The 461,373-nt window shown below is 34.9% G+C and carries 429 protein-coding genes, 5 tRNA genes, 3 pseudogenes and 3 riboswitches (1 of these 440 only partly in view); of the genes and pseudogenes, 239 read left to right on the top strand and 198 right to left on the bottom strand.

Annotated features, from left to right (window positions below; all coding sequences use genetic code 11):
- The 4 genes from JI747_RS07455 to JI747_RS07440 form a co-directional block, all read left to right on the top strand.
- Positions 1 to 353 carry the 3' portion of a gliding motility lipoprotein GldH gene (locus tag JI747_RS07455; protein WP_225687361.1) on the top strand. Its footprint begins 109 nt before the window's first position, so 353 of the gene's 462 nt are visible here — the last part of the coding sequence; its start codon lies off the left edge, out of view; the stop codon is at positions 351 to 353.
- A 6-nt stretch (positions 354 to 359) separates the two neighbouring features.
- Complete coding sequence (locus tag JI747_RS07450; RefSeq protein ID WP_225687359.1) at positions 360 to 2,738, top strand: penicillin-binding protein 1A; 2,379 nt, start codon at positions 360 to 362, stop codon at positions 2,736 to 2,738.
- A gap of 65 nt (positions 2,739 to 2,803) precedes the next feature.
- Positions 2,804 to 4,345 (top strand): protein adenylyltransferase SelO, encoded by a 1,542-nt coding sequence (locus tag JI747_RS07445; RefSeq protein ID WP_225687357.1) that lies wholly within the window; start codon positions 2,804 to 2,806, stop codon positions 4,343 to 4,345.
- Positions 4,346 to 4,436: 91 nt separating this feature from the next.
- Positions 4,437 to 5,711, top strand: a complete 1,275-nt coding sequence (locus JI747_RS07440) for a DUF6080 domain-containing protein (protein WP_225687355.1) — start codon at positions 4,437 to 4,439, stop codon at positions 5,709 to 5,711.
- A 45-nt stretch (positions 5,712 to 5,756) separates the two neighbouring features.
- Here the strand turns inward: JI747_RS07440 and JI747_RS07435 are convergent, their stop codons facing one another.
- Positions 5,757 to 6,293: an SPOR domain-containing protein gene (locus tag JI747_RS07435; protein ID WP_225687353.1), complete on the bottom strand. Its 537-nt coding sequence runs from the start codon at positions 6,291 to 6,293 to the stop codon at positions 5,757 to 5,759.
- A 185-nt stretch (positions 6,294 to 6,478) separates the two neighbouring features.
- Here JI747_RS07435 and JI747_RS07430 point away from each other — a divergent pair, with 185 nt between their 5' ends.
- The 11 genes from JI747_RS07430 to ribH all read left to right on the top strand — a co-directional run bounded on the left by JI747_RS07430 (position 6,479) and on the right by ribH (position 19,280).
- The gene (locus JI747_RS07430; protein ID WP_225687351.1) at positions 6,479 to 7,846 is read left to right on the top strand and encodes a c-type cytochrome; all 1,368 of its coding nucleotides are present in this window, start codon (positions 6,479 to 6,481) and stop codon (positions 7,844 to 7,846) included.
- Between the two features lie 23 nt (positions 7,847 to 7,869).
- Positions 7,870 to 10,938, top strand: coding sequence for a TAT-variant-translocated molybdopterin oxidoreductase (locus JI747_RS07425; RefSeq protein WP_225687349.1), 3,069 nt, complete (start codon positions 7,870 to 7,872; stop codon positions 10,936 to 10,938).
- A 25-nt stretch (positions 10,939 to 10,963) separates the two neighbouring features.
- On the top strand, positions 10,964 to 12,361 hold the full coding sequence (gene nrfD / locus JI747_RS07420; RefSeq protein ID WP_225687347.1) for an NrfD/PsrC family molybdoenzyme membrane anchor subunit: 1,398 nt from the start codon (positions 10,964 to 10,966) through the stop codon (positions 12,359 to 12,361).
- Entirely contained in the window at positions 12,348 to 12,869 is a 522-nt protein-coding gene (locus JI747_RS07415) for a DUF3341 domain-containing protein (protein ID WP_225687346.1), read from the top strand. Before nrfD ends, JI747_RS07415 begins: the two co-directional genes overlap by 14 nt.
- Position 12,870: 1 nt before the next feature.
- On the top strand, positions 12,871 to 13,554 hold the full coding sequence (locus tag JI747_RS07410; protein WP_225687345.1) for a c-type cytochrome: 684 nt from the start codon (positions 12,871 to 12,873) through the stop codon (positions 13,552 to 13,554).
- 8 nt (positions 13,555 to 13,562) lie between these two features.
- On the top strand, positions 13,563 to 14,894 hold the full coding sequence (locus JI747_RS07405; protein ID WP_225687344.1) for a quinol:cytochrome C oxidoreductase: 1,332 nt from the start codon (positions 13,563 to 13,565) through the stop codon (positions 14,892 to 14,894).
- Positions 14,895 to 15,059: 165 nt separating this feature from the next.
- Entirely contained in the window at positions 15,060 to 16,076 is a 1,017-nt protein-coding gene (locus tag JI747_RS07400; RefSeq protein ID WP_225687343.1) for a hypothetical protein, read from the top strand.
- Between the two features lie 50 nt (positions 16,077 to 16,126).
- Entirely contained in the window at positions 16,127 to 17,329 is a 1,203-nt protein-coding gene (locus tag JI747_RS07395) for a hypothetical protein (protein ID WP_225687342.1), read from the top strand.
- The gene (locus JI747_RS07390) at positions 17,330 to 17,866 is read left to right on the top strand and encodes an adenine phosphoribosyltransferase (protein ID WP_225687341.1); all 537 of its coding nucleotides are present in this window, start codon (positions 17,330 to 17,332) and stop codon (positions 17,864 to 17,866) included.
- 180 nt (positions 17,867 to 18,046) lie between these two features.
- A complete protein-coding gene (locus JI747_RS07385) occupies positions 18,047 to 18,754 on the top strand; it encodes a YfgM family protein (protein WP_225687340.1) in 708 nt (235 codons plus the stop codon).
- Positions 18,755 to 18,758: 4 nt separating this feature from the next.
- The gene (ribH, locus tag JI747_RS07380) at positions 18,759 to 19,280 is read left to right on the top strand and encodes a 6,7-dimethyl-8-ribityllumazine synthase (RefSeq protein WP_225687338.1); all 522 of its coding nucleotides are present in this window, start codon (positions 18,759 to 18,761) and stop codon (positions 19,278 to 19,280) included.
- A 44-nt stretch (positions 19,281 to 19,324) separates the two neighbouring features.
- Here ribH and JI747_RS07375 read toward each other — a convergent pair whose 3' ends face one another.
- From JI747_RS07375 to JI747_RS07365, 3 genes are read right to left on the bottom strand one after another with little or no spacing between them, the layout of a single operon-like run.
- On the bottom strand, positions 19,325 to 20,452 hold the full coding sequence (locus JI747_RS07375) for a glutathionylspermidine synthase family protein (RefSeq protein WP_262904143.1): 1,128 nt from the start codon (positions 20,450 to 20,452) through the stop codon (positions 19,325 to 19,327).
- Between the two features lie 2 nt (positions 20,453 to 20,454).
- Complete coding sequence (locus JI747_RS07370) at positions 20,455 to 20,787, bottom strand: hypothetical protein (RefSeq protein WP_225687336.1); 333 nt, start codon at positions 20,785 to 20,787, stop codon at positions 20,455 to 20,457.
- Positions 20,787 to 21,110, bottom strand: a complete 324-nt coding sequence (locus tag JI747_RS07365) for a hypothetical protein (protein WP_225687334.1) — start codon at positions 21,108 to 21,110, stop codon at positions 20,787 to 20,789. Before JI747_RS07365 ends, JI747_RS07370 begins: the two co-directional genes overlap by 1 nt.
- A 78-nt stretch (positions 21,111 to 21,188) precedes the next feature.
- On the opposite strand from JI747_RS07365, the gene ypfJ reads away from it, so the two are divergent.
- A complete protein-coding gene (gene ypfJ / locus JI747_RS07360) occupies positions 21,189 to 22,049 on the top strand; it encodes a KPN_02809 family neutral zinc metallopeptidase (protein ID WP_225687332.1) in 861 nt (286 codons plus the stop codon).
- A 42-nt stretch (positions 22,050 to 22,091) separates the two neighbouring features.
- On the opposite strand, the gene JI747_RS07355 is transcribed toward ypfJ, so the two are convergent.
- The gene (locus JI747_RS07355; protein ID WP_225687330.1) at positions 22,092 to 22,934 is read right to left on the bottom strand and encodes a GLPGLI family protein; all 843 of its coding nucleotides are present in this window, start codon (positions 22,932 to 22,934) and stop codon (positions 22,092 to 22,094) included.
- A gap of 13 nt (positions 22,935 to 22,947) precedes the next feature.
- Positions 22,948 to 23,886 carry a GLPGLI family protein gene (locus JI747_RS07350; RefSeq protein WP_225687328.1) on the bottom strand — a complete coding sequence of 313 codons (939 nt, stop codon included), beginning with the start codon at positions 23,884 to 23,886 and terminating at the stop codon, positions 22,948 to 22,950.
- 217 nt (positions 23,887 to 24,103) lie between these two features.
- On the opposite strand from JI747_RS07350, the gene JI747_RS07345 reads away from it, so the two are divergent.
- The 4 genes from JI747_RS07345 to sufC all read left to right on the top strand — a co-directional run bounded on the left by JI747_RS07345 (position 24,104) and on the right by sufC (position 27,221).
- Positions 24,104 to 24,433, top strand: coding sequence for a HesB/IscA family protein (locus JI747_RS07345; RefSeq protein ID WP_039371260.1), 330 nt, complete (start codon positions 24,104 to 24,106; stop codon positions 24,431 to 24,433).
- Between the two features lie 43 nt (positions 24,434 to 24,476).
- On the top strand, positions 24,477 to 24,851 hold the full coding sequence (locus tag JI747_RS07340) for a four helix bundle protein (RefSeq protein WP_225687326.1): 375 nt from the start codon (positions 24,477 to 24,479) through the stop codon (positions 24,849 to 24,851).
- Positions 24,852 to 24,889: 38 nt separating this feature from the next.
- Positions 24,890 to 26,338, top strand: a complete 1,449-nt coding sequence (gene sufB, locus JI747_RS07335) for a Fe-S cluster assembly protein SufB (protein ID WP_225687324.1) — start codon at positions 24,890 to 24,892, stop codon at positions 26,336 to 26,338.
- Between the two features lie 139 nt (positions 26,339 to 26,477).
- Positions 26,478 to 27,221, top strand: coding sequence for a Fe-S cluster assembly ATPase SufC (sufC, locus tag JI747_RS07330; RefSeq protein WP_225687322.1), 744 nt, complete (start codon positions 26,478 to 26,480; stop codon positions 27,219 to 27,221).
- Here the strand turns inward: sufC and JI747_RS07325 are convergent.
- Positions 27,218 to 27,493, bottom strand: coding sequence for a hypothetical protein (locus tag JI747_RS07325; protein ID WP_225687320.1), 276 nt, complete (start codon positions 27,491 to 27,493; stop codon positions 27,218 to 27,220). The genes sufC and JI747_RS07325 overlap by 4 nt on opposite strands.
- Before the next feature lie 223 nt (positions 27,494 to 27,716).
- Here JI747_RS07325 and sufD point away from each other — a divergent pair, with 223 nt between their 5' ends.
- The 4 genes from sufD to JI747_RS07305 all read left to right on the top strand — a co-directional run bounded on the left by sufD (position 27,717) and on the right by JI747_RS07305 (position 32,144).
- Positions 27,717 to 29,048, top strand: a complete 1,332-nt coding sequence (sufD, locus tag JI747_RS07320; RefSeq protein WP_394371131.1) for a Fe-S cluster assembly protein SufD — start codon at positions 27,717 to 27,719, stop codon at positions 29,046 to 29,048.
- A 132-nt stretch (positions 29,049 to 29,180) separates the two neighbouring features.
- Positions 29,181 to 30,401, top strand: coding sequence for an aminotransferase class V-fold PLP-dependent enzyme (locus JI747_RS07315; RefSeq protein WP_225687318.1), 1,221 nt, complete (start codon positions 29,181 to 29,183; stop codon positions 30,399 to 30,401).
- A gap of 138 nt (positions 30,402 to 30,539) precedes the next feature.
- Positions 30,540 to 31,358: a T9SS type A sorting domain-containing protein gene (locus JI747_RS07310; protein WP_225687316.1), complete on the top strand. Its 819-nt coding sequence runs from the start codon at positions 30,540 to 30,542 to the stop codon at positions 31,356 to 31,358.
- Between the two features lie 153 nt (positions 31,359 to 31,511).
- On the top strand, positions 31,512 to 32,144 hold the full coding sequence (locus tag JI747_RS07305) for an NAD(P)H-dependent oxidoreductase (protein WP_225687314.1): 633 nt from the start codon (positions 31,512 to 31,514) through the stop codon (positions 32,142 to 32,144).
- A 191-nt stretch (positions 32,145 to 32,335) separates the two neighbouring features.
- On the opposite strand, the gene hemE is transcribed toward JI747_RS07305, so the two are convergent.
- The 6 genes from hemE to hemA are packed head-to-tail and all read right to left on the bottom strand — an operon-like array spanning position 32,336 to position 37,532.
- Entirely contained in the window at positions 32,336 to 33,373 is a 1,038-nt protein-coding gene (gene hemE / locus JI747_RS07300) for a uroporphyrinogen decarboxylase (protein ID WP_225687312.1), read from the bottom strand.
- Positions 33,374 to 33,413: 40 nt separating this feature from the next.
- A complete protein-coding gene (locus tag JI747_RS07295) occupies positions 33,414 to 34,097 on the bottom strand; it encodes a uroporphyrinogen-III synthase (protein WP_225687310.1) in 684 nt (227 codons plus the stop codon).
- Entirely contained in the window at positions 34,097 to 34,753 is a 657-nt protein-coding gene (locus JI747_RS07290) for a peptidoglycan recognition protein family protein (RefSeq protein ID WP_225687309.1), read from the bottom strand. The genes JI747_RS07295 and JI747_RS07290 overlap by 1 nt, the downstream gene beginning before the upstream one ends.
- Positions 34,754 to 34,758: 5 nt before the next feature.
- Entirely contained in the window at positions 34,759 to 35,340 is a 582-nt protein-coding gene (locus JI747_RS07285) for a DUF1287 domain-containing protein (RefSeq protein WP_225687308.1), read from the bottom strand.
- Between the two features lie 22 nt (positions 35,341 to 35,362).
- Positions 35,363 to 36,271, bottom strand: a complete 909-nt coding sequence (gene hemC / locus JI747_RS07280) for a hydroxymethylbilane synthase (RefSeq protein WP_225687307.1) — start codon at positions 36,269 to 36,271, stop codon at positions 35,363 to 35,365.
- Positions 36,258 to 37,532: a glutamyl-tRNA reductase gene (hemA, locus tag JI747_RS07275; RefSeq protein WP_225687306.1), complete on the bottom strand. Its 1,275-nt coding sequence runs from the start codon at positions 37,530 to 37,532 to the stop codon at positions 36,258 to 36,260. Before hemA ends, hemC begins: the two co-directional genes overlap by 14 nt.
- Before the next feature lie 385 nt (positions 37,533 to 37,917).
- Between hemA and JI747_RS07270 the strand changes: the two genes are divergently transcribed.
- The 6 genes from JI747_RS07270 to JI747_RS07245 all read left to right on the top strand — a co-directional run bounded on the left by JI747_RS07270 (position 37,918) and on the right by JI747_RS07245 (position 44,280).
- Positions 37,918 to 38,943: a rod shape-determining protein gene (locus tag JI747_RS07270; RefSeq protein ID WP_039371224.1), complete on the top strand. Its 1,026-nt coding sequence runs from the start codon at positions 37,918 to 37,920 to the stop codon at positions 38,941 to 38,943.
- A gap of 27 nt (positions 38,944 to 38,970) precedes the next feature.
- On the top strand, positions 38,971 to 39,825 hold the full coding sequence (gene mreC / locus JI747_RS07265) for a rod shape-determining protein MreC (RefSeq protein WP_225687305.1): 855 nt from the start codon (positions 38,971 to 38,973) through the stop codon (positions 39,823 to 39,825).
- Entirely contained in the window at positions 39,818 to 40,324 is a 507-nt protein-coding gene (locus tag JI747_RS07260; protein ID WP_225687304.1) for a rod shape-determining protein MreD, read from the top strand. Before mreC ends, JI747_RS07260 begins: the two co-directional genes overlap by 8 nt.
- On the top strand, positions 40,321 to 42,363 hold the full coding sequence (locus tag JI747_RS07255; protein ID WP_225687303.1) for a peptidoglycan D,D-transpeptidase FtsI family protein: 2,043 nt from the start codon (positions 40,321 to 40,323) through the stop codon (positions 42,361 to 42,363). Before JI747_RS07260 ends, JI747_RS07255 begins: the two co-directional genes overlap by 4 nt.
- Complete coding sequence (rodA, locus tag JI747_RS07250; protein ID WP_225687301.1) at positions 42,360 to 43,589, top strand: rod shape-determining protein RodA; 1,230 nt, start codon at positions 42,360 to 42,362, stop codon at positions 43,587 to 43,589. Before JI747_RS07255 ends, rodA begins: the two co-directional genes overlap by 4 nt.
- Before the next feature lie 109 nt (positions 43,590 to 43,698).
- A complete protein-coding gene (locus JI747_RS07245; RefSeq protein WP_225687299.1) occupies positions 43,699 to 44,280 on the top strand; it encodes a pentapeptide repeat-containing protein in 582 nt (193 codons plus the stop codon).
- Positions 44,281 to 44,414: 134 nt separating this feature from the next.
- Here JI747_RS07245 and JI747_RS07240 read toward each other — a convergent pair whose 3' ends face one another.
- Both JI747_RS07240 and JI747_RS07235 read right to left on the bottom strand, forming a co-directional pair.
- Positions 44,415 to 45,128: a C40 family peptidase gene (locus JI747_RS07240; RefSeq protein WP_225687297.1), complete on the bottom strand. Its 714-nt coding sequence runs from the start codon at positions 45,126 to 45,128 to the stop codon at positions 44,415 to 44,417.
- A 339-nt stretch (positions 45,129 to 45,467) separates the two neighbouring features.
- The gene (locus tag JI747_RS07235; protein ID WP_225687295.1) at positions 45,468 to 47,663 is read right to left on the bottom strand and encodes a glutamine synthetase III family protein; all 2,196 of its coding nucleotides are present in this window, start codon (positions 47,661 to 47,663) and stop codon (positions 45,468 to 45,470) included.
- Positions 47,664 to 48,299: 636 nt separating this feature from the next.
- Here JI747_RS07235 and JI747_RS07230 point away from each other — a divergent pair.
- The gene (locus JI747_RS07230; protein ID WP_225687293.1) at positions 48,300 to 49,991 is read left to right on the top strand and encodes a DUF6909 family protein; all 1,692 of its coding nucleotides are present in this window, start codon (positions 48,300 to 48,302) and stop codon (positions 49,989 to 49,991) included.
- Positions 49,992 to 50,126: 135 nt separating this feature from the next.
- Here the strand turns inward: JI747_RS07230 and JI747_RS07225 are convergent, their stop codons facing one another.
- Positions 50,127 to 50,342, bottom strand: a complete 216-nt coding sequence (locus tag JI747_RS07225) for a bacteriocin-like protein (RefSeq protein WP_225687291.1) — start codon at positions 50,340 to 50,342, stop codon at positions 50,127 to 50,129.
- Between the two features lie 233 nt (positions 50,343 to 50,575).
- Between JI747_RS07225 and JI747_RS07220 the strand changes: the two genes are divergently transcribed.
- Together JI747_RS07220 and JI747_RS07215 are read left to right on the top strand one after the other, a co-directional pair.
- The gene (locus tag JI747_RS07220) at positions 50,576 to 51,043 is read left to right on the top strand and encodes a DinB family protein (RefSeq protein ID WP_225687289.1); all 468 of its coding nucleotides are present in this window, start codon (positions 50,576 to 50,578) and stop codon (positions 51,041 to 51,043) included.
- A 199-nt stretch (positions 51,044 to 51,242) separates the two neighbouring features.
- A complete protein-coding gene (locus tag JI747_RS07215; RefSeq protein WP_225687287.1) occupies positions 51,243 to 53,078 on the top strand; it encodes a M1 family metallopeptidase in 1,836 nt (611 codons plus the stop codon).
- 75 nt (positions 53,079 to 53,153) lie between these two features.
- Here JI747_RS07215 and JI747_RS07210 read toward each other — a convergent pair whose 3' ends face one another.
- Positions 53,154 to 53,756, bottom strand: a complete 603-nt coding sequence (locus JI747_RS07210) for a hypothetical protein (RefSeq protein ID WP_225687285.1) — start codon at positions 53,754 to 53,756, stop codon at positions 53,154 to 53,156.
- 181 nt (positions 53,757 to 53,937) lie between these two features.
- Between JI747_RS07210 and JI747_RS07205 the strand changes: the two genes are divergently transcribed.
- A complete protein-coding gene (locus JI747_RS07205; protein WP_225687283.1) occupies positions 53,938 to 54,696 on the top strand; it encodes a type III pantothenate kinase in 759 nt (252 codons plus the stop codon).
- Positions 54,697 to 54,733: 37 nt separating this feature from the next.
- On the opposite strand, the gene JI747_RS07200 is transcribed toward JI747_RS07205, so the two are convergent.
- From JI747_RS07200 to JI747_RS07100, 21 genes are all read right to left on the bottom strand, one after another.
- A complete protein-coding gene (locus JI747_RS07200; RefSeq protein WP_225687280.1) occupies positions 54,734 to 54,916 on the bottom strand; it encodes a hypothetical protein in 183 nt (60 codons plus the stop codon).
- A gap of 117 nt (positions 54,917 to 55,033) precedes the next feature.
- Positions 55,034 to 55,465, bottom strand: a complete 432-nt coding sequence (locus JI747_RS07195; RefSeq protein ID WP_225687278.1) for a nucleoside deaminase — start codon at positions 55,463 to 55,465, stop codon at positions 55,034 to 55,036.
- Positions 55,466 to 55,990 carry a hypothetical protein gene (locus JI747_RS07190; RefSeq protein WP_225687276.1) on the bottom strand — a complete coding sequence of 175 codons (525 nt, stop codon included), beginning with the start codon at positions 55,988 to 55,990 and terminating at the stop codon, positions 55,466 to 55,468. It lies immediately after the preceding gene.
- A 162-nt stretch (positions 55,991 to 56,152) separates the two neighbouring features.
- The gene (locus tag JI747_RS07185) at positions 56,153 to 57,073 is read right to left on the bottom strand and encodes a helix-turn-helix transcriptional regulator (RefSeq protein ID WP_225687274.1); all 921 of its coding nucleotides are present in this window, start codon (positions 57,071 to 57,073) and stop codon (positions 56,153 to 56,155) included.
- A 247-nt stretch (positions 57,074 to 57,320) separates the two neighbouring features.
- Complete coding sequence (locus JI747_RS07180) at positions 57,321 to 57,869, bottom strand: hypothetical protein (RefSeq protein ID WP_225687272.1); 549 nt, start codon at positions 57,867 to 57,869, stop codon at positions 57,321 to 57,323.
- A 116-nt stretch (positions 57,870 to 57,985) separates the two neighbouring features.
- Positions 57,986 to 58,483, bottom strand: a complete 498-nt coding sequence (locus JI747_RS07175; protein ID WP_225687270.1) for an SMI1/KNR4 family protein — start codon at positions 58,481 to 58,483, stop codon at positions 57,986 to 57,988.
- Between the two features lie 27 nt (positions 58,484 to 58,510).
- Positions 58,511 to 58,819, bottom strand: a complete 309-nt coding sequence (locus JI747_RS07170; protein WP_225687268.1) for a hypothetical protein — start codon at positions 58,817 to 58,819, stop codon at positions 58,511 to 58,513.
- 2 nt (positions 58,820 to 58,821) lie between these two features.
- Positions 58,822 to 59,172, bottom strand: a complete 351-nt coding sequence (locus JI747_RS07165; protein WP_225687266.1) for a hypothetical protein — start codon at positions 59,170 to 59,172, stop codon at positions 58,822 to 58,824.
- 33 nt (positions 59,173 to 59,205) lie between these two features.
- The gene (locus JI747_RS07160) at positions 59,206 to 59,568 is read right to left on the bottom strand and encodes a hypothetical protein (RefSeq protein ID WP_225687264.1); all 363 of its coding nucleotides are present in this window, start codon (positions 59,566 to 59,568) and stop codon (positions 59,206 to 59,208) included.
- A gap of 112 nt (positions 59,569 to 59,680) precedes the next feature.
- Entirely contained in the window at positions 59,681 to 60,178 is a 498-nt protein-coding gene (locus tag JI747_RS07155; protein ID WP_225687262.1) for an SMI1/KNR4 family protein, read from the bottom strand.
- A gap of 198 nt (positions 60,179 to 60,376) precedes the next feature.
- Positions 60,377 to 60,730 (bottom strand): hypothetical protein, encoded by a 354-nt coding sequence (locus JI747_RS07150; protein WP_225687260.1) that lies wholly within the window; start codon positions 60,728 to 60,730, stop codon positions 60,377 to 60,379.
- Between the two features lie 11 nt (positions 60,731 to 60,741).
- Positions 60,742 to 62,535: a toxin glutamine deamidase domain-containing protein gene (locus tag JI747_RS07145; RefSeq protein ID WP_225687258.1), complete on the bottom strand. Its 1,794-nt coding sequence runs from the start codon at positions 62,533 to 62,535 to the stop codon at positions 60,742 to 60,744.
- 2 nt (positions 62,536 to 62,537) lie between these two features.
- Positions 62,538 to 62,861, bottom strand: a complete 324-nt coding sequence (locus tag JI747_RS07140; RefSeq protein WP_225687256.1) for a hypothetical protein — start codon at positions 62,859 to 62,861, stop codon at positions 62,538 to 62,540.
- A gap of 53 nt (positions 62,862 to 62,914) precedes the next feature.
- Positions 62,915 to 66,652: a hypothetical protein gene (locus JI747_RS07135; protein ID WP_225687254.1), complete on the bottom strand. Its 3,738-nt coding sequence runs from the start codon at positions 66,650 to 66,652 to the stop codon at positions 62,915 to 62,917.
- Positions 66,653 to 66,676: 24 nt separating this feature from the next.
- Positions 66,677 to 68,092, bottom strand: a complete 1,416-nt coding sequence (locus JI747_RS07130; RefSeq protein WP_225687252.1) for a hypothetical protein — start codon at positions 68,090 to 68,092, stop codon at positions 66,677 to 66,679.
- A gap of 20 nt (positions 68,093 to 68,112) precedes the next feature.
- Positions 68,113 to 71,736 (bottom strand): hypothetical protein, encoded by a 3,624-nt coding sequence (locus JI747_RS07125; protein ID WP_225687250.1) that lies wholly within the window; start codon positions 71,734 to 71,736, stop codon positions 68,113 to 68,115.
- 296 nt (positions 71,737 to 72,032) lie between these two features.
- Positions 72,033 to 72,203: a hypothetical protein gene (locus JI747_RS07120; protein WP_225687249.1), complete on the bottom strand. Its 171-nt coding sequence runs from the start codon at positions 72,201 to 72,203 to the stop codon at positions 72,033 to 72,035.
- A 290-nt stretch (positions 72,204 to 72,493) separates the two neighbouring features.
- Positions 72,494 to 73,531, bottom strand: a complete 1,038-nt coding sequence (locus JI747_RS07115) for a patatin-like phospholipase family protein (protein ID WP_225687248.1) — start codon at positions 73,529 to 73,531, stop codon at positions 72,494 to 72,496.
- 369 nt (positions 73,532 to 73,900) lie between these two features.
- Positions 73,901 to 74,326: a hypothetical protein gene (locus JI747_RS07110; RefSeq protein WP_225687247.1), complete on the bottom strand. Its 426-nt coding sequence runs from the start codon at positions 74,324 to 74,326 to the stop codon at positions 73,901 to 73,903.
- A 3-nt stretch (positions 74,327 to 74,329) separates the two neighbouring features.
- Positions 74,330 to 76,588, bottom strand: a complete 2,259-nt coding sequence (locus tag JI747_RS07105) for a hypothetical protein (protein ID WP_225687246.1) — start codon at positions 76,586 to 76,588, stop codon at positions 74,330 to 74,332.
- A 76-nt stretch (positions 76,589 to 76,664) separates the two neighbouring features.
- Positions 76,665 to 77,165: a M15 family metallopeptidase gene (locus tag JI747_RS07100; protein ID WP_225687245.1), complete on the bottom strand. Its 501-nt coding sequence runs from the start codon at positions 77,163 to 77,165 to the stop codon at positions 76,665 to 76,667.
- 185 nt (positions 77,166 to 77,350) lie between these two features.
- Here JI747_RS07100 and JI747_RS07095 point away from each other — a divergent pair, with 185 nt between their 5' ends.
- Complete coding sequence (locus JI747_RS07095; RefSeq protein WP_225687244.1) at positions 77,351 to 78,628, top strand: Y-family DNA polymerase; 1,278 nt, start codon at positions 77,351 to 77,353, stop codon at positions 78,626 to 78,628.
- Positions 78,629 to 78,707: 79 nt separating this feature from the next.
- Here the strand turns inward: JI747_RS07095 and JI747_RS07090 are convergent, their stop codons facing one another.
- Both JI747_RS07090 and JI747_RS07085 read right to left on the bottom strand, forming a co-directional pair.
- The gene (locus tag JI747_RS07090; protein ID WP_225687243.1) at positions 78,708 to 79,319 is read right to left on the bottom strand and encodes a YdeI/OmpD-associated family protein; all 612 of its coding nucleotides are present in this window, start codon (positions 79,317 to 79,319) and stop codon (positions 78,708 to 78,710) included.
- Between the two features lie 5 nt (positions 79,320 to 79,324).
- Complete coding sequence (locus JI747_RS07085; protein WP_225687242.1) at positions 79,325 to 80,458, bottom strand: serine hydrolase domain-containing protein; 1,134 nt, start codon at positions 80,456 to 80,458, stop codon at positions 79,325 to 79,327.
- Between the two features lie 82 nt (positions 80,459 to 80,540).
- Between JI747_RS07085 and JI747_RS07080 the strand changes: the two genes are divergently transcribed.
- A complete protein-coding gene (locus JI747_RS07080) occupies positions 80,541 to 81,842 on the top strand; it encodes a M48 family metalloprotease (RefSeq protein WP_225687241.1) in 1,302 nt (433 codons plus the stop codon).
- Positions 81,843 to 81,868: 26 nt separating this feature from the next.
- Here JI747_RS07080 and JI747_RS07075 read toward each other — a convergent pair whose 3' ends face one another.
- The 3 genes from JI747_RS07075 to JI747_RS07065 form a co-directional block, all read right to left on the bottom strand.
- Positions 81,869 to 83,401 carry a hypothetical protein gene (locus JI747_RS07075; RefSeq protein WP_225687240.1) on the bottom strand — a complete coding sequence of 511 codons (1,533 nt, stop codon included), beginning with the start codon at positions 83,399 to 83,401 and terminating at the stop codon, positions 81,869 to 81,871.
- 84 nt (positions 83,402 to 83,485) lie between these two features.
- Positions 83,486 to 85,027, bottom strand: a complete 1,542-nt coding sequence (locus tag JI747_RS07070; RefSeq protein ID WP_225687239.1) for a glycine--tRNA ligase — start codon at positions 85,025 to 85,027, stop codon at positions 83,486 to 83,488.
- Positions 85,028 to 85,274: 247 nt separating this feature from the next.
- Entirely contained in the window at positions 85,275 to 85,730 is a 456-nt protein-coding gene (locus JI747_RS07065) for a hypothetical protein (RefSeq protein ID WP_225687238.1), read from the bottom strand.
- Between the two features lie 89 nt (positions 85,731 to 85,819).
- Here JI747_RS07065 and JI747_RS07060 point away from each other — a divergent pair, with 89 nt between their 5' ends.
- Entirely contained in the window at positions 85,820 to 86,515 is a 696-nt protein-coding gene (locus JI747_RS07060; protein WP_225687237.1) for a pseudouridine synthase, read from the top strand.
- 476 nt (positions 86,516 to 86,991) lie between these two features.
- Positions 86,992 to 88,029 (top strand): quinone-dependent dihydroorotate dehydrogenase, encoded by a 1,038-nt coding sequence (locus JI747_RS07055; RefSeq protein WP_225687236.1) that lies wholly within the window; start codon positions 86,992 to 86,994, stop codon positions 88,027 to 88,029.
- A gap of 181 nt (positions 88,030 to 88,210) precedes the next feature.
- Here the strand turns inward: JI747_RS07055 and JI747_RS07050 are convergent, their stop codons facing one another.
- Positions 88,211 to 89,098 (bottom strand): hypothetical protein, encoded by an 888-nt coding sequence (locus JI747_RS07050; protein ID WP_225687235.1) that lies wholly within the window; start codon positions 89,096 to 89,098, stop codon positions 88,211 to 88,213.
- A 26-nt stretch (positions 89,099 to 89,124) separates the two neighbouring features.
- A complete protein-coding gene (locus tag JI747_RS07045) occupies positions 89,125 to 90,369 on the bottom strand; it encodes a DUF445 domain-containing protein (RefSeq protein WP_225687234.1) in 1,245 nt (414 codons plus the stop codon).
- 133 nt (positions 90,370 to 90,502) lie between these two features.
- Between JI747_RS07045 and msrB the strand changes: the two genes are divergently transcribed.
- Together msrB and JI747_RS07035 are read left to right on the top strand one after the other, a co-directional pair.
- Positions 90,503 to 90,946 carry a peptide-methionine (R)-S-oxide reductase MsrB gene (msrB, locus tag JI747_RS07040; protein WP_225687232.1) on the top strand — a complete coding sequence of 148 codons (444 nt, stop codon included), beginning with the start codon at positions 90,503 to 90,505 and terminating at the stop codon, positions 90,944 to 90,946.
- Positions 90,947 to 91,074: 128 nt separating this feature from the next.
- Positions 91,075 to 91,830: a murein L,D-transpeptidase catalytic domain family protein gene (locus JI747_RS07035; RefSeq protein ID WP_225687231.1), complete on the top strand. Its 756-nt coding sequence runs from the start codon at positions 91,075 to 91,077 to the stop codon at positions 91,828 to 91,830.
- A 45-nt stretch (positions 91,831 to 91,875) separates the two neighbouring features.
- Here the strand turns inward: JI747_RS07035 and JI747_RS07030 are convergent, their stop codons facing one another.
- Positions 91,876 to 93,243, bottom strand: a complete 1,368-nt coding sequence (locus JI747_RS07030; protein ID WP_225687230.1) for a HAMP domain-containing sensor histidine kinase — start codon at positions 93,241 to 93,243, stop codon at positions 91,876 to 91,878.
- Positions 93,240 to 93,929, bottom strand: coding sequence for a response regulator transcription factor (locus JI747_RS07025; RefSeq protein WP_039363629.1), 690 nt, complete (start codon positions 93,927 to 93,929; stop codon positions 93,240 to 93,242). Before JI747_RS07025 ends, JI747_RS07030 begins: the two co-directional genes overlap by 4 nt.
- A 246-nt stretch (positions 93,930 to 94,175) precedes the next feature.
- Between JI747_RS07025 and JI747_RS07020 the strand changes: the two genes are divergently transcribed.
- From JI747_RS07020 to JI747_RS07010, 3 genes are read left to right on the top strand one after another with little or no spacing between them, the layout of a single operon-like run.
- Positions 94,176 to 95,504: a hypothetical protein gene (locus JI747_RS07020; RefSeq protein ID WP_225687229.1), complete on the top strand. Its 1,329-nt coding sequence runs from the start codon at positions 94,176 to 94,178 to the stop codon at positions 95,502 to 95,504.
- Positions 95,505 to 95,516: 12 nt separating this feature from the next.
- Positions 95,517 to 95,936 carry a Dabb family protein gene (locus JI747_RS07015; RefSeq protein ID WP_225687228.1) on the top strand — a complete coding sequence of 140 codons (420 nt, stop codon included), beginning with the start codon at positions 95,517 to 95,519 and terminating at the stop codon, positions 95,934 to 95,936.
- Positions 95,937 to 95,957: 21 nt separating this feature from the next.
- A complete protein-coding gene (locus JI747_RS07010) occupies positions 95,958 to 96,437 on the top strand; it encodes a cupin domain-containing protein (RefSeq protein ID WP_225687227.1) in 480 nt (159 codons plus the stop codon).
- A gap of 87 nt (positions 96,438 to 96,524) precedes the next feature.
- Here JI747_RS07010 and JI747_RS07005 read toward each other — a convergent pair whose 3' ends face one another.
- The 14 genes from JI747_RS07005 to JI747_RS06940 all read right to left on the bottom strand — a co-directional run bounded on the left by JI747_RS07005 (position 96,525) and on the right by JI747_RS06940 (position 111,029).
- Complete coding sequence (locus tag JI747_RS07005) at positions 96,525 to 97,637, bottom strand: TlpA family protein disulfide reductase (protein WP_225687226.1); 1,113 nt, start codon at positions 97,635 to 97,637, stop codon at positions 96,525 to 96,527.
- A gap of 67 nt (positions 97,638 to 97,704) precedes the next feature.
- Positions 97,705 to 98,760 (bottom strand): serine hydrolase domain-containing protein, encoded by a 1,056-nt coding sequence (locus JI747_RS07000; RefSeq protein WP_317197616.1) that lies wholly within the window; start codon positions 98,758 to 98,760, stop codon positions 97,705 to 97,707.
- 87 nt (positions 98,761 to 98,847) lie between these two features.
- Positions 98,848 to 99,426, bottom strand: a complete 579-nt coding sequence (locus JI747_RS06995; RefSeq protein ID WP_225687225.1) for a helix-turn-helix domain-containing protein — start codon at positions 99,424 to 99,426, stop codon at positions 98,848 to 98,850.
- 23 nt (positions 99,427 to 99,449) lie between these two features.
- Positions 99,450 to 100,691 carry a beta-ketoacyl-ACP synthase II gene (gene fabF / locus JI747_RS06990; protein ID WP_225687224.1) on the bottom strand — a complete coding sequence of 414 codons (1,242 nt, stop codon included), beginning with the start codon at positions 100,689 to 100,691 and terminating at the stop codon, positions 99,450 to 99,452.
- A gap of 1 nt (position 100,692) precedes the next feature.
- Entirely contained in the window at positions 100,693 to 101,118 is a 426-nt protein-coding gene (locus JI747_RS06985) for a PaaI family thioesterase (protein ID WP_039363640.1), read from the bottom strand.
- A gap of 11 nt (positions 101,119 to 101,129) precedes the next feature.
- Entirely contained in the window at positions 101,130 to 102,398 is a 1,269-nt protein-coding gene (locus JI747_RS06980) for an acetyl-CoA C-acetyltransferase (RefSeq protein WP_225687221.1), read from the bottom strand.
- Positions 102,399 to 102,408: 10 nt separating this feature from the next.
- Positions 102,409 to 103,014 carry a TetR/AcrR family transcriptional regulator gene (locus JI747_RS06975; protein ID WP_225687220.1) on the bottom strand — a complete coding sequence of 202 codons (606 nt, stop codon included), beginning with the start codon at positions 103,012 to 103,014 and terminating at the stop codon, positions 102,409 to 102,411.
- A 348-nt stretch (positions 103,015 to 103,362) separates the two neighbouring features.
- Positions 103,363 to 103,782, bottom strand: a complete 420-nt coding sequence (locus JI747_RS06970) for an OsmC family protein (RefSeq protein WP_225687219.1) — start codon at positions 103,780 to 103,782, stop codon at positions 103,363 to 103,365.
- Between the two features lie 90 nt (positions 103,783 to 103,872).
- A complete protein-coding gene (locus tag JI747_RS06965) occupies positions 103,873 to 104,739 on the bottom strand; it encodes a helix-turn-helix domain-containing protein (RefSeq protein ID WP_225687218.1) in 867 nt (288 codons plus the stop codon).
- 108 nt (positions 104,740 to 104,847) lie between these two features.
- Entirely contained in the window at positions 104,848 to 107,526 is a 2,679-nt protein-coding gene (locus JI747_RS06960) for a TonB-dependent receptor domain-containing protein (RefSeq protein ID WP_225687217.1), read from the bottom strand.
- A 68-nt stretch (positions 107,527 to 107,594) separates the two neighbouring features.
- Positions 107,595 to 107,849, bottom strand: coding sequence for a hypothetical protein (locus JI747_RS06955; protein WP_225687216.1), 255 nt, complete (start codon positions 107,847 to 107,849; stop codon positions 107,595 to 107,597).
- 135 nt (positions 107,850 to 107,984) lie between these two features.
- The gene (locus JI747_RS06950; protein WP_225687215.1) at positions 107,985 to 108,599 is read right to left on the bottom strand and encodes a hypothetical protein; all 615 of its coding nucleotides are present in this window, start codon (positions 108,597 to 108,599) and stop codon (positions 107,985 to 107,987) included.
- Positions 108,600 to 108,686: 87 nt separating this feature from the next.
- Entirely contained in the window at positions 108,687 to 109,373 is a 687-nt protein-coding gene (locus JI747_RS06945; protein ID WP_039363658.1) for a response regulator transcription factor, read from the bottom strand.
- Between the two features lie 108 nt (positions 109,374 to 109,481).
- Positions 109,482 to 111,029 carry a sensor histidine kinase gene (locus JI747_RS06940; RefSeq protein ID WP_225687214.1) on the bottom strand — a complete coding sequence of 516 codons (1,548 nt, stop codon included), beginning with the start codon at positions 111,027 to 111,029 and terminating at the stop codon, positions 109,482 to 109,484.
- 205 nt (positions 111,030 to 111,234) lie between these two features.
- Between JI747_RS06940 and JI747_RS06935 the strand changes: the two genes are divergently transcribed.
- Complete coding sequence (locus JI747_RS06935) at positions 111,235 to 111,720, top strand: SRPBCC domain-containing protein (RefSeq protein ID WP_225687213.1); 486 nt, start codon at positions 111,235 to 111,237, stop codon at positions 111,718 to 111,720.
- A gap of 59 nt (positions 111,721 to 111,779) precedes the next feature.
- On the opposite strand, the gene JI747_RS06930 is transcribed toward JI747_RS06935, so the two are convergent.
- From JI747_RS06930 to JI747_RS06915, 4 genes are all read right to left on the bottom strand, one after another.
- Positions 111,780 to 112,124, bottom strand: coding sequence for a hypothetical protein (locus JI747_RS06930; protein ID WP_225687211.1), 345 nt, complete (start codon positions 112,122 to 112,124; stop codon positions 111,780 to 111,782).
- Positions 112,117 to 114,168, bottom strand: a complete 2,052-nt coding sequence (locus tag JI747_RS06925; RefSeq protein ID WP_225687209.1) for a S9 family peptidase — start codon at positions 114,166 to 114,168, stop codon at positions 112,117 to 112,119. Before JI747_RS06925 ends, JI747_RS06930 begins: the two co-directional genes overlap by 8 nt.
- An 86-nt stretch (positions 114,169 to 114,254) precedes the next feature.
- Complete coding sequence (locus tag JI747_RS06920; RefSeq protein ID WP_225688235.1) at positions 114,255 to 114,995, bottom strand: uroporphyrinogen-III synthase; 741 nt, start codon at positions 114,993 to 114,995, stop codon at positions 114,255 to 114,257.
- Between the two features lie 11 nt (positions 114,996 to 115,006).
- Positions 115,007 to 115,768 (bottom strand): DUF4271 domain-containing protein, encoded by a 762-nt coding sequence (locus tag JI747_RS06915; protein ID WP_225687207.1) that lies wholly within the window; start codon positions 115,766 to 115,768, stop codon positions 115,007 to 115,009.
- Between JI747_RS06915 and JI747_RS06910 the strand changes: the two genes are divergently transcribed.
- From JI747_RS06910 to JI747_RS06895, 4 genes are read left to right on the top strand one after another with little or no spacing between them, the layout of a single operon-like run.
- Positions 115,752 to 116,468 (top strand): polyprenol monophosphomannose synthase, encoded by a 717-nt coding sequence (locus JI747_RS06910; RefSeq protein ID WP_225687205.1) that lies wholly within the window; start codon positions 115,752 to 115,754, stop codon positions 116,466 to 116,468. The genes JI747_RS06915 and JI747_RS06910 overlap by 17 nt on opposite strands.
- Positions 116,465 to 116,842, top strand: a complete 378-nt coding sequence (locus JI747_RS06905) for a DUF4296 domain-containing protein (RefSeq protein ID WP_225687203.1) — start codon at positions 116,465 to 116,467, stop codon at positions 116,840 to 116,842. The genes JI747_RS06910 and JI747_RS06905 overlap by 4 nt, the downstream gene beginning before the upstream one ends.
- A 7-nt stretch (positions 116,843 to 116,849) precedes the next feature.
- Positions 116,850 to 117,983, top strand: a complete 1,134-nt coding sequence (gene tgt, locus JI747_RS06900; protein ID WP_225687202.1) for a tRNA guanosine(34) transglycosylase Tgt — start codon at positions 116,850 to 116,852, stop codon at positions 117,981 to 117,983.
- 10 nt (positions 117,984 to 117,993) lie between these two features.
- A complete protein-coding gene (locus JI747_RS06895) occupies positions 117,994 to 119,103 on the top strand; it encodes an LptF/LptG family permease (RefSeq protein ID WP_225688234.1) in 1,110 nt (369 codons plus the stop codon).
- Here JI747_RS06895 and JI747_RS06890 read toward each other — a convergent pair.
- Positions 119,097 to 119,813 carry a biotin--[acetyl-CoA-carboxylase] ligase gene (locus tag JI747_RS06890; protein WP_225687201.1) on the bottom strand — a complete coding sequence of 239 codons (717 nt, stop codon included), beginning with the start codon at positions 119,811 to 119,813 and terminating at the stop codon, positions 119,097 to 119,099. The genes JI747_RS06895 and JI747_RS06890 overlap by 7 nt on opposite strands.
- 86 nt (positions 119,814 to 119,899) lie before the next feature.
- Here JI747_RS06890 and rsfS point away from each other — a divergent pair, with 86 nt between their 5' ends.
- From rsfS to JI747_RS06860, 6 genes are all read left to right on the top strand, one after another.
- Positions 119,900 to 120,268, top strand: a complete 369-nt coding sequence (rsfS, locus tag JI747_RS06885) for a ribosome silencing factor (RefSeq protein WP_225687200.1) — start codon at positions 119,900 to 119,902, stop codon at positions 120,266 to 120,268.
- Positions 120,269 to 120,284: 16 nt separating this feature from the next.
- Positions 120,285 to 122,297, top strand: a complete 2,013-nt coding sequence (ftsH, locus tag JI747_RS06880; protein ID WP_225687199.1) for an ATP-dependent zinc metalloprotease FtsH — start codon at positions 120,285 to 120,287, stop codon at positions 122,295 to 122,297.
- A 135-nt stretch (positions 122,298 to 122,432) separates the two neighbouring features.
- Positions 122,433 to 123,014, top strand: coding sequence for an LUD domain-containing protein (locus JI747_RS06875; protein WP_225687198.1), 582 nt, complete (start codon positions 122,433 to 122,435; stop codon positions 123,012 to 123,014).
- A 25-nt stretch (positions 123,015 to 123,039) separates the two neighbouring features.
- Positions 123,040 to 123,912, top strand: a complete 873-nt coding sequence (locus JI747_RS06870) for a phosphatidate cytidylyltransferase (RefSeq protein WP_225687197.1) — start codon at positions 123,040 to 123,042, stop codon at positions 123,910 to 123,912.
- Between the two features lie 4 nt (positions 123,913 to 123,916).
- Complete coding sequence (locus JI747_RS06865; RefSeq protein WP_225687196.1) at positions 123,917 to 124,570, top strand: phosphatidylserine decarboxylase family protein; 654 nt, start codon at positions 123,917 to 123,919, stop codon at positions 124,568 to 124,570.
- 190 nt (positions 124,571 to 124,760) lie between these two features.
- Positions 124,761 to 126,089 carry a peptide-N-glycosidase F-related protein gene (locus JI747_RS06860; protein ID WP_225687194.1) on the top strand — a complete coding sequence of 443 codons (1,329 nt, stop codon included), beginning with the start codon at positions 124,761 to 124,763 and terminating at the stop codon, positions 126,087 to 126,089.
- A 50-nt stretch (positions 126,090 to 126,139) separates the two neighbouring features.
- Here the strand turns inward: JI747_RS06860 and JI747_RS06855 are convergent, their stop codons facing one another.
- The 4 genes from JI747_RS06855 to JI747_RS06840 form a co-directional block, all read right to left on the bottom strand.
- Positions 126,140 to 126,487: a DUF1801 domain-containing protein gene (locus tag JI747_RS06855; protein WP_225687193.1), complete on the bottom strand. Its 348-nt coding sequence runs from the start codon at positions 126,485 to 126,487 to the stop codon at positions 126,140 to 126,142.
- Positions 126,488 to 126,511: 24 nt separating this feature from the next.
- Complete coding sequence (locus tag JI747_RS06850; protein WP_225687192.1) at positions 126,512 to 128,350, bottom strand: ABC transporter ATP-binding protein; 1,839 nt, start codon at positions 128,348 to 128,350, stop codon at positions 126,512 to 126,514.
- A 52-nt stretch (positions 128,351 to 128,402) separates the two neighbouring features.
- Positions 128,403 to 129,326 (bottom strand): M28 family peptidase, encoded by a 924-nt coding sequence (locus JI747_RS06845; protein ID WP_225687191.1) that lies wholly within the window; start codon positions 129,324 to 129,326, stop codon positions 128,403 to 128,405.
- Positions 129,327 to 129,556: 230 nt separating this feature from the next.
- Positions 129,557 to 129,946 carry a DUF4293 family protein gene (locus tag JI747_RS06840; protein WP_225687190.1) on the bottom strand — a complete coding sequence of 130 codons (390 nt, stop codon included), beginning with the start codon at positions 129,944 to 129,946 and terminating at the stop codon, positions 129,557 to 129,559.
- Between the two features lie 146 nt (positions 129,947 to 130,092).
- On the opposite strand from JI747_RS06840, the gene rho reads away from it, so the two are divergent.
- Both rho and JI747_RS06830 read left to right on the top strand, forming a co-directional pair.
- Positions 130,093 to 131,910, top strand: a complete 1,818-nt coding sequence (rho, locus tag JI747_RS06835; protein ID WP_225687189.1) for a transcription termination factor Rho — start codon at positions 130,093 to 130,095, stop codon at positions 131,908 to 131,910.
- Between the two features lie 251 nt (positions 131,911 to 132,161).
- Positions 132,162 to 132,758, top strand: coding sequence for a superoxide dismutase (locus JI747_RS06830; RefSeq protein ID WP_225687188.1), 597 nt, complete (start codon positions 132,162 to 132,164; stop codon positions 132,756 to 132,758).
- A 73-nt stretch (positions 132,759 to 132,831) separates the two neighbouring features.
- Here JI747_RS06830 and JI747_RS06825 read toward each other — a convergent pair whose 3' ends face one another.
- From JI747_RS06825 to JI747_RS06805, 5 genes and pseudogenes are all read right to left on the bottom strand, one after another.
- Complete coding sequence (locus JI747_RS06825; RefSeq protein WP_225687187.1) at positions 132,832 to 134,667, bottom strand: T9SS type A sorting domain-containing protein; 1,836 nt, start codon at positions 134,665 to 134,667, stop codon at positions 132,832 to 132,834.
- Between the two features lie 3 nt (positions 134,668 to 134,670).
- Positions 134,671 to 135,630, bottom strand: coding sequence for a hypothetical protein (locus JI747_RS06820; RefSeq protein WP_225687185.1), 960 nt, complete (start codon positions 135,628 to 135,630; stop codon positions 134,671 to 134,673).
- A gap of 3 nt (positions 135,631 to 135,633) precedes the next feature.
- Positions 135,634 to 135,981 (bottom strand): annotated as a pseudogene (locus tag JI747_RS20425) (hypothetical protein); the annotation flags it as partial.
- A 350-nt stretch (positions 135,982 to 136,331) separates the two neighbouring features.
- A pseudogene (locus JI747_RS20525) lies at positions 136,332 to 136,703 on the bottom strand (hypothetical protein); the annotation flags it as partial.
- Positions 136,704 to 137,300: 597 nt separating this feature from the next.
- Positions 137,301 to 138,500, bottom strand: a complete 1,200-nt coding sequence (locus tag JI747_RS06805) for an endonuclease/exonuclease/phosphatase family protein (protein ID WP_225687182.1) — start codon at positions 138,498 to 138,500, stop codon at positions 137,301 to 137,303.
- Between the two features lie 239 nt (positions 138,501 to 138,739).
- Here JI747_RS06805 and JI747_RS06800 point away from each other — a divergent pair, with 239 nt between their 5' ends.
- The 3 genes from JI747_RS06800 (at position 138,740) to JI747_RS06790 (ending at position 144,083) form a co-directional block, all read left to right on the top strand.
- Entirely contained in the window at positions 138,740 to 141,475 is a 2,736-nt protein-coding gene (locus tag JI747_RS06800) for a TonB-dependent receptor (protein WP_225687181.1), read from the top strand.
- A gap of 9 nt (positions 141,476 to 141,484) precedes the next feature.
- On the top strand, positions 141,485 to 143,551 hold the full coding sequence (locus JI747_RS06795) for a DUF5689 domain-containing protein (protein WP_225687180.1): 2,067 nt from the start codon (positions 141,485 to 141,487) through the stop codon (positions 143,549 to 143,551).
- Positions 143,552 to 143,642: 91 nt separating this feature from the next.
- On the top strand, positions 143,643 to 144,083 hold the full coding sequence (locus JI747_RS06790; RefSeq protein WP_225687178.1) for a hypothetical protein: 441 nt from the start codon (positions 143,643 to 143,645) through the stop codon (positions 144,081 to 144,083).
- 59 nt (positions 144,084 to 144,142) lie between these two features.
- On the opposite strand, the gene JI747_RS06785 is transcribed toward JI747_RS06790, so the two are convergent.
- From JI747_RS06785 to JI747_RS06760, 6 genes are all read right to left on the bottom strand, one after another.
- The gene (locus tag JI747_RS06785) at positions 144,143 to 144,613 is read right to left on the bottom strand and encodes a DUF6702 family protein (RefSeq protein WP_225687176.1); all 471 of its coding nucleotides are present in this window, start codon (positions 144,611 to 144,613) and stop codon (positions 144,143 to 144,145) included.
- A gap of 58 nt (positions 144,614 to 144,671) precedes the next feature.
- Positions 144,672 to 145,421, bottom strand: a complete 750-nt coding sequence (locus tag JI747_RS06780) for an LOG family protein (protein ID WP_394371128.1) — start codon at positions 145,419 to 145,421, stop codon at positions 144,672 to 144,674.
- Positions 145,422 to 145,426: 5 nt separating this feature from the next.
- Positions 145,427 to 146,140 carry a nucleotidyltransferase family protein gene (locus JI747_RS06775; RefSeq protein WP_225687174.1) on the bottom strand — a complete coding sequence of 238 codons (714 nt, stop codon included), beginning with the start codon at positions 146,138 to 146,140 and terminating at the stop codon, positions 145,427 to 145,429.
- Between the two features lie 81 nt (positions 146,141 to 146,221).
- On the bottom strand, positions 146,222 to 146,629 hold the full coding sequence (locus JI747_RS06770; RefSeq protein WP_225687173.1) for a RapZ C-terminal domain-containing protein: 408 nt from the start codon (positions 146,627 to 146,629) through the stop codon (positions 146,222 to 146,224).
- A 72-nt stretch (positions 146,630 to 146,701) separates the two neighbouring features.
- Positions 146,702 to 147,109: a GxxExxY protein gene (locus JI747_RS06765; protein ID WP_225687172.1), complete on the bottom strand. Its 408-nt coding sequence runs from the start codon at positions 147,107 to 147,109 to the stop codon at positions 146,702 to 146,704.
- Positions 147,110 to 147,165: 56 nt separating this feature from the next.
- Positions 147,166 to 148,182 carry an aminoglycoside phosphotransferase family protein gene (locus JI747_RS06760; protein WP_225687171.1) on the bottom strand — a complete coding sequence of 339 codons (1,017 nt, stop codon included), beginning with the start codon at positions 148,180 to 148,182 and terminating at the stop codon, positions 147,166 to 147,168.
- A gap of 49 nt (positions 148,183 to 148,231) precedes the next feature.
- Here JI747_RS06760 and xrtF point away from each other — a divergent pair, with 49 nt between their 5' ends.
- Positions 148,232 to 148,762, top strand: coding sequence for an exosortase family protein XrtF (xrtF, locus tag JI747_RS06755; RefSeq protein ID WP_225687170.1), 531 nt, complete (start codon positions 148,232 to 148,234; stop codon positions 148,760 to 148,762).
- A complete protein-coding gene (locus tag JI747_RS06750) occupies positions 148,749 to 149,183 on the top strand; it encodes an exosortase F system-associated membrane protein (protein WP_225687169.1) in 435 nt (144 codons plus the stop codon). The genes xrtF and JI747_RS06750 overlap by 14 nt, the downstream gene beginning before the upstream one ends.
- On the opposite strand, the gene JI747_RS06745 is transcribed toward JI747_RS06750, so the two are convergent.
- The 18 genes from JI747_RS06745 to JI747_RS06660 form a co-directional block, all read right to left on the bottom strand.
- The gene (locus JI747_RS06745) at positions 149,184 to 150,182 is read right to left on the bottom strand and encodes a cation diffusion facilitator family transporter (RefSeq protein ID WP_225687168.1); all 999 of its coding nucleotides are present in this window, start codon (positions 150,180 to 150,182) and stop codon (positions 149,184 to 149,186) included.
- A 54-nt stretch (positions 150,183 to 150,236) separates the two neighbouring features.
- Positions 150,237 to 151,229: an aspartate-semialdehyde dehydrogenase gene (locus JI747_RS06740; protein WP_225687167.1), complete on the bottom strand. Its 993-nt coding sequence runs from the start codon at positions 151,227 to 151,229 to the stop codon at positions 150,237 to 150,239.
- Between the two features lie 30 nt (positions 151,230 to 151,259).
- A complete protein-coding gene (locus tag JI747_RS06735) occupies positions 151,260 to 151,691 on the bottom strand; it encodes a hypothetical protein (protein WP_225687165.1) in 432 nt (143 codons plus the stop codon).
- Positions 151,692 to 151,780: 89 nt separating this feature from the next.
- Complete coding sequence (locus JI747_RS06730; RefSeq protein WP_225687163.1) at positions 151,781 to 154,360, bottom strand: TonB-dependent receptor; 2,580 nt, start codon at positions 154,358 to 154,360, stop codon at positions 151,781 to 151,783.
- A gap of 209 nt (positions 154,361 to 154,569) precedes the next feature.
- Positions 154,570 to 155,430: a carboxylating nicotinate-nucleotide diphosphorylase gene (gene nadC / locus JI747_RS06725; RefSeq protein WP_225687161.1), complete on the bottom strand. Its 861-nt coding sequence runs from the start codon at positions 155,428 to 155,430 to the stop codon at positions 154,570 to 154,572.
- A 10-nt stretch (positions 155,431 to 155,440) separates the two neighbouring features.
- Complete coding sequence (locus JI747_RS06720) at positions 155,441 to 156,016, bottom strand: hypothetical protein (protein WP_225687159.1); 576 nt, start codon at positions 156,014 to 156,016, stop codon at positions 155,441 to 155,443.
- Positions 156,017 to 156,102: 86 nt separating this feature from the next.
- On the bottom strand, positions 156,103 to 157,674 hold the full coding sequence (nadB, locus tag JI747_RS06715) for an L-aspartate oxidase (protein WP_225687157.1): 1,572 nt from the start codon (positions 157,672 to 157,674) through the stop codon (positions 156,103 to 156,105).
- Between the two features lie 30 nt (positions 157,675 to 157,704).
- Entirely contained in the window at positions 157,705 to 158,331 is a 627-nt protein-coding gene (locus tag JI747_RS06710; RefSeq protein WP_225687156.1) for an NAD(P)H-dependent oxidoreductase, read from the bottom strand.
- 106 nt (positions 158,332 to 158,437) lie between these two features.
- Positions 158,438 to 160,429: a T9SS type B sorting domain-containing protein gene (locus tag JI747_RS06705; RefSeq protein WP_225687155.1), complete on the bottom strand. Its 1,992-nt coding sequence runs from the start codon at positions 160,427 to 160,429 to the stop codon at positions 158,438 to 158,440.
- A 95-nt stretch (positions 160,430 to 160,524) separates the two neighbouring features.
- Positions 160,525 to 162,777, bottom strand: coding sequence for a T9SS type B sorting domain-containing protein (locus JI747_RS06700; RefSeq protein WP_225687154.1), 2,253 nt, complete (start codon positions 162,775 to 162,777; stop codon positions 160,525 to 160,527).
- Positions 162,778 to 162,937: 160 nt separating this feature from the next.
- On the bottom strand, positions 162,938 to 163,414 hold the full coding sequence (gene rnhA / locus JI747_RS06695) for a ribonuclease HI (protein WP_225687153.1): 477 nt from the start codon (positions 163,412 to 163,414) through the stop codon (positions 162,938 to 162,940).
- Between the two features lie 17 nt (positions 163,415 to 163,431).
- Complete coding sequence (gene dnaB / locus JI747_RS06690; protein ID WP_225687152.1) at positions 163,432 to 165,009, bottom strand: replicative DNA helicase; 1,578 nt, start codon at positions 165,007 to 165,009, stop codon at positions 163,432 to 163,434.
- A gap of 159 nt (positions 165,010 to 165,168) precedes the next feature.
- Complete coding sequence (locus tag JI747_RS06685; protein ID WP_225687151.1) at positions 165,169 to 167,256, bottom strand: T9SS type B sorting domain-containing protein; 2,088 nt, start codon at positions 167,254 to 167,256, stop codon at positions 165,169 to 165,171.
- Positions 167,257 to 167,406: 150 nt separating this feature from the next.
- The gene (locus JI747_RS06680) at positions 167,407 to 168,642 is read right to left on the bottom strand and encodes an MFS transporter (RefSeq protein ID WP_225687150.1); all 1,236 of its coding nucleotides are present in this window, start codon (positions 168,640 to 168,642) and stop codon (positions 167,407 to 167,409) included.
- A 93-nt stretch (positions 168,643 to 168,735) separates the two neighbouring features.
- Positions 168,736 to 169,101: a hypothetical protein gene (locus JI747_RS06675; RefSeq protein ID WP_225687148.1), complete on the bottom strand. Its 366-nt coding sequence runs from the start codon at positions 169,099 to 169,101 to the stop codon at positions 168,736 to 168,738.
- Between the two features lie 68 nt (positions 169,102 to 169,169).
- The gene (locus JI747_RS06670) at positions 169,170 to 170,669 is read right to left on the bottom strand and encodes a GH3 auxin-responsive promoter family protein (RefSeq protein ID WP_225687146.1); all 1,500 of its coding nucleotides are present in this window, start codon (positions 170,667 to 170,669) and stop codon (positions 169,170 to 169,172) included.
- 128 nt (positions 170,670 to 170,797) lie between these two features.
- Complete coding sequence (locus JI747_RS06665; RefSeq protein ID WP_225687145.1) at positions 170,798 to 171,103, bottom strand: hypothetical protein; 306 nt, start codon at positions 171,101 to 171,103, stop codon at positions 170,798 to 170,800.
- 241 nt (positions 171,104 to 171,344) lie between these two features.
- Entirely contained in the window at positions 171,345 to 171,740 is a 396-nt protein-coding gene (locus tag JI747_RS06660) for a hypothetical protein (protein WP_225687144.1), read from the bottom strand.
- Positions 171,741 to 172,066: 326 nt separating this feature from the next.
- Here JI747_RS06660 and mfd point away from each other — a divergent pair, with 326 nt between their 5' ends.
- The 3 genes from mfd to pth all read left to right on the top strand — a co-directional run bounded on the left by mfd (position 172,067) and on the right by pth (position 177,119).
- Positions 172,067 to 175,432, top strand: a complete 3,366-nt coding sequence (mfd, locus tag JI747_RS06655; RefSeq protein WP_225687143.1) for a transcription-repair coupling factor — start codon at positions 172,067 to 172,069, stop codon at positions 175,430 to 175,432.
- 124 nt (positions 175,433 to 175,556) lie between these two features.
- Positions 175,557 to 176,468: a hypothetical protein gene (locus JI747_RS06650; RefSeq protein WP_225687142.1), complete on the top strand. Its 912-nt coding sequence runs from the start codon at positions 175,557 to 175,559 to the stop codon at positions 176,466 to 176,468.
- Between the two features lie 87 nt (positions 176,469 to 176,555).
- Positions 176,556 to 177,119: an aminoacyl-tRNA hydrolase gene (gene pth, locus JI747_RS06645; protein WP_225687141.1), complete on the top strand. Its 564-nt coding sequence runs from the start codon at positions 176,556 to 176,558 to the stop codon at positions 177,117 to 177,119.
- Positions 177,120 to 177,174: 55 nt separating this feature from the next.
- Here pth and JI747_RS06640 read toward each other — a convergent pair whose 3' ends face one another.
- From JI747_RS06640 to JI747_RS06600, 9 genes are all read right to left on the bottom strand, one after another.
- The gene (locus JI747_RS06640) at positions 177,175 to 177,810 is read right to left on the bottom strand and encodes a carbonic anhydrase (protein ID WP_225687139.1); all 636 of its coding nucleotides are present in this window, start codon (positions 177,808 to 177,810) and stop codon (positions 177,175 to 177,177) included.
- Between the two features lie 46 nt (positions 177,811 to 177,856).
- Positions 177,857 to 179,449 carry a SulP family inorganic anion transporter gene (locus JI747_RS06635; RefSeq protein ID WP_225687138.1) on the bottom strand — a complete coding sequence of 531 codons (1,593 nt, stop codon included), beginning with the start codon at positions 179,447 to 179,449 and terminating at the stop codon, positions 177,857 to 177,859.
- A gap of 139 nt (positions 179,450 to 179,588) precedes the next feature.
- Positions 179,589 to 179,888, bottom strand: a complete 300-nt coding sequence (locus JI747_RS06630; RefSeq protein ID WP_225687137.1) for a hypothetical protein — start codon at positions 179,886 to 179,888, stop codon at positions 179,589 to 179,591.
- A 22-nt stretch (positions 179,889 to 179,910) separates the two neighbouring features.
- On the bottom strand, positions 179,911 to 180,579 hold the full coding sequence (locus tag JI747_RS06625) for a carbonic anhydrase (protein ID WP_225687136.1): 669 nt from the start codon (positions 180,577 to 180,579) through the stop codon (positions 179,911 to 179,913).
- Positions 180,580 to 180,879: 300 nt separating this feature from the next.
- Entirely contained in the window at positions 180,880 to 181,434 is a 555-nt protein-coding gene (locus JI747_RS06620) for a serine acetyltransferase (protein WP_225687135.1), read from the bottom strand.
- 26 nt (positions 181,435 to 181,460) lie between these two features.
- Positions 181,461 to 182,612, bottom strand: coding sequence for a glycosyltransferase (locus JI747_RS06615; protein WP_225687134.1), 1,152 nt, complete (start codon positions 182,610 to 182,612; stop codon positions 181,461 to 181,463).
- Positions 182,613 to 183,173, bottom strand: coding sequence for an acyltransferase (locus tag JI747_RS06610; protein WP_225687133.1), 561 nt, complete (start codon positions 183,171 to 183,173; stop codon positions 182,613 to 182,615).
- Positions 183,174 to 183,175: 2 nt separating this feature from the next.
- Positions 183,176 to 184,330, bottom strand: a complete 1,155-nt coding sequence (locus JI747_RS20520; RefSeq protein ID WP_225687132.1) for a glycosyltransferase — start codon at positions 184,328 to 184,330, stop codon at positions 183,176 to 183,178.
- 1 nt (position 184,331) lies between these two features.
- The gene (locus JI747_RS06600; RefSeq protein WP_225687131.1) at positions 184,332 to 185,171 is read right to left on the bottom strand and encodes a glycosyltransferase family 2 protein; all 840 of its coding nucleotides are present in this window, start codon (positions 185,169 to 185,171) and stop codon (positions 184,332 to 184,334) included.
- 104 nt (positions 185,172 to 185,275) lie between these two features.
- On the opposite strand from JI747_RS06600, the gene JI747_RS06595 reads away from it, so the two are divergent.
- The 4 genes from JI747_RS06595 to JI747_RS06580 are packed head-to-tail and all read left to right on the top strand — an operon-like array spanning position 185,276 to position 189,464.
- On the top strand, positions 185,276 to 186,046 hold the full coding sequence (locus JI747_RS06595) for a class I SAM-dependent methyltransferase (RefSeq protein ID WP_225687129.1): 771 nt from the start codon (positions 185,276 to 185,278) through the stop codon (positions 186,044 to 186,046).
- A gap of 10 nt (positions 186,047 to 186,056) precedes the next feature.
- Positions 186,057 to 187,082 (top strand): acyltransferase family protein, encoded by a 1,026-nt coding sequence (locus tag JI747_RS06590; RefSeq protein WP_225687127.1) that lies wholly within the window; start codon positions 186,057 to 186,059, stop codon positions 187,080 to 187,082.
- A 38-nt stretch (positions 187,083 to 187,120) separates the two neighbouring features.
- Positions 187,121 to 188,551 (top strand): MBOAT family O-acyltransferase, encoded by a 1,431-nt coding sequence (locus JI747_RS06585; RefSeq protein WP_225687126.1) that lies wholly within the window; start codon positions 187,121 to 187,123, stop codon positions 188,549 to 188,551.
- A 1-nt stretch (position 188,552) separates the two neighbouring features.
- Positions 188,553 to 189,464: a hypothetical protein gene (locus JI747_RS06580; protein ID WP_225687125.1), complete on the top strand. Its 912-nt coding sequence runs from the start codon at positions 188,553 to 188,555 to the stop codon at positions 189,462 to 189,464.
- Here JI747_RS06580 and JI747_RS06575 read toward each other — a convergent pair.
- The 19 genes from JI747_RS06575 to JI747_RS06485 form a co-directional block, all read right to left on the bottom strand.
- Positions 189,458 to 190,405 (bottom strand): glycosyltransferase family 2 protein, encoded by a 948-nt coding sequence (locus JI747_RS06575; RefSeq protein WP_225687124.1) that lies wholly within the window; start codon positions 190,403 to 190,405, stop codon positions 189,458 to 189,460. The two genes, JI747_RS06580 and JI747_RS06575, sit on opposite strands and share 7 nt — an antisense overlap.
- A 55-nt stretch (positions 190,406 to 190,460) precedes the next feature.
- Entirely contained in the window at positions 190,461 to 191,411 is a 951-nt protein-coding gene (locus JI747_RS06570; protein WP_225687123.1) for a glycosyltransferase family 2 protein, read from the bottom strand.
- Positions 191,412 to 193,208 carry an asparagine synthase (glutamine-hydrolyzing) gene (gene asnB / locus JI747_RS06565; protein ID WP_225687122.1) on the bottom strand — a complete coding sequence of 599 codons (1,797 nt, stop codon included), beginning with the start codon at positions 193,206 to 193,208 and terminating at the stop codon, positions 191,412 to 191,414.
- Between the two features lie 19 nt (positions 193,209 to 193,227).
- Positions 193,228 to 193,995 carry a class I SAM-dependent methyltransferase gene (locus JI747_RS06560; RefSeq protein WP_225687121.1) on the bottom strand — a complete coding sequence of 256 codons (768 nt, stop codon included), beginning with the start codon at positions 193,993 to 193,995 and terminating at the stop codon, positions 193,228 to 193,230.
- A 44-nt stretch (positions 193,996 to 194,039) separates the two neighbouring features.
- A complete protein-coding gene (locus JI747_RS06555; RefSeq protein ID WP_225687120.1) occupies positions 194,040 to 194,960 on the bottom strand; it encodes a glycosyltransferase family 2 protein in 921 nt (306 codons plus the stop codon).
- Positions 194,961 to 194,963: 3 nt separating this feature from the next.
- Positions 194,964 to 195,632 carry an NAD-dependent epimerase/dehydratase family protein gene (locus JI747_RS06550; protein ID WP_225687119.1) on the bottom strand — a complete coding sequence of 223 codons (669 nt, stop codon included), beginning with the start codon at positions 195,630 to 195,632 and terminating at the stop codon, positions 194,964 to 194,966.
- A gap of 17 nt (positions 195,633 to 195,649) precedes the next feature.
- Complete coding sequence (locus JI747_RS06545) at positions 195,650 to 196,582, bottom strand: glycosyltransferase family 2 protein (protein WP_225687118.1); 933 nt, start codon at positions 196,580 to 196,582, stop codon at positions 195,650 to 195,652.
- 9 nt (positions 196,583 to 196,591) lie between these two features.
- Positions 196,592 to 197,542 (bottom strand): glycosyltransferase, encoded by a 951-nt coding sequence (locus tag JI747_RS06540; RefSeq protein ID WP_225687115.1) that lies wholly within the window; start codon positions 197,540 to 197,542, stop codon positions 196,592 to 196,594.
- Entirely contained in the window at positions 197,543 to 198,361 is an 819-nt protein-coding gene (locus JI747_RS06535) for a glycosyltransferase family 2 protein (RefSeq protein ID WP_225687114.1), read from the bottom strand.
- Positions 198,362 to 198,408: 47 nt separating this feature from the next.
- Positions 198,409 to 199,311 carry a glycosyltransferase family 2 protein gene (locus tag JI747_RS06530; protein ID WP_225687113.1) on the bottom strand — a complete coding sequence of 301 codons (903 nt, stop codon included), beginning with the start codon at positions 199,309 to 199,311 and terminating at the stop codon, positions 198,409 to 198,411.
- A gap of 95 nt (positions 199,312 to 199,406) precedes the next feature.
- Positions 199,407 to 200,261: a glycosyltransferase gene (locus tag JI747_RS06525; RefSeq protein WP_225687112.1), complete on the bottom strand. Its 855-nt coding sequence runs from the start codon at positions 200,259 to 200,261 to the stop codon at positions 199,407 to 199,409.
- A gap of 1 nt (position 200,262) precedes the next feature.
- Entirely contained in the window at positions 200,263 to 201,102 is an 840-nt protein-coding gene (locus JI747_RS06520) for an FkbM family methyltransferase (RefSeq protein WP_225687111.1), read from the bottom strand.
- On the bottom strand, positions 201,099 to 202,325 hold the full coding sequence (locus JI747_RS06515; protein ID WP_225687110.1) for an ABC transporter ATP-binding protein: 1,227 nt from the start codon (positions 202,323 to 202,325) through the stop codon (positions 201,099 to 201,101). The genes JI747_RS06520 and JI747_RS06515 overlap by 4 nt, the downstream gene beginning before the upstream one ends.
- A 36-nt stretch (positions 202,326 to 202,361) precedes the next feature.
- On the bottom strand, positions 202,362 to 203,210 hold the full coding sequence (locus JI747_RS06510; RefSeq protein WP_225687109.1) for an ABC transporter permease: 849 nt from the start codon (positions 203,208 to 203,210) through the stop codon (positions 202,362 to 202,364).
- A gap of 133 nt (positions 203,211 to 203,343) precedes the next feature.
- Complete coding sequence (gene rfbA, locus JI747_RS06505; protein ID WP_225687108.1) at positions 203,344 to 204,207, bottom strand: glucose-1-phosphate thymidylyltransferase RfbA; 864 nt, start codon at positions 204,205 to 204,207, stop codon at positions 203,344 to 203,346.
- A 22-nt stretch (positions 204,208 to 204,229) separates the two neighbouring features.
- On the bottom strand, positions 204,230 to 205,309 hold the full coding sequence (gene rfbB, locus JI747_RS06500) for a dTDP-glucose 4,6-dehydratase (protein WP_225687106.1): 1,080 nt from the start codon (positions 205,307 to 205,309) through the stop codon (positions 204,230 to 204,232).
- Positions 205,306 to 206,568 carry a hypothetical protein gene (locus JI747_RS06495; protein ID WP_225687105.1) on the bottom strand — a complete coding sequence of 421 codons (1,263 nt, stop codon included), beginning with the start codon at positions 206,566 to 206,568 and terminating at the stop codon, positions 205,306 to 205,308. The genes rfbB and JI747_RS06495 overlap by 4 nt, the downstream gene beginning before the upstream one ends.
- 1 nt (position 206,569) lies before the next feature.
- Positions 206,570 to 207,496, bottom strand: a complete 927-nt coding sequence (locus tag JI747_RS06490) for a glycosyltransferase family 2 protein (protein ID WP_225687104.1) — start codon at positions 207,494 to 207,496, stop codon at positions 206,570 to 206,572.
- On the bottom strand, positions 207,493 to 208,806 hold the full coding sequence (locus JI747_RS06485; RefSeq protein ID WP_225687103.1) for a UDP-glucose dehydrogenase family protein: 1,314 nt from the start codon (positions 208,804 to 208,806) through the stop codon (positions 207,493 to 207,495). The genes JI747_RS06490 and JI747_RS06485 overlap by 4 nt, the downstream gene beginning before the upstream one ends.
- Positions 208,807 to 209,032: 226 nt before the next feature.
- Here JI747_RS06485 and rimP point away from each other — a divergent pair, with 226 nt between their 5' ends.
- From rimP to pckA, 12 genes are all read left to right on the top strand, one after another.
- Positions 209,033 to 209,500 (top strand): ribosome assembly cofactor RimP, encoded by a 468-nt coding sequence (gene rimP, locus JI747_RS06480; protein ID WP_225687102.1) that lies wholly within the window; start codon positions 209,033 to 209,035, stop codon positions 209,498 to 209,500.
- A 17-nt stretch (positions 209,501 to 209,517) separates the two neighbouring features.
- Positions 209,518 to 210,753, top strand: coding sequence for a transcription termination factor NusA (gene nusA, locus JI747_RS06475; protein WP_225687101.1), 1,236 nt, complete (start codon positions 209,518 to 209,520; stop codon positions 210,751 to 210,753).
- A gap of 79 nt (positions 210,754 to 210,832) precedes the next feature.
- Positions 210,833 to 213,835, top strand: a complete 3,003-nt coding sequence (gene infB / locus JI747_RS06470; RefSeq protein ID WP_225687100.1) for a translation initiation factor IF-2 — start codon at positions 210,833 to 210,835, stop codon at positions 213,833 to 213,835.
- Positions 213,836 to 214,135: 300 nt separating this feature from the next.
- Complete coding sequence (locus JI747_RS06465) at positions 214,136 to 217,024, top strand: SusC/RagA family TonB-linked outer membrane protein (protein WP_225687099.1); 2,889 nt, start codon at positions 214,136 to 214,138, stop codon at positions 217,022 to 217,024.
- 14 nt (positions 217,025 to 217,038) lie between these two features.
- Entirely contained in the window at positions 217,039 to 218,571 is a 1,533-nt protein-coding gene (locus JI747_RS06460; RefSeq protein ID WP_225687097.1) for a RagB/SusD family nutrient uptake outer membrane protein, read from the top strand.
- A gap of 14 nt (positions 218,572 to 218,585) precedes the next feature.
- Positions 218,586 to 219,392: a DUF4843 domain-containing protein gene (locus JI747_RS06455; protein ID WP_225687095.1), complete on the top strand. Its 807-nt coding sequence runs from the start codon at positions 218,586 to 218,588 to the stop codon at positions 219,390 to 219,392.
- A gap of 90 nt (positions 219,393 to 219,482) precedes the next feature.
- A complete protein-coding gene (locus tag JI747_RS06450; RefSeq protein WP_225687093.1) occupies positions 219,483 to 221,420 on the top strand; it encodes a putative porin in 1,938 nt (645 codons plus the stop codon).
- A 13-nt stretch (positions 221,421 to 221,433) separates the two neighbouring features.
- The gene (gene bshC / locus JI747_RS06445; RefSeq protein WP_225687090.1) at positions 221,434 to 223,020 is read left to right on the top strand and encodes a bacillithiol biosynthesis cysteine-adding enzyme BshC; all 1,587 of its coding nucleotides are present in this window, start codon (positions 221,434 to 221,436) and stop codon (positions 223,018 to 223,020) included.
- 38 nt (positions 223,021 to 223,058) lie between these two features.
- Positions 223,059 to 224,987, top strand: coding sequence for a LysM peptidoglycan-binding domain-containing protein (locus tag JI747_RS06440; RefSeq protein ID WP_225687088.1), 1,929 nt, complete (start codon positions 223,059 to 223,061; stop codon positions 224,985 to 224,987).
- A gap of 65 nt (positions 224,988 to 225,052) precedes the next feature.
- Positions 225,053 to 225,928, top strand: a complete 876-nt coding sequence (gene fabD, locus JI747_RS06435; protein ID WP_225687086.1) for an ACP S-malonyltransferase — start codon at positions 225,053 to 225,055, stop codon at positions 225,926 to 225,928.
- Between the two features lie 15 nt (positions 225,929 to 225,943).
- Positions 225,944 to 226,846: a GYDIA family GHMP kinase gene (locus tag JI747_RS06430; protein WP_225687084.1), complete on the top strand. Its 903-nt coding sequence runs from the start codon at positions 225,944 to 225,946 to the stop codon at positions 226,844 to 226,846.
- A 130-nt stretch (positions 226,847 to 226,976) separates the two neighbouring features.
- Positions 226,977 to 228,596, top strand: coding sequence for a phosphoenolpyruvate carboxykinase (ATP) (gene pckA, locus JI747_RS06425; RefSeq protein WP_225687082.1), 1,620 nt, complete (start codon positions 226,977 to 226,979; stop codon positions 228,594 to 228,596).
- A 117-nt stretch (positions 228,597 to 228,713) separates the two neighbouring features.
- Here pckA and JI747_RS06420 read toward each other — a convergent pair whose 3' ends face one another.
- Positions 228,714 to 229,121 carry a type II 3-dehydroquinate dehydratase gene (locus tag JI747_RS06420; RefSeq protein ID WP_225687081.1) on the bottom strand — a complete coding sequence of 136 codons (408 nt, stop codon included), beginning with the start codon at positions 229,119 to 229,121 and terminating at the stop codon, positions 228,714 to 228,716.
- Between the two features lie 330 nt (positions 229,122 to 229,451).
- A riboswitch (SAM riboswitch) is annotated at positions 229,452 to 229,550 on the top strand.
- An 83-nt stretch (positions 229,551 to 229,633) separates the two neighbouring features.
- Here JI747_RS06420 and JI747_RS06415 point away from each other — a divergent pair.
- The 16 genes from JI747_RS06415 to JI747_RS06340 all read left to right on the top strand — a co-directional run bounded on the left by JI747_RS06415 (position 229,634) and on the right by JI747_RS06340 (position 250,578).
- Positions 229,634 to 232,543 carry a SusC/RagA family TonB-linked outer membrane protein gene (locus JI747_RS06415; protein WP_225687080.1) on the top strand — a complete coding sequence of 970 codons (2,910 nt, stop codon included), beginning with the start codon at positions 229,634 to 229,636 and terminating at the stop codon, positions 232,541 to 232,543.
- A gap of 17 nt (positions 232,544 to 232,560) precedes the next feature.
- Positions 232,561 to 234,054 (top strand): RagB/SusD family nutrient uptake outer membrane protein, encoded by a 1,494-nt coding sequence (locus JI747_RS06410; RefSeq protein WP_225687079.1) that lies wholly within the window; start codon positions 232,561 to 232,563, stop codon positions 234,052 to 234,054.
- A gap of 465 nt (positions 234,055 to 234,519) precedes the next feature.
- Complete coding sequence (locus JI747_RS06405) at positions 234,520 to 234,939, top strand: Fur family transcriptional regulator (RefSeq protein ID WP_225687078.1); 420 nt, start codon at positions 234,520 to 234,522, stop codon at positions 234,937 to 234,939.
- Positions 234,940 to 234,984: 45 nt separating this feature from the next.
- On the top strand, positions 234,985 to 236,937 hold the full coding sequence (locus JI747_RS06400) for a heavy metal translocating P-type ATPase (RefSeq protein WP_225687077.1): 1,953 nt from the start codon (positions 234,985 to 234,987) through the stop codon (positions 236,935 to 236,937).
- Positions 236,938 to 237,493: 556 nt separating this feature from the next.
- Positions 237,494 to 237,856: a hypothetical protein gene (locus tag JI747_RS06395; protein WP_225687076.1), complete on the top strand. Its 363-nt coding sequence runs from the start codon at positions 237,494 to 237,496 to the stop codon at positions 237,854 to 237,856.
- A gap of 207 nt (positions 237,857 to 238,063) precedes the next feature.
- Positions 238,064 to 238,339, top strand: coding sequence for a YHS domain-containing protein (locus JI747_RS06390; RefSeq protein ID WP_225687075.1), 276 nt, complete (start codon positions 238,064 to 238,066; stop codon positions 238,337 to 238,339).
- Positions 238,326 to 239,006 (top strand): SCO family protein, encoded by a 681-nt coding sequence (locus tag JI747_RS06385; RefSeq protein WP_225687073.1) that lies wholly within the window; start codon positions 238,326 to 238,328, stop codon positions 239,004 to 239,006. The genes JI747_RS06390 and JI747_RS06385 overlap by 14 nt, the downstream gene beginning before the upstream one ends.
- 30 nt (positions 239,007 to 239,036) lie before the next feature.
- Positions 239,037 to 239,711 carry a superoxide dismutase gene (locus JI747_RS06380; RefSeq protein WP_225687071.1) on the top strand — a complete coding sequence of 225 codons (675 nt, stop codon included), beginning with the start codon at positions 239,037 to 239,039 and terminating at the stop codon, positions 239,709 to 239,711.
- A 7-nt stretch (positions 239,712 to 239,718) separates the two neighbouring features.
- Positions 239,719 to 240,087: a hypothetical protein gene (locus JI747_RS06375; RefSeq protein WP_225687069.1), complete on the top strand. Its 369-nt coding sequence runs from the start codon at positions 239,719 to 239,721 to the stop codon at positions 240,085 to 240,087.
- Positions 240,088 to 240,337: 250 nt separating this feature from the next.
- On the top strand, positions 240,338 to 241,165 hold the full coding sequence (locus JI747_RS06370) for an MbnP family protein (protein WP_225687067.1): 828 nt from the start codon (positions 240,338 to 240,340) through the stop codon (positions 241,163 to 241,165).
- Positions 241,158 to 242,201 carry a cytochrome-c peroxidase gene (locus JI747_RS06365; RefSeq protein ID WP_225687064.1) on the top strand — a complete coding sequence of 348 codons (1,044 nt, stop codon included), beginning with the start codon at positions 241,158 to 241,160 and terminating at the stop codon, positions 242,199 to 242,201. Before JI747_RS06370 ends, JI747_RS06365 begins: the two co-directional genes overlap by 8 nt.
- Entirely contained in the window at positions 242,202 to 243,143 is a 942-nt protein-coding gene (locus tag JI747_RS06360) for a transporter (protein WP_225687062.1), read from the top strand.
- A 434-nt stretch (positions 243,144 to 243,577) separates the two neighbouring features.
- Positions 243,578 to 243,765, top strand: a riboswitch (cobalamin riboswitch).
- 111 nt (positions 243,766 to 243,876) lie between these two features.
- Positions 243,877 to 245,907 (top strand): TonB-dependent receptor plug domain-containing protein, encoded by a 2,031-nt coding sequence (locus JI747_RS06355; protein WP_225687060.1) that lies wholly within the window; start codon positions 243,877 to 243,879, stop codon positions 245,905 to 245,907.
- Complete coding sequence (locus tag JI747_RS06350) at positions 245,904 to 247,040, top strand: YncE family protein (protein ID WP_225687057.1); 1,137 nt, start codon at positions 245,904 to 245,906, stop codon at positions 247,038 to 247,040. The genes JI747_RS06355 and JI747_RS06350 overlap by 4 nt, the downstream gene beginning before the upstream one ends.
- A gap of 13 nt (positions 247,041 to 247,053) precedes the next feature.
- Positions 247,054 to 248,253, top strand: coding sequence for a cell surface protein (locus JI747_RS06345; protein WP_225687055.1), 1,200 nt, complete (start codon positions 247,054 to 247,056; stop codon positions 248,251 to 248,253).
- A 36-nt stretch (positions 248,254 to 248,289) separates the two neighbouring features.
- Entirely contained in the window at positions 248,290 to 250,578 is a 2,289-nt protein-coding gene (locus JI747_RS06340; protein WP_225687052.1) for a DUF5074 domain-containing protein, read from the top strand.
- A 249-nt stretch (positions 250,579 to 250,827) separates the two neighbouring features.
- Here the strand turns inward: JI747_RS06340 and JI747_RS06335 are convergent, their stop codons facing one another.
- The 7 genes from JI747_RS06335 to JI747_RS06305 form a co-directional block, all read right to left on the bottom strand.
- The gene (locus tag JI747_RS06335; protein WP_225687050.1) at positions 250,828 to 252,024 is read right to left on the bottom strand and encodes an MFS transporter; all 1,197 of its coding nucleotides are present in this window, start codon (positions 252,022 to 252,024) and stop codon (positions 250,828 to 250,830) included.
- A gap of 52 nt (positions 252,025 to 252,076) precedes the next feature.
- A complete protein-coding gene (locus JI747_RS06330) occupies positions 252,077 to 252,730 on the bottom strand; it encodes a FadR/GntR family transcriptional regulator (protein WP_225687048.1) in 654 nt (217 codons plus the stop codon).
- 202 nt (positions 252,731 to 252,932) lie between these two features.
- Positions 252,933 to 253,004: transfer RNA gene (locus JI747_RS06325), tRNA-Glu, on the bottom strand.
- Positions 253,005 to 253,101: 97 nt separating this feature from the next.
- Positions 253,102 to 253,173, bottom strand: a tRNA-Glu gene (locus JI747_RS06320).
- An 11-nt stretch (positions 253,174 to 253,184) separates the two neighbouring features.
- The gene (gene rpsT, locus JI747_RS06315; protein WP_225687046.1) at positions 253,185 to 253,439 is read right to left on the bottom strand and encodes a 30S ribosomal protein S20; all 255 of its coding nucleotides are present in this window, start codon (positions 253,437 to 253,439) and stop codon (positions 253,185 to 253,187) included.
- Positions 253,440 to 253,563: 124 nt separating this feature from the next.
- A tRNA-Glu gene (locus JI747_RS06310) sits at positions 253,564 to 253,638 on the bottom strand.
- Between the two features lie 59 nt (positions 253,639 to 253,697).
- Entirely contained in the window at positions 253,698 to 254,990 is a 1,293-nt protein-coding gene (locus tag JI747_RS06305; RefSeq protein WP_225687045.1) for an N-acetylmuramoyl-L-alanine amidase family protein, read from the bottom strand.
- A 53-nt stretch (positions 254,991 to 255,043) separates the two neighbouring features.
- Between JI747_RS06305 and JI747_RS06300 the strand changes: the two genes are divergently transcribed.
- The 3 genes from JI747_RS06300 (at position 255,044) to JI747_RS06290 (ending at position 258,542) form a co-directional block, all read left to right on the top strand.
- Positions 255,044 to 257,632, top strand: coding sequence for a putative LPS assembly protein LptD (locus JI747_RS06300; protein ID WP_225687044.1), 2,589 nt, complete (start codon positions 255,044 to 255,046; stop codon positions 257,630 to 257,632).
- A gap of 67 nt (positions 257,633 to 257,699) precedes the next feature.
- On the top strand, positions 257,700 to 258,080 hold the full coding sequence (locus JI747_RS06295; RefSeq protein ID WP_100377224.1) for a RidA family protein: 381 nt from the start codon (positions 257,700 to 257,702) through the stop codon (positions 258,078 to 258,080).
- A gap of 6 nt (positions 258,081 to 258,086) precedes the next feature.
- Positions 258,087 to 258,542: a hypothetical protein gene (locus JI747_RS06290; protein ID WP_225687043.1), complete on the top strand. Its 456-nt coding sequence runs from the start codon at positions 258,087 to 258,089 to the stop codon at positions 258,540 to 258,542.
- 58 nt (positions 258,543 to 258,600) lie between these two features.
- On the opposite strand, the gene JI747_RS06285 is transcribed toward JI747_RS06290, so the two are convergent.
- Positions 258,601 to 260,124: a trypsin-like peptidase domain-containing protein gene (locus JI747_RS06285; protein ID WP_225687042.1), complete on the bottom strand. Its 1,524-nt coding sequence runs from the start codon at positions 260,122 to 260,124 to the stop codon at positions 258,601 to 258,603.
- 383 nt (positions 260,125 to 260,507) lie between these two features.
- Here JI747_RS06285 and trhO point away from each other — a divergent pair, with 383 nt between their 5' ends.
- Both trhO and JI747_RS06275 read left to right on the top strand, forming a co-directional pair.
- Positions 260,508 to 261,872 carry an oxygen-dependent tRNA uridine(34) hydroxylase TrhO gene (trhO, locus tag JI747_RS06280; protein ID WP_225687041.1) on the top strand — a complete coding sequence of 455 codons (1,365 nt, stop codon included), beginning with the start codon at positions 260,508 to 260,510 and terminating at the stop codon, positions 261,870 to 261,872.
- Positions 261,873 to 261,883: 11 nt separating this feature from the next.
- Positions 261,884 to 262,459, top strand: coding sequence for a 5-formyltetrahydrofolate cyclo-ligase (locus tag JI747_RS06275; protein ID WP_225687040.1), 576 nt, complete (start codon positions 261,884 to 261,886; stop codon positions 262,457 to 262,459).
- Here JI747_RS06275 and JI747_RS06270 read toward each other — a convergent pair.
- Together JI747_RS06270 and JI747_RS06265 are read right to left on the bottom strand one after the other, a co-directional pair.
- Positions 262,408 to 262,992, bottom strand: coding sequence for a hypothetical protein (locus JI747_RS06270; protein WP_225687038.1), 585 nt, complete (start codon positions 262,990 to 262,992; stop codon positions 262,408 to 262,410). The genes JI747_RS06275 and JI747_RS06270 overlap by 52 nt on opposite strands.
- Complete coding sequence (locus JI747_RS06265; RefSeq protein WP_225687036.1) at positions 262,976 to 264,139, bottom strand: hypothetical protein; 1,164 nt, start codon at positions 264,137 to 264,139, stop codon at positions 262,976 to 262,978. The genes JI747_RS06270 and JI747_RS06265 overlap by 17 nt, the downstream gene beginning before the upstream one ends.
- Positions 264,140 to 264,322: 183 nt before the next feature.
- Here JI747_RS06265 and JI747_RS06260 point away from each other — a divergent pair, with 183 nt between their 5' ends.
- Positions 264,323 to 264,565, top strand: coding sequence for a hypothetical protein (locus JI747_RS06260; RefSeq protein WP_225687035.1), 243 nt, complete (start codon positions 264,323 to 264,325; stop codon positions 264,563 to 264,565).
- 78 nt (positions 264,566 to 264,643) lie between these two features.
- On the opposite strand, the gene JI747_RS06255 is transcribed toward JI747_RS06260, so the two are convergent.
- From JI747_RS06255 to JI747_RS06220, 8 genes are all read right to left on the bottom strand, one after another.
- Entirely contained in the window at positions 264,644 to 265,408 is a 765-nt protein-coding gene (locus JI747_RS06255; RefSeq protein ID WP_225687034.1) for a TrmH family RNA methyltransferase, read from the bottom strand.
- Positions 265,409 to 265,414: 6 nt separating this feature from the next.
- Positions 265,415 to 266,914 (bottom strand): DNA recombination protein RmuC, encoded by a 1,500-nt coding sequence (gene rmuC / locus JI747_RS06250; RefSeq protein ID WP_225687033.1) that lies wholly within the window; start codon positions 266,912 to 266,914, stop codon positions 265,415 to 265,417.
- 91 nt (positions 266,915 to 267,005) lie between these two features.
- Positions 267,006 to 267,761: a DUF5995 family protein gene (locus JI747_RS06245; RefSeq protein WP_225687032.1), complete on the bottom strand. Its 756-nt coding sequence runs from the start codon at positions 267,759 to 267,761 to the stop codon at positions 267,006 to 267,008.
- 69 nt (positions 267,762 to 267,830) lie between these two features.
- Positions 267,831 to 268,562: a hypothetical protein gene (locus JI747_RS06240; protein ID WP_225687031.1), complete on the bottom strand. Its 732-nt coding sequence runs from the start codon at positions 268,560 to 268,562 to the stop codon at positions 267,831 to 267,833.
- A gap of 2 nt (positions 268,563 to 268,564) precedes the next feature.
- The gene (locus JI747_RS06235) at positions 268,565 to 269,089 is read right to left on the bottom strand and encodes a YciI family protein (protein ID WP_225687030.1); all 525 of its coding nucleotides are present in this window, start codon (positions 269,087 to 269,089) and stop codon (positions 268,565 to 268,567) included.
- 56 nt (positions 269,090 to 269,145) lie between these two features.
- The gene (locus JI747_RS06230; protein ID WP_225687028.1) at positions 269,146 to 269,649 is read right to left on the bottom strand and encodes a hypothetical protein; all 504 of its coding nucleotides are present in this window, start codon (positions 269,647 to 269,649) and stop codon (positions 269,146 to 269,148) included.
- A gap of 201 nt (positions 269,650 to 269,850) precedes the next feature.
- A complete protein-coding gene (gene pncB / locus JI747_RS06225; RefSeq protein ID WP_225687027.1) occupies positions 269,851 to 271,029 on the bottom strand; it encodes a nicotinate phosphoribosyltransferase in 1,179 nt (392 codons plus the stop codon).
- Positions 271,030 to 271,122: 93 nt separating this feature from the next.
- Positions 271,123 to 271,599 carry a Dps family protein gene (locus JI747_RS06220; RefSeq protein ID WP_225687026.1) on the bottom strand — a complete coding sequence of 159 codons (477 nt, stop codon included), beginning with the start codon at positions 271,597 to 271,599 and terminating at the stop codon, positions 271,123 to 271,125.
- 105 nt (positions 271,600 to 271,704) lie between these two features.
- Here JI747_RS06220 and JI747_RS06215 point away from each other — a divergent pair, with 105 nt between their 5' ends.
- From JI747_RS06215 to JI747_RS06185, 7 genes are all read left to right on the top strand, one after another.
- Positions 271,705 to 273,297 (top strand): hypothetical protein, encoded by a 1,593-nt coding sequence (locus JI747_RS06215; RefSeq protein ID WP_225687025.1) that lies wholly within the window; start codon positions 271,705 to 271,707, stop codon positions 273,295 to 273,297.
- A 109-nt stretch (positions 273,298 to 273,406) separates the two neighbouring features.
- Positions 273,407 to 273,820 carry a 30S ribosomal protein S12 gene (gene rpsL / locus JI747_RS06210; RefSeq protein ID WP_027381287.1) on the top strand — a complete coding sequence of 138 codons (414 nt, stop codon included), beginning with the start codon at positions 273,407 to 273,409 and terminating at the stop codon, positions 273,818 to 273,820.
- A 23-nt stretch (positions 273,821 to 273,843) separates the two neighbouring features.
- The gene (gene rpsG, locus JI747_RS06205; protein ID WP_034677991.1) at positions 273,844 to 274,320 is read left to right on the top strand and encodes a 30S ribosomal protein S7; all 477 of its coding nucleotides are present in this window, start codon (positions 273,844 to 273,846) and stop codon (positions 274,318 to 274,320) included.
- 6 nt (positions 274,321 to 274,326) lie between these two features.
- On the top strand, positions 274,327 to 276,444 hold the full coding sequence (gene fusA, locus JI747_RS06200; RefSeq protein WP_225687024.1) for an elongation factor G: 2,118 nt from the start codon (positions 274,327 to 274,329) through the stop codon (positions 276,442 to 276,444).
- Positions 276,445 to 276,461: 17 nt separating this feature from the next.
- Positions 276,462 to 276,767 carry a 30S ribosomal protein S10 gene (gene rpsJ / locus JI747_RS06195; RefSeq protein WP_002661363.1) on the top strand — a complete coding sequence of 102 codons (306 nt, stop codon included), beginning with the start codon at positions 276,462 to 276,464 and terminating at the stop codon, positions 276,765 to 276,767.
- Positions 276,768 to 276,907: 140 nt separating this feature from the next.
- Positions 276,908 to 277,735 (top strand): GLPGLI family protein, encoded by an 828-nt coding sequence (locus tag JI747_RS06190; RefSeq protein ID WP_225687023.1) that lies wholly within the window; start codon positions 276,908 to 276,910, stop codon positions 277,733 to 277,735.
- Positions 277,736 to 277,815: 80 nt separating this feature from the next.
- Complete coding sequence (locus JI747_RS06185) at positions 277,816 to 278,304, top strand: low affinity iron permease family protein (RefSeq protein WP_225687022.1); 489 nt, start codon at positions 277,816 to 277,818, stop codon at positions 278,302 to 278,304.
- 75 nt (positions 278,305 to 278,379) lie between these two features.
- Here the strand turns inward: JI747_RS06185 and JI747_RS06180 are convergent, their stop codons facing one another.
- From JI747_RS06180 to JI747_RS06150, 7 genes are all read right to left on the bottom strand, one after another.
- Positions 278,380 to 281,079 carry a hypothetical protein gene (locus JI747_RS06180; protein ID WP_225687021.1) on the bottom strand — a complete coding sequence of 900 codons (2,700 nt, stop codon included), beginning with the start codon at positions 281,077 to 281,079 and terminating at the stop codon, positions 278,380 to 278,382.
- A gap of 28 nt (positions 281,080 to 281,107) precedes the next feature.
- Entirely contained in the window at positions 281,108 to 282,088 is a 981-nt protein-coding gene (locus JI747_RS06175) for a hypothetical protein (protein WP_225687019.1), read from the bottom strand.
- A gap of 71 nt (positions 282,089 to 282,159) precedes the next feature.
- Complete coding sequence (locus JI747_RS06170) at positions 282,160 to 283,305, bottom strand: T9SS type A sorting domain-containing protein (protein ID WP_225687017.1); 1,146 nt, start codon at positions 283,303 to 283,305, stop codon at positions 282,160 to 282,162.
- Positions 283,306 to 283,543: 238 nt separating this feature from the next.
- Positions 283,544 to 284,344 carry a hypothetical protein gene (locus JI747_RS06165; RefSeq protein WP_225687015.1) on the bottom strand — a complete coding sequence of 267 codons (801 nt, stop codon included), beginning with the start codon at positions 284,342 to 284,344 and terminating at the stop codon, positions 283,544 to 283,546.
- A 15-nt stretch (positions 284,345 to 284,359) separates the two neighbouring features.
- Entirely contained in the window at positions 284,360 to 285,091 is a 732-nt protein-coding gene (locus JI747_RS06160; RefSeq protein WP_225687014.1) for an MIP/aquaporin family protein, read from the bottom strand.
- 25 nt (positions 285,092 to 285,116) lie between these two features.
- Positions 285,117 to 286,613 carry a glycerol kinase GlpK gene (gene glpK, locus JI747_RS06155; RefSeq protein ID WP_225687013.1) on the bottom strand — a complete coding sequence of 499 codons (1,497 nt, stop codon included), beginning with the start codon at positions 286,611 to 286,613 and terminating at the stop codon, positions 285,117 to 285,119.
- Between the two features lie 19 nt (positions 286,614 to 286,632).
- Positions 286,633 to 288,222 (bottom strand): glycerol-3-phosphate dehydrogenase/oxidase, encoded by a 1,590-nt coding sequence (locus JI747_RS06150; protein WP_225687012.1) that lies wholly within the window; start codon positions 288,220 to 288,222, stop codon positions 286,633 to 286,635.
- Positions 288,223 to 288,337: 115 nt separating this feature from the next.
- On the opposite strand from JI747_RS06150, the gene JI747_RS06145 reads away from it, so the two are divergent.
- The 29 genes from JI747_RS06145 to rplQ all read left to right on the top strand — a co-directional run bounded on the left by JI747_RS06145 (position 288,338) and on the right by rplQ (position 303,143).
- Entirely contained in the window at positions 288,338 to 289,102 is a 765-nt protein-coding gene (locus JI747_RS06145) for a DeoR/GlpR family DNA-binding transcription regulator (protein ID WP_047442141.1), read from the top strand.
- A 251-nt stretch (positions 289,103 to 289,353) separates the two neighbouring features.
- Positions 289,354 to 289,977: a 50S ribosomal protein L3 gene (gene rplC / locus JI747_RS06140; protein ID WP_225687011.1), complete on the top strand. Its 624-nt coding sequence runs from the start codon at positions 289,354 to 289,356 to the stop codon at positions 289,975 to 289,977.
- Positions 289,968 to 290,597: a 50S ribosomal protein L4 gene (gene rplD / locus JI747_RS06135; protein WP_225687010.1), complete on the top strand. Its 630-nt coding sequence runs from the start codon at positions 289,968 to 289,970 to the stop codon at positions 290,595 to 290,597. Before rplC ends, rplD begins: the two co-directional genes overlap by 10 nt.
- A gap of 3 nt (positions 290,598 to 290,600) precedes the next feature.
- On the top strand, positions 290,601 to 290,891 hold the full coding sequence (rplW, locus tag JI747_RS06130; RefSeq protein WP_039364049.1) for a 50S ribosomal protein L23: 291 nt from the start codon (positions 290,601 to 290,603) through the stop codon (positions 290,889 to 290,891).
- A 22-nt stretch (positions 290,892 to 290,913) separates the two neighbouring features.
- Complete coding sequence (rplB, locus tag JI747_RS06125; RefSeq protein ID WP_103246794.1) at positions 290,914 to 291,735, top strand: 50S ribosomal protein L2; 822 nt, start codon at positions 290,914 to 290,916, stop codon at positions 291,733 to 291,735.
- A gap of 2 nt (positions 291,736 to 291,737) precedes the next feature.
- Positions 291,738 to 292,016 (top strand): 30S ribosomal protein S19, encoded by a 279-nt coding sequence (rpsS, locus tag JI747_RS06120; protein WP_034678015.1) that lies wholly within the window; start codon positions 291,738 to 291,740, stop codon positions 292,014 to 292,016.
- A 2-nt stretch (positions 292,017 to 292,018) separates the two neighbouring features.
- Positions 292,019 to 292,417, top strand: a complete 399-nt coding sequence (gene rplV, locus JI747_RS06115) for a 50S ribosomal protein L22 (RefSeq protein WP_225687009.1) — start codon at positions 292,019 to 292,021, stop codon at positions 292,415 to 292,417.
- Positions 292,418 to 292,424: 7 nt separating this feature from the next.
- Positions 292,425 to 293,162, top strand: a complete 738-nt coding sequence (gene rpsC / locus JI747_RS06110) for a 30S ribosomal protein S3 (RefSeq protein ID WP_039364061.1) — start codon at positions 292,425 to 292,427, stop codon at positions 293,160 to 293,162.
- Positions 293,163 to 293,252: 90 nt separating this feature from the next.
- Positions 293,253 to 293,678 carry a 50S ribosomal protein L16 gene (gene rplP / locus JI747_RS06105; protein WP_039364064.1) on the top strand — a complete coding sequence of 142 codons (426 nt, stop codon included), beginning with the start codon at positions 293,253 to 293,255 and terminating at the stop codon, positions 293,676 to 293,678.
- 12 nt (positions 293,679 to 293,690) lie between these two features.
- Entirely contained in the window at positions 293,691 to 293,876 is a 186-nt protein-coding gene (rpmC, locus tag JI747_RS06100; protein WP_225687008.1) for a 50S ribosomal protein L29, read from the top strand.
- Between the two features lie 12 nt (positions 293,877 to 293,888).
- Positions 293,889 to 294,143 carry a 30S ribosomal protein S17 gene (rpsQ, locus tag JI747_RS06095; protein ID WP_039364070.1) on the top strand — a complete coding sequence of 85 codons (255 nt, stop codon included), beginning with the start codon at positions 293,889 to 293,891 and terminating at the stop codon, positions 294,141 to 294,143.
- A gap of 2 nt (positions 294,144 to 294,145) precedes the next feature.
- Positions 294,146 to 294,514 carry a 50S ribosomal protein L14 gene (gene rplN, locus JI747_RS06090; RefSeq protein WP_007839504.1) on the top strand — a complete coding sequence of 123 codons (369 nt, stop codon included), beginning with the start codon at positions 294,146 to 294,148 and terminating at the stop codon, positions 294,512 to 294,514.
- Positions 294,515 to 294,533: 19 nt separating this feature from the next.
- The gene (rplX, locus tag JI747_RS06085; protein ID WP_225687006.1) at positions 294,534 to 294,860 is read left to right on the top strand and encodes a 50S ribosomal protein L24; all 327 of its coding nucleotides are present in this window, start codon (positions 294,534 to 294,536) and stop codon (positions 294,858 to 294,860) included.
- A 13-nt stretch (positions 294,861 to 294,873) separates the two neighbouring features.
- Positions 294,874 to 295,425 carry a 50S ribosomal protein L5 gene (gene rplE / locus JI747_RS06080; protein WP_039364081.1) on the top strand — a complete coding sequence of 184 codons (552 nt, stop codon included), beginning with the start codon at positions 294,874 to 294,876 and terminating at the stop codon, positions 295,423 to 295,425.
- A gap of 3 nt (positions 295,426 to 295,428) precedes the next feature.
- Positions 295,429 to 295,698 (top strand): 30S ribosomal protein S14, encoded by a 270-nt coding sequence (rpsN, locus tag JI747_RS06075; protein ID WP_029297771.1) that lies wholly within the window; start codon positions 295,429 to 295,431, stop codon positions 295,696 to 295,698.
- 148 nt (positions 295,699 to 295,846) lie between these two features.
- Entirely contained in the window at positions 295,847 to 296,245 is a 399-nt protein-coding gene (gene rpsH / locus JI747_RS06070) for a 30S ribosomal protein S8 (protein WP_225687004.1), read from the top strand.
- Between the two features lie 17 nt (positions 296,246 to 296,262).
- Complete coding sequence (gene rplF, locus JI747_RS06065; protein ID WP_225687003.1) at positions 296,263 to 296,808, top strand: 50S ribosomal protein L6; 546 nt, start codon at positions 296,263 to 296,265, stop codon at positions 296,806 to 296,808.
- Positions 296,809 to 296,823: 15 nt separating this feature from the next.
- Positions 296,824 to 297,177, top strand: a complete 354-nt coding sequence (gene rplR / locus JI747_RS06060) for a 50S ribosomal protein L18 (protein ID WP_225687002.1) — start codon at positions 296,824 to 296,826, stop codon at positions 297,175 to 297,177.
- A 19-nt stretch (positions 297,178 to 297,196) separates the two neighbouring features.
- Entirely contained in the window at positions 297,197 to 297,718 is a 522-nt protein-coding gene (gene rpsE, locus JI747_RS06055; protein WP_007839495.1) for a 30S ribosomal protein S5, read from the top strand.
- 10 nt (positions 297,719 to 297,728) lie between these two features.
- On the top strand, positions 297,729 to 297,905 hold the full coding sequence (rpmD, locus tag JI747_RS06050) for a 50S ribosomal protein L30 (RefSeq protein WP_029297759.1): 177 nt from the start codon (positions 297,729 to 297,731) through the stop codon (positions 297,903 to 297,905).
- Between the two features lie 19 nt (positions 297,906 to 297,924).
- Complete coding sequence (gene rplO / locus JI747_RS06045; protein WP_039364094.1) at positions 297,925 to 298,374, top strand: 50S ribosomal protein L15; 450 nt, start codon at positions 297,925 to 297,927, stop codon at positions 298,372 to 298,374.
- 9 nt (positions 298,375 to 298,383) lie between these two features.
- Positions 298,384 to 299,763: a preprotein translocase subunit SecY gene (gene secY, locus JI747_RS06040; protein ID WP_039364097.1), complete on the top strand. Its 1,380-nt coding sequence runs from the start codon at positions 298,384 to 298,386 to the stop codon at positions 299,761 to 299,763.
- A 3-nt stretch (positions 299,764 to 299,766) separates the two neighbouring features.
- Positions 299,767 to 299,982 (top strand): translation initiation factor IF-1, encoded by a 216-nt coding sequence (gene infA / locus JI747_RS06035; RefSeq protein ID WP_034684855.1) that lies wholly within the window; start codon positions 299,767 to 299,769, stop codon positions 299,980 to 299,982.
- A gap of 64 nt (positions 299,983 to 300,046) precedes the next feature.
- A complete protein-coding gene (gene rpmJ, locus JI747_RS06030) occupies positions 300,047 to 300,163 on the top strand; it encodes a 50S ribosomal protein L36 (protein WP_007839480.1) in 117 nt (38 codons plus the stop codon).
- Positions 300,164 to 300,172: 9 nt separating this feature from the next.
- Positions 300,173 to 300,550 (top strand): 30S ribosomal protein S13, encoded by a 378-nt coding sequence (rpsM, locus tag JI747_RS06025; RefSeq protein WP_007839478.1) that lies wholly within the window; start codon positions 300,173 to 300,175, stop codon positions 300,548 to 300,550.
- 12 nt (positions 300,551 to 300,562) lie between these two features.
- On the top strand, positions 300,563 to 300,952 hold the full coding sequence (gene rpsK, locus JI747_RS06020) for a 30S ribosomal protein S11 (protein ID WP_039364102.1): 390 nt from the start codon (positions 300,563 to 300,565) through the stop codon (positions 300,950 to 300,952).
- A gap of 19 nt (positions 300,953 to 300,971) precedes the next feature.
- Positions 300,972 to 301,580, top strand: coding sequence for a 30S ribosomal protein S4 (gene rpsD / locus JI747_RS06015; protein ID WP_225687001.1), 609 nt, complete (start codon positions 300,972 to 300,974; stop codon positions 301,578 to 301,580).
- A gap of 33 nt (positions 301,581 to 301,613) precedes the next feature.
- Complete coding sequence (locus JI747_RS06010; RefSeq protein WP_225687000.1) at positions 301,614 to 302,609, top strand: DNA-directed RNA polymerase subunit alpha; 996 nt, start codon at positions 301,614 to 301,616, stop codon at positions 302,607 to 302,609.
- 6 nt (positions 302,610 to 302,615) lie between these two features.
- The gene (rplQ, locus tag JI747_RS06005; RefSeq protein WP_225686999.1) at positions 302,616 to 303,143 is read left to right on the top strand and encodes a 50S ribosomal protein L17; all 528 of its coding nucleotides are present in this window, start codon (positions 302,616 to 302,618) and stop codon (positions 303,141 to 303,143) included.
- 57 nt (positions 303,144 to 303,200) lie between these two features.
- Here rplQ and JI747_RS06000 read toward each other — a convergent pair whose 3' ends face one another.
- Positions 303,201 to 303,620, bottom strand: a complete 420-nt coding sequence (locus JI747_RS06000; RefSeq protein WP_225686998.1) for a hypothetical protein — start codon at positions 303,618 to 303,620, stop codon at positions 303,201 to 303,203.
- A gap of 180 nt (positions 303,621 to 303,800) precedes the next feature.
- Here JI747_RS06000 and JI747_RS05995 point away from each other — a divergent pair, with 180 nt between their 5' ends.
- From JI747_RS05995 to JI747_RS05960, 8 genes are all read left to right on the top strand, one after another.
- Complete coding sequence (locus tag JI747_RS05995; protein WP_225686996.1) at positions 303,801 to 304,433, top strand: response regulator; 633 nt, start codon at positions 303,801 to 303,803, stop codon at positions 304,431 to 304,433.
- Positions 304,434 to 304,439: 6 nt separating this feature from the next.
- Positions 304,440 to 305,255: a hypothetical protein gene (locus JI747_RS05990; RefSeq protein WP_225686995.1), complete on the top strand. Its 816-nt coding sequence runs from the start codon at positions 304,440 to 304,442 to the stop codon at positions 305,253 to 305,255.
- Positions 305,256 to 305,873: 618 nt separating this feature from the next.
- On the top strand, positions 305,874 to 306,659 hold the full coding sequence (locus JI747_RS05985) for a sensor histidine kinase (protein WP_225686994.1): 786 nt from the start codon (positions 305,874 to 305,876) through the stop codon (positions 306,657 to 306,659).
- A 171-nt stretch (positions 306,660 to 306,830) separates the two neighbouring features.
- Positions 306,831 to 308,123, top strand: coding sequence for a phosphopyruvate hydratase (eno, locus tag JI747_RS05980; protein WP_225686993.1), 1,293 nt, complete (start codon positions 306,831 to 306,833; stop codon positions 308,121 to 308,123).
- 86 nt (positions 308,124 to 308,209) lie between these two features.
- Positions 308,210 to 309,496 carry a citrate synthase gene (locus JI747_RS05975; RefSeq protein ID WP_225686992.1) on the top strand — a complete coding sequence of 429 codons (1,287 nt, stop codon included), beginning with the start codon at positions 308,210 to 308,212 and terminating at the stop codon, positions 309,494 to 309,496.
- Between the two features lie 432 nt (positions 309,497 to 309,928).
- The gene (locus tag JI747_RS05970) at positions 309,929 to 310,843 is read left to right on the top strand and encodes a dimethylarginine dimethylaminohydrolase family protein (protein ID WP_225686991.1); all 915 of its coding nucleotides are present in this window, start codon (positions 309,929 to 309,931) and stop codon (positions 310,841 to 310,843) included.
- Between the two features lie 29 nt (positions 310,844 to 310,872).
- The gene (ctlX, locus tag JI747_RS05965; RefSeq protein WP_225686990.1) at positions 310,873 to 311,796 is read left to right on the top strand and encodes a citrulline utilization hydrolase CtlX; all 924 of its coding nucleotides are present in this window, start codon (positions 310,873 to 310,875) and stop codon (positions 311,794 to 311,796) included.
- Positions 311,797 to 311,906: 110 nt separating this feature from the next.
- Complete coding sequence (locus tag JI747_RS05960) at positions 311,907 to 313,664, top strand: discoidin domain-containing protein (RefSeq protein ID WP_225686988.1); 1,758 nt, start codon at positions 311,907 to 311,909, stop codon at positions 313,662 to 313,664.
- Between the two features lie 124 nt (positions 313,665 to 313,788).
- Here the strand turns inward: JI747_RS05960 and JI747_RS05955 are convergent, their stop codons facing one another.
- The 4 genes from JI747_RS05955 to recJ all read right to left on the bottom strand — a co-directional run bounded on the left by JI747_RS05955 (position 313,789) and on the right by recJ (position 319,006).
- Positions 313,789 to 316,080: a TonB-dependent receptor domain-containing protein gene (locus JI747_RS05955; protein ID WP_225686986.1), complete on the bottom strand. Its 2,292-nt coding sequence runs from the start codon at positions 316,078 to 316,080 to the stop codon at positions 313,789 to 313,791.
- A 253-nt stretch (positions 316,081 to 316,333) separates the two neighbouring features.
- Entirely contained in the window at positions 316,334 to 316,672 is a 339-nt protein-coding gene (locus tag JI747_RS05950) for a DUF3817 domain-containing protein (RefSeq protein WP_225686984.1), read from the bottom strand.
- 19 nt (positions 316,673 to 316,691) lie between these two features.
- Positions 316,692 to 317,276 carry a nicotinate (nicotinamide) nucleotide adenylyltransferase gene (gene nadD / locus JI747_RS05945; RefSeq protein WP_225686982.1) on the bottom strand — a complete coding sequence of 195 codons (585 nt, stop codon included), beginning with the start codon at positions 317,274 to 317,276 and terminating at the stop codon, positions 316,692 to 316,694.
- Positions 317,277 to 317,290: 14 nt separating this feature from the next.
- A complete protein-coding gene (gene recJ / locus JI747_RS05940) occupies positions 317,291 to 319,006 on the bottom strand; it encodes a single-stranded-DNA-specific exonuclease RecJ (protein ID WP_225686980.1) in 1,716 nt (571 codons plus the stop codon).
- Positions 319,007 to 319,138: 132 nt separating this feature from the next.
- Between recJ and JI747_RS05935 the strand changes: the two genes are divergently transcribed.
- Positions 319,139 to 319,954 carry a M48 family metallopeptidase gene (locus JI747_RS05935; RefSeq protein WP_225686978.1) on the top strand — a complete coding sequence of 272 codons (816 nt, stop codon included), beginning with the start codon at positions 319,139 to 319,141 and terminating at the stop codon, positions 319,952 to 319,954.
- A gap of 93 nt (positions 319,955 to 320,047) precedes the next feature.
- Here JI747_RS05935 and JI747_RS05930 read toward each other — a convergent pair whose 3' ends face one another.
- Complete coding sequence (locus JI747_RS05930; RefSeq protein WP_039364186.1) at positions 320,048 to 321,670, bottom strand: ABC-F family ATP-binding cassette domain-containing protein; 1,623 nt, start codon at positions 321,668 to 321,670, stop codon at positions 320,048 to 320,050.
- A 207-nt stretch (positions 321,671 to 321,877) separates the two neighbouring features.
- Here JI747_RS05930 and smpB point away from each other — a divergent pair, with 207 nt between their 5' ends.
- From smpB to JI747_RS05905, 5 genes are all read left to right on the top strand, one after another.
- A complete protein-coding gene (gene smpB / locus JI747_RS05925) occupies positions 321,878 to 322,336 on the top strand; it encodes an SsrA-binding protein SmpB (RefSeq protein ID WP_225686977.1) in 459 nt (152 codons plus the stop codon).
- 77 nt (positions 322,337 to 322,413) lie between these two features.
- Positions 322,414 to 323,910: an OmpA family protein gene (locus JI747_RS05920; protein WP_225686976.1), complete on the top strand. Its 1,497-nt coding sequence runs from the start codon at positions 322,414 to 322,416 to the stop codon at positions 323,908 to 323,910.
- A gap of 93 nt (positions 323,911 to 324,003) precedes the next feature.
- Positions 324,004 to 324,744, top strand: coding sequence for a YebC/PmpR family DNA-binding transcriptional regulator (locus tag JI747_RS05915; protein WP_225686975.1), 741 nt, complete (start codon positions 324,004 to 324,006; stop codon positions 324,742 to 324,744).
- Between the two features lie 61 nt (positions 324,745 to 324,805).
- On the top strand, positions 324,806 to 325,633 hold the full coding sequence (locus tag JI747_RS05910; protein WP_225686974.1) for a UDP-2,3-diacylglucosamine diphosphatase: 828 nt from the start codon (positions 324,806 to 324,808) through the stop codon (positions 325,631 to 325,633).
- Complete coding sequence (locus JI747_RS05905) at positions 325,630 to 326,601, top strand: glycosyltransferase family protein (protein ID WP_225686973.1); 972 nt, start codon at positions 325,630 to 325,632, stop codon at positions 326,599 to 326,601. The genes JI747_RS05910 and JI747_RS05905 overlap by 4 nt, the downstream gene beginning before the upstream one ends.
- Here JI747_RS05905 and JI747_RS05900 read toward each other — a convergent pair.
- Positions 326,590 to 326,880 (bottom strand): GNAT family N-acetyltransferase, encoded by a 291-nt coding sequence (locus JI747_RS05900; protein ID WP_225686971.1) that lies wholly within the window; start codon positions 326,878 to 326,880, stop codon positions 326,590 to 326,592. The two genes, JI747_RS05905 and JI747_RS05900, sit on opposite strands and share 12 nt — an antisense overlap.
- A gap of 97 nt (positions 326,881 to 326,977) precedes the next feature.
- Complete coding sequence (locus JI747_RS05895; protein ID WP_225686969.1) at positions 326,978 to 327,724, bottom strand: RDD family protein; 747 nt, start codon at positions 327,722 to 327,724, stop codon at positions 326,978 to 326,980.
- Between the two features lie 27 nt (positions 327,725 to 327,751).
- Here JI747_RS05895 and JI747_RS05890 point away from each other — a divergent pair, with 27 nt between their 5' ends.
- The 8 genes and pseudogenes from JI747_RS05890 to JI747_RS05855 all read left to right on the top strand — a co-directional run bounded on the left by JI747_RS05890 (position 327,752) and on the right by JI747_RS05855 (position 335,021).
- Positions 327,752 to 328,735 carry a stage II sporulation protein M gene (locus JI747_RS05890; RefSeq protein ID WP_225686967.1) on the top strand — a complete coding sequence of 328 codons (984 nt, stop codon included), beginning with the start codon at positions 327,752 to 327,754 and terminating at the stop codon, positions 328,733 to 328,735.
- A complete protein-coding gene (locus JI747_RS05885; RefSeq protein ID WP_225686965.1) occupies positions 328,722 to 329,681 on the top strand; it encodes a DUF4013 domain-containing protein in 960 nt (319 codons plus the stop codon). Before JI747_RS05890 ends, JI747_RS05885 begins: the two co-directional genes overlap by 14 nt.
- A 25-nt stretch (positions 329,682 to 329,706) precedes the next feature.
- Positions 329,707 to 330,468, top strand: a complete 762-nt coding sequence (locus tag JI747_RS05880) for a DUF4129 domain-containing protein (protein ID WP_225686963.1) — start codon at positions 329,707 to 329,709, stop codon at positions 330,466 to 330,468.
- Positions 330,469 to 330,482: 14 nt separating this feature from the next.
- On the top strand, positions 330,483 to 331,646 hold the full coding sequence (locus JI747_RS05875) for a hypothetical protein (protein WP_225686961.1): 1,164 nt from the start codon (positions 330,483 to 330,485) through the stop codon (positions 331,644 to 331,646).
- A 99-nt stretch (positions 331,647 to 331,745) separates the two neighbouring features.
- Complete coding sequence (locus tag JI747_RS05870) at positions 331,746 to 332,777, top strand: AAA family ATPase (protein WP_225686960.1); 1,032 nt, start codon at positions 331,746 to 331,748, stop codon at positions 332,775 to 332,777.
- A 58-nt stretch (positions 332,778 to 332,835) separates the two neighbouring features.
- Positions 332,836 to 333,185: pseudogene (locus tag JI747_RS05865) on the top strand (four helix bundle protein).
- Positions 333,186 to 333,248: 63 nt separating this feature from the next.
- The gene (locus tag JI747_RS05860) at positions 333,249 to 334,571 is read left to right on the top strand and encodes a DUF58 domain-containing protein (protein ID WP_225686959.1); all 1,323 of its coding nucleotides are present in this window, start codon (positions 333,249 to 333,251) and stop codon (positions 334,569 to 334,571) included.
- A gap of 24 nt (positions 334,572 to 334,595) precedes the next feature.
- Positions 334,596 to 335,021: an OsmC family protein gene (locus JI747_RS05855; protein WP_225686958.1), complete on the top strand. Its 426-nt coding sequence runs from the start codon at positions 334,596 to 334,598 to the stop codon at positions 335,019 to 335,021.
- A gap of 79 nt (positions 335,022 to 335,100) precedes the next feature.
- On the opposite strand, the gene JI747_RS05850 is transcribed toward JI747_RS05855, so the two are convergent.
- Positions 335,101 to 337,713, bottom strand: a complete 2,613-nt coding sequence (locus tag JI747_RS05850; protein WP_225686957.1) for an MGH1-like glycoside hydrolase domain-containing protein — start codon at positions 337,711 to 337,713, stop codon at positions 335,101 to 335,103.
- A gap of 187 nt (positions 337,714 to 337,900) precedes the next feature.
- Positions 337,901 to 338,009: riboswitch (SAM riboswitch) on the top strand.
- Between the two features lie 62 nt (positions 338,010 to 338,071).
- Between JI747_RS05850 and JI747_RS05845 the strand changes: the two genes are divergently transcribed.
- From JI747_RS05845 to metF, 8 genes are all read left to right on the top strand, one after another.
- Positions 338,072 to 339,016 carry an alpha/beta fold hydrolase gene (locus JI747_RS05845; protein ID WP_225686956.1) on the top strand — a complete coding sequence of 315 codons (945 nt, stop codon included), beginning with the start codon at positions 338,072 to 338,074 and terminating at the stop codon, positions 339,014 to 339,016.
- Positions 339,013 to 340,551 carry an ACT domain-containing protein gene (locus tag JI747_RS05840; protein WP_225686955.1) on the top strand — a complete coding sequence of 513 codons (1,539 nt, stop codon included), beginning with the start codon at positions 339,013 to 339,015 and terminating at the stop codon, positions 340,549 to 340,551. Before JI747_RS05845 ends, JI747_RS05840 begins: the two co-directional genes overlap by 4 nt.
- A gap of 112 nt (positions 340,552 to 340,663) precedes the next feature.
- A complete protein-coding gene (locus JI747_RS05835; protein ID WP_225686954.1) occupies positions 340,664 to 341,824 on the top strand; it encodes an O-succinylhomoserine sulfhydrylase in 1,161 nt (386 codons plus the stop codon).
- 70 nt (positions 341,825 to 341,894) lie between these two features.
- Complete coding sequence (locus tag JI747_RS05830; RefSeq protein ID WP_225686952.1) at positions 341,895 to 342,905, top strand: homocysteine S-methyltransferase family protein; 1,011 nt, start codon at positions 341,895 to 341,897, stop codon at positions 342,903 to 342,905.
- A gap of 82 nt (positions 342,906 to 342,987) precedes the next feature.
- Positions 342,988 to 344,079 (top strand): fatty acid desaturase family protein, encoded by a 1,092-nt coding sequence (locus JI747_RS05825; RefSeq protein ID WP_225686950.1) that lies wholly within the window; start codon positions 342,988 to 342,990, stop codon positions 344,077 to 344,079.
- A gap of 4 nt (positions 344,080 to 344,083) precedes the next feature.
- A complete protein-coding gene (gene metH, locus JI747_RS05820; RefSeq protein ID WP_225686949.1) occupies positions 344,084 to 346,750 on the top strand; it encodes a methionine synthase in 2,667 nt (888 codons plus the stop codon).
- A 2-nt stretch (positions 346,751 to 346,752) separates the two neighbouring features.
- Complete coding sequence (locus tag JI747_RS05815; protein ID WP_225686948.1) at positions 346,753 to 347,232, top strand: hypothetical protein; 480 nt, start codon at positions 346,753 to 346,755, stop codon at positions 347,230 to 347,232.
- 33 nt (positions 347,233 to 347,265) lie between these two features.
- Positions 347,266 to 348,225, top strand: a complete 960-nt coding sequence (gene metF / locus JI747_RS05810) for a methylenetetrahydrofolate reductase [NAD(P)H] (protein WP_225686947.1) — start codon at positions 347,266 to 347,268, stop codon at positions 348,223 to 348,225.
- A gap of 36 nt (positions 348,226 to 348,261) precedes the next feature.
- Here the strand turns inward: metF and JI747_RS05805 are convergent, their stop codons facing one another.
- Both JI747_RS05805 and JI747_RS05800 read right to left on the bottom strand, forming a co-directional pair.
- Positions 348,262 to 348,951 (bottom strand): hypothetical protein, encoded by a 690-nt coding sequence (locus tag JI747_RS05805; protein ID WP_225686946.1) that lies wholly within the window; start codon positions 348,949 to 348,951, stop codon positions 348,262 to 348,264.
- Positions 348,952 to 349,161: 210 nt separating this feature from the next.
- The gene (locus JI747_RS05800) at positions 349,162 to 350,316 is read right to left on the bottom strand and encodes a hypothetical protein (protein ID WP_225686945.1); all 1,155 of its coding nucleotides are present in this window, start codon (positions 350,314 to 350,316) and stop codon (positions 349,162 to 349,164) included.
- A 98-nt stretch (positions 350,317 to 350,414) separates the two neighbouring features.
- Between JI747_RS05800 and folE the strand changes: the two genes are divergently transcribed.
- From folE to JI747_RS05760, 8 genes are all read left to right on the top strand, one after another.
- Positions 350,415 to 351,083: a GTP cyclohydrolase I FolE gene (gene folE / locus JI747_RS05795; RefSeq protein WP_225686944.1), complete on the top strand. Its 669-nt coding sequence runs from the start codon at positions 350,415 to 350,417 to the stop codon at positions 351,081 to 351,083.
- Between the two features lie 11 nt (positions 351,084 to 351,094).
- Positions 351,095 to 351,526 (top strand): DinB family protein, encoded by a 432-nt coding sequence (locus JI747_RS05790; RefSeq protein WP_225686943.1) that lies wholly within the window; start codon positions 351,095 to 351,097, stop codon positions 351,524 to 351,526.
- A 151-nt stretch (positions 351,527 to 351,677) separates the two neighbouring features.
- Positions 351,678 to 353,144: a cysteine--tRNA ligase gene (cysS, locus tag JI747_RS05785; RefSeq protein ID WP_225686942.1), complete on the top strand. Its 1,467-nt coding sequence runs from the start codon at positions 351,678 to 351,680 to the stop codon at positions 353,142 to 353,144.
- A 315-nt stretch (positions 353,145 to 353,459) separates the two neighbouring features.
- Positions 353,460 to 354,626: a T9SS type A sorting domain-containing protein gene (locus JI747_RS05780; RefSeq protein ID WP_225686941.1), complete on the top strand. Its 1,167-nt coding sequence runs from the start codon at positions 353,460 to 353,462 to the stop codon at positions 354,624 to 354,626.
- 124 nt (positions 354,627 to 354,750) lie between these two features.
- The gene (locus tag JI747_RS05775; RefSeq protein WP_225686939.1) at positions 354,751 to 357,402 is read left to right on the top strand and encodes a 4-alpha-glucanotransferase; all 2,652 of its coding nucleotides are present in this window, start codon (positions 354,751 to 354,753) and stop codon (positions 357,400 to 357,402) included.
- A gap of 140 nt (positions 357,403 to 357,542) precedes the next feature.
- Positions 357,543 to 358,553, top strand: a complete 1,011-nt coding sequence (locus tag JI747_RS05770) for a hypothetical protein (protein ID WP_225686937.1) — start codon at positions 357,543 to 357,545, stop codon at positions 358,551 to 358,553.
- Between the two features lie 180 nt (positions 358,554 to 358,733).
- Complete coding sequence (locus JI747_RS05765) at positions 358,734 to 359,201, top strand: hypothetical protein (protein WP_225686935.1); 468 nt, start codon at positions 358,734 to 358,736, stop codon at positions 359,199 to 359,201.
- A gap of 127 nt (positions 359,202 to 359,328) precedes the next feature.
- Positions 359,329 to 359,838: a ferritin gene (locus JI747_RS05760; RefSeq protein ID WP_225686933.1), complete on the top strand. Its 510-nt coding sequence runs from the start codon at positions 359,329 to 359,331 to the stop codon at positions 359,836 to 359,838.
- A gap of 94 nt (positions 359,839 to 359,932) precedes the next feature.
- Here JI747_RS05760 and JI747_RS05755 read toward each other — a convergent pair whose 3' ends face one another.
- Positions 359,933 to 363,073: a UvrD-helicase domain-containing protein gene (locus JI747_RS05755; protein WP_225686932.1), complete on the bottom strand. Its 3,141-nt coding sequence runs from the start codon at positions 363,071 to 363,073 to the stop codon at positions 359,933 to 359,935.
- Positions 363,074 to 363,255: 182 nt separating this feature from the next.
- Here JI747_RS05755 and JI747_RS05750 point away from each other — a divergent pair, with 182 nt between their 5' ends.
- The 3 genes from JI747_RS05750 to JI747_RS05740 all read left to right on the top strand — a co-directional run bounded on the left by JI747_RS05750 (position 363,256) and on the right by JI747_RS05740 (position 365,600).
- Positions 363,256 to 364,002 (top strand): peptidase associated/transthyretin-like domain-containing protein, encoded by a 747-nt coding sequence (locus JI747_RS05750; protein WP_225686931.1) that lies wholly within the window; start codon positions 363,256 to 363,258, stop codon positions 364,000 to 364,002.
- Complete coding sequence (locus JI747_RS05745) at positions 364,003 to 364,800, top strand: hypothetical protein (RefSeq protein WP_225686930.1); 798 nt, start codon at positions 364,003 to 364,005, stop codon at positions 364,798 to 364,800.
- A 65-nt stretch (positions 364,801 to 364,865) separates the two neighbouring features.
- Positions 364,866 to 365,600, top strand: coding sequence for an SIMPL domain-containing protein (locus JI747_RS05740; RefSeq protein ID WP_225686929.1), 735 nt, complete (start codon positions 364,866 to 364,868; stop codon positions 365,598 to 365,600).
- A gap of 31 nt (positions 365,601 to 365,631) precedes the next feature.
- Here the strand turns inward: JI747_RS05740 and JI747_RS05735 are convergent, their stop codons facing one another.
- The 5 genes from JI747_RS05735 to JI747_RS05715 all read right to left on the bottom strand — a co-directional run bounded on the left by JI747_RS05735 (position 365,632) and on the right by JI747_RS05715 (position 370,626).
- Positions 365,632 to 366,144 carry a GNAT family N-acetyltransferase gene (locus JI747_RS05735; RefSeq protein ID WP_225686928.1) on the bottom strand — a complete coding sequence of 171 codons (513 nt, stop codon included), beginning with the start codon at positions 366,142 to 366,144 and terminating at the stop codon, positions 365,632 to 365,634.
- 2 nt (positions 366,145 to 366,146) lie between these two features.
- Positions 366,147 to 366,368 carry a PspC family transcriptional regulator gene (locus JI747_RS05730; protein WP_225686927.1) on the bottom strand — a complete coding sequence of 74 codons (222 nt, stop codon included), beginning with the start codon at positions 366,366 to 366,368 and terminating at the stop codon, positions 366,147 to 366,149.
- 2 nt (positions 366,369 to 366,370) lie between these two features.
- Positions 366,371 to 367,636 (bottom strand): DUF2851 family protein, encoded by a 1,266-nt coding sequence (locus JI747_RS05725; protein ID WP_317197614.1) that lies wholly within the window; start codon positions 367,634 to 367,636, stop codon positions 366,371 to 366,373.
- Between the two features lie 115 nt (positions 367,637 to 367,751).
- On the bottom strand, positions 367,752 to 368,909 hold the full coding sequence (bshA, locus tag JI747_RS05720) for an N-acetyl-alpha-D-glucosaminyl L-malate synthase BshA (protein WP_225686926.1): 1,158 nt from the start codon (positions 368,907 to 368,909) through the stop codon (positions 367,752 to 367,754).
- A gap of 22 nt (positions 368,910 to 368,931) precedes the next feature.
- The gene (locus tag JI747_RS05715) at positions 368,932 to 370,626 is read right to left on the bottom strand and encodes a glycoside hydrolase family 3 protein (RefSeq protein ID WP_225686923.1); all 1,695 of its coding nucleotides are present in this window, start codon (positions 370,624 to 370,626) and stop codon (positions 368,932 to 368,934) included.
- A 115-nt stretch (positions 370,627 to 370,741) separates the two neighbouring features.
- On the opposite strand from JI747_RS05715, the gene JI747_RS05710 reads away from it, so the two are divergent.
- Entirely contained in the window at positions 370,742 to 371,281 is a 540-nt protein-coding gene (locus JI747_RS05710) for a hypothetical protein (protein ID WP_225686921.1), read from the top strand.
- Between the two features lie 89 nt (positions 371,282 to 371,370).
- Here JI747_RS05710 and ribA read toward each other — a convergent pair whose 3' ends face one another.
- The 8 genes from ribA to JI747_RS05670 all read right to left on the bottom strand — a co-directional run bounded on the left by ribA (position 371,371) and on the right by JI747_RS05670 (position 378,367).
- Entirely contained in the window at positions 371,371 to 371,967 is a 597-nt protein-coding gene (gene ribA / locus JI747_RS05705; RefSeq protein WP_225686920.1) for a GTP cyclohydrolase II, read from the bottom strand.
- A gap of 14 nt (positions 371,968 to 371,981) precedes the next feature.
- The gene (locus JI747_RS05700) at positions 371,982 to 372,440 is read right to left on the bottom strand and encodes a hypothetical protein (RefSeq protein WP_225686919.1); all 459 of its coding nucleotides are present in this window, start codon (positions 372,438 to 372,440) and stop codon (positions 371,982 to 371,984) included.
- The gene (locus JI747_RS05695) at positions 372,437 to 373,048 is read right to left on the bottom strand and encodes a DUF4254 domain-containing protein (protein ID WP_225686918.1); all 612 of its coding nucleotides are present in this window, start codon (positions 373,046 to 373,048) and stop codon (positions 372,437 to 372,439) included. The genes JI747_RS05700 and JI747_RS05695 overlap by 4 nt, the downstream gene beginning before the upstream one ends.
- A gap of 19 nt (positions 373,049 to 373,067) precedes the next feature.
- The gene (locus JI747_RS05690) at positions 373,068 to 373,283 is read right to left on the bottom strand and encodes a twin-arginine translocase TatA/TatE family subunit (RefSeq protein WP_225686917.1); all 216 of its coding nucleotides are present in this window, start codon (positions 373,281 to 373,283) and stop codon (positions 373,068 to 373,070) included.
- 29 nt (positions 373,284 to 373,312) lie between these two features.
- Complete coding sequence (locus JI747_RS05685; RefSeq protein WP_225686916.1) at positions 373,313 to 374,875, bottom strand: murein hydrolase activator EnvC family protein; 1,563 nt, start codon at positions 374,873 to 374,875, stop codon at positions 373,313 to 373,315.
- A complete protein-coding gene (locus tag JI747_RS05680) occupies positions 374,872 to 375,717 on the bottom strand; it encodes a DUF4292 domain-containing protein (RefSeq protein WP_225686915.1) in 846 nt (281 codons plus the stop codon). The genes JI747_RS05685 and JI747_RS05680 overlap by 4 nt, the downstream gene beginning before the upstream one ends.
- An 89-nt stretch (positions 375,718 to 375,806) precedes the next feature.
- Positions 375,807 to 376,823, bottom strand: coding sequence for a sugar phosphate nucleotidyltransferase (locus JI747_RS05675; protein ID WP_225686913.1), 1,017 nt, complete (start codon positions 376,821 to 376,823; stop codon positions 375,807 to 375,809).
- 125 nt (positions 376,824 to 376,948) lie between these two features.
- Entirely contained in the window at positions 376,949 to 378,367 is a 1,419-nt protein-coding gene (locus tag JI747_RS05670) for a lipopolysaccharide biosynthesis protein (RefSeq protein WP_225686911.1), read from the bottom strand.
- A gap of 148 nt (positions 378,368 to 378,515) precedes the next feature.
- On the opposite strand from JI747_RS05670, the gene JI747_RS05665 reads away from it, so the two are divergent.
- On the top strand, positions 378,516 to 379,853 hold the full coding sequence (locus JI747_RS05665) for a dihydroorotase (protein ID WP_225686909.1): 1,338 nt from the start codon (positions 378,516 to 378,518) through the stop codon (positions 379,851 to 379,853).
- A gap of 152 nt (positions 379,854 to 380,005) precedes the next feature.
- Here JI747_RS05665 and JI747_RS05660 read toward each other — a convergent pair whose 3' ends face one another.
- Positions 380,006 to 380,608, bottom strand: a complete 603-nt coding sequence (locus JI747_RS05660; RefSeq protein ID WP_225686908.1) for an FMN-dependent NADH-azoreductase — start codon at positions 380,606 to 380,608, stop codon at positions 380,006 to 380,008.
- Between the two features lie 112 nt (positions 380,609 to 380,720).
- Here JI747_RS05660 and JI747_RS05655 point away from each other — a divergent pair, with 112 nt between their 5' ends.
- Positions 380,721 to 381,128, top strand: a complete 408-nt coding sequence (locus JI747_RS05655) for a winged helix-turn-helix transcriptional regulator (RefSeq protein WP_225686907.1) — start codon at positions 380,721 to 380,723, stop codon at positions 381,126 to 381,128.
- 104 nt (positions 381,129 to 381,232) lie between these two features.
- Here the strand turns inward: JI747_RS05655 and JI747_RS05650 are convergent, their stop codons facing one another.
- The 5 genes from JI747_RS05650 to JI747_RS05630 form a co-directional block, all read right to left on the bottom strand.
- The gene (locus JI747_RS05650; protein ID WP_225686906.1) at positions 381,233 to 382,129 is read right to left on the bottom strand and encodes a helix-turn-helix domain-containing protein; all 897 of its coding nucleotides are present in this window, start codon (positions 382,127 to 382,129) and stop codon (positions 381,233 to 381,235) included.
- 101 nt (positions 382,130 to 382,230) lie between these two features.
- On the bottom strand, positions 382,231 to 383,238 hold the full coding sequence (locus JI747_RS05645; protein WP_225686905.1) for an aldo/keto reductase: 1,008 nt from the start codon (positions 383,236 to 383,238) through the stop codon (positions 382,231 to 382,233).
- A gap of 299 nt (positions 383,239 to 383,537) precedes the next feature.
- A complete protein-coding gene (locus tag JI747_RS05640) occupies positions 383,538 to 385,835 on the bottom strand; it encodes a GH92 family glycosyl hydrolase (protein WP_225686904.1) in 2,298 nt (765 codons plus the stop codon).
- An 85-nt stretch (positions 385,836 to 385,920) separates the two neighbouring features.
- A complete protein-coding gene (locus JI747_RS05635) occupies positions 385,921 to 386,601 on the bottom strand; it encodes a response regulator transcription factor (RefSeq protein ID WP_225686903.1) in 681 nt (226 codons plus the stop codon).
- Positions 386,602 to 386,619: 18 nt separating this feature from the next.
- A complete protein-coding gene (locus JI747_RS05630) occupies positions 386,620 to 387,867 on the bottom strand; it encodes a sensor histidine kinase (RefSeq protein ID WP_225686902.1) in 1,248 nt (415 codons plus the stop codon).
- Between the two features lie 165 nt (positions 387,868 to 388,032).
- Between JI747_RS05630 and JI747_RS05625 the strand changes: the two genes are divergently transcribed.
- The 4 genes from JI747_RS05625 (at position 388,033) to JI747_RS05610 (ending at position 392,519) form a co-directional block, all read left to right on the top strand.
- Positions 388,033 to 388,446, top strand: a complete 414-nt coding sequence (locus tag JI747_RS05625) for a DUF1573 domain-containing protein (protein ID WP_225686900.1) — start codon at positions 388,033 to 388,035, stop codon at positions 388,444 to 388,446.
- Between the two features lie 164 nt (positions 388,447 to 388,610).
- On the top strand, positions 388,611 to 389,492 hold the full coding sequence (locus tag JI747_RS05620) for an SDR family oxidoreductase (protein WP_225686898.1): 882 nt from the start codon (positions 388,611 to 388,613) through the stop codon (positions 389,490 to 389,492).
- Between the two features lie 74 nt (positions 389,493 to 389,566).
- Positions 389,567 to 391,519: a M1 family metallopeptidase gene (locus JI747_RS05615; RefSeq protein ID WP_225686897.1), complete on the top strand. Its 1,953-nt coding sequence runs from the start codon at positions 389,567 to 389,569 to the stop codon at positions 391,517 to 391,519.
- A 172-nt stretch (positions 391,520 to 391,691) separates the two neighbouring features.
- The gene (locus JI747_RS05610; RefSeq protein WP_225686896.1) at positions 391,692 to 392,519 is read left to right on the top strand and encodes an endonuclease/exonuclease/phosphatase family protein; all 828 of its coding nucleotides are present in this window, start codon (positions 391,692 to 391,694) and stop codon (positions 392,517 to 392,519) included.
- Between the two features lie 7 nt (positions 392,520 to 392,526).
- Here JI747_RS05610 and JI747_RS05605 read toward each other — a convergent pair whose 3' ends face one another.
- Both JI747_RS05605 and JI747_RS05600 read right to left on the bottom strand, forming a co-directional pair.
- Positions 392,527 to 393,213: a response regulator transcription factor gene (locus JI747_RS05605; protein ID WP_225686895.1), complete on the bottom strand. Its 687-nt coding sequence runs from the start codon at positions 393,211 to 393,213 to the stop codon at positions 392,527 to 392,529.
- The gene (locus JI747_RS05600; protein ID WP_225686894.1) at positions 393,203 to 394,516 is read right to left on the bottom strand and encodes a sensor histidine kinase; all 1,314 of its coding nucleotides are present in this window, start codon (positions 394,514 to 394,516) and stop codon (positions 393,203 to 393,205) included. The genes JI747_RS05605 and JI747_RS05600 overlap by 11 nt, the downstream gene beginning before the upstream one ends.
- A 126-nt stretch (positions 394,517 to 394,642) precedes the next feature.
- Between JI747_RS05600 and JI747_RS05595 the strand changes: the two genes are divergently transcribed.
- A complete protein-coding gene (locus JI747_RS05595; RefSeq protein ID WP_225686893.1) occupies positions 394,643 to 397,012 on the top strand; it encodes an outer membrane beta-barrel family protein in 2,370 nt (789 codons plus the stop codon).
- A 107-nt stretch (positions 397,013 to 397,119) separates the two neighbouring features.
- Positions 397,120 to 398,985, top strand: a complete 1,866-nt coding sequence (locus JI747_RS05590) for a M1 family metallopeptidase (protein WP_225686892.1) — start codon at positions 397,120 to 397,122, stop codon at positions 398,983 to 398,985.
- A 136-nt stretch (positions 398,986 to 399,121) separates the two neighbouring features.
- Here the strand turns inward: JI747_RS05590 and JI747_RS05585 are convergent, their stop codons facing one another.
- The 3 genes from JI747_RS05585 to JI747_RS05575 form a co-directional block, all read right to left on the bottom strand.
- Positions 399,122 to 399,766 carry a response regulator transcription factor gene (locus JI747_RS05585; protein ID WP_225686890.1) on the bottom strand — a complete coding sequence of 215 codons (645 nt, stop codon included), beginning with the start codon at positions 399,764 to 399,766 and terminating at the stop codon, positions 399,122 to 399,124.
- On the bottom strand, positions 399,763 to 400,548 hold the full coding sequence (locus JI747_RS05580) for a sensor histidine kinase (protein ID WP_225686888.1): 786 nt from the start codon (positions 400,546 to 400,548) through the stop codon (positions 399,763 to 399,765). Before JI747_RS05580 ends, JI747_RS05585 begins: the two co-directional genes overlap by 4 nt.
- Positions 400,549 to 401,195: 647 nt before the next feature.
- Positions 401,196 to 401,669, bottom strand: coding sequence for a hypothetical protein (locus JI747_RS05575; protein WP_225686886.1), 474 nt, complete (start codon positions 401,667 to 401,669; stop codon positions 401,196 to 401,198).
- 361 nt (positions 401,670 to 402,030) lie between these two features.
- On the opposite strand from JI747_RS05575, the gene JI747_RS05570 reads away from it, so the two are divergent.
- Entirely contained in the window at positions 402,031 to 402,735 is a 705-nt protein-coding gene (locus JI747_RS05570) for an FKBP-type peptidyl-prolyl cis-trans isomerase (RefSeq protein ID WP_225686885.1), read from the top strand.
- A gap of 130 nt (positions 402,736 to 402,865) precedes the next feature.
- Here the strand turns inward: JI747_RS05570 and clpB are convergent, their stop codons facing one another.
- A complete protein-coding gene (gene clpB, locus JI747_RS05565; protein ID WP_225686884.1) occupies positions 402,866 to 405,460 on the bottom strand; it encodes an ATP-dependent chaperone ClpB in 2,595 nt (864 codons plus the stop codon).
- A 427-nt stretch (positions 405,461 to 405,887) separates the two neighbouring features.
- Here clpB and JI747_RS05560 point away from each other — a divergent pair, with 427 nt between their 5' ends.
- From JI747_RS05560 to JI747_RS05440, 25 genes are all read left to right on the top strand, one after another.
- Positions 405,888 to 406,466 carry a TetR/AcrR family transcriptional regulator gene (locus JI747_RS05560; RefSeq protein WP_225686883.1) on the top strand — a complete coding sequence of 193 codons (579 nt, stop codon included), beginning with the start codon at positions 405,888 to 405,890 and terminating at the stop codon, positions 406,464 to 406,466.
- 285 nt (positions 406,467 to 406,751) lie between these two features.
- Positions 406,752 to 408,068 (top strand): phenylacetate--CoA ligase family protein, encoded by a 1,317-nt coding sequence (locus JI747_RS05555; RefSeq protein ID WP_225686882.1) that lies wholly within the window; start codon positions 406,752 to 406,754, stop codon positions 408,066 to 408,068.
- A complete protein-coding gene (locus tag JI747_RS05550) occupies positions 408,068 to 409,153 on the top strand; it encodes a 2Fe-2S iron-sulfur cluster-binding protein (protein WP_225686881.1) in 1,086 nt (361 codons plus the stop codon). Before JI747_RS05555 ends, JI747_RS05550 begins: the two co-directional genes overlap by 1 nt.
- Before the next feature lie 83 nt (positions 409,154 to 409,236).
- The gene (gene paaA / locus JI747_RS05545; protein ID WP_225686880.1) at positions 409,237 to 410,175 is read left to right on the top strand and encodes a 1,2-phenylacetyl-CoA epoxidase subunit PaaA; all 939 of its coding nucleotides are present in this window, start codon (positions 409,237 to 409,239) and stop codon (positions 410,173 to 410,175) included.
- Between the two features lie 110 nt (positions 410,176 to 410,285).
- Positions 410,286 to 410,567, top strand: a complete 282-nt coding sequence (paaB, locus tag JI747_RS05540; RefSeq protein WP_002981782.1) for a 1,2-phenylacetyl-CoA epoxidase subunit PaaB — start codon at positions 410,286 to 410,288, stop codon at positions 410,565 to 410,567.
- A 72-nt stretch (positions 410,568 to 410,639) separates the two neighbouring features.
- Positions 410,640 to 411,389, top strand: coding sequence for a 1,2-phenylacetyl-CoA epoxidase subunit PaaC (paaC, locus tag JI747_RS05535; protein ID WP_225686879.1), 750 nt, complete (start codon positions 410,640 to 410,642; stop codon positions 411,387 to 411,389).
- A 3-nt stretch (positions 411,390 to 411,392) separates the two neighbouring features.
- Complete coding sequence (locus tag JI747_RS05530) at positions 411,393 to 412,199, top strand: alpha/beta hydrolase (RefSeq protein WP_225686877.1); 807 nt, start codon at positions 411,393 to 411,395, stop codon at positions 412,197 to 412,199.
- 3 nt (positions 412,200 to 412,202) lie between these two features.
- Positions 412,203 to 412,667 carry a 1,2-phenylacetyl-CoA epoxidase subunit PaaD gene (gene paaD, locus JI747_RS05525; RefSeq protein WP_225686876.1) on the top strand — a complete coding sequence of 155 codons (465 nt, stop codon included), beginning with the start codon at positions 412,203 to 412,205 and terminating at the stop codon, positions 412,665 to 412,667.
- Between the two features lie 60 nt (positions 412,668 to 412,727).
- Positions 412,728 to 413,528 carry an enoyl-CoA hydratase/isomerase family protein gene (locus JI747_RS05520; RefSeq protein ID WP_225686875.1) on the top strand — a complete coding sequence of 267 codons (801 nt, stop codon included), beginning with the start codon at positions 412,728 to 412,730 and terminating at the stop codon, positions 413,526 to 413,528.
- A gap of 81 nt (positions 413,529 to 413,609) precedes the next feature.
- On the top strand, positions 413,610 to 414,746 hold the full coding sequence (locus tag JI747_RS05515; RefSeq protein ID WP_225686874.1) for a 3-hydroxyacyl-CoA dehydrogenase NAD-binding domain-containing protein: 1,137 nt from the start codon (positions 413,610 to 413,612) through the stop codon (positions 414,744 to 414,746).
- 4 nt (positions 414,747 to 414,750) lie between these two features.
- Complete coding sequence (locus tag JI747_RS05510) at positions 414,751 to 415,065, top strand: hypothetical protein (protein ID WP_225686873.1); 315 nt, start codon at positions 414,751 to 414,753, stop codon at positions 415,063 to 415,065.
- A 2-nt stretch (positions 415,066 to 415,067) separates the two neighbouring features.
- On the top strand, positions 415,068 to 415,481 hold the full coding sequence (paaI, locus tag JI747_RS05505) for a hydroxyphenylacetyl-CoA thioesterase PaaI (RefSeq protein ID WP_225686872.1): 414 nt from the start codon (positions 415,068 to 415,070) through the stop codon (positions 415,479 to 415,481).
- A gap of 30 nt (positions 415,482 to 415,511) precedes the next feature.
- Positions 415,512 to 416,207 carry a DUF6624 domain-containing protein gene (locus JI747_RS05500; protein WP_225686871.1) on the top strand — a complete coding sequence of 232 codons (696 nt, stop codon included), beginning with the start codon at positions 415,512 to 415,514 and terminating at the stop codon, positions 416,205 to 416,207.
- A 60-nt stretch (positions 416,208 to 416,267) separates the two neighbouring features.
- Complete coding sequence (pcaF, locus tag JI747_RS05495) at positions 416,268 to 417,473, top strand: 3-oxoadipyl-CoA thiolase (RefSeq protein ID WP_225686870.1); 1,206 nt, start codon at positions 416,268 to 416,270, stop codon at positions 417,471 to 417,473.
- A 212-nt stretch (positions 417,474 to 417,685) separates the two neighbouring features.
- On the top strand, positions 417,686 to 418,279 hold the full coding sequence (locus JI747_RS05490) for an acyltransferase (RefSeq protein WP_225686869.1): 594 nt from the start codon (positions 417,686 to 417,688) through the stop codon (positions 418,277 to 418,279).
- Positions 418,280 to 418,349: 70 nt separating this feature from the next.
- The gene (locus JI747_RS05485; RefSeq protein WP_225686867.1) at positions 418,350 to 419,180 is read left to right on the top strand and encodes an alpha/beta hydrolase; all 831 of its coding nucleotides are present in this window, start codon (positions 418,350 to 418,352) and stop codon (positions 419,178 to 419,180) included.
- A 114-nt stretch (positions 419,181 to 419,294) separates the two neighbouring features.
- Entirely contained in the window at positions 419,295 to 421,790 is a 2,496-nt protein-coding gene (paaZ, locus tag JI747_RS05480) for a phenylacetic acid degradation bifunctional protein PaaZ (RefSeq protein WP_225686865.1), read from the top strand.
- Between the two features lie 223 nt (positions 421,791 to 422,013).
- Entirely contained in the window at positions 422,014 to 422,550 is a 537-nt protein-coding gene (locus JI747_RS05475) for an SMI1/KNR4 family protein (RefSeq protein ID WP_225686863.1), read from the top strand.
- Between the two features lie 50 nt (positions 422,551 to 422,600).
- On the top strand, positions 422,601 to 423,383 hold the full coding sequence (locus JI747_RS05470; RefSeq protein WP_225686860.1) for a DUF4241 domain-containing protein: 783 nt from the start codon (positions 422,601 to 422,603) through the stop codon (positions 423,381 to 423,383).
- Between the two features lie 2 nt (positions 423,384 to 423,385).
- A complete protein-coding gene (locus tag JI747_RS05465) occupies positions 423,386 to 424,075 on the top strand; it encodes an SMUG2 DNA glycosylase family protein (RefSeq protein ID WP_225686858.1) in 690 nt (229 codons plus the stop codon).
- Positions 424,076 to 424,095: 20 nt separating this feature from the next.
- Positions 424,096 to 424,860 carry a methyltransferase domain-containing protein gene (locus JI747_RS05460; protein ID WP_225686856.1) on the top strand — a complete coding sequence of 255 codons (765 nt, stop codon included), beginning with the start codon at positions 424,096 to 424,098 and terminating at the stop codon, positions 424,858 to 424,860.
- 106 nt (positions 424,861 to 424,966) lie between these two features.
- Positions 424,967 to 425,731 (top strand): enoyl-CoA hydratase/isomerase family protein, encoded by a 765-nt coding sequence (locus JI747_RS05455; RefSeq protein ID WP_225686853.1) that lies wholly within the window; start codon positions 424,967 to 424,969, stop codon positions 425,729 to 425,731.
- A 251-nt stretch (positions 425,732 to 425,982) separates the two neighbouring features.
- On the top strand, positions 425,983 to 426,453 hold the full coding sequence (locus JI747_RS05450) for a hypothetical protein (RefSeq protein WP_225686851.1): 471 nt from the start codon (positions 425,983 to 425,985) through the stop codon (positions 426,451 to 426,453).
- 74 nt (positions 426,454 to 426,527) lie between these two features.
- Complete coding sequence (locus JI747_RS05445; protein WP_225686850.1) at positions 426,528 to 427,247, top strand: GLPGLI family protein; 720 nt, start codon at positions 426,528 to 426,530, stop codon at positions 427,245 to 427,247.
- Positions 427,248 to 427,559: 312 nt separating this feature from the next.
- Positions 427,560 to 428,435, top strand: a complete 876-nt coding sequence (locus JI747_RS05440) for a hypothetical protein (protein ID WP_225686849.1) — start codon at positions 427,560 to 427,562, stop codon at positions 428,433 to 428,435.
- Positions 428,436 to 428,501: 66 nt separating this feature from the next.
- Here the strand turns inward: JI747_RS05440 and JI747_RS05435 are convergent, their stop codons facing one another.
- On the bottom strand, positions 428,502 to 428,879 hold the full coding sequence (locus JI747_RS05435; RefSeq protein WP_317197613.1) for a winged helix-turn-helix transcriptional regulator: 378 nt from the start codon (positions 428,877 to 428,879) through the stop codon (positions 428,502 to 428,504).
- A 111-nt stretch (positions 428,880 to 428,990) separates the two neighbouring features.
- On the opposite strand from JI747_RS05435, the gene JI747_RS05430 reads away from it, so the two are divergent.
- The 9 genes from JI747_RS05430 (at position 428,991) to JI747_RS05390 (ending at position 435,000) form a co-directional block, all read left to right on the top strand.
- Positions 428,991 to 429,626, top strand: a complete 636-nt coding sequence (locus JI747_RS05430) for an NAD(P)H-dependent oxidoreductase (RefSeq protein WP_225686848.1) — start codon at positions 428,991 to 428,993, stop codon at positions 429,624 to 429,626.
- Between the two features lie 164 nt (positions 429,627 to 429,790).
- Positions 429,791 to 430,408 (top strand): hypothetical protein, encoded by a 618-nt coding sequence (locus tag JI747_RS05425; RefSeq protein WP_225686847.1) that lies wholly within the window; start codon positions 429,791 to 429,793, stop codon positions 430,406 to 430,408.
- A 1-nt stretch (position 430,409) separates the two neighbouring features.
- Positions 430,410 to 431,033: a hypothetical protein gene (locus JI747_RS05420; RefSeq protein WP_225686846.1), complete on the top strand. Its 624-nt coding sequence runs from the start codon at positions 430,410 to 430,412 to the stop codon at positions 431,031 to 431,033.
- Between the two features lie 2 nt (positions 431,034 to 431,035).
- Positions 431,036 to 431,326 (top strand): winged helix-turn-helix domain-containing protein, encoded by a 291-nt coding sequence (locus tag JI747_RS05415; RefSeq protein WP_225686845.1) that lies wholly within the window; start codon positions 431,036 to 431,038, stop codon positions 431,324 to 431,326.
- A 60-nt stretch (positions 431,327 to 431,386) separates the two neighbouring features.
- Positions 431,387 to 431,677: a hypothetical protein gene (locus JI747_RS05410; protein ID WP_225686844.1), complete on the top strand. Its 291-nt coding sequence runs from the start codon at positions 431,387 to 431,389 to the stop codon at positions 431,675 to 431,677.
- A gap of 371 nt (positions 431,678 to 432,048) precedes the next feature.
- Complete coding sequence (locus tag JI747_RS05405; RefSeq protein WP_225686842.1) at positions 432,049 to 432,534, top strand: ubiquinone biosynthesis protein COQ4; 486 nt, start codon at positions 432,049 to 432,051, stop codon at positions 432,532 to 432,534.
- A 24-nt stretch (positions 432,535 to 432,558) separates the two neighbouring features.
- Positions 432,559 to 433,917, top strand: a complete 1,359-nt coding sequence (locus tag JI747_RS05400; RefSeq protein ID WP_225686840.1) for a DUF4153 domain-containing protein — start codon at positions 432,559 to 432,561, stop codon at positions 433,915 to 433,917.
- Positions 433,918 to 433,920: 3 nt separating this feature from the next.
- Entirely contained in the window at positions 433,921 to 434,445 is a 525-nt protein-coding gene (locus JI747_RS05395; RefSeq protein ID WP_225686838.1) for a hypothetical protein, read from the top strand.
- Positions 434,446 to 434,487: 42 nt separating this feature from the next.
- On the top strand, positions 434,488 to 435,000 hold the full coding sequence (locus tag JI747_RS05390; protein WP_225686836.1) for a hypothetical protein: 513 nt from the start codon (positions 434,488 to 434,490) through the stop codon (positions 434,998 to 435,000).
- A 66-nt stretch (positions 435,001 to 435,066) separates the two neighbouring features.
- On the opposite strand, the gene JI747_RS05385 is transcribed toward JI747_RS05390, so the two are convergent.
- The 3 genes from JI747_RS05385 to JI747_RS05375 are packed head-to-tail and all read right to left on the bottom strand — an operon-like array spanning position 435,067 to position 436,688.
- On the bottom strand, positions 435,067 to 435,750 hold the full coding sequence (locus tag JI747_RS05385; protein ID WP_225686834.1) for an FKBP-type peptidyl-prolyl cis-trans isomerase: 684 nt from the start codon (positions 435,748 to 435,750) through the stop codon (positions 435,067 to 435,069).
- A 31-nt stretch (positions 435,751 to 435,781) separates the two neighbouring features.
- On the bottom strand, positions 435,782 to 436,231 hold the full coding sequence (gene dtd / locus JI747_RS05380) for a D-aminoacyl-tRNA deacylase (protein WP_225686832.1): 450 nt from the start codon (positions 436,229 to 436,231) through the stop codon (positions 435,782 to 435,784).
- Position 436,232: 1 nt separating this feature from the next.
- Positions 436,233 to 436,688 carry a hypothetical protein gene (locus JI747_RS05375; protein ID WP_225686830.1) on the bottom strand — a complete coding sequence of 152 codons (456 nt, stop codon included), beginning with the start codon at positions 436,686 to 436,688 and terminating at the stop codon, positions 436,233 to 436,235.
- A gap of 108 nt (positions 436,689 to 436,796) precedes the next feature.
- Between JI747_RS05375 and greA the strand changes: the two genes are divergently transcribed.
- The 8 genes from greA to JI747_RS05335 all read left to right on the top strand — a co-directional run bounded on the left by greA (position 436,797) and on the right by JI747_RS05335 (position 442,779).
- Positions 436,797 to 437,267: a transcription elongation factor GreA gene (gene greA, locus JI747_RS05370; protein ID WP_225686828.1), complete on the top strand. Its 471-nt coding sequence runs from the start codon at positions 436,797 to 436,799 to the stop codon at positions 437,265 to 437,267.
- A 21-nt stretch (positions 437,268 to 437,288) separates the two neighbouring features.
- Positions 437,289 to 437,678, top strand: coding sequence for an HIT family protein (locus JI747_RS05365; protein WP_225686826.1), 390 nt, complete (start codon positions 437,289 to 437,291; stop codon positions 437,676 to 437,678).
- A gap of 64 nt (positions 437,679 to 437,742) precedes the next feature.
- Complete coding sequence (clpX, locus tag JI747_RS05360; protein ID WP_225686824.1) at positions 437,743 to 438,930, top strand: ATP-dependent Clp protease ATP-binding subunit ClpX; 1,188 nt, start codon at positions 437,743 to 437,745, stop codon at positions 438,928 to 438,930.
- 79 nt (positions 438,931 to 439,009) lie between these two features.
- Complete coding sequence (locus tag JI747_RS05355) at positions 439,010 to 440,983, top strand: T9SS type A sorting domain-containing protein (RefSeq protein ID WP_225686822.1); 1,974 nt, start codon at positions 439,010 to 439,012, stop codon at positions 440,981 to 440,983.
- A gap of 47 nt (positions 440,984 to 441,030) precedes the next feature.
- Entirely contained in the window at positions 441,031 to 441,207 is a 177-nt protein-coding gene (locus JI747_RS05350; RefSeq protein ID WP_225686821.1) for a signal peptidase, read from the top strand.
- Between the two features lie 62 nt (positions 441,208 to 441,269).
- Positions 441,270 to 442,553: a TlpA family protein disulfide reductase gene (locus JI747_RS05345; protein ID WP_225686820.1), complete on the top strand. Its 1,284-nt coding sequence runs from the start codon at positions 441,270 to 441,272 to the stop codon at positions 442,551 to 442,553.
- 44 nt (positions 442,554 to 442,597) lie between these two features.
- Positions 442,598 to 442,671 (top strand) — tRNA-Met (locus JI747_RS05340).
- 35 nt (positions 442,672 to 442,706) lie between these two features.
- Positions 442,707 to 442,779 (top strand) — tRNA-Met (locus JI747_RS05335).
- Positions 442,780 to 443,247: 468 nt separating this feature from the next.
- Here the strand turns inward: JI747_RS05335 and JI747_RS05330 are convergent.
- From JI747_RS05330 to JI747_RS05315, 4 genes are read right to left on the bottom strand one after another with little or no spacing between them, the layout of a single operon-like run.
- Complete coding sequence (locus JI747_RS05330) at positions 443,248 to 444,285, bottom strand: DUF3810 domain-containing protein (protein WP_225686819.1); 1,038 nt, start codon at positions 444,283 to 444,285, stop codon at positions 443,248 to 443,250.
- A gap of 16 nt (positions 444,286 to 444,301) precedes the next feature.
- Positions 444,302 to 446,071: an MFS transporter gene (locus JI747_RS05325; RefSeq protein WP_225686818.1), complete on the bottom strand. Its 1,770-nt coding sequence runs from the start codon at positions 446,069 to 446,071 to the stop codon at positions 444,302 to 444,304.
- A gap of 43 nt (positions 446,072 to 446,114) precedes the next feature.
- On the bottom strand, positions 446,115 to 446,840 hold the full coding sequence (locus JI747_RS05320; RefSeq protein ID WP_225686817.1) for a lysophospholipid acyltransferase family protein: 726 nt from the start codon (positions 446,838 to 446,840) through the stop codon (positions 446,115 to 446,117).
- Between the two features lie 3 nt (positions 446,841 to 446,843).
- Positions 446,844 to 447,302, bottom strand: a complete 459-nt coding sequence (locus tag JI747_RS05315) for a GtrA family protein (protein ID WP_225686816.1) — start codon at positions 447,300 to 447,302, stop codon at positions 446,844 to 446,846.
- A gap of 230 nt (positions 447,303 to 447,532) precedes the next feature.
- On the opposite strand from JI747_RS05315, the gene JI747_RS05310 reads away from it, so the two are divergent.
- From JI747_RS05310 to JI747_RS05275, 8 genes are all read left to right on the top strand, one after another.
- Entirely contained in the window at positions 447,533 to 447,796 is a 264-nt protein-coding gene (locus JI747_RS05310; protein WP_225686813.1) for a hypothetical protein, read from the top strand.
- A gap of 84 nt (positions 447,797 to 447,880) precedes the next feature.
- Entirely contained in the window at positions 447,881 to 448,732 is an 852-nt protein-coding gene (locus tag JI747_RS05305; RefSeq protein ID WP_225686811.1) for an ATPase, read from the top strand.
- Positions 448,733 to 448,750: 18 nt separating this feature from the next.
- Positions 448,751 to 451,045: an NADP-dependent malic enzyme gene (locus JI747_RS05300; protein WP_225686809.1), complete on the top strand. Its 2,295-nt coding sequence runs from the start codon at positions 448,751 to 448,753 to the stop codon at positions 451,043 to 451,045.
- Between the two features lie 177 nt (positions 451,046 to 451,222).
- Entirely contained in the window at positions 451,223 to 451,807 is a 585-nt protein-coding gene (ruvA, locus tag JI747_RS05295; protein WP_225686807.1) for a Holliday junction branch migration protein RuvA, read from the top strand.
- Positions 451,808 to 451,813: 6 nt separating this feature from the next.
- A complete protein-coding gene (gene sov / locus JI747_RS05290) occupies positions 451,814 to 458,857 on the top strand; it encodes a T9SS outer membrane translocon Sov/SprA (protein ID WP_394371122.1) in 7,044 nt (2,347 codons plus the stop codon).
- Positions 458,858 to 459,042: 185 nt separating this feature from the next.
- On the top strand, positions 459,043 to 459,915 hold the full coding sequence (locus JI747_RS05285; RefSeq protein WP_225686805.1) for a CPBP family intramembrane glutamic endopeptidase: 873 nt from the start codon (positions 459,043 to 459,045) through the stop codon (positions 459,913 to 459,915).
- A 121-nt stretch (positions 459,916 to 460,036) separates the two neighbouring features.
- Positions 460,037 to 460,414, top strand: a complete 378-nt coding sequence (gene gcvH, locus JI747_RS05280) for a glycine cleavage system protein GcvH (protein ID WP_225686803.1) — start codon at positions 460,037 to 460,039, stop codon at positions 460,412 to 460,414.
- A gap of 25 nt (positions 460,415 to 460,439) precedes the next feature.
- Complete coding sequence (locus JI747_RS05275; RefSeq protein ID WP_262904140.1) at positions 460,440 to 460,766, top strand: VanZ family protein; 327 nt, start codon at positions 460,440 to 460,442, stop codon at positions 460,764 to 460,766.
- Positions 460,767 to 461,373 lie beyond the last annotated feature (607 nt).

The raw sequence follows: 461,373 nt of genomic DNA, 5'->3' as shown, positions 1-461,373 counted from the left end.
AGCAAAAATTTAATCTTGAAATTTCAGATCCGCAGAATCCTAAAAATATTATTTTTGTGGTAAGGAATAATAATGAATATCCTTACAGCAATATTAGATTTATTGTAAATTTCATTAATCTCCAGAACAAGAAAAAAGATGTAGATACGTTGAATTATGTACTGGCAAAACCAAATGGAGAATGGCTTGGTACAGGTTTTGGTGATACGAAGGAAACTTTTTTTCAGTATAAACTGAACTATAAATTTCCAGAAAAAGGGAAATATGAAATTGGGATGATTCAGGCGATGAGAAATGATAATCTCCCGGGAATAGAAGATATCGGAGTTAAAATAGAAACGGCTAAACCGTAACCATACATGGAAGAAAATAAACAAAATAACGGAAGTAAGGGCAAGACATTTCCCCTTCCGCCTAAAAAAAAGAAAGACACCGCTTGGAAAAAGTGGGTGAAAGTAGTTTGGATAGGATTCATTGCTGTCGTTTTAGGAATATCGGGACTTTTCTTTGCTGTATCTCAAGGCTTTTTGGGAGAAATGCCGGATGTGAAAGAGCTTGAAAATCCCAATATATTTGTAGCATCAGAAATTATTTCTTCAGATGGAGTTGTTTTAGGGAAATTTGAAAAAGAAAAAACACAGCCTGTTTTTTACAAGGATCTTCCTCCTTATCTTGTGTATGCTTTACAGGCAAAAGAGGATGAACGTTTTAAAGAACATTCCGGGATCGACCTTAAGTCTATCTTAAGAGCGGTAAGATATGGTGGTGACAGAGGTGGAGGTTCTACAATTACTCAGCAGTTGGCTAAGCTTCTATTTACCAAGGCACCGTCTAAAAATCCTGTAAAAAGAGCTATTCAGAAGCTGAAAGAATGGGTGGTTGCAGTAAGCTTAGAGAAAAGATATACTAAAGAAGAAATTGTAACACTGTATTTCAACAAGTTTGATTTCTTGTATAATGCGAATGGAGTTGAAATGGCTTCAAAGGTATATTTTAATAAAAAAACGTCTGAACTTACATTGCCGGAAGCTGCTGTTTTTGTGGCAATGCTTGAAGCTCCAAAGGCTAATAACCCTTTGAGGAACCCGGAAAGAGCTAAAAGAAGAAGAGATGTAGTGCTTTCCCAAATGCTGGACACGGGTTATATTGATAAAGAAACCTATGATAAAGCAGTTGAGACACCTATTACAGTTGATTTTCATCCTATAAAAGATATTACAGAAGGGTATTCTGCATATTATAAACATTATCTGAGAAAAGAAATCGACAAATATCTTGACGATTATGAAAAAGAAACAGGTAAAAAGCTTAATCTTTACAGAGACGGTCTTAAAATATATGTGACCCTTGATTCTAAAATGCAAAAATATGCGGAGGAATCAATTAAAGAACACTTAACGGATCTTCAGAAAAGATTTGATGCTGAACAGAGAGGAAGAAAAGACAGACCTTTTTACTATCTTAACGGTACGCAGATTAATAATTTGATGGTTCAGGCTATGAAGAGAACCGGAAGATATAAACTGTTAAAAGAAGATGGTCTTTCTGATGAAGCAATCATAGCAGAATTTAAAAAACCGATTAAAACATCTCGTTTTACTTGGGCTGGAGAAGAAGAAGTAGAAATGTCTCCTTGGGATTCTATCAAATGGCATAAACAAATTGCTCAGGCAGGTTTGATGTCAGTAGTTCCGGGAACCGGAGAAATTAAAGCTTGGGTAGGAGGAATCGATTGGCAGCATTTCCAGTATGATCACATTAAACAAGGAAAAAGACAGGTAGGATCTACCTTTAAGCCTTTCGTATATGCAACTGCAATTATGAAACTAGGTTTAACGCCGTGTTCTACGATTTCTAATGCTAGTTTCAATAAAGGAACCTATCACGTTCCAGGAAGAGGAGGAATGTTGACACTGAAAGATGCTTTAGCACATTCTCAAAACCCGGTTGCACTACGTTTAGCAGAAATGACAGGAACACAGAGTGTAATACAAACAGCAAGAGACTTAGGAGTTACTGAAGATATCTCAACCAGTTTGCCAATGGCATTAGGAGCTTCAGATATTACTATTTACGAAATGGTAGGCGCATACAGTACTTTTGCTAATTACGGAAATTATAACAAGCCGGAAATGATCTGGAGAATAGAAGATGCAAACGGTAGAGTTATAAAAGAAGTAAATGTAGAACCAAAAGAAGTAATGAATCCTCTGTATGCGTATACAATGATTGAATTGATGAAAGGTGTTGCGCAATATGGAACGGCTTCTGGAGAACTAGGCAGAAAAGGAATTTCGAAAGATGTTGAAATCGCCGGAAAAACAGGAACGACACAGAATAACTCCGATGGTTGGTTTATGGGAATTACTCCAAGACTGGCAACAGGAGCTTGGGTAGGCTGGGAAGACAGGGCGACTCACTTCTTAGGAACCGGAGAAGGACAGGGGGCGAAAATGGCTTTACCTATTTGGGCGATCTATATGAAGAAAGTATGGGCTGATAAAAGCTTAGGAATTTCCCCTCAGGATAAATTTATAAAACCTTCCGAATGGAAAGACGGATGCTCTAATCTGAAAGGCTTAGGAAGCGGATACGGAGATGACGGAGGATTACAGACAATGGATGAAATTAAAAATCCGAAACCTGCGGAACCTTCTCCGAAAAAGAATCCTGATAAGAAAGATGAAAATGTAAATGAAAATCTGAATAAAGGAGAAGAAATAGATTTTAATAAATAGATAATTTAAATAGAGCCTTCCAGAAATGGGAGGCTTTTTTGTAATCAAATTAATATCTTTGAAGTATGAATCTTACCAAAATAAAACAGCCATTTACAGAGATTTTTCCGGGGGACTTTTCAGGAAATCCAATGCAGAGAATGACACCTAAAGTATTATTCTCAACAGTATTTCCTGTGGAATTTAAAAATCCTAAACTTATTATTTTTAATGAGAAGCTATCAGAAGAAATCGGATTGGGGAGTTATGAAGAAAAAGATCTTGGTTTTTTGGTTGGGAATCATTTACCGGACAATGTTAAACCCTATTCAACAGCTTATGCAGGACATCAGTTTGGAAACTGGGCAGGACAGTTAGGAGATGGGAGAGCAATTTATGCCGGAGAAATTGAAAATCAGTCAGGAGAAAAAACGGAAATACAATGGAAAGGAGCCGGAGCAACACCTTATTCCAGACATGCGGATGGGAGAGCTGTACTCAGATCCTCTGTTCGGGAATATCTGATGAGTGAAGCGATGTATTATTTAGGTGTTCCTACAACAAGGGCATTAAGTCTAAGCTTTACAGGGGAAAATGTAGTGAGAGATATCTTGTACAGTGGAAACCCTCAGGAAGAAAAAGGAGCAGTAGTGGTAAGAACAGCTGAAAGCTTTCTGAGATTTGGGCACTTTGAATTAATATCCGCACAACAGGAATATAATACATTGCAGGATCTTCTGGATTTTACCATAAAGAATTATTTTCCTGAAATTCAGTCTGAAGGAACCGCAAAATATAAAGACTTTTTTGAAAATGTAGCGAATAGAACTGCTGATCTTATGGTAGAATGGTTTAGAGTAGGTTTTGTACATGGGGTGATGAATACAGATAATATGTCGATTCTTGGTCTTACGATAGATTATGGGCCATTTTCAATGATGGATGAATATGATTTGAATTTTACATCCAATACAACAGATCTTCCGGGAAGAAGATATGCTTTTGGAAAGCAGGGACAGATTGCTCAGTGGAATCTTTGGCAACTGGCAAATGCTCTCCATCCCATTATAAAAGATGAGAAGTTTTTGGAGGATACCCTGAATAAATTCGGAGATTACTTTTGGAAGGAGCACGACAATATGTTGTGTGATAAATTTGGATTTGGCCAATTATTAGAAAGTGATGAAGATTTTTTTACCAATTGGCAGGGCTTAATGCAGGAATTTCAACTTGATTATACACTTTTCTTTAATGTATTAGAAAGAATAGAGGAAGGTCGTGATCTGAAAACTGAATTTGAGAATATCTCATATATTTCATTAGATGACAAAGCCTTTTCAAAAATTAAAAATTTTATTAATCAATACAAATTGAGGCTTGAGAAAAATGATATTTCAAAGGAAAAATCTCAGGAATTAATGCAAAAAAGCAATCCTAAATTCACATTGAGAAATTATCTTCTTTACGAATGCATTGAAGAAATTGAAAACGGAAAAACGATTTTACTTGAAAAAATAATCACAGCCTTGGAAAATCCTTACGAAGAAAAATTTCCTGAGTTTTCAGTGAAAAGGCCTTCAAAATATGATGATGTTTCGGGATGTTCTATGCTTTCGTGTAGTTCTTAATAATTGGTATAGTAAAATTTGCCCTGTGTGAATAATTGAAAATAATTGTTCATTTCAGGTTGTATTTTTTACTTTTGCAGAAATTTTAGCAGTGTCCATACAATCAAAGCTTTATAGTTTTTTTAAAATAGTTTTTCCTTCCACTTTTATAGAACTTGGAGTTTTCCTTTTCTTTTTGTGTGTCTATGGGATTTTGGGGTCTTATATAGCGGTGAATTATACCGTCATTTTTGATGATAGAATTCCTTGGGACGCATATTTTAGTTTTGACAACCGCTCTATTGTCATGACGGGAGGAAGTTTTGAACGGCATCCGTTGTCTTATTATTTTTTTAATTGGCTTCGTGAACTGGCTTTTCTTTTTTCCGATGGAAAGAAAGATGATACTTTTAGGTTGGTTTTAGCATGGATGAGTAACTTGATGGTAAGTTTAAGCATTGTACAAATCTTCAAGTATTTGAATAATATTATTGAACTGCCATTAATGATCAGTTTTTTATTGATTGCTTTCTTTTCTATTTTCTCTACAGCTATTCTACTTTCTTTTACTCCTGAAAACTTTACTTACACACTGTTTTTATTGATGCTTTTCAATTATTATGCGGCGGTAAGACTTAAAAATGATAAAAAGATCTCTCCTTTGGCCCTTGTTGTGGCGGGTGTTACCATTGGAGGATTGACGATTACCAATTTGGTGAAAGTTTTTATTCCTGTGTTTTTTGAAAAAAATCTGTTTAAAAGCTGGAAGAAACTTCTGAATGCATTGATAAGAGGTTTAGTGACTGTAATCTGTTTTGTATTGCTGTATCTAAACAGAATTGAATTTAAGTACGAGAATATTTTCTCTAAAACCAGCAGTCAATACGAGAAGTTTTCAAATGCGGAGCCGGCTTCGGTTTGGGATATGATTGTTTCTTTCTTTTTTGGAGGAAATATGCTTTTTCCAAGCTTTTTTATCAGAGATAAGCATAATATGAAAGGCTTCCATTACAAAGGGCTGTTTATGGATGTGTATTCATCTCCGGTATCATATCTGTTTGTCTTTATTGTTTTGGGGCTTTTGGTGTGGAGTTATTGTAAAAACTTTAAAAATAAATGGGTTCAGATTATTGCGATTTCTTTCGTGGTAGACATTGTTATACACTGCTTTATGAGATTTGGTCTTCATACTTCATACATCTATGGAGGGCACTTTATTTTTGTCTATATTTTGTTGTTGGGATGGCTTTTCTATGCGTATAAATCTTCACCGAAAATGGTATCGTTTCTTGCAACTATTATATGTGTGTTGCTGGTTTATTTAGGATATAATAATTGTTTAAGAATGGAAGAATTTTTTGACTTTCTGAATAAATTTTATCAATAAAAAAAGCTGAGAACATTCTCAGCTTTTTATTTTGTAAGTGTTTGATTATTTTGCTTCTGCACAGAAAATTCTGTATTGTACAGCGACGGCAGATTTGAAATATTCTTTTATTTTAGAAAGGTCAGAAGCAGCACTTTGCTTACTGAAATAGCTTCCTGCTAAAATTTTATAATTAGGTCTTAAAGAAGCATCCGTTTCCACCTTTAGGTTCGGAAATCTTTTTCTAAAGTAAGTTTTGATTTCGTTTGCTTCATCATTGCTTTTTACAGTAGTGATCTGTATTTTGTACCCTAAAATTCTGGGGTTTTTTCTGCAGATTTCAGCATTGGTGAGTTCTCTATTCGGAACTAAAATTTTTGTTGGTCTCGAAGGGGTATCATCATCTATAACGTTAGAAGATTTACCATAAGAAACTTTAGAACATTTATCTTCCAGACTCGTCAATGCGTCATTTACTCGAGAGTCCATGCTTATCATAAGTTCTGTACCGGATAAGGTATCTTTTTTTACAACCTGTTGTGCATCAATATTATAAAAACTCAGTAAGGATAATATTGAAAATAATTTTATCAAATTTTTCATTTAAAAGTTGTTTCAGCAAATTTATACAAATAAAAAATTATACCAAACTGAGTTATTTAGAATCAATACAAATTAAACTGAAATGATATTTTCCCCTTTCTATATGCCGTTAAATTTCTGTTAAATATGTTATTTTTGCGGAATTGATTGAATGTTCAATATTTTACTAACATAAGATAATTTAAATGATTAGTTGGAGAAAGCATTATAAACAAACGTTGGTTGCAATAGGCTTATTGCTATCAACCAGTGCTTCAATTTACGGGCAAGACGGCGATCCTAAAAACGGAGAGAAACTTTTCAAAGCGAATTGTACTGCATGTCACGCGCTAGACAAACAAGTTGTAGGTCCACCTTTGAAAGGAGTGGTAGAACGAGTTAAGACAGAGGGCGGCAAAGATACAGAGTGGCTTCACAAGTGGATCAAGAACAACAAGGAAGTCAGAGACTCTGGCGATAAGTACGCCAATGAGATTTTTCAAAAATTTAATAAGACTGAGATGCAGCTCTTTCCAAATCTTTCAGATAAGGATATTGATGACATCTTAGCTTTTACAACTAATCCTCCGGCTCCGGAAGAGAAAAAACCGGAAGCGGGTGCAGCGGCAGGTGCGGGTGCAGAAGCAACAGCAGCTCCGACAAGCAGTACTACAACTAGTGTTGTAATTATTTCCCTTTTAGCTATTGCGGCTTTATTAGTTTGGATCTTAGTAAAACTAAGACAACTTGTGAAATTAGGTCAATCTGAAGACTTAGCAGGGCTAAACGAAACAAGAGTAAAATCTTTCAGTGAAGTTTATGAAAAGTACCACTACGTAGGTAAAGGGTTAATTGCTATTTTAGCGTTGTTAGCTACTTACGGTGTTTGGAACTGGATCATGTGGATTGGTGTTTATAAAGGATATAAGCCTGAACAACCAATTTACTTCTCTCACAAAATTCACGCTGGAGAACAGAAAATTGACTGTCAATTATGTCACTCTAGTGCTAAATATGGTAAAGTATCTGAGATTCCTTCTATGAATGTTTGTATGAACTGTCACAAAGCAATTGGTGAATACAATGCAGATCATTATATGGAGCCTGGAAAAGATAAAGCATTCTATGACGGAGAAATCCAGAAAATTTATGCTGCAACAGGTTGGGATCCTGCAAAACAACAGTATACAGGAAAAACTCAGCCGGTTGAATGGACAAGAATCCACAACATGCCAGACTTTGTTTACTTTAATCACTCTCAGCACGTAGTAGCAGGTGAGCAAGCTATTATCAATTCTTTCAACAAAAAGAACCCTACGAACAAAATTGATGTTGTTTGTAAGGCTTGTCACGGTAAGATCGATACAATGAATGTTGTTCAGATGGCGAATGATTTCACTATGGGATGGTGTATCGAATGTCACAGAACTACTGAGGTTGATATGAACAACGGTTATAATAAAGAATACTTCAAAAATCTACACGACAAGTTGAAAAAACAATATCCTCAGGATGGTGGTAAGATTACTGTAGATGCAATTGGAGGTCTTGAGTGTGGTAAATGTCATTATTAATAACTAAAAAATTAGAAGTATAAATGGCTTCAAACAAAATACAATTTAGAAGTATTCATGAACTTAAAGATCCTGCTTTAAATGGTAAGCTGGCTCTGAAAGAGTTCCAGGAAGAAATTCCTGTAGAAGATTTCCTTGGAGACGCGGAACAGAATGGTTCCAGTACTTCAAGAAGAGATTTCTTGAAATTATTAGGTTTCTCTACGGCAGCAGTAACATTAGCTGCTTGTGAAGCTCCGGTAATTAAAACGATTCCTTACGTGGTAAAGCCACATGATATTATTCCGGGAGTTCCAAATTATTACGCTTCAACATATTTCGATGGTTTTGACTTTGCTAGTGTTTTAGTGAAAACTAGAGAAGGAAGACCTATCAAAATTGATCCGAACCCAGCTGCTGGTGATTTAGGAAAAACTAATGCAAGAGCTCAGGCAAGTGTACTTTCTCTTTATGATAATGATAAAGTAAAGCAGCCTAAGTTTGAAGGTAAAGACGAAACTTTTGATAAAGTAGACAGTTTTGTAATCAAAGGATTGGAGGAAGCGAAAGCGGCAGGTAAAAGAATCGTGTTATTATCACATTCTTTTGCTTCACCTACTTTCAAGAAATTGTTTGCGGAATTTAAAGAAAAATATCCTACAGCTGAATTAGTAACTTATGATGCTTTCCCATATGCTGCAGCATTAGATGCGGCTCAGGAAGTTTTCGGACAAAGAGCATTACCGGTTTATGACCTTAAAGGATCGGAACTAGTAGTTGCTTTTCAGGCTGATTTCTTAGGAGATTATAACGCGGGAAGTTTAGAAACTTCTTATGCAGCAGCAAGAAAACCGGGAGCAAACATGTTGAGACACGTACAAGTGGAATCAAACATGTCGATCACAGGTGCAAATGCTGACGAAAGAGTAAGATTAAAACCAAGTGCTGTAAACAAAACTTTGGTTGAAGTTTACAACGCAATCGTAGGAGGTGGTACTTCAGATAAGACTGCTTCTGAATTGGCTAAAGAATTATTGGCAAAAGGCAGCAAAGCTGTTGTTTTCGCAGATGGTTCTAAAGGAGCTCAGGTTTTAGCGCACTTAATTAACCAAAAATTAGGATCAGTTGCTTTCACAGGTAAAGCGAACTTCCTAAAAGATTTTGATAAAGCAAGATTCCAGGAATTCCTAGGATGGGTAAATGCAGGTCAGGTTGGGGTATTGATCGCTAACAATGTAGACCCGATTTATTCTTACTATAAAGGAGAAGATTTCAAAAAGTCTTTAACTAAAGTTCCTTATGTAATCGCAGTTGCTGATAAGAAAAATGAAATGTACAAGGCGGCGAAAGCTGTAATTCCTGTAGCTAACTGGCTAGAATCTTGGGGTGATATTGAACCTCAGACAGGAGTATATTCATTAATGCAGCCAACGATCCAGAAAATCTACAAATCAAGACAGATCGAAGAATCTCTATTGGTTTGGAAGAATGGTAAAAACAATGCTGCTAATAATTATTATGATTATTTAAAAGGTAGTGCAACTTCAATTTTAGGGGCAACTTCTTTCAACAAAGCTTTATATAACGGTATCAATGTTTCTAATAATGCTACGACATTGTCTTATGCAGGTGGAAACGGTGCTCAGGCTGTTGCTGAACTGAACGGTTTTAAAGCTTCTGATTTAGAATTGGTATTATATACTAAGACTTCTATGGGAGACGGTACTCAGGCAAACAACCCTTGGTTGCAGGAATTACCAGATCCATTGACAAGAATGTCTTGGGATAACTACTTGACAATTTCTCCGAAAGATGCAGAAAGATTAGGAATTGATAACGATCTTAATGCAAGAATGCAGTTAGATGGTTCTATCGTAAACCTTACTGTAAACGGAGTAACAATAAAAGATGTTCCTGTATTCGTTCAACCGGGACAAGCTGATGGATCTGTTGGTCTTGCGCTTGGTTATGGTAAGAAAGATTCAGGAGCTACAGCTGATACAGGTGTAAATGCTTATCCTTTATTTGACGGTTCTAACTTGGTTGTTGCCAATGCTAAAATCGAAAAAACAGGTGAAGATCACGAGTTTGCAGGTATCCAGCTTCAAAATACACTAATGGGACGTTACGAAATCGCTAAAGAAGTTCCTTTGGCAGAATTCTTAAACGTAGCATTCGATGATGAGCACGAAGGATGGAATAAGCCTTTGGAATATCACACAATCAGTGGAGCACTTCCTGCAAGAAAAATTGATCTTTGGGATGCTTTTGATGATACAGACGGGCCTCACTTTAACCTATCAATCGACTTGAACTCTTGTACTGGTTGTGGCGCATGTATCATTGCTTGTCAGGCAGAGAACAACGTTCCTGTTGTAGGAAAAGAAGAGATAAGAATGTCTAGAGATATGTATTGGTTAAGAATTGACCGTTACTATTCTTCAAGACAGAAAGTAGAAGTATACGAAGGATTAAAAGATGGATTAGCTGTTCCAGAATTATACGGAACTGCATTCAATAAAGAAGGAGGTGCATTAAACCACCCTGCTGATAATCCAGACGTAATCTTCCAGCCGGTAATGTGTCAGCACTGTAACCACGCTCCATGTGAAACTGTATGTCCGGTTGCGGCTACTTCACACGGTAAGCAAGGTCAGAACCACATGGCTTATAACAGATGTATCGGTACTAGATACTGTGCGAATAACTGTCCTTACAAAGTAAGACGTTTCAACTGGTTTACATATAACCTAAATGACAAGTTCGATTTCAACATGAATAACGACCTTGGAAGAATGGTACTAAACCCGGACGTAGTTGTAAGAACAAGAGGGGTAATGGAGAAATGTTCAATGTGTATCCAGGAAACTCAAGCTACAATCTTAGCTGCTAAGAGAGAAAACAGAAAAGTAACAGACAATGAATTCAAAAATTCTTGTGCTTGTGCTGCTGCTTGTTCTACCGGAGCAATGACGTTTGGAGACATGAATGACAAAGAATCTGAAGTGAGAGAATTATATTCTAGCAACAGAAGATATTATTTACTAGAAGAGATCGGAACAAAACCAAACGTGTTCTATCACACTAAAGTAAGAAACAGAGTAGAAAAATAAAGTTTAAATAATAAATAGGTAAAAAATGTCAGGACATTACGAAGCTCCGATAAGGGAACCTCTAATTATTGGTCACAAAACTTATCACGATATCACAGAAGATATTGCACGACCTATCGAAGAAAGAGCAGGTAAATTATGGTGGATTTCATTATATGCAGCCTTAGTTCTATTCATCTATGGATTCGGATGTATCGCTTATACTATCGGGACAGGTATTGGAGCATGGGGGCTTAACAGAACTATTAACTGGGGTTGGGATATCACCAACTTCGTATGGTGGGTAGGTATCGGTCACGCCGGAACACTTATCTCCGCAGTATTATTATTATTTAGACAGAGATGGAGAATGTCTGTAAACAGATCTGCGGAAGCGATGACGATTTTCGCGGTTGTGCAGGCAGCAATCTTCCCGGTAATTCACATGGGTAGAGTTTGGGTAGGATATTGGGTATTCCCTTTACCAAACCAGTTCGGTTCTCTTTGGGGGAACTTCAACTCACCTCTACTTTGGGACGTATTTGCGATCTCTACGTATTTCTCGGTATCAACTGTATTCTGGTTCATGGGATTAATCCCTGACTTTGCAATGATCAGAGATAGAGCTAAAACACCTTGGACTAAGAAAATTTATACATTCCTAGCTTTCGGTTGGGGTGGTAAAGCAAAACACTGGCAAAGATTCGAAGAACTTTCTTTGGTTCTTGCAGGTTTGGCAACTCCGCTTGTATTCTCAGTACACACTACCGTATCTTTTGACTTCGCGACTTCAGTAATTAAAGGATGGCACTCTACGATCTATCCTCCTTACTTCGTTGCAGGGGCGATCTTCTCAGGATTTGCAATGGTACAAACACTATTGTTAGTTGCTAGAAAAGTATGTCACTTAGAAGAATATATTACAATGTATCATATCGAAATTATGAACATCGTAATCGTTCTTACTGGTGGTATGGTAACGGTAGCTTATGCAACTGAATATTTCATCGGATGGTACTCAGGATCTAGATTCGAAGACTTTACATATCTATCTCCGGGTGCTGCTGTTGGACCTTATTGGTGGGCTTTCTGGTCACTAATTATTTGTAACCTTGTAGTTCCTGCTTCTTTCTGGTTCAAGAAACTAAGAACGAACATTATCTGGACTTTCATCGTTGCATTAATTATCAACATCGGTATGTGGTTCGAGCGTTTTGACATCATCGTTATAAACCTTTCTAGAGACTACTTACCAGGATCTTGGACGATGTTTAAGCCAACGATCATTGATGTAGGTGTATACTTAGGAACTATCGGATTCTTCTCTGTATTATTCTTATTATATGCAAGAACATTCCCTGTAATTGCACAGGCTGAATTAAAATCGATTTTGAAAATCTCAGGTGAAACTTATAAAGCAAAAGAAGGAGATGAGCACCACTAAAATTGTATACGGACTTTATGCTGACGACGACGATTTAATGAACGGCGTTAAAGCATTCAACGATAAAGGAATCGCTATAAATGAAGTTTATACTCCATTTCCGGTTCACGGACTAGACAAAGCTTTAGGTTTAAAGAAAACTAGAATTTCTGATGCCGCTTTCTTCTATGCTCTTTACGGTGTTACTATTGGTGCTACTGTAACTTGGTATGTGATGAACCACGACTGGCCTCAAAATATTGGGGGTAAACCAGCTTTCGACTGGGCTCACAATATGCCGGCATTCGTAGTTCCAATGTTTGAGCTTATGGTATTCTGCGCTGCTCACATGATGTCATTAACTTTCTTAGCAAGAAACAAAATGTATCCTGGAGCTCCTGCACAAAACCCGGATCCAAGAACAACGGATGATAAATTCATGATGGAATTCGTAACTGAAGATGTAGAATCTGTAAAGCAGTTGCTAATCGAAACTGGAGTTGAAGAAATAACTGTTAAAGACGCTTAAAATGAAAAAGAACGTATTAAGAATTGCAGCAGTTTTAGGTTTAACAACAGTTTTACTTAACTCTTGCGGACCGAAAGAAAACACACCATTGGTGTATTTCCCGGATATGTATTTCCCGGTAGCTTACGATCCATTGATGAAAGCTCAGGATGCTTATTCGGATCATGAAAATGAAATTCCTGCATTTGTTAAAAATAATGGAGCAACAGGTCTTTCTCCCGTAGAAGGATCAGTGCCTCAAAATAAAGACGGAGTTTTTGAAGAAAGTTTACTTCCAAAAACAGTAGACGAGTACAATGCAGGTTACACTGCGGCAAAAACGGTAACTGTTTCTCCTTTGAACCCTGCCAATGCAGAAAAAGATATCGAAAGAGGAAAAATGTTATTTGAGAAAACTTGTGCTGCTTGTCACGGTGTAGGTGGTGACGGACAAGGACCTATTGTACAGAGTGGAGCATATTCTGGTGTACCAAATTATGCAGACAGAGACGTTACTGTAGGATCTGTTCATTATGTATTAACAAACGGTAGAAATAACATGGGATCTTATGCAGGTCAATTGAATGCAGGAGATAGATGGAGAGTAGCAATGTATGTGATGAATGCTTTCAAAAAAGGAGCAGCAGCACCTGCAGCAGCTACCGCGACGGCAACAACTGAAACTACTACCGAAACTAAAAAATAAGAAAAGAAATGTATAGTTTTTCACCAAAATTAAAATCAACTTCTATAATACTTCTTGTTGTAGGTTTAGTGCTATTTGGTATTGGTTTCTTTTTAAACAAGGGAATTTCTACTGAAAAAATCGAGCAAATGATGGAAGCGGTACATGCTTCTGGTCATAATGCTCCTACACACTCAAGTGAAATGATAGGTCCTCAGGATCACGCGGCTCACTTGGAGCATGCAACATTACAAATACATAATCAACCTTTAGCATCTCTGCACTTTGTAGCTGTATTTTTCTTTGGAGTTAGTTGTGCTGTATTGTTTTTTTACTGTATTCAGCACGCTGCACATGCAGGTTGGCCAATTATTATTACAAGAGTAATGGAAGCTATTGCTTCTTATATTCCATACGGAGGAGCTATTTTGATCATCTTAATGCTATTAAATATCTTCCACCAAGGACACCTTTTCCACTGGATGGATCCGGATTTGACAGATCCTAATTCTGCTCATTTCGATGTGATCTTATTCGAAAAGAAAAGATTCTTGAACATTCCTTTCTATGCAATCAGAACGTTCATCTATGTATTAGGTGCTTCTTTCTTCGCTTGGAAACTGAAAGCTCAGTCTAAGAAAGTAGATGAAACTAAATCTAAAGTAGAATATCAGTTTCTTTACAGATGGGCAGTAGGATATATTGCATTCTTCGGATTTGCTTCTGCAGCTTGGGCTTGGGACTGGTTGATGTCTATTGACCCTCACTGGTACTCTACAATGTATATCTGGTATTCAATGGTTAGCTGCCTTTCAAGTGGTATTGCGGTAATCATCCTTTTAAGTGTTTACTTAAAGAAAAATGGTTTCTTACCTCAGTTCAATGACAATCACTTGCACGATTTAGGAGTATTCCTTTTCGCTACAAGTATGCTTTGGACGTATACATGGTTCGCTCAGTTCATGTTGTATTGGTATGCGAACGTTCCGGAAGAGGTGAATTACTTCTTTGGAAGATTCCAGCACTACGGAACAACATTCTTGCCAATGCTGATTGTAAACTTCTTGTTGCCATTATTAGTATTAGTAAGTAGCAGCATCAAGAGAAACTACAAAGTGGTTACAACAATGGCTGTAGTGGTTATCTTAGGACACCTTTTAGATTACTTCAATATGGTAATGCCTGGAACGGTAGGACCATTCTGGAACACTCCGGAAGTATTCGTTCTAATATTAGGAGCTGTGTTATTCATCGTTGGATTATTTATGTTTACAGTGCTTTCTGCATTATCTAAACTAAAATTAATTCCTACAGGAAACCCATTCTTACACGAATCTGAAATTTATGAGTATCCTTTCTAAGGAAAACTTGTAACAAGATAAAAACAAAAAAGACTGATTATAATGATCAGTCTTTTTTTGTGTAGAAACGGGAAAAATTGAAATCGTATGCAACCTTTTTCAAATTAAGTTGTCTTATCATTAGAACTCTGATTTTAATTACATATTGGTAAAACTAAAACGATCATGAAAAAAAATATCTTATTATTCTTACTCCTGCTATTCATCAATGGTGTAAATGCACAAACGATTACTTTTATTTCTGAAAAAACTAATAAACCTTTACCCAAAGTTTCGGTTTTTGGAAAAGATGGAAGTATTGTTGCGTACTCGGATATTGATGGTAAAATAGATAAGCAATCCATAAAACCTGAACAGGAGAAATTCCAACTGGTTTATGATAACCTTTCTGTCGCAACCTTATCGTACGCAGATTTTGACCACGAAATCATTAAAGTAAATGATCGTGTAAAAGATATTGAAACGGTAGTGATTAAAAGTAATAAGCCTACAAAATATGCATTTGTAAAAGGGAATTTTAATACCTATGTTACCCTTAATAATAAATTGAATTGCTATGCAGATGGTGTAGTAACGTATATTTTCGACAACAAAACAAAGAAATTAAAAAGCACCCGAATAGAACAATACAGGGTTTTCAGATTGGTAAATGCCGAAATGGACAGAAAGAAAACGTCATCATGGGATTATGATATGTTTCTAGAGGTTCCGAAAATTAAAGATGTCGGAAATGTTGATGAATATAAGAAAATTAAAAACACAGTCTTTAAAGAGTTAAAAGGAGACAAGAAGGATGAAATTGAAATCACCGGAGAAGCTCTTCAAAAGAAAGAATTTGCACTGTTTGGATACCGGTTTTTTGATTTCAAAAGTATTTTGAATGTTGCTTACGAACAAAACTCTCAAAAAACCTTAAGAGACCTTTTAGAATATAACGAAATTGAATTTTTAAAAATTAAACATAAAAGCGAACCCGAATATAACGCTGTGGTTATCTATGGTAATTTCTACCCTACAGAATTGGATTTCGGAAACGACAACGATATTGATAAAGTAAAATTTAATACAAAAAATAGCAATTATACCTCAAAATTCTGGCAGGAAACATCTTTCCCTAATATGCAGACCATTTTCAGTTCTTTCTTTAAAGACGACCTAAAAGAACAAGAAAATAAAAAATAAAACCTCCATTAATAAATGGTTTTACTAAATTTGCAGCAAACCCGAAAAAAATGAAAAAGTTTTCTTTTCTGCTAATTCTCAGTTTATTGCTGTTCACAGCATGTAAAAAAGATCATGTAGATGCAACGAATACAAAAACATTACAGTCAAGTATTAATGATATGACTTCAAGTCTGCCTACGATCAAGCAGATTAAATTTAATGAAGCATTATATATTTTAAAAACGTTTGGTGTAGATGCAGATGGAGATATTAACGAGCTTAAAGCTTTAGGACAATTGATTAACGGTAAAAAAGTTCCTGAAATCCTGACTATGGCAGATGAAGTGGCTCAGAAAAACGGGATAGAGTGGGCAAGTACATCACCGCCATCCTTAGGTGAAATGAATATTTTCGGGGATGATAAAGCCAAAGAAAGCGATCCAAATGATGTAAAAGCAAGCTCATTAAGCATTATTACAAGACCTACAGGTGACGATGGAACGGGAGCGCCAGTTGCACTTCAGATTGTTCCGAGGTTGGTAGACAATGCAGGAAATCCTGTGGCTTTTACAGGTGCAGGTTTAGAGGCTACTCTTGAAGTTTTCAGCAATGGAGAAAAGCTTGCCACTGCAAAAAACCTGATGCAGGATAATAATTTCAAAGGGTTTAATTTAAAATTTTCATCAATTCCTGCAGCTAAAGTGATCGATAATAAAATTGATATTACGGTTTCCGTAAAAACGACTGCTAAAACATTTAAAATGTCTAAGATCGGATTAGATGTGAATCCTTCGGCATTAAAAGTTCCTGCACCACCTAAAGTAGATTCTACTGCGGTAAATCAGGATCCTGCTGTAGTAGATCCAAATAATCCGGGAGCTACAACAACGACTCCTACAGATCCGGCTGCTACAACACCAACTCCTACACCGGCAACACCAAAACAACCCACAGCAGATCCAAGAACTACAGTAAACAGCTTCTTGAATAATGTAAGCTCACAAAACCTTAAAGCAGCTTATAACGCATCTAGCAATCCAAGTTGGGGAAGCTATGAATCATTCTCAAACCCTAATTCAGGATTTGGAGCGGTGAAAAATGTTAGTGTTAAAAATATCACGACTACTGGTGCCAACACAAATGGGGCAAGTGTAAATGCAACATACGACGTTACAGACAAAAGCGGAAAAACAACTTCTTTGAAAGTAACTTTCGGACTTAAAAATGTAAATGGCGACTGGAAAATTTCAAGCTACAAAATAAATCCATAAATGGCTTCACAAGACCTTATCAACAGACTTGAAAGTACGATAGAAAATATCCCTGATTTTCCGATTCCCGGAATTCAGTTCAAGGATATTTCTCCTATATTTCTGAATCCTAAACTGTACGAAGAAGTAATAGAGGATTTGGTAGCTTTCAGCAAAGGAAAAATAGATGCCGTTTGCGGAATAGAAAGCCGCGGTTATTTATTCGGGATTGCAATTGCAGTAGCGTTAGAAGTTCCGTTTATCCTCATCAGAAAAGCAGGAAAACTTCCGCCACCGATTATTTCAGAAAAATATGACCTCGAATACGGAAGTGCGATTATTGAAACCCGTGAAGGGCAGATAAAGCCCGGACAAAGAGTTTTGATTCACGATGATCTTCTGGCGACAGGAGGAACTACAGAAGCGGCGGCAAAATTAGTGGAAAAACAAGGCGCAACGGTTTCGCAATTTAGCTTCCTGATTGGGTTGAAAGGATTAAATGGTGACGAAAAACTGAAAAAGTTCAATGCGGAAATCTATCATATTTTAGAATATTAAGAATTCTCAAGAAATATTTAAAAGCTTCATAAACGCGATTTATGAAGCTTTTTTTATGAATGGCAATTAACAATTTACTGCATTCACACACTATTTATTCACTTTTATTAATAATACGCATAAAGTATTTTGTAAATCACTAAGAAACAATTAAATTTGCAGTTCAATTTTTAAAAATTTATGGCAAAATTGGGAAACAATGCTCACAATGAGCAAGAAGGTAAAGAAACAGTAGAGTTTTTTAAAGATCTTGACAGAGAGGCTTTAAACACTGAAAGATTTCTTGAAAAATACTCAAAACAGATAGGAATCGTTTTCGGAGTTTTGATTTTGGGTGTTTTAGGTTTTTTTGGCTATAAGCAATTTGTAGAGGCTCCAAAAAACGTAGAAGCTGTAAAAAGTTACCTTGCTGCACAGAAATATGCTGCTGAAGGAAAAGATAAAGAAGCTCTTGGTGGTAAATCTGCTGCTAATCCTGGGTTTTTAGGAACTTATGAAAACTATTCCGGTACTAAAGTTGGAAAACTTTCTGCTTACAATGCGGGATTGTTGAAATTCAAAGAAGGGAAGTTTCAGGAAGCATACGATCTTTTAGATAAATTTTCTTCAGACAATAAAACATTGATGGCAATGAAGTACGGAGCAATGGCAGATGCAAAATCAGGTCTTAACAAGAATGATGAAGCTCTTACATTGTTAGATAAAGCTACTTCTGCTTCTGATGATGCTTATACAAGCTATTACTTCACAAGAAAAGCAGGGATCGTGGCATTAGGCCTTAAGAAAAATGCTGAAGCTAAAAAGTATTTTGCTACAATTGACGAAAAATATCAGGACTACGACAACGGAATGTCTGATTCTTATATTGAAATGACTAAATATTATTAAAAATATGGCAACAGTTAATCTTTCCGATTACAAGCCACTTCATATAACTAATGCCGATGAATTTTCAATCGGCATTGTTTTTTCTGAGTGGAATGACTTTGTAACCTACAATCTTCGTGATGCAGCACTGGAAATTCTTGAAAAAGAAGGCGTAAAAAAAGAAAATATTACTCTTTTCTCAGTTCCGGGTGCATTTGAATTGAACTATGCAAGCATGCAGCTTTGCAAGGAGCGAAAATATGATGCAATCATTTCGATTGGATGCGTGATTCGTGGAGAAACACCTCATTTTGACTTCGTATGTTCTGCAGTAGCTCAAGGAATCAAAGATTGCAATATCCTTACCGATACCCCTACTATTTTTTGTGTACTGACAGATGATACCAAAGAACAGTCTATTGCAAGAAGTGGAGGAGATCTTGGAAATAAAGGAGTGGAAGCAGCAGTAACTGCTTTAAGAATGATCGATTTTAAGAAGAATTTATCCGGTAAAAAAGGAAATATCGGATTTGGACATTCTGAATAAAAAATAAAATAAAAAAGGAGCTTACATCAAGCTCCTTTTTTATTTTAATCAATCAGGTGAGGAATAAAACGACTCTGATTATTGGTAATTAAATTAACAGATTCTCTGATGCCGATTCCTGCTGATTCCTGACCAATTACCCAGCTGCCGATAACGGGATAATTTCCGTTGAAATTAGGAAGATCAAATAATTGTTGATATATGTAACCTTCCTTTCCATAAACGCCGCTGTTTTGCTCTAAAGGAATGTTGTTTTTAAATAAAGTTACATTTGCTCCCTCTCTGGAATATATAGGCTTTTTTACGAAATCCTTTAAATGCTTTGGTTCAAAATACGATTCAAGCAGATAAGGATGATTGGGATAGAGTTCCCAAAGAATGGGTAAAATTGCCTTTGATGAAAGCAGTAGCTTCCAGGCAGGCTCTATCCATTGAGACCTGAAATTATTTTTAACCAGCTTTTCACCGAAACCATCATCAAGAATCCATTCATAAGGATACAGCTTGAAGATATATTCCATAATGGTTTTATCTCCGGCAATAAATTCTTCAACATCTTCTGCCCAGCCAATATCCTGAATCGCGATAAATTCGGTGTCAAATCCTGCCTGAGTTGCACAATCTCTTAAATACTCCACATTCGTTACATCTTCAATATTCGTAAGCGATGCAAAATAAATATAATGAGGATTCATGTAGTTCTTAAGATACTTCCAGTAATCAACCAGCTTTTCATGGATAGAATTGAACTGATCTTTGTACGGGTACATTTCCTGAAGCCAGTACCATTGTACCACAGAAGCTTCATATAGAGATGTAGGAGTGTCCGCATTGAATTCTAAAAGCTTTAGATTGGTACCGTCAAAACCAAAATCAAACCTGCCATAGATGGAAGGGTGATCTTCTTCCCAACTTGTAATGATATAATCTTTAAACCAGTCCGGAATATTGAACCTGTGCCAAAGATTTTTTTCAATAATATAATCTACCGCTTCAAGACACATTTGCCAAAGCTCAGCAGTAGCGTTTTCTATTTTGTTGATCTCTTCTGATGAGAACTGATAATAATGACTTTCATCCCAGTAAAGACCTTCCAAAGAATGATACCCAAAACCTAAGTTCTCAAGTTTGTGTTCCCAGTTTTTTCGGAATGCTGATGTAATTCTTTCCATAATTATGATGATGCTCTAAATCCGCTTCTGCCCAATCCTCCTCTTACTACATTTCCTTTATAAGTACTTCTTCCCACATTTGATTTGGAACTGATGGCATCACTGTAATATCCGGCTCTTTGAAAAGAACCGTTGTGAAAAGAACCGTAAGGTCTGAAAGCATGATACCAAAAATATCCGGGCATAAAACCGTGACTTCGCGTATAAGATGCCGAAGAATCAGATCTCATGTATACTTTTTTCTCATTCTTCCATTGATCTTCAGGTTTGTTTTGGGTACATGAAGCAAGAAGTCCGGTTACAAAAAGTAATTTTATAGAACTTGATTTTTTCATTACTGAACGGTGATATAAAATTCGTAATCTTTTTTGGTCTTTGCAGTCTGATCATAACCGTTATTGTCTTCACCAGTCACGAGAGTATCTCCCAAAGAAGGAATGGTATCTGTTTTAATGATCTCTCTGAAAAGTTTGTTGTTTTTCCAGATTTTATGTTTGGTGATTAAAATATCTGCGGTGTCAATATGTTTTACGGAAAGTTCGGTTTCAATAGAAGCATTTTTGTCGATGCTGCTTACTTCATCTTCCTTATGGTCTTCATTACAAGACTGTAAGCTTACTATTCCCAATAATAAAAGGAAAATTTGAATTTTTTTCACTTTAGTTTTAATTTTTCACAAAAGTAATTATTTAGTAATGATATTATTTTAAATTTACATATAAAATAAAACTAAAATATGAAATGGACAGACGAAAGAAGCGGTAACGTAGAAGACAGGCGAGGCTCTGGAAGTGGCGGTGTGATTGTGGGAGGAGGGCTTGGTACGCTTATCATTGCGGCAATTGTATTTTTTCTGGGAGGAGACCCTTCTTCTATTCTCTCTTCAGGAAACATGGGAAGTGGAGGAGCGCAAACCGAACAAAGGGAATTGAATTCAAATGAACTTAAAATAAGAGAGTTCGTACAAATGGTAACTGCCGAAAATGAAGAAACCTGGACTAAAGTTTTTGCTGACAACGGATTAAAATATACCCCTGCAAGAGTCGTTTTATTTGAAAGTACCACAAAATCAGGATGTGGAACGGCTCAATCTGCAATGGGGCCTTTTTACTGTCCTGTAGATCAGACGGTATATATGGATATGAGTTTTTTCAAAGAACTGGAACAGCGCTTCGGAGCTAAAGTCACAGAATTCTCTATTGCTTATGTATTGGCTCACGAAATGGGACATCATGTACAGAACCTTTTGGGAACGTTGGGTGAAACTGATAAAGTAAGAACAAGCGGAAATTATTCCGAAGCACAGGTGAATAAAGTTTCTGTTGCAACAGAGCTTCAGGCTGATTTTTATGCGGGACTTTGGGCAAAACAGACAGATAACAGAGAGCATATATTAGAGCCTGGTGATATTCAGTCTGCAATAGATGCTGCAGAAGCAGTGGGCGATGATAATATTCAAAAAAGATCTCAGGGATATGTAAATCAGGAAAGCTTTACTCATGGCTCCTCGGCTCAGCGTAAAGAATGGTTTATGAAAGGATACAATACCGGAGATATCCGACAGGGAGACACCTTCAATCAGCTTTTAAGTAATTAATCAAAATAAAAATTCCTGAAGAAAATCTTCAGGAATTTTAGTTTATTGCAATTCTATAGGGTTGCTGTTTCTTTTGGCTTCATCTTTTACCCTTTCTTCCATTCTCTTTCTCATGTCGCCGGGATTTTGATTTCCGCCGCCACCTCCGCCACCAATTCTCATCGGTGCATTAGGTCCGCCACCTCCTTGATTCATAAATGACATTGGGTCTGTTTTAAACTTCTCCTGTTGTTTTACAAAATCTGTTCTTTTTACTTTGATCACATTCCCAAACTGATTCAAAGCAGGAATTTCTGCGATTTTATAATTTTTCATTAGGTCAAATGAATAATCTCCCTTGTCATCCTCAGCTTTAACAATAAGTCCGGGAAGTCCGCTGAATTTATAAGGCCCATCCTGATACGGTAGATCTGTAGTAAACCATACCGTCCATTTTCTGCCTCCGAAATTCGTTTCTGCTTTCTGAACTTTATAATCTCCTATTTTGGTCGTTTCAGAAGAAATTTTCCAGTTGATTGGGCGGTCTTCTTCATATACGTAAATATCACGGCCTAATCGGTCTTTATAAATGGTCTTTTGATTTCCTTTATCCTTTTCAACAGAGTAGTTGATGTTCGATCTCAGACTTTCCATTTGATCTCTGTTGATGCTTCCTCTTCCGCCTCCACCTTGAAAGGCTTTTTGCATAATAGAGTCTCTTTTAACCCTGTTTTCAGAATAGAAAAGAGATTTTTCAGCCGAAATATCCAGATAGGCATTTTCGGTCTTTACATCATTTTTATTAGAAGCGTCCGGTTTCATAGTCACCTGATACACAAATCTGTTGGCTTGTGCAAAAGCGGTCTGCATGAATAACGCTAAAGCTATAATTTCTAACTTTTTCATTTATTTATATTTTTTATCTTAATTCAATTGGGTTTTGAGGAGCTGTATTCAGCATTGGAGAACCTCCGCTTTCCGCATTCATACTTGGCATCTGTTGCATACCACCATCCATACTGCCACGATGTCCCATGCCACCTTGCATTCCGCTCATTCCTCCACCGGGCATTCCTCCTCCGCCATGTCGTCCGCCGCCGCCGAAATTTCGCATTCCTTCACCATTTCCGGCCATGTTTTTTCTGTTTTTCGAGAATTCTAATTCCAATGCCGCTTTGTCTCCGTTAAAATTAATTCTGGTGCTTTGTTTCGCATCAGAGCTTATCACTTCATCAAAAGCATTTTGAACAATCACTTTTTTTACAAGATCAAACCTGTAATCGCCTTTGTCATCCTCTAATTTTACAATAAGTCCGGGTAAGCCTGAAAGCTTATAAGGACCATCGGAAATAGGAATCTCTTTTGTAAACCATGCCGTCCAGATTCTTCCTCCAAAATTAACAACTGCTTTTTGCGCAGAATATCCGTTCTGTTTTCCGGTGTCATTGCTAATTTCCCATTTCATAGGGCGGTCTTCCTGATAATAAATCTGCTTTACACCCACTTTGTCATGATAGTAAACTTTTTGCTCAGGAATCTCTTTTGTAATAAAATATTCAAAAAAAGTAGCTTCAGGTCTTTTAATTTTTCCGGATTTTGAAAAATCTTTCTCTTCTTTTTTCCTGTTTTCTTTTTCTTCAGGTTTAAAAGAGGCGAATAAAGAGTCTCTGATTAATTTATTTTCGCTGATAAATAAAGATCGATTTGCTTTTATATCCAGAAAAGTTCTTTCCGTTTTCATGGTCACCAGATTGATGGAATCGGGATTTACCGAAGTTTCATAAATATATCGCGTTGTCTGTCCGTAGGACTTTACTAATGAAAACAATACAAAAAAAACAAGCAATTTCTGTTTCATTGTTAATTTTTTTAATAGATGAAAAATACTGCTCAAAGTTAAATCAAAAACGGAATTTGCAGATTTGGGAGAGAAAATTTATACATTTTTTAACATTATCAACCCTCTTAAGAATAATCTTATTAATAACAGAATCATTAAAATAGATATCTTCAATTTGAGATTGCGGAAATTAGTTCGTATTTTTGCAGAAAGTAAATCATTCTAAATAAATACAATGATAAAAGTATCAGATCAAGCAAAAGCAAAAGCCATCCAACTGATGACAGAAGATGGTTTTAAACCTTTTGAAGACTATATAAGAGTTGGGGTGAAAAGTGGGGGATGCTCTGGTTTAGAGTATGTTTTGAAGTTTGACAACGAAAAAACAGACACTGATCAGGTTTTTGAAGACAATGACATTAAAATTATTGTAGATAAAAAATCGATCCTCTATTTGGCAGGAACAATTCTAGAGTATTCCGGAGGTTTGAACGGAAAAGGATTTGTTTTTAACAATCCGAACGCATCAAGAACATGTGGATGCGGTGAATCTTTCAGTCTTTAGACTGATTAAAAGATTTAGAGATTAAGAAATTAAGAAATTATTTATGACTGTTTCATTTGAAAATTTTCCAATTTATAAAAAGGTAATTTCATTCACAGTTAAAGTTTTCAAAATTCTTGATAATGAAAATTTGCAAAAAGAATTTTCACTCAAAGATCAACTAAAAAGAGCAACTTTATCAATAAGTAATAATATTGCAGAAGGCTCAGAATATGGAAGTAATAAACAATTTATCAGATTTCTTTGGATTGCAAAGGGAAGCTGCGCAGAAGTGAGAAATATGTTATTTGTTTTACACAGTTTAGAGAAAATCAATGATGAGATTTTCAATACACTTAATAACGAGTGTCTGGAAATAACAAAAGAGATTTATCATTTTATAAAATATCTTGAAAAGAGCACTTTGGACGCTAAGTAATATCTAAATTTCTTAATGTCTAAATCTCTTAATAAATTATGAGTAAATATACTGAAGACGATCTAAGAGTCGATCTAGAAAATAAAAAATATGAATTCGGTTGGGAAACGAAAATCGACTACGAAGATTTCCCAACGGGTTTAAATGAAGATATTGTCCGTGCGATTTCTGCTAAAAAAGAGGAACCGGAATGGATGACAGAATGGCGTTTGGAATCTTTCAGAATCTGGTTGAAAATGGTAGAGCCGGAATGGGCGAATATTAAATATGAAAAACCAGATTTTCAAGCGATTAAATATTACGCTGCTCCAAAGGCAAAACCTGAACTGGAAAGTTTAGATGAAGTAGATCCTGAATTATTGGCGACTTTTGCAAAATTAGGAATCAATATTGAGGAACAAAAAAGGCTTTCGGGTGTTGCTGTAGATATCGTAATAGACTCAGTTTCTGTAAAGACAACTTTTCAGGATACATTGATGGAAAAGGGAGTTATTTTCTGTTCCATCTCTGAAGCTATTAAAAATCATCCTGATCTGGTAAGAAAATATCTTGGAAAAGTAGTTCCGAGAGGAGATAATTTCTATGCAGCGTTGAATTCTGCGGTATTTTCTGACGGAAGTTTCTGTTATATTCCAAAAGGAGTAAAATGTCCGATGGAATTATCAACCTATTTCCGTATCAATCAGGCAGGAACAGGTCAGTTTGAAAGAACGCTTGTGATTGCAGACGAAGGAAGTTATGTTTCTTATCTTGAAGGATGTACAGCGCCATCGAGAGATGAAAACCAGCTTCACGCAGCGGTGGTTGAATTGATCGCAATGGATAATGCTGAAATTAAATATTCAACCGTACAGAACTGGTACCCAGGAAATGAAGAAGGAAAAGGAGGAGTTTTCAATTTCGTGACGAAAAGAGGACTTTGTGAAAAGAATGCAAAAATCTCTTGGACTCAGGTTGAAACAGGTTCTGCAGTAACTTGGAAATATCCTTCATGTATTTTGAAAGGAGATAATGCTGTAGGTGAGTTCTATTCGATCGCGGTGACCAACAATCATCAGTATGCTGATACGGGAACAAAGATGATTCATATCGGAAAGAATACAAAATCTACGATCATTTCTAAAGGTATTTCTGCAGGAAAATCTCAGAATTCATACAGAGGACTGGTTAAAGTAATGCCGACTGCAAAAGGAGCAAGAAACTTCTCTCAGTGTGACTCTTTGCTGATGGGTAACGAATGTGGAGCACATACTTTCCCTTATATCGAAATCAAAGATCCGACTGCGCAATTGGAACACGAAGCTACGACTTCAAAAATTGGAGAAGACCAGATTTTTTACTGTAACCAGAGAGGTATCGATACGGAAAGAGCAATTGCTTTGATCGTAAACGGTTTCAGTAAAGAAGTTTTAAATAAATTACCAATGGAATTTGCTATTGAAGCTCAGAAATTACTTGAGATTTCTTTAGAAGGTTCTGTAGGATAATCTTAGTTTATTGAAAAGGGAATTAAGATTAAAAAAATAAAAAAATAATATTTCATTCGCTAGTGTTAATACCTTTGTTAATTGTGGTTTAGTGTTACAAAGGATTCTCAAAATTTGACCTTGCGATAAATTTGAATGTATGTTAAATATAAAAAACTTGCACGCCAAAATTGAAGACGGCGCAGAAATTTTAAAAGGGATCAATCTTGAAATAAAACCGGGTGAAGTTCATGCTATCATGGGGCCGAACGGAGCTGGTAAATCTACTCTTTCTTCTGTGATCGCAGGAAAAGAAGATTATGAGGTTACGGACGGAGAAATCATTTTCGGAGGTGAAAATATCATCGAAGATGCTCCTGAAGACAGAGCTCACAAAGGGATTTTTCTTTCTTTCCAATATCCAGTAGAAATTCCGGGTGTTTCTGTAACGAATTTCATCAAAGCAGCGATGAATGAAAACAGAAAGGCAAAAGGATTATCTGAAATGCCTGCCAAAGAAATGTTGGCTTTAATCCGTGAGAAATCTGAGCAATTGGGAATCAAAAAAGATTTCCTTTCAAGATCATTGAATGAAGGTTTTTCGGGAGGTGAAAAGAAAAGAAACGAGATCTTCCAGATGATGATGCTTGATCCGAAATTGGCGATTCTTGATGAAACCGATTCAGGATTAGACATTGATGCATTAAGAATCGTTGCAGACGGTGTAAATGCATTTAAAAATGAAGGAAACGCGGTTCTTTTGATTACCCACTATCAGAGATTGCTTAATTATATTCAACCGGATTTCGTTCATGTTTTAGCAAACGGAAAAATCATCAAAACAGGTGACAAATCTCTTGCTTTAGAACTTGAAGAAAAAGGGTACGACTGGCTTTTGAATTAAGGAGATAAACTTAATTCCTCATCAATTAAAATATTGAATGTATTCAAATTGTGATAGATGAAATATACCATTAAAGTCTGGCTTTTTACGAATTCAGTTCCTGTACTTTTGTCATTAATTAAATTATGTTTTTTTAAATTTAACAAAGTATTTGATCCGGTTATTTTAAAGGTTTTACTTTTGGGATTTATTTTTTCAATTCCGGCCATGATTGGATTTTGGATATTGAATAAAAGAATTGAAAATACTACAGTGGTTAGATCAAAGATCATTCTGAGTATATATTCTTTTGTATCTGTTTGGATTACATTTTTTATTTTTAATTTGATAACTTCCTGGATTCCTATGAGTTTATTTTTCGGAGCCTATTACAGAATGGCTTTGTTTTATATACTTCTTCTGATTTTAGGAATTTGGGGATTTAAAAAGTCTAAATCATTACAACTAAATTAGTGATACGATGTTTCACTTAATTAGAAAAAACATAATTAAAAAATGAATAGCGAAAGCGTCAAAATTATGACTTTAAAAGAACAGGTTATAGAAAACCATAATGACTTTTTGGAGAGTCTTCATCACAGATTTCTGGATGATGACAGAAAAGCGGCTCTTCAAAGATTCGAAAATATTGGTTTCCCGACTAAGAAAGACGAAGAATATAAATATACCAACTTAAAGGAGATTACTGAAAAAGAATACAATTTTTTTCCGAAAGAAAGTCATAACATCACTAAAGAACAATTAGATGAATTGCATCTTGGTGAAGAGAATTTTGACTGGATCACTTTCGTAAATGGTAAACTTCATAAAGAATTATCAAAAGTTTCGATTGAAAATGTTGAGTTTCTTTCATTTAATTATGCATTGAATGATGAGAAGCATAAAGATATTTTCGACAAATATTTTAATACTATTGCTGCAGATAAATCCGCTTTTACGAATTTAAACCAAGCATATTGCAAGTACGGTTTCTTCTTGAAAGTTCCTAAAAATGTAGTGATTGAAAAACCAATTCACGTTTTCTACATTTCTCAGAATCAGGAAGAAAATACGTTTTATAATACGAGAAATTTATTGATCGTAGAAGAAGGAGCGAAAGTAGAGATTATTGAAAGTCACCATAATTTTGACAGTACTTATGTATTGACAAATTCTGTGACTGAAATCTTCACTTACCCAAATGCAAAAGCAGACTGGCATAAATTACAGAACGATAACGATACTTCTTACTTAATTGACAATACTTTCGCAAAACAGGAAAAAGACAGTTTAACGACTGTAAACACATTCTCTTTCGGAGGTAAATTGGTAAGAAACAACTTAGATTTCATTCAGAACGGATCGAATATCAATTCATTCATGAACGGAATCACCATTATCGGGAAAGACCAGTTGGTAGACCATCATACAGCGGTTCACCACAATCAGCCGAATTGTGAAAGTTATCAGAACTACAAAGGTATTTTCAACGGGAAATCTCACGGAGTTTTCAACGGGAAAGTATTTGTAGATAAAATTGCTCAGAAAACGAATGCTTATCAGCAAAACAACAATGTTTTATTAAGTGAAGGAGCAACCATTGATACAAAACCTCAGCTTGAGATTTTTGCAGATGATGTGAAGTGTTCTCACGGTTGTACAGTCGGTCAGCTGAATGAAGATGCTTTATTCTATCTGAGAGCAAGAGGGATTTCTAAAAAAGAAGCTCAGGCGTTACTTTTATATGCTTTTGCAAACGATGCCATGCAGAATATCGATATTGAACCTCTGAAAGAAAAGATCTCAAAACTTTTGGCGGAGAAATTAGAAGTAGATATTGAGTTTTAATAAATATTTGAAAATATAAAAAAGCACTTCGGACTGAAGTGCTTTTTGCTTTTCTTTAACAGCAAGTATTAAGAAAAAGCCGTAAATTTGAAGAGTTCTAAATAAGAACGGTTTAATTTAAAAATTTAATAAATGTTTGACATTCAGGAAATCAGAAGTCAGTTTTCTATATTAGATCAGAAGGTGAATGGTAAACCTTTAGTTTACTTAGATAATGCAGCAACCTCTCAAAAACCCAATTCGGTTTTAGAGGTTTGGAACAAATATTATACAGAGATCAATGCTAATGTACACAGAGGAATTCATACATTAAGCCAATTAGCAACAGAAGAAATGGAGCTTTCCCGAAGAAAGATTCAGAAATTCATCAATGCAAAACATGATTTTGAAGTTATTTTCACAAAAGGAACAACGGAAGGGTTGAACCTTATTTCTTATATTTTAACTCAGAAATTAAAAAAAGACGATGAAATTATCATCTCTTATCTTGAGCATCACTCAAATATTGTTCCTTGGCAATTGCTTTGTGAAAGAACCGGAGCAAAATTAAGAGTCATTCCGATCGATGAAAACGGGATTCTTCAATTAGATAAGTTGGATGAATTTTTAAGTGAGAAAACGAAAGTGGTTTCTGTAAATCAGGTTTCAAATGCTTTGGGAATTGTAAATCCTATTGAAGAAATCATTTCCAAAACGAGAGCGAATTCCAATGCTTATATTGTGATTGACGGAGCCCAGTCTGCACCGCATTTTACAATCGATGTTCAAAAACTGGACTGTGATTTCTTTGTGTTTTCGGGGCATAAAATGTATGCTCCAATGGGAACAGGTATTTTATACGGAAAGCAGGAAGTTCTTGAAGATCTGCCACCGTTTCATGGGGGAGGAGAAATGATAGCAACGTGTTCTTTTGACGGAACAACGTATGCAGGACTTCCTTTTAAATTTGAAGCAGGAACTCCGAATGTGGGAGGAAATATTGCGTTGGGAGCAGCCATTGATTTTATTCAAAAAGTAGGACAGGAGAATATCCAGAGTCATGAGAACGCTTTACTGGAATATGCGCAAAGACAACTTTTGGAAATAGAAGGATTGAAAGTATATGGTGAAAAAGCGCACAGAACGGGTGTTGTTTCTTTTAATCTTGAAGGAGTAGGAATTTCTTCCGATGTAGGAATGATCCTTGATAAAATGGGGGTTGCTGTAAGAACAGGACATCATTGTACTCAGCCTATCATGAATTTCTTTAATATCGCAGGAACGGTAAGAGCCAGCTTTGCTGTTTATAATACTTTCGAAGAAATTGATTCTTTGGTAGAAGGAGTGAAAAAGGCACAGCGAATGCTAAGTTAATCCTTTAAAAAAATAAATAAAACAGCACTTCTGAAATTTAGAAGTGCTGTTTTATTTTAATGTATTTGAAAATGAGTGATTTATGTGGTATTATTTAAAAAAAATTCACTATATTTAGTTTACCTTAAAAATATTACTATGAAACAACAATTACTTTTTTTCTTGTTAGCTTGTGGAATATTATCTAATGCACAAGTGTTTTCTGAAAATTTCAACGGGGGTTCAATGCCTTCAGGATGGACAGTCAATAATCCGGATACGACGTATAACTGGGGAGTGGGCAGTCAAGCAGGTTTTGTTATTTTTCCGAGTGGTGCAGCTTTTTTTGATGATGATGATGCGGGACCTTCTTCTATTAATTCTAATGCAAGATTAGTGTCACCGGTGATCAATCTCGTGGGAGTTACAAGTCCAAAATTGTCATTTAAATATGCCAATATGATCTACGATCTTGATTCTACGATAAAAGTGGAGGTTTTCAACGGGACTTCCTGGATTCAGGTATTCAGTTCTGTGGGAGATTCCGGACAATGGGGAATTGATTGGAATACTTTTATGTATACGATTGAAGCTTATGACAATGCTACAAACATTGATTTAACACCTTATATCAATGCTAATTTCCAGCTGAGGTTTGTTTATGATGATGCGGGAGATTATTCCTATGGAGCGGCAATTGATGATGTAACGATTACAAGTGCTTCATTGGCAACTTCTGAGGTTTCCGCTGAAGATAAACTCCAGATTTATCCGAATCCTGTAAGAGATAATCTTTATATTAAATCTGATTTAAAATCGAATTCAAAGGTTTCTGTAATTGATATGTCTGGCAAGTTTGTAAAAACATTTACCGGAGCCGCAGAATCATATAACCTATCTGATCTTCCTAGAGGAACTTACATGATTGTCATCGATGATGGTGAAAATGTTATTAAAAAGAAAATCATCAAACAATAACTTAAAAAAGCTTCTGAATTTCGGGAGCTTCTTATTTTTTTAAAATTATTGATCTCACCCTGAATAATAGATGTTAACAATAGATCAAATTTAAAAATTCATGCACCAATGTTGTTGAGCATGAAGTAATTTTGTTGGGTCAAAATTTAATCTATGGAATTAATTGAAAAATTGAACTGGAGATTTGCTACCAAAGCAATGAACGGTCAAAAAGTACCACAGGAAAAGGTGGATAAAATATTAGAAGCAGCAAGACTAGCACCAACATCAAGTGGTCTTCAGCCTTTCGAAATCATCGTTGTTACCAATCAGGAAATCAAAGAACAGATTAAACCTCATGCTTGGAACCAGCCACAAATTACGGATTGTTCTCATCTTTTGGTTTTCGCAGCTTGGGATACCTATACAGAAGAAAGAATCAACAAAATGTTTGATCTGACAAATGATATCAGAGGATTTAAAAACGAAGGCTGGGAAAACTACAGACAAATGTTGTTGGGTACCTATCCGCAAAGATCTGCTGAAGAAAACTTTACTCATGCAGCTAAACAGGCTTATATTTCTTTTGGGGCGGCAATTATCGCTGCAGCTTTCGAAGAAGTTGATTCTACGCCAATGGAAGGTTTTTCTCCTGAAGCGGTGGATGAAATATTAAATTTAAAAGAAAAAGGTCTGAAAAGCGTTCTGTTGTTGCCAATAGGTTACAGAGATGCTTCAAATGATTGGTTGGTGAATCTTACTAAGGTGAGAAAATCAAAAGAAGATTTCATTACAGAAGTTAACTAATTATTTAATTGATTTTTATTCATAAAAAATCCCCTTTCAGCACTTGAAAGGGGATTTATATATTATTTAAACTTAAACCTTGTCATTCTGTAAGAATCTCAACAACGCATTTAAATATAATTTAAATACTTGAACATAGATTCCTACGGAATGACAAGCATACTGTAAAAATCTGTGTCATCTGCGAGAGATTAAAACTGAACAGTTGGCTTCCAATCCACCACCGCTCTGATAAATGCTTCCGCATTTTCCACAGGGATGTTAGGCAGAATACCATGTCCTAAATTCGCAATATATCTGTCTTTTCCGAAACGGTTGATCATTTCAGTCACCATTTTCTTGATCGTTTCAGGCGTAGAATGTAATCTTGCAGGATCAAAATTCCCCTGAAGCGTCATCGTATGATTCGTTAATGTTCTTGCAAATTCAGGTTTGATCGTCCAGTCAACACCTAAAGCTGAAACCGGAGACTGTACCATATCTTCCAATGCAAACCAACATCCTTTTCCAAAAACAACAACGTGAGTTAAAGGGCTTAAAGCTTCAACGATCTGATTGATATATTTCCAAGAGAATTCCTGATAATCAGTCGGAGAAAGCATTCCTCCCCAAGAATCGAACACCTGAACCGCAGAAACTCCTTTTTCTACTTTTCTTTTCAGATAAGCAATTGTAGTATCGGTGATTTTCTGAAGTAATAAATGAGCCGCTTCCGGTTGCTGGAAACAGAAAGATTTAGCAATATCAAAAGCCTTGCTTCCTTTTCCTTCTACACAGTAACAAAGAATCGTCCAGGGAGAACCTGCAAAACCGATCAATGGAATTTCATTATCTAATTTTTGCAGTGTCAGTTCAATGGCATCAAAAACGTATCCTAATGTATCATTAACATCCGGAACCACAACATTCTGAACCTGTTCCATTGTTCTGATTGGAGTATCCAACCAAGGCCCTACAGATTCTTTCATCTTAAAATCAATTCCCATTGCTTGCGGAACTACCAAAATGTCTGAGAACAAAATCGCAGCATCCAACGGAAATCTTCTGATCGGCTGTACCGTAATTTCGGAAGCCAATTCAGGAGTCTGACATCTTGTGAAGAAATCATATTGATCACGTAGTGCAATGAATTCAGGTAAATATCTTCCTGCTTGTCTCATCATCCAAACTGGCGGTCTTTCTACGGTTTCTCCGCGAAGTGCTTTTAAATATAGGTCGTTCTTAATCATAATATAGTAGACTGATATTGTCAAAAAGACAATTAAATATTCAATTTTTGTTTAAAATTTCTTTTCTGATCAACTTCAAAACAGAGATCAGATTATTTCCTTCCGATACTAAAACCTGGTTTGAAGTATACTTTCTCAGCTCATTGGCAGTCGTTTCGCCAATAGAAACCAAGGTCATATCATCAAAAGAATTTCGATTTGCAAAACTACGAACTCCGCTCGGACTAAAAAATACGCCGACATGATATTTTTCATTTATCAACGGATTGATTTCCTCTGTGTTGTAAACCGTGAATTTTTTATAGCTGATGTTCTGTAGTGGAAGATTTTCGTCAAGTACGTCTAACGCTATGTTTCCGCAGAAGTGCAGAAATTTTTCATGCTGACAATGGGTAATAATAAATTTTGAAAGCGTATCGGCATTTTTCAAAACTTTAAAAGTTCCGAAACCATTTTTTCTTACTTCCCGTTTAGTTTTTTCTCCGACGCAATAAATTTTATTGTAATTCTTTGCCGTGAAATCTTCATTGGGTTTAAAACCGTTTTTAAAAAAAGAATTTACTCCTTTTGAACTCGTAAAAATCAGTGAATAATCTTTCAGGTTAAAAGGTTTTATTTTTAATGGATTTGTTTTAATTACCTCAACACAATCAACCGAAATACCCTCTCCTAATTCTTTGGATAATATCATTGGATCTATGTTTTTGGTAAATAAAATCTTCATTAAGGCTTGTCTTTTAAATGTAAATCGGCCACCTGAAGCCTTACTTTGTTCATGAAATCTTTTCCCGGATCTTCTTTTCCTGTGAAATAATTCGGGTCAGATTCCTTCCAGAGTTTTGAATTTCTGAAAACTCCATATTCCGAATGACCGATAAGATATTCGATTTTATATTTCTGAGTTAAATATCTTACCAGTTGTGCATTGGCTGAAACCTGTTTTTCGGTAAGCGGTTCTTTTTTACTTCCGATATTTTCAATTCCGATCGCGCAGTAATTCAGTCCAATTGTGTGTCTTGCAAATTGAGTCGGTTCCATTAACTTGTAAATTGTACCATCACGGTCTATGATAAACTGTGAAGAAACATTTAATGTACTTTGTTTTTTCAGAGTACTTCTTCCGCTTTCAAGCGTGTTTTTATTAAAATATTTGAAGTTACTTTCTACAGTTCCGCCTGCAGTGTAATGAAGAACAATCATTTTAGGAACGATCGTCGGTGTTTTTTGAATCAATCCGTGATGTTCCTTCATATATTCTAAACTTAAACGAATTCTTTCCTCAAAATAATTAATCGGTTTATTGATTATTTTGGGTTCGTTTTTCTGTCCTGCTGCAAAACTGATAATCAATACAAACAGAAAACAAATTATATTTTTCATATTCTTTATTTCTGATATTGATAATGTCCGGTAATGGTAAATTTGAATAAGCAATCTTCAACAACCTGTCCTCCTCCGATATTGTGTACAATTAAATATCGTTTTCTGTCGGCTGATTTTTTGTTCACAACAATTCCGATGTGAGTCAGGTTTCCGGGTAAAATCCACGTTACAATATCTCCGGGAACATACAGTTCAGGTTTTGTTTCTATAGATTTTGATTTTCCGAATTTGGCAAAGAATACCCTTAAGTTCGGAACTCTGCGGTGGTCAATATTCGTATCGGTCTTTTTCAGGCCCCATGTTTTAGGATATTTTGAAAAATTTTTCGCCATATCTTCATGCACTTCTTTCTGAAGATCAATTCCCAGTTTTCTGTAGGCTCTGATGACAACATCAGTGCACACTCCTTTATCTGAAGGGATATCTCCATTCGGATATTTTATCATAAAATAAGCAGGATCGTAAGTTACTTTGTCTTTTGTTAAACTTAAAGCGGCGTCAGAAAGCTTTTGGGCAAACTGATTCTGTGCTTTTAAAGTTAAAACACAAAACATAATGATAAGAATGGTGAAATACTTTCTCATTATCAGGTAAATTTAAAATCAATTAAATCTGACTTTTAATTTCTGTCATTAATTCTTTACCCCCATTTTCGAGAACGATTTTTGCAAATTTTTCTCCAAAATTTTCTTCTTCATTATAAACGAAGCTTTCGTCTGTTGCAATACAGTTTTTACCATCTAATGAACAAAGCGCTGCTTTGAAGCGTATCTGGTCTTCAAAAATCTCAGCAAAGGCTCCGATTGGAGCTGTACATCCACCTTCCAGCGTGCTTAGGAAATTTCTTTCCATTTCTACGCAGATTTGAGTAGACTGATGATTGATTGATTGTAGAATTTCGTTGATTTCTTTTTTATCAGAATGTCCTGCCACGGCAATTACACCTTGAGACGGAGCCGGAATTAAAAATGGCAACATTTCATAATCGATATCCATTTTCATTCTCTTGATTCCCGCTAAAGATAAGATCGTAGCATCAAAATCTCCCTCTTCCAATTTCTGAAGACGGGTTTGAATATTTCCGCGGATATCTGAAAATTCAGCATTCGGGAAGTTCTTTAACCAGAAAGCTCTTCTTCTTAAGCTGCTTGTAGCAAGTTTCAGTTCGTGGAATTCTTTATTCTTTGCAGATTCTTTTCTGATCAAAACGTCCTGAGGAAAATCTCTTTCCAGATAAGCAATGATCTCAATATTTTGAGGCAATTGAGTGGGAACGTCTTTTAAAGAATGCACGGCGATATCGATCTCGTCATTTAATAATGCGACATCAAGATCTCTTGTAAAAACACCTGTGATTCCTAAAGAATACAGGGGTTGAGTCAGGTTTTTATCACCTGAAGAGACAATTGGAACAATTTCCGTTAAATAATTACTGTTTTGAAGGTGTCTCGCAACTTCTCTTGCCTGCCAAAGAGCAAGTGCGGAATTTCGGGTTCCGATTCTAATGCTTTTCATTGAATTCGTTGTTTGGTTGTTCAACTAGTATTTCGTGCATTAATTTACTAATTTCTTCGGCTTTTAACGGGTTGTCGATGATATATTTTGCAAAACGGTTGGTGATTTTCTGAATCATTTTATCGGAAAGTTCCATGTCCGTGATGTTTATGTATTTATTTTTTCTGTAAAAATTATGCATTTCATTGCGTTCCATATTCTTTAAAACCGCTTTGAAATGATGAATATTGGGAGCCAGCTTTCTCTTTTTCTCCCATTCAAGAAAATCTTTTGTCAGATCTTTGATGATACCTTCAGCTTTTGGAACTTCTTTTTCTCTCTGCTGAATCGTTTCCTGAATCTGTTTTGAAAGTTCATCAACATCAATCAAAGTTACATTTTCATTCTCCATTACGTTTTTATCAACGTTATTGGGAATAGAAAGATCGATTACTAAAGTTTCCTTTCCGTTCGGAAAATGAGATTTGTCAACAATCGGATGTCTTGCTCCGGTCGCAACAATTAGAATATCAGTTCCGCTTAGTTCTTTATCAAAGTCAGCATAATCAATGTGAGGAATATTATATTTTTCAGAAATTTTTGCTGCTGTTTCCTGAGTTCTGTTGGCAATTTTAATTTTTGGCTGATAAACATGTTTTACCAGATTCTCAACCGTGTTCTGACCAATTTCACCAACTCCCAAAAGCAAAATGTTTTTTTCGGCAATTCTCTTTTGGCTATTTAGGATATAATGAACGGCAGCGTAAGAAACAGAAGCAGCTCCGTTGGAAATTCCCGTTTCATTTTTGATTCTTTTAGAAATCTGAATAGCAGAATTGATCGCTCTTTCTAAAAAAGGATTAGAGTTTTGTCTTTCTTTTTTAAATCGATTGTATGCTTTTTTGATTTGTCCGATAATTTCGAAATCCCCTATGATCTGGCTTTCCAGTCCTGCTGCCACTCTGAATAAGTGGGTTAAAGCCTCTTCTTTTGTTAAAATATTGGCAAACTGTAAAAAATCCATCAGATTGACACCAATGGTTTTGCAATATTCTTCTGCAATCAAAAGGTAATTAGGAGAAGTGGTGTAGATTTCGGTTCTGTTACATGTGGAGACCACAAATGCATCCCCTAAGTTCTCATCATGAATTCGGGTAACAAAATTTTTGATGTTTTCATCAAAGAAGGCAAACTTTCCTCTGGTTTCTACATCGGCCTTTTCAAAGCTAATGGAAAGTACCGAGAAATTCGCTGTTTGATGGATGTTGGAATACTGTAACATAAGCGCAGCAAATTTACGTTTTTTTTAATTAATGATTCTCTGATAGTTTATATGATAATTATCGTGAAAAACTATTTCGTTGCAACAGGTAGTTGTAGATTAAAAGCTTTAAATTAGAATGTTAAAAGTTTTAAGACTTATCATGTTATTTTAATTTGAGATATTTATTATGTTAAATGCTCGTAATTTCCGTATTGTCCCTTTATGACTGCAAAAGATCTTAAATCTGGTTGAATTCAAAGTTCGTAAACATCTAACGTAAAAGTTAATAAGCGATTAGAAAATTTAATAAAATTTTAACCAAATTATATGCTTTTGGAATGTCTTTGGTCGTCTTAAATTTATATCTTTGTAAATCTTTAAAAAAAATCAGAAGTAAAAAAATATGAGTTTATTCGATATGTTTACGCAAGAAATTGCGATAGACCTAGGCACAGCTAATACCCTTATCATCCATAATAATAAAATTGTTATAGATCAGCCGTCAATTGTAGCAATTGAACGTTCTACGGGTAGGCCTATAGCTGTAGGAGAGCAGGCAAAACATATGCAGGGGAAGACTCACGAAGACATTAAGACGATTCGTCCGTTAAAAGATGGAGTTATCGCAGATTTTCATGCTTCTGAGCATATGATTAAAGAATTTATCAAGAAAATTCCTGGGATTAAAGGGAAGTTCATTCAACCAGCGTTGAGAATTGTAATTTGTATCCCTTCCGGAATTACTGAAGTTGAAAAAAGAGCGGTAAGAGATTCTGCTCAGAAAGTAAACGCAAAAGAAGTTCGTTTGATTTACGAACCAATGGCTGCGGCAATCGGGGTTGGAATCGACGTTCAGAAGCCTGAAGGTAATATGATCATCGATATAGGTGGTGGTACTACAGAAATTGCTGTGGTTGCTTTAGGAGGTATTGTTTGTGATAAATCTGTGAAAATTGCAGGTGACGTATTTACAAATGATATTGCTTATTATTTAAGAACACATCACAATCTTTATATTGGAGAAAGAACTGCTGAAAGAATTAAAATTGAAGTAGGTTCTGCCGTTGAAGATTTAGAAGTTGATATTGATGATATCCCGGTTCAGGGTAGAGACCTTATCACTGGTAAGCCAAAAGAAATTATGGTGGGTTATAAAGAAATTGCCAGAGCTTTGGATAAATCTATTATCAGAATTGAAGACTCTGTAATGGAAACGCTTTCTTTGACTCCTCCGGAATTGGCTGCTGATATTTACAAAACAGGGATTTATCTTGCTGGTGGTGGTGCATTATTAAGAGGTCTTGCAGATAGATTGCACAAGAAGACAGGTCTTCCTGTTTTTGTAGCGGAAGATCCGTTGAGAGCAGTTGTTCGCGGAACAGGTATTGCCCTTAAGAATATGGATAAATTCAATTTCCTAATAAAATAATTCTAACCTTTTTACGAACACATCTGAATGGGATTTTTGCTGAGATTATTTTCGAAGAACGCACTTTTTGTCTTCTTTATATTTCTGCAAATTATTGCTCTGGTTCTGATATTTTCTAAAAATGCAATGCAAAGATCTTGGATTGCGGGTCAGTCTGCTGCATTAAATTCTTGGGTTTCAGGATATATTGATGAAGGGGTTTCTTATCTTAAACTAAAGCAGATAAACGAAGATTTGGTTTCCCAGAATAAAGCCTTGATGATGGAGCTTTATGGAAAGCAAGGAGGAAAAAATCCTGTTTTCAGAAAAGTTCACGATACATTGGGAGGCGGGCAGATTTATACTTTTGTAGACGGTGAGATTGTTTTCAACAGCATCAATCGAAGAAATAACTACTTCACAATCAACAGAGGAAAAAGAGATGGAGTATTTCCGCAAATGGGAGTAATGGCACCTAAAGGAATTGCGGGTATCGTGATCAACTCTACAGATAGCTATGCCTTGGTTCAGTCTGTTTTAAGTGTTAATAAAATTAGAATCAATGCGGCATTGAAAAACTCAGGATATTTCGGGACTTTAACATGGAATGGAGATAATTCCCGTGTCATGCATTTGGCTGATGTTCCGAAATATGTTGCTTTAAAGATTGGAGATTCTGTAGTTACAGACGGGAAATCTGCAATTTTCCCTAAAGGGGTAATGATAGGAACTATCGCAGGATACTCTGTAGATAGTAAAACCGGTTTCTGGGATATTTCTGTTGAACTTAGCGAAAAAATGGGAGCCCTGAGCAAAGTGTATGTTGTGAAAAACCTTAAAAAAGCTGAGGTTCAAAAGATTCAGGATACCATGCAGGCTGTAATAAAAAAAGAAAATGATTAGCAGAACATTATTTACGGATATATTAATCATGGTTTTTCTGGTTGCATTACAAATTTTTGTACTGAACAGGATTACGCTTTTCGGTAAATATACGCCGGTTTTGTATCCGGTATTCGTCATGTTCTATCCTTTCTTTAGAAATAAATTTCAATTTTTAGCCTTAAGTTTTTTAATAGGTCTTGCTATTGATACTTTCCTGCAGTCAGGAGGAATCAATGCGTTTGCAACAACTTTAATTGCCTATTTCAGAACCTTAATTTTCAGAACGTCTACAGATACGTCTACAGACTTTTTCTCTTTTCAGTCCCTTCAATGGGCGCAGTTTTTGCTGTTTCTATTTTCAAGTATCTTTTTGCATCAGCTTTTAGTACAGTATATTGAATTCTTCAAGTTGAGCAGATTTTTTGAAATATTACTTAATGTATTGGTAACAAGTGTAATTTCGTTTATATTTATAGTTATATATGCATTAATATTTAAAATCAAACAAAAAGTTTGAACACACGTTATTTAAAGATTTTTTCAGTTCTCGTTCTTATAGCCTTGATTTTCGTGGCTAGACTTTCTTATTTACAGTTGTTTACAGACCGTTATGCGTTGAATGCAGCGAATACTTCCATTAAAATTGAATATGTTATTCCTCAAAGAGGGGTTATCTTTGATAGAAATGGTAAGATCATGGTGGGAAATCAGCCTGCCTATGAAATTTCATTTACGCAAGCATTGATGAAACCGGATTTTGATACATTGGGTTTCTGTAATTTAATGAAAATTACGAAGCCGGATTTTATCAAAAGAATAGATTTTATCAAAAAAGAAAAATATTATTCCAAGCTTACTCCGATGACTTTCCTGAAGGATTTGAGCAGAGAAGACATTGCGAGGGTTCAGGAAATTATTTTTAAATATCCGGCATTCAGTATCGTGTCGAGACCTCAACGTCAATATGAAATTTCTACTTCCGGGAACTTATTAGGATATACCAGCGAGGTAAATGAACGGGAAATTAAAAAAGACTCTCTGTACTATTTGCCAGGTGATTTTATCGGGAAAACAGGAGTTGAAAAATCTTACGAAAAAGAATTACGTGGGGTAAAGGGAATGAAGTATATCCAAAAAGATATTAGACTTCGAAATGTAGGTCCTTATAAGCAAGGTTCTTTAGATAAAGAAGTAATAACAGGGAAAGATATTACATTAACCATAGACTACGATCTCCAGAGAATAGCAGAAGAAATGATGGTCAATAAGCATGGTGCTGTGGTTGCAATAGATCCTAATAATGGGGAAGTTCTGGTGGCTGCAACGGGTCCGGATATCGATCCAAATCTTTTTACAGGTCCTAATAAATCTAAAAATCTTTACGCCCTTTCAAAAGATACCATTTACGAAAACAAACCCACTTTCGACCGTTCTTTACAGGCGGCTTATCCTCCAGGATCCACATTTAAATTACTGACAGCATTGGCTGCAATGCAGATGGGAGTGATGGATGAAAAAACTATTTTCCCTTGTGGAGGTGGTTTCTTTTACAGAGGAAAACGAATTAAAGGACATGGAGGAGCAGATCCGCTTATTCCGTCTATTCAGGTATCAAGTAACTGTTTTTTCACATATGCATTCATAGCGATCATTAAAAAATATCCCGGAAACCCTTCAAAAGGTGTAGATGAATGGAAAAAGATCATGAGTAGTTTTGGCGTGGGAGAATTCTTAAATAACGATTTTGCTGTAGGAGCAAGAGGAAGAATTCCTTCAGGAGATTTCTACGAAAAACGCTTCAAGGCGATTATGAAAGCAAGTGGATCGAAAAGAACTGATTTTAAAAATTGGGATGAAATGCCTACCGGAGCCATCTATAACGGAATGGGACAGGGAGATGTTCTTGTAACCCCTATTCAATTGGCGAATTATGTTTCTGCAATTGCTAATCGTGGTTGGTATTATACCCCTCACATCGTTAAATCTATCGACGGTAAACCTAATCCCGATCCAAGATTTAAAGTGAAACATCAGACATTAGTTGATAAAAAACATTTCGAACCCGTTCTGAAAGGAATGGAAGCGGTTGTACTTCGTGGAACGGCAGCAGGACTTAAATCTCAGGATTTTACTCAGCTTGCTAAAACAGGTACTGCACAGGTTCCTCAGGGGAAAGATAATTCCATCTTTGTTTTAATTGCTCCTGCAGATAAACCAAAAATTGTTGTCGTTGCTGTAATGGAACACGCAGGTTTTGGAGCCACATGGGCTGGACCGGCCTGTACTTTAATTGCTGAAAAATATTTAACCGGAGATATAAAGAGAGATTATCTGTATAAAAAAATGGTCACGTCCAGTTTCATGCCTGAGTACAAAAGGCAATGGATTGCCGATTTGAAGCGGAAAGGTTTATATATAGATCCTAAACCGGATTCGATAAAGCTAAAAAGAATCAAGGACAGTCTGAATTTTATTAAAGAACAGAAAGCTAAATTACAAAAGGCGATAGACGAAAAAGCAAAAAATAATAAAAACACTAAAACGGTAAAACAATGAAGTGGACGGAAGGAATAGATAAATTAGGTCTAGGCTTGTATTTTCTGCTTTGTATTTTTGCAATCGCAAATATTTACAGTGTTGACCAGAAGTTGGGCGAGAAACAGCTTGTATTCTTTTGCATTTCTTTATTTGTAGGGCTGATTATTTTTGTGGGAAGAAGTAAGTTCTTCGAAAATATGTCCGGGATTATTTACATTGGCGGTGTTTTGCTTCTTATAGGCTTGTTTCCGTTCGGGAAAGAAATTCTCGGACAAAAAAACTGGTATAAATTCGGAAGTTTTACCATGCAGCCGGTAGAATTTGCTAAAATTGGAACTGCATTAATGCTTTCTAATTATGTTTCTGGACCGGAGTTTAATTTAAAGAATAGAAAATCATTATACACAACATTAGCTATTATAGGAATTCCTGCAGCTGTAGTATTGGCAATTCCCGATGTAGGATCTATGTTGGTTTTTATTGCATTTTTCATTGCGCTGTATCGTGAAGGGATGAGCGGAATGTTATTCGCGGTAGGATTTCTTTTTGCCGGAGTTTTCCTGGTTTCCTTAGCGATTCCTCCCGTTATTGTGGTGATTGCAATATTGGTAATTATAGGAGGCTGGATTGCCATGAATTATTATAAAATGTCCTGGAATATCATCTCAATTTCCAGTATTCTAGGTTCTGTTCTTGTTTTGTGTGGGTTGGCTTTTGGCTCTCCATATATTTTAGAGAAATTACCGAAGCACCAAAGAGAAAGAATTGAAGTTCTTTTTAAAGGAGAAAAAGCATTCAGAGATACATCGGGATATAACTTATTATATTCCAAAACGGCAATTGGTTCAGGAGGTCTTTTAGGAAAAGGATACCGCGAAGGATCAGTTACTCAGGGGAAATTTGTTCCCGAACAGGAAACCGATTATATTTTCTGTACCGTAGGAGAAGAATGGGGCTTTGTAGGAAGTGCTGTTTTGATTCTTTGTTATATGATTTACATAGGACGGATTTATTATCTGGCAGAACAACAGAAATCCTCATTTAACCGTGTTTTTGGGTATTGCTTTGCTTCCATTCTGTTGATGCACTTTACGATCAATTTAGGGATGGTAATGGGGCTTTTTCCGACCGTAGGAATTCCGTTGCCGTACTTCAGTTACGGAGGAAGTTCATTACTTGCCTTTTCAATGATGACTTTTATTTTCTTTAAGCTGAATTATTCAGATAAAAACAGTTTGGTATAAAAGCTGGAAAGTAACAAGCTGTATGCAGCAGTTTACAATTATATTTTTTTGAATCTGCTCAATCCGCAACATCTGCGTGAAATAAAATAACCTCACTTTAAAATATTCCATGAAAGACATATACATCTCAGATGAGAATTTTGAGAACGTAGATTTTACTCAGAAACCTTTAGAAAAAGGCGAATACGAAAACTGCACATTCAGCAACTGTAATTTTGAATACCTGAATCTTTCGGGATTTAATTTTAATGACTGCGAGTTTGTTGGCTGTAATTTAAGTATGGTAAAACTTGTCGGAACGGCTTTTAGAGATGTAAATTTTAAAGAATGTAAAATGTTCGGACTTCAGTTGAATGACTGTAATGAATTCGGATTGTCTTTTAGATTTGAAAGCTGTTCTCTCAACAATTCTGTCTTTTACCAGACATCCGTTAAGAAAATAGTATTTAAAGATTCAAAGCTTATAGAAGTTGATTTCAGCGAATGTGATCTTTCAAATGCGGTCTTTAGTAATTGCGATTTTTCAGGAGCTGTTTTTGACAATACAAACCTGGAAAAAGCAGATTTCAGGACATCGGTTAATTATTTGATAGATCCTTCCCAAAACAAGCTTAAAAAGGCTAAATTTTCACTTTCTGAGATTCATGGTCTCCTTTATAAATTAAATATAGAAATAGATAAGAACAGTTGATCATGTAAAAAGCTTTATGCTTGAAGTAAGTTGCTGTAAAACGTAATCTTTCGCAACAACCTCATCAAATATAAAAAACAAAAAAGCCTTCAAAATTTTGAAGGCTTTTCATTATTTAAATCAATTATTTAAAATTAAAAATTTGTTCCGTTTGATACTGGAGTAGTTGCTGCCAGATTATTGTAAGCTTCTCCGTTTTCATTAATAATTCTTTTGGCAAATCTGAACTTAGGTCCCCAGTAAGAGTCGTTAAGAGAAGAAACCATTACTCCCTTTGAAGTCGCAGCGTGAATAAACATTACTTCTCCGCTCTCAGTAACATTCTCAACAATTCCTACGTGAGAAATTCTTCTGCCGTGAGAGAAGAAAATCAAATCTCCTTTCTGAAGATTTTCTTTTTCTACTCTTTCTCCTTCCTGTGACTGAGAAGAAGCTACTCTTGGTAAGCTAAGACCTGCTGCAGCACCGAAAACTGAAAGAACAAAAGCAGAACAGTCAATTCCGTTTCTTGTTGTTCCTCCATATCTGTAAGGAGTACCTAGATAAGTAGCAGCTTCAGATAAAATGTTGTCGATTGTTGTATTGTGTTTGATTGCTTTTGCAATCTCAGAATTTTTAACCGCGTTTTTCGCATTGGCAATAGATGCCGCTTTTTCAGCAAGGAAAGAATCAATTAATCTTTGCTTATCAAGCTCAGCTTTCTTAGGATCGAAAGAAGCTAGTTTGGCATCTGTTTTGTATTCTTTAGTATAAGTTGCTGGTTTTGAAACTACATAATTTGTAACACACGACTGTAGTGACATTGTAGAAACTAAAGCAACTAAATAAAACAAAACTCTTTTCTTCATATATATTTGATTATCCGTGTTAAAAGGAATAGTTATTTTTCAAAAGTATTACAAAAATAGAGATTCCGAGAAAAAGACCCCCGATATGATAATTGTCAGGTTCTTTATTTAACACATTTTAACATATTATTTAAGTATGTTAAAGAAAAACAAACCGCAACCGCCTATTTTAGGTGAGTGTGCGGTTTTTTTTATTAAGATTCTTTAACAAAATAAATCGGATTTCCTTTGTTAATCAATACTGAAGATTTAAAACTCTAATTTTCAGCTGTGTTAAAAAATAAAAAAGCTTCCCGGGAAAATACCGGAAAGCTTGACTAATATGGAACTTTACAAATGTTATTTTGTAAACAACATTTCTCTGTATTTTGTCATTGGCCAAAGTTCATCATCTACCATCATTTCAAGATCATCAGAAGCATCTCTGATTACATCGAATAGAGGTTTTACTTTGTTGCAGTATGTTTCTGCCTGCTTTTGGCTGTCTGATACTGCTTTTGCTGCTTCTCTGGCTTTGATCAGATCTTCAACCCCTAATTTGATTTTAGATACGTTTTCAGAGATGCTTGTAATTAAGCTCATTTGCTCTTTAGCTAAAGATTTGAATTCTTTATCTCCGAAAATTTCTTTAAGACCTTTTACGTTCTCGATCAATCTGTTCTGATAATTTAAAGCAGAAGGAATGATGTGGTTTCTTGCGATATCACTTAACACTCTTGCCTCAATATCGATAACCGTAGAATATTTTTCTAACTTGATTTCGTTTCTTGCTTCAACTTCTCTGTGCGTGAAAACTCCGATTTCTTCGTAAAGATCTAGGAATTTTTTATCCATTTCCTGCTTAAGAGCTTCCGGAGTGGTTTTCAGGTTGTTCAAACCTCTCTTTTTAGCTTCTTTTGCCCAGTCATCAGAATATCCGTCACCTTCAAACATGATGTTTTTACACTGTTTGATGTATTCTCTCAATACGTTGAAGATCGCTTCGTCTTTCTTAAGACCTGTTTCAATTAATGCATCCACTTCCTTTTTGAAGTCCATTAATTGTTTTGCAGCGATGGTGTTCATTACAGTCATAGATTCTGCGCAGTTTGCAGCCGAACCTACCGCTCTGATCTCGAATTTATTTCCTGTAAATGCAAATGGAGAAGTTCTGTTTCTGTCAGTGTTATCCAACAAAATTTCAGGAATTTTTCCAACTACATTTAGTTTTAAATCTGTTTTTTCGTCTGGTGAAAGTTTTCCTTCTGTTACTTTCTCTAGTTCTTCCAATACTCTGAACAACTGACTTCCGATAAATACCGAAATAATTGCCGGCGGAGCTTCGTTTGCACCCAATCTGTGGTCGTTACTTGCAGATGCGATACTTGCTCTTAAAAGGTCAGCATATTCGTGAACTGCTTTAATTGTATTCACGAAGAACGTTAAGAACTGTAAGTTTTTCTTAGGATTTTTTCCTGGGCTTAATAAGTTTTCACCAGTATCAGTTGCTAAAGACCAGTTGTTGTGCTTTCCGCTTCCGTTTACTCCTGCGAATGGTTTTTCGTGGAATAAAATATGGAAATGATGTCTGTGAGCGATTCTTGCCATTACATCCATCAACAAAGAGTTGTGGTCTACTGCAACGTTTACCTCTTCAAACATTGGAGCTAACTCGAATTGGTTTGGAGCTACCTCGTTGTGTCTTGTTGTAACTGGAATACCCAATTTCATACATTCGATTTCCAACTCTTTCATGAAATTCATTACTCTTGTAGGAATTGAACCGAAATAATGGTCATCTAATTGCTGCCCTTTTGCAGGAGAATGTCCTAATAAAGTTTTACCAGTTAAAACTAAATCCGGACGAGATTGATACAATGCTGAATCAACCAGGAAATATTCTTGCTCCCAACCTAAAGTAGGAGTTACTTTTGTTACGTTTTTGTCGAAATACTGCATTACGTTGGTTGCAGCTTCGTCTACCGCATTCAATGCTCTTAAAAGAGGTGCTTTATAATCTAAAGTTTCTCCTGTATAAGAGATGAAAATTGAAGGAATACAAAGTGTAGTTCCCATGATGAATGCCGGAGATGTAGGATCCCAAGCTGTATAACCTCTTGCTTCGAAAGTGTTTCTGATACCACCATTCGGGAAAGAAGATGCATCCGGTTCCTGCTGAATCAATAAGTTTCCGCTGAATCTTTCGATGGCTCTGCCTCCTTCGATTGGAGTGAAGAAAGAATCGTGTTTTTCTGCAGTTGTACCTGTCAATGGCTGAAACCAGTGCGTGTAGTGAGTCACTCCTTTGCTCATTGCCCAGTCTTTCATTGCTACCGCTACCTGGTCTGCAATGTGTCTTTGGATTTTAGTTCCTTTTTTCATTGCATCCAAAATAGATTGGAATGCTTCTTTCGTTAAATATTCTCTCATTGTTTCTTCTGAGAAAACATTCTGACAGAATAATTCTGACAATTTTACAGGAACTTCAACAGAATTATCTCTTCTAAAGTCCTTGAATGGTAAAGTTTCTAGCGCTTTGAATCTTAAAGTTGACATATTAGATTTAATTTTTACGAGGCAAATTTACGAAAAAAATGAATCGAAAAATTTTTTACCCTAAAAATTTAAGGGGTGTTTGGTGATTTAACTAAATTTTAAACGGTAATTTGGTTTTTGAGAGGGGTGAAATGGATTCAAGGCTTGAAATTGAATCTTTTTTATTTAAAAAAACATTAATAGGTATATATATTATATGATACAATTTACGAATTTATATTGTTGGATTGTAATTTTTTTTGCATTGTCTTCTGAATGAAGCGAAGAGTCTCTTAAGTGCAGTAATTTCCATACAGTTTGTCATTCCGCAGGAATCTAAATATAGTATTAGGAAAAAGATGGAAAGATTCGTGCTTAGATGCTTCCAGCATGACAAACTTTGTGGATGTTTTTCAAATCCAGAAATTAAACATTGTAATCCTAGCCCCGATTGCCGCGACATCCTTTTTTGCTGTGGGAAATATAGGGCAAAAAAGATATAGCAGAAAGCGGGAAATAGCTTCTTATAAGAATGTAAAAAGAAAATCTTTCTCCATGAGAACGATAGTAGTTTAAAATATTATATTAAATCGTTTGTTAAAAGATACTTAAACTAAGTTGAGCGTAGATTTTGTATATTTGTGTGAAATTTATTTTATGACAAATTCTAGAGCAAGAGAAACAACGGAAGCAATTGAAAGATTGTATATTTCTATGAGACACCTCTTTTACAGAGGTTTTTTTAAACCTGCCGGTGTTTCGGGGGAGAGTATCAGAAGTTTGTTGAAGACCATCAATCCTGAGATTTACGGAACTATGAGTATTCCTAGTAAAGTGGAGCTGGATGGGTTGATGTATGTATTAGACAGGCTTCCGGAGGGAATTGAAGAATGTGCTTTTATTCATCTGACATCGGATGAAGGTTTTGATAAAGGAAGTTTCGAACCCATTGTACCTAAAAAGAGAAGAAGAAACTGCTATAGAATCGATGAGCACCAGATGAATATTGAAGTTCTTTTGGGACGTTCTGAGATCTATGATATTCTTACACATTTAACATTCTTATTTATAGAAGCGGATAAAATCCGTAATCTGTCGTTCATACAGGACGAGAACTGGAAACCGACACGTGCTTTTAAAATTATTGAAGAAGTCGTAAAAGGCGAAAAGAAATTCAGCAGAAAGGAAAAAGAAGTTGCTTTGATTCATTTATCTTCTTTAATTGGAAGAACTTTTGAAGAGACATTAACGGCTTATAATACTTTTGGAGATGATCATAATCCTGACCGGTTATTTAAAATCATTTACAATCTGGCAAAAGTAAGCCTGGAAGATGCAAAACAGACGAGAGAGAGAGAGATTCATTTCAGTGCTATTTTAAAGGAAAGAGTAGGGCATCACTATTTCGGTGAAAAATGGGCAGATAAAGTGAAAGAAGTTTTATTTGAAAACAATCTTCATATGCGTCCGCTACATATTATTTCTGCAAATATGCACTCTGTGAAAAATATGCTGTATGCTAACGATGCTTTAAAGAAAAAAGATCACAAAGAAGTAGATTACAAACTGTACGGAGAAATTTCTGATAAAAAAGAACTTCGCGACAAGGTTTCAAAATACGCTTTGGAAGAAGGAATGATCTATATTAATGATAAGAGCGGAAGTAATATTGATGTTCAGATCATTGACCTAAGTAAAACGAATCTTAAAAGCACTCCTTTCCACGATATTAAATTTGGAGGAGATGATGTAATCATGGTTTTTGATTATGCTTTCGGAGAACAGGCTTATGAAGTAATGGACGAATTACTGAGACCTTACGAACATAAAGGAGAAGTGTACATGATGAAAGTGAAATCAGTTTCCATTATGGGGAAAGCGGGAATTCTTGCGGGAGGTAAAGGAGATATCATGATTCCGACTTCACATATTTTTGAAGGGACGGCAGATAACTATCCTTTTGAAAATGCTTTGAAATTGGCAGATTTCCACGATGATGAGCTGAAAGCTTTCGAGGGACCAATGATTACGGTTTTAGGAACTTCACTTCAAAACAGAGATATTCTATCTTATTTCATGAATACTTCATGGAAAGCGATCGGTCTTGAAATGGAAGGAGCGCATTACCAAAAAGCAATTCAGGTAGCTTCTAAAATCAGACATCATATTTCACCGGATCTGTTTGTAATGTATGCGTATTACGCTTCAGATAATCCTTTAGAAACAGGAAGTACACTTTCTTCTGGTGGCTTAGGATTAACAGGGGTGAAACCAACATATCTTATTACTTTAAGAATCTTAGAAAAGATCTTACAAAGCGGAAAGAAAGAAACTTCTGCTAAAAAATAATTTGTTGATTTCAAATAATATTAAACCTCTAATGTTTTCATTAGAGGTTTAATATTATTTGAAATCTTCTTATCAAAGAAGATTAATCCTTCTCTGTTATTTGAAAAATAGTTAATAGGTAAATGGGAAGTTTATTTAATTATTAACGCAATTTCCATTAATACAAGTCTGTCCTTCATTACACCCAATAGCATTATCGCTATAATAAGAAATACAAGAGATAAATCCAGGTTGTTGTCTTAGACACTCCATTGTTCTAGTTTGCTCCTCCCATTTTGAACAATCAAGTATTTGATAAGCCCCATTAACATTTTTTAAAGTTTCTCTTGAAAGTTTTCTTAAGTTTTTCATAATAAAATTTGATTTGATTTTTCCTACTCTATAAGCTTTTCGGTTGCGCTTGTATTTGTTTATAACGAATGTAATATAATCCTATATATTTTCCAAATATTTTAATTAATTTTCGACTAATCTAATTCCAATTTAAGTTAAAATGCGATTTTGAAAAGTAGTTGTATAAACTATCATTCAAGAATTGATAAAAAAAATCTTAATTTCTTATCTTTAAAAAAATTAAAAAAACAATGAGTTCAACATCGCAATTAGCCAAAAGATTCAGAGAAGTCATGCTGGATGGTTTATGGATTGCCAATACCAATTTTAAAGATAAGTTAAAAGATGTTACTTGGGAACAGGCAAATACAAAAGTTGGTTCTTTGAATACGATTGCCATGCTTACGTTTCATATCGATTATTATATTGCAGGGTTAATTAATGTTTTTGAAGAAGGTGATCTGGAAATTAGGGATAAATATAGTTTTGATCTTCCGCCTATTGAGTCTCAGCAACAATGGGAAGAACTTCTAAATAAGCTTTGGAGTGATTCTGAGAAATTTGCCAATTTGCTAGAACAAATGCCCGATTCTAAAATGAATGAAGGCTTCGTTAATGAAAAATATGGAACCTATTTAAGGAATATTGACGGAATAATTGAGCATGCATATTATCATTTGGGACAGATCACTTTAATTAAAAAACTATTGAATACTTAATTTCTAGAAGATCAGTCAAATTGTACAGATGCTTGAATCAAAAAATCTGCGCTATCTGCAAAAATCCGCGAGATAATATTTAACAAATAAGATAAAATCAATCTAAAAACGATATAATAAGAACGAAACCTCTACAATACTTCATTATTTGAGGTTATTACTAAAAATACATACCTTTAGAAAAAATAAAAAATTTTAAATGAAAAAATCGGTTGCAATCCTATTTGCGTTTATAATTTCACAATTTCATGCTCAACAAGGAGCTTATTATCAGCAGAGTGCGAAGTACAAGATGGATATTGATGTGAACGCTGAAAAATTTACTTACCAAGGAAATCAGACTTTAGAATATACTAATAATTCACCGGACGAACTTAATGTCGTTTATTTCCATTTGTATTGGAATGCCTTTAAACCTAATTCTATGATGGATCAGAGAGTTGCCGGACAAGGAAAAAACGGGGACTCAAGATTGCAGAAAGACGGAATTTCAAGACTGGCTTCTATTCCGAAAGATCAGGAAGGAGCGCAAAATATTCACTGGATTAAGCAAAACGGAAAAACATTGAAGTTTGAAGTTCAGGAAACCATTATGAAAGTATATCTGGCGGAACCCATTAAGCCCAATTCAACCACCGTATTCACAATGGATTGGGATGCTGTGATTCCTCAACAGATCAGAAGAAGCGGAAGGAATAACAGGGAAGGAGTTGATATGACGATGACGCAATGGTACCCGAAGATCGCAGAATATGATTATGATGGTTGGGCAACATTCGACTATATAGGAAGAGAGTTTCACGCACCGTTTTCAGATTTTGATGTGACAATTAAAATCAACAAAGATTATGTTGTAGGAGCTGGAGGAATTCTTGAAAACCCTACAGAAGTGAAAGGATATGATTCCAATGCAAAAATCAAAGCCGAAAAAAATAAAGCAACATGGAAATGGACTGCGAAAAATATACTGGATTTTGCATGGAGTGCAGATAGAGATTATGTGGTTAAAAGTTTTGATGTTCCGCAAGGACCGAAAGTTTTCTTAGTATATCAGAATAATGATAAAACAAAAGCCTGGGAAGAAGCACAACCTTACCTTACAAAATATTACCAGCTGATGAATTCTCATTTCGGAAAATATGTGTATCCTACTTATGCTTTCATCCAAGGTGGAGACGGTGGAATGGAATACGGAATGTGTACGATGATTTTAGGAGAGGCAAAAGATATTAAAGGATTAATGGGATTAATGGCTCACGAAGGCGCTCATTCCTGGTATCAGCAAATGCTGGCAACGAACGAATCAATGCGTCCGTGGATGGATGAAGGGTTTACAAGCTATGCGGAAAACTATGTAATGTATCACTTATTCCCGGAAGATCTTCCAAATCCGTTTGCGCATTCTTTGGATGCTTACAGAAATTTCATTAAAAAAGGAATCGAAGAACCCGCAGTTTGGCTAGGGGATCATCATGATAATGGAACAGCTTACACATATGCTTCTTATGTAAAAGGGGAGTTGTACTTGGTACAGCTGGGCTACATTATGGGAGAACAGAATTTAGCAGAAACATTAAAGCAATATTATGATCAGTGGAGTATGAAACATCCGTCTGACAGAGATTTCTTACACATTGCTCAGAAAGTTTCCGGGATGGATTTGAAATGGTTCCAGAATTACTGGATCAATACCACAAAGACGATCGATTATGGAATTAAAGATGTAAAATACGAAGCAAAATCTACCACCATCACTTTGGTCAATAACGGCCAAATTCCGATGCCGATTGACTTTAGTGTGATGACAACTGATAAGAAAATAGTAAGCTATCAGATTCCACTGAATATGACGCATACTTGGAAAGAAAAAGACATTTACGGAGAATTCAAAACAATGCCGTACTGGCCTTGGACGCAAAAAGAATACTCAATCACGATTCCATATACAAAATCTCAATTGTCTGCATTAGGAATTGATTTTAGCCAAAGAATGGCGGATATCAATTTGCAGGATAATGTTGTAGAAGTAAAATAAATATCAAGTTTGAATAAATAAAAAAAGTCTCTGGAAATATACTTTCAGAGACTTTTTATTTTTGGAGTGACGAATTTATTTGATATCAAACTGCTGTACCATCCAGTGTTTTGAATGATTCTTGATCAGATCGTTTTTTATTGCATTATCTTTTGTATTAAGATAACTGTAGACTTTAAGAGGAATTGAATCAGGATATTCTTTTAAGCCTTGTGCAACTGTATTTTGAGATTCATCTTTTTTGTGCCCGCTTTCCAGTGCTTCAGCTTTGTATATATAAATAATAGCGGGAATTTTTCCGAAAATTTCTTTTGTCTCACTTTCAAGAATATTCATCGTATCGATCTGGAAATCAATATCAGGTTCTTTTCCTACAGCTGCCGTTTTGCTAATATGCTGCTGATACATTAGAAAAAGCATAAGAATATGAATGTTCTTGGTAGAAGGATCAGAAACCAGTCTTTCTATTTGCTGAATGTCTTCGGGAGTCATTTCTTCCTGATCAGCCTGAAGATTTTTTTCATAAAAAGTTGTTAGAAGGTTATATACCGTTTTATCCGATTTGTCAATTTGTGACTGCTTTTTAATTTCAGGATAGATATCTTTAATGGAAGGTTTATTTTGGGCATAAAGGCTAAGATTGATCATTATTAAAAATATCAGGGCAAGCTTTTTCATATCCGTTATATCAATTAGAGTGGTTGTGACTTTAAATATAATTAATTGTTTTAAAAAATGAAAACTTTGAATTAATTTAAAGAGTTATAAAGTCTTATTTTTATCAAAAATCATTAATTTTGGCCCTGAAAATTAATATGGTCTTTCTGTTATTAAGAAAGCTAGATTGAAACATAAATCAATGAATTCAATTGTCATAAACGTTGGAAACAGCAATATAAGATTTGGTCTTTTTAATGGTGATAACTGTGATGTTTCATGGGTAATCAATACAAAACCTTACAGAACGGCAGATGAGCTATTTGTTCAAATGAGTATGTTGTATCAGACCTATAAAATTGAACCTAAAGAAATCAGCAAAGTAATCATCGGTTCAGTTGTTCCGCAGCTTACCAAAGTGATGAGTTCTGCGATCAAGAAAATACATGATGTTACTCCTGTCATTGTTGACAGAACTACACCTTCTGAAGTTCAGGCGAAGTCAAAACAGATGGGAACGGATATTTATGCCAATCTTGTTGCGGCGCACAATCTATATCCCGGCCGTAAAAAGATCATTTTAGATTTTGGAACAGCGCTTACTGCAAGTTGTGTTGCTGAAGATGGAGAAACTTTGGGAGTTATTATCGCTCCGGGAATTGTGACTTCTCTGAATTCCTTAATCAGCCAGACTGCGCAGCTTCCGGAAATCGAATTAAAAAAGCCGAAATCGGTTTTGGGTTTAGATACCGTAACCTGCATGCAAAGCGGAATGGTATACGGGTTTTTGGGAATGGTAGAAGGATTTATAGACCGAATTAATGATGAGGTAAATGATGAGTGTTTTGTTGTAGCAACAGGTGGTGTTTCTCATGTTTATAAGCCTTTGACGAATAAAATTCATATTGCAGACAGATTACATACCCTGAAAGGACTTTATTTTTTAGGGAAGGATAAATAAAACAGAAAGCAGCTTTATAAAAGCTGCTTTCTTTATTTTATAGACCACCTGTACAAGAATCACATTCTTTTAATGGATAAGTCCAGGTACCATCTCCATTGTCAATAGGAAGAATTCTGCATCCAATTTTTCTTACACCATTGTCATCAATGTAAAAACACTGATCTGGGCGGATTCCGCCATTAACTTTAGCTGTTTCTTTTCTTGATAATTTTCTCATAGTAATTATTTTTAGTTTGAATTCAATCAAATGTAATAAATAATTCAATATAAAGTGATAAAGATAAAATTATTTTTAATTAAAATAGAGTTTGTTATCCCATAGAAAATAAGGAAGTTATCTTTTAGATTTAAAGAATTCTTTTACAATGGAAGAACATTCGTTTTCCATGATTCCGGTTATGATTTCCGTTTTTGGGTGGAGAGAAAGGTGTTTATTGATGAATCCTCTCTGTTCGTCTCTTGCTCCGATGACTACTTTTGAAATTTGTGACCAGGAAAGCGCTCCTGAACACATTACACAGGGTTCTAATGTCACATAAAGTGTGCAGTCTTTTAGGTATTTTCCGCCTAAAAAATTAGCAGCAGAAGTAATGGCCTGCATTTCTGCATGAGCAGTTACATCATTTAATGTTTCGGTAAGATTGTGTGCTCTTGCAATAATTCTGTTATTGGAAACGATAACACAACCAATGGGAACCTCATCTTTTTCTAAAGCAATTTGGGCTTCCTGTAAAGCCATTTTCATGTAATATTCGTCGGTAAACATTTATTCAATACTCATCGTTAAAGGAAGTTTGAAACTAAACCTCACCGATTCACCGTTGATGGTTGCCGGAGAGAATTTTTCAGGAATAGAATAGAGGGCAATCTCGGCCTGTCTGTTGAAGGTGAAATTATCTCCCTGAGCCATTACATTGCTGATACTTCCATCTTTTTCTACAATAAAATCAACATTGGCTTTAATTGTTTTTGTTTCGGAATATACGGCTGGAGCATAGAAAATCTGAGCGACTTCCTGCCTCAAAGCATTGATACCGCCTGGATAATCTGCATTTTTGGTTACAACTGAAACTCCTTTTGGCTGTGTATTGGATAATTCTGTTTTTTCACCTTTCTGATTGATTCTTTTCAGATCTTCCAGATTTTTTACCCTTAATAAAGCTCCGATCATGGCAACATTTTCAATGCTGTCCATCTTTTTCATAAACAACAGGTAATCCTGCTTTATGGCTGCTTTGGTGAATGTATTGGTTTCTGCATCAAATTTCTTTTTAAACTCGGTATTGAGCATGTTTCGATGCTGATTGTAAAAATTTTTTACGTTTTTAAATTCTTCTGTCTGTTGGGAAAAACAAAAAGAAGAAATAAGGCAAAACAGACAAAAGAATATAGGTTTCAAATTGAAATATTTATGTAAATGTAATCAAAAATAATCAAAATTTCCCACACTTTTTTATTCGTTGAGATAGCTGTTCAAAGACTGTTGCAGATGATTACGGATCTCATCAACTAAGGTTTTAGGTTCTAAAACCCGTACTTCTTTTCCGTAGGAAAGAATTTCCTGCATAAAGTCATAAGTAGGGTGGAGGAAGAACTCAAAATAGATTTCTTCGGGAGTTTCTTTCAGTTCTTTCTGAGACTGATGCAGCGGAAAACTTTTAATGTATTCCCCTTGATGTCTGCTGCACTTCAGAATAATTCTTTCTGGGTTCTGTTCTGAAAGATTCATCACACCGAAAGCATTTTTAAAATGTTCCCTAAAATTGTATTTGTATTTTTCGCGGTATTGCTTCTCACTGACATCAAGATAATTGATTCGGTCTAATCCAAAAGATTTCAGCATTTTATCTTTGGTGTCAATAGCGATCAAGTACCATCTGTCTTTGGATTCTTTTAAAGCTAAAGGATGAACTTTTCGGGAAGTCATCAGTTTGTTTTTGTAATTGTAATGTTCAAAAGAAACGATTCTTTTGTTTCGGATGGCGAAAAACAAATCATAGAAATTTTCAACTCCGGTTGGTTTTCGGCTTTCAAAAAAGATGAAATCGGCAAAATCCGGATGCGTATTCATCGCGTTGCTTACCTGAAAAGATTCGAGTAATTTCTGGTTGTATTCATCAACCTCCATGATCGGTCGACTTTCGATATAATACCGATTATCCCCCTTCTTTTTATTGTGAATGGAAAGATTAAAAAGATCCGAAATCTCCCGAATATCCCTCTGCAACGTACGGATAGAGTAGCTCTTGATATCTGCATCCTGAAATTCGAAAGAATTGAGTAGATAGTCCTCCAGCTGCGAATAGGTAGCCGGAGAACTTTCTAATCTTTTTATAATTAAGGCATATCTTGTCAGGTAAAAATCTTTTTTCATTCGGGTGTATTTATGTTGCAGCTTTGCTGCGTTTTATTGAACGCAAGCGTTTCATGCTAAAAGTTTCTATGACAAATATATGGGCTTAATGCGACAAAAGGTGTCGTGTTTCTTTAGTTTTTGTTCATCAATGCTAAATTTTCCAATCAATCAATCAATCAATGCTCTGCTTACATTCTGGTAAATTTATATAATTTGATTTAGTAGATTAATTAAGCAGCCATTTCTGACTGTTTAATTATAACTATTACTGTCCGTAATCTATAAATGAATCTTTATCTATAAATACCTGAAAAGTAGTATCTGTGATTTCTATTCTCAGAATAGGACTGTGGTTTACAGTAAAAATTGTTTTACCGTTGTGGTTATTTTCTGTAAACTGCTTACCCTGCAATGCAATTTTCACATTCGTGTTTAAACCTGAAAATGGAACTGAAAATTTTAAAAATAAATTATCCAAATACTCTGTATCTCCACCATATGTCATCTTAACTCCATATCTGAAATCAAATTTTAGACTTTTTATATCTGATCTTTTTGAGTTTTCTTTTTTTGTATCTCTGTCATAAGAAACAATACCACTCCAAATAGGCATTGGATTAGCATATCTTTCCTTGAAAACTTTTATGATAATAGTTATTAATTCATTCAAAGAACTTTTATATATTAATTCTTCTAATTTTTCTTCTTTTTTAAGATTTTCTTGAGCATTGGGGTCAAAGTCCCCATCTAACATTGTCCTATATTTTATAGGCGTTATATAATATAAAACCTCTAAATCTTTTTCTGTTATCATATATTTTAGTGTAATTTGATGATATGAAAATAATTTTTAAAGAGCGATTTATGGACTCTGAGAGTATTAGATTTATTATTTTGATACCTCAAATAGGAATCTGCATACAAGGCATACTAATCTAAGTTATTAAAAGGATCTTTTCCGTCTTCTAAATAGAGTTCCAAAAATTCGGACAAACTATTTGTAAGTTTGGGGAAGTTGTTTGCTGTCTGGCCTTCCTGATAACCATAGACGACAGGATTATCACCGTCGGTTAGTTTGAAAAACGCGAAAATATACCCTTGTGATGAAAAAAAAATAAAAACATTATCATTGATCTGAGGGAGCATACCTAATTTATCATCATCTAATAGCTGTTCTATTAAACCATCTTTGTTCGTATGATCCCCATATACATTATCAAAGAAAATAGATTCACCAACAAAACCACCTCTTGAATGATCATCTTTTCTATCCATATCATACCCGAAATTTTCTAGAAATTCCTTGTAACACAAAGGCAGCTTTTTTCCAATCTTTTGTTCAAGATTATTAATTTGATTTGATGAACATCCTTTATATATTGCACCCCATCCTTTTAATATTTTTTCAATTTTATTTAAATATTTCATTTTTTATAATAAAGATAATTGAATGTTTTATTTTTCCCAGGCATAATTTCCATTTTTATCAATCTCAATCTTAGCTTCCTCAGGAAAGATTAATACGGATAATGGTTTTCCGTCTTCATCATTTACTGTTATGATGTAATTTCCATACATTTCATTAGGAGAAAATCCTTTTGAATAATCATACCATCCAACCCAATAATTCATATTCAATTCATTATCTTTATCTTCTTTCTTCCAAAAATTTAATTTTATAGGATACTGGTCATTATGATCTAATTTTAAATCTTTATAAACCTTAGCTATAGTTTTTTTTATCTGATCTTCTGTATGTTTCATGATTATTTATAATCAAATCTATTTTCATCAGGATACCAGTAAAGGTCTAAACTTGGTGTCATTGTTCCATTTTCATAGTCTTGGATATAGCTTGCTAGACTGCCTGCAGTACCAAAACAAACGACTCTTCCTGATTTTTTTTCCACTAAAAAAGGAGCTGCACCTACCAAAGATTTATTAAAATTTCCAGTTAAAATATATTCTTTAGAATCATAATAATAAATATTGCCATACGGTTTTTTGATAATTTTATCTGTTTCTACCATCACTTCAATATCTGCTCCCCCAAAATGTTCTCCTTTACTTTTTAAATAGCGTTCCGCTATGATTAGCATTTCTTGATCTGTTAACATAGTTTTTAATTAAGAAGAATTTTGGAATTATAATTATCCAAAATTTATATATTCATAATCCTTAAATCTAATTAATTTTAGCTGATTTAAAATAAAATTTGCTCTTTCGCTTTCCCATTCACTTTCTATATATTTTAAAATATTACCCCATTCTTTTATAATCTCCTTAAATTCATCTTCTTCAAAATCATGAGGGAATTTCCAATTACATAAATTGACCATTTTATGTTTTTCAAATAAAGGCTGCCAATATTCATGAAAGAAATCATTTGTGGAAATGGGAATCTCTTTTATAGACCCATTTTTTGCTTTTGCTATTATACTATATGACATTTCTTTTTTTAATCGTAATATTTCAGCATGTACGGCTTTTTGAATTTCGGTTTCTGTTAACATAATTTTAGTGTAATTTGATGATATAAAAATAATTTTTAAAGATTTATTTATAGACTCTGAGAATATTAGACTTATTATTTTGATACCTCAAATTGGAATCTGCATAGGCATACTAATCTAAGTTATTAAAAGGATCTTTACCATCTTCTAAATAGAGTTCTAAAAATTCGGACAAACTATTTGTAAGTTTGGGGAAGTTGTTTGCTATCTGGCCTTCCTGATAGCCGTAGATGGGTGGATTATCTCCTTCATTTAATTTAAAAAAAGCATATGTATATCCTTGATGGCTACTAAATACAAAAATATTATTATTAATCAGAGAGAGTAAGTTTATTTTATCATCCTCTTGTAATTGTTCTATCAAACCATCTTTGTTCGTATGATCCCCATACACATTATCAAAGCAAATAGATTCACCAACAAAACCACCTCTTGAATAATCATCTTTTCTATCCATATCATACCCAAAATTTTCTAGAAATTCCTTGTAACAAAAAGGCAGTTTTTTCCTAACCTTTTGCTCAATATTGTTAATTTGATTTGATGAACATCCTTTATATATTGCACCCCATCCTTTTAATATTTTTTCAATTTTATTTAAATATTTCATTTTTTATAATAAAGATAATTGAATGTTTTATTTTCGATATAATCCGTTGAATTTGTTGTAAATAATATTTTTCTAAACCGAAAGTAATATAACATTTCTATGATAAATATATGGGCTTAATGCGACAAAAGGTGTCGTGTTTTATTTTTATTAACTAAATTGAAAGGTTATTATAAATTAATCAGTAATTATCTAGCTTTAAATGTTTACTGGATCAAAAAATCCATCTTGGTCTTCTTCTAATTGTAATAATTTATTTTTATCTTTTTTATATAATGTTATATTTTCTTCAGTCGAAATGGCTGTCATCATTTTGTACATGTTGAGAGTATCTTTTTCAATGATTATAGGACCATTTCCTGCTAAGAAATTAGAAAAATCGTCTTTAATATTTTTAACTTGCCAATAGAATATCCATCCAAAAGGATGGTTTTCTGTAAGGTCATCATAGATTATAATATTAGGCTCTCCCTCGTCGTTCCAAACCATTAAGTTATTTTGATAATCTACGAAACGTTGCATTTTTGCTTTTGCTTGTTCTTTTGTGTACATAAAATAATTTTTTAATTTGTCGGTAAAAACTGATAATAATCATAAACTAACTTTGCCCGTTTGCCGATTTGCCCATCAAGATATTTAATTACTCCTTTTTCATTAATTACGTTAAAATAATGTCCAACATTTTTACCCTTTTTAATTCCGAATATGATTCCTCTTTTACCAGGCTGTAAGTCTTTAGTTAAGTTACTTAGATCTTCTGACCAATTTGTAAATTTAGCATTAAATTCTTTTTCTAAAATAGAGGGATAGGCCCCCTTTTCAAAAGAAGCATAGTTTTCCCATTTTCCATTTCTAAATCTTCTTTGTATGGTATAGGGTAGGGCAGAAGCGGGCCTACCTGCAAGTGTGGCATCCGTTGCAATTGCTGTATTTAAACAATTGTATCTACCTTCTTTGAAATTTATTTTCCATATTGCGAATAGTTTTTTACTTGTTCCTCCTTCATATCTAAATTTCTCCAGAATTTCATCTTTCTCTGCCTTTGTAAGTTTTCTGGTAATCCCGTTTTCTTCAATTACTGCTTCATCCAGTTGTTTTTCTAAGTTGGAAAGATTTTGGTTTCCTTCAAATTTAGACATTTCCCCAATGTCTTCAACCATTTTGAGAACCTTTTCTTTTGATCCTTTTAGGAGCGTATATTTTCCTAAAACAAGCTGCCATTCTCCTGCTGTTCTTTCTATGCGTAACCCCATTTTATAAGCCAATAAAATCAGTTCATTCTTTGCAGAAAAATTAGCCAACCAAGCGGATATTTCTCCAATTGCTTCTACTGCTTTTCCTGCTTTTCCTATTTTAGGAGTAGGTAAAAAGAGAGAAAGGATCATACTCATTTCATAACACTGTTGATAGGAAAGTCTGTATATTGAACCTTTGCTATTTTCAAAATCATATGCAGTAAGAATGTCTCCTAGTTCTTGAGGGGTCATCATAATAAAATCTAGTATGAGTCTAAGAAACTGTTTAAATGTAGCTCTGTCAGTAAGTATTTGGTAAATACTGGGGAGAAGCATTGTAAGCCCATCCGCAGTGTCTACTAATGCATTCCAGAAACCGCAAAATTCTGCATTTATGGCATATATCCAATCAACCTGTTTTTCTTTTATTTGATAATATTCTAGGTCTTCTTTTGAATACGTATATTTTTCTATAGGAATAGTAGTATTTACTCCGATTGCTTTTAGTAATGCACCATTTAAAATTGGATCAAATCCATTAACATCCGGTAAATAAGATTTTTCCGAGAGCCGGTATTCTTCGATTTTTTTTCCAGCATTACGAAATTTATCTATAAAGAACTTTAACGGGGCTCCCATTTCATCAAAAATGAAACCTACAACTTTTTGATAATTATATTCTACAAAAATTTCTTTATCAATAGCATTGATTATTTTTGCTTTTGACAAAGCGTAACGGTTGAAAGTTCCTTTACTTAGATAGATTTCAGCTATGCTATTAGCCAGATCTTGTTTAAAAACATCTAAAACAGGGTTTGTAATTTCTTTTCCTTTGCTATCTTTTATTACATATCCTCCTGTAGAAATTAAATTTTCATTATTCAATTTCAAGCAATCGAAAATATCACTTCCAAGATTGCATGCTACAAACTCTACTTCTTTTTTGTCAGGATTAGAAAACAGTTGAAAAGTCATCAAATTAGAGTCTTCTCCTTCCAGAAACCAGTATGCATTGTTCAGTGTATTTTTAAGTTCATTATAGCTATAATTTATAATACCTTGCCAAGATGTGTATGTTGTCTCTATTATTTTTGTTCGTTTAGTTTCGCACATTTTATCCATGATCATTGATATTTCATGTTAATTTTATCATAGACTTCAGTAAATCCAATTTTTTCCAGATCTATATCATTAAAAAGCTTTTTGGTAGAAATATACTTGCCTTTTTTTTCTAAAAAGCTTCTATATGACCCTTCCTCAGCTTTGTAAAAAGCACTTTCTTTTTTAAAAGGAGATGCTAAGGCATATTCATTAGAATTATTTTTTGAAAATATATTCAAAGAATTGTTAAAAATTTTATCTGATAATCCAGTATTTGAATTATTCTCTTTCAAACTATCATTGAAAAAATTTCCAATAAGAGGATTGTTTAATATTTCTAAACTCATTTTGTGATTTTTTGGTGTTAATAAAAGGCAGAGTTTTTAGGCTCTGCCGGTTTTTATATTATCGAAACATTTGCATTTTCAGATATTTTCAGAAGTTTTCCGTCACCCCATGACATATATACTGCTGTTTTACCTGGTGAAACAATATCTACCATACCATATCCTTCTACACCGATCCTTAAATCAGCGCCTGTTCCGGCGATATTTGAGAACTGATAGTATTGGTTATCCCTTAAATGATTGATATTAACGGAGCCATTTGAACTGCCATCAAAAACAATATTATATTTTTTAACACGGGTATCATCCAAGTCGATAGGAGTACTGTCTATGAGTCTATATACTTCTAGTAATTTAAAATCATCATTGTCGTTAACAACATGTGCTAAATTTGCAGTTAGCTGTTCTAGATTTACTGCATGATCCCCACTTGTAGCAGCAGGTATTGATGGGCTGGAACTAAATGTTTTATTGCCATTAATTGTTTCATCTCCTTCTGCATTCACAAATCTTTCATCTGAAACAGACTGATCAAGATAATTTTGCTGTAAAAGATCTGCTACATAGGATTCTGTAGCATAATTGATATTAGTACCGGATAAAACTCTCCCTTTAGCATCAACATTTACACTATTATAAGTTCCTGCGGAAACCCCGGAATTCGCTAGTGTCATAGCAAAACCAACATTTCCTGAGCCATCAACAGAAGCAGAACCTGTTACATCGCCTGTGTAAGATAATGTTCTTGGTGTTGTCCATTTTGTTGCGGATAGAACGTTTTTAGCAGCATCTGATGTATTGTCTGCATTGGCTAATCCCACATCTGATTTTCCTAATGTAACAATACCAACATGACCGTTGACAGACTGTACGGCTCCGGCAGCAATTTGAGTATAGCTGGAACCTCCCCATCTGTAAGTTAAATTTGTATCCAGATCTACATAAATTTTTCCTGATTCTCCTGTTACTGGAAATGCTGCAAGATTCGCAAATTCTAAGACATCATCTACATAGCTTGGTAAATAAGCGGAAGATATTTTGCTATCAGTTCCTAGTGGAGCAAAACCATTTGCTGTACCTCTTTGAGATTCTGTAATAACGGATGATCCATTTACAGAAATATCTCCATGAACAGATAATCCAGTATTAGTTACAACAGCTTTAGTTGCTCCATTACTAATAAATACATGATTGTTTAAAGAGTTATAATATATATCTGGTACTTCGTCATTACCAATTACTAGTACATTTGTCTGATTTGCATTAAATATTTGATTTCCTGTTAATACAGGTGATGAAAAAGCATTTCCTGTGAAAATTCCGGTTGCATCGATTCTTGCTTTTTCAGTATAAGTAGCACCATTGTCGTTTGAAAATTCAAAAGAATATCCTAAAGAATTTGTACTACTTCCTCTTCTATTTCCTACTTTCCATCTTGTATCATAATGTTGATATTCATGACCTGATACAATACCAATATCTCCCGTAGTATTTCTCCAAACATGAACTGTATTTAAATCTACACCTTCAAAAGTAACAGATGATGAACTAGCAAAACTTTTGTCACCAAGAATATTTTGTGCTACACCATTAATTGTGACAAAATCACCACTAAGTTTATTAAATCTATAATTAATCCATCCTTGAGTTGCAATAGGTACAAGTCCCGAAGTTGTTCCATTATCATAATAAAAATAAGGATATTCTGTACCATCAACTGTAGGGAAATTTCCAGAACTAAATCCAACACCTGTTGCATTTTGCATTGCATTTGTTTTAGTCGCAGGATTAAAGTTTCCTGCATGCCAAACTTGATTTCCTTTGTATAAAAAAGCATCTGGTGCTACTGCTAAACACGTAGAAGCTTCCCAAGGAGATGCGCCCCATCCAATGTAAGAATACTGATAATCCCCACTATTAAATAATGTACCTATAGAAGCAACATTATCTCCTGAACCGTTTTTGTTGAGCCACCATGTACCAGTTGCATTACTGCCTGATGTGATTTGTTTAATTGTAGTGTTACCATATTCATCTATTTTACCTCCGTTTTTCAACTCTAAGGCACCTGAATTAGCATCAATAGAAAGCACTCTACTGTAAGTAGTATTATCATCAGATGAAAAATCAAAACCAAATTTAACTCCTGAAGATGAACTATCACCACCTCGGACAATGCCGTATTTCCAAAAATTCCCATAAAATGTATTTAACCATCCAGAAACAATATTACCGTTTGGTTCTGCTAGATTAAATGATTGAGTATTATTAGCTCCATACGTTTCAGTTCCTAGAATAGTCAATTTAGCAGCATTAGCAAGTGTCTTATCTGCTTCAATTGTTTGGGCTGTATTAATAGTAACATAGTTTCCTAATTGAGAGGTTTGAGCAAAGTCAGAAATAGCTTTATGTCCTCCTCCTCCTGTAAGTACATACGCATCAGAAGAAGTATCTTTAATATAACCTGCTGCTCTTACATCGTCAAATTCAGCCCCATTAATATTCATAAAATAAAACCCATCCCCTCTATATTGAAGTGAACTACCATACAACCCTGGCTGATGGAAACCTATTGATGGATATATTGTGGAGCCATTACCTCTTGTTTCAATTGCTCCTGAATTGAAATTATTACCCGTGGCTCCACCAAAAGATTTCCTTGCTTCAATATCCTGAGGAGTACTTACGGTCACATATTCTGATAAGTCGGTTGCTAATGCAAAATCACTCATAAGCACATGATCACCAGCACCTCTTAATAAATAATCATTACTTGACCCCGCTTTATAATACCCCTGCGCGACTAAATTTTTATATCCAGTTGAATCTTGGTTTAAGAAATTAAAATTGCCATTAAAGGTTAATTGTCCTATATCAAATCCAGAAGAATAAAAAGTTACACCTGCAAATTTGCCTCCAAGCCCTAGAAGGGTAATTGGGTTGTTATCCCAATTTTCGCCTCCTCCGTTTCTTATAAATTGCTTCCTACTTTCAATATCTTGATCTGTATTTAAAGTAACATAATTTGTAAGATCAACAGTCTCTGACAGCTTATCCCAACCTGCTGTGCCTGTATTATTTAGATTAGTGACCCAAACATAATTTGCTCCTGTGTCAAGTAAATTATAGACATCTCCTTCAACATTCCCAGTAGTTGGCAAAGAAGTAAAGTTGTCTACTGAACCTTTAGGTCTGTACACTGCAGAGAATTTAGCATCTACTTCTGTCTTTGAATAAGTTTCTGGTTTTGTATAATAATTTGCTAATGTACTGTTTAAAGCTGTTTGTGAAGTAAAGTTATCTGCTACGTACTTTCTTTGTACATAATGTTGATCACTTGTTGGCTGGATATACTCATTACCTTGTAAACCTGATACATCTACAATTGCTGAAAACTGATCATTAGGAGTCGTTGCAGATATTTCTATACCGGTATCATGATGCACAGAAATAGAAGAAGAGTTATTATCTGTATTATTACGTGATTCAGCAAGTATACTGTTGCCTTCTTGGATAGCTATAACTGCTTCAGAAATATCAGGAGTATTTGAGATAAATCCTACGCTTCCTTCTTCATTGTGGTCTACCTCTATATTTTTCGTTAAAGGTTTTCCTTCCTCTGTCCCTGTTAATGGAATGTAAGACGGTGTTTTTAAATCTCCATTGGAATCAATAGCATAGTCTGTGTAAGTAGCTGCACCTGGTGCAGCTACTTGGTAAATGACATTGTTTTCTCTTTCTTTGAGAGGAGGCAATGCATTTACTCTTATAATTTTTCCAATATTGGACATTGTTTTTATTTTTTAGTTAAAATTTTAATTATAAATTGTTAATCCTTGGTCTGAACTGATTAAACCAGTACCATTTTTTGTTACTATATATTCTCTTTTTGTATAAGGTGCAATAGAACCACCTATAGAAGCTCCTGAAACTTGAAATTGTAACATACCATCACCATAATTTATTAAGGTGAATCTTTGCATAGGCCTTAATGCAGTAGTAACATTAGCGATGGCATCAGAACCTGCAATGATATTAGTTATATCAACGTGTAATGCTACAGGGGCTATATCAGTTGTTGGGTCTGAAAGTGTAAATTCTTGCCACTTATCATCTACATATTTCTTTTGAATAAAATCTTTATTGTCAGTAGGAGTATGTTGTATAGCAGAAGTAATTCCTGCACCAGCATTAGGAGTGATGATTATAGCAGTACTTTCATTTCCAGCTTGTCTTACTACAAATGAATTAGTGTTTAATGTGACCAAACGATTATAAAAATCACCAGTAATTAATCCATATTCATATTTACCTTCATTATTGTCTAGATAATTACCTTCGGTTGCATTATTATATCCAGTTAATCTTGAATTATGTATTATAAGTTTATTAGAATTAGTGTCATTATGTCCCGCTCCATTACCAATAATAATAGAATTTTGACCAGCCATATCCTGACCTGAAAATGCCCCTATTAATATGTTTCTATCATGACCTGCTGTGCCTGCTGTAAAAAATCCAGCTTTGTAACCAATAACAGTATTTAAATTAGTATCTCTATTATAACCAGCGCCATATCCTACCATAACATTTTTGTAACCAGTATATAATGCTCTTGCAGAATTAGCACCAATAAAAGTATTATAATTGCCAGATATACTTTCTGTTCCTGCATAAGTACCAATTGCTGTATTTTCGGTTCCTATTGTAAGGCTAGATGCAACATAATTACCAATTCCTGTATTTCTTTCACCTGTAGTTACATTATACAATGCATTGTCTCCAAAGGCATTATTACCTTGCCCTATTGTTAGATTATATAATGACTCAACTCCAAAAGCGTTATTATAACCTCCAGTAGTTTGGTTTTTTAAAGCACCGATACCAAATCCATTACTTCGTATAGCTGTTGTCGCAGGATTCATATCCCCGAAAGAAACAGAGTAAATAGGAGCCGGAAAATGTTTTAATCTGGCTGGTCTATCAGATGTGGGATTAAACAATACATCTTTTGTGGATTGTATATCACCAGTAACAGGTGTATCAATATCAGTACCTGTTAAAGGAATACCATTATTACCTGACTGGGTTTTTAAATCTCCATTGGCATCAATGGCATAGTCTGTATAAGTAGCTGCACCTGGTGCAGCTACTTGGTAAATGACATTGTTTTCTCTTTCGTCGAGAGGAGGCAATGCATTTACTCTTATAATTTTTCCTATATCGGACATATTATTGTTGTTTTTGTTAATTAAGCCCAGTCTCCTGTAATAATTTTTTCTTCGTCTCCGGTTTGAATCCCAAGAAGGTTTTCATTGGGTTCAAAATTGAATTTATCCTCAGTGATTACCTCAGAAGGAACTTCAAAATCATCCGGATTTTCTGTGGTAAATGGTAATGCATGAGCGACTTTCAATCCGATACTTTCTGCCTGAAGGATATTCAGGGTTGTAGGAAGTCTTGTTAACCATGCTTTTCCTTGTTTTTCTCCTTTTGGCTGTTTCATTTCATCAACAATAGATAAGTAAAGATCATCACCAATTACAGGAATTTCACCTCCGTTCCATATTTTTCCGGTTGCTAAATAGAATTGTACAACATCTTCAAATCCTGGACGGACTGTTACAACCACTCTTGCCATTCCACTTTGTAAGAAAGATCTGAATAAAGGATCTGTATTTTCTGATTGATAAAGATCTGTCCAGTTTTGTTTATTCCCCCAATAAAAAGGATACAGATAATAAGAAAGATTATCCCATTCAAACGCCTGTTCCATAAACTTTACGAAAGCAGTGTATTTATCTAATTTTGAAGAAAGAGTTGTTTCATAATCTTTAAAAGTACTTCCTTGCGTTAATCCGGATAAACCATAACCATGTGTAGAATCAGTTGCTCTGTCTGCCATGTAGGAAATACAGTTTTTACGTAATACTGTATTTTCAATTTGTCTGTAGAAATTTGGATTTGAATCTTTAATTTCTACTGCCTTGCTCTGCTCTTCAGCAAGTTTGTTATTATAGTCTACTAAGGCTTCTTCATACGCATCAATAATGGCTTTGAACGTTTCTTGTTGCCATTGAACTTTTATGTCATTATCTAATTTACATTCTAAAGAAACACTAAATGCTACCCCTGCTGTATCGGCTGTCTCAATGGAAACTCCTACTTTTTTAGAATAAAGACGATTAAATGTTATTTCTTCATTAATGGTTAAATGAGATTGAGCTTGGGCGATTCCCCTAAGAGCATCTCCTACTGTAATAGTAAAATGAGTCCATTCGTATTTGCTTGGATGAAAAAAATGGCTTACTATTAATCTTGCTTTGTTTGTTGAGTAACCATCAGGAATATCGATAGAATCTGATTTTGCGCTCATTTCGTTACTTGCTTCACCACTGTTTATGCTGAATGCTTTTGTCACATTTGCATAATCTGCAGGTCTCTTAGGAATATCTACATTGTATAGACTTGCCCAGTATTTAAGTACAGTTTCATTTTCTAAAGATCCATAATTAGTTAATTGTAACGAAGATGAGGTTCTAGGATCTTGTGGTTTTACAAGAGTTGTTTGATCCGCTGTTTTATCTACTTTCATTCCCAATAAATGTAGTTTAGCAGGCTCAGGAATCATAAATTCAAACATCATACGCTTCCCATAGTTATAAATTTGATTTTTCATCAATTTATCGACCCATCGGTAAACACCAACTACATGTTTGTCTCCTTTTCTGTTATCAAACCCGTGAGAATTATTTTCTTCAAATTCATCAATAATTTTCTCGATCCTTTCTTCATGTACTTTAGTGACAATTCTATCCATTGCTCTCGCTGTGACATCTTGGGATTGAGTAACAGCCTGTCTAGTGCTTTCTTCTTTGGATTTATGATTGGCATAATTTGCTCCTAGATCTAAAATATAGCTGTCCCCAAATTTCATATGAGCGTTTGCCGATGTTCCAATATCTGTTGCTTCCTGCATCATCTTTGAAATTTCATTTTGCATTTCATAACGATTGGCAGTAGTTGTATCAGTAAGCTGCTCTCTTTCTGTATCTGTAGATGAAGTTGTGGTATTTTCGCTTCTTCTTAATCTTCTTGTAGACTTTTCGCGATATTCTCTTGCCATCACGTTTTCAATATTGGCAACCTCTCCTTCAACATATGCATGAGTGCTTTGCTCTACTTTTAAATAATCGGCAATTCCAATATTTTTAAACCCAAATCCGGAAGGGATAAAAGCATTTTCGTCATCAATAACTACAGGCGGTTCTCCTTCTTCCACTTCAAGATAGAAATTACCCGAGGAGCATGTTCTTGCTTGTATTCCGGTGACAAAAATTTCAGCTATTCTTCCATTGGAAAAGACAATTTTTACTCTCAAAGAGGAGTCCTGAATACTGTAAAAATCTACACCCGGATAATGCATATCGCTTAAGAAAATTGTATTTCCGGTTCTGGATTTCACAAAATAATCACTGTCAATACTTGTTGATGAATTATTAGGAATCAGATTATAGGAAATATAACTTACGTCCCATGATGAGTCAGGAACAGTTATAGCTAAATCTTGAGTATATGCTTTATAAATAAATTTTGGACAAACCTGATAAGTAAAAGGAACCGAAACTGTTCTTGCCACAGGAACAATTACACCGCCAATACTGGTATAAGCTTCTTCATTGCTTTGTGTATTTTCAAGAATTGCAGCATTGAGCTTTTCTACAGCTTCATTCACAGCCAAAGTGACTTCTGCGAATGTATTGATCCCTTCCAAAGATGTTTCAAGATCGGCAATATCTTGCTCAGAAGATCGTTCAGTAAGCGTTGCTGTGGGGTCAAACTTATGCCCGAGAATGTCAAGTAAGGCTTCAAGGTTTTCCGGTTTTAATGAATTAGCCAAAGATTCTGAAGTTACCTCATCTTTAAAATTAAATTCAAAAGGAGGAAGCTTAGGAAATGGGATATCTCTCGGTTGTTGGCAAGGATCTTCCGGGTTGTATTCTGTTTCCGGAGGCCTTACGCCACAATATTCCGCTTTTGCTGCAGCAACGGCTTCATTATATTCCTCAATAAGAGGCTCAATTCTTTCCTGATGAGCTTCATTTTGAATTTTATACTCTGTCTGATATTCTTTATAATATTGCTTTTCAACTACAGAAAGGTTTTTCTTTAAGCCTTCGATTCTGCTAAGTTTTGTTTTTGCCCTAGCGATTTCCTGTTGTTGCTTCATTTCGTCAGTCGGGAAGCTCTCTCTTACTGTATTATCGGCAACTCTTGAAGCGATTTGAGATGAAGAAGAATTTTTATCCAGCATTAATTCTCTGGGAAGAACAATTCTTGCTGATATGGACAATTTGAAATCTTCTTCATTAGTTACAGGTACGATATGCATAGCAAAAAGAATTTGCATCACTACTTCCTTAATGTAAAAATTCTTTTGAGTAACGACCTGATAAATTAAATTATTCCATAATTGAACAAGTTCAGGCGTTGCATAAACAGGAGGAAGAATTTCCTCTTTCTTGACAACAAATTCTGTATAAGTACAAGTACTTTTATTTCTGGCTAGCCATGTTGCGAAATTATAAAGATCACCAAAACTATTTTTTAAATAATTGATATCAGTGATGCATTCAGAAGAAGCTGCATAATTTTCGGCAGATCCCTGTAAGAGTTCTTTTTTTGTTCCTGTTCCTGTTGTAACGGGAACATAAAAATGAGTATCTGTTTTTAAAACATCAGGAATTAAAATAAACCTTTTATCCTGATCTTTGTCATCAGAAAGTTGAGGACTTCTCAGGCTCACAAATCTGAAAAGTGTTTGTGTCGGTGTGTTTTCTGCAATTGGCGTTGCAGGAGTTTCGTTTTCTGCCATTTTTGTAATTTTTGGTTTTAAAAGTTAAATTTTGAAGCATCTTTTATATCAAAATCGCTTCTGTTTTGCCAGTTTTTTTAAGTGGTTTCAAGCAAAATATTCCACTTTTTGTTTATATATTTTCTTCATTGTGTAAACTATTTGGTGTAGTTTTTAGACATAGTTCTGGCTGTCCGGTATTTTGTGAATAGCGAATTCAAAGGCGAATGAGATGGTATTAAATGAATTTGTGTTGTAGAGATGCTTTAAAAGCAATTGCCGAAAGCATCAGAACTATGTTAAAAACAGGAATAGGATTAATAAATATTTTCTTCAATAATATCTTCCTCAAAGTCTTCCCGGAAGAAGCTTTCGAGGTCATTAAGATAATTTTCGTAGTCGATCTCCGCATTTTCAATGTCACTCCATTCTATTGTGTAGAGATTTTCATTGTAAGTTATATTTGAATTATTTTTTGGTGTTTCCATGCTGGGTGTTGAGTTATTTTGGTTACAGTTTGAACAGAATTTTGGCTGTTCAGCATTTTGGAATGTTGAATTCAAAAGTTTGTTTTTTTTTAATTTTTAGAGATTGTTTTTGTGTTTTATTTATACTCCAAAGGTAGAAGTGAGAAGCGACAAAACTTGACGTGATTAAAATAGGTTGGAACAAATAATCATTTTCTTTTTAAGTGTTTTATAATCAGAATGAAAAATAGGGTATTTATTGAGAAGTATAATCAAAATAGCTTATATCTGTATATTATAAGGAAAATAGCTTATGTTTTATTTTTAATTAATTTCTGCACAATTTGATTCAGGATCTCTCTGTTATCATCAATATAACTTAGTCCGGCCTGTATTAAGTTCTCGATGTTTGATCTTTTTACATTGTCCATTGCAGGAGAAGCCTTTTTCAACGAAGGATTTAGTCTATAATAATTTTTCTGATTTCTCGATCCTAATGTCTGAAACATTTGGCAAAGCTGATAATCTACAGTTTCCGCATTTGCTGACATTAAAATATCAATAATAGGATTTACCCAACCGATTTTTCCTGCCTTTTGTAATTTCTTAAAAGAATAAGACTTTGATTCGATTCCGGTTCCGATGGAAACAATAATCATATCATTTACACCTGGATGATTGGCTTTCTGATGATTTTTCAATACTTCGGCAAAAGGAATTTTTCTCGCTTCAGCATACGCGCAAAGAGCCGGATTATTGGCAAACATTCCGCCGTCGATCAAACTAAAGATCTGTCCGTACATCGACTTAATCTGAACCGGTGTAAAATAAGTGGGTGCAGCAGAAGTAGCCCTGCAAACATCTTTCACATAAAAATTGTCAGTGCTTAAATGAGCATTCCATGAGTTGAATAATTTGGCTCTTCTGTTTTCGATATCATAGCTGGTTATTAAACAGGGCTTTATTAATTCTTTAAGTTCTAAATTTCCGAAAAAATCATTCAGATTTTTTTCAAGAGCTTCCTGAGAGATCTTTTCATTCAGCAATCCAAATGGATTCACCAGACGTTCCCAAAAAGAAACCTGAAATATATCTCCCCCTTTTTCAGCATACAATTCCAATCCTTTTTGAATCGAATATTTTGCTTTCCGGTGTTCATCAGGAGAAAGAATAATCGATGCAATCAGTCCTCCTGTACTGCTTCCTGCTACAAGATCAAAATAATCTCCAAGTCTCGCATTCGGCTGATCATGAAGCTGAAGCTGCTCTTCGATGTAGCGTAGGATAATACAAGTGATAATTCCTCTGATTCCGCCCCCGTCTAAAGAAAGAATGGTTGTCTTTTTCATATGATTTTTTACTTTTTTGAAGAAATACTTTGCCACTTTAGATAAGTAAAACCAACAGTTCTTTTAAAAATTGCTATTGGTTTTAAATTGTCATAATGATGCTTTCTGGTGTTTTTCTATATAATAAAGATAACCTGAGAAGGCGACAGAACTTGTCGTATTAAAAAAAATAAACATTCTATAAAAGAGTGTTTATTTTGAATAGAAATGATGGTAGTATATTCTTTTTCTAAAGGTTATAAGATGAAATTGGATAATTGATTATCTAGTGAGAATCATGAGAATTATCTATTATTCTACATATTAGCCTTTCCACATATATTAATCTATAAACCAATTCAAGCTGTAGAATATAGATTTGTTGAACTCTTATGAAAATTTAAATTCAATGGTATTAGAATTATTGGGATCATTAAATTGATTATACAATGATATTGCGGATAAAAGTTTTTTTTCCAGCGATAAGTAGCTTCGCATAAAAGGAGCTTTATATGTTTTGTTTTTGTAAACAATATTTTTATATATTTCTAAATCTTCTGCTTCTTTAAAATTGTGAATATCATTCTCAATATATTCTTCCATTTTTTTTGCAATTGTATCCTTTTCTTCTTTACTGAGTACAAAATCTTGCTCCAGCATTATTTTATTCTGTAAGTCAGGTTTACTCTCTAAGAGTTTAAGCATTAAACCAATAGGTGAATATCCGCCTGTTTCTTTTTTGAATTTTTCATAGTCTTTGGAGAAGCCGGCATCTATTTGTCTTTTTCCATTTTTATAAATTTTTATATTACTCATATTTTACTTATTAAAATTTTTACTATAAATTATTACTGTTACACTTTGATCGGTTTCATCTATATAAACACTTTCATTGGTTAATATAGATATACTACGGTTGCTCATTGTTTTATAAAAGGTTGTTGCTTTCAATGCTTCATTTTTATTTCCGAGTTCATTATATGCTTTCCAAAACTGTTTATATCCTAAGGATGAACCTCCAGGGTAACTATTATATCCGTCGTTCCAGTCTGCCCTTGCAGCTTTAATTTTTTTTCCATGAATTTCAAAACTTTCATCCAAGAATTTTTGTCCAAACCCTCCATAAGGTTTTTTTAATAATTTATCCGGAATCATAAAGTTATACTCAATAACTCCATATTCTGAAAGCTCAGATGTATTAGGTATTTTTGACAATTCATCTGCAAATTTCCATTTTAGAAGGCCTCCATTTTTTGTAATTTCATAAACAATTCCTTTGTATTTTAGATTTGCAGAATATGTTGTTAACTTTTGAAAAATTTCAATGGCAATTCTATTACAAAACTCTTCTGCATTTTTTAAATTTTTAAAAGAAACTTTCCTTAAAAATAAGCTTGCCTTTGAGTCTCTACCTATAAACAGAGACTTATTGTTGTAAATCACATTATATAATCCATCTTCATTTTTACTTACAGACACCCCTTTTGTTGCTAGATCTTCAACAATTTTTTCCACATATTTCTCTGGAGAAGATGCCAAATTAAGAATTTTTCTCCACAATCCATATTTATCACCTTTAATTATAACTTCCTCTATTTCATTTGTAATAATAGCGGCTTGTCTGGCTTCATAGGCTTCTAACTCTTTAATCAATTTTTCTAAGTCCTTTCTAAAGAGTGACCAGTTTTTAGGAATATTTTTTACATTTTTTAAAGATTCTAATAAAGCGGGGCCTTTTGTTAAAATACTATTAATTATTACTCGGCTTAAAAAACCTAAACCCGCCATCAAATAAATAGTATCCCAGTTTTCTACAAACCATTCTCCACCATTCTCTGAGAGAAATTTCCGCACTCCTTCATCCATCATAGCAATATCAGTAAGAGCTAATCCTGCTTCAGCAATTCTTATTAATACCGAAGATGTACCTCCAGAATATACTGTGGCCAAAATAGCAGCTACATCCAAGGTAAGACGAATCATTTTAACCCATGCTTCATGATCTGTATTATCAGCCATATAATAGAGCATAATAGCTGTACTTGGGGCTGTTTTTATAGGGTTTTTTGAAGATTTCTTGATGTCTGTATCTTCAATAATGACTAAATCACAAGGATTCAGATCTGCATCTTCAATAGTTATAATTTCTTGTGAAGCCACTGTTCCGGTACTATAAACCGTTGATGTTTGAGAAACTAACTTTTGGTTAACGATTCTAAAAAGTTTATTTTCTTTTGTTGCATTAAGTTTATTAAACGAATATAATCTACCTTTTAAAAATACCGGTTTACTAAGATCATCACCTTGTAATATGATGAAGGCATTAATTATAGTACTAAAAGCAGATTTTGTATCATAATCACTAATGGTATTATAAACCTCAAGAAGAGTTTTCTGATTTGCTTTTAACTTGGTAATGATCCATTTAATATCACTGAAATTTTTAGCGATATTCATAACTGCTGAACCAGTATCTATAAACCATTTTTCTCCATCATATTGTGAAAGTCGTAATAAATCATTCCAAAGTTGTTCATCTTTCCTGTCTTTTATTGCTGATGGGTATGCATTTTCATAAAGCCAGCTAAGTTTATCATCATCGGACTCTACTCTTGAAAAAGCTTTTCTAAATTCATCATTGATAAAGGCTTCATTTGCAGGTTTTATATTAATATATTTTAGGAGGTTAATAAAATCAAAAGCATTGTACATTTTGAGAATTAATGCGACATCACTTTTTTTGGTAAGGCTCTGTGTATAGTGATAAGTTAGTGTATACTCGATTTCTTCGTTTTGAGTATCAATTTTTATATCATAATTAATATCTTTTCCAGGCTGTATGGTAATATAACCACTTTCAGAACTGAATATTGCATCAATCTTTAGTTCTTTTTCTACTGTACTTAAAGGTAATCTTATTTTGAATGGTATATCAATATCTCCGACATAGCCTGAAAAAAAAGGAGAATAAAAATAATTATTGCTTGCTTCTTTTGTTTCATAGTTTTTAGGATCAAACCAAAGCTCTTTAGTTCGCTTATACACGAGATCATTGACTAATTTTTTTATATCACTCATTTTGTTGTCTTCTTGTTAATTTATTTCTTCAAATTTCCATTTAGAAAACGCCAAAACTCGACGTATAAAAAATAATTTAAAAGATTATATAATTTTCCTTGTCCCTAGGCATTTTAGCCAACGTTCTCCAGCCCGTTTTTACCAAGCCTTTCTTTGTTGGGATATTCTTCTTTTCAAAATGAGGAAGGTCTTTAAAGGTTTTCCAGTTTCCGCCCCAATCCCAACCATGTTTTGCAAAAATTTTCACACATTCGTACCAATCCGCTACTTTATCGTTGTCCCAGTCTTTTACCGTGTCCCAGCTTGCCGTTTTTCCGTCGATCATCATACAGATGTCAACGGCGAGTCCATAATTGTGGATGCTTTGTCCTGCTTTGGCATTGGTTACTTTTTTCCCTGAGGTAATTCTTCCGATGGCATAGAGTTTTTCCTGCTCTTCAAAGCTTCTCAATCCTTGTGTAATTCTCACTTTTGCTCTTCCGGTTAATGCTTCATCACATTCTTTAATGATCTGTTTTACTTCCTCCCTTACCAAAGGGTGAAGCTTTTCAATTCTTTGTATCGTTACTTTATCCATTATATCAGTTTTTTAGCCTTTTTAGAAAACAAAATTAAGCCTGAGATGCGACAAAACTTGACGTGTTTAAAATAAATTAATGTTTTGTAAATCAGTTGTTTAATTTAGTTTTAAAATTTTAAATAATGATAATATTCTGCTTTAAAAGTTATAATTTTGTATCGAAATATTCCGTTTTTTGAATCATGTATGCTTTAGTAGACTGCAACAATTTTTTCGTTTCCTGTGAAAGAACATTGGATCCGAAACTTGAAAATAAACCCGTTGTGGTGCTTTCCAACAACGATGGGTGTGTTATATCCAGAAGCAAAGAAGCGAAAGATTTAGGAATCCCGATGGCTGCTCCGGCTTTCAAATATAAGGAGCTTTTCAAAAAACATGATGTACAATGTTTCTCTGCAAAATTTGAGCTGTATAATTTCAAAAGTCAGCGCGTTATTGAAATTTCAACGGCGTATGTTGACCAACCTGATTATGAAGTATATTCTATCGATGAGCTGTTTTTGGATCTTAAAAGCTTTAAATACATCAATATTTATGATTATTGTATCACCATAAAAAATGAAATCTACGATCAGGAGAAAATTCCGGTAAGTATTGGAATTGCTCCCACAAAAACGCTTTGTAAAGTAGCAAACAGAATTGTAAAACAATTTCCTGAACAGTTTGAAGGAGTTTATATTTTAGATACATCCGAAAAAATAGAGAAAGCTTTAAAATGGCTTAATATCGGTGATGTTTGGGGAATTGGAAGAAGGTTGGCTGTAAAAATGCAGGATAACGGAGTTTTCAAAGCCTGGGATTTATTGCAAAAGCCGGAAATGTGGGTTCGGAAAATTATGGGAATTCATGGGGTAAGAATGGTCAATGAATTAAAAGGAATCCGTCAGCTGGAAATCGATGCTCCGTCTCCGAAAAAATCGATAGCAGTCACCAGAAGCTTTATGGAAATGCTTACGAAGAAAGAAGAGGTTCGGGAACGTGTAGAAACTTTTGGAATGTATTGTTCGGAACGGTTAAGAAAGCAAAATACCTGTTGTAAAATGGTGACGGTTTTTGTACAGACGAACCGTTTCAGAAAAGATTTGCCTGAATATAGAAAAGCAATGACGCAAATTCTTCCCAATCCTACCAATTCTTCAATACTGATAGGAAGGGTAGTGAATGAGTTGTTTGAAGCCATTTATAAAGAAGGTTTCCATTACAAAAGAGCCGGTGTTTTTGTAAATGATTTTGTTCCTGAAGATCAGAGACAAATAAGTCTGTTTGAAGAGGATACTCAAAACCAGCATTTGCCGGTGATGAAAGCAATGGATGCCATGAATAAAAAATTCGGAAAAGATAAAGTACGTCTTGGAAGTATGAGTGGAGAAAACACGTTCGGACGTGCAAAGTTATCTCCGGAATATGAAGCATTCTTAAAAAATAATACCCTTCCCGAAGCGAATTTCAGATTTCACTAAATATTTAGTTAGAGAGATGCGGGATTCGTGTTTCGAGATGTTATAGGGTGGTTCTATTTGCCTTCTCAGTCTTTGCTAATTACTTTTTCATATACTTCCAGTTTCTTGCTTTCCCTTCAGAAATCCATTCGATAGCCTGTTCCATTCGCTTATTACGGGTGGCTTCTGTTTTAGCTTCTGTGAGCCAGTTGATATATTCTTTTCGGAAAGATGGTGAACCTTTGATAAATATCTCTGATGCCTTTTTATTTTGTTGTAAAGCATTCTGAAAATAATCAGGAACTTCTGTTTCCGTTTTTGAAGGAGAAGCTTTTTTCAGGGTAACGCCCTTATCAGTAAGTTCCATGGCTTCTAGGATCATTTCTTTTAACAATGGCTTTGATGGAAGGTCTCCAATTTTTGTAATTTTCCCTAAGCTGAACATATTGGTTTTCTCAACATCGGTTTCAATATTTTTAAGGGTTTTCATCTCATCATGAAGCCAGAATCCCAAACTGCAATATTGCTTAAAAGAAACCATAGAACAAAGGATTTTTCCTTTATACATAAACGTGGGAAACTTCCATTTGATGGTTTCTTCTGTGTCCGGACATATTTCATGAACAATTTCCCGGATGTGTTTTAAAATTGGCTGTGCAAAATCCTGAGATTTTTCAATATACTCATCCACTTTTGCGTTGTAATTTTCCATAGTGTTTATTGAAATAATTGTACGGTTTCATTCACGATAAACTTTACCTGATCTGGTCTTCCTCTGTCTGTTTTAGGAAGGTTAGTGTAGCTTCCAGTTCTTACGATGACCATATTGTGCTCAGGAATCATGATAATATATTGTCCTTGAAGTCCGAGGAAATAATAATGTTTTACAGGATTGTCATTATTGATCCAGAATCCCATTCCGTAGATGTCTTCGGATTTTTTAGTTGGGGTTTTCATTTGATTAATGAAATCAAGATTTAAGATCTGCTGCCCATAGGCTTTTCCGTCATCTAAAAATAATTGTCCCAGTTTTGCAAAATCCCTTGAGTTAGAATGAATACAGCAGTAGGTTTTTTCCATTCCGCTTTCATCTGTACTCCAGTCAGCATTTTGTTCCATTCCCAGAGGAACCCAGAATTTTTCGGAAAGATAGCTTGCTAATGATTGGTTGATCGCTTTTCTCACAGCAAAGCCTAGAAGTTGGGTAGAGCCACTTTGGTATTCAAATCTTTCTCCTGGATTTTCTTTAAATTTTCTTGAAAAAGTAGCATCGACCAGACTTTTTCCATAGTACGCTTTTGCATTGGGTAAAAAAGGATTTTTATAATCTTCATCCCAATTAAGGCCGGCTTCCATCTGGGCTAAATTTCTAAGCGTCAATTGATCTCCGAATTCTTTATTCTTAAATTCTTCAAAATAATCGGAGAACTTATCATCAAGACTTTTTATTTTACCTTCTTCCAGCGCTTTTCCCAGAAGCATTACCGTAACTGCTTTTGCCATGGAAAAAGAATTGGTTTTTGAAAGTTGGTCATAACCGTTCCAGTACTGCTCATGAACCAATTGTCCGTTTTTTACCACGAGAAAAGAAGCGGTATTGGATTGAATTAAATCATCAACTATGTTTTTCGGTAATGTTGTTTTGTTGTATTCGGGAGCTTCATCCCAAAGTTCCGGGGTTTTCGTTGCGATGAGGTTGCTGGAAAATAATTTCCCATCGTCGATATTGGCGCTTGATTTGCCGCGCAGATAGGTTTTTGAAATTCCGTTAAAAAGGTAAGCATACCCCAAAAGGTACATTATTATTACAACCGCAATAATACCGGTAAGGAAATAAACGAATATTATCATATCATGTGATCTGTAACAAATTTAAAATAATTTTAAAAACATGAAATGAAATGATTTATTTTTGTGAGTATATGGTGAAAATATGATGAAAAAAATTGTTTCCTTTTTATTTCTGTATGGTTTTATAATTTGTTTTGGGCAGACGTATAAACCTATTGACACTGCAGATTATCTCAAAAGAAAAGAGTTTCTTAAAAGTTTCGCAGCAAATAATGAAAACCTGGTTACAAAAAGTAAAAATACCTATTCAGGGAAAAGAGGAAGTGAGCTATCAAAAATCTATAAAGACCTTGAAAAAGACTTTGAAAAACAGGTGAAAAATAAAGATTTTGTTTTTAATTCTGTATTTGAAGGAAAAGTAAAAAGCCTGATTGCTCGTTTAAAGAAAAATAATCCCCTGATTCCGCAGGATTTGACCATTCTTATTGCTAAAGATAACACACCGAACGCGTACTGTTTTGCAGATGGCGTTTTTGTAATTAATATGGGACTTTTTAACTGGCTGGATAATGATGATCAGCTCGGAGCTGTAATCTCTCACGAACTGGGACACAAAATATCTGAACATTCTCTGAAAACTTTTCTGCAGATGATTGATCAGGATCAGCTTGATAAAATTACGTTGCAGGATATTAAAGCAACAAAGGAGAATCGGAATGAACGCGCTTTCAATATCATGAAAAATAGAATTTACCGAAAAGGAGCTGAAAAGAGAAAGGATGAAATGCAGGCAGATTCTTTAGGGTATATAATTTTTAAAAATGGCGATTTTAAGAAAGGAGAATTCATTAATACCCTGAAAAGGCTTCAGGATTATGATACAATTTCACCAAGAGAATTAAAAGTAGAAACGTATAAAAAGTATTTTAATCTCCCGAAGCAGGGCTTTAAAGACAAATGGCTTAAGAAAGAAGATTTTTCCCTGTATAATTATAATAATTTTAAAGAAAAACTCAACAAAGATTCTTTGGCTTCACATCCGGAAGTGGTATTGAGAATTGAAAAACTTAGAAAAATATTCCCTGAACTGAAAAATGATGCAGCTGCTGAAAAAGCTTCGGAATCTTATGCTGCTTTAGAAAAAATTGCCAGAATGGAAACGCTTCCCAATTTATTTCATTCTGAAGATTATGGGGTAGGAATTTATACCTGTCTGCAGTTTTTGCAGGATAATGAGGAAGAAAAATATTATCAGGACTGGTTGGGAAAATGTTTTGTCAAGATATATGAAGGAAGAAAAAACTATAATCTTAACCGGTATCTAGATAGAGTAGATCCTAAAAACCAGAGTGAAAGCTATCAGCAGTTTCTCAATTTCATGTGGAATCTGAGTCTGGATGAGATCAAAAATATTGCGGATTACTATCAAACGAAAGAATCCTGACCGAAGGTCAGGATTCTTTTTTATCATTAATAATTCAGTCTTTCAAGTCGTACTTTATTGAACTTTTCTTTTTCATTGTATTCTCTAAGCAAAATATAGCCTTCTTTGGCTACATAAGGTGTTACTACGAAATTATCTTTTTCAGAAATAGGAATAATTTCCTGTTTGAATTTTCCGTCGATAATTGTGTTAATGAAAAGATTCCATTTTTTTTCTTTGGTTACCTGATCTTTCTGATAATCTCTGTAGAAAAATACAACATCTTTTCCGTCATTTAGATATTGAGAAAAAAGGTAATCATTGTTGAACCATCTTGTTTTTTCCTTTTCAAACACCTTCACATCTTTAACTTTAAAATCTCCATCAGTATAAATATAAACAAGATCAGTGGTTTTTGGTGCGGTATATTCAGTCATTGGTTTGTATTTTTCTGCTAATATTCCAACACTTCCGTCACTCATAAAATACATATCTCTGGACTGAAGCATATATCCGTTTTCCACATATCCGTTGGCATTTATTTTCGGAAGATAAGTGGTCAGATCCTGTTTGAAATTAATAGATTTTACGTTTGTACTAAAGTCAGATTTATTAACAATTAATCTTGAAAATCCTAACTGAGCAAAAGAAGGTGAAAAGGTTTTACCTACAAGAACTACTTTGTCATCAAAAGTCTTGTCATTATCTAGTTTTCCATATCCTGCGTAGAAAGTATCTATATTGTCAATAGTTTCATCTGAAAGTCCGGTTACAGGTTTGCTTGAGACTTCTTTTCCCGTTTGCATATCGATGACCACTAAGTTAAAGGTCTTTTTGTCATCACTTACCTTCTTCATGATACAGTACATATACTTTTCATCTTTTTCAAGAACAGTAAGGGTAGAGAAGTTCTTTTTATCTCCGTTGGTATTGTAGCTGTATTTCCAGATTTCTTTTTTGTCTTTGTCAAATTTCATCAGGCTGTTATTGCTGATGTATTTTCCGAAATCTTTGTATTCTACGGCAAAATATCCCCCTTCTTTAAGTTCACCGACTGCTGAAACATAATTGTAACCTTTTTCTTTTTTCTCTTCACGGTTTTCTTTGCGCTGTTCCTTCCAGTTTTTGGGTTCATTGATTTCCTTAAAAGTTCCATTCTCCAAATAATCATAATATATTTTTCGGGTAACGGTATTTGCTTTTGGATCTATAACCATTGAGACAGGAGTGAATAGATCTTTATTTTTCACTAATGTATAGTCTATTCGGGATGGTTTTAAGATAATCTGCCCTTTAGAATCAACATATCCTAAATAGGATGCCGCTGTAATATCTCCTTCAAATTCCTTATTGGCAACAGGATTAAGGTTTTTATCTAAAATAACATATTCGAATTTTTTCGTTTTTTCTCCGGATTTTCCATAAGAGTAAATGGATACATACCCGTAGAGATTGTCTTTATCATCAAATAAAGCATTCATCCCTGTATGTTCTCCTGAAGCTAATGCTGCTAAATCCTGAGTCTGAGCATATGTGAATGTCTGAAACAGACCAAACATCAATAGTGTTATTTTTTTCATGGTTAAAATTTGAGAATCAAAAATAACAAATTAGGATATATGTTGATAAAAAATAAAAGCCCTGATTTCTCAAGGCTTTAACATTTATATTTTTGAAAGTAAATTTCTGAAACTTGTTTTTTCGTCAATAATTCTTCTTAATTCCGATACCGGAACTCTTTCCTGAACCATCGTATCTCTGTCTCTTATTGTTACAGTATGATCTGTTAATGAATCGTGATCGATTGTGATACAGTAAGGTGTACCGATCGCATCCTGTCTTCTGTAGCGTTTTCCGATCGCATCTTTTTCTTCATAGAATAAGTTGAAATCATATTTCAGATCATTGAAGATCTTTTCTGCATATTCTGCTAAACCGTCTCTCTTCATTAATGGAAGAATAGCTGCTTTAATTGGCGCTAAAGCAGGAGGTAAAGATAAAACTGTTCTTTCTGAACCGTCTTCCAATACTTCATCCTTAAGGCAATGAGAGAAAATAGAAAGGAATAATCTGTCTAAACCAACAGATGTTTCCACTACATAAGGAACATAGTTTTCATTTCTTTCAGGATCGAAGAACTGAAGCTTTCTTCCTGAATGCTGTTCGTGAGCTTTTAAATCGAAATCCGTTCTAGAGTGAATACCTTCTAATTCTTTAAATCCGAACGGGAAGTTAAATTCAATATCAGCAGCTGCATTTGCGTAGTGAGCCAATTTCTCATGATCGTGGAATCTGTAATTGTCATTACCTAAACCTAAAGCCAAGTGCCAGTTCAGACGTTTTTGCTTCCATTGTTCGTAGAATTCTAATTCTGTTCCCGGAGCAACGAAGAACTGCATTTCCATTTGTTCAAATTCACGCATTCTGAAGATGAATTGTCTTGCAACAATCTCGTTTCTGAATGCTTTTCCGATTTGGGCAATACCAAAAGGAAGTCTGTGACGTGAAGTTTTCTGTACGTTTAAGAAGTTTACGAAAATACCTTGTGCGGTTTCCGGTCTTAAATAAAGATCCATCGCAGAATCTGCGGAGGCCCCTAATTTAGTTCCGAACATCAGGTTGAATTGTCTTACCTCCGTCCAGTTTTTAGAACCAGTATCAGGATCAGCAATTTCCAGTTCTTCAATTAAAGCTTTTACATCAGCAAGATCTTCATTTTCTAAAGACTTTGCCAGTCTTGAAAGAATAGCCTCTCTTTTTGCTCTGTATTCTAATACTTTTGGATTCGTAGCTTCAAATTGAGCTTTATCGAAAGACTCACCGAATCTTTTTGCTGCTTTTTCGATTTCCTTGTTCTCTTTATCTTCGATTTTTAAGCAGTAATCTTCTACCAAAACGTCTGCTCTGAAACGTTTTTTAGAATCTTTATTATCAATCAATGGATCGTTGAAAGCGTCTACGTGGCCCGATGCCTTCCATGTTGTTGGGTGCATCAGAATTGCTGAATCAATGCCGACAATATTTTCGTTAAGCTGTACCATAGCTTTCCACCAATATTGTTTGATATTATTTTTTAGTTCGGCACCGTTTTGTCCATAATCATAAACAGCGGATAAACCATCGTAGATCTCACTCGAAGGGAAAATAAAACCATATTCTTTAGCGTGAGAAATCACTTTCTTGAAAACATCTTCTTGCTTTGCCATAATTTTTTTCGTCTGAAATGCAAAAATAGCAATTTGAATCCCAATTCCATGAGATTCAATAAAAAAAGCGATGAATAATAGTTTAAATATTGATAATTTATTTCTCAGCAGCCGAGAACCTGCTGGTCACTGTATCTTTTTTGTAGCAGGTTATTGATAAATATGCTTTTAATACAGAGAAATTCCTGAAACAAACCTCATAGGTTTTTAAAACCTATGAGGTTTAGAAATATTGTTTTTTTGACTTTTATAAAACAATTATTTCCATTGAATTATTATCATAGTCAAAAATAAATTTCAATTTGCAATAGCTTCGAACAAACATACCATTTACAGTGGCAGGATAAAAATTCTTGTGCAATAACATGCTCTTTAATCCTGCGATTATATCTTGATTTTTGCCTGTTTCTATTTTTAGATTTGATATCTTCTTATGAACTTCTGAAACAAAAGAGACAACAAAAGTATTCTCAGAGGGTTTGTGGTTGGGGTCTATGATAGAATAATCAAAAGAGTAAGATAAGTTTTTAGCATTAAATGTTATTTTCTTATCAACTTTAGAGTAAATTTTATCTTGTTCAGGTTGGTTGTTAATATCTCCTTGTCCTAGTGGAGGATGGACGATAACGTTATCATTATCGTTATTTTGTCCGTATAATGAAAAGCTATAAAAACCAATAAAAATAAATAATAGTTTTTTCATAATAAATGCTTGTTAATACAAACGTAATCATTTTTTCTTTACAGAATAGAATGGTGATTAGATCAAACAAAAATTTCTACTTTTGCCTCATGTTAGAAATTCTTTATCGCGACGAACATCTTATTGCCATCAACAAACCCAGCGGATTATTGGTTCACAAGTCTTTTTATGCCGGAGAAGCCGATACGTATGCGATTCAGGAGTTGAGAAAGCAGATCGGGCAAAAAGTTTATCCTGTACATCGTCTTGATAGAAAAACTTCGGGTGTACTGTTGTTTACTTTAGATAAAGAAACGTTAAGAATCATGAGTGATCAGTTTGCATCAAGAGAAGTTGAGAAGAAATACATCGCCATTCTTCGTGGCTGGGCGAAGGAAGAAGAAACAATCGATTATGATTTAGTTAATGAAAATGAAGTCAAACAAAATGCAGTCACTTATTATCAACGTCTGCAGACTTCGGAAATAGATTTACCTTTTTTAAAACATCAGACTTCAAGATATTGTCTGGTAGAAGCGATTCCTGAAACGGGAAGATTTCATCAGCTGAGAAAACATTTTAAACATATTTTGCATCCCATTTTAGGTTGCCGGAAGCATGGCTGCAATAAACAGAACAAATTATGGTTGCAGACATTTGGAATCAACAAAATGACGCTTCACGCCCATCAATTGATTTTTAATCATCCAGTTTCTAACGAAAGAATTACAGTAAATGCTACTATAGACGAAGAGTTTAAAAGAGTGGGAGAGATATTGAATTTCGATTTGAGTTTGTATTCTTAATTTCTTATTAAGATGACAGTTTGTCATGCTGTAAGCATCTAGATATAGTATTAGAGAATTATCTGTAAAAATTGTAGCTTGGATTCCTACGGAATGACAACCTTTGAGAGTATTTGATATTATTAAAAAGGATTACCATTGAAAGTAGAATATAGTTCAAAATGAAATATAAAAAATAATTTAAACGCAAAGATTTTATTTGGTATAACTTTCTATTTAGAGAGCAAAGACAAATAAATTTGTTTCGCGAAGCTTGGACGTAATGCTTCATCAGATCAACTTGTTGATTATTACTTTGCTCACTTATATATTGTGCACTTTGAATAAAACCTTTGCGTCAAAAAACAATCCCGCAGATTTTACAGATTACGCAGATTAGATTTATAGATGCCATTGATAATACATTTTTTCATAAAATATCATAGGGTAACCAACCATTAATTTTAAAATGAGTATTTTTGTAAAACTTTTTTTCAATGTACAAATCGCTCATTCGCCCGATTCTTTTCAAATTCGATCCTGAAGAAGTGCATCATTTTACTTTTTCAATGTTAAAGAATTTTGGATTTCTCACTAAACTATTTTTCCCAAAACCTATTGAAGACAAACGTCTGGAAAGAGAAGTTTTCGGACTGAAATTTAAAAATCCTGTTGGATTGGCTGCCGGTTTCGATAAAAATGCAGTTCTTTTTAATGAATTGGGAGATTTAGGTTTCGGATTTGTAGAAATCGGAACAGTAACTCCAAGAGCGCAGGCAGGAAATCCTAAGAAAAGATTATTCAGATTGATCGAAGATGGCGGAATCATCAACAGAATGGGATTCAATAATGAAGGGTTACAAGCTGCGATTGAAAAGCTGAAAGGTAATAAAGGAAAAATTATCATCGGTGGGAACATCGGAAAAAATACAGATACGGCACCGGAAAACTATACTCAGGATTACCTGGATTGTTTTGACGGGCTTCATCCTTATGTAGATTATTTTGTACTGAATGTAAGTTGTCCGAATGTAGGAAGTCACGCCAAACTGGAAGATGTAGAATATCTTCGCGAGCTGATTACCGAAGTGAAAAAAATCAACCAGTCAAAAGCTGTTCAGAAGCCTATTTTACTGAAAATAGCTCCGGATTTAAATAACAATCAATTAGACGAAATCATTGAGCTGATCGCTGAAACGAAAATCGACGGAATTGTAGTTTCCAATACATCAGTGAATAGAGAAGGGCTGAAAACTTCACCGGAAGTTTTGGAACAAATCGGAAACGGAGGATTAAGTGGGAAACCAATTCGTGAGAGAAGCACAAAAATGATCAAATATCTTGCTGACAGAAGTAACAGAGCATTTCCAATCATCGGAGTCGGAGGAATTCATTCTGCGAAAGATGCAATAGAGAAGCTGGATGCAGGAGCTACATTAGTACAGTTGTATACAGGATTTATTTATGAAGGTCCCGAATTGATTAATGATGTCAATAAAGAAATTTTAAAAAGATCAAGCCGTTTACCAAAATAGTTTTTAAGCAATGAATATTATAATCTTAGTTCTTTTGAATATATTTTTGATTCCCTTGTTAAAATTTATATTTCCTGTGACAAAGGAAATGAGAATTGGAACTGAAGATTTTTATCCCAATCTTTTTAGAAAAATATGTAAGAAAAAATAAAGAGAGTTTGAGCTCTCTTTTTTGTTTCAATTATTTAGATTTTGCAACAGAAGCATTTTTGACATCTACGGTTATATTGTATGAAGGATTGTTTTCTGTTTTTTTAATATTAAATTTAAAAATCTTTGAATCTTTACTTCGGGTGACTTTGGTGTCGTAAATATTTTCAAGACAGCTTTCCGTTAGAAATTCTTCATAGTTTTTATAGTTCCAATCTTTGGTAAAATATAAAACTCTGTATCCTTTTTCTCCTTCACTTGCGCCGCACCTTCCGCAGGCATTCAGATTAGAAGTATGTTCAAAATATAATAAAACCCTATTCCCATCATTTCCGGAAATATAAGATAACAGCTCATTTCCGCCATTTTTATTAATGAAATCAGAGGTGTTGATCTTTTTATTATTGGGCAAAATCAAATAATTATTATAACGGTAAATCATGTCATTACTTGTGAATAATTTTGCCGGCTGAATTTTGCTATTCAGATAAAAATTACCTAAAACAGGATTCTTTTTGACATTATTCTGTTCGAAGACAATTTTTTCTTCAGGATGTAAGGCTTCTGCAATTTCTGCTGTTTTTTCTACTTTCTGAGGGGATGTAATTTGTTCTCTGAAACTTTTGGAATTCTGTTTCTGCTGATTTCCAAAATTAAATAATGACAATTTTCCATAATCATAGATACCGGTGACCGGAATTTTCTTTTGATATTTGTCATAATAATACCATCCATCTACAAAATACTGATATAAGCTGCAGTCTGCAATTCCTGCAAAATTAAGCTGCATTGTGATAGGAATTCCTGCAATTTCTCCTTTGAAAATTTGAGAAGAATCTGTTACTTTCTTTAATTGAACTTTCTGACAGAATAAAAATGTGAAGCTTAAAGAAAATAATAAAATTAATTTTTTTTTCATGTTTTAGGTATCCTAACTTTAATTTTTTAAAGGAAAAAATGCGAAACAGTATAAATAATCAATCCAACCAATCCGCCAACCAAAGTTCCGTTGACCCGAATGAACTGAAGATCTTTTCCGACTTCCAGCTCCAGTTTTTCACTTAATTCTTTTCCCTGCCAGTTCCCAACTGTAGAACTGATGAGGTTTCCGAATTGATGCGTGTTTTTCAGGATATATTTATAAGCCGTTACGCGAATCCAGTGATCGATTTTATTCTGGAGAACTTCGTCTGTCTTTAGATTTTGCGAAAATTCGTTCAGGTTTTTTGAAATATAATTTTTTAATGAAGACCGATCTTCCTGTAATTCTTTTTTCAATGTATTCTTAATGGAAACCCAGATGTCATTTGAATATTCATCAAGCTTATTTCCTTTTAAAAGATCATTTTTAATATTTTTAAACTCATCTTCCCACTTCGGATCCTGTTTTAACTCGCTGGAGAAATCGTAAATTTTTTGGGTAATCAAAGCTCTGATTTCGTGGTTGGGATTTTCTTCCACTTCTTTAAAAAAATCTGAAAGTCCACTTGCAATTTTATCCGCAATTTTATTGTCTACAAAAGCCGGAATAAAAGAATAGCTTCCTTTTTTTACCCGTTCCTGGATCATTTCATCATTTTCAATAATATAATTTTTGATCTGAGAAGAAAGGTTGGTAATGATTTTCTGATGATCGTTTTTGTCTAAAAGATAAGTGATTCCGTTTCCGAGAATGACGTTTAGTTTAATTGAATCTGTCATCTCAGAAACCTTTTTGCTGATGAAATGACTCACTTCAGAATCATCCAGTTTATTTAAAATATCTAAAACAATATCTGAAAGATTTTTAATTAAGATTTCCTGATTTTTTTCCTTTACCAGCCATTCACCAACAAAGCCTGAAACCTTTAATTTCTGGATATAAGGACGGATATTCTGAGGCGAGAGAAAATTATTCACGACGAAACTTCCCAGATTATCACCCAGTCTTTGTTTGCTGTTTTCAATCAGATTGGTGTGCGGAATAGGCAGACCGAGCGGATGGCGGAATAATGCGGTAACAGCAAACCAGTCCGCTAAAGCACCCACCATTGCTGCTTCGGAAAAGGCTCTGACATAACCGATCCAATGAGAATCGTTGGTTTTCTGTAAAAGAGTGGTCACGATAAAGATCACCGCCATCAGAAGGAATAATCCGGTGGCAAATGCTTTATATTTCCTTAATTGTTTTCTTTTGGCTTCATCATTCATATGCTCAAATTTAGTAAATTTGGTTGTGAACTTATGATCTATTATCACCACAAAAGTCATAAACGAAAGAGTTAAAGCTTTTGTGACTTTTGTGGTTTAATTTAAATTATCAAAAAATAGTTAAAATAATTCTATGGAAAACCAAGCAAAAAATAATCCATACTATTCCAGAACCGATACTACGAAACTCGATATTCCCAATGAGGAATGGAAAAAGATCCTCGCTCCGGATTTATATGCGATTTCAAGAGAAGCGGCAACTGAAAGAGCTTTTACTGGGAAATACAATGATTTTGATGAATTGGGAGAGTATTATTGTGCCGTTTGCGGAAATCATTTATTCCGTTCTACGACTAAATTTTCCAGCAGTTGTGGATGGCCAAGTTTCTTTGAAGCAGATAAAGAAGGCGTATATTATAAAAGAGATACCGCTTATGGAATGGAAAGAGTAGAGGTGCTTTGCAAAAGATGCGATTCGCATTTGGGACATGTCTTTGATGATGGCCCAAAACCTACAGGACTGCGCTATTGCATGAATTCTATAAGCCTTGAATTTTTCCCGGATTCTGAAAAATAATAGGTTTTTATTCACAGAATCAGGAAGTTAAATTTTCTTAAATTGAGTTAAACTTTGTGGAGTTATTCCTGTTAGGTAATTATGTTTTTATACATTTGCTGACTAATTTGGATTTAACATAATATTGAATGAAAGGATTTTTTAGTTTATTAGGTATTGTTTACATGGTAACTACGTCATTCTATTTGTCTCCAAGAAAGGCAATTGTAAAGAATGAAATCGGTACAAAAAAAATTGAAAGAGTAGCCACGAAATCTGAGAAAACCACTGAAAATGCAGTGTCTTCATCAGAAGCTTTATACAAGTCTATTACATTTGAACAAGGGCATGAACTTAACGAAGAAGTTTTCTTTAAAGCTTTAACAGGTTTTGAGAATTTGAAGAAAGCTGGTTTGCTTAATTCGGAGTCGCATTTACTTACAGTATGCGATTTTTCTATGTCTTCGAATACGAAAAGACTTTGGGTAATTGATATTAATGAAAAAAAGGTATTATTCAATTCACTGGTTGCTCACGGAAAAAACACAGGCGAAGAGTTTGCAACGAATTTTTCCAATACGGAAAGCTCGCTTCAAAGTAGTTTAGGGTTTTATATAACCGATGCAACTTATAACGGAGACAACGGATTTTCTCTGAGATTGCTGGGAATGGATAAAGGATTTAATGATGCAGCGTACAGAAGAGCAATCGTCATGCACGGTGCGGATTATGTAAGTGATGACTTTGCAGCAATGCACAAAAGAATCGGAAGAAGTTGGGGATGTCCCGCTGTTCCAAGAGATCTTACACAACCGATCATTAATACCATAAAAGGAAGAAATCTTCTTTTTATTTATTACCCCGATCAGAATTACCTTTCCAAATCGGAATGGTTGAAAGCATAAAACAAAAGCAGTCTGTTACGGACTGCTTTTTTTATGGTTGAATTTTTATGAAGTAAATTTTATCGTAAAAATGCTTCCTTTTAAAGGTTCAGACTGTAGTGAAAGTTTTCCCTGGTGCATTTCCACAATTCTTTTTACAATCGACAATCCGATACCGTTTCCTTTTTCATAATTCTTATTGTTTCCGCGATAAAATAAATCGAAAATTTTTGCCTGGTCTCCCTCTGAAATGCCAATTCCGTGATCTATGAAGCGAATTTCTAAATTGTTGTTCTGAACTTCAATTTCAACGTTACAGTTTTTATCCGGAGAATATTTACAGGAATTTTCCATTAAATTAAGAAAAGCAATCTGCAGCAAATATGGGTTTCCGTGAAAGTCATAGTTGCTCTCATCTTTATCCGCAAGATTATCCATATAATGAATACCGATTTTATAGGTCTGATTTTTTTGAAGTAAGGCCACTTTAGCATCAGCTAAAATCTCATCCAGACGAAGGTCTACAAAACTGATTTGCGAAACATCATAACTCGCCCGTGCAAAATCGAGTAAAGCTGATGAAAGCTGTGAAGCGTGATTGGCATCCTGCAAAGCATTGTCAATTGAAATTTTGTAATCGTCTAATGTTACATTCAGTTCTTTAGCAAGCTCAAGCTCAGCGATTAAGGTCGAAAGCGGAGTTCTGAATTCGTGGGAAATCGTCGTTACAAATTGTTTATGGTTGTTGAAGGATTTTTCTAAACGGTTAAAAGTTGAATTAAAAGTTTCGGTAAGCTCATAAATTTCATCTTTCGCTTTTGGAACGACCAGTCTTTTGTTGAGGTTATGTTCCGAAATATCGCGGATCTGAAGAATAATATCTTTTAAAGGTTTCAGCGTGTAATAGGAAAACAAGAACCCAATGATGAAAATAATCAAAATTGAAATGATGTAAATAATAATGATATCTTTCTTAAATTCTTCAATATGAGCATTTCCGGTAACATCTACCGCACTTCCGATAATGTAAAAATTCTCATGATTGAATTCATACTTAAAAGCCATGTATTGGCGGTCTTTCCGTTGCCAGGTTATTCTGTTTTTTTTCGTTTTAATTAATTGATTTAAATAATACTGATTTTTTGAAGACGGTTCAATATCGGTAAAGATCAGTTCTTTTTTGCTGTTGTAAACGCTTATGTCTGCTTCATTCAGGAGTTTCTTATTGCGCTCGTGCAGTTCACGGATTTTAGCAGCATCCATTTTCGCATCGAAAAGAAACTCTGATCTCCAGGTGATTTTGTAACCCAGTCGGTCATTAAATTCATCTTCCCTGTTTTTTTCAGAGACAAAATAGAGGGTATAAGCAAAAACAAAAAGGATTCCTGCAGTAAGAATGGCGTAGTTGAGAGCGGTTCTGGTCGCTATTTTCATAACTGATGTGTAAAAATGAATCCCATTCCGGGTTTGGTATGAATCAGCTTTTCATCAAAATCTTTATCAATCTTTTTTCGGAGATACGCGATATAAACATCGATATAATTGGTTCCGGTATCAAAATGATTTCCCCATACATTCTCAGCAATTTCTTCACGGCTCAGAACCCTGTCTGCATGCGTCATGAGAAAGACTAACAACTTAAATTCCTTCGGAGTCAGGCTGATTTCTTTTTCGTTTCTGAAAACGCGGTTCGTATTGGTGTTAACCGTAAGATTTTGATATTCAATTAAATTTGAAGAATCGCTTTTCTTAGGAGAAGATGATTTTCTTAATAAGACTGCTTTTATTCTTGCGTATAACTCTCTTATTTCAAAAGGCTTTACCATATAATCATCTGCTCCGGCATCGAACCCTTCAATTTTTTCATCGATTGTTCCTAAAGCCGTAAGCATAATGATGGGCAGGTCAGGATTTTTCTGTTTGATGATTTTGCTTAATTCAATACCGTTCATTTGCGGAAGCATGATATCGGTAATCACCAGATCAATAGCAATTCTTTCGATCATGACTAAGGCATCTTCTGCATCTTCCGAAATATAAATTTTGTAATCCTGACTTTCCAGCCCTCTTTTTAAAAGCGCAGAAACACGGGCATTATCTTCTATAATTAAAATGGTCATGTGAAAAATAATTTCAGAACAGATTTTCAGATTTTATTTTGAAATAATATTGATAGCTGACTGATAATCAGTCGCTGTTTAATTTCTTATACAAAGGTATTCCATATTTTCATTTTAAAAGAACAGATTTATTCTTTTAATGAATTTCTAAAGATTTTCTAATGGTTTTCTAACGATGTTCCTTGTTTTTCGAGCCTAATTTTGTCCTGTTGAAATCAACAAAAGGATTAAGAAAAAGAATATATTATGAATAAAAAATCTTTTAAAGTCGGGCTCATTTTAATTTCCATGATGAGTGTTTACTCTAAAGTTGAAGCACAGAAAAAGAACGATTTTAATAATCCGGGACTTACACATTATCTGAATGAAGAGCATACAAGATATGTTTCTTTCAGCGGATATGCAGAGCTTTGGGCAAGATATACGCAGCTCAATCCGGGAAGTCTCATCAATAATCAGGCAGAATCTGAAGCTTCGGATCTGTCGTTGAGAAGAGTAAGGGTAAAGATGACGTATAAACCTACAGAAAAACTGATGTTTGTTTTGCAGGGCGGAACCACCAATGTGAATGTGAATGCAAAAGCAAGTAATTATTTTGATTTGCTTGATGCCTATGCAGAATATTCATTCAGTGATAAAATTGCTTTCGGGGCAGGACGTTCTACATGGAGAGGATTGTCAAGATTCACAACGGGGCCTTTAAATACACTATTGTATGATTTGCCAGCCTATGCGACTTCCAATGCGGGCGCTACAGATTATACGGTAAGAGAACTTGGGGCATATATTAAAGGACAATTAGGGAAATTTGATTACCGTTTGGTGGTTGCAGATCCTTACACGATGGCCACTTCAGATCCCAAGTATAATGTAGCCACTTTCAGCAAAAATGCTCCGAGCAAAGATTTCTCAGGATACTTCAGATATGCGTTTTTAGATACGGAAAATATTTCCACTCCTTTTAATTCCGGAACGTATGGAGGAAAGAAAAATGTGCTGAGTTTAGGTGCAGGTTTCGATTATATTCATAATGCAATGTGGCATCAGGATATTAATAAAAATACCATTAATGATGATATGAAAAACTTTGCGGTAGATTTATTTTATGATGCACCTCTGAATAAAGAAAAGGGAACTTCCATAAGTGCTTACGGAATGGCAATGCATAATGATTACGGACCCAATTTTGTTCGTTACGTCGGGACAAACAATCCCGCAACTTCTGTGGATGCTACCCAGGCAAGTCTGAACGGTGCCGGAAATGCAATGCCAGTAATAGGAACAGGAAATACTTATTATGTTCAGTTGGGCGGAACTTTGCCTTACTTAAATAAAGATAAAAAGAATCTTCAGCTGCAACCTGCGGTAAGCATGCAGTTGTCTGATCTGAAAGGGCTTCATGATAATGCCATAATTTATGATGCAGGAATTTCTTTATTAATGAACGGAATGTCTTCCCGACTGACTTTCGATGCTCAAAACAGACCTGTCTACACGGCAGATCCTTCTAATAATGCTGTGGTTTCCGATAGGAAATGGCAGTTCGTTTTGAAATACAGAATAGATTTTAACTAAAAAAATAGTACAATGGAAAGAAGAAAATTTTTATTCCGGTCAGTACAAGCTTCTGCGCTGCTGCTGATTTCAGGAAATATGTTTGCGTCTGCTTTACCTATGTTTAACCCTATAAAAAAGAAAAAAGTGTACTTCCATTATTTGTTGTTCTGGCTTAGGAAAGATTTATCCGAAGCTGAGGTAAAAGAATTTGAAAACTTTTTTGAAGGGCTGAAAAAACTGCCTTATCAAAAAAATCTACGGTACGGAAAACCTGCCAATTCGAGCCCAAGAGCAGTTCTTGATAATACCTTTACGTATAATGCTTCCATGGAGTTCGACAGCTTGGAAGAACTGGAAGCTTATGGCCAACTGCCTGAACATTTAGCATTGGTTCAGAAATACAAACCATTTTTTGAAAAAATGATGGTTCATGATACAGTTTACAATTAAAAATAAAGAATTAAATTTATAATGAAAAATTTCGTTAAAGGCATTTGCCTTGTTTTAGCATTAAGCAGTGTTGAATTTATGAACGGTCAAGAAAAAGATCATAAGAAAGTAAGCGTAAAAGCGGAAGAAACCACCGAGTTTATTCCTGCAATAAGGCTGATCAATAAACCGGATGGCTCATGCGCCTTTGAAAAAGGAAGAATTCCTACACTGAAACATATGAACACAACCACTTTCTGGATGAGCAATAAAACCGAAGAATGGGAAAAAAATGCACATCCTGCTCCGAGAAGACAATATGTGATTACCATAAAAGGAAATATCAGATTTAAAGTGACCGACGGATCTACATTTTTGATCAAGCCGGGAACTGTTCTTCTTGCTGAAGATCTGAAAGGAAAGGGACACAGCTGGGATATGGTAAAAAGCAAAGAATGGGAAAGATTATACATTCCGATTGCTGAAGATGCGGATGATTTGTTTATCGCAGATAAAGATTAGCAGTACATCATCATACTTTAATGTTTTATATACTTCGTACAATGGAAAAAGCAGTCAATTTTTTGACTGCTTTTTTAGTTTGAAAAACTATTGTAAATATCCTTTAATGATACTTCTGGCTTCTTCAATATTATTGCTGATTCTCGCAATTATTTTTCCGTTTTCATCGATGATTAAATGGAGAGGATACCCTGTTGCATTTAACTTCTTTTGGAAATCTTTATTAACATCAAAGAAATTGATCCAGTCGGCATTATTCTTCTTTAAAATAGATGTAGCCAACTCCATTCTATTAGGAGCGCGTTCATCCGTAATGGTGATGAAATTTACGTTTTTATCTTTGTAATCATTGTATAGATTTACAATTTCAGGCATGCCTTTTATGCAGGGAGCACAAGTGGTTGCCCAATAATCGATAAAAGTTAATTTGTGTTTCTTGAAATCTTCAGCAGTAAGTTTATTCTGTTTATCAAAATAAATATCAGGAATTTTTTGTCCGATAGAAGTTGATTGCTCAGCTTTTAAATGAGATTCAATGCCTTTATACAATTTGTTTTGTTTGAATTTTGCTGAAAATAAGTTCATGTTTTTCAAATAACCCGGGTGGTAATTGTAAAGTGTATAGTCATTTACAATTTCCCATAACGCAACATACGAATTTGGATTTTGCTTGATGTATTGTGCAAGAAATTCCTGTTTTTTATCCAGACTTACCAAACTGTCTTGTTGATAAGGACTTTTTGATTTTATATAAAATTTTTCCAGTGCTTTCTGCAAAACTTTATATTCTTTATTGGTAGGAGTGTCTATATTAAAGTCTAAGAAATTGATATCTTGTGGTAAATCAATTTTATATTTCCCTTTTTCTAAGAAAAATATTTTTGTCCCGGAAGCAGATTTATTCTTTTTATCCAGATAAACAAAAGCTACCGGTTGAGGATATTCTATAAACCCATCGATGCGGTTTTCTTTTTGAACTTTTATAAAATACAGCGAATGATCCGAACCAAATTTTGAAATGTTTTTATTCGGTTGTACATTGAATGTATAAAGATCTCCAAACCCTTTTCTCGTCATCGGCGCTCCCAAAATAAGGCTGTCATTAATATAAGAATCAGAAGTAAGATCAATCTCAAAATTGTTTTGAGAGTAAATGAAATTTGAAATAAAAATTAATAAAACATAGTGGAGTTTCTTCATAAAGATATTTTGTAGTGTATGTGCATGCTAACTTACAAAAAACTCGTGTTAATAATGGATTTCTGTTTTATTTTGTTTCTATATCTACGATCTTTTGTCCTCTTTCTCCCAGATAATGAACGAGTAATTTTTCATAGACTTTATAACCTTCATCCGCATTCGTGAAAATTAAAATTCCCTGTTTAGATTTTGGTAAAATAAAAGTAATACACTGACTTCCCAAATCTGAGCCGCCATGAGATAAAGCAAATTCATCATTTCCCAGGTCATAAATCTCAAAGCCAAGTCCGAAATATTTATTTTCCTTTGTCTTTACCTGTTTTTTTATCATTTCAGAATAAATGTCTTTTTTCAGGTTCCCGCCATTAAGAATATTAACTAAAAAGCTTCCGTAATCTTCTATCGTAGTATGCAGATCATCCGCTGCATTTGCGGTCTTATTTTTAAAGGTTTCATAAGGTTTTCCTGTTGTATCATACCCAATCGCAAACCTTGATTCATCAGTAGTATTATCCCAGATATAATGGGTGTCATTCATTTTTAAAGGCTGAAATAGGAGTTCTTTTGCTAATTCGTCAATGGTTTTTTTGAATTTGCTCTCCATAGCTTTTCTCAGATATTCCATTCCTTCACCGGAATACTGGTATTTTGTTCCGGGCTCGAAATCGAAAGAGAGTTTTTTGTTTTCCTTCATCCATCGCCAGTTTGGAAATCCTGATTGATGGCTTAAGATGATTCTGGTAGTCAGTTTTTTGTTTCGGGGATCATTCGAGATATCAGGATCTGTCCAATACTTGTAAAGTGGTTCATCAAGACTCCATTTTCCTGAATTAATCAGTTGCAAAGCAACCATTGCGGTAATGGGTTTAGTAAGTGATGCAACATTGAAGATGGTATTATAAGGGGCTGGAATTCCATTTTTAATCTCGCCAAAAACCTGTACCTGTTTAAGTTTCCCATTTTCAATAATTCCGAGTCCGAGTGTGTGAATATGATTTTCTTTCAGCCAATTTTCAATAGTGGTATTGTCATTGAATATTGGATTGGTTTTCTCTGTTTGAGCATTACTTTTAACCGAGAAAAAGATGAAAATAAATAAGAGAAAATAAATGGTCTTTGTCATTGCTTTTAATTTTTAGCAAAGATTAGATTTCCTGTTTTTAAGACAAAAAAATTAACCCGACAAAAACCCGACAATTGTATTTTGTGATTATATCATGTTGAAATTCAGTTTGCAATATAATTTTTGTTTCCGGTCTATTTCAATGGCATTTCGAATAATAATGAATAGATTGGATAGGACAATGAGTACCATTATTGCCAAGGTATAGTTTCCTCTGAGCTTCAAAAAGATCCATAACATAAAAATAATGGGAGCAAAAATCGTCCAAATGATCTGCATTGAAATAATCTGTTTTACCAAAAGATTTTTCTGCTTTAGCTTGAACATGAGAAAAAGCGGAATAAGAATATTCAAGGGCGGCAATACCACAAAAGGAATTGACGAGAGATTGATGATTTTGAGTAAAGAATAATTGATTGTTGCTTCTTCGGTTTGCTTAGTTTTTTCCTGAGCAGTAGGTTGCTCTTCTTCAATTTCTATACTTTGAATATTCTGAAGCACATTTTCGGGAATTCCTAAGGTTTTTGATAATGTCCGAAGTGTATATCCTTTTGGAATGGTTCCGGCTTCTATCCTTTGTATTGTTCTAACAGAAATACCAGAGCTTTCCGCCAACTCTTCCTGAGTCAGGTTCTGAAGCTCTCGTATTTCTTTTAGTTTAGACATGTTGATTATCTATAACGATAAAATTAAGAAAACTTCTTAAAGATCAAAGTTGCATTATGTCCTCCAAATCCAAAAGCATTACTCAACGCATAATTGATGTCTTTTTCCTTAGCTTCTCCAAAAACAATATTAATATCTTTCGGAATATTTTCATCAATCGTATGAAGATTGATTGTCGGTGGGATAATTCCGTTTTCAATTGCTTTAATCGAAAGAATAGCTTCCGCTGCTCCGGCTGCTCCTAATAAGTGGCCTGTCATCGATTTTGTTGCACTGATGTCAAGATTTTGATTTCCTTTAAATAATTTAGTAATCCCTTTTAATTCAACCAAATCTCCAAGTGGAGTAGAAGTTGCATGAGGATTTATATAATCAATATCTTCTGTATTAATTCCTGCTTCATTTAAGGCCAACTGCATTGCTTTTATTGCACCAACTCCATCAGGATGAGGTGCGGTCATATGATACGCATCGGCTGTCATTGCTGCGCCTACTAATTCTGCGTAGATTTTTGCGCCTCTTGCTTTAGCATGTTCATACTCTTCCAAAATTAAAGATCCTGCTCCTTCCCCCATAACAAAACCGTCTCTGTCTGCATCGTAAGGTCGGCTTGCCGTTGCAAAATCATCATTCCTTGTAGACATAGCTTTCATACTGGAGAAACCTCCGATTGAAGCTTCTGTAATTGCCGCTTCTGAACCTCCACTAATAATTACTTTTGCTTTTCCAAGACGAATATAATTGAATGCGTCCATTAAAGCGGTGTTTCCCGTTGCACAGGCAGAAACCGTAGTATAATTAATTCCCTGAAGCCCATATTTCATAGAAATCATACCTGAAGCCATATTGGCAATGAATTTTGGAACGAAAAACGGATTGAATCGCGGATTTCCGTCGCCTTTTGCAAAATCAGTCACTTCATTTTCAAAAGTAATCATACCACCTTGTCCGGTTCCCCAAATTACTCCGGTGTCGAACGGATCCATATTTTCCAGCTCAAGTCCGGAATCTTTCAATGCTTCTGCCGTAGAATACATTGCATATTGTGAAAACAGATCACTTCTTTTGATTTCGTTGTGTGTTAAATGAACTTTTGGATCAAAATTTTTAACCTCACAAGCGAAATGTACTTTAAATTTTTCTGTATCGAAATGAGTTATTGTATTGGCCCCACTTACTCCATTTATGCTGTTTTGCCAAAATTCTTTGACTGTATTTCCCAAAGGCGTCACTGCGCCAAGACCTGTAATGACAACTCTTTTCATATTAGTTATTAATTTTGAATAAATTAGAGGTTCCCCTTGCAATCAATCTTGATTTGTCTGCATTCCATATTTCACATTCTGCATTGACGAATTGCTTCCCTCTTTTGATAATTTTTGTTTCAGCTACAATATTATCATTTTCTTTTGCAGTTGAAAAATAATCGATGCTATTATTTATCGTTACGATAAAGGTTTTTTCATTTAAAGAAAACATTGTTGCGCCAATTACATCATCAAAAATTGCTGCGGTAACTCCCCCGTGAAGATTTCCCATCGGGTTCAGCCATTCTGGTCTTACCGTATATTGAAATTCCAGATGGCCTTCTTCTACCGAAATAACTATTGGGTTGAGCCATTTCATAAATGGGGAAGGTGATGCTGTAAATTCTTTTCCAATGAATTGTCTTAATTGTGCTAATCTATCCATACGTTCAATTTTTATTTTTCTAAAATCATCGTTACCCCTTGTCCACGAGCAGCGCAAATAGAGATAAATCCTTTTCCGCTTCCTTTTTCATTTAAAATTTTCGCTAATGTTCCGATGATTCGTCCTCCAGTTGCAGCAAAAGGGTGAGCTACTGCAAGACTTCCGCCTTTTACATTTAATTTATTTCTGTCGATTTTTCCTAATGCTTTTTCCAATCCGAATTTTTTAGCCAGATCATCATTTTCCCAGATTTTTAATGTGGCTAAAACCTGCGCTGCAAAAGCTTCATGAATTTCATAATAATCGAAATCTTCCAGACTCATTCCTGCTTTTTTCAGCATTCTGTCGGCTGCGAAAACAGGAGCTAGCAATAAATTTTGTTTATTTTCAACATATTCAATTCCTGCAATTTCTGAAAAAGTGATATAGGCTAAAATCGGTAAATTATTCGCTTTTGCCCATTCTTCACTTGCTAATAAAACCGCAGAAGCTCCATCGGTAAAAGGGGTAGAATTTCCGGCTGTTAAAGTTCCGTTTTGTTTATCAAAAGCTGGTTTTAAAGTAGCTAATTTTTCTAAACTTGTATCGCGACGAAGATTGTTGTCTTTGTCTAAACCATAAGCAGGCGTAATCATATCATCGAAAAATCCTTCATCATAAGCTTTTGCCATATTCAGGTGACTTTTAAAAGCCAATTCGTCCTGGTCTTCGCGTGAAATCTGATAATATTTTGCAGTAATTTCTGTATGTCCTCCCATTACCAAACCGGTTTTCGGTTCCTGACCTTTGTAAGGAATCGGCATCCAGTCTTTCAATTTTGGACTTAATAATTGCTTGATTTTTCCAAAGACAGATTTTTCTTTATTGGCTTTCAGTAAAGCTTTTCTCAATCTAGGTGAAGATTCAAAAGGAATGTTGCTCATGGCTTCAACACCACACGCAATTCCACTCTCAATCTGACCTAAAGCAATTTTATTTCCGATATAAACGGCTGCTTCAATTCCTGTATCACAAGCCTGTTGTAAATCACAAGCCGGAGTTGCAGGATCGAGTGAAGTATTCATAACGGTTTCTCTGATAAGATTGCTTTCAGAAATATGCTTGATTGTCGCACCTCCGGCAACTTCGCCAAGAAGTTTTCCTTTAAGGTTGTAACGGTCGATCAAACCATTTAAAGCCGGAAGCAGTAAGTCCTGATTTCCTTTGTCTGTATATGCTGTATTCATTCTGGCGAACGGAATTCTGCTGTATCCTACAATTGCCACTTTTTTTGTTTCCATATTGTGAAGTTTATGATGGGAGTATGTTTAATTCATTGTCAATCATGTTGGTGATCCTCTCTAAAGCAAGGTTTAAAAAATTCTCATCTCCCGTTGTTTTGGATAATAAAATTCCGCCTTCGAGAAGCATGATGAAAATTGAAGCATATTCCTCGGCATTAGCTTTTTCATTTAAATCTCCATTTTTTTGACCTTGAATAATAACTGAAGAAATTTTTCCCGCCCAGTCTTCAAATGATTTTTTAACCTGATTTTTAAGGCTCGGAAAGATATCGTCGGATTCTGTTGCGGCGTTCATCAATGGACAACCTCCATTTGAAAATACCGAATGCCAGTTTTTTCTGTAAAAATCGACAAAAGCATGAAGCTTATCATTAGTCGTAGGAAATTCATCTCCAAAAGACCGTGACATACTTTTGCTCAAAAGACCGGAGTTGTATTTGTACACTTCAATGGCCAGTTCATCTTTGTTCGCAAAATTTCCATAAATGCTTCCTTTCGTCAGATGGGTTGCCTGTGCAATGTCTGATAATGTCGTGGATAGATAACCTTTGGTGTTAAACAAAGATGCCGTTTTCTCAATAATAAATTGTTTTGTCTTTTCTGCTTTTGACATTTTCAACTGATTATGATGCAAATATACAAAAAATATACCGATCGGTATATTTTATTTGCAATTAAGAATTATCTGTTTGATCTATTGAATTGAACCATTAAGATGTTATGTAAGAAGTTTAGATTAATTAAGATGAATCTTTGATTTTTTAAGTTTGGGCTAAAGCCATTTTGAAGTGGTTAATTAAAAAAAAACGAGCTAAAGCCCGTTCCTATTGATGATAGTTTTATCATTATTTTGTCCATTTAGTTTGTCATTCCGTAGGAATCAAAGCAAAGATTTTATAATTATATCTCTAATAATTCCGTCGAGATTCCTACGGAATGACAAACTTTGTGCATTAAATTCTTAGTTCGCCAAAGTAGCTTCCAAAGTAATTTCAAAGTTGAAAGCTGCACTTACAGGACATCCCTCCTCAGCGATTTTAGCATACTTTTGAAATTCTTCTTCTGAAATTCCCGGAACTTTTGCAGTTAAAGTCAATTCAGATTTTGTGATCTTTCCGATGTTCGGGTCTAAAGTGATCACAGATTTTGTAGTCAATTCTTCAGGAGTGTAACCTGCCTGAGAAAGTTCTGCACTCAGTTTCATAGTGAAACATCCTGCGTGAGCCGCTGCCAATAACTCTTCAGGGTTTGTTCCGACTCCATCCGCAAAACGGCTGTTGAAAGAATACTGAGTCTGGTTTAATGTTGTGCTTTGAGTAGTGATGTGTCCGTTTCCTTCTTTGATGGTACCGTTCCAAACGGCTGTTGCATTACGTTTCATAAAGTTTTGTTTTTTGTGTTGTTACTATTGTTATTTTTTGATGTTACAAAGGTATAGCAGATACTGTTCCAGATAAATACACAAATCGACTTAAATATTGTACTTTTTTCCCGAAGTGTAATTTTTCTTGAAATTTGCCGGTGTACTTCCTATTTTATTGGTGAAAAGCCGGTTGAAATAAGCCGGATCTTCGTATCCTAAATCATACGCAATTTCTTTCACGGGTTTATCTGTATAAAATAAAAGTCTTTTAGCCTCCAATAGAATTCTGTTAATGATAAACTGGTTGGGAGATTCAAGGTTTAAACTTTTAAACTTGTGAGTCAGCGTTTTTGGAGCAATATGAAGCAAGTCCGCATAATCTGCCACATTATGTTTTTCCCTGAAATGAATTTCCAGATGTCTGCTGAAATCACGGAAAATATCTAATTCATTGCCCGGAATTTTTATTTTGTCATTATCCAGATTTTGCTTTTTCCATTTTCGGGTTGCTCGAATAATGATTTGTTTTACATACGTTCTAATCATTTCCTCCGCAGAAGAATCTTTCCATTCTAATTCGTCTTTAATACTTTGAAATAAATTTTTGATGATAAAATTTTCATTCTCATCAAGTTCTACGAAAGGAATTTCAAAAACATTGTGAAAGAGAAGCCCATCACAGGCGACTTCTTTATCATGAATCTGAATACAGTAAAAATCACGGTTGTAGTATAAAAGATGCGATTCTTCTATGCCATTTTCAACTTTTAAATGCTGATTTGTCAAAAAGAATAAAGCCGGCTGTTGTGTTTTATACTGTTTAAAATCCACTATCAATTCATAACCAAAAGGAACATAGAACACTTTAATTTCAGATTTGTAGTTGGAATCTTTGAGTGTCTGCAGATTCTTTTCAGAAAAAGTTTCGAAACCCAATTTCTTGTAATTATCTTCAAAGATAAGTGTCTGTGACATAGATTTACTTTAGTTTAAAGATACAAAAAAGCATGGCTTCTTAATTATTAAATTATTGAAACCATGCTTATATTTTTACAAAAAGCTTTTGTGACTTTTGTGGTTGAATTAAAATGTCACATCCAATCCAACGTAAAAATTCGCTTTCATAATCGGAGCATAGACCATTCCGCCATCAAAATAATTTCCGAAAGGATTTTTAACATCAACGATCGCGTTTTTCTGATAATAAGAAGTTAAGTTCTCTCCACCTACATAAGCTCTGATCTTTTTATTAAAGTTTCTGGAGATCTGTGCATTTAAAATAGCATAAGATTCAGAATAGGTTGGTAACTGAAACTCTTCAGGATTTGATGAGGTATTCGGAAGCCTTTGTTTTCCGACTAAATTTAAAGTCGTATCGAAACTCCAGAATCCGCCATTGTTATTTTTATTGGTTGAATACGCCAAATTCACAAAACCTCTGTGCTTCGCCATAAACGGAACTTCGCGTCTTCCATCCAGATAATCTGCCTGAACATCATAATATTTATAAGCCAATCTTACCTCAAAGTTCTTAAAAGGCGTAAAATCCCACTGTGTTTGGAAAGAATTGGCGAAAGATTTTCTGTCCAGATTATAGAAAGTCAGTTGCTGAGGTGAACGATCCAAATCTACCATCACCTGATCCTGGAAATCTGTTCTGAAAAAATCGGCAACAATCGTAGATTTTCTTCCGAAAATTTTAAATTCCTGTTGTAAACTTGCACCATAATTCCATGCGATTTCGGGTTTTAAACCGTAGATATTTCCGCCATTTTGTAAAATCTGAACACTTCTGTTCGACGCAAAATATTGCTGGTTTTCGGCAAAAACATTCGCTGTCCTGAAACCTCTTCCCGCAGAAAATCTCAAAATTGTCTGTGGAGTGAAATCATATTTAAAATTTAATCTCGGCGTGAACTGAGTTCCTGCCAAATTATGGAAATCAACTCTTGCTCCTGCAACCAAAGTATATTTTAAACCTGTCAAAGTATATTCTGCAAAAGCTCCGGGAACGATTTCGTTTCTCTTAAAATTGTTTGTTAAATACGTTTCATCATAACCGTCATACATAAAACTTGCTCCTGCTTTGTATTTATGATTGGTATTTCCTAAAATACTTTCAAAAATCAAGTTTGAATAATAGGTCTGCTGTTTCCCTGAATAATTTCTCAACCCAAAAAAACTATCCTGTTGATGATAAGTATATTGGTTCATCCAACCCAAGCTTTGGTAAGGTTTTCCTTTAAAAACATACCCTGTTTTATTCCAAACCTGAAATCTGGAAATATCAATTCCAACACCGTAAAGCGATTGTTTGTCCTGCGGAATTTTTTTATCAAATCCGATTTGTCCTGAAGTTCTTTCATCTTTAATGAAATTAATTCCAAAATGTGAACCCAATCCTGATTTTTCCAAATCGTTATAATTCAGTAAATAGGCTGTGTTTAACTGAGTTCCTTTTGGCCTGTCCAGAAATCCATCGTCATTCATGTCAGTGTCTCCAAAAGTTCCGTTTCCATGAAGTAAAAATGTTTGAGACCATTTATCATTAATGGGCGAAACATTGGTAATATTGGCTTCGGCTCTTCCGTTAAAATCAGCAAATAAATTCAATGTAGTTTCAGGCTTTTCAGCATTTTTCAATAATTCTGTATTGATTTGCCCTGTAATGCTTTCGTAGCCGTTTGTTACTGTACTTCCGCCTTTCGTTAGCTGAATGCTCTCAATCCATCTTCCGGGAATGAAATTTAACCCATAAGCAGAAGCTAATCCTCTGATTTCGGGTAGTAATTCTTTTGTTAAGCTTGTGTATTTTTGATCTAAACCTAACATTTTCAGTTGCTTTGTTCCTGTCACCGCATTGCTGAAAGAAACGTCGACAGTTGCGTTGGTTTCAAAACTTTCGGATAAATTACAACAAGCGGCTTTTAACAATTCTTTTTTATCAATATTAAAAACCAATCCGGCTTCTTTTTTATTTAAAGACGTTGCTGCTTTTGAACCCGTTATTGTAACTCCCTCGATTTGTTTTTCATGATTGCCATGATTTTCATTTGTAGCATTATGATCGTTGTGCTCAAAAGTTGTACCTTCTTCAGTATGAACCTTTGGATTCGCTTCTCCAAAAGGAATTTCTCTGTCGTAAAGACAACAAGAAGGCAGATTTTTATATGTATTGTCTTTCGATTTATACTTTTCATTGTCGTGGCCAACATCTGCGATTTTCTTTAAAATTTTATCTGAAGAAGTCTTTTTCGGATCAAAATTTAAAGTAACTATTTGTTTTTCTGCATTCCATTCTGCGGAATCGGCTCCTGCATCTTTGGCTGCTTTTTCAATTCTGTCTTTACACGATTCACAATTTCCTTTTACATAAAATTCATTCTCTTTTTTGGAATGATGTTGGTGGTTTTCAACAGGCTTTGGCTGTAGATCTCTTTCATAATGGCAACATCCCGGAAGTGCTTCGTACTCCGTATCAGTTGATTTGAATTTTTCATTGTCATGGCCTGCTTCAGCAACCCTTTTTAAGATGTTATCCGTTGAAATTGTATCGTCTGTTTCTAAAGTTAATGTTTGTAAGTCAATAGAATATGAAGCTGTTTTTGCACCTGCTTTTTTGGCTGCGTTCTCAATTCTTTCCTTACACATTTCGCAGTTTCCTTTTACTTTGAACTGGTTTTTAGAAAGATGTTGAGTAAATATAAATTGTGCAGATAGTAAGAATACACCAAGAATAATCCTGGAAATATATAATTTCATTTTGTTTAAAATTTAGATTAATTAAAAAACGGTTCACTAAATATCTTAATGAACTTCTGTTGATTGAATTAAGCTATTTTTGGCGGTTGCCAAATTTCTTTTAAACGGTCTGAAATATACGGATCAGAGTACTGAAACTGTAAGTTTTTGTTTGATTTGTAATAAGAAATCTCCAGATGAAGACTTCTTGAAAAAGGGGTTTCTATGAAAGTATAACAGGTTACACAAGTTGAGCAGCAATCATCATTACATGAAGATTTTTGCTCTTTTTTGTTGTGATTGTCTTTAGGGTGCTCTTTGTGATCATTTTTGCAGCAGTCCATTCCTGACTCGGATTTGCAGCATGTTTCCTGTGATATCTGAGCATAGAGATTATCTTTAGGAACTAAAAAAATCCCTAAACAAAAAATAATTGCTATAATCTGACCCCATTTCACTGGGGCAAATTTACAAAAAAATTAAAGAGGATCTCCTACTTTTTTAGCACAGTCATGCCAAGGTTCTCCATGAGCAGGATTTAATTCTGGCTTTGGACCTGTCGGTGCAGGAGTTGGAGCGGGCGTGTTTTGGGCAATTGTCTGAACGGGTTGTGGATTAGAAGCAGGCTTGCTGTTCAAAGGTTGTCCAACAGGAATATCACATCTGTGTCTCGGTTCTCCATGAGGAGGATTCATTCCTGGAGCGGTTTTTACTGGTTTATTGGTATTATTAACTTGCTTTAATGAATTGGGATCAATCTGAATAGTTTGTCCCTGATTGGTATTCACAGTAACATTTTGAGTTCCTGGCTGCGGATTTTGAGCTGGCGCAGAGCTTAAAGGTTGTCCAACTGGGATGTCACAACGGTGTCCCGGCTGTCCGTGAGGAGGGTTCATTCCCGGAGCTGTTGCCATTTGAGTGGGTTGAGCGGTTTGAATTCCGGCTTGAGCCATTAGAGATGCTTTGGGAGCATTATTTACCGTAGAAATAGGTTGATTGCTGTTTTCATCTTTTATATAGGTTGGTCTTTCATCTTTTTTACAAGAGATGATTAAAAAAGCTGTCGCTGTAAGTCCTAAAAGTAAATTTCTCATATCAAATTCAGTCGTTTAAAACAAAATTAGCAAAACATTTTGAAATGTCTTGCTAATTTGAATCGTATATTGTTTTGTTTAAAGCTTCTAGTTTTTTACCAAAAGTCTAAACCCTTCACCGTGTACGTTGATAATTTCCAATCCTTCGTCATCTTTTAAAAGTTTACGAAGTTTTGCAATGTAAACGTCCATACTTCTTGCGGTGAAGTAGTTCTCTTTCTTCCAGATCTTTCTTAAAGCAAGATCTCTTGGCATGAAATCGTTTCTGTGAAGGCAAAGAAGTTTCAGCAATTCATTTTCTTTTGGTGACAATTTGTATTCGTTATCTCCAACTCTTAGCTGTCTCAGCATAGAATCAAAGAAGATATTACTGATCTTAAACTGCTCCTGCTCTTCGTTCTCTAAAGTGGAACTTCTTTGAAGAATTGCTTTGATTTTATATAAAAGAAGTTCGGTATCAAAAGGTTTTGTAATGTAATCATCTGCTCCCAATTGGTATCCTTTTAAAATATCTTCTCTCATATTTCTTGCAGTCAAGAAAATGATAGGGGTATTTTTATCTATTTTTTTAACGTCTTCAGCCAATGAAAAACCGTCTTTTTTAGGCATCATCACGTCAAAAATACAGATGTCGAATTCGTTTTCTGTAAATTCTTTCAAGCCTTGTTCTCCATCTGTGGCAAGAGTAACTTCGAAATTATTTATTGTCAAATAATCCTTCAACACTGCCCCAAAACTCTGATCGTCCTCTACTAATAATATTCTGTTGCTCATAATTTTAAATTAATTAAAAAATTAACACTTAAGAATGAACCGGGTCACTCTTCTCTTCTTATAATTTGTTTATTTGGTTTAATATATTTTATTAAATCTTTTCATTTTTTAGCTCATTGGAAGTTTGATTGTGAATATACTTCCGCTTCCTTTGTGAGAGTCTACAATGATCTGTCCTTTATGTAGTTCTACAATTTTCTTTACATAAGACAATCCCAACCCTTGTCCTTTCACATTATGAATATTTCCGGTCTCTTCTCTGAAGAATTTTTCGAAAATTTTCGTTTTGTTCTGGGTTTCCATTCCCATTCCTTTATCTGAAACTTCTATGACATAAAAATGACCTTCATTTCTTGTTTTAATCGTGATTTCAGGTGTGTCCGGCGAATATTTATTGGCATTGTCCAAAAGATTCACCAGCATATTGGAAATGTGGAATTCATCTATTTTAAAAGTATAATTAGTGGCATTGAATTCCTGATTAAGTGTTCCTTTTCTCTGTTGAACAATCAGATTAAAAGACTCAGTTGTCCTTTTGATCAGTTCTCTTACATTGGTTTCCTTTAAGAATAATTTTACTTCATTACGTTCAAGCTTCGACATGTTCAATACGTTTTCCACCTGCTTTTTCATCCTCAGATTTTCCTGTTTTATTAATTCTGAGTAATATTTGACCTTGTCAGGATTGGTGGCAATTTTATCATTTGCGAGAGAATCTGTCGCTACAGAAATTGTTGCCAGCGGAGTTTTAAACTCATGAGACATATTGTTGATGAAGTCCGTCTTCACTTCTGCCATCTTTTTCTGCCTCATCATATAATTAATGGAAATAATATAAATTCCTAAAATCGTTAATAATGAAAGAAAAGTTCCTAAAAGCATCGGCCAGTTGTTCATGGCTAAAGAGTATTCCTTTTTCGGAAAAACTAAGGTTAAGCCATAGATGGTACGATCTTTTTTATCCGTAAAGAGAGGGTAGTTGTAAAAATTATTGTCTTTTTTCTCTTTATATATTTTGTTGGCAACACTGGTAAGCTTATTGTTTTTGTCGGTAATACCATATCCAAAAGTAGCAGTGATCCCTCTTATTTTAAGTTCTTTAGTGATAACAGAATCTAAAATTTTCTGATCGACTCTTTTGGTGATCGGAAGGTTGTTGCCATATACTTTGACGTATTCCTTCATAGAATAGTCGCCCGTTTCAATGTCCTGATTGATATCTGCGGTAAGAGGTTCCCGATTGGTAGTATCCCTTTTTAGCTTATATGCCGCTTCATCTGTATATAAAGTGGTAAGCTTTATTGAGTCGCCTTTTTGGGAAATAGGAAGCTGGGTTTTCTCGATAATATTTTTAGAATAGATGATCTGTCTTTGTGTTCCGGAATCTTCTGTTTGCTGTATCGTTGTTAAAGAAGGTTGCTCACTGTTGGCTAAAATATTTTTTCTGAAATCTTTAAAATCTTCATTCAGATATTTTTCAACTTCAATTTCGCCAATAGTTTTTGAGGTACTTTCCAGAGCGGAATACACTTTGTTGGTGAATTCCTGTTCCAAAGCTCCGTAATAACCTTTCAGCCAATAAAATTGGAGTGTGACAAAAACGATCAGTGAAATCGTCATAAACACTGAAATTATTGGGATGAATTTGTTATTCATTATTTGATTTTAATAGTTTTTTATAATTGTGAATGTTAAAATTAATCATTTTAAGATTTGATAAACAAAATACGAGCCAAAAAATTGTATAATTTTTCTTAAAAGAGTGTTTTTTAACATTTATTTATAAATATTTAATCATTTTTATAGAAATGGTTTCTTCCTGAAAATAAAAAGTTAGCTTTGTTTCAACCAAAATACTCATATGAAATCTATGATCACTTTTAATGAAGATTTTGATTCAAATTCTGTGTATGTGATGAAAATTTACAAATCGGAAGTATCAAAAGTGTGGGATTATTTTACCCAATCCGCATTGTTGGATCTGTGGTGGGCTCCAAAGCCTTGGAAATGTGAAACCAAAGAACAGGATTTTAAAAAGGATGGAATCTGGCTGTATTCAATGGTGGGTCCACAAGGAGAAAGGCATTATTCTTTGTTGAAATACGGAGAAATTACAGAACATAGAAGCTTTGACGGCATAGATGCATTTTGTGATGAAAACGGAAAGATAAATGAAGATTTTCCACAGGCAAAGTGGCTGCTTGGCTTTACAGGAGTGGAAGAGGGAACTAAAGTAACTATCAATATTCACCTTCAATCACAGGAAGCTTTAAAGCAGTTGCTGGAAATGGGTTTTGAAGAAGGCTTTAAAACAGGACTCAATCAATTGGAAGATATTCTTGTCTAATTTGAAAATTTAATGTTTATAAAAATAAAAAAGCTTGGAAATTTTTCCAAGCTTTTGTTTTATAACAATTCTTCATCCTGAAAATACTGAATAATTGCTTTTTTCATCAGGATCTGCTGTTCATTCGGTTTTAATTCCGGAAGTTGTTCCAGTTCCGCAAAATGAGGATATCCATCATCGTCATAATGTGAAAATTTATAATATCCGAAAGGTTCCAATAATCTGCAAACGGCAATATGAATTAAATTTACCTTATCATCTTTCGTATATTTTTGCTGGCCACTTCCCAATTCCTGAAGTCCGATTAAAAACAAATAGGTTTCAATCGGAGCATTTTTTTCAGTATCGAAATTTTCAATGAAAAATTGCTCTATTTTTTGCCAGTATTCTGCTTCGTTAATCATCCTTTTTGTCTTCTAATTTTAATAAAAACGCATATTCCAGTGCATCTTCTTTTAATGATTCAAATCTTCCGCTTGCTCCTCCGTGTCCTGCACTCATATCGGTTTTGAAAACCAAAAGATTATTATCCGTTTTTAATTCTCTTAATTTTGCTGCCCATTTTGCCGGCTCCCAGTATTGAACCTGAGAATCATGCAGTCCGGTTGTGATGAGCATATTTGGATATTCTTTCGCTTCTACATTGTCATAAGGAGAGTAGGATTTCATGTAATGATAATATTCTTCATCATTAGGATTTCCCCATTCGTCGTATTCTCCCGTTGTTAAAGGAATAGTTTCATCCAGCATCGTCGAAACTACATCCACGAAAGGAACCTGTGCTACAATTCCGTTGAATAAATTGGGCTCATAGTTTACAACTGCTCCTACCAATAATCCTCCTGCACTACCTCCCATTGCGTATAAATGCTTTGATGAGGTGTAATTTTCTTGAATTAAAAATTTTCCTGCATCAATAAAGTCGAAGAATGTATTTTTCTTAAAGAGCATTTTTCCGTCCTCATACCATTCTCTTCCTAAATATTCTCCACCTCTTATGTGTGCAATTGCATAGATAAACCCTCTGTCCAAAATCGATAATCTTACATTGGAGAAGCTCGCATCAACAGTATGGCCGTAGCTTCCGTAACCGTATAAAAGCAGGGGAGTATCCGCAGATTTTTTGGTGTCTTTATGATAAACCAAAGAAATCGGAACTTTTGCTTCTCCATCTCTTGATTCTGCCCAGATTCTCTCAGAAATATAATTCTCAGCAAAGAATTTTCCGCCCAAAACTTCCTGTTGTTTCAGGAGCTTGGTGGTTTTTTCTTTCATGTTATATTCATACGTGGAACCAGGTTGTATAAGTGATGTATAGCCGTAGCGTAAAACTTCTGTGTCAAATTCCAGATTAATGCCGATATAAGCAGTGTAAGTAGGATCAGAGAAAGGTAAATAATGAGACTCCTGCGTTTTTTCGTCAATAATCTTTATTTGTAATAGTCCTTCTTCTCTTTCTTCAAGAACCAAGTAGTTTTTAAAGATTTCAAAACCTTCCAATAAAACTTTTTCACGGTGAGGAATAACATCTATCCAGTTTTCCATTCCGCAATTATCAATTTTTGTTTTTACAATTTTGAAATTGGTCGCATCGTCTGCATTGGTGATGATATAGAACTCATCTTCGTAGTGTTCTACAGAATATTCCAAATCATCAATTCGTGGTTGAATGATGATCCAGTCTGCAAAAACATTGTCAGACGGAATAAATCTGTGCTCATCAGAAATCGTACTTGAACTTGCGATGAAAATGTATTCTAAAGATTTTGTTTTAAAAACATTGACATCAAAAGTATCATCCTTTTCATGGAAGATCAATACGTCCTCTGAAGTGTCAGTTCCTAGTTTGTGTCTGTATACCTGAAATGCACGTAAGCTGTCATCTTTTCTGGTGTAAAAAACGTGTTCGTTATCATTTGCCCAAACTGCCTTTCCGGTTGTATTCGGAATTTTATCAGCAAGAATTTCTCCTGTTGTTAAATCTTTAAAGTTGATCGAATAAATTCTACGGCTCACATTATCTGTAGAAAAAGAAGTAAGCTTGTTATTTGGGGAAACAGCGACGCTTCCTACTTCGAAATAGCTTTCACCTTCTGCTAAAATATTAACGTCAAGAATGATTTCTTCTTCGTTGTCTAAACTTTTATATTTTCTGCAAAAAATAGGATATTCTTTTCCTTCTTCATAACGAACAATGTACCAATATTCATTGAAAAAATAAGGGAGAGATTCATCATCTTTTTTATAACGGGCTTTCATTTCTTCAAAAAGATCTTCCTGCAGCTTTTCAGTATCTTTCATCATAAAATCTGCATATGCGTTTTCTTCTTCCAGATATTTTATGACCTCGGGATTTTCTCTTTCATTAAGCCAGAAATAGTTGTCAATCCTTTTATCTCCGTGTATTTCGAGTGTTTTTTCTATTTTTTTTGCCTGTGGAGCTTCCATTAATGTTAATTCTTGTTCAAATGTAATTAAAAAAAAGCCATCTTTCCTTTTATGAAAAGACGGCCGATTATTTTCGATATTAAAAACTACTTGTGAAGAGCTTTAATATATTTTTCCAATGCCATAGTCATGGAAGGAGTTTCTTTAGTAGGAGCCATTAGATCTACTTTCAATCCTGCTTCTTCTGCTGCTGCTAATGTTGTATTTCCAAATACCCCGATTTTGGTTTCATCTTGTTTAAAATCCGGGAAGTTCTGTTGTAAAGATTTGATTCCTTGTGGGCTAAAGAAGATCAACATTTCATAATCCTTAATGTTGATATCTGTAAGATCACTGCAAACCGTTCTGTACATGATTGCTCTTGTCCAGTCTATATTTGCTGTATCTAATGTCTTTACAATATCCGGACTCAACACATCCGAAGATGGTAACAAATATTTTTCTGAAGGAAATTTTTTGAAAAGAGGAGCAAGATCCGAGAAGTTTTTCTCCCCGAAGCTGATTTTTCTTTTTCTATAAACAATATGTTTTTGAAGATAGTTGGCAATCGCTTCAGACTGGCAGATATATCTCATTGTATCCGGTACCGAAAAACGAAGCTCTTCAGCAAGTCTGAAATAGTGGTCTATCGCATTCTTACTGGTAAAAATAATACCAGTATATTGCGTTAGATCTATCTTCTGTGTTCTTAGTTCTTTGTTGTCAACTCCTTCAACGTGGATGAAAGGGCGGAAATCTATTTTTATTTTTTCCTTCTTCGCGATATCCAGGTATGGAGAAGATTCACTAGGCGCAGGTTGTGAAACCAATATAGACTTTATTCTCATCATTGACTGTTTTATAAAAATAATACCTTCCAAAGCAATAATATTGGTGCGATTTGGAGGGTGCAAATATACAAAAATTTATAATACCATTTTTCTGGCAAAACGTTGTTTCTGTGAAATAAATAGAAAAAAACCTTAAAAATAAATACAAAACAAAAGAAGTATAAATAATATAAAAAAGATTTATTTCTGTCTATCGGGAAATAATAGTGGGTGACACAGAGAATTATAAGTAAAAATGATAAAACAAAGTAAAATTTTGTGGCGGTAAAATAGAAAACCGACCATTTTTTTCCATCGCCGATACTTTGGTAAAATAAAAAGCCTAAAATAGATTTTGTGGCATAAAAAAGGATGATGGTAATAAAAGTGAAACCGAATTTATTGAGCTGATATCCTAAAATCTGAAGATCTGCCACAAACTTTGGAATAACAGGAATATATTGAGATGCTAAAACAGACAAGGTAAGAGCGGTCACACATGAAGTAATAATCCAGCTGGGTAAATTGTTACTTGCATCAAAATATTTTTGAAGCAGGAAATCCTTTAGATTAGCGTCCCTCTCTATGATATTCATCATAAAAATAAATAAAAAGATGCAGCCTATCAATATAAAAATTACCCAATCATTGTTTTCAGGTATTCTTACATGGTTTATGAAATTTTGTGATAATAACAACGGAATGTTTTTTGCAAAATTATAGATTATTTTGTATAAAATAAAAAGGTTAAATAAACTATCTTTGCAAACTGAAATGAAAAAACTGGTCATAATTCCAACTTATAACGAAAAGGAAAATATTGAAAATATTATTTCCGCGGTTTTTGCATTGGAAGATGACTTTCATATTTTGGTTGTGGATGATTCATCTCCTGATGGAACGGCAGAAATTGTAAAAGACTTACAAAAAAGGTTTCCACACCATCTTCACCTGTCGATCAGAAAGGTAAAAGACGGTTTAGGGAAAGCTTATATTCACGGATTTAAATGGGCTATAGAAAATAATTATGACTATATTTTCGAAATGGATGCTGATTTTTCTCACAATCCCAATGACTTACCAAAACTTTTTGAAGCCTGTCTAAATGCAGATATGGCCATCGGTTCCAGATATTCTAAAGGGGTAAATGTGGTGAACTGGCCAATGGGAAGAGTATTACTTTCTTATTTCGCTTCAAAATATGTGAGATTTGTACTGGGGCTTTCCATTCACGATACAACAGCAGGATTTGTTTGTTTTTCAAGAAAAGTACTGGAAGAAATAGGACTGGATAATGTAAAATTAAAAGGATACGGATTTCAGATTGAAATGAAATTCCGAACTTTCAAAAAAGGATTCAAAATTGTAGAAGTACCTATTATTTTTACCAACAGAATTTTGGGAGAAAGTAAAATGAACGGAGGAATTATTCATGAAGCGGTTTTTGGTGTTTTAAATTTAAAATGGAAATCAATCATCGGCAGGCTATGAAAAAAATAATCTTCATTTTTATTTTATTGGGGCTTTTTTCATGTCAGGATTATATTGATAAGCCTAAAAATCTTCTTCCAAAAGATCAGATGGCAGAAATTATCGCGGATTTAGCGATTAATGATCAGGCGACTTATATGTATCCGAATACCAATCTGGAAGCGGGAACAAGATATGTTCTTAAAACTCACAATGTAAAATCAGAAGATTTTGTAGAAAGTTTCAAGTATTATGTGGTGAAACAGAAGATGCAGGGAATTACTGAAGATGCTCAGAAAATCTTATTGGAAAAAGATCCGAAGGCAGACAAATACATAAAAGATAAATTGAAGAAAACCGGAACGCCTCAAAATGTTCCGACTTTATCAAGATAATTTAAAGATGCAAAAGTTTTTTAATATAGAAAAAACCTCGGAGGGGAAGGCTAGAGCAGGTGAAATTACCACAGATCACGGTACAATTCAGACACCTATTTTCATGCCTGTTGGAACTGTTGCGAGTGTAAAAACAGTTCACCAAAGAGAATTAAAAGAAGATATAAAAGCCCAGATTATTTTGGGAAACACCTACCATTTATACCTGCGTCCGGGAATGGAAACCATGCAGGAAGCAGGAGGTCTGCACAAATTCATGAACTGGGATCTTCCTATTCTTACAGACTCAGGAGGTTTTCAGGTGTTTTCATTGGCAAGCAGCAGAAAAATGACGGAAGAAGGGGCGAGATTCAAATCTCACATCGACGGAAGCTATCATATGTTCTCTCCAGAAAAATCAATGGAAATCCAAAGACAGATAGGAGCAGATATTTTCATGGCTTTTGACGAATGTACACCCTATCCTTGCGAATACAATCAGGCAAAAACATCAATGGAGCTTACGCATCGTTGGTTAAAAAGATGTATTGAGTGGACGGAAAATAATCCTGAATTGTATGGTCATAAACAAAGACTTTTTCCAATTGTTCAGGGTTCTACCTATTCAGATTTAAGAAAAATCTCTGCTGAGGTTATTTCTGAAGCCGGAGCAGAAGGAAATGCCATCGGAGGACTTTCTGTAGGAGAACCTGAAGAAGAAATGTACAGAATTACCGATGAGGTTACCGATATTTTACCAAAAGAAAAACCTAGATATTTGATGGGAGTGGGAACTCCTTGGAATATTCTGGAATCTATTGGCTTGGGAATTGATATGATGGATTGCGTAATGCCTACCAGAAATGCAAGAAATGCTATGCTTTTCACATGGAAAGGAGTAATGAATATGAAGAATGAAAAGTGGAAAAAAGACTTTTCTCCCTTAGATGAGTTCGGAACAAGTTTCGTAGACAGAGAATATTCAAAATCATATGTGAGACATTTATTTGTTTCCAAAGAATATTTGGCGAAACAGATTGCTTCAATTCATAACTTAGCGTTTTATTTAGATTTGGTAAAAGTAGCAAGAGAACACATTATTGCAGGAGATTTCTATGAATGGAAAAAATCTGTAGTTCCGGTTCTTAGACAAAGATTATAAAAAAGAGATGATTACAATTATAGATAAATATATTATCAAGAAATATCTTGGGACATTCAGTTTCATGCTGATATTGTTGTCTATAGTTGTACTGGTAATCGATGTTCAGTCAAAAATACCAAGGATACAAAGCGCAACAGAACTTGATCCTAAACTGAATGTTACCTACTTTTTGACCCATTTCTATCCATTTTGGATCATTAATCTGGTGATGACCTTTTTGTCTATTCTGGTTTTTATTTCGGTGATTTACTTTACCTCAAGAATAGCAAACAATACGGAAATTGTTGCTGTGATAAGTAGTGGAGCGAGCTTTCACCGTTTTGCGAGGCCTTACTTATTGACATCAGTTCTCATTGCCGGGATTTCCCTTGTGATTAATCATTTCGTGCTGCCTTGGGCAAATATTAAAAAAAATGAGCTTGAAGCCTATACCTATAATGCCCGAAACAAAGAAAAAGTATTGGGAACTGCTCCTGCTTCAGCACAATTAAGTCGTACAGAATATATATTTGTGAATTCGTGGAATAAAAGAGAGCAGAGAGGTTCAGGATTTATTTTTCAAAAATTCGATAAGGATAGAAAAATGATCTACGAATTAAAAGCTTCAGATGTATATTGGGATAAAGATAAAAAACAGTTTGTCTTAAATAACTATCTTGAAAAAACAATCAATAAAGACAATTCTGCCAAGCTTGGAAATGGTGTTGAATTAAGAAAAAGCTATGGACACAACCCTGAAGAACTCTTCCCGAATGAACTTTTGGGGCAGAATAAAACAACTCCTGAACTTATGAAATTCATAGCCAGAGAAAAAGAAAAAGGAAACAGTAATTTAAATACCCATTTAAATGAGCTTTATCAGAGGACGTCAATGCCTGTTTCTATTATTATTCTTACGTTTTTAGCCCTTTCATTATCATCTCAGAAAAAAAGAGGAGGGTTGGGAATTAACCTTGCTGTGGGAATTTCTTTGGCCTTTGTTTTTGTGTTCTCTTTTGAGGCACTTAAAGTTGTGTCCGAAAATAAAAGCATGTCACCGGCTTTAGCAATGTGGTTCCCGAATATTGTGTTTTTCCCTCTTGCAGCGTATTTATACCTGAAAAGAGCTAATCAGTAAAGAAGCTTTATTTCTTTATGATAGAACGATTGTAATCCGTTTTCATCAAGCTCGATCCAAAGTTTACCGTTCTCGTCGGCTCGTTTTATGATGCCATTTTGTCTCTTTTTATCAAGTTCAAAAACCGAAATTGCATCTTTTCGAAATAAATGGTTGTTGAATAGGGTTGAGATTTCCTCTTCAGAAGGAATATTTTGTAATTTTTCTACAAGAAAATCATGTAAATGTATAGTGAATTCATTGATGTCAAAATACTTTCCGGTTTGTGTTAATAGAGAACCTGCATTGGATATTTCATCAAAACTCTCCTGTAAAATATTGAAGCCTGCTCCAATGATAAAATAATTATTTTGATTTATTTTTTTCTTTTCGATTAAAATTCCAACGATTTTTTTATTTTTAAGGATGATATCGTTTGGCCATTTTATTTCTACCTTATTTTCAGTCAGATTGGCAAGGAAATCTCTTATAATAACTGCGGTATAATAATTGAACATAAAATCTGAAACCAAAATGTTTTGGGTTCTTATCGCTAATGTGTATGCCAGATTTTTTCCTGCAGTAGCAGTCCAGGTATTTCCGTACTGTCCGCGACCTTGAGTTTGGTTAAAAGTATGAAGAGAAATAAAATCCGAATCATCATAAAGTAAAAACTTTGATATTTCGTCATTAGTAGAAGAGCATTCCTTTAGGTAGAATAGTTGGCTCATTTAAGAAAACTTTAAGACATTAAGGGGGTAAAAGTAAGGCTAAAGTAAAAGAAAAACAATAAATTTGCAGATTATAGTATTTTTTAATGAATAACACAGCAGAAAAACAAGCACTAATAGATAAAATTGTAGAGGCTATCCAAGATGTAAAAGGGGAAGATGTAATGATTTTTGATCTTTCTAACATTGAAAACTCAGTAGCAGAAACTTTTATAATTTGTAGTGGAAACTCAAATACACAAGTATCTGCTTTAGCAGGAAGTGTAGAGAAGAAAGTAAGAAACGATCTTAAAGACAGACCTTGGCATGTAGAGGGTACTGAAAACTCAATGTGGGTTTTGGTAGATTACGTGACGGTGGTAGTGCATATTTTCCAAAAAGAAACTCGTGAATATTATGATATCGAGGAACTTTGGGGAGATGCCAAAATCACAAAAATTGAGAATGAATTTTAAATTTTAAAAAGTATAAATGAACAATAAGGGATTTAACTGGTTTTTTCCAATAATAATCGTTGCTCTTTTGCTATTTGTTGGCTCCAATTTTTTAGGAGGTGATGGTGCAAAATCTATTGATGAAGATGGTTTCTTCAGAGAAATGCAGGCGGGAAAAGTTCAGAACATTATAATTTATAAAGATACTGAGAAAGCGGATGTATTCCTTACAAAGGCTGCTAAAACAGCAATGGTGGATAAAGCAAAAGAAAACGATCCCCTTGCAGCATTTTCAGTAGCTCCAAAAGCAGATTTCACTGTTAAATACGGAGATCTTCAGCTTTTTCTTCAAAAATTTGAACAAATAAAAACGGCTAATCCGGCTTTGGCTACGACAAAAGATTACGGAACAGGGAAAAATCCTATGATGGAAATTCTTGTTCAGGCTTTGATCTGGATTACTATTTTAGGAATATTCTATTTCTTTCTTTTCAGAAAAATGGGAAGCGGTGGTGGACCTGGAGGACAAATTTTCTCTATCGGGAAATCTAAAGCCAAGCTTTTTGACGAAAAAGAAAGAATTCAGGTAACATTCAAAGATGTTGCAGGATTAGAAGGAGCAAAAGAAGAAGTACAGGAAGTCGTAGACTTCTTGAAAAATTCTGAAAAATACACAAAATTAGGAGGTAAAATTCCTAAAGGAGTTCTTTTAGTAGGTCCTCCGGGAACGGGTAAGACTTTATTGGCAAAAGCTGTTGCTGGTGAAGCTAAAGTACCTTTCTTCTCACTTTCCGGTTCAGATTTCGTAGAGATGTTCGTAGGAGTAGGTGCTTCCAGAGTAAGAGACTTATTTGCTCAGGCTAAAGCAAAATCTCCGGCAATTATCTTCATCGATGAGATAGATGCTATCGGACGTGCAAGAGGAAAAAATAATTTCTCTGGAGGAAACGATGAAAGAGAAAATACTTTAAACCAGTTGCTAACTGAAATGGATGGTTTCGGAACTGATACGAACGTTATCGTAATGGCTGCAACCAACAGAGCGGATATTTTGGATAAAGCCTTAATGAGAGCGGGTCGTTTTGACCGTTCAATTTATGTAGACCTTCCTGAATTACACGAAAGAAGACAGATTTTTGATGTTCATTTAAAGAAAATCAAACTTGATGATAATGTAGACAGAGAATTCTTGGCGAAACAGACTCCGGGATTCAGTGGTGCTGATATTGCAAATGTTTGTAATGAGGCTGCACTAATTGCTGCTAGAAATAACCATAATTCAGTAAGCAAACAGGATTTCCTTGATGCAGTAGACAGAATTATTGGTGGTCTTGAAAAGAAAAATAAAGCAATTAAACCATCGGAAAAAAGAAGAGTGGCTTATCACGAAGCTGGTCACGCTACAATTTCTTGGTTGGTTGAGCACGCTTCACCATTATTGAAAGTTACAATTGTACCAAGAGGACGTTCATTAGGAGCAGCTTGGTATCTACCGGAAGAAAGACAGTTGACCACTACGGAACAAATGTTGGATGAAATGTGTGCAACATTGGGAGGTAGAGCTGCAGAGCAAGTGATTTTTAACAATATTTCTACAGGAGCGCTTTCTGACTTGGAAAGTGTTACGAAGAGAGCTCAGGCAATGGTTACGATCTATGGTTTGAGTCCAAATATTGGTAATATTTCTTACTATGACAGTTCAGGTCAGTCTGAATATTCATTCGGGAAACCTTATTCTGAAGAAACAGCGAAGAAAATCGATATTGAGATCAAAGGAATTATTGAAAATCAGTACGACAGAGCGATTCAGATTTTGACTGAAAATAAAGACAAATTAGATGCTTTAGCAAATAAACTGTTAGAAAAAGAAGTGATCTTCCGTGAAGATTTGGAAGAAGTATTCGGAAAAAGAGCTTGGGATCCGGAATTGACGGAAAGACCTGTGACGAATACGATTCCTGATGGGAAAGAAAATTCAGCAGAAACAGAAACTAAAGAAAGAGAAGAGGAAAGCGAAATTCAGGCTCCTGAAAGTTCTTCTCAACTGTAAAAGTTAAAAAAATAGAAACTTTAAAAACCTGACAATTTCAAATTGTCAGGTTTTTTCATATTTATAACCAGATTTTTAGAATCTATTGTAATTTATTTTCTATTTTTGTATAAAGTTGACTAAAAATAGATTGAGTTGAATTTATTCAAGAAGATTGTAAGCAAACTAACCAACCAGCCTGAGGAAGAGGATAATCAGAGCCTGGAGAAACTAGGAGATTCGTTGAAAAATGCGGATCTCGACTATAAGTTTGCCCAATTGTTTACGCATTCGGGAGGTTTTTTTAATTACTGTGCAGATGAAGGAGAAGCGTTACAGACTTTAAATCAAATCATTAAAATAGAAGGGATTAACAATCTTTTTTGTTGGGATAAAGAACTTCAGAATTTTTTAAACGTAGTGAAAGTTCCTTATACATCAGATATGGAACATTCTAATGACTCTGCTTTCATTACCTGCGAATATCTTATCGCTTACGACGGCAGAATAATGCTGTCTCATAATAATATTCTTCACTACCATTCTTCAAGACTTCCAGGCAAAATTATTATCATGGCAAATGTTTCGCAGATTGTAAATAATCTGAATGATGCGATGGGAAAAATCAAAAGGAATGGGAACATCAAAAATCTTACTTCTATCAGTGGTAATCAATCGAAATTAGATACTGTTTCTAATTCAAATACAAAGTTGTTTTTATTATTGCTTGAAGATTAAGCATCAACTTTCTAAATTTTAAATTTTGGACAAAAACCTTATTCAACGAACCCTTTCCGGAATTGTATATGTTGCAATTATTGTTTTATGTGTAACTCCACTTGGAGCAAAACTAATTAACTCTATTTCTCCGGACTTGGTTAAGCAGCAATATCTTTATTACGGACTGATTACCTTTTTAATGCTTGTAGGGACTTGGGAATGTGTGAAAATTATGCAGTTTGGTGATGGGTATGAAAAGTGGGTCGTGCTGCCCCTTATTGCTTTCATATTTTATCTGTTCTCTAAACGATATTTTAATTACGGATTCTTTTTTGATTTCAGACTGGGCGAAATATTGGCGATTGTTTTAATTTTAATCGCGGTAGTTACCTTATTTAAGTTTTCAAGCGAATTATACTATGACAGCGGAAAGCTGATTTTTACGGTGATCTATGTAGCACTTCCGTTCTCATTTGCCTTAGGACTTCCGAAATTTACCTCATACGACGATACGTTTTCTTTAGAAGTATTATTTCTCTTTATTTTGATATGGAGCAGCGATACTTTTGCTTATCTAACAGGTAAGTTTTTTGGAAAACATAAAATGGCTCCTAAAATCTCTCCTAAAAAAACATGGGAAGGTTATATTGGTGGAGTAGTACTTACATTGGTTTTATCTTACTTTATAGAGCAGTATCACCCAGACCTTAGAGGGAACTGGATGGTTGTTGGCTTCTTAGTGGCTGCATTTGCTCCGTTAGGAGATTTGGTGGAAAGTCAACTGAAGAGAAATTTCGGTGTAAAAGACAGTGGTAATATCATTCCGGGGCATGGTGGAGTATTAGATAGACTGGATAGTTTTTTAATCTGCGTTCCTGTCGTATATTTGTACTTTATTTTAGCAAAATTTATATAATCTCATGAAATTACACAAAGAATCGAAAGGAACAATTACAGTAGCTACGATATTGTTCGTCATCCTTGGCGCATTGGCTATTTACTTCCTTAAAATTTGGTCGTTAATTATTATTTTGCCTTTATTGGTAATATACAGTTTGGTATTTTGGTTCTTCCGAGTTCCGGATCGTAACATTTTAGAACATAAAGAAAATGTGATAGCACCGGTTGACGGAAAAGTGGTAATGATAAAAGAAGTTGAAGAAGATGAATTTATCAAAGGAAAGGCAATTCAGGTTTCTATCTTTATGTCTCCTTTAAATGTTCATATTTGTAGATATCCGGTATCCGGAAATGTGATTTACAAGAAATATCATCCGGGAAAATATTTGGTAGCCTGGCATGAAAAATCTTCTACAGAAAACGAAAGAACAACGGTTGCTGTAGAAACTTTAACCAACCATAAAGTTGTTTTCAGACAAATTGCAGGATATGTAGCAAGAAGGATTGTTTTCTACTGTAATGAAGGCGATGCTGCAAAAGCGGGACATGAGTTCGGATTTATTAAGTTCGGGTCAAGAATGGACGTTTTCTTGCCATTAGATACTGAAATCATCTGTAAAATTGGTGATATTACCAAAGGAGGTTTGGATGTGATCGCAAAATTGAAAGATTAAGATCTTATCAAAATAGTAAAAGACCGTTTCGAAAGAAGCGGTCTTTTGATTTAAACACATTTTGTTTTTGCTGAAATTTGAATTATATTTTTTATTTATTAGTTTTTTGATTTTATTTAAATGTTTAATCTTGCTTATTTTTGTTTTAAATTGTATTTTTGATGCGAAATCATAAATTTAAACTTTTAAAATGAAAAAAATTCTACTTCCCTTACTCCTCTTTGCCGGATTTTTTAAAATGGAGGCTCAAACTACGATCAATGTATTTTCACAGATTGTTTTTTACGACGGATATGCAGCAAATGTTTCCAATGCAGTTCCTGCGAATACCATTCGATTGGCGAATTACAGATATGCCAAAAAACTGAGTGATGCTGAACTGAATTCTTTTCAGAATAAAATTCAGATGAATGTAAATATCGGAGCTCTTTGTGACAATTATGACCGTATCGGAGGGGTACATATTGCTTTAGTTCCTAAAAACCAGACAACCTATACATTAAGTGATACAGGAGTGAAAAGATTTGAAATAGGAAGATATATTACTCCTTTCATGAATAAAAATATTTCTCCAACCACAGTTCCTTATACTTATGAAGTAGATAATCTATATACTGTTTTCAGTAATGTAGCTTTACGAAATACGTATGATATTTATGTAGAGCTGGATGTTTTCGGGGTTCCTTATGCTGCAAATACACAGGTTGTAGGGTGCTCGGGAAGAAATGATGTTTTTGAAGGAACGCTGAATTTTGTCACGTACAATGATCCTTCAGTTACTACTTCGTATAATAATCTGCTTCCGTTATTAGACTCTAATGAACTGAATAATTATAATAATACGGATCAAGCCGGGGAAACAGTTAGACTGGTTAATTTTAATATCAATCAAAGTACGGATAATGCTAAGTTTTTCATTATTTCCACGCCGCATGGAGCCAATACCAATGGAGAGGAATATGTAAGAAGGGAAAATCTGGTTTCATTAGATAATGCCCAGGTTTTAACCTTTACTCCGGGTGGAAAATCGTGTGAACCCTACAGAATGTACAATACACAAGGAAACGGAATATATGGAACATCCGTAAAAACTACCGCTTGGTGGACTTCTTGGAATAACTGGTGTCCCGGTGATTCTGTACCTATCAGAAGCTTTACATCAACAACGCTTACTGCGGGAAATCATGTGCTGAAATACGAAGTTCCAAGTGCTGTTTTTTACGGTCAGGATGGAAGAGTGGTTCTTTCCGTTTATATGCAAAGCAGTAATCAGCTTTTGTCTGTAAAAGATGTTTCTACCATAGATGTGTCAATTTATCCTAATCCTACTACAGATTTTGTAAACATAAGATCGGATAAAAAGGTGAAAAACATTCTTGTCTATTCTTTAGACGGAAGAAAATTGAATGAGATAAAAGATTCTCGGGTTGATCTTACTCAGTATCCGACCGGTACCTATTTGCTGGATATTACGTTGGAGGGAGGAACTCAATTTAAACATAAGATCATTAAGAAATAATCCAACGTCTATAAAAATAAATAAGAGAAGTCATTTTGGCTTCTCTTATTTTATTTGATATACTGTTTTACTTCTTTAATCAGACTCAAAATGAAATCTAAAGGTAAATCCTCATCCATGTCAATTAAAAGGATTTTAAACTTCTTTCTGCCTTCCTGAAGCAATTCGGGTTGATCTAATCTGTCGCCGTGATAGAAACTTATATAATGCTGCTTATGCTTTTTGCTGTAATACAAATAACACAGCATTTTCTTTTTATACTTAAAAAACGGCAATCCAAAACTCAAAGTCTCTGTAATATTTTCTGTGTCGGATTCCAGAATCTTTTTGCGCAAAAAAAGAAGAGTACTTCTTTCAGGCTCATCGATTCTGTAGAAGTACTCTTGTATAGGGTTCATTTTAAAAATTTAATTTAAAAAGATTTAATCAAAATTCTGAAGCTCAACCAATTTATGATAAACGCCTCTTTTAGCAATAAGATCATGGTGAGTTCCCTGTTCCATAATATCTCCTTTTTCCATGACTACGATCCAGTCTGCTTTCTGAATCGTTGAAAGACGGTGAGCGATTACTAAAGACGTCCTGTTTTCCATCATTTTTTCCAGTGCATCCTGAACGAATCTTTCGGATTCTGTATCTAAGGCAGAAGTGGCTTCGTCCAAAATCATGATCGGTGGATTTTTCAATACCGCTCTTGCTATAGAAACCCTTTGTTTCTGGCCTCCGGAAAGTTTTCCGCCATCATCTCCGATATTTGAATCATATCCTTCAGGAAGATTGGTAATAAATGAGTCTGCATTAGCAATTTTCGCGGCTGCAATTACCTCTTCTCTTGTTGCGTCAGGTTTACCCATCAAAATGTTATTGTAAACCGTATCGTTGAATAAAACAGATTCCTGAGTCACCATTCCTAATAACTTACGGTATTCTTTTAATTTTAAATGTTTAATATTGGTTCCGTCAATTAAGATTTCTCCCTCAGAAACATCGTAAAATCTGGCTAAAAGATTAGCAATCGTTGTTTTACCACTTCCACTTTGCCCGACAAGAGCAACTGTTTTTCCTTTTGGAATGCTTAGCGAGAAGTTTTTAAGAATCGTATGATCTTTATCGTAATAGAAACCGATATTATTAAACTCAATGGCATTATTTAAAGTAGTGATAGATACCGGATCTGCTATCTCGTCAATTTTCACATCTGCATCAAGAATTTCTAACACTCTCTCAAGAGAAGCTTCTCCTTTCTGAACGTTGGAAATAGACTGAGATAGACTTTTAACAGGAGGTAAGATCTGGAAGAAAATTCCTAAGAAAACAAGGAAATCTGCAGGAGAAATACTCTGTTCTACAATAATTTGTTTCCCACCGTACCAAGCAATAATTAAAAAAGTCACTGAACCTAAAAATTCGCTCATGGGCGATGCAAGTTCCTTTTTTCTACCCAATCTTATAGAACTGTTGATCCACTTTTGCATAGACTGCATGAATCGGTTATCCATTATTTTTTCAGAACTGAAGATCTTAATTACTTTTGTGGATTTCAATGTTTCATCTACAATAGAGAAAATAGTTCCCATTTCGTTTTGAGCTTCATGAGAATCCTTTTTTAAGCTTTTTCCAATCAATGCAATCATAGTTCCCATTACAGGCAAGACTAACAGTGAAAAAAGCGTCATTTCCGTACTCAGGAAGAAAAGGGTTACCAACGTACTGATTAACATAAATGGCGCGTTGATCAATTCAACCAAACTTCCCAAAATATTTCCTTCTACTTCACCTACGTCATTTGACATACGGGACATCAAATCTCCCTTTCTGCTTTCTGTGAAAAAAGAAACAGGCAAAGAAAGAATCTTTCTGTACATGGCTCCACGAAGGTCTTTTGTAACACCTACACGATAATTGATCAATAAAAATGATCCCAAATATCTGAAAAGGTTTCTCAGTAAAAACATAAAAGCAGTGATGATACACAACCAGGCCAATACCTTAAGCGCTCCGTAGTCTGTAACCAAACTCTGAACATAATAATTGGCATATTCTTTTGTGTAAGAGAAAAAGTCTAAAATTTTTCCCGAATAAACAGGTGCGTGACTGTATTTTTTGGCCTCAATGGTGCCGAAAAGCATTCCCAAAACCGGTAAAATTGTTCCTAAAGAAGCAATTTGAAACACAGAATACAGAAGATTGAAAAATAAACTTCCATAAATGTATTTCTGGTGCGGTCTTGCGAATTTTAAAATTTTTTGATACTTGTTCATTCAATGAAAAAATTGGATAGCAAAATTACGTAATTTAAATGATAAGACGTTTTTAATTGAATTTTACTTTGTCGTTATAGGTTGGATTGAAGTTTTTCGGGCTTAGTTTCTTTAAAGTCTTCCCAAAATTATTGATAATCTGAGATAAATTATCAAAATCAACCACGTGTAAATCATCACTTTCATCATGATAATGAGTCGCTTTTGTCATATCTGCCGTTGAAAAAGAATGTGCAATAATTTTCTTTTTTACAAAACTTACGTTGTCTGATCTGTAGAATAATTGCTCAGAAGCATAAGGATCCGGATTGATCTTTAAACCATTCACTGCATTTTTATTGAAAAGTTCATCAAGATCAGAAAACTCGTCACCTGTCATGAACAATGCATTTTTTCCAAACTGAGATTCAGTTGCTACCATTTCAAAATTAAAAAGAGCGGTCATATTGTTGTAGATCTTATCCAATCCTTTGTCCTGAGAGATTGCTTTAGAACCAAGCATTCCTTTTTCTTCTCCGTTAAAAGCCATAAAGACCATAGAGAATTCAGGTTTTTCGTTTTTAAAATAATCTGAAATTCCTACCAGTGTAGTAATTCCGCTTGCGTCATCATCGGCACCGTTATAAATGTTATCACCCTCTTTCTGGCTGGTTCCTATGTGATCAAAATGCCCGGAAAAGCCAAGGTATTTATCTGTTTTTCCTTTTTTTACTCCACATACATTGTAGACGGTTTTCCCTTTGTAGTCAAACGGAATCAGGTAAGAATTTCCGGTACAGTATTCAAGATTGTTTTCTTTAAAAAGTTTGGCAATATAGTTTGCGGCGTTTTCATTTTCCTGAGTTCCGATTTCACGGCCTTTCATTTCATCAGAAGCTAATGTAGCCAGAACGGTATTGATTCTTTCTTTTGAAACTTCCTGCGCAAAAGAGAATATAGAGAAAAGTGATAAGGTAAGATAGGTTAGTTTTTTCATTGTTTAGATTTATTTAAGATAATCTGTCGCAAGTTTAATAAAAATGTTGCATCTGACTTTCTATTTCCCACAAATTGTATAGATTCCACAAATGCTTATATCATGATAGGATAAATTTTTAAAAGAAAATAAGGCGCAATCATCTGTGAAATCTGTGGTCTTCGGGAGCTCAAACATAAAAAAACAGCTTCTAAAAAGAAGCTGTTCTCACTCAAAAAATCGTTGTAAGGTTATCGAAGTCTGTCTACAGATTTTACGAGCCTCTCATCTTTCTTGATATATAGGTTTGCAATGAACAAACAGATAATCGCAATCAATGAAAAAATTGGCTCAATACCCTTCTCAGGAAACTGAATTCCTCCGGATAATTTTAGTAACCAGTACATCAATATACCAATCAACAAAGCGTTTATAATGATGCTGATGGTATTCAGCAAAATTTGTCTTTTTCTGTTTTTAAAGCTGAATACACTCAGTAATCCAACTAAAACAAGTGCAATACAAGCGATCTTAATCACAGGAAAACTGTCGGAAATGATAACATCCTGTCCTGTAATGAACAGGAACACAGCAGCTAAAACTGCTAGAAAAGTCCATATTGTCTGTATTCTTTGTAGCATTGAATATTAAATTCTATGCAAAAATAACATAAATTTTGCACAATTCAAAAATAAGTGTAGATTTGCATTATACGAATGTACTTTGAAAACAACAGTCACCGGACTTACTTTTCTTACTCACAATTAATTACATTTTTACATTAAATATGTTTAACATTGAAACGTTAAGGTCAAAATCCGTAACGGACTTGACTAAAATCTTAAAAGATTTAGGCGTTAAAGTTGCAAGAAACAGCAATGAGAATGATAAAATCTTTGCGATTCTTGACTTTCAGGCTTCCAACCCTAAAGTTGCTAAAGATTATTTCAACGCCACAGAAAGTAGTATAACTACTGAGGAACCTCCTGTAGAGAAAACAGTAAAGGCTCCTGCAAAAAAAGCTGCTCCTAAAAGAGCTGCTCCCAAACCTAAAGCGGAAACAAAACCGCAGATTGAAGAAAAGGTAGAAGAAAAAGAGATTGTTGCAGAAGAACCACCTGTGAAAGCAGAGGAAATAAAAGCGGAAATCAATACTGAAGATACTGCTAACGAATCTGCCGCAGCTGCGAATGCTAAGAAGAAAAGGAAACGACTTCCTGCTGCAAATACAGGCAATTCTGAAACAACTCAGGAAAAAACAGAAGTTCCCAACACTACAGAATCTCAAGAAACTGCTTCAGCAGACGAAAAGCCGACACCTTCTCAACATCAGGCTAGACCTCAAAAAGGTCAAAATCATCCGCAAAACAACGGAAATCAACATAAAAACCAAAACCAACAACACCATAATCAGCATCAAAATCAGAACAGGCAGCAACAGCATTCTGAAAGAAATGAGGAACATCATGAGCCGAAAAAAGAATTCAGCTTTGATGGAATGGTAAGTATTGAAGGGGTTTTGGAAATCTTACCAGATAACTACGGATTCTTACGTTCATCTGATTTTAGTTATATTTCTTCTCCTGATGATGTGTATGTTTCTACTGCGCAAATCAGAAACTTCGGTTTGAAGACTGGAGATACTGTAAGAGGAATCGTAAGACTTCCAAAAGAAGGTGAAAAATATTTTTCTTTATTAAGACCGACAGAAGTTAACGGACGTGATCTTGCTTTTATTAAAGATCGTGTTGCTTTTGAATATCTGACACCACTTTTCCCTGAAGAGAAATTTAATTTGGCGGGAAATAATTCAACAATGTCTACAAGAATTGTTGATTTAATTGCTCCCATCGGAAAAGGCCAAAGAGCCATGATTGTTGCCCAGCCAAAAACGGGTAAAACAATGTTGCTGAAAGATATTGCTAATTCTATCGCAGCTAATCATCCTGAAGTCTATATGATGGTCCTTCTGATCGATGAACGTCCGGAAGAGGTTACCGATATGGAAAGAAGTGTAAATGCGGAAGTTATTGCATCTACCTTTGATGAAGCGGCTGACAAACACGTGAAAGTAGCCAATCTTGTACTTGCTAAAGCACAAAGAATGGTAGAATGCGGCCATGATGTTGTGATCTTGCTGGATTCGATTACGAGATTGGCAAGAGCTTACAATACAGTTACCCCTGCTTCTGGTAAAGTATTATCAGGAGGGGTTGATGCAAATGCTCTTCACAAGCCAAAAAGATTTTTTGGGGCTGCAAGAAAAATAGAAAACGGAGGTTCTCTTACGATTATTGCAACTGCTCTTATTGATACAGGTTCTAAAATGGATGAAGTGATCTTTGAAGAATTCAAAGGGACGGGTAATATGGAACTTCAGTTAGACAGAAAAATTGCCAACAGAAGAATTTATCCTGCAATTGATTTAGTAGCTTCGAGTACTCGTAGAGATGACTTGCTTCTTGATGAAGTGACCTCTCAGAGAATGTGGATTTTAAGAAAATATCTTTCTGAAATGAATCCTATAGAAGCGATGGAATTTGTAAGTAAAAACATAAGAGGAACCCGTAATAATGAGGAATTCCTTATGTCTATGAATAAGTAAATTAATTTAATATTGTTAAGAAAAAGCACAAACTTTCTGGGTTTGTGCTTTTTTATTGAGTTGAAGCGAAAGAATCAGTGGGATATTAGAGGTAATCTCTACTCATTTTCTAACCTTCATTTTTTTATAACAAAATTTAATTCATTCTAAATCAATATATCAATGTTAAAGATTTATTAAAGTAATCTCCATTTTTTGAATATAGATCAAATTATGGCTAAATTTGGGTTAATAACATTAAAAATAAAATTATGTCATTTGAATTACCACAACTAGGATATGCTTACGATGCATTAGAGCCGACTATTGATGCAAGAACTATGGAAATACACCATACAAAGCACCACCAAGCATATATTGACAACTTAAATAACGCAATTAAAGGAACTGAGCTAGAAGGAAAAACTATCGAAGAAATTTGCCAGACCGGAACAGATAAACCAGCAGTAAGAAACAATGGGGGAGGACACTTCAACCACTCTTTATTCTGGGAAATCTTAACTCCAGGTGGAAGCAATGAGCCTGTAGGAAATGTAAAAGCTGCTATCGAAGCTTACGGAGGTCTTGAAAAATTCAAAACTGATTTTTCTGATGCTGCTAAAACAAGATTCGGTTCAGGATGGGCTTGGTTGGTAAAAAATGCTGACGGTTCCGTTTCTGTTTCTTCTACTCCAAACCAAGATAATCCTTTGATGCCTGTTGCAGATGTAAAAGGAACTCCAGTTTTAGGACTTGACGTTTGGGAACACGCTTATTACTTAAACTACCAAAACAGAAGACCTGACTATGTAGCAGCGTTTTTCTCTGTTGTAAACTGGGACAAAGTTGAGGAATTATTCAACAAATAATTGTTGATTATCTATAAGACAAAAGGTTCAGAATTATTTCTGAACCTTTTTTGTTGAATTGAATTGTAATGTATTATTTAACAATAATCTTTTTAGTAACTATTTTATTGTTAATATTAATATTTAATAAATATGTCGCTTTAGGCAAATTTTGTACATTGATTTGAGTAGAGTTTCCTTTTAAAATATTTTTTCCTGACATATCGTATAATTCCCAAGAAATTAGTTTTTCATTTCCGGAAGTGATGTTAGTGTAATTTGAAGTTGGGTTCGGATAAATTTTCACGTCTGATATTACAGAAGCTTTTACCTCTTTGAAATAACTGTTTGATGGAGAACTATATTTTGTAAGACTTTCAATGATCCTATCACATGGACCAATATAAGCACGAAATAAGCTTCCCTCCGTAGCTTTTACATAAAAGCCATCATTCAATATAACATCTGTACCAGCTTTATAATTTACAATTAAACCATTATTAATTACAGAAGATGCTGTAATATGCTGTCCTGCCTGGAAGTCCTGGGATGATGTAACAGGAGCAGTAATATCTAAGTTATCGGGACAAGGATTTACACTTCCTAAACTTGGAATTAATTGAGGAAATGAAAAGCCATTTACTGTGCCTGTCACAGAAGTAATCATTGTTAGTGGATTTGTTGAAGGATTCCATATGGTCGGATTGTTGATTACCAGCCATTTATAGCTATAATAAACATTGTTAATAGTACTTCCAAATGAAACAGGAAAATATTGGGGATCTTGTACACTTGCTTGACCTTTACTATTTTGAATCATATAGATTTTCCCATTTGTTGCTCTTTGTAAAGCTCCAGTTGCTCCATTAAATTCTAAAGGGTACTCATATTCTGAGGGTAGTAAGTTATTGTATCCTCTTAAAGCTCCTGTAGATATGTTATACATAGCAAGACCGGATTTCACAATGCCGCAACAAAGAATGCTTCCGGATATTGTAAAATAAATAATATTACTGTCAGGCGAAAATTCTGCGCTGTTAGGCATAAATGCAACATCAGTATATTGACTGATTTGGTTACTCGGAATAATATTTATCTGATTGCTAACAATCCCTGTTGTATTACTAAAATCAGAAAGAAATACACCACCAGTAGTGTTTATATTTGCTCTAGTAAGAAGTTTTTTACTATCTGGAGAGATTTTGATGAAAGAACCATATCTTGCAGAGCTTGACACTGGGGTTGTATTTAAACCAGTTGCATCTAATTTATAAGATAAAATATTTCCATCTTTAGCCGTTACAATCCAATAAGACTTACCATCACTCCCAAAAGTAAATGTTAATGCATTTGTTGTAGAATTATCATAACTAAATGGATCTACGGTTGGTGATGATGGGTTTGTAAATAGAATGTTATTTGAAGAAGTGACTTCTCCTAGGCCTCCTCCTAAAGACATATCAACAATAGCATATCTTAATCCATAATTAAAAACTGCATATCCAAAAGTATCTTGATCATTGGTAGTTCTATTTCCATTAATATAAAAAACATAATATTTTGTGTTTGAATTAGGAAGAGGAACTATGATTGAAGATTGATCTGAAGGGTTTCCCGTTGCGTTAAATGCTGGATTTAATGGACTTCCAAACAGATGATCTCCACCAGTCATGACTTGATTATTTTTATTGTAAATCTTATATCCATTACAATAAAAAAGTAGTTCTCCAGTATTTTTATCACTGATAACTGAAGCACCATATCTTATATTAGGACTTAGATTTGTGGTATGTGTAAAACCTGTAGATGAACTGGTAGTGAAAAGCCATTTATTATTTCCAAATAACCAATTGTCATTTTCATGTTGGGCAAAGAGAAAATTAATTCCAAGACTTAAAATGATTGATAATATGTAAATTTTTGTTTTCATGAATTAATTTTTTGTTTTAGAATTATTTTCAAGCTTTTCTATTCTTTTCTGTTGTTCTTTGATTAGCTTGTTCTGTTCAATTGTATAAAGAGTAAGTTCTTCAATTTTTTGTAGAAGCTTAATTTGAAATTCTCCCACATTTACTCCTTCTTTTTCCATTTCTTTAGCAGAAGCAATTTCAGGTAGATGTTTTTTTTCCTTGATATGTTTTTCTACTTCTTCTAGTTTTGGAAGATCATAATCCTTCTCAAAAACAAAATCTGCTGTAGGAGTAAGAGTTACCTTTATTTCTTTGGCTTCTAGTTTGGCATCAATTTTTACGTTGTCAGAGAATGAGGACTTTCCGTTTACATCTAACTTGTACTGTGGGGTTGTGGTTCCAATTCCCACATTCCCTGCACCATCTATTCTTATTCTCTCATTAGATGAAGTGAAAAAACTTAAACCAAAATAACCGGATAGGGTAACTCCACGACCATCATTAGAAGTTCCTGTAGGATATGCTTCTAAAAGTGACATTCCATAATTTGCAATTCCGTTTGTATTATCAGTAGTAATAAATCCAATTCTTCTAGTTGTGTTGGAAGGATAGCTCCAACCTGTAGAATTAATATCCCCTTCAACATGTAACCTGGTCGCAGGTGTTGAAATTCCGATTCCTACATTACCATCTCCTTTTATTATAAAAGGGGTGCTTCCTCCTCCAATATCTCTCACTCTAAGAAAGTGACTTGCTTGAGCGTTTGCAGTGTTTGAAAATGATTGAACGTCTATTGTGAATGGATCTATTAAACTGGAACTTGCTGTTTGATAGATGTGAAGTTTGGCTTCTGGATTTGCTATTCCAATACCAATATTTGTATTTCCAGAGGAAGTTGAAAGAGCGGTTCCATTTGGAATATATATTTGTGCTGATAATAGGGAGGTAGCAAAAATAGATAAGGATAAAATTTTGTTTTTCATGGATTATTTTTTATTAATTTTAGATTCTAGTTCTTTTATTTTATTATTTTGTTCAAGTGTATATAGAGTAAGTTTTTCTATTCTTTCTTGTTGTTCTTTATTTAATTTGTTTTGTTCAATAGTATAAAGAGTCAGCTCCTCAATTTTTTGAAGAAGCTTAATTTGAAATTCCCCCACATTCACTCCTTCTTTTTTCATTTCATTAGCAGAAGCAATTTCAGGTAGATGTTTTTTCTCCTTGATATGTTTTTCTACTTCTTCTAGTTTTGGAAGATCATAGCTCTCTTCAAAAACAAAGTCTGCAGTTGGAGTGAGTGTTACCTTTATTTCTTTGGCTTCGAATTTTCCTTGCGCCATGGCATTTCCATTTTCACCATTAATAATAAAAGCTTTATCCCATTCCCAATTGCTATAATCGGTATCATTAGCACTCCTAAATGCTATGTGTAACGTTTTTCGCCCGTCATCGGGAGTGTGGAATCTCCAAGAATTTGATCCTGAGCTAATTATGTCACTGAAAATTGCATGTCCGGCAACTTCTAATGTTGACTTAGGATCATTTGTGCCTATTCCTATATTACTCGAAGTGGGATTAACAGTTGTTCCAATTGTGCTGCCTGCCGGTGTATAAATTTGTGCTGATGCCACTGTACATGTAAATATGGCCACTGCTAAAATTTGCTTTTTCATAATTTAAAAGATTAGTTTTTATTAATTCTAGATTCTAGTTGTTGTATTTTTTTATTTTGCTGAAGAGTTTGTAAATTGAATTCTTCAATTCTTTTTTGTTGTTCTTTGATTAATTTATTTTGTTCAATCGTATAAAGAGTTAACTCTTCAATTTTTTGAAGAAGCTTAATTTGAAATTCTCCCACATTCACTCCTTCTTTTTTCATTTCATTAGCAGAAGCAATTTCAGGTAGATGTTTTTTCTCTTTAATATGTTTTTCTACTTCTTCTAGTTTTGGAAGATCATAGCTTTCTTCAAAAACAAAGTCTGCGGTTGGAGTAAGGGTTACCTTTATTTCTTTGGCTTCGAATTTTCCTTGTAAAGAAGCATTGCCATTGGTGGAAAGATAAAATTTGGGAGTTGATTCTCCTGCTGTAAACATTCTTATACCTTTGAAGCCTGCCATCCATAATTCAGCTCCATTTAATACTGCAGGTGTTAAAAATCCATATTGAGGTACTGATACGGGTGTTGTTATAGATGAAACATCTGAAGATGTTACAGTAAACCGTGTGTCATCTTGAAAACTGATTGATGAAGATCCTATAGTATAAATATCGCCATTTACAGTAAGTTTTCTTGTTGCATTTTCAATACCTACTCCTACATTCCCATTGGAGGGATTAGTTGTTGCTCCATTTATTCCACCTGTCGGAGTGTAAATTTGAGAGGATAATACTGTAGAGGCAAGAATAGCCAAAAATAAAATTTGCTTTTTCATGAGTTGATTCGTTATTAGTTGGAATTGAAAAATATTCAATCCTGTGTGAATAACAAATCTAATCAAAATTTTGAACGCTTGTTTAAATAATCTATGAATTTTACTTTACGGTATTTAAGCGCGTAAAAATTATTAATCTAATATTTATCTTAAAAAAACTATGCAGATTGATCTTTATTTACATAAAAAAAGCACTCAAAATGAGTGCTTAAGTTGTATTTATTTTTTTACGTGTTCTCTTTGAACTATTGAAACAGCAGGGAAGTGATCACTGTATCCTCCTGTAAATCGGTCTCCGTCCCAAGAACGTAGCGGATATCCTTTCCACTGTCCTTCTTTATTGATTAAATAAGGTGGAGCATAAATTTCTGCTTTATATATAGAATAAGAAGGAGTTATTTTTTCTGTAGTATATAAATTCTTAGAAACAATAATCTGGTCAAATAAGTTAGGAGCGTCTCTGTAAGCAAGAGAGGCAACCCCTGCTTTATATAATTTATACATCAAATTGTAGTAAGGATACTTATCCGAAAGTTCGCTTGGGTCTCCTACTGCATTTAGATATTTTTTCAAACTCGGGCTTACTGGGTCGTCATTGTAATCTCCCATTGAGAATAGTTTTATACCTGGGTTTTCCGCAGTTACTTTATCCATTTCATTTTTTAAAGTGGTAGCAGCTGCATTTCTTTTTGCCTGAGAAATAGCTTCTCCTCCTCTTCTTGATGGCCAGTGATTCATGAAAATCCCAACTTTTTCACCATCCAATAGTCCTATAGCCACTACAATATCTCTGGTATATTCTCTTTTTCCGTTTTCATCAAAATTTTTGATCTCTTTTTTATAAGAATTAAGGACGGAAAATCTTGCTTTCTGGTAAATGATAGCTACATCAATTCCTCTGGCATCATAAGAGTTGAAGTGCACAATGCCATAGTTGCTTTTTGCTAAAGCAGGTTGTTTGATTAAATCTTCAATTACCTGTCTGTTTTCTACTTCGATAAGTCCGCAAATTGCAGGATTGTCATTAGTATATTGTCTTCCTAGCTCAGAAATTACTTTTGCTTCGTTAGCCAATTTCTGATTATAAAACTTGGTTCCCCATCTTTTGGGACTGTTAGCTGTAAAATCATCTGCTAAAATTTGCTTACGGATTACCTTTTTACCAATTAAAAGATCATCACTCCATTCTCCTTTATAATCTTCAGTAGTTTCTAAAAATTTTAAAGAGTCTAATGGTACGCTTCTGTGGAATGCAGGGTTAGAAACAGCAAGAGTTCCGTTGATATAATCAGCGGAAGGAATCGTGTCCCAAAGGTTTTCAACATTCAAAAAACCAATAGCGGCTCTTTTTACTTGTTTCTGCTGAGAGAACGTAAATCCAAAACAAAAAACGGCAATAACGATTAAATATTTTTTCATATTCTTAGTATTTTCAAAAAAATGAGGGGGTAAAATTACTAATTTTATATAAGAAAAAAGATTAAAAAAAATTAATACACGTTTTTTTATAATTAATTGTAAAAAGGTGATATTTTTAGGATAATAATCACACGTTAAGAAAAATTAATAGAATAAATTAGTAAAAATGTTTGAGTTAATGAAAATAGTTCTAAATTTGTTGCCCCTTAATAAAAGAAGGAGTTTAAAAAAGTTTATATATGATTAAAAAACTATCCCTAATCTCTTTGTTTACTTTATTGCCTGCATCTTACTATTTTGCACAAACTACTGTTTTTGCATATGTTAAGGATCAGGAAGGTAAGCCTCTGGAGAGAGCAGAAGTGGATCTTGCACAGTCTGTAAATGATGTAACTGTGGATAAAATTGGATATTTCCAGTTTGTAGATCTAAAGCCGGGTCATTATCTTATTACAGTTACGAAGCCAAACTTTGAATCTAAAATTCTTGAGTTTGATGTAACTGCTGATGAGAAAAGAAAGAATCTAGGTGTTATTACACTTAGTAACAGTGGAGGATCAGATGCAGGAGTAGTGGTTGTAGATGATTCTGCAAGTGATACTGAAGACGGAGGTTCTGCAATGCAGCCTACAGTGGGTCTTTTAAGTTCAGGAAGAGATGCATTCCAAAATGTATCTGCTTTTGAATTAGGAGCATACTGGTTCAGACCAAGAGGTGTAGACAACAGATTTGAGGATGTGTTTTTCAATGGTGTTCCGATGTCTAAAAATGATGACGGAAGAATCGACTTCAGCAACTGGGGTGGTTTGAACGACGTTACCAGATATCCTTACGAAAACGTAGATAATATTACCCCTTCGGAATACACTTTCGGTAACCTTGGTGGTGTTGTTTATTATAATACCAGAGCTTCCAGCTATAGAAAACAAACTTCATTAGCGTATTCATTTACGAACAGAAGTTATTTACATAGAGCATTGGCAACTTATTCTTCAGGTCTGTCTAAAAAAGGATGGGCATTCACTTTCTCAGGAAGCAGAAGATGGGGAGATAATGCAATTATTGATGGAGTTTATCAGGATGCTTATGCATATTTCGGATCTATCGAGAAGCAATTCAGCGATAGACACTCGATCAACCTTACAGGTTTCGGTTCTCCTACCTATAGAGCATCAAACTCTCCGAATACTCAGGAAGTATATGATATTATGGGTAAAAATTATAACTCATATTGGGGATGGCAAGACGGAGAAAAGAGAAACTCAAGAATCAGAAATGTATTTGAGCCGATATTTATGTTAACTGATTATTTGAAAATCGGTAAAAACTCTAACTGGACAAATACTCTTTCTTATCAGTTCGGAAGCGATGCAAGAAGCCGATTAGATTGGTTCCACGCAGCTGACCCGAATCCTACTTACTACAGAAAACTTCCGGGATATGGTCTTTTAACTGAAGAAGAATTCAAAGCTCAGTCTCAAATCGACTGGAATTCTTTATACAGTGCCAACCGTCTTAATCTTAAAAATCCTGATGGAACAGATAGAGGAGCTGTTTATTCAGTCGTAGAAGATGTTAACAAAGATCAGACTTTCAATTTCGCGTCTCACTTTGATACAAGATTAAAAGATAACTGGAAATTGAATATCAACTTCAACTATCAAAATTTAAAATCTGATAACTTCAGAAGAGTAAAAGATTTGTTAGGTGCAAACTTTGCTTACAATCAGAACGCTTTTGACGGAGATGTTAGCTATAATATTGATGATCCTAATGTACAGGCAAAAGAAGGAGACAGAACTCAGTACTCTTATCTTTTGAATAAAAACCATTATTCATTGAACCTTTCATCTGAGGTTGATTTTGCAAAATGGAATGTAGTGGCTTCTATTTTCTCTTCTTATTCAGAATCTTACAGAGAAGGAAATTACAGAAGTTATAGATTCCAAAATAACTCTAAAGGGAAAAGCGCGGTGTATGATGCTTTAGATGCAGGTATTAAAGCAAAAATCACGTACAAGATCGATGGAAAGAACTTTATTGTTTATGATGGAGCTTATTTCAGTTTAGCACCAACATTTAATGAAATTTATATCAACCCGAGAACTGTAGATTTCTTAACTCCAGGTGTTAGAAACCAAGTGATCAACTCAAACGATTTGAGCTATATCATGAGAGGTCAGATCTTGAAATTGAGAATTTCAGGATTCTTAACCACAATCAGCAACGCTACAGAAATTGCCAGATACTATGCCGATGTACAAAGTGGTTCAGGAACTTCTTTGAGTACTTTGGTAAACGAAGCAATGAGCAATGTAAACAAAAGATACATAGGAGCAGAGCTTGGTTTTGATGTGAAAATTCTTCCTACATTGAACGCAACTGGTGCTGCAAGTGTTGGAGAATACAAATACACAAGTGATGCTGATATTGCTACATTTGATGATATCAACCGTTTCAGAGGAGAAGAATTCTGGAAAGGAAAAGCACAGATTAAAAATTATAAAGTTGCGGGAACACCTCAAAAAGCATTCTCTTTCGGCTTAAAATATAACTCTCCAAAATACTGGTGGGTTGGAGCGTCTGCTAACTATTTGATGGATCAGTATGTTGATATTTCTGCATTGAATAAAACACCTTACTTCTATACAGATGCAGGAGGAGATCGTATTGAAGCAGCTACTCCGGATACTGTTTCGAAACTTACAGCTCAACAGAAGTTTGATGATCAGTTTATGTTAAATGCTAATGCAGGAAAATCTTTCGTGTTTGGTAAATACAGAATGGGAATCAGTGTTTCTGTAAACAATATCCTAAACAACAGAAATTATGTAACCGGAGGTTTTGAACAAGGAAGAAACGTAAACTTTGATGATGCACTTGCTGATTCTCAAAGAGCAAGACCTTACTTTGGACCAAAACTTTGGTATGACAAAGGAATCACTTTCTTTACTAACGTGTATTTAAGATTCTAATAAAATATTATGAAAAAATATAATTCAATTCTAAAATATATTTTTGTTGTTATTACGGCCTTACTTATTACAGGTTGTGTACATGATGACAAATATGATGCTCCTAATCTTGATGATTATCAGTGTAGAAACGCAAGTTATTATGAAAATTCGGCTAATGGATTTACAAAATGGACGTTGCATGATTTAAAACTAAAAACTCAGAGTCAGACTTTTACAGATAATGCTTATGTTGAAGGATATGTATCTTCAACTGACGAGACCGGGAATATCTATAAAACAATCTATATTCAGGATGATCCTACCAATCCTACAGAAGGATTAACGGTAAGTGTGGATATGGTAAGTTCATATACAAAGTTCCCTCAAGGTTCTAAAGTATATATCGAGCTGAAAGGTCTTGCTGTTACTACTTACGGAAGTGTAGTACAATTAGGAATGATTACTGATGCCGGAACAAGAATTCCTGAAAAATATGTTCCTTCTCATATCTTTAGAGATTGCAGCGTAAAAGCGACTATTGTTCCTAAAGTAATGACATTTGCTCAAATGGTTACTGCTAATGATAAATACATCGGATGTCTTATCCAGGTAAACAATGCAGAATTTGATGCCAAGGCTTTATGTATGAATTATGCTCCGGATGCTACAACAGTAGACAGAGTGATCAGAGATAACAGTACTACAACTACAAGAATTGTAAGAAACAGTGGATATGCTTCTTTTGCAAATCAGATCATGCCTTCAGGAAATGGTAAATTCGTAGGGATCTACAGCAAATATAACTCTACATACCAATTATACATTAACAGAGTTACAGATCTTGATATGAAGAGTTTCCCTCGTCTAGACGGAATCACTGCAGATCCTTGCCAGTTCAACAGTACTGGTCTTACTCAAAAAACAATTGCTGAGGTAAAACAGCTTTATACATCTGGTAACTGGAATCAGATTACAGGAGATTTCTATGTGAAAGCTCAGGTAACAGCAAATGACGAAACAGGTAACTTATACAAATATGTTTACATTGAAGATGCTACAGGAGGTATTAGATTTAATATTAATAAAACAAGCCTTTATCAGGATAACCGTTTCAGAGTAGGAAAAGATATTTATATCAAATTAAAAAATCTTTATGTAAGCAATGTAAGCGGAGAAATCCAGTTAGGAGGTTTATATAATAGTGGTACAGCTTTCGGAGGGATTGAAGAAGTTGATATTTACAAAAGCGTTTTTGACGGAAATGCTCCGGTAAGAAATGTATCATCTACAGAAAGAACAATTTCTCAGCTTACCAATGCAGATGTAGGAAGATGGATCAAGTTAAAAGGAGTACAGTTTATAGATGCAGATCTATATAAGCCTTATGCTTCCGGAGCAACTACCAACAGAACATTGATCGACTGTACAGGAAAAACAATCGTTTTAAGAACCAGTAATTTTGCAACATTTGCAGGAAAAGATATTGACGGAGGAAAAGGAGATGTTTATGCAATTGTAAGTGCATTCAATGGTACTTATCAGCTTTGGATTCCTTATCAGATCAATGCGGATTTAAATAATCCAAGATGTGACGGATCAGTATATACACCATTGGCAACAATTTATGGAGATGATTTCTCTTCAGGCTTCGCAAATTGGACTACAGTAAGTGTAACAGGAGCAGAAGTATGGACTATTTCTAACCAAGGAAATTCAGGAAATAACTATGCGATGATGAATGGGTATGCTTCCGGAAATAAAGCAAACGAAGATTGGTTGATTTCTAAAGAAGTAAGCCTAGTAGGAAAAACTAAAGCGTTTGTTTCTTTCACAACAGACGTAAGATATGCAGGAAATGCTCTACAAGTGTATGCAACGGATAACTATTCAGGAAATCCTTCTACCACTACATGGACATTGCTTCCGGCAACATTGGATACAAACACGGCTGCTTTTGGTGACTGGGCAAGTTCTGGAAATGTAAATTTAAGTGCTTTCTTAGGTAAAAACGTAAGAATCGCCTTTAAATACACTTCTACGACTTCTGCAGCAGCAACTTGGGAAGTAGACGACTTCAAGATCAAAGGTCAATAATAAATAGCCTTAAAAATAAAAAACGGTAACTCTTTTGAGTTACCGTTTTTTTATATTAATTAGCACAATTATATCTTGATTGAAATAAAATATGAGAAATGATTCCAGAACGATATCGGCTTATTTTGTAATTCTTGGGTTATCTATTATTGCATTCAAATACCTGTATATAGGAGGTCCGAAAATCGGGATATTAAAACATACTAAATATACTGTAGGAAAAATATCCTCACAGTTCTATAAATCAGGGTATGATTACATATTCGTATGGAATGATGACCGAAGAGATGGCCATCAGAATGGTGCTTTTATTCCCGGGCACAAATATTTGGTCGCTTATGATTCAACCAATGTTAAGAACGGATTTTTAATACTGGATAGATTTGATGTCACAGATTCTCTCGAAAAACATCGGATTTTTGGTGAATATGGATTGTATTGGGAAGGATGGTCGCTGCAAAAGATACCATTTCAGTACGATAAGAGCGATATTCAGTTTGAAGTAAAGGAAATACTTAATAAGCACAGATAAAATAAAAGTGTAGTTTTTTCAAGATCTCAGTATTTAGAAAAGACTACACTATTTTTTGTTTAAAAATCAACTTCATTCACTTCTTTTCCTCTTTGGAAATTCATGTTTTTTTGTTTTCCTTTATAAGCAATCGTAACAAGATTTATTTGCTTAGGAAAAGCGCTTAGAAGGATTGTATTTTTTATTTTTAAGGTATTGATATCTGAAACTCCTCCGGTCTCAAAATACACCCATACAGTTTCTCCACTTACCTGACTTCCTGTAAAAGTTATTGTTTTGGGAGCACCATTGACATACACATCAAAATTATTATTCACATATCTTTTTACTTCTGCCTCAAATCCTGCGGTATTAGGATTTATTTTAATGGCATCTGAAATATGATTCGTATTCATCTTTGTGGTAAACTTCAATGTCTTGCTTCCGTCAATATAATCCACTTTTGTCATTGAAGAGAAAAAGTCTACATACATAAAACTCATTAACACAAAAAATGTTAAAATTCCTGATATATATAAAAATTTTTTCATCTTAATTAATAGATTTATAACCATCCTTTTTTTGTATAAGTCACAAATAATATGCCAATTAAAAATTTACGTTCACAGAATACTTATCGTAGAAAGCTTTAATATGCGCTACCGCTTCATCAGCGGTATCTACCACCCTGTAAAGATCCAGATCACCCTCAGAAATCATTCCTTCTTTCAAAAGTGTTGCTTTGAACCAGTCTAATAATCCGCCCCAAAATTCAGAACCAACCAATACAATCGGGAATCTCCCAATTTTTTTTGTTTGAATCAGAGTTAAAGCTTCCGTAAGTTCATCCAAAGTACCAAATCCGCCTGGCATTACAACAAATCCCTGAGAATATTTAACGAACATTACCTTTCTTACAAAAAAGTAATCGAAATTCATTGAGTAAGATTTATTGATATAAGGATTGAAATGCTGTTCAAAAGGAAGATCTATATTTAATCCGATAGAATTCCCATTTGCATTGAAAGCTCCTTTATTTCCTGCCTCCATAATTCCAGGGCCACCTCCTGTGATAATTCCGAAACCTATTTTTGTGATTTTTTCGGCGATCTCTACCGCCATTTGATAATATTTGGTTTCAGGCTTCAGTCTTGCAGAACCAAATATAGAAACACAAGGGCCTATTTTAGCCAGTTTTTCGTAACCATCTACAAATTCTGCCATTACTTTAAAGACCATCCAGCTGTCTTTGGTAATGATTTCATCCCATTTTTTTTGCTTTAAACTATTATGTAGCTTTGTTTCGTTTATATCAAATTCCGGATTTACCAGACTTTCGTCTCTTTCATTCATTTCCATAGCGACTATTTAAAATGTTTCTCGGCTTCTATTACGGATTCTGGTCTTCCCACATCTATCAAAATGCTGTCATGCACAAAACCATGTATATGCTCGGTATGCATTAGATCCAAATATTCTTCCATCACAGAAAACTTGCCGGTTCTTTTTATTTTATCAAAAATACTTGGGTTGATGCAATGAACACCACTAAAAGCTAGTGCTTTAAACCCTTTATTAAATTCAGCGAGCCTTTGTTCTCCGGTTTGTACATTGAGCCATCCCCTTAATACCAAATCATCATTAAAAAGCAGTTTCCTGGAACTGTCTCGATCTGAAACTGCTAAAGTAGCAAAATCTTTTATCTTTTTATGATAGCTTACCAATGTATCAATATTTATATCGGTTAAAATATCAGCATTCATGATCAGGAAGTCTTCTCCGTGATCTAAAAATCTTCTTGCAAAAACTAATCCGCCTCCGGTTTCTAATAATTCTTCAGACTCATCAGAAATTTCAATACTGCAGCCGAAATTATCATTCGTTTTAAGAAAATCAACGATCTGATTTCCAAAATGATGGATGTTGATGACAAAATCCTGTATCCCAAAACTTTTAAGATACCTGATATTTCTTTCCAAAAGAGGAATTCCGTTCACCTTTGCCAAAGCTTTCGGATGATGATCGGTGAATGGTTTTAGTCTTGTTCCTTTTCCTGCTGCAAAAATGAGAGCTTTCATTATTTATAATTGATAGGTGATGAATGATGATTGATAAATATAAATAGTTTTAGTAATCATTTATAAATTATCGGTTATCATTTATGAATTAAGATGGTGCTGTTCGTCGTGGTGAAGGCTGATCTCAACTTTTTCACCATATTTTTGTTCAATAAAGTGAGCGATCTTTATTGCCGAATAAACGGATCTGTGCTGTCCTCCAGTACATCCGAAATTGATTTGTAAGTTTTCAAAACCACGCTCTATATAATTGTCGATATTAATAGAAACAAGTGATTTTACTAATTCTAAAAACTTAGGCATTTCAGTATTGGTCTCAAGATATTCCTGAACACCGATGTCGTTTCCTGTCTGGCTTTTATACTCTTCGATTCTTCCTGGATTCAGAATTCCGCGGCAGTCAAAAGTAAAGCCGCCACCATTTCCGGAATGATCTGTTGGGATTCCTCCTTTTTTGTATGAAAAACTGTGGATGTCTATATGTAACATAGTATTGTATATTTATTGTATAATTGATATTTAATAAAATTTTTACCATTAAGGAATTAAGATTATTAAGAATTATTCTGGTAAAAGATTAAAGTATCCATTGACAAGAGGTTTCATAGATTTTGTTATATTTTCTGTGAAAAAGTTGATTAATAAGCCTTGAGGTTTTTCCAAAATTTTCATGTAAGTCAATAATTGTGCTTGATGAACAGGGAGCAATTCATTCACTGTTTTTAGTTCTACAACAACCAAGTCATTAGCTAATAAATCAACACGAAGATTTGTCTCTAGTAATAGGGTGTCATAAATTATGGGGGTACAAATCTGCTGTTTTATGCTATAACCATTGCGTTTTAATTCAAATTTTAAACATTCTTCGTAAATACTTTCCAATAAACCAGGCCCAAGATTTTTATGAACTTTTATTGCAAATCCTGCAATTTCGTATGATAATTGTGTCACATATTTTTTTGTATACATACTTTTAATTTCACTATAAAAAGCTTAATAATCTTAATGCCTTAATGGTTAATTAATTATTTTAAAATCTCTTTAATTTTAGCTTGGGTTTTCTCAGAGCTCAATTGTACAATCACTTTTTTTAGTTCCGGATACTCCGCAATATTATTCCAATTTTCAGCAAATCCGGTGATGTTTTCAATCCCTTTTTCAATGCTTGCAATGAAATGTTGCTTTCTCTGAATAAGCCCTCTGAAACCGTAGGCTCCCAAAACTTGTAAAAATCTCATCAACTGAATAGGCTGTACCGATCTTTTTAGTTGAATTTGAGTGTCATCATTTTCAAACAGATGAATATAAAAATCAAGCATTTCACTTTTAAAATCTTCGGGAAAGTTGGCTTTTGCCTGAAATAGAAAAGAAATCACATCATACATCAAAGGCCCCTGCATGGCAGACTGATAATCAATAAATGAAACATTACCGGCATCATTTACCATAATATTTCTTGCCTGGAAATCTCTTATCATGATTCCTTTTGGCTCCAGACTTTCAATAAGTGAAGCAATTTTCTTGAATTCTTTTAAAAGAGTAGATTTATGATATTCAAGCTCAAGAACATCTGCAACAAAATTTTTAAAATAATATAAATCGTGAGTTACTGGTAACTCATCATATTTTTCATATTCAAACGTTTTGCTGTAATCTATTTTGTTTTGTGTCTGAATTTGTAATTGATAAAGCTTTTCTAAAGTCTGCCGTACAAGAGATTTTACACGTTCAGATAAGCCTTCTTCAGCTATTATTTCAGAAAGTGTATTTTCTCCTAAAAATTCCTGAACGTATATTTTTCTATTTTCAGAAATAGTAAAAATAGTTGGCGTATTCAGATGTAAAGCTGAAAAAATCTCGGAGTAATAAAAAAAACTTTCATTCTCCTGAATATTTTCGTTGTAAGTGATAATGTACTTTTGGTGATCAGATTGAGCCCAGAAATTTACCCTTGAAGAGCCGCTTTGCGCCAAGGATACGAATTCAGAAGATTTTTTGCCAAGATAATTTTCAAAAAATTGTTTTGCTTTTTCAGAAATCATAATATGAAACAAATATACTAAATTACAGTCTAATTTTTATCTTTGCAATATGCTAAAGGATTTCAAACCGGTATTAAGCATTTTATTGCGTTTCATCATCATTTATCTGGTGTTGCTATTCGCTTATCAGTTCTATCTGAATAGTTTTAAAGAGACTGGGCTTGATCCTTTCTCACGAATGATTGCTGAACAGGTAAGGCTTGTTCAGAATGTTTTGGGCTATCCTACGATGTTGTATGATGATGTGAAAGCAGAGCAGGTCTGGTTTCATGTAAAAGGAAATTATGTGACAAGAATGGTGGAAGGCTGCAACGCTGTTTCTGTAATGATCTTGTTTGTTTCTTTTATTTTCGCATTCTATAAAGGGGCTAAAACCTTTGTTTTTGTAATTGTAGGACTGCTTATTTTGTATGTAATGAATGTTTTAAGGATCACAGGACTCAATATTGTAGTGACTGATCATCCTAATTACAGCAAAATGGCGCACGATTATGTATTTCCTGCAGTTATTTATGGGACAGTGGTTCTTCTTTGGTTGGTGTGGATTAAATGTTTTGCCTTAAAAAATGAAAATTCTTAGTTGGTTTTTGGTTATAGTAGGGATTTTTGGTCTTGTAAGCGTAAGAATGCTTGAAGACAAATTATTCTATGATCCTTTTCTCAATTATTTTCATGAAGCTGTTAAAAATATAGACTTTCCTTCTTTTGAGTGGGGAAAATTAATCTTAGGGCATTTTTTCAGGTTTATTCTGAATCTTTTATTCTCTTGTTTAATTATTCAGTGTCTGTTTAAAAACAAGGAATGGACAGTTCAGGGAGCGATTTTAATTACGATAATTTTTGCTATTACTTTTCCGATTTATCTGTATTGTATTTATGATAAATTTGAAATCGGCTATCTTTTCTCTTTTTATATGAGACGTTTTGTAATTCAGCCTTTGGTTTTACTGTTGATCGTTCCGTTGTTTTATTACAGAAAGCAAATGTTGCTGAAAAACTGATTATTCAACTGTGTGTTTTTCAACACGGGGCACATTTTCCGGCGTCCATTCGACTCTTTTTACGAAATCTTTTTCACGAACTGGGCAATCCATAATTTGACAAACGGGGCAGGAGACAGGTCTGCAATCATCCATATGGAAATTAAACTCTACACTTCGTTTTGTATTTTGAGCTAGAAGAATAATTACCTTCTCCATTTCACTATGGGCTTCACGAAGGCTGTAATACCATGGAAGTGTAATGTGTGCATCAATATGAAGAGAGGCTCCGAATTGCTGGATTTTCATATTGTGAACGTCTATCCATTCTATTCTTCTGTTTTCTTCAAGTAAAGCAATAATCTGGTTAAGTAAATCCGGGTCCTGTTCGTCCATAATTCCACTTAAAGACTTTCGGACAATCTTGTATCCCACAAAAATAATATAAGCTCCAAAAATAAGTGCTACTACGGAGTCTATCCAGTAGATTTTTGTAAAATAAACCACGATTAAACTGACCACAACTCCAAGTGTTGTAACGGTATCGGATTGTAAGTGCTTTCCTGATGAGATAAGAACCAGAGAATTTTCATTTTCTCCTTTTTTGATGGAAATATATCCTAATAGGTAATTGATAATTGCTGTTGCGGCAATGATGAATATTCCCCAATCCAGTTTATTTAATACCTTTCCTGCAATTAGACTGTTGATTCCTTCGTAGATGATGATCACTCCTGCAATGGCAATAAGGGCGCCTTCAATACCTGAAGTAACGAACTCTACTTTTCCGTGTCCGTAGGGATGGTCTTCATCTTTTGGTTTGGCGGCAAGGTATAAAGAATAGAGTCCCATAAAAGCACTGATGATGTTGACAATGCTTTCCATTGCATCAGAAAAAACAGCATCTGATTTAGTGAGTTTCCAAGCAACGATTTTCCCAATAAAAAGAATAATGCCAAAAACTGCGATGAGTTTTTGAAAGCCTATTTTATCTTTATTTGTAGTCTTCTGAACGTTCATAGGTTTGATAAAAAAAAGAATCTCAATTTTGAGACTCTTTTTATGTTTGTTAGTTTAAACTAAGTTGTTTGCTACAAGGTATTCTGCGATTTGTACTGCATTGGTAGCGGCTCCTTTTCGCAGATTGTCTGCCACAATCCAGAGATTCAGGGTCTTTGGCTGTGATAGATCTCGCCTTATTCTTCCGACGAAAACTTCGTCTTTCCCTTCGGAGTACAGCGGCATCGGATATTCGTTGTTTTTTACATTATCCATTACCACAACTCCCGGGGTTTCAGATAAGATTTTTCTTACTTCATCGAGGTCAAATTCATTTTCAAATTCGATGTTTACACTTTCTGAGTGTCCTCCCTGTACAGGAACTCTCACTGCAGTTGCCGTTAAATTAAATGTGTCATCCCCTAAGATTTTCTTAGGTTCTTTCATTAATTTAATTTCTTCTTTAGTGTAATCATCATCTGCAAAAACGTCACAGTGTGGAAGTGCATTTTTGAAAATCTGATAAGGATATACTTTTGCAACTGAATCGTTTCCGCTGATTTCGCCATTTAATTGGTCTACAGCTGCTTTACCTGTTCCTGTTACAGACTGGTACGTTGAAACGATTACTCTTTTTAAATCATATTTTTTGTTCAAAGGTCCTAAAACCATTACCAACTGAATGGTAGAACAGTTCGGATTTGCAATGATTTTGTCTTCTTTCGTCAATACATCTGCATTGATTTCGGGAACGACCAGCTTCTTATCGGGATCCATTCTCCATGCTGAAGAATTGTCGATAACTGTTGTTCCTGCTTCTGCGAAAAGTGGAGCAAATTCAAGAGAAGTACCACCGCCTGCAGAGAAGATTGCAATCTCCGGTTTAGCAGCTATAGCGTCTTTCATGCTTACAATCGTAAATTCCTCCTGTTTATACTTCACCTTCTTACCTACAGATTTTTCGGATGCTACCGGAATTAGTTCGGTGATAGGGAAGTTTCTTTCTTCCAGAACTTTAAGCATAACTTGTCCAACCATTCCTGTTGAACCTACTACAGCTACTTTCATTGATTTAATTAATAATTTTTGTTAATATATTTATGCCCCAAAGACTCTTGTCCAAGGGAACGCGAATGCAAATAAGCCTACCGCGATCAATCCCATGATGACAACTCCTAAAGAAATCGTATCATTAGATTTTACTTTTTTGTTGACAATCGTCATTAAAACTGCCGCGATCAACATTGAAAATGGATGTTCTACATACTGGAATCTTAAGGCTGTATTTTTCATTACTTCTCCCATATTAAGTCCTTTTGTAAAAGTAGTGATCAGCATAATGATTCCCAATAAAAATTGAACGTGGAAGAAAATCATTGTGAAAAGCGTCGTTTTCTTCAAAAATTTGTTCACTTTTCCGCTGAACCCAAACATAGTTGCTAAAAGAGCAATAACAAATAGTGCTACTAAAAGCAATTCCAAATACCCAAATCCTTTGTGGGCATTAAGTAAAATGTTGTAAAAATCCATATTTTGTTTTTTCTGTTTTTTCCGAGTACAAATATAACAAAAATCCCAGCTTATTGCTGGGATTTAGTATTTTAAAATCTAAGATTATCTTAGAAGTTGAATGATAGGTTTGCTGCCCATGTTCTTCCGAATCCGAAAAGTACGCGGTTTGAAGGATCTATACCTTTGTATAATGTAGCCTGGTAAGCTTCATACTGAGCTGCTGTTGTAAATTGATCACTAGTCTTCGTAAATACGTTTGTTGACGCATCAGAAATATAAGTAGTATCGAACAAGTTATAAACGTTAGCTCCAATTGTAAAGTACTGGTTGTTATCTCTTAATCTAATTTTATAAGATACCCCAACATCAAATAGGTTGAAATCAGGCAACTTCATTACTCCTTTTTGTTGTGCAGCTTCGTTAGAGAATGTTGCAATATCAATTGAAGAATAAAGTTTTCCTACATATCTCCAAGTACTAAATATACTAAGGTCTTTTACTGGTTTTACAGTTGCTCCTAATGATGCTGTCATTTGAGGAATACTGTTGTTACTTGTTCCTCCAACTTTTACTTTATCTAAATAAAGAGTAGTAGAAGTAGAAGTTCCCGCTAAAGTAAGCGGGTTGTTGTTGTCGTCAAACGCAGCTCCTGTAGCATTCCCTTTATAGTAGTAATCTCCCCAAGAGAACATCCCTTGAATTTCTAAGAAATTAAGAGGCTTGTAAACTGCATCTACTTCAACTCCTTGGTGGATTTCAGTAATGCCACTGATTTCCGCATATCCTGTAGTTGTTGAGTTGTCAGGTAAAGTAAACGTTTGATTTGTTCTTCTTAACCATCTGTCTCCCCATGAAGTTCTATAGATATTAACGTTAGCGCTAAGTTTTGGAGATCTGAAACCATAACCGATTTCAGCAGAGAAAATTTTCTCATTCGTCAATGTAGGGTTTACTACTTGGAAGTTACTTGGGTAAACAGAATTAAAGAATGGCTGTTTGCTATAGTATCCAACATTTGCGAAAACGTTATGGTTTTCATTGATGTTGTAGTTAGCTCCTCCTTTAATGTTATATCCAAATAAATTTTTAAAACCTGTTTTCGTATTAACAACTTGCCCTTGTTGCTTAGTTACACCATCTTGGATGAAGTTGTCAATTCTTTGGTATCCTTGGTTAGAAACTGATCCTTGTAGGAATGCAGATAAATTATTTTTAGAATATTCAACCTGACCAAATCCACTATACCAAATAACTTCACCGTCGTTGCTATATCCAATTTGATCTTGAATTGGAGCCGTTTTTCCTCCAAATGGATTCCAAGTTAATTTTTGATAATCGTAAGTATTGCTAACAACATTAGCAGCAATATTTTTGTTAGTATTATCCTTATATCCAGAAGCTCCATACAAATCTGAAACAACTTGATAGTGGTATCCATAATAGTATCTGTCATCTGTACCTACCGAGAAGTTCCAGTTATCATTTATCTTGTGCTGGAAGTTTGCTAATACACCATACCAGTTGTGAGAGTTAATACTAGATCTACGAACTAAAGTACTTCCCGCAGCTGCAGTATTTACATTGACAGCAGCGTTGGCTGCAAAAATAGCATCATAGTCAAAGTGTCCTTGAGCATCATAGAAACTAGTGATTCCTTTTCCACCAACTCTACCAATTTCTCCTGTTCCACCACCTCTACCATTAGACATGTATGCAACTGTACTTAATTTTGACTTGTCGTTAATATTCCAGTCCCAGTTAAACATCATTACTGGCTTAGAATAATAGTTAGCTCTGTTTGCTAACGCTACTTTATTTCCACTTGCATCTGTATAATATCCATAGTCAGAGTTATATTGTCTGTATGGAGATCCATCATGATCTGGATTATAATTGATGTAGTTTTGAATTGTCGGAGAATATGTTCTCTGGTTGTGCCATTGAGGGGCAGAAGTTATTGTAAATTGAAAATTATGCTTTTTGTTTGGCTCCCAACCTAATGCAAAATAATAAGCATAAGATTCATAATCTGTATTTTCAATATAAGTGCTACCAGCTTGTCTGCTCATTAAGAATGAAGAAGACCATCCTTTATCAGATTTACCTGTATTGTATGCAAAAGATGTTTTAAAATAATCATTGTTACCAACTCCTAATCTAACAATTCCACCTCTTTTCATGTCAGCGGATTTTGTTAAAAAGTTCATTGTACCTCCAACAGAAGCAATAGCTAATTTTGAAGAACCAAGTCCTCTTTGTACCTGCATTGTGCTTGTAACATCAGCTAAACCTGTCCAGTTTGAAAAATAAACCGTTCCGCCTTCCATATCATTTACAGGCATCCCGTTTACCATTACGGCAATGTTTCTTGATTCAAATCCACGCATCGTGATCTGAGAATCTCCAAATCCACCACCACCTTTTGTGGCATATACAGATGGAGTTGTGTTCAGTAATTCAACAAGCTCTTGGTTTCCTTGTCTTTCAAGAATCTGTGCAGCTTTAATTGTAGATACTGCAACTGGTGTCTTTCTATCTTTAGCGATATCTGTAACACCTCTTAAAATTACCTCTTCAATATCTTTAGACCTTGTTTTAGCAGAGTCTTGAGTTTGTTGAGCGTAATAAACACTAGCTGTAGATAATGTAATTATCGCAGTTAGCATCGATTTGTTGATTAATTTCATAATCGTAGTAATAGTTAGATTTAAATTTTATGCAAAAATCGGTATTTTTTTTTTAACTATTATTAACTAACTATTAATTTTTGCTCAATCTTGAAAATTGTTATTTGATTGATTTACAGATATTTGAATTTTATGCAACGCATAATATGAAAAAAATCATATTGTTTAATTATTAAAAAAGTGACTTTTTTTTTGTTAAAAATTCAATGCTATTTCACTGCTTTGAGACTCAAATCCATATTGTGAGCAGAGTGGGTAAGGGCACCAACTGAAATATAAGTGACTCCGGTAGAAGCGATTTCTTTAAGTTGTTCACGGGTGATGCCACCAGATGCTTCTGATTCGCATGAGCCGTTGATAAGTTGTACTGCCTGTTTCATTGTTGAGACATCCATATTATCAAGCATAATTCTGTCAACTTTTGCGTTGATCGCTTCCTGAACTTCTTCAAGGTTTCTGGTTTCAACTTCTATTTTTAATTTCTTTTTATTTTTTTTGATGTATTCTTTAGCCATTTTTACGGCATTCGTAATGCTTCCATTATAATCAATGTGATTATCTTTCAACATGATCATATCGTAAAGACCATATCTGTGGTTCGTTCCGCCGCCAATAGCAACCGCCCATTTCTCGCAAACTCTGAAATTGGGAGTGGTTTTTCTTGTATCTAAAAGTTTAGTTTTTGTTCCCACTAATCGGGAATCCCAGTCGTGAGTAAGGGTGGCAATTCCGCTCATTCTCTGCATGCAGTTCAGAACCAGTCTTTCCGTAGAAAGGATAGATTGGGCGCTTCCCGTTACAATAAAAGCAACTTCACCAACTTTTACGGGATCACCGTCTTTTACGAAAGTTTCAACTTTTAAGTTTTTATCGAAAGTTTTAAAAATAATTTCAGCCAATTCAACTCCTGCAAGAATGCCGTTCTGTTTTACCAAAAGCTTAGCTTTTTGTTCTAGATCTTTAGGAATTGTAGAAAGAGTAGAGTGGTCTCCGTCCTGAATGTCTTCTTCTAAAGCATTCTTGATGAATTGTTTTAAAACTTTATCTGTAACGTATGCTGGTCTTTTCATAGGGTTGATTTTAGTAATAATATGACGCTTTTGTTCCGAATAGAAGATCATGAATTATAAAAAGTAAAATTACTTCATTTTCTTCAGCTTTTATTTTTTCGAACTCTATTTTATTTTTTATCCGGATGTTTTCCTGATTGGTAGCCGTAAATTCGATTACAGCTTTACCATCATCTCTTTTGGGATCAGGTTGATAGAGAGTGTATTTCCAATTAAAATCTTCAAAATAATATGCCTGACCATGAAAAAAGAATTTATCTCTGTCAAATTCCAGGATTGGATATTGATGGTTGGTAATATAATAAAAAGTTAAGGGCAGTTTATTGTCGTTAATAATCTCATCCAGATCAAATTTATTTTTTCCAAAATAATAAGGCTTTCCTAATTGGATAATGTTGCATAGTAAATTTAAAGGAAGCGGATATTTTGCATTTAGAATAATAGTTTTTTTGAAATGATTGAATAGGTCTTTCTCAAAAAATATAGCGGCAAAGATAATGACTCCTCCGAAAATTTCTCCCCAATGATTCCTGCTTTCAAAACCGAAAAAAAGAAACAGGATTATCAGAGAAATAACAGCAATCATTGATATTCTTAAAAAATATAAGAGATCGATGATTTTCAATATTCTCAAGCTGAATATTTCCATGAGCCGCTTACCTTACAATTTCTTTACACTAAATCCTTGTTATAAAATGCTCCTTTATTTTCTGTCATCTCCATAGATTGTATAATGATAAGGTGAGCGACAGTGGTTAGATTTCTTAATTCCGATAACTGTGGTGAAAGAATAGAGTAGTGGTAAATTTCGTTCACGGCAGCAGCGATTTCCTGATGTTTTTGCAAGGCCATATTCAGACGGCGGTTGCTTCTTACGATTCCTACCAAATCGCTCATCATTTCCTGTAATTGTTTTCTCAGATAAGATACGATTACCATTTCATCCATGATTTTCATGCCTTCTTCATTCCATTCCGGAACCGCTTTTAAATCATCAAAATTAAAATTATTCTCCTTTAAAAGATCAACCGTTTTCATTGCAGCATTATGTCCAAAAACCAAACCTTCTAATAATGAATTTGAAGCGAGTCTGTTCGCTCCGTGAAGTCCGGAATTTGTGCATTCTCCAACTGCAAATAGGTTTCTGATTGAAGATTGACCGTCTCTGTCTACCTCAATTCCGCCCATCAGGTAATGGCAAGCCGGCACAACTGGAATGAGTTGGGTAAAAGGATCGATTCCTTCACTTTTGCATTTTTTGTAAATATTCGGGAAATGTTCTAAGAATTTTTCATGATCCATTTCTTTGCAATCTAAGCCAACAAATTCATCCCCGGTGATTTTCATCTCGGCATCAATAGCTCTTGCAACAATGTCTCTTGAGGCTAATTCTTCACGCTCATCGTATTTTTGCATGAATTTTTCGCCTCTTTTTGTTCTTAATTTTGCGCCATCTCCACGTACGGCTTCGGAAATTAAGAACAACATTCCATCCATTTTGCTGTACAAAGCTGTTGGATGAAACTGATAGTACTGCATATTGGAAACCTTTCCTTTTGCTCTTGCCACAAAAGCGATTCCGTCTCCTGTTGCGATGGTTGGATTGGTAGTGTTTTTGTAAACATGACCAGCTCCTCCTGTGGCAACCAATGTTATTTTTGAAGTGATTTTTTTTATTTGTTTAGATTTTTCATCTAAAATATAAGCCCCGTAGCAATGAATGTCGCCTTCGTTGAGTTCTTTTCCGGGAACGTGGTGCTGAGTAATGATATCGATTACGTAATGATGATCGAGAATTTCAATATTCGAGCTGTTTTTTGCTGTTTGCAATAAAGCTCTTTCGATTTCAAAACCAGTAATGTCTTTATGATGAACGATTCTGTTTTCGGTGTGGCCGCCTTCTCTTCCTAATGCAAATTCGCCATTTTTCATATCGAAATTTGCGCCCCATTCTACGATTTCTTTGAATCTTGTCGGTGCTTCTTTCACAACCATTTCTACCACATCGCGTTTGTTTTCTCCGTCTCCGGCGCGCATCGTGTCTTCAATATGTTTGTCGAAATTATCGTTTTTAGAATCCGTAACTACTGCAAGACCGCCTTGTGCATATTTGGTGTTGCTTTCGTCTTCGTCAGATTTTGTTACGATGATTATTTTGGTGTCAGGAAACTGCTCAGAAACCTTTATGGCATAAGAAAGTCCCGAGATTCCGGAACCGATTATTAATACATCCGCTTTTATCATATCCTTAGTTTAAGACAATCGTCTAAATAATTAAATAAATTTAAACAATTTTTCGTTTGGTTTTCTTACTTTTTTCATGTGTTGGAAATGATCTTCTTCCGAACGGTAGCCCAATGCGAGGGTGACGGTTACTTTTTCGGTTTCAGGATTGATTTCTAAAATTTCTTCTATGAGATCCTGGCGAAAACCTTCCATAGGACAGGTGTCTATATTTTCAATAGCTGCAGCATACATTAAGTTGGCCAATACGATATAAGACTGTTTTTCTGCCCAATTGAAAATTTCATCTTGCGTTTTTTGATTAATATGTTGATTGATGCTGTTTTTAAAAAGATCCAGTGTATTCAGCGGTGTTTCTCTTACTTTGGAAATGTGTCTGAAATATCCGTTGATATAATTGTCATCCACAATTTTTTTTGAAATAATCACAATTAAATGAGAACACGTGGAAATCTGAGATGGGTTATAAAATGCCGGAATTAATTTTTGCTTCATATTCTCACTTCCTACTACAAGGATTTCGTAAGGCTGAAGACCGAGAGAGCTTGCCGATAATTTTCCCGACTCAAGAATATTATGTAATGTTTCTTGAGGGATAATTTCGGAGTTAAATTTTTTCACAGAATATCTTCTGCTTAAAGCCTCTAAATAATTCATCTTACAAATTTAATAATTGAAGGCGAGAAAACGGATTTTAAAAGGCAAAAAATAAGGATTACTTCTATCTGAAATAATCCTTATTTAATAATATAGTGAATGGTTATTATTCTCTATTTTTCACAAGTATCCATCCTGAATATTTGAAAGGAGTACTTTTTTTGTCATTTTCATTCCATGTTACAGAGTACCAGTAGCTTCCTGTTGGAACTCTTCTTCCAAGGGTTGTTCCGTTCCATTTGTAATTGTTGGATTTGTCACCTTGGTGAATTTTTGCTCCATATCTGTCAAATACACTGAAGACAAGATTTTGTTTGCCAGCTAATGCTGAATAATCAATCACATCGTTTACTCCGTCTCCATTTGGTGTAATTACATTGATCAGATTAGGAACAACAACACCTATTACTACGGGTTCGCAATCGTAGGCATCTTTTACATATACCGTATTGTCACCTCTAGGAACGTTGTTGAAAACATTGGAATCCTGCCAGCTGATATTATCCATAGAGTATTTATAGGGAGCAGTTCCTCCATTCACATATACCGTAACAGTATTGGTAGCAATCTCAATGCTTGAAACTACAGGCTGTTCAGAAGGGTATACTTTTACGGTTTGCGTAGTCCAGCATTCCCCTGTTTTTAATTGAACCCAGTATGTACCAACTGTAACGTCAGATATAGATTGTGTTGTAGCACCTGTGCTCCATTTATATCCGTCAAAGTTTGCTCCGGCATCTAATGTTGTTTTATCTTCGAAACAAATGATCTTATCTTTTAATACAGTCGAGTAAGTAGGAGGGAATACTTCTAAAGTGATCTTAGCGATTTCAGAACATTCATAGATATTCGTTACTGTTACATATACTACGCCGTTTGGTGCGATATACTGATCCGGATTTAAAATTTCGTTTGTTCCGTTTTGAGCATCAGTCAATGAAGGGTAATATTTTTTAGTAACACCAGATACAGTGGTGATTGGTGCGGTTGTAAGATTGAAAAGTCCGGTTGCCACATTTTCAGGACGGAAACAGGATCTTAGTGTAGCATTGTTTACGGTTACTACTGGTGCAACGTTTAAAACGACTTTCGCATCGTTATTATCACATAATACCGATGTAGGATCCTTTATCACTACAGAAATATTTGTTGTTGCACTATACTGGAAATGCGTAGGATTTGCTATAGGAGTTCCACTTCCTGTAATATAATACGCAAAAGTATAGTTAGCCGGAGTAGCTGTAAACTGTGAATTCAAAGAGGTTAAGTCAATAGTAGAAGTACCCGTAGAATCTGGACAGATAGTCTTGGTAACTGTAGTTGCTAATAATGGAATTTTATCAACATATACTTTTACATTTTTAATAGAATGTCTTTCTCTTGCTCCTCCTGTAGAAGCTGAAAATCCAAAATATCCCACTGTCATTGCCGCTGCAGCACCTGCCGGAGCAAAAGACTGGTTACAGATAACCACCCCGTCCAGCGTTATTTTTACAATCCAGCTTGCGGGAGCATTTGGATCTACCTGACCTGTTACTTCAACGTGTTTATAGGTAGATCCTCTGAAGTTTTGAGTAGGGTTAAGATCCGGTGAATGGAATGAACTTCCTGGAGTATTGAAATACTCGACATTATTGCTGTCTGTTGTATTGGCTACTTGTCCGTATGCGACATGTATTTTACTCATTTGAGCTGTAGTCGTATTATTATAAGTATCAAAACCAACAATAAACCCAACTGCATTTTGAGATACCCCGATTCCGGAACCTAATACACTTGCAATAGGTGGATTAGCCAGATACCAGAATGCGATACCGTCACCATTGTAACTTTGAGGGGAATCCATTCTGAAGTCAAATTCCACTCTCCATTTGTCACAATATTTTAAGTTGATAGGCTCATTCAGTCTTATAGATCCCGACTGGTCATTAAGGTCGGGGGTAAGCTGGATGAAATCTGTATTGACTACGGTAGGAGCAACCATTGTCCAACCTGTTGTGCTTACAGGGTTTCCTGAAAGCTGATACGTTTGTGCAGATATTTTTAGTGGGATTATTGAAAGGAAGGCTAAAAAGCCAAAAAGTAGAATTTTTTTCATGTCCTGAATACTATATATTGTTTTGGGGAATTTTTAAATTGTTTCGAGAATAAAAGAGGGCACCTGCATAGAAGCGCCCCCTAATCCTAATTCATTTATTCTCTATTTTTCACCAATACCCATCCGCTATACTTCGTTTGCGTATTGTTTTTATCATTTTCGTTCCAAGAAATGGTATACCAGTACGTTCCTGTAGTGATCTTTTTGCCACCTGAAGTTCCGTCCCATTTATAGTTTCTTGTTTTATCTGCCTCAAATTTTTTGTTGCCATATCTGTCATATACTACAAAATTCAGATTTTTCTTATACGCTAATGCACTGTAGTCTATGAAATCATTGATGTTATCTCCGTTTGGAGTGATCGCATTGATCAGATTCGGAACCGTTACCTGTATCTGAATAGGCTCACAATTGTAAACATCTTTTACAAAAATTTTATTTTCTCCTCTTGGAAGTCCTGTAAAAATATTTGAATCCTGCCATTTGATACCATCTAAAGAGTATTGATACGGAGCAAGTCCTCCGGATACATTTACCGTAATTGTATTATTGGTAATGTCTAAGCTTGTAATTACAGGATCTGCAGCGGCATTCACCTTTACAATTTGTTTAGTGATACAGTTTCCTGTTTTCAGTTTTACCCAGTAGATTCCTACAGGTACATTCTGAATAGATTGAGTGGTTTCTCCAGTACTCCATTCGTAGCTTGCAAATCCAGATCCTGCATCTAATGTTGTCTTATCATCAATACAAATGGTCTTATCTTTAAGCACTGAAGAAGTTACTGGCGCTATTACGTTTAATCGTATTTTCTTAATAATGTAACAAGAATTCACACCTGTTATTCTTACATAAACCTCTCCGTTTCCAGATACATACGCATTTGAATTTACAATTGCATTCGTATTGTCTAAAGCATCATTTAGAGTAACATAATATTTTTTTGTTATTCCAGCTTCGGTTGAAACATTTGCACTTCCTAAATTAAATGAAGCGGTAGTAGGGTTTTCTTCAATGAAACAAGATTGCAATGAAGCATCCGTAGAAACCGGTAAAGGAAGGAAGCTTAATGTAATTTCCGCATTTCCTGTACATCCTTGCGGAGTTGTAACTTTTACATATACTTTCCCAGGAACAGAAACGTATGCGTTGGGAGTTGTGATTTCGTTTACATTTGCCGTTAAGTCAGCTAACGTTCTGTAATATTTTTTTACGACACCGGCTACAGCGGTTACAGGTGCATTATTTAAGTTGAATGTAGCTGTAGTTGCATTATTGTTGTTACATTCACTTAATGTGACATTGTTTGCTGTAAATGGAGATAAATTAAGCTGTATCTTTCCATCCGGATTATCACAGAGAATGGCTGAATTATCTTTTACAATTACATTGACCGTCGTATTGGCATTGAATTGAAAGTTAGTCGGGTTGGTAACTGTTGTTCCGTTAGCTATATAAGTAAAAGTATAGTTACTAGGTGTTGTTACAAACTGGCTGTTATAAGATGTTAGATTGGTTGTTGCAAAACCTGTGGTTGGGTTAGGGCAAAACGTATCGGTAACGGTAGTTTTGTTCAAAGCCACTTTATCCATGTAGACTTTTACATTTTTAATAGAATGTCTGGATCTTGCGCCTCCTGTAGAAGCAGAAAACCCAAAATATCCTACTGTCATTGCAGCGGCTGCACCAGCCGGAGCGAAAGATTGATTACAGATTACGACTCCGTCAAGCAGAATTTTCACAATCCAGTTTGCAGGATTCGCAGGATCTACTTGGCTGCTAACTTCTACGTGTTTATAGGTTGTTCCCTGGAACGGTTGAGTTGAGTTAAGATCTGCTGAGTGAAAAGAACTTCCGGGAGTATTGAAAAATTCTACATTATTGGTATCTGTTGTATTTTGTACCAATCCGTAAGCAACATGTACTTTACTCATTCCTGAGCTTCCCGTAGAATTGTTAAAAGTGTCAAAACCTACAATGAAACCTACGGCATTTTGAGAAACTCCAATTCCGGAACCTAATACACTTGCTATTGGTGGATTTGCCAAATACCAAAACGCAATACCATCTCCATTATAAGTTTGATTCGAATCCATTCTGAAGTCGAATTCTACCCTCCATTTGTCACAATATTTTAAGTTGATAGGGTCGTTTAGTCGTATAGAACCTGACTGGTTATTGGTGTCAGGAGTAAGCTGTACAAAATCTGTATTTACAACAGCGGGGGAGACTAATGTCCAACCAGTAGTATTTACCGGGTTTCCTGCCAGTTGATACGTCTGAGAGAGGAGTTTTCCGGAAATACAAAATAAGATTATCGATAAGAAAGATAATAAAATTTTATTCATTTAAGAGGAGATTTAGTTAAACGTGTAAATATATTAAATCTTGTTGATATAATACATAATTTCTGTTAATTTTGTCTTAAATGCTATTTATTTATCAATAAATCACAAAACGAGAAAGGAAAAATGAACTGGTTTTTATTTTGAATTAGTTTAAATAAAATTAGAAAAGAGTGTTGTTTTCAAGGTTTTCAAAATAGGTGTCGATCTCAAGAGAATTAGAATTGGCTGCAGCCACAGCAAGCTTGTCGCACAGCTCATTTTCGAAATGGCCGGCATGGCCTTTTACCCAGTGCATCTTGGGTTGGTGAAGGTTGTAAAGTTCGATGAATCTTTTCCAGAGATCAGGATTTTTTACGTTTTTCCAGCCTCTTTTTATCCATCCTGTAATCCAATTCTGATTCACTGCATCAGCTACGTACTTGCTGTCAGTATATACATGAATATCGTTTTCGGAAGATTTTAATTTTTCTAGTGCAGTAATAACGGCCAGAAGTTCCATTCTGTTATTGGTGGTTTTTCTAAAGCCTTTGGAGAATGTTTTCTGGTATTTTTTTTCCGGAACACGCATGAGAATTCCATATCCTCCTTTTCCGGGATTTCCGCTGCAAGCTCCGTCAGTGTATATTTCGATTCTCAAATGTTATAATCTAAATCTTAAAAAGGAAAATCATCGTCATCATCAAAATCATTCATAGAAGATCCTGAAACCTGAGAACTATTTGGAAGATCAAACGCTGCTCCAGGTTGAATTGTCGTTTTAATTTTGTCAAAACCGCTTGGTTCATTTTGTCCAAATCCTCCATTGCCACCATCAAAAGCGGCTTCAACATCTCCGAATTTAGCAAAATGTTTCAGGAAGGATAATCTTACATCGGCAGTAGCACCATTTCTGTGTTTTGCGATGATAAGTTCTGCCTGGTTTTCTGTTGAGGTTTCCTGTCCTTCTTCATCATTATCCCAAACCGTGATTTTATAATATTCCGGTCTGAAGATGAAAGATACAATATCCGCATCCTGCTCAATTGCTCCGGATTCCCTCAAGTCAGAAAGCTGAGGTCGTTTTCCCGGACGGGTTTCCACACTTCGCGATAGCTGGGAAAGTGCGATTACCGGGACATTTAATTCTTTTGCAATCGCTTTCAATGAACGTGAAATCATAGAGATCTCCTGTTCACGGTTTCCTGTTCCTTTTCCACCACCACCTGCGGTCATTAGCTGAAGGTAGTCGACCATGATCAGTCTTACCCCGTGCTGCATTACCAGTCTTCGGCATTTTGCACGGAAATCGAATATGGAAAGTGAAGGAGTTTCGTCAATATATAAAGGAGCATTTTCCAATTCTGATACATTGGAAAACAATCGTTGCCATTCTTCATCATCTAAGGTTCCTTTTCTCAGTTTTTCTGAAGAAATTCTTGTTTCAGATGCAATCATCCTCGTGATAAGCTGTACAGATGCCATCTCGAGAGAGAAAAGAGCCATCGGAATTTTATGTCCTACCGCAATATTTCTTGCCATAGAAAGAAGGAAGGCTGTTTTTCCCATAGCGGGACGCGCTGCAATGATAATAAGGTCAGAATTTTGCCAACCTCCTGTTTCTTTATCCACATCTCTGAATCCTGAAGGAACTCCGGAAAGCCCTTCTTTATCCTTCAAAGATTTGATGGTATCAATCGCTTGTTTTACTAAAGAGTTTGCAGTATCGAATCCTTTTTTGATGGTTCCGTTTGTAATTTCAAAGAATGATTGTTCAGCTTTGTCCAGAAGTTCAAAAACATCGGTAGACTCTTTATAAGATGAATCAATAACGTTTGCGGAAACGTTAATGAGACTTCGTAAAATATATTTTTCAAGAATAACACGAACATGATATTCAATGTGGGCAGATGAGCTTACTCCCATCGTAAGATCAATAATGTAATGATCTCCTCCTGCCTGGCTCAGTTTATCTTCTTTTTTAAGATCCTGAATAACGGTCATCAAGTCAACCGGATGGTTGCCTTCATAAAGTTTTAAAATGGTAGAAAAAATAACCTGATGTCTCGGATCATAAAAAACTTCAGGGGTAAGAAGATCGATCGAATGATCCAGTCCTTTTTTATCAATTAAAAAAGTACCGATAATCAATTTTTCAAAATCTACTGCATTAGGAGGCATTTTTCCATCCGCAATTGACAGCTCTTTCGCAAAGTTTCCGTGGGTAAGAGATGATAGTGTTTCTTTCTGCGCCATAATATGCAAAGATAGTTTTTTTGAAAAGCAATTAAAAAATAGTAATCAAGATTTTGATGTTGATAAGTTTAAGATGTTAGTACTGAAAGGCTTTTTTTTGGTGCATAAAAAAATCACTCTTGTTAGGAGTGATTTTTTATTATTAAAAATTTAATTTATTTATTCTCTGTTTTTCACCAATACCCATCCGCTGTATTTGGTTTGAGTATTGTTTTTGTCATTTTCATTCCAAGAAATAGAATACCAGTATGTTCCTGTAAGGATTTTCTTTCCGGAAGCTGTTCCATCCCATTTGTAATCTCTGATTTTGCCAGCTTCGTAAAGCTTGTTACCATATCTGTCATACACAATGAATACGAGGTTTTTCTTGTAGGCTAAAGCACTGTAATCTATGTAGTCATTTACATTATCTCCGTTTGGTGTAATTGCATTCAGTAAATTCGGAACAGTTACCTGAACTTCAACCGGATTACAGTCGTATGAATCCTTTACATAAATTTTATTTTCCCCTCTTGGAAGTCCTGTAAATACATTAGAATCTTGCCAGTTAACACCATCGATAGAATATTTATAAGGTGCAGTTCCTCCGTTTGCTGTTACGGTAATTGTATTATTTGTAATATCTATATTGCTTACTACAGGTTGATTAGAAGGGTATATGTTTACTTTTTGAAGAGTGAAACATTTTCCGGTTTGTAATTTTACCCAATATGCTCCTACGGCCACTCCTTGTATAGTTTGAGTAGTAGCTCCCGTACTCCATTCGTAGCTTACAAATCCAGGGCCTGCGTCTAGCGTAGTTCTGTCCTCCATACAAATTGTTTTATCTTTTAAAACTGTAGATTTTACAGGTGGTAAAACAATCAGCGTAAGTTTAGCAATGGAATAACACTGGTCTCCACTGTATACTCTTACATAGGCAACTCCACTAGTAGAAATGTAATTGGTAGGAGTGAAGATTTCATTAGTCCCGCTTAAAGCATTCGCTAAAGTTGCATAGAATTTTTTCGTAGGATTTGGAAGTGCTGATACATTTGCTGAGGTAAGATCAAATGAAGCTGTTGTGATATTGGTTTCAATAAAACAAGATTCAATTGTAGCATCATTTACTACAACAAGAGGATAGAATGCTAAAGTTATTTCTGCATTGGCACTACATCCGTCAGTAGTGGTTACTTTTACATATACTTTTTTCGGAGCAGAAGAGATATAGTTGGCAGGAGTTGTGATCTCATTCGTTCCCGCATTCAAGTCATTCAGAGTAGGGTAGTATTTTTTTGTACCAGTACCGGAATAAACGGCAGCAGTAGTTAGATTGAAAGATCCTGTACCTACATTGTTATTGTTACAGGCGTAGATGGTTGCATTGCTTGTCGTAATATTTCCCTGCTTAAATTTGAATTTTCCTGTTTGGAAACATCCGTTAATAGGATTGGTAGCATTGGCTGGATCTGTATATTTTAATCTGTAATAATATACGGTTACTGCATCTACCATAATAGGAGCTGTGATTGGATTCTGTCCTGTTATCGCATCATTACTGTTGGTGTGATAAGTAACGGTGAAGTTAGGGTTACCATTTAAAATTCCAGTGGTCAATGTGCTGAAATCGAATAGGGTAGGTAAAACGCATTTTAGAATTTCGTTAGGTGCTGCAGGGTCGGTAGCGTTAGGGACACCAGGTGTTACAAAAGGATGCGGAGTTAATGCTGGGTTATTGAACGCTGAAGTTAATGAAGCTGTTCCTCCCCAAGACATAGAGAATCCATTAGCAGAACTTAAAAAGTTGTCAACAAGTAAATAATAAGTTTCACCTGCTACAACATCCAGATAAGCACTAAAAGCTCCACTTGTTGCACTTCCTGTTAATGTAGTACTTAAACCGGTAGGTCCATCAGCTCCTGAATAATTACATCGGATAGGAGTTGTTGTGTAAATTGCACTACATGGGACGTTGGGGCCATATACTGCAAAATCATAATCATCCGTAAATACATTTGGATTAATTGTGAAAGTTAAAGTTCCTGAAGTAGCAACAGTAAATGAATACCACACAGAAAAGTGCTCACCTCCTTTCAAGCAAAGCTCTGAAGGAGCGGGATAAGGAATGTCCTGAGTATTTCCGGATCCTGAAGGAGTATATGAAATGTCAGAATTTCCGCAGACAGGTATAGATGAGACACAATCTGATTGTGAATAATATATTTGATAAAGAAATAAAATGGAAAAGAGTAGTAGTTTTTTCATTTTAAAAAAATTTTTAAGAATAAAATTAAAAAAGTAATGACAAATGTAAAAATATTTTGTCAAAAAAGAGGAATTTTGGGTTAAAATACTTAAAATGCTGAATTTTAAACAGCTTATATAAGCATTTAACCAAGCACAAATGCAGTAGTATTAATACTGCATTTTTCTTAATTTTGAATTTGTACTTCCTACTAATAAGGCAATTAGGATAGTCATGCTACCTCCAAATATTACAGAACGTACCACACCAAGAAGTTTTGCCATAAGACCGCTTTCAAACTGTCCCATTTCATTACTCGACATGATAAAGATAGAATTCACGCTCAAAACACGTCCGCGAATGTGATCCGGAGTTTTCAATTGTACAATGGTTCCTCTGATTACTACCGAGATTCCGTCAAGCATTCCACTCATCACAAGGAACATGAATGACAGCCAATAAAGTTTAGATAAACCAAATCCTACAATACATAAACCAAATCCGGCAACAACGACCAACAAGATTTTTCCTTGATTTTTTCTTAAAGGAACAATAGATAAGATCGTAATAATGCACATTGATCCTATGTCAGAAGCTGCGTTTAGAAGCCCGAAACCTTCAGCGCCTACTTTAAGAATATCTGTGGCAAATACAGGGATCATGGCAACAGCTCCACCAAAAAGAACGGCAAACATATCAAGACATAATGCCCCCAAAATTTCTTTGGTTTTGAAAATATAAGAAATTCCCTCTCTCATACTTTCTACAACATTTACAGATTCCTTTTTATACTCAGAATGTTGCTTTTTAAGTTGCCAGAAAAATAAAGATGCTAAAATAATTAAGCCAATAATCACAAGTAAGGTCCACTTTACCCCAAAAAAACCAATTAAAAATCCTCCGCATGCATGTCCGCATACAGAAGAAATAAGAAAAGTAGCCTGGTTTAGGGTAATGGCATGTGGAAGATTTTCTTTTTGTACAATCTTAGGAATCATGGAAGGAACAATGGGACCAATAAAAGCCCTTGCAATCCCTGTAAAAAAAATCACTGTATAAATAAAATAAGTGATTTGATGCCCTGTGAAATGCATTCTTACATTGAGAAAAGCAGGAACTAATAAAAGTCCGATCAAGAAAACATAAGCATAATTACAGATCAATAAAAGCTTTTTCTTCTCATTCATATCAATCACATGCCCTGCATAGAGTGCGCAACTTACTGCCGGAATTACTTCCGAAAGACCAATAAGACCAATTGAGAAAGGATCTTTGGTAAGCTGATATACCCACCATCCTAATAAAGTGGCAAGCATTCTGAATGCTAAAACAATAAAAAATCTTCCGGTAAGAAGATTCCTGAATTCAATATTTTGTAAAGTTTTTAGGGGGGTAAAAGAAATCATGCACAAAAATAGGCCTAAATATTCATTTAGGCCTATTGCTGTATGGTAATTCCAAATGATAAATCAAATATCATCTGAAAGATAAAATCTATTTTAGTTGTCTGCTTTTGAAGCACTGATTACCAAAGCCGCAACTCCTGCTGCACCAATTACTACGGCACCTGCTGTTGTTCTTGCTTTTCTGATGTCTCTTACAGCGGCTACGTTAGCTTTTGGGATGATAACTTCTGTACTGTCTTTTTTTCCTGCCGTACCAATAAGGTTGTTGCCATCTACATTACGGAATAATATTTTTTGATTTTTTGATCCATCTTTCATCATTACAGTATACATTCTTCCTGCTTCAAGATTAGAATAATTGTTTTTTGCAGTGTCATCGGTGTACTTAGTCGTCGCACAAGATGAAATTACAAATAAAGACGTCAGTAAAGATGATTTTAAAAGTACAGATGCTTTCATTATATTTTTTAGTTTTTCAAATTTATAATTTTTTTCGAATATACGTTTTCGGAATTGAAAAAATGTGTTTAAAGTTTGTAAATTTCCAATAAATCCGCAATTTTTCTATCATTGGCTAGTCTTGGGATTTTATTTTGTCCCCCAAGCTTACCCTGAGACTTTGCATATTCAGTAAACGCATTTTTGCTAAGTTTTGATATATGGAGTTTCTGAAGAATATTTCCGGAAATTAAATCATCATAATAAGTATTGCGTTTTCTGAGCTGATCATCAAGATCATTTTTAAAAGCTTCCAGATTCTCAGGTTCTTTTTCAAATTCAATAAACCACTCATGATAAGGAAGTCCTTCATTAGGGTTTACCTGTGGAGCCAAATGGAATTCAGTAATCTGCGCCGGAAATTTTTCTAAAGTTGCCTTGATTGCTTCTTCCACCTCAAATGCAATGACGTGCTCACCGAAAGCAGATGTGAAGTGTTTCGTTCTTCCGCTTACCAAAATTCTGTGCGGATTTTTATCAATAAATCGTACTACATCTCCAATGGAATAAGCCCACAATCCCGAATTTGTCGTTAGGATTAATGCATAATCTTTATTAAGCTCAACCTCTTTTAAAGACAATCTCTTAGCGTTGGGTTTTCCGTACTCTTCAAGAGGAATGAATTCATAGAAAATTCCGTGATGGGTCAAAAGCAATAAGCCTTCTTTAGTATAATCATCCTGAAATGCAAAAAAACCTTCCGAAGCAGGGAAAGTCTGAACGATATCCACTTCTCCACCCAGCAATTCCTCCATTTTATCACGGTAAGGTTCATAATTTACTCCTCCGGTTACGATTAATTGTAGATTGGGGAAGATCTGTTTGATTTTTTTGCCGTGCTTTTCAACCAGTTTTTCAAAATACATGATCAGCCAGGGTGGAATTCCGGAGATCAATGTCATATTTTCTTTTTCCGTTTCTTCAACAACCTTATCGACTTTTGCTTCCCAGTCTTCCATTATATTGGTTTCCCAGCTTGGCAGTCTGTTTTTCTGTAAATAATTCGGAATATGATGCGCTACAATACCAGAAAGTCTGCCGGTTTTTATTCCGAAGTTTTCTTCCAGTTCCGGGCTTCCCTGTAAAAAGATCATTTTTCCTTTTACAAAATCGGCATTGTTTTTTTTGGCGATGTAATGGAAAAGTGCACTTTGAGCTCCTTTGATCTGAAAAGGCATTCCTTCCTTAGAAATAGGAATGTATTTTGAGCCGGAGGTTGTTCCTGAAGTTTTTGCAAAATATTCCGGAGTTTCTGTCCATAAGATATTTGCCTGCCCTTTTTTTACCCTTTCGATATAAGGCTTAAGATCTTCGTAATCTGCAACCGGAACTCCTTCCTGAAAGTCTTTTACCGTTTTAATGTTTTCAAAATCATGCTCCCTTCCAAAAAGTGTTTTTTGGGCAGTATCCACGAGCGATAAAAGCAGTTTTTCTTGATCTTTTTCTGCATTTTTTTTGAATTCTTCAGCTTTTTGAACGTGCTTTTTAGCCCAAATTAACGCCGCATTTTTCTTTAGGAAGTTTAACATGGTTCAAATTTATAAATAACTGAAGAATTTGCAGGCATTTTAATAAATAATGCAATAAAAAAACCGATGAATGAGTGTACATCGGTTCTTCGAAATTTGATTATGAAAATAACAACTATGTGTTGAGTTTACTTGTTTTCTTTATACCTTTTGTCAGGAGTCCCATCTGCTTTAAGATGCTTGTTTTCTTTGTATCTTTTGTCCGGAGTTCCATCTTTCTTCATTTTTGCTGCTGTTGGAGCTGTGGCGGGTTTTGCAGTGGTAGCTGTTGTTGTTTTTGTAACAGGCTTAGCTGATTTTGCCTCTTTAGTGGCTGTTTTTGTTGTAGTTTGGGCAACATGATGTGTTGTAGTAGATGTTGCGGGAGTAGTTTGCTGTGCGGTGGCAAGTCCAAGTCCTAGAGCTAATGACATTGCGGTAAAAAATTTTTTCATAGTGATGATTTTGTTTGTTTTTCTTATTCAAAGTTATGCAAAAACTAAGCTAAAAAAATAGTTTTTATAAACTTAACTAAAGTTTAGTACAGATTAAAAAAATCTTAAACCTGTTGTTTCTGAAGTTAATACTGTAAACCCTCAGTAGGAACTGCAATTTAGAAATAACATATAAAAATAAAACCTGTGTTTTTCCAATAATAAGAAAAACACAGGTCAAACATATGTATGAATAGTTGGTTTATCGGGTGCAATTAGCAGTCCATGTTTTACCGTCTTTTATAAACAGAATCTTTAATTCATTATTATCAATTCTTATATAAGAGGTAGCACTAGATCCGATCATGACAAGGGTGTGATCTCCCTTCTGTTCAAATTCTACTCCGTTTAGATCGGGAATGCTGTCTGAGAAAGCAAAATTATATTTTGTTCCACTTGCAATTTTTGTTACAAAAACGCTTCCATTATTGGTGCTTATACTCGTAGATCCTCCATCGTTGTAAGAAATACTTCCTTTATAAGTTCCCGCAAAGAAGTCATTGTTCACCGGGTCGTCATCATTGCTGCATGATGAAACGGTCGTGACGACAAAAAATAAAAGCACAAAAGCTCCTAAGATTTTAATTAAATTTTTCATAATACTATTTCTTTAAGGTTTGGTAAGATTAAAATCCCAAACTGTATGCCGAAAAGGGTATTGATGAATGTTTTTAACACATCTTTAGTACGTATTATGATAAATTATAATTTTTTTATTATTTGACAGTTATCTTAAAATTTTTGATAAGATTACCCTGTATAGTTGTAATGTTTACCATATAATGGTCTGAAACTAGTTTATTTTGATATTAGCTTGCTTTCTGTATAGTGACTTAGACTAATTTGTTGTTTTTCATTATCTTTGCCATAGAAAACGATTTCAGAAAGTACTGAAATCGCTTTTGTCGTTTATACCCTATTTTTATGCAGTTAAAAACCATCAACGAAAAGTTTCTTCCGGACTTGCTTAAAAACGAATTTGGAAAGGAGATTTTTATTCAATTGGAAAACAATCAACATATTTCTGTGAAGGGAAATGCGGGATCTTCGGTTTCCATTTTTGTGGCTGAACTATTTCTTACACAGAAAAAACACATTCTGTATCTTGTTGATGATAAGGAAGATGCTTTGTATGCCAATACAGAAATGGAAGATTTGCTGGGAAAAGATAAAGTTTTATATTTCCCTGCGACACATCTAGAGCCGTATCAGATTGAAAAAACGCAGAATGCCAATTTGGTATTAAGGACAGAAGTGATCAATAAAATTACGTCCAGCAAATCTCCGAAAGTTATTGTGGCATATTCGGGAGCTTTGTCCGAGAAGGTTTTGAAAAAGGAAGATTTCAAAGCTATTTCCCATCATATTAAAGTTGGAGATCAGCTTGATTTTGATTTTGTGGATGAATTATTGAATCATTATAATTTCCAACAAGCAGATTTCGTTTCCGAACCGGGAGAATTTTCTGTAAGAGGGGGAATTGTTGATGTATTCTCGTTTTCTAATGAAAAACCTTATCGTATTACATTCTTCGGAAATGAAGTGGAAAGCATAAAAACGTTTGATATTGAAACACAGCTTTCCATAGAAAAAGTGAATGATTTTCAATTGGTCTCCAATATGAATTTTACGGTAACAGGAAGCAGGGTTTCATTACTTCAGTTATTGCCTAAAGAAAGTTTCGTAATTTCTAAAAACGGAATTGTTGGAATGCAGAAATTGAAAACATTCTACGAAAAATCGTTGGTGAAATATGATACTTTAAACAAAGATATTGCTCACAGATCACCACAGGAATTATTTATTTCAGATCAGGAATTTTTATTTGATTATAAAAAATTTAAAACGGTAGATTTCGGAAGTGTTTCCATTGAAGGGCTGATTGAATTGGCAGAAATGAAAATTGATCAGACTGCACAGCCTACTTTCCACAAAAATTTTGAATTATTAATTGAAGACCTTGAAGGAAAGCAAAATGTAGGTTTTGATACATGGATTTCTTTCTCAACAGAAAAGCAGAAAGAAAGATTAGAATCTATTTTTGAGGAACTGGAACATCAGCTTCCTTTTAAAAGCTTTAAATCTGAACTTCATGAAGGATTTGTAGATAATGATCATAAAATATTGGTGTATACGGATCATCAGATTTTCGATCGATATCAAAGGTATAAAGCCAAAAATACCTTTGCAAAATCAGAACAGTTGACATTGAAAGATTTGATGTCTTTGAAGATTGGAGATTATATTGCCCATATTGATCACGGAATCGGAAAATTCATGGGATTAGTGAAAGTGAATAATGACGGGAAAATTCAGGAATGTTTTAAACTGACTTATAAAAATGGAGATTTATTATATGTAAGTATCCATTCGCTTCATAAAATTTCAAAATATAACGGACCTGATGGAAAAGAAATTGTTTTAAGCAAATTAGGTTCTCCAACATGGAAATCTCTGAAACAGAAAACAAAAGCAAGGGTAAAACAACTTGCCTTTGATTTGATAAAACTATATGCTCAAAGAAAGTCTGCGAAAGGGTTTGCATTCACTCCCGATTCTTATTTACAAAATGAACTGGAAGCAAGTTTCCTTTACGAAGATACTCCAGATCAGGAAAAAGCAACCATTGACGTTAAAAATGATATGGAAGCCGATACGGTGATGGATCGTTTGGTGTGCGGGGATGTTGGGTTTGGTAAAACAGAAGTGGCAATTCGTGCAGCATTCAAAGCAGCTACGGATGGAAAACAGGTCGCAGTATTGGTTCCGACAACTATTTTGGCGTTTCAGCATTATAGAAGCTTTAAAGAAAGATTAAAAGATTTTCCTGTAAATGTGGCTTATGTCAATCGTTTCAGAACGGCAAAGCAAAAGTCTGAAACCTTGAATGCTTTAAAAGAAGGAAAGGTTGATATTATCATAGGAACGCATCAATTGGCAAGCAGTTCTGTGAAGTTTAAAGACTTAGGACTATTGATTATTGATGAAGAACATAAGTTTGGGGTTTCTGTAAAAGATAAATTAAAAACGCTGAAAACAGATGTTGATACTTTGACGTTAACAGCAACGCCAATTCCGAGAACCTTACAGTTTTCTTTGATGGCAGCTAGGGATTTATCGGTAATTAAAACTCCACCGCCAAACAGACAGCCTGTTGATACACAATTGATAGGTTTTAGTGAAGAAATTCTTCGTGATGCTGTTTCGTATGAATTACAGCGTGACGGACAGGTGTATTTTATCAATAACAGGATTGAAAACCTTAAAGATATTGCCGGATTAATTCAAAGGCTGGTTCCTGATGCAAGAGTAATTACCGGTCACGGACAAATGGAAGGAAAACAGTTGGAAAAGAACGTCCTTGATTTTATGGATGGGAAATATGACGTTCTGGTTTCTACAACGATTGTTGAAAGTGGAGTAGATGTTCCCAATGCGAATACGATCTTCATTAATGATGCTCAACGTTTCGGAATGGCAGATCTTCACCAGATGAGAGGCCGTGTAGGACGAAGCAACAGAAAAGCGTTTTGTTATCTGATTACACCACCTTATGATATGATGACTGCGGATGCGAGAAAACGTCTGGAAGCAATTGAGCAGTTTTCTGATTTGGGAAGTGGTTTCCAGATCGCGATGAAAGATTTGGAAATTCGTGGAGCCGGAGATTTACTTGGAGCAGAACAGAGCGGATTTATTAATGAGATGGGATTTGAGACCTATCAGAAGTTAATGCAGGAAGCGTTGGAAGAATTAAAAGATGACGAGGAATTTGAAAATCTTTTTGAAAATGAAGAAGACCGAAATAAGCTCTTTAAATCTACAAAAGACGTAAATATTGATACGGATCTGGAGCTGATGTTGCCGGATTGGTATATCTCAAATACGGAAGAAAGACTATTGCTTTATCAGAAACTTGCTGAAATAGATAGCGAAGAAAATTTATCAAAGTTTGAATCCGAATTGGTAGACCGTTTCGGAAATCTGCCAAAAGAGGCGATCAATTTATTAAAAAGCGTAAGTTTAAAATGGCTGGCTGCTGAAATAGGTTTTGAAAAAATAGTAATGAAGAATGGAGTATTCTTAGGGTATTTTCCAAGTAATCCTCAGGATAAATTTTACCAGACCGATAAATTCAGACATATCATCACTTATCTGACTCAAAACCCTGCTGAAGCACAGCTGAAAGAGAAAATGGGAAAAGAAGGCAATAATCTCATGATGAGAAAAGACAAGGTGAGAAATGTGGATGAGGTCAATCTTTTATTAAAAACAATTTTGAAAGTATAGGAAAATACTAATTACCTTGTTTTAAGGTTTTTATTGTTGCTGTTTTTGTGAGAAAATAAATAAAAATGTAATTTTTATGCAAAAAAAAATTATATTTGTGGAAAAATAAATAATCCTTTTAGAAATGAAGCGACTTTTCTACTTTATTTTACTTGTAGCAGGTATTTCCTCTATCCATTCATGTAAAGACCTAGCAGATGAAAATGGAGATCCTCTTGTAGACCTTAATACAAATACTGGCCTAAATGGAGCTAGAGCATTACATCAGGAGCTTTCAGATTTTGGTAATCTTGCTGATTATCATTATTCAGGATTACTTTTAACGAAAGTAAATAATGGAGCCTCAATTACTGATATTGCTTATAGTGGAGACAGAGTAAGTAAAATCACTTTTGACGGGTTCTTAGACTTAGATAATAACGGAACTCTTGATGCTGGTAAGGTTACTTATACACAGTTGTTTACTTACGGTGGTTCAGGTAGATTAGAGTCGATTACTGAAAACAGAAATATTTATAAAGTAACAGGTACTCCTCCGGTTCAGGTTTTGGACAAGCAAACAAAATCAGTGTATACGCTAAAGTATAATGCATCTACAGCAAAGCTTGAATCAATTACGATGAAAACTGGGTTAGATGTTTCAGGAACTCCTTTTGAATATACTGCATACTCTGAAGCTAAATATACTTATTTAGGCGATAATGTATCTAAAGTAGAAAAAGGATTTGGAACGATTACTGCTGGCGTGAATGATCCCATAACTGTTAAATATGAATATGGATTTATGAACTATGATGATAGAATAAGCCCATATACTTTATTGCCTTTTGCATATAAAATTTCATATTTATTATCAACATCTTTCTACGATCACAGAAGTCTTATGTTGTCTCCGAATAGCCCATCCAGAGTATCTTCTACAGATTTAAATGTGCCGGTTCCTACTCCTGTAGTTACCTCTACAAACTTTACGTATGATCCACAGACGTATTTGACAAAAGGATATGGAGTATATTATATTTATAAGCCTTTGTAATAAAAAATAACGATATTAAAAAAACTCAATTCTCTTAAGGATTGAGTTTTTTTATTTTTTATCTCTTAATTTTGTAAAAAATTTTAAATGAAATATTTAATTGTAGGCTTGGGAAACAAAGGGGCTGAATATGAAAATACACGTCATAATATAGGATTTAAAGTTGTTGAGAAAATTGCTGAAACCCTTGAAGTTCCTTTCAATACAAGTAATTTTGGATGGTTAGCTGACGGAAAATATAAAGGGAGAAGAGTTTTGCTTTTAAAACCGGATACTTATATGAATCTTTCAGGAAATGCGGTGAGATATTGGATGCAGAAAGAGAATATTCCTTTGGAAAATGTACTTATTGTAACTGATGATCTGGCTCTTCCGTTTGGAACTCTAAGATTAAAAGGTAAAGGATCTGATGCAGGGCATAATGGCTTGAAGAATATTATTGAAGTATTGCAAACACAAAATTATGCAAGGCTTCGTTTTGGGATTTCTGCGGAATTCTCTGAAGGAAAGCAGGTAGACTATGTATTAGGGACCTGGAATGAAGCGGAAACTGAAAAACTTCCGGAAAGAATTGAAAAATTTTCTAAAGCCTGTCTTTCATTTGTTTTTGCAGGAATCAACAATACAATGTCAGCTTTTAATGGTAAATAAAAAAAACGGCGGGGAGCAAAGCTCCCCGCTATATTTTTAAAGCATTTTTATATAATTATAACCAAGTTACGGCGCCTGTTTCAACATCGTAATTTGCCCCTACAATCTTGATTTTACCTTCTTTTTCAAGGTTTTTCAGCGTAGAGCTTTGCTTACGGATATCTTCTATAGCGCTTCTTACATTTTGTTGGTTTAATCTTTCTAAAAGTGAACTGTTTTTGGAAGATCTTTCCTCTCCTTCCTCAATTACGTTTTTAATAATCGGATCAAAATGATTGATAAGGTGGTTTAGGTTGTCCATTCCTAATCCTTCAATTTGTGCTGCATCTAATCCTCCTTTTAAAGCTCCACATTTAGTATGTCCTAAGACAACGATAAGTTTAGATCCGGCTACATTACAACCAAACTCCATAGAACCTAAAATATCCTGATTTACAAAATTACCCGCAATTCTGACGCTGAAAATATCACCCAATCCCTGATCAAAGATAAGTTCTGCAGAAGTACGGCTGTCAATACAGCTTAAAACTACGGCAAAAGGCCACTGTCCTTCACGGGTAGCATTTACCTGCTCCAAAAGGTCTCTGTTGGCTTTTAAATTGTTTACAAATCTTTGGTTTCCTTCCTTTAAAAATTCTAATGCTTTTTCAGGAGTAATTGTTGACTGGGTTTCGTATGTATGTGCTTTCATGTAATGAATGTAATATTTAAAAAGTTAAAAATAATAATTTGTGAGCTTACATTGCTCTTCTGTGTGTAATTAAAACATGAGAATCCTGATTGGTCTCATAATCTTTGTATGATGTTTTGAAACCTATAAGTTCCACGTTGATGTTTTCTTCTTTTGCCCGGATGTTGGCAAAATCCTGAATCATTTCCAGAACATCGGTCGTGATATATGAAGTTCCGCGTGCATCAATGGTCACGTTAGATTTAGATTTAATGTTTTTTAATGTCTTCTTAATAGCTGCTTTATTTAGAAAAGATACCTCTTCTGCTAATTTAATAGTAATTCCGTCTGCATCATTTAATTTTTCTTTGCTTAGATAATAGGCTCTTTTCATATTCCCTTGAAGAATATAGAAAATGGAAATAGCTAAACCAATTCCAACCCCTTTCAGCAAATCCGTTAGAACTACGGCAATTACTGTTGCCACAAAAGGAATAAACTGGAATTTTCCTAACTGCCAGAAATGTTTGAATGTAGCAGGTTTTGCCAATTTATAACCGACTAAAATCAATACCGCTGCTAAAGTAGCAAATGGAATTAAATTCAAAATCATCGGAATTGAAAGTACACAAATTAACAATAAAACCCCGTGAATTATTGCTGAAATTTTCGATGTTGCCGCTGCATTGGCATTTGCGGAACTTCTTACGACTACTGAAGTCATAGGAAGCCCTCCTATAAATGAACTTACCAGATTTCCAATCCCCTGAGCTTTTAATTCAAGATTGGTATCCGTAATTCTTCTCTGCTTATCCAATCTGTCCGATGCTTCGATACAAAGTAAGGTTTCAATAGAAGCTACAACGGCAATCGTTGCACCTGTAAGCCAGACTTTACCATTCATAAACCCTGAAAAATTAGGAAGAGTAATAAAGTTTTTGAAATCATCTATAGACTTTGGTACAGGTAAAGAAACCAAATGTTGAGATCCAATTGCTAGCGAACTTCCTGTCATTTTGAAAACTTCATTCACTAAGATACCTACAACAACCGCGACTAATGCTCCCGGAAGCATTTTCATCCTTTTTAGTGCAGGAATTTTGTCCCAAGCCAAAAGAATGACAATTGAAACTAAAGTTACAATAATAGCTCCTAGATGAAGCGCTCCAAATAATTCAGCGAAATATTTTAAATTCAAACCGTTGTCGAAAATAGACTCGTGCCCTTCATAATCTTTATCAAATCCCAATGCATGAGGAATTTGTTTTAAGATAATGATGATTCCTATAGCCGCAAGCATTCCTTCAATAACGTTATTTGGAAAGTAATTGGAGATGCTTCCAGCTCTTACAAAGCCTAAAATTAACTGAATAAGCCCGGCAATAATTCCTGCGCAAAGAAATAGTTCAAATGTACCGAGATCAGTGATTGCCGTTAAAACAATTGCTGTTAAACCAGCTGCAGGGCCAGATACGGAAATATTAGAATTACTCAAAATTCCGACCACTAAACCTCCTACAATCCCGGCAATAACTCCGGATAATGGCGGAGCACCGGATGCTAATGCAATTCCCAAACATAAAGGAAGTGCAACTAAAAATACAACGAGTCCTGAAGGGAAATTCTCCTTTATTCCTCCTATTAAAGATGTGTTTTTCATACTATGAAAATGTATACCTATAGCTGACTGGCTGTGAACAATCAGGTATAGAAAAGATTGGAAATTTAATTTTTAAAGCGCATATCGGTTCAATGCCTGAAGCAGGCATGAAGACAATAAAAAACGTATAAGATAAAAATTAAGCTTCCGGAGGCGGAGAAAATATAGTAAGTAAGGGAGAAAGATGAAAATCTTCATCAATCAGTACGAATGATTTACCTTTTACATCAGGTTCAAAAAAACTGAGGTAATCAAAAACATCCAATGGTTTTGGAAGTGTTTTTTCGTAAATAACAAAAGGGGATGAGGAAGAATGAGGCTCTTCTTCATTTACTATTACATTGGTTTGGAGAAGGTCCCAATCAAAAACGGCAGCAATACTCGGTAGTGCTGTAAAGTTTAAGAAAACCATTAATGTAATAATACTCCAAAGTTTCATTTCATTGTTTTTTAGAAAAATATTACTTTTTCTTTCGGCTCATCACCCAGTCAGAATCTGTAAGATTATAGATTTTTTGAATGTCTTTCAAGATTTTTTCAAAATCAATCTCCAAATCAATAATTTTTCCGGTTCTAAGGTCAAAAACCCAGCCATGAACAACAGGATATTCCTCTAAGATATATCTTTCCTGTACACAAGCCATTTTAATAACGTTGATGCACTGTTCTTGTACATTAAGCTCTACAAGTCTGTCATAGCGTTTGTCTTCATCTTCAATAGAATCAAGCTCTGCTTGGTGCAATCTGTAAACATCACGTATGGTTCTCAGCCAAGGATTCATCAATCCTAAATCCTGAGACGACATTGCTGCTTTTACACCGCCGCAGTTATAATGCCCACACACAATAATGTGATTCACTTTAAGATGCTCTACCGCATACTGAATAACAGCTGTGGAACTCATATCCAAAGTATTTACGACATTGGCGATATTACGCGTTATAAATACTTCTCCCGGCTGCATTCCCATCATTTCCTCTGCCGTAACTCTGCTATCTGAACATCCAATATAGAGAAATTCAGGATTTTGAGTTTTTGCAAGCTCTTGAAAGAACGCTGGGTTTTCTGCATTTTTTGATTCTACCCATTTTTTGTTGTTTTCGAAAATAACATCGTATGATTTTGACATAAAATAAAATTTAAAAGTGAATAACTATTTATTTTGTTTAATTTATTTTCAAATTCAATAGACCGAATCAATAATCGTACAAAAATATAATTTTTGTAGATAAAGCAAGTTGTTTTAACAAAGTTTAATATTAAAATATGCTTAAAGTCATATAAATAGGCGATAAACTAAGGAATAACAATTGCTTATCTGACTTAAATAATCAAAAATGCAACATAAAATTACAATAAAAATTTAAACTGTATTACAAAAGAAATGAAGCAAAGGATGAATAGAAATGAAAATCACTACTGAGTTTGCTTATATTTTATAATTGATGTAGCCTTCCGTTGCATTTTCGTTCGGATAAACTTTTGCGGGATTTCCGGTTACCACAGAATCAGAAGGAATGTCAAAATTTACATATGAATTGGGAGCGATCAGAACATTATTCCCAATTTTTATATTTCCGACGATTACGGCATTTGGACCAATCCAGACTTCATTTCCAATTTCAGGAGAGCCTTCATTTTTGCCTCTGTTTTGTTGTCCTATAGTCACTCCCTGTGCAATATTGCAGTTTTTGCCGATGATGGTTTTAGGGTTAATTACGAGACTTCCCCAATGTCCAAGATAAAAACCTTCTCCAATTTGGGTTTCCGGATAGATCTGGAAACCATACTTGATCTGAAAATGCCTTAAGACCAATCTCCAGAAAAATCCCACAACAGGAACTTTTCCAAATTGTTGATTTTTTCTTAAAATATAAATAAAATGCAGGTTGGGATTGATGCATTTTGCCCATATTTTAAAAGTAGAAAGCCATTTTCCGCTTTCCCGATAAAAATCTTTCTGTAAGGTTGAATAGTTTGACATTGGAACAAAGATAAAGGAAAAATGATTTATAACCTGTCGATAATGTTCATGATAGAATCTACAGAGTTCTGTAAGCTGAATGGCATTGTATACTCTTTTAAATTTTCTGAATATCTATTAAAATATTCAGGATTTTCCAGTGATTTTTTCATTCCGGAATAAATGCCTTCTTCAGAATTTTCAACAATAAGTCCGATTGCGCCGTCATTCAGCATTTCTTTTACACCGGAAACCTCTGTGGCAATAATATTCTTTTTCAGAGTGATCGCTTCAAAAAGAACCGTCGGAAAGCCTTCATATCTCGAGCTTAAAATATAAAAATCAGCATGTTTAAAATAAGGATACGGGTTATCTGTAAATCCGAGCATGGTCGCAGTATTGTCAACACCTAATTCCGATTTTAATTTTTTGATATTTTCAAAATCATAGCCGTTTCCTACGATGTGAATTGTATGTTTGAATCCTTCATCAAGCAACCTTTTATGTACTTTCAACAATCTGTCAAAGCCTTTTTGCGGAAATACTGTTCCTACCGAAATAAACGTTGGAAGGCTTGAATCAAAGCTATAATTGAGCGCCGGTTTCTCGGCTTTATTTAAAATTTCATCTGTATCTAAAGGGTTGTAGATTTTCTCAATTTTTTGTTCTTCCGTTTTGTTTTGAGCCAGACCGAGAAAGGTTTCTTTAATCTTTTCTGAAATGACCATGATCTTATCAAAGCCAAAAAACTTTCTAATTTCATCAGTGGTGTAGCCTTTTACCTCTGTGAGATCATTATGAATCCAGACTATTTTTTTAGAGCTTTTTAAAGGTGAATTTAAAATCTCGTCACGCATTCCGTGAATAGCCGCAAATTCGACATCATATTTTTTACCCTTCAATATTCCCTGATAGAGTAGTTGAGGGAAAGCTTTCAAAAGGTTCTGATAAACGACTCTGTAGATTTTCTGAGGTATATCCTGAATTCGGTTGGTGGTGATCATTTCACCTTTGTTCAGATATAAGATATTAATCCAGTCTGGAACTTCGCTAAGGTATTTCCCGGAATATAAATTAAGCAAAAGATCTATTTCATATTTGTCTTCCGGAAGATTTTTAAGAAAAGTGACCAATACTTTTTCAGCTCCGCCATGTCGCAGAGAGCCTATCCGGATAAGGATCTTTTTCTTTTCTGTCATTTATTTCAGAGGTTTATAGGTATGAGGGAGATGTTCTTTGATGTAGGCATCTAATTGTGAACGTACAAGTTCAAGCTCTCTTGGGTACATCACGTTGTTTGCTAATAATTTATCACCATATTCTTCAATGGTACAAATAAACTTTGCAGGAATACCGGCAAAAATACTTCCTTTAGGCATTGAAGAGGTTAAAATTGATCCTGCTCCCAAAATACAGTTATCCTGAATTTCTACACCCGGCATGATGATGGTATCTGCTCCAATAAAGCATTGTTTGCCAATTTTTACTCTTCCGAAAGTTCTTACATCTTTATATTTTTCAAAAAAATGAAGGGTATTTTGTCCGCCATCATGGTTTACAAATCTTACATTATTGGAAATTGTCGTTCTATCACCAATTTCTATAAGAAAAGGTTCGGTTCCAAATTCGGGAACTTCTACAAAACGTACGTTTTTTCCTACTTTCAGTCCTTTGGCAATGCAGACTTTCAGATAGACGTTTTTTATCATCCGATGATAAGAAGTGTGAATTTTAAGAATCAGACGGTAAATAAAAATCATTTTTATTTTTTTACTAAGTTAGTAATGATATTTTCAACGGCATCAAAAATTTTCTGATTGTCAAACTGTTTTTCGATATCTTTCAGATTTTCTTTAATGGTGGAAACATATTCGGGTTCTGTAAGGAATTTTTTCATGGCTCCATACATTTCCTCGGTTTCGTAATTGATGAGGTGTCCGGTTTTTCCATGAGCAATCATTTCAGGGATTCCACCTACATTGGTTGAAATAATAGGTCTTTGAAGGATCAGTGAATCTGCGATAATCAATGGCCAGCTTTCTGATTCGGAAGGAAGAATGAAAAAATCGGCATTTTTCACATACGGATATGGATTAAGCATTGAACCTAATAATTGAAAACTTTCGGTAACGCCTAATTCCTGTGCCTGTTTCTTCAGGTTTTCTTTTTCTTCGCCGTCTCCAATAATGATGATATGATGATCAAATCCTTCTTTCAATAGTCTTGCATGGGCTTCCATAAGTTTGTGGAAGCCTTTTCTGCTGTGCAATCTTGCAACGGAAGCGAAGACCGGTTTTTGCGGGAACTCGGGCTGAAAAGCTTTTGCTTTTTCTTTCAGCTCTTCAATTGGAATCGCATTTAAGATCACTTGGTTTTGCGGAAGCTTAAGATCAGGATAGGTTTCTACAAAAATATCTCGGGTTTGCTGAGAACCGAAAATAAAATAATCAAACTGCGGAATTTGTTTTAAAATATCAGGAACCAAAGGCTGAAGTTTTGGCAGCGTAATATCGGAATGAAACCACCCTATTTTTTTGGAATCTTTATTGACAGAATTTAATACCGATGAAAATGCAGCATACGTTGGAGCGATTTCCACATCAAATTTTTCGTTCAGAAGCTGATCTGCTATTTTCGGATTATTCTGGGCTTTTTGAAGGCTGTATTTCCTTTTCGCAAGCTGAATTTTCTGGAGGAAAGAATTTTTTGAAAGATCTTCTTTTCCTTTTTCGAGATATACTTTTCTTACGTGCTTGGGAAATTCATTACGAAGTTCCCCCTGATTGATATTCAGGCATACCGTCATCTCCAGCTTTTCACGGTCGAGATGGTTCAGCATACTTAATATCACCTTTTCAACACCTCCCATTTCCATAGAACGGTGCCTGAAAAGAACTTTTATTTTATTATTTTTCATCTTAGTTCAATAATTGTTGAACGAATATTTTGAGTTTTTTCTTTAAACGGTAAAAAATGGAATTCTGATATTCCAGAAGATCATAAATATCTTTCGGATTGCTATATTCGGCTGGAATTTCTTTTCCGTTGATGGTTTGTAAATTCCTCCTTTTCATTGCATTGAAAATTACTTTAGAAAAATATTCGCGGGATTTGGGTCTGTTGTCATTTTGAGAAATTCCTCCGGAGTGATTTCTGTAGAGGTAATTGGGCTCATTAATATATTTTACTTTGCCTTTTTCATACATTTTTAGGTAAAGATCCTGGTCTTCGGCAATTCTCATGCTTGTATTGATCTTTTCGGTCTGCTCATACACTTCTTTTCTGAAGCATACAAAATGTACAATATGAACAGGACAATTAAAGAAATAAGGATCATTATTGATCACCTGCATTCCAGACTTAAATGTTTCAATAGGTTTCAGGTTTTCATCACATTTTATAAAACTGGAATAGGTGAGAACCGTATTTTTATCTTTTTTAAAGACATTTATACTTGATTCCAACGCATTGGGTGTAATGGCGTCATCCGGATCTACAAAACCGCAGATTTCTCCAGTAGCGAACTCTATCAGTTTACTTTTGGTAATTCCGACTCCGCTGTTTTCAGCATTTTTAAATACTTTAAAACGTTGGTCATTGCCAATGATCTGATGAATGATTTCGAGAGAATTATCTGTAGAAGCATCATCCAAAATTACAGCCTCCCAATCTTGATATGTTTGGGATATTATGGAATCATAACAGTTTTTAAAAAATCTTCCGTTATTATAATTTGCAATGAGAATAGAGAACTTCATTCAGAGACTAATGTTTGTGAAAAGATTATTTCAAAAATATAATTATTCTTTAAAATAGGCAATTGAATGAAAATCTTTATTTTTGTTCTATTAAAATAAACACAGTGAGTGAAATAACAAGAGTTTTAAAAACATTTATCGGGTATTTAAAAAGACCAGATCTCTATCCAGAATTGGGACGGAAAATCCTGAAAAATACGATCAACAGGAACAACGCTTTCAAAGGAAAGGAAAAAACAAATTCTTGGGCAGCTTCTAAAGCGATCTCTCAGGAGGCGGTTATTTCCAAACTTTTTAGGGCGAATTCTGAAGGATTTCAGAATAAGTTTCAGGAGGTTTTGAAGTCTGCAAAAGAAAGAGAAAAAGAATGTCCTATTAAAATGGGTGGAGCAGGAGCATTGGAACTGATCTATTATGCCTGTGAGTTTTCAAACGCTCAGAACGTTGTAGAAACAGGAGTTGCTTATGGCTGGTCTTCACTGGCTGCTTTATTATCATTAAAAGAAAGAAACGGAACGCTTTACAGTTCTGATATGCCTTATCTTGGTCAGAATGGAGATCAGTATGTAGGATATGTCGTTCCGGAAGATCTAAAACCCAACTGGAAACTTTTCCGTTTTGCAGATAAAGAATCTTTACCAAAAATATTCACCGAAACTTCTAGTTTTGATGTGGTTCATTATGATTCAGATAAAAGCTATGATGGAAGAGTTTGGGCGTATCAGGAGCTTTATCGCAATTTGAGAAAAGGCGGAGTATTCATCAGTGATGATATTGGTGATAATTCTGCCTATCAGGATTTCTGTGAGAAAAATGGTATTGATACAACTGTGGTGGAATTTGAAGGAAAATATGTGGGCGTTTTTATAAAATAAGATCAGGTTTTTGAAAATTACTCAGATTACTTTTACGCGATTTGTTGCTGCATTGGCAATTGTGATCTCGCATTTCAATAAAGATGTATTTCTCTATAAAATTCCGTATCTCTCTGAAGTTTTTCTGAGAGCCAATGTTGGGGTAAGTTATTTTTTTATCCTTTCAGGTTTCATTATGATTGTTGCATATCATAAAAAAGAAAAAATTGGTTACGGAGATTATTACCGGAATAGATTTGCCAGGATTTATCCTTTGTATGTAGTTGGTTTGCTGCTTCTTTGGTTTACCCGGGAAGAAAAATTTATGTTTACGGATATTCTTCTGTACCTTTTTGGGTTGCAGAGCTGGATTCCCGGTAAAGCAATGGTGTTAAATTTTCCGGGCTGGTCGATCTCCGTTGAGTTTTTATTCTATTTGCTGTTTCCTTTTCTTTACAATTATCTGTATTCGAAAAAGAATAAAAGTATCTGGGTGATCACTATTCTGATCTGGATCGTTACGCAGGTTTTTTCGAATCTGTATATAAATTCGGGCTTTTACAAAGGACCTCATACGGAAAGTCACGATTTTATTACTTATTTCCCGTTATTTCATATTAACGAGTTTTTGATAGGTAATCTTGCCGGATTGTTCTTTATTAAAAATCATCGGCAAAAAGATTTTGATTTTTCAATAAGCCTTGTTTTTATAGCGATTTTATTGTGTTTAATATTCGTTCCGTTATTTTTCCATAATGGATTAATGGGTGTTTTGTTTATCCCGCTTATTATTTTGATTTCTCGTAACAATGGTCTTTTAACGAAAATATTTGCTTTAAAACCGTTGGAATATTTAGGCGAGATCAGTTATGCGATTTACATTACCCATATTCCTGTTCTGTATATTTTGAGACAGCTGGTCTGGAAAAAATACATTTTTGATATTAATATCATGTTTGGAATTTATATGGTTTTTCTGCTTCTTTGTTCCGCTTTATTTTATCAGATTATCGAAAGCCCGGCAAGAGAATTTTTGAGAAAAATCAAATTAAAATGATTACTTTTAAAAAGATTAGTTTTTTAGAAACATAATATATGCTGTTTAATTCATTCAGTTTTTTGATCTTCTTACCGATTGTATTTATACTCTATTGGTTCGTTTTTCATAAAAAATTTCAGTATCAGAATATGTTGCTTCTTTTTGCAAGCTTCTATTTTTATGCGTGTTGGGACTGGAGATTTATGTTTCTTCTGCTTTTTTCCATATTGTTAGATTATGTTTCAGGGATTAAAATTGAAAATAGTTCCGGTAAGCATGAAGCAAAAATCTGGCTGACCATCAGTATCGCCATCAATCTCGGATTTTTAGGATTCTTTAAATATTATAATTTCTTTATCGAAAGCTTTGCTGACCTGCTGAATGGTTTCGGGATGAAAACAAATATATGGCTTCTGAACATCGTTCTTCCGGTCGGAATTTCATTTTATACATTTCATGGTCTTTCGTATGTCATTGATGTATATAAAAAGAGAATCTCCTCCGAGAAGAATTTTGTAGATTATGCAGTATTTGTAAGCTATTTCCCATTGCTGGTTGCAGGACCGATTGAAAGAGCAACCCATCTTTTGCCACAGATTCAGAGGAAAAGAACTTTTAATTATGAGCAGGCAACAGATGGATTGCGGCAGATTCTCTGGGGCTTTTTTAAAAAGATGGTGATTGCAGATAACTGTGCTCCTCTGGTGAATGAGATTTTTAATAATTATCATTCAGAAAGTTCTGTTACTCTTGTTTTAGGTGTGATCTTATTTGCTTTTCAGATCTACGGAGATTTTTCAGGATATTCTGATATTGCTTTGGGAGTTTCCAGACTATTTGGAATAGAACTGCTTAAAAACTTTGCTTTTCCGTATTTCTCGAGAGATATTGCCGAATTTTGGAGAAGGTGGCATATTTCTCTTTCATCATGGTTCAGAGATTACCTTTATATTCCATTAGGAGGCAGTAAAGGGGGATTGTGGATGAAGATCAGGAATACATTTGCTATTTTCCTCGTTTCAGGATTTTGGCATGGTGCGAACTGGACCTTTATTGTTTGGGGAGGTTTGAATGCGATCTATTTTCTTCCTCTTCTGTTGGCAAAAACCAATCGGCAGAATCTTGAAGTGATTGCTAAAGGCAGACTGCTTCCCAGTTTAAAAGAGTTTTTCCAGGTGATTATTACATTTGCCATTACCTGTTTTGCATGGATATTTTTTAGAGCAGATTCGGTTTCCGACGCTTTGATGTATATAAAAAATATGTGTACCGGAAAGCTGCATTTGTCCAATCCTTTTCCGACTAAGGTTTTTGCGTTAATTGGAATCATGCTTTTGATTGAATGGATTAACAGAAGCCAATTTCATGGGTTAGAAATTAAAAGATTTAATCCGTGGCTGAGAAGAGCTTTATATGTGTGTTTTATTTATATAATTATCCGATATGCGAATTTCGGGAATAATGAATTTATTTATTTCCAGTTTTAAAATGAAAAGATTCTTATTAAAAATATCGCTCTATCTTTTAGGAATTATCCTTCTCTTCTGTGTATTAGGAACATTTGCTGATGGAAATACGGATGATAATTACAGGCATTTTGCCGTTCCAAAGCCTCAAAATATTATTTTAGGAGACTCAAGAGGTTCACAGGCTGTAATTCCCGATGTTTTGCAGGCTAAATTATCGGGAGCATTTGATAATTTTTCGCTGAATGTTGTAGAATCGCCGTATGGAAAAATCTATTTGGAAGCATTGAAAAGAAAGCTGGATCCGGAAACGAAAAATGGTGTTTTTATTTTAACCGTAGATCCGTGGAATTTATCTCTCAATAAAAATGTAAAAAGTGAAAAAGAATATCCGGAAGAACATTCTCCGCTAAAAAATATGCACTTTTATAACTGGTCTCCCAATTATGAATATCTCCTGAAAAATTACTCAAGAAGCTGGTTTAAAATCTATCTGGAAAGAGAAGAAACAGGAAAATCGAATACCTATCTTCATAAAAACGGATGGCTTGAAGTAAATGTTGATATGAACAAAGATTCGGTTGCGGTAAGAGAAAAAAATAAAATTGAATTTTATAATAAATTAGCAGCAGAAAATAATTTATCAGCAGAAAGAATATTGGCTTTCAAACAAATGATAAACTATCTTAAACCGAAAGGAAAAGTATTTATTGTAAGAATTCCTGCTTCAAAATCAATCACTGAAATTGAGAATAAAAAGTATCCGGATTTTAGTAAATTAATGAACGAAATTGCCAATAAGAACAGTATTAAATTCTTTGATTTTTCTACTTCCTATGACAAATATTTATACACAGACGGGAACCATATGTATAAAGAATCGGGAAAGATTTTTTCTTCACAGATTGCAGATTCTATCCGCGCAAATCAATAATTAAAAAGCTCTTTACGGAAATTAATATTGTAAAGTCCTGATCGGATACTTTTATAATCCGTGATCAGATATTTAAAGATCATTCCCCATTTTTTTAGAAAAGGAGAATTGGCTATTTCCCAGCTTCTGTACATTCTTTTGATATGTATTTTGATGTCTTGAGGAATTGCAGGCTCGTTTTCTGCCCATTTGTTTACTTCTTTCCAAAGCATCACTCTCGTTATGGAAGGCTTTACTTTCTTGGAGTCTACCTGGGTAATTCGGTTACTTTCATGAACTCCTCTCATTGCAATTGCCTGATCCAGAATTCCGGGATAAAAATTGAGATAGTATGAACTTCTGAATAAAAATTCTGTATCCTGATGCAATCTGAGATGGGTTTTAAAAATGGGCTGCACTTTTTCCAGTAAAGGTTTTCTTCTCAAAGTAAGTGCGTCAATACTGAAAAGCCCGAAACTTCCTTTCATATTCAGCATACCCGGAAGTACATCTATAGGATCATATTTTTTATAAACAGTGGTAAGACGGTCACCAAACAATGGATAATACTGCTCTTTTGCTTTTTCAGAATAATAATGTACTCCTAAAGCTCCGTAAACAGCATCTACTTTCTGATCTTCAAATAATTTTTTCTCAGCATCAAATCGGTTGGGAAGATAATAATCATCAGCATCAAGAAAAGCAATAAAATCTCCTGTTGCTTTTTCGATAGCCAGGTTTCGGCTTGCTCCGGCTCCGTGATTCCCTTTATCCGGATGTTGAAATAATTTTACGCGGTCATATTTTTTTTCAAGGTTTTGGCAGACTTCCAATGCGTTGTCGGGAGATTGGTCTTCCACCAAAATAACTTCAGAAACTTCATCAAATTGTAATGCAGATTCTACGGCTTGTGCAACATATTTTTCGGCGTTGTAAACAGGGATGATGATGGAAATTTTCATTACAATAATTAATTTTACTTGATGTGTTTTTATTGGTAAATATAAAATTCTGTATTTATATGGTGGGTTTCATTAATGCATGGAAACGGTATCTTGTTTTCAAAAGCTCAGGATATTTCAGGCAATTGATGCAATAGGAAATATATTTTTTTAACCCCGTTTCATTAGCAATTTTAAAGCTGAGATAATTCAACTGTATTCTCTTTGAATAGAGTGAATTAAGCTTTTCGGCAATGCTCCATTCATATAACGATTGGTGAAGAAGCAAATTATTCTGGTAAAACTTTTTTGAATAAGGCTTTATTTTGGTAATCCTGTTATCATCATGCACTCCGCGTATTGCGATGGCCTGATCAATAATTCCGGATTTTAAATAACATGAATGAGCCAGTTTTATAATAAAATCCGAATCCTGATGTACACGAAGTTTTTCGTTGAACTTCAAATTGTATTTTTGAAGAACAGACCTTCTTATCGTTAATGTATTCAGATGAAAAAAAGTACCGAAAGGTTTAGTCGTTAAACCCAGAAGTCCTTTAAATACTTCTTCTCCTTCGGCGTTGTAATTAACAGTAGTAAGTGTTGTATTCTTAAATTTATTCTGAAATTCCTCTTTTCCTTTTTCACTTAAATATTCAACGCCGATTGCTCCGAAAACACCTTCAATATTAGGATTGTTGAACATCATTTTTTCAGCCTCAAAACGGTTCGGAAGATAGTAATCATCAGAATCTAAAAAAGCAATAAACTCACTTTGTGCTTTTTCAAGACCTAAATTTCTGGTTGCTCCTGCTCCGTGATTTCCTTTGTCAGGATGCTGATGCAATTTTATACGGGAATCTTCGGTGATAAGTTTTTCACAGATAGAAAGAGAATGATCTGTAGAAGCATCTTCTATCAGAAGAATTTCCTGTACTTCTTCAAATTGAAGAGCAGAATGTACAGACTTTTCTAAAAATTGTGCTGCATTGTAAACGGGCATAATAACAGAGATACTAAGAGCCATTTACAAAAATTTAGAATGTTGAGATGCCCATAAAGCCAGCTGAAGAAGGTTCCAGTGCTTTTGGCCTTTATCCTGAAACTTTTGTGCTGCTTTAAAATCAATGTAATTAAAAACCTTTTGGTTCTTATCTTTTAATAATTCATCGGAGAATTTGAGTAGACTTTCTTCTTCAAACCAGTTTTCAATTCCAAGCCCAAAACCTTGTTTGTTCCTGTTTCTAATGGTTTCTGTCCAGTAAGAACTCATTGATTCTCTTAAAATGATTTTATCGTTCTCCGAATTTATTTTAAGCTGATCCGGAAGCTGAATACAGAATTCGGCGAAATCAATATCTAAAAACGGAGTTCGTACTTCTAAAGAATTAGCCATTGCCATGCGGTCTGATTTTACCAGCATATTTCCGGGGACAAATTTCTCAAGATCGGTTCGCATAATGTCATTCAGAGAATTTTTATCTGCTTCAAAACTGTAAGGTTGCTGATAATTTTGAGTAATTCCTAAAGAGGCTCTTTCACTGTTGTCAAAGAAATTCCTTACCTCATTCTGATGAAAATCCAGAATAGAACCGTATTGAATGTTTTTTTGTGAAATGTAGGAAATCTGCTTTACGTTTTTATATAATTTTTGCCCAAATTGTGCGAGAATATTTTGATAGCTGAAATGTTTTTTCATTTCATGTTCTACCTTATAGAAGCTATAGCCACCAAATAATTCATCACCTACATCTCCGGAAAGAACAACTTTCAGGTTTTTTCTTGCACTTTTACAGATCTCAAAATGCGGAACACAGGAACGGTCTGCAAAAGGCTCATCCAGAAAAGGAGCTACTTTCAGAATTCCTGAAACGAGATCTTCTTTCTTCTCGTGAATTTCAATATGTCTGGTATTGTATTTTTCTGCAATTTCTTTTGCGTATTTAAGCTCACTGTCTTCATGATCATATCCAAAGCTGATGGTAGTTTGATGAGGTAAAAACTCATTGACCATGGCAACAACAGATGAAGAATCCAGACCTCCGCTCAGAAAGCTTCCGACTTCAACGTCGGCAATAAGCTGTTTCTCGATCGCTGATCTTAATAGGTAGGTAAATTCTTCTTTAGCTTCTGAAAGACTCAAAACACGGTCTTTTTTCGGAAGGCTGTAATATCTTGAAATCTCAATTTTTCCTTCTTTCCAGATTAACTGATGAGCAGGAGGAAGAGCATAGATATTACTGTAAATACTTTGATAGGTACTTACATAGCCATATTGAAGATAATGGGAGAGTGCTTCCTGACTTATTTGAGGATCAATGAGTCCGCTTGCAAGAATAGCTTTGATTTCGGAAGCAAAGATAAATTCACCATTTTTACCATAGGCATAATAAAATGGTTTTTCACCAAAACGGTCTCTGGCACAGAAAAGCTGTTGCTTCTCATTGTCCCAAATGGCAAAAGCAAACATTCCGGGAAGATCATGAATAAGCTGTTCTTTTTTTCTCTGATACATAGCGAGAATTACTTCCGTATCAGATCCACCTTGGTAAGGATATTCACAGTATTGTTTTTTGATAGCCTGATAACCGTAAATTTCACCATTTAAAACAATGCATTCGTTTTTTGAATTGGAAAACATGGGTTGTTTCCCATTTTCTGAAAGATCAATGATGGAGAGTCTTCTATGGCCCAATATTGTATTTTCGAAATATTCATGATGGGCAGAATCTGGACCACGATGCGCAATTGCATCCGTCATTTTCTGAATGATTTCAGAGTAATTTTCAGCATTTTTGGTAACGATTCCGGCTATTCCACACATATTTTATTTTTTTTCTTCATTAAACGGATAGGGGAGGTTTTTCACAGTAGAATAAATCTTCTAAAGGATTTACCCCCATTCTTGTATAAGTTTCAGAAATATTGATTCTGTGAACAATAAATCCTGCGCTTTCTAAACGCTGTACATAATCCTGACCATAAATTCTTACATGGTCGAACTGACCGAAAAGCTCTTCTCTCTTTTTAGGATCAGAAATAGTGAAATCTTCTACAGTCTCCCTTGTATTTTTTGAAATAGGAACCTGTAAAATGGCTTTTCCTCCGGGTTTTAAAACGCGTTGTAGCTCCTTCATTGCTTTAATATCTTCAGGAATATGTTCTAAAACGTGGTTACAGATGATCAAATCAAAATGATTGTCTTCAAACGGCAGATCAAGTACGTTCATGTTTTGTACATGAGCAGGGTAAGTATAGCCCGGTGTAAACAGATCGCCACAGATATATTCATTGAAATCCTGTTTCAGAAGAACATTGGATAATTTAGGTTCCGGAGCAATATGTAAGATGCTGCTGTTTTTATTCTTTGGAAGTTTGAGTTCTTCAATGATAAAAGCATACAATAATCTTTCACGATCTCTGGAATGACATTGATAGCATCCTGCTGCTCTTCTTCCACCTCCAACGACTTCTTTTTCTCTTAGAACCGGAAGATCATGACCTACAACCTCTAAATCTCTGGATGTGTAGCCACAGAAGGGGCAATAATAATTGTCTCCCGAATGGTTCTGAAGCTTTATTTTATTTTTAATTCTTGTGATCAGTGACATTTTTATTTTTTTATATGCAGATATATTTTGACAATATATCAAATTTATACATTTATAAAAGTTAAGCCAATTTGTTGTACTTGAGTCCTAATTTCAGAAAGTTTTTTTTCTTCTTTTGAAATTTTTCTGTATTTCTCGAGTAAAGTTTTGTATTCGGATGTATTTCCTGTCAGAAGGTTTTTTAGAATGCTTTTTCGTAAAGATTTTTTTTCAAAAATGATAGCATCCGGAAGATTAGGATTAATCATTTTGGTTTCAATACTAAGGTCTTCATATTTTTTAGGATCTACTTTTTTCAGGTTTTGCTTTCCATCGTGCACGACTTTGCTGTCGGGGACAAGAAGGATTTTCTTTTGATGAAAATGAACTCTGTTTACGTACTCAATATCTTCGCCGTAATGAAAAAAATAAGGATTGAATCCTCCTACGGTTTCAATGGTATTTCTGGGAATCATCCAATGAGCGGCGTTGATAAAGTTCATTTCATAAAATGGCTTTAGCTTTTGAAAATACAGATCAGAAATTAATCGGGTTTTTTCAAAATTGTGAGCGATATATTTATCTAAGAAAATATCAAGAAGTTGTTCGCTGCCATCCAAATGCATGGGGCTTAAGATTCCTATTTCCTTTTGATTAGCATGCTTTTGATAAATATTTACTAATTTTTCCAAACTGTCCGGATAGATCCATGCATCCTGATTCATCAGATAAACAAAATCGGCTCCGTTCTTATAGGCTTTTTCTATTCCAATATTATTGGCCTTTCCAAATCCCAAATTGTGTTCTGATTGAATGAAGTCTACTTCTGGAAAATGATTCTGAATGAAGTTTTGCGTGCCGTCTGTTGAACCATTATCTATTACAATGCATGTAACGGGAACAGAAGATGATTTTAGACTGCTAAAACATTTTTCGGCCCATTTCATGGCGTTGTAGGTGACGATAATAACGAAGACTTTCGGCATAGTTTATAAATATTTTTTAACCAACTCTTTCAGATAATCGTTAGGTTCTTTTTCTTTAAAATAATCTGTTGCTTCTTCACAGAATTCTACGGTGTAAAAATCACCATCGTTAATTTCTTTATGAGAAGATTTTTTTCCAATTTCTGTTTCTAAGGCAGAAACAATTTCTTTCGGTTTATAATAATATGGATAAGAAAAATTCAGAACTTTATTCTGCTTATAATTTTTTATTTCTGCAATAAAAGAACTAAGATCTTCTATTCCTAAAATCAGTCGTCTGGCTTCTGTATGGATTTCAAAACTGTCGTTTTGAAGAATTTTATTTTTAAAGAAATTGAACAGGGTATTAGGATTTCCTCCTTTTCCTATCAGGTTTCCTATTCGTATGATTAAATAATTATTGGAATAGTTAGTAATATATTCCTCCATCGCTTTTTTATGATGTACATATCGGCTTTCTTTTTTCGACTGATCCAGAATACTTAAAGTTGAAAAATAGAAAAAGCGTAAGTGTGGATACGACGTTAAAGCATTTTGAAGTAAAGTGAATTCTCTCTGAAATTCAGAATCTTCTGTTTCAAGTGAATTTGAGACACCTGAAGCAAAAAAAAGTACTTCATCGGAGTCTATATGTTGTAAAGATTTTGCTATGAGACCATTTCCTATAATCATTTGTGTTGTGTGTTTTGTTATATAAAGCTTTTATTCTGTTCCTTACTGCTGTACTTTTGTTTCACTGTATGAAGTCCCCATTTTATGACAAGATACAGCTTTAGAGGATGGAAAGAAAATTTTGACAGGGTATTATTGATTAAATATCCTCTTGCAGCACTTTTAAATTGCTCTCTGGTAATACTTTTAGAATACGTCATCAATGTATAATAAAAATATTTTTTCAGTGAAGACGGAGCATAATTTTTACCATATTTTAAAATAAATGGAATAATGGCAAAATCCTTTTTCATGGTTTCGTACGTCACATTCTTCGATAAACTGGCTGCAAACTGACGATATGAGCTTAAAGTGTCAGGTAAGATTTTAACTTTCCCATAACAACCTGCTAATAAATATAAGCAGCGATCTGCCGAAAGAATATCTGTCGGGAAATCCGGTTTCAGAATATTTTTTCTGAAAAATAGAGTAGACGTCTGCATGATTTTAATATCTGTAAGGTCTTCATGAGACAGCTCCCGATTGATATGCTGAGAAAATAAATGATCTGGCTGATCCGTATCTTCATAAATCACTAATGAATCTCCTCCAATAGCTGAAAAATCAGAATTTTGCTCTAAGAAATCAAATTGTTTCTGCAGTTTTTTAGGATCAATAAAATAATCATCTCCATCTAAAACTGCTACATATTTGCCTTTTGCAAGATTAAAAGAGTGCACCGTGTTTTTTACATATCCTAAATTGGGTGTATTGTTGTAATAATGGATACAATTGCCTTTTGGATGGGTTTCTTTAAGATCAAGAATTACTTTTTCCGTATTGTCAGGCGAATTATCATTACAGACTACAATTTCAAAACTTCCGTTGAAGTCCTGATTCAGGACACTCAACAGGCATTCTGAAATATACTTTTCGTGATTATATGTAGTGATACAAATACTTACATCCATAATGATTTGCTAATATCGGAAAATATCGGTGAATTTAAGATCTAAATACTGATGTTTAACGCATTGTAAAATGTATTTTTTCCTATTGAGGAAATTTAATTTCTTTAAATAAAGATTTCTTTGTTTTAAAAACTTGGAGTATAAATCCGTTTTTTGAATATCTTCCTGCGGAAAAAGTTTTTTTGCCGTTTGTAGAGACGAAAGATACGGCCAGACAATTTCGTTAAAGTCTTTTTTTTCAGGACTTATTTCGTTTATTTTTGAGGAAGTTTTCAATTCTCCCTCACGCAAACCACAAACCTGATCTTCGTGCTGGCGGTAGAATGAAAGTGTTTTAGGAATAAATCCTATTTTATTTTTAAAACTCAGTTTTTGGGCTATTTCGTAATCGTGAGCTACTGTGAAGTTTTTTAGATCATATTTTTTCAATGCTGATTTTCTGATTGCAAGCGCACATCCTAAAATAAAGCTTCCCTGCATCTGAACTTTAATAAAAAGCTCATCATTTTTTACGGAATCAATGATATCCTTATATTGAATATGTTTCCAGTTAAGATAAGAATGTTCTAAAATAGTTTCATCATCATTCACCAAAACCAAATCGTTAAAAACAGCATCTTTATCGGCGTTGTTTTTAAAGAAATTGAGTGTTTCTTCAAGTTTTTCAGCTTTCCAGATGTCATCCTGATCACTGGTCACAATAATGTCCTGTGAACAAAGATAGATAGACTTTTCAAAGTTTTTGAAGTATCCGAGATTGGTTTCGTTTATATGAATTTTAAAAATCCCGGGATATTGCTCTTTGTAGTATTGCAATATTTTCATAGTCGCATCTTTTGAACCATCATCACATATAACAATTTCTGTAGGTTGTACAGTTTGCTGTATGATTGACTCCAACTGTTCGGCAAGATATTTTTCGCCGTTATATGTACATATGGCTACTGAAATATTCATCATTTATTTTCCGAAAATTTTTAAAATACGATTCATCACAATATTTCTTTTGCTGTTTACCAGATTTTTGAGATGCTGGTTTTCTCTTTTTAGTTTTTGATTTTCGTGATAGTATTCTTTAAGAGAATTCAGGTTTCTGTAAAATACTTTAGGGTGTTTACGATAAATATAATCCCGCAGAGAAGCATCGTTTTTTTGCATGGCATCTACATTTCTTGATGCAGGCTTAATTCTGTAAAAGAAGCCAACTTCAGTAAGGTGCTTTACCCGCAGAGGATTTTTATATGCAGAAAGATGAATCCAGAATTCCCAGTCTTCATAGCCTCCTTTCATTTCAGGATCATACCCTCCAGTTTTTTTCCAGTCACTCTTTTTAAAGAAAGCTGTACAAAATATCTGATTTTCCATAAGAAAAGCCTGATAATCGAATGGTTCAGAAGCAAAAATGGTGTTTTTCTCACCAAAGTATTGTCCGGTAGAATAAATGATATCAATATTATTATGGAATTCTTTTGAGGCGAGTTCTAAATATCTTGAACCTATTTTATCATCTCCATCCAATGGTAAAATCCATTCTCCTGTAGATTTTTCAATGCCTGAATTTCTGGCGGCAGAAACTCCTTCGTTTTCTTTTTTTAAATATTGAAACCGTACATCTTTTGTCAACCATTTTTTTACAATCTCGTCTGTATGATCCAAAGAGCCATCATTTACAATAATACATTCCCAATCGGTATAGGTTTGATCCCATACAGACTGCAGACATTCATCCAAATACTGAGCTTGGTTGTAGCAAGGAATTATGATTGAAATGATTGACATATTGTGTTTTGTGGTATCAAAGATAATAAATATAAAGGTTAGTAGAGTTATCTGGCTTTTTTATTAATGTAATAGACTTTACGAGCCGTTTTTAAGAATTGTTTTATTTTAAGTTTTTTTAAATAATAGAATATGACTTTTGGATTAACGCGAGTATTTTCGTAATGGCTAGTGTTAAGATAAGTCTCAATTACTTTCTGGATGAAATCATCAGGAAGTTTATTACTAAACTCACAGATAATTTTTTCTTGCAATTGATGAATAGCTGATTTTTTTAATTTTTCATATTGGCCAGAACCGGAAATACTTTCCGTAGAGATTCTTACGCTCACTAAATGCTTTGCGATATATTGAATATAGCCATTTTTAGAAAAGTCTAAAAGAGACAGGTCATCAGTTCCCCAAGCTAACGGAAGCTTTACAAATTTGTTGGTTTTTACAAATTGTGTTTTGTAAATATTTTCCGAAAGGCTGCTCCGGATTTCATTGTTGTATTTTTTTATGAAAATTTCGGATGCTTTTGTTTTATCAAAATTATAAATGTGGGATTCCAGTAGTTTGTTGTTTTCATCAATCCATTGTTGCCCGCATTTTATGAGGGTAATATTGTTCTGTTCTACTACAGGTAAAATTTTATAAAATTCCTTTACAAAATTTGGTGCAATACAATCATCATCTCCGAGAATCTGTACCCATTCTTCTTGTACATTTTCCAGAATCCTTTCCCACTGTAAGGCAAGATTTTTACCGCCGATATTATCTTTATATTCGAAGTAATGATAGTCTGGCTTTTTTAAATATTTCTCAATAAGCGGAAGAGGATCATCAGGACTTGCATCGTTCCCAATATATAACGTGAAGTTTGTATGGGTTTGATTCACTACAGATTTTAAGGTTTCTTCAAAGAAATCTATTTTGTAATAAGGAATGATGATAGCGAGCCGGTTCATTAAAATATTTAAAGTACAGAGTAAGATTCTATAAGGTATTGTTTCTACATTTAATATTACAAAAAAATATTAAGATAATAGGCTGATTGCGCGTTTTATGCTTTGTAAAAAGCTTTAGGATATCGAATTATAATTTTAAAAAATTTCAATATTTCTGAATATTTTTTTTTGGAAAGATTAAACGGAAGAAAGCGTAGGACCAGAAATATATTTTTAATGTTAGCCGGATAATAAGTATAGAATTGATATAAAAATTTCATATACAAATTGCCTTCTAATTGAATGTCTTTGTCGGAATTGTAATTGTTTCCCACAAATTTCCGAACAAGAATATTGTTGTTGAACCAAATTTTGTCCGGATTACCTATCGAAAAATGCTCAAGCAAAATATCAGGAACAAAATAATTAGTATACTTTTTACTAATTCTTAAGCTGAAATCGGAATCATAACCATGAAAACCCTTAAGGGAAGTATTGAATTTAAATTCTTCAAATACTTTTTTGGTTACAGCTAAAAATACTCCATCAACAGCAAAAATTAAGGATTTTTTAGTATGATTTATCTGTTCATGAATGGTTTTACCGACTGCATCTCTTTGAATAATATTTAAATAATTATACTTGTTATCGGGCAAATGCCAGCCTGAAGGTGTTTTTGGAACATAAGATGAGCCAGCTACTCCGATAACGCCAGCTTCTTTTTCCGATAAATGATTGGTCAGGATTAGTCCCCAGTTTTCAGTATGAAACTTTACATCTTCATGAAGGAAAAGAAAATTGCTGAAATTTGCTTTTCCTGCTCCCAGGTTATATGCTTCACATATCCCCATAATTCCAGGATTGTTAATAGGAATGATTTCATAATCTATACTACCGATTGTTTCTGCAATATTTTGAGAAAGTTGCTGAAATAAATCGGATTTATAGGTTGAAATAATAATTGAAAGCATTTTATTTTTTTCTATAACAGAATATATTGAGCTGCTGGTTGAAGGATTTAGGTTTTTCGTTGCAAAACGGATGAATAATGGTTTCACCTGCTACACGAATATAATATTCGAATCCTTTGGACTTAAGTAAATTAAGGATTTCCCCTAAATTTTGTTCTTCATCCAGTATACCATGATATTCTAAAAAAAGATTTTTCACATTTTTTAATGAATCAGCAATATCGAATATTAAGGTATTTTCAGCACCTTCAATATCAATTTTTAAGAAATCTACAGGCTGTTCCAGATATTTTTTCAGATCTACCGCTTTTACGGTGATAATCTGGTTCTTCTTTGCAAAATCTGTCACAAAAGATCCTGCAAGACCTCCTTCTGAATAAAACTGAAGATCTTCGTCTTTAATCCAAACTGCTTCTTTTCTAATTTCAGTAGTAGGATGTCCAAAAGTATTTATATTCTTTTCCAGAATTTTAAAAATGTCTTCATCAGGTTCAAATGCGAGAATTTTAGCTTTCGGATATTTCCGTTGGAAATAAAGTACACTTACCCCAATATTGGCGCCACAATCTATTATATATGGAGCGTCATTTTCGCTGTCAAATAAATAGATGTCATCACCAAAAATTTCTTCTAATGAATGCAAAAGGGAAGGGCCATGAGAAAACGTAAAATCCCAATTAAACACCTTTGCAGTTTCCTGCTGAAATGCAGAAGATTCCATTAAACGTTTTTTTTCTTTAGGACTGATGCCTATTTTAGGATTTTGTACATCCTGAACGTTCTCAAAGTACCTTTCTCTTTTATATATTTCTAGCAGTTTTTTTATTTTTTGTATCATCATGTCCAATGGTATTTTCCGAAAACAGAGCCATAATCGTAATCGCCATGTTTTGAGAGGTATGATCCTGTATCAATTACAACAAATTTACAAACATCTTCTACAACATCTAACTGTTGTATCTTGGGCTGGTTGATAAAAGCATGTATAGAGTATTTACCTCTTACTAATAAATTAGGTTCCAATGTCAGAATCATCTCCTCACTTACAAAATCTCTTTCACAGGAAAAAATTCTTCTTTTTCTTGCATCTAAAATGGTGACAAAAAAGCTGGCATTTTCAATTTTATGATTGATACCTATCGTAAATTTAAAATTGATAGGCTCATCGTACATATATTCCTTGGAAATATTTCCGTTACTTCTGAAAACGTCTATCTGATTGATAAACATGTTTTTATTGCTGTTGTCTCCTTCGCTTGTATAGGTGATGTCTTCATTTTCGGCATTAAGGTATGTGCCAATAGTGTCTATTGCTGTGCCTATATGCTCTACTTTTCCTTTATTCAATAAAATTCCGGTATTACATATCTGTGCGACTGAGTTGAGGTCGTGACTGACAAATAATACAGTTCTTCCTTCTCCTTTACTAACGTCACCCATCTTTCCAAGACATTTTTTCTGAAATTCGGCATCACCAACGGCTAACACTTCATCTACAATAAGGATTTCAGATTCTAAATGGGCTGCCACAGCAAATGCTAAACGTACATACATTCCGGATGAATATCTTTTTACCGGGGTATCAATATATCTTTCTACTCCTGAAAAGGCTACGATTTCATCAAATTTTCGGGCAATTTCTTTACGGGTCATTCCTAAGATGGCCCCATTTAAAAAAACATTTTCACGACCGGTCATTTCAGGGTGAAAACCGGTTCCTACCTCTAAAAGAGAAGCTATTCTTCCGTTAGTGTATATTTTTCCTGTAGTAGGTTTTGTAACTTTACTTAATAATTTTAAAAGAGTTGATTTTCCAGCTCCGTTTCTTCCAATGATTCCTACCGCATCGCCTTCCTCTATCTCAAAATTAATATCACGTAAAGACCAGACATAATCTGAGTTTCCTTTTGTTGCTCTGTCGTTGGCTTCACCTATTTTTAGATAAGGATCTTCCTTTCCCCTTACTTTATACCAAAACCGATTAAGATCATGAGAAAGTGTGCCTGTTCCTACTTGTCCGAGACGATATTGTTTTGATATGTTTTCAGCTTTTAATGCAAGCATTTAATTGTTTTTATATGTGTTTTTTTATTTAATATTTTATACCGTATCCATAAAGGTTTTTTCCACTTTATTGAAAATTACAAGACCAATCATAAAAATAATGAGGATTATAATTGTACTTATTCCTAACATCAATGGAGAAAAGCTTCCTACTCCCATCCAAGCATATTTAAAGCATTCAAAAATTCCGGAAAGAGGATTGTAATACGCTAGTTTTCTGAATATACCTGTTAATGATGATGCAGGATAAATAACTGGAGTGGCATACATATATAAACTCACTCCAAACCCTAAGATCATATTAAGGTCCTTATATTTTGTAGTAAGCGATGAAAATATCATACCAGCTCCCAATGCAAATACAGCCATTAAAAGGATCAGGAATGGAGTAGCTAACATCCACCACCAATTAGGCTGTATTTCTCCTTTTGAAAAGTAATATAGCCATACAATGATAAATAAAAGCATTTGTACTCCGAAGCGCATAAGGTTTGAAATAACGATAGAAATAGGAGTAACAAGTCTTGGGAAATATACTTTTCCAAAAATAGCAGCATTGCCTGAAAAAGTATAAGATGTTCCCGTTAAAGCGGAAGAAAAATAATTCCAAAGCGTTACGCCCGCAAGATAAAATAGAAGAGAAGGTGCACCGTCTGTTGGTAGCTTGGCAATTTTTCCAAAAACAATTAAATAAACTATTGTTGTTAATATAGGATTGATAAAAAACCAAATAGGGCCTAATATTGTTTGCTTAAAGCCTGAAACAAAGTCTCTTTTTACAAACATATATACAAGATCCTTATACTTCCAGACTTCTTTTAGTTCTAAGTTAAATAAAGAGTGTTTATCTTCTATTGTTTCTGTCCACTTTTGTGGTTGATCCATTTGTGTGTTTTTTAATTATTCAAATACTTCTTGTTTAAAAACAAAAAGTTACAACTAAGGTATTAATATTTGTTGGGATAACAAAAAACTATCGACGAATAGTCGATAGTTTAACAATGTTAAAATTATAAGTTTATTTTTTTATTAACCCTTTAAGATATTCACCATAACCGCTTTTGCCATATTTAGCTGCAGTTTCAAGAAGTTTTTCTTCGTTGATGAATTTATTTCTCCAGGCAATTTCTTCAATACATCCTATTTTAAAGCCTTGTCTTTTTTCGATTACGCTTACAAATTCTGAAGCATCATGAAGAGAGTCGAAAGTTCCGGTATCAAGCCATGCAGTTCCTCTGTCAAGAACGCCTACTTCAAGTTTCCCTTTTTGAAGATACACATTGTTGATGTCCGTAATCTCCAGCTCACCTCTTGGAGAAGGTTGAATATTTTTTGCAATTTCAACGACTTCATTATCATAAAAGTAAAGTCCTGGAACAGCATAATTAGACTTAGGATTCAATGGTTTTTCTTCTATCGAAACCGCTTTGAAATCTTCATCAAAATCTACAACGCCATATCTTTCCGGGTCTGAAACATGGTAGGCAAAAACAACTCCGCCATTAGGATTGGTTTTGTTTTTTAATAAAGTACCCATTTCGGATCCGTAAAAAATATTGTCACCCAAAACAAGTGCAGCCGGATCATTTCCGATAAACTGGTCTCCCAAAATAAAAGCCTGCGCCAATCCGTCCGGACTTGGCTGAACCACATATTCTATGTTACACCCGATCTGTGAACCGTTTCCTAAAAGTTTAATAAAACCGGCTTGGTCATGAGGGGTTGTGATAATCAAAATATCTTTAATTCCCGCTAAAAGCAATGTGGATAACGGATAGTAAATCATGGGTTTATCATAAACCGGCATCAATTGCTTACTCACAGCAATGGTGAGAGGATATAATCTCGTTCCTGAGCCTCCTGCTAAAATAATTCCTTTCATCTAACGTATTGTGATTTTAGATTTAATTATATTGTTTTTCGTAGTAATTTTGGTAATCACCGTTTGTTACATTCTCCAGCCATTCCTGATTTTCTAAGAACCAGTCAATTGTTTTTCCTAATCCTTCTTCAAAAGTCACAGACGGTTTCCAGCCTAGATCTTTGTTCAGCTTCGTTGCATCAATAGCATAACGCTTATCGTGCCCTGGTCTGTCTTTTACGTAAGTAATTAGTTTTTCAGAATGTCCTGATGGTTTTCCTAATTTTTCATCCATCTGCTTGATAAGCTCTTTTACCAAATCAATATTCTGCCATTCGTTAAAACCTCCGATATTGTAAGTTTCTCCGGTTTTAGCCTCATTAAAAATCTGATGAATGGCTTTAGCGTGATCAATTACAAATAACCAGTCTCTTGTATATTTCCCATCTCCATAAATAGGAAGCGGCTTTTCATTGATGATATTTGAGATACAAAGCGGAATCAGTTTTTCAGGAAAATGATTCGGACCGTAATTATTTGAACAGTTAGAAACAATGAATGGCATTCCATACGTGTTTCCATAGGCTCTTACCAAATGATCTGAAGCTGCTTTAGAGGCAGAGTAAGGAGACTGAGGATCATAAGAGGTCGTTTCTAAAAAAAAGCCTGTTTCTCCTAAGCTTCCGTATACTTCGTCTGTTGAAACGTGGTAGAAAAGATTAGTTCTTTTCTCATTAGGAAATCTTCCGTGAGTGTGATCAGGATTCAATGTCCAGAATTCTTTACAAAGATTCAGAAGATTTGCTGTTCCGTTTACATTGGTATTAATGAATGCCATCGGATCTGTGATACTTCTGTCTACATGACTTTCAGCGGCTAAATGAACCACTGCGTCAGGATTATATTTTTCGAAGATCGCTCTTAGTTCTTCAGGTTTTGTGATGTCTGCTTTTTCGAAAACATAGTTAGGTTCGTTCTCGATATCTTTCAGGTTTTCAAGGTTTCCGGCGTAGGTAAGAGCATCCAGATTGATGATGGTAGCTTCCGGATTGTTTTTTACAAATTCTCTTACAACGTGAGAGCCAATGAATCCGGCTCCGCCGGTAATAATGATATTTTTCATTTTAATGTTTTCAAAAAGGAATTTAGCGTCAAAGATATTAAAAGTATTATCAAAATAAGAAATGGACAATACCAAATAAAAAAATCTATATGTTTATGAATATGTGCATGCTGCTGAAACAGAATAAACCAGCTGAAAGGGGCTGTAATGGAGAACCATGTTGTGAAAATTAATTTTCTGTCAATTTTTTTTAAGTATAAATAAACTGAACATACAATTCCAGCCAATAGAATCACTGCAAATGGCACTTTTATGAATGTAAGATCTTCATTAATGAAAGAATTTCCTGAATATCGGGTTATAATATCCAAGTGAAACTTCTTTAATAAGGTCAGGTAATTTTGGCTTTTCTCGTAAAAATATTCACTGCTGGATCTTCTGAAAAAAGCATCTTTAAGATGGTAAATTCCGGTTTGGATATTTCCTGTTAAAAGATAGAACTGATACAGTAAAAAACTAATATTAATCAGTAAAGGGATCGTTAAAATGATAAAATGCCTCCAGATGAAATTCCAGTAAAATGAGATTTTATTTTCAAAAAGATAATAGATATAAGGAATTGAAGAACATATTAAAAAGACAGTGATAAATTCAAATCCGGTAAACCAGAATTTTAAAAAGAATAGAAAAGAAAGCGTAAAAATATATTTTTTGAAACTTTGATTTTTATTTTTTTCAAAAAATAGAAGGCTATATACAAAAGGAAGAAAATACACCCAATTGCACCACCAAGAACTTTTTCCGTATAAAAAAAGCCAATAATTAGGCAAAAGGAGTAAAAAAGTAATAACCGAAACTCTGAAATTAAACTTTTGACTGGTCCAATACAGAAATAAGGTTAATAAAATACTTAGTGAAAGAGAATTAAAGATTCTGAAGATTTCAAGATTGATAGCATTATCAAGTCCGAAAGTTTTGTCGAATAAACTGTACAAAATTGCCTGTCCGCCAATTTGTGTTTTGTACGGATCATAAGCTGTTTTTTCAGGAGCTTCATTCCTGATGTACTTTTCGTAAACCTGCTTTCCAACTATAGATCTTCCGTTTCCGCTTCCTTTGAAATAATAGGTTCCGGTAAATCCGCCATCATCCATGATCTTTCCGTGTTCGGAATTCATGATTTTCCCAATGACAAGCGTTTCTGATTCTTCAAGCTTACTATATTCAAATTTTTCTTTAGGAATCAGATGAAATGTATTGAACTGTGTGTTCAAAAAGAAAAGTAGGGCAAAAAGTAAAAACCAGATTGCTTTTTTCATGCTAGTTGGTGTTGTTATACCGCACTTTGAAATTCTTTTTGTCAATAATACTGATGTTGTCCAAAATCAAGCCGGTGGCAAGAGAAAGTATGGAAACAATGATGAGCATGATTGAAAAAATTAACGTGGGAACCTTATATACATATTGATATTCAAAATATTCTCTGATCGGAATAATCATAAAAAGAATTCCCAAAACAAACAGGACAATAGAAACCATTCCGAAAAATAATAAAGGTTTGTAGAGTCTTACAAGATTAAAGAAAAGCTTAATAACCTTGAATCCATCGGTGAACGTATTTAGCTTTGAGACACTTCCTTCAGGTCTGTCACGGTAATTAATGGAATATTCTTCTATGGCAAGTCCGTAATGTAAAGCATATATCGAAAGGTCGGTTTCCAGCTCAAATCCTTTAATGGAGCTCGCGTAATTTTTAACAAATTTTCTTGAAAAAATTCTGTAGCCGGAAAGAATGTCCTTCAGTTCAGAACCAAAGAAAATATTGATGAGGTTTCGAACCAGATTATTTCCGAAATTGTGGAACGCTCTTTTGTTTTCTTTTTTGTAGCTCTTGTTAGATAATCTGTCTCCGACAAGCATGTCGCAATTGTTTTTGGTAAACTGATCTACCATTTCACGAATGCATTCTACAGGATAAGTGTCATCACCGTCTATCATGATATAAAGATCGGCATCAATTTCCCTGAACATTCTGAAAACAACATTCGCTTTTCCCTGCTTTTTTTCATTTCCAACAATAGCGCCTGCTTTTGTTGCAATTTCTACAGTTGCATCTTTTGAATTGTTGTCGTAAACAAATATTTCCGCTTCAGGAATATGTTGCTGAAAATCCTTAACCACTTTTTCAATGGTTAAAGCCTCGTTATAGCAGGGTACTAAAACGGCTATTTTAGGTGCGGAAATCAATTCGTGATTGTTTTTCTCCCGATACTTTTATAATAAAATCCATTCTGTGCGGGAATTTCTAATGGATACATATTTCTTCCGTCGAAAATAACCTTATTTTTCATTTTCTCGCCCATCAGTTCAAAATTCGGATTTTTAAACTCCGGCCATTCTGTAGCAATGAAGAGTGAATCTGCATTTTCAAGAGCTTCGTACATGGTTTTGGCATATTCGATTTTGTCACCTAATATTTTCTGTACATTTTTTTCAGCAACAGAATCATAAGCAACAATTTTTGCTCCTTTCTCTAATAATAATTCAATATTGTCTAGCGAAGAAGCTTCTCTGATATCGTCGGTATTGGCTTTAAAAGCAAGTCCCCACAAAGCGATAGTTTTCCCTTCAATGCTTCCTCCGAAATATTTTTCGATCTCAGAAACAAGAATTACTTTCTGTGAAATGTTAACATTTTCAGTGGCTTCAAGAATTTGAAAATTAAAATCTTCATCTTTTCCTGATTTAATTAACGCCTTTACATCTTTTGGGAAACAGCTTCCTCCATATCCTATTCCCGGAAATAAGAATCTGTGCCCGATTCTGTCGTCACTTCCCATTCCAAGACGTACTTTATCAACATCAGCACCTACTTTTTCACAATAATTAGCGATTTCATTCATAAAAGTGATTTTCACTGCTAAAAATGAGTTGGCTGCATATTTCGTAAGCTCCGATGATTTCTCATCCATGAATATAATAGGAATCCCGGTATTGGTAAACGGCTGGTAAATCTTTGACATGATTTCTTTAGCCTTTTCGGAACTCGATCCAACGACTACTCTCGCCGGATTCATTGAATCTTCCACGGCAAAACCTTCACGTAAAAATTCCGGATTTGAAACTACGTCAAAAGGGAGGCTTGTTTTTGAGGCAATAACATTGCTTACCTTATCGGCTGTTCCTACAGGAACTGTACTTTTATTTACCACGACTTTGTATTCGGTCATCATTTCACCAATAGAATTGGCAACCTGCAGTACATAAGAAAGATCTGCGGAGCCATCTTCACCAGGAGGGGTTGGTAAAGCAAGATAAATGACTTCGCTTTTATCCAAAGCTTCTTTTAAATCGGTTGTGAAAAATAGACGTTCTGCCTGTATGTTTCTAAGGAACATTTCTTCGAGATTCGGCTCGTAGATGGGAACAATACCATTTTTCATTCCTTCTACTTTTTTTTCATCAATATCAACACAGTAAACCGAATTTCCTAATTCTGCAAGCGTAGTTCCTGTTACCAAGCCTACATATCCTGTTCCTACTATTGTAATATTCAAAATATATGTTTTTAATAATTTATGACAAAAATACTAAAAATACTTTCATGGTTTCTGATAATTGCGATTTGCTTTTTGGTTCGGCAGTAATAAAACTTATCAATCTGATTACTAGACTTATTTGTATTTTTAGTAAAAATGTTTTATATTTGCAAAAGATTTACGGAAAAAACAATGGGAAGGCTTCTAACGAAAGCCTTTTTTCGTACAGTAAATCATAAAAATTATGGAGTTTAGAAAAAGAATTGAAGAATTATTAAACGATTTCCTTGAGACCAGAAAGGATTTGTTTCTGATCGATTTAAAGATTTCTGCAGGGGACGATATTACGGTGATTTTGGATGGAGACAATGGGGTTTCTCTTCAGGATTGCTTGGATGCAAGCCGCGCCATAGAATTTAATATGGACCGTGAAGAGCATGACTTTAGTTTACAGGTAATGTCTGCAGGCTTGAGCGAACCGTTGGTGACGCCACGTCAGTTTACGAAAAATCTTGGAAGAGATATTGATGTATTATTAAATGACTCTTCTAAAATTGAAGGAGAACTTGCAAAAGTAGATGAAGAAAAAATTACTCTGGTTTTGCGTTACCGTAAGCCGAAAGACATCGGTAAAGGGAAAGTAGATGTGGAGGAGGAAAAGGAAATTCCTTACTCTGAGATTAAAAAAGCTTTAGTAGCAATTAAATTTTAAATAAGAAAAAAAAATAAATGGATAATATAGCGTTGATTGAATCCTTTGGTGATTTTAAAGACGAAAAAGGGATCAGTAAGATCGATCTGATGGCAATTATTGAAGATTCTCTTAAGACTCTTTTGAGAAAAAGATATGATTCTGATGATCATTTTGATGTGATTGTAAACCCTGATAAAGGAGATTTTCAGATATTTTTGAACAAAACAATTGTGGAGGATGAGATGTCTGAAGATGATGATCTTGAAATCGAGATCTCAGAAGCAAAGAAAATTGACCCGACTTTTGAAGTAGGTGAAGATTTTACGATGGAAATTCCTGTGGCTCAATTGGGAAGAAGAAATATTCTTACACTGAAACAGATTTTGGCAACAAAGCTTCAGGAGCACAATAATGCAATGCTTTATGAGCAGTTCAGAGATAAGATCGGAGAGATTGTGGTAGGAGAGATTCACCACATCCGTCACAAACATGTCATTCTTTTGGACGATGAAGGCAATGAATTTATTCTTCCGAAAGAAAATCAAATCCCTTCAGATTTCTTTAAAAAAGGTGAAAACATCAGAGCTATTGTAGAAACAGTAGACTTTAAAGGATCAAAACCGCAGATTATTATTTCCAGAACTGCACCAAAATTCCTAGAGAAATTATTGGAACTGGAAATTCCTGAAATCCAGGATGGAACAATCATGCTGAAAAAAGTAGTGAGAATTCCTGGGGAAAAGGCAAAAATTGCAGTAGATGCTTATGATGACAGAATCGATCCGGTAGGAGCATGTGTGGGTGTGAAAGGATCAAGAATTCATGGGGTTGTAAGAGAGTTGAAAAATGAGAACATCGATGTGATTCAGTGGTCTAAAAACCCTGAAATTTTGGTGAAAAGATCTTTAGGAAATGTTACCATCAATAAAATTGACATCAATGAGGGGGCGAACTATGCATTGGTTTATACTCCTGTTGAAGAGATTTCTAAAGTGATTGGAAAACAAGGGCAGAATATCAGACTGGCTTCTTGGTTGTCCGGATACGAGATCGATGTATACAGAGAGTCTAGTGAAGATGACGACGTTGAATTGAGAGAATTTAATGACGATATCGAGCAGTGGATTTTGGATGAATTTAAGAAAGTAGGTCTTACAACTGCTAAGTCTGTTTTGGATAAAGAGACTGAGAGTCTTCTGAATATGGTAGATCTTGAAGAGGAAACAATTGAAGATGTGAAGCGTATTCTTAGAGAAGAATTTGAAGATTAAGATTTAGTAAATAAATTTTAATAAACAGTAAAAAAGAAATACTTTAATTTTAAGAATTAAAAAACAGTAAAAATAATAAATGCCAAAAATTAGATTAAATAAAGCGGTTAAGGAATTCAATATTTCGATGTCCAGATTAGTAGAATTTTTACAAGCTAAGGGTATCGAGGTTGAAAGCAATCCTAACGCTCAATTGGAAGAAGCGGCATATTCTGCATTGGAGGCTGAGTTTGCCAAAGACGGTGAACAACGTAAAGCTTCCCATGAGGTGGTGATCACAAAAGTTCCGGAAGAAAAACTGGAAATTGAAGAAAAGAAAACCCCTGAAGTAATAAGAGCTAAAGCTAATAAACCAGAAACTAAAATTTTAGGTAAAATAGATTTGGAACCTACGAAACCTGAAGTTGAAGAAGCTCCGGTTGCTCCTATAGCAACAGTGGAAGAGAAAAAACCAGAACCTGTTGTTGTTGAAGAACCGGAAGTAAAAGCAGCTCCTGAAAAACAAGAGTTTAAGGTTTTAGATAAAATCGATTTATCACAAATTGAATCTAGAAACAGACCGGTAAAAAAAGATAAGCCTAAAGTGGAGGAGAAAAAAGTAGAAGAAAAAACTGTTGAAGAAAAACCGGCTGCAGAGGTAAAGGAAACTCCTAAACCTGTTGTAAAAGAAGCAGCTCCTCAAAAAGTAGCTGAGGTGAAAGAACAACCGAAGGCGCCTGTAGAAGAAAATCAGGAACCTCAAAAAATTGAAACCGTTTATCAAAAGCTGGATGGTCCTAAGATTGTTGGTGAAAAGATTGACTTAACTCAATTTGCACCAAAAACAGGTCCTGGAGCTAAAAAGAAAAGAAAAAGGATTGAAAAACCTGGAGGGAATAATAACCAGCAAGGAGGAAATAATCAGCAAGGCGGTAATAATAACAATAATAACCAAGGGGGAGGTCAAGGAAACCGTCCTCAGGGGAATAATAATAACCAAGGCAACCGTCCTCAAGGACAAGGTGGTCAGGGAAATCGTCCACAAGGTCAGGGAGGCCAAGGCGGAAACCGTTTTGGGAATAATAATAACCAAGGCAACCGTCCATCAGGACAAGGTGGCCAAGGTGGAAACAGAGGAGGTTTCAACAGAGGAGGGCAAAACAACAGACCGGGTCAGAGAACTATGCCTGTTGAATTGACGGATGAGCAGGTTAAAAACCAAATCAAGGAAACTCTTGAAAAATTAACCAATAAAGGAGGGAAATCTAAATCTGCTAAACACAGAAAAGATAAGAGAAATTTCCGTAGAGAGCAAGATGAGCGTCAACAAGAAATTGATGCGCAAGACAGAACATTAAAAGTAACAGAATTCATCACTGTTGGTGAATTAGCAAGTTTAATGAATGTTTCTCCTACAGAGGTTATTTCTGCTTGTTTCTCTTTAGGTGTTATGGTTACAATGAACCAGAGACTTGAAGCTGATACATTGCTATTAGTTGCAGATGAATTTGGATATAAAATTGAATTCTCGGATGCGGATCTTGAAGATACTGATTCTGAAGATGAAATTGATACTGAAGAGAGCTTGTTACCAAGAGCACCTGTTGTTACAGTAATGGGACATGTTGACCATGGTAAAACTTCATTACTGGATTATGTTAGAAAAACTAACGTAATTGCAGGTGAGTCAGGAGGAATTACTCAGCATATCGGAGCGTATAATGTGAAATTGGAAAACGGTCAGAGAATTACTTTCTTAGATACGCCGGGTCACGAAGCCTTTACAGCGATGAGAGCAAGAGGAGCTCAGATTACAGATATTGCAATTATCGTAATTGCTGCCGATGATGACGTGATGCCTCAAACGAAAGAAGCTATTTCTCACGCACAGGCTGCAGGTGTTCCGATGATTATTGCAATCAACAAAGTGGATAAACCGAATGCAAATCCGGATAATATCCGTCAGCAGCTTTCAGGTATGAATATTTTAGTAGAAGAATGGGGAGGAAATGTTCAGGCTCAGGAGATATCTGCTAAATTTGGTAACAACGTAGACGTATTATTGGAAAAAGTTTTATTACAGGCTGAAATGCTTGAATTAAAAGCAAACCCAGAACGTGCTGCAAGCGGAGTGGTAATTGAAGCGTCTTTAGATAAAGGAAGAGGTTATGTTGCAACAATGCTGGTTCAAACCGGAACACTAAGAGTTGGTGATTATGTTGTAGCAGGGAAAAATCACGGTAAGGTAAAAGCTTTGCTAGATGAAAGAGGGAAAAATCTTGCGGAAGCAGGTCCGTCTATTCCGGCAACAATCCTAGGATTGGATGGAGCTCCAACAGCTGGTGATAAATTCCGTGTTTATGCTGACGAAAGTGAAGGTAAAGCTATTGCTAATAAGAGAGAACAGCTTCAGAGAGAACTTTCTATCAGAACTAAAAAACATACTACGCTTGAAGAACTAGGTAGACGTATTGCTTTAGGTGAATTCAAAGAATTGAACATTATCCTTAAAGGAGACGTGGATGGTTCTGTAGAGGCCCTTTCTGATCAGTTACAAAGACTTTCAACAGAAGAGATCAGCGTGAATATTCTTCACTCAGGTGTAGGACAGATCACAGAATCTGATATCAACTTAGCTGCTGCGTCAGATGCGATTATTATCGGATTTAACGTAAGAGCGGGTGCAAATGCTAAAGATCTTGCAGATCGTGAGGAAATTGAGATCAGAACATACTCTGTAATCTATAAAGCTATCGATGAAGTAAAAGAGGCAATGGAAGGAATGCTTTCTCCGGAAATTCAGGAGCAGGTAATCGGTAATGTTGAAATCCGTGAAGTATTCAAGATTTCTAAAGTGGGAACTATTGCAGGATGTATGGTTCTTACAGGAAAAGTTACCAGAAATTCTAAAGTACGTTTACTAAGAGACGGAATTGTGAAGTTTGACGGAGAGCTGGAAAGCTTGAAGCGTTTCAAAGATGACGTAAAAGAAGTTACCAAGGGCTATGAATGTGGATTGAACCTGAAAGGATATAATGATATCGAACAAGGGGATATTCTGGAGGTGTATGAAGAGGTTGCAGTGAAGAAAAAACTGAAATAATTCACTATAAATAAATGAAAACCACTTTCTTAGAAAGTGGTTTTTTATTTGACTAAAATAATTTATATTCATTCTAAATAATAATTTAACTTTTAAAAATTTTATGTTAAAAGTTTTTTTAAACAATTATATTTTGCATTTTATAGAATGATTGCGCGTAATTATTATTGATTTTAGTTTTTTTTTATGCAAATGTAGCCTAAAGTGTAAAAGAATCTCTAAAATATCTGTTCCGAAAACTTGTGAATGTTAATATTTATTAACATATTTGCCCATTAAAATATATTAAAATTTGTTAATATGAATGTTAAACTACGTGTACTGAGTGCAGGGGCTTTGTTTTTTCTAGGGCAGGCTGTTTATGCACAAAAAAAACCAAAAGACACTGCTTCGAAAGAGACTAAAATTGAAGAAGTGGTTGTTTTAGGGTATTCTAAAACTATCACTAAAAAAAATTCAACAGTTGCTTCAAATACTGTGGGTGACGTATTTTTAGAAAATAGACCGAATACCAATGTTTTGACATCTTTGCAGGGGTCTGCTCCTGGTGTTATCATGAATGGAGGATCGGGAAGTCCCGGGTCTGCTAAATTTAGTTTGTTGATTCGTGGGACCAGTTCAATTAATGGTAATACAGATGCTTTAATTGTGATTGATGATGTTCCATCGAATGCTTCTGAATACAGAAACTTAAATTCTAATGATATTGAGTCAATGACTGTATTGAAGGATGCTGCAGCAACTGCTATCTATGGTAATAGAGGTGCTAATGGAGTTGTTGTTATAAGAACGAAAAGAGGTAAGTACGGAAGTGGGTTTAAAGTTTCGTATACTGGTATGACCGGAATGTCATTAAGACCTCTTGATAAATATAATCTTGCAAATACAAGTGAGTATTTAGATATCATGAGATTATATGGATTAAGTCCAAGTACTACTGGAACTCCTAATGCTTATGATAAAGCATTAGCGGGTCAAGCAGCAGGTATTGATACTGATTGGAAGAAAGTCTTTTTTAAACCTGAAATGTTCCAATCACATGATGTTTCAATATCAAGTGGTGGTGGTAATGTAGCCTCTTATACTTCATTTGGTTATATGGAGCAGGGTGGAGCTGTACCTACAACCGACTTTAAGAGATTTACAGCGAGATCAAATATTATGGCTAAATCGAAAGATGAAAAGCTAACTGTAAATTCTCAAATAGGACTTGCATTTTCAAGAAGAAATGAATTGTTTGAAGAAACAAGTTCAGCAATTAGAAATAATTCTGTACAGAACCCACTTCTTGGGGTTCTCCAAGGATTACCTTATTTAGCTCCTGGAGTTTATGCTAATGGACAAGAGTTATTTAATGCTATAGGTACTAACTTTAATGATGGTAATAATATCTATGTACTAGAAAATTTGTTGACAAAAGGAAATCTTCCTAATTTCGTTGATCAGATTTCGATTACAGGTAACTTAGGAGGTTCTTATAAAATTACTAAGAATTTTAGTTTAAATAATAAATTGGGTGTAGATTATAGACAAAGTGAGAGGACTTCGGGGAGAGCACCTTGGTCTTATTTGGCTTTAGCAACTCAAGGAACGGCTAAATATACTGGAAGTGAAACCCAGTCTATAACTAGAGATTTGAGTATCAATAATGTTGCCTCTGCTTCATATAATGGTCAGGCGGGTGAACATACGATAGATGCTACAGTGAGTTTGGAATATAATAAAGTTCATTATAGAACTTCTACAAGAACACAGAATGGTCTTGACCCAAGAACATACGTTCCAGGATCAGGTACTGGTTATGTTCCATATGACAGTTCTACTAATAACTTTCTTCCTTCTGTAAGTGCTTCAAGAATTACTGCTGGTACCCTTGCTTACTTTGCTAATGCAAACTATGACTATGCAGGAAAATACGGTTTTAGCGGAACAATAAGAAGAGATGCAAGTTATAGATTCATTGGAGCAAATCAATGGGCTACTTACTGGTCTGTTTCTGGTAGATGGAATATTGATAAGGAAAGCTTTATGGAAGGTTCTACCTTTAGTAATTTAAAGCTTAGAGCATCATATGGAACTAACGGTAACCAGAACATTATTGCATCTGCATCTGGTTCTAACCCATTATTAACAGCAAGTACTATTGTAAGAGATCAATATACTTCTCCAATAGGTTATGGGAATTCTCTTGGTTTAGGCTTTGGTTATGGAAACCCAACAGTAAGATGGGAAGATGTAGCACAGGCTAATATTGGATTGGACTTTACTCTATTAAATAATAAGTTAGAAGGTACATTTGATATTTACCAAAAGAAAACGACAAATCTATTTAGCTCAATTCCTGTTTCAGGGGTTTCAGGATCTTATTCAGTAAATGGAAACAATGGATCAATGACTAATAAAGGTATTGAACTTGGCTTACGTTATAACATATTTAATAAAGATGGTGTAAAATTAACTGTATTCGCAAATGGTTCTTATAACCAGAATAGAATTAATGAATACCAAATCAATGGTGATCCGGAACCTGGAACAACTACGACAATTGCTGGTCATCAATTATATGAATGGTATGTTTATAAATATGCAGGGGTGAATAAGAGTAATGGTAACTTATTGTTCTACACAAAAGATGGTGGAGTTACAGAAGCACCAGATGTAAGTGATGCACAGTATTTGGATGTTGGTATTGTTCCTAAATATGCAGGTAGTTTTGGTTTTGAAAGTCAATACAAAGGTTTCTTCTTTGATGCATTATTTACATTCCAAGCAGGAATTAAGAAATTTGACAATGCATTGTATTGGTTAGCTAATCCGGTAGGTCTTGGATCTAATGCAGTTGGTTCTGGTAACTTGTCAAATGATTTAGTTGGTGCATGGAGTCCAACAAATACAAATAGTGATACTCCTAGCTTAAGAGCTACTAACTGGGGTTATACTTCACAATCGGATTACTTTATTAAAGATGCCTCATTCCTTAAGATTAGATCTGCTACGATTGGTTATCAATTAAGTAAAGATATGTTAAGAAATATGCCAATTACTGGTCTTCGAATTTATCTTCAAGCAGAAAATATTTTCACATGGACCAAGTGGAGAGGTTTCGACCCTGAGCCTATCACGGGATCAAGCTTAAGTATTTATCCAAATCCAAGGATGTATACAATAGGAGTGAAAGTTGATTTTTAAATTAAATTATTACAATGAAAAAAATATTTTATATATTATCAGTTTTTCTAGTGATGTCATCGTGTAATGATGCACTAGATATAGTTCAAGATAGTGAAATTAATGATGCGACAGTTGTTTTTAAAACTGTTGATGACATGAAGTTGTTTCTTAACGGTAGCGTCTATCCCGCTGTAGATCCTCTAAATGAAATTTTCTTCACTTCACTTTTTACAGATGAAGTAGGCTATGGTTTAGCTGGGGTAAGTACCAGTGACATTTTAACTCACCGATGGGTTTTAAATTCAACTTCTGGTGATGCATCTGGACTTTGGGTAAGCAATTATAACATAATTAATAAGGTTAATATCCTTTTGGATAGAAGTAAATTGATTAATTATAATACTCTTAGTACTACAGATAAAGCAACATATACTAATATTATAGTTCATGCAAGAGCTTTAAGAGCTTATGCATATGTCACTTTAGAGTCTTATTTTTCTACAAATATGAAAGATCCTAATGCATTAGGTGTAATGCTAAGCACGGAACCTGCAAATATTTTAGAAACAAAATTACCTAGAGTTAAAAATTCTGAGGTTTTTGCATTGATTGAATCAGATTTACAATATGCACTTACCAATTTTAACACATCAAGTGTAACGACAGGTGGTGCTTCCGTACAACATTATTTACAGAAGCCTGCTATCAATGCTATTGCTGCAAGATATTACAATTATAAAGGGGATGATGTTAATGCAAAGCTTAATGCTACTGCTGCCGTTACTACTAGTGGTTTATCATTATCTAATCCTACAGCTTATCCTACAATTTGGAACGATACAGCAAGAGGAGAGATTTTATGGTCTTTATATAGACCTAATAGTGCTGTAGGTTCTTGGTCAAATATTGCTAGTCTATGGACAACCAACTCGACAGATATCGATGGATCAGTTACTTTCGATATGAGTAGAAAATTATATGATCTTATTGATGATCAAATTCCAGGTGGCGACATCAGAAAAGATGTATTTGTTGACGGATCTAGTCAGTTTGATCAATTATATCCAACAGGACCAAATCCTAGAGAAGATGATGTTATTGTGATTAATAAATATCCGGGTAAATCAGGATCTTTAGCTAGTGCTACTATGAGATTGAGAAATGACATTAAAATGTTTAGACTATCTGAAATGTATCTTATTTTGGCTGAAGTTGCTGTTCACGAAGGTGATTTGACAACAGCGGCTACCCGTGTGAGAACAATCAGAGGTACTAGGTCTAAAGGAAGTTTAGCAGCTACAATTACATATACGTCTGCTCAACAAGCATATGCAGATATACTTTTAGAAAGAAGAAGAGAGTTATGTTTTGAAGGACACCGTTATTTGGATTTGAAAAGAATGGGAGTAGCAGCTGGTGTTGGAATAGATAGAGATAAGTATGATGACGATAACCAGAATTTACCATTAACTTTACCTGCTAGCGATTATAGATTTACGCTTCCTATTCCGTTGGATGAGATTAATGCGAATCCTAATGTTCAACAAAACCCTGGATATAATTAATTAGAACAAAACTTATGAAAAAAATTGCGTTTTTAATATTAGCCTCTTTTATTTTTTTACTTAGCAGTTGTAAAGATGAGGCAGAAGTTTATGAAGGGCAACCTTACTTACATTTTAATAAAGGAGTAAATGGTGAAGCTGTTGTAAAACAAGGCACAGGATCGACGATAGCAAATATTGATTTTGGAACAGTGCAGTCTTTATCAGGAGCTGCGCAAGTTAAATTAGTTGTTGATAAAACTGTTTCAACAGCGGTTGAAGGTGTTGACTTTCAAATTGTAGCTCCAGAGGTTACTGTAAATGCAGGTCAAATTGGTGGCCAATTCCAAGTAAAACTTCTTGAGGCTACTGCAACTGTTGAGGCAAAAGTAATTGTGTTTAAATTACAGTCTTCATCAATTCCTAATGCAACGTTTGACCAGACTTATATTTTAAGATATACAAAATCATGTGATTTTAACATGGCTCCATTTACAGGAACCTATAAAGTTGTAACTGATACTTGGGAAGACTATGAAGCAGGTGATTTGGTTACTGTACAGCCGGGGCTAGCAGCTAATCAGTTTAAGATATTATCAACTAACAATCCTTATATTAGCAATGCAAGTACATCTTACATGCTTGTAACTGTTGCAAATGATGGTAGCGTTCAGTTAGTTTCTAATGAGCCTTTTAATTATGGAGGAACAACTGGTACGCTGTCTCTTAGTGGTAGTGGAACAGTAAACTTTTGTACTGGGGCTATAAATATTTCTAATCTTAATTTTTCTGGTGCTGCAGGATCTTCTACTGGAAACCAATTTGTATTAGTGAAAAATTAATTAAATTTCTTAATTATTATGAGAACCCCGTCAAAAGACGGGGTTTTTTATTCCCCATTATTTCTTATTTTTGCTACACAAAAGCAATAAATGAAATACATATTTCTTATCATACTCTTTCTGGGTTTTACAGCTCATGCTCAAATTGTTAATACTAAAGATAAAAAAGTGGCTCCCAAAAGAGAAGGAGACTCCTTAATCATTGATTCAGGGAAAAAAGACTCTTTAAAAATATTTAAGCCTACGATTAACGATTACTTATATCAAAAGCAATATGGTGAAAAGAAGGTTTTTGATACCGTATTGACGTTTGATAAAACAAATGTTTTTTCACAATACAATAACAGAGATAACTTTGGAAAAGCTCAGCTTGCGAATATAGGCTCTGGATTCAATCCCTTGTCTTATGAAGTGAATGCAGAACAAAACCTTGCCTTACTTCCAACCAACAAGTCGTATGGGATTTTAGGCGTTGATGATGTCCACTATTATGATGTGAAAACACCTACCGCAACATTTGTATATCATAATGCAATGAAAAATGGAGCAGCTCTGAAATCTACTTATACCCAAAATATAGGGAAGAGATTTAATTTTGCATTAGAATATATGGGACTTCGTTCCCAAGGTTTATACAGAAATACTTTGGCGGCGAATAATAATACCTTGTTTTCAGGGCACTATGTTTCTAAAAAAGGAAATTATGAATTATTTGCCCATTACTTACATCAGAATGTAAACAATCAGGAAAACGGAGGAATCGCCATTGACAGTGTTTTTCAGACCGGAGATAGCAATTCAAGCAACAGACAGAATGTTCAGGTTAATCTCGCGACTTCAAGCTCACAGTTTTCCTATAGAAGATACTATTTAACTCACCAGTTAACACCTTTTAATTCAGAAAAGTTTCCGTTTAAAATAAGACATACCCTTTCTCATGAAGGAAATAAATATTATTATGGACAGACAAGCTTAGAATCTTATTGGTACAGCCTTCCTGCTGAAATTGTGAATGGAGTACCGTATGTCTCAAAAAAATATTCAGATAACTTTAGCAACACATTCAGTTTGGTTTTTGATAATGAAAAATTCAAACTTGATGCAGGGGTTCGATATCAAATGTTAAAATTTGGTGCTTCAGAAGTTTCGCTGACAGATCTTGTCATTCCTAATGAGCTTAAAGAAAACAGAATTGGTGCAGTCGGAAATTTACAGGTTAAATTATTAGACAAAATCCAGTTGAACTCATTTCTTGAATTTTCTAATGGAAGCCAGTTCGGAACCTACCTTAAAACAACGAACAACTTAAAATTTGAACCGATAAAAGATTACTTTGTCAATGCAAAAGTGAATTTCCAGAGTGTTTATCCGTCTTTCAATTATCTGATGAATACTTCTGTGTATAAAAAGTTCAATTATTATTTGCAGGATGCTAAAAATCAAACTGTGACAGAGATTGGAGGTAATATTAATTTGAAATGGTTTAAAACAGAATTGTTTGTCAATTATTTTAGAATAGATAATTACACCTATTTTGATAGCAGTGCAAAGCCTCAGCAAAGCAATAGCTCATTGAACATTTCTCAGATCGGAGGAGATGCTACCTTTAGTTATGGTAAATTTCATCTGAATACAAGAGTACAGATTCAAAATGCACTGACTAATAAAGATCTTTTACCAATGCCAAGCTTTATTGGAAGAGCCAATTTCTTTTATCAGGCAAAAGCATTTAAAGACGCTGCAGAAGTTCAGGTGGGTATAAAAGCCTATTATTTCTCAAAATTTGCATCGAGAGAATATTTCCCGATACTTAACGAATACATTTTACCTTCTGCAAACTCTTTCTCAATTGGAGGACAGCCTATGATTGATGCGTATTTCAATATGAAGGTTAAAAAAATGTTCTTTTTTATAGAGGGGCAACAAGTTGGAACCCTTCTTTCACACAACAAAGCATATGCATTTCCACATTATCCTACCTATGACTTTAGGTTAAATATCGGAATAGTATGGTATATGTTCAACTAAAATTTACACCAGGTTGAAAACTATTAATAAAATATCATTTCAGGATATACAAAGCATTCCTCAGTTAGTAAAAGACTTTTTGAATCAGAAAATTGAGGGATTTGAAGAAAATACATTTTCTATAGATAATTTTAGAAATCAGATTTATGTAAAGCAGAATGCTTTTTCTTCAGAACAAAGAACGGTTTTATTTAATGCTCTCGAAAAGCAGCTTTCAGATGTTAAGCTTTCTTCGAAACAGCAAGAACATTTAGAGAGCTTAAAGCAGCCGAATACATTCACAATCACTACAGGTCATCAGCTTAATCTCTTTTCGGGCCCGGCTTTCTTTGTGTACAAGATTTTACAAACGGTAAAAACATGTACATACTTAAAAGAAAACTTTCCGGATTTTAATTTTGTTCCGGTATACTGGATGGCTTCAGAAGATCACGATTTTGTGGAGATCAACCATTTTAAAACAGAAGCCAATTATTACGAAACCAACGAAAAATCGGGTGGTGCTGTAGGAAGAATCCATATTCATGATACCCACTTTATTTCAGAATTTGAGAAAGAATTCAAAGATTCTATTTTTGGGACAGAATTGATTTTGATGTTAAAAGAATCTTACAAAACAGGAAATACACTGACAGATGCGATCAGGATTTTGGTAAACAGACTGTTCTCTGAATTTGGATTGTTGATTTTGGACGGAGACTCAAAAGAACTTAAAAATCAGGTTAAAGATATTTTCAAAGATGAGCTGCTGAATTTTGGCTTAAATAAAGCGTCCAAAGAAAAAGTTGATTTCCTTACCGAGAAATACGGAAAAGTTCAGGTAAACCCCCGTGAGATTAATTTGTTTTATCTTTCAGAAACTAGAGACCGAATTGATTTTGATGGGAAAAACTATTTTGTTGTAGATAAAAATATTTCGTTCACGGAAGAAGAAATTTTGAACGAACTGGAAAGCACTCCTGAAAAATTCAGTCCCAATGCTTTGATGCGTCCGGTGTATCAGGAATGTGTTTTACCTAATTTGGCTTATATCGGAGGAAATGCAGAGATCATGTATTGGCTGGAGTTGAAAGATTATTTCAAAAAAATAAATATTTCTTTTCCGGTTCTCATTCCGAGAAATTCAATGCTGTTTTTAAAAGAAAAGACAATCGGGAAAATTCAGAAGCTGAATCTTAAAATAGAGGATTTCTTTGAAAACTTCACTACCATTATCAATCATAAAATAGTTGAAGATAATAGTATTCTAAGACTGTTAGAAGAAAAAGAAAACCTGTTGGTCAATAATTTTTCTGAACTGAAAGCTGTTGCAGAAACTACAGAAAAATCTTTTGGAAATATGGTGAAAGCAGAAGAGGTGAGACAACTGAAATCATTTAACAGAATGAAAAAACGTCTTCTTCATGCAGAAAAAATAAAACAAAGCGAATTACTGGAAAGATTGGAAAACCTGTTTCTGGATGTACATCCTTCCAAAAACTGGCAGGAAAGAGTCTACAATTTTAGCGTGTTTTTTGCTGACTTTGGGTATTCATGGCTTGAAACTTGTTTAGAAGAAATGGTGGTTCAGGAATCCAAATTGATTATTGTTGCCATTTAATTTTAAAGAAGTATTTTTGTAAATAATAACGATCTATTATGATAAAGAGGTTTTTTATTTTGTCCAGTTTATGTATGGTTTTAGGAGCATCTGCTCAGAAATCACATACCGTTGTTAAAGGAGATACTCCTTACAATATTGCTAAAAAATACGGAATAACTGTCGATGAATTACTTAAACTGAACCCTAAATTTAAAGAAGGGAAATTGGCTATTGGTGATATTTTAACAGTGAAATCAGGAACGGCTTCAGTGTCTAAAACAACCACTGTTGAAAAACCAAAGACAAATACTGCTTCTCAGTCGGGGAAAATTATTTTACAGCCGAAACAGACCATCTACGGAATTACGAAGCAATACCATATTTCCGAAGCAGATCTTAGAACGCTCAATCCTGATCTTGAGTCTCACATGAAAATAGGAGACGAGATCACTTTACCTCTAGAAAACATCAAAAAATATGGAGGAAATGAACAACATGTTGCTGTAACTACACCAACAGTAACCTCTAAACCTGTTGAGAAACCTGCCGATACTAATACCGTTGCAGACGGAGAATACGTTATACAGGCCAAAGATAATTACTATAGAGTTTCAAAACAATTCAACATTACCCAAAAAGAATTATTTACTTTAAACCCAGGGTTAGAAGAAAGAGGATTGAAGCCGGGAGAAAAAATTATCGTTAAAAAAACAAATACAGACATAGCTTCTGAACCAGTTAACTCAAAAGAGAAAATGGATTCAGGAAGTGCAAAAACTGTTACAACCTCAGAAGCTGTTGCAGGGGACGATTTCGTTACCTATACCGTTCAGCAGGGAGATACGGTTTTCTCTATTGTAAATAAATTCGGAATCTCTATTGATGAATTAATCGCTCTGAACCCTGATTTATCACACGGATTAAAAGCGGGAATGGTTTTAAAAATCAAAAAACAAGATCCTGCTTATATAAAGAAAAACGGAGATGCTTTAAGTGTTGTTTTAATGCTTCCTTTCGGATACAGTACCAACGAAACGCAGTATAGAACCATGGCGATGGATTTCCTTACAGGGGCAAAAGTTGCCATCGAAAGAAACGCAAGAAACGGTCAGAAGCTGGAAATTAAGATCGTGGATTCCGGTAACGAGGGAACTTTTAAAAGCTCTTTGACACAAATCAATCCTGATAATACGGATTTGATTATCGGCCCGTTCTTCAAGTCAAATGTCATTGATGTTTTAGACTTTACGAAAAATCAAAAAATACCGATTGTTGCTCCTTTTGCCAACTCTCCGGAATTATATAACTATAGCAACCTGATCATTGTAGAAACAAACGATCAGACCTATGCAGATAAAATAGTGGATGAAGTAAGAGGTACTTACTCTGATCAGAAAATTTATATTGTTGCAGACAGTAAAAAAACGAATGCAAATTATATCAAGAGCGGTTTAGAAAAAGTGCTTAAAAAACCTAATGTGGTGATCGTTAATTCAGCTTCTGAAATTCAATTAGATCAGAATATGATGACGGGACAGTCTGCTCCTGTGATTGCTATTTTAGCCAATGACAGTAATGACGTGGGAGAAGCTTTTGCAAATAAAGTAATTTCGCTTTCCAAAGACGTACAGGGAATAAAAGCATTCAGTATGTATTATGCACCTGTTTTTGAGAAAAAAGTAGATGAGCTTAGTCAGGCGAATTTAGTCTATCTTATGGATAGAAAAATTAATGCAGACGGCAGCTTCGAAAAAGAAATTTTAGCAGCGTACAAAAGTAAATATTGCAAAACGCCTCCGAAATATGCTATTATCGGGTTCGATGTTGTGAATGACATGCTGACAAGAGAAAATAAAAAAGGAGAGATCTTCAGACAAATGAATAAAGTACAGACTCAGTTGGCGACCAAATTTGAATTTGTAAAGTCAAAAGCCAATGGTGCTTACGTAAATACTGGCTATAGAGTGATTAGGTTAGTTCCTTAAATGATTTAATTCACTTAAAGATATTCTTAATTATACTTATATTTGCAAAATATTTAAATCAGTACATGAAAGCACTTGTATTTCCTGGGCAGGGTTCTCAGTTCATAGGAATGGGAAAAGAATTGTATGATTCTAGAAAAGACATTAAGGACTTGATGGAATCTGCCAATGAAATTTTAGGGTTCGATATTCTTTCTATTATGTTTAATGGAGTAGATGAAGATCTTAAAAAGACTGAGGTTACCCAACCTTCAATTTTTATACATTCAGTGGCTGCGCTTAAAGCAGTAAACGGTCTTGGAGCTGAAATGGTTGCAGGACATTCTTTAGGAGAATTTTCAGCGTTAGTTGCCAATGGAGTTTTATCTTTTGATGATGGTCTGAAGCTGGTTTCCGAAAGAGCTAAAGCGATGCAGGCAGCTTGTGATGCAAATCCAAGTTCTATGGCAGCTATTTTAGGATTGGAAGATGCTAAAGTGGAAGAGATCTGCGCACAAATCAGTGGAATCGTAGTTCCTGCCAATTACAACTGTCCTGGACAATTGGTAATTTCTGGTGAAACGGCTGCTGTTGAAGAAGCTTGCGTGAAATTAAAAGAAGCAGGAGCGAAAAGAGCATTGTTGTTACCTGTAAACGGTGCATTCCATTCTCCATTGATGCAACCTGCACAAGAAAGATTGGCGGCTGCAATTGAGCAGACAAAATTCAGAAATGCAACAATTCCTGTGTATCAGAATATCACAACTACGGCTGTGACAAATCCTGAAGAAATCAAGCAGAACTTAATTGCACAATTGACAGGTCCTGTAAAATGGACACAATCAGTTCAAAATATGATTAAAGATGGGGCAACTAACTTTATTGAAGTGGGTCCTGGAAAAACGCTACAAGGATTGATCAAGAAAATTGATGGTTCGGTAGACGTAGCTTCTGCAATCTAAATTAAATAAAAAATCATGGGCGAGATATTTTCACCGGGAAAGCTAATGCTTACTTCAGAATATTTCGCAATGGATGGAGCTCTTGTCTTAGCGGTACCTACCAAGTTGGGACAAGAGTTTTCTTTTGAAGAAAAAGATGATGAAAAATCTCTGATTTTTTGGGAAGCCTATCATCAAAACAAACTCTGGTTAAAAGTTGCCATAGATTACCAAAACTGGCAGATTTTAGAAACCAATATTCCATCAAGTGCTGAATTTATTTTAAAAACATTAAAAAACGTTCAAGCACTTCCTACTATTAAATTCAAAAATAACTTTACCTATCATTTAAAGACTAATCTTCAGTTTCCTGCAGATTACGGTTTGGGCAGTAGTTCCACTTTAATGACCAATCTTGCGGAATGGGCACAGATTGATCCTTTCCATTTAAATAAGATAAGCTTAGGAGGGAGCGGTTATGATATTGCGGTGGCAAAAGAGAAATCTGCTGTCCTTTTTCAGAGCGTTCCAGAGATTAAATATGAAAAGGTGAATTTTGATCCTCCTTTTAAAAATGAGCTTATTTTTATTCACTTAAATCAGAAGCAGGATAGCCGTGAAGGAATCAACCTTTACAAGTCAAAAAGAAGGTCTCAAAATCGGGTTGATGAATTTTCGAATCTTACAAGAAATATTTTACTATGTAATGAATTGAAAAATTTTTCTCAACTAATGTTGATTCATGAGCAAAGAATTTCTGATTTTCTTGAAATTCCGACAGTTAAAGAGCGGTTGTTCGCTGATTGTCCGGTATTTATAAAAAGTTTGGGTGCTTGGGGCGGAGATTTTGTAATGAGCTCAAAATTTGAGGGCTTTAAGGACTATTTTTGGGGAAAAGGTTTTCGCACAATTTTTGAGTATTCCGATTTAATCGATTGATAATAAGTTTTTTACAAACTTGTTTTTTTATTTGCCATTCTGACTTATATCATTATATTTAGACCACTTTTAACAATTAATTAATATTAATTTTGTTGAACAAGAAAAGAAATAGAAAAATATAAGTAAAATGAAAAACGCTAAAATCATCCAAGATTTAGAAAAATTAGGGATTAAAGGAGACTATGAAGTAATATGTAATCCTTCGTATGAAGAATTATATCAGGCTGAAGTTTCTCCTGATAATCAGGGGTTTGAAAAAGCTGAGCTTACAGAGTCTGGTGCGGTATCGGTAAAAACTGGAATTTTCACAGGTCGTTCACCTAAAGATAGATATATAGTTCAGGATGATGTTACAAGAGAAACAATTTTCTGGGATGGTAAAGTAAACTTGCCAACAACACCGGAGATTTTTACATCTTGTAAAGATTTAGTGCTGAACCAACTTTCTGATGCGAAAAAAATCTATGTAGTAGATGCTTTCTGTGGAACAAACGTAGACACAAGATTAAAAGTAAGGTTCATCGTTGAAGTAGCGTGGCAGGCGCATTTCGTTACTAATATGTTTATCCGTCCTTCTCACTACGAGTTGGAAAACTTCGGAGAGCCGGATTTCACTGTAATCAACGGTTCTAAAACAACAAACCCGAACTGGGAAGCTCAGGGATTAAACTCTGAAAACTTTGTAATGTTCAATCTTACTGAAAAGATTCAGATCATTGGAGGAACTTGGTATGGTGGAGAAATGAAGAAAGGAATGTTCGCGATGATGAACTACTATCTTCCATTAAAAGGAATGGCTTCTATGCACTGTTCTGCAAACGTAGGTGAAGAAGGAGATGTTGCTCTTTTCTTCGGACTTTCAGGAACAGGAAAAACAACATTATCTGCAGACCCGAAAAGATACCTTATTGGTGATGACGAACATGGTTGGGATAACAACGGAGTATTCAACTATGAAGGAGGTTGCTATGCAAAAGTAATCGACCTTTCTGCTGAAAAAGAACCGGACATTTTCGCTGCAATCAAAAGAGATGCATTATTGGAAAACGTTGTAGTAAATAATGGCGTAGCTGATTATACAGACGGATCTATCACTGAGAACACAAGAGTTTCTTATCCGATTTATCATATCAATAAAATTGTTTTGCCTTCAAAAGCGGGACACGCGAAGAAGATTGTTTACCTTTCTGCAGACGCATTCGGAGTATTGCCTCCGGTTTCTGTGTTGAATGAAGATCAGGCACAATACCACTTCCTTTGCGGATATACATCAAAATTAGCAGGAACGGAAAGAGGAATTACTGAACCGGAACCATCTTTCTCTCCGGCATTTGGAGAAGCATTCTTAACATTACACCCAACAATGTATTCAAAAACATTGATCGGGAAAATGAAAGAGCATGGTGCAAAAGCTTACTTGGTAAACACAGGTTGGAACGGTACAGGGAAAAGAATTTCTTTGAAAGATACAAGAGCAATTATTGATGCAATTATCGACGGTTCTATCGAAAATGCACCTAAAACAATCGTTCCTATCATGAATCTTGAAATTCCGACAGCATTACCAAACGTATCTGAAGGTATCCTTGATCCTAGAGATACTTATAACGATGCTTCAGAATGGGAAGAAAAAGCAAAAGACTTGGCGGCAAGATACATCAAGAACTTTGAGCAGTATTGTAATACAGAAGAAGGGAAAAAATTGATTCCTTCAGGGCCTCAGTTACAAGAGCAAACAACAAACTAAAAATAAGAAAACCTCATCATTTGATGAGGTTTTTATTTTATATTTCCTTCTTTAAGATTAGCATATAATTATTTACAAACATCTGCGTCATCTGTGAAATCTGCGGGATAGCATTATTTATTTCAAACTCAAAACAGCCAGCCTGTAACCCTCCATTCCAAACCCAGACAAAACAGCATCACTATTCGCAGCCGTTACAGACTTCTGGCGAAACTCTTCCCTTTTATAAATATTGCTGATATGAACTTCCACTTTCGGCTTTCGGATATTCTTCAAACAATCTGCAATAGCATAAGAATAATGCGTAAAAGCTCCGGGATTAATTATTAAAGCATCAAAATCATCTAATTGAAGTCTGTTAATGATTTCCCCTTCAATATTTGACTGGTAATAAAAGATCTCATGAGAACTAAATTCAGATTGTAATCCTTCCAGATAATCCTCCATTGAAGTTGTTCCGTAAATTTCCGGCTCCCTTGTTCCTAATAAGTTAAGATTAGGCCCGTTGACAATTAAAACTTTCATTCTATAAAATTAAAAAGTTTTTTGAATTAATCGTACGTCAGTTCGAGTGTTTTTCGAAATGAAATGAAGAAAAATGGATCGAGAACGTTCGTAAAACTCAGACATCTGCTCAAAATGAAGATAGAAATCTTATTCAAAATCCCAATTGCAGTATATTTTTATTCATTGCATTATTTTTAATGATATTTCTCATATTTAAAAATTTAACATTTTTTATAACTCTCTATTTTTGTAGGTTTTAAAATAAAATTACGTTAATTTTTATAAAATTTATATTTAAATTTTTAAAGTCTACTTGTTTTGTAGACTTTTTGTTTTTAGATTTGCAACGGCTTATAAAGAAAGATGGAGGGAACTGACCCTGTGAAATCTTAACAACCTGCATCGTGCAAGGTGTTACATTCAGCCTTGAAAAAGGACAGATGAGCAAAGCGTTAATCATGATTATTGATGCTGTTTGCTGTCTTTTTTATAAAAGGCTAATATTTAATAAATAGCAAATAAAATTGATTATGATTAATAAAAGTTTAATTATTTCTAAAGTTTGGATTCCGCCAGTTGCTGCATTCTTTCTGGGAGTGGTCAATGTAAATGGTCAGGAAATAAAAAAAGATACACTTCATGAAAAAGAAATAGATGAAGTGGTGGTCGTAGCTTACGGAAAAGCTAAAAAAAACAGTTATACAGGTTCGGTAGCGACTATTTCAAGTGAAAAAATTAATAACAGACCTGTTACCAACATCACAAAAGCGTTGGAAGGGCAGGTTCCGGGACTTCAGGCGGTAAGTTCTTCGGGACAGCCGGGTTCTACTGCTTCTATCAGAATCCGTGGAATTGGTTCTATCAGTGCGTCGAGCAATCCGCTGTTTGTGGTAGATGGAATTCCTTTCGATGGAAACATCAACTCGATCAGTCCCAATGATATTGAATCCATCAGCGTACTGAAAGACGCTACGGCAAGTTCATTGTACGGTTCCAGAGGAGCAAACGGGGTAATCATCGTTACCACAAAATCCGGAAAAAAAGGCGAAGCGAGAGTAAACTTTAATATAAGCCAGGGTTTCTCAAGCAGAGCAGTGAAGGATTATGAGCAGGTAACCACCGATCAATATTTTCAGTTGTATTGGGAGGCTCTGAGAAACGGATACACATCAAGCCAGGTATCTTCCCAACAGGCGGCGCAAATGGCAACGGATAATTTGGTAAACGCTTTAGGCATCAATCCTTATGGGATTAACTATGCAAAACCTGTAGGAACAGACGGAAAGCTTTTGCCGGGAGCAACTGCCTTATGGAATGACAACTGGAAAGATATTTTGCAGAGAACAGCTTCAAGGAATCAGGTAGATCTGGATTTCAGCGGAGGAAATGAAAAAAGCAATTATTTTTTCTCTTTAGGGTATTTGGATGATAAAGGGATAGCGATTGAATCTGGATTTAAAAAATACAGCACAAGATTAAAGATCAATTCCGAGGTCAAAAAATGGCTGAATGTAGGAGCGAACTTAGCCTATACCAACAGCCTTCAGGAAGCTCCGCCTTCATCAGATTCGAGAACGGATAACGTGATCAATGCGGCGAGAATCATTCCGTCGTTCTATCCTTACTATGAAAGAAATGCAGACGGAAGCTACAAACTGGATGGAAGCGGAAATTATATTTATGATTTCGGAAAATACAGACCTACAAGTGCTTTGCAGAATGAAAATGCAGCTGCAACCCTGCCTTTGGATAAAAACGAAAACAGAGAAGACAACTTCTCAGGAAAAGGATTTGCAGAATTTACGTTCCTGCCGGAATTGAAATTCAGATCAAGCTTTTCAGTGGATTTGATCAACTACAATGGTCATTATTATACCAACCCGTTATTGGGAGAAGGGGCTGAAATCGGAGGTTCGGTGACGAAAACCAATTCAAGAACGTTGTCTTATACAACAAGTAATATTCTGACGTACGATAAAAGATTCGGGCAGCATCACATCAATATTTTGGGTGGTCAGGAATTTTATCATTACGAATACCAGACAATTTCAGGAAGCAGAAGCCAGTTCTCATTGCCGTATTATTATGAGCCAGATGCGGCGGCATTACTGGGGAGCTTCACGGGAAATAGCGATCAGTTAGGATTACTGAGCTTTTTGGGAAAAGTAGAATATGATTACAAAAACAGATACTTTGTTTCAGGATCGGTAAGATCAGACGGATCTTCAAGATTCTCTCCCGAAAACAGATGGGGAACATTCTGGTCGGTTGGTGGTTCTTGGAAAGCATCCAATGAAGATTTCATTAAAAATCTAAATATCTTCAACCAGTTAACCCTTCGTGCAAGTTACGGAGGTCAGGGAAATGATAAACTAAGTACCTATTATGCTTACCAGAGTCTGTATGCCTTTTACAATAACCTGGGAGAAGGGGGAACTGTGGCGAGCAAGCTGCCGACTCCGGATCTGAAATGGGAAACCAATCTCAATTTGAATGCAGGTGTTGAATTTGCGATTTTAAATAACAGAATTAAAGGGAATGTAGAATATTTCCAGCGAAAAAGTAAAGACCTTTTATTCGGAATGCCTTTGGCACCATCATTAGGATTTAGCGAATATCAGGCGAATATTGGAGAGCTGAAAAATACAGGTTTTGAGTTTTCATTATTCACCACGCCTATCAAAACAAAAGATTTTGAATGGAATGTAGATGTGAATTTAAGTACATTAAAAAATGAGATCACCAAACTTCCGAAAGGTTCTATTGTAAGTGGAACCAAACTCTTGCAGGTAGGAGGTTCAGTTTATGATTTCTATATTCCGGAATGGATGGGAGTAGATCCCAACAACGGAAATCCGCTTTGGAAAACCATCACCACAGATGCAAACGGAAATACCGTAGAAGGAACCACATCGGAATATGCAAAAGCAACGAAAACATTACAGGGCTCATCACTTCCGAAAGTAATGGGAGGGATTACGACCAGCTTGGCATACAAAAACTTTGATTTCTCCACCTTAGTATCATTTGCGATCGGAGGAAAAATTTTAGATACCGATTATACGATGATGATGCATAACGGAAGTTCAGCAGGAAGAGCGTGGAGCTCGGAAATGCTGAACAGATGGACTCCAGAAAATCCTTATACAGACGTGCCAAAATTAAGTACGACAACTAATAACTGGACTTCAACATCATCCAGATTCTTATACTCAGGAACGTATGCAAGAGTGAAAAATGTGAGTTTGGGATATACCCTTCCGTCAGATTATTTTGAAAAAATCGGATTGAAGAAATTCAGAGTATACGTTCAGGCAGAAAACCTTTTAACATTCTATAAACACAAAGGAATGGATCCTGAGCAGACCCTGGACGGAACAACTTATTACAGATATCCTGCGATGAGAACAATCACTTTCGGGGTACAGGCAACTCTTTAATATTTAAAATGAAAACAATGAAAAAATTAATATATATATCTTTTGCACTAATCACGGCATTGTCTTTAGCAAGCTGTGAAAGTGATCTGGAAACGGCTCCTACCAATCAGGCGAATGAAGAGGAGGTTTTCAAAACAGCAGAAAGTGCAGAAACAGTCATTAATGGAACCTGGGCAAAATTTAATGATGACGGGACTACCTATTCCAACATCGGATACTCAACGGTACTGAGAACCAGCGATGCGATGGGAAGCGATGTGGCGGTTTTAACCAATAAATACGGTTTTCCCGGAGCGTATGCTTTCACAGATTTGGTGAATAATACAGGAAGCAGACCGCTTTTCATCTGGAGCTTGCTGTATTCTACCATCAATAATATGAATAATGTTCTGGCAAGAATTGACGGAGTGGAAGGTAGTCAGGACAAAAAAGATCAGGTGAAAGGTCAGGCAAAGGCTTTGAGAGCATTTTGTTATTTAAATCTCGCGAGTTTCTACCAGTTCAGTTATTTAAAAGATAAAACGGCATTAACGGCTCCGATTTATACAGAACCGACAACCACAAGCTCTGTAGGAAAGAAAAAAGCCAGCCTGGAAGAAATTTATACTTTAATTAAAAGCGATCTTACAGACGCAGACAATCTGCTTCAGAACTATTCACGAAATAACAAAGACAAAATCGACAGATCTGTTGTAAACGGATTATTGGCAAGAGTTTATCTAAATACAGGCGACTGGGCAAAAGCGGCAGCTTCTGCAAAAATTGCAAGAAACGGATATGCTCTGATGACTGCCGAAAAATATAAAGACGGGTTCAATGACATCAGCAACGGAGAATGGATCTGGGGACACGGGCAAACGCAGGAACAGTCGGGTGAAAGTTATGCGTTCCACTTTTTAGATGTATCCTCATCAGGAAGCTATTATTACAGCTTTATGGCAGACCCTTACTTCAAAGATTTGTTTGATACCAATGATATCCGTTATTCCCTGTTCTCATGGGACGGAAATCCGGGAAGAGAAGGCCTTTTACGATATGCTAAGTTTAAATTTAAAGCCAATCTGATTGCTGATATCGTTTTCATGAGAGCCGCTGAAATGTATTTGATTGAAGCCGAAGCCGAAGCCAGAAGCGGAAATGTAACGAATGCTGTCACCGTTTTAAACCAATTGAAGCTGGCCAGAAATGCCAATCAGTATTCAGGTTCTTTGGCGCAGAATGATGTCATTAAAGAAGTTTTAATTGAAAGAAGAAAAGAACTGTTTGGGGAAGGATTTGGATTGTCAGACATTATCAGAACCCAGGGAACTGTCGTGAGAAAGCCGTTTACCGATACAAACGGGCAGGCTGTTCAGGTGCAGATCACTACTCCGGACGGGGTTGTAAAAACAGTGAACGGAAGAGGGCATACCATTTTTGCATTCCCGGATCAGTCAGCTTTCGTAGCCAACAGCAGATATTATTTGTTCTCCATTCCGCAGAAGGAAATAGAGAACAATCCGAACTTATAGTTTAGTTTTTAAATTTCTCGAAAGAGAGAAAGCCACTGCATCATGTAGTGGCTTTTTTGTTGAAGGAGGTTTCGAAGTCCCTGCAGCCGGTTCCGAAGTGGGTAAGGGGTGGTTTCGAACCCCCTGTAGGGAGGTGATCAACCGGTAAAAAGGGGTTGTGAAGTACCTGCTTGGGCTTTGATAACCGGTGACAGGAGGTTCCGGACCGCCGGTTTGGGGGTGTCATACCCCTGATTACCAGTTAGGAACCCCGTGTAAGCACTTGATGAACCCCTTTCAGCCTGTTGAAGACCGTGTACAGAGAGTAAAGAACCTGCTTCATCCCTATTTGCAATAGGATTGCAATACCTTTGGAAATACTTTTGCATACTTAGTAAATGGCTGATAGATGTAAACAGAAGCAGCCAATGATGAAAACATTGAAAAAACAACTAACTTTGAGAGAAGTACACAAAACCCCGAAGAATGAAAACGCACATCGAAGATAAACTGATAAATAAAAATACCAAGCCCACAAGCATGAGAATTTTGGTGTATGATTTTTTGAGTTCTCAAGAAGCGGCCATGTCTTTATCTGAAATCGAAAACCATTTCGAAAATGCCGATCGTACAACGATTTACAGAACACTGAAGACCTTTGAAGAAAAAGGGGTGGTTCACAGTATTCAGGAGAATTCCACTACCAAATACAAACTTTGCCATGACGGGTGTGATGAAAATACCCACAAAGACTGGCATCTTCATTTCTACTGCAAGATCTGCAAACAGACCACCTGCAAAGAAGATATTTCCTTCCCTGAAAATATACAGACCAATTTTAGAATCGATGAAATAAGACTCTTTGCCAAAGGAATCTGTGAAAACTGTCTTGAAAGTTTGCAATAGTGTTGCATTCTGTTTACCCTTAATTTTGATTAAAATTTTTAAGTTATGGAAGAATGCTGCAGCACAAAACCGAAAAAAGAACACAATCATGAAGGGCATGATCACGATCACGGCCATTCCCATGATACAGGAGATCAGTCTGTATTTCAGATGTTTCTCCCTGCAGTGGTCTCTTTTGCATTATTACTCATAGGGATCGCTTTAGATTATTATATAAAACCCGGTTGGTTTACCGGCTGGGTTCGTTTGGTGTGGTATCTGGTTGCCTACATTCCCGTTGGTCTTCCTGTTTTAAAAGAAGCTTATGAAAGCATCACAAAAGGAGATGTTTTTTCTGAGTTTTTCTTAATGGGAATTGCGACCGTAGGTGCTTTTGCCATCGGAGAATATCCCGAAGGTGTTGCGGTAATGCTTTTCTATTCGGTGGGGGAAGTCTTTCAGGCAATGGCGGTGACCAGAGCAAAAAGCAATATCAAATCCTTACTCGATCAGCGTCCCGATGAGGTAACCGTTTTAAAAGACGGCAAACCAGAAACCGTAAAAGCTGAAAAAGTAAATATCGGTGACATCATTCAGTTGAAATCCGGTGAAAAACTGGGTCTGGACGGAGAATTATTATCCGAAACGGCATCATTCAATACATCCGCATTGACCGGGGAAAGCAAACCGGATACAAAAACCAAAGGAGAAACCGTCTTGGCGGGGATGATTAATTTAAATACCGTGAGTCAGGTTAAAGTAACGACCGCTTATAAAGACAGTAAGCTGAGCAAGATTTTAGAATTGGTTCAGAATGCTACGGCTCAGAAAGCCCCCACAGAATTATTCATCAGAAAATTTGCGAAAATTTACACCCCCATTGTAGTATTTCTGGCTATAGGAATTACACTATTACCGTATTTGTTTGTAGAAGATTATCAGTTTAAAACATGGCTGTACAGAGCATTGGTATTCCTGGTAATTTCCTGCCCTTGTGCATTGGTGATTTCTATTCCGTTGGGATATTTCGGAGGAATAGGAGCAGGAAGCCGGAACGGGATTTTATTCAAAGGAAGTAATTTCCTCGATGTGCTGGCAAATGTTCAGAATGTAGTGATGGACAAAACGGGAACGATGACGGAAGGTGTTTTCAAAGTACAGCAGGTAGACTTTTCTACTGAATATAATAAAGACGAAATTTTAAAACTCGTCAATGCCTTGGAAAGTAAAAGTTCGCATCCCGTTGCAACCGCCATCCATGAATATGTAGGAGAAATCGATCACTCCATCCCTCTGGAAAATGTGGAAGAAATTGCAGGACAAGGCCTGAAAGCAACCATCAACGGGAAAGAACTACTGGTCGGGAATTTCAAACTGATGGATGTCTTCAATATCAGTCACAGCATCAACCCTGAAAAAATTGTCTATACGTTAATCGCCGTGGCCTACGATAAAAAATTTGTGGGATATTTAACGATCGCAGATTCTATCAAAACCGATGCGCAATTAACCATCAATAAATTGAAATCGCTAGGTGTAAAAACTACCATGCTGAGCGGCGACAAAACCTCCGTTGTACAGTATGTTGCCGATACCTTGGGAATTCAGAATGCGTACGGAGATCTTTTGCCTGAAGATAAAGTAAACAAGGTAAAAGAAATCAAAGCGAAAAACCAGACCGTTGCCTTTGTAGGAGACGGAGTGAATGATGCACCGGTAGTTGCTTTAAGTGATGTGGGAATTGCCATGGGCGGACTAGGAAGTGATGCAACCATTGAAACGGCAGATGTTGTCATTCAGGATGATATGCCGAGTAAAATTCCGATGGCGATCAATATAGGGAAACAAACTAAAAAAATAGTCTGGCAGAATATTACGCTGGCGTTTGCAATCAAAGCAATTGTTCTTGTGCTGGGAGCAGGAGGATTGGCAACGATGTGGGAAGCTGTGTTTGCCGATGTGGGAGTTGCCTTATTGGCTATTTTAAATGCGGTAAGAATCCAGCGGATGAAATTTTAATGAGTTTGGAAGCAGGAAGATGGATGCTGGAAGTTTAAAATATGGCGTTTCAAAATTTAAATATAAAATAAAACGATTTTAAATCATCAATAGGAACGGGCTTTAGCCCGTTTTTTATTGGCATTCATTCAATTTGGCTTTAGCCGAATTTATTTTCTCTCCGGATGATTTCGCATATTTTCTTTTTTTAATTTAGAATATATAGATCTGCATAATCTGCCTAATCAGCGAGAGAAAAAAATCTACATCCAATTAGCATTCATGAAATAAGTGGTAAACAGATCTCTTGGATATTAAAATGATTTCAACGATCTGTGTAATCTGTGGGAAAGTTATTATAAAATTTTCTCTCCCGCAGATCCGCAGATTTGGCAGATGATTGCGCATATTTTCTTTTTTTAAGTTAGAATGTAAAGATCTGCATAATCAGCCCAATCAGCGAGAGCAAAAAAAATCTAAGGACAATCAGGAGTACAAATAAAATAACAATGACTTTCATCATAAATCAATCATAAAAACAAAATACAGTAGTATATTTGTAACACAGAATTGATCGTTGAAGTTTTTCATTTCCATATTCATTGTTTTCACGATAGCATTACGCCCCGTTTTGCCGTTGATTAATTACGCGGTTAATTACGATTACATTGTGAAAAATCTTTGTGAGAACAGAAATGTTCCCCAATCAACCTGTAAAGGAAAATGCTACGTTGAAAAAGAACTGGCGAAAACAGAAAAGCAGTCTAGCAACAGCCAAAACGTGAAAATTGCAGGGTTAGATGTTTTCCTGTCCCATGAAATTCTTTCATTTTCAGATAAAAAACAATTCGAAATTCCGGTCAAAGAGATAAACCCGGACTATCTCAATGCTCATACTTCAGAATATTCTTCCCGAATATTCCATCCTCCTTTAGCTTAATTTTATTTTAAACTAAATTCTTAGTTTTTTGTTTTTATAAGGATTCATCTTTGCTAATTGTTAAAGCCCTTGCGTACTAAAGAAAAAAGTATTCTGGATTATAAAATCCTGGCGATCTTTGTGTTTAAACAAAACAAAACCAATAGAATTAGTTAAAACCTATCAATTTTCATTCAATACGATTATTAATTTCAATTTAAAATTAAAATGAAATCAAAAATTATTTTAACGGCTTTACTGTCGGTTTCGTTGATGGCCTGTGCTCAGGAAACCCCTAAAGTAAAACATAAAAAAAGCAATACAACGGCGAAATCCGATGCGAAAAAAATAAAATTTGCCAACGCCGTAGACCCGATCTGTAATATGCCGACGGAGTCTGATATGAAGGATACTGCAGTCTATAAAAATAAAACGTACGGTTTTTGCAGTGCTTACTGTAGAGACGAATTCAAGAAAAATCCTGAGAAGTATGTCCAAAAATAAAAAGCCAAACAATACAAAAAGTAAAGTAATTATTCCTATTGCTGTTATTGCCTTGCTTTTTCTGGGGATTGGGGTAGGAATGGGATACTTTAAAAAGAATTTGTATACAGTAATGAAAGTCCCTAACTTTCAACTGACGGATCAGAATAATAAAAAGATCACCAATAAAGATATGCTGGGAAAAGTATATCTGGTAGAATTCTTCTTCAGCAAATGCCCTACGATCTGTCCTGTAATGAATACGAATATGAGAGCGATTGAGGACGAGATCAACAATCCTGATTTCGGAATCATTTCAATAAGCATAGACCCCGAAAATGATACTCCCGAACTACTGAAAGAACACGCCAAAAGAATCGGGGCGAAATCTCCGAACTGGCATTTCCTGACGGGGAACAGAGAGTATATCGGAAAACTGGCTGATCAGTTCAATATTTACGTAGGAGATAAAGAAGATGAAAGTGAAAGTCTTAACCATAGCGGGATGATTGCTCTTGTAGATAAAGAAGGGAACATCCGCTGTCGATACAACAAAGAGAATATGCCGATTCTTTACTATTCAGGATTGAATTACGGAGATCCGGAAGGAAAGACCCCGCAACTGACAGGGAAGTATCATCCGGATAGAGAAATATTAATTGAAGATATCAGGAAATTATTAAAATAAAAATTGTTTAACACTAAAAAACAAAGCATTATGAAAATTTTAAAAGTAGCTGCTTTAAGTGCAGTTTTCGCGGCGCAGTTTGCCTTTGCGCAGTTCAAACAGACACCTTTGCCGTATGCATACAATGCATTGGAAGGAAGTATTGATGCCCAGACCATGGAAATTCACTATTCGAAACATGCGGCTGCGTATGTAGCGAATTTGAATAAAGCCATTGCAGGAACTCCACAGGAGAAACAGACTTTGTTTCAGATCATGTCGAATGTATCAAAGCTGCCGCCTGCAGTAAGAAATAATGCGGGAGGTCACTATAATCACGAACTGTTCTGGACGGTTTTAACCCCTGAAAAGAATACAAAACCTTCTGAAAAGCTTGCAAAAGCGATCAATGATGCTTTCGGAAGTATGGATGCCTTCAAAGAAAAAATGGCTAAAGCCGGGGCAGACCGTTTTGGTTCAGGATGGGCTTGGTTGGCTGTAGATAAAAGCGGAAAATTATTCGTTTCGTCAACACCGAATCAGGACAACCCTCTGATGGATGTAGTGGAAGAGAAAGGAACTCCTATTTTCGGAATTGATGTCTGGGAGCACGCTTACTATCTGAAATATCAGAACAAAAGAGCAGATTATTTAGCTGCGATCTGGAACGTAACGAACTGGAAGGAAATCAGCAGAAGATACGAAGAAGCGATCAGCAAAAAATAATGATTGAATGAACTTAATTTGCAGCATATTTCTCACTTTATTTGTGGTATTCAGGCCCCTGATTCCACTGGTGGAGTATGCTGTAAATTATGATTATATCTCTGAGGTATTGTGTATCAACAAAAGCAATCCTGAGCTGCACTGTAACGGGAAATGTTACCTGAGCAAAGAAATTGCGAAAACTAATGATACCGATTCTTCCCCTCAAAACAAAACAAAAAATTCAGGACAAAAATTACTGGATATTTACGTTCTTCCTGAAATTACCGAAATCGACCCGACAGAAAACGCTTTCTTTTCAAATTCTGATTTTCTTTATGAAACCGCGTATTCCTTTCTGTTTTTACAACACATTTTCAGACCTCCGGTTTTTTAAATTGCTTTTTCAAATCTTGTTTTACTGCAAGAGTTTTTATAGCTAAATTTTTAGAAATTAAACGTGTAGTTGTCATTCCGTAGGAATCTCGGCAAGGTTTTTCACGGAATAATTTCTAAAACTCTGCTTAGATTCCTACGGAATGACAAAGTGGGGGCGCTTTATGCTGTGCAGACTTTTGTGGTTATACATGAATAATTTTTTATTCAACCGACTTTCTATTAAAAATTTCAACTTAAAAAAATCAACAATGAAAATGTATAAATTTTTGTCATTATCCCTTATTGCCTTTACTTTTCTCACTTTTATCTCCTGCCGTAACAACGATGAAGACGATTCATCCACAGATACAAAAGGAAATCTTCAGCTCAAATTTGAGAATGGGTTTAATAATCTTGGGGATATTGTTTTGAATCAGACCACACAAACGTCTTCACAGGGACAGAAGCATCAGTTTTCCAATATAAAATATGTAATCAGCAATATCAGTCTGATCGATGAGAACGGAAATGAATTTAAGTATAATGAGAATAACCCCGATAAAGGCGCTTTCATTATCGATCAGGATGATGCCGTTGCAGGAATTGTTTACATTAATCTGAATGAAGTTCCCAAGAACAATTATAAAAAAGTAAAGTTCGGGTTGGGAATCAGCCAGAATGCTTATTTATTAGGACAGGACGGACAGGCCGAATTCTGGAATAAAGCCAAACAAAAAGGAATGTCGTGGTCATGGGCAGCAGGATATGTTTTCGTAAAACTGGAAGGAAAATATGGAACAGGCTCTCCCGATACGGAATTCATGAACCATACCGGAAATATGGGAAATGTAACGGACAACGGAACTCCGGATCTTTACCGGGAAATTACGTTGAGCCTTCCGACAACGGCCAGAGTAACCGGCCGGATTACCCCTTCTGTTCATATTTTGGCCGATCTTAATCAATACCTGAGTGGAGAAACTCCGTTGGTTTTAAGCGCAGCGAATTATATGATGATGGGTTCCAGTCAGCATTTGGTGAATGTAACGAATAATCTGACGAAAATGTTTAAAGTAGATCACGTTCACAATGATTAAAATACTTAAAACAGGAGTATTACTCTTATTCTTTCTAAGTTTTGTATCGTGTTCCGATGAGGTGATGGAACCGTTGGAAAAAGATGAGGTGTACAATCTCTCGTTTCCTTCCTACTTTCCGGAGATGACTTTTGATACTTCGGGAAATCCTGTCACAAAAAACGGAGTGGAACTGGGGAGAAAGCTATTCTACGAAGGAAGGCTTTCGCGGAACAATACCATTTCCTGTGGCTTCTGTCATATACAGGAAAACGCTTTTACCCATCACGGTCACACGGTGAGCCACGGAATAGATGACAGAATAGGCATACGGAATGCACCGCCGGTTCAGAATATGGCTTTTTTAAAAAGATATATGTGGGACGGAGTCATTCATAATCTGAATGAACAGCCGATCATCCCGATCACCAATGAAGATGAGATGGATAGCTCGATGCCGGAAGTAGTGTCAAAACTGAGTTCAGATGCCAAGTATAAAAAACTTTTTAAAGCGGCTTATGGAGATGAGACTATTACAGGAGAAAGAGTGCTGAAGGCTTTGTCTCAGTTTATGGCTACCATGATCTCCGCAGATTCCAGATATGACAGGGTGAAACAGGGAAAAGAAAGTTTCTCTTCAGAAGAAGCACAGGGAATGAGTTTATTTCAGCAGAAATGTGCTTCCTGTCACAGTGGAGAGCTGTTTACGGATGAAAGCTTCAGAAATACGGGAATGTATTACAATACACAGTTTAAAGATGCAGGACGTTATCGAGTAACGCTTGATCAGAATGACTGGATGAAATTCCGGGTACCAAGTTTACGAAATGTAGAATATACGGCGCCTTATATGCATGACGGGAGATTTTACACGCTGGATGCCGTTCTTAATTTCTACTCGGATAATGTAGAAGACAACGTGAATCTTGACCCACAGCTGAAACAGAACGGACATCTGGGAATTGCCATGACAACTCAGGAAAAACAATTAATCATTGCTTTTCTGAAAACTCTTTCGGATAAGAATTTTATCTCTAACCCCAAATTTGCAGAATAAATGAAGAAGATATTTTTAATGATAAGCTTCCAGCTATTGAATATATTTCAGGCTAAAACAATGAATGACAGCCTTTATATTTTCCATCCTTTCAATCCTGTGGTTTTTGATGACTGTGATGCCTGTGGTTGCGCCGCAGGAAACGGCTCGTCCGGTTTTGAATCTTTACTGAATCCCCAGTTTGTCGGGATCAAATATTTTGCCCAGCATTACAAAGCGAAGGAAAATCTGTTTGTAAAAGACTTAACGCAGGATCAGTATTTCAATACCATTCAGCTTTGGGGTAAAATTCCTCTGACGAAAAAACTGAATGTGTATGCAAGTCTGCCGTTTCATTTTCATGAAAAGAAAACCTTGCAGGGTGATATTAATATCAGCGGAATCGGAGACCTGAACCTGATGGGAATTTATCAGTTTCTGAATTCAAAAGAGAATATCCATCAGCTGAACGGCGGAGTCGGGGTGAAAGTTCCGTTTGGAAAATTTGATGAAAAGGGGATTTCGGGTGTCAATCCAAGTTTTCAGCTGGGAACGGGAAGCTGGGATTACCAGATGGTGCTGAACTATAAATTTCAGAAAAACAAAGTCGCTGTTTTGCTAAATACGGATTACACGGTAAAAACCGAAAATAAAAAATATTACCGCTTCGGAAACCAGTGGAATTACGCAGCGACAGGTTTTTACCAGTTCTTTGGAAATGATATAATGATCTTCTCCGGAAAAGCGGGTTTGCAGGGTGAAGTGTATGACCGGAATAAACAGTTTGATGAGGTTTTGCCCAATACAGCGGGAAGTGCTTTATATGGGAAACTGGGATTTGAGGCTTCCTATAAAAAGTTCAGTCTGGGAAGTGAATTGATGCTTCCTGCTTATTCACATTTGGCAGGAGGGGATATTGAAGCGAAGTCACGTTTCAGTATTTTCCTGAATATCGGGATCTAGCTGAATTCTTTTAAACGCAAAGATTTTATTTAAAGGTCTTTTTATTGAAGTGAGCAAAGAGGAACAGCGATGTTATTTGATGAAGCTATGTCTATCGTGTACGCTTCATCGAACCCATTGTCCAATACTGTAGGAAATGCTTTATATGAAAAATGGAGATCTGGCTGGATTATTTTAAACGCAAAGATTTTATTTAAAGGCCTTTTTATTGAAGTGAGCAAAGAGGAACAGCGATGCTGTTTGATGAAGCTGTGTCTATAGTGTACGCTTCATCGAATCCATTTTAAATGGATTCATTCTTTGCTCCTTCAAAATATTCAGAATAGAAATAAAGTCTTTGCGTTAAAAAAAAGAGAATGAAGTAAATTAAGCTTTATGTTTATTTAATTGAAAATCATAGTGTTAAATTTAATTTTGATGCTATGATTTATTTTCTATCTTTGCCGCAATCTGGTGAGCCATAAAAAGCGCTTAAAAGGGAATCCGGTGAAAATCCGGAACAGACCCGCTGCTGTAAGCTCCACAAAACAAGTTTTTGATAAGTATATCCACTGTTTTTTTTAATGGGAAGGATTTCAAAAACGGAGTAAGTCAGAAGACCTGCCAGAAGATTTAACGTTTGACGCTTTCGTGGAATAAAGCTTAGGACATCATTGATTCTGTGCAGTATACAACTGTACTTTGTCGTTGTATTCTTATATCCATTAGCGTCATCATTATTCGAAATGAGCTAATGGTGACTACATTTTTTACATCTCAACTTCAGAAGGTTGTTTTCGCAGTTTTTGTGTTAACATCATCCCTTATATTTTCACAATCTAAAAAAGATACGGTGAAGGAACAGTCGATTGTTCCTGTACATCTTCAGAAAAAGAACTTTAAAGAAATTCTTCCCGCCCAGACATTGGCAGGAGAGCAGCTGGAAAGACTGAACAGCCAGTCTGTAGCCGATGCACTGCGTTATTTTGCCGGAGTTCAGATTAAAGATTACGGAGGAATTGGCGGACTGAAAACGATCAATATCCGAAGTATGGGAAGTCAGCATGTCGGGGTTTTCTATGACGGGATAAGAATCGGTAATGCTCAAAACGGTATCGTAGATCTGGGAAGATTTTCTCTGGATGATCTGGAAGAGATTTCTCTGTATAATGGTCAGAAAAGTGAAATTTTTCAGCCGGCAACCGATTTCGGTTCTTCGGGCTCGATTTATTTGCAGCCTAAGATTCCCAGCTTCAAAGGGAACAGAAAAACGAATCTGGTTGTTAAGTTTAAAAACAGTTCGATCGATCTTTTTAACCCTTCTTTCCGTTTAGAGCAGAAAATTTCAGATCAAATTTCGGCAAGCTTCAGTTCCGAATTTCTTCAGAGTGACGGTATTTATAAATTCAGATATAAAAAGAAATATCCGGACGGTGCTGTTGCGAATGATACGATCGCCAAAAGATTTGATTCCGATATAAAATCGAAACGTTTTGAAACCGCCCTCAACGGAAAAATGAAAGACGGAGAATGGTCTGTAAGAGGATATGGATATCTGTCTGATAGAGGAATTCCAGCAGCGATTGTTAACAACCGCTTCGGAGGTCGCGGACAGCGTCTTACGGATGAGAACTATTTTGTTCAGGGAAGTATCAGGAAAAAAATATTCCCCAAATTCGAAACTCAGCTGAAGGCGAAATTTGCTTACGATTATACTTTTTATGCCGACACGCTTTCTAAGGAAACGGCTTACCCGGTTCGTAATACCTATATTCAGAGAGAACTGTATGTTTCTTCTTCCAATTTATATTCGATCACCAAAGATTGGGATGTAAGTGCAAGTGCCGATTTTCAGTATAATACGCTGGATGCGGATCTTTATAATTTTTCTTATCCGGTACGGTATACTTCTCTGGTTGCGTTTGCGACAAGATATCAGATCGGAAGATTAAAATTCCTGGGAAGTATTCTGGGAACTTTTGTACATGAAGAGGTGGAAATCAATTCCAAATCTCCCGATAAAAGGGAATGGACACCCGCTGCTTTTCTTTCTTATAATCCTTTTAAGACCAAAGATTTTACGGTCAGAGCTTTTTACAAAAGAATTTTCAGAATGCCGACTTTCAATGATCTGTATTATACGGTTATTGGGAATGTTGCGCTTAAACCTGAATTTACCAATCAGTATAATGTAGGGTTCACGTATGAAAAACAATTTAAAAGCGGGATTCTAAAATTACTGTACGCCAAAGCGGATGGGTATTTTAATAAAGTGGAAGATAAGATCATTGCCGCTCCTACGGGAAATCTTTTCCGTTGGCCGATGATCAATCTCGGGAATGTTGAAATTATAGGAACCGATGTTCATGTTCAGGCCAATCTGGAATTAGGAAAAGTGACTTTAAAACCGCAGATCAATTACACTTTTCAAAGTGCAAGAGATTTTTCAGACAGAAGCGAATCTTATTTCGGAGACCAGATTCCCTATACGCCGTGGCACAGCGGAAATTTCGTTATGATGGCAGATTATAAAGACTGGAGCTTCAATTACAGTTTTATGTATGTAGGAGAGCGCTACGACGGCCAGCAGAATAATATTCAGTTCAATTATATCCAGCCTTGGTACACCCACGATCTTTCTGTTCAGAGAAAAATAAAATGGGGAGAACACTTCATTAAAGCAAGTTTTGAAGTAAACAATGTGCTGAACCAATATTATGATGTGGTCAATAATTACCCGATGCCCGGAAGAACTTTTAAACTGATTGTAAGCTTTACATTATGAAAAAATTAAATTTTTACTTACTGATCATTACCCTGTTTTCACTTATGTCCTGTAGAACGGATGAATATATTCCGCGTGAAGAGGTTGTGGCAGGTCTTGCACAGCCGGAAAATACAGCTATCAAAGGATTCTATGTGCTGAACGAAGGAAATATGGGTAGCAACAAATGTACGCTTGATTTCTTTGATTATACAACGGGAACCTATCACCGGAATATTTATGCAGAGATCAACCCGACTGTGGTAAAGGAGTTGGGTGATGTAGGAAATGATATTCAGATCTACGGAAGTAAATTGTATGTGGTCGTGAATGTATCTAATAAGATTGAGGTCATGGATGCCAAAACAACAAAGCGTATCAAGACCATTCCTTTGCAGAACTGTAGATATATGGTGTTCAAAAACGGGAAAGCGTACGCAAGCAGCTATGCAGGTCCGGTTGACATCAATCCTAATGCACCGAAAGGAAAAGTGGTGGAAATTGATACTGTTTCCCTTTCCATACAACGCGAAGTGACGGTAGGTTATCAGCCGGAAGAAATGGATATTGTGGGGAATCAGTTATTCGTTGCCAATTCCGGAGGGTATATTGTTCCGAATTATGATAAAACCGTTTCTGTGATCGATCTTACTTCTTTTACCGAAACTAAAAAAATAGACGTTGCCATCAATCTTCATCGTCTTAAAAAAGACAATTACGGAGATCTGTATGTAAGCTCGAGAGGGGATTATTATACCGTTCCTTCAAGTTTATATTTAGTGGATGCAGCCACCGGAGCAATCAAAAAAGATTTTCACGTCTCGGTAAGTGAAATGACCATCGTCAACGATAAGCTGTATTACTACGGAAACGAATTCAATTATAACACTCATGCCTACACAAAAACTTTTGGAATTATAGATGTGAAAACGGAACAAATCATTTCCAATAAGATTATTGATCAGGAATATGTGGATGCTATAAAATCACCTTACGGAATTGCCGTAAATCCCATTACGGAAGATATTTACCTTACCGATGCCAGAAACTATGTGTCGACCGGATATGTCTATTGCTTCGATAAATACGGACACTTCAAATGGAAGACCGAAGGCGGGAATATCCCTGCACACTTCTCCTTTTTATACAAATAACCAGCATTGAAATATGAAACGAAATACAATAAAATTCTTAAAAATAACTTGTGCCTCCCTTGCTTTTGCGAGTGCTGTCGTAGCCTGTAAAAGTGATAATGATGAAGATGATTCTGCATTTACAGGTCTGAAAGAATCCTATACGATCGACCGTTTTAAGGTATTGAATATAGATCCTAAAATTGCCGGAAATTTTACATGGAGTATCAATGATTCTATTATTTCTCAGGATTCTCAATTAGAATTTATCAGTCCGGTAGTGAAGACCTATCCTCTGACCTTAAAGATTGAATCCAACGGAAGTACCAAAACGTACAATTCAAAAATTATCGTCAACCATGAAGTGGGAAATTTCAGTAAATATATTTCCAATGTTTTCGATTTCCGTCCTGCGATTGGTCAGTTCATGAATGAGATTCCAGAATATATAAACGGGGATACTTCGGATAAAATGCTTCAAAAAGCTAAAGCTTCTCTGGTAGGAGAGAACTCTTCTATGATCTCTTTGGGAGGTTTCGGAGGATATGTGACTTTTGGCTTTGATCATACCATTCCGAATATGGACGGAAGAGATTTTAAAATCCTTGGAAATGCATTCTGGGGGAATGATGCCAATGAACCCCGTTCAGGATCCTGCGAACCGGGAATCATCATGGTTGCTTACGACCGGAACAAAAACGGGAAACCTGATGAAGACGAATGGTACGAAATCGCAGGAAGCGAATATTTTAAAAACACAACTGTAAAAAATTATACCATCACCTATTATAAACCCAATGAAAATAAAACGCCCGTTCCCGGAAGTGATTTTTGGCAAACCGATGTAGAATATCTGAAATGGGAGGATAATCTGGGGAATTCAGGATATAAAACGAAGAATACCTTCCATGCTCAAAGCTACTATCCACAGTGGCTTTCGGGGACTTCTTACGCGCTTACCGGAACCAAACTTCTGAATAATTTTTATGATCAAAGCGGAACGGGCGCTTATTGGGTTGGGAAATCCTATGATTTCGGATATGCAGACAATGCTCCGAATAATGATGAGGCCTCGAATATTGATATTTCGTGGGCGGTTGACAGAAATGGAAAATATGTAAAGCTTCCGGGAATTGATTTTGTAAAAGTGTATACAGGAACTAACCAGGAAGCGGGATGGCTAGGAGAAGTTTCTACGGAAGTAGCGGGAGCTTATGACCTGCATCTTAATTAAAATTCAACAATCAAAATATTTATAATACCTCAAAAAATGAAAAAGTTTTATCTTTTAACAATGCTTTTTCTGTTCGCATTTTTTACGAATGCCCAGATAAAAGTACAGGGAGTCCCCCGAAATGACATTCAACAGAATTCCGGTAATAAGAATCTGACGGCTAAAAATGCTGCTACGATCAACTTTTCCGATATCCAGTATTGGGTAGGAACAGGAACCAACGAAGCGGCGTTTGTCGTACAATGGAACGACAGCAAAAATCCTGATGCTTTGGTGTGGGGATTCAGATGGAACGGAACGGCAACCGGTGAAGATATGCTGAAAGCAATTGCCAGTGCAGATCACCGATTTTTTTCTCTTCTTTATCAGGGAACTCAGTTTGGAACCGCTATCGGAGGTTTAGGTTTTGATTTAAACGGAACCGGAACCAATGCCCTTTACAAAAGTGGGAATACCACATACCCTTATTATCCGGTAGGAGGAATTGTCAATACGACTTCTTACGATTTTGATGAGTATACGGCTGCAGATGCTGCAGATCACTGGCAATCCGGATGGACTACCAACGGATACTGGTCGTATTGGGTAAAAGATCCTACGGATCCGGATTTCGGATATTCTGGAGTGGGTGCAACAGGAAGAACGTTGGTCAACGGTTCTTATGATGTTTGGAATTATAATCCTTCATTCAATTCTGAACCTATTGCTACAACATTTACTCCGGTCTCACCTTATGTGGCTTCAACCAACTTCACAAGCGGATATTTCATGGTCAATGAAGAATGGTTTGGTCATACCAATGGTTCTGTAAATTTCATTGACAACAATGGAAATGTAAACTACAGAGTATACAGCAATGCAAACAACAATCATGCTTTTGGTGCGACTACCCAATACGGAACTATTTATGGGGATAAGTTTTATTTTATTTCAAAACAGGCAGCAGACGGAGGAGATACGCAATATACTCCGGGTGGAAGATTGGTGGTTGCGAATGCTCAGACGATGCAGAAAATTGCAGGATTTAATTCGATCGGTGGAGGAGATGGAAGATCTTTTGTTGGGGTAAACGAACACAAAGGATATATCGGAGCTTCTACAGGAGTCTTTACTTTTGATATCGATAATATGACGGTTGGAAATTTAATTCCTACAACGGGAGGAGGAAGTGCTTATGCAGGACAGATCGGAAATATGATCAGAACCTCTCAATATGTATTTGCCGTAAAACAGACTACTGGAATTTTGGTAATTAATCCAAATACTGATACAGTGATTGCAACAATTGCAGGAGCTTATCATTCAGTAGTTCAGGCAAAAGACGGAAGCGTTTGGGCGATCCAGGATCAGAAGCTTGTCAATATTAATCCTTTAACTTTTGCAACAACGACGTATAATATTCCTACGACAAAATATTTAGGATCTTGGGGAGCATGGAACGCGGGAAGCTTTGCAGCAAGTAACCAGAACAATACTTTGTACTGGATCAATTCTGTCAACAGTTTTGTTTCAGGAATTCAGATTGTAAAATTTGATGTGACGAATAAAACCTTTAATGAAAGTTTTGCAGTGCTTCCAGGACAGACAGGAACATACAAACAGATTCCTTACGGAGCTGGGTTGAGAGTACATCCTGTAACGGATGAAATCATTGTGAATACCACAGAAAGCGGTTATGGAGCACATTATCAGAAAAACTGGATTCATACATATGACAGCAATACCGGATCGATCACGAATACAAAAGTTTTAAATGATTACTATTGGTTCCCGGCGCTGGCTGTTTTCCCGGATAACACTTTACCTACGATCAAAAATACGCTTCCTTCACAGGTAAATGCCAATTCTGTAACAACAATAGATCTGAAACCTGAGATTTCTGATACGGATAACTTATCGGCGGCAATTGTGAAAACAGTGAAGTCAAACAGCAATCCTGGTATTGTTTCTGCAGAAATCAATACGAATGATGAGTTGGTAATCACTCCGGTAGGAAACGGAACGGCCAATATTGTAATAAGCTTCAATTCCAACGGAAAACTGATTGAAAAAACAATAGAAGTAGCAAGTACAACTTCAGTGTTGGCAACCACTGAAGTGAAAAAATTAGAATTCAGTATCTATCCGAATCCGGTGACTGATATTCTGAATATTCATACTCAAGAGAAGGTTTTGAACATTTCTGTGTATGATATGTCTGGTAAATTGGTTAATGCACCGTTCAGCAATGGACAGGTAAATGTGAGTATGCTTCCTAAAGGAATGTATCTCTTAGTTGCAAAAACCGAGAAAGCAGTCTATCAGCAGAAAGTGATTAAAAACTAAATCTTTAGTAGCATATCCTTTTTGTTGACCTCCACCTGTGTCTTGGTGGAGGTTTTTTATTGTATCTGTCTCAATTAAAATTAACCACAAAAGACACAAAAGCTATTTATACAGATGCTATCAGATATTGAATGTACTCAAAAGAATAAAATCAAAGATTTTTAAATACTTTGGGTTCTTTTTTCAGCTTAATGATAAACTATAAAATCTTTTGTGCCTTTTGTGGTTAAATAAAGAGTTTAAAAAGGTTTATTTCTTAAGGTTAGGTAAAAATGCCGTAATGATTCCCATTAAAGGTAGAAATGCACAGATTTTAAATACATATTCAATGCTCGTATCATCTGCAACAGCACCTAATACCGCCGAACCGATACCACCCATTCCAAACATAAATCCGAAAAATAATCCGGCAACCAATCCTATTTTATTAGGTAAAAGATCTGTTGCAAATACGAGGATCGCAGAAAATGCCGAAGCAATAATCAATCCGATGATAACGGCAAATGCAATCGTCCAGAATAAGGATAGATAAGGTAAAAAAAGCGTGAACGGAGCAGCTCCCAAGATTGAGATCCAGATGATTTTTTTTCTTCCGTATTTGTCTCCTAATTTTCCTCCTAAAATTGTTCCGACTGCAACGGCTGCAAGAAACATGAATAAGTACAGTTGAGAATCTTTTACTGAGATGTGAAATTTATCGATCAGGAAGAAAGTAAAATAATTCGTCATTGATGCCAGATAAATATATTTTGAGAAAACCAGCGCCAGTAAGATAGTGATTGAGAAAATAACTTTTTTACGAGAAAGATTGATATGGATAATATCACTCGGATGTTTTGCTGATTTTTTCAGACTTAATCTTTCTGCGTACCAGTTTCCGATTCTCCACAATACAATGATCCCTATAAATGCTGCGATGGCAAATAGCCCTACATAACCTTGGCCTAATGGAAGTATAATTAAAGCCACCAGTAAAGGACCAATAGCACTTCCTGAATTTCCGCCCACCTGAAAGATCGATTGAGCCAGTCCTTTTTGCCCTCCGGAAGCCAATTGAGCCACTCTTGATGCTTCAGGGTGAAAAACGGATGATCCCATTCCGATTAATCCGACAGCGATCAAAATCACATAATACTGATGTGCTGCTGCCAATAATAACAATCCTGCCATAGACAGTCCCATTCCGATAGCCAATGATCTCGGATTTGGTTTTTTATCAGTATAAATTCCGATGAACGGCTGTAGAATTGAAGCCGTAAGTTGGAATACTAAGGTAATAATTCCGATTTGGGCAAAAGATAAATTAAATTCCCCTTTCATGATCGGGTAGAGTGAAGGAATTGTAGATTGGATCAGGTCATTCAAAAAATGTGAAAAACTAATCATAAATAAAATAGGGTAGACAATTTTAGTCGTGTCAATGGTTGTTGTGGTACTGTTTTCCATAATAATTTATAATTCATCAGGTCATCTGATGAATTTTGTTAAAAGTTAATTTTTAATAAATCCGGTCAACAATTTGCTGAGCGATCAATGCAGCTTCCTCCGCATTTTGGTTTTCTATCGCTAAATAAAGGCGCTTGTGAACATCCTGCGAAATGATGAAAGATTCCGTATCATTATGACTGCTTTCAAATGATCTCAGGATATGCGAACTTGCAATGGTGTAGATTTCTTTTAGAAGAATATTACCACAGGCTTCTGCAATAGCAACGTGAAAATTAATATCAGCCTGATAACATTCTAAATCTCTATTTTCCGTTGCCAGTGTATTTCTTTGGTCCAAATAAACTTTGATGTTTCTCAACTGTTCTTCGTTTCTGTTTAGGGCTGCTTTAGCGGCAATCTTGGCATCCAGCAAAGAACGGACTTCCTGCACATCTTGAATCTCTGCTTTATCCATCTGTGATTCCAAAGATTCATGGATCGTGTTTGAAATAACAAAAGTTCCTACGCCTTGATGTACATCCAATATTCCTTTAATCGAAAGTATTTTGATCGCTTCACGAATACTTGAACGACCCACACCGTAGATCTTCATTAATTCTGGTTCGGTAGGCAATTTTTCACCAACAGCGAATTCATTATTAATGATTCCTTCAGTCAATCGATCTGCTACTTCTTGTGCTAATGTTTTTCTTTGGATTTGCATACTGTAAAATACATCATATCATCTGATGAATTACAAAGGTATACATTCTAAATGAATTTCTCTGAATAAGTAAACTGATTTTTAATTATAAAAGGTCTTATAAACAGAAGCAAAGTTAAATATATGTCATTCGTGATAGACGTTTTTTAACTCACTAAGGAAAATAAAAAAAAGAGATCCAAAAAATGAATCTCTTTTTAAGTAGCCCGTAGGGGAATCGAACCCCTCTTACCAGAATGAAAATCTGAGGTCCTAACCGATAGACGAACGGGCCATCTACCAAACTGTAAAATGAATTACAGGGTTAGTGTTTTGTTTTTATAAGTTTCAACTCTTATATCAATTACTCGGTTAGTAGTAATTAATTTTAGTAGCCCGTAGGGGAATCGAACCCCTCTTACCAGAATGAAAATCTGAGGTCCTAACCGATAGACGAACGGGCCAACTATACTTATTAAGCTAGTTTATTAACGTGCTTAGTTAATTTGCTTTTCAAGTTAGCAGCTTTATTTTTGTGGATAATATTTTTCTTAGCTAATTTATCCAACAAAGCGATAACTTTTGGCAATTGTTCTGAAGCAACAGCTTTATCTGCTTCATTTCTCAATACTTTCATAGCTGTTCTAGCAGTCTTGTGATAGTATCTGTTACGAACTTTTCTTACTTCGTTCTGTCTAATTCTCTTTAATGCTGATTTATGATTTGCCATATCGTTCAAATGTGAGTGCAAAAGTATAAACTTTTTTTTTATCTACCAAATTTATTTTTAAAATTTTTAAAATATTTTTTGGTTTTAAATTTATCCTCTCGCGAGTTAATATATATCTTAAATTTGGTAGCCTATAGGGGAATCGAACCCCTGTTGCAAGAATGAAAATCTTGAGTCCTAACCACTAGACGAATAGGCCAAATTTTGAGGTTGCAAAAGTATAAATAAACTTTTAAACTTCAAAATTATTTTTTTAATCTATTTGTAAACCTTCTGAATAACAGTATTCTTAATTCCTTTCTTCTCCAGATCCTTTTGAAGGTCTATAGCACCCTCTAAAGAATCCTCTTTCCCATAGGTGTAATAGAAAACTCCATTGGATTTGTTTCTCTCTACATCTTTAAGTGACTGAAGAATAAATGAATTGCTGCTCAGCTTGTCTGACCCAACGTATAACTCAATCGTATAATAACCTGTACTTAGCTTCTGATTAGGCATAAATCCGACTGCGAATGCATTTTTAAATCCGGCATCTTTTGCGGTTCTAAGATTGATATCTCTTGTAGAGGCCATATTCGTCACACTGTAGTAATATTTGTAGATACCGCCTTCTTTGATCGTAAGAATATAATTAAGTCCTTTTAAAGCAGGATCTCCGTCATTGTATTTTACAGAAGAAGTAATAAGCAGTATTCTGAAATCATTTTTTAATGCTACTTCAGCAGGTTTTTCAGGCTCTGGTTTTTTTACGATGACACCGGACGAAGTTTTTCTGTCAACCGCTTTTTTGTAATCAATGATTGCTTGGTAGATATTTTCCGCCGTTTCTAGCTGACCTTTTTCGGAATATAAAAAAGCAGCATCATCATAATTGTTGACAAAGCCGGTTTCGACTAAGATAGAAGGCATGGCACTTCTTCTTAAAATATGCAGGTTTTCCTGTTTTACACCGCGGGAATATCTTCCCGTTTTAGCAAAATTATCTTCAACAAAAGTTCCCAGGATAAGACTGTTCTCAAGATATTTACTCTGCTGTAGTTTTAGGGCAATTAATGACTCCGGTGATGAGGAATCGTAAGATGAGAATGTTTCCTTGTCTTTTTCATCCAGATAGATCACATTGTTTTCCTGCTTGGCAACTTCTAAGTTTTCTCTGTTTTGGGCAGGACCTTGTACAAAAGTTTCAGTTCCTTTTGCGGTAGCAGTTTTACTAGGAGATGAGTTGACATGTACAGAAATGAATAAATCTGCCTTGCTTCTGTTGGCAATATTGGTTCTGTCCGTTAAAGAAGGATACTCATCAATCTTCCGGGTGTAAATGACTTTGAAATCTTTATTTTTCTCAAGCATTGCCCCGAGTTTAAGCACGACGCCGAGCGTAATGTCTTTTTCTTGTACAAGACCTATGTCGGAATAATTTCTGTTAGCTCCTATATCTCCTCCGCCATGACCAGCGTCTAAGACTACGGTGAATTTTTTTTGAGCAAAGGAAAAGTTGAAAAGGAGTATCGCAAGAAATGATAAAATTATTTTAAAATTTTGTTTGTACATCTTACAGTTTTAAAAATTATATTAATTTTGAACCTTAATTATATAACATAAAATTGGCCAAAACCGTCTCCAAAAATATATTACAAATTTTAATTATCCTAATTTTTAACAATTTTTTAGCACAAAAAACACCTGAAAAATTGCCTAAAAGTGCGGTTAATGATACTATTATCCAAAAGGATACCATTGTTGTAAAAAAAGAATCTTTAGATGATATTCTGAGAACAAAAGCTGATGAAGAACGCAGCGATCCTCAGAATAAAATGACGTATCTACTGAGAAATGCTCAGGTGAAATATCAGGATATGCAGATCGATGCAGATTATATCTCGATAGATCATAACAGAAATCTGATTTACGCAAGAGGAAAACAGGATGCTTCCGGAAAGATTATAGAAAATGTAATTACCAACCAAGGAGGAAAAAAATACGAAACCACAGAATTTAGTTATAATACCAAAACGAAGCAGGCTATTGCCTATAATGCGCGTACTGAAGAAAGTGAAGGGGTGATTATAGCAGAAAAGACAAAGAAATACAGTGACAGTGTATTTGCGATGAAGAACGGAGATTACACGACGGATGCTTTCTTTCTTCAAAAGAAAGATACGTTGCCCGATTATAAAATGAGGGCTTCCAATATTAAATTAATTAAAACAAAAACAAATTCCCAGATTGTAACAGGGCCAATCAGAATGTATATTGAGGAGATTCCGACTCCTTTGATTATGCCTTTTGCAATCCTTCCTTTCTCTTCTAAAAGATCGGCGGGGATTTTAATTCCGAGTTTTGGGGAACGACAGGATGTAGGATTCTTTTTAAATGGAATCGGATATTACCAACCTATCGGAGAGCATTTCGACTTGAAAGTTTTAGCAGATATTTATACAAAAGGAAGCTGGACTCTACGCCCCGAAATGCATTATTTGAAAAAATACAGATATTCGGGAAGCTTTTCGGCGGATATAGGAAAAACCATTAGAGGAATAAAAGGACTTGATAATTATAGTGAAACAGGAACGTATAGGATTGCTTGGACCCACACACAGGATACAAAGGCAAATCCATTTTTAACATTTTCTGCTTCTGTTAATGCAACGAGTGAAACATTCTATAATAATACAGTAAACAATAATTATATAATGGATCAGAGTGTGTTGAGAACGCAACAGAACTCTACCTTAACGCTTACCAAGAGATTTCTTACATTACCCGTTACCATTACAGGAACGGCTTCTTATTCTCAGAACTTCGCGACGGGACTTTCGGATTTACGACTTCCTCAGATGAACGTGGCCATCAATCAGTTTTATTTATTCAAGTCAAAAACGGGAACGAGAAGTGGCCTTCTTGAAAATATGACCGTGAATACAAGTTTGAATCTTAATAATTATGTTCAGACAACCAGCGGCGAATTATTTAAAAAAGCAATGTGGGATGATTTGCAAACCGGTGTGAAAAATAATATTACATTGGGTACGAATACTACGATTGCAAAATATTTTACGTTCAGTTTAGGAGCTAATATTGATAATGCTTTAACGACAAAAACACTTACTAAATATTATGACCCTGTTGAAAATGAAGTAGTCAATCAGATGAATAAAAAAATTGCAGGGTATTCTACATTCTCTACTACTGCAAGTGTTCAGACTACCTTATACGGTCAGGCAAACTTTAAAAAAGGATCGACTATTGAGGCGATACGACATATGATAACCCCAAGTATAGGATTTACGTATTCTCCGGATTTCGGAGATGCAAAATTCGGGTATTATAAAAATTATTATGCTGCCAATGGTGCTCTTACTCCATATTCTATTTTTGAAAATAACGGGATTATCGGATCTCCGACTACCGGAATGGTAGGTGCGCTTAACTTTAATATTGGAAACAATATTGAAATGAAGGTGAAATCAAAAAGTGATTCTACAGGAGTGAAAAAAGTGAAATTGTTTGAGTCATTAAGTTTTGCAGGAAATTATAACTTTGCTGCAAAAGACCACCCTTGGTCAATAATGACCATAAACGGGCAGTCATCTTTTTTTAATAACAAATTGACTGTAAATACAAGTTTATCTTTAGACCCATATAGAATTTTATTTGCTCCGGGAGAAGATACAGGAATAAGAACTGAGGAGTTTGGTCACTTTAGTTTACAGGGTTTCAATGTACAGATGTCTTATCCTTTAAGCAGTGAAATTTTTGGTGAGAAGGTAGATTATCCTAAAAAATATCCGGCTAAAGGAGAGATCCGAAATGAGGTCTATTATTTTGATGACGATAATTACGCTCATTTTGATCAGGCTTGGACATTGAATGTAAGTACAAACTATCAATATTCAAAAGGGTTATCAAGAACACCAACTAAAATGGCTTCATTGGGACTTGATGGAAGTATTAAATTAACTCCATACTGGAATATTACCGGAAGTACTCATTATGATTTGGTAACTAAAGATCTGGCTTTAACGCGTATTGGCTTTTCAAGAGATCAACGAAGTTTTACCATTAATTTTAACTGGGTTCCTTTTGGACGATACAAAGTATATGACTTCTTTATCGGGATAAAAGCGAATATCTTAAGCGATGCATTGAAGTATAAAGACAGAAGCTTTACACAGCCAAACGCACCTTTCTAAGATAGAAATGATATTGGATAAGAGAAATAGAATATAAATTTTATATTTGCACCCAAAATAAATTCTAATGAAAAAAATAATCAACACAGTTAATGCACCTGCAGCTATCGGACCTTACTCACAAGCGAACTTTGCTAATGGAGTTTTGTATATCTCCGGACAGATCCCTGTAGATCCTGCAACTGGTAAATTGGTAGAAGGAATTGAAAAAGAAACACATCAAGTAATGAAAAACCTTGAAGCGATTCTTACAGAAGCTGGAATGACATTTAAAAACGTTGTAAAAGCGACTATTTTCCTTAAGAATATGGATGATTTTGCAGTAATGAATGATATCTATGCTTCTTACTTAGATGCAGACAGCTATCCGGCTCGTGAGACCGTTCAGGTTTCTTGCTTGCCAAAGAATGTTGATATCGAAATTTCTATGATTGCTCATCAGGATTAAGAATTAATGAACTTTTTAAGAAATACATTGGCGATTATTGTAGGGCTCGGTATTGCGGGGCTTATTATTACTCTTGGGATAAGAGTATTTCCTCAATGGGTTACTTTTGATGCTTTTGCTCCGTTTGAGCATTGGCAGAGATTTCTTCAGAGCATGAAGGATAATGAAGCGTTCTTCGGTTTTCTTTTGTTTATTTCCGGTTTAGGAACTACGATAGGAGGGGTGGCAACAGCAATTATCGTTAAATATGCTAAAGTAGCTTATGCTATTCTTATCGGTTTCATCATGCTGTTTATAGCGATGTTGGATGTTGTTATTTTTCCGTATCATCCTACATTTTATAAAATTTCAATTTTCCTGACCTTTTTTCCATTCTCTTGGATTGGAGGAAAAATTGTCGAAGTGCTGTATGAACGAAGTAAGAAAAAAAGAATTGCTGAAAAAATGAATAAATCTAAATAAAAAAAACGCTGCAATCTGCAGCGTTTTTTGTGTATGAAGTTTAAGTTTAGCTCTTCAATTAAGGCATTTTGAAACCTCTTGTGTAGATTTGTCCGTAAGCATCCACAAATTTCACCTGTACATTTCCTGAATATTTATCAAGGATTTTCTCAACATCTTTTTGTGAGTTTACCGGTTTCCCGTTAATTTCAATGACGATATAATTATCTACAATTCCGATTTTCGCTATTTCACCTCCTTCTGTTACATTGTTTGCAATAACTCCGCTATTTAATCCATAATCCGTTTTGAATCTTTCGTCTAATGGCTTAAATTCTGCTCCGATTTTTTCAGAAACGCTAAGGTCTGCTTTCGTTCTTGTGGAAGTGCCTCCTTTCTGATCTCTAAGTGTAGCTGTAGTTACATTTTCTTTACCGTTTCTTAAGTAAGTAACCTGTACTTTGTCACCAGGTCTTTTGCTTCCGATGGCAGCTGAAAGATCTGCGAAATCTGTGATCGTATAAGTATCAATTTTGGTGATGATATCTCCTTTTTTGATCCCTGCATCTTCTGCACCACTATTTTCTCCAAATCCTGTAACATACATACCGGATCCAACTTTTATATTGGCTTTTTGATCTTTATTATAAGAAGCTACTAGCTGATCGTTTGAAAGATCTATGGTGGTTACTCCAAGGAATCCTCTTTGTACAATACCGAATTTCTTAATGTCTTCAACAATTTTTCTCGCTAAGTTTGAAGGAACTGCAAATCCGTACCCCTGATAATAGCCTGTGGTAGACTGAATCGCCGAGTTGATACCGATAAGTTCTCCATTAGTATTCACCAAAGCTCCTCCTGAATTTCCAGGATTAATTGCAGCATCTGTCTGAATAAAACTTTCGATCGGGTTGGCTGCTTTTCCTTGTGAACTTAAAATTCCGATTCCTCTTCCTTTAGCAGAAACGATACCGGCAGTTACTGTGGAATTTAATCCAAGCGGATTTCCGACGGCAAGAACCCATTGTCCGACATCGATATTGTCAGAATTGGCAAAATTCAAATAAGGCAATCCTTTTTCTTCAATTTTTAATAAAGAAATATCTGTATTAGGGTCAGTTCCAATTAATGTTGCTATATAAGATTTTTTGTTGCTTAAAACCACCTCAAGCTTATTTGCTCCCGCTACCACGTGGTTGTTGGAAATAATATAACCATCCGGTGAAATGATCACTCCGGACCCCATTCCTGATGGCATATTGTCAGGAGCTTGTTGCTGCTGTTTTTGCTGGCCTCTTCCATTCTGAGGACCAAAGAAGAAGTCAAAAAGATCCTGTTCCGAAGCTCTGCTCGTCGATCTTGATTGATAATTCTTAATGGTAACTACAGCAGGAACTGTTGTTTTCGCTGCTTTTACGAAATCTTCACCTACTGCTCCGGTATTCATTCCTGCAAAAGAAACATTGGATGCTGATTTTGTAAAATATGATTGGTCTCCGTTGTTGGAATCATGATTGAAATATTGTAATGCTCCAACGGTAGTAGCTCCGGACATAACGCCTACTACTGCAAATGGTAATAGTTTTTTTAAAGTACTCTTCATTGTATATCTTTCTTAATTATTTATGTTATTTATTCTCTCGTTTTATTGTAAACAAATTTAATGCTAAATAGGTATGCAATTGGTATTAAATGTTTCAGTTTTAACTAAAATTTAACTACAATAACATTATTTTAGCGGTTATGTGGTAATTATTTGTCACTATTAACTAATCTTAAAATTTTATTAAATGCCAATATGACCTATTGTAAGACGAATAAACAGATTTAAAAGTTAAATTCAGTCATTAATAATAAAAATTCCATTCCAAAACTTGTCTTTACTCAATAAAAAGAGATTGATATTAATCACCATTTCGTAAAATGGCACTTAATTTTAAAATGATTATCTTTGCAAAAATTTTTCTCACTTAAAACGTTTATAGCATGCAACTGTACAACACCTTAAGCGCAGAAGAAAGAGCTCAACTTATTGATGAAGCTGGTAAGGAACGTCTTACATTGTCTTTCTATGCGTATGCCAAAATTCAAGATCCCAAAAAATTTCGCGACGATTTATTTATAGCCTGGAATGCACTAGATGCATTGGGTCGTATTTATGTTGCTCATGAAGGAATTAATGCTCAGATGAGTGTTCCGGCGGATCAGTTTGACGCATTTCGCGAGACGTTGGAAGTGTATGACTTTATGAAAGGCATTCGTTTGAATGTTGCCGTTGAGCAGGATAATCACTCTTTTTTAAAATTAACCATCAAAGTCAGAAATAAGATCGTTGCAGACGGTTTGAATGATGAAACTTTTGATGTGACCAATAAAGGAATTCATTTAAAAGCTCAGGAGTTCAATGATATGCTTGAAGATCCAAATACGATTGTAGTTGATTTTAGAAATCACTATGAAAGTGAAGTAGGGCATTTTGAAGGAGCAATTACTCCGGATGTAGAAAATTTCAGAGAAAGTTTGCCAATCATTAACGATCAATTACAGGATTTTAAAGAAGATAAAAACCTTTTGATGTATTGTACCGGTGGGATTCGTTGTGAAAAAGCAAGTGCCTACTTTAAACATCAAGGGTTTAAAAATGTTTTCCAATTGGAAGGCGGAATTATTGAATATACCCGTCAGATCAAAGAAGAAGGAATAAAAAGTAAATTCATAGGTAAGAACTTTGTATTCGATCATCGTTTAGGAGAGAGAATCACGGATGATATTATTTCACAATGTCACCAATGTGGAAAACCTTGCGACAATCATACGAATTGTGCCAATGATGCTTGTCATTTGTTGTTTATTCAGTGTGATGAATGTAAAGCCGCAATGGAAAATACTTGTTCTACCGAATGTCTTGAAACCATTCATTTATCTTGGGATGAGCAGGTAAAATTAAGAAAAGGATTACAGGTTGGTAATAAAGTTTTCAGAAAAGGAAAATCTGATGCCTTGAAGTTTAAAAATTCAGGAGATCTATCAACTGAGCCTTTGGCAAAAGCAAAACCAGAAACGAAAGATATTCGTCAGAAAATAAAAGTTAAGAAGACATTAATCGGAAAGGCAGAGCATTATTATTCAAAATCAAAAATTGCTCAGTTCCTAATTGAAAATAAAGAGCTTTCAGTGGGAGATAAAGTGTTGATTTCAGGACCAACTACAGGAGATCAGGAAATTACCATTACCCAGATTTTTGTGAATGGAGATTTTAACAATACAGCGAAAGCTGGAGATCAGATCACTTTTGAATTACCTTTCAGAGTTCGTTTGTCAGACAAATTATATAAAATTTTAGAAGCTTAAATACATACACAATGTTAAAAGCCGAGCTTAGAAAAGAATATACCCAAAAAAGAAAAGCCTTGTCAACTGATGAGGCTTTCTTGTTATCTGAAAAGATCTTTGAAAATTTTATTAATTACTTTAAACCTGAAGAAGGGGAGAAGGTTCATATTTTCATTCCTATTTTAGAAAGAAAGGAAATTGATACCCAATTATTCATCGATTATTTTTTGGAGCAGAATATCCGTGTCTTTGTGCCGAAAGTTGTCGCAGATACATTGATTACAATTGAAGTTTTTCCCGATACTGTTTTTGAAACCAGCAATTGGGGGATTCCTGAACCTGCCTCTAATGAAGATTCCGGAGAAGATTTTTTTAATTATGTGATCACACCTCTGTTGTATTGTGATAAAAAGGGAAACAGGGTAGGGTATGGAAAGGGTTTTTATGATGGTTTCTTCGAAAATCTTTCCAAAGAAGTAAAAAAAATCGGAGTTAATTATTTTAACCCCGATGAAAATATCGATGACGTCTGGGAAAATGATATCCCGCTCGACTATTTGGTAACTCCGACCGATGTGCTGTCTTTTGGTAAGGGCTTAGAATAAAAATTTAAGAAATAGAACTTAAACTCTTTTTTAAACTTTACGGGTGCAGATTGTAAAATATACTGTGCGTTTTTCTCGAAAACACCAATAGATTTGTTCTTATTGTCAAAATATTCTACACTGAATTTTGCAAAATCCAAGGTGTCTTTCTTGTGAACATCTTTATAAACTTCCAGATTGTTCACTTTTACGGCTTTTACCTTTAAGCTGTCTAATTCTTTAAATAATCTTCTAAAGGTAAGACTATCCGGCTTATTGAAATAGCTTTCCATCTGAGAATAGATAACAGTATCAATTTCGGTGTCTTTATTTCCAGAAAGATAAAGGGTGGAAAGATCCAGTAATTCCTGAACTTTCTGTTTGGTAATAAAGTTGATAGCCTGTGCGCTGTCCATCTGTACAGCAGGATATGTTTTTCTGTTATTGCTGTTTCTTAATTTATCTAAATCGCTTATTTCAGCGTTTTTTTTGCTACATGATGCTAAACTGAAAAGCATTACTGCCAAGACTAAAAGGTTATTTATTATTTTCATCTGTATTAGCAATTTTAAATTTGATAGATACTATTTTTCCTTTCTCTCTTTTCATCTCAATTACACTTAAGTTTTTAAGAGAAGTGGTAGGGGTGGTTACTAGAGTGATGTATTTTTGTTTGTCTAAAGTTTCAATACCATAGGTTGCATTGTCATAAACCTGATATATAATGGCGTTGTTGCTGATAAGGTTATCCAGCTGCTTACGTTTCTGTTTCAGCAATTCAGGATTTCCATTGGCGTCTTTTATAGAGAAATAATTGACCGCCATTTTGTAATCATCAGGCTTTAATTCTATCATTTCCTCTTCAGGAGCATTTTCTAGGCTCCTGTTAACCTCCAGATCTTCGTAAAAAGGAGCGGATATCTGTAATTTCAGATTTTTATCTTTAGTGGAATAACGAAAACATTCACCGGGCTTTATTTTATAAAGGATAGGAGACTCATTTTCCTTGATCACTTTGATCTCAATCGTGTTCATTACAGAAACAGCTCGATCAGCATCGGTAAAACAATAAGTATATGTTTTTTGAAAAATTGTATCTTTAAATCCAAGTAGCCCTGTAATAAGAATCAAAATTGAGGTAATGATTGCCCATGCATTCTTTTTGACGAAATTTTTCTTAGGTTTCTGAATCTCAATATCAGCAGTTTGGTGTTTTTCTGAATTTTTATTAACTATTTGATTTTCAGTATTTGATTTTTGTAAATCAATGTTTTCTTGAACTTTAAATTCCGTTTTTTCTGTTGAATTTTCTGTTTTAGGTAAATTAAGGGACGCTGAGATCGTTTTTTCCAATTCCTTAAGGTCTTCTTCATCCAGATTTTCATCTTCTGTGAGTAATTCTCCGGCAAAAAGGTGTTGCTTTTTGAATTCGTACCAAGACTCATAACCCGTATAAATACTCAATAAATTGAGCATATCGATACGCGGTAATTTGGTGACGGGAGAAGTTTTGAAGTAAGTGTAAAAAGACTTTTCGCTGATGTTGCCTTTTGCTTTTTTACGAAGATCTTCTTGGAAATAAATGATATCAATACCCTTCCATTTTGAAATATCATCAAAAGAAGGGGTGTGTTGTTCCAGATATTGAGCTTGTACGTCCTTTTTTAGCTGCTCAAAATGCAATAGATCTAAATCTGTCAATTTATGTTTAAATGATTAAGTTATTGAAATTCAGTTGTGTTTATTTGTAAAATTGTTTTACAAAAGTATTACAATTATTTTTCATACACAAATTTTCTATCTGCTCTACCTTTGTCTTGTTCAAATAACAGAACAGAAAAGAGTTTTATAAAACAATATTAACAAAATTAAATTTAATTTATTATGAAAAAGTCATTATTCGTAGCTGCTATCGCTGCTATCTCTTTAGTTGCTTGTAAGAAAGGTGAAGCTACAACTGAAACTACAGATTCTACTGCTGTAACTACAGATTCAACTGCAGTTGCTCCAACTACAGATTCTACAGCTGTTGCTCCAACTACAGATTCTACTGCTGCTAAAGCTGGTGATTCTACTGCAGTTAAGACTACAACTACTGAAGTTAAAAAAGAAGAAGTTAAGAAATAATTCTAACTTATCTTACGATAAAAGAACCGCCTCATTTATGAAGCGGTTTTTTTATTGTTTTCAATGTAAAGATGTTTTTTAAATCATCTTTTGTCTCAGTGCCTCATAACAGGTAATTGCCACTGCATTGCTCAGGTTTAAAGAATCAATACTTCCGCTCATGGGAATCAAGGTATTCTTTCCTTTGCCCAACCAAAAATCACTTAACCCGGAATGTTCTGTTCCGAAAACAATGGCAGACTTCTGCGTGAAATCTCTTTTCGGGAGATTTTCAGCAGTTTCATCCATAATGGTTGTGTAGATGTTGAATTGATTTTTTTCTAAGAAATCTAATGTTTTTCCGTTTTCCGACTGAAATACATTCATGCCGAATAAGCAACCTACACTTGAACGGATGACATTGGGATTGTAAAAGTCGGTTTTCCCGTCAGAAACAATCAATGCATCTATCCCGAAAGCTTCACAGCTTCTTAGTATTGCGCCTAAATTTCCCGGTTTTTCTATTCCTTCTACAATAATTATGGTTGAGTTTTCTTTTGGCTTAAAGGATAATAGATCTTCATTTTTAGTTTTATAAACACCGATGATTCCTTCAGAGCTTCCTCTGTATGCTATTTTTTCATACACTTTATCATTAACAAAGTGAATCTTTCCGGCAGGAGTTTTTCCTTTGAAAATACTTTCACAGATATAAAACTCCACAGGCTCAAAATTGAATTGCTGAGCTCTTTCATTTTCCTGATCACCTTCTACAACAAAAACATTCGATTTTTTTCTGTGACGGTTGTCTGTGATGAGTTTGGTGAGATTTTTTATCTTTTCGTTTTGAAAACTTTCTATCATATTGTTTTAAGATTCTAATGGATGTTGCGAATTGTCGATCAGGCTTTGTGGAATTTCTTTTTTGTTTTTGATTCCTAAAGATTTAAGTTTTTGAGTCTGAACAATCAGATTGTCGTTTCCTGTATATAGTTGTTTGAATGCATCATTGTAAACATTCTTGGCCTGATCTATATTTTTACCGACTTTTTCAAGATTTTCTACAAAGCTCGAGAATTTATCGTAAAGTTTTGCCCCGCGTTCTGCGATTTCAATGGAATTTCTGTTTTGGTACTCTCTTTTCCAAAGATCGGCAATAAGTTTTAAAGAAGTAATTAAATTACTGGGATTTAGCAGCAATATTCTCTTTTCATAAGCGAAATTCCATAGATTCTGGTCTGCTTGCATAGCCGCAATATAAGCCGGTTCACTAGGAATAAACATCATCACAAAATCTAAAGATTTACCATAATCGTCATATGCTTTCTGGCTTAACTGGGTAATGTGGTTTTTAATGGAGCCGAGATGCTGATTGATTTTTATCTGATAAATCTCCGCATCAGTTTCATCTACAAGTTCTGTAAAAGCCGTTAAAGATACTTTTGAATCGATAATGACATTTCTTTCATCAGGATATTTTACAACGGCATCCGGACGCATTTTTTTGCCCGAAAATTCGGAGAAAAGAGCTTTGTTATCTTCATCTCGAAGCTCGTGTTCAAGAAAATATTCGCGGCCTTTTACCAGTCCGGATTTTTCTAAAATACTTTCCAGAATCATTTCACCCCAGTTTCCCTGAGTTTTACTTTCCCCTTTTAATGCTTTTGTCAGTTTTTTGGCATCTTCAGAAATCTGCTGATTGAGTAAAGCCAGTTCTTTTACTTTTTCAGCCAGAGAAAAGCGTTCTTTATTTTCCTTTTCATAAGCTTCATTCACCTTATTTTTGAGCTCATTTATTTTTTCCTGAAAAGGTTCCAGAATTGTTTTTAACTGGGTTTGATTTAAAGAGGTGAATTTCGCGCTTTTTTCTTCAAGGATTTTATTGGCTAAATTCTCAAATTGAAGTTTTCCTTCTTCCTGTATTTTTGAAATTTCTTCTTTCTGGGTTTCCAGAGAAGTTTTAAGATTTTGATTCAATGCTGAAAGTTCTGCATTTTTAGCAATAAGGTCTTGTTTCTCGATTAAAAGCTTTTCAATCTGATGAGTCTGATTGAAAAGGATGGCTTTTTGATCTTCGAACTGAGATTGGATAGAGGTGTATTCTGCAGATATTTTTGCAAACTCATTTTTAAGATCGTTAAAATGATCATTGAGTAATAAATAGGAATCTTTTTCTTTCGAAACCTGAGTTTGAAGATCCTGATTTTTTTCATTTGAGTTTTTCAGATCGGAAGCAGTTTCAATGTTTTGACGAGTGAGTTCATCAAGAGAAGTTCTGGAAACCATAGATGATTTCAGTATGAAATACAGGACAATACCTCCTAAAATTCCTCCGACAATAAATCCGATAATCAAATAACTCATTTCCATTTTTCAAAATTACAAAAACGAACGTGTATTTCTTTTATGGGAAACCGTAAAATTTTTCACCAGAACTTCCACCATTTTCGAATGGATGTATTTAAACATTCTTTATTGAAGCCAGTATTTCGATATTTTTCACGATATCATTGCTTTCGCATTTTTTTAATTCTTTGAGTATAGCGGGAGTCAGAATTTTTGGATTTACAATCTGGGTTGCCACTTTTGCTGCAGCATAATCTACGATTCCAATAACGGAGTCTCTCAAAAAATTTGGAGTGCTTGAAGCAATAACTGCTGTTGCCCAGGAAGTATCTCTGGCTTTAGAAATTGCAAAGTCTAAAACGGTGTTGTCTTTTCCGTTTGAAATTTTATCGATCAATTCTACAGGATAGCAAATTTTATTTAAAGAATCCTGAACTTTTTGATTGATGGAAGCGATAACATTATTGATGTTTTCAAAGTCCGTTTTTAAAGGATTTATTTTTCTGTATGGCATTATTGAAGCGGCAGAAATTCCCAGATCTAAATTGATATGTGCATTCATGCCTAAGAAAATATGCTGTAAAATGAGAAGGTCTTTATTTTTTGCAGCTTCAAAAGCTACATACCATGCGTTGGTACATTTTTTACCTTTCTGATAATTTTCCCATGCTTCAAGATATCTTTGGGCAAAAGCAAGATCCAGTAAGGTCATTCTTATATTGTCTTCAAATTTTTTCTGCTGAATTCCTTTCAAAACCTGAGCGGTCATAATTCTATAGGTGCACGCAAAATATCCTGCCGGACTTTTATTTTCCTTGCACCAGATAATGATCTCGTCTAATTTTTTCAGAACTTCTTCGATGGTTTTCATGTTGGTTTTTGTTTTTTATAAATATAATAAAACCTCACAGGATTTGTGAGGTTTAAAGTTTTTCAAAGATTATTTATTGTAAAACGTGAGTTTCAAAATGTTGTTCTTTATTTCTAAAATTCCGCTTTTCGGATTTTGGAAATAAAGTTTTTGATGGTTTTCGGATTCTTTTATAATTATTGGTTCGGAATAAAATAATTTTTCAGGAAGTTCTGCTATTGTTTTGAATTTGTGGTTTTGTAACTCAGATACGGTTGTTTTAGTCCCTTGGATGTTAGTAAGAATAGAGTAAAGTTTTTTGTTATAAACAAAACTTGTTGCAATGATTACTTGGCTGGAATCGATTATTCTTTTTGTTCCTAAACGAGATTTTGCTTCATATTCTCTTGTAATAATATCTGGATGATAAACGGGGATACTCTTGGTTATTTCCATTTTTTCGGGATCAGTAATTTCTAAAATGTCAGAATTTCCGATCATATGATTTGAAGAATTGGAAACATAGTATTTTCCGTCTATTTTGTTTACGGAAACGGGACAACTTGCAATGGCATAATGAATGACTTGGGTTTGTTTATTTTTAAAATAAACCGTTCCTCCCCATTCTCCTGAACAGCTTTTCCAAACTTCGTATTTTTGATCGCCATATAGAAATCCTGGTTGGTCGAAATTATGTATTTGCTTTAGCTCGTCAACAATATTCTTGTTAGCATCCTTTATTTCAATTTTAAAAACTGAAGGCTGCTTTTTGCAGCTGTTTAATAAAATGAATAATAAAGAAAGTGTGGAGAAGATTTTCATGATTACGGATTCTCTTTCGAAATCTCTTTATGATGCTTCAAATACATTGGTAATGCCGCCGAACCATACCATGGAAAAATCTCATACCCAAAAACTCCGGACTGAACTGCGGGATCCGTTTTTACCCATTTTTCGGCTTCTTCTTTTGATTTAGTATTAAAGATGAACATTCCTTCAAAATGCTGTTTGTTGTCTTCTCTGAACGGTCCTGCTATAATAATTTTTCCTTCATCGGCTAGTTTTTCTATATTGGATAAATGTCCTTTCATTAGTTCGCTTATCTTTGCTTTGTCCTCTATTTTGGTTGTTCCAGTTGTTAGCATTACAATCGTGTATGCTTTCATTCCGTATTTATCAGCTCCTAAAGAATCTGCAAGATTTTGATTAAAACTTGTTTTTGAATTATTAGAATCTCCATTTTTTCCACTCACTCCCGGTTTTCCGTCTTTTCCGTCTTGACCTTTTGTGTAGGTGATGCATGATGTGAGCGTAAAAGCAATTGTAAGATAAAGTAATGATTTTTTCATTTTTAAGTTGGTTTCGGATGGTTAGTTTTAATTATGGATTTGCAAATTTCTGAATTTTAGCTGATTGATGTAGAGATGGTTTTAATCTTAAACCATTTTCCATTTTTAAATTCATAGACAGCCATTTCACTATATGCGCTTAAAGGCCCTGTGTAGCTGTAATAGGAAAAAATAACTCTGTTTTTGTTTTTTAAAAATATAGGTTTGTCGATATGTAAAATAGGGGTGGACTTTTTAATGTAGTTATAATATTCTGTAGGCATCTCCTGCGATATATACCTTTTGAGTTTTTGTATATTTCTCAATTTCAGAGAATCTGCTTTTTTATTTTGCCAATGATTGAATTTTAAATTTTCTTTTTTCAGAGAATCAGAGTTGAGAATCTTTTGTTTGAATTTTTTTTGATGAATAGAATACCCTCTTGTATCATTTACTTGTTGTTTTATAAAAATCCAGTCATCATTATTTATTAAGGAATCCCGTTGTGTCTTTGTGGTCATCCATCTTTCAGGGTTTAATATAAGTGGGGCTTTTTCAAGTTTACTACCATAAAATTTCATATTTACTGCGGTTGATAAGAAATCATTTTTATCATTTAAATTTTTAATAAAAAACTGTATGAAATTATTAATCTGCTCCTCGTTATAAACATTAATTTCTGTAAACTTATTAAGTTTATAGTCACTCTTGTTGCAGGAGAGAAGTAGCAGTAGTATAACAATTGAATGTTTAACCCTCATTAAATAGTAGCTTGCAACTTTTTAATCATTAATTCTCAAAAATTCTTTTGCCAATTCAATCATTTTAGGATCTCCAGTGTATTTTCCGTGCTCGTCAGAAAGTTTTACTGTTGGAATCCATTCTTGATTAGGAGCCTGAACTCCGATCAGTTTCATGACGATATTCATTGGTTTTAAACCTACATCATTCGTTAAATTGGTTCCGATTCCGAAAGATATTCCGATTTTTCCTCTGCAATAATTGGTAATTTCTTCTACTTTTTCCAAGTTTAAAGCATCGGAGAAAATGATGTATTTAAATAATGGATTGATTCCGTGTTTTTGGTAATGAGCAATTGTTTTATCTGCAAATTCCAGGGGATCACCACTGTCATGACGAACACCATCGAAAAGTTTTGCAAATTTTTTATCGAATTGCTGGAAGAAAACATCAGTTGTATAGGTGTCAGAAAGTGCAACTCCTAAATCTCCTCTGTAGACATCTACCCAGTGTTCCAAAGCTAATTCGTTAGCCATTTTAAAGCCATATTCAGCAGCGTGGAACATGAACCATTCGTGAGCGTGAGTTCCAATAGGTTTTACTCCGTATTTCATGGCGAAATGTACATTTGAACTTCCGATAAATGTTGAATCTTTCTTTTGGGTCAATGCTTCCATTACAAGATTCTGTACTTTATAAGAATGTCTTCTTCTTGTCCCAAATTCTGCAAAATTGACTCCTAAGTTTCCTAATGCATCAGCTTTTTCCAGAGTTTTGCTCATTACCACTTCATTGGAATCTCTTTCCATGTGATTCATTTCATAATGAAGTTCGCTGATTAAAGCCAATAATGGAACTTCCCAAAGAATCGTTCTGTACCAAAGACCTTCTACCGTTACAGAAAGATCGCTTCCGGTCTGAACTATTTTTACTTCGGAAGGGTCATAATGATAGCCTTCAAGAAAATCCAGATAGGGAAGGTCGATGTAAGGACAGGTTTTTGCCATGAACTTTTTTTCGTCCTTTGTTAATTTAAGTTCAGCCATTTTATTAACAGTTTCTCTTAAAGCAACATCAAAGCCTTCAGGAAACTGATGTTTTCCTCTGTTGATGAATTCGTATTTTACAATAGAGCTTGGGAATAATTTTACCACAGCATTTTGCATGGTTATTTTATAGAAATCATTATCTAAAATGGAGTTTAATCGAATGTTGTGCATAATTGTGTATTTTGTACGCAAATTTAATTAATAAAAATAAAATCACCTAAATGTAAGGTGATTTTTTTAATTTTTTAGGATAATTTTTTATGTTTACTTTCCAAGATAAGAGTTGTACATCCAGACTTCTTTCTCTTGTTCAGTGATGTAATCGCTCATTTGAGAGTTAGTACCTTCGTCTCCTGCTTTGTCGGTGATGTCCAATAGTTCTCTTTGAAGATCGATAACCACTTTAAAAGAGTTTAAAATGATTTCCACACTTTTGGTTCCGTCGCTTACTTCCTGGCTTTCTTTAATGGTTGCAACTTTCAGATAATCAGAATAATTATGTGCAGGTGTTGCTCCTAATGTTAAAATTCTTTCTGCAATTTCATCTATTTTAAGGACTAAACTGTTGTAAAGCTCCTCAAATTTTGGATGCAATGTGAAAAACTGTTCACCTTTGATGTTCCAGTGAGAGCCTCTTGTGTTTTGATAAAAGACAGAATAGTTAGCCAGAAGGACATTTAATTTTTCTGCAATTTTCTTGCAATCGGCTTCTTTTAATCCAATAATACTTGCGTTTTTCATAGGTTCATTATTTATATACCACAAAGGTAGGAAATACCGTGCCGAACTGTAGCTAAATATAATAGATGATACTTATCTTTGAGATCTTTATAATGTATTTAAAATATGAGGACAGCTTCAGGCACTAGTTTAAAGAGCTTTTTTATAATATCTATGGTATTCTTCGGTGTCTGTCTGGGATATTATATAAATGTGCTTCTGAAAACGGACACTCATTATATATATCCACTTGATGATGCTTATATTCATTTGGCAATCGCAAAGAATTTTGCCTTACATGATGTATGGGGAGTTACGCAGTATCAGTTTTCTTCTACTTCTTCCTCACCTTTGTTTACTTATTTATTAAGTGTTCTAATTAAGGTTTTTGGAAATAACGATCAAATACCGCTGTATTTTAATGTTGTTTTGGGGATTGGGACTGTTTATTTTCTTAATCAATATTTTTCGGGAGTTTTTGAGAAAGCACAAAGTGTTGTTCTTTCTGTGTTGTTTACGTTGTTTTTTTCTGTGCTGCATTTGCAGGTGTTATCTGGGATGGAGCATGTCTTTCATGTTTTTCTAATCGTAGTCAACATTTTCTGCCTTTCAAAAGTTGAAAATAAATGGGCTGTTTTTGGATTTTATTTTTCGCTCCTGTTGATGGGAGTGGTACGTTTTGAAAGTATGTTCTATTTTATGATTCTTGCTTTTGTATTTATTTTAATCAAAAAATGGAAAACAGCGATCCTGGTTTTATTGACAGGATTTATCCCGATTATAATTTTTGGATACTTTAATTATCAGCATGATGGGTATTTCTTTCCCAACTCGGTTGTTGTAAAAGGAACGAAATTTAGTTTTGATTCTAATCTTCCGGTTCAGCTAAAAACAATTCTTCTGGATAATTTTTTATTCAATGCAAGTTTTTACAAAATAGGATTCTTTCCTATTATAATAAGTATGATCTTAATCTTAAGAGGTTTTAAAAATAAAGTTGGCTTTAATAAGGTTGTTAAAGACAATTTTCTAATTATTGTCTTTTCATTGCTGGTGGTTTGTCATTCCATGTTTGCAGATTTTAAAGGAATGTTTAGGTATGAAGCTTATATTCTTGTTGGGTTTTGTATGGCATTGATTCCTAAAATGAAAGTTTTTTTTGTGGATTTTAAAAGCAGTATTAAAAAAGAAAAACTGATGCTGGGATTAATAGTTATTAATTCTGTTTTATTAATTTATAAATTTTCCTTTGCCCATATGCTTTTGGATATGGGAGGTAAAAATATTTATGAACAGCAATTTCAATCGGCAAAATTCCTTAATGCCTATTATAATGAATCGAAAGTCGTTGCAAATGATATAGGGGCTATTACTTATTATACAGATATTCATCTGCTGGATATTGTTGGGTTAGGATCAGTAGAAATGATTCCTTTTGGTGAAAATAAGAGACCTCCTGATGATGATTTTGAGTCTTTTTTGAATAAATATACTAAAGATAATGAGTTTACGATTGCTATTATATATGACGAATGGTTTCAGGGACATGTTCCTAAAACTTGGAAAAAAGCAGGGGTTCTAAAGATTAATGATAGAACAACAGTAGGTGTAGATGAAGTTGCAATCTATTCTATTGATCTTAATAATCTACAACAACTAAAGGTAAATATTAGGAATTTTAACTGGAATCGAAATGTGCAAGTCACAATCGTAGATTAAATGCAAGTGTCTGTTAATTATTTTTTAAAATAAAATATTATTTCTTCCTAACTGCTTGTTAATTAAAAAAATATTACTATTTTTGCACCCTAAAATAAAAAGCAATTAAATGCCTACTATTCAACAATTAGTAAGAAAAGGAAGAGCCACGCTTGCCAAGAAGAGCAAATCGGCTGCCCTAGATTCTTGTCCACAAAGACGTGGTGTATGTACGAGAGTATATACTACTACACCGAAGAAACCTAACTCTGCACTTAGAAAAGTTGCAAGGGTAAGACTTTCTAACGGTAAAGAAGTGAATGCCTATATCCCGGGCGAAGGACACAATCTACAGGAGCACTCGATAGTATTGGTTAGAGGCGGAAGGGTGAAAGACCTACCGGGAGTACGTTACCACATCGTAAGAGGTGCATTAGACACTGCAGGTGTAAATGGAAGAACACAGAGAAGATCTAAGTATGGAGCTAAGAGACCTAAACCAGGTCAGGCACCAGCTGCACCAGCTAAAGGAAAGAAAAAATAATCATTAAATAAGGTACAGAAGCAATGAGAAAGACGAAAGCGAAAAAAAGACCGTTGTTACCAGATCCAAAGTTTAATGATCAATTGGTAACAAGATTCGTAAACAACCTAATGCTTGACGGTAAGAAGTCAATCGCATTCAAAATTTTCTATGATGCATTAGATATCGTAGAAACTAAAAAAGGAGAAACTGAGAAAACTGCACTAGAAATCTGGAAAGATGCATTAACTAACGTTATGCCTCACGTAGAAGTACGTTCTAGAAGAGTAGGTGGAGCTAACTTCCAGATTCCTATGCCAATCAGAGCTGATAGAAAAATTTCTATGGCAATGAAATGGTTAATTAGCTACTCTAAAAAGAGAAATGATAAGTCTATGGCTTTGAAATTGGCTAATGAAGTAGTAGCTGCTTCAAGAGAAGAAGGTGCTGCATTTAAAAAGAAAAGTGATACTCACAAAATGGCGGAAGCTAACAAGGCGTTTTCACACTTTAAATTCTAATCTGAAATGGGTAGAGATCTTAAATTTACAAGAAATATTGGTATTGCTGCTCACATTGATGCAGGTAAAACTACCACTACAGAAAGAATTTTATTCTATACAGGTGTAAACCACAAAATTGGAGAAGTTCACGATGGTGCTTCTACAATGGACTGGATGGAGCAGGAAGCAGAAAGAGGTATTACTATTACTTCTGCTGCAACTACTTGTTCTTGGAACTTTCCAACAGATCAAGGAAAAGCTTTACCAGAAACTAAACCTTACCATTTCAACATCATCGATACACCGGGACACGTTGACTTCACAGTAGAAGTAAACAGATCTTTGAGAGTATTAGATGGATTGGTATTCTTATTCTCAGCAGTAGATGGAGTAGAGCCTCAGTCTGAAACAAACTGGAGACTTGCTGACAACTATAAAGTTGCTAGAATGGGATTTGTAAACAAAATGGACAGACAAGGTGCTGACTTCCTTAACGTGGTAAACCAGGTTAAGACTATGTTAGGATCAAACGCAGTTCCAATCGTTTTACCAATCGGTGCTGAAGAGGATTTCAAAGGTGTTGTTGACTTGATCAAAAACAGAGCGATCATCTGGGATGAAGCTGGACAAGGTGCTACTTTCGAGGTAGTTCCAATTCCTGAAGACATGAAAGATGAAGTTCTTGAATATAGAGAGAAATTAGTAGAAGCTGTTTCTGAATATGATGAAACTTTGATGGAGAAATTCTTCGAAGATCCAGATTCAATTACAGAAGAAGAAATCAATGCTGCATTGAGAGCTGCTACTATCGATTTATCTATTATTCCAATGACTTGTGGTTCTTCATTCAAGAATAAAGGAGTACAGTTTATGTTGGATGCAGTATGTAAATACTTGCCTTCTCCATTGGATAAAGATGATATCAAAGGTACTGACCCAAGAACTGACGCTGAAATCACAAGAAAACCATCTGTAGATGAGCCTTTCTCTGCACTAGCATTTAAGATTGCTACTGACCCATTTGTGGGAAGATTAGCATTCTTCAGAGCATACTCTGGAAGACTAGATGCAGGTTCTTATATCTTGAACACTCGTTCAGGAGATAAAGAAAGAATCTCTAGAATCTATCAGATGCACGCTAACAAGCAAAACCCAGTAGAATATATTGAAGCTGGTGATATTGGTGCTGCGGTAGGATTCAAATCTATCAAAACTGGTGATACTATGTGTGATGAGAAAAACCCAATCGTTCTTGAATCGATGGTTTTCCCTGATCCGGTAATTGGTATCGCTGTTGAGCCTAAAACTAAAGCTGACCAAGATAAAATGGGTAACGCTCTAGCTAAATTGGCTGAAGAAGATCCAACGTTTACAGTAAGAACTGACGAGGCTTCTGGCCAAACGATTATCTCTGGTATGGGTGAGCTTCACTTGGATATCATTGTTGACCGTATGAAGAGAGAATTCAAAGTTGAAGTAAACCAAGGACAACCTCAGGTAGAATACAAAGAAAACTTAACAAGAGTTGCTCAACACAGAGAAGTTTACAAAAAACAATCTGGTGGTAAAGGTAAATTCGCTGACATTGTATTTGAACTAGGACCTGCAGACGAAGGTAAAGTTGGTTTAGAATTCATCAATGAGATCAAAGGTGGTAACGTTCCTAGAGAATTTGTTCCTGCAATTGAAAAAGGCTTTAAAGCTGCAATGAAGAACGGTCCTTTGGCTGGTTTCGAAGTTGAAGGTATTAAAGTTACTCTTAAAGACGGATCTTTCCACGCGGTGGATTCTGATGCTCTTTCTTTCGAAATGGCTGCAAAATTAGGATTCAAAGAAGCGGGACGTGCTGCTAAGCCAGTAATCATGGAGCCTATTATGAAATTGGAGGTTGTAACTCCGGAAGAATATATGGGTAACATCATTGGTGACCTTAACAAGAGAAGAGGTACTATCAGTGGACAAGAAGAAAAGAACGGTGCCGTTGTAATTAAAGGTTCAGTTCCATTATCTGAAATGTTCGGATATGTTACTACTCTAAGAACACTTTCATCAGGAAGAGCTACTTCTTCTATGGAATTAGAGAAGTACCAAGCTACTCCTCAAAACGTTGCTGAAGATATTATTGCTAAAGCAAAAGGTTAATTTTTAAAGTACAAGAAATGTCACAAAGAATCAGAATAAAACTAAAATCTTACGATTATAACTTGGTAGACAAGTCTGCTGAGAAAATCGTAAAAACGGTAAAGGCTACTGGTGCTGTTGTAAACGGTCCAATTCCATTGCCAACGAACAAGAGAATCTTCACTGTGTTGAGATCTCCGCACGTAAACAAGAAAGCAAGAGAGCAGTTCCAATTATCAGCTCACAAGAGACTAATGGATATCTACTCTTCTTCTTCTAAAACTGTTGATGCTCTAATGAAATTAGAACTTCCTTCAGGTGTAGACGTAGAAATTAAAGTGTGATAATTGCACACTAATGATTATAAAAAATCCGTTCCTTTTTGGGACGGATTTTTATTTTGTCTTTAATTAATATTTTAAATTTAATACTATTATGTATTGCAAGGTTCTATTTAATTTGTACATTTGTTAAAAATAGAACTATGAAAAGAATACTTTTATTAATGATCATGATGAGTTACTGCGTCCATGCACAGACACAGAGATTTATCTATGAATTGCAGTTTAAAATGGACTCTACCCAAAGTCAGCATGAAAAACTGAACTTCGTATTAGATATCAATCCGAAAGAAGTGAAATTTTATGAATACGATTATTTGAGATCCGATTCAATCAACAAAACTACAGGAAATTACGGGCATCATTATGGAAGCTGGTTTCCTTCTGTAAAACACGAAAGAAACTCCTATAAAAACCAGAATTACGAATTAATAGGGCATGATATGTTTACCTTTCCGACAGAAGATAAAATTTCGTGGAATTTGACGAATGAAACGAAAAAATTTGGAGAATATACCCTGCAAAAAGCAACGGCTAATTTCGGAGGAAGAAGTTGGGTAGCGTGGTTTAACAAAGACATAACATTATCTGAAGGTCCGTATAAATTCAGAGGACTTCCGGGATTGATCTTTCAGCTTGAGGACTCAGGTTCCAATTTCATTTTTACATTGGTTAAAAACAAAAATTTGAAGGAAACTTATGATACGGTTGGATTTATAGAAACCTATTACGGAACGAAACCTTTGGAAGTATCCGAAAAAATAAGAATGAAGAAAAAACTGGATTTTTATAATGATCCACTTCAGGATATGAGGCGAGATTTCAAAGAAAATATGCAGGGCGAAATGTTTGTCATGGGTACAAAAATAACCAAAGCAGAACAGTTCAATGATCTCAGTAAAAAGCTTCAGGAAATGTTTCGTAAGACTAATAACCCGATCGAAAGGGATAAGGCAATGAAATATGAATAATAAACCCATTAATTTAATTCAAGCTCTGCCAACTTCGGCGGAGTTTTTGATGGTTAAAATTCGGTAAAACTAATATAGCTATGGCAAATAATAACATTTTCGAAAAATTTTCAAACTGGGCAACAAGATTTACGGGAAGTTCATATGCTTTCATTGGTGCTACAACTATTGTAGTTATTTGGGCTATTTCGGGACCGGTTTTTAATTACTCCGAAACATGGCAATTGGTCATCAATACCGGAACTACCATTATTACATTTTTAATGGTATTTTTAATTCAAAAATCGCAGAACAAAGATTCCAAAGCAATTCAGATAAAGCTGAATGAACTGATTGCGGCCAATGAAAAAGCAAGTAACAGAATTGTAGATATCGAAGACCTCACAGAAAAGGAATTAGACCAGCTACATTGCTATTATGAACAACTATCTCAATTTGCCAAAGAAGATGCCGATATACATACTTCCCATTCAATAGATGCAGCACAGAGAAATCAGGATTACAAACATGAATTCTTCAAAAGAAAACATGAAGAATGGCTGCAAAAACAACAGCAGAAAAATATATAGATTTTCTCCAAAGAAATACCAAGAAAATAAAACCCCACAATTTGCGGGGTTTTATTTTTCAATGTTTATCAATTATTACTTCATGAAATATCCGAAGTAAGAGCAGCTTCCGATAAGATTCTTGGCTGTCTCTGTATTCGCATACTGTGTTTTCAGCAATGCAAAATACGTTCTGTATTTTTGATTTTTAATGTTGTCCATCTCTTTTTGATGGGCATCTGTTTTTTCAGACCACTTAGGGTCTGAGTAATCAATATTCGCTTGGTTTTTGGCTTCATACTGATAATATTTTCCCTGTTCGGCACTTGCCATCTGGAAAAGTATTCTTGCTTTCTCTTCCTTATTTCCGGAAAGATTTAATGCTTTTTTATAATAATTGATAGCTAGATCAAAATTATCCGGTTCGATGAAAGATCTGTCTAAGAAATTTTTATAATAATACTGATATGGATTTTTTTGTTCAGTCTGCCAGAAGTCATACTTTCCTCCGTTGCTGTTATCAATATCCATCACGAAAACCTGTCTGTAATATCCCAAAATAGAAGTATTATATAAAAGATTTCCGATCAGTTGATTGGCTTTTGCAGATTTCTCATCTTTTCCGTTTCCTATTTTTTTAAGCTGAATTAAAGCATCGGCAAGTTCCAGTTTATTCATTTTAGGTTTAATAAAAGGAAATGCGGTGTAATTCTCATTTTCCATACTTTGATCATCCGGACTTCCGAAGCTTTCCCAGACATTGTGTCCGAAGATATAATCAGAAATATTATTAAAGCCGTCATAATTGGTTCCGTCATACACCAGTTTTTCATATTTACCGGTCGTCGGATTGTACTTCTCATAATCCTCCCTAGGAATTCCGGCGAAGCTCTGTGCTTTCTGATAATAAGATTTCGCTTTCTCAAAATCGGCAGTTCTCATGGCTCTGTCACCGTAAATTGTGGCGAAAAATGCTTCAATATTGCCGACATTATCCATGTTCTTAGCAATGATTTGTTGTTCAAACTGAGTTTTATTCGGTTTTCTGTAGAAAACTTCCACGCTTTTTACCAGACTCAAATTCGGATTGTACTGTAAGTCGGAAAGCTTATTGTTCATCAGGAACGATTTTCCATCTTCCCCCTGAAGGAAATAACGGTTTGCCAAAACATCTTTCAGGAAATCTTTTGTTGACGGAACAGAACCATAATAATCATAATCATCTGTATTCGTGCTGTCTTTTTTGACTTCTTTTTCCACAAAATACTCTGCATAATCTTTCATAAGATGATCTTCATATTCTGCATCAATTTTAGGCTGAGAGACAATATCGTTCAGTACTTTCATTCTCTTGATCTGTTCAAGATATTCCGGATTGCTGGTTTTAATATCGTCTAAGATTTCAGTACTTTCTTTATAGTCTTTTTTCAAGAATTTCAGGTAAGCATCTGCAATCTGCCAGTATTCGTCACTGGATTTTTCTTTGGTCTTATTGGTGAATTTTTCCAGATCATCCAAATAGTCTTTGGTCTTTTCATCATACCAATAATTGTTTTTCGAGAAGACTGGAATCCTGTTTGGGTTTTCCAGTAATTCATCATCACTTTGGTCGGCTTTGTTTTCAGTTTTATCCTTATCAGACTTTGAACCTCCGAAAAGGTTTTTAAAAAAGCGGACAATTTTTTGCCAGAAAGAAAGTTTCTCTTCCTTCACCACCGGAACTTCGGGTGAAGTTTTATCAGCTGGATTTTTCTGAACAGCAGTATTCTTATTGTCGGAATAATAATAAATAGGAAGATAGCTTCTTTCAAGTTCGTTGATGCTTCTTACCGCCATCACTTTCAGGATTTCAGAATTCGGATCGATCTCAAACATCTTTTCCATGATCGGAATGGGGTTGTTGAAATCTTCATAACCTAAAAGAAAGTAAGCCATGTTTTTCTCTTCATTCGTTCCGGCTCTTTTCATAATATTATTAAAAGATGCGGTATCCGAAAGTTTCATAGAAACAAATGCAGATTCTTTACGGCTTTTGCTGTTCATGAAAACCTGAAAGAAATTCCAGTTGGCATCAGAATTCATTTCCAGTCCTCTTTGTGCGCCCGCAAGCTGATCAAGGGCCATAAAGTAAGGCGTCCCTTTTAATTTGACAGGCTGAACATAATTCTTGAAAGCCTGCGTTGCAGCGTCATAATTTCTTGTGTAATGATTGAAACGGACAAGCTGGTATCCGTATCGCTGTTTGATTTCAGGATTCCTTGCAGCATTGTATAATGAAGTTAATGCTGCAATTGTTTTGTTATAATCAAGATTTGTGGCATTCTTATCTTTATTGCTTCCATTGTAGTAAAATGAATTTTCATTCTCTACAAAGTTGATGCTCATATAAGGCTCCAGATATTTAGCTTCAATCAAATAATCGATTCCTTCCTTATACTTCTGATAAAATCCGGTACCGAGTTTTTTCAAGAGAGGATTATTGGGAGTTCCTTTCTTTAAATCATTAAGATCATTCAGGCTGATCTTATGAACAAGATAATCTGTTTCTGAATAAGAAAGCTGATTGTTGAAGAATTTTTTCCAGGAATCTATATTTTCATCCGGAATTACCCCTTGTTTGTATTGGTCGTAAAATCTGGTGGAATAACTAAGTAAAAAAGGCAAATAGGATTTGTCCTTAATAATACTCTGTGTAAATAGGTTGAAATACTCATAATCGGGATCAGACCATGCACAGGCGTTTGACTTTGTATAAAAAAGTGCCAGAACACTAAGTGAAAGAATATACTTTTTCATTATAATATGGTGTTTTTTAATGTCGATTTTAAAAATTAAAATCTTGATTGGATACAAATTTACTATCTAATTGATAATATATGATGTTAAAATTTGAGATTTTATTGTCAAGAAACTGAACGACCTCTTTTAGTTGGTCATCAGAAATCTCTTCAATTTTTATAGTAAAGCCTTTATTTAAATAATGACCAAAATAAAATCCGTCTTTCAGAACTTCTGCTGTGTTTTCTGAAATCTTTTTAAAATTAGGATTTTCGAGATCTTTTTTAGACAAAGCATTAATGAGTTTATGCTTCTCCAGATGATTGGTCACAATTCCCCATGAATAAATGGGTAAGGCAACTTCAATTTTTTTGATCGGATATTCATCAATTTTTGAAAGATAACTTTTCAAAATACTGACATCGAGAATAGAATTCTTATCAGAATTTTCCAATGGTGAAGAAGTGGAGTAGCACATGAGGTACACTTTCTCTACGGGAGGAATTCCTGTCTGGCTTTTATCTTTTACCTGATGAAGCCGGAGTGTACAGGTAATTTCTTTCCCCGATATTTTTTTTAATTCTTTTAAAAATTTAAAATAATCATCCCGCGTTCCGGCAGTCCAGTCACAGTCGATTTGGATTTCATTATGAACCGCTAAATGATATTCGGCAGTTTTCTTTTGAATAAGTTCATATACACTTTTGGCTAGGAAAGCGGTTTCATCTTTTTTAATGTAGAGAAAAGTGCGGTTGGTAATGAAAACTGTCGGAACGATCTTTTTCCCCGTTTCAAAACTTTTGTCTTTGGTAATGACTCCTACAGGCTGAAACTTGTTATCAATTTTATCTACATCAAAAAAGCGGGTATATAAATAAGGTGTTGGAGATTGATTCAGTGTTTTCTTTTCGGTTTCATTTAAAGTAAGCCTGGTTTTCCAGTAATAAAAACCATAGGAATGATTTTCCTTCTTACTGCAGGAAAATACAAGAAGTAATAGAAAGAGGATCGAAAAGTTTTTTTTCATACATTAAAAGTAAGAAATAATAACAAAAAAACCACCGCTAGCGGTGGTACCTTATATTAATCTCTATTGAATTAGTCGTTAATAAGCATTTTTTTTGTGTCAATGGTTTTACCGTTAATAGATAATTTGTACAAATACATTCCAGATTTCATATTGTTTAAGGCTATACTGCCTTCGCCGGTCATTCTGATGGGAAGAGATTTTACCAACTGTCCAGATACAGAATAGATTTCTATACTGCTGTTTTTGCTATCAGCAGGAAGATAGTATTTAATATTGGTTTCGCCTTTGCTGGGATTGGGGGCGTTTTGATAAAGTATTGCATTGTTATTTGAGGAAATATCCTTTACACTGGTTTGTTTTAAAAGATTTTTTAAGTCTATAAGCTCCTGTTTAAGATCATCGATTTGGCTTTGTAACTCAGTGACGGTTTCATCATTTGCTTGTTTTGCTACAGTAGTTGTAGCAACCATTACATTCCCGTTTGCATCTACTACCAATGCTTTTCCTGAACCACTAGGAAGACTCTCAAGCCTAACCGTTCCAACTGTGTGAAAATTTGCAGTCGGTACTGTCGTTCGTACGCCTACCATTTGATCTTTAATGAGCATTGTTGGGATTTTTGAAAGCCCAAACATAACAGAATAAGGAATGTCATTTTTTACATTTGCTCCAAAAACAAAAGATCGGTTGCCGGTAGCTGCCAGATCAATTCCAAATCCTCCTGAATATTCTGTTGTTAAATCAATTCCCACTCCAATAGCAAATTGATTGGTCGCTCTTATGGTATTCTTCCATCCCATTGCTACAGATTTTCCAGCTCCGTTTAATATGATGTTGGATTGGCCAGTTACAAAATTTGCACCTCCAGATTCAGTTAATTGATGTCCCCATCCTCCGACTATAGAGGAATTTGTATTGCTGCCGAGTACATGTTTTGTTCCGGCAACAATGTTCCCTTTTCCTTTAATATCATTAGTGTTATTTGTAGATTCTACAACAAAGGAGCCTGCAGCATTTAAATACGCTTGCCCACCATCGTCTTTTTGTCCATTGGTTCTTAAAAATAAAGTAGCATCATCAATGGTACCAACATAGTTGGAACTGTTGGTACCCAGATTACCGATGATGTCCCATTGTTGTGCATTGACTGCTCCGGCAGAGAGTATCATTGCTCCTGTAATAATGTTCTTGATGTTGAATAGTTTTTTGTTCATAATAACTAAATATTTAATGATTTTGTATTACGAATCTATTTAAATCAAACCCCGAAAGTAATTACCATTTAGTAAGTGTGTATTATTTTCTAATAACTGCTTCAATATTTCTAATAAATAAGTTTTGCCATTTTCTCTATATGTGAGGTATTGCTTTTGGAATGGATTGCTGAACAATTCAAAAAAACAATAAACCATCTCTTTTTGAGATGGTTTATGAATTACTAACAATTTGTATTTAAAATACCGTTGCTGCCAATTGTATTCTTGCGAACTTATTAGATGGATTCCACATGGCCATCATAGCAACCGGAAGATTGTAATGATCCGTAATTTTTAAAGTTTTGGTTGCCTTTACTCCAACGTTTACAATATCAAAACTGTTCTCCCCGTTTCCATAAAGAAATTTTTTGTCATTTAAAGCAAAACCTGCTCCCACAAAAGCATCAAGATTTACTTTTTTATCTTTAATCACTGGATAGCTTGCCTGAACGTATGTTGAATATTTATTCTTTTTATAGCTTCCGTCCGGTTCCAAAACAACTTCTCCTGCATTTGCTCCTCCGTACAACATGATGTCTGCTTCAATATTTAAAGGAAATGAGGGCCCGAACGTATAATTCGTTCTCAAGTCAATAATATGAGCCGTTTTTCTGTTGGAATAATTAAAAATATCATCCGAAGCAACGGCTGTATTTATGTTTCTTGAATTAAACAGATCCCATAATCCGATGTAAAATCTTCCGTTGGAAAACTGTACATAATAATTGATTTCCTTGTAATGGGTGTTGTCTTTGTCATCCGCCAAAGCTGAAGCTCCCCAAATTCCGACTTTCCATTTTTTGTCTTTATCCAAAGCGTAGGAAAGATTTCCCATCACCACAGGTTTGTCTGTAATAATTAAACCTCTCCAAAGGTGATTGTTCTGAATGTTTGCGGTGAAATCCAATCTGCTGTCTTCTTGAGGTTCTGTGTTTTCCTGGGCCAAAAGATTTCCTGTGCCCAATACAATCAGGCATATATAAAAGAGTTTTTTCATTGTTTAAACTGTCGATTAAGTTATAAGGCAGTATAGTAATGCTGCAAGAGCGGCTCCGATGATGGGGCCTGCAATTGGAATCCAGGCGTATCCCCAATCACTGCTTCCTTTCACGGGAAGAATGGCATACATAATTCTTGGCCCGAGATCTCTGGCCGGATTGATGGCATAACCCGTTGTTCCTCCTAAGGACAATCCAATTGCCCAAACCAAAAAGGTAACAGGTAAAGCACCAACGCTTCCTAAACCAATTTTTGCGGTAGGATCATTATGTAAAGTAACACTTGGATCTGCAAAATGGAAAATCACAAATACCAAAACGAAAGTTCCGATAATTTCACTAATGATATTGGAAAGCGGTTTTCTAATTGCCGGACCTGTACTGAAACAAGCCAATTTTGCACCTTCATCTTCTGTGATGGCAAAATGATCTTTATTAAATAACCAAACAAGGAAAGCTCCCAACATCGCACCAATCATTTCTCCTGCGATATAAGTCGGAACCAGATCCCATGAGAATTTTCCCGCAAAGGCCAATCCTAAAGTCACTGCCGGATTCAAATGCGCTCCGCTGACTGGTCCAGCAACCGTCACGCCTACGAAAACTGCCAATGCCCAAGCTGTCGTAATCACGATCCATCCGGAATTATTTCCTTTGGTATCTTTCAAAACAACGTTTGCCACTACGCCGTTTCCTAAAAGTATCATCAGCATGGTGCCGATTATTTCTGCTACAAATGGAGTCATAGTTTTAATTTTGTTTTAAATATGATTAATCTTCAATCCAGTTTTGAGAGCGTTGAACCGCTTTGTTCCAGGTGTTGACCATTTTATCAACTGCTTCTCTTTCCAATTGTGGATGAAAATCTTTATCAACGATCCATTGAGACTGAATTTCATCAATACTTTCCCAATATCCAACGGCAAGTCCGGCAAGGTAAGCAGCTCCCAACGCAGTTGTTTCCAATGTTTTTGGTCTTGTAATTTTAAATCCGAAAATATCTGACTGAATCTGCATTAAAATATCGCTTGCAGAGGCTCCGCCATCAACTCTTAATTCCAAACTTTCTCTTCCGGAATCTGCTTCCATTGATTTTACAATATCATAAACCTGAAAGGCAATTCCTTCTAAAGTTGCTCTTGCAATGTGTCCGTCTGTTGTTCCGCGGGTTACGCCAAAGATTGTTCCACGAGCATACTGATCCCAGTGAGGCGCACCTAAACCTGTGAGAGCAGGAACAAAATAAACACCGCCATTATCATCTACGGATTGTGCTAAAGCATTTACTTCTTCTGCCGACTGAATCAACTTTAATCCATCTCTCAACCATTGAATTGCGGCTCCGCCTACAAATACACTTCCTTCCAAAGCATAGTTGACTTCTTCATTAATTTTCCAGGCAACGGTTGTCAATAAATTGTTTTTTGATGCAACGGCTTCAGTTCCTGTATTCATTAAAAGGAAGCAACCGGTTCCGTACGTATTTTTTACCATTCCGGGAGTTGTACACATTTGTCCGAAAAGTGCAGCCTGTTGATCTCCTGCAATTCCTGCAATCGGAATTTTTGTGGAAAATAGAGTAGTGGCTGTTTCTCCGTAGATTTCACTGCTTTGCTTTACTTCTGGTAAAATCGCTCTTGGAATATTGAATAATTCCAATAAATCATTGTCCCAATCCAAAGTATGGATATTCAAAAGCATGGTTCTGCTTGCATTCGAAACATCGGTAATGAACATTTTTCCGCGTGTAAGTTTCCAGACTAAGAAAGTATCAACTGTTCCGAAACAAAGTTGTCCAGCTTCTGCTTTTTCTCTTGCTCCTTCTACATTGTCTAAAATCCACTTCAGTTTAGTAGCCGAAAAATAAGCATCCAATACAAGACCTGTTTTTTCTTTAATGGTTTCAGCATGACCTTGTTCTTTTAATTCGTCGCAATATTTCGCGGTTCTTCTGTCTTGCCATACAATTGCGTTGTAAACAGGTTCTCCTGTTTCTGTATCCCAGACGACGGTAGTTTCACGCTGATTAGTAATCCCGATGGCGGCAACTTCTCTTCCGGAAATTCCGGCTTTGGCAATTACTTCCGCCGCTACGGAAACCTGAGAAGACCAGATTTCATTAGGATCATGTTCTACCCAACCCGGGGTAGGAAATATTTGTTCAAAACTTTTCTGAGAAACATATTCTATTTCTCCGCTGTGATTGAATAAAATGGCTCTTGACGACGTTGTCCCTTGGTCCAGAGCGAGAATTAACTTTTTACTCATGCTATGATAGTAATTAAGATTAAATGGATCTTGGAGAGTAAGGAGTCAATAAATATCCTCTCGCCAATTCGATAAACTCATTTTCCTGTTCATGTGCCCATTCCTCAGAATGTCCGTTTTCTTTTGCGATGATGAGCGCAATCTTATGCGCACTGTCGATTGCTGCTCTTGCATCTAAAAATAAAAGTCGGACTCTTCGTGCTAAAATATCTTCAATGGTTTGTGCCATTTCGCTTCGGATAGCCCAAATTGCTTCCGCGACTGTGAATGGATGATCAGGATGTATCTTTTCTGAAAATTCAGGATTGCTCTGCTGTAGTTTTTTGATTTCGGGAATATCTGCACCGTATACATACAGATGATTGGTTCTGTCAACAGTTTCCGGTTTCACATTTCCATGAATCGAAAGATGTTCTGTTTTAGAAGTGGTAGTTCCTAAGTTGTGAACTTGCATTGCCTTATCAATGGTATCTTCTGCCATCTTACGATAAGTTGTCCACTTTCCTCCGATAATGGAAACCAATCCGGTGTCGGAAGTTACGACTTTATGACTTCTCGAAACTTCTTTTGTGCTTTTGCTTCCGTCTTTTGGAGCAGCAAGAGGCCGAAGTCCTGCGAAAACAGATTTAACATCTTCGCGAGTTGGTTTTTTAGCTAAATATTGTCTTGCTGTATTTAAAACGAATTTAATTTCATCTTCCAAAGCTCTCGGTTCGAAACTTTCGCTTTCCAATAACGTATCGGTTGTTCCTACCAAAGCTCGGTCATGCCACGGAACGACAAATAAAACTCTTCCGTCTGATGTTTTCGGAATCATGATTGCGTCGTCGCTTTTTAAGAAAGATTTATCCAAAACCAAATGAATTCCCTGACTCGGAACTACGAATTTTCCGTGTTTCGGATTATTCATATTTAATATATCATTCGTGAAAACTCCTGTTGCGTTGATAACTACTTTCGTTTTGATTTCGAACTGCTCTTTCGTGAACTGGTCTTCTGCAACAACTCCTGTTATTATATTGGAATCGTTTTTAATTAAATTAATCACTTTAATGTAATTAACTACAGTTCCTCCTTTTTCAGTAATTGTTTGTGCTAAATTGATGGCCAGTCTTGCATCATCAAACTGTCCGTCCTGGTAGACCACTCCGCTTGCCAAACCTTTTTGTTCTATAGTAGGAAGTTTTTCAACGGTTTTCGATTTGCTGATATATTTTGTTCTTCCTAAACTTAGTTTTCCGGCAAGGAAATCATAAACGGAAAGTCCTATTTTATAATAAATTCCTCCCCACCAAGTATAGTTTGGAATAATAAAAGATTGGTTTTTAACAACATGTGCTGCGTTTTTTGCCAGTAAACCTCTCTCTTTCAATGCTTCTTTTACCAAGCCAATATCTCCCTGTGCTAAATATCGTACTCCTCCGTGTACCAATTTGGTACTTCTGCTGGAAGTTGCTTTCGCAAAGTCATGCGACTCCAACAGTAACGTTTTAAATCCTCTGCTTGTAGCATCTAATGCCGAACCTAAACCACTCGCTCCACCACCTATTATAATGAAATCCCATTCTTTGACGGTTGTTAATTTGCTGAGTTCTTCGTTTCGTTTCATAATATTTCGTTATGTTTCGTTTTCAAATGTATAAATTAAAAACGAAACCAAAAAGAAAATAAATGAAATTTTTCGAATCAAAATAAAAATGGTATTTTTGATGAAACGAAACAAAATGGAAAAATTACTGCCTAGACACAATGATATATTGAAGGAACTGGATCATAATGATCATGTTCTTGTGCAGGATTTGTGTGAGAAGTTTAATGTTTCGTCTGTTACAATTCGAAAGGATCTAAACTATCTTGAAAGTTTAGGGCTGCTTTTCCGAAATCATGGGGGAGCAAGTAAGCATGTAAGATATGCTTATGAAAAAAATGTTGATGAGAAAGAAAGTATCAATGTAGAAGCGAAACAGAATATTGCGAAAGGGGCTTTGTCTTTAATTCAGGAAAATGACTGTATTATTCTGGCTTCCGGAACAACAATGCATTATTTGGCAAGAATGCTTGTCAATTTTGGTCCGCTTACTGTTTTGACTTCTTCTTTGCGTGTTGCAATTGAGCTTTGTAATAATCCTAACATTAATATTATACAACTGGGAGGTGAAGTAAGAAAAAGCTCAACTTCGATTGTTGGTTCTATTTCTGAAACTATTCTGAAACAGTTTTCGTGTAATAAATTATTTCTTGGGGTTGACGGAATCGATATGGATTTCGGGATCAGCACATCCAATGCTGCAGAAGCACATTTGAATCAACTGATGATCGAGTGTTCTGATAAGGTTGTCATTCTTGCAGACTCTTCCAAGTTAAATAAAAAAGGTTTCGGTAAAATTGCCGATCTGGATAAAATCGATTATCTGATTACAGATAATGACATTTTAGAAGAAGATAAAAATAATCTTGAAGAAATTGGAGTAAGTGTAATTGTTAAATAAAAATCAACTCATTTTTAAATTTTCCGTAATTCAAAAATATTTTCACTAAAATTCAGCCTCAATTTTCCTAAAATTACCTAATTGATTAAAAATCAAAATATTTTGTTGTAAATATTTGTAGGTTTCAAAATTATTCATACATTTGCACACTCATTTTAGGGGCGTAGTATGCCTATATCAAAAGTAGAAATTACTTCAGACTCCTTAAAAATGGTGATAAATAAAGGATAAATTTTATTATAACATAAACAATGTCAGGTATTATTGGTAAAAAAATCGGTATGACATCTTTGTTTAACGAAGAAGGAAAAAACATTCCTTGTACAGTTATTCAAGCAGGTCCATGCTCGATTTTACAGGTCAGAACCTTAGAAGTTGACGGTTATGCAGCTGTTCAATTAGGTTTCGATGACAAGAGTGAGAAGAACGTTGGTAAAGCGTTAGCTGGTCATTTCAAAAAGGCTGGTTCTGCTCCTAAAGCTAAATTAGTAGAATTCCACGATGGGTTTACTGAAGCTAAAGTAGGAGAGGAAGTGAAAGTTGATCTATTCATCGAAGGTGAATATGTAGATGTAACTGGAACTTCTAAAGGTAAAGGTTTCCAAGGTGTTGTTAAAAGACACGGATTTGGAGGTGTAATGCAGGCAACTCATGGTCAGCACAACAGACTTAGAGCTCCAGGTTCTATCGGTGCTGGTTCAGACCCTTCAAGAGTATTCAAAGGGATGAGAATGGCTGGAAGAATGGGAGGTAAGCAGGTAACTGTTCAAAACCTTCAAGTATTAAAAGTGGATCAAGAACAAAATCTTTTAGTAGTAAAAGGTGCTGTTCCGGGAGCTAAAAATTCTTATGTAATTATCAGAAAATGGAACTAGTAGTATTAAATACATCAGGAAAAGAGACCGGAAGAAAAGTAACTCTAGACGAAACAGTATTCGGAATTGAGCCAAATCAGCACGCGGTTTACTTAGAAGTTAAACAGTACCTTGCTGCACAAAGACAAGGGACTCATAAAGCAAAAGAAAGAAGCGAAATTACTGCTTCTACTAAAAAGCTTAAGAAGCAAAAAGGATCTGGTTCTGCTAGATATGGTGATATTAAATCTCCAACTTTCAGAGGTGGAGGTAGAGTATTCGGACCAAAACCAAGAGACTACAGATTCAAATTGAACAAAGCTCTTAAGAGATTGGCTAAGAAATCTGTTTTATCTCAGAAAATGAGAGACAACAGCATCAAAGTTTTAGAAGATGTGAGCTTAAACGCTCCTAAGACTAAAGATTTCATTACTTTGTTAGATGCATTGACATTGAACGGTAAAAAATCTTTATTCATTCTTCCTGAAGCTAACAAGAATGTGTATTTGTCTTCAAGAAACTTACCTAAAACTAAAGTAATGAACTTCAACGAAGTAAGTTCTTATGACTTAGTAAATGCAGGTGAGATTGTATTCTTCGAAGGTGCAGTTGAAAAATTCCAGGAAAATTTAAAGAAATAAATCATGTCAGTTATTATTAAACCAGTTATCTCAGAAAAGGCTAATTACCTTACAGATTTAAGAGGTTCTTATTCTTTCTTAGTAAACACTAAGGCGAATAAAATCGAGATCAAAAAGGCTGTTGAAGCAGCTTACGGTGTAAAAGTAGCAGACGTTAACACAATGATTTATGCTCCGAAGGTTTCTTCGAAATACACTAAAAAAGGTCTTCAAGTAGGAAAGACAAACAAATTGAAAAAAGCGGTAATCAAACTTGCTGAAGGTGAGGTTATCGATATTTTTGCTGTAAATTAATTATTAATTATAAATAATAGTAATGTCTGTTAGAAAATTAAAACCTATCACCCCGGGACAGAGATTCAGAATTGTAAACAATTTTGAGGAAATTACTACCAACAAACCAGAGAAATCTCTAACAGTTGGTATTAAAAAGTCAGGTGGACGTAACCAAACAGGTAAAATGACCATGCGTTACACCGGAGGTGGACACAAAAAGAAATACAGAATTATTGACTTCAAAAGAAACAAAGCAAACGTTGAAGCAACTGTAAAATCTGTAGAGTATGATCCAAACAGAACTGCATTTATCGCTTTATTAGAGTACGCAGACGGAGAGAAGAGATATATCATCGCTCCAAACGGTATCAAAGTTGATCAGAAAGTAATTTCTGGTGAAAGCGTAGAACCAAATGTAGGGAACGCAATGAAGTTGAAAAACATTCCATTAGGTACTGTAATTTCTTGTGTTGAAATGAAGCCAGGTCAAGGTGCTATTTTAGCAAGAAGTGCTGGTTCTTCAGCTCAATTGACTTCAAGAGACGGAAAATATGCAATCATCAAGTTGCCTTCAGGAGAATCTAGAATGATCCTTACTGAATGTTATGCAATGATTGGTTCAGTTTCTAACTCTGATCACCAATTAACTGTATCAGGTAAGGCTGGTAGAAGCAGATGGTTAGGTAGAAGACCTAGAACAAGAGCAGTTGTAATGAACCCTGTAGATCACCCAATGGGAGGTGGTGAAGGACGTTCTTCTGGAGGTCACCCAAGATCTAGAAACGGTAAACCATCTAAAGGTTACAAAACTAGAAAGAAAAACAAAGTGTCTAACCGTTACATCGTATCTAAAAGAAAATAATTATGGCAAGATCACTTAAGAAAGGACCGTTCATTCATCATACTTTAGATAAGAAGGTTCAGGCAAATATAGAAGCTAACAAGAAAACAGTTATCAAAACTTGGTCTAGAGCATCGATGATCTCTCCAGACTTCGTAGGGCAAACTATTGCTGTACACAACGGGAAATCTTTTATTCCAGTTTATGTTACAGAAAACATGGTAGGTCACAAGTTAGGCGAATTTTCTCCAACAAGATCTTTCAGAGGTCATGGTGGTAACAAAAACAAAGGAAGCAGATAATCATGGGATCAAGAAAAAGAGAAAGTGCATTAGCACGTAAATTAACAAATCAAGATGTAGTAAAAGCATTACATAATGATTGCCCGTCTTCTCCAAGAAAAATGAGATTAGTAGCTGATATCATCAGAGGAGTAGAAGTAGACAAAGCTTTATACATTCTAAAATATTCTAAAAAAGACGCTTCAAACAAATTGGAGAAAGTTTTACTTTCTGCAATGGCAAACTGGCAAGCGAAAAACGAAGGTGCTGATATTGAAGAGGCAAACCTTATCGTTAAAGAAATTTTTGTAGACAGTGCAAGACAATTGAAGAGACTAAGACCAGCTCCACAAGGAAGAGGTTATAGAATCAGAAAAAGATCAAACCACATTACACTAATCTTAGGTACAAAAGAAAAATAATCAAGGTATGGGACAGAAGACAAATCCAATTGGTAATAGATTAGGTATCATCAGAGGATGGGATTCTAACTGGTTCGGTGGAAACGATTATGGAGACAGAATCGCTGAAGACTACAAAATCAGAAGATACCTTGAAGCTAGATTATCTAAAGGTGGTATTTCAAAAATTTATATTGAAAGAACACTTAAATTAGTTACAGTTACAATCACTACTGCTAGACCGGGACTTATCATCGGTAAAGGAGGTCAGGAAGTTGATAAATTGAAAGAAGAATTGAAAAAACTTACAGGTAAGGATATTCAAATCAACATTTTCGAAATCAAAAGACCTGAACTAGATGCAGTATTGGTAGCTGATAGCATTGCTAAGCAAATTGAAAACAGAATCTCTTACAGAAGAGCTGTTAAAATGGCTATGGCAGGTACAATGAGAATGGGTGCTGAAGGTATCAAAGTTCAAATCTCAGGAAGATTGAACGGTGCTGAAATGGCAAGATCAGAATCTTTCAAAGAAGGAAGAATCCCATTGTCTACTTTCAGAGCAGATATCGATTACCATATCGGTGAAGCATTAACTCAGTACGGTAAGTTAGGAGTTAAAGTTTGGATCATGAAAGGAGAAGTTTACGGTAAAAGAGAACTTTCTCCACTAGTGGGACAACAGAAGAAAGGGCCATCAGGAGGAGGAAACAGAGAGAGAGGCGATAGAGACAACAGAAAACCAAGAAGAAACAATAATAATTAAAAATTTTAGATCGTAAATTTTGAATTTTAAATTGCCGTTACTTTTTTAAAATCTAAAATCTAAAATCTAAAATCTAAAATTTAGAAAATTATGTTACAACCAAAAAGAACCAAGTTCCGTAGAGTACATAAGATGAAGATGAAGGGGATTGCTCAGAGAGGTAATCAACTTGCTTATGGAACTTTCGGAATCAAAGCAACAGAAGGTGCTTGGATCACTGCACGACAAATTGAAGCGGCTCGTATTGCTGCGACAAGATATATGAAGAGAGAAGGTCAGCTATGGATCAAAATCTTCCCAGATAAGCCAATTACTAAAAAACCTGCGGAAGTACGTATGGGTAAAGGTAAAGGTGCTGTGGAATATTGGGTAGCTGTAGTAAAACCAGGTAAAATTATGTTCGAAATCGGTGGAGTTCCTTACGAAGTAGCGAAAGAAGCTCTTAGACTTGCGGCACAGAAATTACCAGTAGTTACTAAATTCGTAGTTGCTAACGATTTTGTTAAACCTCTATAATCTTTGAATACAATGAAAAAAGCTGATATTAAAAATTTAAGCGCGGGAGATATTCAAACTCAGTTGACTGAAGCTAAAGCTCAATACCAAAAATTGAAATTGGCTCACAAAATCAGCCCAGTTGAAAACCCGATTCAAATCAGAGATTTGAGAAAGACAATCGCAAGATTAAACACAGAGTTAACTAACAAACAATAATTTCATTTTACAATGGATAGAAATTTAAGAAAAGAAAGAATCGGAGTGGTTTCCAGCAATAAAATGGAAAAGACTATTGTTGTTAGTGAAACGATGAGAATCAAGCACCCGATGTATGGTAAATTCGTATTGAAAACGAAAAAATATACTGCACACGACGAGAACAACGAATGTAACGAAGGAGATACAGTTTTAATTTCTGAAACTAGACCTTTGAGCAAGAACAAAAGATGGAGATTAGTAAGAATCATTGAAAAAGCTAAGTAATAATGTTACAAACAGAATCAAGATTAAAAGTTGCTGATAACACAGGTGCTAAAGAGGTATTGGTTATCAGAGTTCTGGGAGGAACCAGAAGAAGATATGCTTCAGTTGGTGATAAAATCGTTGTTACTATCAAAGATTCTACACCATCAGGAAACGCTAAAAAAGGTCAGGTATCTAAAGCTGTAGTAGTAAGAACTAAAAAAGCAGTTAGAAGAAAAGATGGTTCATACATCAAATTCGAAGACAATGCTTGTGTATTACTAAACGCAGCGGGAGAAATGAGAGGAACTCGTGTTTTCGGACCAGTTGCTCGTGAGTTGAGAGACAAAGAATATATGAAAATCATTTCATTAGCTCCTGAAGTACTTTAATATTTAAAATTTTAAAAAAATGTCAAAGTTAAAAATAAAAAGAGGAGATAACGTAATCGTAACTACAGGTAAGAAAGGTCTTAAAGGTAGTACTGGTGAAGTTATTGAAGTGATCAAAAAAGAAGGAAGAGACCCTAGAGTAGTTGTTGCAGGACTTAACATTATCAAAAAACACGTTAAGCCTTCAGCTTCAAATCCTCAAGGAGGAATCGTTGAAAAAGAAGCTTCTATTCATATCTCTAACGTAGCTTTAGTTGGAAAAGACGGAAAAGCTATCAAAATCGGTTTCAAAATCGAAGGAGATAAAAAAGTAAGAATCAACAAAAAAACGGGTGAAACTTTATAATTTTAAATAACACATGGAATATATAGCAAGACCCAAAAAAGCATATAAAGAAACGATTGTTCCAGCAATGATGGAAGAATTCGGATACAAATCAGTAATGCAGGTACCAAAACTTGAGAAAATCATTTTATCTCAAGGTTTAGGAGACGCTACTGCTGACAAAAAAATCATCGATTATGCTGTTGAAGAATTAACAAACATCACTGGTCAGAAGGCTGTAGGTACTATCTCTAAGAAAGACGAAGCTGCTTTCAAATTGAGAAAAGGTATGCCTGTAGGTGCTAAAGTTACTCTTAGAGCAAATAAAATGTATGAGTTCTTAGATAGATTAACTTCTTCTGCATTGCCACGTATTAGAGATTTCTCTGGTATTAAAGCTGACGGATTTGATGGTAGAGGTAACTATAACTTAGGTATCACTGAGCAAATCATCTTCCCTGAGATCGTAATCGACAAAGTGAAAAAAATCCAAGGGATGGACATCACTTTCGTTACTACTGCGAAAACAGATAAAGAAGCAAAAGCATTATTAACTCACTTCGGTTTACCATTTAAAAAGAACTAAGAAATGGCTAAAGAATCAATGAAAGCGCGTGAGCGCAAAAGAGAAGCACTAGTTGCTAAATACGCTGCTAAAAGACAAGCTCTTAAAGAAGCTGGTGATTACGAAGGACTTCAAAAATTGCCTAAAAATGCTTCTCCTGTAAGATTACACAACAGATGTAAACTAACAGGTAGACCAAGAGGATACATGAGAACGTTCGGTATTTCCAGAGTAACTTTCAGAGAAATGGCAAACAACGGTCTTATCCCGGGAGTTAAAAAAGCTAGTTGGTAATAATTACTAATTAAAAAATCGGGACAATTAAGTTGTTCAGATACTAAAGATAAAAAATATCAGACCGAAGATTTCTGAAGTCTGATATTTTACTCTTCAAGTCTTTGCAAAACTGATTGTTCTTTAACCAATAATTTATAAAAGAAAAATGGTAACAGATCCAATTTCAGATTTCCTAACTAGAGTAAGGAACGCACAAAGCGCAGGCCACAAAGTGGTGGAAATTCCTGCATCGAAAATCAAAAAGGAGATTACTAAGATTTTATTTGATCAAGGGTATATCTTAAACTACAAGTTTGAAGATAGCGCTGTTCAAGGAACAATCAAAATCGCTTTAAAGTACGACAAACAAACTAGCAAGCCTGCTATTAAGTCTATTCAAAGAGCTTCAAGACCAGGTTTGAGACAGTACAAAGGTTCTGGTGAACTTCCAAGAGTACTAAACGGTTTGGGTATTTCTATCATCTCTACTTCTAAAGGAGTAATGACAGACAAGAAAGCTAGAGAAGAAAAAGTAGGCGGTGAAGTAATCTGCTATGTTTATTAATTTTTAATCAAAGGAAAATGTCAAGAATTGGTAAAGCAATTATAACAATTCCTGCAGGAATTACAATCACTGAAAACGGTGGTGTAGTTACTGTAAAAGGTCCTAAAGGAGAACTTTCTCAGGAGCTTACAGCAGGAATTACTATAGAACAGAAAGATGGCGAACTGAACGTTAACAGACCATCTGATACTAAACAACATAAAGCGCTTCACGGTTTATACAGAGCGTTGATCAACAACATGATTGTTGGTGTAAATACAGGTTTCGAAAAGAAACTAGAACTAGTAGGGGTAGGATACAGAGCTTCTCACGCAGGTCAAAAACTTGAGTTAGCTTTAGGATTCTCTCACGGTATTGTACTAGAACTTCCAAACGAAGTAAAAGTTGATACATTGACTGAAAAAGGTAAAAACCCAATTATTACTTTAACGTCTCACGACAACCAACTTCTAGGGATGGTAGCTGCAAAGATCCGTTCTTTCAGAAAACCTGAGCCATACAAAGGAAAAGGTGTGAAATTCGTAGGAGAAATTGTTAGACGTAAAGCTGGTAAATCTGCTTAATAAATTATAAGTATTATGGCATTAAGTAAATTAGAAAAAAGAATAAGAATAAAAAGAAGAGTAAGAGGGAAAATCTCTGGATCTTCTGAATTGCCAAGATTATCTGTATACAAAAGTAATAAGGAAATTTACGCTCAGTTAATCGACGATAACAGTGGAAAAACTTTAGCTTCTGCTTCTTCTAGAGAGAAAGGAGTTGATGCTAACGGAACAAAATCTGAAGTTTCTGCTGCTGTAGGTAAAGCTATTGCTGCTAAAGCTATCGCTGCAGGAATTGAAACTATTGTATTTGATAGAAACGGATTCGTATACCACGGAAGAGTAAAAGCTCTAGCTGATGGTGCGAGAGAAGGTGGACTTAAATTCTAATCATTAAATTTCGGAAAATATGTTAGGACTAGATAATATAGAAAGAGTAAAACCGGGAGGATTAGAACTTAAAGATCGTCTCGTAGCTGTTAACAGAGTAACAAAAGTAACTAAAGGAGGTAGAGCTTTCGGATTCTCTGCTATCGTAGTTGTAGGTAACGAAGAAGGAGTTATCGGTTATGGATTAGGAAAATCTAAAGAGGTTGCTTCTGCAATTGCTAAAGCAGTTGAAGACGCTAAGAAAAACCTTGTGAAAGTTCCTGTAATGAACCACACAATTCCTCACCAAACTACTGCTAGATACGGAGGTGCTGATATCTTCTTAAGACCTGCTTCTCATGGTACAGGGCTTATCGCCGGAGGTGCGGTAAGAGCGGTACTTGAATCAGCTGGTATTCACGATATCCTTTCAAAATCTAAAGGATCTTCTAACCCTCACAACGTGGTGAAAGCTACTTTCAAAGCGTTATTGGATATTAGAAGACCAGAAGAGATCGCTAGAATGAGAGGAGTTTCTCTAACTAAAGTGTTTAACGGTTAATATATAAACAATGGCAACAATTAAAGTAAAGCAAGTAAGAAGCGCTATTGGTAGAACAAAAACCCAAAAGAGAACGCTTGAAGCATTAGGATTAAAGAAACTTCACCAAGTTGTAGAACACGAAGCTACTCCTTCTATCTTAGGAATGATAGCTGCAGTTAGTCACTTACTTGAAGTTCAAAAATAATTTTTAAAATAATTTTAAAATGAATTTAAACAACATAAAACCAGCTGCAGGATCTACTTTCAATTCAAAAAGAATTGGTAGAGGTCAGGGTACTGGAAAAGGAGGTACTGCTACTAAAGGTCACAAAGGACAGAAAGCAAGAGCTGGTTATTCTCAGAAAATCGGTTTTGAAGGAGGTCAGATGCCTTTACAAAGAAGATTACCGAAATTCGGATTCAAAAATGTAAACAGAAAAGAGTTTAGAGGAATTAACCTTGATACAATTCAAACTTTAATCGAGAATAAATCTATCACTGGAGATATTACAAGAGAAGTTATGATTGAAAACGGATTAATTACTAAAAACGAATTAGTGAAAATTATGGGTAGAGGAGAGTTGAAATCTGCGGTTTCTATCTCTGCTGACAAATTCACTAAATCTGCTGAAGAGCTTATTGCTAAAGCAGGTGGAAAAGCAATTACCTTATAATAGTAACTAATGAAAGAATTTATACAAACATTAAAAAATATTTGGAGCTTAAAGGAACTTAGAGATAAAATTATCTTTACTTTAGGTATTATCCTTGTGTATAGATTCGCATCTTATATCTCTTTACCTGCAATTAACCTTGCAGAAGTAGGAGATCTCTTAGAGCATTATAAAAATCAAGGCGGTAACAAGCAAGGAGCAGGTCTCCTTGGCTTGCTTTCGTCGTTTACGGGGGGAGCTTTCAGCCACGCTTCCGTAATGGCGTTGGGTATCATGCCTTATATTTCTGCTTCTATTATTGTTCAGTTGATGGGGATGGCTATTCCTTATCTTCAGAAACTTCAGAAAGATGGAGAGTCAGGTAGAAATACATTGAATCAAATTACTAGATGGTTAACGATCGGAGTTTGTCTTGTACAGGCACCGTCTTATTTAACTTCTATTACTCAATTGTTTTTACCTTATGCTCAGTTCTCGTCTGCATATTATGTAGAGCCAAATTCTATTATGTTCTGGTTACCAAGTATTGTAATCTTGGTAGGTGGTTCAGTATTTGCAATGTGGTTGGGTGAGAAAATCACCGACAAAGGTATCGGAAACGGTATTTCTATCCTTATTATGGTAGGAATCCTTTCAAGATTACCAGAAGCATTCGTACAGGAAATGGCAGTGCAGAACGGAAAAGGAGGAATGGGATCTATCATGATCCTTATTGAAGTAATTTTCTGGATGTTGGTTGTTCTATTGGCAGTAGTACTATCTGTTGCTGTTAGAAAAATTCCAATTCAGTATGTAAGCAGAGCTCAAGCAAGAGGAGGTGTAAACAGAAATCTTATGCAAGGAGCAAGACAGTGGATTCCATTGAAAGTTAATGCTGCAGGTGTAATGCCGATTATCTTTGCTCAGGCATTGATGTTCGTACCTGGTTTATTAACGAAAGTAGATGAGTCTAATACTTTTCTTGCAGGTTTTAAGAATGTTTTTAGCTGGCAGTACAATGTATTGTTCGCGCTATTAATTATTATCTTCTCGTTCTTCTATACTGCGATTACAATTCCGGTAAACCAAATGGCTGATGATTTGAAGAGAAATGGAGGTTTAGTACCGAAAGTAAGACCCGGAAAAGAGACCGCTGATTATTTAGATGATATTTTATCAAAAATTACCTTGCCTGGTGCAATATTTTTGTCTATCTTTGCAATCCTTCCGGCAATTGTGCATGGAACCTTTGTTCAGACAGATGCGTTCGCCCTATTTTTCGGGGGAACATCACTATTGATTATGGTGGGTGTAATTTTGGATACCGTTCAACAGATTAATACATATCTGCTGAACCATCATTATGATGGCTTAATGCAGTCTAAATTATCAAGAACGACTGGATATTAATTTATGGCAAAACAAAAACATATTGAACAAGACGGCGTTATAACGGAAGCACTTTCGAACGCTCAGTTCCGTGTAGAACTAGAGAATGGGCATATACTTATTGCTCATATTTCTGGTAAAATGCGAATGCATTATATTAAACTTTTGCCTGGTGATAAGGTGAAATTAGAAATGTCTCCCTATGATTTAACAAAAGGGAGAATCACATTTAGATATTAAAAACAATCTGCCAAATGGAGCGTATGTTCCATTTGGCTATTGTTAAAAAATAAATACTATCAAAATGAAAGTAAGAGCATCAATTAAAAAAAGAAGCGCTGATTGCAAAATCGTACGCAGAAAAGGTGTACTATTTGTAATCAACAAGAAAAACCCAAAATTTAAACAAAGACAAGGCTAAAATTAAATTATGGCGAGAATTTCAGGTATTGATTTACCAAAAAACAAAAGAGGCGTTATCGGTTTAACTTACATCTACGGAGTTGGAAGAAGTACTTCTTCTGAAATCCTTAAGGCTGCCGGTATCAGCGAAGACAAGAAAGTCAACGAATGGAATGACGATGAATTGGCTGCAATCAGAACTTATATCTCAGAAAACGTAAAAGTGGAAGGAGAGCTTAGATCTGAAGTGCAATTGAACATCAAGAGATTGATGGACATAGGATGCCAACGAGGAATACGTCACAGACTTGGATTACCTTTAAGAGGCCAGAGAACGAAAAACAACTCTAGAACCCGTAAAGGAAAGAGAAAAACTGTTGCTAACAAGAAAAAAGCTAGTAAATAATCGTTAGGAATTATGGCAAAACAAACTAAAGTAGTTAAAAAAAGAAAAGTAAAAGTTGAAGCTATTGGTGAAGCGCATATTCAGGCTTCTTTCAATAACATCATCATTTCTTTAACAAATAAAAACGGAGAGGTTATCTCTTGGGCTTCTGCCGGTAAAATGGGATTCAGAGGTTCTAAAAAGAATACTCCATTTGCTGCTCAAATGGCAGCTGAAAATTGCTCTGCTGTAGCTCACGAAGCTGGTTTAAGAAGAGTAAAGGTGTTTGTGAAAGGTCCAGGTGCAGGTAGAGAATCTGCAATCAGAACTATTCACAATTCAGGAATTGAAGTTAGCGAAATCGTTGATGTGACTCCTATGCCACACAACGGATGTAGACCACCAAAAAGAAGAAGAGTTTAATTTTTAGAATTTACCCATTATGGCAAGATATATTGGACCTAAAACTAAGATTGCTAGAAAGTTTGGTGCTGCAATCTACGGAGATGACAAAAACTTCGAGAAAAGAAAAAACCAACCGCCAGGACAACATGGTCCTAACAAAAGAAGAGGTGCTAAAAAATCAGAATATGCAGTTCAGTTAGCGGAAAAACAAAAAGCTAAATATACTTACGGTATTTTAGAAAGACAGTTTGCTAACCTATTTGATAAAGCACACAGAAGTAAAGGTGTAACAGGTGAAGTTCTATTGCAACTTTGCGAATCAAGATTGGATAACGTAGTATACAGATTAGGTTTTGCTAAAACTAGATCTGCTGCTAGACAGTTAACTTCTCACAGACACATTACTGTGAACGGAGAAATTCTTAATATCCCTTCATATTTGGTAAAAGCTGGTGATGTAATCGCTGTAAGAGAAAAGTCTAAGTCTCTTGAAGTTGTTACAAATGCATTAGCTTCTAAATCAAATTATGAGTGGTTACAATTCAACGATGAGAAGAAAGAAGGTACCTTCATTTCTGCTCCTGAAAGAATCCAAATTCCGGAAGACATCAAGGAGAACCTTATCGTCGAACTTTACTCTAAATAATTTTTTAATCAAATTTTTGCTCAACCCAATAATATGGCAATTTTACAATTCATAAAACCCGATAAAGTAATTTTACTTAACTCTGATGAATTTAAAGGTCAATTCGAATTCAGACCTCTAGAACCAGGTTTCGGGCTTACAATAGGTAATGCTTTGAGAAGAGTGTTGCTTTCTTCTCTGGAAGGATATGCTATTTCATCTATCAAAATAGAAGGTGTAGAGCACGAATTTTCAACTATTCCAGGAGTAATCGAAGATGTTACCGAAATTATCCTTAACCTTAAGCAGGTAAGATTAAAAGCTACAGCAGAAAACCAGGCTAATGAGCAGGTAGTTGCTAAAGTTTCGGGACAAACAGTGATCACTGCCGGAGATTTAGGAAAAGCAATCAGTGGATTTGAGGTTTTAAACCCGGATCTATTAATCTGCAACCTAAATTCTGATGTTACTTTCGAAATTACTTTCAACATTGAAAAAGGTAGAGGATATGTTCCTTCAGAACAAAATAAGTCAAACAATGCACCTGTAGGTACTATTGCTATTGATTCTATTTTTACTCCGATTAAGAAAGTACAATATAGCATTGAAAATTATCGTGTAGAGCAAAAAACAGACTACGAAAAACTTGTATTAGATATAGAAACTGACGGATCTATCAGTCCTCAGAATGCTTTAACAGAAGCTTCTAAGATATTAATTTATCACTTCATGTTGTTCTCTGATGAGAGAATCACGCTTGAAACAGAAGCTGTAAAAGCATCTATCCAATATGATGAAGAAACTCTTCATACAAGACAACTACTTAAGTCTAAATTAGCAGATATGGATCTTTCTGTAAGAGCCCTAAACTGTCTGAAAGCAGCTGAAGTAGAAACTCTTGGAGAATTGGTTTCTTACAGTAAGTCTGATTTGATGAAATTCAGAAATTTTGGTAAAAAATCTTTGACAGAACTAGAAGAATTAGTGCATTCAAAAGGTCTTAACTTCGGTTTCGACGTTGCAAAATATAAATTAGACGCTGATAATTAATTAATAATGAGACACGGTAAAAAATTCAATCACTTAGGAAGAACAGCTTCTCACAGAAGCGCTTTACTTTCTAATATGGCTTGTTCTCTAATTGAGCATAAAAGAATCAACACTACTGTAGCTAAAGCTAAGGCTTTAAGAGTATATGTTGAGCCTCTATTAACAAAAGCAAAAGAAGATACTACACACAACAGAAGAATTGTTTTTTCATATCTTCAAAATAAAGAAGCAGTTACAGAATTATTCAGAACTGTAGCTCCTAAAATCGCAGAGAGAAACGGTGGTTATACAAGAATCATCAAAACAGGTTTCAGACCAGGTGATGCTGCTGATACTGCTCTTATCGAATTGGTAGACTTCAATGAGCTTTATAATCCTAATGCTGAAGAGAAGAAGACTACAAGAAGAAGCAGAAGATCTACAACAGCTACTAAGAAAGAAGCTGTAGTTGCTGAAGCTCCTGTAGTAGAAGAAAAAGCTGCTGAGCCTACGGCTGAAGCTGCTGATTCTACAGAAGAAAAAACTGAAGAATAATATTCATTCAGGTATAAATAAAAAACCGTTCAGATTTCTGAACGGTTTTTTTATACTTTAGATTTTGGTTTTTGCCAGTTCAATGATATTATTTCCCTGGTCCAAAATAAGACTGTCTTTCTTTACAGTGGCTTTCATGTCCATTTTCTCATAAGTTGTCTCGTTTCCTTTGGATTCAACTTTGTTTAGGATAAAAGTTTTATTATTACTTCTTATGCTCACTGTGTTTTCCTTGTAGTTGAAGACAACCTTTACCAAAGTTCCGTCAGTTGCTTTATATACATAATCTGTTTTGATACTTTTTTTTCCGTTGACATCAATATTATAATTGATGGTTGAATCAATTTTTCCGTTGTCAGCTAAAACAGCCGTTGAATCCTCTGCTTTTAAAACATTCTTATTTCCGCTTTCATTCTTTTTACAGCTGATTAACGACAAAGCAACTGCTGAAATTGCTATAACTAGACCTTTTTTCATGATTTTTATTTTTAATGTATTGATAACAATTGTTTTCTATAATAAGAGAAATTTTGTTAAATTTAATAAAAACAAAAACTAAACCAATACCTGTGAACTCAAAACTTTAATATTACCCAAACGTGTAATTGTTTCGGCTTTGTTTTCTGTTGAAATTTGTTTCAGACAAAATCACAAAACATGAACATTTCCATAGCCATCGTAGAAGATGAAAAAAACTACAACAATGCGTTAAAGAAAGTCATCGATTATCAGGATGACATGAAAGTTGTTGCCCAGTTTTTTGATGGGAATGAAGCATTGAAAAAACTTTCAGATATTTCTCCGGATGTAGTGATGATGGATATTCAGCTGCAAGATATGCTTGGAATAGACATCATTGAAAAGCTGCGTAAGGAAATGCCAAAGACGCAGTTCATCATGTGCACAAGTTTTGACGATGACGACAAAATTTTCAATTCTTTAAAAGCTGGGGCAACCGGTTACCTGATTAAAGGAGAAAGTATGGATAAAATACTTACCTCTATCCGCGACGTTTACAATGGCGGTGCACCCATGAGCTTTTCCATAGCCCGGAAAGTCTTGCATCATTTCGAAAGAAAATCTTCAGAAGTAAAAGGTTTTGATGAACTCACCGAACGGGAAAAAGAAGTTCTTGAGCTTTTATCGCAAGGTCTTCTCTACAAAGAAATCGCGGATAAAAAATTCATCAGCATCGATACCGTAAAAAAACACGTTGGGAATATCTACAGAAAACTTCACGTCAATAATAAAGTGGAGGCTATTAATAAATTTAACCATTTTAAAAACTAAGAAACCATGAGAACAATTAAAAATTTGTGCGGAGCAATACTTTTCTTGCTGTTGATAAGCTGTAGTAATCAAAAAGGATTTAATGCATATAGTCCAAAATATGATCCTGTACCAACTCTTATGGCCGGAAAAATGGGGGTGTCATTCAAACAAAATACATACAATGAACTTGTGAAATTGAATTTAATAAAGAATGATGAATTTATTTTAGATAAAAGAGAATGGCAAGAAATATGTGACGTGCTTCAGAAAAATAATAAAATATCTTTAATAAGGCTTTATTTTGTTCAGTTTAACCAAAATAAATTTGGAGCAAAATATAGCGATTTGCAAAGTTATGATGGAAAATTATATATCTTATTAAGTTATTTTGATGGTAATGATAAATTAATAGGAGATAAATACTATGGAGTGATGTCTGTAAACTCAGGTACAGTTGAAGTGAGCCCTGAAGATTTTCAAATAATGTATGAAGATTATAAAAACAATATTAAACCTGTTATTAATCAATTTTGTTCTACAAAAGATAATACAGAATATTTAAAAATAGATGCGATAGATTTTGCAAGGCAGCAAGGAGGAATTGAAGCCCATGATAGATATATGCCGGTAAAATTTAAACAATTGAACTTTAAGTTAGCCGAGGTAGTAGATCCTGAAAAAATTGCACTTACAAAAAATAAGAGTTATTATATTCAGAAATACGGAAATAATATTGGACAGTTAACAACTCTTACTGATGCCGAAGATTCGTCAGGAAAGCCGATTCAGGGGCTTAATGATTATGATATGAACTCTCTTTGCCCTCAGCAATGTCCTTAAATAGAGTTTATGAAATTGTTGTTTTGATCTGTTTCTTATATTCAATTTATCTTTGGATAAGTAAAAATAAATCAAAACAACAATTTTTCTTTTTTCTATATCTGCTGCTAATTATTGTAGTGGATATCATTCCTGTTAATTTTCCTTTTCTGGTAAATTGTAATAGGAATATATTGTTTTTGGGATATATCCTTATTTCTGTTTGTTATTTTGGAACAATCTATTATAAAAGTATTCCAAATAATATTTTCAAAATTTTGACAGTTTGTTTTTGTAGTATATTTATTCTTTTTAATATTTACATTTTTCAGAAAACTGAACTAGGAAAATTAAATTTTATTTCAATTATAAGTCTTCCGGTTCTTTTTATATTTTTTTCAATAGCTTGGTTTATGTACAAACTTAAGAATGTTGATGAAAAAAGAATTACAAAACATTTTTTATTCTGGATAAGTTCTGGCTTGCTGATTTGGTCTGTGTTTTTTATTTTCCGGGCGATACCTATGTATTTTTTACAGAAAAATGATTCTCAACTTTTAAGTTTTTTGATAACCGTGTTTTCAGTCATTAATATTATGGTATATTTTTTATTTTTAATAGGATTAATATTTGCACAAAATGAAAGAACTCCCCGAAGAAATTAAAGCAACTTATATCCTTGCTGTACTCATAATGATGTTCTTTACAGGCTTCATTATTTTTGTGGTATTAATGTACAACAGAAAACAGCTTCTTTACTTAAAAGAAAAACAGCTCAAAGAATCAGAACACCAAAACCAGCTCCTTCAAAAAGAACTTGAAAAACAAAAATCAATAGAAAAAGAACGGGAAAGAATTTCTCACGATATGCACGATGATCTCGGTGCCGGAATTTCTGCATTAAAACTTCATGCAGAATTTTTGAAACAACGAGCTGAAGATGATAATTTGAAAAGTGACATCGATGAACTTTTAAAAACCTCCGAAGAAATGAATCTTTCCATGAGAGAAATGCTTTGGAGTTTAAACTCAGAAAATGATACCTTAGGAAGTTTCACAGATTATTCAAAAATGTATGCGCAAAATTTTCTTAAGAAAACAAAAATTCAGCTTACCACAGAAAGTGAAAATGTAGTTTCTGAAACAATGATTTCTACAGAACAGAGAAGGAATTTATTTTTGTGTTTAAAAGAAGCTTTGAATAATGCTTATAAGCATAGCCAGTCTAATCAATTAAAACTTTCTTTCGTTCAAAACGAAAAAGAATTCATGATGAAAATATCCGACAACGGAATCGGTATCAATCATGAAAAACCTGAAGGAAATGGGCTTCGAAATATGAAACGAAGAATGAAAGAGCAAAACGGGCATTGTGAAGTTACTATAGAAAACGGAACTCATTTGTTCTTCAAAATAGATTTATAAGAAGCCTGAAATTTAAATATGAACCTTATTGTTTTCGAGTTTCAAACTATACATTATTATAATCTTAAAATTAACTAAAATTTAACTTGGAATAAGTAGATAAATTCCCTCTGTATTGCCTCTAAAAGTTAAAAATTGATTAAATTTGTCTGAACTATAAAATAAACAAAAATGAGTTACATTTCTTACATAGAAGCGAGACAAATTTTGGATTCAAGAGGTAATCCTACAGTTGAAGTAGATGTATTTACAGAAAGTGGTGCGATGGGTCGTGCTGCGGTACCTTCTGGAGCATCTACCGGAGAACATGAAGCAGTTGAATTGCGTGATGGTGGTTCAGAATGGATGGGGAAAGGGGTTTCTAAAGCTGTAGAAAATGTAAGAGAAGTAATTGCTCCTGAATTGGTAGGTCTTCCGGTTTTTGATCAGAACCTTATCGATCAGATTATGATTGATCTTGACGGAACTAAAAATAAAGGAAATCTAGGTGCTAATGCTATTTTAGGAGTTTCTTTGGCTGCTGCAAAAGCTGCTGCAACAGAACTAAGATTGCCATTATACAAATATGTAGGAGGAGTAAACGCAAATACGCTTCCGGTTCCGATGATGAATGTAATCAACGGTGGTTCTCACTCAGATGCCCCGATTGCTTTCCAGGAATTTATGGTAATGCCGGTAAAAGCAGACTCTTTCTCTCACGCATTGAGAAAAGGAACTGAAATTTTCCATAACCTAAAAGCTATTTTACATTCAAGAGGATTGTCCACTGCAGTAGGTGATGAAGGAGGTTTTGCTCCTACATTCACAGGAACTGAAGATGCTTTGGATACTTTGCTTCAGGCCATTGAAAAAGCAGGGTATAAGCCAGGTGATGATGTAATGATCGCTTTAGATTGTGCCGCTTCAGAATTCTACAAAGACGGAATATATGATTATAGAAAATTCCAGACTCCGGATGCAGCTCAGTTTACAAGCAGCGAGCAGGTTTCTTACCTAGCTGAATTGGCAAATAAATATCCAATCATTTCTATTGAAGATGGTATGCAGGAAAATGACTGGGAAGGATGGAAAATGTTAACTGAAAAAATTGGAGACAGAGTACAGCTTGTTGGTGATGATTTATTCGTAACAAACGTAGACAGATTGTCAAGAGGAGTAAAAGAAGGAATTGCGAACTCAATCCTTGTAAAAGTAAACCAAATCGGTTCTCTTTCTGAAACAATGGCTGCAGTACAGATGGCACAACATAACAAATTTACCTCTGTAATGTCTCACAGATCTGGTGAAACTGAAGACTCTACAATTGCTGACTTAGCAGTAGCAATGAACTGTGGCCAAATCAAAACGGGTTCTGCTTCAAGATCAGATAGAATGGCAAAATACAACCAGCTATTAAGAATAGAAGAAGCTTTAGGTGAAACTGCAATTTTCCCAGGATTAGAAGCATTTAAAATAAAAAGATAATTGAATTTATAAATAACGGCAAGCGAAATTTTTTGTTTGCCGTATTTTATAATAAGTAGTATATTTAAAGAAAAATAAATTAAATAATGTCAGACAACAAAGTAATATTGAATTACGCAGGTAATTCGTATGAATATCCTATCGTAGATAGTACTATCGGGGACAGAGGGATCGATATTTCAAAATTAAGAGACCAGACAGGTTTAATCACATTAGATTTAGGTTATAAAAACACCGGAGCTACACTTAGTGACATCACTTACTTAGACGGAGACAAAGGAGAATTATTCTACAGAGGTTATCCTATCGAGCAGATTGCTGAGAAATCTAACTTCACAGAGGTAATGTACCTTTTATTGCACGGTGAATTACCAACTCAAGACCAATTTAATACCTTCAACGGTAACATCAAAAAATATAACTTCGTAGCAGAGGAGATGAAAAAAATCATCGATGCTTTCCCTCGTTCTGCTCACCCAATGGGAGTTTTATCTACTTTGACTTCTGCTTTAACGGCTTTTAATCCAAAGGCTGTTAACGTAAACTCTAAAGAAGAGATGGATTTAGCTGCTGAATTGCTGATCGCTAAATTTGCTCACCTTTGTGCTTGGACGTACAGAAAAACTTTAGGCTTACCGCTTAACCACGGAGATAATAGTTTAAGCTATGTTGAGAACTTCTATAAAATGGCTTTCAGATTACCAAACGAAGAATTTGAAATCAACCCTGTAGTAACTGAAGCACTAGATAAATTATTAATTCTTCATGCAGACCACGAGCAAAACTGTTCTACATCTACTGTAAGAATGGTAGGTTCTGCTCATACAGGTCTTTTTGCCTCTGTTTCTGCGGGTATTTCTGCACTTTGGGGACCACTTCACGGAGGGGCAAACCAGGCGGTTATCGAAATGCTTGAATTAATTGAAAAAGATGGTGGAGATGTTAACAAATGGGTTGCAAAAGCTAAAGATAAGAATGATAGCTTCCGTTTGATGGGATTCGGACACAGAGTATACAAAAACTTCGACCCAAGAGCAAAAATCATCAAGAAGGCAGCAGACGATTTATTAGCAGCGTTAGGAATTGAAGACAAAGCTCTTGACATTGCAATGCAGTTAGAAAAAGTAGCGCTGGAAGACGAGTACTTCATCGAAAGAAAACTATATCCAAACGTAGATTTCTATTCAGGAATCATCTACAGAGCGTTAGGAATTCCTACAGAAATGTTTACAGTAATGTTTGCATTAGGAAGACTTCCAGGATGGATTGCTCAGTGGAAAGAAATGAGATTAAAAGGAGACCCAATCGGAAGACCAAGACAGGTTTACCAAGGAGCTCAGCAAAGAGATTATATCAATATCGCGAACAGATAATATTGACTTTTCATAAAAATGAAAATCCCAAGGTTTTTACTTTGGGATTTTTTTATTGATAAACAGAAGGGCTCTTTTCTTTTAAATCCTAACCGTGATAATTTTTATCATTATAAAAAGGAAAAACAGATCTTCATAATTAGGCATTGAAAAAACAGTTGGTTTCGACTCATTTAAAAACTCTAGTCAATGAAAAAGAGATGAAATATCAGATGAATTTTATGTAAAATTGAATACCCAATAATAGATTGATAAATAAATATCTGAAAAATCTTTTAGAATTGATAGTAAAAACTGTATTTTTTAAATTAACATTAGTAAATAACTGTATTTAAGTCAATTCATAGTTAAAATTAAATTCTGTCGGAAAATATTTGAAAAGTTTCGCAAATACAGACCTTTACTTATATTTGTAACATTGCATAAATCTTTATGAGACTAAATATAAAAAATGAAACGGGAAGGCTGAAATCTGTAGTTTTAGGACAACCCAATTCAATGGGAGCTGTTCCTACATTGGAAGAAAGTTATGATGCCAAATCTTATTACACGATAGAGCATAATATGTATCCGAAGGAAGCTGATATTATTAATGAAATGAATGCTTTTGAGGCTGTGTTAAAAAAGTATGATGTTGAAGTGCTGCGCCCGGAAATTATAAAAGACTATAATCAGGTATTTGCAAGAGATGTTGCGTTTGTGATTGATGATAAAATGATTATCTCAAATGTAATTGCAGACAGAGCAGATGAGCAGGGAGCTTATAAAACAGTTTTTGAAAAAGTAGCCTGGAGAAAAATTATCAACCTTCCGGAAACCGCTCATATTGAAGGTGGAGATGTTATTGTTTGGGATGATTTTCTTTTTATAGGAACATGCTTCAGCGAAGATTACAGAAGCTATAAAACAGCAAGAACTAACGAATATGCCATCGAAATTCTTAAAGAATATTTTCCTAAAAAAAGAATTATTGATCTTGAATTAAAAAAGAATGATAAAGTTCCGTATGAAGGAATTTTACATCTGGATTGTACTTTTAACCCGATTGGAAAAGACAAATGTATCATTTATAAAGATGGTTTTGTAGACGAAAGTGATTATCGACTGATCATAGATATTTTTGGGGAAGAGAACTGTTTCCATGTTACTGCTGAAGAAATGTTTGAGATGGTTCCGAATATCTTTTCGATCTCACCGGAGATTGTTGTTTCTGACAAAGCATTTACAAGAATGAATAATCATCTTAGAAACGAATGGGGAATGACTGTGGAAGAAATTCCTTACAGAGAAATTTCTAAAATGGGAGGTTTATTGAGATGCTCAACAATGCCATTAGTCAGAGAATAAGAATGTTGAAGAACTTAAATCAAATTAAAATGCAAACAACAGATACAGTATTAATGATAGAGCCGATAGCGTTCGGTTATAATGCGGAGACGGCGAAGAATAATTATTTTCAGATTGAGCAGACAGGTTCTGATATTCAATCCAAGGCTTTGGCTGAGTTTAATACATTTGTAGGAAAACTTAAATCTAAAGGAATTAATGTCATTACAATAAAAGATACATTAGATCCGCATACTCCGGATTCTATCTTCCCAAATAACTGGGTAAGTTTCCATAAAGACGGAAAGGTAGTTCTATATCCGATGTTTGCTTCAAACAGAAGAGTAGAGAGAAGAGACGATATCATAGAAAGTATCCAGAATCAGGGTTTTGAAGTCACTGAAATCGACGACTGGTCATTTCCGGAAACTCAGGGGCACTTTTTGGAAGGAACAGGAAGTATGATTTTCGATCACGATAATAAAATTGCTTACGGTTCAGTTTCTTTAAGATTAGATGAAAATCTATTCAGAGAATTTTGTGAAAAATATGGCTTTACGCCGATCGTTTTTCATTCATATCAAACGGTAGGAGAAGAAAGACTTCCGATTTATCATACCAATGTCATGATGTGTGTTGCAGATCAGTTTGTTGTCATTTGTTTAGATTGTATCGATGATAAGCTGGAAAGAGAAAATGTAGCTGAAACCATTAAAAACTCAGGAAAAGAAATCATTGAAATTTCTGAGAACCAAATGCAGCAGTTTGCAGGAAATATGCTTCAGGTTCAGAACAAAGAGGGAGAGAAGTTTTTGGTAATGAGCCAGACTGCCTATCAATCTTTAAACGCAGATCAGGTAGCCGCAATAGAAAAACATTGTGAAATTATTTACTCAGATCTGAACACCATCGAAGTAAACGGAGGAGGTAGCGCACGCTGTATGCTTGCTGAGATTTTCTTACCGAAAAAATAATTTGAATCTAAATAGATATATAAAGCTTCTGATCGTATTGGTCAGAAGTTTTTTATTTAAGATAAGCTTCAAAAAAATAGGCTAAATTTGCAGGAATGAAATTGGTTATTATGATAAAAAAGTTAATGATAAGTCTAGGAGTTTTGGTTGCCATATTCTCTTATGCTCAGCAAAAAACATTCTGTAATCCTATCAACATCGATTACGGATATACTCCGTTTGAAGTTTTTTCAAAACAGGGGAAACACCGTGCTACTGCCGATCCGGTAATTGTCAATTTTAAAAATAAACTGTTTCTTTTTTCAACCAATCAGGAAGGATATTGGTACAGTGATGATATGCTGGACTGGAAATTTGTAAAAAGAAAATTTCTCAGAGATAATAAATATATTCATGACCTGAATGCTCCTGCAGTTTGGGCCATGAAAGATACTTTATATGTTTTTGGCTCTACCTGGGAACAGGATTTCCCTATCTGGAAAAGTACAAATCCAACAAAAGATGATTGGAAAATAGCAGTTGATACACTAAAAGTCGGAGCTTGGGATCCTGCTTTTCATTATGATGAAGATAAAAACAAATTGTATCTGTATTGGGGATCAAGTAATGAATGGCCATTATTAGGAACTGAGATCAAGACAAAAACATTGCAGTCAGAGGGTTTTGTAAAGCCTATTTTAAGATTGAAACCAGAAGATCACGGTTGGGAAAGATTCGGGGAATATAACGACAATGTTTTCTTACAGCCTTTTGTAGAAGGTGCGTGGATGACAAAGCACAACGGAAAATATTATATGCAGTACGGAGCTCCTGCAACTGAGTTTAGCGGATATTCTGACGGAGTGTATGTAAGTGATAAACCTTTAGAAGGCTTTGAATACCAACAGCACAATCCGTTTTCCTATAAACCGGGAGGTTTTGCAAGAGGAGCAGGACACGGAGCTACTTTTGAAGATAATTACAAAAACTGGTGGCATATTTCAACAATTTTTATTTCCACTAAAAATAATTTTGAAAGACGTCTGGGAATTTGGCCGGCCGGATTCGATAAAGATGATGTTATGTATTGTAACACCGCTTATGGAGATTATCCGACTTATCTTCCGCAATATGCACAGGGAAAAGATTTTTCAAAAGGCTTATTTGCTGGCTGGATGTTGCTGAATTATGATAAACCGGTTCAGGTTTCGTCTACATTGGGTGGCTATCATTCCAATTATGCAGTAGATGAAGATATTAAAACGTATTGGAGTGCAAAAACAGGGAATTCGGGAGAATGGTTTCAGACGGATTTAGGCGAAGTTTCTACCATTAATGCCATTCAGATCAATTATGCGGATCAGGATGTTGAGTTCATGGGCAAAACCTTAGGCAAAATGCATCAGTATAAAATCTACGGTTCAAATGATGGTAAAAAATGGAATGTTATTGTAGACAAAAGTAAAAATACGAAAGACGTTCCTCACGATTATGTAGAACTTGAAAAACCTGCAAAAGCAAGATTTCTGAAAATGGAAAACTTAAAAATGCCCACCGGAAAATTTGCATTGAGCGGTTTCAGAGTATTCGGAAAAGGAGCGGGAACAGTTCCTCCAAAAGTTCAGAATTTTGTTCCGTTAAGAGCTGATCCTAAAAAATACGGTGAAAGAAGAAGTATCTGGATGAAGTGGCAACAGAATTCTGATGCAGACGGATATGTAATTTATTGGGGGAAATCTCCGGACAAGTTATACGGAAGCATCATGGTGTATGGTAAAAATGAATATTTCTTTACCGGAGCCGACAGAACAGACGCTTACTATTTCCAGATTGAAGCTTTCAATGCCAATGGAGTTTCGGAAAGAACTGAAGTTTTTAAATCAGAATAAATTAAAAATAAAAACGCTTTGATTATTTCAAGGCGTTTTTGTTTTTTTATAATATTAAAACAAAACCCACCAATTTCTCGGCGGGTCTTTGTACAAAATAAATTATATGAAGAATGATTGTGTATTAACGTGTTCTGCTTTTGATAGCGTCTGAAGCGCCTTCTATTGATCTTACTTTCTTTACTTTCTGGTTTCCGAAATTGTAAGTGATACTGAATGTTCCCCCTCTTCTGAACTGGTCGTTTCTTACATAATTGTAGTTTCCGTTGGCTTGATAATCTTCTATTTCTACGATGTTGGTTCTTAAAACATCAGTTAGATTCAGGGCAAAAGTCCAGTCATTCCAGTTTTTCTTTAAACTTACATCTAAACTCATTAGATTTTTAAGAAGTCCCAGTTCAATCTGCTGCTTATCCACAAAGAAATAATTGATGCCTAAAAACCATGTTTTCTTTTTATCTAATCGAATAGTATTGTTCGTTTGAATGATAATACTCGTAGAGCTTATTTTATTTTCATAAGTCGGAAATACGTCTCCTGAAGTAGGATCTACGCTTAAACTTCCGTCATTTACATTTCTCTGAACCCCAATATTGAAATTTGTTGTCAGATATTGATTAAAGAACGATCTTTGAACTCCAACCATTGCAGACATTTCCTGCTTATTACCAAAATTAGTTCGGATGTATCTCAATTGCTTATGAGAATCCATAATCGGTTGATTGGTAACCGGATCCAGAACAACATTTCCGTTGGCATCCCTTCTTTCTTTCAGAATATCTCTCTGTAAAGGAACCTGTGTAATCACATCTTTGAATAAGGAATGATTTAAAATCAGGAAATAAGAGTTTTTAAACATATAGGTCAGTTCCTGATTGTAGGTGGAAGAAGCTTTCACAAACGGGTTGTTTTGTGTGTAATTATCTTCGGTAAGAATATTTCTTACAGGGTTAAGCTCCCAAAAGCTTGGTCTTCTCATTCTGCTGGAAAATGCATACGAAATATTGTTTTTATCATTGATTGCATAATTTAAACTTACATATGGAAGTAAATTATTGTAGTTCCTTTCAATTCTTTTGTATTCAGGAGCTGCATTGTCAGAAGTTCCTAAACTATTGGTGATCTCATATCTTGTTCCGATTTTTCCAGAGAATTTATCGGAGAACTTTTTTTCAGCAGTTAAATAAAATCCATAGATGTTTTCATCATATATAAAATGATTGGGATTAAATTCCGGTTCTTCACCATTTTTATATGTATCGTTTTTGGTATCATTATCGGTTTTTGTTTTGTTATAATTTCCACCAATTGAAATAGTAAGATCATTTTTAAACTTCTGAATATAATCTACCATTCCGGAGAAATTATTGATTTTCTGAGGAAGATTTTGATAAATAGTCTGCGCTGGATCTATACTCAGATTATTTCCTAAAGCATCGGCATAAAAAGTTTTGTTGTCTGTAAACTGGAACCTTTTGTAATTTAGGTAAGCTGTATTTACATTCAATTTACTTCCTAAAGAATCAGTCTTTAACTCATAATTCAAGTTGACAGAATTGTTGTAAGAACGCGCATCTTCTTTATTTCTAGAATTGGTATAATTAATATTATATTCCTGAGTATCCGGATCTAATGAACGAATCGTATTAAATAAGCTTACCGTTGAATTATAACTTTTATTAGCCGAAGAGTTCCATGTTAAACCCAAATTACTCTTTTCTGTTAATTGATAATCAATATTCAGATAACCACCAATAAACTTGTTTGGATCGTCAATATTCCCTGTAGACTCATTAGATGAAGAAGCATTACCGTTTCTTAAAACATATTGTTGTGCATCAATATTTTCTCCCCCATTTAAATTGGCACTTATCCCCAGTTTATCCTTTCTGTAGTTTGCTGAAAAACTGGCAGAACTAGCATTGTATTTGTTTTGAGAATTTGCCATTCTCATATTGCCATTCAGACCGTCGCTCATTTTCTTTTTCAGGATAATATTGATGATACCATCTGAAGATTCTACCTGATATTCGCTTCCCGGAACAGTAATCACTTCAATTTTCTGAATATTTTCTGCTGGAGTGTTCTTTAAAAATTGGACCAGAGAATCTGCATCCATATTGGTTTTTCTCCCGTTGATGTAGATCAGAGCATTATTCTTTCCTGCAATCTTTAATGTTTTATCATCAGTTGTAGACAGAAGAGGAGTTTGCTTTAAAAGATCAAATGTTGTGTTTCCTTTTGCTACAGGAGATGCTGCAACATCATATACAAAACGGTCGCTTTGCTTTTTGAATACCTGTTTCTTTAAAGTAACGGCTTCTATATTTTGAGTCTTTGCAGTATCCTGCTTCTTCTGTTGGGCGAGAGTCAATCCGCTGAAAAATAGGGCTGCGATGAGAATAGGCGTTTTCATGATCTTATTTTTAGAGTGGTTTTTATATTTTAATAGCTTGTATTTGTTATTATTTAACATTGCAAAGATATATAATAAATTAAGTATTATGCAATACAAAGTACTGGAAATGTTTTTGGATTGATTTTAACTTTCTGATTTACAGTGGTTAAAATTTCGTTTTGATTTTTTAAATTTTTTGATTATCTACATAATAAGACAACTGTACCATAGATTTTGTTACAGGGAATGAGATAAAAATGAAAAAAAAAAATTATTCTCTATCGAAACGAGCTAGTTTTTTATCGATCCAAATGGTCGCAAAAGGGAAAAAAGCAGAGATTAATGAAAACACAAAATCTTCATCATCCCAAACGAATATTTTCCTCATAGAAGGTAAGAATACAAGATATATAGTGAAAAATAAGCCATGAATACTGCCAATAGTACTGATATAAACAATGGGAATAATGCCATGAGGATCAACGCGAATCCAGATCATAGCAGAAAAAAGAAAAAACCATGATAATGCTTCAGCTAAGCAAATTCGCTTAAACCATTTAATAACTTGTTCTTGCGTATATTTTGCGAAAATTTTTTCGAGAAAATCCATTGTATAATTTGTCTAACTTCTATTTATAAAAACTGCTGCCGTCCAGATATTCAAAAACCTCTGGTGGAAGCATGGGTCTTACATTTTTATTCTCTTTGATCATATTTCGAATCTCTGTCGCAGAAAGTTCTATAATGGGAGCTTTGATCAGAGAAATATTTTCATGCTGCTGATATTCGGGTACTTTTGCTTCATCTTCAGGAATTCTGGGATATACGATGATGTGATAATTTTTGATCAGATAATCTGCATTTTTCCATTTGTGAAGACTCTTTAAATTATCTTCTCCCATAATCAGGCTGAAAGAATACTGAGGATATTTTTCGTTAAGATATACTAAAGTATCAATCGTATAACTTGGCTTAGGAAGAGAAAATTCAACATTCGAAGCCTTAATATTAGGATAGTTTTTAAGAGCCAGTTCCACCATATCAAGCCGGTTGTGATCATTTAGTAATGTCTTTTTATCCTTAAAAGGATTTTGAGGACTTACTACAAACCAAACTTCATTCATATCTGAATTCTCTAAAATATAATTAGCAAGAATCAGATGACCGATATGAATAGGATTAAAAGATCCAAAGAAAAGACCTACTTTTTTCATGACAAATAAAATAATTAATGATCTCTGAACTTTACGTCTTTAATATTCAAATAATGAGTCACATTACCTTTCCAGTGGTTTTCTTCCAAAGTAAAGGCGATATCGAAGTTTTTGTTTTTAAACTCTTCAGCAAATTGGCCCAGTTTAAAACCGACACACTCTATGTTTCTGTTGGTAGAATCTTGTCTGATATAAAATTTAAGATGATTATTATCCTTTCCCATTGTTTTCAAATAACCGGAAAGCTTCTGGTTACTCATGGAAAAGATAGGCTTCATATTGTGTGGCCCGAAAGGCGCCAGTTTTCTATGAAAGTTGATGAAATCACGATTAATATCTTCAACCTGAATTTCTGTATCAATGTTGATAGAAGGTTCTTTTTGATGTTCCTGAATTTTTTCTGAAACGATTCTTTCAAATTTCTCTTTGAAAGCTTCAAACTTCTCTTTTTCCATCGAAAGTCCTGCTGCTGCATGATGTCCTCCAAACTTTAAAAAATATTCTGAGCACAAATCCAACGCTTCATGTACATCAAAATCAGAAACAGACCTTGCAGAAGCTACCATTTCCCCATTATTTCCGTCAGTGAAAACAAGAGTAGGCTTATAATAGGTTTCAATCAGTCGGGAAGCAACAATTCCAATCACTCCTTTGTTCCATTCGGGATGATAAACAATGGTGCTGTGTTTTGCCTGTTGTTGAGATTCTATAATCTGATTGAGTGCGGAAAGAGTAGAATTCATATCAAGTTCTCTTCTTTCATCGTTGAGGTTCATGATATCACTTACGATTTGATGGGCATGCTTTAGATTATCTGAAACCATAAGCTCTACAGCCGCTTTACCATGAGAAATTCTTCCTGCCGCATTTATCTTTGGAGCAATTTCAAAAACAATATTTGAAATTTCAAAATGAGACAGTTTATCTTCAGGAATTAATAATCTTAAACCTAAATTTCTAGTTTTACGTAAAATTTTAAGTCCCATTTTAGCTAAAACCCTGTTTTCCCCTGTCATAGAAACAATATCAGCTGCAATCGAAATGGCCAGCAAATCTGTTAATTCAAATAATTCCGCTTCAGGAATTTTATAAATAGTATTTAATCCCTGACAAAGTTTGAAACCGACTCCGCAACCGGAAAGTTCCTTAAATGGGTACCTGCAGTCAGTCCTTTTAGGATCAAGAACCGCTACCGCATTTGGAATTTCTTCTCCGGGTAAATGGTGATCACAAATGATAAAATCGACACCCAGATTCTGAGCATAGCTTATCATATCCAAAGCTTTGATTCCACAATCGAGAGCAATAATTAATGAAAAGCCATTTTCTTTTGCAAAATCAATTCCTTCCGTTGAAATTCCATATCCTTCAGAATTTCTGTCGGGAATGTAATAGTCTAAATATTTTTTCTCAACAATTTTGCTGAGGTATAGGTACATCAAAGCTACAGCCGTAGTTCCATCTACATCGTAATCTCCGTACACCAATATTTTCTCTCCATTTTCAATAGCAGTAGCAATACGCTCAACAGCTTTTTGCATATCGGCCATTAAAAAAGGACTGTGAATATCGTTAAGATTAGGTTTGAAAAATTCCCGAGCCTTCTGATAATTGTCAATGCCTCTAAGAACGAGGAGTTTAGATTCAAAAGTTCCAAAACCAAGTGACGAACTTAATCTGTCTACAATATCTTCATCCGGTTCCGGCTTGTAAATCCATTTTTGACTCATCTTACAAAAATAGGGAAAAAAGTTTTAAAAGCCTAAGATTAAAAAAATACATTCAAGCTGCGGTTCAGGAATTTTAACATTAAAATTAGCATAAAAATAACTATCTTCGCGGTCCAAATTAAAATAACAATTATGAAAAAAATTACATTCTGCCTGATGTTCATCGGGGCGGTATTTTCGATCAACGCGCAAAAAATCAATTTAGGAAAAGCAGCAGGAGTTGTTTCTAACGGAGCAAAAGCTCTCACATTCACAAACGAAGACGCTATAAAATTATCCAAAGAATCTGTTGACTGGATGGATAAAAATAATAAGGTAGCAGGAGCAAAAGATCCTTATACGATCAGACTAAACAAACTTTTTGGAAAACATAAAAGCCAGGATGGGCTCAATCTGAATTACAAAGTGTATTTGGTAAAAGATATTAATGCATTTGCCTGCGCAGACGGAAGTGTTCGTGTATTTTCCTCATTAATGGATATTATGACGGATGAAGAATTATTAGCCGTAATCGGTCATGAAATCGGTCATGTGAAGAATCAGGATACAAAAGATGCGATGAAGTCTGCCTACTTAAAAGCTGCCGCTCTGGACGCCGCTTCTTCCGCTTCAGGTACCGTAGCAACTCTGAATGACAGCCAGGTCGGAAAAATGGCTAATGCTTTTCTTGATGCTTCTCACAGTAAAAAGCAGGAGTCTGAAGCAGATACTTATTCCTATGACTTTATGAAAGCGAATAAATACAATGTGGTAGGAGCGTATACAGCATTTAAAAAGCTGGCGTTGCTTTCTGAAGGAGGGGAAGCTCAGACTGGATTTCAGAAGATGTTTAACTCGCATCCGGATAGTAATAAAAGAGCTGAGGCTGTAAAAAAACGCGCTGAAAAAGATGGTCTTTGGAAAGATCCTGGAACGGTTTCTTTGCCTACTGCTAAACTAACTAAATAGTTTAACCGAATACAGAGTTTAATATAGAAATAAAAACTCCTCAAAGATCAACTTTGAGGAGTTTTTTATATGAATTTTTAATACCGTTAAAGATTAAGAATACATTTTTTCTCTTAATTCTTTTACCTTTTTATCAGCAAGGTATTCGTCGTAAGTCATTTCTCTGTCGATGATTCCGTTGGGAGTCAGCTCGATGATTCTGTTACAGACAGTCGAAAGCATTTCGTGGTCATGAGAAGCCAATAAAAGATTTCCTTTGAAGTTGGACAATGAGTTGTTCAACGTTGTAATACTTTCAAGGTCTAAGTGGTTCGTAGGTTCATCTAATAAAAGGATGTTCGCTTTCTGAAGCATCATTCTGCTGAACATACATCTCATTTTTTCACCTCCGGAAAGTACTTTACAAGATTTCAAAGCTTCATCACCTGAGAAAAGCATTCTTCCTAAGAATCCTCTTACGAATTCTTCGTGACGCTCCTCATCATTTTTTGTGAATTGTCTCAACCAGTCAACTAGACTAAGATCTTCCTGGAAGAAATTGGTGTTGTCCAAAGGCATGTGAGATTGGTTCGTGGTAACTCCCCAAGCAACAGTGCCTTTATCAGCTTCAACGTTTCCTGCTAAAATTTCGAAAAATTCTGTGATTGCCAATGAGTTTTTAGACAATACGGCAACTTTATCTCCTTTTTTAAGATTTAAATCGATGTTTGAGAATAATAATTCTCCGTCCTTTGTTTTTTCAAGACCTTTTACATCTAAGATCTGATCTCCTGCTTCTCTTTCCATTTCGAAAATGATGGCAGGATATCTTCTTGAAGATGGTTTAATATCATCGATGTTCAATTTATCGATCATTTTCTTTCTTGCAGTAGCCTGTTTAGCTTTTGCAACGTTTGAACTGAATCTCGCGATGAAGTCCTGAAGTTCTTTCTTCTTTTCTTCCGCTTTTTTATTAGCCTGAGCTCTTTGTCTTGTTGCTAACTGAGAAGCTTGGTACCAGAAAGAGTAGTTACCTGTATAAAGGTTAAGTTTCGCATAATCCAAGTCACCGATGTGCGTACAAACCGTATCTAAGAAGTGACGGTCGTGAGAGACAACGATTACTGTATTTTCATAATCTGCCAAGAAATCTTCCAGCCAAGAAATGGTATCAATGTCAAGGTCATTCGTAGGTTCGTCCAGAATAAGTACATCCGGATTTCCGAAAAGCGCCTGAGCCAAAAGAACTTTTACTTTGTCCTTGTTCTCTAATTCGCTCATCATTTGCCAGTGCATATCATCTTTGATTCCAACGTTTGAAAGCATGGTCTGTGCATCAGATTCTGCTGTCCATCCTCCCATTTCATCATAGATTACACCTAGTTCACCAGCTTTAATTCCGTCTTCATCAGAGAAATCTTCTTTTGCATATAGCGCATCCATTTCCTCTTTTATCTCGAATAATTTCTTGTTACCTCTTAAAACAGCTTCAAGAACATTGTATTGATCAAATGCAAAGTGATCCTGCTCAAGAACAGACATCCTTTTTCCGGGTTCCAAAGATACATTTCCAGTTGTAGGATCCTGCTTTCCTGTTAATATTTTAAGGAATGTAGACTTTCCTGCACCATTTGCTCCGATAATCCCGTAGCAGTTTCCTTTCGTAAACATAATGTTTACCTCGTCAAAAAGAACTCTTTTCCCGAATTGTAAAGATAAGTTAGATACTGTTAACATATAGTTTTGTAAATTTGGCGCAAAAATACGAAAAGAATTTGGGTATTTCGTAATAATTTAATAGTCAAGTTTTTAAATATGGGGTATTTTTTATATATTTCATCAATTAAATTTAATAAATGCTATGGTTCAGATTGGACGGCTTAATAATTTTTTAAGTGTAGCGATATTAAACTCTTACACATTTCTTTATAAGGATTTTTAAAAATGAAGATTGAAAAAACGGTCAATATATTAAATAAAAGAGCCAGATTCGAGTACGAAATCATGGAAGAATATGAAGCAGGAATGGTTCTTACAGGTACAGAAATAAAATCTTTGCGCTCATCTAAGGCTTCCATTACAGAATCGTTCTGTCAATTTATTGATGGGGAATTATACATTATTAATATGATGATTGACGAGTATAAATTGGGGACTTTTTATAATCACAAAACAAAAAGGGAACGGAAATTGCTCTTGCACAAAAAAGAATTGCAAAAACTTGAGAAGAAATTAAAGGATGCGGGAAATACAGTAATACCTTTAAAACTATATATCAACGACAAGGGAAAAGCAAAGGTCTTAATTGCCCTAGGAAGAGGGAAAAAACTCTTTGATAAAAGGGAAAGCATAAAAGATAGAGAAAATAAACGAAACCTAGATAGAATATTAAAGAAAAGTTAAAAATCATCCAAAAAACTTTGTATATAAAGAAAAATTATATTTATTTTGCATTATCAATTATTTAATCATTTAATTCTATGAAAAATCTAAAATTAGGAATTTCAGCATTGGCGCTTACTGTTGCTTCTACTGTGTTCGCTCAGACGACCAACAACCCTTGGTTGATCGGAGTTGGTGCTCACGCTGAGAACCATTTGGCACAAAGAGGTAATTTCAGTAATACGTTCTCTGCTAATAATTTGACGAAGACAATGTTCAATGTGAACAACTTCTCTATTACTCCACCATTGTCTAAGCTTATTGTAGCTAGAAACATTGGTAAAGGTTTAGTTATCGACTGGCAGACTTCTGTAGGAAATGTTGAGAACAAGAGATTTAACATGGGTAAAGAGTTCATGTTAATGACTGGTCTTGGTTTCCAAGCTAAAGCAGCAGGTCTTTTATGGAATGAAGAATCTTGGTTCGATCCATATTTGAGAGTTGGTGCTAACTATTTAAGACATGACTATACATCTCTTACTTTTCCTAGAACCGATGCGAACGGAGAATTTATAGGAAATGGAGATAATGGTAACGAAAACGGGAAAGCAAACCACTTTACAGTTTCTACAGGTGCAGGTGTTAACTTTTGGGTAACTAAAAACTTCGGTTTAGGTGTTCAAGGTGACTATGTTTCAACTCCTGGAGATAAAGCAAACTATGCTAACTTCTGGCAAGCTTCAGCATCTTTGAACTTTAGATTTGGTAACAGAGACAGAGATAAAGATGGTATCTTAGATAAAGACGATCTTTGCCCTGATACACCAGGTTTACCAGAATTCCAAGGATGTCCTGATACAGACGGTGATGGTATTCCAGATAAAGACGATCAGTGTCCAGATGTTGCTGGTCCAGTTGAAAACAACGGTTGTCCTTGGCCAGATACAGATGGTGACGGTATTATCGACAAAGATGATGCTTGTCCTACAGTAGCAGGTCCTGCTGAAAACAATGGTTGTCCTTGGCCAGATACAGATGGTGACGGTATCTTAGATAAAGATGATGCTTGTCCTACAGTTCCTGGTTTACCTGAATACAATGGTTGTCCTAAACCAGCTGAACCACCAGTAGTGAAGATCAACGAGACATTGAAAGATATCTTATTTGATTTCAACAAAGCTACAATCAGACCAGAATCAAGCGGTAAGTTAGATACAGCAGCTAGAATTATCAAAGAAGCTGATCAAGCTAACTTCCTAGTAGTAGGTATGACAGATGCTAAAGGTTCTGCTGCTTACAACTTGAACTTATCTAGACAAAGAGCTGCTTCTGTAGTTTCAGCTTTAGAGGCTAGAGGTATCAACCCTAACACTCTTAAGTCTATCGGTATCGGTTCTCAAGAGGCTACTGTTCCTGCAACTGCTTCAGATGCGGAAAGACAAGCTGACAGAAAAGTTATTGTAAGAGCAATCTCAGGTGCAGATTGGGAAACTTACAAGAAAAACGATATCGTGGTAGCTACTAAACCAGTTATCAAAAAAGCTTCAGCTAAAAAGGCTCCGGCTAAAAAAGCTCCAGCTAAAAAGAAAAAATAATTAATTTTTCTAAATAATAAATACCTCCAATTTTTTGGGGGTATTTTTTTTTTGTTGACTTTTAATTAATTTTGTGGAAAATTTAAAATAAAAATGGGAAGAGCGTTTGAATATAGAAAAGCTTCTAAAATGGCCAGATGGGATAAGATGGCCAAAACTTTCTCTAAAATTGGTAAAGATATTGCGTTAGCAGTTAAAGCTGGTGGAACAGATCCTGAATCGAATCCGGCATTGAGAAGATGTATCCAGAATGCGAAAGGGGCAAACATGCCGAAAGATAATGTAGAAAGAGCCATTAAAAAGGCAAGTGGTGCAGATGCGGAAAACTATGAAGAAATTACTTATGAAGGATATGGGCAAGGCGGTGTTGCTTTTTTCGTAGAATGTACTACAAACAATACAACAAGAACAGTTGCTAATGTAAGAGCTATTTTCAATAAGTTTGACGGAAACCTTGGAAAGAACGGTGAATTGGCATTTATTTTTGATAGAAAAGGAATTTTCACAATCGATTTAGCTCAAATTAAAATGGATTGGGATGATTTTGAAATGGAAATGATCGACGGTGGAGCAGAAGATGTAGAAAAAGATGAAGAAGAAGTAATGATTACGACTGCTTTTGAAGATTTCGGATCTTTGTCTCACAAATTGGATGAATTGGGAATAGAAGCAAAAAGTGCAGAATTACAAAGAATTCCAAACAATACAAAAGAAGTAAACGAAGAACAGTTCAAAGCAAATATGAAAATGCTTGAGCGTTTCGAAGATGATGATGATGTACAGAACGTATATCACAACATGGAAATTACAGAAGAGCTAATGAACTCTCTATAAAAAATAACATAGCATTCATATACAGTTAATTTTCAATTAGTTTCTTTGCATAAAATCATCTATGAAGAGAAACATTGAATTGGTTGTCATTTCGGATGTACATTTGGGGACTTATGGATGTAAGGCTAAAGAATTATTAAAATATTTGAATTCCATTCAGCCTAAAACTTTAGTTTTGAATGGAGATATCATTGATATTTGGCAATTCAAAAAGTCTTACTTTCCTAAACCTCATTTAAAAGTCATCAAGAAAATTCTTTCTTTGGCTACAAAAAATACTGAAGTATTCTATATTACCGGAAACCACGACGAAATGTTCCGGAAGTTTACAGATTTTGAATTGGGAAAATTAAAAGTCTGTAATAAAATCTGCTTAGATATTAACGACAAAAAAACCTGGATCTTTCACGGAGACGTATTCGATGCATCGGTGCAGCATTCCAAATGGATTGCAAAACTGGGTGGAAAAGGATATGATTTGCTGATTGTAATCAATAATGTTGTAAATTGGTTTTTGGAGAAAATGGGTAGAGAAAAATACTCGTTTTCCAAAAAAATTAAAAATAACGTAAAAAAAGCGGTCAAGTATATTGGCGATTTTGAATTAACGGCTTCTGAACTGGCCATCGACAATCATTATGATTATGTGGTTTGTGGTCATATTCATCAACCGCAGATTCGTGAAGTAGTGACTAAAAAAGGATCTTGTATTTATCTTAATTCCGGAGACTGGATAGAAAATCTTTCTGCTTTGGAGTATAACGATAATGAATGGAAGATCTTTTACTACGAAGAGCATAAACATTTGCTTGCAGATGATGAAACAGAAGAAATTCAGGACATTCCCAATGAAGAGCTTTTGAAACTGGTAACCAATTTTTCTCAATGAAAATATTATATGCATTTCAGGGAACAGGAAACGGACACGTAGCAAGAGCACAGGAAATTGTTCCTATTTTAAAAAAGTACGCACAGGTCGATACTTTGATCAGTGGTCATCAATCTCAATTAAAGGCTGATTTTGATGTTAATTTTCAACATAAAGGAATTTCGCTGCTTTATGATAAAACAGGTGGTTTATCATACAAAAAAACATTTTTTGATAATGATTTTTTTAAGGCCATAAAAACAATCAGAGAAATAGAACTTTCACAATATGATCTGATCATCAATGATTATGAACCTTTAACGGGGTGGGCTTGCAAACTGAAAAAACTTCCTATGATTGAGCTCAGTCATCAAGCGTCAATGTTGTTTAAAGAAACTCCTAAACCTGAAAAGAAAGATTTTGTCGGAGAACTGGTTTTGAAATATTACGTTCCAAGCGATCGGAAAATTGGTTTTCATTTTGAAAATTATCATCCGCAAATTAAAAAACCTGTTATCAGAAAGAAAATAAGAAACCTTAATCCGGATAAAAAAGGGTTTTATCTAGTGTATCTTCCAAGCTTTTCGGATGAAAATATCATTAAAGTTTTAAAACAGATTCCTGTTGAATGGAAGGTTTTTTCAAAATATACAAAACTTCAGTTCAGCGAAAATAATGTTGAGGTTTTTCCTATTGATGAAATTCAGTATTTAAAATCTTTTGAAAACTGTGACGGAATTCTTTGCAATGCAGGTTTTGAAAGTCCGGCTGAAGCACTTTTTATGGATAAGAAATTATTCGTTATTCCTATTCATAATCAATATGAACAGGAGTGTAATGCTTGTGCACTGGACAAAATGGGAATTCCTAATTCAAAGGTTTTACGGCTTGAAGAAATAGAAAAATGGGTGAACGGCGATCAACATCTGAAGGTAGATTATCCAGATAATATTGAAGAGATCTTGGTGAACGAGGTTTTAGTTCTTTAAAAAAATATCTTCTACATCATTCATCCTCATCATTACAGATCTTGCATAAGAGCAATGAGGATATACTTTCCAGTTGTTTTCTCTTGCAAATTTAATGGCTTCTTCCACTAGATATTTTCCCATTCCGCGACCTTCAAATTCAGGATGAACCAGGACAAAAGAAATAATAAACTTATTTTCTTCAGGGAAAATAGTATAAGTTAATCTGCCGATTTCTTTAATCTCGTTATTTAAAGTAAGAACTCCGCCGTTTCCTGACTGATTGTTTTCGAATCTCATAATCTAAGTTTTAATGATACGTAAAAGTACAAAAACCACACCGATGGTGTTTTGATGTAGATCAAGAAAAGAAAAGGAGTTGAAAATGGTCAATTTACTAACTGTCCTTTCCTGTATAATAATTATAATCCTTAATAATAATTCCTATGAACTGTCTTTCGGTCATTTTAGGATCTGTTTCCAGCTTGAGAAGGCTTTTTATTTTTTCGGAAAGTTTATTAATGATATGTCTGTCGTCTATTCTTAATGCTTTTTGATAGTTGTCTTTAATGATTCTCATATCATTATCGCTTAAAGCAATTACCTGTGGAAAAGACGGAATATAGTCATCCTGTATATTTTCCAGGATGGTATGGGAAATATTAATACTGTTTTTAAGGGAAATAACCGCTGTTCCTGAAGCAATATCTCCCAAACGCTGATTATTTTTAGAAATAACCATTGAAATAATGCCGATCACTCCTACAAATAAAGTATCTACAATTCTGAATACCCAACGAATCATATAATCCCCAAAACTTGCCTGATAGCCATCAATTTTTACCACTCGTATTTTTAAAGCTCTTTTGCCGGGAGTCTGTCCTTCCATAAGGCTTTCCAATACCAGCGGATAAATGTAAACAGGAAAAGTAATGGCGATGTAGATTGCCATTTGTGACCATTGATCCAGCCCATCCAGTAAGTAGCCTAAATCCAATACGTTGAAAAATAAATAAAAGATAACGATCACATAAGCAATTTTTATCAGTAGGTCGATGATAAAAGCAAGCATCCTTTCGCCCACGCTCGCAACATTAAAATTAATATTGACATTTTGTGAGGTATTAATCGCAATTTGAGACATATTTTTTATTATTTTAGCCTTACAATTATGAGAGAAGTTTATTTCATTAAACAAAATAAAGAAAAATGGTTGGGAATTGAGCAGGTTATTCAGGGGAAAATTAAAAAAAATCCTGACGACCTTTCTTCGCTGTACATTAATCTCATCAATGATCTTTCTTTTGCACAGACTTACTATCCCAAAAGTAATACTACGGTTTACTTAAATCATCTCTCTTCTCAGATTTATCAGAAAATTTATAAAACGAAAAGAGTAGAAGAAAATCGTATTACTTATTTCTTTAAAACCGAAGTCCCCCTTCTGGTATTTCAATACAGGAGGTATCTTTTGTACGCTTTTCTCTTTTTTATTCTTTTTACTGCAATGGGAGTGGTTTCGGCCATGTATGATAAAGACTTTGCCAATATTATTCTTGGAGAAGATTATGTGAACATGACGATCGAAAATATAAAGAAAGGAAATGCAGTAGGAGTTTATCAGAGTGGTTCTACTTGGGGAAGTACGATTGGGATTATTTTCAATAATATCGGTGTAGGAGCAAAACTTTACCTGTATGGAATTTTTGGTGGAGTAGGAACTTTGTTTGCTTTATTGTCAAACAGCATCATGCTCGGTTCTTTTCAGTATTTCTTTTCGGAATACGGAGCTTTGCAGGACAGTGCGAGAGGAATCTGGCTTCACGGCGTCTTTGAAATTTTTTCAATGGTTGTAGAAGCTATGTGCGGATTGATTTTAGGAGCTTCTATTTTGTTTCCGAAAACACTTTCCAGATTCAATTCATGTAAAATAGGATTTAGAGATTCATTTAAAATATTCCTGAGCACAGTGCCTTTTACGATATGTGCCGGAATTATTGAAGGCTATGTAACGAGACATGCTTTGAGTATGCCCTGGATTTTAAATATCATTATTATTTTCGGATCACTGGCAATCATAGGAGGATACTATTTTGTGTACCCGCATATTGTAAATAAAAAAATTAATAAACACACAGATGATGCAGTTTTATAAAAAAAGAGACTTCGGAACATTTATAAGTGACAGTTTTTCTTTCTTTAAGCTTTATGGTAAAAATTATTTCAAGAATTATATTTTACTAAACGGTCTCCTTCTTATTTTGATGGTCGTCGTTTTTATTTTTGGTTTTAAAGAACTTTTTGGACAGATTTTAGGATCAAATATCAGCGGACAGAGTTATTACTTCGAAAATTATTTTCAGAATAATTTTGGGATGTTTTTTGCGACCGGAATCATTACGTTTATATTGTTTATGATTCTGATGATCGTCAATTATCTTTATCCGGTCTTTTACTTAAAAAGATTGGCAGCAGGTGAAAACAAAATCAAAACAGATGATATTCTGGGGGATTTTAAAAGAAATTTCAAAAAAATAATCATCTTATGTTTAGGGATGACATTTATTGTTACCCCTTTGTCAATGATCGTTATGGGGATTTCCTATGTATTGGTTTTTCTTGTGATCGGTATTTTTATCATGTGTTTGGTAGGACCTACGCTTTTTAATGTGGTTACATTTTTAATGTATGACTATTTCAGCTCAACGAGAGGTTTCTTTGAAAGTTTGAGTTATTCGATAAGAGCTCAGTTTTCTTATCCGAATGCGAGAGAAGGTTCTCCTTACTGGAAATATTGGGGAAGTACCATTATTATTTCACTTATCTTGTATATCATTTCGATGATCTTTACGGCCATTCCGATGGTTATATTTTTCGCTACGTTATCCACTACAGCTCCGGATGGAAGTTTTGAACAGAATCCTCTTGGTGGAGGATTTGGAGTACTATTTTTTATCCTTTATGGAGTATCATTACTGGTTTCGTTTTTTACCTCAAATATGCTATATGTAAACGCTGGTTTGATGTATTATGACAGCAGAACAGATCTTCATCAGAAAGTAGAATTGGCAGAAATTGATACGATCGGAATAAATGAATAAAATCATTCTTTTTTTTCTTTTTATAATGAGTGGGCTTTCTTTTGCACAGGAAGGCGAACCTTCTAGTACTATTGAAACAGTAGTGGTAGATTCTTTAAGTGAAGAACATTATAAAGGAATGAACCGTGCAGATTCCTTATTGCTGAAAAAACCGGTGACAGAGAATACGGTATATCCAAAGAAAATTAAAGAAAATATACAGTCGAGATATAAGGGAAGTGAATTTGACTATTCCGTATCAAAACCCAGAGAATCTTTTTGGGAAAAGCTTCAGAAGAAAATCATCAGATTAATAGAAAGTATTTTTGGGAAAACAAGCTTAAGCAGTTCTGCAAAATTTACAGATGTTTTAATCCGTTTATTTGCCATTGTTTTGGTAGGTTTTCTATTATATTTCATTATTAAATATCTATTGGGAAAAGACGGCAGCTTTATTTTCGGCAGAAAAAACAAGAAGCTGGATATTGCTGAGAAAGAACTTCACGAAAATATTCATGAGATCAATTTTCCGGAAAGTATTGCTCAGTTTGAAAACAACGGAGAATACCGTTCAGCTATTCGATATCAGTTTCTATATATTCTAAAAAAACTGAGCGATAAAAAAATCATTGTCTGGAATCCTGAAAAAACCAATAAAGACTATGTAGCCGAATTAAAAGAACAGCATCTGAAAAGTGAATTTTCAAAACTGTCTTATATATTCGATTATGTGTGGTATGGTGAATTCGGGATCGATAAAGAAGACTATGCCAGATTCAAACAACAATATCAAGCTTTTAAATTGTAATTAATTTTAGGAAAATGAACAAGACTTTCAAAATATATGCTTTGGTATTCATCATTATTATGGTGATATTGGCATTGCTTGAAGTAAACAAAAAAGAAGTTACAGATTGGCGCAAGAATTTTGATGTGGAAGAAAAGTCTCCTTTCGGATTATTTGTTTTCAACCATGAAAGCAAAGACCTCTTCAATGGAAAACTGAAAAAAGTTGATGTTTCGGCTTATGAGTTTTACAATCAGAATAAAAATAAACCGGCTCACAATATTCTCGTCATTGAAAGCGAAATCGACATGGAATCCTGGAAAAAAATAATGGATCAGGTTTCCAAAGGTTCCGATGCAATGATTATTGTAAGCCAGCTTCCGCAAACTGTTTCAGACAGTATCGGTTATTATGATTCCCAGATTTCTTTTGAAGAGCAGAATTATTTAAAGCTTACCGATAAAAAATACCAGGGAGATTTTATTCACTTAGATAAATTCCCTTCGGGAAGAGGTTTCTCCTATGTGAGACCCGGAGTTGAGATACTGGGAAAAACGGCAGAAAAAAATAATAAGGATCAAGCAAATTTTATCAAGGCAAAATTTGGAAAAGGGACTTTTTATGTACATTGTGAGCCTTTATTCCTGACGAATTATTATTTGCTGAAAAAAGGAAATGTAAAATATTTTCAGGATGTATTTTCTTACCTTCAGGATAGAGATACACTTTGGTTTGTAGAAAGTAATACCAAAGAATCGAGGTTCTTTATGAGATTTATCCTGTCAAATCCGGCACTCAAATATGCTTGGTGGGTGTTTTTAGGAGGTTTGGTATTATTTATTTTCTTCAATGCCAAAAGAAAACAGAGAGTAGTCCCAATAATAGAACCCTTAAAAAATACTTCCGCAGAATTTGTAAAAAGCATTGGGAATTTATACCTTCAAGAAGGAGATTTCCATGATATGATGGCAAAAAAAGCCCAGTATTTTTTAAATAAAATAAGACTTGATCTTTTAATAGATACTCAGAATCTGGATGAGGATTTTGCCAAAAAGCTTCATTTAAAAACAGGAAAACCATTAGAAATGATTATTGAGGCAATTACGCTGATCAAGAAAGGACAAAATCCTTATTCCAATGTAATGAAAGAAGATCTTGTAAGGATGAATAAACTGTTGGATGAAATAATTAAAATATAACAAATCTTGTAATCTATAATAATGTAATTGTTATTCCGAGCAACTCAAAGAATCTTATAATTAAACAGTTATATTATTGAGATTGAAAAACATAATAGTATGGATAATTTTGAAAGCCCAAATTTAGACAATCAGACCTCTGTAGATATCGAAAAAAAAGAAGGGGATTTTCAGTCGCGTTTAGACATGATCGAACTTCGTGCAAGTTTAGAGAAAGTAAAAACTGAAATCGCTAAAGTAATCGTTGGTCAGGAAGATATGATCGAACATCTTTTGGCGGCATTGCTGTCGAACGGTCATGTTCTTATAGAAGGAGTTCCGGGAGTCGCAAAAACGATTACGGCAAAATTACTGGCAAAAACGATCGATGTAGATTTCAGCAGAATTCAGTTTACTCCCGATCTGATGCCTTCAGATATTTTGGGAACCTCTGTTTTCAGTGTGAAAAATTCAGAATTTGAATTTAAAAAAGGACCTATCTTTTCCAACTTTGTTCTGATTGATGAGATCAACAGATCACCGGCTAAAACACAGTCGGCTCTTTTTGAAGTAATGGAAGAAAGACAGATCACAATGGATGGAACCCGTTATATAATGGATGAACCGTTCTTAGTTGTGGCTACTCAAAACCCGATCGAACATGAAGGGACTTATAGACTTCCCGAAGCGCAGCTTGACCGTTTTCTTTTCAAGATCAATGTAAAATATCCGAATCTTGAGCAGGAAATAGCCATCATTAAAAACCAGCACGAAAGTAAAAAAGAAGATAAAACAGAAGTTGTAGAACGCGTCATTACAGCTCAGCAGCTTAAAAACTATCAGCATTTGATAAAAGAGATCATTGTAGAATCTCAGTTGATAGAATATATCGCTAAAATCATTATCAATACCAGAGAAAACCAGTTTTTGTATTTAGGAGCTTCTCCAAGAGCAAGTTTAGCATTACTGACGGCTTCAAAAGCTTTTGCTGCATTAAGAGGAAGAGATTTCGTAACTCCGGAAGACATCAAAGAAGCAAGTTATGCAGTATTAAGACACAGAGTAATCGTATCGCCGGAAAGAGAAATGGAAGGATTGACTGCCGATGAAATTATCAGACAGATTTTAGAAGGAATAGAGATTCCTAGATAGGTAACAGGTAAAAGGTAGCAGATTATAGTTTAATGAATCATCTTTAATGGGTTAAGGAATGGCTAATTTTAAAGAGCTTTTAGTTTGGCAAAAATCTATTGATTTTGTAACTGAAATTTATAAAATCACAGAAACGTTTCCTAAGGACGAAACATTTGGATTAAAATCTCAAATAAGAAGAGCAGCGGTTTCAATTCCGTCAAATATTGCTGAAGGAAATTCTAGAAGAAGTAAACCGGATTATCTTCAGTTTTTAAAAATTTCAAGAGGAAGCTGTGCGGAGTTGAAACTCAATTAATTATTTCAAGAAATCTTCATTTTTTAAATGAAACAAACTATTTAAAACTAAACGAAGATATAATTGAAATTTCAAAAATGCTAAACGGATTAATTAATTCTTTAAAATAACCAAAAGCTTTAACCGTCACAAACCTGCAACCTAAAATCTAAAACCTGCAACCTTAAAAAGAAATGAAGAATTTATACATCAATACACGCTTTTTTTTCACACTCATCGGAGTGGGGATGATCTATGTTTTTGCATTTTTCTTTCCTTTTCTGATGATCGTTGCGCATGCTTTGTTGTTGGTTGTTTTTCTGGCGGTAATGATAGATTATCTCTTTGTTTTTAATAAAAAAGAAGGCGTTCAGTCACAGAGAATATTGCCCGAGAAATTGTCAAACGGTGATGAAAATCCTGTGAAAATTGATATTAAAAACAACTACAGATTTAAAATTCATGTAAAAGTGATCGATGAGATTCCTTTTCAGTTTCAGAAAAGAGATTTCATAATCGAAAAAAATATTGAAGCAGGCAGAAATTCATTTTTTGAATACATTTTAGAACCTAAAGAACGAGGTGAATACAGCTTTGGAGCCTTAAATATTTTTGTTTCTTCCCCTTTAGGACTGGTTGCCAAAAGATTTACCTTTCAGAAAGATGCGATGCTTCCTTCTTATCCGTCGTTTATTCATTTAAGAAAATATGAATTGATGGCGCTTCAAAACGAGTTTTTACTGGGAGGAATCAAAAAAATACGAAAACTGGGACATACCATGGAATTTGAGCAGATCAAAGAATATGTTCCCGGAGATGATGTAAGAACCATCAACTGGAAAGCAACTTCCAAAGCCAATCGATTGATGGTAAATCAGTTTCAGGATGAAAAAGCTCAACGTATTTTTATGCTGATTGATAAAGGAAGAACAATGAAAATGCCGTTCAACGGATTAAGTCTTCTTGATTATTCGATCAATGCAACAATGGCTTTATCTCATATCATTCTGAAAAAAGGAGACAGGGCAGGAATGATGACTTTCTCTAAAAAAACAGAAAACAGAGTAGCTGCAGATAATAAATCAGGACAGCTCAAGAAAATTTCCGAAGCTTTATACAACGTTAAAACAGATTTTTTTGAAAGTGATTTCAACAGGCTGTATCAGGATGTAAAATTTTCGCTCAACCAAAGAAGTTTAGTCTTACTGTTTACCAATTTTGAAACATTAGATGGACTAAATAGGCAGTTAAAATATCTTCGCGGAATTGCCAAAAACCATTTGCTGGTTGTCGTGTTCTTTAAAAACTCAGAGATACAGACATTAATGCATAAAAATCCTGAAAATATGCAGGAGATCTATGATGAAATTGTTGCTGAAAAATTTGAGTTTGAGAAAAAACTGATCATTCAGGAACTCAGAAAATATGGTATTTATTCAGTATATACACTTCCTGAAAACTTAAATATCGATGTGATCAATAAGTATCTTGAGATAAAAGCCAGAGGAATTTTATAATTTTGCAAAAAGCGAAAAGGAATAATGAAAATAACACTTAACAGACTCAACGACGATTTTTTATTTGAATGTACCAACTCACAAGGGAATTCAATTTTACTGGATAATACTTCTCAGCCGGGAGCAAAAGGAGTTTCTCCAATGGAAAGTGTTTTAATGGCGGTTGCAGGATGCAGCGGAATTGATGTAGTTTCTATCCTGAAAAAACAAAGACAGGAAATTACAGGTTTTAAAGCTGAGGTAGAAGGAGAGCGTATTCCTGTTGAAGACGCAAAACCATTCAAAGCGATTAAGGTGAAATTTCTATTGGAAGGAAATGTTGATCCTAAAAAAGCACTGAAGGCAGCACAATTATCTTTTGAAAAATACTGTTCTGTTTCTAAAACATTAGAACCTAATGTAGAAATAGGGTACGAAGTTTTTGTAAACGGAGAACAGGTTACTAATTAGAATTAAAATACTATTACTAGTATTTTAGGGTATTAGAATTTGAACATTGTGTTCAGTTCTAATACCCTAATTTTTTTATTTACATTAATCTCGGTTTCATCAGTTTCGCAACCGTTGCTGTCCATCCTGTCTGATGTGATGCACCGACTCCGCGACCATTGTCACCGTGGAAATATTCAAAGAAGGTGATATAATCTCTAAAGTTTTCGTCATAATTAAACTTAGGATTTCCTCCATTGAACGGACGCTGTCCGTGTTCATCCTTTAAAAAGATAGAGCATAATCTGTTGCTTATATTCTGAGCAACTTCATCAAGATTTCGTTTATCGCCACTTCCGGTCGGGAATTCTACTTTCAGACTGTTTCCGTAATAATAATGGAAACGCTGTAAACTTTCTACGATCAGGAAATTGATAGGAAACCAAATCGGACCTCTCCAGTTGCTGTTTCCTCCAAACATTCTACTGTCACTTTCAGCCGGAGTATAATACACTACATTTTCAGTTCCATGCACCGAAAATACAAACGGATTTTCTTCATATACTTTCGACATGGCACGAATTCCGTATGTGCTCAAAAATTCCTTTTCGTCAAGCATTCTTGTCAAAACCTTTGTTAATCTATTCTTACGGAGAATACTCATGAGGTGTTTTCTTCCGTGTCCTTCTTCATCCCAGTGGGAAACAAGTTTGGTAAGCTCCGGCTTATTTTTTAGAATCCATTCCATTCTTGCGGTGAAGTTGGGCATATTTTCTAATAACTTATGATCAACAATCTCTACGGCAAACATCGGAATCAGCCCTACAATACTTCTTAATTTTAAAGACACACTGTCGCCGTTTCCAAGCTGCAAAACATCATAGAAAAATCCGTCCTCTTCATTCCAGAGACCTTTTGTTCCTTCACCCAGATTTTCCATTGCTTCTGCGATATAAAGATAATGCTCAAAGAATTTGATAGCCATATCCTCATACACCTGATAATATTGAGCTAGCTCCATGGCAATTCGCATCATATTTAATGCGTACATTGCCATCCAGCTTGTTCCGTCGGCTTGTTCAAGATGTTGACCATCTTTTAATTCCATATTCCGGTCAAATGCACCGATGTTGTCGAGTCCCAGGAAACCTCCTCCGAAAATATTTTTACCGTTTTTATCTTTTCGGTTCACCCACCATGTGAAATTCAAAAGAAGTTTCTGGAAAACTTTCTCTAAAAATAAAAGATCCGGTTTGCCGTTTTGCTTTTCATCAATTTTAAAAACACGGAAACATGACCATGCATGTACAGGCGGATTCACATCACTTAAATTCCATTCATAAGCAGGAAGCTGCCCGTTCGGATGCATATACCATTCCTTCGTCAGCAAAAGAAGCTGTCCTTTCGCAAACTCACCATCAATAATGGAAAAAGGAACACAGTGAAATGCCAAATCCCAAGTCGCATACCACGGATATTCCCATTTATCAGGCATGGAAATGATGTCTTTGTTATGCATATGATTCCATTCCGTATTTCGGACATAATTGTTGAAATCTCTTGGAGCATCAAAATTAGGATCGCCTTTCAGCCATTTTCCGACATTGTAATGATAGAACTGTTTATTCCAAAGTAGACCTGCAAAAGCCTGTCTTTGCACATTTTTTTCATCATCATCTACAACATCACTCTGAATTTCGTTATAAAATTCATTGGCTTCATCCAATCTTTGGGCAAATATCTGGTCAAACTGATCAAACGGCTCATCCAGACTATTGGGTGACAGCCTGAAATCAAAAGTTTTAGAAGTTCCTCCTTCGATAGTTTCATCAATCAGGAATGAAGCTTTTGTCCCTGTTTTTTCAGGATTTACAGTATTGCTTCCGTAGACGATATGATCATTAATTCCGTCCTTGAAATAAGTATTTCCAGGGTAAGGAGCTCCATATAATTTCGGATTGTTGGTTTCATTTTCACAAAAAACGCTTTGGGCATTATTGTTTCGTGAATAAAACTTTTTAATGGAAATGCTGTCATGATTGATATCGATAGTTCCGTCATTTCCTGCATTGAACTGACCTTTATAGGTATTGTATCCCCATTTCCAGTTATTTCTAAACCAAATTGCAGGCGCAATCACGATAGGCGCATTGATTTCACTTCTGTTACAAACAGTGATTCTTACTAAAATATCATTATGATCTGCTTTGGCATATTCAATGAAGATGTCAAAGTATTCATCATTGTCGAAAATTCCGGTATCAATGATCTCATATTCCGATTCCTTTTTGCTTCTCTTGGCGTTTTCAGAACGAATTTTATCATAAGGAAAGGCATTGATAGGATATTTATACACCATCTTCATATAGCTGTGTGTAGGTGTATTATCCAGGTAATAAAAAATTTCTTTGATGTCTTCCCCGTGATTTCCTTCAGGATTGCTCAGACCGAAGAGACGTTCCTTTACGATTTTATCTTTCTTGTTCCAGAAAGAAAGGGCAAAACAGAAAAGCTGTTTTACATCGGAGATTCCGGCAATTCCTTCCTCTCCCCAACGGTAGGCGTAGCTTTCTGCAGCATCATGACTGGCGAAATTCCATGCATCCCCGTTAGAACTGTAATCTTCACGCACATTTCCCCACTGTCGGTTGCTTACATAGGGACCCCAGTTTTTCCAGTTGGGATCTCGTAGTCTTTGTTTTTCAGCACTCATAGTTCAGCATTTTTCAATACGAAGGTAGTTTTTTTGAGAAAAAATTCCAACATTCTGAATCTGAATAAAATTTAATATTCACAGATAGGCCTTTATTGAATAGGGTTTCTGAGCTTTAAAATAATTTATTTTAATATATAAAAGAAATGTTATACCTTTGCACCATTCGATCATTCAAATATTGAAAATGTTATCAAGAAAGGTTGAGGGATTAGACCCTGTGAAACCTTAGCAACCCTTTGCGAAAGCAAAGAAGGTGCTACGTTCTACCAGATTTATTTTTGGACAGATAACTTACTGAAGTTCTTTTCAGCCATTTCCTGTGGCATTTTCAATTGTATTAAAATATATAATAGAATTGAAAACAGAACTAAACTATATTGATTTTACGTATCAGACAGATTCTTTAAAAGAATACAATATCCCGTTGAGCTATCAGTTTTTCGGGAAAGACCTGTTTTCAGCACCGATCATTTTAGTAAACCATGCCTTAACCGGAAACTCCAATGTTGCAGGGGAAAACGGATGGTGGAAACAACTGATTGGGGAAGATCAGGTCATAGATACGAATATATACACGGTTCTGTGTTTCAATATTCCTGGAAACGGTTACGATGATTTTTTTATTGATGAATACGAAGATTTCACGCCTTCAGATATTGCCAATATCTTTTTAAAAGGTCTTGAAATTTTAAATATTAAAAGTGTACACGCCATTATTGGAGGCTCTTTAGGAGGAGGAATCGGCTGGGAAATGTTAGTGAAAAATCCACATTTAGCCGAAATCTTTATTCCTGTTGCCTGCGATTTCAAAACTCATGACTGGCTTCACGCACAATGTCTGGTTCAGAAATTCTTATTAGATCAGAACGATGAACCTTTACAGAAAGCCAGAATCCATGCGATGCTCTGTTACAGAACACCAGAATCTTTAAATAACAGATTTCAAAACAAATATAATCAGGAAAAACAGCGATTGGAGTCGGAAGATTGGCTCATTTATCATGGAAATTCATTAAACGAAAGATTTAGTTTGAAGTCTTATAAGCTAATGAACCATTTACTGATGAATATCAATGCAGATGAACAAAAACTGGAAAAAATCGAAGCACGAATGCACCTGATCTCAGTAGATACAGACTTGTTTTTTCCGGCATCCGAGATTCGAATGTGCTTTGAAAAGCTGAAAACGAAAAAGGAAAATGTTTTCTATCACGAGATAGAATCAATTCATGGGCACGACGCCTTTTTAATGGAGTACAAACAACTAAATAATATAATAAAACCTATTCTGAAAATATGACAACATCAGATATTATAAACATCTATCGAAACAAAGCATTGGTAAATTTTGAGGGAAAAGATTTCCTCGGACAGATTGGAGTGGATTCCAGAATTTTTAAAGTACTGAATGATACCGGAATCAGTGTAGGAGTAATTTCTCAGCAAGCCATTGAGAACGGGATTTCTGTTTTGGTAGACGAAAATGATGCGGAAGATGCAGTACGTGTTCTTTCTGAAGAATTTAAAAATGAAAAAACAAAAGGAGCGGTAAGTAATATCTACAGTATCAATAATGTAGCAGTGATCGGCTTTGTATCTGAAAATTACAATAAAATCCTTTCCGAGCTTCAGAGAAATAAAATTTTCCCGTTACTGTTAAACCAAATAGCATCTGCAGGAAGAGTAAATATAGTGGTAACAGATAATCAGACTGAGATTACAAAAAATATTATAGAAACTGAGATCTATGGAAAACCAAAAGTGGTTCATTTAGCTTTAATAGGACACGGAAATGTAGGCGGAACTTTGGTAGAGCAGATTTTAGATTCTTCACACGATATTTTGACGAGAAAAAGATTACAGTTGAAAATCGTTGCGATTGCGAATTCTAAAAAAATGGCTTTAAATAAAGGCGGTTTTGGAAGTGACTGGAGACAGAAAGTGAATTATTCTCAAACAGTATCTAGTGTAGAAGGATTGATCAGCTATGCAAAAGAACATCATCTGGAAAATCTGGTAATGGTAGATAATACGGCCAGTAAAGACTTTGTAAAGCATTACGATGTATTTGTAGAGAATGGTTTTGATATTGTTTCATCAAATAAAATCTATAATACACTTCCGATAGCGAGCTACAGAAGTTTAAGAAAATCGTTAGAGAAAAATAAAAAACAGTATCTATACGAAACCAATGTGGGAGCAGGTTTGCCATTGATTGACACGATAAAATTATTACACCTTTCAGGAGAGAATATTACAAGAATTAAAGGTGTTTTCTCAGGAACATTGAGCTATGTTTTCAATAATTTTTCTTTAAGAAACGATAAATTTTCAACCATCATCAATGAGGCATTAGAAAAAGGATATACAGAACCAGATCCTAGAGAAGATTTATCCGGAAATGATGTAGCAAGAAAATTATTGATCTTGGCGAGAGAATTAGATTTAATTAATGAATTTGAAGATATCAACATTCAGAATTTAGTTCCGGAAACTTTGTTATCCGTTTCAAAATCGGAATTCCTTTCAAGACTGGAAGAACTGGATGAAGAATATCAGAAAATTAAAGAGAATCAGAAACCGGGACATGTGTTAAGATACGTTGGAGATTTACACGGAGACCTGCAAAAAGAAAAAGGTGAACTCGATGTAAAATTGGTTTCTGTTCCTGCAACATCAGCTTTAGGACAGCTGAAAGGTTCAGATTCTATTTTCGAAATTTATACCGAAAGCTATGGAGAGAATCCAATCGTAATCATGGGAGCCGGAGCCGGAGCAAAAGTTACGGCAAGAGGAGTTTTCGGAGATATTTTAAGACTAAGTGAAACAAAATAATTAATATAACAATTTAATAATGTAGAAGTTGAGTAGTATTGATTATTATTGTCATTCTGAAAATCTCATAGTGATATTACCAAACAGATACATTACTACATATTAAAACTCTATGGAAAATTTTGAAACCTTCGCGATAAGAACCCAGACTGAAAGAACTCAGTTTGATGAGCATTCAACCCCTTTATACCTTACATCCAGTTTTATTTTTCAGGATGCAGAAGATATGAGAGCGAGTTTTGCAGAAGAAAAACCAAAGAATTTGTACAGTCGATTTTCAAATCCGAATGTAACGGAATTCACTGATAAAATCGCCAAAATGGAAGGCGCAGAAGCAGGATATGCTTTTGCGACGGGAATGGCAGCCATTTATTCAACTTTTGCTACTTTGTTAAATGCTGGAGATCATATCGTAAGTTGTCAATCGGTTTTTGGCTCGACGCACACGTTATTCACAAAATATTTCCCAAAATGGAATATTGAAACCACCTATTTCAAAGCGGAAGATGCGGAGAACGTAGAAAAATATATTCAGCCGAATACGAAAATTCTATACCTGGAAACCCCGACCAATCCTGCGATTGAAGTTTTAGATTTAGAATTTTTCGGACAAATCGCAAAGAAACACAATCTGATTTTCATTGTGGATAACTGTTTCGCAACACCTTATTTACAACAACCCATAAAATATGGAGCAGATATTGTGGTACATTCCGCAACAAAATTAATTGACGGTCAAGGTCGTGTTTTAGGTGGAGTAGCAGTTGGAAGAGAAGATCTGATTCGTGAAATTTATCTTTTTGCAAGAAATACAGGTCCTGCAATGTCACCTTTTAACGCTTGGGTTTTATCAAAAAGTTTAGAAACTTTGGCAATCCGTGTTGAAAAACACTGTGAAAATGCTTTAAAGGTTGCTGAGTTTTTAGAAAGTCACCCAAATGTAGAATTGGTGAAATATCCTTTCTTGCCATCACATCCAAGTTATGAAGTGGCGAAAAAGCAAATGAAACTAGGTGGAAATATTGTAGCATTTGAAATCAAAGGCGGAATTGAAGGCGGAAGAAACTTTTTAGATAACATTAAAATGTGTTCCCTTTCTGCAAATCTTGGTGATACAAGAACGATTGTTACGCATCCGGCTTCTACAACGCACTCCAAATTATCAGATGAAGAAAGAAATGAAGTGGGAATTACGGCAGGTTTGGTTCGTTGTTCCGTAGGTCTGGAAAATGTGGATGATATCATTGCAGATTTAAAACAGGCATTGGATTAATTCAATAGAAACGGGCTTTAGCCCGTTTAAAAATAACGAAATATAAAATGGGCTTTAGCCCAAACATACAATGAAAAATTCAGAACAACTATATAAAGCTTTATCCGAAAGAATTTTAGTTCTCGACGGGGCAATGGGAACCATGCTTCAGCGATATAAATTCGAAGAAGAAGATTATCGTGGCGAGCGTTTTAAAGACTGGGAACATCCGGTGAAAGGAAACAATGATTTGTTGTCATTAACGCAGCCCCAAGCAATTGAAGAAGTCCACAGGAAATACTTGGAAGCTGGAGCAGATATTTTGGAAACCAATACGTTTTCCGGAACAACGATTGCGATGGCAGATTACCACATGGAAGAATTAGTGTATGAATTAAACTATGAATCTGCAAAAATTGCAAGAAAAGTATGTGACGAATTCACCGCTCAAAATCCTGATAAACCAAGATTTGTAGCAGGATCTATCGGACCTACAAACAGAACGGCAAGCTTAAGTCCTGATGTAAACGATCCGGGTTATAGAGCCATTACATTTGAAGAATTGAGAGTCGCTTACAAACAACAATGTGAGGCTTTATTAGACGGAGGTTCAGATATTTTATTGGTAGAGACAATCTTCGATACATTAAATGCAAAAGCAGCATTATTTGCTATTGATGAACTTCAGGACGAAAGAGGAATCAAAATTCCAATCATGGTTTCCGGAACCATTACCGATGCTTCAGGAAGGACGTTGAGCGGACAAACTGCAGAAGCATTTTTAATCTCGGTTTCTCATTTGAATTTATTAAGTGTCGGTTTCAATTGCGCTTTGGGAGCAAACCAATTGACACCGTATTTGGAGACTTTAGCTCACAATTCAGAATTTGCTGTTTCGGCTTATCCGAATGCAGGTTTACCAAATGCTTTCGGGAAATATGATGAAACTCCGGAAGATATGGCAAGTCAGATTAAAGAATATGTGGAAAAAGGATTAATCAACATTATTGGAGGTTGCTGCGGAACAACACCGGAGCATATCAAAGCAATTGGTGATTTGGTTTCACAATATCCACCAAGAAAATTGAAGGAATTTGTCTGATTTAATAGATTTTTTTTATTGAATCGATAATAAAAGAAACGGTTTTTAATATTATATTTAAATATCACACAAATTTAATAATATGGAAAAGCCGATTTACTTAAAAGATTCAGAGGATGCAAAACTGTTTAATGAACTAAGAAAAAAAGTGAACCAGCGCGTAGAAGCCATTCCCGAAAACAGGGATCTTTATATTCAGATCAAAGCCATTATTTTGCCTTTGATCTATTTCGGGTTATATGGGTTTGCTCTTTTTAATGCTGATAAGCCGTGGATTTATGTTTCGAGTTTTGTGTTGATGGGAATTTCCTTGGTGTTGATTTATTTAAATCTGATTCACGAAGCTGCCCACAACAATATTTACAAAAGCAAAAGATTAAACAATCTGGTGTTGCAGATTTTCGATTTTGTGGGAGCTAATTCCTACATCTGGAAAAAAAGACACATTGCAGCACATCACGCTTATCCGAATGTTGATGGTTGGGATACCGACATCGAGCAAAGCGGACTTTTATTAATCGTTCCGTGGATTAAAGCGAAAGGTGTTCAGAAATATCAGCATTTCTTTTTCTTTTTGGTGTATCCTTTATATCTGTTCAATTGGATGTTTATCAGAGATTTTAGAGACTTTTTCGATAAGGAAAGAGTGATTCTGAAAACACAGGGAGCCATTCCGACAAAAGAAAAAATTAAAATGGTTGCTTATAAACTGTTTTACTTTTTCTATCAGATTGCTGTTCCGATTTTATTTTTTAAAGTATCCATCGGTTTGGCGTTGGGAGCTTGGTTTTTACAGGTCATTGCAGCAAGTATTTTTGCACTTTTTGTGTTGTTGCCATTACATCCGCTTCCAGATAATGCTTTTCCGAAACTGGATGAAAAAAACGGACTGCCATTCAGTTGGCTTCATCATCAGTTTGAAGTCACGAATGATTTAAAAGAAAATAACTGGTTTGTGCGAAATGTGTTGGGAAATTTCAACTTTCATGTTGCCCATCATCTTTTCCCGAATTACAGCTATTTATATTATAATGAAATTACAGAAGAAATCGAAGAATTTGCCAGAGAGCATAATTTGGCTTACAAACGGTTTCCGATTTTCACCGCTTTAGGCAAACATGTGGATTTGCTGAAGCAAAATGCGAATAACGCATACTATATTTTAGAAGAATAAGTTGATGAAATATTTAAGATTATCAGGGCTTGAGCCTTTGATTATTACACCGGAAACTAATTTTATCAACGTTGGTGAAAGAACCAATGTTGCCGGATCTAAAAAGTTTTTACGATTAATTAAAGAAGAGAAATTTTCTGAAGCCTTAGATATCGCAAGAGATCAGGTAGATGGAGGTGCTCAGATTCTTGATGTCAATTTTGATGACGGATTGATCGATGGAAAAGCTTCTATGATTAAATTTTTAAATTTAATTGCCTCCGAACCTGATATTTCAAGAATTCCTTTGATGATCGACTCGTCAAAATGGGAAATTTTAGAAGCCGGATTACAGGTTGCACAGGGAAAATGTGTTGTCAATTCCATCAGTTTAAAAGGTGGTGAAGAAGAATTTATCAAACAGGCAAAAGCGGTTAAAAGATACGGTGCGGCAGTTATTGTAATGGCGTTCGATGAGGTTGGACAAGCCGATACATACGAAAGACGTCTCGAAATCTGCGAAAGAAGTTATAAAATACTTACTGAAGTTGTTCGTTTTCCTGCCGAAGATATTATTTTCGATTTAAATATTTTCCCTGTAGCAACGGGAATGGATGAACACCGCAGAAACGCAATCGATTTCATTGAAGCAACGAGATGGGTTCGTCAGAATCTTCCTTATGCTTCTGTGAGTGGAGGAGTTTCTAATGTTTCTTTCTCGTTCCGTGGAAATGATACGGTGAGAGAAGCTATGCACTCGGTTTTCTTATATCATGCTATTCAGGCTGGAATGAACATGGGAATTGTAAATCCGGCTTTACTTGAAGTTTATGATGAAATTAATAAAGAACTTTTAGAACTTGTTGAAGACGTAATTCTTGATAAAAGAGAAGATGCTACAGAGCGTCTTTTAGATTATTCAGAACGCAATAAAGCGGTTAAAAAAGAAAAAGTTGAAGAGCTGGAATGGCGTACACACTCTTTGCAGGAGAGAATTACCCATTCTCTGGTGAAGGGAATCGACCGTTTTATTGAAGAAGATGTAGAAGAAGCGAGATTACAATCTGAAAAACCCCTTCATGTTATCGAGGTCAATTTGATGACCGGAATGGGCGTTGTCGGAGATTTGTTCGGAAGTGGGAAAATGTTCCTTCCGCAGGTTGTAAAATCGGCTCGTGTAATGAAAAAAGCAGTGGCCTATTTACAGCCATTTATTGAAGCTGAAAAAGATCAGACACAGAAAGCCAACGGAAAAATTTTGATGGCAACCGTAAAAGGTGATGTTCACGATATCGGCAAAAATATTGTGAGTGTGGTTTTGGGGTGTAATAACTACGAAATTGTCGATTTGGGAGTCATGGTTCCTGCTGAAAAAATTATTCAGGCAGCAATTGATCATCAGGTTGATGTAATTGGTTTGAGTGGTTTGATCACGCCAAGTTTGGACGAAATGGTCTATATCGCTTCAGAATTGGAAAGACAGAATTTAGATTTTCCTTTATTAATAGGAGGTGCAACCACTTCAAAAGCGCATACCGCTGTGAAAATCGATTTAAAATATAAAAATGCAGTCGTTCACGTCAATGATGCTTCCCGAGCCGTAAATGTGGTAAGTTCGTTGTTGGGAGACAGAAATAAAGAATATGTTTCAGATTTAAAAAGTGACTATTCGGAGTTCAGAGAAAAATTCCTGAACAGACAGGTAGATAAAGACTATGTTTCGATTGAAGATGCCCGAAAAGATAAATTTAAAATCGATTGGGAAAATGAAGAAATTTTCACCCCAAATCAATTAGGAATTCAGATTTTTGAAAATCAGGACTTAAGAGAATTATTGCCTTTTATCGACTGGTCACCATTTTTCAGAAGCTGGGATCTTCATGGGAAATATCCGAATATTCTGGAAGATGAGGTGGTAGGAGTTCAGGCAAAAGAACTCTTTAAAGATGCTCAGGTTATTTTAAAGAGAATTTTAGACGAAAAATTATTAACGGCAAAAGCTATTTTCGGAATCTTCAAAGCTAATTCTAATGAAACCGATGATATTCTGATCTTCGATGAGAATAATGAACAGAAAGTAAAATTCTTAACCTTAAGACAACAAGCTCAGCGTTCAAAAGGAAAAGATTATTTGGCTCTAAGTGATTTTATTGCTCCTCAAAGTTCAGGAAAAACCGATTATATGGGTGCTTTTTGTGTAACCACAGGTTTCGGAACCGATGAATTGGCAGAAGAATATGAAAAAGCAAATGATGATTACAATGCGATCATGGTAAAGGCTTTGGCGGACCGTTTTGCAGAAGCTTATGCTGAATTTTTACATAAAAAAGTAAGAACTGAATATTGGGGTTATGCGAATCAAGAAAATTTAAGCAACGAAGAATTAATTGCTGAAAAATATAAAGGAATTCGTCCCGCTCCGGGTTATCCGGCTTGTCCTGATCATTTGGAAAAACACGCAATCTGGGATCTGTTGAAAGTGGAAGAGGAAATCGGAGTTTACCTGACAGAAAGTTTAGCGATGTTTCCAACTGCGGCGGTTTCCGGATATTATTTTGGAAGCCCGCATGCGAGGTATTTCGGGTTGGGGAAAATTGCAGAAGACCAGTTAAAAGATTATGCAGAAAGAAAAGGGATTTCTTTGCAAGAGGCGAAGAAATGGCTCTCACCTAACTTAGCAGACGGAATTTAATTATGAAAAAACTAATCATCATTTTATTTTTAATCATGAACATTTTTGCATACACACAGAAATGTAATTATCTGGCTGCTGTAAATGCTGAAAATCTAAAGCAAGTAGGCAAGTTTAAATTATTGATTAAAAACAGTGATGATAAATCTTTCAAAATTCCCAAAGAGATTAATTTCTGCAATATGAGAGTAACAGAATTAGAATTATACAATGAAAAAACTCAGTCTTTTGAAGCTTTTTCGTTGGCGAAAAAAGATATTGACTGCTTTACTTATAAGGATAAATCTATATCTCTTAAACCAGGTCAAACCTATATTTATGATGTAAATATTAAATCTGATTTTGAAGTCTTGCAAAGCAGCAAATTCTTTGAAGCCTTTAATGATAAAAAATACAGATTTAAAATTTCATTTTCTCTTGATTCCTATGATGAATGCGGAGATTCCAATACTCTGGTCACGGACTGGATTTATAAAAACTAAAAAACATATAAAAAATAGATTAATAATATTTAAATGAAAATTACCGACCATATAAAAAATGCCAATGGCAAAACACTTTTTTCTCTAGAAGTGGTTCCTCCACAAAAAGGAATAGGGATTGAGGATTTATATACCAATATTGATCCTTTGATGGAATTTAACCCTCCATTTATTGATGTGACGACTTCCAGAGAAGAATATATTTACATTGACAAAGGAAATGGTTTGATGGAACGCCGTCTCACAAGAATGCGTCCCGGAACACTGGGAATTTGTGCAGCGATTCAACATAAATATAATGTAGATACAGTTCCACACTTGCTTTGCGGAGGTTTTACAAAGGAAGAAACAGAATATCTTTTAGTTGACTGTATGTACCTTGGAATTGATAATGTAATGGCTTTGCGTGGTGATGCAATGAAAGGACATCAGTATTTTGAGCCAACAAACGGAGGTCATGCAAGTGCAATGGATTTGGTAAATCAGATTAATGATTTAGGAAGAGGGAAATATCTTCACAATCAGGATGAGGTATGTGATGAACATAATAAATTCTGCATCGGAGTTGCCGGTTATCCTGAAAAACATATGGAAGCACCTTCTATGAACTATGATCTGAAATGGCTGAAACAAAAAGTGGATGCAGGAGCAGATTATATTGTTACCCAAATGTTTTTTGACAATAAAAAATATATCGAGTTTGTAACAAAAGCTCGTGAAATGGGAATTACTGTACCAATTATTCCAGGCATTAAACCGATCGCAACGAAAAAACATTTAAAAGTGTTACCTCAAATCTTCAAAATCGATTTACCTGAAGAATTAATTAATGAAGTGGAAAAAGCAAAGAATAATGAAGCGGTAAAACAAATCGGAATTGAGTGGGCGATTAATCAATGTAGAGAATTGCTGGATTTCGGAGTTCCTGTTCTGCATTTTTATTCAATGGGAAAAAGTGATAATATTAAGAAAGTAGCGGGGGAGTTGTTTTAAAATAAAAAGCCTTGTAATTTTACAAGGCTTATATTTTTAGTTTTGATTTAAAAAATTAACCAATTTTTTAAGATCTTCTTCTTTATCAAATTTTATTTTATTTTCTTTGAAAAATGTAGTTAAAACATCCTTTTTATCAGGAATTTGTTCGATGATTTCTTTCTGATTTTTAGGTTTTTTGATGAATCCTTTTTCTGTTCTGATATAAAAAAGAGGATCAAAACTATGAAAATTTGCAGGTTTGTCCATTGCATAAGAATTTGGTGCAGGAACGAAATCATTAAATTTCATTTTCAATTTTTTATAAAGAGAATATTTACCATTTACAATTTCAAAAAAATAGCCACTTAATTCATCTCCATTATTAAGTTTTACTAATGTTTCCCCAGTATTAATGAATTCAATTTTCTTAAATGGACTATCTGGTGGTAGAGCATATGTTTTATCATCTTTTATAAATTCTACTTCATCTAAATAAATATTATATCTTGCTGGTGCTGTTTCTACGTTTTCAGGGATTACAAATTTAGCTAATGAAAAATTTTTCTCATAATATGGTGTCCCTTGTATCTCATCATAAGATAAATTTCTTTTTGCATTATTTGATGGTACTTGGTACATTGATCTCTCTGCAAATAGCCCCCCATTGTAAGAAAATGCATTGGCTTGTTGTGCTGAAAGTGTGACGTATAGTATACTGAAGATTACTGTAATTTTCTTTTTCATAATAATTATAAATTTTCTATAATATTCAAAATTACGAAAATATATGTGATTAATTTCTAGGTATTAATAATGATTAGTTAAATACCTCATTTTTTATATATTTCTCATTTTTTGAACCGTAAATAAAAAATTATTAGGATAATTTATAAATAGAAAATGACAGAAAAAAGTAATTGGCATAGATGCTGAATTCATGAGGTTTATTTTTAATTATAATTCAGGATGTCTCTCAAATTCCTTATCCCTATCAAATAGATAACGATAGGTTGCCAATTTTCTTGTCACCGTTGTATCCAGATTCTCAGCAATCTTTATCATCTTAGGATTAAAATCACCAATCCATTGCATTTCTGTAACCTTAAAATCAGTATGTTTTCTCAAATGCTGAGTTCCTTCCCAGATCATATATCCTTCAATACCTTTTTTTTGCCATTCGGGGATGATTCCAAAAACGATTCCTATCATTTTTTCATTTTTCTTAAACTTTTTCACCCAAAGAAATTTAAGCTTTTCCCAAATTCCGAATTTTCCGTTTAAATATTTAATCCATTGGTTGGTGTCCGGAAGATTCATCCACATCGCAATTGGCTTTTCCTTTTCATATACAAACCAGGAAATATGCTCGTTAATGATAGGTTTCATGGTATTGAACATTTTCAATGTCTTTGTTTCATCCAAACATTTTCCTTCACCATGTGCTGCCCAAGCTTTATTGTAAATCTCAGTAAAATCTTTGGCAAATTTTCCTAGATTAGTTTTTGTCATTGGCCTTGCTGAGATATCAGGATTTTTGCTGTGTTTCGAGTGCATTACAGTGAAAACTCTCGATACTTCTGCAAAAATGGGTCTGGAAAAACAAAGCTGTTCAAAATAGATGTTGAAGCCATAATTTTCAAAAAGCTCTTTGTAATAAGGGAAGTTATAATTCATCCCAAACAGAGGTTCAACATATCCTTCAATGACAAGTCCCCAGAACTTATCACGTTCACCGAAGTTTATCGGTCCATCCATAGCTTCCATTCCTCTCTGTTGAAGCCATTTTTTGCAATGGTCAAAGATAAAATTTGCAGTTTCCTGATCATTAATGCAATCAAAAAATCCAAATCCGCCGGTGGGTTGTTTCTGTTCATAAGTGTCATTAATGAAAACTGCAACTTTGCCTATCGTCTCATTATGTTTATTTTTAAAGAGAAACCTTACACATTCTCCTTTTTTAAAGAATTTATTTTTCTCAGGATTAAAAACATCTTCAATATCGATATTTCGAGGTCTGATATAATTTTGATCATGCTGATAAAGTCTTGCCGGAAATTCTAAAAATTCCTTTTTTTGAGTTTCGTTTTGTACTTCTTGAACAATAATCATAGCTTATAATGAAAGTGTGGGTTAAAAGATAATTTTTTCAGTCGGATTCAAATAAATGGAACCGATTTTATCCGTATTTTTGTGCAAATTAAATAAAAATGGTTGATTTTACTGATAACGACGATGATATTTTCACTGGAAAAGAACATACGCCTATAAGGAAAGATGCTTTTGATAAATCGCCAGAAGAGAAAGTAGAGAAAATTACAAAACTTTTTGGGGAAATCATGGAAACATTAGGGATGGATATGACCGATGATTCATTGAAAGACTCTCCGAAACGTGTGGCAAAGATGTATGTAAATGAAATTTTTGGAGGCCTTCTTCCGGAAAATAAACCGGGAATTTCTACATTTTCAAACAAATATAAATACCGCCAGATGTTGGTGGAAAAAGACATTACCGTATATTCATTCTGTGAACATCACTTTTTGCCGATCATCGGAAGAGCGCACGTTGCTTATATTTCGAACGGAGAAGTGATCGGCCTTTCAAAAATCAACAGAATAGTTGATTATTATGCAAAAAGACCACAGGTTCAGGAAAGACTGACCATGCAGATTGTGGATGCTTTAAAAGAAGCGTTGGGAACAAAAGATGTCGCTTGTATCATCGATGCAAAGCATCTTTGCGTAAATTGTAGAGGAATTAAAGATACGGCAAGTTCTACGATAACAGCAGAATTGAGTGGGATTTTCAGAACCAATCCTATTACAAGGCAGGAATTCTTACATTATGTAGGAAGTCATGCTAAATTGGATTATTAATTAAGGTAATTATGGACTATAAGATTCTTAAAAATATTGTCAACGAAGAGCTGCAAAGGTTCGGAAATATTTCAGAAGAACAATGGTCTGCTAAAATTTCTCCTGAAAAATGGTCAAAAAAAGAAATTTTAGGCCATCTTTGTGATAGTGCTTTATCAAATATCAGAAGATTTGTAATTACTCAGTATAAAGAAAATGAGAATATTGTCTATGATCAGAATTTTTGGGTGAAAGCGCAGAATTATCAGAATGTTCCAACTTCGGATATTATTAATCTTTGGAAATTTTTAAATCTGCAGATTGTAAACGTTGTTGAAAATATTTCTGATGAGGATCTGCAAAGAACCTGTGATATGACGAAGACAGAAACTAAAATATTCACATTGGAATATATCATTAATGATTATATTGAGCACTTACAACATCATTTAAAAGCAATTTAATAATGATAAAATTTAAAAAAGTTTCAGATAAGATTTTTGTAACAACCATTATTTGTTGTTGCTGTAAATGCTGCTGTTAAAAGACGAAACCCTTTTACTCATTAAACTTTAAACTAAATTTATAAATCATTACATCTTTTAATTTAAATCAATGCAACTAAAAATATACAACTCGCTTGCAGGCGAAAAAGAAATATTTAAACCCATTTTAGAAGGAAATGTTGGAATGTATGTTTGTGGACCTACCGTTTACAGCAATGTGCATTTGGGAAATGTAAGAACTTTCCTTTCCTTCGACTTTATTTACAGAAGCTTAATGCATCTTGGGTATAAAGTAAGATACGTAAGAAATATCACAGATGCAGGTCACCTTACCGATGATGGCGATGTAAATAACGATAGATTCGTTAAACAAACCCGTCTTGAAAAGCTGGAACCTATGGAAATCGTACAAAAATACACAGTAGATTTTCATAAAGTATTGGATATTTTCAATTTATTGCCTCCGAATATCGAGCCGACAGCAACTGGTCACATCGTTGAGCAAATTGAATTGACTCAAAAATTAATTGAAAGAGGATTCGCTTATGAAAGCAACGGTTCTGTATATTTTGATGTGTTGGAATACAACAGAAGAGGCTTAAACTACGGTGAACTTTCAAAAAGAAATATTGAAGAGCTTTTCGCGAATACCCGTGACTTAGACGGACAGGGTGAAAAGAAAAATCCACAGGATTTCGCCCTTTGGAAAAAAGCTTCTCCGGCGCACATTATGAGATGGAATTCGCCTTGGGGAGAAGGTTTCCCGGGATGGCATCTTGAATGTACAGCAATGAGCACTAAATATCTGGGAGAGACTTTCGATATTCACGGAGGAGGAATGGATCTGAAATTCCCTCACCACGAATGTGAAATCGCTCAGGGAAAAGCTTGCAATGATACCGCTCCGGTAAATTACTGGATGCATGCAAATATGTTGACAATGAATGCTCAGCGTATGAGTAAATCAACAGGGAATTATATTTTGCCTATGCAATTGGTAACGGGTGAAAATGATTTCTTTGAAAAACCTTTCCATCCGGCGATTGTACGTTTTTGTTTTCTACAGGCTCATTACAGAAGTGTTTTGGATATTTCTAATGATGCGATGCTGGCAAGTGAAAAAGGTTTCGTTAGATTAATGGAAGCTATTAAAGTATTAAACTCAATTGTCCCTAATGACGAAAAACAATCAGGCTTCAGTTTTGAAGAATGGAAAAATAAAGCTTATGATGCTTTAACAGATGATTTCAACTCTCCTGTTCTGATTGCTCACTTATTTGAAGCAGTAAAATATATTTTTGCTTTAAATGATGCTAAAGAAACCATCTCAACTAAGGATTTAGAGGAATTAAAATCTACTTTAAATGCCCTTGTTTTTGATGTCTTAGGATTGCAGGCTATTGAAGAAAATAACAATGAAAAGCTGGATCAGACATTACAGGTGTTAATTGAACTGAGAAATCAGGCAAGAAAATCCAAAAACTTCGAACTTTCAGATCAAATTCGTGATAAACTTCTTGCAGAGGGTATCGAACTGAAAGACGGAAGAGACGGAACAACTTACGTTTTGAATTAGAATTAGAGTTTAACTTTAAATATATCTCTCGCAGATTTTACAGATTACGCAGATTTTTAGACATAATCATCTGCTAAATCCGCAAAATCTGCGAGAGTTTTTTATGTATTACTGCCATTCTGAATAATCTCTTAGTTTGTCATTCTGTAGGAATCTAGATCTATTTTGTAGAGATTTATTATTTAAAATCGTTGCTTAGATTCCTACGGAATGAGAAAGAGAGTAGAATAACTATTAATTAAAAATTTTTCAAATTCAATCTATAAATTATGTAACTTAGTCATACTAAAATGATTAAAGCAAAATTTATATACTATGAAAAAACATTTATTCCCTTTATTTTTACTTTTGATAGGAGCAAATGCTTCAGCACAACAGGATTTTTTCGCTTTGGTAGGAAAAGACACTCCAAATATTGTTTTCAATGATTTCCGTGCTATTGACGGAACAAAAGGTGTTTCCGGTGAAAGTATTTTTACAGAAACGTCTTCACCAAAAGTATTTTCGCAGATAAGAAACGGCTGGGTAACTGAAGATAAAAATGCCTACAATAATTCTCAGACTGCCTCAATTGCGACATTAGCATACGATGCTTTCAGTAATAATCTGGTGTATATGCCTATGTTTTCATCGAATATTTATGTTTTAAATGCGAAAACAAAAGAAATTACACTGGTGGAAAATGATATTGTGAGAGTAACTTCTTGTGATATTAATTCACATATCACGAGAATGGCAACCGGATATGACGGAAATATATATGCCATTAATAACTCAGGAACTCAGTTCTTACAGATCAGCAAGAAAGGAAATCGTTACGTAGTTAATGATCTAGGAATTATTAAAGATGATCTTGATAATGCAAAAAATTCTTTTACAGCTCTTGAAACTGGTTTTGGAGGCGATATGATTGCAGATGCAGAGAATAACTTTTATGTTTTTTCAGCTTCAGGCAATGTTTTCAAAATTTCAACAAAAGAACTAAAGGCTAAATTCGTAGGAAAGATTTCTGGAATTCCTGAAAATTATTCGGTAAATGGTGCTGCAGTGAACTCACAAGGTAAAGTCGTTGTTGCAAGTGCAAAAGGAGCTGCTTTATACGAAGTTGATCTGAAAAATCTGCAGGCCAAGCAACTTGCCGGAGAGCAAAACCTGCATATTTATGACCTTGCAAGTAAATATTTTGCAAACGATAGAATGACTTCTGGCAATGCCTTGGCAAATCTGGATATTTATCCGACTCGTGTAGATGAGCATTACATTACTGTAAATGTAAATGATAAATCGGTAAAAGGAAAGCTTACAATGACTGTTTTTGATTTGTCCGGAAAAAGTATCATGAAGCAGAGTTTATCGGTAAGAGATGGTTCATTAAACCAGCAGGTGTATCTCAAAAATTTAGTGAACGGAGCTTATTTGATCAATATTACTGATGAATCCGGAAAAGCATTATTAAACAAGAAAATTTTAGTTACAGAATAATCTTTAACTTTGTCTAAAACTTAGAAACCTTTTCAAGCATTTTGAGAAGGTTTTTTAATGAATATTTGATATTTATTAAATTTTATTTTTAGAGATTATAACGTATTTTTATAAAAAAATATAAATGAAGCTATACTTTAATGTAGGTTATAGAGCTAAAGTTGGAGAAAAGTTGCAGGTCGTCATTCATGAAGGAGGTACTGCGTCTCAAACTCATTCTATGTTTTATACAGAAAACGATTTGTGGAAATGTGAAGTGGATTACTTTTCAAAATCGGCTTCTTATCAATATCAGTTGGTGGATGGCAAAGGAATTCTTTTGAGAACAGAATTTGTTAAACATCATCTTAATTTTCCGCACAACTATAAAGAATTCATCATTTTTGATGAGTGGAATAACAAAAACTTCCCCGAAAATTACCTGAATAATAAAATTCTTTACAATAAGCTGAATCAGTTTTCTCCGGAGAAAATTACTGTCTTAAAAAAACATACCCATTTATTCAGAATTGAAGCTCCTATTTACAATCCGAACTGGAAAATTGTATTGTTCGGAAGTACTGCTTCTTTAGGAAATTGGGATTATAATAAGGTAATTCATTTATCTCAGACAGACTTTGGAATCTGGGAAGCATCTGTTGAAATTCCTGAAAATGAATATATTCAATTCAAATATTGTATTTACGATATCAATGAAGGAAAAGTGATTGATGTGGAAAATGGTGAAAACAGATTCACAGTTCCTAATCAATCAAAGGAAATTCTGCAGATTGTCTCCAATCATTATTTTAAATTCAAATCATACCAGATGTACCATGCAGCAGGAGTGGCGGTTCCTGTTTTTTCATTAAGAACCAATGATGGTTTTGGAGTGGGAGAATTTTCTGATATGAAAAAACTGGCAGACTGGACGAAAGAAACGAATTTAGGAATCATTCAGATTCTGCCGATTAATGATACAACGGCTAATTATTCATGGACGGACTCTTATCCTTATGCAGCTGTTTCAGTATATGCTTTGCATCCGCAATATATTTCATTAGAAAATCTTGATTTTGAATTACCGAAGGATTTAGTTGAAGAATTTGAAACAGAAAAAGAATCATTAAATTCATTAGAATTAATTGATTACGAAAAAATGATTTCTGCGAAATGGAAATATTTGAAAGCTGTTTTTACTGAAGATAAAGATAAGATTTATAAAGACAGAGGTTTCAAAAAGTTTATAAAAGACAACGAAACCTGGCTTCTTCCATATTCTGCATTTTGTGTATTAAGAGATAAATATAAAACTCCGAATTTCAATGAATGGAAAACCCATAAAAAATATATTGCAGGTAAAATAACTCCTTTCTTTAGTACTAAAAGTAAAGATTATGATGCTGCAATGCTTCATGCTTGGGTACAATATCAGCTCCATAAACAGTTAAAAGATGCAATAGACTATACTCATAGTTTAGGGATTTCTGTAAAAGGAGATCTTCCGATCGGAATTTACCGGTACTCTGTAGAAGCATGGACGGAACCAGATCTTTTCGGAATGGATTTTCAGGCAGGAGCACCGCCGGATCAGTTTACTGCATTGGGACAAAACTGGGAATTCCCTACCTATAATTGGGAAGCCATGAAGGCTGATAACTATACCTGGTGGAAAAACCGATTCAAAGCATTGGAACAGTATTTCGATGCAATGAGGATTGATCATATTTTAGGATTTTTCAGAATCTGGAGAATGCCGGTTTCAGCTACACAGGGTATTTTAGGATATTTTTATCCTGCAGTTCCGGTGATATTGGAAGAATTTAAAGCCTGGAATATTCCTTTTGATTTCAATCGATATTGTAAGCCATTCATCAATGACCAAATTCTTTGGGATTATTTTGGTGAAAATAGCGGAAAGGTACTTGAATTCATCAACAGTAATCAGGACGGAACTTATTCATTTAAAGAAGAATTCGATACCCAGCGAAAATTAGCAAATTTCTTTAAAAAAAATCCGCAGGGTGCAATTGAAGAACAATTACTTGCTCTGTGCGCGAATGTGTTGTTCTTAGAAGAAGAAAGAGACGGACAAAAAGTATATCATCCGAGATTTAATGTATATGGCACAGACTCTTATAAATATTTAAGAGAAGAAGAGAAGCAGCCTATTTATGATCTTTACCACGATTATTTTTTCAGAAGACAAGATCATCTTTGGTATGAACAGGCGATGGAAAAACTTCCGATGATACTGAATGCAACAGAAATGCTTATCTGTGGAGAGGATTTAGGATTGGTTCCTGCCTGTGTTCCTGTAGTAATGGATGAATTAGGGATTATTGCCCTGAAAATTCAACGAATGCCGGCAGAAAATATTCCTTTTTATGATCCGAAAAATGCAAGTTATCTGAATGTTGTTACAGCTTCTTCACATGACAGTTCTACCTTAAGACAATGGTGGAAAGAAGATTCAGCTTTAATTCAGAAATACTTTAATCAACAATTAATTCAATATGGAAAAGCACCTGAAGAATTGGATTCTTATTTAGCTGAAATCATTATGAAACAGCATCTTTATAGTGAGGCTATCATGGCAATTTTCCCTATTCAGGAATTTTTGGCGACAGACCCGGAGCTTACCAATCCAAAAATTGATAATGAAAGAATTAATAATCCGGCAGTATTTCCACATTATTGGCGGTATAGAATGCATCTGAATCTTGAAGAGCTAAAAGAAAAACAACTTTTCAATAGTAAAATCTCAGATTGGGTGAGAGATAGTGGAAGGATGTAAATTTAACAATTGATTATCAGTTGGTTAATAATAAATTAAAAGAAGTTTTATCGTGAGATTTAACTTCTTTTTTGTATTCATATCCAAAAGATAGAATAAAGATATTCTACTATATTATAACCAATTAACAACTATTTGAAATGAAAAAAATATTAATAGGTTTTGCCATGAGTTTTGCGGCTTTGTCGTTTGCTCAGCAATATCCAAATAATGGATGGGGCGATGATGACGGATATTATCAGAATGACGGATATTACAGTGATCAGGATGATCAGAATTATTTCCCTGATGATTATTATTACAACTATCCTCAAGATTATTATCCTCAGGATTATTACCAAAGTAACTATAACGAATACAGGAACAGCATCGTAAGTATCAATTGGAATGTCTTTTTTGCTCAGAACAGATTGTCTCGTTTGCAAATCGATCAGGTGCTGAGACTGAACAATCTATATGTAAGTTTCTCTACGTGGAATAATTTTTACAGATATAATCCGGACAGATGGTATTACGATAGATTCTATGCATTGGAAAGAATTTTGGGTCCTAGAGTTTTTGTGACTTTCCAAAATAACTATTATAGAGGATACAGCCCAGTTATATACTTCCAGAACTATAGAAGAACACATTATGCTGCAATCTGCAGACCGATGCCTAGATACAGAAATGTGAATATTAATATTTACAGAGTAGATAGAGCTAAATTCAGAAGAATGGATAATCCGACCATTAGTATTGTGAGAAGCCAAAGACCTAATAACGGTTTCAGAGGACCTGTAAGAGACGGAAATAACGGTGGAGGATTCCGAAATCAGAATGAAGTCAGAAATAACAATTCGGGTTTCAGAACTGATAATGGAGGAGTGAGAAATAACGGCGGTTTCAGAGGAAACGGTGATGTGAATGGAGGGGTAAGAAATAATAATGGAGGCTTCCGCAGCGAAAGAGCTGATAACAATGGAAACAACGGAGGATTCAGAGGTGGTGATGTGAGAAGAGAAAGTACTCCAAGAAGAGAAAATAACGGGGGAGGTTTTAGAAATGAAGGAGGCTCCAGAAGAAGTGAAAATGCAGCTCCAAGAGAGCAAAATAGAGGAAATGAAAACCGAGGAAACGGTGGTTTCCGAAACGGATTTGCGAAAAATTAAATTTTCATATATTTATATTTAAGTGGTGTGAGGGCAGATTTTAGGATCTGCTCTTTTTTTTATTTTATGATTTGTTATTTAATATTAAAATTTAACATTATTTATGTATTTTTTTAATTTAACTTTCATTTTAACTAATAATCAAAAAGATATAAAATAAATAATTAAATATTTTTAAAGATGAAAAAATTAATTTTAGCGATAGCATTTATCGGAATGGGAAGTTTTGCAATGGCACAACAAACGAATACAACTCCGCAGGAAAGAGAAGCAAAAAGAGCGGAATTTCAACAGAAAAGAGCTCAGAAAGAACAGGAGCATATTGATCAGATGCAGAAAGATCTGAATCTGAACCAGTCTCAGGTAGCACAGATCAAAGCGTTACAGGAGAAAAGAAAAGCTGAAATGAAAGCTGAGTTTGATAAAAACAAAGAAGTAAGACAGGCTAGAATGGAGGAGATGAAAGCTAAAAGAGCACAGATGGATGCAGATATGAAAAAAATCTTAACTCCAACCCAGTATGATAAATGGCAAGCTGACAGACAAGCTAAAATGGAGCAAAGAAGAGTGGCGATGAAAGACAGAGGAATGAAAGGAGGAAAAATGATGAAAAAGCCGATGACTACGGCTGCTCCCGAAGCAAATTAATAGTTTATAATTTTGATTTTTTAATGTTAGAAGGGCGGATGTATTTCCGTCCTTTTTCTATTAATTTTAATTAAAATTTTTGATTTCGGGCTTTTATTCCCTAATTTTGACTATAAATTTATTACGTATGGTTAGCGAGAAAATTGCAAAATTAATTAACGAACAAATAGGTAACGAACAATATGCTGCTCAATATTATCTTTCAATGTCTGCTTGGTTTTCAAGTAAAGATCTTGACGGAATTGCCAATTACTTCAGAGTTCAGAGCAAAGAAGAATTGATGCATGCCGATAAAATGTTTGATTATTTAAATGATGTGGGAGGTGAAATTATTATGGGAGAGATTGCAAAACCCCCTCACGAATTTGAAAATGCTACAGATATTTTTGAAAAAGCATTGGCTCATGAGAAAATCGTAACAAAAAGTATTTTTAATATCGTAAAAAATGCTAACGAAGAAGGAGATTTTGCGACTACTTCATTCTTACAGTGGTTCATCAACGAGCAGGTAGAAGAAGAAGCAAGTGCATCACAGTTGGTGACTAAAATCAAAATGGTATGTGATAATCCTTCTGCATTATATCTTTTTGATCAGGAATTGGCTCAGAGAGTTTTCACTCCGGATCCGACAGCTTAATTGGACTTTAATTTATTAATAATAAGTTTCGGCGGCATCTTCGATGCCGCCGAAACCTTTTTTATAGATGTTAGCTGATTCAGCGAGTTGAATCCTATAAATAAATCAGCTGTGTCTTCAAAACTTTCCTTCCTAAGCTTTCCAGAATTCGTTTATAATTCTCAATCTGTTTATCATTTTTCTCGGTTTCTTCTCCCGTTTTAAAATCTACAATAATATACCCTTCATCACTCTTCAGCATTCGGTCGGGTCGATACATTCTGCTTTCTCCATTTTCAGAAATCATAATATCCTTTTCGTTGATAACGTCCCATTTTTCATCAAAAAATTCAGAATAGGTTCTGATAATTTGTTCTAAGGTATTTTGAATCTCGTCTTTTTCTTCTATTGTAATTTGTCCCTCTAAAACATAACTTTCCAGCACTTTGGTAATGTCTTTTTCGGTATTGATTTTCGATAATAATTCATGAACGAAAAGTCCAATTCTTACTTTCTCATTTCTTACCTGATAATTTTTGGAAGGTGTCGCAATTTTGATTGATGTACTTTTTTCGTTGATATTTTTTAGATTGTTGATGTTTTTAGTTTCAAACTGTGAAGTTTTATCTTTGGTATGCTTTATCAGCATTTCAGGATAGGTTTCATACAAATCAAATTCATCAAGATTTTCGGTGTTTTTAGATTGTAAAAACTCCAGAAGCTCAAGATTATTTGATGTTTTATTAGCCTTTTGAATATAAAAAAATAACTGTTCTACAGGTCGTGTTGTAGCAACATACTGTAAACACAATCGGTCGACTAAATTTTTATAAGCATTCTGTTTGTTGAATTTTTCAATCTCCTCATCATAGACTTCAAGATTTTTACTGAATTGATTGATATTTACTGATTTCAGAGCAGTATTCTCACTCGTTTCAAACCAGTTGGTAAATTCAGCATCACGGTTTTTATTCATCATCGGAATAAAGACAATCGGAAACTCTAAACCTTTTGCTTTATGAATGGTCATGATCTGGATAGCATCGATATTTTCCGAAGCCTGAATGGTATAAGAAGAAGCTTCCTCATCCCAATACTTTAAAAACTCTTTCGTACTTGCACCTGCACTTTGGGTGAAATTAAAAAGCATTTCTAAAAAGTTCAATAGGAAGTCGGTCTCTTTATTTTCAACAGAAAACTCATTGATATAATATTCTACAAAATTATACAGATTGAATCTTGGGAAATTATCCTGTCTGAGCTGTAAAGAATATTTCTTTTGAATGAACTGTGAAATTTCTTCATGGGTTTCAATCTCCAGAATTTCTTTCATTTCCAGTGTGAAATCTGCCATGTGAATTCTTCCCAGTTTATTCAGATGATACATCATCATGATTAAATTAGGCTTGTTCTTTGGATTGGTTTCCCACTTTAAGAATTCAATGACCGCTTTCAGGGTACTGGATAATTCCAGCGTAAGTCCTTTGTCGGAAATCGTTTTAATATTGGTTTCTTCGCCTCTATAATTGACCTTCAGATTTCCTAATTTTTGAGAATAACTGAAAATATCGAAATTTCCCCGACAGAGAATGGTGATGTCAGAAAATTTGAACCCATTATTCAGACTTTCCTGAATGTCTTTCTGCATTCTTGCAGAAGTATCGGTATAGAACTCTTCGTTGGTAAGATTTTCTATTAAGTTCACCTTTACACGACCATCAATTCCGGATTTTGGGTTTTGCTTTCCATCGGTTCCGAAAATATTTTTATGCTCTTCATTCAGCTCTCGGGAATGAAATTCATACAATTCATTATTGAACTGAACAATGTTTTTGGCGCTTCGCCAGTTATCTTTCAAAACTAAAAGTTCCGCTTCTTTAGGAGCGATTTCTTTTTTGTTGATAATATCCAGCATCAATTTACTTTTGCCACCGCGGAAACGGTAAATACTCTGCTTAGGATCACCTACTAAAGTAAATGAAGTATTTTCCGTAGAAACAGAATGATCTCTTAACGGAACAAAATTCTGCCACTGAAGCTCTGAAGTATCCTGAAACTCATCAAAGAAATAATGCTGAAACTGAGAACCTACTTTTTCATAGATGAAAGCAGATGGTTCGTTTCTAAGGTTTTCATTAATAAGAATATTAAATTTTGAAAGCAAAACCAGATCATTTTCCTCCTCAATTTTTTTCAATTCGTCCTGAATGTCTTTGTTTACTTTTAAAGGAAGAAGAGCCGATAAGATTTTCTCTTTTTTCTGGGTTTCAATATATAAAAGAATCAGCTGCATTCTGTTTTCAAGCAGTTGTTCCAGAATTTCTAAGATTTCAGCTTCCTTATTTTTTGATTTTGTGGCAGCTCCTTTTCTGTAATTATTAACAACAGATTCTTCGGCAGTCGTAGGAAAAGGAAAACCGGCTCTTTTCTGATTGTAAAAATCTAAAACTTTAGTGAAAAATCCCCCAATTCCGTTTTTTCCCTGTGCAAAATCTTCAATCTCAATATTTCTTGATTTAAAAAGATCAATGGATTGTGTGGCAAGTTCTGAGGCCTGCTTTTTATTTAAAATAATCTCTTTCCGGAGCGTATTTTTGATGTTTTCATAATTCGTATTGTCGAAATCTTTGTTGCTTTTAAGATGTTCATAATGAATGTCTTTTACAAATTCTTTCGCCGAATCATAAAGGTTTTTATTTAAATTAATTCTCTCGTTATTTTCTAAACTGTAATCTATATAATCCATGAAAGAATTCGAGATAACGTCGTTTTCTCCGATCTGATCAAGCATTTTATCAACGGCTTCTATCAAAAACGGTTCAGCTTCGATCTCAAGGTTGAAATTTTTTGCTAATCCCAATTCATAAGAGAAACTTCTTACCAGTCGCGAATTGAAACGGTCAATCGTTCCGATGTTTAAAGTAGAGTAATTGTGAAGAACATAATCCAGCAATTTTTTTGCTCTCAGATGCAGTTCATCAATCGTAATTTTCAGTCCTTCCTCTTCAAATGCCTTTTGGATGTTTTTTAAATCCCCGTTTTCAGCAAAATTCTCGGCGGTAAAATTTCCCAGCCACGACAAAATTCTTTCCTTCATTTCATTGGCTGCTTTGTTGGTAAAGGTCAACGCTAAAATATTCCTGATCGACTGCTGCTGATTAGGATACCGAAGACAGATCATCAAAAGCCGCTGAACAAGTGCATAAGTTTTCCCTGAACCCGCTGAAGCATTGATAACTGTATAAGAATTTTGCATTTTTTGAATAGAATTGAACCTGCAATTTAGTTAAATATGGCTTAAATTTTAACAAATTTCGGGGGCTATTTTAACAGTTTTGATTTTAAAACTCTAAAAGAATTGCTAAAACCAGTTAACTGTGGTTAAACTTATGGTTTGCATTAAAAATAGCTTTAGCTTTGCTTTATAAAAAACTGTCCGTGAAAATAAAGTTACTTTTTACTTTTTTCGTCTTATTTTTCATCAACATGAATGCCCAAAACTATATTTTCGGTAAAATCAATACTGAAGATGGGGTAGAATTAACTGATGCTACGGTAATCAATATAAGAACTAACGAGACTGTTGTCTCCAATAATGACGGTCATTTCATGATTTCCGGAAGAGTAGGTGATGAACTCCGTTTTGTAAAGGTTGGCTATGAAAGAGTAAGTAAAAAAGTGAGTGAAGATAATCTAAGTTCTTCACTACAGGTTATTTTGATAAAAGCGGCTACCCTAATTGATGAGGTAGAGATCAAAAAAGGAATAACCGGAGATCTGAAGATCGATGCTAAAAATTTAAATCAACAGAAAAAAGTTCAAAAGCTGAAAAATGAACTGGCTCTTTATATATCCCAGAAATCTGATCCGAGGGTTTTGGCGGCGAGACCTGGACAATTTGTTCAGCCTAAAGGAGAAGGCTTTTCTATCGGAAAAGTTAAAAATAAATGGGATGATGTAGACTTGATGAAGTATCTGATTTCTGCGTTGGGAGAACAGTATTTTATAGATTTAAAAATTGAAAAGCCTTTAATCCAGAATTTTATTTACTATGTTTTTGCAGGAGGTTTTGAAAGAAAGAATATTTTAAAATACGGGTATTGCAGTGATGCGGATCTGATGAGGTTTCAACGTGGAGTATTGGTAAGAATATCTTCTTATAGGGCTCCCCAAACTCAAAAGTAAATGATGAAAGCTTTTTTAGGTGTATTATTTTGCTTTATCGGGACTTTTATTTTTGCCCAACAAAAAATTTCCGGACTCGTTTTGGATGAACAGAACCTCAGTCTAAGTAAGGTTTTGGTCATCAATATTTCGAACAATACGAGTGAATATAGTGACGCTTTGGGGAAATTTACCATTGAAGCCAATTTAGGAGATGAAATCAGGTTTGTAAAAGAAGATTTCTATCGATCACAGATTCATGTTTCCGAAGAAAATTTTAAAACTAATCTTACTATTTTTCTTAAACGTTCGGAAATATTGATTCCCGAAGTGAAAATTGAATATAAACCGACAGGAGATATTAAAAAAGACAGCAAATATCTAAATGATTCCAGAAAATTAGCATCTTTAAAATCTTCAATGGAGACTTATATGAAATCTCCAATGACGGAGGCTGTACCAACAAATACAATCCCAAAAAGCTTTGAAGGACATGATTTCAAGGCGGGTCAGGTGGATGTTCTGGGAATGATTGCCGGAGCAATAGGACTGGCCAAGAAAGCAACTAAACCTAAGATTACAACGCCCAATTTCTATGAAACGCAAAACTTTCTTCAAAGAGTTAAAAATGAAGTCGATTTAAATTTTTTGAAAAAATATGGAATGGATGAAGAGCAGATCGATAAATTTCTTGTTCATGCAGAGAAAGTAAAAAAGCTTTCTAAAAGATACAGGAAAGATTTTAAACTGGGAGCTATTTCTTATGAATTGCAGGCTGTCTTTGCAGAATATCAGAAAATAAATAAGTTAAGTGATTAATTAGCCGATAATAATTGCACTTCGGAATAATAATTGATGATTGAGTATCAAATCACAGATACAAAATGAATAAAACTATTATTGCTATTGCAGTTGCTTCACTGGGCTTTATTATCGGCTTAGGACTTTTAGGAAACGCTATCAAAAACCGGAATAAATCTGAAAATACGATTTCTGTAACCGGTTTAGGTACCAAGCAATTTACTTCAGATCTTATTACTTGGTCTGGAAGTTTCTCAAAAAATAATATTGATTTGAAATCGGCTTATGACGAATTGGCTGCAAGTAGAAAAATGATTAATGACTATTTGCTCTCAAAAGGAGTGAAACAGAATGAAATTGTTTTTTCATCTGTTGATATTCAAAAGCAGTTTAGAAATTATACTGATTCTAATGGGAATAATGTTCAGGGAGAATTTTCAGGGTATAATTTAACTCAGACGGTTTCCATCGAAAGTAAGGAAGTCGCTAAAATTGAAAACCTTTCCAGAAATATTACTGAAATTATCAATCGCGGGATTGAATTTACTTCTTCTTCACCTTCTTATTTTTATACCAAGCTTTCTACTGTAAAACAGGAAATGATTGCTTCTGCAACAAAAGATGCTAAAGAACGAGCTGAAAAAATTGCCGAAAACTCAGGAAGCAGTTTGGGGAATCTTAAAAAAGCGACAATGGGAGTAATACAGATTACCGCTCCAAATTCAAATGAAGATTACTCTTATGGCGGAACTTTCAATACGTCTTCTAAAGAAAAAGAAGCGAGTATTACCATAAAGCTGGAATATCAAGTGAACTAAAAAAGCCGGAATTAATTCCGGCTTTTTTTATTTAGTGATAAACGATATCGTAAATTTCTTCTTTAATTTCTTTTATATTCTCGGGAGAATAGTTTGCCAGAAGCCAAAGTTTAAGAGTATTTTTTCCTTCACCATAACTTGGTTGCACATACATCTCATCGATCAGTTTGAAATTATTTTTCTGATAAAATGCATAACGTCTTTTAGCATCGTCTCCTAAATGTTCAGGCTCTATTTCCAAAATAATTCTAGGATAATTTTCAAATAAATAACCGGTAATATAAGAGCCTAATTTCTGACTTCTGAATTCTTCGAATACCTCGAAATGTTCTACGAAAACAAAATGACTGAGCTCCCAGATAATCAGATATCCAATATTTTTTGCTTCATGCATTACAGAAATCACTTTTACATTCGGATGACTGAAAAGCTGGATAAAAGGAATCCAGTCCCTTCTTTCATCTTCCGGAAATGTGGTTGAATAAGATTTATAAATTTCCTGAACTCTGTAATCTTCAGGAGACGTAATTTGTAGAAATTCCATAGTTATAAATCAAAAACATTAGGTCTTCGGGTAATAAAAATATCTTTAATCCAGATGGTAAATGCTAAACCCAGGTAGATGAGAAAGAAAAAACCGGCTGTTGCAAAAGTGGAATAAATGAAAAATATTCTTAATCTTGAAACGGGAATTCCCAGTTTAGCTCCTGTTCTCGTAAGAACACCAAACCATTCTCTTTCCATTTTATGTCGGATGTTGCCCAGCATTTTTATATCTCTTTTAAAATTTTAAAACCAATACCGCAATTTAAGCAATTTTTCTTTTCACAATTGCTTTTGAAGTGATAAATCAGACTTTGACTTTCTAAAGAAGTTGAAGTTTTCATTTTCAGTTTTTCCCAGTTTTTGATCACTGTATTTTTTTCGGGAGGTAAACTTTTATAAAATTTTATAATTTCATCAGATATTTCTTCATGATGGTACTTGTGATAGGTATATTTTATCGGTAATACGGTGTTGAGAATTATCAGATTGATAAAATCTTTGCTCATCATTTTAGGCTGGTTGATAGTTGACTTTTTTCCGAAATTGAATTTATCATCCCAATATTCTGAAGCTTTTATCTTGTTAAAAATTTCGTACAGTTCTTCGCTACTTTGTGCCAAGATCATTTTTGAAAAAAGATTCTGATGCTGAAAATAAAGATCTGCCAGCTGAGAAAGCCGGATGGTAGGAAAGTTCGGAGGTCTTAATCTTAGAAATTTAGGATGAATTGTAATCGCAGGAAGTTGAAATTTTGCAGTGAGAAAATCAAATTCGCGTTTCCATAGATGCATTTGGGTATCAATCGGTTTTTCAAGCCAGCCTGAAATCCCGAAAAATAAAGCTTCAAGCTGGATCTTATTTTGTCTGATTTTATTGATAATGGAAAAATCTATGCTCTCCGCAATCTGTTTAAAAATGAATGCATTTACTTTTAGTCCGAAAGAATAGGCGAGATGATGGAAAAGTACGGCCTCGAAATTATTTTTTGATTTTTCAAGATCCTGTTCAATGGAGATAGATTTTTCCTGAAGCTTTTTTAAAACATTTTCTTCATGAAAGAAAAGGGGAATTTTATTAGGAGTAAAAAGATGTTTACAAGAAATAAACTTATTTCCATTAGTGAATTCTTTGTACTTATTAATATTGCGCTCATCAATATAATTTATAAGCTCTAAAGTGGGAATATCTTTATCCGTAAATTCTTCAATTTCAATGTCATGCTGAAAAACAACATGAAGAATGATATTCTGATAATTAGGATCATGAGAATGCTGGTGAAAAATCCAATCAGAAGATTTCACATGGAGTTCAATGTTTCCGATAAGAATTACATTTTTAGCTTTAATGGTTGCCATGAGAAAGTCGGGTCCGGAATCGGTATTCCATCTTCCGAAATTCAGAATTTCAACAGGGTTTCCATGGGTATCTTTAAAATCAAAATTGTTGAAAACCTTAAAATTCCAAAGATATTGGAGAAGCTTTTCGTTCATAATTTGTGTTTGTGCACTGCTAATTTATGAATTTAATACATTCATTAGTAATGAAATAAAAAAAACTGTTCAGAATTACTCTGAACAGTTTTGATTTCTATATGTAAACCGAATTTTACTGAGAGACTGATTCTTCAGTGGTCAGCTTAAAGTTTTCAATAGTCGTTTTGTACATTTCTTCGTAAATAGGAAGGATGTTTTTTAAATCAAATTTTACTGCCTGCTCTTTTGCATTAAGCTTCATTTTTGCTAAAAGTTCATCGTTGCTTAATAATTTGATACAGTAATTACTCATCGCTTCTACATTTCCTATTTCGGCTAAGAATCCGGTTTCTCCCTGAATGTTCACCTCCGGAATTCCTCCTGCATTTGAACTGATCACCGGAGTATAAGCAGCCATTGCTTCCAATGCGGCCAAACCAAAACTTTCCTGCTCAGAAGGCAATAAAAAGACATCGGAAAGCTGAAGAATTCTATAGAGATCATTGACTTTTCCTAAAAGACGGATTTTTGAAATCAGCTCTGGATTTTCTTCTAAAAACTGATTGATTTTCTCCATATCCGGACCTTCTCCAATGATAATCAATTTAGATTTTACCTTTTTCTCAACATTTTTAAAAATTTGCAAAACTTCTTCAACACGTTTTACCGGTCTTAGATTGGAAACGTGAATTAAAATCTTCTCATCAGGATTCGCAAATTGTGTTCTCTGGCATTCATTGCATTCGTCAAATTCGGAATTATCGATGAAGTTGGTAATCACCTGAATTTCCTTTTTAATATTGAAAAACTGCAGCGTATCTTTTTTTAAACTTTCTGAAACTGAAGTGATGGCGTCAGATTTATTGATTGAAAATTCTACCGCATGTTTATAGCTAGGATGTTGTCCTACTAAAGTAATATCAGTTCCGTGAAGTGTGGTTACCAAAGGAATATCATTATTATCTTCACGAAGCATCTGTTTTGCCGTAAAAGCTGCATACGCGTAAGGAATTGCATAATGAGCATGAAGGAGATCTAATTTATATAAATTAACAACACGATAGATCATCGAACTTAATGCAATATCATAAGGTTGATATTGAAAAAGGGGATAGGTCTGAACATTTACTTTGTGAAAGAAAATATTCGGATTGGTAATATCTAATCTTGCAGGCAGCGCCGAACTGATAAAGTGTACTTCATAGCCTTTGTTGGCAAGTGACATTCCGAGTTCTGTTGCTACAATTCCGCTTCCTCCGTAGGTTGGATAGCAAAGTATACCTATTTTCATTTTATAGTTTGTTTGGTAGGGACTAATTATTTGATTTTGCTTTCAGGTCGATTCCCATTCCTGGTTTCAGTTTATCATTGACTAAAACAGGAAGTCTGCCTGAAATTTTTGTTTTTCCGTTAAGTGCGTTTGCAGTTGCTGTCATAGAATCATCATTGTTTTCATAAGAGATCAATACCGTTGAAATTTTTGAAATATCAATGTCTTTCAAGGCATAAGCGCTTCCGAAAACATTCAGGATTACATTTTGTTTTTTAGCTAAATCTTCTATGATCTTTTTGGATTCTGCTGAGATCTTATAAGGCTTATAAGCCGTAGAATTATCTTTGTGAAGACCCACAATTACCGTAGCATTAGCCGGAATTGTACTGATTTCGTTTGACTTTTTAATAGTAATATTTGATCCTAATTGGTTGGCGAAAGTCTGATACGGAGCTTCTTCCAATGGAACGTAATAAATTTGTTTTCCGGTTAACGGAAGGAGTTTTTTATCATCCTTTAATAAAGTCAATGCATTTGAATACAGATTCTGAACTAACGTTTGATGCGTATCATTATTTAAGTCAAAATTGATGTTTTCAGGATCTTTAGGGGAATATTGATACAATCCTAAGAAATATTTTGTCAAAAGGATTTTCTTTACACTTTCTTCTACTCTTGATTGTGGTATTTCTCCGTTGTCAATCGCTTTCTGAATCAGTTTTTTTCCTTCTGCAACACCCTGCGAGAAAAGCATGATGTCATTTCCTGCTTTAAAAGCCATTGCATCAAGTTCTCCCGGATTGTATTTATTGGCTACAGCTCCCATGTTCAGAGCATCTGTAATGATCAATCCTTTGTAACCTAACTTCTCTTTAAGTAATCCTGTAATGATATTCTTTGATACGGAAGCAGGAATTCCTTTTCCTGATTCCAGGCTTGGAACATATAAGTGAGCAACCATTACGCCACCAATTCCTTTATTCATTAAAGCTTTGAAAGGAGCAAGCTCAATCGTATTAAGTCTCTCTAAATTATGTGAAACAACCGGAAGGTCAAGATGTGAATCTGTATTGGTATCTCCATGTCCGGGAAAATGTTTGATCGCAGCAAGGATATTGTTATCCTGAAGTCCGTTTGAGTAAGCCAAAGCAGAACTGATTACATTCTGAACTTCAGAACCAAAGCTTCTGTTGCCGATAATTGGGTTGTTTGGATTGGTATTGACGTCTACAACCGGTGCGAAATCCCAGTTAATTCCCATTCTCTTACAATCTTCCGCAATTTTTGAAGACATCTGATAAATCAGGTTTTTGTCCTGAATAGCTCCTAAGGTCATTGCCCAAGGAAATTTGTGTGCCGCTGCGATTCTTTGATATACTCCCCATTCTGCATCCATTCCGATCATTAAAGGGACTTTAGATTTTTGCTGAAACTCATTAACAAGGTTTATTTCTTTCGCTGCATCATCCTGCATCAGAATTAAACCTCCGATTTTATCGTTTATGACAATATTTCTTACCTGATTGATGTGACTGTCATCCTTATTGGTATATAATGCGACAATAAAAAGTTGTCCCAGCTTTTCATCTTGTGAAAGACTATTGTAAGTTTTATTTACCCATTGTTGTGCTTTATCCAAATAGGCCTTTGAAGTGTTTTTAGGCTGGTATTGAGCATTTGCCATACTGCCTATAAACAGAAATATGATGAGTAAATTAAATACTGATTTGTTCATAATTTTTGAATAAGAACAAAAATACGATTAAAAAAATCACAGTAAAGAATGTTTTTGAGTTTTTTGGTATATGTTTTGAATACGTTTTATAAATAAATAACTAAACTTTTATAAAATGAAAAAATTCTTTCCGCTTTTAATGTTAGCTTTTGTAAGCTTATTCATATTCAGCTGTGATAATAATGATAACAATACTCCATATCAGGATAACGATACGTATCCTATAATGAGAGATGCTACAGGAACGTTTTCTTCTTCTGGTAGTAACCCTTTTACACTTATTATGGATATTAATATCCAAAGTTCAGATGTGGTTTTAGTATATAGAAAAGTAGGGAACTACTGGCAAAGTGTACCTAAGACCTATTATTTAGATGATGTACAAAATTTGCCTACAGGAAGAGAACTAGATTATAATTTTCAATTTAATACAAGTGAGGTAAGGATTAGTACAGCTGCTAACTTTAATCAGTCTACTCAAATGACATCTGCAGAAACAAATCAGTATTTAACTAATCAGACATTCAGAGTTGTACTTGTTCCTGCCAGTCCGGCAAAAGGAACTGCAGCTACAGTAGATTACAGCGATTATAATGCAGTTGTAAAATATTACAACCTTGATGAATCTAAAGTGATTAAAACGAAAGTTAATTAATCATTTCAGTCAAAGAAATATCTTTTCAGTTTTTTTATAAATAATTAAAAAAGAAAGCTCCGGGAGAAATCCTGGAGCTTTTGATTTTACTAGTTATCATTATCATCAAGCAGATGACCAAAATAATCTTTCTTTGTTTTTAAGTATCCTTTACTTATTTCATTAGCCGGAATTTGTAAAGGGATTCTTGAATTGAGGTGTATGTTACTTTCTGTAACGTATTTTACTTTCTCAGGATTGTTGGTAAGAAGATTAATATCTTTTATATCCAAAAGGTTTAATATTTCTATGGCAACCCCAAAGTTTCTGTCGTCTGCAGGAAGGCCTAGTTTTAGGTTGGCTTCCACGGTGTCAAAACCTTTTTCCTGAAGAGAATATGCTTTTAGCTTATTGATGATGCCAATATTTCTTCCTTCTTGTCTAAGGTAAATGATGATTCCACCGTTTTCGTGAATATATTTCATAGCAGCATCTAATTGCTGACCACATTCACATTTTTTTGAATGGAAAACTTCTCCGGTTATACATTCTGAATGAAAACGTACATTAACTGGTTTGGAAAAATCTGTATTTTCCGCTATAATTGCCATATGTGGCATCCAGTCATTTTCGTTTTCTGAGAATGCAATCATTCGGAAAGTACCATGTTCTGTGGGAACGTTGGCTTCCGCCTGAATTTTAATCATTAATAATTCTCATTTTAATTTCCTCTTAAAGAGTCTTCTATTACCGAGATATTCGTTTTAAGTCTTACCAAGTATCTATTCAGAACTTCGTCATCGTCTTTACCAAGGCTGGATCTTAATTTCTGAATTTTTTTATAGGATCTCTCGAAGCTTTTGACAGCTCTGTTTTTTCCGGCTATATTATTGGATTCGATAGCGTATAAATAATTTTGAAGGCTGTATTTTAAGCTTGTCACTTCTTCATTTATACTATTACTCTTGAATGTAGGAAAGGTTGAAATTAAATTCGATATTTCTGAGGCATTTACATTTTTCTTTATATTGATCTCAAACGATTTTCCTGATCCTGTATTGTTGTCAGAACCTTTGGATTCGCTATAGAAATTACTTGTCAACGGGGAAAGATTAAGCTTTTCCGTTGCACAAGAAGAAATCGTTGTGATCAATATTCCAAAAAAAAGTAATTTTTTCATTTTTGCCCCTTTTGATAAAGGATTGGGTTAAGACTTTCATCGTTGTACATTTTCATTTGTTTGTACACTTTCATCTTAACGTTACCGTTCTCAATATCAGTAAGCAACTGATTGATAGAAGTCGATAAATCCTCTTTTTGCATAAGAAGAACGTTTAATTTTTCTTGACAATTTAAACGATGCTCCTCAGAGGCAGATTCTCTATTAGCTTCTAACGACATGTGATAAATCTTTAATGCAAGTATCGATAATCTGTCTACTGCCCAAGCGGGAGTTTCCGTATTGATTTTTGCATCAGATTCAGGAATTATACTTTCATATTTTTTTAAAAACCAACTGTCAATAAATTCCACCAAATCAGTTCTTTTCTGATTGGATTGGTCTATAGTTCTCTTCAGCTGAAGAGCTTCAGTCGGATTAATATTTTCATCTCTAATTATATCTTCCAAATGCCATTGAACGGTATCAATCCAGTTTTTTGCATACAAAATCCGTTCCAAACTGTCTTTTTCGTATGGATTATTGATTAGAGTGTTGACATTATCATGTACGTGGTAGTCTTCAATAGATTGATTGAAGATATTCCATGCGATTTCTGTAAAATTCATTTAAAAATGAGTTAGAATTTTAGTTGCTAGAAGTCGTATTATCGTTTGAAGTATTGGTTTTGTTTTCAGAACCAGGTTTGTCTTCTTCTTTTACGGCATCTTTAAATTCTTTAATACCAGAACCAACTCCTCTCATTAATTCAGGGATTTTTTTACCTCCGAAAAGTAGTACAAGCAATATTGCTACGATTAGGATATGTTGCCAAGATAAGGCTAATATTGTTAATGTGTTCATTTCTAAAATTTTTACAAAGTTAAACTTTTTTAGTAAGAAACCCAACCTAATGGATCAACTGGCGTGCTGCCGTTCCATACCTGGAAATCAAGAGTATACGTGCCGTCAAAATCCTGGGCTACTGTACCTACCGGAGTACCCGCAGAAACCTGTTGGTTTTTAGATACAGAGTTGCTACTCAGGTTAGAATAAAGGGTGAAATAATCACCGTGCTTTATAATTACTGTTTTTGTTCCGTCCGAAGCCTGCAGTATAGAAGAAACGGTTCCCGGGAATACACATCTTGCAACGGCACCTTTCGATACGGATATTTTAATTCCGTTATTTTCTTCCATAATGTTTTTGAACACAGGGTGTGGCTGTCTTCCGAATCTGTGAGTAATGGTTCCTGCAATTGGCATTGACATTTTTCCTTTATTCGATGCGAAATTATTTCCGGCAACGGTAGAAACTCCAAAGTTTGTCATCGCTTTTGATTCTGCAGCTTTTTTATCAGCTTCTTTTTTTCTCGCTAATTCATCTTCGGCAGCTCTTGCTGCATTTAATTTGTCAGTTGCTTCTTTGGCTTTTAATGCTGCTTCATCAGATGCTTTTTTAGCTGCAACCTTTCTGGCTTCATCTCTGCTGTTAGATTCTGCTTTTGCAGCTTCTTCAGTACGTTTTCTTTCTTCTTCTGCACGTTTAGCTGCTAGTTCTGATGCTTTTTTAGCTTCCGCTTCTGCCAGTTTTCTTTCTCTTTCTAGTGCTTCTGCTTTTGCTTTTGCCTCTGCTTCAATTCTTGCTTTTTCTCTATCAGCAGCAATCTTTGCCAAACGGATTTTTTCAGCTTCGGCTTTTTTTCTGGCTTCTTCTTCTACTTTTGCTATTCTTATTTCTTCTGCAATAATCGCTCTGATTTGGCCTTCTAAAGCTTTGGATTGAACTTGTTTTTGTTTTAACTCTGCAGTAATTTTAGCTTCATTCTTTTTGAATTCTGCAACCAGTTGTTCCTTTTGTACACGTTCTGCATTAATGGTGGTCAAATCTTTTTTCTGTGTCGTCAAAAGGTTTTCTTTTTCATCTGCAGATTTCTTTTTCTGGGCAATAGACTTTTGTATTTGTGTGGCAGCGGTCGTTATTTCAGCTGCTTTTTTATCCTGATAATCTGAATATTGTTTCAGGTATTGTACTCTTCTAAGGGCTTCACCCAAGTTTTTTGAAGAAAGGATAAAGGTTACTTTGTTCTGTACCCCTTTATTTTTATATGCGTTTACTAAAACTTCAGCGTAGTTCTTTCTTAAGATGGCAAGTTCCCTGTTTTGACGATTGATCTCTAATTGACGTAAGTAGATCTCATCTTCAATGAATCTCTTTTCTTTTTGAGTGTTATTGTAAACTTTTTCTCTTAAAACTAATTTTTTATTGACATTAGTGAGATAAGCAATGGAAAGCTTTGATTCGCTTCTTGTTTTTGCTAAATCGGTATTTATCTGTGCAATTTGTTTTTTAAGTTCGGCGTTCTGTTTTTGTAGCTGTTCTTTTTTTTGCCCATCTTGTCCGTAGTGCAATCCAAACAACAAAATACCTATTAAAAAGCTAAATTTTTTAATCATTTAATCTCAATTTTCTTATAATTAGATGGTACAGAATAGCGTGTATCCATCCTCGAAAAATCAAATTTCGTATTTTCCAGTAAAATTTGACTGTTTTTTGATCCTTTTATAATTATTTTAACATTTTTTGGAAGGCGAATTTCATTCTGATAAGTTTCCCAGCCATCATACAAAATTTCCATAGAATCGTCGGAGTTTGCATCCTGCAGTTTAGTATGGATAAGATCGTAATCTGGAGAATATTGAAGGACAATTTTATATTCTCTGGTCGTTTCTCCTGTTTGTATTTTTATATTGGAAATTGAGGCGAGTTGATACCCCTCCATATTTTGAGTAAGCCGTGAATTTCGACCTTTAATGGTAAAAAAAGTTCTTCCTATCAACAGGTTTTCTAAATTTTTATAGTCTATGAAATTTACATTCAGTAAATTATTAAGATAATCGAAATCAGAATCAATATAATTTTTATTGTATTTATCCATTGCTTTTATTCCTTCCGGAGTAATAAGCGCACGAGCGGCATTGATGAATAAGAAATTGATTGATGCAAATATTTTTTTATCTGTTTCTATATAAATAGTAGCATCTAAAGGACTTACTTTGATATTGTCAGCGGTAATTTTACTGCTTATTTTTAGAGATTCAAATTGAGGGTGAATATAAACTTTTTCATAAAAAGCGAGAGGATCGTGTATGTTTTCACCAACATCAACAGGTTTGTCATCTTTAGGTTTTTCGACTTGAATACTGTCTTTTTCTCCCGCATTTTGTTCAACGGTTTTTCTGGTCTTACAGGAAAATAAAACCAGAATAAAAAGTACTGAGGCGATCCATTTGTTCATATTCAAATTTAAATAAATGCTTTGCAATATTAACGCCAAACCACACAAAACATTTTGTGTGGTTTGGCTATTCTATTAAATCAGAAGGATTATTTAGATAAAAAATCCAATACTGAATAGTCTCCTAATGAAATTTCTCTCGCTACACCGAAATACTGAGCCGAATTTCCAATCATTGAATTGGACAAGTTACCATGATTGATTTTGGTATTTTCCTGGATCAATGAGTTTTCAATATTAGAGTTCACTATTACGGTATTGTTTCCTAAAGAAACTCCGGGACCGATTTTAGAGTTTGAAATTTTTACATTTTCACCAATAAAGCACGGCTGAATAATCAAAGAATTCTCTATTTGGGCAGAAGCCGGAAAGTGAGACATCTCTTCTTTTTCGTATTCTAAAATTTTGCTATTGGTTTCTACGGTAGCATTTTTGTTTCCGCAATCCATCCAGTCATTTACTTTTCCTAGTGTAAACTTTGCCCCTTTAGCTCTAAGATTTTCCAATGCCGTTGTTAATTGATATTCGCCACCGTTTTTAATATCATTTTCCATGATATAGTTGATTTCGTCCATCAGTTTTTCAGCGCTGTTGAAGTAATAAATTCCAATAATTGCCAAGTCTGAAACGAAAGTTGTCGGTTTTTCTACAAAATCTGTAATAAATCCGTAGTTATCCAATTTTACGACTCCAAAAGCTGAAGGATCTTCTACGCTTTTTACCCAGATTACACCGTCTGAGTTTTTATCTAAAACAAAATCTGCACGGAATAAAGTATCTGCAAAAGCAATCACAACATCACCACTCATCGATTGCTCTGCACATTTGATTGCATGAGCTGTCCCAAGAGGATCGTTCTGATAGTAAATGCTTCCTTTTGCACCTAGTTTTTCAGCTATATGAATCAAAGATTTTTCAATCTCCGGACCAAAATCTCCTATAATAAATGCTACTTCTTCAATTTTTTCGCCGGCAACTTTAGCAATATCCTCTACCAATCTTTGTACAATCGGTTTTCCTGCAATAGGGATAAGAGGTTTTGGAACAGTTAATGTATGTGGACGCAATCTGGAACCACGTCCAGCCATCGGAACAATAATTTTCATAAACTATATAAATATGTTTTTTTAGTTAGTTTTTAATAATAAGGTTAAAGATAGGAATTAATATCAATGATGAAGTATGATTTATATCTTTTTAAATATTTGTTTAAAATTGAAAAAGATCAAATTTATCTTTTGATTCTTGATAACAACATATCTTTTTCGGAGTAAATTAAAGCTCCTGCATAAACTAAGAATAATAAATTTCCGACCCATATATTATAATCGAAAAATTCTACGATTACGTAGCTAAAAACAGCTAAAAGTAAAATGAAAAAAGAAATTTTCTTCATTCTATAAGGAATAGGGTAGTATTTCTGACCTAACCAATATGAAAGGATCATCATCGAAAAATAGGCAGCTAAAGTTACCCAAGCGGACACCATGAAACCATAAGTCTTTAAAAGAGTTAAGTTTAAAACAATCGTGATAATGGCTCCTGTCCAGGAAATATAGGTGCCGACTCTTGTTCTGTCGGTTACTTTATACCATGTGGAAAGATTGTAATAAATTCCGAAGAATAAATTTGCAATAACAATAATTGGAATGATGTTAATCGCAATCCAGTAAGAACTGTTTGGAACCAATAATAGCTTTATCCAAGAAACATTAGCAATAATGCCCAATGCTACTATTGATGCGAAGAATGAAAAATATTCCGTTACTTTTGCATATGTTTTTTTAGCGTTTTCATTATTCATTTGTTTAAAGAAAAAAGGCTCAATTCCCATTCTGTAAGCGGTTACAAAAAGGGTCATCAGAACGGCCATTTTATAACATCCACCATAAGCACCAGCGTCAGAATCTTCAATTAAAAACCGTTGAATGAATTTATCAAAATTTTCATTGACCATAAATGCCAAACCAGCAATCATAATGGGCCAGGAATATTTGATCATTTGAAGAAAAAGATCTTTTGAAAACTGGAGTTTTACTTTTAAAATAACGGGAACAACCAATAAAACACCGACAAAACTTGCAGCCAAATTACTGTAGAAAGGATACGAAACCTTTTCTTTCATCCCTAATTTCAGAGAAAGCTCCTGAGGAATATAAAGAAATAGAGCAATCGCAAAAGCACTTTGGAAAACGGCCTGTATAACTCTTACTGCCGTATATTTTACAGGTCTGTTATGGAATCTGAACCACGCCAAAGGAATCACCAGAATATTATCAAAGAAAGCAATCCATGCGAACCAGCGGATAAATTCCGGAGTATTTGAATAATCAAAAAGATCGGCAATGGGTTGGTTAAATAATAAGACTAAGATTAAGAAAACAGTTGATAACCCTGTCAAAAACCAAAAAGAAGTATTGAAGACTTTTTGTTCATTTTCTTTATCTGATGAAAATCTAAAATAGGCTGTTTCAAAACCGAAAGAAAGAACGATGTTAACGAATGATATCAGTGCATATAGGTTGGTAAAGATGGCAAACGCACTGTTATCAATATTTTTAATAAATAAATAATTAAGTAAAACGACAATTATCCTCGGCATTATCGCCCCAATTCCATATATAATAGTCTCGTTGAGAAGTTTTTTCAAGATGTGAAATTTTATGCAAATGTAAATATTTAGAAATTGATTTTTAACCAGTGATATTAAAATTCATTCATAAATCTTAATTTTGCTTAAAATGAAAATCCACCGGAATCTCGGAAATAGAATCTGGTATAAAAATCTAAAAAAGTAAATGAAGACCTTAATCAAAAATGTAAAAATCGTCAACGAAGGCAAAATTGTTGAAGGTGATATTTTAATTGAAAATGATTTAATTTCCAAAATAGATTCCCAAATTTCTGAAGGAGCAGATCAAGTCATTGATGCCTCAGGAAAATATCTTTTGCCGGGAGTTATTGATGATCAGGTGCATTTTCGTGAGCCGGGTTTGACGCATAAAGGGGATATTGAAAGTGAATCAAGAGCTGCAATTGCAGGAGGAACAACTAGTTTTATTGAGCAGCCAAATACAGTTCCGAATGCAGTAACTCAGGAATTATTGGCCGATAAATATGAAATTGCTTCTCAAAAATCATTCGCCAATTACGGGTTTATGATGGGAGGAACCAATGATAATTTGGAAGAAGTCTTAAAAACAAATCCGAGAAATGTTCCGGGAATCAAATTATTTCTAGGTTCTTCTACAGGAAATATGTTGGTTGACAATCCCGAAACATTGGAAAATATTTTTAGCAATACCAAGATGCTGATTGCGGTTCACTGTGAAGATGAAGCTACAATCAGAGCCAATACTCAAAAATATCTGGATGAATATGGAGAAGATATTCCTGTGAAATTTCATCATCTGATCAGAAGTGAGGAAGCATGTTATAAATCTTCTTCAAAAGCGATTGAACTGGCGAAAAAAACTGGAGCAAGACTTCACGTTTTTCATTTATCAACGGCCATTGAGACTGAACTTTTCAGAAATGATATTCCTTTAAAAGATAAAAAAATAACAGCAGAAGTTTGTGTTCACCATTTGACATTCACAAATGAAGATTATGAAACGAGAGGAGGATTAATTAAATGGAATCCTGCTGTAAAAACTCAGAAAGATAAAGACGGACTTTGGGAAGCGTTGCTTGATGACAGAATTGATGTAATTGCAACCGACCACGCTCCCCATACTTGGGAAGAAAAACAGAATGTGTATACAAAATGCCCTTCAGGAGCGCCATTGGTACAACATTCTTTGGTCGTAATGTTGGAAAATTACAGAAACGGGAAAATTTCTTTGGAAAGAATCGTTGAAAAAATGGCTCATAATCCTGCGATTTTATTCAGAATTGAAAAGAGAGGATTCATCAGAGAAGGCTATAAAGCCGATTTGGTTTTGGTAGATTTAAATGAAGACTGGACGGTAGAAAAAGAAAATGTTCTTTACAAATGTGGTTGGAGCCCACTGGAAGGAATGAATTTCCATTCTAAAGTGACGCATACTTTTGTTAACGGAAATCTGGTTTTTGAAAACGGTAACATTAATGAAGAAAAATTCGGAGAGCGCTTGCTTTTTGAAGTGAAAGAATAATATTAATAGAAGCGGGCTTTAGCCCGCTTTTTTATTTTGAAATCTTTAGTCTAAATTTAAATCCCGCAGATTGAGCAAATTTTGCGGATAACTACATTAAAAAAATCTGCATTATCTGCTCAATCTGCGAGAGAAAATTATCTAACAGTTAATTAAGCAATGACAATGCTTTCAATACCTTTTTCCAATGCTGTATCCTGAAGATGCGGCAATCCTAGACCTTCCGCACGGAAAACACTTATATCAGTAATTCCGATAAAGCCAAGGACGCTTTTCAGATACGGAACCACGAAATCATAAGACTGATAATCGCCTTCAGAAAATACAGAACCACTGGCAACAGCGATATACGCTTTTTTGTTTTTTACTAACCCTTCAAAACCGTTTTCAGAATATTGGAATGTCATTCCGCCGCGGGCAATGTGGTCGATATAGGCTTTCAAAGTTGAAGGAATTCCAAAATTGTAAATAGGAACAGAGATTACGATAATATCGGAAGCGTGAAGTTGTTCAATTGCTTCATCGGATCGTTTTACGGCCTCATTTTGTGCCGGAGTTCTGTTTTCTGCTGGAATAAACCATGAATCAACCTGTTCTTCTCCCAAATGCGGAAACGGATTTTTCAGTAAATCCAATGTGGTAATGGCATGTTCCGGATAGGCTGCCTGTAGCTTTTCTTCTATAGCAGTTCCTAATGTTCTGCTTGCTGATCCATTTGTTCTTGGACTTGAAATAATGTGAAGTATGTTTTTCATTTTTTTTGATTAAAATTTCTTTAGCAAAATTATGTATATTTGCTTTTGAAAAGTTAGTAGTGAACAAAAGGTTAGTAGTAACTTTTTGGTTAGTTATTTAAAAATGAATGTTATGGAAAATCCAATCAATACTTCCGTTGAAATTCAAGATGCTCCTTGCAGAGCCAATTGCAGTGAAAATCTTTCTGCTGTAGAAGATGCAATTTATGTAATCGGAGGAAAGTGGAAGCTGAAGATCATTATTGTTTTACAGGAACTGGGAAATGTCCGTTTTAATGAATTACAGAGAATGATTTCAGGAATTTCGGCAAAGGTTTTATCAAACGAGTTGAAAGACTTAGAGCTGAATGGCTTTGTAAAAAGAGTTGTGCATGCGGAACAGACACCTGTTGTGGTAGAATATATTTCTACAGATTACAGCCGTACTTTAAAAACAGTGATTATGTCACTTTCTGAATGGGGAAGAAAGCATAAGAGTAATATCAGAGAAGATGTTTTTGAAAATACTTCGGTCAGATAAAATAGAGTGACGTTTAAAGGGATTTTAATTTAAACTCTCGCAGATTTAGCAGATGATGCAGATTTTTTAATATAATTATCTGCTCAATCAACGGGAGAAATATTTTAATTAAAAGACTGCCGGAATTCCAAAGGCGACATATTCGTTTTCTTTTTAAACAGCGTACTGAACGATTGTGAATGCTCAAAACCGAGTTCATAAGCAATTTCACTCACCGATAATTCTGTTGTTGAAAGTTTTTCTTTTGCCTTGCTGATCAGCTTTTCATGAATGTGTTGCTGGGTATTTTGTCCGGTGTGAACACGTAACAAATCACTTAAGTAATTAGGCGAAAGGTTCATTGCTTCGGCAATCTGATGAACAGTTAGAAGACCTTTTTCAGAAGATTCTTTATCAAAATACTCATTAAGATAAGTTTCAAATTTTGTCAGCAGCTGATGGTTTCCACTTTTTCGGGTGATGAACTGTCTCTCGTAAAAACGTTTGGAATAATTCAGTAGCAACTCAATTTGCGACAAAATAATTTCTTGGGTGTGATGATCGATATGTTGACATTCTTTGTCAATTTTATACATGATTTCAAGCAGATCATTTTCTTCATCTTCAGATAAATGCAACGCTTCATTCACGGCATAAGAGAAAAATCCGTAAGAAGAAATCGTTTTAGCTAAAGTATGTTTCAGCAGAAAATCTTCATGAAAAATCAAAAGATACCCCGTGTTTTCACATTCCATTGTTTTTAGATCCAGATACTGAACCTGACTGGGAGCGGTAAAGCTTAGGACTCCTTTATCGTAATCGTAATGCTGCTGACCGTATTTTATTTTTCCTTTGGCATTCCGTTTCAGGGCAACACAATAATACCTGCTTACAAACCCTTTCCAGATATCATCTTCAATAAAAATACTTTCAGAAAGATTGATGACACTTACCATCGGATGCTTTGGCTCGGGAAGAGAAAGCAGTTTATGAAATGCTGAAATAGATTGTATAGTGTTCATTACTGTAAATTTTGAAGGAGAATTTTTAAGCAGTTTTTATAGAAACCTCATAGATTTTCAAAATCTATGAGGTTTTGATCTTAAATAGTTAAAGTTACGGATTAATAATCCAATAATCCCATACTGAATTCATCATAAGGAGCGCCTGTATCTGTTCCCAAAGGTACGATACTCTCCAATTTCTGAAGTTCTGCTTCGGTTAATTCGATTTTTGAAGCATCAATATTTTGTTCCAGATATTTTCTGCGTTTTGTTCCAGGAATAGGAAGAATTCCTTTGCTGATAATCCAGGCCAAAGCTAATTGAGAAGATGTGATTTCTTTTTCTTTCGCCATATTTTCAATCGCTTCCACCAATTCAATATTTTTTTGGAAATGTTCTCTTTGAAAACGGGGTATTCCTCTTCTGAAATCATTTTCCGGCAAATCATTTATAGTTTTGATATTTCCGGATAAAAATCCTCTTCCTAATGGAGAATAGGCAACAAAGCCAATTCCTAATTCGTTTAATGTTTTAATAACTCCTTTCTCTTCAACGGTTCTTTCAAATAAAGAATATTCACTTTGTACTGCAGAAACCGGATGAACAGCGTGTGCTCTTCTTACCGTTTCAGAAGATACTTCTGACAAGCCGATATAACCGATCTTTCCCTCTTTTACCAGATCGCTCATTGCTTCCACAGTTTCTTCAATAGGGGTGTTTTTATCGAGACGATGCATATAATACAAATCAATATAATCTGTCTTTAAGTTTTTCAAAGAACGTTCGACAGATTTTTTTACATAATCTTTATTCCCTTTGATTTTCCAGGTGATCTGATCGTTGTCATCAATTTCCCAACCAAATTTTGTAGCGATGATATATTGGTCACGATTTCCTTCAATCGCTTTTGCAATCAACTGTTCATTTATGAAAGGACCATATAAGTCTGCAGTGTCCAGAAAATTTCCACCCAATTCCAAAGAGCGGTGAATGGTTGCAATAGCTTCTTTCTCGTCGGATTTGCCATACATATCTACATCGCCAAAACCTGTCATTCCCATACATCCTAAACCAATATTGGGAACTACTAATCCCTGATTTCCTAATTTTACCTGATTCAATTTCATATCGTTAAATTTTATTGATACAAAATTCAGCAGAAATTAAAAACCGGATGTATGCAAAATGACGATTGTCGTATGCAAATTACAGATTGTGCATTATTTATAACATAATGATCTGCGTAATCAGCCAAATCTGCGAGAGATAAAATGATAAATGGAGATTTAGAACAGTTAATAATAAGTATAAAACAGAATTATCTATTAAATTCAAAGGGAGATTAACACACAATATTGTCATTCCGTAGGAATCTAGGCAGTCCTAATTATTTTGCTTAGATTCCTACGTAGTGACAAGAGGTAGTTTATTTTCTTGGTTTTGAACCCATATAAAAGCTCAAATTTCCACCATTCATAATATCAGAATGCTTCAAGGTGAAATTCCTGATCTCTTTTCCGTTCAAAAGAATTTTCTGAACATATACATTTTTTGGACTTTGATCAATGGCTTCAATTTCAAATGTTTTTCCGTTTTCTAGATTTAAAACCGCATGATCAATAGCGGGACTTCCAATGGCGTAATCTTCGGATCCGGGAGCAACAGGATAAAAACCTAGCGAGCTCAAAATATACCAGGCGCTCATTTGTCCGGTATCATCATTTCCTCCCAATCCGTCAGGAGTCGCTTTGTATTGCATTTCCAGAATATGACGAATCTGTGCTTGAGTTTTCCAAGGCTGTCCTGCCCAATTGTAAAGGTAGGCAACATGATGTGCAGGTTCATTTCCGTGAACATATCCGCCGATAATTCCTTCTCTCGTAATATCTTCAGTATCTGCGAAAAATTCGTCCGGTAAATGCATGGTGAACAGTTCATCCAGTTTTGAAGCGAATTTTTTCTTTCCACCCATTAAACCAATAAGTTCATCCGGATTTTGAGGAACAAAGAAACTGTAATTCCATGAGTTTCCTTCAATAAAACCTTGTCCATGAGTACTTAATGCATTAAAATCTTTCTTAAAACTTCCATCTGCCAAACGGGGGCGCATAAACCCGACGGTTGCATCAAAATTGTTTTTCCAGTTTTCAGAACGTTTGATAAATTGATTGTAAATTTCGGTTTCGCCCAAATGTTTGGCTAACTGAGCAATTGCCCAGTCGTCATAGGCATATTCCAGAGTGTTGGAAACTGAAGTTCCATTTTTCTCGGCAGGAATATATCCCAGATCGATATATTGTCCGATTCCTTCATAGTCTCTTTTGTTGGCCGTTGCGACACAGGCTTTCAACGCTTCTTTTGCATCACCATCATAATTTCCTTTAATAATGGCATCTGCAACCACACTTACACTGTGATAACCACTCATGCACCAGTTGTCATTTGCATAATGTGACCAGATCGGAAGCATTTTCATAGAAAACTGATCATAATGAGCTATCATCGATTTCACCATATCACCGTTTCTTTTAGGTTGAATGATGTTGAAGAAAGGATGAAGCGCACGATACGTATCCCAAAGGGAAAACGTTGTATAGTTTGTGAAATTTTCTGCTTTATGGGTATTCTGATCCAAGCCTTTATATTCTCCGTTTATATCATTATAAGTGGTCGGATTGATAAAAGTATGGTACATGGCGGTATAAAAGTTCGTTTTCTCGGTTTCAGAACCTTTAATGACAATTTTATTTAATTCTTTATTCCAGGTTTCCTGTGTTTGTGCTTTTATCTGATCAAAAGATAGATTTCCAGCTTCTTTTTCCAGATTTTCCAGTGCGTTGGTTTGGCTTACTGGTGAAATTGCTAGTTTAACTTCAATCGCCTCATTCTCTTTGGTATCAAAATCAAAATAAATTTTCAGGTTTTTTCCTGCGATTTCCGGAAAGTTTTTGGACTGATCAAATTTTCTCCAAAACCCATTATATACTTGCTTTCCGTCATAGTTTTTCTGACCGTAAGATTTAAAAGGCTTTGAAAATTTCATCGCAAAATAAACCGTTCTCGTTCTCGCCCATCCATTGGTCTGTCGGTATCCGGTAATGATGTTTCCGTTTTCTACACGAACATAGGTCCAGACGTTTTTCCCGTCATAATTATAAATTCCGGCCATCAGATCCAGAATAATGTGCGCCTGATCAGATTTCGGGAAAGTATATCGATGAACTCCGACTCTTGTTGTTGAGGTAAGTTCTGCTAAAATATTGTAGTCATCAAGCTTTACTTTATAATATCCGGCTTCTGCTTTTTCATTCTGGTGAGAAAATCTGCTTCTGTATCCGTTTTCAGGATGAGTTGCCATTCCTGGATTCAGCTGTAGTTTTCCCACGGTAGGCATTACTAAGAAATCTCCCAGATCAGAATGTCCTGTTCCGCTGAAATGGGTTGAACTGAAACCTGTAATCGTTTTGTCTTCGTAGCGGTAACCTGCACAATATTTATACACTTCACCATTATATTTTCCGTTCAGTTCGTAAGAAATGGTATCTGTTTCGGGACTTAACTGTACGGCTCCGAACGGTGTTGTCGCACCGGGATAGGTGTGTCCCATTTTTTCTGTTCCTATCAGAGGATTTACATATTGATAAAGTTTTTCAAATTTCTGAGCTTTACCATGTAAACTAAAACATAATAAAAGAAGAAAAATAGGAGTTCCTGACCTTTTCATGGATGAATATTTTTTCAAAAAGTAAATGTATATAAATTCAAAAGAACAATGAGCTATTCTTTTTTTGATGTAAACCAGTGAAGATTTATTTTTCGGAAAAACGGAAACCGATCCCATGAATATTCTCAATCATAATACTCTGTTCATCGACAAAAATTTTCCTTAATCTTGAAATAAAAACATCGAGGCTTCGTCCCATAAAATAATCGTCATCGCCCCAAATCGCTTTCAGAATATCCTGTCTTTTAAGCACTGTATTTTTATTGCGAATAAAATATAAAAGCAATTCCGATTCTCTTTGGGTGAGTGTTATTGTATTTTCCAGAGTCTGTAACGTGTAGTTTTTGGGATCGAAATCATATTGCCCCACTTTATATTTTTGAGGAGCTGGTTCTGTTTTCTTTGAACGTTTCAGGAAAACTTCAATTTTCAGGATCAGCTCTTCAATGCTGAAAGGCTTTACCAAATAATCATCCGCACCGATCTTTAATCCTTTAATTCGATCTTCTTTTAAAGCTTTTGCAGAAATAAAAATAATAGGAATTTCAGAATTTTTGCTGCGGATATATTCTGCCAGTTCAAAACCGTTCATTTCCGGCATCATTATATCTAAAAGGCAAATGTCGAAACTTCCTTTATTAAATGCTTCCATGGCTGATTTTCCATCGGGATAGCATGAAATATCATAATAGCTTTCCAGGCTGTCCTGAACCAGAAAAGCGATTGTGTTGTCGTCTTCGGCATATAAAATTTTAGATTTCTCCATGTATTGCACCTTAATTATTTAAAATGGTAAAAACAGAGAGGTGGTAATTCCTTTATCGCTGTTATTTTCAACTGAAATCTTCCAGTTGTGTTGCTGAACGATCTTTTTTACATAAAATAAGCCCAGTCCGAAACCATTTACCTCATCACTTTTCTTTGTATTTACCCGGTAAAATTTATCAAAAATATGAGGAATGTTTTTAGCAGGAATTCCGATCCCGTTGTCTTTAAACTTTAAATATAAGCCTTTTGAATCTTTAAACGAAGAAATAGTAATAACAGGATTGGTTTCACAATATTTAATGGAGTTATCTAAAATATTGTAAATGATATTACTAAAGTGGAATTCATCGGCAATAATAGAAATGTTACTGTCGATATTTATTTCAATAGAAAGGTTTTCATTCTTGTGTTTTACATTGTTTACAATCTCCTGAATGAAAGGAAGCAAAATGATTCTCTGAGGCTTTAATGATAAACCTGAAGCATCATTTTTAGCAATATTCAATATTTTTTCAATGTGATTATTGAGCTTATGACTTTGATCGGTAATAATGGAAGTATAGGTTTGTAATTTAGGATCTCCTTTTACCTGATCCTGCTTTGTCAATGCTTCGGAAGCTAAAAGAATAGACGAAAGAGGAGTTTTAAACTCATGCGTCATATTATTAATAAAATCTCGCTGCAACTCTGAGAATTTTTTCTGCTGGATAATCGTGTAAATCGAATAGACATACACCAACAAAATAATAATTAAAGCGAATGTCAGTAAATACCAAAAACGGAGCGAGCTGATCAGGTACGTTGTCTTATCAGGAAACCGGATAGAAAAATAATAAACCAGATTTTTATGTTTCGGAAATTGAATGACCTTATAATTCGGGGGTTCCTGATTTTTAGAAATGAATTTCCCATACATCATTTTGTCACTATGACAATTGTATAAAGCGTATACGTAATTGGTATTGATCTGAAAACGGGTAAATTCTGTTTTTAAATAATGTTCTAAAACGGCAGGGTGAAATTCATTATTAATATTAACTACGTAATAATCATTAGAAATATTCTGGACAGGATTTTCCGCAAAAGAAGTTTTTCCACCGGAAAGCTTTTCCACCACTTCCAGTAATGCAATATTTACTTTTTGATTGAATTTTTGATCTTCTAAATTATAAGCTTGTCGGGTCCATAAGAGTTGGGTTATCAGAATTCCGATAATCGCTACAAACCCGAGAGTTATGATAATATTAAGTCTTTTTATTTCCATTTTGCAGAAACAATATTATCCAAAAATATCTATTAAATTTTGATCATTAACAACTTATTAACAAATGTTTGAAAGCAATTAACAAGTTGTATTCATATTCATCTTACATTTGCTTCATCGAAAGAAATAATCATCAGCTTTTTATAATTATTAAAATTTATACTCATGAAAAATTTAAAAATTACAGCACTTTTGGCAGTTTTAGCATGCTCTCCGTTTTATGCAAACGTATTACCAACTGACAATTCACCAGTAGTAAGAGTACTTGCAGATGCCATCAAATGGAAATCAGAATCTATTGACGTTGGAAATATTCCTCAGGGAAAGCCAAAAGCAATCAGATTCGAATTTACAAATACATCTAATAAGCCAATCGTTATTGAAAATGTAGCGCCATCTTGCGGATGTACAACTGCTGATTATACAAAAACTCCAATCCTTCCGGGGAAAAAAGGATTTGTAGAAGCTAGTTACAATGCAGCAAATGCAGGAGCGTTTATGAAAACAGTTAATGTTACTACAAGTGACAGCAAAACTCCAAAAACTCTTTCTTTCAAAGGAACAGTTGTTGCTTCTTAATTAATTTAATCTTGTTCAATATAAAACAGCCTGATGAATTTTCGTCAGGTTGTTTTGTTTTTTATCCGTACTTATTCAAAAACAATTATTTGTTGCATCATTTCTTGATACATTTTACAGATTAGCGTTTCAATATTTATTATTTTTAAGAAAAAATAAAACGTATGAATCTTTATACACAACCGATGCTGCGTGAAGACGCACTGAAAGATAAAGTAGCCATCGTAACAGGAGGAGGAAGCGGTCTTGGAAAAGCAATGACTAAATATTTCCTTCAATTGGGCGCAAAAGTGGTGATCACTTCAAGGAATTTAGAAAAATTACAAGGGACAGCCAAAGAACTGGAAGATGAAACCGGAGGAAAAGTTCTTTGTATAGCTTGTGACGTAAGAAACTGGGATGAGGTGGAAGCAATGAAAGAAGCTGCTTTAAAAGAATTCGGAAGAATTGATATTTTATTGAATAATGCGGCAGGAAATTTTATCTCTCCAACAGAAAGATTAACCCATTCCGCTTTTGATTCTATTTTAGATATTGTTTTAAAAGGAACAAAAAACTGTACCCTTTCTATCGGGAAACATTGGATCGATTCAAAAACTCCGGGTACGGTTTTAAATATTGTTACGACTTATTCTTGGACAGGTTCTGCATACGTAGTTCCATCTGCCTGTGCAAAAGCGGGCGTGTTGGCTATGACAAGATCTCTTGCCGTAGAATGGGCAAAATATGGAATCCGTTTTAATGCAATTGCTCCGGGACCTTTCCCTACAAAAGGAGCTTGGGACAGATTGCTTCCGGGAGATCTGCAGGAAAAATTTGATATGAAGAAAAAAGTTCCGTTGAGAAGAGTAGGAGAACATCAGGAATTGGCAAATTTAGCTGCTTATTTAGTTTCGGATTATTCTGCTTACATGAATGGAGAAGTGGTAACGATTGATGGTGGAGAGTGGTTGCAGGGTGCAGGAGAATTCAATATGCTTGAAGACATTCCTCAGGAAATGTGGGATGCTTTGGAAGCAATGATTAAAGCTAAAAAATCAAATTGATTTAAAAGTGATATTAATTCCCCGGATTTGTAACGATTCCGGGATTTTTTTTACCTATTATAAAAAGAATTTCAATGAACTTTAAACTTCCAACCCTTATTTCAGCCGTTGCCGTTGCTCTTTTTGCGCAGCCGACATATGCTCAGGAATCACCAAAATATGATTATGTAGAAGTATTTAAGCCATTTTTCTACCCACAAACCGGGACTGCAACCAGATCGGCAAGCGGACAGCCGGGACATGCATATTGGCAAAATTCTGCAGATTATCATCTGAATGTAAGCCTTAATGAAGCTAAAAATGAAATTGCCGGAACTGCAGAGATTACGTATACGAACAATAGTCCGGACAGGATGGGTTTTCTATGGCTGCAGCTGGATCAGAATTTATTTGAAAAAAACTCAAGAGGAAATGCTGTAGTACCTATGTCGGGAAGCAGAAATGGAGCTCATGGTGAAGAATTTGAGGGAGGATATAAAATAAAGTCTGTAAAATATAACGGGAAAGACGTAAAGTATACCATCACGGATACCAGAATGCAGATCGACCTTCCTGAAGAGCTTAAACCTAACGGCGGAGTGGCAAAAATAAAAATTGAATATACTTTCCTTTCTCCACAATACGGATCTGACAGAATGGGAATACAGGATACCAAGAATGGGAAAATCTTCACGATGGCTCAATGGTATCCAAGAATGTGTGTGTATGATGATGTTTTGGGATGGAATACATTGCCTTATCTTGGAGCTTCTGAATTCTATCTGGAATATGGAAATATTACAGCCAACATCACCGTTCCTGCCAATCAATATGTAGTTGCTTCCGGAGAATTGCTGAATGCAAAAGAAGTGTACACAAAAGAAGAAAATAAAAGATGGGAAGAAGCCAGAAACAGTGACAAAACAGTAATGATCCGCCCAGAATCCGAATTGGGTAAAAATCAGTCAACAGGAACAAAAACATGGAAATTTAAAATTAATCAGACAAGAGATTTTGCATGGGCATCTTCTTCAGCGTTTATTTTAGATGCTGCGAGAATTAATCTTCCGAGCGGTAAAAAATCTGTGGCAATTTCGGCATATCCTGTAGAAAGTGCAGGAGAAAAAGCTTGGGGAAGATCAACGGAATATACAAAGGCAGCGATCGAGCATTATTCATCGAAATGGTATGAATATACATATCCCGCTGCAACCAATGTTGCAGGAAATGAAGGAGGAATGGAGTATCCGGGAATTGTTTTCTGCCATATGAACTCTAAAGGAGGTGATCTTTGGGGGGTTACAGATCATGAGTTCGGGCACAATTGGTTCCCGATGATCGTAGGTTCCAATGAAAGATTATTTGCTTGGATGGATGAAGGTTTTAATACTTTTATCAATGAACTTTCCACAGAAGCGTTCAATAAAGGAGAGTATTATGAAAAGAAAAATATTGCCCAAATGGGAGGTTTTCTGATGAATGATAATTTCGAGCCGATCATGGTAGGACCGGATAATATGAAAGAAAGAAGCATCGGTGTTTTAGCATATTATAAACCGGGTCTTGGACTGGAAGTGTTAAGAAATTCGATTCTTGGACCTGAGAAATTCGATAAAGCATTCAGAACGTATATCGATCGTTGGGCTTTCAAACATCCTACCCCTTGGGATTTTTTCCATACGATGGAAAATGTTTCCGGAGAAGAGCTTAGTTGGTTCTGGAGAGGCTGGTTTATCAATAAATGGAAAATCGATCAGTCTGTAAAAAATGTAAAGTATGTAAATGATGACTTTAAAAACGGAGCGCAGATTACGGTTGAAAACCTAGGACAATTACCGATGCCTACAACGGTTCAGGTGAAATTTAAAGACGGAACGGAACAAATTGTAAAATTACCGGTAGAAGTCTGGAAACGAAATACGGAATGGACCTTTAAAATCAATTCAACCAAAGAAATTGCTCAGGTAAAACTGGACCCTAATTCTCAGATTCCTGATGTGAACCTTAAAAACAACAGCTGGAGTTCTGATGATCAGTCTGGCAAATAAAAAGTGATTTAAAAAAAGGTTCAGAGGAATTTAATTGACTAAATAAAAATAATTCAGATATTTAGGCTCCGGAAAATTTTCCGGAGTTTTTTTGTTTATATAATAAATCCGCATTCATTGCTTCTTTGTGAGACATTTGTTTTATTTTTGTTTAACTTTTTAATTAAGAATAATGAAATTTAAATTTTCAGGACTATTGGTATTACTTTTCATCCTCAATTTTTCTCAGGATCTGAAAGTAATGAGTTTCAACATCAGGCTTCAGGTAGAATCGGATAAAGATAATGCCTGGACGCAGAGGAAGCAGGATGCTATCGATTTAATGAGCTATTATCATCCCGATTATTTCGGAGTGCAGGAAGCCCTTCCTCAGCAAATGAAAGACATTAAAAACGGGTTGAAAAACTATGATTATGTAGGAGTAGGAAGAGATGATGGAAAAGAAAAAGGAGAGTTTTCGGCTATTTTCTATGATACCAACAGACTTCAGGTGATCAATTCCGGAACATTCTGGTTGTCTGAAACTCCTGAGAAACCTTCAAAAGGTTGGGATGCAGCTTACAACAGAGTGTGTACATATGCTGTTTTCAAAGACAAGAAGTCTAAAAAAGAATTTATGGCGCTTAATCTTCACTTCGATCACATCGGAAATGTGGCAAGAGTGAAATCTGCGGATTTAATTTTAAAGAAGATCAAAGAAATTAATCCTAAAAACTTACCGGTAACGTTGAGTGGTGATTTCAATTTAACAGATGATAGCGAACCTATTAAAATACTTTCTCAGAATTTAACGGATTCTTTTTATCATTCAGAAACCAAACATTATGGACCTGTAGGAACATTCACAGATTTTAATGTAAACGAAGTTCCCAAAGAAAGAATCGACTATATTTTTGTAAAAGGATTCAAAATAAAATCTCACAGACATATCAACGACAGAAGAGAAAATTTACTGTATCCGTCGGATCACTTCCCGGTGTTGGTAGACCTTTCTTTTTAAATAAAGATTAGTTCGTCGGAAAATCTATTTCAAATCCAATTCCTCTCAGGGATTGGATTTTGATTTCAGGGTCATTGATGAAATATTTTCTTAGTCTGCTGATAAAAACATCAAGGCTTCTTCCCGTAAAATAATCATTGGTTTCCCACAGATTATTCAGAATATCCTCTCTTTTTATTGTTTTTTGATTGTGTTTTAAAAGATAAAGCAAAAGCTGCTGTTCACGGATCGTTAAGCGAATATTTCCGTCTTGATGAGAAAGGAGAAGTTTTTCCGTATCTAAAAAATAATTTCCAATCTTTACTTGCGTTTCTGTAGTTGTGGATAACGTTCTTTTAAGAATATTCTTAATTCTCAAAATAAGCTCTTCAGGATCGCAGGGTTTGGAAATATAATCGTCGGCTCCGATTTTTAAACCTGTTAACCGATCGATTTTTTGATTTTTTGCAGTTAAAAACAGGATGGGAAAATCAGGTTTCTCCTTCAAAATCATTTTAGCCAGTGAAAATCCGTCAATATGAGGCATCATGATATCCAAAATCCCAATATGAAAAGAAAAATCAGACTTTAAAATCTCTGTAATATCTTTGGGGTTCTGAAACCAAGCGACTTCAAAATCCTCCAGTTCCAGATACTGCTTCAGGATCATTCCGAAATCGGAATCGTCTTCTGCTAAAAGGATCTTAATTTTCATAGGGTAAATTTATTTTAAAAAGAGTTCCTTCTTTGGGTTGAGAAATGACCTCAATCTTTCCTCTGTACTGATCGATGATTTTTTTTACGAAATACAGTCCTAATCCCAATCCTTTCGTATTATGAATATTATTCGATTGAATTCTGTAGAACTTTTCAAAGATATTTTTAAGCTCTTTCTTCTCTATACCTTCACCGTTATCAGAAATCTCTATCGTAAGATTCTCGTGAAGATCCAGAATGTTGATCTTTACTGAAGAAGCTCCATATTTTACACTGTTTTCACAAAGATTTTTAATGATGGTTTCCAAAAGGCTTTTATCAAACGGAAGCTCTTTCTCAACCTTGATTTCAGAATCAAATGTAATCTCCGGATAGGTAAAGGCTAAATCCTGAATAAAAAAATCCCAGTCTTCAGGTTTAATCAAAAGGATCTCTCCTGCTTCATCCTTGTGAAGCTGCTGCATAAGGCTTTCCAGACGGCTGATCTGTCGGTCTATCAGAGGAAGGGTTTCAGGATTCCAGTCTTTTTTCAAAGCTTTTGCTGCAATTTTCAGCGTGGCAATAGGCGTTTTAAATTCATGCGAAATATTGTCAACTACCGTATGAAGAACTTCTACCTGTTTCTGTTGTTTGATTAAATTCTTAACCGTGAAAATAAAGAGGGCTAAAACACTTGCAAGCAGTAAAAAGCAGCATGAAAAAAGCAAAATAAGCTCTTTAAATACGATAGTTTTAATATTTAAAATTTCAAATTCAGTAATGCTTTCAACCAGAAAAGAATCTCTTTTGTTGAATTGACCATCTGTAGTAGATGTAGAAGAGGTTTCCCATTTTCCCGAACTTGCAATCCCTGTTTTTTTTAATTTATTCTTTGTTTCATATAAAATAACAGGTTTATCGATGAGCGGAGTTTTTTCAGGAAGAGAGAGGATGGAAGTATATTGAATTTTGGCAGCGATTTTATAACCTTCCTTTTTAAAATGGTTGTCTATATACTTACTTATTTGGGGTTCTGTGTTTCTTTTGTTTTGCTCAAAATACCCCAGAAACTCTTTTTTGCTGATTTTTTTATCGCGGTATTTAATAAAAATTCTTTGCAGATCATCTTCAATAGAAACATCTTTTACTTTACTTACTTCTTCCAGTTTGTCGGTGTAGTTTGTCAAACCTTGATGGATCGTTCTGTAGATATCCCGTTCTTTTACCAGATACGTTTTATACATGAAATAGACCTGGATCCCCAACAACAGGAGAAAAAGGAAGGCAAACAGCGAAATAAGATATTTACTTTTAGAAATCATTAAAACAAAGATAAAAATTTAGTCTTTTCCTAATGGATATTAACCCGCCATTAACCTTCTGTTAACCGAAATTCTTGATAACAATATGGAATTTTGCTTCATAATAATTCCGTAAAAAATTAGAAGATGTATAAAATTATTTTATTTCTGTGTTTCCCGGTTTTACTGTTTTCACAAAAACAAAGAATTGAAGGAACGGTTTCCAATGCTGAACAGAAAAAACTGTCCTCTGTAACTGTTGAAGTGTATGATTCTCAAAATATATTGATCAAAACACTAAATACTGATACTCAAGGAAATTTTATATTGGAAGGGATTTCCGCAAATCCAATAAAAATAACGGTTAAAAATCCGGAATACGAGTATTTCGAAAAGAGTTTTGATATAGAACAACAGCCAACACTTGATATTGTTTTAAAAAGTAATCAGAAAGATATTGAAGAGGTTACTTTGATCAAAAAGAAGCCTGTAGTGAAAAGAAAGGTCGACAGATTAGAATTCAATGTGGAAAACAGCAATATTTCTTCGCTCAATGCCTGGGAAATCCTGAAAAAAACGCCAAATGTAACCGTGAATAATGATGTTTTGGCGGTGAAAGGAGGTACTGGGATCTTAGTCACGATCAATGATAAAAAAATAATGCTGACAGGCGATGAACTGAAAAATCTGCTTGAAAATACACAGGGTGATGAGGTGAAATCTGTTGAAGTTATCACAAATCCGCCCGCAAAATATGAAGCTCAGGGAAGCGCGGTCCTGAATATTGTAATGAAGAAAAATAAGATCGAAGGATATCGTGGCGTAATCTCTTCAAAATATGTTCAGACGCAATATGCAAAAGGAAATGTAGGAATTTCCCAGTATTATAAAAAAGATAAGCTTTCGGTGATGGGAAGTTATTACAGAGGAGCAGGAACGTATTTCCGTGAGGGAACAGATTATGTGAATTATCAGGAAGATCAGACGAGATGGATCAGTACCATGAACAGAAAGGATAAAAACAACAACCAGAATACGGTCAATTTTAATATTGAATACGAAGCAGACAGTCTCACGAATATAAGCCTCAATTATTCCGGATATTTCAGTCCGAAATCTTTCGGGACGTACAATGTACCTACTTTGATTTATAATAATCAGAATATAGCGGAATCGAATTATCTTACGATTAATGATCATTATTCAAGAAGCATCAACAATTCACTAAGCTTTCAGGTCGACAGAAAGTTAAACAAAAACAGTAGTCTCAGCTGGATTAATTATTTTACCGGAAATAATTCCCGGAAATATCAGAATGTTCTGACGTATCTCGATTTTGTTAATCAGACACCGGAAGAAAGAAATTTTTTAACAAATAATAAAAGTAATATTCAGCTTTATTCCACGCAGCTTGATTATCAGTGGAAAAAGGATAAATTCGAACTGGAGTCGGGAGTGAAATACAGTTTTGTGAAAACAAACAGTCAATTGGATTTCTCGGATAATGAAAACGGACAGTTTGAATACAGACCTGCAAAAAGCAATATTTTTGATTACAAGGAACAAAATTTTGCGCTTTATTCTTCTCTTGCCTATAATCTTGATAAATGGAGTTTCAAAGGGGGGCTTCGTGCGGAAATGACAGACTTGGAAGGGGTGGTTTCAGAACCTCATGAGATCAATAAAAATAATTACTGGAGCTTATTTCCAACAGCTTATGTACAATATACAACTGAAAATAAGCAGGAATTCGGATTTTCATATGGAAAAAGAATTAGCCGGCCTTCCTATTCTTGGCTGAATCCTGCTAAATCTTATTATAACCTGTTCTCTTATTTTCAGGGAGATCCCAAACTGAAAGCGACCATTATCCATAATCTGAACCTCACTTATTCGTGGAAAGAATGGAATGTGGATCTTTATTACAGAAAAGAGCTCTATCCGTCGATGGAAATTTCCTTTCAGGAACCGAGCTCGAATAATCTGATCTATTACTTTACCAATATTGAAAAAGGGCAGGCTTATGGATTGAGTTTATATAAGAATTTTCAGGTTAAACCTTGGTGGAATTTAGTTCTTTCAGAGAATCTGGAACACAATGAGAATTATTTCAAAGGAGTAGATGATATTCTTTATAAGAACAAAGTCTGGAACTGGGTTTCCAGTATTTCCACCTCTTTTACACTGGATAAAGACAGTGACTGGAAAATGGAAGTGGGGCACAATTATTACTCTCCTGGAATACAGGGAACATTCAGGATCTCGGAATGCTGGTCTGCTTATTTTGTGATGAACAGAAAATTCTTCAATAAAAAACTGGAGGCAAGCTTTGTGTTTAATGATATTTTCAGAACCATGAAACAGACAATAAGTACCAAATATGCGAATCAGGATAATTACTTTTTGGATTATCAGGATACACAGGGTTTTACGTTTTCTTTAAAATTCAATTTCGGAAACCAGTCTGTGAAAAATGTTAAGACCATCAAGAAAACAGATGAACAAGAGCGTCTGTAACATATTAATAAAGAATTATTTTCATTAAATACTCTCTATAACTGAATGAATATGCTTTCTATGTCACATTTTCCTTAATTTTGACACTAATTAATAAAATTAGGAATATGAAACAGTTTCTTTCTGGGCTATTAATGATCGTTACCTTGCAGCAGGTTTCTGCTCAGGATCTTTATATGCCGAGAAATATAAAAAAGGCGTATGAAAACGGAACGAGAAGTATGTCGGGAGCGCCGGGGAAAAACTATTGGCAAAATAAAGGGATTTACAATGTTGAGGTAAAAGTGGATGGCGCAACGAAAATAGTTTCCGGAAAAGAAACGATCGTTTACAGCAATAACAGTCCGAATGACCTGAATGACCTGGCTATACGATTTGTGAATAACTTGCACAAACCTCAGTCGCCGAGATCAGGATTTGTTTCCAAAGACTTTTTATCATCAGGATTAAACATCAAATCATTCATTGTAAATGGTGAAAAATATAACATCAATAGCGATGATTGGGGAACGGTAGAGAAAGTCAAACTGAATTCTGTTTTAAAATCAAAGTCAAAAGCTGAAATTAAAATAGAGTGGGAGTATCCTCTTTCTGTTCAAAGCGGAAGAGAAGGGCAGATTGATCCTGAGACATTTTATGTAGCTTATTCTTTCCCGAGAGTTTCTGTTTATGATGATTACAATGGTTGGGATATGCTTCCGCATTCAGACAGACAGGAGTTTTATAATGACTTCAATGATTATTCGTTTGCGATTACGGCTCCGAAAAATTATGTAGTCTGGGCAACCGGAGATTTTCTCAATCCAGAGGCGGTTCTTCAGCCGGAATACCTGAAAAGATATAAAGCTTCTTTAAAAAGTGATAAAGTAGTGAACATTGCCTCTGAACAGGAAATGAAATCGGGGAAAGTCACGAAACCGAATAAATGGAATGTATGGAAATTTAAAGCCAATCATATTACCGATTTTTGTTTTGCTTTAAGTAAACATTACACTTGGGATGCAGCAAGTGTACAGCTGAAAACAAAAAGAGTAAGTGTTCAGTCAGGATATAAAAACGGAGCCAAAGACTTTGAACATTATGTAGACTGGATGAGGTATAATCTGGACTGGTTTTCCAAAAACTGGCCGGGTGTTGAATATCCATATAATGCAATGACCGCCATTCAGGGATATGCAGATATGGAATATCCTATGATGATCAATGATACAAGTATTCCTGATGATCTTCAGGATGCACGATTAACGGCAGATCACGAAATTGCACATACCTATTTCCCTTTTTATATGGGAATTAATGAAACACGCTATGCCTTCATGGATGAAGGTTGGGCAACCACTTTAGAATATCTGATCGGAATTGATGAAAACGGAGAAGCAGCTGCACAGGAATTTTACAAAAACTTCCGTGTAAAAAGATGGATTAATGATCCTTCTTCAGAGCAGGATCAGCCGATTATTACAATGAGCACTCAGGTAAGTGGAGCAGGGTACGGAAACAATTCTTATGTAAAGGCTTCTTTATCTTACCTGGCTCTGAAAGACTATTTAGGAGATGAGTTATTTAAAAAAGCACTCCATCACTATATGGATAACTGGAACGGGAAACATCCGATTCCATGGGATTATTTTAACTCAATGAATACCGGATCCGGTAAGAATTTGAATTGGTTCTTTAATAACTGGTTCTACACCAACAATTATATTGATTTAAAAATAGGAGCTGCAGCGCAGCAAAATAATCTTCTCTCCGTCAGGGTAGATAACGTAGGTGGTTTTGCCATTCCTTTTGATGCAAAAATCAAATATGAAGACGGTGATGTGGAAACCCTTCATTTTTCTCCTTCTGTTTGGGAAAAAGATCAGACAAAAACTGTTCTTACGATTCCTATCAAGAAGAAAGTGAAATCAATCAATTTAGATGGTGGTCTTTTCATGGATTACACACCGGATAATAATTCAAAAAACTTATAAATAAAAAGCCTGAGAATTTCTCAGGCTTTTTCTGTTTTAGGCTTCAATTAAAAGAAGAAATCAAAAACCTCTCTCTTGTTTTTAGAGAAAGGCTTCCTTGAGTTAAATATATAATTGAATGTGTTTTTGTGTTGTCTTAAGATTCTGCAAAACCATTTTTAATGGCATAGATAGCGAGCCCAACCCGGGTTTTTAGATCCAGTTTTTCGCAAAGCTGATCGCGGTAGCTTTCCACTGTTCTTGGGCTGCAGCACATTTTTTCTGCAATTTCTTTATAACTGAGTTCTGTGACCGTATATTTTAAAAATTCTTTTTCGCGATCTGAAATTTTTACATTCGTATCCGAATCGTGATGATTGTTGAGGTTAGAGAGAATGATCTTTGAAGCCCATTCCGGATAAAAATACCCGTCTTTGTTAAGCCTGGTCAACGCTTCTTCCAGATCTTTTGGGTGGGTGTTTTTCAGAAGGTAGCCTTTTGCTCCGTTCTTCACCATTTTTATGACACTCTTATCATCTCCCTGCATACTCAAAGCCATTACTTTAATGTCCGGATGATTTTCCTGAAGCCATGTTACGGTTTCAAAACCATCCATGATCGGCATACTGATATCTAAAAGGATAATGTCGGGAATCGGATTTTTTTCTTCAAACTTTTGAATAAGATCTTTTCCGTTTTCGGCAACATAAATCACTTCGAAGTCACTAAAATTATCAATAATTCCTTCCAAAGCCTTGGCAATAAGCACGTGATCGTCTACAATTACTATCGTCTTTTTCATGAATCTCTTTTTAAAATTATTTTAACTTGTGTTCCTTTATTTTTCTCACTTTCTATAGTGAAATCGGCATTAATGATTTTCGCCCGGTTTTTCATATTGGTAAGACCAATACCGTGGTTAAGCGTTTTTGAGGTGTCAAAACCTACTCCGTCATCATTAATTTCCAAATCCCAAAGAAGATCTTCGGAAGTATTTAATTGAATATAAATATTCTTACATTGAGAATGTTTAATGCTGTTCTGAATAAATTCCTGAGTAATTCTAAGCAGTACATTTTTATGGATAAAACTTAAATCTAATTTCTCAAAATTATGCTCAAAAACGATATTACACTTTTTAAACGAATTCGTATTATCTACTTCTTCCTGTATAAGTGTTATAATTTCTTTCTTATTAATATTATCGTCAGTCAGGGTTTTTGAAAGACTTCGCAGGTCCTGTAACGACTGATTGATAATTTGTGAAACCTGCTCAATTCTCTCACTGGCTTCCGGAACTTTATTCTCATATAACATTTGCTGAGTATAAAGACTTACCAAAGTAAGTTTCTGTCCTATATTATCATGCAGCTCCCTTCCAATTTGTTGCATGGTTGCCTGTTGAATTTCAAGCTGGGTAGCAAGCAATTCTTTCTGATGAATTTCGTTGTTTATTTCAATCTCATTCAAATATTCTTTTTTTCTCTGCTGATATTTTCTAATGTAAATCATCACAGCTACAATAAAGAATACAAAAAACAGGTTGAATAAAGCAATCGTTAAGAATAATTCTGTTTTCCCCATATAAATGAACTTGCAAATAACAGATACATCATAATTCCGGATATCAGAAAGTAGCTAAAATAGATATCCCAAATTTCTCTGTGTTCGTATAGCTGGAAGTAAAATGCCCAAAACGGAAGTGTCCCGATATAAAACAAAGTTACCCCAATATTGATGTAAAACATTCTGTTTTTTGCAAAATGTAAAATGTTGTCAGAATTAATTTGCTTATAATACTCCATCACTACCAAAAACATGAGGAGAAAACTACCAAATGTATAAGTGAATGAGTAAATAACTTTGTTCTTTAAAACATTAAAATATAACTCATGAGGAATAAATGATAAAAGATACAAAGATGTAAATATGAAAAAGAGATTTTTCTTATTTAAAGACTTCCAAGCGTATAACCAATAAAAGAATATGAATTCTAATGGAATAACAAAATAATTGAAAAATGAAATTTTGGAATAAGAAACGTACTGGTCAGCAAATTTTCCAAACATTTCACAACAAAAAATAAAAATAAGAAATAAAGAAAAGTACAGATAGTGACTTTTCTTTATGCTTTTAAAATATAGAATTGAAGCTAATGCAGCAATGCCTTCGCTCAGTCCCATGCAACTTTGTAGTAATATTTGGAAATCTGTCATTAATTAAAAAATAAATTAATAAGACTCAACATTAGAAGCTCCTGGTGGAATTAAATATCCATGATTCTGTGCCAAAGCCATTCTTCCGGTGGTTACTGCCAATACATTTTCTTGATCTTCAAAAGGGTTGAAATCATAGTTTTGATCATCCTCTTTTTTTGTAGGAACCAGAACTAAAGTATGTTTTTTAGAACAGCTTTCCGGGATAGGCTCTTGAGGAACTTCAGGATAAGCGGCATAATAAAAACGAATCCCTAAATTTTCCTCAGGAACAGGTACCTCAAGATTCTTAGCAGCATCTTCTATCTCTGTGATGAATTTTTTTAAAGTTACAAGATCAAACCAGATAGAATGTGCATCTTCTATTCCCAGACCTTCGTTGATACATACCAACTGATTTGAGCGGTAATTGTCAACTAAACTCTGAATAAGTTCAGAAGGTACTTTAGCGGTAAGATTATTTAGGTGATTGTTTTCGTTAGGGTCCATTTTATTAGTGTTTATGAATAATTAGTGCAAATCTCTGAAAAAAAAACGTAATGCGACATGGTTTTTTTCCGATTTAAAAATCCGTGTTTTTACGGATTGTGTTTATTGGATGGATTGGATATGACTTATCATAAAAAAATAGTGCCGCAGACCAGATCTACATCACTTATTACAAATATATATTTACAAAATTTCTAAAATTTGATGTTAGAAAAAAATAAAATATAAAAATATGGATGATGGGTTTTCAACGAATTACAACCTATATGATAATTTGAAAAATTTATACGATGAAAAACTCTGGAATAAATGATAGATTTGCGGCGATTATGTAATAGGTTAAACATAAAAAAATTATAAAATGAAAAGACACACTATCGCATTATTTTGCATAGCAACATTTAGTATTTCATGTGCTCATAAAGATGACAAACAAGACGACAGCAAATATACAGATGATCAGAAAGCGTCTTATTATATAGGTTTAAGTATTGCTCAAAACATGAAACAAGAAGGCTTCAAGGTAGATGCAGATCTTTTGGCTCAGGCTATTAAAGAAGAAATGAATGGGACAAAAAAGTTGATGCCAGCCGAAGAAATGACAACCTTTATGCAGGAATTTATGCAGAAGCAACATGAAAAAAAGCAAGCTGCAGCGGGGATGCAAGCAGATGAAAATAAGAAAAAAGGTCTGGATTTTCTTACAAAAAATAAAAGTAATCCTAAAGTAAAAACTACAGCTTCAGGTTTACAATATGAAGTGTTGCAGGAAGGTGATGGTAAAACAAAACCAAAAGCAACAGATATTGTACAGGTAAAATATACTGGAAAGCTTCTGGATGGAACTGTTTTCGACTCTACTGACAAAAATGGAGGCGAGCCAATGGATATTAATCTGGGTGCGGTAATCAAAGGATGGACAGAAGGTATCCAACTCATGAGCAAAGGATCTAAATACAGATTTTACATTCCTTCAGATTTGGCTTATGGAGATAACGGTGCCGGACCAGCAATTCCTGCAGGTGCTACCATCATTTTTGATGTAGAATTAGTGAATATAAAATAGAGACATTGTTGATTTCAAGGTTGGCTACAATGGAATTTGCTTATTTTACAGTTGATGTGTTATAAAATAGAATTTCCGCAGACAAAAAATCTGCGGAAATTCTTCAAAAATAATATATGAAAAAAACTACTTATTGTTCAGCAGGTCTGAAAACCAAACCTGTTTCCTCGAAATAATCTAAAGTGATTCTGTCACCGTCATTTACATTTCCTGCAAGAATCTCTCTTGATAATTTATTGAGAACTTCCTGTTGAATCACTCTCTTCAATGGTCTTGCTCCGAAAGCAGGATCATATCCTTTATTCATCAGATAATCTACAGCATCCTGAGTTGCAGTCATGATGATATTACGTTTTGCCAGCATATCATTGAATCCTCTCAACTGATACGTAACAATTTTTCCGATTTCTTTTTTTCTTAAAGGCTGGAACAGTACAATTTCATCAATTCTGTTTAAAAATTCCGGACGTAAGGTCTGCTTCAATAAATCAAACACTTCATCTTTCGTTTTATCAACAATCTCATCCTGGTTTTCATCAGTAATGTTCTCAAAATTCTCCTGAATTAAGTGTGAACCTAAATTCGAAGTCATAATGATGATTGAGTTTTTGAAATTCACCACCCTTCCTTTGTTGTCTGTCAAACGACCGTCATCCAAAACCTGAAGTAAAGTATTGAAAACATCAGGATGTGCTTTTTCAATCTCATCCAGAAGCACTACAGAATAAGGTCTTCTTCTTACCGCTTCTGTTAATTGTCCGCCTTCATCATACCCAACATATCCAGGAGGCGCTCCCACCAATCTCGAAACCGAATGACGTTCCTGATATTCACTCATATCGATTCTCGTCATATTATTTTCATCATCGAATAAAAACTCAGCCAAAGCTTTTGCCAGCTCAGTTTTTCCGACACCGGTGGTTCCTAAGAATAAGAACGATCCGATGGGTTTCTTATCATCACTTAATCCTGCTCTGTTTCTTCTGATCGCATCTGCAACAGCAGTAATGGCTTCGTCCTGACCCACAACACGATGGTGAAGTTCGGTTTCAAGACTTAACAATTTTTCTCTTTCAGATTGTAGAAGTTTGGTTACAGGAATTCCTGTCCATTTTGCAATCACCTCAGAAATGTTTTCAGAAGTTACTTCTTCTTTGATTAATTCATTCTGATGGTTTTGCATCTCAATTTCAAGTTTAGAAAGTTCTTCCTCTTTTTCACGAAGTTTTCCATATTGAATTTCAGCAACCTTTGCATAATCTCCGGCTCTGGAAGCTCTTTCGGCCTCTAATTTCAGAGACTCTATATCTTTTTTAATCTGAGTTAAATCCTCAGATTTTTGTTTCTCTTTCAGCCATTTTGCATTAATTTCATTTCTCTGTTCAGAAATCTTCGCAATATCTTCTTTTAAATGATCTATTTTGGTCTGATTTCCTTCCCTTGAAATCGCTGCCAGTTCAATTTCCAACTGCATTAATCTTCTGTCTAAAACATCCAGTTCTTCCGGTTTTGAATTGATTTCCATCCTCAATTTCGCCGAAGCTTCATCAATAAGGTCAATCGCTTTATCCGGTAAAAATCTATCTGAAATATATCGTTGAGACATTTCCACCGCAGCAATAATTGCTTCATCTTTAATTCTTACTTTGTGGTGAGCTTCATATTTATCTTTAATTCCACGAAGAATGGAAATTGCCGATTCTGTATCAGGTTCTTCCACCATTACTTTCTGGAAACGTCTTTCTAATGCTTTATCTTTTTCAAAATATTTCTGATACTCATTCAAGGTTGTTGCACCGATGGCTCTTAATTCTCCTCTTGCTAAAGCAGGTTTCAAAATATTGGCTGCATCCATTGCTCCTTCACCACCTCCGGCCCCGACCAGTGTGTGAATCTCGTCAATGAACAAAATAATCTGTCCGTCTGATTTGATCACCTCGTTTACTACAGATTTCAGACGTTCTTCAAACTCACCTTTATATTTTGCACCGGCAATCAGAGCTCCCATATCCAATGAATACAATGTTTTGTCCATCAGATTTTCAGGAACATCACCATTGATAATTCGGTGAGCAATCCCTTCAGCAATAGCTGTTTTACCAACTCCCGGTTCACCGATCAGAATAGGATTGTTTTTGGTTCTTCTTGAAAGAATCTGTAAAACCCTTCTGATTTCTTCATCACGACCGATTACCGGGTCGAGTTTTCCTTCTGCAGCTAATTCGTTGAAGTTTTTAGCATATTTATTCAAAGACTGATAAGTCTCTTCTGAACTTGCCGAAGTAGCCTTGCTTCCTTTTCTTAATTCTTTGATAGCACCTTCCAAAAGGTTTTTTGTAACGCCCATATCTTTCAGCATTTTCGAAACTTCTGAACTTGTTTCTAAAAGAGAAAGCCATAAATGTTCGATCGTCACATATTCGTCACCCATTTTTTTAGCAATGTTGGGAGCATCAAGCAAAACTTTATTTGCCGATTGTGAGAGATAAATATTTCCTCCCTGTACTTTAGGAAGTTTTTCTAAATTTTCACGATTGCGCTCTCTTACTAATGTAGCATCTGCTTCAGATTTTTTTAATAAGAAAGGCGATATATTTTCATCTACTTGGAAAATTCCTTCCAATAAATGTTGAGGTTCAATTTGCTGGTTGCCAAATTCCATGGCCACTTGTTGCGCAGCTTGAATAGCTTCTTGTGATTTTACTGTATATTGGTTTAAGTTCATATTTGTATATTTTTTGATTCTTTACTTTTTAGTTTTCATTATTAGATTGTAGACATCAGATTTCAGACCATAAGAGTCAAATAAATGTTAAATTTTAAATCCGATTTTCTAATTTCTGATGTCCTCAATCTTATTTAATCATTTAATTCGATTACTTTATCTCAAAAACTGTTCAATTGTTGAATTTTTAAAAATTACAGACAAAATTTCCGAATTATGTATTTTAATTAGCCTTAAAAAGACAAAATTTCCGATTCATAGAGATTTAAATGAAAATTATCGGAAGAACAGTCAGGTTTAATAAAATAGTGAATTATAAAATCCTTTTAAATCTTAAATGAATTTAGAATGAAAATCATCACATCAAAAATCATAGCATGAAAATCAAAATATTAAAATCAAAATAATTACTTTTGCGTTTTACCAGATGGAGCTTAAAGAAAAACAAAGGAAAATATTAGACGTTGCAGTAGAGCTTTTTAAAGAAAAAGGCTATATGGGCAGTTCTGTTAGGGATTTGGCAACAAAACTTAATATTAAGGCGGCTTCTTTATATGCACACATCCGTTCAAAGGAAGAAATTCTGGAATGGATCTGTTTTGGCATTGCACAAGAGTTTTTCGATGAACTTCAGGAAGTGAAAAACACCACTATTCCACCAAAAGAAAAACTTAATCTTTTTCTGGACAAGCATTTATCTGTGGTTTTAAAGAACAGGGATGTTACCCATATTTATTCCAACGAGTGGAAACACCTGGAAGAAAGACTTCCTGAATTTGTAGAATTAAGAAAAAACTATCAGCAAGAAGTAGAAGATTTAATTTCTGAAATTTACAAAGCTGAAAATTGGGAACTTAAATCTCCTGCTTTTACCACACGCTTTATCCTTCATACTCTCAACAATTCTTATTTCTGGTTCAAAAGAAATATTGAATCCGGCTCTGAAATCACAGATGAGATTCGGGATAAAATTCTTTTTGGGCTTTTAGGAAATCAGAAGATATAAACGCCTTTTTTGTCATTCTGACGAAGGAAGAATCTCCATTTTTATACGAAAATTTGTTGTTTTTAAGGAAGAAAAAAAACTGTTAATTAGACATTTAGAGAAATTCTTCACTACATTTTAGTTTTGTTCAGAATAATAAAACCATTATGGAATCTACCTTAGACTTAGTCTCGACCTTTATTTAGTTATTTAGAATCATTCAAAATATGATAAAAATCATAAAAATCTTTGCCAACTTCCAAAATCTTTTTAATTTTACCTAACAAATGTTAGTTAGTTAAAGATATGGATTTTTCAGTTGAATATTTAAAGCTCGACCAGTTGAGACAGCTTCAATCTGAGCGATTGGCTAAATTGGTAGACTATCTTGGGGAGAAGTCGGAATTTTATAAAGGAAAATTTAATGAATCAGGAATATCTCCACAAGATATAAGGTCGATTGAAGATATTACGAAACTTCCGATTACTTACAAACAGGATTTAAGAGATAACTATCCGTTCGGATTATTTACCGTTCCGAAAAATGAATTACAAAGAATTCACTGTTCAAGCGGAACTACAGGAAAGCCAACGGTTGTTGGATATACAAAAGAAGACGTTGATCTGTTCAGCGAAGTAGTGGCTAGATCTCTGAGAGCAGCGGGGGCAAAACCGGGAATGCAGCTACACAATGCATATGGTTACGGAATTTTCACTGGCGGACTGGGACTTCATTACGGAGCAGAGAAATTAGGAATGAGTGTTCTTCCGATTTCTGGGGGAATGACGGCAAGACAGGTAGATCTAATCATGGACTTTAAACCGGAAGTGATTTGCTGTTCACCATCCTATGCATTGACCATTGCAGACGAATTTGCCAACCGCGGAATTTCTGCAGACGAGATCAGTTTAAAATATGCGGTTCTAGGTTCAGAACCTTGGACGGAAATTATAAGACATCATATTGAAGAAAGATTAGGAGTTCACGCAACTAATATTTATGGGTTAAGTGAAATTATAGGTCCTGGTGTTTCGATGGAAGATTTTGAGGAAAAAGGCGGAGCTTATATTTGGGAAGATCATTTTTATCCTGAAATTTTAGATCCGGTTACAAAAGAACCTGTTCCGTTCGGTGAAGAAGGTGTTTTAGTGATTACCACTTTAACGAAAAAAGCAATGCCGCTTTTACGTTACTGGACGAACGACATCACGAGTCTTTATTATGATGAAAGTGGTAAACGAACAATGGTCAAAATGAAACCTATTCTTGGAAGAGCTGATGATATGCTGATTGTAAGAGGAGTGAATGTATATCCAAGTCAGGTTGAAGAAGCGTTTTCTCATGTAGAAGGAGTGGTTCCGAATTACTATTTGACACCCATTGAAAAAGAACAGATGTGTGTTGCACTGGATATTGATGTTGAAATTGATGATGAATTAATTGCTTCGAAAAATTTAAATCAAAATACCGATGATTATGCTATTTTTGTCGGAAATTTTCAAAAAAGCATAGAAAACGAAATAAAAAAGAGAGTAGGAATCACCACAAAAGTGAAAGTTCATGCTCAGGACAGCCTGCCAAAGTGCGAAGGTGGAAAAATTAATAGAATACTTAAAAAATAATGAATTCATTTTATAAACTTAAAACTGTTAAAGTTCAGAAAGATACTCCTGATGCGGTAAACGTAGCAGTAGAAATTCCTGAAGAGCTGAAAGATAAATTCAGATTCAAGCAGGGGCAGTATCTTAATTTCCGAATGATGATTAACGGGAATGAGGAGAGACGTTCTTATTCAATCTGCAATGCGCCGAGTGAAAAAAATAATACACTTGAAGTATTGGTGAAATTATTGGAGAACGGGAAAGTTTCGGGGTATTTCAATGAGCATCTTCACATGGATGAAATTCTTGAAGTAATGCCTCCAATGGGTGGTTTCAATACATCTTATCACCCTACAAATGTGAAAACTTATGTTGGTTTGGCTGCAGGAAGCGGAATTTCTCCAGTGTTGTCAAATATCAAAGAAAGTCTTTATCAGGAGCCGAATTCAAATGCATACCTGTTTTACAGCAACAGAAGCATGAGTCATGTGATGAAAAAGGCTGAAATCGATAAGTTAGTAGAAACTTTTAACGGAAGATTGAAAGTTATTTATTTGGTAAGCCGTGAAAAACATGAAGATCCGATTTTTGAAGGAAGAATTTCTCCTGAAAAGTTAGACTTATTGTTTGAAAGATATGCAGATATTGATGTAAAAGAATCTACATTTTTCATTTGCGGACCTTCAGAAATGATCAAAGGCATCGCAGATTATTTAAAGAAAGATAAAAAAGTACCGGCAATTCAGGTTTTGTTTGAATACTTTACTGCTCCTGACGAAGAAAATACGGAGGAAATGAGTGATGAATTCAAAGCCATTGCCAATATAGAAAGTATGGTAACGGTTATCATTGATGATGATGAATATTCGTTCCACTTGAATTCCAAAAAAGAGAGTATCTTAGATAAAGCATTGAAAGACAATCTTCCTGTACCTTTCGCTTGTAAAGGAGGAGTTTGTTGTACGTGTAAAGCAGAAGTTTTAGAAGGTGAAGTTTTCATGGAAAAAAACTACGCGCTTACCGAAGAAGAAGTAGCCAGAGGTTACGTTCTTACCTGTCAATGTCACCCTACAACGAATGTGGTGATGCTTAATTATGATGTTTAATAGAATTTGAAAATATGCTAATGTGTTAATTTGAAAATTAATTGATACATTCTCAAATTTTCAAATTTTCAAATTCAAAGATTATGGATTTAGAAAAATTCGTACAATACGTACACGACGAAAATAAAGTGGAACCAAAAGATGTAATGCCGGATGATTACAGAAAATTATTGGTTCGTCAGATTTCACAGCACGCACATTCTGAGATCGTAGGGATGTTGCCGGAAGCCAACTGGATTTCCAGAGCGCCTTCATTGAGGAGAAAAATGGCTCTTCTGGCTAAAGTTCAGGATGAAGCAGGTCACGGTTTATACCTTTATTCTGCAACTGAAACTCTAGGAAACGGAACCATCAGAGCAGATAGAGATGCAACTTACGACGATATGCTGGAAGGAAAAGCAAAATATTCAAGTATTTTCAATTATCCGACATTGAGCTGGGCAGATATTGGTGCTATCGGTTGGTTGGTTGATGGTGCTGCGATTATGAATCAGGTAATGTTGATGGGAAATTCTTACGGTCCTTATTCAAGAGCGATGGTGAAAATCTGTAAAGAAGAATCTTTCCACCAAAGACAAGGGTACGAAATTTTGATGGCGCTTTGTCGTGGTACCAAACAACAGAAAGAAATGGCTCAGGCTTCATTAAACCGTTTCTGGTGGCCGGCTTTAATGATGTTTGGTCCAAATGATGACAGCTCACCAAACTCTAAAATCTCTATGAATTACAGAGTAAAAAGAGAAAGTAACGACAGTCTTCGTCAGAGATTTATCGATGTTACCGTTTCTCAGGCTGAATTCTTAGGATTAACAGTTCCGGATAAAGATCTGAAATGGAATGAGGAAAGACAGCATTACGATTTCGGAGAACTTCCTTGGGATGAATTCATGGAAATCTTAAAAGGAAACGGTCCTGCAAACAAAAAACGTATCGAAACAAAGAGAAAAGCTCAGAGAGAAAATTCTTGGGTAAAAGAAGCGGCAGTGGCTTTTGCGGAAAAACAACAAAAAGAAGTAATATAAATAATGAGATAATTTGAAAATGTGCTAATTTGAAAATACTATTATTATGTATTAATTTTCAAGTTACTTAATTCTCAAATTTTCAAATTACCTAATTTTCAAATTGAATTATGGCAAATTTAGATATGTGGGAAGTGTTTATTCAGACTAAACCGGGATTATCTCACAAACACGTTGGAATTGTACAGGCACCAACAGCAGAAATGGCTTTGCAGAATGCAAGAGACGTTTATACAAGAAGAAAAGAAGGAACTTCTGTTTGGGTAGTTCCAAGTAAATATATTGTGACTTCAGAAGGAGTGGATAAAGAAGCATTCTTCGATCCTGCTGATGACAAATTATACCGTCATCCAACTTTCTATGAGATTCCAAACGACGTAAAAAATATGTAATCTTCTGTAAAATGTTAGCTGTAAAAAGGACATTCTACATCTAACTTTTTACATTTTACAAAAAATTAAACAATGAACCCATTATATAATTATTTATTAAAACTAGCAGACGACAGTTTCATTATGGGACAGCGTTTGTCTGCGTGGTGCGGTGAAGGTCCTTATTTGGAGGAAGATATTGCATTAACGAACATCGCGTTGGATGAACTTGGTCAAGCAAATAACTTTTATGTTTACGCTTCAAGAGTGATTGATAACGGGAAAAGTGAAGATGATTTGGCATTTTTAAGATACGAGCACGAATATGTAAATGCACACTGGACAGAACTTCCCAACGAAGATTATGCTCAGACCATTTTAAAAGTATACGTTTTCGCAGTGTATCAGAAATTAATGTATGAAGCACTATCAAATTCTGCGGATGAAGAACTTTCTGCTATCGCTCAAAAATCTTTGAAAGAAGTAAGATATCATTATACTCACGCTTCGTCTTGGATGAAAATTTTCGCTCAGGGTACAGAAGAAAGTAAATCCCGTTTGGTAAAGGCAATTGAAAATATCTGGGAATATACAAAAGGATTATTCGCAAAAACAGAAGGCGAAGAAGATTTGGTAGCTTTGAATATTGCTCCGAATACGGATGCTCTTTATGAAGAATTTGTTTCAATTACACAGAAAGATTTTGCAGATTTCGGGTTAGAATATCCTACGAATCCTTTTATGCAGCCAAAATCACGAACAGGATACCATACAGAGTATTTTGGTTTCATCCTTTGTGAATTACAGTATATGCAGAGAGCGTATCCGGGTTGTACTTGGTAAGAAATGAAAGTACTTCTGTGGATAATTGCTTTTTTTCTCTTTGCTTATGCAATGCTTTGTGTGATTGTGTTTTTTTATCAGGAAAAAATAATTTTTCATCCTGAAAAGTTGCAGAAAAATTATTCATTTAATTTTAAAAATGACTTTGAAGAACTCACAATTTATACAAAAGATCAAAAGAAATTAAACTCAGTTTTATTTAAAACTCAAAATCCGAAAGGGGTGATTTTTTACCTTCACGGAAACGGGGGTTCAATAAATGGGTGGGGTGAAGTAGCTGAACTTTACAACAAGATGAATTACGATGTTTTCATGTTGGATTACAGAGGTTACGGAAAAAGTGAGGATGAAATCAATAGTAAAGATCAATTATTTTCAGATGTTGAACTTGCGTATGATGAACTTGGAAAACGATACCCCAAAAACAAGATTATTATTTTAGGATATTCAGTTGGAACTGGGCTGGCTTCAAAGTTGGCATCGCAGAAAAATGCAAAACTGTTGATTTTACAGGCGCCTTATTTCAGTATGGAAGATGAAATGGATCAGAAATTTTCATTTCTTCCTAAGTTTCTTTTAAAATATAATTTTGAAACCAATAAATATTTAAAAACCGTTACGTCTCCTGTCATTATTTTTCATGGAGATAAAGATGAGGTTATTAATTATAAAGCATCTTTACAACTGAAAAATAATTTTAAAAAAGGAGATACTCTGATTATTTTAAAAGATCAGAATCATAACGGAATAACAGATAATTTGAATTATCAGAACCCAATGAAAACAATTCTTGATTCTGATAAGAATTAAAATATGAATCAGCTTTTAGATTTATTAAAAACAATTCCTGACCCGGAAATTCCAGTGATTGATATCGTGGAATTGGGGATCGTGAGAGAAGCAAATATTACAGGTGAAAAAACTTGTGAAGTTATCATTACGCCTACCTATTCTGCCTGTCCCGCGATGTTCACAATCGAAGAAGACATCATCAAAATGATGAAAGAAAACGGTTGGGAAGCGAAAGTAGTCACCAAAATGTTTCCGATTTGGACAACAGATTGGTTGACAGATGAAGCGAGAGAAAAACTTCGTGTTTACGGAATCACACCTCCCGAAAAAGGAGCAGACGAGCATCATATTGGGAAACCGAAGAAATGCCCTCGTTGTGGTTCTGAGCATACCAAACAGATCAGTAGATTCGGATCTACTTTATGTAAGGCATCTTATCAATGTTTAGATTGTTTAGAGCCTTTTGACTATTTTAAATGTCATTAAAAATGATTAATTTTATAAAACAATCATTTTTAATATTAACCTATTAATAACCAATTTAATATGTACACACAACTTGACATTGAATCGCATTTTGACGGAAAACTTAAAATAGCTTACCTCAATCAGCCGGAAACTATGAATGCGCTTACAAAGCCGTCTTTATCAGATTTAAAAGATTTTATTAAAGAATGTAGTGAAGACGAAACGGTAAGATGTGTGGCGATTTCAGGAAGGGGAAGAGCGTTTTGCTCTGGTCAGAATTTGGATGATGCTTTTGTACAGGGTAATGAACATCATGACAATGACATTATCAGAAAAATCGTAACCGACTACTACAATCCTTTGGTTACAGAAATCACACGTTGCAGAAAACCTGTCGTTGCATTGGTAAACGGTCCTGCAGTAGGCGCAGGAGCGATGTTAGCCTTAATTTCTGATTTCGTTTTGGCGGTTGATAAATCATATTTTGCTCAGGCATTTTCAAATATTGGGTTAATTCCTGATACAGGGGGAACGTATTACTTACCCAAACTATTAGGAAGACAATTGGCAAACTATTTAACATTTACAGGGAAAAGATTATCTGCTGAAGAAGCGAAATCTTATGGTTTGGTTGCAGAAGTTTTCAATGAAGAAGATTTTCTTCCAAAATCAATGGAAATCCTTGAAAAAATGGCCAATATGCCGACCGCAGCTATTAAATTAACCAAAAAAGCATTCGCTGCTTCTTACAACAATACATTGAAAGAACAATTGGAGCTAGAGGGAGATTTACAGCAGGAAGCTGCAGAAACAGAAGATTTTAAAGAAGGGGTAAGTGCCTTTCTAGAAAAAAGAAAACCTAATTATAAAGGAAGATAAAAATTATAGAATTTAGAAATTAGAGGTTAGAAATTAGCAAAAGTCTAGCTTCTAACTTCTAGCTTCTAACATCTATAAAAAATGAAAAATGTAGGAATTATCGGTGCCGGAACCATGGGAATCGGCATTGCACAAGTAGCCGCAACGAACGGATGCAAAGTTTGGGTTTATGATGCCAACGCAAAACAAGTAGAAACGGCAACCGTAGGTTTGGAAAAAACATTGACCAAATTGGTTGATAAACAAAAAATTTCAGGAGAGAAAATGACTGAAATTTTAGCTAATATTTCCATCGCTACAGAATTGAAGGATTTCAAAGATTGCGAATTGATCATTGAAGCCATCATCGAAAACAAAGAAATTAAAACCAAAGTTTTCACAGAATTAGAGAAACACGTTTCAGAAAGCTGTATCATTGGTTCTAATACATCCTCTATTTCCATTACCTCTCTGGGTGCGGAATTACAAAAACCGGAGCGTTTCATCGGAATTCACTTTTTCAATCCGGCTCCATTAATGCCTTTAGTTGAGGTTATTCCATCTTTATTAACAGAAAAATCATTAGCGGAAAAAATCTGCAATCTCATGAAAGATTGGGGGAAAACTCCTGTGATTGCTAAAGATATTCCAGGATTTATTGTGAACAGAATTGCCCGTCCTTACTATGGGGAAGGTCTGAGAATTGTTGAAGAGAACATCGCAACGGTAGAACAGGTAGATGAAGCTATGAAAACAATTGGAAACTTCAAAATGGGACCTTTTGAATTGATGGATCTTATTGGGGTTGATGTGAATTTCTCAGTAACGAAAACAGTGTACAACGAATATTTCTACGATCCGAAATACAAACCCTCTCTTCTTCAGCAAAGAATGTCGGAAGCCAAACTTCACGGTAGAAAAACAGGAAAAGGTTTCTACGATTATGCTGAAGGAGCAGAAAAACCTGTTGCAGAAAAAGACGATGCACTTTATCAGCAAATATTTTTGAGAATTATCTCCATGTTGATCAATGAAGCGGTTGAAGCAAAAAGATTAGGTGTTGCCAATGATGAAGATCTGGAATTGGCCATGCAGAAAGGAGTAAATTATCCAAAAGGATTATTAGCTTGGGGACAGGAAATAGGATATGCAAAAATCTCCGAAACTCTTCAAAATCTTTACGAAGAATATCAGGAAGAAAGATATAGACAAAGCCCGCTATTACGTAAACTAAATTAATAGTATGAATATAGATGCATTCAGAGCCGAATTAGAAACAAGGCTCATGATTGAAAAAGAATACATGGTTCAGGAGCTTACTATGATAAGTGATTATCAGGAAAAACTTGAATTATTAGGTGAATTCAATGATAAATATCGTGGGCTGATCAAAAGATTAGCTAATGAGCATGGCGTTGACATAAATGCTCCTTATCCATCTGAAAATCCATCAAATTCTGAGCATCTTACATACGAACAGGTAATTCTTGGGAAAACCATGAGTATTTATGACAGATTGGTTGATGAATTATATGAAGAAATAACAAGCATAAATTAAAAATGAATCCAAGACAGGTTGTAGATTATATGATGGAGAAAGATTATTTCTCCCAATTTTTAGGAATCAGAATCATTGATATTAAAGAAAACTATGCTTTAATTGAAATGCAGATCACCAAACAAATGCTTAACGGATTGGGAACAGTTCACGGAGGAGTAACGTTTGCTTTTGCAGATTCGGCCTTCGCTTTTTCCTCAAACAATGACGGAAATGCAGCAGTCGCATTAAGTGTAACGATCAATTTCACCAAAGCCGGAAGAGAAGGTGATATTTTCAGAGCAGAAAGCATTTTGGTAAATGATACCAGAAAAACCGCTGTTTATGATATTAAAATTACCAATCAAAATGAAGAACTGATTGCAAAATTTGTAGGAACAGTCTATAAAATTGGAAAAAAAGTGACCGATTTGTAAAAACACCAGCCAAATACCAAATTAAGCAATATGAGAAAAATGTTTTTTCTGCTTTTCATGCTTTCAACCTTTCTGATCAATGCTCAGCAGAAAGTAAATGAAACTTTGAAAAAAGAACTCGATGAGATCATGAAAGTCGATCAGGGCTACAGAATGCTTTTTGATTCCGAAATAACTCCGGAGAAAAGAGAGAAATTGCTGAAAGATCTGAATATTGACAAAGAAGAGTTTGAAAAGAAAAACTGGCAGTTGGTCGCAGAACATGACAGTTTGAATATGCAGAAAATTGAAAACATTATTTCCCAATATGGCTATCCGGGCAAGACGCTTGTAGGGGAACCTACCAATCAGGCGGCATGGTATGTCATCCAGCATTCAACAAAAATTGGAAAATATCTGCCTCTTATTAAAGAAGCGGGAAAAAAGAAAGAAATTCCTTTTACATGGGTGGCAATGATGGAAGACAGATATCTGATGAATGTAAACAAAGAACAGATCTACGGAACACAAGGGAAAGGAGAAATGACAAAAGATAAAAATGGAAAACAAATTTTTATCAATTTTATATGGCCTGTTAAAGATCCTAAGAATGTAAATAAAAGGAGAAAAGAGGCCGGATTTGATTCTACCGTTGAAGAAGATGCTCAAAGAATGTTCGGAAAAGATTTCAAATACGAACCTTATACTTTACAACAGGTTTTTGAAATAAGAAATAAAAACAAATAAATAGAAAAGAGAGTATGATAATTTTAAATGGTCTCATTCTCAAATTTTCAAATTAAAATTATGAACAACGTATACATTATAGACTATGTGAGAACTCCCATTTCAAAATTACAGGGAGGCCTATCGGAAGTAAGAGCAGATGATTTAGCATCGATTGTTATTAAAGAAGTGGTAGCAAGAAACCCTGAAGTTCCTGTCGAGGAAATCGAGGACGTTATTTTCGGATGTGCTAATCAGGCAGGTGAAGACAACAGAAACGTAGCAAGAATGGGGCTTTTATTGGCTGGACTTCCTTACAAAATTGGAGGAGAGACAGTAAACAGATTGTGTGCATCAGGAATGTCTGCTGTAGCAAATGCTTTCCGTTCAATTGCTGCTGGAGAAGGTGAGATTTACATTGCAGGTGGAGTAGAACACATGACGCGTTCTCCGTATGTAATGTCAAAACCAAGTGCGGCTTTCGGTAGAGACAGTCAGATGTTTGATACCACTTTCGGCTGGAGATTCATCAATCCGAAAATGAAAGAATTATACGGAGTTGACGGAATGGGAGATACTGCTGAAAACCTAGCAGATATGCACAACATCAGCCGTGAAGATCAGGATAAATTTGCGCTTTGGTCTCAACAAAAAGCAACTAAAGCTCAACAAAGTGGAAGATTGGCAGAAGAGATCGTAAAAGTTGAAATTCCTCAAAGAAAAGGAGAACCGAAAATCTTCGATACAGACGAATTCATCAAACCTACTTCTTCAATGGAAGGATTAGGAAAACTTCGTCCGGCTTTCAGAAAAGAAGGAACGGTAACTGCCGGAAACGCTTCAGGAATGAATGACGGAGCAGCAGCACTTATTTTAGCAAGTGAAGAAGCTGTAAAAAAATACGGTTTAAAACCTAAAGCTAAGATCTTAGGATCATCTGTTGCAGGTGTTGAACCAAGAATTATGGGAATTGGTCCGGTTGAGGCAACTCAGAAATTACTAAAAAGACTGAATCTTTCATTAGATGATATGGATATTATCGAATTGAATGAAGCGTTTGCTGCTCAGGCTTTAGCTGTAACGAGAACATTAGGATTAAAAGATGATGATTCAAGAATTAATCCAAACGGAGGAGCTATTGCAATCGGTCACCCACTTGGAGTTTCCGGAGCAAGAATCGTAGGTTCTGCTGCAATAGAACTTCAGAAACAAAATAAAAAATATGCATTGTGTACCCTTTGTATCGGAGTCGGACAAGGTTACGCAATGGTAATTGAAAGAGTTTAATTTGAAAATGTGCTAATTTGAGAATTTGAAAATAATATTAAGAACACATTTTTAATTTTAAATTAGCTCATTAATTTTAACATTCTGCCTTTGCTAAGTGAAACGCCTTTGCGGACGGAAAATATGCAGAAATATTTTCAAAAAAACTTTACGGGTTTTGCGTTAAAAATAATTTTCAAATTAACTCATTCTCAAATTTTCAAATTAAAATTATGAATATTTACTCATATCACGGAATTCGTCCCATCATCAAACCTTCTGCTTACATTCATCCGCAAGCAGTGATTATTGGAAATGTGGAAATTGGCGAAGAAGTTTATATCGGTCCAAACGCGGTTATTCGTGGCGACTGGGGTAAAATTATCATCAAGGATGGTGCAAATGTTCAAGAAAACTGCACCCTTCATGTTTTCCCAGGGATTGAAACCATTTTGGAAGAATCTGCACATATAGGTCATGGAGCAATTATTCATTCCGGACATATTGGAAAAAACTGTCTGGTTGGAATGAACTCGGTGGTGATGGATAAAGCGGTTATCGGTGACGAATGTATCATCGGTGCATTAGCTTTTGTTCCTGCCAACTTCAGATGTGAACCAAGAAAATTGATTGTTGGAAGTCCTGCAAAGATCATTCGTGATGTTTCCGATGAAATGATAAAATGGAAAACAGAAGGAACAAGGTTATATCAGGAATTAGCAAGAGAGGGAAAAGACGCGATTTTGCCTTGCAAACCATTTACAGAATATGTTCAGCAGATTCCTACGAAAGTTGTTGATTACAGCATTTGGGACGATGTGAAATAATGAGTCCCATCTAAACCTCAGATTTCTAAAACCTATGAGGTTTGGAAAAGACAATTAATTAAGAAAAAACATGATTAAAAAGCTAATTATATTCTGCAGTATTCTCCTTGCATTTCAATCCGTAGCTTTTGCCCAGACCGGAAATGTAAAACCATTGACTATTGGAGAAATCAGAACTATAAAGTCTAAGATTTTAAATGAAGAAAGGACTTTAAACATCTATCTTCCGCAAAATTTTGATAAAAAGAAATCACATCCGGTCATTTATCTTCTAGATGGAAGCATGAACGAAGATTTTATTCATGTTACGGGGTTGATCCAATTCTTTAATCAAATGTATTCCATGCCGGAAACTATTGTGGTAGGAATAGCCAATATTGACAGAAAAAGAGACTTTACATTCCATACAGATCTAAAAGACTTACAGAAAGATTATCCTACAACAGGACATTCAGATAAGTTCATCGGGTTTTTAGAAAAAGAATTAAAAACATATATCGAAAGCCAGTTTAAAATAACTGAAAACTATTTATTTGGTCAGTCATTGGGTGGGCTTTTAGCAACAGAAATTTTGCTGAAAAAGCCTGAAATGTTTAACAATTATTTTATCATCAGTCCGAGTTTGTGGTGGGATGATGAAAGCCTTTTAAAACAGGCTCCTCAATTATTAGCCAACATTCCGGATACGAAGAAATTTATTTATGTTTCTGTCGGAAAAGGTGAACATCCGGTGATGGTAAAAGATGCAGAAGATTTATATGATGTTCTGAAAAAAGCAAATAAGAAAAACTGGACGGTAGAATATAAAATGATGGAAACAGACAATCACGCAACCATTCTGCACAGAAGTTTGTATGAAGGCTTGGTAAAGTTGTTTCCGTATCAGGAACCAAAAAATTAAAAATATAACAATATAAAATGTATCATTTATGGCAATTTTGTGCTTGTCATTCTGAACAAAGTAAAGAATCATTCATACACTGTTAAACGGATACATTATTAAAGTAAAAACTATATGGAAAAGTTAAAAAACTATATCTACGGTGAATGGGTAGAAGGAAACGGAAACGGGATTCCTTTATACAATGCTGTAAATGGTGAGCAGGTTGCTGTTTCCGATACAGAAGGTCTGAATTTTGAACAGGCGCTTGACTACGGAAGAACAATTGGTTACAAAAACCTTTCATCTATGACGTTCTACGACCGTGGAGAAATGTTGAAAAAAGTAGCCCTTTACTTATTAGAAAGAAAGAAAAAATATTACGATTTATCTTACAAAACAGGAGCAACTCATGTTGATTCTTGGGTAGATATCGAAGGAGGTTTCGGTACTTTCTTCACTTATTCAGGATTGGCAAAAAGAATGCTTCCAAATACTCCGTTCTGGGTAGATGGGGAAACTCAGAAGATTTCTGCTAATGGAACTTTCTTGGGAACTCATATCCTGACTCCAAGTGAAGGAGTTTCTGTACAGATCAACGCGTACAACTTTCCGGTTTGGGGAATGTTAGAGAAATTATCAACCTCTTTATTGGCAGGCGTTCCTTCGATCGTGAAACCTTCTCCTTATGGTTCTTATTTAACAAACGCGGTTTTCCAAGATATGATTGAAAGCGGAATTCTTCCTGAAGGAGCGGTTCAGCTGGTTTGTGGTGAACCGGGAAATATCTTGGATTATATTAAGGATGGAGATTCTGTATTGTTTACAGGTTCTGCAACTACAGGTAGAAAATTAAAATCTTTACCGTCAATAGCAGGAAACGCGGTTCGTTTCAACATGGAAGCAGATTCTTTGAACTGTTCAATTCTTGGATTAGATGCAAAACCGGGAACTACTGAGTTTGATTTGTTCATCAAAGAAGTTCGTAACGAAATGACAACAAAAGCCGGACAAAAATGTACGGCAATCAGAAGAATTATCGTTCCTGAAAATTTAATTGGGGATGTTCAGAATGCTTTGTCTAAAGCTTTAGACCAGACAAAAATAGGGAACCCATTAAGCAGAGAAACAAGAATGGGATCTTTGGTTGGAAAACAGCAATATGATGAAGTTTTAAGAAAAGTAAACTTATTAAAGGCTGAAACGGAATTAGTTTATGACGGACAACATGAACTGGTAGATGCAAACTATGAAAATGGTGCATTTATGAGTCCGAAACTGTTCTTAAATGATGCTCCATTTACGAAAAATATCTCTCACGATGTCGAAGCTTTCGGACCGGTTTCTACTTTGATGCCTTACAAAGATGCAGAAGAAGCGGCAGCGTTGGCAAAAAGAGGAAAAGGAAGTTTGGTAGGATCTATCATTTCTCATGACGACAATTTCGTAGCAGAAACTTCTTGGAAAATGGCTTCTCAGCACGGAAGAATTTTCGTGTTAAACAGAGACAATGCGAAAGAAAGTACAGGTCACGGTTCTCCGCTTCCTACTTTGATGCATGGTGGTCCCGGAAGAGCAGGAGGTGGTGAGGAAATGGGCGGTTTAGGCGGTCTTCATTTTTTCCTTCAAAAAACGGCGATTCAGGGTTCTCCGGATACGTTGACAGCAATTACAAAAATTTATCAACAAGGCGCTGAGAAAAAATACTCAGATAAACATCCTTTCCAGAAATATTTTGAGGAAGTTGAAGTTGGAGATTCTTTAGAAACAGCAGGAAGAACAGTTACTGATGCAGATATCGTGAATTTCTCTAACGTTTCTTGGGATCATTTCTATGCACACACAGATGCAACAAGCTTAACTGGAACTATCTTTGATAAAACGGTTGCTCACGGATATTTCATCCTTTCTGCAGCGGCAGGATTGTTCGTTTCAGGTAAAAAAGGACCGGTTATCGCCAACTACGGATTGGAAAACTGTTCATTCTTCAAGCCTGTTTATGCAGGAGATACGATTACGGTTTACTTAACAGCGAAAGAAAAAATCAACAGAGGAGTGAAAGGAAGAAACATTCCTTCCGGTGTTGTAAAATGGTTGGTTGAAGTGGTAAACCAAAGAGATGAGGTGGTTTGTGTAGCGACCATTTTAACATTGGTGGCAAAACATTCTCCATTCATCGATCTGAACTTAAAGAACATTCAAAAAACATTGAATGGCTTAACGGAATCTACTCAGCCAAGTTGGGGTAAGATGTCTCCTCAGCAAATGATTGAGCATTTAGAGCACGGAGTGTTGGTAAGTCTTGGTGAGCCGGAAGCAGACAAATGCTTTACTCCGGAAGAACAATTGGAAAAATGGCAGGATTCTCTTTACAATCACAGAAAGATGCCGAAAGATTTCCCGGCGCCGTTTTTGGCAGAAGATGAAAAGCTATTGGAGTTGAGACATAAAAATCTTGAAGCTGCAAAAATCTCTTTCATGGATACCCTGAAAAGATTCTCTATTTATTACAAAGAAAATCCACATGCAGAACATATGAATTTTGTTTTCGGAAAACTGAATAAAGAAATGTGGGAATTGATGCATAAAAAGCATTTCACCCACCACTTTGAACAATTTGGATTGATTTAATTCGAAATATAACAAATCCCTTTTAGACCCAGTTTAAAAGGGATTTTTATTTGATAGATTAATCTTTATTAATATAAATTTTTGTAACCCGTTTACAAGATGACTTTTAGATAAAAAAAGTAGTATTGGGAAAATATAAAGCATTAGAATGTTAAAAAAAACGATATCTATTTCAAAAATAATATAGATATTTGATGTAGCTACTTTTAATAAATAAAATACTATGGAATTAAGGTTTTTCAAAGATTTTGACTTTACAAATTTTTGGAGTGAATGCAGTTACTCATCAAAAGATTATATTGAAGATTTTCCAGGTGATGAAATAATTGCTGAAGTTGAACATAAATTGGGGTATCAGCTTCCGGGATCTTATATAGAATTGATGAGACTACAAAACGGGGGATTGGTGAATAAACCATGTTTTCCCACCACAGAAAGTGTTTCCTGGGCGGAAGATCATGTAGCCATTACAGGAATTATGGCGATTGGAAAAAGCAAAAAATATTCCGTGTGTGGCGAGTTGGGAAGCCAATTTATGATCGATGAATGGGGATATCCTGCCGATGGTATTTATATTTGCGACTGTCCTTCAGCAGGACATGATATGATTCTTTTGGATTATTCCGAATGCGGAAAAAACGGAGAACCTCAGGTGGTACATGTAGATCAGGAGAGTGATTTCAAAAAAACTTTTCTGGCAAAAGACTTCGAAACATTTATTAGAGGATTAAAGCAGGAAGAAGAATTTGAAGCAGAATAAATAAACTGTACTTTTAATTATTAATTCAACCAAATTTAAAATATTGAAAAATGGATGATAACTGGATGCAGAAATATGCAGAAGTAAAAAATATTTTGGTTTGCCCGACCGATTTGGAAACCTATTTTACTTCAAATGAAATTGTGGATCAGAAATTGGAAACCATGGAAATCGGAAATGTTTCTCTTCCTTCAGGAAAAGTGGTGGTGAGAGATCCGTTGGTTTCTCTAAATGGAAATCAATCTCCATACTTTATTCAGGCTCCGAAAGGAGATTTCCCTGTGACTATTGCGGTGGTGAAATCTGAAGATTGGGGCGACCGTTATGCTGTGGTAAAAGTTGAATTTACCAAAGAAAAACCTGTTGTTTACAGAGAAGCTTTGGTCGGAATTGAAGAGTTGGAAGACGTAACCGAAGACGATTTCTTTGGATTTGGTGTGGATGCCGGTTTAGGCTGTATTACCGATGCAGAAGTACTTCCTTTTGTGGATAAATTTGTGGATGAATCAGAGCTAGACAATATGTACGATGATTATTTTGCTGAAATTTTTGCCCAAAGCTATAAAGATCATCCCAACAACCAGAGAGATGCAGGAGATTGGATCAACTGGAGGGTTCCCAATACAAATTATCAGATTCCAATGTTTGCAAGTGGTTTTGGTGATGGGACTTATCCTGTATATTTCGGGTATGATGCCAATGAGAACGTTTGCGGTTTATATATTCAGTTTATTGATATTGAATTGGCTTTAAGTGAAGAAGGAGACGATGAAGATTATGATGACGATGATAGTGATGATCAGCCTGAAAGTTTCGTTTTTCTTAAAGACTAAACATGAATAAAACTTTTGCAGAAAAGGTCATTGAGTTTAATAAAAGCTTGCACTATTCAGGATCGCTGCCGGAAGACTTTCAGGTGCTGAATCCATATCTGGATAATCCCGAAACCATGACCGTTATGCAAAAGTTTTATCATCAATATTATAACGATTCAGACAGAAGAAAATTCATTATCGGAATCAATCCGAGCCGTCATGGAGCAGGAGTTACCGGAGTTCCTTTTACCGATACCAAACGTCTGGAAAGTGTTTGCGGAATTAAAATGAAATCTGCGCATACCCACGAAGTTTCTTCGGTTTTTATATACGATATGATCGAGGAATATGGAGGTGCACAGGAATTTTATAAAAATATCTATATTAATTCCCCATTTCCTTTGGCCATCGTAAGAAAATCCAAAAACGGCTGGCTGAATGCCAATTACTATGATGACAAAGAGCTCTTTACCGATGTGAAAGACTTTATGATCCAATCCTTAAAGGAACATATCAGCTTAAATCTGGATACATCAGAGGTCTTTATTTTAGGAAAGAAAAATGCAGATTTTATTTCAAAACTAAATAAGGAAGCTCATCTTTTCGAAAAAATGACCGTGTTGGAACACCCGAGATATATCCAGCAATACAAATCAAAAGAAAAACAGCTCTATATTGATAAATATATTCTGGCTCTGAATACACACTAAATCACCAAATACAAATTAATATGCCTTGGAATCCTGAAGTCTATAACCAGTTTAAGGATGTACGTTACCTTCCTTTCTTTGATCTGATGAAGCTTATCTCGCCTGATGGATTGAAGAAAGCCATTGACATCGGTTGCGGAACCGGAGAGCAGACCCATATCCTTTCAGAAAAATTTCCGGATGCTCAATTTTTAGGAATCGATTCCTCTGCGGAAATGTTGGCCAAATCTCAAGCGTTTAAAAACGAACGATTAAGGTTTGAACAAAAAACTGTTGAAGAACTCTATGGCTCTAAAGATACATGGGATTTGATCTTCAGCAATGCCGCCTTACAATGGTCGGATAATCATGAAAAGCTGTTTCCAAAACTGCTTTCCTTATTAAGCGAAAACGGGCAGTTTGCCATACAAATGCCGCTTCAGGCAGAAAATATTCTCAATCAGATTCTGTTTCAGCTAGCCTCAGAAGAACCGTATGCAACCGCTCTGCAGCATTGGAACAGAGTTTCTCCAGTGCTAAGCCTTGATGAATATTCAGGAATGATGTTTCAATATGGCCTGAAAGATTTACAGATTTCAATCAGAGTCTATCCAATCATTGCCGAAGATGCTGAAAAGCTTTTTCAGTTTATTTCCGGTTCAGCATTGATTCCGTACCTGGAAAGGCTGCAAGGAAATACCAGACAACAATTCATTGATGACTATAAAAAGCGCATAGAAAAAAGATTTAAACAGTTTCCTGCTATTTATGCTTTCAAAAGGATATTGCTGTATGGGAAAAAATAAAAACTCCAAATAAAAAAATAGACCTCTTTAAAGGCAAAAATGTGGGTTTAGTTTTCTCAAAAGCCCTTTATTTAGTATTTTTGTATAAATCCAATAGATACTAAAAATGAGTGATTTTGTAACATCAGAAATTAAAAATACTATTGCCGAAATTACGTTCGGAACTGCAAAAAGTAATGCTCTTCCCGGGGCTATTCTTGAAAAGCTGGCTCAGACAATCCTTGAAGAAGGAGCTAAACCTGAAGTAAAAGCCATTCTTGTTAAAAGCGAAGGTGAAAAAGCATTCTGTGCAGGAGCAAGCTTTGATGAGTTATTAGCAATTGAAGAGCTAGAAGCTTCTACACAGTTTTTTGGAGGTTTTGCTAAAGTACTTAACGCGATGAGAAATTGCGGGAAAATTGTTGTCGTAAGAGTTCAGGGAAAAACAACCGGAGGTGGAGTAGGTCTTGCTTGCGGTGCTGATTACTGCTTTGCAACAAAAGATTCTGCTTTGGCTTTAACGGAGATCAATTTAGGAATCGGACCTTTCGTTATCGGGCCTTATGTAGAAAGAAAAATAGGAAAATCACAATTCTCAGCGATGGCCATTGATGCAGATTTCAGATCAGCAGTATGGGCGGAACAGCATAATATTTACCATTCGGTTTCTGAATCCATAGAAGAAATGGATGCTCAGCTTGAAAAGTTCTTGAATACCCTTTCTTCAAGAAGTGAAGAAGCTTTGGCTTTGATCAAGAAAGTTTCCTGGGAAGGAACAGATCACTTCAACGAATTGATGCCAGCAAGAATCCATATGAGTGCAAGTCTTATCTTGGAAGATTCTGCTAAAAAGAATATACAGGCGATCAAAGAAAGACTGAGAGCAAAATAAAATTGAATAAAGAAAAAAGAAATGAACCGCTGATATTTCAGTGGTTTTTTTTGTTTTAACTACATGATCAAGATATTATTTTTCGAAAAACTATTGTAATAAAATCGTCAGAATAATGTAATAACCTCTTATGAATCGAATAGAATATACTTGATTATACTCTTGAGTGTTATTGAGTGTGTTTTTATTTGTTGTAGATGACTAAGGAACTCTATTTTTGCTATAGTATTATTAACTAAAAAAAAATAAAAATGAAAAAAAATCGATCAAAAAAAATTCTGTTTATTCTGTCTCTTTTCAGTTTGTTTGTCTTGTTTAGTTCATGTTCAGGAGGAGATGATGATACTGCAACTAATACAAATAATTATAAAATCACAGTCACTTTAGTAGGTGTTGGTAATGAAGATTTTGTATCTATAGTAGCTGTGAGCCAAACTTTGGGAGGCAAATTTGATGTTTGGAAGGTGAATAATGTTGTAAAAACAGGTGAATCCTCTGTTAGCCTTGATAAAGCTGATTTCATAGGAGGTACTACAACCTATGTTATCGAAACCACCGAACCCGTCGCATATGGAATTGCAAATGACATACAAGTCATTAATAGTGGCGCAGGAGCAAATATATCAGTAAGTTATAAAATAGAGAAAGATAATACTGTTGTAATAAATGAGAATACTTCGGTTGCAAATGGAAGTGATTTTACTAAAAATTATAAGTTTTAAAAGTGAAATATTGCAGAATTTGTAAAATATATAATCTGATTTTAAAAAGAATAACTTTTACGATTTCATTTATAGTGTTTTTTACGCATGGACTTGCTCAGCAGGTCCATGTAAAATATTATCATGTCAGATCACCTATTGCGACCTTATATGAAGATCTTTATGTGATTTCAATTCAGGATTCTATTATTAGTTTTAATTCCGGAGGTACTACATCAGCAATTAAGAAAAGCAGTAAGCCTGTGAGTAAAAATTATTTTATTTCAAAAATTACTGATAATGGAAAAACAAAAGATTTCTTTTTTACTGGTTTAAATAGGGAAATGAAATACTTTATTCATGATAACGTAGCCAAACCGGTCTGGAAAATTGACGAGACGAAAACAAATAAAATCCTTGGGTATCATTGCATAAAAGCAACGGCTAATTTTAGAGGGTCGGAAGTAACTGCCTATTTTACGAAAGAGCTGCCTTACTCTGTAGGACCTTTTAAATTCTTCGGGCTTCCGGGAGTGATCTTGGATGTCAGAGAGAATAATAAAAACTTCAATATATGGAAAGCTGAAAAAGTAGAATTATCCGTTGACCCGGATATAAATTTTACTCCAAAACTAGACCGCTATCCTAAAATGAATATGAAGGAATTTGTGGAAATGAAAGAAGCTTTACTTCATAAAGAAATGACCGATATTGTAAACAGCATGCCACAGGGAACCAAAATTGAAAATGGAACTTTTCAAAAAAGGCCCGGTCTTGAAAAATCGTTTGAATGGGAGACTATGTATGCTCATTAACCTCTATATAACAGATAAGGACATTTGTTAAGATGCCCTTTGTTTTTTTTGAATATATCACATCACAATAAACTGAGATCGAAGATAAGTTTCCTTTTAATTTATCATTTCAGTATTATTTTTACCTGAAGCCTTTTGTAACTACATCGCACGAGCTTACCAAAAGCACAAGAGGTTTTCTCAAAAAGCACAAGTACTTTTCCTGAAAACCTCTTGTGCTTTTGATCTCAGTGAAAAGTTTTATATTCGTAAAATAACTAAACTGTCTGGCTACAGACAGTATCATTCAAATCCTATCTTATAAGCTAAATTATGAAGAAAACAGTAGTTTTATTGGTTTTATTTTTATGTCAGATTCAGAATGCCTATGCTCAAAAAATAGATTTTAAATGGGAAAAAGATTCTCTGAATGGAAAATTAATTGAAAAGATAGCGATGAGTGTTCCCTTTAAAATTGAAAATAAAGAATACAGATTTCAATTTGATCTGGGGGCAAATACAACTTTGATTTATGATAAATGTTTTGAAAATGCTCAATTCATTAAAGATCGTAAAATTGATAAAAATTCAGAAGCGGCGGGCCATCAGATTTTTTCTATTGAAAATCAAAATATTAAAATTGGAGAATTTGAGAAGAGTAACTACAAACTTATGGGGCTTCTAAATTTTGAGCAGGATGAGGTTTGCGGAGTTGTGGGTGCAGATATCTTTCAGGACAAGATTCTAATAATTGACTTTCCTAAAAATCAAATTTTAGTAACGGATCAGCTTTCTAAAAAACAAATTGAAAAGACAGTTTTTGTAGATATTAATATTATCAATAATAAACCAATAATTCCGTTAAACATTGATGAAATAACCTATCATTTTCAGTATGATAGCGGAGCAAGCATCTTTCCGATATTTACTTACAGGAAAAATTTTGAAAAACTGATTAGTGGTTCAAAAGCGGGTGATAGTTTAAATATCAAAAACTTTAACAATCCTTTAATTGTAAAATCCGTTGAAATTGACAAGCAAATTTTTATTGGGAAAAATAAATTTAAAACAAAAGAACTTTGGTATTCCGACAATGATCTTTTTGGATTTGAGAATGATAAAATTGATGGAATTATCGGAAATGTATTTTTTCTTGATAAGAAAATAGTTATTGATTTTAAAAACAGGAAATTCGGAATTTTGCAATAAGATTATCCACAGTATTATATAAACAAAAAGCACAAGTACTTTTCCTGAAAACCTCTTGTGCTTTTTTTATCCTTCGGCCGATATGAATTCTCCTTTTTCGGTAACGACTTTATTGCCCCATTCAGTAATGGCTTCCAGAACAGGAACAAAGCTGTTTCCTAAATTGGTTAAGCTGTAAACAACTTTGATGGGCGGCTTTTTACCATAGACTTTTCGGGATATCAGACCGTCTTTTTCCAATTGCTTCAGTTGCAGGCTTAATGTCATTTCGGTAACGGAGGGAATTTCCTTACGAAGCTCATTGTATCTTTTCATTCCGTCTTTTAAATGATAAAGGATCACGGCTTTCCACTTTCCGCCGACAAGATCCATCGTCAGACTTACGGTGCAGGGATAATTTTTTCCTTGCAATGTTACATAGTCACCAATACATTCTGCTTTCATACCGTACCTGTTTTTTCCACCTATCTATTTCGATAGGTATTGCAAATGTAAAGGACTCAAAATAATTTTGCAACTATAATTATGATAGTTTAATTTAATTCTAAAGAAACAATGAAAATATTAATCGTATTAGCGCATCCGGAGCCGAATAGTTTTAATGCAGTGCTTTTCCGGACTGCTATTGAAGCCTTGCAGCAAGCAGGGCATGAAGTGAAGACGTCTGATCTGTACCGTATGGATTTTAATCCTGTTTCGGGCAGAGGAAATTTTAAGGGAGAAAAAGATAAAGCACATTTTAACCAGCAGCATGAAGAGGTCTTCGCTTTCCATAACAATACATTCGCAGAAGACATACAAACGGAGCAGGATAAAGTATTTTGGTGTGATGTAATGATATGGCAGTTTCCGCTTTGGTGGTTTTCTGTTCCTGCTCTCCTAAAAGGTTGGGTAGATAAAGTTTTTACGATGGGTAAGTTCTATGATAACGGAAAAATCTACGAATCGGGTTTGCTGAAAGGACGAAAAGCTTTGCTGTCTATAACGACAGGTGGTCCCGAAAAGAATTACGTTGCAGAAAGATATGGTAAGATAGACGATATCCTGCATCCCATTAAAACAGGTATTCTCGAATTTGTTGGATTTTCCGTATTGCCTTCCGAAATCCATTTTTCGGTTGATCGCCTTACCGATGATGAGGGAAAAGAAATATTGGAGAAGTGGAGTGATCGCCTGAAGAACATTTCTTAAAGATCACTTGTAGATTTTTTCTGTTTGATAGGGCTTAAGGAGACGTATTGAAATAAAAAACTATTACCATCCCTTTTTGGCTTTGCAGATTTATATAGTAAAATATCCAAATTTATTTGGATATTTCTTTTTCTTTATTAACTTTGTATTTCAAAGTTCTTTATATGGAATCAAAAAACTATCAGGAAGACTTATCTCATATACGTTCTATGATGGAGCGTTCTTCAAGATTTATTTCTCTTAGCGGACTGTCTGGAGTATTTGCCGGGTTGTCTGCCATTATAGGAGCAATCTATGTCTATTTTGTTTTTCAGAGAGAAGGGATTGATTACTTTGACGGGGAAAGAAACGTTTTCGGGCCGTCATTGGTAAAAGAACTTGTGGTAATTGGGCTTGTTATTTTAGCAGCTGCTCTTCTTAGCGGGTATATTTTTACAGCAAGCAAGAGTAAAAAGAAAGGATTGAAGATATGGGATGCTACAACCAAAAGACTTTTGATTACTTTTGCAGTGCCTTTGGTGGCGGGAGGATTTTTTTGTCTGGCGCTTCTTTATCATCATCTTTTCGTTTTTATTGCTCCGGCAACGCTGATTTTTTATGGATTGGCTTTGGTAAGTGCAGAACGGTATACTTTAACAGATGTAAAATATTTGGGATATTTTGAAATTGTTTTAGGCTTGATTTCCCTTTTCTTTTTGGGTTGGGGATTGCTTTTCTGGATGATTGGCTTTGGCGTACTGCATGTGGTGTATGGATTGATTATGCATAAGAAGTATAAATAGGATGAACAAGTTTCTGAAATACTTCTTAATTATTCTAGCTTCTGTAGGTGGATTATTGATAATTGGTTTTGCAGTGATGTCCTTTATGGTTGCAGCGGCTTTTGGAAGTTTTGATAAAAAGTATTCTGCTTCAGAGCTTAAAGATAAATATTATTCTAAAGAAAAAGAAATTTCAGAATTAATACATTATTATAATCATATAAAGCCTGAAGATTATTGGGTAGATATAGAATTCAAAGATGATAATACTCTTGCAAGGCTCCAGGTAATATCTAAAGATTCTTTGTCTAGGTCTCATGTAATATATCAGGAATGGGATATAAGTACTGATGTTTTGCAAAAAGATGATCTAAGAAGCTTGTTAAAGTGGAATGTAAAAGAAGTTACAGAATTAAAAAAAAGATTGGATAAAGCTAATTGTATATCTGTAGAAGATGGTAAGCCCATAAAAATTGGTTTTAAAAGGAGTGGTCTTGGAATGTATTCATTTAATATTTTTCAAGATAGTAAAACAGATAGAAGTGAATATAATTGCAAGTGTGAGTATATTCTGGTAAATAGAAACTTAATGTTAGAATATGGAGGCGGGGCGATTGGGCCTCAATGCTTTCCTAAAGAAAATTAAAAATGATCAAGATAAATCAACTCAACAAAGAATTTGAAAGTCGTGTAAGATTGGGCATTATGTCTGTTCTTATGGTGAACGACTGGGTTGATTTTTCGGAGATGAAAAACCTTTTGGAAATTACAGACGGCAATCTGGCAAGTCATAGCAGTGCACTGGAAAAGTCTAATTATATAGAAGTAAAAAAAGAATTTGTAGGAAAAAAGCCAAAGACCTCTTACCGGGTAACACAAGCCGGAAGATTGGCATTTACGGAACATTTAAATGCACTTGAAAAATTATTAGGAATATAAGATCTATTTTTTTTTGAATTTTAACTTTGTATTTCAAAGTGCTTTGTAAATTGTAATAATATGAAAACACTAAAACCAACCAACATTCTGATTTTCGCTGTTCCTGCCTTACTACTGGCAGCAGCTTTTTTCTGTACACTCTTTATACAGGGCTTCAACTGGTCTTTACCGGATTTTATGATCGCAGCAATTTTACTTTTTGGAACGGCCGGAGTCATCAATTGGGTGATTAATTCTGAAAAAACGCTTGCGGTTAAATTCATTATTTGCGGAACAGTGATTCTTGCTCTCATTCTTATCTGGATAGAACTGGCAGTAGGGATTTTTGGGAGTCCGTTTGCAGGAAGTTAATACATAAGAAAAGCATGACTAGAAAAGATTTCCTGAAAAAGCTTTTGCTGATTACTTTAATTAAAGGATAAATGATGAGTGATAAAAATATTTTAAATATTGGAAAATGGGTATTTATATTTTCCTTTTTAGGAGGGAGTATTTTGTTTTTCAGCTTGTTTTCGGGGATAATGACTGAATTTGCTGTTTTCGGCGGTTTGATTCTTTGTGTATTCACACTAATCAATGCCATGGTATTTTTTTCCTTGCTTACTTATGGGGTCTTATACCAATCTAAACTGAAAATCTGCCTTAAATCTGCATCGATGCTTTTGATTAATATTCCTGTATCATTTATTTATGGATGTCTAATTGATTATTAAAATAAAATTATGAAAAAACTACGCGTCAAATTCTTACTCTTCATTTACGACAAAACACAAAAACTCTATAGAACCTATTTTAAGAAGAAGAAAAGACAATGGCAGTTTAATGAAAAACAATTGCTGGAGTTTCATAAAGACTCTTTAGGAAGAAAGTTAGGTGAATTTTATAAGAAACATGGCTTTTCAATGATTCCCAAGATGGAAAATCATGATGTGCATCATTTGATAACAGGCATAGGAACCCAATTTGAAGAAGAAATCGCCATGCAGTATCTTCTGTTGGGAAACGGAAAACTCAATGCACACCTTTTGGCTGCCATTGTACTGGGAACCCTTATCCTTCCTGAATATATGAGAATGTATAAGAATGCTTACCGAAAAGGGCAAAACATGAGAACATTTCATCATTTGGATTTTGAGGCGCTGCTCTGGCAGAATTTTGAACATCTCCATGACTTTTTCAGACAAAAAGAAACTCCTGTTCTTTATTAAACTCTATTTATTAAAACTTTACTTATGAAAACGTATCATCTTATTCTTTTGACAACCGTACTTTTCGTTGTGCTTTTTTATGGAGAAACACCGGGAATTAATCTGGGAATCCTCGGAATTGTCTATGCCTTGCTTACCTTTTTTACTGCCCCAAAGAAAAATAAAACCCAGACGTTTTATATTCTGTTTGCAGCTTCCGTTTTATCAAGTTTTGCATTTGCATGGTACCGTGACTTTCCCTCACTTTTAGCTTTGGCAGCTTCTCTCTTATTTCTGGGGCTTAAGTCAAAAACACGGAAATTAAAATCTCTTTTTATCATTCCGGTTTTTGTGACGAATTTCTTCACTTTTATTTGCCGTTTTTTCAGTTTTGAGAAATGGCTTCCGAAATTCAATACATCAGGAATATTGCAGAAAACGATCGCTATTATTCTGATTCCGGCTATTTTCATTATCGTGTTCTTCTGTATCTATACCTATGGAAGTAATCATTTTGCCACTCTTTTCGAAAATATTGAATTTGACTTTAATTTCCTTGATTTCTTCGGGCTTGCTATTTTAGGATTCTTTATCGCCTTCAATTTCTGGAATTTTTCTGTGGAAAGATTTATCTACAAACAAAATTATTACTTAAACAATACCTTCTCGGTTCAGCAAAGATCTCAAAAGGCATCTTTTAGTTTTATGACGTTTAATCTGGAAAGAACCAGCGGTATCATAACATTTTTAGTCTTAAATGTGATGCTTTTATTCTTTATCTTCACCTATAACTACGAACAATTCTATGAAGCTCCGAAAACACCGTCCCAGCTTTCAGATGAAACCCATGAAAGAGTAGTGGCTGTCATATTCAGTATTGTTATGGCAATTGCAGTCATTATGTTCTATTTCAAAGGAGCTTTTAATTTTGATAAAAATGCGGGAATACTAAAAACACTTGCTAAAATATGGGTGGTTCTGAATTCGGTTTTAATATTTTCTGCGATGGCTAAAAACACGGAATATGTTCAGGAGTTAGGATTAACATATAAAAGACTCGGTGTATATGCATTTTTAGTATTGAGTATTATTGGACTGGTAATTACTTTCATCAAAATTCAGAAACAAAAAACCAATGCTTTTCTGTTCAATCAGATGCTGTGGTATTTCTATGGAATGATTTTGGTTTGCAGTTATTTCAATTGGGGCGGAATGGCGACACAATATAATATCGGGAATCATAAAGGGAATTTTGAATTCCTGCATTCCCTGAATTATAATGATGAGGTGTTGGAACAGGCTTTTCCGAAAGAGATGAAGACAAAGATTAATTATGATAGAGTGGAAAGTGATAAAACCACATTCCTGTCCAAAATTTTATACTACGAATCCATTAAAAAATAACATATGAAAAAGTTGCTGTTCATCATTCCGGTTCTTTTGTTCTCTTGTAAAAAAGAAGTAAAAAACACAGAAATAAAAACGTATGATTCTGTAAGTGTAAAAGAAAAATCTGAATATAAAGCAGATTCAACGGTAAAGAAAGAAGATGCTAAAAGTGCAGACACGATTTCTGAGGCAAACAATACGATTACTGCTGAAGAAAAAAAGGGCAGGGTCATCATGAAAACCGTAGAAAGAAATAATTTTCCTATACAAATACAGGAAGAATTTACCAAAGATTATGATAAACTGATCCTTAAAATTTCAAACTATTCAAAATCTCAGTTGAAAGCAAAAATCATTACGAAGCAAAATGATTTCAACATAAGAATCAATCAGATCAAACTTCCGGACGGAAAGATGGACGGACCTTTTGGAAGGGAGATTACCTATGATATTCCGGAAAAAGGTGAAGTATGGCTTATTATAGGAAAAAACAATATGGCAGACGGTGCAATTACCGGAGCTTTTTCTGTGAAAATAGAATAGATTTGGTATAGTTTATGCAAGTGAATTTGTAAATAAATTATTATGAAAAAGATATTTTCAACAGCTATAATTGCTTCTGTGGCTTTGGTAAGCTGCGGAACGGTACAGTCTCTTGTTCAGAATACATTCCCTTATACAGCCAATGTATTAATTTCTACAGGAGTGCCTGCAGATAAAGAAGTGTCTTCTACGGCAACAGCATCCAATGTTCAGACTTGGTTTGGAGGAAATAATAATGCTAAAATAAAAGATGTAAGGATTTCTGATGCAAAAGTATCTGTTGTTACCCCTTCCAATGGAAGTCTTAATGATTTTAAATCAATCAAAGTCTATGTTTCCTCAAGCGGAACTGGTGAAAGACTAGTTGCTTCAAGATCTAATATCTCTACAAGTTCATCAAGCTTAAATTTAGATTTAAATGATACGGGTTTCTTAGATGAGGTTGTAAAAAGCACAGGTCTTACCGTAAGAACGGTTTACGAACTGAAAAATCAGACAAGTTCTGATATGAATATAAAAATTGCACTTAATTTCAGCAGCGTACCTGCGAAATAATTTTGTAAGATAAAAAAGCAGCCTTTCAAGAAAATTGAAAGGCTGCTTTTTATTTTAATGATAGTTTTATTTAAAATCTACCAGTTCGATATCGAAAATAAGAGTTGCTCCCGGAGGAATTACTCCACCGGCTCCATTGTCACCGTAAGCTAAATCTGAAGGAATGTAAAATCTGTATTTTGCTCCTTTTGTCATTAACTGAATTCCTTCTGTCCAACCTTTAATTACACCGGAAAGCCCCATCTCCATTGGTTGTCCTCCGTGATTATCTGTACTGTCAAAAACAGTTCCGTCCATCAGTTTTCCTGTGTATTTTACATTGGCTGTACTGGAAGCAGTCGGTTTTGCTTTTCCGTCACCAGGTTGCAGAACTTCATATTGTAAACCACTTGCAGTAGTTGTTATTTTCTTGTTAAGCTTGTTTTTAGCTGAGAATTCCGCTCCTTTTTTCTTGTTTTCTCCTGCTTTTACCTGTGCTTCAGCCTGCTTTTTTTCATTTTGCTTCTGCATGAATTCTTGTAGAAAAGTACCCATTTCTTCCTTTGGAAATAATTTTGCTTTATCAGAAAACTCATCTTTTAAAGCTTGGGCCATAAGATCCGGATCTACAGTGAATCCTTGTCTTTTCATGTTCTGAGCAATATCAAGACCGATATAATAAGATGCTTTCTGCTCATCAGTATAAGACTTTTGAGCAAAAGAAGCCGTAAATCCGGCAAGTAGAGCCAAAGTCGCTAATGTTTTTTTCATTTCTTTATATAAATTATATTTTGTTGTAAAATTAAGCTTTTGTAATGGAATCCATCACAATCGTTACGGGACCGTCATTGATTAATGAAACCTTCATATCCGCTCCAAAAATTCCGCTTTCCGTTTTGAGTCCGGATTTTGAGATCTGTTCTTTAAAATAATCAAAAAGAGGAATAGCTTTATCCGGTTTTGCTGCTTTAATGAAAGAAGGGCGGTTTCCTTTTTTGTAATCAGCAATCAGTGTAAACTGACTTATACAAAGGATTTCACCTTTAATATCCTGTACAGAAAGGTTGAGTTTGTCATCTTCATCTCCGAAAATTCTGAGATTTAAAATTTTCTGAACGATCCAGTCTGCATCTGTTTTTTCGTCATTTTCATCAATTCCTACCAAAAGCATCAGTCCTTTTCCGATTTCACCTACGATGGCACCATCTACTTTTACGCTGGATTCTGAAACTCTCTGTATAACAACTTTCATATTAATAATAGATGTTTAAAATATTTGATGAAGTATCATAGGTATACGTATAGGTTTTAGGAGGCAGTCCGGTAACCTGATTGGCAGGCTGCCCAGTCAGAAGAATCCACTTGGCATCATCTTTCGGACAGATAATGCTGATATCATCTTTTACTTCAAGAGTCGTGTTGGTATCAGGACAAAGATGAGGGGCATTTCGGTCATATATTTTAAAAGAAGAGCCGGAAGTTCTTACAGCAATTAACCCTCTGGTTCCGGATTGCTGCTCGTTGATATAAATCCATCCTCCGGTGTTATTAAGATTATAGTAGGCGGGAAGATTCAGATTTAATGTAACATTGATTGGGCTGCTTGGGAAACAGCTTACCGTGTCTTGAGTTCTTCCGCATGAGTTCAAGCTTAAATTACTGAAAATCAGTATTGTTAAAATAAATAGGATTGAAAAAGTTTTTTTCATTTCAATTTAAATTTTTATATATTTGTAAAAATAAACGATTATTACACGAAAACATTGTCCGACAAATGTCGGATTATTTTTTTATACTAAAACTAAATTTTGAAAATTATGGCAAGCTATGTTACAAAGGAGGGATTAGACAAAATGAAAGCTGAGCTAGAACAGTTGGAAACTATAGAAAGACCTAAAATTACCCAGCAGATTGCAGAAGCCAGAGACAAGGGGGACTTGTCTGAAAATGCTGAATATGATGCCGCTAAAGAAGCGCAGGGAATGCTTGAAATGAGGATTTCTAAATTAAAAGATGTTATTTCTACTTCTAAAATTATAGATGAAAGCCAATTAGATACTTCTAAAGTTTCAATTCTGACAACGGTGAGACTTAAAAATAATGGCACAAAACAAGAGCAGGTATTTACTTTGGTTCCGGACAACGAAAGTGATCTGAAATCTGGGAAAATTTCTGTAAATACACCTATTGCTAAAGGTTTATTAGGTAAAGTAGTAGGCGAAACGGCTGAAATTACTTTACCAAACGGAAACAAACTGTCTTTCGAAGTATTGGAAATCACTCTGTAAGAAACTAAATCCTTAGAAATAATGAGCACAATATTCACAAAAATAATTAACGGAGAAATACCGGCTTATAAAATTGCTGAAGACGAAAACTTTGTTGCATTTTTAGATGCAATGCCTTTAGTAAAAGGACATACCTTGGTCGTTCCTAAAAAAGAGGTAGACCTGATTTTTGATCTGGATAGCGAAGAATATAAAAATCTTTGGGGATTTGCTCAGGAAGTGGCTAAGAAAGTGAAAAATGCAATTCCTTGTATAAGAGTGGGAGTTGCTGTAGTGGGACTGGAAGTTCCTCATGCACATATTCATTTGATTCCTTTAAATAAAATGGAAGATATGAATTTCAGAAACGAAAGACTTCAATTATCTGTAGAAGAATATACAGAAATTCAAAATTCAATTATTAATTCTTAACACATAAAAGAGATCGTAAAAAAGTAATTTTTTACGATTTTCTTTAATAATATATTTATATAAAATGAACTCAAATCAATGTTCATTCTGCGGTAAAAAAAGAAATGAAGTACAGATGCTGATTTCTGGGCAGAATGGTTTTATTTGTGAAAATTGTATCGAACAAGCACATTCAATCGTTAAAGACAGTACTTCTAAAACAGGATATTCTCCAGCCGAAAGTATTGAGGAGCTAAAGAAACCTAAAGAAATTAAAGGCTTTTTGGATCAGTATGTCATTGGGCAGGATCAAGCCAAAAAACAACTTTCTATAGCCGTTTATAATCATTATAAGAGGTTGCTTCATGCTAAAGATGAAAATAGAGAAGTTGAGCTGGAAAAGTCAAATATCATCATGATTGGTGAAACAGGAACCGGAAAAACTTTATTGGCAAAAACCATTGCCCGTGAGCTGAACGTTCCGTTTTGTATTGTAGATGCAACAATTCTTACAGAAGCGGGTTATGTAGGAGAAGATGTCGAAAGTATCCTGTCAAGACTTTTGATGGTGGCTGATTATGATGTTGAAAAAGCAGAAAAAGGGATTGTATTTATTGATGAAATAGATAAAATTGCAAGAAAATCTGATAATCCTAGCATTACAAGAGACGTTTCAGGAGAAGGGGTGCAGCAAGGTTTATTGAAATTATTGGAAGGAAGTATTGTTAATGTTCCGCCACAAGGAGGAAGAAAACATCCCGATCAGAAATATATCCAGGTAAATACTCAGAATATTTTATTTATTGCAGGAGGAGCTTTTGACGGTATTAAAGAAATCATTGAGCGAAGAATGAATAAGCAGGCAATTGGTTTCAGCTCTGAAAAAATAAACAAAGTAGACGAAAATGAGTATGTATTAAGAAATATTAATGCAATAGATTTAAGATCTTTTGGATTGATTCCTGAACTTTTGGGAAGATTCCCCATCATTACTTATTTGGAAAAACTTACCAAAGAAACAATGGTAAGAATTATGAAGGAACCAAAGAATTCAATTGTGAATCAATTTGTTGAGCTTTTCAAGATGGATGCCACTAAACTTACCTTTACGGATGAAGCCATTGAGAAGATTGTAGAAGAAACAATGGAAAAAGGATTGGGAGCAAGAGGTCTTAGAGGAACCACAGAAAAAGTGCTTGAAGATTATATGTTTGATATCGGTGAACAAAAGGAAATCATACTAACGGATGATAATATTTTGCTAACTAAATGATTTTTATAGTTTTTGTTTAAAAAAAAATTATATATTTGCATAGGTATTTTATTATAATAACACATAAAAATATTATACAATGAAAAAAAATTTATTTACTATAGCACTTTTGGCTACGATGTGTTCTGTTCAGGCGCAGCTACTGCACATCGACAATTCGGCAAATGTTTTTGTAAGTCAAGGTACCTTGGTCTATAGTGGGGGTGGAGTAGAAACGAAAGGAAACGGAATCGTTGAAAACCACGGAAACTTTATGGTTCAAGGAGCCGCAACTGATGTTTTCAGAAATTTAGATACATCAGGTGCTGAAATCACAACAGGAAATGCTGGTGGCTCTTTTGTTAACAAACTTAATCAGGCTACAGCTTACGCTTCTGTTAATACCAATTCCTCTACTGCTACTCCAGTTTACACTTATGGACAGTTATTTATCTCTGGTTTACCTCAGGATAAAATAACAGGTGTTGTAAATCAGGAATACAGAGCAGTAAGTCATGGTGATTATCAGCAAATGGGAATGCCTTTCTACGGAAAGACAATTGCATCATTAAACGCTAATAGCGGAGCTGAACTAGGAAAAACCTTTACTACTGTTAGGGGGTCTAAAAACGAAATCCTTTATTGGGATAACACAAATGTGTACTTCCACAATCTACCTTCGGGGCTGAACACTACTATGGGAGCTGATGTAAGTCCTTACGCCTATTATATTGTAGGTGGAAGCGGATTAAATGTTTCCGGTAATACTAGAACAATGGTTGGAAGACCTGTTTCTGATGTTAATACAACTGTTTCTTTAGCAAATGCTGGAGCAAATGTTAACTTCGGAACAGGAGGGAATGCTATAAACCCAGTAAACGAAAAGTACAATACTTATTTGCAAGATGGCTTTAGTGCTTCTGCAGGAGTTTGGACTGGTAATTTTGGAAAAAATATCTATCAGTTTGGTAACCCGTTCATGACTAACTTAGATTTGAGTAATCTGGGGGTTAATCAAACAAACTCTGATGGTAACTATTTAAGTAATATTTACGGAGTTCGATTAGAATATCAAGGTGTACAGTATTCTACTACTGGAGGTGGAGGTGCTTCTGCGTATAAATTCATCACTTTTGGTGGAGGAGCTTTGGCGGGAGATGTTGATTATGCTATGATTAGACCTTATGGAACATTTGTTGTTAAATTGAATGACAATGTTACACAGCCTAACTTAAACTTAGCAAATCTTCGTAGATTTAACTACTATTCAAGAAATGCTGCTACAACTCCTTATTCTGTGACTGCCAATAAAAATGGGGCAAGTGGTACTTTAAAGCAATTAGGAGTTATTGGTCTGGATGCTAACGGAAACGAAGTAGCTAGAACTTATTATATTGTATCTCCAACTACTATTTCAGGACATTCGGCAGCAGTTAAAGCTCAGGTAATTACATCAAGCAGTTCACTAGGAACTTTTGAAGAAGATCCTGTAAACGGAGGATATGACTTGAACAATGTTAATTACTGGATGTACATTAACGAAGCTAATGAAGTTAACTTTAAAGGGAAAAATATAAAAATGGTGAATTATGATCCAAGTATTGTTTCCTTTAAATTCGAAATTAGAGAAAATGCGGCTTTAGTTGCAAATGGAACTCATGTTCTTTCTGCAGGTGAAGGATTCTATTATAAAAAATCTACTGATGCTAATGTAACTGCTGCTACTCAAGGAGCTGTGATTACTGCAAACGGTAATGCAAACGGAGTTGAGTATGATCTATACTATGGAGCTCCTAATTCTGGAACTTTAGCAACTTCAGAAGTAAATAAGTCTGCAAAAACAATGGTTATTTATAATCCAGATACAGACGGATATTTCGTAAGATTTGATCCATCATGGAAAACAGCAGAAATTAATGTGTTTGATATGAGTGGCAAATTGGTTCTCTCTCAAAAAGGAGTGAATGCAAAAGGAGACTTTGATTTAAATTTAGATAAAAAAGTTAAAGTAGTCTATGTTGTAAACGCAGTGTCTGAAAAAGGAGAAAGAGTAACCTCAAAAATTGTAAGATAATTATGAAAAAGATTTATTTAAAATTAGTATTCCCATTATGTTTGCTAATGCATACAATTTTTAACGCACAAACACCAACAAACCCAAATCCTCCGGGAGGAGTTGGAGGAGGAACTCCGGGAGCTCAGGCTTCACCAATTGATATGTATGTTTATGTGCTAGGAATCGTAGCGATGTTGCTTATTGTATTTTTTACAAAAAAGTATAAAAGCCAGAAAATATAAAAATTTTATTAAAATAATAGTAAACTCTCTGATTAGTCAGAGAGTTTTTTTATTTTTACCCTATGAAAAAGATACTTTTATTGTCTGGGATGATGACCGCGTTGTCTATCCATGCTCAGTTTTCAGTAACCATTCAGGCACCTGAAGGATTTAAAGAGAATGATGCTATTTTATATACACTTAACGGATCTAAAGATATTATTGTTACGAAAGAGCAGAAGAAAAATAATATATGGACATTTAAGTATCCAAAAGCTTATTCGGGAATGATGAAAGCATATTTTCCTAATACCAATAGTGCTGTTTCATTTATTTCTGAAAATAAAAATGTCAATATTAAACTTGATGCTGATGGCAGTAAAGTAAAAGACATCATTTATCTTGATGATGCTAATATTTTAATGAGCAGTATTCAGGAATTGTCTCAGAAAAAAGAAGTTATACTTCCTGCATTATCCCAAATAAAAGAATACTATAAAGATAATACAGACTTTGGTAAAGCATTAAAGGTTGAAATAGGAAGACTGACAGGAAGTGATATCGCAGAAGCATCAAAATTTCCTTTTGTAAGCTACTATAATACAAACTATAATAAATATCTATCTACTGAAAACACGAAAAAGGTTTCTCAGGACGATATCGTTAACTTTATAGATAAGTCGAATGATATGCTTGAAACTTCGTCTTTATTAAGACCTATATTGGTGGCTTATTTGAATAATGGAGGCAATACCAATGTTACGGCCTCTGTAGATAAATTATTGGACAGATTAAAGGTAGAAACGCCGCGTGGACAAACCGTTTTATCAGAATTAATAGACATTTTTGATGTATATGATATGTCCGAATTCAAAAGCAAATATTTGACGCTTGCTAAAGGCCTTAAATGTACGATTACAGACAGATTAGCATCTACATTAAAGTCTAATGCAAATGTGGAATTAGGAGCTGTTTTTCCTAACTATAAGTTCCAGTCTGCTGTCAATACTACTGCGAAATCAATTCATGATGTAAAGGCAGATAAAAAGATTATTATTTTCTGGTCATCTACTTGTTCGCATTGTGAAAATGAGCTTCCGCAGTTACTTGCTAAATACAAGGAATTACAGGCTAAAAATGTTCAGGTTATAGGATTGTCTTTAGATGTAGATAAAAGCTCATATACAAGTAAAATAGCGGCCTTTCCTTGGATCAATGATTCAGAATTGAAGGGATGGAATAGTTCATACTCGGAAACGTATAATGTTCACGCTACACCAACGTATTTTATTTTAGATGCTAACAATAAGATAATCAGTAAGCCAGAGCACGTGGGAAATGTTTTAGAATATTTTAATGCAAAATAATTTTGGAGGGTAAGAAATAATTTATATATTTGCACCACGAAAAAGGCGAGGTAGCTCAGTTGGTTAGAGCGCAGGATTCATAACCCTGAGGTCACGGGTTCAATTCCCGTCTTCGCTACAAAAAGTGCTTTCGGTAGGCACTCAAAAATACACCGCGGGATGGAGCAGTAGGTAGCTCGTCGGGCTCATAACCCGAAGGTCATCGGTTCGAGTCCGGTTCCCGCTACTAAAAACGCAACTAGAAATAGTTGCGTTTTTTATTTATGATATAAGTATAATTTCTTTTATTGGATTTACGAGGTTTCAATTTTATTTTCTTTCTCTGAACTTTTTAGGTGTTTATTTTGTCTTTAGGTAAACTTTATAATTTTAGTGCTAATCTCAATCAAATTAAGAAACAAAATATATCTATTCTTCTATATGGATATTATTGTTTAAAAAGAGGAATCTTGTATTTTTCTTATAATAAATAAGTATCTTAATGGTGAATTATTTAAAATTGTAAAAAAAACTTAAAATAAATTCAAGAAATCTTAAATTTTTCATAAAACTTTATAAAAAAAGAAAATAAGTTTTTTTTTTATAAATATTGTTGTACTTTTACAACGCCTTGAATGAGGGAACAAGTCAAGGTAATAAATTTTTTTTCATCATTTGTGTTTTTAGAATCGTATCGCCTGATACGATTCTTTTTTTATGTATTATTTTCGTAGTTCAGCAATAGATCGATAAAGTAAGAATAGGTAACAGATCCTTCCTGCTGATTGCTTTTAAGAAAAAGATTGTTGGTAAATCCAAAGAAATCGTCTAACCAGCTTTGATGTTTCAGGATGAATGATTTTTCAAATGCCCGGTCTCTTTTCATGCCTTCAGAGTAGTTTTTCTGTACCGATTTTACAAAAGAAGGATCTTCTTCTATAATGAACCTTAAAAGGCTTTTTAAAGTGAAATATTCGGTGCTGTAGCGCAGGTCTGAATTGGTAGAGTTAATTCCTATTAAATAACCTATAAAATTCGCTTCCTGTTCTCTGGCAAAACCTAATTGATGGGAGCTTTCATGGGCAGAGGTAAAAGGTATTGTTGTGGCTGGAGGTTGCGGGTTGTATTGGGCTTCTGCGGTAAAAGGATTATAATATCCAAGAATACCGGTAAAACTCATCACGCTTTTGAATATACTTGGCTTAAATGAATTAACAGAGGAAACCTTTTTAGAAGAAATGTATCCAGGTATTGTCTTTTGTCTTTGTAGGATTTCTAATTGAAGAGAGGTGAGATCGGAAATAATGAAAACACCATTCTTATCTTCTTTTACCATTGTTCTGCTTGCTTTACATTTTTCAAGATATTTTAAAGCCAATATTTTTGCTTTGTTTATATCCGGTTCTTTTTGACTTGAAAGCTTATAGAGAATGGGGGGCTGAAAATACAACATTCCCCAAAATACCTGATAGCAGAAATAAAGAACATTAATAACAAAGAGAAATTTTATTATTGCTCTGTTTCTTTCCTTCTTTTTAAAAAGCTTAATGATGGTATACAAAATGAAAATCCCTAAGATTACATATAAAACATCTCCCACCGAAAAAGGAATCCATGAAAAAAGTAGTTGATGAGTTTTTTTCTGAATTTCAAAAAGACTTTCAAAGAAAGAAATCATCCAAACTGATTTGGAGAAAACAAAAAATAAAAGAAATTGGGCAAGTAATAAACCCGCCCAAAATCTTTTCTTCATATATATGTTGTTTATATTAATGACCACCTTCAGATTCTAAAACGTCAACATTAATTCCTTGTTTAGATAATGCTTGTTTAGCTAGATATGCAAATATAGTAATATATGCAAAACACAGTACAGGAATAAAATATGAACTGTGGATTCCAATAATATCAGCCAATTTACCTTGTAATGGAGGAATGATACCACCACCAAGAATCATCATTACTAAGAATGCAGAGCCTTGTGCTGTATATTTACCTAAGCCAGTAATTGCAAGTGTGAAAATTGAAGGCCACATAATACTACAAGCCAACCCTCCTGAAAGGAAAGCGTAAATTGCAATGTTTCCGGTTGTTAATAAACCTATAATCATTGCCAAAACTCCGAATAATCCGAAGATAATTAAAGTAAGAGCCGGTTTGTTTTTACTTACCAAGAATAAGATGACTTGAATAACAATACATATTACATAATAATACAAATGAGTCATGTCTTTCTGTGCAATTGTATTGATTCCAATGATGACTAAAAATGCAATAAAAGGAACTACAATTGTCGCGATCATTTGTTGCTGCTTGTTAAGATTGAAAACACTAATAGCTCCTGCCCATCTTCCAATCATTAAACTTCCCCAATACATTGAAATATAAGGGGCAAGATCGGATGATTGATGAGCTCCAAATTCTGGCATACTTAATAATTCACCTAGATTACTTCCGATAGCAACCTCTACTCCTACATAAGAAAGAATGGCAATCATTCCCAAAACAAGTTGTGGATATTTCATTGCTCCCCAACCTTCATGATTCTTTTTAGAGCTTGTATTGGCAAATAAAAGAGAAGCTATAACTATAAGTAAGGCACCTCCCAGATACATCATTCTCTTTTTCTCTAAAGGATGTTTTACACTGTGTAATTCTGTTTTCTTATTTTCTAATGTGGCATTATATTCAGCAATTTTGGTGCTGTCTTTTTCTTGCTTGATGCTGCTGTTAATGATATTTATTTCATTATTTAATGCTTCTACTTTTTTGCCTTCATCAGAATTGTAACTTCCAAATACCGGAACAAAACATAAAATCACTAAAATTGTCATCACAACCAAAGTTTTTCTTGCTTTCCCAGCCTTTTCCATCGGTTCGGTAGAGATTCCGTCAGGTAATTTTTTCGAAAAATAGAAAACTCCTGCAGCAATAAGAAATAGAGCACCTACTGCTGTGTAAAGCAAAATAACTTTATCAAGTGCAAGATGCTTTATTTGATCGTCGTCTACGGTGGCTGTTGTTCCGAATAGTGCAAGTCCCACAATAATTGGCCCGATAGATGTTCCAAAAGAATTAATCCCACCAGCTAAATTTTGTCTACTGGTTCCTGTTTTAGGATCACCAAGCAAAACAGCAAACGGATTAGCTGCGGTTTGCTGAATTGAGAATCCTAATGCCACAACAAAAAGACCAACAAGCATTCCGTAATATACATTGCTTTTAACAGCAATAATCATAATAGCGGCACCAATGGCAGATAAAAGAAGTCCATAGACAATACTTTTTTTATATCCCCATTTTCCAATAATATCAATCCCTTTTATGGTACTGAAAATGAAAAGGAATAAAGCTCCAAGGAAATAAGCAGTATAAAACGCAAAGTCGATTAACTGAGACTGGAACTGATCCAGAGAAAAATAATTTTTACAGAAAGGAATAAAAATACTATTTCCCGCTGCAATAAAACCCCAAAAGAAAAATACCAGAACAAGGGTATATAATGCAGGGTAATTAGTTGGCTGATTTGTATTAGACATAGTTAGTTAAAATTTCGAAAACAAATATAGATTATTTCTTTGATTAAGAGTATTTAACTAAAGTTTTTTTTATTGTCTCAAAAGCTGACAATTTTAAATCTTTTGGAGAATTTGAAGGTTCTAAAATACCATTGTAAAAAACCTTCACTTTGCCGGGGTACCCCTTAGAACTTTCGAAAGGAAAAATTTCCTTTAACCCGATAAATGTATGAATGACAATAGGAGAATTGTGTTTGGATGACAACGTAAATGCGCCATCTTTGAATTCATCTAAAATAATAGAAGTATCATCAGGAACTCCGCCTTCCGGGAAGATCACAATACTGCAGCCTTCTTCCATTTTTTCCGCACATCTTCTGTAAACATCGGCACGACTTCTCGCACTGCTTCTGTCTACCATCACGCAGATCCTTTTATATATGGTTCCGAAAATAGGGATCTTCACCAGTTCCTTTTTTCCGACAAAGCAAATTGGATGATGCGGGAACAAAATACACGTCAGCATAATATCCATAATGGAAGTATGATTGGAAATGATCACATATTGTTTCCCTTTTTCGAGTTGCTGATTGGAAAGATTGGTGATTTCATGTCGCAATCCCATTCCGTAGAACATTCCGTAGCTCCAGAAACGGATCAGTTTATATGCGTATTTGTAATGCTTTTTACTAAAAGATAAAATATAAACGAAAAGTCCGAAGAATATCGTTAAAAAAAAAGCCAAAATCAAAAGCCAAAATCTCCAGAGATAATTTAGAATCTTTCCCACAGGTTATCCGTTAAAAATTACTTTCTTCTTTATTGAGTAATTGAGTACCGAAACTAATAAAATTGCGGCAATCTTGCTAATCATTTCCGGACTTAATGTATATAAAATTAAATTGATGTTGTCTTTAAAAATAAAACTGTAAAAAAACTGGAAAAAGCTAAGACTTAATAAGGTCGAAATAAAAGAGACCAGCATGAAATATGCGAACTCCTTTTTCTTCGAATGCTTTCCTCTTTCAAAAACAAACCATATACTCAGAAAATAATTGGTAATGATCCCACAGCTTGTAGATAAAATATTACTTAAAGGATAGTGAATCCCATGAAAATTGGTTTCTCCAGGAAACATACTGGGAAGTTGGGTGCTGAAAACTTTAAAGCTTCCAATCTCAACAATAGCACTAAGACCTCCGGCTATGATGAAGAATAAAATTTGTTTTTGACGTAGTAGTAACTCTCTCATTCAATTGATATGAACTGCAAATTTATAACTATATGTTAAACAGTGAAAAAAGATGTTAAATATTTTTTTTGAATCAAAAATCTTTTTAAATTTATTACTCAGAACAATATAAATGTAACCTGATAATAAATTCATTTTCAACAGTTTGTGTTGGGCGTTTTTTCTATCTTGTAATGCGGGTTTGATCGTATTTTATCATTTTTTTTATCAAAATCTTTAATAATATTTGTATGAAAAGTCAAAACAAATACAGAAAATTCCAGCTTCAGCAGAAAAATATTGAGGCTCTTGAAAGACAAAATTCTCGGTTCAAAAGAGTGTACAGTGAATACGAAAATATGTCTGATGAATTGTGGAATCTCGAGAATTCCAGTGGAGAACCCGTTCCTGATGATTTTATCAATGCAATGATTTTGCAGGCTTCCTACTTAGAAGATGAAATAGAAGACTGGTTATTACAGTTCAACGAAAAAAAAGCTGATATAAAACATTAGTAATTTTGAAAAGCTTCCCATGTGTTTGTGAGACGGTTTGAAGATAAATTCATAATTTAGCATCCTTAAACTAAAATCTAAAATATGGTTGCTATTGTTGATGGTGGCTCTACAAAATGTGATTGGGTAATTCTAGATGATTTTAACAAAGTCTTTTTAAAAACCGAAACCATTGGTTTTAATCCAAATAATATTGCAGCACATCTTATTGTTCCTGAAATTGAAAAGAATATCAGTTTGGGATCAGTTAAAAACTCAATAACCAAAGTGTTTTTCTACGGTTCCGGCTGTGGAATACCTGAAAACTGTGCGATCATTGAACGGGAACTGAAAAAGTTTTTTACACAGGCACAGATTCATGCAAAAGAAGATCTTACGGCTGCAGCTTATGCAGCTTACAGAGGGAAACCTGCTATTGTTTGCATCTTAGGAACAGGTTCCAACTCATGTTATTTCGACGGAGAGAATTTAAAAATTAAACTTCCTTCTTTAGGATTTCTTGTAGGAGATGAAGGAAGTGGGAGTGCAATTGGAAAACAACTTGTACGAAGATTCTTTATGCAAAAACTTCCTCATGACTTATCTTGTGAGTTCGAAAAAACGTATAAGCTTACGGTAGATGAAGCATTGAAAAACATGTATCATACTGCCAGACCTAATGCTTATTTGGCAAATTTTAATAAATTTGTTGTTGAGAGGAAAGATCATCCTTACTTTCAGAAAATGGTTTTCGATGAAATGATGAATTTTTTTGATTACCAGGTTCTTCCTTATGAGGAATCAAAAGAGGCTGAAATCAACTTTATTGGTTCTATAGCTTATTATTATGAAAATATTCTACGTTCTGCAGCTGCAGAGCTTCATTTAAATGTGGGTCAAATCGTACAAAAGCCTATTGAGAGCTTAGTAGATTACCACATTAAATATATACTATAAATAAAAAAATAAAATTCTATGTCAAGTAAAAATAACCGCGACGAGAAGAACTTTAACCAGGCCGCGTTAGACTATCATAAAACAGAACCTAAAGGAAAAATTGAAGTGATTCCTTCAAAACCGCACTCATCTCAGAGAGATTTGTCATTGGCGTATTCTCCTGGAGTTGCCGTTCCTTGTATGGAAATTCATGAAAAACCGGAAACTGTTTATGATTATACAGGAAAAGGAAATCTGGTAGCTGTTATTTCTAACGGTACTGCTGTGTTAGGATTAGGTGACATCGGAGCAGAAGCTTCTAAGCCTGTAATGGAAGGGAAAGGTCTTTTGTTCAAGATTTTTGCAGATATTAATGTATTTGATATTGAAATTGATGAAAAAGATCCGGACAAATTTATTGAGATCGTAAAAGGGATCGCTCCTACTTTTGGAGGAATCAACCTTGAAGATATTAAAGCGCCTGAAGCTTTTTATATTGAACAAAGACTGAAAGAAGAGCTGGATATTCCTTTGATGCACGATGATCAGCACGGAACAGCGATTATTTCTGCGGCGGCATTGATCAACTCTTTGCAAATCGCCAACAAAAAAATTGAAGAAATAAAAATGGTGGTAAACGGAGCAGGAGCTGCTGCGATTGCCTGTACCAATCTGTATATCTCTTTAGGACTGAAAAGAGAAAATGTGTTGATGTGCGACAGTAAAGGAGTTATTAATCATAAAAGAGAAAATCTTACTCCTGAAAAATTAGATTTCATCGCTAATACAGATATTGAAACATTAGAAGATGCCGTAAAAGGTTCTGATGTTTTTGTAGGATTGTCAAAAGGAAATGTAATGACTCCTGAAATGCTTTTAAGCATGAATGAAAACCCTATTGTTTTCGCTTTGGCAAACCCGGATCCGGAAATTGCTTACGATTTGGCGCTTGAAACTCGTCCAGATGTAATCATGGCAACAGGAAGAAGTGATTATCCTAACCAGGTTAATAATGTACTTGGTTTCCCATATATTTTCCGTGGGGCATTAGATGTTCAGGCAAAAGGAATTAATGAAGAAATGAAATTAGCGGCAGTTCATGCAATTGCTAATCTGGCGAAAGAACCAGTTCCTGAAGCTGTAATTTTAGCGTATAATGTTCAGAATTTACAATTCGGAAGAGAATACTTTATTCCGAAGCCATTTGATAACAGATTGATCACAAAAGTATCGAGTGCAGTGGCAAAAGCTGCCATTGATAGCGGAGTGGCAAGAAAAACAATTACCGATTTCGAAGAATATGAACATCACCTTCTGGACAGAATGGGAAGAGATGAGAAATTGGTAAGAATGATGCAAAGCCGTGCAAAAGCCAATCCGAAAAGAATCACTTTAGGAAATGCTGAAGAATATAATGTATTGAAAGCGGCTCAGATTCTTTACGAAGAAGGAATTGCTTTCCCAAGTCTTTTAGGGAATAAAAAATATATTCAGGAACAGATGGAACGTTTCGGAATCAATCTGAATGTTCCGATCATCGATCCAAGTGATGACGACCAGAAAGAAAACAGAAAGAAATACAGAGATACACTTTGGAAACTTCGTCAGAGAAAAGGGATGAACGAGTACAAAGCGAAAAGATTTGTTCGTCAGAGAGATTATTTCGGTCCTTTGATGCTGAAACATGGAGATACAGACGGATTGATCATCGGTTTCTCTAAAAATTATACTTCTGTACTAAGACCGGTTTTAGAAGTGATTGAAAGAGAAAAAGGAGTTGATAAAGTAGCCGCAATGATGATGATTTTATCAGAAAAGAAACCTATTTTCTTCGCAGATACCTCAATCAATCAGAATCCAACTGCGGATGACTTGGTAAATATTGCTAAAATGGCAGAATTTACGGTGAGATCATTTGCTATTGAACCGAGAATCGCGATGTTAGGATTTGAAAATTTCGCAGCAATCTCTGATACTTCTAAAAAAGTAGCAAAAGCAGTAAGTATTCTTCACGAGAAATATCCTAAAATGATTGTGGATGGTGAAATTCAGCCGGATTTTGCGATGAATGCTGATCATTTAAGTGATTATCCTTTCTCAAAACTGGAAACAACACCTGCAAATACTTTTATCTTCCCGAATCTAGAAAGTGCAAACTTATCCTACAAAATCATAAGAGGGATGAAAGTTGCTCAGGTTATAGGTCCAATTTTGATGGGACTGAAACAACCTGTTCACGTTTTACAGATGCGTTCAAGCGTAGATGAAATTGTAAACTTGGCAACGGTTGCTGTTCTTGATGCTCAAAGAAGAGAGAAAAAAGATAAGAAATAATATTGATATTGCTTTATAGCAAAAACGAATAAAAAAGACTCCATATTTTTGGAGTCTTTTTTTATTTAAAGATTCTATTGGTTTTTTGATAAAAAATTAAGTTAAAAATCATTCGTCCGTGAAATGAAAACATTACTTAGTTTAATTTGCTATATTTGGGAGTTTTAAAAATTAATCATGATATTTTCTTTACAAGGAACTGTTCAGGAGCTTACACCTACGTATGCAGTCATTAATGTGCAGGGGGTAGGGTATTACGTGGGAATCAGTTTGCTAACTTCCCAACAACTTACTCTGAATCAGCAAACTTTTCTCTTTATTCAACAGATCATCCGGGAAGACGCTCATTTGCTTTTCGGTTTTAACACTCGTTCTGAAAAAGAAATGTTTAATTTGTTAATAAGCGTTAATGGAGTAGGAGCTGTATCTGCCTTGATTTTACTCTCTACTTTTAGCCTTAATGAAATTGCTTCTGGAGTACTTTCCGGAAACAGCGCTTTAATACAAAAAGCCAAAGGAATAGGGGCGAAAACAGCAGAAAGAATTATTGTGGATTTGAAGGATAAAGTCCAAAAATTCAATACTTCAGAAGAAAATATTTCTACATTTGTAGATAATAAAATTAAAGATGAATCGTTATCTGCATTAGAAGTTTTGGGGATTCCTAAACGAATGAGTGAGAAAATTGCGGATAAAATAATTAAACAAAATCCAAGTATTTCGGTAGAAGAATTGGTAAAACAAATTTTAAAAAACATTTAACATTTGGTGACAACTCATAAATATTTCAACATATTCTTGTTCCTGTCTTTTCTGTGTATTTCCATCAATACATTCGGACAAGAAAATCCTGCGACAGGAAATACTATACAAAAGGATTATGAATTACCTGATCCTACTCAATACGAAGCATTTTATGATATAAAAACAGGGATGTATCTCGTATATCCTAAAGTTGGAAATATTGTAACAGGAGTTCCTACGGCGATGTCTCCGGAAGAGTATAAAGAATTTTTGCTGGCAACGCAGTCTAAGGCTTACTATAAAGAAAAATCAGACCGATACAGCTTATTGTACAGAAAAGATAAATCTGACGCACTAAAGAAGGGATTAATTCCTGCTTTAACGATCAGAAACAGGCTTTTTGAAACGATTTTCGGAAGCAATAAAATAGAAATCATTCCTTCAGGGTTTGCTTCTTTTGATTTCGGAGGATTGTACCAGAAAATTGACAACCCATTAATTCTGCCTCAAAACAGAACAAGTTTTACCTTTGATATCAACCAGAGAATCCAGTTAGGACTTTTAGGAAAAGTAGGGGAAAACCTTCAGTTAAAAGCCAATTACGATACCCAGAGTGGTTTTGCGTTTGAGAACAAAATGAACCTGGTATGGCAGGCAAAAGGAAGCTGGAAAGATCTACAGTCTAAAGGACTTGGAGATGTAAATTCTCCCGGAGCAGGTGGTGAAGATAAGATTATAAAAAGAGTAGAATTCGGTAACGTTAATATGCCGTTGTCTACCAGTCTTATTCGTGGTTCCGAGTCATTGTTCGGGGTGAAAACGGAATTCCAGTTAGGGAAAACATACGGAACCGTAGTACTTTCCCAACAACAGGGTGAAGCCAGAAATATTGTTGTTCAAGGAGGTGGGGTAATGAATACCTTCAAAATAAATGCGATCGATTATGAAGACAATCAGCATTACTTTTTGGGACATTATTTCTTAGACGGATATGATAATGCATTACTTAATTATCCTCAGATTAATTCCAGAATCAATATTACAAGATTAGAAGTTTGGGTATTGGACCAAGGAAACAGTAATCTTGCCTATCAGAAAAGTATAGTCGGGATCCGAGACTTGGGAGAAGGAGCAGCCGGAACGCCGGACAACTCACAGAACGGGTTGTATAATGCGATCTCTACAACGATGGGAACCAGAGACCCGGGAACGAATTATGGTGATGTTTTACAGGGGGGAACATTCCCGGGAAGTACACAACCTTATACCAACGGAGAACAATTTATTTTTAATAAAAAAGCAAGAAGATTAAATACTAATGAATATACCTTTCAGCCACAGCTTGGATATATTTCATTAAACCAAAAGCTAAACGATCAGCAGCTATTGGCGGTTTCCTATTCATATACGGTAAACGGAACAAATCAGGTGTACAAAGTAGGAGAGTTTTCTGAAGAAAGTACTGTATTGGTTTCTAAACTTTTGAAATCAAACTCTACGGTAAATGTAGAGTCTCCTATGTGGGATCTGATGATGAAGAATATTTATTCATTAGATGCAGGACAGGTAAGTCAGGATGGATTTATCTTAAATGTTAACTATAGAGATGCACAAACCGGAGGTAAAGTTAATTATCTACCCAATACGAATGTTCAGGATATCAACTTGCTGAAGTTAATGAACTGGGATCGTTTAAATAGTAATGGTGACCTTCAGTCAAACAGTGGAGGGACAACAGGAGATGGTATCTTTGACTTTGTCAACGGAATTACTATACGACCGGAAACCGGGAAAGTTATTTTTACCAAAGTACAGCCTTTTGGAAGTAATATACAGAATGCTTTGGGAAGTAATAATCCTCAGTATGTATTTAGTGACCTGTATGATAAGCAGAAGCAGGCAGCAACATACAGTAACCTGTCACAAAGATATACGTTGGAAGGTCGTTACAAAGGAACAACAGGACAAGGGATTTCATTAGGAGCAGTAAACGTTCCGCAAGGATCTGTAAAAGTTTCGGCAAATGGAGTACAATTGACGGAAGGAGTAGACTATACCGTTGATTATATGTTGGGAACTGTTACCATTATCAACGAGCAGGTAAAACAATCTGGCCAGGCTATTAATATCGCTTTAGAAAATCAATTAACATTCAATACGCAGAGAAAAAGATTTTTAGGATTGAACTTAGAAAGAAGGTTCAGCGAAAACTTCATTGTAGGAGGTACGGTTGTTAATTATTCTGAGTCACCACTTACCCAAAAGGTGAATTACGGACAGGAAGCTGTAAACAATACCATGGCAGGAGTTAATTTGATGTATAATAATCAATTGCCATTCCTGACAAGATTAACAGATAAAATTCCTTTGGTAAATACCGAGGCGCCTTCTAATTTGAATTTCAAAATGGAAGCTGCCTATTTATTACCAGGATTAAATAAAGGAACAGACAATCAATCTTACATTGATGACTTTGAACAAACCACTTCAAAAATTTCGTTAAAAGAACCTGCAGCTTGGAGCTTGTCATCAAAGCCTGAAAAAAATACACAGATTCCGTTCAATACGGTGCCGCCAAATAATGATATTACAGGTGGAAATGGAAGAGGATTGCTATCTTGGTATAGTATCGATCCTAGATTCTGGGGAGTAGGAGGTAAAGCACCTACAGGAATTACAGCTCAGTCTGTTTCCAACCACGCTTCGAGAAGGGTACAGCTTTCTGAAATTTACAACAACAGAGATTTTGTGGCGGGTGAACAGACGTTTACCAATACATTTGATATTTCATATTATCCTCAGGAAAAAGGGCCTTACAACGTAAATCCAGGTTCAGAAACTACACAGCAAAGATGGGGAGGAATCATGAGACCGATCAGTGTTTCCAACTTTGTCAATTCAAACATCGAATATGTTGAATTCTGGTTAATGGATCCTTATGCTGACGGAAAACCATTGAGTAATCCGGGAAATACCCCTAAGCTATTATTACATTTAGGAAACGTGTCTGAAGACATCCTGAAAGATGGCTATATGCAGTATGAAAACGGACTGCCTACACCATCTTCAACATCAACTACCACCAATTCAAACTGGGGTATCCAGCCAAAACAACCTCCTGTTTTATATGCTTTCTCTAGTGAAGGAACTGACAGAACGGTGCAGGATGCAGGATATGATGGTTTAACATCTGATCAGGAAGCCGCTAGATTTGGAAATACATTTACAAACCCGGTTACCAATTTGTCTGACCCTGCAGTGGATGATTTCTTATTCTATATGTCAGATAAATTTACAGGAACTCAGGCCGCTTCAATTGTTGAGCGTTACAAATATTTCAGAGGACCTGAAGGAAACTCTAAAAGCAATTCCCTGGAAGTTTCATCACAGACTCCGGATGCAGAAGATATCAACAAAGATTACAATTTAGATCAAAGTGAAAACTACAACCAGTATGAAGTAAACTTGGATCAGGCAAGTCTTGCTTTAGGACAGAATAATATAGTAGACGTAAAAACTGTAAAAGCAAATTTCCAGAATGGGCAGTCGTCTGATGTGAAATGGTTTTTATTCAGAATTCCGGTTTCACAATATGTTGCAACAGAAGGAGATCATTCTCCAGCTGTTCTTAATAATGTAAGATTTGCAAGACTATTATTAACAGGATTCGACAATACATCTACTTTAAGATTCGGAACCATGGACTTAGTTCGTTCTGACTGGAGAAGGTATCCAAACAAAATTGCCAGCGAAACAGTAAACTCTTCTACAGAAGGTACAGCGGGAAGTGATACAATGAATGATAACTTCGAGGTAGGTAGCGTTAATATTGAAGAAAATGGATTAAACCAGCCTCCATACGTCTTGCCACCGGGAATCGACAGACAGGTTTTGAGTGGGAATGCGGGAGCGCAGAGACAGAATGAAGCTTCATTATATATGAAGGTAAAAAACATGGATCTGGAAGCAAGAGGAGTATTCAAGAATACAACGCTTGATATGAGAAGGTATAAAAAATTGAAACTTTTCTTACATGCTGAAAACTTAGATAGTCCTATGGCTTCAGGTGTTGATAATAATTTGAAGTTCTTCATCCGTTTCGGAAGCGATGCTACAGATAATTATTATGAATATGAATCTTCTGTAAAATATACACCCAGTACGGCAACGGCTCCTTTAGAAATTTGGCCGATGGAGAACGATGTGGATTTTGCAATTCAGGATTTTGTAGATGCAAAGATCAGAAGAGATAAGCAGTCTCCTGATAATATAACCGCAAGAACTAGGGACGCACAGTTTAGTCATGATAATAAAGATATCTACATCAAGGGTAGACCTTCTCTTGGAAATATTACCACGATCATGATCGGGGTAAGAAATTTGCCGCGAGGAACTATTAATAGTAAAGGAAGAGTATTGTGGGTAAATGAAATTCGTCTTTCTGAAATTGAAAATGATGGAGGTTACGCAGGAAATGCAAGTTTGAATTTTAACCTTGGAGATTTCGCAACGGTAAATACAAGTGCTTCGTACAGTTCTGTTGGTTTCGGAAACATAGATTCAAAACCGGCTGAAAGAAGCCAATCTTCACAATCTGCGTTCAGTATTAATACTGCTATTAATGTAGATAAATTATTACCGGAAAAAAGTGGGATGAAAATTCCATTGAACTATTCTTATTCTCAAACAATCGAAGATCCTAAATACAATCCGTTGGATACCGATGTTGAGTTTAATAAAGCGGCGAATAAAGAAGAGCTTAAAAAAGTAGCAAGAACATATACACAGCAAAGAAGTATCGGAGTTGTGAATATGCACAAAGAAAGAGTAAACCAGGCTAGAAAACCGAAATTCTATGATGTAGAAAACGTTACTATGACGGCGGTTTATAATGATGACTATTACAGAGATATTTATACCAAGAAGAATTACAGACAATACTTCAGAGGATATGTAGATTATAATTATAATTTCAAGCCTTGGGTGATCAGACCTTTTAATAAATTGATCAGCGATACCGCAAAATCAACAAAATATCTGAGATGGGCAAAAGAGTTTAATTTTAATCCGATTCCTACAAAATTATCTTTCAGAACGGAGATTGACAGAAATTACAATGAACTTGAATTTAGAGATATCGAATCTATACTTTCAGGAAACTTCGGAAGTAATTTTGATGTTATTAAAAATAGAAACTTCTATTTTGGTTGGCAGTACGGTTTAGAATTTGCCCTTACGAAATCTTTAAAAATTCAGATCAACTCACTTACGAGAACTTTGAATGATAACATTGATGTCAATACGATGGATAACAGTTCCATTTTCGGAAATGTGTTCAGAGCAGGAAGACCTGTTTTGTATAATCATAAAGTACAGCTAGGATATCAGTTACCATTCAAGTATCTTCCATATTTAGATTTCATTGATGCGGAATTGGGATATGGGTTTACCTATAACTGGAATGCGAGATCTACAGCTTTACTTTCAAGTCCGGAAGGAAGTTTAGGATCCATCGGTCAGAATACAAATGTAATAACAGCTAAAGCGAGTGCGGATCTTCCGAAATTCTTTAGCCAGTTTAAATATTTCCAGAATATTTCAGCTAAACAGCAGAAGAGAAGAAGAGAAATTGATTCTTTGAATAATGTAAATACATTAGCTTGGGAAAAAAATAAATATAAATACAAGAATTACAAATTCAAAAACAAACTGACGCCTTTACAGAGTATAGCGAATTTCATGACTTCATTCAAACAGCTGAACTTTGATTATACAGAAAACAACGGAACAGTAGTTCCAGGACTTCTTTCTGCTCCAAACTGGTATGGGTATGGACAGACTTTGGGAGGGCCAACTGCCGGATTCTTATTAGGATCACAGTCAGATATCAGAAGAGTAGCAGTCGAAAACGGCTGGGTAAGTGGTTCCTCGTTGATGACGGATCCTTATATTCAGATGTCGACAAAAGAATTAAGAGCAGATCTTCAGTTTGTCCCAATTAGTGATTTCAGAGTAGATTTCAATGTTCTTCATACCTTCAATAGAAACTTCTCGCAGTCGGGGTATAACGACCCTCAGAATTTAGCATATGCAAATCATGATTTCTCTTTCGCTAATGATTTTGTGACGTATTCGAATACAGTAGTCGCAATCAATACAGCATTCAAAGACGGAGCAGCAATTTATCAGGCCATTAGAGCAAATGCAATTGCTATTTCCCAGCAAATGGGAGGTCCGTTAAATGCAGATGGCTTTACGGAAGGACATAGTATAGCGAATGCTTACGTTTTAATTCCTGCCTTTAGAGCGGCGGTAGAAGGAAAGTCTCCAAAAGCAATCGGAAATGCTAAAAAAGCAGGAATCCCAATCCCTAACTGGAAAATTACCTATTCAGGATTGAAAAATATTCCAGTCATTAACGGACAGTTTACGAAGTTTGATCTTTCACATGCTTATAGCGCTACGTACACTGCAACGGGTATTCAGTCAAGTATTGATTACTACAATATTGGGAGTTCAGGTAATGATAAAGATGTGAATGGTGATTATATTAATCCTTATACTTTCTCACAGGCCACCTATTTAGAATCTTTTTCTCCGCTTATCGGGATAGATGTTACCATGAGAAACAATATGCAGTTTGGAATACAGTACAACAAAAACAGAATGCTGTTATTAGGATTGGTAAACCACACCCTTACTGAAGAATCAAACAAAGAATATGTAGTGAGACTAGGATACATTATTCGAAACTTCAGATTGGGAATGGCAAATACAAGAGGAGCCAGATCTAAAGGAAGCGACCTTAACATCAGAGGAGATATTTCATTGAGAGACGGCCAGACTAGTATTATGAATATTTTATTGAATGACTCTCAGGTTACAGGTGGTCAGAAAGTAATGAACATCAAACTTTCTGCAGACTACAATGTTTCAGAAAACCTGAACTTAAGATTATTCTATGAGCAGCTTACTTCAAAATATAAAATATCTACGGCATTCCCGTTATCTACAATCAGAGCAGGGATCTCAGCAACGTTTACGTTTGGAGATTCCGGTGGATTATAAAAAGTAAATTCAAGAAAATCATTGCTCCCTTTCTATACTGTAGAAAGGGAGTTTTTATTTAAATAGAATGTTTACCTGTTTTGGATCATAAATAAAGCTTTCATTATCTTTGAAAAGCAAATAATATTAATTAAAATCAATAAAAAGGTATGTTTTGAAATGTACCTTTCATTTTACTAAAAACCATGGAAACCGTAGAAAAGAAAACGCACAAAGAAAATTATTTATTGAAAATTGGAATCCCTGCATTCATCTGCTTTACCCTTCTTGCAATTATTCTGGATCATTTTAAAATAATAGATGCATCTTCCAGAGAGACTAGATTTAATGATGTTAATGTAATTGTCATGATTCTTGGTGGGGGCTTGTTTGCCCCTGTTTCCGAAGAACTCTTTTTTCGGGGAGCTTTTACAGGGAAAAAGTATTTAAAATATATAAGTTATTTTGGAATTGCATTTTTTGTGATCATGCAGCAGAGCTATTTTCTGATTCCTCTATTAATACTTTTCATCATTCTTTTTGAATTAAAAACTAAAAATAATTTCCGGAAATATTCCTACTTCGTAAATGCTTTATTATTCAGTTTAATGCATTACAAGTTGTATGACCTTTTCAGCTTATCTTCATATCCCAGTATTATAGGAACGGCAGGATTGGCGCTGGTGTTAATCTGGTTGGTTCTTAACGTTGGACTTTGGTCTTCCATGTTAGCACACTTTCTGGTTAATGGAACCCTTATTTCTACGGCAATTCTAAGCTATGAAAGTTCAGACAAAACCTTGAAAAAAGTAGAAACGAATGATTTTGTAATGACCTATCAATACGTTTCACTATTTGAAAAAGATGGTCAGGTAGAATTTTCCCAAAACAAAGAAATTAAAGCAGTAAATGCAAATATGGATAATATTAATAAATTATTTTGTCCGGACACAGAATTAAAAGAATTGTATTTCGGTAAATTCAATATTACGATAAAAAGAAAACAGAGCAGTACTAAAAAATTAGACTGCCAGACATTTCATGAATTGCTGGATAAAAGCAAGATTGCAGAAGAATAAATTAATAAAAACTTAAAAATTCCCTGTAAACCAACAACTTTAATCTCCGTAATAAATATTTCTCTATTTCCTTTGAGCATTTATCTATTTTGAATAAATTTGTTGACATAAAAAAATAAAAATGAACACACCATCAGAATTAAAGTACACTAAAGATCACGAATGGATTAAGATTGAAGGTAACGTTGCTACAATCGGTATTACAGACTTCGCTCAAGGAGAGTTGGGAGATATCGTATACGTAGATGTAGATACTGTAGATGATGAGCTTAATGGAGGAGACGTTTTCGGAAGTGTAGAAGCTGTAAAAACAGTTTCAGATTTATTCTTGCCTATCTCAGGAAAAGTTATTGAATTTAACTCAGACTTAGAAGATCAGCCGGAATTATTAAATTCAGATCCTTATGGAGACGGATGGATTATTAAATTAGAAATAGCTGAAGGTGCAGATCATTCAGAATTACTTTCTGCAGAAGAATACCAAGCTATCATTGGATAGGATTTCAAAAATATTTAGTAAGATTTTGCCCATTTATTGGGCATTTCTTACTTATATGCTGTTGAAGCCGGGGCAGGAAAATCAGGAATACTGGTTTATGTTCGACGGTATTGACAAAGTTTTACATCTAAGCATATTCGCGATGCTTGGTTTTTGCTTCATGGCGACTTTTCCTAAAATCAAGTTCTATTACTTTTTTCAAATTATTCTTATTTACGGGTTCCTTACAGAAATCCTTCAGGAGGAAATGGGACTCGGGAGATCCATGGAAACTCTCGATGTTGTAGCAGATGCTATCGGATGTCTGATAGGATATTCTATATATAAGCTGCTTATCAAACGATTTTTCTGATCAGGAAAATAAACCACACTGTTTCTAAAAAAGAAACATTCTTTGCACTCACTAGTATATAGTATTAATACACATTCATCAATCAATATTTTTTTGGAGCTTTATCCCGCTCTCCGCACTCGCTATTTTCTTTCCCAAAAGAAAATGAGCTCAAACAAATGCTGCGATCGGGGCTATAGATATACTATATAGTATAAGAGGTAACAATCATTTCAATCGAAAGCTAATATTTCTCTACAATTTAAACCCGCAAGGTTTAATATCTCACAATAGAATCCCTCCAAATAAATGTGCTATCCATTATCAAAATCAGCTGAGAAATTATTTCAAGGAAGAAAGACAAATCATTTTTGCCATTGTGGATAAGTATAGCTTTTTATTTAAATGAAAATGGATCAGATAGTTAAATGTAAAAGTTTCCCACAATTTGGTTTCCGTTTAAATTTTATGTTAACAAAGTTTGTTTTGTATTATTGAAAGAGCATATCTTTGCCCCACTGAAAACGAGAGAAAATCAGTAAGCGCAGAAGAGCCTTTAGGTGGGCATAAAGATTAAGAAAATCACTTTAGAGATACGAAAGAAAACAAACAAAACTTTTTAAAAATA

Source organism: Chryseobacterium tagetis (assembly GCF_016735585.2).
In the GTDB taxonomy this organism is placed as follows: Bacteria; Bacteroidota; Bacteroidia; order Flavobacteriales; family Weeksellaceae; genus Chryseobacterium; species Chryseobacterium tagetis.
The sequence above is the reverse complement of the archived record's forward strand: the minus strand, read 5'-3'. Positions and strand labels throughout refer to the sequence as shown.

Bases quoted from the DNA above. Each gene is read 5' to 3' on its own strand.
- dnaB (WP_225687152.1), bottom strand. From the start codon at position 165,009: ATGGCGCAGAAAGAAACACTATCATCTCTTACCCACGGAAACTTTGCG.
- JI747_RS06400 (WP_225687077.1), top strand. From the start codon at position 234,985: ATGGAAGAATGCTGCAGCACAAAACCGAAAAAAGAACACAATCATGAA.
- JI747_RS06420 (WP_225687081.1), bottom strand. From the start codon at position 229,121: ATGAAAGTTTTAATTGTCAACGGGCCTAATCTTAACTTATTAGGAACA.
- rpsG (WP_034677991.1), top strand. From the start codon at position 273,844: ATGAGAAAGACGAAAGCGAAAAAAAGACCGTTGTTACCAGATCCAAAG.
- JI747_RS07135 (WP_225687254.1), bottom strand. From the start codon at position 66,652: ATGTCCAATATTGGAAAAATTATAAGAGTAAATGCATTGCCTCCTCTC.
- paaI (WP_225686872.1), top strand. From the start codon at position 415,068: ATGAATCCAAGACAGGTTGTAGATTATATGATGGAGAAAGATTATTTC.
- JI747_RS07050 (WP_225687235.1), bottom strand. From the start codon at position 89,098: ATGAAAAAAAAATTAATTTTATTATTTTCTTTAAGCTTCACATTTTTA.
- JI747_RS06525 (WP_225687112.1), bottom strand. From the start codon at position 200,261: ATGCTTTCAATTATTATTTCAACCTATAAATCCGATTTATTTCAGCAA.
- JI747_RS07035 (WP_225687231.1), top strand. From the start codon at position 91,075: ATGAAAGGATTTTTTAGTTTATTAGGTATTGTTTACATGGTAACTACG.
- JI747_RS07405 (WP_225687344.1), top strand. From the start codon at position 13,563: ATGTATAGTTTTTCACCAAAATTAAAATCAACTTCTATAATACTTCTT.
- JI747_RS05390 (WP_225686836.1), top strand. From the start codon at position 434,488: ATGAAAAAGATATTTTCAACAGCTATAATTGCTTCTGTGGCTTTGGTA.
- clpX (WP_225686824.1), top strand. From the start codon at position 437,743: ATGAACTCAAATCAATGTTCATTCTGCGGTAAAAAAAGAAATGAAGTA.
- JI747_RS05585 (WP_225686890.1), bottom strand. From the start codon at position 399,766: ATGAAAAAGACGATAGTAATTGTAGACGATCACGTGCTTATTGCCAAG.
- JI747_RS06630 (WP_225687137.1), bottom strand. From the start codon at position 179,888: ATGAAACTTTGGAGTATTATTACATTAATGGTTTTCTTAAACTTTACA.
- JI747_RS07340 (WP_225687326.1), top strand. From the start codon at position 24,477: ATGACTGTTTCATTTGAAAATTTTCCAATTTATAAAAAGGTAATTTCA.
- JI747_RS07190 (WP_225687276.1), bottom strand. From the start codon at position 55,990: ATGCTCAATACCGAGTTTAAAAAGAAATTTGATGCAGAAACCAATACA.
- JI747_RS06285 (WP_225687042.1), bottom strand. From the start codon at position 260,124: ATGAAGAGTACTTTAAAAAAACTATTACCATTTGCAGTAGTAGGCGTT.
- JI747_RS05515 (WP_225686874.1), top strand. From the start codon at position 413,610: ATGAAAAATGTAGGAATTATCGGTGCCGGAACCATGGGAATCGGCATT.
- JI747_RS06220 (WP_225687026.1), bottom strand. From the start codon at position 271,599: ATGAAAAACGCAAGTATTATTGGATTAAAAGAAGCCGATTGCAAGAAA.
- JI747_RS06780 (WP_394371128.1), bottom strand. From the start codon at position 145,421: ATGGAAATGAATGAAAGAGACGAAAGTCTGGTAAATCCGGAATTTGAT.
- JI747_RS06930 (WP_225687211.1), bottom strand. From the start codon at position 112,124: ATGATTAACGAAGCAGAATACTGGCAAAAAATAGAGCAATTTTTCATT.
- rpsT (WP_225687046.1), bottom strand. From the start codon at position 253,439: ATGGCAAATCATAAATCAGCATTAAAGAGAATTAGACAGAACGAAGTA.
- JI747_RS05590 (WP_225686892.1), top strand. From the start codon at position 397,120: ATGAAACAGTTTCTTTCTGGGCTATTAATGATCGTTACCTTGCAGCAG.
- JI747_RS06290 (WP_225687043.1), top strand. From the start codon at position 258,087: ATGAACTTTTTAAGAAATACATTGGCGATTATTGTAGGGCTCGGTATT.
- paaA (WP_225686880.1), top strand. From the start codon at position 409,237: ATGGATTTAGAAAAATTCGTACAATACGTACACGACGAAAATAAAGTG.
- JI747_RS05930 (WP_039364186.1), bottom strand. From the start codon at position 321,670: ATGTTAACAGTATCTAACTTATCTTTACAATTCGGGAAAAGAGTTCTT.
- JI747_RS06230 (WP_225687028.1), bottom strand. From the start codon at position 269,649: ATGAAATTTTATGGTAGTAAACTTGAAAAAGCCCCACTTATATTAAAC.
- JI747_RS07325 (WP_225687320.1), bottom strand. From the start codon at position 27,493: ATGATCTTTGATCTAACCACTGTAGTATTTTCAATTCTTTTATTCAAT.
- JI747_RS06985 (WP_039363640.1), bottom strand. From the start codon at position 101,118: ATGGATAGATTAGCACAATTAAGACAATTCATTGGAAAAGAATTTACA.
- rplO (WP_039364094.1), top strand. From the start codon at position 297,925: ATGAATTTAAACAACATAAAACCAGCTGCAGGATCTACTTTCAATTCA.
- JI747_RS05885 (WP_225686965.1), top strand. From the start codon at position 328,722: ATGCAGTTTTATAAAAAAAGAGACTTCGGAACATTTATAAGTGACAGT.
- JI747_RS05500 (WP_225686871.1), top strand. From the start codon at position 415,512: ATGAGAAAAATGTTTTTTCTGCTTTTCATGCTTTCAACCTTTCTGATC.
- JI747_RS06790 (WP_225687178.1), top strand. From the start codon at position 143,643: ATGAGAAATGATTCCAGAACGATATCGGCTTATTTTGTAATTCTTGGG.
- JI747_RS05840 (WP_225686955.1), top strand. From the start codon at position 339,013: ATGACAACATCAGATATTATAAACATCTATCGAAACAAAGCATTGGTA.
- JI747_RS05605 (WP_225686895.1), bottom strand. From the start codon at position 393,213: ATGAAAATTAAGATCCTTTTAGCAGAAGACGATTCCGATTTCGGAATG.
- rpmD (WP_029297759.1), top strand. From the start codon at position 297,729: ATGGCAACAATTAAAGTAAAGCAAGTAAGAAGCGCTATTGGTAGAACA.
- JI747_RS05650 (WP_225686906.1), bottom strand. From the start codon at position 382,129: ATGAACACTATACAATCTATTTCAGCATTTCATAAACTGCTTTCTCTT.
- JI747_RS06150 (WP_225687012.1), bottom strand. From the start codon at position 288,222: ATGAAACGAAACGAAGAACTCAGCAAATTAACAACCGTCAAAGAATGG.
- JI747_RS06180 (WP_225687021.1), bottom strand. From the start codon at position 281,079: ATGAAAAAGTATATTCTTTCACTTAGTGTTCTGGCACTTTTTTATACA.
- JI747_RS07270 (WP_039371224.1), top strand. From the start codon at position 37,918: ATGAGTTTATTCGATATGTTTACGCAAGAAATTGCGATAGACCTAGGC.
- secY (WP_039364097.1), top strand. From the start codon at position 298,384: ATGAAAGAATTTATACAAACATTAAAAAATATTTGGAGCTTAAAGGAA.
- JI747_RS05330 (WP_225686819.1), bottom strand. From the start codon at position 444,285: ATGAAGAAAAGATTTTGGGCGGGTTTATTACTTGCCCAATTTCTTTTA.
- pncB (WP_225687027.1), bottom strand. From the start codon at position 271,029: ATGCACAACATTCGATTAAACTCCATTTTAGATAATGATTTCTATAAA.
- JI747_RS05770 (WP_225686937.1), top strand. From the start codon at position 357,543: ATGAAAAAAATATTAATAGGTTTTGCCATGAGTTTTGCGGCTTTGTCG.
- rplN (WP_007839504.1), top strand. From the start codon at position 294,146: ATGTTACAAACAGAATCAAGATTAAAAGTTGCTGATAACACAGGTGCT.
- JI747_RS05450 (WP_225686851.1), top strand. From the start codon at position 425,983: ATGAAAAAAAATCGATCAAAAAAAATTCTGTTTATTCTGTCTCTTTTC.
- JI747_RS05355 (WP_225686822.1), top strand. From the start codon at position 439,010: ATGAAAAAAAATTTATTTACTATAGCACTTTTGGCTACGATGTGTTCT.
- cysS (WP_225686942.1), top strand. From the start codon at position 351,678: ATGCAACTAAAAATATACAACTCGCTTGCAGGCGAAAAAGAAATATTT.
- JI747_RS06840 (WP_225687190.1), bottom strand. From the start codon at position 129,946: ATGCTACAAAGAATACAGACAATATGGACTTTTCTAGCAGTTTTAGCT.
- JI747_RS07260 (WP_225687304.1), top strand. From the start codon at position 39,818: ATGATTAGCAGAACATTATTTACGGATATATTAATCATGGTTTTTCTG.
- JI747_RS05610 (WP_225686896.1), top strand. From the start codon at position 391,692: ATGAAATTTAAATTTTCAGGACTATTGGTATTACTTTTCATCCTCAAT.
- JI747_RS05685 (WP_225686916.1), bottom strand. From the start codon at position 374,875: ATGATTAAAAAATTTAGCTTTTTAATAGGTATTTTGTTGTTTGGATTG.
- JI747_RS05740 (WP_225686929.1), top strand. From the start codon at position 364,866: ATGAATAAAACTATTATTGCTATTGCAGTTGCTTCACTGGGCTTTATT.
- JI747_RS05790 (WP_225686943.1), top strand. From the start codon at position 351,095: ATGGACTATAAGATTCTTAAAAATATTGTCAACGAAGAGCTGCAAAGG.
- JI747_RS05455 (WP_225686853.1), top strand. From the start codon at position 424,967: ATGAGTGATTTTGTAACATCAGAAATTAAAAATACTATTGCCGAAATT.
- JI747_RS06955 (WP_225687216.1), bottom strand. From the start codon at position 107,849: ATGGACTGCTGCAAAAATGATCACAAAGAGCACCCTAAAGACAATCAC.
- JI747_RS07010 (WP_225687227.1), top strand. From the start codon at position 95,958: ATGAAAAATTTCGTTAAAGGCATTTGCCTTGTTTTAGCATTAAGCAGT.
- JI747_RS06515 (WP_225687110.1), bottom strand. From the start codon at position 202,325: ATGCTTGCATTAAAAGCTGAAAACATATCAAAACAATATCGTCTCGGA.
- JI747_RS06560 (WP_225687121.1), bottom strand. From the start codon at position 193,995: ATGTCACTGATCACAAGAATTAAAAATAAAATAAAGCTTCAGAACCAT.
- JI747_RS07065 (WP_225687238.1), bottom strand. From the start codon at position 85,730: ATGAAAAAACTATTATTTATTTTTATTGGTTTTTATAGCTTTTCATTA.
- JI747_RS06330 (WP_225687048.1), bottom strand. From the start codon at position 252,730: ATGCAAATCCAAAGAAAAACATTAGCACAAGAAGTAGCAGATCGATTG.
- JI747_RS06235 (WP_225687030.1), bottom strand. From the start codon at position 269,089: ATGAAAAAATCATTACTTTATCTTACAATTGCTTTTACGCTCACATCA.
- fabF (WP_225687224.1), bottom strand. From the start codon at position 100,691: ATGAAAAGAGTTGTCATTACAGGTCTTGGCGCAGTGACGCCTTTGGGA.
- JI747_RS07095 (WP_225687244.1), top strand. From the start codon at position 77,351: ATGTATGCTTTAGTAGACTGCAACAATTTTTTCGTTTCCTGTGAAAGA.
- JI747_RS05350 (WP_225686821.1), top strand. From the start codon at position 441,031: ATGCATACAATTTTTAACGCACAAACACCAACAAACCCAAATCCTCCG.
- metF (WP_225686947.1), top strand. From the start codon at position 347,266: ATGAAAATTACCGACCATATAAAAAATGCCAATGGCAAAACACTTTTT.
- JI747_RS05690 (WP_225686917.1), bottom strand. From the start codon at position 373,283: ATGAACACATTAACAATATTAGCCTTATCTTGGCAACATATCCTAATC.
- JI747_RS05825 (WP_225686950.1), top strand. From the start codon at position 342,988: ATGGAAAAGCCGATTTACTTAAAAGATTCAGAGGATGCAAAACTGTTT.
- JI747_RS05900 (WP_225686971.1), bottom strand. From the start codon at position 326,880: ATGAGATTCGAAAACAATCAGTCAGGAAACGGCGGAGTTCTTACTTTA.
- JI747_RS05700 (WP_225686919.1), bottom strand. From the start codon at position 372,440: ATGAAAAAATTACTTTTTTTTGGAATATTGATCACAACGATTTCTTCT.
- JI747_RS05835 (WP_225686954.1), top strand. From the start codon at position 340,664: ATGGAAAATTTTGAAACCTTCGCGATAAGAACCCAGACTGAAAGAACT.
- JI747_RS07130 (WP_225687252.1), bottom strand. From the start codon at position 68,092: ATGTCCGATATAGGAAAAATTATAAGAGTAAATGCATTGCCTCCTCTC.
- JI747_RS06975 (WP_225687220.1), bottom strand. From the start codon at position 103,014: ATGTCAAAAGCAGAAAAGACAAAACAATTTATTATTGAGAAAACGGCA.
- rho (WP_225687189.1), top strand. From the start codon at position 130,093: ATGTTTAACATTGAAACGTTAAGGTCAAAATCCGTAACGGACTTGACT.
- JI747_RS05875 (WP_225686961.1), top strand. From the start codon at position 330,483: ATGAACAAGACTTTCAAAATATATGCTTTGGTATTCATCATTATTATG.
- JI747_RS05955 (WP_225686986.1), bottom strand. From the start codon at position 316,080: ATGAAAACGCCTATTCTCATCGCAGCCCTATTTTTCAGCGGATTGACT.
- JI747_RS05815 (WP_225686948.1), top strand. From the start codon at position 346,753: ATGAAAAAACTAATCATCATTTTATTTTTAATCATGAACATTTTTGCA.
- JI747_RS05400 (WP_225686840.1), top strand. From the start codon at position 432,559: ATGAAAACGTATCATCTTATTCTTTTGACAACCGTACTTTTCGTTGTG.
- JI747_RS06970 (WP_225687219.1), bottom strand. From the start codon at position 103,782: ATGAAACGTAATGCAACAGCCGTTTGGAACGGTACCATCAAAGAAGGA.
- asnB (WP_225687122.1), bottom strand. From the start codon at position 193,208: ATGTGTGGAATAGCCGGAATCGTTACCAAAAATGCTGAAAATTACTCT.
- JI747_RS06945 (WP_039363658.1), bottom strand. From the start codon at position 109,373: ATGAGCAACAGAATATTATTAGTAGAGGACGATCAGAGTTTTGGGGCA.
- JI747_RS07105 (WP_225687246.1), bottom strand. From the start codon at position 76,588: ATGAGTGATATAAAAAAATTAGTCAATGATCTCGTGTATAAGCGAACT.
- JI747_RS06935 (WP_225687213.1), top strand. From the start codon at position 111,235: ATGAAATCTATGATCACTTTTAATGAAGATTTTGATTCAAATTCTGTG.
- JI747_RS05510 (WP_225686873.1), top strand. From the start codon at position 414,751: ATGAATATAGATGCATTCAGAGCCGAATTAGAAACAAGGCTCATGATT.
- JI747_RS05970 (WP_225686991.1), top strand. From the start codon at position 309,929: ATGAGACTAAATATAAAAAATGAAACGGGAAGGCTGAAATCTGTAGTT.
- JI747_RS05860 (WP_225686959.1), top strand. From the start codon at position 333,249: ATGAAGAATTTATACATCAATACACGCTTTTTTTTCACACTCATCGGA.
- JI747_RS07285 (WP_225687308.1), bottom strand. From the start codon at position 35,340: ATGAGAAAGTATTTCACCATTCTTATCATTATGTTTTGTGTTTTAACT.
- JI747_RS06760 (WP_225687171.1), bottom strand. From the start codon at position 148,182: ATGATTTCTGAAAAAGCAAAACAATTTTTTGAAAATTATCTTGGCAAA.
- JI747_RS07070 (WP_225687239.1), bottom strand. From the start codon at position 85,027: ATGGCAAAGCAAGAAGATGTTTTCAAGAAAGTGATTTCTCACGCTAAA.
- JI747_RS06775 (WP_225687174.1), bottom strand. From the start codon at position 146,140: ATGAAAGCTCTCATTTTTGCAGCAGGAAAAGGAACAAGACTAAAACCA.
- JI747_RS06890 (WP_225687201.1), bottom strand. From the start codon at position 119,813: ATGAGCCAACTATTCTACCTAAAGGAATGCTCTTCTACTAATGACGAA.
- JI747_RS07140 (WP_225687256.1), bottom strand. From the start codon at position 62,861: ATGAGTTTAGAAATATTAAACAATCCTCTTATTGGAAATTTTTTCAAT.
- JI747_RS07415 (WP_225687346.1), top strand. From the start codon at position 12,348: ATGAGCACCACTAAAATTGTATACGGACTTTATGCTGACGACGACGAT.
- rplC (WP_225687011.1), top strand. From the start codon at position 289,354: ATGTCAGGTATTATTGGTAAAAAAATCGGTATGACATCTTTGTTTAAC.
- JI747_RS05830 (WP_225686952.1), top strand. From the start codon at position 341,895: ATGAAAAATTCAGAACAACTATATAAAGCTTTATCCGAAAGAATTTTA.
- JI747_RS05765 (WP_225686935.1), top strand. From the start codon at position 358,734: ATGAAAAAATTAATTTTAGCGATAGCATTTATCGGAATGGGAAGTTTT.
- JI747_RS05385 (WP_225686834.1), bottom strand. From the start codon at position 435,750: ATGAAAAAAACATTAGCGACTTTGGCTCTACTTGCCGGATTTACGGCT.
- JI747_RS06260 (WP_225687035.1), top strand. From the start codon at position 264,323: ATGAAAAAGTCATTATTCGTAGCTGCTATCGCTGCTATCTCTTTAGTT.
- JI747_RS06805 (WP_225687182.1), bottom strand. From the start codon at position 138,500: ATGAAAAAATATTTAATCGTTATTGCCGTTTTTTGTTTTGGATTTACG.
- JI747_RS05755 (WP_225686932.1), bottom strand. From the start codon at position 363,073: ATGCAAAATTCTTATACAGTTATCAATGCTTCAGCGGGTTCAGGGAAA.
- JI747_RS05960 (WP_225686988.1), top strand. From the start codon at position 311,907: ATGATAAAAAAGTTAATGATAAGTCTAGGAGTTTTGGTTGCCATATTC.
- JI747_RS06240 (WP_225687031.1), bottom strand. From the start codon at position 268,562: ATGAAAATCTTCTCCACACTTTCTTTATTATTCATTTTATTAAACAGC.
- JI747_RS07390 (WP_225687341.1), top strand. From the start codon at position 17,330: ATGGCTTCACAAGACCTTATCAACAGACTTGAAAGTACGATAGAAAAT.
- JI747_RS06440 (WP_225687088.1), top strand. From the start codon at position 223,059: ATGATAAAGAGGTTTTTTATTTTGTCCAGTTTATGTATGGTTTTAGGA.
- JI747_RS07310 (WP_225687316.1), top strand. From the start codon at position 30,540: ATGAAACAACAATTACTTTTTTTCTTGTTAGCTTGTGGAATATTATCT.
- hemE (WP_225687312.1), bottom strand. From the start codon at position 33,373: ATGATTAAGAACGACCTATATTTAAAAGCACTTCGCGGAGAAACCGTA.
- fusA (WP_225687024.1), top strand. From the start codon at position 274,327: ATGGGTAGAGATCTTAAATTTACAAGAAATATTGGTATTGCTGCTCAC.
- JI747_RS06000 (WP_225686998.1), bottom strand. From the start codon at position 303,620: ATGAAAAAAGGTCTAGTTATAGCAATTTCAGCAGTTGCTTTGTCGTTA.
- JI747_RS06295 (WP_100377224.1), top strand. From the start codon at position 257,700: ATGAAAAAAATAATCAACACAGTTAATGCACCTGCAGCTATCGGACCT.
- JI747_RS05665 (WP_225686909.1), top strand. From the start codon at position 378,516: ATGAAGACCTTAATCAAAAATGTAAAAATCGTCAACGAAGGCAAAATT.
- JI747_RS07185 (WP_225687274.1), bottom strand. From the start codon at position 57,073: ATGAAAAAAGATTTTTACCTGACAAGATATGCCTTAATTATAAAAAGA.
- JI747_RS07215 (WP_225687287.1), top strand. From the start codon at position 51,243: ATGAAAAAATCGGTTGCAATCCTATTTGCGTTTATAATTTCACAATTT.
- JI747_RS06190 (WP_225687023.1), top strand. From the start codon at position 276,908: ATGAAAAGAATACTTTTATTAATGATCATGATGAGTTACTGCGTCCAT.
- JI747_RS06640 (WP_225687139.1), bottom strand. From the start codon at position 177,810: ATGAAAGCACATACATACGAAACCCAGTCAACAATTACTCCTGAAAAA.
- JI747_RS07075 (WP_225687240.1), bottom strand. From the start codon at position 83,401: ATGAAAAAAATAACACTATTGATGTTTGGTCTGTTTCAGACATTCACA.
- JI747_RS06905 (WP_225687203.1), top strand. From the start codon at position 116,465: ATGAAAAAAATAATCTTCATTTTTATTTTATTGGGGCTTTTTTCATGT.
- nrfD (WP_225687347.1), top strand. From the start codon at position 10,964: ATGTCAGGACATTACGAAGCTCCGATAAGGGAACCTCTAATTATTGGT.
- rplV (WP_225687009.1), top strand. From the start codon at position 292,019: ATGGGATCAAGAAAAAGAGAAAGTGCATTAGCACGTAAATTAACAAAT.
- rimP (WP_225687102.1), top strand. From the start codon at position 209,033: ATGGAGTTTAGAAAAAGAATTGAAGAATTATTAAACGATTTCCTTGAG.
- JI747_RS05555 (WP_225686882.1), top strand. From the start codon at position 406,752: ATGGATTTTTCAGTTGAATATTTAAAGCTCGACCAGTTGAGACAGCTT.
- JI747_RS05745 (WP_225686930.1), top strand. From the start codon at position 364,003: ATGATGAAAGCTTTTTTAGGTGTATTATTTTGCTTTATCGGGACTTTT.
- rplR (WP_225687002.1), top strand. From the start codon at position 296,824: ATGGCATTAAGTAAATTAGAAAAAAGAATAAGAATAAAAAGAAGAGTA.
- tgt (WP_225687202.1), top strand. From the start codon at position 116,850: ATGCAAAAGTTTTTTAATATAGAAAAAACCTCGGAGGGGAAGGCTAGA.
- recJ (WP_225686980.1), bottom strand. From the start codon at position 319,006: ATGAGTCAAAAATGGATTTACAAGCCGGAACCGGATGAAGATATTGTA.
- JI747_RS07445 (WP_225687357.1), top strand. From the start codon at position 2,804: ATGAATCTTACCAAAATAAAACAGCCATTTACAGAGATTTTTCCGGGG.
- JI747_RS07125 (WP_225687250.1), bottom strand. From the start codon at position 71,736: ATGGCAGAAAACGAAACTCCTGCAACGCCAATTGCAGAAAACACACCG.
- JI747_RS06410 (WP_225687079.1), top strand. From the start codon at position 232,561: ATGAAAAAATTAATATATATATCTTTTGCACTAATCACGGCATTGTCT.
- JI747_RS07220 (WP_225687289.1), top strand. From the start codon at position 50,576: ATGAGTTCAACATCGCAATTAGCCAAAAGATTCAGAGAAGTCATGCTG.
- nusA (WP_225687101.1), top strand. From the start codon at position 209,518: ATGGATAATATAGCGTTGATTGAATCCTTTGGTGATTTTAAAGACGAA.
- paaC (WP_225686879.1), top strand. From the start codon at position 410,640: ATGAACCCATTATATAATTATTTATTAAAACTAGCAGACGACAGTTTC.
- JI747_RS06665 (WP_225687145.1), bottom strand. From the start codon at position 171,103: ATGAAAAAATTTTTTACCGCAATGTCATTAGCTCTAGGACTTGGACTT.
- JI747_RS05710 (WP_225686921.1), top strand. From the start codon at position 370,742: ATGAAAAAATTCTTTCCGCTTTTAATGTTAGCTTTTGTAAGCTTATTC.
- JI747_RS05410 (WP_225686844.1), top strand. From the start codon at position 431,387: ATGAAAACACTAAAACCAACCAACATTCTGATTTTCGCTGTTCCTGCC.
- JI747_RS07435 (WP_225687353.1), bottom strand. From the start codon at position 6,293: ATGAAAAATTTGATAAAATTATTTTCAATATTATCCTTACTGAGTTTT.
- JI747_RS06160 (WP_225687014.1), bottom strand. From the start codon at position 285,091: ATGACTCCATTTGTAGCAGAAATAATCGGCACCATGCTGATGATACTT.
- JI747_RS06415 (WP_225687080.1), top strand. From the start codon at position 229,634: ATGATTAATAAAAGTTTAATTATTTCTAAAGTTTGGATTCCGCCAGTT.
- sufD (WP_394371131.1), top strand. From the start codon at position 27,717: ATGAATAGCGAAAGCGTCAAAATTATGACTTTAAAAGAACAGGTTATA.
- mfd (WP_225687143.1), top strand. From the start codon at position 172,067: ATGCAGTTAAAAACCATCAACGAAAAGTTTCTTCCGGACTTGCTTAAA.
- rplB (WP_103246794.1), top strand. From the start codon at position 290,914: ATGTCTGTTAGAAAATTAAAACCTATCACCCCGGGACAGAGATTCAGA.
- JI747_RS07245 (WP_225687299.1), top strand. From the start codon at position 43,699: ATGAAAGACATATACATCTCAGATGAGAATTTTGAGAACGTAGATTTT.
- JI747_RS06830 (WP_225687188.1), top strand. From the start codon at position 132,162: ATGTCATTTGAATTACCACAACTAGGATATGCTTACGATGCATTAGAG.
- JI747_RS05675 (WP_225686913.1), bottom strand. From the start codon at position 376,823: ATGAAAATTATTGTTCCGATGGCTGGACGTGGTTCCAGATTGCGTCCA.
- JI747_RS06865 (WP_225687196.1), top strand. From the start codon at position 123,917: ATGAAATTACACAAAGAATCGAAAGGAACAATTACAGTAGCTACGATA.
- rplD (WP_225687010.1), top strand. From the start codon at position 289,968: ATGGAACTAGTAGTATTAAATACATCAGGAAAAGAGACCGGAAGAAAA.
- JI747_RS05405 (WP_225686842.1), top strand. From the start codon at position 432,049: ATGAAAAAACTACGCGTCAAATTCTTACTCTTCATTTACGACAAAACA.
- JI747_RS06495 (WP_225687105.1), bottom strand. From the start codon at position 206,568: ATGAAAAAAGCAATCTGGTTTTTACTTTTTGCCCTACTTTTCTTTTTG.
- JI747_RS05630 (WP_225686902.1), bottom strand. From the start codon at position 387,867: ATGGAAATAAAAAGACTTAATATTATCATAACTCTCGGGTTTGTAGCG.
- JI747_RS05660 (WP_225686908.1), bottom strand. From the start codon at position 380,608: ATGAAAAACATACTTCACATTATTTCAAGTCCAAGAACAAATGGATCA.
- JI747_RS06335 (WP_225687050.1), bottom strand. From the start codon at position 252,024: ATGGAAAACAGTACCACAACAACCATTGACACGACTAAAATTGTCTAC.
- JI747_RS06450 (WP_225687093.1), top strand. From the start codon at position 219,483: ATGAAATACATATTTCTTATCATACTCTTTCTGGGTTTTACAGCTCAT.
- eno (WP_225686993.1), top strand. From the start codon at position 306,831: ATGAGTTACATTTCTTACATAGAAGCGAGACAAATTTTGGATTCAAGA.
- ribH (WP_225687338.1), top strand. From the start codon at position 18,759: ATGGCAACAGTTAATCTTTCCGATTACAAGCCACTTCATATAACTAAT.
- JI747_RS05725 (WP_317197614.1), bottom strand. From the start codon at position 367,636: ATGAACGAAAAGCTTCTCCAATATCTTTGGAATTTTAAGGTTTTCAAC.
- JI747_RS06390 (WP_225687075.1), top strand. From the start codon at position 238,064: ATGAAATCAAAAATTATTTTAACGGCTTTACTGTCGGTTTCGTTGATG.
- JI747_RS06910 (WP_225687205.1), top strand. From the start codon at position 115,752: ATGAAAAAACTGGTCATAATTCCAACTTATAACGAAAAGGAAAATATT.
- JI747_RS06430 (WP_225687084.1), top strand. From the start codon at position 225,944: ATGGGCGAGATATTTTCACCGGGAAAGCTAATGCTTACTTCAGAATAT.
- rpsJ (WP_002661363.1), top strand. From the start codon at position 276,462: ATGTCACAAAGAATCAGAATAAAACTAAAATCTTACGATTATAACTTG.
- rplP (WP_039364064.1), top strand. From the start codon at position 293,253: ATGTTACAACCAAAAAGAACCAAGTTCCGTAGAGTACATAAGATGAAG.
- JI747_RS07230 (WP_225687293.1), top strand. From the start codon at position 48,300: ATGACAAATTCTAGAGCAAGAGAAACAACGGAAGCAATTGAAAGATTG.
- rpsE (WP_007839495.1), top strand. From the start codon at position 297,197: ATGTTAGGACTAGATAATATAGAAAGAGTAAAACCGGGAGGATTAGAA.
- JI747_RS07030 (WP_225687230.1), bottom strand. From the start codon at position 93,243: ATGAAAATAGCGACCAGAACCGCTCTCAACTACGCCATTCTTACTGCA.
- JI747_RS06345 (WP_225687055.1), top strand. From the start codon at position 247,054: ATGAAACGAAATACAATAAAATTCTTAAAAATAACTTGTGCCTCCCTT.
- rpmJ (WP_007839480.1), top strand. From the start codon at position 300,047: ATGAAAGTAAGAGCATCAATTAAAAAAAGAAGCGCTGATTGCAAAATC.
- JI747_RS06960 (WP_225687217.1), bottom strand. From the start codon at position 107,526: ATGAAATTATATATTTCCAGGATTATTCTTGGTGTATTCTTACTATCT.
- JI747_RS06465 (WP_225687099.1), top strand. From the start codon at position 214,136: ATGAATGTTAAACTACGTGTACTGAGTGCAGGGGCTTTGTTTTTTCTA.
- JI747_RS07115 (WP_225687248.1), bottom strand. From the start codon at position 73,531: ATGAAAAAGACAACCATTCTTTCTTTAGACGGGGGCGGAATCAGAGGA.
- rfbB (WP_225687106.1), bottom strand. From the start codon at position 205,309: ATGAAAAATATCATTATTACCGGCGGAGCCGGATTCATTGGCTCTCAC.
- JI747_RS06720 (WP_225687159.1), bottom strand. From the start codon at position 156,016: ATGATTGCTGTTATTTCTCTGATAATCCTGTTTCTTTTTTTCGGTTTT.
- JI747_RS06680 (WP_225687150.1), bottom strand. From the start codon at position 168,642: ATGATTTCTTTTACCCCCCTAAAAACTTTACAAAATATTGAATTCAGG.
- ruvA (WP_225686807.1), top strand. From the start codon at position 451,223: ATGATATTTTCTTTACAAGGAACTGTTCAGGAGCTTACACCTACGTAT.
- JI747_RS07425 (WP_225687349.1), top strand. From the start codon at position 7,870: ATGGCTTCAAACAAAATACAATTTAGAAGTATTCATGAACTTAAAGAT.
- JI747_RS05325 (WP_225686818.1), bottom strand. From the start codon at position 446,071: ATGTCTAATACAAATCAGCCAACTAATTACCCTGCATTATATACCCTT.
- JI747_RS07165 (WP_225687266.1), bottom strand. From the start codon at position 59,172: ATGTTAACAGATCAAGAAATGCTAATCATAGCGGAACGCTATTTAAAA.
- JI747_RS05985 (WP_225686994.1), top strand. From the start codon at position 305,874: ATGAAAGAACTCCCCGAAGAAATTAAAGCAACTTATATCCTTGCTGTA.
- JI747_RS05625 (WP_225686900.1), top strand. From the start codon at position 388,033: ATGAAAAATTTAAAAATTACAGCACTTTTGGCAGTTTTAGCATGCTCT.
- JI747_RS06615 (WP_225687134.1), bottom strand. From the start codon at position 182,612: ATGACAGAAAAGAAAAAGATCCTTATCCGGATAGGCTCTCTGCGACAT.
- JI747_RS06275 (WP_225687040.1), top strand. From the start codon at position 261,884: ATGTTAAAAGCCGAGCTTAGAAAAGAATATACCCAAAAAAGAAAAGCC.
- rpsH (WP_225687004.1), top strand. From the start codon at position 295,847: ATGGTAACAGATCCAATTTCAGATTTCCTAACTAGAGTAAGGAACGCA.
- JI747_RS06535 (WP_225687114.1), bottom strand. From the start codon at position 198,361: ATGTCAATCATTTCAATCATAATTCCTTGCTACAACCAAGCTCAGTAT.
- JI747_RS06530 (WP_225687113.1), bottom strand. From the start codon at position 199,311: ATGAACCGGCTCGCTATCATCATTCCTTATTACAAAATAGATTTCTTT.
- JI747_RS07055 (WP_225687236.1), top strand. From the start codon at position 86,992: ATGTACAAATCGCTCATTCGCCCGATTCTTTTCAAATTCGATCCTGAA.
- JI747_RS06010 (WP_225687000.1), top strand. From the start codon at position 301,614: ATGGCAATTTTACAATTCATAAAACCCGATAAAGTAATTTTACTTAAC.
- JI747_RS06855 (WP_225687193.1), bottom strand. From the start codon at position 126,487: ATGAACCCTATACAAGAGTACTTCTACAGAATCGATGAGCCTGAAAGA.
- JI747_RS06920 (WP_225688235.1), bottom strand. From the start codon at position 114,995: ATGAGAATAAAGTCTATATTGGTTTCACAACCTGCGCCTAGTGAATCT.
- JI747_RS06845 (WP_225687191.1), bottom strand. From the start codon at position 129,326: ATGAAAAAACTAACCTATCTTACCTTATCACTTTTCTCTATATTCTCT.
- nadC (WP_225687161.1), bottom strand. From the start codon at position 155,430: ATGAAAAGACCAGCATACGTTACAGATAAAGTTTTAAAACAATTCATC.
- JI747_RS07000 (WP_317197616.1), bottom strand. From the start codon at position 98,760: ATGACAAAGACCATTTATTTTCTCTTATTTATTTTCATCTTTTTCTCG.
- dtd (WP_225686832.1), bottom strand. From the start codon at position 436,231: ATGAAAGTTGTTATACAGAGAGTTTCAGAATCCAGCGTAAAAGTAGAT.
- rpsK (WP_039364102.1), top strand. From the start codon at position 300,563: ATGGCAAAACAAACTAAAGTAGTTAAAAAAAGAAAAGTAAAAGTTGAA.
- glpK (WP_225687013.1), bottom strand. From the start codon at position 286,613: ATGAGTAAAAAGTTAATTCTCGCTCTGGACCAAGGGACAACGTCGTCA.
- JI747_RS06375 (WP_225687069.1), top strand. From the start codon at position 239,719: ATGAACTTAATTTGCAGCATATTTCTCACTTTATTTGTGGTATTCAGG.
- JI747_RS05715 (WP_225686923.1), bottom strand. From the start codon at position 370,626: ATGAACAAATCAGTATTTAATTTACTCATCATATTTCTGTTTATAGGC.
- JI747_RS06700 (WP_225687154.1), bottom strand. From the start codon at position 162,777: ATGAATAAAATTTTATTATCTTTCTTATCGATAATCTTATTTTGTATT.
- JI747_RS05570 (WP_225686885.1), top strand. From the start codon at position 402,031: ATGAAAAGACACACTATCGCATTATTTTGCATAGCAACATTTAGTATT.
- JI747_RS07060 (WP_225687237.1), top strand. From the start codon at position 85,820: ATGTTAGAAATTCTTTATCGCGACGAACATCTTATTGCCATCAACAAA.
- JI747_RS06620 (WP_225687135.1), bottom strand. From the start codon at position 181,434: ATGTCAAACTATTCAACCTTACAGAAAGATTTTTATCGGGAAAGCGGA.
- JI747_RS05800 (WP_225686945.1), bottom strand. From the start codon at position 350,316: ATGATTATTGTTCAAGAAGTACAAAACGAAACTCAAAAAAAGGAATTT.
- pth (WP_225687141.1), top strand. From the start codon at position 176,556: ATGAAATATTTAATTGTAGGCTTGGGAAACAAAGGGGCTGAATATGAA.
- JI747_RS06825 (WP_225687187.1), bottom strand. From the start codon at position 134,667: ATGAAAACAAAAATTTACATATTATCAATCATTTTAAGTCTTGGAATT.
- JI747_RS07150 (WP_225687260.1), bottom strand. From the start codon at position 60,730: ATGTACACAAAAGAACAAGCAAAAGCAAAAATGCAACGTTTCGTAGAT.
- JI747_RS07350 (WP_225687328.1), bottom strand. From the start codon at position 23,886: ATGAAACAGAAATTGCTTGTTTTTTTTGTATTGTTTTCATTAGTAAAG.
- JI747_RS05435 (WP_317197613.1), bottom strand. From the start codon at position 428,879: ATGAAAGCAGAATGTATTGGTGACTATGTAACATTGCAAGGAAAAAAT.
- JI747_RS06730 (WP_225687163.1), bottom strand. From the start codon at position 154,360: ATGAAATTAATCAACAAATCGATGCTAACTGCGATAATTACATTATCT.
- JI747_RS06925 (WP_225687209.1), bottom strand. From the start codon at position 114,168: ATGGAAGCTCCACAGGCAAAAAAAATAGAAAAAACACTCGAAATACAC.
- JI747_RS05305 (WP_225686811.1), top strand. From the start codon at position 447,881: ATGGTTGCTATTGTTGATGGTGGCTCTACAAAATGTGATTGGGTAATT.
- JI747_RS05485 (WP_225686867.1), top strand. From the start codon at position 418,350: ATGATTAAAAAGCTAATTATATTCTGCAGTATTCTCCTTGCATTTCAA.
- JI747_RS06965 (WP_225687218.1), bottom strand. From the start codon at position 104,739: ATGTCACAGACACTTATCTTTGAAGATAATTACAAGAAATTGGGTTTC.
- JI747_RS07295 (WP_225687310.1), bottom strand. From the start codon at position 34,097: ATGAAGATTTTATTTACCAAAAACATAGATCCAATGATATTATCCAAA.
- JI747_RS05440 (WP_225686849.1), top strand. From the start codon at position 427,560: ATGAAGAAAACAGTAGTTTTATTGGTTTTATTTTTATGTCAGATTCAG.
- ypfJ (WP_225687332.1), top strand. From the start codon at position 21,189: ATGAAATGGACAGACGAAAGAAGCGGTAACGTAGAAGACAGGCGAGGC.
- JI747_RS05530 (WP_225686877.1), top strand. From the start codon at position 411,393: ATGAAAGTACTTCTGTGGATAATTGCTTTTTTTCTCTTTGCTTATGCA.
- JI747_RS06380 (WP_225687071.1), top strand. From the start codon at position 239,037: ATGAAAATTTTAAAAGTAGCTGCTTTAAGTGCAGTTTTCGCGGCGCAG.
- JI747_RS05460 (WP_225686856.1), top strand. From the start codon at position 424,096: ATGCCTTGGAATCCTGAAGTCTATAACCAGTTTAAGGATGTACGTTAC.
- JI747_RS06365 (WP_225687064.1), top strand. From the start codon at position 241,158: ATGATTAAAATACTTAAAACAGGAGTATTACTCTTATTCTTTCTAAGT.
- JI747_RS06785 (WP_225687176.1), bottom strand. From the start codon at position 144,613: ATGAAAAAATTTTTATATATATCAGGAATTTTAACATTTTTTGTGTTA.
- JI747_RS07375 (WP_262904143.1), bottom strand. From the start codon at position 20,452: ATGGAAAGAATTACATCAGCATTCCGAAAAAACTGGGAACACAAACTT.
- JI747_RS05775 (WP_225686939.1), top strand. From the start codon at position 354,751: ATGAAGCTATACTTTAATGTAGGTTATAGAGCTAAAGTTGGAGAAAAG.
- JI747_RS06580 (WP_225687125.1), top strand. From the start codon at position 188,553: ATGAAAAGATTCTTATTAAAAATATCGCTCTATCTTTTAGGAATTATC.
- JI747_RS05880 (WP_225686963.1), top strand. From the start codon at position 329,707: ATGAGTGGGCTTTCTTTTGCACAGGAAGGCGAACCTTCTAGTACTATT.
- JI747_RS05655 (WP_225686907.1), top strand. From the start codon at position 380,721: ATGGAAAATCCAATCAATACTTCCGTTGAAATTCAAGATGCTCCTTGC.
- JI747_RS06745 (WP_225687168.1), bottom strand. From the start codon at position 150,182: ATGAACGTTCAGAAGACTACAAATAAAGATAAAATAGGCTTTCAAAAA.
- rplE (WP_039364081.1), top strand. From the start codon at position 294,874: ATGGAATATATAGCAAGACCCAAAAAAGCATATAAAGAAACGATTGTT.
- JI747_RS06850 (WP_225687192.1), bottom strand. From the start codon at position 128,350: ATGAACAAGTATCAAAAAATTTTAAAATTCGCAAGACCGCACCAGAAA.
- rplQ (WP_225686999.1), top strand. From the start codon at position 302,616: ATGAGACACGGTAAAAAATTCAATCACTTAGGAAGAACAGCTTCTCAC.
- JI747_RS05805 (WP_225686946.1), bottom strand. From the start codon at position 348,951: ATGAAAAAGAAAATTACAGTAATCTTCAGTATACTATACGTCACACTT.
- trhO (WP_225687041.1), top strand. From the start codon at position 260,508: ATGCAACTGTACAACACCTTAAGCGCAGAAGAAAGAGCTCAACTTATT.
- JI747_RS06635 (WP_225687138.1), bottom strand. From the start codon at position 179,449: ATGAAAAACACATCTTTAATAGGAGGAATAAAGGAGAATTTCCCTTCA.
- hemC (WP_225687307.1), bottom strand. From the start codon at position 36,271: ATGAAAAGCATTAGAATCGGAACCCGAAATTCCGCACTTGCTCTTTGG.
- JI747_RS07145 (WP_225687258.1), bottom strand. From the start codon at position 62,535: ATGGATAAAATGTGCGAAACTAAACGAACAAAAATAATAGAGACAACA.
- JI747_RS07290 (WP_225687309.1), bottom strand. From the start codon at position 34,753: ATGAAAAATATAATTTGTTTTCTGTTTGTATTGATTATCAGTTTTGCA.
- JI747_RS05395 (WP_225686838.1), top strand. From the start codon at position 433,921: ATGAAAAAGTTGCTGTTCATCATTCCGGTTCTTTTGTTCTCTTGTAAA.
- JI747_RS05550 (WP_225686881.1), top strand. From the start codon at position 408,068: ATGAATTCATTTTATAAACTTAAAACTGTTAAAGTTCAGAAAGATACT.
- JI747_RS06705 (WP_225687155.1), bottom strand. From the start codon at position 160,429: ATGAAAAAAATTCTACTTTTTGGCTTTTTAGCCTTCCTTTCAATAATC.
- JI747_RS06940 (WP_225687214.1), bottom strand. From the start codon at position 111,029: ATGAATAACAAATTCATCCCAATAATTTCAGTGTTTATGACGATTTCA.
- sufC (WP_225687322.1), top strand. From the start codon at position 26,478: ATGTTAAATATAAAAAACTTGCACGCCAAAATTGAAGACGGCGCAGAA.
- JI747_RS06360 (WP_225687062.1), top strand. From the start codon at position 242,202: ATGAAGAAGATATTTTTAATGATAAGCTTCCAGCTATTGAATATATTT.
- JI747_RS06585 (WP_225687126.1), top strand. From the start codon at position 187,121: ATGCTGTTTAATTCATTCAGTTTTTTGATCTTCTTACCGATTGTATTT.
- JI747_RS05490 (WP_225686869.1), top strand. From the start codon at position 417,686: ATGAATATTTACTCATATCACGGAATTCGTCCCATCATCAAACCTTCT.
- ftsH (WP_225687199.1), top strand. From the start codon at position 120,285: ATGAACAATAAGGGATTTAACTGGTTTTTTCCAATAATAATCGTTGCT.
- xrtF (WP_225687170.1), top strand. From the start codon at position 148,232: ATGCTAAAGGATTTCAAACCGGTATTAAGCATTTTATTGCGTTTCATC.
- JI747_RS05995 (WP_225686996.1), top strand. From the start codon at position 303,801: ATGAACATTTCCATAGCCATCGTAGAAGATGAAAAAAACTACAACAAT.
- JI747_RS07410 (WP_225687345.1), top strand. From the start codon at position 12,871: ATGAAAAAGAACGTATTAAGAATTGCAGCAGTTTTAGGTTTAACAACA.
- greA (WP_225686828.1), top strand. From the start codon at position 436,797: ATGGCAAGCTATGTTACAAAGGAGGGATTAGACAAAATGAAAGCTGAG.
- JI747_RS06710 (WP_225687156.1), bottom strand. From the start codon at position 158,331: ATGAATTATTTAGAGGCTTTAAGCAGAAGATATTCTGTGAAAAAATTT.
- rpsN (WP_029297771.1), top strand. From the start codon at position 295,429: ATGGCTAAAGAATCAATGAAAGCGCGTGAGCGCAAAAGAGAAGCACTA.
- JI747_RS07120 (WP_225687249.1), bottom strand. From the start codon at position 72,203: ATGGAAACACCAAAAAATAATTCAAATATAACTTACAATGAAAATCTC.
- JI747_RS06455 (WP_225687095.1), top strand. From the start codon at position 218,586: ATGAAAAAAATTGCGTTTTTAATATTAGCCTCTTTTATTTTTTTACTT.
- JI747_RS07355 (WP_225687330.1), bottom strand. From the start codon at position 22,934: ATGAAAAAGTTAGAAATTATAGCTTTAGCGTTATTCATGCAGACCGCT.
- JI747_RS05680 (WP_225686915.1), bottom strand. From the start codon at position 375,717: ATGAACAAATGGATCGCCTCAGTACTTTTTATTCTGGTTTTATTTTCC.
- JI747_RS06350 (WP_225687057.1), top strand. From the start codon at position 245,904: ATGAAAAAATTAAATTTTTACTTACTGATCATTACCCTGTTTTCACTT.
- JI747_RS07170 (WP_225687268.1), bottom strand. From the start codon at position 58,819: ATGAAACATACAGAAGATCAGATAAAAAAAACTATAGCTAAGGTTTAT.
- JI747_RS07430 (WP_225687351.1), top strand. From the start codon at position 6,479: ATGATTAGTTGGAGAAAGCATTATAAACAAACGTTGGTTGCAATAGGC.
- hemA (WP_225687306.1), bottom strand. From the start codon at position 37,532: ATGTTACAGTATTCCAACATCCATCAAACAGCGAATTTCTCGGTACTT.
- JI747_RS05920 (WP_225686976.1), top strand. From the start codon at position 322,414: ATGAAAAATCTAAAATTAGGAATTTCAGCATTGGCGCTTACTGTTGCT.
- clpB (WP_225686884.1), bottom strand. From the start codon at position 405,460: ATGAACTTAAACCAATATACAGTAAAATCACAAGAAGCTATTCAAGCT.
- JI747_RS07385 (WP_225687340.1), top strand. From the start codon at position 18,047: ATGGCAAAATTGGGAAACAATGCTCACAATGAGCAAGAAGGTAAAGAA.
- JI747_RS07225 (WP_225687291.1), bottom strand. From the start codon at position 50,342: ATGAAAAACTTAAGAAAACTTTCAAGAGAAACTTTAAAAAATGTTAAT.
- JI747_RS07200 (WP_225687280.1), bottom strand. From the start codon at position 54,916: ATGAGAAAATTATCAAGAAAAGAAACAGCTAAAGTTAATGGCGGAATC.
- JI747_RS07005 (WP_225687226.1), bottom strand. From the start codon at position 97,637: ATGAAGAAACTCCACTATGTTTTATTAATTTTTATTTCAAATTTCATT.
- JI747_RS05635 (WP_225686903.1), bottom strand. From the start codon at position 386,601: ATGGAGAAATCTAAAATTTTATATGCCGAAGACGACAACACAATCGCT.
- JI747_RS05855 (WP_225686958.1), top strand. From the start codon at position 334,596: ATGAAAATAACACTTAACAGACTCAACGACGATTTTTTATTTGAATGT.
- paaZ (WP_225686865.1), top strand. From the start codon at position 419,295: ATGGAAAAGTTAAAAAACTATATCTACGGTGAATGGGTAGAAGGAAAC.
- JI747_RS05870 (WP_225686960.1), top strand. From the start codon at position 331,746: ATGGATAATTTTGAAAGCCCAAATTTAGACAATCAGACCTCTGTAGAT.
- JI747_RS06145 (WP_047442141.1), top strand. From the start codon at position 288,338: ATGGAAAAATTACTGCCTAGACACAATGATATATTGAAGGAACTGGAT.
- JI747_RS05975 (WP_225686992.1), top strand. From the start codon at position 308,210: ATGTCAGACAACAAAGTAATATTGAATTACGCAGGTAATTCGTATGAA.
- JI747_RS06170 (WP_225687017.1), bottom strand. From the start codon at position 283,305: ATGAACAAAAAACTATTCAACATCAAGAACATTATTACAGGAGCAATG.
- JI747_RS06520 (WP_225687111.1), bottom strand. From the start codon at position 201,102: ATGATGATACAAAAAATAAAAAAACTGCTAGAAATATATAAAAGAGAA.
- JI747_RS05915 (WP_225686975.1), top strand. From the start codon at position 324,004: ATGGGAAGAGCGTTTGAATATAGAAAAGCTTCTAAAATGGCCAGATGG.
- JI747_RS06820 (WP_225687185.1), bottom strand. From the start codon at position 135,630: ATGAAAAACAAAATTTTATCCTTATCTATTTTTGCTACCTCCCTATTA.
- JI747_RS07395 (WP_225687342.1), top strand. From the start codon at position 16,127: ATGAAAAAGTTTTCTTTTCTGCTAATTCTCAGTTTATTGCTGTTCACA.
- JI747_RS06575 (WP_225687124.1), bottom strand. From the start codon at position 190,405: ATGAAAATTTCCATCATCATCCCTGTTTACAACGCCGAAAAATATGTT.
- ctlX (WP_225686990.1), top strand. From the start codon at position 310,873: ATGCAAACAACAGATACAGTATTAATGATAGAGCCGATAGCGTTCGGT.
- JI747_RS06660 (WP_225687144.1), bottom strand. From the start codon at position 171,740: ATGAAAAATTTAATTAAAATCTTAGGAGCTTTTGTGCTTTTATTTTTT.
- JI747_RS07080 (WP_225687241.1), top strand. From the start codon at position 80,541: ATGATGAAAAAAATTGTTTCCTTTTTATTTCTGTATGGTTTTATAATT.
- rsfS (WP_225687200.1), top strand. From the start codon at position 119,900: ATGAATAACACAGCAGAAAAACAAGCACTAATAGATAAAATTGTAGAG.
- paaD (WP_225686876.1), top strand. From the start codon at position 412,203: ATGAATCAGCTTTTAGATTTATTAAAAACAATTCCTGACCCGGAAATT.
- JI747_RS07025 (WP_039363629.1), bottom strand. From the start codon at position 93,929: ATGACCATTTTAATTATAGAAGATAATGCCCGTGTTTCTGCGCTTTTA.
- rpsM (WP_007839478.1), top strand. From the start codon at position 300,173: ATGGCGAGAATTTCAGGTATTGATTTACCAAAAAACAAAAGAGGCGTT.
- rfbA (WP_225687108.1), bottom strand. From the start codon at position 204,207: ATGAAAGGAATTATTTTAGCAGGAGGCTCAGGAACGAGATTATATCCT.
- JI747_RS06370 (WP_225687067.1), top strand. From the start codon at position 240,338: ATGAAAATGTATAAATTTTTGTCATTATCCCTTATTGCCTTTACTTTT.
- JI747_RS06340 (WP_225687052.1), top strand. From the start codon at position 248,290: ATGAAAAAGTTTTATCTTTTAACAATGCTTTTTCTGTTCGCATTTTTT.
- JI747_RS05990 (WP_225686995.1), top strand. From the start codon at position 304,440: ATGAGAACAATTAAAAATTTGTGCGGAGCAATACTTTTCTTGCTGTTG.
- rodA (WP_225687301.1), top strand. From the start codon at position 42,360: ATGAAGTGGACGGAAGGAATAGATAAATTAGGTCTAGGCTTGTATTTT.
- JI747_RS05465 (WP_225686858.1), top strand. From the start codon at position 423,386: ATGAATAAAACTTTTGCAGAAAAGGTCATTGAGTTTAATAAAAGCTTG.
- JI747_RS05430 (WP_225686848.1), top strand. From the start codon at position 428,991: ATGAAAATATTAATCGTATTAGCGCATCCGGAGCCGAATAGTTTTAAT.
- JI747_RS06355 (WP_225687060.1), top strand. From the start codon at position 243,877: ATGGTGACTACATTTTTTACATCTCAACTTCAGAAGGTTGTTTTCGCA.
- JI747_RS05580 (WP_225686888.1), bottom strand. From the start codon at position 400,548: ATGGGGAAAACAGAATTATTCTTAACGATTGCTTTATTCAACCTGTTT.
- JI747_RS06995 (WP_225687225.1), bottom strand. From the start codon at position 99,426: ATGTCTAAACTAAAAGAAATACGAGAGCTTCAGAACCTGACTCAGGAA.
- rmuC (WP_225687033.1), bottom strand. From the start codon at position 266,914: ATGGAAATGAGTTATTTGATTATCGGATTTATTGTCGGAGGAATTTTA.
- JI747_RS05285 (WP_225686805.1), top strand. From the start codon at position 459,043: ATGGAAACCGTAGAAAAGAAAACGCACAAAGAAAATTATTTATTGAAA.
- JI747_RS05780 (WP_225686941.1), top strand. From the start codon at position 353,460: ATGAAAAAACATTTATTCCCTTTATTTTTACTTTTGATAGGAGCAAAT.
- JI747_RS05895 (WP_225686969.1), bottom strand. From the start codon at position 327,724: ATGTCTCAAATTGCGATTAATACCTCACAAAATGTCAATATTAATTTT.
- rpsC (WP_039364061.1), top strand. From the start codon at position 292,425: ATGGGACAGAAGACAAATCCAATTGGTAATAGATTAGGTATCATCAGA.
- JI747_RS06545 (WP_225687118.1), bottom strand. From the start codon at position 196,582: ATGGATGTAAGTATTTGTATCACTACATATAATCACGAAAAGTATATT.
- JI747_RS06570 (WP_225687123.1), bottom strand. From the start codon at position 191,411: ATGGCTCTTAGTATCTCTGTTATTATGCCCGTTTACAATGCAGCACAA.
- JI747_RS05315 (WP_225686816.1), bottom strand. From the start codon at position 447,302: ATGAGAGAGTTACTACTACGTCAAAAACAAATTTTATTCTTCATCATA.
- JI747_RS07205 (WP_225687283.1), top strand. From the start codon at position 53,938: ATGAATTCAATTGTCATAAACGTTGGAAACAGCAATATAAGATTTGGT.
- rpsQ (WP_039364070.1), top strand. From the start codon at position 293,889: ATGGATAGAAATTTAAGAAAAGAAAGAATCGGAGTGGTTTCCAGCAAT.
- nadD (WP_225686982.1), bottom strand. From the start codon at position 317,276: ATGAAAAAAGTAGGTCTTTTCTTTGGATCTTTTAATCCTATTCATATC.
- JI747_RS05730 (WP_225686927.1), bottom strand. From the start codon at position 366,368: ATGCTGGGCAACATCCGACATAAAATGGAAAGAGAATGGTTTGGTGTT.
- JI747_RS06980 (WP_225687221.1), bottom strand. From the start codon at position 102,398: ATGGAAACAAAAAAAGTGGCAATTGTAGGATACAGCAGAATTCCGTTC.
- rpsL (WP_027381287.1), top strand. From the start codon at position 273,407: ATGCCTACTATTCAACAATTAGTAAGAAAAGGAAGAGCCACGCTTGCC.
- JI747_RS05905 (WP_225686973.1), top strand. From the start codon at position 325,630: ATGAAAATATTATATGCATTTCAGGGAACAGGAAACGGACACGTAGCA.
- rpsD (WP_225687001.1), top strand. From the start codon at position 300,972: ATGGCAAGATATATTGGACCTAAAACTAAGATTGCTAGAAAGTTTGGT.
- infA (WP_034684855.1), top strand. From the start codon at position 299,767: ATGGCAAAACAAAAACATATTGAACAAGACGGCGTTATAACGGAAGCA.
- smpB (WP_225686977.1), top strand. From the start codon at position 321,878: ATGAAGATTGAAAAAACGGTCAATATATTAAATAAAAGAGCCAGATTC.
- JI747_RS05640 (WP_225686904.1), bottom strand. From the start codon at position 385,835: ATGAAAAGGTCAGGAACTCCTATTTTTCTTCTTTTATTATGTTTTAGT.
- JI747_RS06550 (WP_225687119.1), bottom strand. From the start codon at position 195,632: ATGATTATAGGAAATGGTCTCATAGCAAAATCTTTACAACATATAGAC.
- JI747_RS07315 (WP_225687318.1), top strand. From the start codon at position 29,181: ATGTTTGACATTCAGGAAATCAGAAGTCAGTTTTCTATATTAGATCAG.
- metH (WP_225686949.1), top strand. From the start codon at position 344,084: ATGAAATATTTAAGATTATCAGGGCTTGAGCCTTTGATTATTACACCG.
- JI747_RS06165 (WP_225687015.1), bottom strand. From the start codon at position 284,344: ATGAAAAAACTCTTTTATATATGCCTGATTGTATTGGGCACAGGAAAT.
- JI747_RS05850 (WP_225686957.1), bottom strand. From the start codon at position 337,713: ATGAGTGCTGAAAAACAAAGACTACGAGATCCCAACTGGAAAAACTGG.
- pckA (WP_225687082.1), top strand. From the start codon at position 226,977: ATGAAAAACGCTAAAATCATCCAAGATTTAGAAAAATTAGGGATTAAA.
- bshA (WP_225686926.1), bottom strand. From the start codon at position 368,909: ATGAAAATAGGTATACTTTGCTATCCAACCTACGGAGGAAGCGGAATT.
- JI747_RS06915 (WP_225687207.1), bottom strand. From the start codon at position 115,768: ATGACCAGTTTTTTCATTTCAGTTTGCAAAGATAGTTTATTTAACCTT.
- JI747_RS06800 (WP_225687181.1), top strand. From the start codon at position 138,740: ATGATTAAAAAACTATCCCTAATCTCTTTGTTTACTTTATTGCCTGCA.
- rpmC (WP_225687008.1), top strand. From the start codon at position 293,691: ATGAAAAAAGCTGATATTAAAAATTTAAGCGCGGGAGATATTCAAACT.
- JI747_RS06795 (WP_225687180.1), top strand. From the start codon at position 141,485: ATGAAAAAATATAATTCAATTCTAAAATATATTTTTGTTGTTATTACG.
- paaB (WP_002981782.1), top strand. From the start codon at position 410,286: ATGGCAAATTTAGATATGTGGGAAGTGTTTATTCAGACTAAACCGGGA.
- JI747_RS05595 (WP_225686893.1), top strand. From the start codon at position 394,643: ATGTATAAAATTATTTTATTTCTGTGTTTCCCGGTTTTACTGTTTTCA.
- JI747_RS05910 (WP_225686974.1), top strand. From the start codon at position 324,806: ATGAAGAGAAACATTGAATTGGTTGTCATTTCGGATGTACATTTGGGG.
- rplX (WP_225687006.1), top strand. From the start codon at position 294,534: ATGTCAAAGTTAAAAATAAAAAGAGGAGATAACGTAATCGTAACTACA.
- JI747_RS06600 (WP_225687131.1), bottom strand. From the start codon at position 185,171: ATGAAGTTCTCTATTCTCATTGCAAATTATAATAACGGAAGATTTTTT.
- JI747_RS06770 (WP_225687173.1), bottom strand. From the start codon at position 146,629: ATGTTACATATAGACATCCACAGTTTTTCATACAAAAAAGGAGGAATC.
- JI747_RS06650 (WP_225687142.1), top strand. From the start codon at position 175,557: ATGAAGCGACTTTTCTACTTTATTTTACTTGTAGCAGGTATTTCCTCT.
- JI747_RS07195 (WP_225687278.1), bottom strand. From the start codon at position 55,465: ATGTTTACCGACGAATATTACATGAAAATGGCTTTACAGGAAGCCCAA.
- JI747_RS06735 (WP_225687165.1), bottom strand. From the start codon at position 151,691: ATGGATTTTTACAACATTTTACTTAATGCCCACAAAGGATTTGGGTAT.
- JI747_RS06740 (WP_225687167.1), bottom strand. From the start codon at position 151,229: ATGAAAGTAGCTGTAGTAGGTTCAACAGGAATGGTTGGACAAGTTATG.
- JI747_RS06255 (WP_225687034.1), bottom strand. From the start codon at position 265,408: ATGATAGAAAGTTTTCAAAACGAAAAGATAAAAAATCTCACCAAACTC.
- JI747_RS05600 (WP_225686894.1), bottom strand. From the start codon at position 394,516: ATGATTTCTAAAAGTAAATATCTTATTTCGCTGTTTGCCTTCCTTTTT.
- JI747_RS07085 (WP_225687242.1), bottom strand. From the start codon at position 80,458: ATGATAATATTCGTTTATTTCCTTACCGGTATTATTGCGGTTGTAATA.
- JI747_RS05310 (WP_225686813.1), top strand. From the start codon at position 447,533: ATGAAAAGTCAAAACAAATACAGAAAATTCCAGCTTCAGCAGAAAAAT.
- JI747_RS06670 (WP_225687146.1), bottom strand. From the start codon at position 170,669: ATGTTAAACTTCCTAAAGAAAAATGCGGCGTTAATTTGGGCTAAAAAG.
- JI747_RS05415 (WP_225686845.1), top strand. From the start codon at position 431,036: ATGATCAAGATAAATCAACTCAACAAAGAATTTGAAAGTCGTGTAAGA.
- rpsS (WP_034678015.1), top strand. From the start codon at position 291,738: ATGGCAAGATCACTTAAGAAAGGACCGTTCATTCATCATACTTTAGAT.
- JI747_RS07100 (WP_225687245.1), bottom strand. From the start codon at position 77,165: ATGGATAAAGTAACGATACAAAGAATTGAAAAGCTTCACCCTTTGGTA.
- JI747_RS07235 (WP_225687295.1), bottom strand. From the start codon at position 47,663: ATGTCAACTTTAAGATTCAAAGCGCTAGAAACTTTACCATTCAAGGAC.
- JI747_RS06765 (WP_225687172.1), bottom strand. From the start codon at position 147,109: ATGTATACAAAAAAATATGTGACACAATTATCATACGAAATTGCAGGA.
- JI747_RS06860 (WP_225687194.1), top strand. From the start codon at position 124,761: ATGAAAAAAATTCTACTTCCCTTACTCCTCTTTGCCGGATTTTTTAAA.
- JI747_RS06510 (WP_225687109.1), bottom strand. From the start codon at position 203,210: ATGGATCAACCACAAAAGTGGACAGAAACAATAGAAGATAAACACTCT.
- JI747_RS06685 (WP_225687151.1), bottom strand. From the start codon at position 167,256: ATGAAAAAACTACTACTCTTTTCCATTTTATTTCTTTATCAAATATAT.
- JI747_RS06385 (WP_225687073.1), top strand. From the start codon at position 238,326: ATGTCCAAAAATAAAAAGCCAAACAATACAAAAAGTAAAGTAATTATT.
- infB (WP_225687100.1), top strand. From the start codon at position 210,833: ATGCCAAAAATTAGATTAAATAAAGCGGTTAAGGAATTCAATATTTCG.
- mreC (WP_225687305.1), top strand. From the start codon at position 38,971: ATGGGATTTTTGCTGAGATTATTTTCGAAGAACGCACTTTTTGTCTTC.
- JI747_RS07305 (WP_225687314.1), top strand. From the start codon at position 31,512: ATGGAATTAATTGAAAAATTGAACTGGAGATTTGCTACCAAAGCAATG.
- JI747_RS07045 (WP_225687234.1), bottom strand. From the start codon at position 90,369: ATGAATGATGAAGCCAAAAGAAAACAATTAAGGAAATATAAAGCATTT.
- JI747_RS05575 (WP_225686886.1), bottom strand. From the start codon at position 401,669: ATGGACCCTAACGAAAACAATCACCTAAATAATCTTACCGCTAAAGTA.
- rplW (WP_039364049.1), top strand. From the start codon at position 290,601: ATGTCAGTTATTATTAAACCAGTTATCTCAGAAAAGGCTAATTACCTT.
- JI747_RS07015 (WP_225687228.1), top strand. From the start codon at position 95,517: ATGGAAAGAAGAAAATTTTTATTCCGGTCAGTACAAGCTTCTGCGCTG.
- gcvH (WP_225686803.1), top strand. From the start codon at position 460,037: ATGAACACACCATCAGAATTAAAGTACACTAAAGATCACGAATGGATT.
- JI747_RS07155 (WP_225687262.1), bottom strand. From the start codon at position 60,178: ATGAAATATTTAAATAAAATTGAAAAAATATTAAAAGGATGGGGTGCA.
- JI747_RS06270 (WP_225687038.1), bottom strand. From the start codon at position 262,992: ATGAAAATAATAAATAACCTTTTAGTCTTGGCAGTAATGCTTTTCAGT.
- JI747_RS07110 (WP_225687247.1), bottom strand. From the start codon at position 74,326: ATGAGTAATATAAAAATTTATAAAAATGGAAAAAGACAAATAGATGCC.
- JI747_RS05375 (WP_225686830.1), bottom strand. From the start codon at position 436,688: ATGAAAAAAACTTTTTCAATCCTATTTATTTTAACAATACTGATTTTC.
- JI747_RS05520 (WP_225686875.1), top strand. From the start codon at position 412,728: ATGTACACACAACTTGACATTGAATCGCATTTTGACGGAAAACTTAAA.
- JI747_RS20520 (WP_225687132.1), bottom strand. From the start codon at position 184,330: ATGAAAAATAATAAAATAAAAGTTCTTTTCAGGCACCGTTCTATGGAA.
- JI747_RS05300 (WP_225686809.1), top strand. From the start codon at position 448,751: ATGTCAAGTAAAAATAACCGCGACGAGAAGAACTTTAACCAGGCCGCG.
- JI747_RS07240 (WP_225687297.1), bottom strand. From the start codon at position 45,128: ATGAAGAAAAGAGTTTTGTTTTATTTAGTTGCTTTAGTTTCTACAATG.
- nadB (WP_225687157.1), bottom strand. From the start codon at position 157,674: ATGATAAAAGCGGATGTATTAATAATCGGTTCCGGAATCTCGGGACTT.
- JI747_RS05645 (WP_225686905.1), bottom strand. From the start codon at position 383,238: ATGAAATTGAATCAGGTAAAATTAGGAAATCAGGGATTAGTAGTTCCC.
- JI747_RS06215 (WP_225687025.1), top strand. From the start codon at position 271,705: ATGAGGACAGCTTCAGGCACTAGTTTAAAGAGCTTTTTTATAATATCT.
- JI747_RS05420 (WP_225686846.1), top strand. From the start codon at position 430,410: ATGAACAAGTTTCTGAAATACTTCTTAATTATTCTAGCTTCTGTAGGT.
- JI747_RS06305 (WP_225687045.1), bottom strand. From the start codon at position 254,990: ATGTACAAACAAAATTTTAAAATAATTTTATCATTTCTTGCGATACTC.
- JI747_RS06610 (WP_225687133.1), bottom strand. From the start codon at position 183,173: ATGATTTTTATTTACCGTCTGATTCTTAAAATTCACACTTCTTATCAT.
- JI747_RS05890 (WP_225686967.1), top strand. From the start codon at position 327,752: ATGAGAGAAGTTTATTTCATTAAACAAAATAAAGAAAAATGGTTGGGA.
- JI747_RS05475 (WP_225686863.1), top strand. From the start codon at position 422,014: ATGGAATTAAGGTTTTTCAAAGATTTTGACTTTACAAATTTTTGGAGT.
- JI747_RS07210 (WP_225687285.1), bottom strand. From the start codon at position 53,756: ATGAAAAAGCTTGCCCTGATATTTTTAATAATGATCAATCTTAGCCTT.
- JI747_RS05345 (WP_225686820.1), top strand. From the start codon at position 441,270: ATGAAAAAGATACTTTTATTGTCTGGGATGATGACCGCGTTGTCTATC.
- JI747_RS07345 (WP_039371260.1), top strand. From the start codon at position 24,104: ATGATAAAAGTATCAGATCAAGCAAAAGCAAAAGCCATCCAACTGATG.
- ribA (WP_225686920.1), bottom strand. From the start codon at position 371,967: ATGATTAAAATTCAGGCGGAAGCCAACGTTCCCACAGAACATGGTACT.
- JI747_RS07090 (WP_225687243.1), bottom strand. From the start codon at position 79,319: ATGGAAAATTACAACGCAAAAGTGGATGAGTATATTGAAAAATCTCAG.
- JI747_RS05760 (WP_225686933.1), top strand. From the start codon at position 359,329: ATGGTTAGCGAGAAAATTGCAAAATTAATTAACGAACAAATAGGTAAC.
- JI747_RS06555 (WP_225687120.1), bottom strand. From the start codon at position 194,960: ATGCCGAAAGTCTTCGTTATTATCGTCACCTACAACGCCATGAAATGG.
- JI747_RS07450 (WP_225687359.1), top strand. From the start codon at position 360: ATGGAAGAAAATAAACAAAATAACGGAAGTAAGGGCAAGACATTTCCC.
- folE (WP_225686944.1), top strand. From the start codon at position 350,415: ATGGTTGATTTTACTGATAACGACGATGATATTTTCACTGGAAAAGAA.
- JI747_RS07020 (WP_225687229.1), top strand. From the start codon at position 94,176: ATGAATAAAAAATCTTTTAAAGTCGGGCTCATTTTAATTTCCATGATG.
- JI747_RS06625 (WP_225687136.1), bottom strand. From the start codon at position 180,579: ATGTCAAAATCATACGATGTTATTTTCGAAAACAACAAAAAATGGGTA.
- JI747_RS06245 (WP_225687032.1), bottom strand. From the start codon at position 267,761: ATGAAAACCATCGAAGAAGTTCTGAAAAAATTAGACGAGATCATTATC.
- msrB (WP_225687232.1), top strand. From the start codon at position 90,503: ATGGAAAACCAAGCAAAAAATAATCCATACTATTCCAGAACCGATACT.
- JI747_RS05365 (WP_225686826.1), top strand. From the start codon at position 437,289: ATGAGCACAATATTCACAAAAATAATTAACGGAGAAATACCGGCTTAT.
- JI747_RS06185 (WP_225687022.1), top strand. From the start codon at position 277,816: ATGGCAAATAATAACATTTTCGAAAAATTTTCAAACTGGGCAACAAGA.
- JI747_RS06540 (WP_225687115.1), bottom strand. From the start codon at position 197,542: ATGATGAATATTTCAGTAGCCATATGTACATATAACGGCGAAAAATAT.
- rplF (WP_225687003.1), top strand. From the start codon at position 296,263: ATGTCAAGAATTGGTAAAGCAATTATAACAATTCCTGCAGGAATTACA.
- JI747_RS05470 (WP_225686860.1), top strand. From the start codon at position 422,601: ATGGATGATAACTGGATGCAGAAATATGCAGAAGTAAAAAATATTTTG.
- JI747_RS05425 (WP_225686847.1), top strand. From the start codon at position 429,791: ATGGAATCAAAAAACTATCAGGAAGACTTATCTCATATACGTTCTATG.
- JI747_RS06175 (WP_225687019.1), bottom strand. From the start codon at position 282,088: ATGAAAAAAAACTTTTCGATCCTCTTTCTATTACTTCTTGTATTTTCC.
- JI747_RS05615 (WP_225686897.1), top strand. From the start codon at position 389,567: ATGAACTTTAAACTTCCAACCCTTATTTCAGCCGTTGCCGTTGCTCTT.
- JI747_RS05695 (WP_225686918.1), bottom strand. From the start codon at position 373,048: ATGAATTTTACAGAAATCGCATGGAATATCTTCAATCAATCTATTGAA.
- fabD (WP_225687086.1), top strand. From the start codon at position 225,053: ATGAAAGCACTTGTATTTCCTGGGCAGGGTTCTCAGTTCATAGGAATG.
- pcaF (WP_225686870.1), top strand. From the start codon at position 416,268: ATGAACAACGTATACATTATAGACTATGTGAGAACTCCCATTTCAAAA.
- JI747_RS06405 (WP_225687078.1), top strand. From the start codon at position 234,520: ATGAAAACGCACATCGAAGATAAACTGATAAATAAAAATACCAAGCCC.
- JI747_RS05950 (WP_225686984.1), bottom strand. From the start codon at position 316,672: ATGGATTTTCTCGAAAAAATTTTCGCAAAATATACGCAAGAACAAGTT.
- JI747_RS05620 (WP_225686898.1), top strand. From the start codon at position 388,611: ATGAATCTTTATACACAACCGATGCTGCGTGAAGACGCACTGAAAGAT.
- JI747_RS07400 (WP_225687343.1), top strand. From the start codon at position 15,060: ATGAAAAAAAATATCTTATTATTCTTACTCCTGCTATTCATCAATGGT.
- JI747_RS07160 (WP_225687264.1), bottom strand. From the start codon at position 59,568: ATGTTAACAGAAACCGAAATTCAAAAAGCCGTACATGCTGAAATATTA.
- JI747_RS07180 (WP_225687272.1), bottom strand. From the start codon at position 57,869: ATGATAACAGAAAAAGATTTAGAGGTTTTATATTATATAACGCCTATA.
- JI747_RS06750 (WP_225687169.1), top strand. From the start codon at position 148,749: ATGAAAATTCTTAGTTGGTTTTTGGTTATAGTAGGGATTTTTGGTCTT.
- JI747_RS07370 (WP_225687336.1), bottom strand. From the start codon at position 20,787: ATGAAAAAATCAAGTTCTATAAAATTACTTTTTGTAACCGGACTTCTT.
- JI747_RS05935 (WP_225686978.1), top strand. From the start codon at position 319,139: ATGAAAAAAATTACATTCTGCCTGATGTTCATCGGGGCGGTATTTTCG.
- JI747_RS06950 (WP_225687215.1), bottom strand. From the start codon at position 108,599: ATGAGAAATTTACTTTTAGGACTTACAGCGACAGCTTTTTTAATCATC.
- JI747_RS05735 (WP_225686928.1), bottom strand. From the start codon at position 366,144: ATGGAATTTCTACAAATTACGTCTCCTGAAGATTACAGAGTTCAGGAA.
- JI747_RS07175 (WP_225687270.1), bottom strand. From the start codon at position 58,483: ATGAAATATTTAAATAAAATTGAAAAAATATTAAAAGGATGGGGTGCA.
- sufB (WP_225687324.1), top strand. From the start codon at position 24,890: ATGAGTAAATATACTGAAGACGATCTAAGAGTCGATCTAGAAAATAAA.
- JI747_RS05560 (WP_225686883.1), top strand. From the start codon at position 405,888: ATGGAGCTTAAAGAAAAACAAAGGAAAATATTAGACGTTGCAGTAGAG.
- JI747_RS06675 (WP_225687148.1), bottom strand. From the start codon at position 169,101: ATGAAAGCATCTGTACTTTTAAAATCATCTTTACTGACGTCTTTATTT.
- JI747_RS06460 (WP_225687097.1), top strand. From the start codon at position 217,039: ATGAAAAAAATATTTTATATATTATCAGTTTTTCTAGTGATGTCATCG.